The sequence below is a fragment of the Mycolicibacterium phocaicum genome (assembly GCF_010731115.1).
GTDB classification, from domain to species: Bacteria; Actinomycetota; Actinomycetes; order Mycobacteriales; family Mycobacteriaceae; genus Mycobacterium; species Mycobacterium phocaicum.
In genome coordinates, this window is sequence record NZ_AP022616.1 from 401386 (window position 1) to 856675 (window position 455290).

The window sequence follows — 455290 nt, forward strand, 5'->3', positions numbered from 1 at the left end:
GCGACGCTCAAGGCACAGCCGCTGGCCTACAACCGGGATCTGCAGGAGGACAAGGAGCCGGTCTTCGACTCCGTCGCACAGCTCGAGCTGCTGCTGCCCGCGATGGCCGGACTGGTCGGCACCTTGACGTTCGACACCGACCGCATGGCGGCGCTTGCGCCGCTCGGCTACACGCTGGCCACCGACATCGCGGAATGGATGGTGCGCCAAGGTATTCCGTTCCGCATCGCGCACGAGGCGGCCGGCGCGGCGGTCAAGGCCGCCGAGGCCAGGGGAGTCGGGCTGGAAGAACTCGCGGCCGACGAGCTCGCGGGTATCCACCCGGGCCTGACCGCCGAGGTGCGGGACGTGCTGACCATCGCCGGTTCGGTCGACTCCCGTGATGCCCGCGGTGGCACGTCGCCGGCCCGGGTCGCCGAGCAGCTCACCATCGTTCGGGATCGGGCGGCGCACCTGCGGTCGCAGCTGGGGTAGGCGCCGGTGGACGTCGAGGCAGTGGTGCTGCGAGCCCAACTGCTTGGCGACGTCGGCCAGTGGCAAGCCGCCGCGGACCTGCTGTCGTCCGCCCTTGCCGAGCACCCACACGATGGACAGCTGCTCGAGGCATTCGCCGTTGCGGCCTACAACGTCGGAGATCCGGACCGTGCGCGCGCCGCGGCAGAGGCGGCGATGGCGCAACGCGGCACGTCGCTGTTGGCGTTGCAGGTCCTGGCGCGCGTCAGTCTCTCGGTGAACCGCGCCGCGGACGCGGTCCGATATGCCCGTCGGGCTGCGGGCGCGCACCCCCATGACGCCGACGCGCACATGCTCCTGGCGACCTGCCTGTCGCAGGTGCCGGATCGGCGTGCCGCGATGGCGGCCCTGGATCGAGCGTTGGAACTCGAATCCCATGACGCTGAGCTGTTTTTGGCCGCGGCACGCGTGGCCCGCCGGTGCGGCGACGACCGTGCTGCACAATTCATCTCCACCGGATTGGAACTCGATCCGTCCAATGCCGATCTGCAAACCGAGGCCGCCTCGGCTCGGACTTTCGCCGGTGAGCGCGTGGCGGGTCTGTCCGCGGTTCTGGTCGACGAACCGACCCACGACGCGGCACGACACACTCTCGCGCAGACCGTGTGGGGCACCATCGCTCGGCTTGCCAGTGGCGTGTGGATCTATACGTTGGCGGTGGTCCTCTTCTCCGCGTGGGTGCCGCCGTCGGCGTTGCGGCATCTGGCGCCGGTGCTGATGGCGCCGCTGCTGGTGCACTGGATTCGCACCTTCTTCCGGGTGCGCAAGCAGCTTCCGCGCGGCTACCTGGCCCGGCGGCTGCGGCGCAGCCCGATTGCGTTGGCCGGCATCGGATTGGCCGCATTGGCCGCAATCATCGCGACCATGGCACCTGTGCTGATCATCGTCGGCTGGAGCCCGAACGGGGTACGCCTCGGGTATGACGCACTGATCGTCGCGTGTCTGCTGGCTGGGCTCGCGCACATCATGGTGACCAGCGGGCGCCTTCGCAGCGACCGCGACGTGAGTCTGGGCGACCATCTCGCCGAACAATCGGGTTACTGGTTGGTGTGGCTGCTGGGCTTGGGGCTGCCGGTCGGCCTGGGATGGGCGTGCTACCGATTGGCAGCGCAGCCCGGCGCGCTGTGGTTCGCGCTGATGGTGCTGCCGATCGTGTTCGGGGTCCGCTGCGTGGAGTACGTCGTGGCCCTGGCCGGCCGGGGCCTGCGGTGGTCGGGGTATGTCGTGGCGGCGCTCTTCCTCGCCGGTTGTGTAGGGCTCGTGCTGTGGTGCGGCCACCGGGCGGCGAGCGCCGATTTCAAGTATCGGCCGGGCCCGTTGTCACCCGGCAACATTCAGGTGCCGACGTTCAGCCCATTGCCGCCCATCCCGATCTTCACGGTGCCGATACCACCAAGTCGCTGAAGCGACACCGCGGATCACCCGGGCGCCGGCTACCGGCCTGAACCTGTCCGCGGCCGTAGGCTCATGCGGTGCCAGTTCGCAGCCGCGCCGCGGTCTACGCCAGACGTCGTAAACGTCGGATGGCGAAGGTCGACCACGACCTGACGACGCAGCAGTGGGCTGTCCTGCAAGAGATTTGGGGTGGCTGCGCCTACTGCGGCGCGGACGACGCCGACTTGCAGAAGGACTGCGTGCAACCCATCTCCCGCGGCGGGCGGTACACGCTCGACAACGTGGTACCCGCGTGCCGGTCCTGCAATGCGAGCAAATGCAATGCCGAGGTCACCGGCTGGTTGCGCCGAAAGAAGTTGGACGAGGGCAGGTTTCTGCTCCGGAAGGCCACCATCGCCAGGGAACTGGCGCAATATGCAGACTCCTGACGCCGCCCGACGCATACGCTGAGCCGATGGCCGCTACGCAGACGCCCGAAGTGCGCCTGGCGGAGCTCGTTGCCTCGCTGTCGCTGGCCACGGATCTCGGTCTGGGGCAGCCACAGGAGCATGTGTTGCGCCAGACTGTCATCGCGACGCGCCTGGCCGCCGCGGCGGGCATGGCGCCCGCGCATCAGGCCGCGGCCTTCTACGTGTCGCTACTGGCCTGGATGGGATGCGTTGCCGACTCCCACGAGCTGGCGCACTGGTTCGGCGACGACCTCCGGATGCGGGCCGACAGCTACCACGTGGACAAGGCCGGACCTGGCATGGCGCGGTTTCTGCTGGGACACCTCGCGCAAGGGCAGCCGGCGTTGCAGCGCATCACCATGGTCGGCCGCTTCCTGGCCAGGGGGGTAACCGAGATGCCCAAACTGTTTGTCAGCCACTGTCAGACGGCCAGCGACATCGCGGACCGCCTGGACCTGCCGCCCGAGGTGCGCGCCGCACTGCTCGACGCCTTCGAGCGCTGGGACGGCAAGGGTGTGCCGGGGCGGGCCCGGGGCGCGCAGATTCAGCCGGTGATGCGGGTCGTCCACATTGCCGACGACGCCGAGGTGCACCACCGCACCGGCGGCGTCGACGGCGCGCTGGAGATGCTGCGCAGCCGCCGGGGGAGCGAGTTCGACCCCGAGCTGGTGGACGTGTGCGGTGCCAGATCCGACGAGATCTTCGGGGGACTCGACACCGTCGACGCCTGGGGCGCGGTGATCGGGGGCTGCGCGTCGCTCGATCGCACCATCCCCGACGCCGAATTGACCGGGGTGCTGCAGGTCTTCGCCGACTACGCCGACCTGAAATCACCCTGGTTCCTGGGCTATTCACGCCGCGTCGCCGAGCTCACCGCAGCGGCGGCCCGGGCGGCCGGACTGCGTGACGACGACGTCGCCCTCGCCGAACGCGCGGCGTTGGTACACCGGATCGGGGCCATCGGTGTCTCGACGGGCATCTGGAACAAGCCGGGTCCCTTGACCATTGCCGAACGCGAGCGCGTTCGCACCGTCCCGTATCTCACCGAACGGGTGCTGTGCCGGCAGCCGCGGCTGTGCGAGATCGGCGCGGTCGCCGCGGCCTGCCACGAGCGCATGGACGGCAGCGGGTACCCACGCGGGCTCACCGGCACCGCGATCCCCGCGCCGGCCCGGCTCCTGGCCGCCGCGGCGGTCTACCAGGCACTCGGCGAGGATCGCCCGCACCGGACCGCGTTGGCACTCGCCGACCGCGCCGAGGCCCTGCGCGCGGAGGTCACCGCGGGGCGGCTCGACGGCGCCGCCGTCGGAGCGGTGCTGACCGCCGCGGGCTGCCGGCCCAGCCGCCGGACCCCACTCGTCGCCGGTCTGACCGGCCGCGAACTCGAAGTCCTCGAGCAGCTGGTCCGTGGTTCATCGAATCGGCAGATCGCCCAACACCTTTCGATCACGCCACGCACCGTCGGCACCCACATCGAACACATCTACACCAAGATCGGGGTGTCGACGCGCGGTGCCGCCGCGATGTTCGCCATGCGCCACGGATTGGTCAGCGCCGCCGAATAGATCGGGTGTTCACCCGATGTGCCGAGGCGCCGGCGGGCCGTAGAACCGATACATGAGCAACGACATCGGCGCGGGATGGGCTGTGGCGGGCGCCTTTCTGGAGGCTTTCGCCGGCCAGGACTTCGCCGCGCTCGCCGAATGCCTTGATCCCGACGTACATTTCCGCGCCCTGATCCCTCCCGGCCTCGTCGACGTGACCGGTGCCGACGACACCGTCGGGCGCTTCCGGCACTGGTTCGGCGCCGACACGTTCGAACTGGTCGATGCTTCCGTCGGCCGCGTGGGCGACCGCGTCGCGCTGAGCTGGCGGGTTCGCACCGCGCCACCGGGTGACCCGACCGCCGTCAAGATCGTCGAGCAGCGCATGTTCGCCGCCGCCGACGACCGCATCCATTCAATCGACCTGCTGTGCTCAGGATTTCAGCCCGAACAGAAGGAGAACCGCTCATGAGCTCGAAAGTGGCGATCAGCCTCACCACCGGTCTGGAGGACGCCGAGAAGGTCACCATCGCCCTGCTCATGGCCGTCGGCGCGGCCGAACAGGGACACCCGACGATGATGTTCCTGGCCAAGGAAGCCGTGCGCCTCGCCCAACCGGGGTTCGCGCTCGGCGTCGCATGCGACGGCTGCCCACCACTGCCGGACCTGATGGCCCGCTACGAAGCCGCCGGCGGCAAGTTCCTCATCTGCCCGATCTGTTTCAATGCCAAAGCCCTTGACGCCGAACACATCGTGGCCAACGCCGACCTCGGCGGCACCATCCCGCTGTGGCAGTGGATCGGCGACGAGCCGGCCACCACGTTCAGCTACTGACGTCCTCGGACAACTCCATCCAGCGATCCTCGAGTTCGGTCACTTCACCTTCGAGCTCGCGCAGCGAGCCCGTGAGGCGTTGCAGCCCTTCGTAATCGCCCTGGTCATGCTCAGCCAGACGCTGGTGTGCCGTGTCGATCTGGCCCGCAAGTTTCTCCAGTCGACGCTCGATGGCGGTGAGTTCCTTCTGTGCCGCGCGCAGCTCTGCACCTGACAGTCCCTCAGTCGCGACCACAGCCGGTTTGGCTGCGGCGGTACCGGTTTGGGCCGCGTGCGTCGCCCGCAGGCGCAGGTACTCGTCGACCCCGCCGGGCAGGTGGCGCAACCGGCCGCCGAGGATGCCGAACTGCTGATCGGTGACGCGCTCCAGGAAGTACCGGTCGTGGCTGACGACGATCAGCGTGCCGGGCCAGGAGTCCAGCAGGTCCTCCATAGCCGCCAGCATGTCGGTGTCCAGGTCGTTGGTCGGCTCGTCGAGGATCAGCACGTTGGGCTGTTCCAGCAGGATCAGGAGCAACTGCAGCCGGCGCTGCTGCCCACCGGACAGATCCTGCACCGGGGTGGACAGCTGGGCACTGGCGAAGCCGAGGCGTTCCAGTAGCTGGCTCGGGCTGAGTTCCTGTGCCTTGGAACCGGATCCGAACGTGTAGGTGGTGGCCAGCCGGCTCAGCACCACCCGCACGGGCTCATCGAGATGCTCGGCGAGCTTCTCCACACCCTGGGTGAGCGTGGCGATCTGCACTGTCTTGCCGTGCTTGACCCGGCCGCCGGTCGGCTCGACCGACCCGTCGATCAACCCGAGCAGCGTCGACTTGCCGGCGCCGTTGACGCCGAGGATTCCGGTGCGTTCGCCCGGCGCGATCCGCCACTCGACGTCCTGCAGCACCTGCCGCTCGCCGTAGGTCACCGACGCGTCGAGAATGTCGACAACCTGCTTGCCGAGGCGCGTCACGGCCAGCGACTGCAGTGCCACCTTGTCGCGGATCTCCGGCACGTCGGCGATCAGCGCGTTGGCGGCGTCGATCCGGAACTTCGGCTTCGACGTCCGCGCCGGCGCACCGCGGCGCAGCCAGGCGAGTTCTTTGCGGGCCAGGTTCTGGCGCCGGGCCTCAGAAGCCGCCGCCTGCCGGTCGCGCTCCACCCGTTGCAGGATGTACGCCGCATAGCCGCCCTCGAACGGTTCGACGATGCGGTCGTGCACCTCCCAGGTGGCGGTACACACCTCGTCGAGGAACCACCGGTCGTGGGTGACGACGAGCAAGCCGCCCGCATTGGCGGCCCAGCGCTTCTTCAGATGCGCGGCCAGCCAGGTGATCGCCTCGACATCGAGGTGGTTGGTGGGCTCGTCGAGGATCAGGACGTCGTGGTCACCGGCGAGCAGCCGGGCCAGGGCCACACGGCGACGCTGCCCACCGGACAGGGTGCCGATCACGGCATTCCAGTCGAGGTCGCCGAGCAGCCCGGCGATGACGTCGCGGCCCCGGGGGTCGCCGGCCCATTCATGCTCGGGGACGTCGCCGACGACGGCGTGCCCGACGGTGTCGGTGTGGTCGAGCGTGTCGGCCTGGTCGAGCATCCCGATCCGGACGCCACCGCGTACCGTCACCCGCCCGGAGTCGGGCTTCAGCCGGCCGCCCAGCATTGCCAGCAAACTGGATTTGCCATCGCCGTTACGGCCGACGATGCCGATCCGGTCGCCCTCCTCGATCCCGACCGTCAGCGAATCGAAAACCACGCGGGTCGGAAATTCAAGATGCAGGGCTTCGGCCCCAAGTAGATGCGCCATCAGGCGCAGATTCTAGGCGTCGGCCGCGGGTGCCTCTGCCACGCCGTAACCACGAGGTAACCAGCGCGTTGTGCCATGATGGCGTCGTAATCGGGGGATTTGTACTTATTTGACCAAAAGGGAGTACCCGGTGGTGGACTTTTCGGTGATCACCGGGCCGGTGGAGCGGTTGGTAGCTACCGCTCAAAACGGCCTGGAAGTGCTTCGCTACGGCGGGCTGGAGACGGGCGCCGTGCCGTCGCCGTTCCAGATCGTCGAGAGCGTGCCGATGTACCGGCTGCGGCGGTACTTCCCGCCGGACGCGCGTCCGGGCGCGGCCCCGGCCGGATCGCCGGTGCTGATGGTGCATCCGATGATGATGTCCGCCGACATGTGGGACGTGACCCGCGACGACGGCGCCGTGGGCATCCTGCACGCCGCCGGTCTGGACCCGTGGGTCATCGACTTCGGTTCGCCGGATCAGGTCGAGGGCGGCATGGACCGCAATCTGGCGGACCACGTGGTGGGTCTCAGTGCGGCCATCGACACCGTCAAGGCAACCACCGGCAAAGACGTTCACCTGGCCGGTTATTCGCAGGGCGGCATGTTCGCCTACCAGACCGCCGCATATCGGCAGTCCCGCGACCTGGCCAGCATCGTCGCCTTCGGGTCTCCGGTGGACACGCTGGCCGCACTGCCGATGAACATGCCGGCGAACATGGCATCCGGCGTTGCCGACTTCATGGCCGACCATGTCTTCAGCCGCCTCAACATCCCGGGTTGGCTGGCGCGCAACGGTTTCCAGATGCTCGACCCGATCAAGACCGCGCAGTCGCGCCTCGATTTCTTGCGCCAGTTGCACGACCGCGAGGCCCTGTTGCCGCGTGAGCAGCAGCGACGGTTCCTGGCCAGCGAGGGCTGGATCGCCTGGTCCGGCCCGGCCATCGCGGAGCTGCTCAAGCAGTTCATCGCGCACAACCGCATGATGACCGGCGGTTTCGCCATCCACGGCAACCTGGTGACGCTGTCCGACATCACCTGCCCGGTCCTGGCCGTGGTCGGTGAGGTCGACGACATCGGTCAGCCCGCCGCCGTGCGCGGTATCAAGCGCGCCGCCCCGGAGGCCGATGTCTACGAATACCTCATTCGCGTCGGGCATTTCGGTCTCGTCGTCGGTTCCAAGGCCGCCAGTCAGAGTTGGCCGACGGTGGCGTCGTGGGTCAAGTGGCTCGACGCCGGCGGACCGATGCCTGCCGACGTGGTACCGATGCCGCTGCAGTCCGAACTGCCGCGTGAGTCGGTGCCGTTGGCGATCCGCGTGGCGCACGGTGCTGCCGCCGCGACGGAGATGGCGTTCAGCCTCGCCAACACCGCGGCCGACGCCGTGGTGACGGCCGGTAAGTCGACGCGGGCACTGGCCATCGAGACCGTCCGGACCCTACCGCGGCTGGCCCGTCTCGGTCAGATCAACGACCACACGCGAATCTCGTTGGGCCGCATCATCTGCGAGCAGGCCCAGGGCGCGCCGGACGGTGAGTTCCTGCTGTTCGACGGCCGCGTGCACACCTACGAGGCAGTGGACCGCCGCATCAACAACGTCGTGCGTGGTCTCATCGAAGTCGGTGTCCGACAAGGCGTTCGGGTCGGCGTGCTGATGGAGACCCGCCCCAGTGCGCTCGTCGCCATCGCGGCGCTGTCACGTCTCGGCGCGGTGGCCGTGCTGATGCCGCCCGACGCCGACCTGGCCGTGGCCGCCCGCCTCGGCGGCGTCACCGACATCATCTCCGACCCGGCCAATCTGGATGCCGCACGGCAGCTGCGGACCCGCGTCCTGGTGCTCGGCGGCGGCGAGAACCGCGACCTGCACGTGTCCGATGACGCCGATGTCGTGGACATGGAGCAGATCGACCCCGACGTCGTCGAGCTGCCCGGCTGGTACCGGCCCAACCCCGGCTACGCGCAGGACCTGGCCTACATCGCGTTCGCGAACGTCGGCGGCGAGCTGGTGGCCCGGCAGATCACCAACTTCCGCTGGGCGCTGTCGGCATTCGGCACCGCCTCGGCGGCCAACCTGGGCCGCGGCGACACCGTCTACTGCCTGACCCCGCTGCACCACCAGTCCGGCCTGCTCGTGTCGCTCGGCGGCGCCGTCGTCGGCGGTGCGCGCATCGCGCTGTCCCGCGGGCTGCGCCCCGACCGTTTCGTGCACGAACTGCGGCAGTACGGCGTCACGGTGGTGTCCTACACCTGGGCGATGCTGCGCGACGTCATCGACGACCCGTCGTTCGTGATCAACGGAACCCACCCGGTGCGCCTGTTCATCGGCTCGGGTATGCCGGCCGGGTTGTGGCGCCGCGTCGAGGAGGCGTTCCAGCCCGCACATGTGCTGGAGTTCTTCACCACGACCGACGGTCAGGCCGTGCTGGCCAACGTGTCGGGCGCCAAGATCGGCAGCGAGGGCCGGCCGCTACCGGGCGGCGGCCAGATCGCGTTGGCCGCCTACGACGTCGACGACGACCTCATCCTCGAGGGCGACGACGGTTTCGTGGTGCGTGCCGAGCCCAACGAGGTGGGCGTGCTGTTGGCCAAGCCACGTGGACCCGTCGACCCGACGGCGTCGGTCAAACGCGGTGTCTTCGCGCCGGGGGACACCTGGGTCTCGACCGAGTTCCTGTTCCGCCGCGACGACGACGGCGACTACTGGATGGTCGACAACCGCCGTTCGGTGATCCGGACGCCACGCGGCGCCGTGTTCGGCAAGGAGGTCGGCAATGCGCTCGGTCGTCTCGACGCGGTCGACATCGCCGTCACCTACCGGGTGCCGGTTGCCGATCGGGAGCTGGCGGTCACGGCGTTGAGCCTGCGTCCGGGCGGCAGTGTGCTGCCGGCCGACCTCCGTGAGGCGTTGGTCGATCTGCCGGTCGGCGTGGTGCCGGACCTCATCCACGTGGTGCCGGAGCTGGCGCTGAACGCGTCGTATCGCCCGGTGCTGGCCGAACTGCGGGCCGCCGGCGTGCCCGAATCGACGGACAACTCGTGGCAGTTCGACGTCGACAGCGACTCGTTCGTGCCCTTCACCGCGGCCGCCCAGGCCGAGTTGACCGGGACGAGCAGTCTGTCGTGACGGCCTGCCGGTCGTGGTCGTCGCTGTTAGGCTGCGGTTTGTCAGTCGGGGTAAACGCCGTCGGGCGCAGATATCGAATGGAGAACGCATGACGTCACACACCAGCCGGAGGCGGCGTGGTGTTGCCGGCGCGATTCTGGCGGGAGCTGTGGCCGTCGGGATGATGATCACTCCTGCCGCGGCACACGCCGACGTCCTGGACGACCTCGACGCCGAGTACGACATCGGTGCCAGTGGCGGCGACCTCGCGAAGCTGCTGCACACGTCGCTCAAGCTGCGTGCCCAGGGCTTCGGCCCCTCGCGGGGCAACCTCGCTGATATCGAGGCGGCCCTCGATCAGCGTCCGAACCAGGTACCGCTGATCCATGCGCTGCAGGACACGGTGAAGTTCCAGAAGCGCAATCAGGCCCGTGCCGCCGGCGTGAAGCCGCAGAACCCCATCGTCATCGGTGGTCCGGGTGGCCTGCCACCCGGCCTGGTGCCGGGTACCGGTGGCTCGCAGATTCCGTTGGGTGGCTGACGCCAGGTGATCGACGAAGCTTTGCGCGCGATTTTGGTGTGCCCGCAGGACCGGGGCGAGCTGCTGCTGGTCGGCGACGAATGCCTGTACAACCCGCGGTTGCGCCGGGCGTACCGGATCGACGCCGGGGTACCGGTGCTGCTCATCGACGAGGCGGTCGACGTCACCGACGACGCCGAGCATCAGCGACTGCTCGGCGCTGCCCAGCGTTAGCTCAGTGCCGGCAGGTCGCCGGTGAGGTAGCGCTGCAGGTTGGGCGCGATCGTTTCCGCAATCTGTTGCACCGGGAGCGATCTGAACGGTTCCAGTTGCAGGATGTAGCGGGCCATCACGACGCCCATCAGCTGGGAAGCGACGAATTGCACGCGGATTCGTCCCGTGCCGGGCGGATTGTCAACCCGCGCACCGACTTCGGCGGTGATGACGTCCTCGAGGAAAATCCGGATCAGGTTGACGTCGTCACCCGCGAGCATCGAGCGCAACGCCGCGATGAACCCCACGCCGAGCTCCGAGTCCCAGATCGGGAACAGCAGCGACGGCAGGGTGTGGCCGAGTTCGTCGACGGGGGTGTCCCGCAACGGGCCCAGCACCATCTGCGGATCGATGGGAATGTGCACGGCCGCTGCGAACAGCTGCTGCTTGGTCCCGAAGTAGTGATGCACCAGCGCCGCGTCGACACCGGCGGCCGAGGCGATCGCCCGCACGGAGGTGTTGTTGAAACCGTTGCGGGCGAACAGGTCCCGCGCACACGACAGGATCGTCTCCTTCGTGTCCGAGGTTCCGGTGGGACGACCGGGCGGCTTGCGGCGCGGCCGCGGCTGTGTCGTGGTCATGGGGTCCGACGGCGCAGGGTCGCAGCGGCCAGACACATGGTGACGACGGCGAACGCGATCACAATGACGATGTCGCGCATCGTGGTGCTGGTGATGTCGGGGTGGTCGGCCACTTGTTGGAGAGCCTCGAGCGCGTAGGTCGCGGGTAGTGCGTCACTGATCCACCGTAACCAGTCGGGCAGCATTTCGCGGGGAACGATGATGCCGCACAACAGCAGTTGCGGCACGACCACGACCGGCATGAACTGCACGGCCTGGAACTCGGTGCGCGCGAAGGCACTGCACAACAGCCCCAGCCCGACGCCGAGCACCGCGTTGATGATCGCGATCAGGAAGACCAGGGCGGGGCTGCCCGCGGTGTCGAACCCGAGGAACCAGAATGACACCAGGCAGGCCAGCGTCGCCTGGGCGGCCGCAGCCACCGAGAATGCCGATCCGTAGGCGGCCAGCAGCTCCAGCCGGCGCAGGGGAGTGGTCAGGATTCGTTCCAGCGTGCCCGAAACCCGTTCGCGCTGCATGGTTATCGAGGTGATCAGGAACATGACGATCAGCGGGAAGACGCCGAGCAGGATCAGACAGGCGTTGTTGAACGGCGACAGCGTGCCGGGACGGTGCGGCAGGTCGTCGAACATGAAGTACATCAAGGTGATGACGGCGCTCGGCACCACGAGGATCATCGCCATGCTGCGATGGTCGGCGGCGAGCTGACGCAGGATGCGGGCCGTCGTGGCCAGGTAGGGCCGCAGCGTCAGCCGGCTCTGGCCGCGGTGCTGCGCCGGATGATGGTCAGGAACGCTTCCTCCAGCGATGAACATCCGGTGTCCTCTCGTAGTTGCGTGGGTGTGGTGTGTCCGAGCAGGCGGCCGTCGCGCATCAGCAGCAGTTCGCCGCAGTGATCGGCCTCGTCCATGACATGGCTGGACACCAGCAGGGTGGTGCCGTCGCGGGCCAGTCGGTCGAACTGGTCCCAGAGGTCGACCCGCAGGACCGGGTCCAGTCCGACCGTCGGTTCGTCGAGCACGAGCAGGTCAGGTTTGGACACCAACGCGCAGGCCAATGAGGCGCGCGTCCGCTGACCGCCGGACATGTTGCCGCACAACGCGGTTCGGTGATCCTGGAGGCCGACGGCAGCGATGGCCTCGTCGGCCGCGGTCTTGCTCGAGCCCGTCAGCGCAGCGAAATACCGCACGTTGTCGATGACGCGCAGATCGTTGTAGACCGTCGGCTCCTGGGTCACGTACCCGACGCGTCGGCGCAGGTCGGCCGATCCGCCGGGTTTCCCGAGCACGGTGACCGTGCCGTTCGTGATGATCTGCGTACCGACGATGGCGCGCATCAGGGTGGTCTTGCCGCAGCCGGACGGGCCGAGCAACCCGGTGATGCTGCCACGCCGGACCTGCAGGGGCACCCCGTCGATCGCGCGCCGCTTACCCCGGATCACGGTCAGGTCCTCGATCCGAATTGCCACGTCAGCGGCATCACCGTGTAATTCACCAACCGATGAACTCATCATGTGATGAATACTCCGCTCCTGGTGTCGACGTGTCAACGGCCGGCTCGGACCGGGCAGAATGGCGGGCCATGAGTGCCGAGCTACTCGCCGTCGATCCCGTCACCGCGGCCCGACGCCTGCTCGGCGCCACGTTGTACGGCCGGGACGTCGTCGCGACCGTGGTCGAGGTCGAGGCCTATGGCGGCCCACGATCGGGGCCCTGGCCGGATGCGGCTGCGCACTCGTTCCGCGGGCCGACGCCCCGGAGCTCGGTGATGTTCGGGCCGCCCGGGCATTTGTACACCTACCGCAGTCACGGAATCCACGTGTGCGCCAACGTCGTTTGTTGCACTGACGGCGTGGCGGGTGCCGTACTGCTCCGTGCGGCCCGCGTCGTCGACGGTGGCGGCGTGGCCGCGGGCCGGCGGCGGGCCGGCATCGCGCCCGCGGCGTACGCTCGCGGCCCGGGCAATCTGTGCGAGGCGCTCGGAATCACCTTGGCGGACAACGGCATTGACCTGCTGGATCGCCGATCACTCGTCCGGATCGAGCTGAACCCGCCGCAGGAGGCCAGCGCCGGGCCGCGAGTGGGCGTCAGCCAGGCCGCCGACCGCCCCTGGCGGTTCTGGTTGCCGGGCACCCCTGAAGTGTCGAACTACCGGCGCAGTCCCCGGGCGCCGGCACCGGGCGACAGTGACTGATGACAGGCGATGACCTGCAATAGGGGAAGATCGACGACGTGAGTACTGGCATCCTCGACGAACTGGACTGGCGCGGCCTGATCGCGCAATCGACCGACCGCGAAGCGCTCGCCGCCGCGACGACGGATGGGCCGCTCACGCTGTATGCCGGCTTCGACCCGACCGCGCCCAGCCTGCACGCCGGACACCTGGTTCCCCTGCTCACGCTGCGGCGATTCCAGCAGGCCGGCCACCGACCCATCGTGCTGGCCGGCGGTGCCACCGGCATGATCGGCGATCCCCGCGACAACGGCGAGCGGACGATGAACACCGCCGACACCGTCGCCGACTGGGCCGAACGTATTCGCGGTCAGCTGGAGCGATTCGTCGAGTTCAACGACTCGGGCAACGGCGCGATCGTCGAGAACAACCTGTCCTGGACCGGGCCGATGTCGGCCATCGAGTTCTTGCGTGACCTGGGCAAACACTTCTCGGTCAACGTCATGCTCGACCGCGACACCATCAAGCGGCGGCTCGAAGGCGACGGCATCTCGTACACCGAGTTCAGCTACATGCTCCTGCAGGCCAACGACTTCGTCGAGCTGTACAAGAAGCACGGCTGCAGTCTGCAGGTCGGCGGCTCTGACCAGTGGGGAAACATCATCGCGGGCGTCCGCCTGGTGCGCCAGAAGCTGGGTGCGACCGCACATGCGCTGACGGTTCCGCTCGTCACCTCGGCCGACGGCAAGAAATTCGGCAAGTCGACCGGCGGCGGCAATCTGTGGCTCGATCCCGAGCTGACCAGCCCCTATGCCTGGTACCAGTACTTCGTGAACGCGGCCGACGCGGATGTCGTGGGCTACCTGCGCTGGTTCACCTTCCTGTCCGCCGACGAGCTCGGTGAACTGGCGACCGCTACCGCGGAGCGTCCCCATGAGCGGGCTGCGCAACGCCGGCTGGCCCGGGAGTTGACCACGTTGGTGCACGGTCAGGCGGCGACCGACGCCGTCGAGCTGGCGAGTCAGGCGCTGTTCGGCCGTGCCGAGCTCGCGGATCTCGACGAGTCGACGCTGTCGGCGGCGTTGACGGAGGCCAGTAATGGCCAGGTCGCGGAGCTGGCGCCAGGTGGTCCGGACGGGATCACCGATCTGTTGGTTGCGACGGGCCTGTCGAAGAGTCGCGGGGAAGCGCGCCGCACGGTCGCCGAGGGCGGCGTCTATGTGAACAACGCACGAGTGGAAAGCGACGAGTGGGTACCACAGCCGTCGGACTTTCTCGGTGAGCGCTGGCTGGTGTTGCGGCGTGGCAAGCGCCACATCGCGGGGGTGCAGCGGGTTGGCAGCTCCGGCCAGGGCTGACGACCCCTCTGACCAGGGGAAACGGCTCGCTGACCTGGCGATTTGACTCGCTGTTAGCCCTGCCGTAACTTATTCCAGGTCAGAGCGACACGGACAAGCGCCGGAGAGCGAAGACCAAATCCGAGAGTAACACCCATTAAGTTGGGAGTTCCTCACTGCCCGCACTACGGACCGCGGCTTTTAGCCGCGGGTTTGTTGCGCGGTCAGGCTGGGCGTGTTGTTTGAGAACTCAATAGTGTGTTTGGTGGTTTTTGTTTGTTGTTTTTTTGGCCATGCCTCGTGTTTTCCCGTTTGTGGGGTGTGGTTGTTTTTTTGATGCCAGTTTTTGGTGTCTTTTGTTTAGGTCAGATTGTTCTGAACTGTAAATTCTGCCTCGTTTTGCGAGGGGTTTTTGTTTGGAGAGTTTGATCCTGGCTCAGGACGAACGCTGGCGGCGTGCTTAACACATGCAAGTCGAACGGAAAGGCCCTTCGGGGTACTCGAGTGGCGAACGGGTGAGTAACACGTGGGTGATCTGCCCTGCACTTTGGGATAAGCCTGGGAAACTGGGTCTAATACCGAATAGGACCACGCGCTTCATGGTGTGTGGTGGAAAGCTTTTGCGGTGTGGGATGGGCCCGCGGCCTATCAGCTTGTTGGTGGGGTAATGGCCTACCAAGGCGACGACGGGTAGCCGGCCTGAGAGGGTGACCGGCCACACTGGGACTGAGATACGGCCCAGACTCCTACGGGAGGCAGCAGTGGGGAATATTGCACAATGGGCGCAAGCCTGATGCAGCGACGCCGCGTGAGGGATGACGGCCTTCGGGTTGTAAACCTCTTTCAATAGGGACGAAGCGCAAGTGACGGTACCTATAGAAGAAGCACCGGCCAACTACGTGCCAGCAGCCGCGGTAATACGTAGGGTGCGAGCGTTGTCCGGAATTACTGGGCGTAAAGAGCTCGTAGGTGGTTTGTCGCGTTGTTCGTGAAAACTCACAGCTTAACTGTGGGCGTGCGGGCGATACGGGCAGACTAGAGTACTGCAGGGGAGACTGGAATTCCTGGTGTAGCGGTGGAATGCGCAGATATCAGGAGGAACACCGGTGGCGAAGGCGGGTCTCTGGGCAGTAACTGACGCTGAGGAGCGAAAGCGTGGGGAGCGAACAGGATTAGATACCCTGGTAGTCCACGCCGTAAACGGTGGGTACTAGGTGTGGGTTCCTTCCTTGGGATCCGTGCCGTAGCTAACGCATTAAGTACCCCGCCTGGGGAGTACGGCCGCAAGGCTAAAACTCAAAGGAATTGACGGGGGCCCGCACAAGCGGCGGAGCATGTGGATTAATTCGATGCAACGCGAAGAACCTTACCTGGGTTTGACATGCACAGGACGCCGGCAGAGATGTCGGTTCCCTTGTGGCCTGTGTGCAGGTGGTGCATGGCTGTCGTCAGCTCGTGTCGTGAGATGTTGGGTTAAGTCCCGCAACGAGCGCAACCCTTGTCCTATGTTGCCAGCGGGTTATGCCGGGGACTCGTAGGAGACTGCCGGGGTCAACTCGGAGGAAGGTGGGGATGACGTCAAGTCATCATGCCCCTTATGTCCAGGGCTTCACACATGCTACAATGGCCGGTACAAAGGGCTGCGATGCCGTGAGGTGGAGCGAATCCTTTCAAAGCCGGTCTCAGTTCGGATCGGGGTCTGCAACTCGACCCCGTGAAGTCGGAGTCGCTAGTAATCGCAGATCAGCAACGCTGCGGTGAATACGTTCCCGGGCCTTGTACACACCGCCCGTCACGTCATGAAAGTCGGTAACACCCGAAGCCGGTGGCCTAACCCTTGTGGAGGGAGCCGTCGAAGGTGGGATCGGCGATTGGGACGAAGTCGTAACAAGGTAGCCGTACCGGAAGGTGCGGCTGGATCACCTCCTTTCTAAGGAGCACCATTTACATGCCCTGATCCAGGGTTTCCCCCATCCCCGTACAAATTGCGGGATGAAGGTGGTTGGGATTGTCGCCGGCGCCTGTAGTGGGCTGCTTCGGCGGGTGCATATGACAACAAACGCTGATCAGCTGGGATGACACGTTGATCGAATGAATTGCCAGACACACTGTTGGGTCCTGAGACAACAGGCCCGTTCGCTCCCCTCCTGATGTGGGGGTGGGAGACGCCCCGGTTGCGGGGTGGGGGTTGTTGTTGCCTCACCGGTTTTGGTGGTGGGGTGTGGTGTTTGATTCGTGGATAGTGGTTGCGAGCATCTAACGCGCGCAGAATGTGTCGCCTACGGCTTCGGTCGTGGGTGTATGTGTCTGTGGGTGTTGATGTGCAATTTTGATTCTTGTTTTCAATTGGTTTTTTGTGTCGTAAGTGTTTAAGGGCGCATGGTGGATGCCTTGGCATCAGAGGCCGATGAAGGACGTAGGAGGCTGCGATAAGCCTCGGGGAGTTGCCAACCGAGCGTTGATCCGAGGATGTCCGAATGGGGAAACCCAGCACGAGTTATGTCGTGTTACCCACTGCTGAATATATAGGTTGTGGGAGGTAACGCGGGGAAGTGAAACATCTCAGTACCCGTAGGAAGAGAAAACAATTGTGATTCCGTGAGTAGTGGCGAGCGAAAGCGGATGAGGCTAAACCGTATGCATGTGATACCGGGTAGGGGTTGTGTGTGCGGGGTTGTGGGACCTATCTTTCCAGTTCTACTCAGCTGGAGGGCAGTAAGAAAATGTCGTGGTTAACGGAAGTGGCTTGGGATGGCCTGCCGTAGAGGGTGAGAGTCCCGTACGTGAAAACCCGATGTCTGCCTTGATGGTGTTCCCGAGTAGCAGCGGGCCCGTGAAATCTGCTGTGAATCTGCCGAGACCACTCGGTAAGCCTAAATACCTTCTGATGACCGATAGCGGATTAGTACCGTGAGGGAATGGTGAAAAGTACCCCGGGAGGGGAGTGAAATAGTACCTGAAACCGTGTGCCTACAATCCGTCAGAGCCCTCGTTTACGTGGGGTGATGGCGTGCCTTTTGAAGAATGAGCCTGCGAGTCAGGGACATGTCGCGAGGTTAACCCGTGGGGGGTAGCCGTAGCGAAAGCGAGTCTGAATAGGGCGTATCCACGTAAGTGGTGTAGTGGCATGTTCTGGACCCGAAGCGGAGTGATCTACCCATGGCCAGGGTGAAGCGCGGGTAAGACCGCGTGGAGGCCCGAACCCACTTAGGTTGAAGACTGAGGGGATGAGCTGTGGGTAGGGGTGAAAGGCCAATCAAACTCCGTGATAGCTGGTTCTCCCCGAAATGCATTTAGGTGCAGCGTTGCGTGTTTCTTGCCGGAGGTAGAGCTACTGGATGGCCGATGGGCCTCACCAGGTTACTGACGTCAGCCAAACTCCGAATGCCGGTAAGACAAAAGCGTGGCAGTGAGACGGCGGGGGATAAGCTCCGTGCGTCGAGAGGGAAACAGCCCAGATCGCCGACTAAGGCCCCTAAGCGTGTGCTAAGTGGAAAAGGATGTGCAGTCGCGAAGACAACCAGGAGGTTGGCTTAGAAGCAGCCACCCTTGAAAGAGTGCGTAATAGCTCACTGGTCAAGTGATTGTGCGCCGATAATGTAGCGGGGCTCAAGCACACCGCCGAAGTCGCGGCATCCGCAAGGATGGGTAGGGGAGCGTCCTGCATCCGGTGAAGCAGCCGAGTGATCGAGTTGTGGAGGGTGTGGGAGTGAGAATGCAGGCATGAGTAGCGAATAGGCAAGTGAGAACCTTGCCCGCCGAAAGACCAAGGGTTCCTGGGGCAGGCCAGTCCGCCCAGGGTGAGTCGGGACCTAAGGCGAGGCCGACAGGCGTAGTCGATGGACAACGGGTTGATATTCCCGTACCCGTGTGTGTGCGTCCGTGATGAATCCATTGTGCTAACCATCCAAATGGCACGTGATGATCCTTTCGGGGATCACGTGTTGCCGGCTGCGTGGGACCCTGGTGGGTAGTAGTCAAGCGATGGGGTGACGCAGGAAGGTAGCCGTACCGGTCAGTGGTAATACCGGGGTAAGCCTGTAGGACGAACGATAGGCAAATCCGTCGTTCACATAGTCTGAGAGGTGATGCATAGCCGAGTGAGGCGAATTCGGTGATCCTATGCTGCCAAGAAAAGCCTCTAGCGAGTGCACACATGGCCCGTACCCCAAACCAACACAGGTGGTCAGGTAGAGAATACTAAGGCGTACGAGTTAACTATGGTTAAGGAACTCGGCAAAATGCCCCCGTAACTTCGGGAGAAGGGGGACCCACATGGCGTGTAAGCCCTTGCGGCCCAAGCGTGAGTGGGTGGCACAAACCAGTGAGAAGCGACTGTTTACTAAAAACACAGGTCCGTGCGAAGTCGCAAGACGATGTATACGGACTGACGCCTGCCCGGTGCTGGAAGGTTAAGAGGACCTGTTAACTCCTTCGGGGGTGAAGCGGAGAATTTAAGCCCCAGTAAACGGCGGTGGTAACTATAACCATCCTAAGGTAGCGAAATTCCTTGTCGGGTAAGTTCCGACCTGCACGAATGGCGTAACGACTTCTCAACTGTCTCAACCATAGACTCGGCGAAATTGCACTACGAGTAAAGATGCTCGTTACGCGCGGCAGGACGAAAAGACCCCGGGACCTTCACTACAACTTGGTATTGGAGTTCGGTACGGTTTGTGTAGGATAGGTGGGAGACTGTGAAGCGCACACGCCAGTGTGTGTGGAGTCGTTGTTGAAATACCACTCTGATCGTATTGGGCTTCTAACCTCGGACCGTCTATCCGGTCCAGGGACAGTGCCTGGTGGGTAGTTTAACTGGGGCGGTTGCCTCCTAAAATGTAACGGAGGCGCCCAAAGGTTCCCTCAACCTGGACGGCAATCAGGTGTTGAGTGTAAGTGCACAAGGGAGCTTGACTGCGAGACCTACAAGTCGAGCAGGGACGAAAGTCGGGACTAGTGATCCGGCACCCCCGAGTGGAAGGGGTGTCGCTCAACGGATAAAAGGTACCCCGGGGATAACAGGCTGATCTTCCCCAAGAGTCCATATCGACGGGATGGTTTGGCACCTCGATGTCGGCTCGTCGCATCCTGGGGCTGGAGCAGGTCCCAAGGGTTGGGCTGTTCGCCCATTAAAGCGGCACGCGAGCTGGGTTTAGAACGTCGTGAGACAGTTCGGTCTCTATCCGCCGCGCGCGTCAGAAACTTGAGGAAACCTGTCCCTAGTACGAGAGGACCGGGACGGACGAACCTCTGGTCTACCAGTTGTCCCACCAGGGGCACCGCTGGATAGCTACGTTCGGACAGGATAACCGCTGAAAGCATCTAAGCGGGAAACCTCTTCCAAGACCAGGTTTCTCACCCTTTTAGAGGGATAAGGCCCCCCGCAGACCACGGGATCGATAGACCAGACCTGCACACCCAGCAATGGGTTTAGGGAACTGGCACTAACCGGCCGAAAACTTACACACACCCAAAAAACCAATCGTGTGTAAACCAAGACGAAAAACCTTGCACATCAGTGCCTCGCAACCACAATCCACACCCAGAGTCGAACAGACCACACCCCACCACCAAAAACACACCCCACCAAAAGGGGACCGTGAACAGGCCGGTAGAGGATTAAAAAAATAGAGTTACGGCGGCAACAGCGGCAGGGAAACGCCCGGTCCCATCCCGAACCCGGAAGCTAAGCCTGCCAGCGCCGATGATACTGCCCTGCACGGGCGGAAAAGTAGGACACCGCCGAACACAAATTAGGAATCACCCCCCACATTTATGTGGGGGGTGATTCTATTTGAGGAATTTCCATTTCTCGGCTCGGAAATGTGCCCCGGGCCGGCCGTCGATTGCTTCGGCGCCGGTGCCCGGCGGGCGAGTTTCGCGAGCAAAGTTCGGCCGGTGCCAGATCGGGCCGTATTCTGACCTGAGATTTCGTAGGGAAAGGTTCCAGTGGTCGACAACAGGCAGGGCGGCGATCGTCGCCCCTCGCGCAGAGACGACGGCGACGCACGACGGGGGCAGCGTCCCCAGCGTGACCGCACGCAGGCCCCCCGACGCCCCGGCTCAGATCGGAACGGCCGGCCGCCGCAGTCCCGTGACGAAGCGTCGGATCGCCCGTCCGGTCCTCGGCTGCCCGACGACGTCGAAGCCAAGCAGCTTTCGCCTGAGGTCCGTCGTGAACTGACGACCCTCGACAAGGCGACCGCGGACTACGTCGCCAAACACCTCGTCATGGCCGGCGATCTGCTGGAAGAAGATCCGGAAGCCGCTCTCGAGCACGCACGTGCCGCGCGGAACCGGGCGTCGCGCATCGCGGCGATCCGTGAGGCCGTCGGTATCGCGGCCTACCACTGTGGTGACTGGGCGCAGGCCCTGTCCGAGCTGCGTGCGGCCCGGCGGATGGGCAGCAAGTCGCCGCTGCTGGCCCTGATCGCCGACTGCGAGCGGGGTGTCGGCCGTCCGGAGCGCGCCATCGAGTTGGGCCGCAGTCCGGAAGCCGAGCAGCTCACCGGTGATGACGCCGACGAACTGAAGATCGTCCTGGCCGGTGCGCGGTGCGACCTGGGTCAGCCCGCACAGGCGTTGGCGCTGCTGTCGAACCCGCCGCTGGATTCCACTCGGACGGGCCAGACCGCTGCTCGCCTGTTCTACGTGTACGCCGAGACACTGCTGGCCCTCGACCGCAAGAACGACGCACTGCAGTGGTTCCTGCACGCGGCCGCCGCGGACCTGGAAGGCGTCACGGACGCCGAGGACCGCGTCGCCGAATTGGGCTGACGTGGCGACGCTGGCTCAGCTGCACGACTGTCTGCTCCTGGATCTCGACGGCACCGTCTTCCGTGGTCATGAGGCCACCGAAGGTGCTGTCGATGCCCTTGCCGCGATCACGTCCCGCAAGCTCTATGTGACCAACAACGCGTCCCGAACGCCGGCCGAGGTGGCGGACCATCTCGATGCGCTCGGTTTCTCCGCGCATGCCGATGACGTGGTGACCAGTGCCCAGAGTGCGGCGCACCTGTTGGCGCTGCAGCTGCCCGCCGGCGCCAAGGTCCTGGTCATCGGTACGGAAGCGCTGGCTGCCGAGGTCGCCAATGTCGGTCTGGAGCCCGTGCGGCAGTTCAGCGACGATCCGGTCGCGGTGGTTCAGGGCCATTCGCCCCAGACCGGTTGGGCCGACCTTGCCGAAGCCGCGCTGACCATCCGGGCCGGCGGCCTCTGGGTAGCGGCGAACAGCGACAAGACGCTGCCGTCGGAGCGCGGATTGCTGCCCGGCAACGGCTCGATGGTCGCCGCACTTCAGACCGCCACTGAACAGGTGCCGCAGGTCGCCGGCAAGCCGCAGCCGACGTTGATGAACGACGCTCTGGCCCGCGGCCGGTACGAGGCCCCGTTGGTCGTCGGGGACCGGCTCGACACCGACATCGCGGGGGCCAACGCCGCGGGCCTGCCCAGCCTGATGGTGCTGACCGGGGTGAACAGCGCAGCCGACCTGGTGCATGCCATTCCTGCGGAGCGCCCGGACTTCCTGGCGCCCGATCTGCGCTCGTTGGGTGCGTCTTCGGATGTCTTGCGCATCGGGCCGCATCCCGCGTGGCGGGTCGAGATGTCGGGCAACGACGTCACCGTGCACGCCACCGGCGAATCCGTCGGCGATGAGTTGTCGGTGGTCCGCGCGACGGCCGGCGCCATCTGGGGTGGCGCCGTCTCCGGGCGCGTGCGTATCACCGCGGGGGACGACACGGCACGTGCCGCATTGGATCGGTGGTCGCTGCTCGACGGCACCGATCCGCTAGCGTGAACATCGCTATGAGTACCGATCCTGACCAGATCCGCGAGGACATCGTGGTCCTGCTGTCCCACCTTCCGGATCTGTCCGGGGAAGGTGACGAGACGCCAGACCTCGAGGCTGTCGCGGCGGGTTTGGACCATGCCCACAATCTCCTGGTCCGGGCCCTGGAATCGGTCGAGAAGGGGTGATCGCACGTGACGCGACGCGCACGTGTTGATGCCGAACTCGTCCGGCGGGGGCTCGCCCGGTCCCGGCAACAAGCGGCCGAACTGATCGAGGCCGGCCGTGTGACGATCGACGGCATGCGGGCATCGAAGGCATCGACTGCCGTCACCCCCGCGGCCAATCTCCTCGTGGCCGAATCGGCCGAACGCAGCTGGGTGTCCCGCGGCGCGCACAAGCTGATCGGCGCCCTCGATGCGTTCGGCGTCTCGCCCGAGGGCCGGCGCTGCCTGGATGCCGGCGCGTCTACCGGCGGATTCACCGAAGTGCTGCTGGACCGCGGAGCGCGTGAGATCGTCGCGGCCGATGTCGGTTACGGGCAGCTGGCCTGGTCGTTGCGGTCCGACGACCGGGTCATCGTGATGGAGCGGACGAACGTGCGGGAGCTGACGGCCGAGGCCATCGGCGGCCCGGTCGACCTGGTGGTGGCCGATCTGTCGTTCATCTCGCTGGCCACCGTCCTACCGGCACTGACCGCATGTGCGTCGGACGTAGCCGATATCGTTCCCATGGTGAAGCCGCAGTTCGAGGTGGGCAAGGATCGGGTCGGGGCCGGTGGTGTGGTTTCCGATCCGGAATTGCGTGCCGACGCGGTTCTGACCGTCGCGCGGCGGGCCGCCGAACTCGGCTGGCATGCAGTGGACGTCACGGCCAGCCCCTTGCCCGGCCCGTCCGGCAACGTCGAGTACTTCCTCCGACTGCGGACCACGACGGACCAACCGCTGAAGGACGACGCCCTGGCCGCGGCCGTCGGCCGCGCGGTAGCCGAGGGGCCGCAGTGACGCTCGAACGAACCGTCCTGCTGGTGATCCACACCGGCCGCGACGAAGCCACCGAAACTGCGACCCGTGTGGAAAAAGTGTTGGGCGACAACGGAATTGGCTTGCGGGTGCTCGCCGCCGAGGCCGTCGACCGCGGCGCTCTGCATCTCGCGCCGGACCACATGCGGGCCATGGGTGTCGACATCACGGTCGTCGACCCGGACCAGCATGCGGCCGAGGGCTGTGAACTGGTCCTGGTGCTCGGTGGTGACGGCACCTTCCTGCGGGCCGCCGAGCTGGCCCGGAATGCCGAGATCCCTGTCGTCGGGGTGAACCTCGGACACATCGGGTTCCTGGCGGAAGCCGAGGCCGAGGCCATCGATCATGTGCTCGAGCGCATCATCAACAAGGACTACCGGGTCGAAGAGCGCATGACGCTGGACATCGGGGTGCGTGTCGACGGCGAGATCGTGCAGCGCGGCTGGGCGCTCAACGAAGCCAGTCTGGAGAAGAGCAGCCGGTTCGGTGTGCTGAATGTGGTGCTCGAGGTCGACGGGCGTCCGGTGTCGGCGTTCGGCTGCGACGGTGTGCTGGTTTCGGCCCCGACCGGCTCGACGGCGTACGCCTTCTCGGCGGGCGGCCCGATTCTGTGGCCGGACTTGGAAGCAATCCTCGTGGTACCCAATAACGCTCATGCCCTGTTCGCCCGTCCCATGGTGACCAGCCCGGACGCATCGATCGCGATCGAGGTCGAAGCGGGCAACAATGACGCCATGGTGTTCTGCGACGGCCGTCGCCAGATGGTGGTCCCGGCGGGCGGCCGGCTGGAGGTCACCCGGTGCGACACCTCGCTGAAATGGGTTCGTCTCGACAGCGCCCCGTTCTCTGATCGTTTGGTGCGCAAGTTCCGGTTGCCGGTGAAAGGGTGGCGCGGCCAGTAATGCTGACCGAGATTCGCATCGAGGCGCTGGGCGCCATCAGTGCGGCCACTGCCGAATTCGGCCGTGGTCTGACTGTGCTGACCGGCGAGACCGGCACCGGTAAGACCATGGTGGTCACCAGCCTGCATCTGCTGGGCGGTGCGCGCGCCGATCCCAGCCGGGTGCGGTCGGGTTCGGCCCGCGCCGTCGTCGAAGGCCGTTTCACCACAACCGAACTCGGCGACGGGGTGTCCGAGCGGGTCGATAAGATTCTGGAAGCTTCCGGTGCGGACCGTGACGACGACGGCAGCGTCATCGCCGCGCGGTCGGTGAGCAAGGACGGGCCGTCGCGCGCGTACCTGGGTGGCCGCAGTGTGCCGGCGAAATCGCTGGCCACGTTCACCACCGAACTGCTGGCCCTGCACGGGCAGAACGACCAGCTGCGCCTGATGCGGCCCGACGAGCAGCGCGGCGCACTGGACCGCTATGTCGACGTGACGGGGCTGCTGGCCAAGTACCGCAAGCTGCGTGACGAATGGCTCACCGCCCGAAGGGATTTGATCGACCGGCGGAACCGCGCGCGGGATCTCGCGATGGAGGCCGACCGGTTGCAGTTCGGTCTGGGGGAGATCGACGCGGTCGCGCCGGAAGCCGGCGAGGACGACGCGCTGGTGGCCGACATCCGCCGGCTGTCCGAACTGGACGCGCTGCGCGACGCGGCGCAGACCGCCCGTGCCGCGCTGTCGGGGGAATTGGGCGACGGGCCGTCGGACGACGCGGCCTCAGCGCTCGATGCTGCCGCACAGGCCAAGTCGGTGTTGTCGGCGACGGACGACGCCGTGCTGCGCGCGCTCGGGGATCGGCTGAGCGAGGCGCTGGCGGTGCTCGGCGACGTGTCCGGCGAACTCGGGGATTACCTTTCCGAGTTGCCCAGCGACGCAAGCACTCTGGAATCCAAGCTGGCGCGCCAGGCGGAGCTGCGCAACCTCACGCGCAAGTACGCCGCCGATATCGACGGGGTATTGCGGTGGGCCGCCGACGCTCGGCAGCGGTTGTCCCAGCTCGACGTCTCCGAAGAAGCCCTGGCCGAGCTGCAGAAGCAGGTCGACGAACGGCACGACAAGGTCGTGCTGGCCGCCGCCGAGGTCACCAAGGCGCGCACCAAGGCATCGAAGTCCCTGGCGAAGGCCGTCACCGCTGAGCTTGCGGGGCTGGCGATGGGTGGCGCCGGGTTCAGCATCACCGTGTCGCCGCTGGAGGCACGCGCCGACGACAGCGCACCGCTGACGCTGCCCGACGGCACCGCCGTGCACGCCGGCCACGACGGCGTCGACGCCGTCGAGTTCGGTTTCACGCCGCACAGCGGTTCGGACGTGCTGCCGCTGGCCAAGAGCGCGTCCGGTGGTGAGTTGTCGCGCGTGATGCTGGCGCTCGAAGTGGTGCTGTCGGCATCGGCCGAGGGCACCACCATGGTGTTCGACGAGGTCGACGCCGGTGTCGGTGGCCGTGCCGCCGTGCAGATCGGCAAGCGCCTGGCCCGGCTGGCACGGACCCACCAGGTCATCGTCGTGACGCACCTGCCGCAGGTCGCGGCGTACGGAGACGTGCACCTGGTGGTGGAGAGCGGGCCGAAGTCGAGCCGCGTGGTCCGCCTCGAGGACGACGACCGGGTCGCCGAGTTGGCCCGCATGCTGGCCGGACTCGGCGACACCGACAGTGGTCGTGCGCATGCTCGCGAACTGCTCGAGGCGGCGCAGCAGGAGCACGCCGCGCCCTGACTGGTCAGGCGGGGTTGGCGGGTGAGAGCTCGGCCTGGCCCCACCGCAGCGGACTGACGTCGCTCAGCTCGACCACTTCGTCGACCGTGAACTCCACCGAACACTGCGGACCCTCGTCCCAGATGATCTCGGCGGTGCCGGTCAACTGCACAGTGGTGCCGGTCTGCCAGTCTGGGATCAGCAGGCCACAGCGGGGGTTGGCGCTGATGTTGCCCAGCGTCATGAACATCGAGTTGCCGCGGTAGTCGGGCCACCGGAGCCGGTTCGGCGAAAGCACCTGCAGGAAGCCGGGATTGCCGCCGCGGTGCGAAGCGTCGGCGTTGCCGTCCGGATCGGCTGACCCGATGAAGAAGGTGTCGGTGCGGCCGACGATCTGCTGCAGGCGCTCATCGAGGACGTCTGCGCGGTGGACGGCCGGCCGATGCGTCGTCTCGGCGACACCGGCGATGTGCCGGCGCGAGATGTACTTCGGGCAGTTCGAGTACACCTGGTCGGGATGGATGTGCAGGCTGCCTCCGGTTGGTCGGGCCAGCCCGTTCACCCGCATGCGGCGGCGGGTCTGCGGTTCGATCGCGATAGTGCCGACCTGTTGATCCGGCCGGCGGAGAACGTCGTGGAGCGGGTCGCCCGGCACCGGCAGGGCGCCGACCGCGATGGTCCCGTCGGTCTCGGCGTGCATGAACCCGGGCGGGCCGGTGACCAGACTGGCCCACACCCGGCCCGCGTCGTCGGTCGCGGCGAGCACGACCATCTGCTGCTCGGCCAGGAATGCCGCCGCGGCGGCCGGAATCTCCGTACGGATCATCCGGCCGACGCGGACGGCGATGTCCGCCTGGCCCATGCGCCGCTGCACTTCCAGCTCACCGGCGTGATAGGCGTTCATGGCGCGGCTCAGAAGAATCCGCAGGTGGGGGCGGCGCCGCTCGGTGCCGGTGCGGTCTCGGCCCCGTTCGGGGCGTAGATCTCCAGCCGGATGCCGTCGGGGTCGGTGAAGAAGATGCCGCCCGAGGCCGTGCCCTCGCCGTGTGCCACCACGCCGTCGTGGGCGAACGACACGCCCAGCTCTTTGAGTGCGGCCTCCACGGTCTGAACCTGCTCGATGGTGTCGACCTGGAACGACAGGTGGTGCAGGCCCGGGGTTCGGGAGGAGAACGCGCCGTCGCTCTGCTGCCACAAGGTCAGCCGCAGGGTGCCTTCGGAACCCAGGAAGGCGAAGCGGTGTTCGCCGTCGTCGCTGCTGCCCAGTTGTTCGAAACCCAGAGCGCGCCGGTAGAAGTCGACGGACCGCGACAGGTCGGTGACGTTGAGCCCGACGTGGCCGGGGGCGAGCTTGGGTGTGATGGCGGTGGTCATCGGTTCCTCCGTTGTAACTGGTTATCTGGTATTTGAAGGTTAGAATCGGAGTCGCAACGTGTCAACCATCAAAATGAAAATAGATGGTTAGTGGACTGTCGGGAGGCTGTCGATGCAGGAGGGGCGGTTAATCTCAGCTATGCGTGATCCGCGCCCGCATGTCGGCGAACCCCTCGCGCTGGACCTGCTGAACACCCGGTGGATGTCGCCGGAGGGGCCCCGGGATCTCCTGACCGACGTGGCGGGACTCCGATGTTGGCTGGTCGCCAACGATCTCGATGACCGTTGCCCATCCGATGAAAAGACCCGCGCGGCGCTGGTGCGGGCGCGCGAGGCGATCGTGCAGGTGGTCACCGGCGGTTCGATCGATGAGTTGAACGCCGTTCTGGACCACGGGCGTATCCGGCGTTCGCTCTCCGACTCCGGGCCGCAGGACGAGGCGGACGTGTCGCGATCCGAATGGCTGCCCGGCTGGCTCGCAGCCGACAACCTGCTGCAGCTGCTGGCCGAATCGGCCGGCCGTATCAAGCAGTGCGCGCATCCACACTGCGTCCTGTGGTTCTACGACACGTCGAAGAACGGCACTCGGCGCTGGCACTCGATGACCACGTGCGGCAACCGCGCCAAGGCTGCTCGGCACTATGCGGCGAAGCGAGATTGAGACCATTCAGCTGTTACAGATGTGACAAAAGAAAACTTCTGAGGCTGTTGTTACGGCGCGCCTCCACCTCTACTTGAGGGTTCATCGACAGAATCGACGCATGAAGATGGCAGCGCTGCTCACCCGAAATGCCGGACCGAAGCCGGGCGTGACTGGAACCGCCCGCGTTGACCGCGACATCGACCGACTGCTGCGACGCGTCGGTCCGGGGGACATCGTCATCCTCGATGCACTCGACCTCGACCGCATCACCGCCGACGCGCTGGTGGAAGCCGAGGTCGCCGCAGTCGTCAACGCATCGTCGTCGATCTCCGGTCGCTACCCGAACCTGGGCCCGGAAGTGCTTGTCGCCAACGGGGTTACGTTGATCGACGAGACCGGCCCCGAGGTCTTCAAGAAGGTCAAGGACGGCGCCAAGGTGCGGCTGCACAACGGCGGCATCTACAACGGCGACCGCCGTCTGGTCCTCGGCAACGAGCGCAACGACGAGCAGATCCACGAGATGATGCACGAGGCCAAGAGCGGCCTCGTCGCGCACCTGGAGGCCTTCGCCGGCAACACCATCGAGTTCATCCGCAGCGAGAGCCCGCTGCTGATCGACGGTATGGGCATCCCCGACATCGACGTCGACGTGAACCGCCGGCACGTCGTCGTGGTCACCGACGACCCCAGCGCCGAGGGCGACCTGAAGGCCATCAAGCCGTTCATCAAGGAGTACCAGCCGGTGCTCGTCGGTGTCGGCGCCGGCGCGGACACGCTGCGTAAGGCCGGCTACCGGCCGGCGCTGATCGTCGGTGATCCCGAGGACATGAGCGCGGACGTGCTGCGGTCGGGCGCCCAGGTGGTGCTGCCGGCCGACGCCGACGGCCACGCCAAAGGCCTTGAGCGCATTCAGGATCTGGGCGTCGGTGCCATGACGTTCCCGGCTGCCGGCTCGGCCGCCGACCTGGCGCTGCTGCTCGTCGACCACCACGGTGCCGCGCTGATCGTCACCGCCGGCCACCGCGCCAACATCGAAGAGTTCTTCGACCGCACGCGGCAGTCGAGCACGCCGTCGACGTTCCTCACCCGCCTGAAGGTGGGGGAGAAGCTGGTGGACGCGAAAGCCGTTGCGACGCTGTACCGCAGCCGGGTGTCCGGCGGCGCCATCGCACTGCTGGTGCTGGCGATGCTGGTGGCCGTCATCGTCGCGCTGTACGTCGCGCGCGCCGACGCCACCGTCCTGCATCTGGTGACCGACTACTGGAACCGCTTCCTGCTGTGGGCCCAGGGTCTGGTGAGCTAGCTCCGGCGATGATCTCCCTACGCTCGCATGCGATCTCGCTGGCCGCGGTGTTCCTGGCGCTGGCCATCGGGGTGATGCTCGGTTCCGGCCTGTTGTCCAACACGCTGCTGTCCGGACTGCGCGACGACAAGCACGAGTTGCAGAACCAGATCAACAGCCTCACCGACGAGAAGAACGCGCTGAACCAGAAGCTCAGTGCGGCAGGCGAGTTCGACGCCCAGATGTCGCCGCGCATGGTGCGCGACGCGCTGGCGGGGAAATTTGTCGTGGTGTTCCGCACCCCGGATGCCGCCACCGACGACGTCGACGCGGCCGCGAAACTGATTGCGGCCGCAGGTGGTTCGGTCACCGGGACCATCGCGCTCACCCAGCAGTTCGTGGACGCCAACGCCTCGGAGAAGCTGCTGTCGGTGGTGAACTCACCGATCGTGCCGGCCGGACGTCAGCTCAGCACCCGGACCGTCGACCAGGGCTCCCAGGCCGGCGACCTGCTGGGCATCACGCTGCTGCGGGACCGCAACCCGGCGGTCCTGCCCGTCGACGACATGCAGCGCGACACCGTGCTGGCCACCCTGCGCGACACCGGGTTCATCACCTACGGCTCTCAGCGCATCGGGGTCGCCGACAGCGCGCTGATCGTCACCGGCGGCGCCCTGGGTGACGACGCCGGCAACCGAGGGGCCACGGTGGCCCGCCTGGCCTCGGGCCTGGCGCCGCATGGCGCTGGCACGGTGGTGGCGGGCCGGGACGGCTGCGCATCCGGCACCGCGGCCGTCGCCGTCGTGCGCTCGGACGCCGGGCTGTCCGGCGCGGTCGGGACCGTCGACGACATCAACAGCCAGGCCGGCCGGATCACCGCCGTTCTGGCCCTGCAGCAACTCATCGCTGGTGGTCATCCGGCGCAACTCGGGATCGGTCGCGGCGCCAGCTCGGTGACGGTCCTGCAGTAAAGCGGGCCGTGGCGACCGTCACCGGCGCGTCAGTCCCAGCTCGGGCCGGTCGGTGATAGGGTGAAATTCCGTGGGTCGGCAGGCCCCAGGTAGCTCAACCGCTACGTTGCCCCATCACCACGGAGGTCGTTCTTGGCATCGCTACGCAGGCACCCACAGGCCGCGACGAAGCACATTTTTGTCAGCGGCGGGGTCGCTTCCTCGCTCGGTAAGGGTCTGACCGCCAGCAGTCTTGGCCAATTGCTCACCGCGCGTGGTCTGCACGTGACGATGCAGAAGCTGGACCCGTACCTCAACGTCGATCCGGGCACCATGAACCCGTTCCAGCATGGCGAGGTGTTCGTCACCGAGGACGGCGCCGAGACCGACCTGGACATCGGCCACTACGAGCGCTTCCTCGACCGCAACCTGTCGCGGTCGGCCAACGTCACCACCGGCCAGGTGTACTCGGAGGTCATCGCCAAGGAGCGTCGCGGCGACTACCTCGGCGACACCGTCCAGGTGATCCCGCACATCACCGACGAGATCAAGAGCCGCATCCTCGAGATGGCGCTGCCCGACGCCAAGGGCAAGCGCCCCGACGTGGTCATCACCGAAATCGGCGGCACCGTAGGTGATATCGAGTCGCAGCCGTTCCTGGAGGCGGCCCGCCAGGTCCGCCACGATGTCGGCCGCGAGAACGTCTTCTTCCTGCACGTGTCACTGGTGCCGTACCTGGCGCCGTCGGGCGAGTTGAAGACCAAGCCCACCCAGCACTCGGTGGCCGCGCTGCGCAGCATCGGCATCACGCCGGACGCGCTGATCCTGCGCTGTGACCGCGATGTGCCGGAGCCGCTGAAGAACAAGATCGCGCTGATGTGTGACGTCGATATCGACGGCGTCATCTCGACACCGGACGCCCCGTCGATCTACGACATCCCCAAGGTGCTGCACCGCGAGGAGCTCGACGCCTACGTGGTGCGCCGGCTCAACCTGCCGTTCCGCGACGTGGACTGGTCGGAGTGGGACGACCTGCTGCGCCGGGTGCACGAGCCCAAGGAGACGGTGCGAATCGCCTTGGTGGGCAAGTACATCGACCTGTCCGACGCCTACTTGTCGGTGGCCGAGGCGCTGCGTGCCGGCGGATTCGCCCACCACTCCAAGGTCGAGATCCGTTGGGTCGCCTCCGATGACTGCGAGACCGAGCAGGGCGCGGCCGCCGCGCTCGGCGATGTGCACGGCGTGCTGATCCCGGGTGGCTTCGGCATCCGCGGTATCGAGGGCAAGCTCGGCGCGATCAGTTATGCCCGCCGTCAGCGACTGCCGCTGCTGGGCCTGTGCCTCGGGTTGCAGTGCATCGTCATCGAGGCCGCGCGGTCCGTCGGCATCAGCGGCGCCAACTCGGCGGAGTTCGACGAGCACACGCCCGACCCGGTGATCGCCACCATGGCCGACCAGCTCGACGCGGTGGCCGGTGAGGCCGACCTCGGCGGCACCATGCGCCTCGGCGCGTATCCGGCCGTGCTGCAGGCGGATTCGATCGTGGCCAAGGCCTACGATGCGACCGAGGTTTCAGAGCGGCACCGGCACCGCTACGAGGTGAACAACGCCTACCGCGACCGCATCTCGGAAAGCGGGCTGAAGTTCTCAGGCACCTCGCCGGACGGCCAGCTGGTCGAGTTCGTCGAGTACGACGCCGACCTGCACCCGTTCCTCGTCGGCACGCAGGCGCACCCTGAGCTCAAGAGCCGCCCGACGCGCCCGCACCCGCTGTTCGCGTCGTTTATCGGGGCGGCGCTGGATTACAAGGCTGCCGAACGCCTGCCGCTCGAGGAGATCGACTCCGAGGTGCACGGCGCCGGATCGCATGCGGAGGGTTCGGATGACGATGCCGAGCAGCTGCAAGAATCCCGTGGCTGACCACGATTTCGCCACGCTTTCGAGCGAAACCGTCTACGTAGGAAACATTTTCGCGTTGCGGGCCGACGAGGTCGCGATGCCCGGTGGTGGCTCGGCGCGTCGTGAGGTGGTCGAGCACTACGGGGCGGTCGCCGTGGTCGCGCTCGACGAAGACGGGAATTTGGTACTGGTGTACCAATACCGGCACCCGATCGGGCGGCGGCTGTGGGAGCTGCCGGCCGGGCTGCTGGACATGGGCGACGAGCCCGCGCACGTCACCGCGGCGCGGGAACTAGAAGAGGAAGCCGGACTGGCCGCCGCGCACTGGCAGACCCTGATCGACGTCGACTCGACGCCCGGATTCAGCGACGAGAGCGTACGGATCTTCCTGGCCACGGGGCTGACCGAGATCGGGCGGCCGCATGCGCACGACGAAGAAGCCGACCTGGTGGTCAAACGGGTGCCGCTGGCCGATGCCGTGCAGATGGTGTTCACCGGTGAGATCGTCAATGCCCTTGCGGTGGCCGGGATCCTGGCTGCCGCGCACCGGCCGGCCGAATTGCGGCCGGCCGACGCGCCGTGGATCGACCGCCCGACCGCATTCCGCACCCGGCGGGAACAGGGCTGACGACGGTGGCGGCGTCGACGGGGGTCCGGTCGCGGCTCGAGCAGCAGGTGCAGGGCTACCTGAACCACCTCAGCATCGAACGGGGCGTCGCGGCCAACACCCTGAGTTCCTACCGGCGTGACATCCGGCGGTACACCGCGCATCTGGCCGGCCGCGGTATCGACGACCTGGGCGCTGTCACCGAGACCGACGTCAGCGAGTTCCTCGTCGCGCTGCGCCAGGGCGATCCGGAGAACGGCGTCGCCGCGCTGTCCTCGGTCTCGGCCGCGCGGGCCGTCATCGCGGTGCGGGGGCTGCACAAGTTCGCCGCCGCCGAAGGGCTCGCCGACATCGACGTCGCGCGTGGCGTGAAGCCGCCGACGCCGGGCCGCCGGCTGCCCAAGAGCCTGAGCTACGACGACGTCATCGCGTTGTTGGACGGCGCGGGTGGCGACAGCGACGCCGACAATCCACTGACATTGCGCAACCGGGCGCTGCTGGAACTGCTGTATTCGACGGGAGCGCGGATCTCCGAGGCGGTCGGCCTCGATCGCGACGACGTCGACACCGAGTCCCGGTCGGTGATGCTGCACGGCAAGGGCGGCAAGCAGCGGCTCGTGCCCATCGGCCGGCCCGCCGTCACGGCACTGGATGCCTACCTGGTGCGGGGCCGCCCCGAGCTCGCGCGCCGTGGCAAGGGCACACCCGCCATCTTCCTCAACGCGCGCGGCGGTCGGCTGTCGCGGCAGAGCGCGTGGCAGGTGCTGCAGGATTCCGCCGAGCGGGCCGGCATCACGGCCGCGGTCTCACCGCACACGCTGCGCCACTCGTTCGCCACGCACCTGCTCGAAGGCGGCGCGGATGTGCGCGTCGTGCAGGAACTGCTCGGCCACGCGTCGGTCACCACGACGCAGATCTACACGCTCGTGACGGTCAGCGCGCTGCGCGAAGTGTGGGCCGGGGCGCACCCGCGCGCCAGGTGAGGATGACGATCGGCCGGGGCTAGCATCCGGTCATGGCCTTCTACGACGTCATCGAGACGACCGGCAAAGTGATCGATGCCGTCGGTGTCGCGGTGATCGTGGGCGGCGCGGTACTCGCCCTGGCCGCGACGGTCGGCCGGATCCGCGGCGAGGGCGGTGCCTACGACGCGTTCCGGCGGCAGCTGGGCCGCTCGATTCTGCTGGGCCTCGAATTTCTCGTCGCCGCCGACATCATCCGCACGGTGGCCGTCACGCCGACCGCACAGAGCGTCGCGGTACTGGCCGGCATCGTCGCGATCCGAACCTTCCTGAGTTTCTCGCTGCAGGTCGAGATGACCGGCTCGTGGCCGTGGCAACGACCGGTGAAGGCGGACGACGCTCAGCCCAAGTAGTCCGACTCGAGCACCAGGTCAGGCAGTGTCTTCTGGTACTCGACGTGGGTGGGGTGCTCCTGGGTGTGCCAGAGCTTGCCCTCCTGGTCCCGCATGTACGCGCGGTAGGCCGGAGCGCCGGGCACCTTCACGTTGTCCGCCACGACGACCGCACCGCGACGCAGCCAGCCGCGCGCCAGGATCGACTCCAGATCTTTGAGGTAGGCGGCCTTGTCGTGGTCGATGAACACGAAATCGAGGTTGCCCGGTCCGAATCCATGGCCGGCGAGGCGGTCGAGCGTCGCGCCGCCGTCGCCGATGGTGCCGACCACACAGGTGATCCGGTCCGCGACGCCGGCGTGGGTCCAGATGCGGCGGGCGATTTCCGCGTTGTCCGCCGACAGCTCGACGGTGAAGACGTGTGCGTCCGGCGCGGTGCGGGCCATGAGCAGCGCGCTGTAGCCGCAGTAGGTGCCCAGCTCGAGGATGCGCGCAGGGTTTCCCCGGATGAGCGCGGACTCGAGGAGTTGACCTTTTTCGTCGCCGACATTGACCAGCATCGACTGTTCGCGGGCGAAGGTATCGATGGTCGCGAGGACATGATCGATGTCGCCGCAGCGGGCGTTGGCTTCCACGTAGGCCGCGGCGGCGGCCTCGCGGCCGTCGCCCCACTGTCCGGTCTGGACGAACTTTCTCATCCCCAGCGCCATCCGGACGAGGGACCACTGCCGCTTCCAGCTCATGGCAGTCACATTAGGACAGCGGGTCTGCCGTCGTCAGCGGCGTGGCACCGTTAAACTTGCCCGGATGTTCGCTATGGGAGTCACGCCGCTGATCGGCGACGCATGACCGATGTCCCAACAGGCGTGGGGGGCCTGAGCCCGGTGGAGCCGGTTTCGTTGCCGCTTGATGTCGATGGCGCGGCCGCGACCGCGGATCCGGAACCCGCGGTCGGCCTGACCGGCCGTCCCGCGCGACACATCCCCGAGCCGAAGCCCAAGAGCATGCACGGTCCGGCGAAGGTCATCGCGATGTGCAACCAGAAGGGCGGCGTCGGCAAGACCACGTCGACCATCAATCTGGGCGCCAGCCTGGCCGAGTACGGCCGCCGCGTGTTGCTGGTCGACCTCGATCCGCAGGGCGCGCTGTCCGCCGGGCTCGGCGTTCCGCACTACGAGCTCGAGCACACCGTGCACAACCTGCTCATCGAGCCGCGGGTGTCGATCGACGACGTGCTGATCAACACCCGGGTCAAGGGCCTGGACTTGGTGCCCAGCAACATCGACCTGTCGGCCGCCGAGATTCAGCTGGTCAACGAGGTCGGCCGCGAGCAGACGCTGTCGCGCGCGCTGTACCCCGTGCTGGACCGCTACGACTACGTGCTGATCGACTGCCAGCCGTCGCTCGGACTGCTCACCGTGAACGGCCTGGCGTGCGCCGACGGCGTCATCATCCCGACCGAGTGCGAGTTCTTCTCGCTGCGCGGCCTGGCGTTGCTCACCGACACCGTCGACAAGGTCCGCGACCGGCTGAACCCCAAGCTCGACATCAGCGGCATCCTGATCACCCGTTACGACAACCGCACCGTCAACGCGCGTGAGGTCATGGCCCGCGTGGTGGAACGCTTCGGCAATCTGGTGTTCGACACCGTCATCAGCCGCACCGTGCGCTTCCCGGAGACCAGCGTCGCCGGTGAACCGATCACCACCTGGGCCCCGAAATCCGGTGGCGCCCAGGCGTACCGGGCGTTGGCGTGCGAGGTCATCGACCGGTTCGGCGCGTGATTGCCGAGGCCGCCAGCGTTGGTGGTGAGGTGGCCGCGGACGCGGCGCCGGAGGGGCCGGCGACCGACCAGCCGGACGAGAAGAAGGCCGGTTTTCAGGTCCGCCTGACCAACTTCGAGGGCCCGTTCGACCTGCTGTTGCAGCTGATCTTCGCGCACCGGCTGGACGTCACCGAAGTGGCGCTGCACCGCGTCACCGATGAGTTCATCGCGTACACCAAGGAGATCGGCAGCCAGCTCGAGCTGGATGAGACGACGGCGTTTCTGGTGGTCGCGGCCACGCTGCTGGACTTGAAGGCCGCGCGGCTGCTGCCGGCCGCCGAGGTCCACGACGAGGACGACCTGGCGTTGCTCGAAGTACGCGACCTGCTGTTCGCGCGGCTGCTGCAATACCGGGCGTTCAAGCACGTCGCGTTGATGTTCGCCGAGCTCGAGGCCGCCGCGATGCGCAGCTACCCGCGCGCCGTCACCCTCGAGGACAGGTTCACCGAGCTGCTGCCGGAGGTCATGCTCGGCGTCGACGCCGACCGGTTCGCGCAGATCGCGGCGGCGGCGTTCACGCCGCGTCCGGTGCCGTCGTTGCGCGTCGATCACCTGCACGTGCAGGCGGTGTCGGTGCCCGAGCAGGCCATGAAACTGATGGGACTGCTGGAGAATCGCGGCGTCGGGGAGTGGGCGTCGTTCACCGATCTGGTCGCCGACTGCGACGGCGGGATGGAGATCGTCGGCCGGTTCCTGGCGCTATTAGAGCTCTACCGCGCCAAGGCGGTAAACTTCGAGCAGATTGAACCGCTTGGAGTGCTGCAAGTTTCGTGGACCGGTGAGCGGCCGACGAACGAGCATCTGGCAGCGGCGGTGGAAGAAGACCAATGACAGACAACGACGCGGTGATTGCCGCGGATAGCAGCGTGGGCGAGGACGTCGAGCCCGACGCCGGTGTGACCGACGCGGCGGCTGTCACCGAAGGTGACGAACTCGACACCGAGGCTGACGAGATCAGCACCGAGATCACCGACGACGAACTCGGGTGCGCACTGGAGGCCCTGCTGCTGGTGGTCGACACGCCCGCCCCGGTCGACTCTCTGGCGTCCGCGCTGGACGAGACGATCGAGCGGGTCGAGGACAAGCTGCGCCGGATGGCCGCCGAACTGGCCGAGCGCGGCAGCGGCATCGACCTGCGCGAGGCCGGCGGCGGCTGGCGGATGTACACCCGCGCCCGGTACGCGCCCTACGTCGAGCGGCTCATTCTCGACGGCGCCCGGTCCAAGCTGACCCGGGCTGCGTTGGAGACGCTGGCAGTGGTGGCCTATCGGCAGCCGGTGACCCGTGCCCGGGTGAGCGCGGTGCGTGGCGTGAACGTCGACGCCGTGATGCGGACCCTCGCGGCGCGCGGCCTGATCATCGAAGCCGGCACCGATGCCGACAGTGGCGCAACGACTTTCGCCACGACGGAATTGTTCCTGGAGCGGCTCGGTTTGACCTCGCTGAGCGAGTTGCCGGAACTCGCCCCGCTGTTGCCTGATGTCGACGTGATCGACGACATCACCGAGACGCTCTCTGAAGAGCCGCGTTTCGCCAAACTCGGCGGAACCCCTGCGCCGGCTGCGGAGCCGGCCAAATTCGACGTAGATCGGGACTGACATGGCCAACGAAGAAGGCGTGCGACTGCAGAAGGTGTTGTCGCAGGCGGGAATTGCCTCTCGCCGCGTCGCCGAGCGGATGATCCTGGACGGGCGAGTGGAGGTCGACGGCCAGATCGTCACCGAACTCGGCACGCGGGTGCACCCCGATCGGCAGGTCGTCCGGGTCGACGGCACCCGCGTCCTCGTCGACGAGGACCTGGTGTACCTCGCGCTGAACAAGCCAAAAGGCATGCACTCCACCATGTCTGACGACCAGGGCCGTCCGTGTATCGGTGACCTGGTCGAGCATCGCGTGCGCGGCAACAAGAAGCTGTTCCACGTCGGCCGACTCGACGCCGACACCGAAGGGCTGATCCTGCTGACCAACGACGGCGAGCTGGCGCACCGGCTGATGCACCCGCGCTACGAGGTGTCCAAGACGTACCTGGCGACCGTGCAGGGCACCGTGCCCCGCGGATTGAGCAAGAAGATGCGCGACGGCGTGGAACTGGACGACGGCCCGGCCTATGTCGACGAATTCGCGGTGGTCGACATGGCCGCCGGTAAGTCGTTGGTGAAGATCGTGCTGCACGAGGGCCGCAATCGCATCGTGCGCCGGCTGATGGCCGAGGTGGGTTACCCAGTGAAGGAACTGGTGCGTACGCACATCGGCACGGTGGCGCTGGGGGACCAGCGCGTCAACAGCCTGCGGGCGCTGACACGCAAGGAAGTCGGCGAGCTGTACCAGGCGGTGGGCCTGTGAACGCTCTCGTCATTGCCATCGACGGCCCGGCGGGAACCGGGAAGTCCTCGGTGTCAACGGGTTTGGCGCATGCACTCGGCGCCAATCACATCAACACCGGCGCGATGTACCGCATCGTGACGCTGGCGGTGCTGCGGGCCGGCATCGACCCGTCCGAGGTCGATGCCGTCGTTGCCGTGTGTAAGGAGACCGAGTTCTCCGTCAGCTTCGATCCGGACCACGACACGTCGTACCTTGCGGGCGAGGACGTTTCGGACGAGATCCGCGGCGACGCGGTGACGCTCGCGGTATCGGCCGTGTCGGCGATTCCGGCCGTGCGGACGCTGCTGGTGCAGCGGCAGCGCGAGCTGATCGCGGCGGCCGGCTCGGTCGTCGTCGAGGGCCGCGACATCGGCACCGTCGTCAAGCCCGACGCCGATCTCAAGATCTTCCTGACCGCCTCTGCCGAGGAGCGCGCCCGCCGGCGTAATGCGCAGAACGTCGCAAACGGCTTGAGCGACAACTACGAAGCGGTGCTGGCCGATGTGCAGCGCCGGGACCATCTGGACTCGACGCGCGCGGTCTCGCCGCTGCATGCGGCCGATGATGCGATCGTCGTCGATTCCAGCGATATGACCCAGGCTGATGTGGTGGCACATCTGCTGGATCTCGTGCAGCAGAAGGTAGGTGTGCGTCAATGAGCGACGACGACGGTGTGTGGTTCGACGAAGGTGACTGGGAGATCGGCTCGGAGGGCTTCGAGGCCGAGCTCGACGAGTACGCCGGACCCCCGCCCGTGGTGGCCGTGGTCGGCCGCCCGAATGTCGGTAAATCGACTCTGGTGAACCGCATCCTGGGCCGTCGCGAAGCGGTGGTGCAGGACATCCCGGGCGTGACCCGCGACCGGGTGTCGTACGACGCGCAGTGGGTCGGGCGGCGTTTCGTGGTGCAGGACACCGGTGGTTGGGAACCCGACGCCAAGGGTCTGCAGATGCTGGTCGCCGAGCAGGCCACCGTCGCCATGCGCACCGCCGACGCGATCATTCTCGTGGTCGACGCGGTGGTCGGGGCGACCGCGGCCGATGAGGCCGCGGCCAAGCGGCTGCAGCGCTCGGGTAAGCCGGTCTTCTTGGCGGCCAACAAGGTTGACAACGAGAAGATCGAATCCGAGGCGGCGGCGTTGTGGTCGCTGGGGCTGGGACAGCCGCACTCGATCAGCGCGATGCACGGCCGCGGTGTGGCCGATCTGCTCGACAGCGTGCTCGAGGTGCTGCCCGAGGTCTCCGAAACCTCCGGCGGCACAGGCGGTCCGCGCCGCGTCGCGCTGGTCGGCAAGCCCAACGTCGGCAAGAGCTCGCTGCTGAACAAGCTGTCGGGCGACGAGCGGTCCGTCGTGCACGACGTCGCCGGCACCACCGTGGACCCGGTCGACTCGCTGATCGAATTGGACGGCAAGACTTGGCGTTTCGTTGACACGGCCGGCCTGCGCCGCAAGGTCGGCCAGGCCAGCGGGCACGAGTTCTACGCCTCGGTGCGCACGCACGGCGCCATCGACGCCGCCGAGGTCGCGATCATGCTGATCGACGCCTCCCAGCCGCTGACCGAGCAGGACCTGCGGGTGCTGTCGATGGTCATCGAGGCCGGGCGTGCGCTCGTCATCGCGTTCAACAAGTGGGATTTGGTCGACGAAGACCGGCGCTACCTGCTGGACAAGGAGATCGAGCGCGAGCTCGTGCAGGTGCAGTGGGCGCCGCGCGTGAATATCTCGGCGAAAACCGGTCGGGCCGTGCAGAAGTTGGTGCCGGCGCTGGAGACCTCGCTGGCATCGTGGGACGCCCGCATCCCGACCGGGCGGCTCAACACCTTCCTCAAGGAGATCGTGGCCGCCACGCCGCCGCCGGTGCGCGGTGGCAAGCAGCCGCGCATCCTGTTCGCCACGCAGGCGGCCTCGCGACCGCCGACCTTCGTACTGTTCACCACGGGCTTCCTGGAGGCCGGCTACCGCCGCTTCCTGGAGCGCCGGCTGCGTGAAGAGTTCGGCTTCGAGGGCAGCCCGATCAAGATCAACGTGCGGGTGCGGGAGAAGCGCGGGGCCAAGCGCTAGCCGCCGACGCGCCGCCGGACCCGTTTAGGGTCCGGAGGGAGGTCTGGGGTAGGCTTTCCAACCGTTGCCGGTTCGTCCGGTAGCGCCGCGGGCTGTGGCGCAGCTTGGTAGCGCACTTGACTGGGGGTCAAGTGGTCGCAGGTTCAAATCCTGTCAGCCCGACAAAGTTTTTGCAGGTCAAAGGCCTCGCGGTGGCTTGAATGGCGCCGTCTCTCTGCCGCATCCACCCGAGGACACCTTGATGGCGATAGCCGATGTCACTGCCTACGTGCACCTCAGCAGTGAGGACGTCGAGGAGATCGGCTACGAACTCGACGTGATCCGCCGCGACGTCGAGGAGTCGCTCGGACCGAAGGACTCGGCGTACATCCGGCGGGTGATCCATTTTCAGCGGGTGCTCGATGTCGCGGCGCGGCTGATGATCGCCGGGAGCCGGTCCAAGGCTGGCTGGGTCGCCGGCACGTGCGCGCTGGCGTACGCGAAGTCTATCGAGAACATGGAGCTCGGCCACAACATCTCCCACGGCCAGTGGGATTGGATGAACGACCCGGAAATCCACTCCAATACCTGGGAGTGGGACATGGTCGGGCATTCCGCGCAGTGGCGGTACTCGCACAACTATCGGCATCACGTCTACACCAACGTGTTCGGCATGGACGAGGACATCGGGTACCGCCTGCTACGAGTGACGACCGACCAGCCGTGGCGGTGGGCGTATCTGTTGACACCGCTCCGAAACCTGGTGCTCGCAGCGACGTTCGAATGGGGTATCGCCCTTCACGGCCTGCATTCGGAGCGGCTCCGGGACGAGACGCCAGGCGCTGTCACGGTGGAGAGGCGGAAATTTCTCGCCAAGAGCGCGCGCCAGTTGGGCAAAGACTATGTGTTCTTCCCGGCGCTGGGCCTGCGCCGGTGGCGTCGCACGCTGGCGGCCAATGTCAGCGCGAATGTGCTCCGGAACCTGTGGGTGTACGTGAACATCATTTGCGGGCACATCCCCGACGGGGCCGAGACATTCGACCCCGCGGTGGTCAAGGACGAAACTCGCGGCGAATGGTATCTGCGACAAATTCTTGGGACCGCGAACTTCAACGCAAACCCGCTGCTGGCTTTCTCGGGTGGGCACCTGTGCTACCAGATCGAGCATCACCTGTTCCCTGATCTGCCGAGCAACCGGTTGCCTGAAGTAAGCGTCCGGGTGCGGGAACTGTGCGAGAAGTACGACTTGCCCTACAACACCGCATCGCTTCCGCGCCAGTACTTTCGGACGCAAAGGATCATCCACGGGCTGGCGGTGCCTGACTGGCTGCTGCGCGTGGGGCGGCGGCGCGGTTAGTAGACGACTGCTTTGTTTCCTAGCGGCAGATCCAGCTTTGGGAGACAACGTAATTGCGTGCGACTTGGGACTGGGACCGGCCTTCGATTCGGACTGCGGTGATGACCAGACGAGCCTTCGACACCAGCTGAAACTGGCCGATCGGGCTATGCCGATGTCTTGAGACACGCTATTCGCATGTCATGAAACATCACACTGTCAGCCTGACAGTGTGATGTCGCAGGACATACGAATAGTCCCGGACCTACTTTAGGTCCGGGATTTTTCGTTTTTGGGGGCATCAGCAGCGGCCAGCTGAGGCCGGGTCAGCAGGCGCTGACGTGGACCCAGGTGTTGTTGACCGCCGCTGTCCCGGTGAACGAATCGACCAGTGCCGGATCATGCAGGTCATTCACATTCGCGCCGGGCAGGGTGTTGGCATGGCGCCAGCCGGTGTTCGTGTGGCCCCAGCCGTGGGGCACTGCGACGGTGCCTGACCGGATGTCGTCGCTGATGTCCAGCGGCAGCTCGATGGACCCGACGGCAGAGGTGACCTGAACCATGTCGCCTTGGGCGAGTCGGCGAGCATCGGCATCGGCTGGATGCATCAGCACCGTGCACTTGTTGGACCCGCTGGTCATCGATGGCACGTTGTGCAGCCACGAGTTGTTGCTGCGCAATTGCCGCCGCCCGATGAGCTGCAAATCGAACTCGCGGTCGGACTCCTCGGCGGCAGTGTCGAGCAGCCGACGGGCGGCTGCGAGGAACTCGGCAGGCGCCAGCGCAACCTTGCGGTCGTCTGTGGCGATCACCTTGTCCAGCCGCGGTTCGAGCGGGCCTAGGTCGAGGCCACCTGCGCTGGAGCGTAGGTCTTTCATCGTCTTTCCCTTGCGGCCCTTGCGGATTCGGCCGTAGGGTCCCGTCGCCAGCGCAACTGCGGCCATCCGCAATGGGTTGGCGAACTGGATCAGCGGGCTGCGGAGCGGTGCGGTCAGCTGCCGCAGCGGAGCCGGGAGCAACTCGAAGGTCAGGCGACTGAGAATCTCCCAGTCCTCCAGCGCACCGGCGGGCGGGTCGAAGGACCGGTGTTGATAGCGAATGTTGTTGCGCACGCTGAAGATCGTGGTCAGCAATCCGACGTCTTCGCGCTCCAGCGGCGACACCGGCGGCAGGATGAAGTCCGCGTGCCGGGTGGTCTCGGTGACGTACATGTCCACCGCCACATACAGATCCAGCGATGCCAGCGCCTGGGCCAGCCGGCCCTTCTGGGGGATCGAGGACACGGGATTGCCGGCGTAGGTGATCATGGCCCGGATCTGGCCGTCGCCGGGGGTCAGGATTTCGTCGGCCATCGCGACGGCGGGCAGCTCGGCGCGGAAGGACTTGTAGCGGCCGGACCGGTCGGTCCACGCTCCGTGTCCGACCGGGACATGTTTGGCCATCCGCGGCAGGTCGATGATCGGGGTGGAGAACATGGTGCCGCCGGCACGGTCCAAGTTGCCGGTGACGGTGTTGAGCACCATGACCAGCCAGCTCACCAGGGTTCCGGTCTGCTGCTGGCAGATCCCGATCCGGGCGTAGATGGCCGCCGATTCAGCGGCCGCGTGCTCGCGGGCCAGGGTGCGAATCGTCTCGGCGTCCACACCGGCGCGCTGCGCGACGGCCTCCGGGGTGGCGTCGGCGACCAAGTTGACAAGCTCCTGTCGACCGGTCGCCAACTGGTCGAGAGTAGCTGTGTCGCAGAGGCTTTCGTTGAGCAGGACGTGCAGCATGCCCAGTAGTAGGTACACGTCCCCGCCGGGACGCACCGACACATGCTGATCGGCCATCCGGGCGGTCTCGGTCCGGCGCGGGTCGATGACGACGACTTTCCCGCCGCGCTCGCGGATCGCTTTGATTCGGCGTTTGGCGCCCGGCATGATCGACAACGAACCGTTCGACACCGCGGGATTGGCGCCGATGATCACCAGCCGCTGGGTGCGGTCGATGTCGGTGATCGGCACCAGCACGTTGGAGCCGAAAACCCGCCACGCCGCGTACTCGTGAGGCATCTGGTCGATCGTGGACGCCGAGAAGAAGTTGGGCGTGAGCAAGGCTGCCCGCAGCATCAGGCCGTAGAACGCGCCGGAACTGTGCGCTGCCGGGTTCCCCAGGTACATCCCGAGCGATCGTGATCCGTGCTCGCTGCGGATGCGACGCAGCCGGGCTCCGATCTCGGTGAACGCCTCGTCCCAGCCGACCGGCTCGAAGCTGTCACCTACCCGGCGCATCGGGGTGCGCAACCTGTCCGGATCGTGGTGCAGGGCTCCCATGGCCGTGGCTTTCGGACAGATGTAGCCCTTCGAGAAGACGTCGTCGGGATTGCCCTCGATGCGGCTGACCTTGCCGCCGGTGACCGCGACATGGATGCCGCAGTGCGCTTCGCACAGCGTGCACTGGCTGACGTACGTGGCGCTTGCCGTTTCGTCCGCACTGCCGCGTACTCCGGGCATGGGCATGTCAAGGGCTGTCATCAGGCCTCCAAGACGTTCTGGTCACGTGCGTGACCAGACTAGCCTCGGCGGTGCACTCCAGGCCAGAGCCTGCCGAACGTTGGTCTGCCGTTAACGTCCACGGGACACGGTGGGCATCGGCAGCTCCGCTATCAAGAGCCTGCGTGCTCGGCTGCTGCCAGGACGTGTTCAACCGTGGCGACTACGAGATCGGTGCTCTGCCCGATCAATTCGTCCCGTCCGATCGCCAGCTCGCCGGCGAGCCAGGCCGTCGTGGTCGCCGCGCGGTGACCGTCGCCGATAAGGCGACCGAACTCGGTGGAACCTCGGGGGAGAACACCTACCCGGTGTCGCCTGCGACGTCCGTCCTCGGCCAGCGGGACGCGCAGCTTTTCCAGCGGGTGCGGCGTACTCAGAACGTCTAGCCTGGCGCCATGACCGTGAACTCGAAGGTTTCGCGCTCCTGGCTCCTCGTCAATCCGTCCCGCGAACCTGACCTCGGGGCAGTCCTGGCGACCACGAGCTGTGACGAGGTGATCCTGGACCTCGAGGATGCCGTCGCCCCCGATGAGAAAGAGGTGGCTCGGGAGCGGGTCATCGACTTCCTGAACGGCGGGGCGCAGGCATGGGTCCGGGTCAACGACGCGTCGAGTGATTTCTGGTCTGCCGACTGCCGTGCCCTGGCGGAGTGCCGCGGGGTGAAGGGCGTCGTGCTGGCCAAGACCGAGGGCGGAAACCACATGTGGGACACCGCGAACCGGCTCGGCGGCGAGTCGCGGGTGATCGCGTTGATCGAAACGGCGCGCGGGCTGGCGCGCGTGCACGACATCGCAGCGGCGCGACCGTGCTTCCGCATCGCGTTCGGCGTCAACGACTACACGCTGGACATCGGGGTCGAGCAGGATCCGTTGGCGCTGGCCTACAGCCGCTCGCAGTTGGTCATTGCATCGCGTGCGGCGCACATCCCTGGCCCGATCGACGGGCCGACCCGCGATCCCGATCAGCTGGCCGAGGGCGTGGCGCTCACCCGGCAGATGGGTATGACGGGCAAGCTCGCGTTGCGCTCGTCCGATGCCGAGGTCATCAACGCCGGACTGAGTCCGTCCGAATCAGACATCAGCTGGGCGCGCGAGTTCGTCGAGCAGTTCAACGCTCGCGGCGGAAAACCGAAGGACGGCAGCGACTTACCGCGATTGAACCGCGCCCGCATCATTCTCGAGAAGGCGCGCCAACTCCGGCTGATACCGGGCTGAACGTCCGCGGGGGAGTGCAGCGTCAGGTCAGCGGTACCCAGCCCCGCGGATCGACATCCGTGGGCACGGCGCGCACGTAGAAGCAGTTGCTGAAGCCCATTGCGCCTTCGCAATGGTTGAAGATGCCGTTTCCGTCGGCTTGCCCGTCGCAGTATCCGCCCCAGGGGGTGTTGATGCACTGTCCTGGTGTGGCGTGAGCTACGCCGATGGGGCTGAACGCGAGCGCGGCGGCGGCGATTGCCAGTGCGATTTTCATCAGCCCATCCCTCCTTCTGTCATGAGGTTTGTTCTGTCGCGAGGCGTTGGCGGGTGCCTTCGCCACGCCCATAAATTCCGATGGTAGGCCGAGTTCTCGCACGCTGGCACCGGTATGTGTGCAGGCAAACAGCCGTCCCAGTGGATTTCCGAAACCGGCGTGGCGCATGAGGTAGATGGGGATTTTGTGCTCGGCAGCGGTGGTCAATCGCGTACGCCACCACTAGGTTTCGACGCGGCGGCGGGTGCTGGCGCGATGAGTTACACCTTCGGTCGCACCGACCGCCACGACCTATGCGGAACCCGCTACGGCAGGGTCGCGTACGTTCCTAGAGAATTACCGCCAAGAACCCGACGCAGCACTCGACGAAAGCCATCATGTCTCAGGATCAGAACAACGACGTTCCACCGAACCACCTCTCCATCGATCCGCGCAGTCCCTTCTATAACGAAGAGGCGCTCATCCGCGGCGTGGGTATTCGCTTCAACGGCGCGGAGAAGACCAACGTGTACGAATACGACGTCGCCGAGGGCTGGGTGCGGGTGGAAGTCCCGACCGCCAAGGATCGCCGCGGAAATCCGATGGTCGTCAAGCTCAACGGCACGGTCGAACCCTATTTCCGTACCTAGCACACAGCCGAACCTTGGTGGATACCTCTGCTGCGCCCACGATCACCGCGGCGGTGCCCGGCTCCTTCGAGTGGGATGTGTTCCACGGGCGTCATCCGAAGCTGATTCGTCAGGTCCTGGACTCCACGCCGTACACCCCGGCCGAAGAGGCGAAGCTGCAGCAGCTACTCGTCGAGAGCACCACCGGTGTCATCGAGCCGCTGCCCCAGACGGCTCATGACCGAGCGGATTGGCTCGCCTGGGGCGAGCAGATGTACGGACGCCCGTGGGGTGAGGTGCCGTTCCTCTGGAGCGAAAGCTACTTCTACCGCCGATTGCTCGGGGCTGTCGGCTACTTCGGGGCCGGCGCCTGGCGTGGCATCGACCCGTTCGCCCCGGTCAAGAACGCAGAGCTCACGGGGCCAGAGGTCGACCAGGAGCTCAATGTCTTCGCCGACGTGGCGGACGCGTCGGAGGATCAGCAGCACCAGGCGCTGCTGGTCGCCGCACTGTGGGGTAACCGCGCCGATCTCAGCTTCCAACTCCAGCTGAACACCGCTGCCGCAGAAGCACAGTCGGAGGGCATCCTCGTCGACGACAGCGCGCTGCTGTGGTCTGCGCTGACATCGCAGGACAACCCGATCGTCTGCGTGGTCGCCGACAACGCCGGACGCGAGCTGCTGGCGGATCTCGTCCTGGCCGACAGTCTGCTCGCTCAGCGGTTGGCCGCCGAGATCGTGCTGTACGTCAAGCCGCACCCCTACTACGTGTCGGATGCGACCATGGCCGACGTCCTGGCTGTCGTCGAGCGCTTGAGGGCCGACTCACGTGCCCAGATCGGCCGGATCGGTGACCGGCTCTGGGACGCCGTGCGCACCGGCCGACTCAAGGTGCGCACCCACAAGTTCTTTTGTGCGCCTTTGGCATTCCACGAGATGCCCGACGACCTCGCGGCGGAATTCGCGACCGCCACGATGACGGTGATGAAAGGCGATCTCAACTATCGGCGCCTCGTCGGAGACCGATACTGGCCCGCCACAACACCGTTCGGCCAAACCGTCGACTATTTCCCGTCCCCGGTCACGGCACTACGGACGCTGAAGTCGGAAGTTGTCGTCGGTCTTGCGCCTGAGCAACTCACAGGACTCGATGCCAGTGGCCAGCGATGGCGGACCACCGGTGAGTACGCGCTGATCCAAGCCCGCGTGGACTAGCGCACCGCATACGCTGGCCGATGTGATCGAGGACCAGAACACGGACGACGACGGCGACCTGCAGATCAGCGGCCCGGTGCAACTTCGTCGCGAACGCTGCGCGACCACGACCGCCGACCAGCGCCTGCTGGACCGGCGCGGTCCCACCGATTGGGTGCACACCGATCCGTGGCGCGTGATGCGTATCCAGGGCGAGTTCGTCGACGGCTTCGACGATCTCTCGGAGATGCCGAGGGCGGTAACGGTTTTCGGCTCTGCTCGCACGACGCCCCACTCGCCCGAATACCGCCTGAGTGAAGAATTGGGCGTCGCCCTGGTGCGCGCCGGCTACGCGGTGATCACCGGGGGCGGCCCGGGTGCGATGGAGGCGGCAAACCGTGGGGCCAGCGAGTCCGGCGGCTATTCGGTCGGTCTGGGCATCGAGCTGCCGTTCGAACAGCGCCTCAACCACTGGGTCGATCTCGGGATCAACTTCCGCTACTTCTTCGTGCGCAAGACCATGTTCGTCAAATACGCGCAGGCGTTCGTGTGCCTGCCTGGCGGATTCGGCACTCTGGACGAACTGTTCGAAGCCTTGACGCTCGTCCAGACCCGCAAGGTCACCGCCTTTCCGATCATTCTGTTGGGCGTCGATTACTGGTCGGGCCTGATCGACTGGATTCGCAACACGATGCTGGCCGAGGGAAAGATCTCCGAATCCGACCTCGACCTGATCCACTGCACCGACAGCGTCGCAGAGGCCATCGACATCATTGTCGCGTCAGCGCGGTAGCCGGTCCGTCTTCACTCGCGTTTCGCCTCATAGCGCAGTAGGACCGTGCCGCACGGAAAGGTGCGGTTCTCCAACAGGCCCAACGAGATCCATGACGGCAACGCCGGGAAGAACGGCGTGCCACCGCCGACTGCGGTGGGCACGAGCACGATCCGGTACTCGTCCACCAGCCCGGCTTGCACGACGGGCGCGGCGAGCGTCGCACCGGCCACCTCCAGATTGCCGTCGGTCTCGGCTTTCAGCTTCCTGACCACCTCGACGGGGTCGCGGCGTTCCAGACGGGAGTTCCAGTCGACGGAGTCCAGGGTGCGCGAAAACACGACCTTCGGCATGTTCCGCCAGATGCGGGCGAAGTCGACGATCATCGGCTCGGCGTCAGGGTCGGCGTCAGCGGTGGGCCAGTACGCGGACATCAGCTCGTAGAGTCGCCGGCCGTAGAACGCCAGGGCCGTCTCCCGCTCGAAGTCATTCCAGTACTGGTGCAGTTCCTCGCTCGGTTCGGACCAGTCGATACTGCCTTGCGCGTCGGCGATGTACCCGTCGACCGACACATTGAAGCCATAGATGAGTCTGCCCATGTAGATCAGACTGCACCCGAGCGCAAGATTCATCGGTCAGGGCGGCATCCGTGACACTCGCCGGCCGCGGCGCGTAGCGCCGGGATGTTGAGCACACCAGGGAGATAACCGGCTGCGCTGGTTTCGGGCATGCCTCTGATCACCCGTGCTCGGCCGCGCCAATCGCGCCGTTCAGGCGGCGCGGCAACGCCCGCCTACCGGAGGGACTCGGCGCGCTTCTTGACGCCGTCGGTCATGCCGCCGAAGCCCTTCTTCAGGGCGCGGCCCATGATGCCGGCGACGATCGGTGACACGGGCCCGAACAGCTGGAAGTGCGAGTCGTAGCGGGTGCGGCCGTCGGGCAGCGGTGTCAGGCGGTGCGAGCGCTCGCTGCGGAGCAGCCCCAGCGGGGCGGGCTTCATGTTGTAGCTGAACTCGACGCCCGGGGTGAAGGTGTTGATGAATTCGCGCTGCTTCTTGGGCGGACCGATCAGCACCACCTTCATGTCGATCGGGCTGCCGGGCTCGAACGTCGACGAGCACTCGGTGACGAAGGGGTTCCACTCGCCGTAGCTGGCCCCGTCGGTGAGCACCTGCCAGACCACCTCGGCCGGTGCGTCGATCTCTACTGACCTGTCAATCGCGAAACTCACAGACACACCGTACGGGAGGCGGTGAACACCTCGCGACAACTGTCCACTGATCGCGCTGATTGGAGCCATCCACCGGGACCTCGGCACCGAATCACTTTTGACGACCACACCAAACGGGAAGGCGCGATGTGCTGAATCAAATGCGGACGTTCACTACGCAAGTGCTGAGCCCCGTGACGTCGACGGTAGGGATTCGGAGCGGGATCGAAGAGCCGTCATACGAAGCGGAGCCGTTGGCCCGCGGAGTGCAGATTCGCCGGTACGGGCGGCGAATCGCCGCGCAAACCACGGTGCACGGAGACGAGGAAGACGCACGCAGTGCCGGGTTCCGCAGATTGGCCGCATACATCTTCGGCGCCAACCACCGGGGCGATCGAATTGCGATGACGGCGCCGGTCGGGCAACTCCAGCGCAGCGATACCAGTTGGAAAATCGCGATGACCGCGCCGGTGGAGCAGCAAGGCAGTCCGGCCGGCGGTTGGGTTGTCCGGTTCTTCATGCCGGCCGGATCGACGCTGGAGTCGTTGCCGGTACCGGATGACGAGCGCGTCGAGCTGGTGCCGGTTCCAGCGGAAACCGTTGCCGTGCTGCGCTTCAGTGGTGATCGCGGCGCCGACAGCATCGCCCGGCACACTGATCACCTGCGCGAGACGCTCCGCGACTACGGATTCGCCGCCGAAGGCGAACCGTCGGCCTGGTTCTACGACCCGCCGTGGACCCTGCCGTGCCGACGCCGCAACGAGATCGCGATTCCCGTTGAGAGCTGACCGCGCTGCCGTCCGCCCGATCGACAACGTCCGCAACTCACCGCACAGGAGCCTCAGACCATGAAACCGAAGACGATCGCCGCCACCGCCGCCGCTGTTCTCGCCACTGCCATTGCGGGAGGGGCGGCATCGGGCCCGGCCGTCGCCTCGCCGTGGTACGCGCGCTTGCGCAAGCCGAGCTATCAGCCGCCGCGGCAGGCGTTCCCCATCGTCTGGCCGCTGCTGTACGCGGACATCGCTGTCGTGTCCGCCGACACGCTCGACCGCTTGAGCGACGCGGAAGACACGCGAGCCGCCCGCCGTTTCGGTACCGCACTCGCGATCAATCTGGGGCTCAACGCCAGCTGGTCGTGGATCTTCTTCAACCGCCACCGGCTCGGGGCGGCGGCACTGACCGCGGCCGCACTGACGGTCAGCAGTGCCGACCTGACGCGTCGCGCCCTCGCGGTACGGCAACAGCGCGCGGCGCCCCTGGCCGCCTATCCGGCCTGGTGCGCTTTCGCGACCGCACTGTCGACGCACATCTGGTGGCTCAACCGGCGCCGCTGACGTAGCCGCAGTCGCTAGGCGGCGCGGGTCCGCTCCTTCTGCGCTTCGGCCGCGATGTTCTTGATCATGCCCGTGAAGATGATGCCGTGGAACGGCATCAGGGCATACCAATACAGCCGTCCGGCAAGGCCTTTCGGAAAGAAGATGGCGCGCTGGTGGAGATGGGTGGTGTCCCCGCGGGCTTGCAGCTCCCATTGCAGCCAGGCTTTGCCCGGGGCGCGCATCTCGGCGCGCAGCCGCAGCAGATGTGGCCGTTCGATGCGCTCGACGCGCCAGAAATCGAGGGCGTCACCGGTGTAGAGGGTGTTCGGGTTGCGCCGGCCCCGCGCCAAGCCGACACCCCCGGTCAGTACATCGAGCCACCCGCGGATGGTCCAGGCGAGCGGAAACGAGTACCAACCGCGTTCACCGCCGATGCCTTCGACGACCCGCCACACCTGCTCGATGACGGCGTCAGAGTCGAGGCTGCGGTCGTCGGTGTAGATCACATCGCCGGTCCAGCTGGGATCCGACGGCAGCGGATCGGCGGGCGCGCCGGTCGGCGAAGCGTTGGCCCACGTGGTTTCGACTTCGCCGTTCTTGATCCGGCGCAGCGCCAGTCTGACCGCTTCGCGGTATCCGGTGGTGCCGCCGGGCGGGGGCGGGATCACCGCATCGATATCGTGCTCGGCGACCACCGCGTCGGTGCTCAGGGACTCGATGAGGGCGCGGCCGATCTGCGGTGGCACCGGGGTCACCAGCCCGATCCACAACCCGGCGAGTTTGGGGGTGAGGACGGGCAGGACGAGGATTCGGCGTTTGGCCAGTCCGGCGACGTCGGCGTAGATCTGCATCATCTCGCCGTAGCGCAGAACGTCGGGTCCGCCGATGTCGTAGGTGCGGGAGCGCGGCAGGTCGGTGGTGGCGGCGGCCAGCAGGTAGTAGAGGACGTCGCGGATGGCGATCGGCTGGATGCGGTTGTTGACCCAGCGCGGCGTTGTCATCACGGGTAGCCGGTTGGTCAGGTGGCGGATCATCTCGAAGGAGGCCGAACCCGAACCGATGACGACGCCGGCCTGCAGCACGAAAGTCGGGACACCGGAATTGATGAGAATCTCTCCGACCTGGCTGCGGGACCGCAGGTGGGGAGAGAGCCGATCAGATTCGGTGTGCAGGCCGCTCAGGTAGACGATGCGTGTGACGTTGGCGCCGCGCGCCGCGGACGCCAGATTCTCCGCGCTGCAGCGTTCGGCTTCGGTGAATTCGCCGTGGTTACCCATCGAGTGCACCAGGTAGTAGATGACGTCGATGTCGCGGCACGCGTCGCCGAGGGTGTCCGCATCGGTGAGGTCACCGCGCACCACCTCCACGTCAGCCGCCCAGGGCACGTCACTGATCTTGTCCGGGTTGCGCGCCAGTACACGCACGTGGTGGCCGGCTTCGATGACGCGTGGCACCAGACGCCCGCCGATGTATCCGGTGGCCCCGGTCACCAGTACGCGCAGCGACGGTGTGGGTTGATTCACGTCGGTCACAGACTCTCCTTGGCTACGGCTTCACGCTGACTGTCAGGACAGTTCCCGAAAATGCCCTTCACTACCCAGTGATTCGGAGACCTGCCGTGCGCGGATGCCCGGCAGATTGGTTTGGTCCGAACGCGGACGGGGCATTCGGGGCGAACATGCCGTATGCGCGGTGTCCGTCTGGGAAAGGTCTGACCACGTGACGATCGATTACGACAGCCTGCAACAGCTGGTTGGTACGCCGCAGCAGGTCCATGAATTCATCTGCACCCGTTGCATTCACGTTCGCCAGCTCAGCGATCTGGCAGCTGATCGATCGCAGCGTCGCATCTGTCGCGAGTGCGCGTGACCAGGATCGACTGAGCGGCCGAGTCACCCGGTCCGCGCTAGCCTGGCGACCATGTCCAGCACGTTCTTCGACAACCCGGTCGCGCGCGCCCTCAACAAGGCAGCGGTCGGTCTGACCACCGTTCCCGTCGTCGGCGGCATCGTCGGCCGCAGTCTGGTCGAGATCCGCTACACGGGTCGCAAGTCGGGGCGCCGCTTCCAGACGCCCGTGAACTTCCGGCTGTCCGGTGCTGACGTCGTCATCAGGGTGATGTCACCGGACTCCAAGAGCTGGTGGCGCAACTTTCTCGGCGACGGCGGCCCCATCACGCTGCTCAACTTCCGTGGCACCGACCGCGCCGGGCATGCGATCTCGACGCGTGACGACAAGGGCCGGGTGACGGTGCGGGTACAGCTCGACTGAGCGTCAATCCGCGGCGGAAATGGCATGATCCGGGTGTCGACATCCGCAGGAGGCGAGAACGTGCCGCTGGCTCACCGTGAGGCCAAAGCGAGGGCGTCCGTTGCCTGACGAGCTGAGGGTCGTCGATCTCGCTGATGTCCCGGGCTCCGCCGGGCCGGCGATCGGGATCGGAGACCCGGCCGGCGATGACGCCGAGGTCTGGTTGCAGCAGGCGACTTTCACGCTGGTCGACCGTCCGTGCGCGGACCGCAGGACCGTGCAGGTGCCCGATGTCGACGCGGCGCTGGCACAGATCAGCGAACGCGTCGCGTCCTGGCCGCAGACAGCCGCCGTGTGCGACGACGTGCTGCGGGCGTTCGACCCGGCAGCGCCGACGTTCGCCGGGCTGACCACCGAATCGCTGGCATATTCGACGTTGCAGTCCGGCCGGGAGTTCACCCGCTGGCTGGCCGAGCGCGGCCCGAAAACCGTTCCGCTGCTCCCGGATCCGGTGGTGTCGCACCGCGACGGTGACACTCTGCACGTGGCGTTCAACCGTCCGCAGCGGCACAACGCGTTCTCGACCGATGCGCGGGCTGCGCTGCTGGAGGCGCTGGAGGTCGCTCGCCTGGACACCTCGGTGACCGCTCTGGTGCTCACCGGGAACGGTCCGTCCTTCTGCAGCGGCGGAGACCTCGCCGAATTCGGGACGTTCGACGATCCGGCCTCGGCGCACCTTGCGCGCACGCGCTTCAGCCCGGCCCTGGTGCTCGACGAGATCACCGCGCGACTGGGCACGGCGTGCCAGGCCGTCGTGCACGGTCAGGTGCTGGGCAGCGGACTGGAGATGGCCGCGTTCTGCGGGCACGTCACCTGTCACCCGGGGACGCCACCCTCGGCCTGCCGGAGCTGACGCTGGGACTGATCCCCGGCGCCGGTGGCACCGTGAGCATCACCCGGCGGATCGGCCGTTGGCGCACAGCGTATTTGGTGCTGTCCGGGGCGACGATCGACGCGACGACAGCGCGGGACTGGGGCTTGGTCGATGCGGTTCGTGCGTGAGTGAGGCGGTACGGGACTGGTCGGCCAGCGGGCTGGCCGCGCTGACAGGCGTGCCCGATGGCCCGCCGGACGTCAGTCGAGCTGCGGTGTTGAGTCGGGCTCGGGCGGTCGCGTCCGTGCTGTCGGGGCAACTCGGCATCGCGGTCGATGCTGCGGAACTCCTCGCGGGACGGGCCGCGTTGTCAAGGCTGCACCGGCAGGGACGGATCAGCGCCGGGGGCGCCACGCGGCTTGTCGCCGGCCGGGACGGCTGGTTCGCCCTGACGCTGGCGCGGCTCGATGATGTCGCTGCGGTGCCGGCGCTGCTCGAATCCGATGTGCCGGTTGATCACCTGTGGCCGGCGCTCATCGAGTGGGCCGGTCGCCGTCAGGTCGCCGATGTCGCCGAGCGCGCGCGTCTGCTCGGACTTCCTGTCGGCGTGCTGGGGGAGACCGCTGCCGCCGCGCCGGTGGTGCGTCGGCACGGCAATCGAAACCCTTTCCAGGGCCACGGCCGGTTGCTCGTGGCCGACCTGTCCTCGATGTGGGCCGGCCCGCTGTGTGGGCAGTTGCTGGCCCGGGCCGGCGCGACGGTGATCAAGGTGGAGAGCCCGTCGCGGCCGGATGGCACCCGGCAGGGCGAACGACGATTCTTCGACTGGATGAATGCCGGAAAGCTCTGCTACGCCGCTGATTTCGGCAAGCCCGAGGAACTGCGACAGTTGTTGTCCGTGGCCGATGTGGTGATCGAATCGTCGCGCCCGGACGCACTCGTGCATCGGGGCCTGGGGCCGGAAGATGTCCCGGCGCGGGCTGGCCGGGTGTGGCTGCGGATCACCGGCCACGGTACGGAAGGGGCCCACGCCCACTGGGTGGGGTTCGGTGACGATGCCGCGGTATCCGGTGGTCTGGTCGGGTCCGACCCGGCGGGCTCGGGGCCGGTGTTCTGCGGTGACGCTATCGCTGACCCGCTGACGGGGTTGCACGCTGCGCTGGCCGTGACTGATTCGCTGCGGCGCGGCGGTGGTGAAGTCGTCGAGGTGGCGCTGGCGGCTGTGGCGGCCGAGTACGCCGCGCTACCGCTGACAGCCAGTGACGGCGTTGATCCACCGGCCGATCCGGCGGCGCCGGTGTTGACGTCACGGGCGGGCGAGCTGGGTGTGGACAACGCGCGGGTCCGGGACCTCGTGTGGGAAAGGGCTTCTGGGGCATGCTGATTCAACGGGCCGCGCTGCTCGACGGCCGCACCGTCGATATCCGGCTGGGCCGGCGGGTCGAGGCCATGGCAGACGGTCTGCAGCCGATGGCGGGGGAGGACGTGCTCGATGCGGCCGGCGGCACCGCCATCCCGGGACTGCATGACCATCACGTGCACTTGCGTTCGGCGGCAGCGGCATTGACGTCGGTTCGGGTCGGCCCGGGCGAGGTGCGCAGCCGCGACGCGCTGCGTGCGGTCCTGGCGCGGGCCGACGTGGGCGTGGACGGTTGGATTCGGGCCGTCGGCTATCACGAGGCTGTTGCGGGCCCGCTGGATCGCGCTGTGCTGGACGAGGTGTCGCCGAATGTGCCGGTACGCGTCCAGCACCGCAGCGGCGTGCTGTGGACGCTGAACTCCGCGGGGTTGGCGGCCGTCCGCCTGCCCGACCACCCCGACGGCCGGCTGCGCAGTGCGGACCCTGGCTGGACGCATGCGTTGCAGCGCAACGACGCCGGGCTCGGCGAGATCAGCCGGCGCCTCTCGGCGTTCGGGGTCACCGGTGTCACGGACGCGACCCCCGATCTCACCGCCGAGGATGTGCTGGACTTCGCCGAAGCGCAACGACACGGTGAACTTTGTCAGCGTGTCGAAGTCCTGGCACCGGCCAAGCGCATCCTGCACGACGACGATCTGGATCTCGACGCGCTGGCCGATTGGATCACGGCGCGGCACCACCAGGGCGGAATCGTTGCGCTGCACTGTGTTACGGCCATGCAGCTGGTTGTCACGATTGCCGCGCTGCGGCAGGCAGGGTCACGCGCCGGCGACCGCATCGAGCACGGCGCCGTCATCCCCGACGACTGTCTGGCGGACCTGCGTGAACTCGGCGTGCTGGTGGTGACCCAGCCGAACTTCGTCGCCGAACGCGGCGAGCAGTACCTCACCGACGTGCCCGCGGACGAGCATTGCCGGCTGTGGCGCGTGGCATCGCTGTGTGGCGCGCAGATACCCGTCGCACTGTCGACCGACATGCCGTTCGGGGACGCCGACCCCTGGGCGGCGATGCGTGCCGCGGTGCACCGCAGCACGCCCTCCGGCAGCGTGCTCGGAGCGAAGGAAAGCATCGACGCCGCAACGGCATTGGCGATGTTCCTCGGCGCACCCGAGCAGCCGCATGTGCCCCGGCAACTGGCAGTGGGCATGCCGGCGGACGTGTGCCTGCTGGCAGCCCCACCGCGAGACGTCCTGGCTACGCTGGACGCCTCGCTGGTGGCCGCCACCGTCTACGACGGCGCGGTGGTGTACCGGGCCGGCTAGTGCACCGGCTGCAGCATGTCGTCGTCGAGCGTCCGGTTCAGCAGGTCCTGGCGGGCTTCGACGTACTGCGTCTTCAAGGTCTCCACCAGTTGCGCGACGGTGAGACGTTCCTTGATGCTGCCCACGCCCTGCCCGGCACCCCAGATGTCCTTCCACGCCTTCGCGTCGGTGTTGCCGCCGGAGCCGAAGTTCATTGCCGAGGCGTCGGATTCGGGCAGGTTGTCGGGATCAAGGCCCTGGGCGACGATGCTGCCGCGGAGGTAGTTGCCGTGCACGCCGGTGAACAGGTTGCTGTAGACGATCTCCGAAGCGGTGGAGTCGACGATCATCTGCTTGTATTCGGGCACCGCGTTGGCTTCGTCGGTGGACAGGAAAGCCGAACCGACATAGGCGAAGTCGGCTCCCGCGGCGAGCGCCGCAAGAATGGACCGGCCATGGGCGATGGCGCCCGACAGCAGCAGCGGACCGTCGAACCACTCGCGGATTTCGCGGACCAGGGCGAAGGGGGACTGGGTGCCGGCATGGCCGCCGGCACCGGCCGCTACGGCGATGATGCCGTCGGCGCCCTTGTCGATGGCCTTGTGCGCGAACTCATTGTTGATGATGTCGTGCAGGACGATGCCGCCGTAGGAGTGCACCGCGTCGTTGATCTCGGGCCGTGCGCCGAGCGAGGTGATCACGATCGGCACCTTGTGCTCGACGATGACGCCCATGTCGTGTTCGAGCCGGTCGTTGGACCGGTGCACGATCTGGTTGACGGCGAACGGCGCGACGATGGCGTCGGGATTGGCGAGGGCGTAGGCGGCGTTCGACTCCTCGATCTCATCCAGCCAATCACCCAGCAGGCTGGAGGGCCGGGCGTTCAGCGCGGGGAACGAGCCGATGACACCGGCCTGGCACTCCGCCTTCACCAGTTCGGGCCCCGAGCACAGGAACAACGGCGACGCGACCACCGGCAGGGACAGGCGCTGTGCGAGGACGGGAGGCAGACCCATGGTGATAGCCCTTCGAATCGGAAACCGTGGTTGTTCAGGACTTTAGCTGCGCCACCTTGGTTATGCAACTAGTGGCATAATCAGGAGTGGGTGACCCGGCGGCGAGTTGAGAACGGTGTTCGAACACGTTGGCAATTCGTCGGATTTGGGCAGTGTTCGGCGGCCGGCCAGTTTATCGTCGTGGCTTTATGCAACAGATTGGATAACGGTTGTGACAGGACCCTTGCCGCCGCGTTCCGCCGGCGGAAACTCCACGACACCTACGATCACGCCATGTCGCTGCAATTCGCCATCCTGACCGCGCTCACGGAGCGGGCATCGACCGGTATCGAACTCACCCGCCGGTTCGACCGGGCATTCGGCTACTTCTGGCCGGCGACCCACCAGCAGATCTATCGCGAACTCGACAAGCTCAAGACCTCCGGGCTGGCCGAGGCCTCGACTCCCGACCGCCCCGAGCGCGGCCAGCCCAAACGATTCAGCATCACGCCGTCCGGCCGGCGTGCTCTCAGCGAATGGCTTGGCGGCATTGATGATCCCGCGCCGGAGCGCATGGCCATCGCGGTGCGCGTCCGTGCTGCCGCGGCACTCGGCGAGACCGGGGCCGTGCGCGGCGTGATCGCCCACCACCTCGCAGCGCATGAAGCGATGTTGGCCAACTACCGCGAGATCGATGCCCGTGATTTCGCGGCCCCGGTCGCCGATGCCGACGTGTTACGCCACCTCGTGTTGAAGGCGGGGTTGCGTACCGAGCAGGCCTGGGTGGACTGGTGCCGCGAGGCGCTGGACGTACTGGACAGGCTCACGTCGTCCGCCGACCGGACCTGAGGGCTACGCCGCCGGCTTCTGCCAGACCAGTAGGTAACGCCAGAAGAGCAGGCGCCGCACCTGGGCGCAGGGAAGCAGCTCCGCGGTCTGTGCGGCGACCTGGCGCGTCGTCAGTCGTGGATCCAGGACCACCGGCATCACGTCGTGATCGGGCGTCTTCGCGAACCCGGTGCCGATTTTCAGCAGCCGTTCCGCGCGAAATCGGACACCGAGCGCGCGATGTGCGAGTGCCGCCGCGAGCTCATGCGGCCACTCCCGGCGCAGATCGGTCCGAGGCAGCGCGATCGCCGCGAGGACACCGCCGGGCCGCAGTGCCGCGGCCAGCTGCGCCAGCACCGTGTCGAGCGGCATGTGGTGCAGTGCGCTGATGGACACGATCGCGTCGTAGTCGCTCGCCGGCAGCCCGTCGGTGAGGACGTCGGCCTGGACGCAGTTCACATTCGTCGGGGTCCGGCGCCGGGCTTCGGTGATCATCGCGGCCGAGCGGTCGACCGCGTCGACGTGGCCGCAGCGCTGGGCGAGCTGAACGGCGAATCCGCCGGCTCCGCAGCCGACGTCCAGGACACGTCGGCAGCCCGGCGGCACGTGCCGCAGCAGCAGGTGCTGGTAGTAGGCGTTGTGGTCCCAGTCGAGCATGCTCCGAGCGTTGGCCACGCCGGCGTCACACCCGCGCGGTGACCCGAACCGGGATGGGACCTTTCGCAACCGTCGTGTACGGCGATTCGAGCGGGAAGTCGTCGTGCATCGACTCGATACGGTTCGACCGCACGATGGTGGCCAGTGCCAGCGTCGTCACCAGCATGGCGAAATGCTCACCGATGCAGGACCGCGGGCCCGCGGCGAACGGGATGAACTGCCACCGGTCGCGGGTCTTGGCGTTCTCCGGGCCGAACCGGTCGGGGTTGAAGGCCAGCGGGTGGTCCCACAACGTCGGATCCCGGTGCACGGCACTGATGCCGATGGCCACGATGCTGCCGGCTTCGACGCGGTGGCCGTCCACCACCATGTCCTGCAGCGCCGTCCGGCCCACACCGGCGGCCGGCGGGCATAGCCGCAGCGACTCGTTGAGCACCTGGGCGGTGTAGGTGAGGCGGGAAACGTCGTCGGGTGTCAGCTCTCGGTCACCGATCGCGGCGACCTCGGCGGCAACCCGGTCCTGCAGCTCGGGATTCCGCCCGAGTTGCCACAAGGCGTACGTCAGCGTCGTCGCCGTCGTGTCGTGGCCCGCCAGCATGAAGATGAGCAGATCGTTGCAGATGTCGTCGTCGGACAGCTTCCGGCCGGTGTCGGGATCCGAGGCCGCCAGCAGCGCCTTGACCAGCGGCGCATCGCGGTCCGGGTTCGCACGGCAGTCCCGCAGGACGGCCATGGTCATCTTGCGCATCCGGGCGACGGCAGCACGTGCGCGACGGCGTCCCGGCGTCGGGAGCCACTTCGGCGCCTTGACCGGCCGCAGGGCGCGGTCGGCCGTGTAGCGCGAGGCCACGTGCATGTTCTCGGCGATGGTGTTGCTGTGCTCGTTGATGTCGAGACCGAGAATCGAGTAGCCGAGGGAGCGCATCGCAAGCCGGCGGCACTCGGTGTCGAGGTCGACGTCGCGAGCGTCACGCCAGCGGTCGGCGATCGACTGCGCGGCCTGCGACATGTGCCCGCCGAACCGGTCGACGTGCTGCTTGGTGAACACCGGCTGCAGGGCGCGCCGGCGCGGCGGCCAGGCGCTGTTGGGCAGGACGAAGAGATTGTCGCCGACCACGTTGCGCACTTCTTCGTGGATCGTGGAGCGCTCGGCGAGGTTGTCGGTGCGGCCCAGCACGTCGCGGATCCCGGCGGGGGAGGTGACGAGCACGATGGGCGGCGCGACGCGCTTGGGTACGACGGCGATGCGGCTGATGGGCCCGCCGGCCTGGCTCAGCGTGACCAGCCCGGTGTGCAGTTGCCGGGTGGCGAACAACTGCCTGAACGGCAGCGGATTCTTCGGCGCGAGCGGCAGCGTGCCCACGTCGCGGGCCTCGATGGTTGCAGTCATGTCAATAAAGAATTATGCCGCGCCGGGTGCGTGTGGTCGAGAGGTTCGAGTGACTTTTGGCCATAGCACCGGGCAGTCGGCGTCCGTACCGTTGAAAGTGTCGGAATTGCACCTTCGTCTGGAGCGGACCCCATGACCGAGTTATCTCCTCGCCCTTACATTTTGGTTGGCATCGATGGCTCGCGGTCATCGTTGGAAGCGCTGCTCTGGGCCATCGGTGAGGCACAGCTGCGTAATCTGCCATTGCGGCTGGTGCACGCCGTCGACTACGGCAATTTCGTCATGGGCTTCAACCCGGGCGCCTCGGAGAGCTTCTTCAAGTTCGTGGAGACGTCGGGCCAGAACTTCCTCAACGAAGCCAGGGAGCGGGTCCAGGCTCTCGCGCCCGAGGTGGAGGTGTCCGTCCACAACCTCGTCGGCCGCCCGGCACAGTTGTTGGAGGAACAGTCGAAAGACGCCTTCCTCACCGTCGTCGGTTCCAGTGGGCTGCATGGAATCACCGGGCTGCTGGCCGGGTCGGTGGCGGTGTCACTGACCGCGCACGGCCACAGCCCCGTTGTCGTGGTCCGTGCCCCGGGCCAACATGCCGGCGGACCCGTCGTCGTGGGCATCAGCGGTGCGCCCGACAGCGAGGAGGCGATCGGCTGGGCCTTCCAGGAGGCGTCGCTGCGCGGCGCGAAACTGCTCGCCGTTCTGGTATCGAGTTATGTCCCAGCCTATTTCGACTACGTCGAACCCACGTGGGAAGAGCTGCCGGGGCCGGCCCGAGAGGACCAGCAGGCGATGCTGCTGGCCGAACGGTTGGCCGGTTGGCAGGAGAAGTTCCCCGAAGTCACGGTCCGCCGCGTGGTCGCTGCCGGTCACCCCGGGCACGTCCTGCTGGGCTACGCGCAACGCGCGCAGTTGATCGTCACCGGAACCCGCGGACACGGAAACGCGGCCGGGTGGTTCCTGGGGTCGACGAGTCACCGGCTGGTTCAGCATGCCGAGTGTCCGGTGCTGGTTGCCCGCCCACAGGCTCGGTAGTCAGACCGTTCACAGGGCAGGTGGCCGTTCGCGGCCACCTGCCCTGACGCTCTTCATGGCCGAGCGACGAGCACAGATGGGTTGTCGGCGTTGGAGTCGGCGTGCGAGCCGACGATCTTCACGAGCTCAGCGGCTTCGTGGGCGCCGACAACGACCAGGCTGATCGGTTCGGGCGTCGTCCGGAGGAATCGCATGAAACTGGTCGCGACGGGCACGGTCGAGATGTAGACGTCGGGGTAGAGGTCGTGCCACACCGCACAACGACGCAGCAACTCCTGGCGGGCGCTCATCCCGGTCTCGGGCGGACACACGCCGACCGCGAGAATGGGGCGTCCACGTAATTGCGCCTCGGCGACCGCCGCGACCAGCACGTCGTGATTCTCTTCCCGGTCATTGACCTCGACAACGATCGACCCGGCCGGGAACCGTCGGCGCGGTGCGTAACTGCGGACCACGGCGGCCGGGCACTCCGCGCCCTCGGCCACACCTGCCGCGGTCGATCCCAGGAGCGCTTTTGCGAAGCGGCCGATCCCGACGGAGCCGACGCACACCATGGCAGCGTGGCGGGATTCGCTGATCAACACCGCCGTTGGGTCGCCCACTACGACGGCGGTCTCGATCTTGACCTGCGCGGCGGTGTCGTCGATGGCCGCATGCGCGGCGCGCAGACAGGTCCTGGCGTATTCGATGGTCATCCGATCCGAGCGCTGCGGGCCTTGCACGCAGCTCACCAGCCGTAGCGGCACATCGCGGACGATGGCCTCGCCGACCGCCCAGTGAGCGGCGTACACGGCAGCTGTCGAGCCGTCTATGCCAACCACGACGCAGTCACCATTGTGGGTCTCGATCATCTTGTCTCCCGGAGCTTTTGGCGTGCTCCGCAGTGGTCTTCCTGGGCGTGCGGAACCGTAGATGTGTCATCGAATCCTCACGCGGGCAAGCCTTCGGGGTCGAGGGCATAAAGGCCCTGGGGCCGCCGCATGAGTCACCACGGGTCGACGGCCCGAGCCGATGGCAACTGTTCACTCGACGAGTGACTTTCGGCCATAGTCGCCGAGGGGGCGGGCTCGTACCGTCAGGGACATCGGACAAGCAGCGTCATCGGAGGACAACGTGACCGAATTATCGCCCCGCCCTTACATTTTGGTTGGCATCGACGGATCGAGCTCATCGCTGATCGCCCTGAACTGGGCCGTCAACGAAGCGCAGTTGCGCAATCTTCCGCTCCGCTTGGTGCACGCCGTCGACTTCGAGAGTTTTGCGATGGGGTTCAATCCGGGTGCCTCGGAGAGCTTCTTCCAGTACCTGGAGACGACCGGCCAACGTTTCCTCGATGAAGCCCTGGATCGCGTCCAGACGCTGGACCCTGATCTGGAGGTGATGTTGACCAGAAAGGCGGGCCGTCCGGCGCGGGTGCTCATCGACCTGTCGAAGGGCGCATTCCTCACCGTCGTCGGTTCCAGTGGACTCAACGCGTTCACGGGTCTGCTGGCCGGCTCGGTGGCAGTGGCACTGACGGCGCACGGGCACAGCCCGGTGGTCGTGGTCCGCGCACCGGGGGTGCCGGTGACAGGGCCCGTTGTGGTCGGGATCAGTGGGGCTCCGGACAGTGAGGACGCGATTGCCTGGGCCTTCGAGGAGGCCTCCATGCGCGGCGCAGAACTGACCGCGGTCCTGGTGTGGGGCTACCTGCCGGTGCATTTCTACGATGCGGAACCATCCTGGAATGACTTGACGGGCCAGGCTCGCGAGGAACAGCAGGAGATGCTGCTTGCCGAGCGATTGGCCGGGTGGCAGGAGAAATTTCCAGAGGTCGCGGTCCGCCGCGTCGCGGCGATCGGCAACCCTGGACACGTTCTGCTGAGCCATGCTCAGCGCGCCCAGTTGGTCGTCACGGGAAGTCACGGGCGCGGCGACGCCACCGGACTGCTGCTCGGGTCCACCAGCCACAAACTGATTCACCAGGCGAATTGCCCGGTACTCGTTGCTCGGCCGCATGCTCGCGAGTCCACCCGATGACGAGCGCAACTCGCGAGGTAGGTGAGCCCTTGGCCGCGGCGCGGTTGCGCTCCGTGGACGCGTACTGGCGGGCTGCCAACTATCTCACGGCCGGCCAGATCTACCTGATGGGCAACCCGCTGCTGCGAACACCATTGGCCCAACAGGACATCAAGCCGCGTCCGTTGGGCCACTGGGGCACTTCGCCTGGGCTGAACTTCATTTACGCGCATTTGAATCGCGCCATCATCGAGCACGATCTCGACGCGATGTACGTCATCGGCCCCGGTCATGGCGGGCCCGCGCTGTTCGCGAATGCCTGGCTCGAGGGCAGCTACAGCCGAACGCGTCCCGACATCGCCCGTGATGGCCACGGGATGGCGACATTGTTCCGCGAGTTCTCTTTTCCCGGTGGCGTTCCCAGCCACGTGGCGCCTGAAGTTCCGGGATCCATTCACGAGGGCGGCGAGCTCGGGTACTCCCTGGCGCACGCCTATGGTGCGGCTCTCGACAACCCGAACCTGTTGGTGGCGTGCGTAATCGGCGACGGCGAAGCAGAGACCGGCCCGCTCGCGGCCAGTTGGCATTCCAACAAGTTCATCAACCCGGCTACCGACGGCGCCGTCCTGCCGATCCTGCACCTCAATGGGTACAAGATCGCCAATCCGACGGTGCTGGCCCGGATCACCGACGCTGAACTCGACTGCCTGTTGCGGGGATACGGGCACTACCCGATCTACGTCAGCGGTGACGATCCGCACCAGCTGCATCAGGACATGGCGGCGGCACTGGATCGCGTCGTGGCGATGATCGACGAAATCCAGACTGCCGCGCGCATGGTCTCGGCGCCGCCGCGCCCGCAGTGGCCCATGATCGTGCTGCGGACACCGAAAGGCTGGACCGGACCACGATGGGTCGACGGCCTGCCCGTCGAGGGCACGTGGCGTTCGCATCAGGTGCCCCTCGCCGACGTCCGTACCGACCCCGAACACCGTCGACAGTTCATGGACTGGCTGCACTCCTACCGCCCCGAGGAACTGTTCGATGAAACCGGTTGTCCCACAAAGCTGGTCACCGACAACGTGCCGGCGCCCGAACATCGGATGGGTGCGAACCCACACGCCAACGGTGGCCTGTTGCTGACGCCGTTGCACCTGCCGGTCGCCAAGGAATTCGCCGTGTCCACGGTCGGACCCGGGGATACGATGGCCGAACCGACCAGGGTGCTCGGCCGGTATCTGCGCGAAGTGATGGTGCGCAACGCCGGCTACCGCAACTTCAGGTTGTTCGGACCCGATGAGACCGCGTCGAACCGGCTCGGTGCGGTGTACGACGTCAGCGACAAACAGTGGAGCGCAGCGGTTTTGCCGAGCGATGAGCATCTGGCTCGCGACGGGCGCGTGCTCGAAGTCCTGTCGGAGCACATGTGCCAGGGTTGGCTGGAAGGTTATCTGCTGACGGGGCGGCACGGTCTGCTCAACAGCTATGAGGCCTTCGCCCACGTCGTCGACTCGATGGTGAACCAGCATGCCAAGTGGCTCAAGGTAAGTCGGCAGTTGCCGTGGCGTGCACCGATCGCGTCACTGAACTACCTGATCACGTCACATGTGTGGCGTCAGGACCACAACGGCTTCTCGCACCAGGACCCCGGTTTCATCGACCACGTCGCCAACAAGCGCGCCGAGATCGCCCGCATCTACCTGCCGCCGGATGCCAACACCCTGCTGTCGGTGGCAGCGCATTGCCTGGCCAGCCGGGACTACATCAACGTGATCGTCGCCGGGAAGAACGACGCTCCGGTGTGGCTGACCGCCGAACAAGCCGCGGTGCACTGCGCACGCGGCGCGGACATCTTCGAATGGGCCAGCACCGACGGAGGCTCGGTGCCTGACGTGGTGCTGGGCTGTGCGGGCGACGTGCCGACCCTCGAGGTGCTCGCCGCCGTGTCGATACTGCGAAAGCACCTGCCAGAGATCAGAATTCGCGTCGTCAACGTGGTCGACCTGTTCCGTCTGCAGTCGAACACCCAACATTCGCACGGCATGACCGATGCGGAGTACGACACACTGTTCACCACTGACCGGCCCGTGATCTTCGCCTACCACGGATACCCGTCGTTGATTCACCGGCTGACCTACCGTCGCCGCAACCATCAGCACATGCACGTGCGCGGATATCTGGAAGAGGGCTCGACGACAACGCCTTTCGACATGCTGGTGCTGAACAAGATGGATCGCTTCCAACTGGTGATCGACGCCATCGACCTTATGCCCGGACTCGATGGTCCGGCGGTACGCGCACTGCGCGCGGCAATGGTCGAGGCGCACGATCGCCACCGAGAGTGGATCCGGACGCACGGAGAGGATCTGCCCGAGGTCACGGACTGGCGTTGGGATCCGGCCGATGACTGACGGTGTCGGTGGTTACGGACTGAATCGGATTACCAGAAAGGATCTTTCGTCATGAGTAAGTTAGTCAAGGGCGGTCAGGGTCATAGCGGTACGGCCGCCACGGCTGTTGTCGCCGGGCTGGCCGCGTTGATGTCAGTGGTGACGGTGCTGGGTACAGCCGGCGCCCAACCGTTGGATCCGTGTTCGCCTTCGGAGATGATGCGTGGCCACGCCGCGGTGATGGATCAGATGGCCGATTACCTCGACGCGCACCCCGACGTAGAACAGGCGATGCGCCAGGCAATGCAGATGGGCAGCCCACACGAGCGGCATGTTGCGATGCAGGGTTACCTCCAGGCGCATCCGGATGTCGCCGCCGACATGAAGAACATCCGCCAGCCGATGCTGGATCAGCGCGCCAATTGTGGTCTGCCGCCCCAGGAAATGCCCATGCAGGGCGGCATGAAGTCCGGTATGAGCGTGCCCGGCATGATGGGCCAGTGATCACGCCAGGTCGTTGCCCGGTCTCTGGCAACCCGCAATTCAGTGTGGAAGCGAACTGACCGTGGATCGTCGAGACGCCGGGCTTGTGGTGCGCGCGATCGCGAAAGTCAGCATCACGAGAAACGTGCCGACGATGGCAACGTGGATGCGCTCGAACAGCCCCGTCCAATCTGTGTCCGCCAGCGCAGTCACGATTTCGATGCCGCCGAGGACGGCGCCGATCGCCGCACAGGTGAGCCCCATCAATCTCAGATGGCGCATGCCCGGCTGACCGCCCAGCGCGACACCATAGGCTGCCATCGCGAACAGGATCGCGGTGAAACCGACCACCCCGGAGATGGTGTGCAACTGCGACAGCTGCGTCGACACGGCGGCGTGATCGGCCGCCCAGCACCGGGGGTCAACCGACGGGGCGCAGCTCATGGGCGACAGCGCGTCGACGACCGACGTGGCGGCAGCAACCACCAGCGCCGCGCTCCCGAGCCGCATTGGTGATGACGGGCGCCAGATGACCAGGACGCCGGCAAGTACCGCAAGGCCGATGCCGGCGACCAGGTCGCCCATCCGGAAAAACTGGTAGTACGGTTGGCCGGCGACCGCCAGTTCACTGATGTAAGACCGGGTCGGGCTGAGCGGAGACCCGACGATCCATTGGAGCGGGAAGTCGCAGTAACCGATGAGTCCGACGAGCACGGCGACAGTCCACGGTCGTAGTGCCGGCCGGAACCTGGTGTAGGTCACCGTCGAAGCCATACCCTCGGCCCGATCTCGAGAAACCTGGTCAGGCCGCGGGTTCCGGCGTGCGGGTCGCGACCGGAGTCGCCTCCGCCCGTTCCCTGATCCCGAGCAGCATGCCGCGCACCGTCAGCGAAACCACCGGACCGGCCGCTTCGGTGACGAAGACCTGGCCGGGGTGGCGGAGTCCCGCCCTGGTGCGCACCAGTAGGCGGCACTGGTCATCCCAATGGGGTTCGAGATGGAACGACCACACCGCTTCCCAAGGGAATTCCGGCGGTGTCCCGCACAACACGATCGACTGTTTGTCGACGACGCTCGCGACCCGCAGCAGCACACCGCCGCGCCGGCCGAGCCAGCCCGGCGGTGCGAGGCGTACCGGGTCGCCTGGTTCGAGTCGCTGCCATTCCGGACGGATGGCGTGGTCGCCGTGGTAGTCGCGACTGAGCAGGCTCTCCAGCGACTCGTAGGTGTAGAAGCCGGCGCGGTCCTCGCCGAGTTGCATCAGCCAGGGCCACACCGCGCGCACCGGTGCGTCGATCAAGATGCCCTCGGTCGACTGCAGTGCGGGTGAGCGCACGAGCTCGTCACCCGGCAATCGTCTCCTGCATTCTGCTTTTGTCGTACCCCAATTGCGGTAGTACCGGCGCGCCGCGTACAGCAGTGCCGCACCGCCGACGGCAGCTTCGGCAAAGTGTGTCCTGGTCATACGACAACTGTGCGCTCAAGGAACCGCGCCGACTAGGGTCTTGGGTCCTCAGATTCACCGTCGCCCGTTATCCACGATTTGGCGTCCTCGACATGGCCCGCGGGAAACGGCCGGATGTCCGCCGCGATGAAATGCGAAACCAGGTGCTTGGCAACGCCGGCCAGCGGCGAATCGGTCACGACGGCAATCTTTTTCACGTGTTGGTGATGGTCATGGACGAATCGCATGTGGGTCACCATCGCGCCGAAACCGTCCCATCCCGGAAAGTGCGGAGCATCGATGATGAGGCCCGCAAGGTCGCCGCCCTGCTCGATCTTCGGGTCGACGGTGTGGCTGAGTGCGGCGAAATCGTCCGTGCTCAAGGGGGATTCGGGATGAATGGTGAGGATCGAGTTGTCCGAGTCCCATTGCTGATCGATCATGTTTGGTCACTCCCTTGTTGTCGGTCGGGGCGTAATGCATTGCGGGGCAGGGTAAAGCATGCCTCTAGCCGCTGAGCAGCATCAGGTTGCCCAGCCGGCGGGTGTGCGTCGCAGCGGAGGCGACAGCGACCAGATGAGCGATCCCGTGCTCGATGCCGCGGGCGAGATCGTCCGCGTCGAGTTCGGCGTCGTAGTCGCCGATGACGCCGAACGTCAGACGATCGGCGTAGCTCATGATGGCGATCCCGGTGCGCATGCCCATCGCGATCGGGGGCACCGGCACCAGCGCGACGATCTTCCGGCCCATCAAGCGCATTCGCCGGCTCGGGCCGGGGACATTCGTCGTCACGGCCACGACGCCGTGTTGCGGCAGCCGGCCCAACAGCCGCACGGCAGATGCCATCACCGGAAACGGAATCAGGTTGGCCGCGGCAACCACGAAGGAGCCGGCTTGGCGCTGCCCACTGCTTTTCGCCGTCGTCAGCCGCTTGTGGACCAAGCGAAGCTGTTCGAGCGGATCCGGCCGATCGACGGGTAGGTCCGGCAGCAATATGGAAACCCGGTTGTCGGGAACGTGGAGCAGTTCGGCCGGCCGGACGGAAACCGGCACCACGGTACGGATCGGCCCGGCCGAAGGTTGCATGTCGTGCCGCAGCATCGCAGACCGGAAACCGTCGGTGATGGCGGCCAGAGCCACATCGTTGACCGTGACGCCGAACCGTTTGGCGACCATCTGGACATCCTGCAACGAGACGTCGACAGCACTGAACCGACGCATGTCGCTGAGCTGACCGTTGAGCGGTTGGGTCGATGTGGTGAGCACACCGGCCACGAGTTGAGCGGCCCCGAACGCCATCCGTACCCCACTGCGCGCCGTCGACCGCACCATCCGCCACGCATCGGTGCCGAGCGCGATCGGATTGAAGGCGCGCGAGGGATGCCGGTCCGATACCGAAGGGAGGCTGAGGACTTCATCGTGGTCGGCCCATTGGTTGTCGCAGATGCCTGCGAGCATCGCTGTCGCCGCGACACCGTCGGCGATGCAGTGGTGCAGCTTCACCACGATCGCCCAGCGATCATCGGCCAGACCGTCCAGCATCCAGGCCTCCCACAAGGGACGGGACCTGTCGAGACGGCGCTCCATCAAATCGGCGACCGCACGATGGAGCGCGGTGTCATCACCGGGCGCTGTCACGGTGAGTCGGCGGACGTGGTGGGTGATGTCGAAACTGGGCGCCGGTACCCATTCTGGAGCGCTGAGATCGAGCGGATAGGAGTGCAACACCTGTCGGCAGCGGGGGAGCGTGGCCGACCGCTCGTCGAGCACAGTCACGAGTTCGGCGAAGTCCGGCGCCGGGCCTTCCATGAGGGCGACCACTGCGACAGCAAGATTGGCGTGGCTGTCGGAATCCTCCGCCTGCAGGAAACCGGCATCGAGAGCGGTGAGCTGATTGTCGTTCATCGGTTTCCTTTACGGGCCGGCCCGCGGGCGGTGCGGTATTCGCGAATGATGTTGCGCCTATCGGCGGTTCGTCAGCAGGGCTGATGGACCGCGGTCGTAGGGACCTTCGGCACCTGTGGCCTTCCGGCTATCTGCCAGAGGACTTTTGACCCGTGTGGCCCTCAGCCGAGTGGCGCACCATGTGGACATGCGGTTGTCAGAAGGTCTCGACGGTGCACACCAGGGACAACTTCGCGGTATGACCGGCGTGGCACTGATTGCGGCGCCAATATTCATCGGTTGGATGTTCGGCGATCTCTCGTCGGTCCGCCTGGGACTGCCGGATGACGCAGTGGCACCGGCGAAAGTTGCTACGGCACAACAGCAGGCGCCGCCCGCATCGCAACAACTGCACACGTGGCTTGCACGACTCGAATCGCCGCTGGACGCGTTGCTGATCCAGCGAGACAACATGACCAGGGCGGCGGCCAGCGCCGACATGGCGGGAATCCAGCGAGCCTGCGAGGCCGGTCAGGCGGCCGTGCCGCCGCTACAGATATTGTTGCCGAGCCCGGATGCGACCCTGACCACGGCCCTGCGGCAGACTCTCGATGATTTCGGCTCCGGGTTCAGTGAGTGCCTGGCCGGAATTCGGCATCAGGACGTCGCCGACATCGAGATGGCCTCGGTCTATCTGTACCGCGCGAACAACGATCTCCGAACGCTGATGGCCGTGATCGCGCGCGTGCTCGATGACGCCGACTCCGCGACCCAGGACGTCGTGCCGATCTGACACCGAGCGTCGAGCCGAATGCCGGTGGAGCGCCTTAAGACTCGGAGGTCGCGGTGACGGACGGGGCCGGTCGACGATCCGGAGACCACCCGACGACGGTGAGATACAGTCCGGCCAGTCCGGTGACGATCACGCCGACCTGCCACCACGGTGCGGCGGCCAGGACGTCCTGTCCCGTGGTGAGGTACGCCCCGGGGAACGTCATCAACGCCACACCCTTGAGTACCGTCAACCAGCCCAGCACCGACACGGTGGCGGCGGCAGCTCCGCGCCAGTACGGGTGCAGTGTGACGACAACCAGTCCCATCGGTAGGACGAATGCGCCTGTGACCCAGGGCCATACCGAGTCGTCCCCGAACGTGTGCAGCAGCGTCTTGACGTAATCGGCCCGGGTGACCAGTGAAGCGGCCGCGACGACGAGGTAGGGGCCGAGCACCCGGGCGAACATCCGGGTGCGGTGCGCGATCATCGATCCGCCTCCTCGTCGTCAGTGGGCTGTGAACCCAACACCGGGTCGTCGTCGTGCAGAAGGGACACGACGTCCGTCAGCGCGCGGCGCGGGGTCGCGGGCAGGGGATCGGCGTTGAGGGGTGCCCAGCCGACCCGGATGAGCATCTGCGGGAACAGCTCGTCACCGAAAACGTCCGATCGGACGATTGCTCGACACGCGGGATTCTCCAATGCCTCCGTGACGGGGCAGGTGGACAGGCCCTGTGCGGTGGCAGTGAGCAGAACTGCGCTCGTCGCTTCGCCGGCTCGCAGTCGATCGATCGGAGCATCGGTCGAGGTGCCGAGTGCCAATAGCGAACCGTTGTCATCACTGGCCGTCGTACCGGCGGCCTGGCCGAGTACGGGTCCGGCGAAGATGCGACCCGGGAGAGCTGCACTATGGTCGGGCGTGGGTGTACTTCGAGCGGGCACTCCGGCCACGGAGGCATAGCGCCCGCTCCAGACCGTCAGTTCGGTGAGATAGTCCAGATCATGCACATGCTGCGAAACAGCCTGCCGCAGCGCACTTGTGAGGACGTCGTTGAGCTTCACCCGGCGGAGCCCGATGCCCAGACGGGCGGCGCGGGCGGTCATCAGAGCGATGTCTCCGAGCGGGACAGGCCAGCCGCTGTAGTAGCGCCGGTCGGTTCTGCGCCTCGGAATCGCTGCGGCGAGCGCGATGTCGGGCTGCTCCGGGGTGACGGGGCTCAGCTCGATCGCGGCGAGGTGATCAGGTTCGGCCGGATTGGGGAATCTGCGCACGGTCGGCTGCCAGCCCAGCGCGTGGAAGGCCACGGTCGCGTGGTGCAGGGCCGCACCGCAACTGATCAACAGGTCGCGACCGTCGGGGTCGGTGTGAATCAGGTGCAATGACGATTCTGCGTACAAGTGCACACTGTTCGAGCCGATCCGCCACCGCCACGGTTGCGTGTTGTGGACCGAGGGGGCACGCGTTGCCAGCGCCATGGCTGCGCAAATCGTCTGGTGGTCGGGGAACTTCTCGGACATCTGATTCACCTCGCAAGACCTGTCGTCGAGATCGACGCGGAGCGATTCAGGTCGCGCCCACTGCTCGTTTCTCATACAGCGATCCTTCCGGTGATCCGGCACGACCGACAGAGCACTACGTCACTTGCTGAGAGGTCTTGGTCGCTCACTCCAGGTTGCCCGTCAGGGCAGGGGTGCCCACCACCGCAGTACGGTGCCGGCGTCGACGCCGGGTTCGACGGTCATGTCGCCGCCGGTGTCCTGCGCCCGCCTGCGAAGGTTCGCGAGGCCGCTTTCGGTGATTCCGTCGGGCAGTCCCTGACCGTTGTCGGCGACTTCGATACGTAGGTCGTTGTCGACGTTGACGGTGACGCTGACAGCGCTGGCCTTGCCGTGACGGACGGCGTTGCTCACCGCTTCGCGGACGACGGCCTCGGCGTGATCGGCCAGGTCAGGCTCGATGACCGAGAGCGGTCCGTCGTAGCGCACCGTGGTGTGCAGCTCGTGGCTGGAGAAGGAGGCGACAGCGGCATCGAGGCGTTGACGTAACCGGGTGGTGGAGGCGGTGCTGCCGTGCAGATCGAAGATCGCCGTGCGGATTTCGGTGATCACTTCCTGGAGGTCGTCGACACAGTCGGTGATGCGCCGCTGCACGTCGCTGGATTTGGCGCGCGGGATGGCGCCCTGGAGCGTCAGACCGACCGCGAACAGTCGCTGGATGACGTGATCGTGCAAGTCGCGGGCAATGCGGTCGCGATCTGCCAGCACGTCCAACTCACGCTTCTGACGCTGGCTGGCCGCAAGTTGCCAGGCGAGCGCGGCCTGATCGGCGAACGCGGCCATCGTGTCCAGCTGATCGGTAGTGAAATCCGGTCGGCCCGTATGCCGCAGCACGATCAGCACCCCGATGACGCTGTCGGTGGTGCGCAGGGGCAGCACCAGTGCCGAAGCCATGTCAACCGCTATCGCTTGCGGCAACTCCGCTGCCCGGCAGAACAAGGGCGTCCGAGCGTGAAAGGCCCGGCCGATGGGGCCGTCGGCCGCCGGCGCCTCCAGCGATGATGCGCGGACGTCGCCGACGACGTCGATGACCTGGAGTTCGGTGATCTCGCTGCTCGGAGCATCGTCGTCCTCGGGAACCGCAATCAGCGTGGCGTCCGCGTCCGTCAGGGAGCGCGCTTCCTCCGCGATCTGGCGGAACACCTGCGCGGGCTCCGTGCCGGACAGCAGGGCGGTACCGATGTCGCGGGTGGCCTCGATCCAGGCCTGGCGTTGCTGTGACTGGCGGTAGAGCCGGGCGTTGTCGATGGCGATGCCGGCCGCCGCGGCCAGGGCTTGGGCGAGCACTTCGTCGTCTTCGCTGAAGGGCTGCCCGGATGCCTTCTCGGTCAGATACAAGTTGCCGAAGACTTCATCGCGGATGCGCACCGGTACCCCGAGGAACGTACGCATGGGCGGGTGGTTCTCGGGAAACCCGACTGAGGCAGGATGCGTGCGAATGTCTTCCAGCCGAATGGGTTTCGGCTCGTCGATCAGTACGCCGAGCACGCCGCGCCCTTGGGGAAGCGGGCCGATCTGGCAGCGGGTTTCCTCGTCGATGCCCTCGTAGACGAATTCGACGAGCTCGTGATCGGTGCCCCGCACCCCGAGGGCGCCGTACCGGGCGTCGATCAGCTCGATCGCGGTGTGCACGATGGTGCGCAGTGTCTCGTCGAGTTCGAGACCGGACGTGACCGTGAGCATCGCCTCGACCAGGCCGTCGAGCCGGTCCCGGCCCTCGATGATCTGTTCGACGCGGTCCTGCACTTCACTGAGAAGTTCACGCAGCCGTAGTCCCGATAGCGGCGCTCGCAGCGGATGGCCGGCGCTGCTGTCTTGGCGTGTCACATCGGTGATTCTGCCATCGCGGCAGTCGCGCGCCAGGAATTTGACGCCGCGGACATATCAGTCGTCAGAGCGCCGCGGTCGGTCCAATTTCGACACGAACACCGCGGCCTGGGTGCGGCGCTCCATGCCGAGTTTGGCGAGTAGCCGCGACACGTAGTTCTTGACCGTCTTCTCGGCCAGGAACATTCGTGCGGCAATTTGCTTGTTGGTCAAGCCTTCACCGAGCAGATCCAGCAGCACCCGTTCCTGGTCGGTCAGGCCCGAAAGTGGGTCGGACCGCTCGGCGGCGTTGCGCAGCTTCGTCATCAACGCCGCGGCGGCGCGATTGTCCAGCAGGGACCGTCCGGCGCCGACGGCCTTGATGGCCTCGGCAAGTTCCATGCCCTTGATGTCCTTGATGACATATCCGCTCGCGCCGGCCAGGACCGCGTCGAGCATGGCCTCGTCGGAGGTGAATGACGTCAACATCAGACACCGCAGGTCGGGCAGCCGCGACAGCAGATCGCGGCACAGTTCGATGCCGTTGCCGTCCGGCAGTCGCACATCGAGGACGGCGACATCGGGCCGGAGCGCGGGGATCTGCGCCATGGCATGCGCCACGGTGCCGGCCTCGCCGATGACCTGCAGATCCGGGTCCGCACTCAACAGGTCGATGAGTCCACGGCGCACGACTTCATGGTCATCGACGAGGAATACTGTGACCATTCGCGTGCCCTTCTGCACGCCGTCGGCGTGCGTTCAGTGTTGATGTCCTGCCATGACGATAGGCCAGGCTCCGGCTACAGACGCTGATTATGTTGGCAAATCAGTGCCGTGCAGTTCACCTGGGGCGAGGCCGAGCGTGCGGTTCCCACGATCTCACCCATCCCGGGCCTGCGGTGTCTGCCGATCACCAGCAACTGGATCGAATCGGCTTGGCGATCAAGATAATTCATGGTGGAGCCACGGATTGCGACGGGGTTGAATTCGATGTCCGGATTGGCTAGGCGGTGCCGGGTGAGGCGTTTGTCCAGTCGTGCGCATACGCCGTCGTCCTGCGCTTTGTCGCGGCCGTCGGAAAGTGAGGTCGGCCGCGTTGCGAGCACTGTCAAAGGCGCTCCGCGCAGCCGGGCTTCGCTGATCCCGGCTTCGAGAACGACGGTGCTGTCCGGACTTTCATCGACTTCGACAACTACGTGACGGCGCTGCATCGCCCCATGGTGATTGCCGCTACGGACGATGGCGACCGGGCACGGCGCCGACGTGGCCAATGTCGCCGCGGTGGAACCGAGCCGGTGCCCCGTGGCATGCGCGATGCCGAGCGAGCCGAGACACAGCAGATCGGCAGAGCGGCTGGCGTCCAACAAGACCCGGGAGGGATGCCCCTGCAGCACTTCCCATTCCACTTTGACCGGCTTCTCGGTGGACTCGACCGCGACCAGCGCGCGCCGCACGGAGACGTCCGCGCACGCCAGATCTTGCGCTTCCTGCTGGGGATCGACAGCACCATGGCCGCGCGGCTCGACCACGTAGAGCAGGCGCAGGGGCACATCACGACTGACGGCTTCGTCGACCGCCCACAAGGCGGCGTCGACCGACCACCGCGAGCCGTCGATGCCGACCACCACGGCCGACGATGGTGAAGCTGATTTGTACATCTTCACACCCTCCTGACACCACCGAACTGACTATTGGTCGACGGTAGGTGCGACGACGGCGCCGGCGGCAGGGGCATTGGTCCCTAAGTCACCTGTGACAGTGGCCTCTTGAACCAGGCCGCTTGGCCTCGACCTCGGGCCCATGTGCTCTAGTCAACGGCCGTGGCGACCAGCCATCGTCGATCACATGAAGAAGCAGCTGGCAACCGGGACCGCGCTTGCGGCCGCGCTGTGCGTAGCGGGCCGACTGATGCGGAAGCGGGCCGCCGCCCGGCGCGCCTCCAGCGCCCCGCCGTCAATTCCGATCGTCAGGGCGATGTGGCCGGAAGCGGAAAACATCCGGCAGCTGGCGTCGCGGTGTCGGTGGCGGGATATCCTCCAGAGCCGGGGCCGTCCCGATCCGGACCAACACCTGGGGCAGCGGGTGACCGGTGAGCGTGCTGATGATGTCGCGGGTGGCCGCGTGCTCGGTCAGATGGGTGAGCGTGCAACTGGCTAGGCCCGCGACGGTGGCCTCCAGCAACACCGCCGACAACGTCTCGCCGCACGCAAGGATGTCCTCACGCGTGTCGCCGAGGGCCGAGATCACCACGACGGTGGCCTGGTCATCGCCGGCGTCTTGACGTCGCTCGCGGGTGCGGGTCACCGGGAATGAGCGTCCGATCTCAACGCGGTCGTTTTCTGCAACCGAGACCAACGAGCTGTGCGGAATACCGGTCGAAATGTCAAAAGATGAAGTCCACCAGTCCAATTCGGCATGATATGCGGCGTCGTACATGCGAAGCACGTCGGTGAGATGCGAGGCCTCGGCCAGTTCGGTGCGTGTCTGGGCGGCCAGGACGTCGATCCGAGACGGGCGATTCCCCACCGCCAGCCGCAGCAGATTTTGCAGTGCCGGCCGGTCGTCGACGGCGCCGAACGGAAGTCGGTCGGTTCGTCGGCTCAATATTGCGTCTGCGGCCTGCCGCTGTGCCGGAGTTACGTCGCCGGCCGGGTGGAAGCGGATGTCGGCGAGGTGCTGGTGGTTGTGCGGATCGGGAAAGCGGTCGATCGTGGTGGTCCAGCCCGTTGCGGCCATCGCCACCCGGAGATGATCCAATGCCGCGCCGCAGCTCAACAGTGCCTGGCGCCCGGAACGGTCGGTGGTGACCAGCCGGTCGCTATCGAGGTACAGCTTCAGCGTGGCGGCTTCGAGAACCCATCGCCACGGCTGGCTGTTGTGGATCGACGGCGCCCGGCAAGCCAGAAGCACCGCACCTTCGATTTCCGCGAGGGGAATGGCGGCTTTCGTCATCAGGCGTCCTTCGGCAGCAGCAGTTGCACCTCGAAGCCTGCGACGGTGTGGACGCTTCGGACAGGGCCGGAAGTCATCAGTCGCGCAGCCGCCGCAACGTTCCCAGCAGAGCACTTTTCGGACCTTTCGAGGGACCTTCGACACTAGGCCCGGTTAACGCGGCGCGGTCAGATGTCATCGGAGATCGGTGGATCTCCAGACCACTACGGCACAAGGACTTCCGATGAACACCCAAGCCCCAGTCACCCCGGTCGTGGTCGGTATCGACGGGTCCAAACATGCGCGGCGCGCTGCGCGGTGGGCTGCGCTCGAGGCGGCGAGCCGGGACACCACATTGCGGCTGGTTTACGTCATCGACTCGGAAGGACCTGATGGCCAGAAGAGCATCCACCGCGCGCAGCACGCGTTGCACAAGGCCTGGAAAGCGGTGGCCGATACGCATATCGACGTCAAGCTCGAGTCGGAGATACTCTCCGGCAGTCCGGCGGAATGCTTGGCCGAAGAGTCATGGCGTGCCGCGCTGGTGTGCGTCGGCGACCGGGGGACGCACGACACGCCCGATGCTCCACGCGGATCCACGGCTGTCGAGGTGGCCCGCAACGCACCGGGCACGGTAGCGATCATCCGCCGGACACACCGCGAATTCGACCATCGCAAATGGATTGTGGCCGTGCTGGACGAATCAGCCTCTGCCACTGCCGTACTGAAGGCCGCCGAGGCTGACTCGGCATGGCGCGCCGCGCCCATTCTGATGTTGGAGCCGTGGTCGCATTCGGGTGAGCCGGCCGACCAAGGGCATCCGGTGCACGCCGCCCTGGAGCGCTACTTGCGGGCTGCGGATGACGGTCACCTGGAGTCGGTCACGCTGGCGATGCCCGGGCATCTGACCAACCTGTTGCGCCAGAGCGCGTGCATCGACCAGCTCGTCATCGTGCCCGGCGACGACAGCGAACTGGTGGCGGAACTGACCAGCGACGAGATGCGCAAGACCTTGAAAGGTTCGGACTGCACGCTGTTGTTCATGCGGACGGCCTCCCACCCAACGAGCGGTAATGGAGCTGCCTGCCAGCAGAGTTCGATCGACCTGGCGACGGTAGGGCAGGCATGACCGTGCTGCATGAGCCGGTCCGCGACACTGCACGTGCGGACTGGATTGCCGGAGTTGCGGAGAAACTTGCTCTTCGTGAGGGACGCCACGATATGGCGCGCGATATGGAGATCATGCACTGGTGCCGAGAGGCTGCGACGCGGTTCACGGACGCTCGAATTCAGGCGTTCGTCCCGGTTCTGGTCGAGCGCATCGTCGGCGACCGCATCCGGCGCGATCGGATCGGACGGGGTTGTGCTCCGGCGGTTATGGAACGTGCGGGTCGCTAGGTGCTGCGGTGACAAGGCCGCGTAGCCGGGACCTTCCGATCACTTCGAGCAACCGCCGCAGCAGCGGTCGGAACAGAAAGTATCCGGCCCCGCTGACGACGCCGCCGAGTACCAGGCCGGCAAGGACATCGCTCGGATAGTGGGCACCGACGTAGATGCGCGCGAACGCCATCACAGCCGCCGCCACGGCAGCCACGATACCCAGGTGGCGGTTCACCAGCCACAGTCCTGCGGCCACCGCTGCCACGATAACGGCATGGATGCTCGGGAAACCGCCGTCGGTATTGCAGTGCAGAACCACGATGTTCCGTAGTGCGTTGCACGGACGGGTTTCGTTGACGGACAAGGCGATCGGGTCGTAGATCAGTAGGGCGGCCAACACGCCCAGCGGTGTCCACATCGCCGCGACCATGGCCGCCGGGTCGGTGCTCTTGCGGGCGAGCCACCATCCGGCCGACAGCAACACGAGGAACACGAACACCCCGTCGTTGGCGTACGCGGTCAGCAGAGGCTGTAGCCATGGAGTATCGCGAGCGAAATCGTTGATGACGTGGAAGATTCGTTGGTCGAGATTCATCGCCGATACTCTCCGGTCGCCGCAGTGTCTGGTGCCCGCCTTTAATAGTGGTCCAACGCGGCGATTCGTGAACGACCGACCCGCGAATGTTGCGAACGATCACTGGTGCCACGAACATGAGCTTGTGTGCCAGATTCCGTCGTGATTTGGCACACAAGCTCAGTCTCGGCGAACCTGCGACTTGGTCGTGTACCGAGGTCTACCGTCTTGGCTAACCGTCAACCGGAGGAGGCCGCGATGCCGTTGAACCCCAGGGACTCGTTCGACGCGGTCCGGGACGTCGCCGTGCATTCCGTCGAGAAGGCGTCGGACATCGTCGACAACGCCGCGGACATCATCAGAGGTGATGTAAGAGAAGGGATTTCCGGCATTGTCGAGAATTCCGTCGACATTGGCCGGCATGCTGTCGACAAGCTCAAGGAGGTCGTCACCGGAGACGGTGCCAATACTGACGCCGAAGCGTGATCCGGTTTTTCAGCGAATAGTCGCCGGCCGGGGATAGGGTGCGGGCGCAATGGCCGACGAGTCCCTGGGAAGGACGGACGATGAAGGTTCTGGTGACCGGGGGGACGGGCTTTGTCGGTGCGCATATCGTCGCCGCGCTGATCCGGGACGGACACGAGGTGCGGATGCTGGTCCGCCGGGCCGAGCAAGTGCCGATATCGCTTGAACCGCTGGGTGTTTCGGTCCAAGACATCGTCGTCGGAGATGTGTTGGATCCTGAGGTGGTCGCCGCGGGACTCGACGGTGTGGACGCCGTCGTGCACGCGGCCGCGGTGTTCAGTCTCGACGCGCGCCGGGCCGCCGAGATCACCCGGACCAACCTGCGCGCAACGGAATTGGTCGTGGGCGGTGCGGTGGAACGCGGCCTGGATCCCATCGTGCACATCTCGTCGACGGTGGCCCTCACGTGTCGCGACGGCGGCGGACCCGACCTGCCGCTGGGCGACGTCGACCGGCCCTACGCCAAGTCCAAACGTGAATCAGAGGTGCAGATTCGGGCGCTGCAGTCGACCGGGGCGCCCGTGGTATCGGTGTATCCCGGCGGCGTGTTGGGGCCGCACGATCCGTACCTGGGCACGCAGTCCGAGCTGTTCGCGTGGATCGTGAAGGGCTGGCTTCCGGTGTGGCCGACGGGCGGGGCCCACTATGTCGACGTCCGCGACACCGCCGATGTGGTCGCCGCATGCCTGGTGCCGGGCCGAGGTCCGCGCCGCTACGTGGTGCCCGGGCATCACCTCACCGGCGACCTGATGCACGGCACGCTGCACAAGATCACCGGACGGTGGCTGCCGTTCGTGACCACACCGTCCATCGTGGCCAAGCCCTTCAGCCGGTTCGTGGAGCTGTTCAACAAGGTGTTGCCCGACAGCGTGCACCTGCCGGCGGACGTCGAGACCGTCGAACTCGCCGAACGCGACACCCGCTTCGACACGTCGCCCACCACCGAGGACCTCGGCATCGTCGCCCGGCCGTTCGAGGAGACTGCCCGCGACACCCTGTTGTGGCTCATCGAAATCGGCGCGCTGGCAAGCAGATACGCCGGAAACCTGCGCTGAGCTAGGGCGTCGCGGTCGCGGCGGCGGCCCGGTCGGTGAGCAGGTCGTAGATCGGGCGGGACCCGAGCGCGATGGCGACCAGCAGCGCCGTCGCGCAGGCACCGAGCATCGGCGGCAGTTGGTTGGTGCTGCCCGTGAGCTCGGTGGCGAGGATGAGCCCCGTCACGGGCGCCTGGACGGTGGCGGTGAAGAACGCCGCCATGCCGATGAGGGCGAGTGCAGCCGGGGCGGGTGCTGTATGCGGCGCCAAGTGGGTCGCGATCAGGCCGACAATCAACCCTACATCGGCGCCGAGGACGAGCATCGGCGCGAACAGACCGCCGGGCGTGCCCGCCGCATACGAGACGACACCGAGGATGAACCGCAGCACCAGCACCGCGGTGACGGCACCGATGGCACCGTGGCCGAGCAGCGCCTCCTGGGTGAGCTGGTCACCCCCACCGGCAAGGTCGGGGGAGTACCAGACCAGTACCCCGACGCCGGCGCCGATGAGCGCGGCCCGGACCTCGACCGGCCACCGGCTGGTGTCGGCGGTGCGCAGGCCGAACATGATGGCCTTGTTGTAGAGGACGCCCAGAAGACCGGCGAGGACGCCGACGGCCAATACCCACCAGGAGCCGGCCAGCTGCGGATCGGCCAGGGCCGGCACCTGGAATTCACTGCCGGAGCCGACGAACGGGAGGGCCGCCATGAACCCGGACGCGGACGCGATGAGGGTGGCCACCGTGGTGCGCGGGTCGAAGCGCTTGACGAGTTCTTCCAGGACGAAGACACCGCCGGCGATCGGCGCGTTGAACGCGGTCGCCAAGCCGGCGGCAGCTCCGGCGGCGGCGAGGACGCGAAGGTCGGCTTGGGAGCGCCGCGTCGCCGAGGCGACGATGATGGCGATGGACCCACCCATCTGCACCGACGGTCCTTCGCGCCCGAGGGCGAGGCCGGACCCGAGGGACAGCAACCCACCGACGTACTTGATCGGGAGGATTCTGAAGCGGCCCGGCTCGGCGCGGCCGGCGACGACAGCCTCGACGCGGGGGATGCCACTGCCCTCGGCGTGCGGTTCCACACGGCAGACCAACGACGCGGCCACCGCGGTGCAGACGGCGCAGATGGCCACGACAACGATGGGGCCCCACCAACTTCCGTGCGACCAGTGCGACAGCGAGGTGCGCCACTGCGTCGCGTAGTCGAGCAGCGCCCGGAAGCTGCCTGCCGTCAGACCGGTCAACGCACCGACGACTGCCGCGGCGAGGACGAACCCGATGACGTTGCCGGCGCGTCCCTTATCCATCACAGCCCACCACGGGCGACCAACTGCGCGGCGATGACATTGCGCTGGATTTCGTTGGTGCCCTCGCCGACGATCATCAGCGGGGCGTCGCGGAAGTAGCGTTCGACGTCGTATTCGGTGGAATAGCCATAGCCACCGTGGATTCGGACGGCGTTGAGCGCGATCTCCATGGCGATCTCGGACGCGAACAGCTTGGCCATGCCGGCCTCCATGTCGCAGCGCTCGCCACTGTCGTAGCGTTCGGCGGCATACCGCGTCAGCTGGCGCGCGGCCGTGAGTTTGGTGGCCATGTCCGCCAGGTAATTGCCGACCGACTGGTGTTTCCAGATCGGCAGACCGAAGCTCTCGCGCTCCTGCGCGTATTTGAGCGCGTCCTCCAGCGCGGCGGTCGCGACGCCGAGGGCCCGCGAGGCGACCTGAATCCGGCCCGTCTCAAGGCCTTTCATCATCTGACCGAAACCCCTGCCCGGCTCGCCACCGAGGATCGAGGACGCGGGCGTGCGGTAGCCGTCGAACGTCAGCTCGCAGGATTCGACGCCCTTGTAGCCCAGCTTGGGCAGATCACGTGACACCGTCAGCCCGGGGCCGTGCTCGACGAGTACCACCGAAATGCCTTTGTGCCGTGGCTCGGCGGTGGGATCGGTCTTGCACAGCAGCGCGATCAGGCCCGACCGGCGCGCATTGCTGATCCACGTCTTGGACCCGCTGATCACCAGGTCGTCACCATCGCGGCGCGCGACGGTCGACATGTTCTGCAGATCCGAGCCGCCGCCCGGTTCGGTCAGGGCCATGGTTGCGCGCAGCTCGCCGGTGGCCATGCGCGGCAGGTACGTCTGCCTCTGCACCGCAGTGCCGAACAGGCCGATCAGCTTGGCCACCACGGTGTGACCGCCCATGGCGCCGGCCAGGCTCATCCAGCCGCGTGAGAGTTCCTGCGTCACTTCGACATAACACGGCATCGACACCGGGGAGCCGCCGTACTCCTCGGGGATCGCCAGCCCGTAGATGCCGATCTGCTTCATCTGCTCGATCCACGCCTCGGGGTAGGTGTTGGCGTGTTCGACGTCGCGCACCGTGGGCTTGACGTCGCGGTCGATGAACGCGCGCACGGTTTCGACGAGCAGGGCCTCTTCGTCGGTCAGGTGAGTGGACACGGGCACTACCTTGCCAGGGGTGGTGCCGGTCACGAAGCCGGTCGGTCTAGGCGAGTTTCCGGTGCGCCGCCTGCTCGACGAACAGCGGGATGAAGTCCCGCACCGCGTGATCGTGGAAATCGGCGTGGATCCGGCGCACCACGGCCGTCACGGTCCGGGGATCGATGTTCGGATAGGTGATGGTCAATTGCGCCACCAGCGCGTCGATGGCGGCGTACTCGGCCGCTCGCGCGGTCGTGGGATCAACCTCGGCCTCGACGTCGATCTCGGTCAGGTCGGTGTCCTGGTGCTCGATCGCGAACGCGTCGAACGCGGCGACCACGCGTTCGGGAGTGGCATCGGGGTGCTCGCGGGCCAGCGCATCGAGCGCGATCCAGCAGGTCGGGCCCAGAATCGTGGTGGGTGGTGGCCGGTCTCCCCGCGTGATGGCCGCGGTGAGCAGATCCCGGAAGGTCTGCTCGGCGAGGCTCGTGGGTTCTTCGGACATGCCAGCGACTGTACGGACCGATGGTTACCGCCAGGCGACGCGCACGTGAGATCGACTTTTCGCACCACGGGGTGGGACAGGCACGGTCGGTGACCGGTGATCGCACCCACAATCGGCGGCGACTGTCGACAAAGGAGCGCGGATGTACCTGCACATCGACCCCACCGAGGTCCCACCAGCAGTCGAGGTGCGGGAACCGGATGACTTCACGGCCTTCAAGGTGGTCGTCGAGGTGCCCGAGCACGCCTGGATCGTGCCCGACGTACTGACCGCCCTGGCCGGCCGCGGTGACGACGACGAGTGGCGGCAGAATCTGGCCGGGATGCTGGCATATGCCGCGAGCAAGGGCTGGTGTGACGACGCCGGACGGGTCCGGGCGCACGTCGAGGTGACTAGCGCAGCACCGCACCGGGATTGAGAATGCCCTGTGGATCGAGTGCGTCCTTGATGCGCCGCGTCAGGGCCATGACGTCGTCGCCCAACTGATTGGGCAGCCAGTCCCGCTTGAGGCGTCCGACGCCGTGCTCGCCGGTGATGGTGCCGCCGAGCCCGATGGCCAGCTCCATGATGCGGGCGAACGCGCGCTCGGCGCGGTCGGTGGCGTCGGGATCGGTGGGGTCGTACACGATGATCGGATGCGTGTTGCCGTCGCCGGCGTGCGCCACCATGTAGATCTGCACATCGCAGGTGTCGGCGATGTCCTCGACCCCGGTGACCAACGCCGGCAGTTGCGGGATCGGGACGCCCACGTCCTCGAGCAACAAGCTGCCCAGCTTCTCGACCGCGCCGAACATGCCGCGGCGGGCCGCGGTGAACGCGGCTCCCTCGGCCGGATCGTCCGTGGCGAAAACCTCCGTGGCGCCACACTTCTCGCAGTTGCTGACCATGGTCGCCACTTCCGCCGCGGCGGCTCCCGGCGCATCGGACTGCATCAACAACATGGCCCGGGCGGACCGGTCCAGACCCATCCGCATGTGGTCCTCGGCGGCGTTGATGCTCGCGTGGTCCATGAATTCCAGCATCGCCGGCCGGATTTCAGCGGTGATGGCGACCACCGCGTTGGCGGCGTCCGCGACGGAGTCGAACAGGGCCACCACGGTCGACGCGGGCGGTTGTGCCGGGATCAACCGCAGCGTGAGCTCCGTGATGACGCCCAGAATGCCCTCGGAACCAATGAACAATTTCGTCAACGCCAGTCCTGCAACGTCTTTCAGCAGCGGGCCACCGAGCCGTAGCGCCGTGCCGTCGGCCAGCACCACCTCCATGCCGAGCACGTAATCACCGGTGACGCCGTACTTCACGCAACACAGACCGCCCGCGTTGGTCGCTGCGTTGCCGCCGATCGACGAGATGTCGATGGACGACGGGTCCGGCGGATACCACAGGCCGTGTTGGGCGGCCGCGCGCTTGACCTCGGTGTTGGTCAGGCCCGGCTGCACCACCGCGGTCCGGGTGGCCGGATCGATCCGGATGTCCCGCATCCGTTCGGTGCTGAGCACGACGGAACCGTCGACGGCGTCGGCCCCGCCGGACAGGCCCGATCCGGCGCCGCGCGGCACCACGGCGACATGGTGTTCGGCGGCCCACCGCAAAACCTGCTGAACGTCAGCGGTACCGGCGGGACGCACCACGGCGACCGGGGTGCCGGCGTGCGGATCGGCTGCCGAATCCCGGCGGTAGCGCTCGATGATGTCGGAATCGGTGATCAGCGCGCCGTCGGGCAATTCATCGGCGAGACGGTTCAGGGCGGCGTGCATCGTCGGACTGTATCGAGATCACGGCCCCGATGGACCGAACTGGTCCGCTGGGCGGATTTGTCGACGTTGCCTGCATCGACACCACGGCGGGCCTACGATTTGCCCGTGTTGCTCACCGAGGGTCAGGTTTTCGCCGGTTACACCATCCGGCGGAAACTCGGCGCGGGCGGGATGGGCAGTGTGTACCTCGCTTCGCATCCGCGTCTGCCGCGGCTGGACGCCGTGAAGGTGCTGTCGGCCGAGCTGACGTCGGATCCGGAGTACGGACCGCGGTTCCTGCGCGAAGCGGACCTGGTGTCCACGCTGTCGCATCCCAACATCCTCGGCGTCCACGACCGCGGCGAGTGCGACGGCCAGCTCTGGATTTCGATGGACTACGTGGCCGGGACCGATGCCGCACAGCTGCTGCGCGAGCACTATCCCGCCGGCATGCCGCCCGAGGTGGCGCTCCCCATCATCCATGCCGTGGCCTCGGCGCTGGACCATGCGCACCGGCGGGGGCTGCTGCACCGAGATGTGAAGCCGGCCAACATCTTGCTGGATGCCGAGACCTCCCGCATCTACCTCGCCGACTTCGGGATCGCCCGGCCCATGAATGACTCGGCGGGGCTCACCGCGACCAACATGGCGGTAGGGACGGTCGCGTACGCGGCGCCGGAGCAGCTCCGGGGCGAGGGGATGGACGGCCGCACGGATCAATACGCCTTGGCGTGCACGGCATTCCAGCTCCTCACCGGGAACCCGCCGTACGCCGACAGCAACCCGGCGGTGGTCATCACCAAGCACGTCACCGCACCGGCGCCGTCGCTGGGGGAGCACCGGCCCGAACTCCGTGGCCTGGATCCGGTCCTGGCGCGGGCCATGTCGAAGACGCCTGCGGCGCGTTTCGCCAGCTGCGGTGAGTTCGCGCAGGCCCTGCAGCAGCAGTCCCGCCAACCAATGCCGATGGCCACCAACGACTTCCGCAATCAGCAGACCATGGCCGCGCCGGCACCCCCACCGTCCACACGGCACGCACCGCAGCCGCTGAACCTGCCGCCACAGCAGTTCACCTCGCCACCGCCGCGGTCGTCACGGTCCGGGGCGCTCATTGCGGTCCTGGCGGTGGTCGCCCTGTTGGTCGTCGCCGGCGTGGTGTTCGCCGGGGTGCAACTGTTCGGGGGTGGCGACCACCCGATCGGGACGCCGCCGACGCACACCATGTCGCCGACAGCCGCGGGTACCGGCTTCAGCGGCAGGTACCGCGCCGAATACGGCCCGGCCACCGATCTCCAGGGCACGGCGATCCCCGGCGGACCCGCGATCACGGGCCAATGGGACGTGCGGTCGTCGTGCGGCGCCAACGGGTGCATCGCCAACGCGTCGTACACCGGAAAGAGCGCCGTCCCCGTGGTGTCGAACATGACGTTCGACCAGATCTCCGGTGACTGGGTCGCCGTCGGGACCGGGGCCGTGAAATGCACCGACGCACCGGGCGAGGCGCCGACCGAGGTGTGGGTGGTCTTCACGCTGACCCCCAAGCCCGACGGCACCTTGGCCGGTGAGACGACGCGCAGCGCCGTCAACGGCTGCAGCAGCGTGAAGCGGACGGTTACCTTCACCCGCACCGGCGACGGCGAGTTGAGCAGCGTGTCCGATCCCGCCGGCCTGCCGCCGCGCACCACGTCACCGGCCTCGACACTGCACGGCCGCTACCACGAGAACATCGTGTACGCGGTCGGCGGCTTCGGCCCGGGGGCGCCGGATCTGGAGGTCCGTACGCAGTGCCTGCGCACGGGAGACCGGTGCATCAGCGCATTCCACGCGATGGACGGTGTGGTCACGCTGATCTTCGCCGCGGGCAAGTGGACACGTACCGAGGAGGGCACCGTCCCGTGCGCGCTCGGGGGGACCACGCACGTCAAGATCACCGCGGAGTATCCGCTGCCGACCGATCTCCAGGATCCGATCCCGACGCTGGAGGGTCGAGGTACCAACACGTCGACCGGCGGCGAATGCAAGGGTGGCGATTTCACCGACAAGTTCGTACGCACCGGGGACTGACTGCGATTTGCGTTCCGGAAGTGCCGATCGGGCGGCGGACTCGGGCCGGCCGATTTAAGCTGACTGCCAGCGATTTCGACTTCTCGGGGAGCTGACCATGGCTGAGCCGCCGGTGATCGAGATCCGCGAATGGGGCCGGCCGGCCCGCCGCATGACGCTCAGCAGGCCGGTGCAGTTCGGCCGCGAGTGCGACGGCGTCAACCTCGCCGACAGCGAGGTATCCCGCCGCCACCTGCGGCTGGTTCCGACGCCCACGGCGCTGTCGGTCGTCGACCTCGGCAGCAGCAACGGCAGTACCGTCAATGGCGTGCCGCTGACCGGGCGCGGGACCCTGTCGACCGGCGACGTGATCCGCTTGGGACGCACGGAGATTCTCGTCGTACACGCTCCGAAGCTGTCGAGCGCGGAGCAGGCGCCGGTCGCCGTGGCCGCCCACGACCCCACGCGGACGATGCAGGTGATCAAGCTCGTCGACGTCCCGGTCCCGGCGGCCGCGGCGGCGGAGGTCCGGCCGGTGGGACTGCGGCTGGCCGAGCGGGCGCTGGGCATCGACCCGACCGGAACCCGCGACCTGTTCCCGCCGTACACCGAACTGCCGCACAAGGTTTCGCGTCAGGCATGGCTCGCGATCCGGGTCGGCAGCGTGCTGGTGTATCTCGCGGTGGTAGTGACGCTGTTCGTCCGGCCGGCCGCGGGACTGTTCGTCTTCTTCCGGGTGATCGTGCCGCTGTGGCCGGCGTTGTTCTTCATCGCGCCCGGTGTGTGGCGCAACATCTGCCCGCTGTCGGCATCGAATCAGCTGCCTCGGGTCGCCGGGTTCAGCCGGGCCGCCACCGCCCCCGGTTGGTGGACGCGCAACAGCTTCCTGATTGCCGCGGCGCTGTTCTTCAGCATCGCGGGCGCGCGGCTGATCGGCCTGGACCGCAGCGGACCGGCCACGGGCGTGGTGCTGGCCGTGATCATCGCCTCGGCATTCGCCGGCGGGTTCCTGCTCAAAGGCAAGAGCGGCTGGTGCTCCAGCATCTGCCCGCTGCTGCCGCTGCAACGCACGTACGGGCAGACGCCGTACGTCACGTCGCCGAACAGTCACTGTGAGTCCTGCCTGGGCTGTGCGAAGAACTGCTACGACTTCAAACCCCGGGCGGCCTGGCAGGCCGACATGGCGGATCCCGAGCCGCGGTGGAGTGCGCCACGCGTGTTGTTCGCCGCCGCGCTACCGGGATTCATCATCGGCTTCTTCACCGTGCATGCCCAGCAGGGCGGTATGGCGACCGAAAAGTACGGTGCGCTGGCGCTTTTCGTGTTGGTCAGCGTCGGGCTGTGCTATGTGGTGCAGGCCGTCACGCCGCTGAGCCAGGCGATGGTGACGGCGATCTTCGCTGCGGTGGCCATCAACGCGTACTACTGGTTCTCCGGTCCCATCATCGCCGACTCGGTGCGGCAGATCACCGGTGTCGACGCGCCCTGGCTGCGGTGGCCCATCATCGTGGCGATCGCGCTGCTGACGCTGTGGTGGCTGGCCCGAACCCGGGTCAGCGAGCTGCAGTTCGCGTATGTCACCGGCGCGCGGCCCGAACCGGTGCTGCTGAACCAGCCGAAAGTGCCGGCGCGCACCGACGCCGCCGGCGGCGAAACCGCAGCTGTGCGAGTGCGTTTCGAATCTGATGCCGAACCCGTCGGGGCCGACATCGGGATGAGTCTGCTCGACGTCGCGGAAAGCAGTGGACAGCCGATCGAGGCGGGCTGTCGAATGGGCGTATGTGGTGCCGACCCCGTGTCGATTGTCGCCGGGATGAGCTGCCTGTCGCCGGCGGAAGCCGACGAACTCAAGACGCTGAACCGGCTGGGCCTGGGCAAGTCCAGCAGGATGGCGTGCTGTGCCCGGATCCAGGGCGGCCATGATGGCGGTGTCACGGTGTCGCTGACGCCCGAACGCGCCGACACCGCGGCGAGCAGGCCCGTCAGCTACGACCGCTCGATCGTCAGCATCGTGGTGGTCGGCAACGGCATCGCGGGGGTGACGGCCGCGGACTTCCTGCGCCGGGGCCACCCCGACTGCGAAATCCATCTGGTGGGAGCCGAGCCACACGGTCTGTACAACCGCATGGGCATCTCGCGACTGGTGTACGGCCGGTCGGCGATGCAGGGCCTGTACCTGCTGCCCGAGCAGTGGTACGACGACCACGGTGTCACCGCCTGGCTGAACACGTGGGCATCCGGCATCCATCTGCGTTCGCGCGTGGTGCGCCTCGGCACCGGCGAGACACTGCCGTACGACAGGCTGATCCTGGCGATGGGGTCCAGCGCCGCGGTACCCGACATTCCGGGCCTGAACCGGCCCGGAAGCGTCGTGCTGCGTTCGGCTGCCGACGCCATGCGAATCCGCGCGTACGTGCAGGAACGGCGGGCCCGGCACGCGGTGGTGGCCGGTGGTGGCCTGCTGGGGCTCGAGGCGGCGTACTGCCTGCACCAACTCGGCCTGCAAGTGACTATGCTGGAACGCGGCACGCGGCTGCTGAGCAAGCAGATCGACGCGCGCTGCTCGCAACTCGTGGCCGAGCATTTCGCCCGCGCCGGCATCACCATCGCCCACAAGGCGGAGACGGCGGAAGTGCGCGGCGACCCCGCCGTCACCGGCGTGCGGTTCAAGGACGGCCGAATTTTGTCGTGCGAGCTGTTCCTGGCCGCCACCGGCATCCGGCCCAACATCGAATTGGCAAGGGACGCAGGCCTGCCCGTCGGCAAAGGGGTGCTGGTCGACGACCGGATGCAGACCCGGGTGCCCGGCGTCTACGCCGCCGGTGATGTCGCCGAGCACGGCGGCCGCGTGCTGGGCCTGTGGCCGGTGGCGACCGAACAGGCCGAGGCGGCGGCGGTCAATGCGCTGGGCGGCGACCGGACCGTGCCGGTCGAGACGCCGCCGACCATTCTCAAAGGTGTTGAACTGGAACTCTTTTCGATCGGCCCGGTGGACCCCGGCGCGGGCGACGAGGTGGTCGTCATCGACCGGCCGACGGTGCCGTCCTACCGCAGGCTGGTGGTATCGCGCGGCCGTGCGGTCGGGGCGACGGTGCTCGGGCACCACCCCGCCGACCTCGCGGCCGCCCAGAAAGCGGTCCGCGAGCAGCGCCGCGTCGGACCGGTGGCAATGGGGGTGCTACGGACGGGCAACTGGGACATTCTGTCCGATGCCGACAGACTCGCCTACTGACTCTGGGCCGGCACCTGATAGGTGAGAATCTTCTGGCCGATCCGCAGGTAGCAGCCAGGTAGCAGCTCGACGGGCTGGTCGCCGATCTGGGTCCAGGTCTGGTCTCCGGGCGCCGCGATGTGGGTCCCACCGACGGTTTGTGCGTCGCGGACCAGGACCATGCCGCCGCTGACGGTCACATAGGCGTGGACGCGCGACACCTGTGGGTCGTCGGGCAGGCTGATCGGCGATGCCGCACCGCTCACGACCGCGGGATCGATCATCGGGTTGCGGCCGATGATGTACGGACGGTCCAACGGGTACCCGGCCCCGTCGTCGGCGGTCAGGATTCCGGTGACCGGACGGGCGCGGGTTGTCGCGGGGGCCGGCTGAGGTGCTTGCTGCGCGGCGGACCGCGCCAGTGCCGACTGCAGTACGAAGCCGCCGCCGGGCACCACGCCGGCGACCAGATCGGTGTCCGCGCAGGGCACGAATGTCGTTGCGGCGCCGCAGATCGTGATCCGGTCGAACCAGGGCGGGACAGGTTCGTCGACGAGCGGCCGGCCACCGCTGCCCAGACGCCGCTGACCGCCGCCCGCCTCGACGTCGGCGATCACCTCGCCCCGCACGATCAGGTGCAGACAGTCGCCGGCCGGTATCAGCGCGCCGAACGCCGGCACGGTGTCGGTTTCCGGACCATGGGCGAGTCCGGCGAGCGCCTGGGGCAATGCCGGCGGCGCGACGGTGGTGAGCAGCTGCAACAGCGGGCGGGCACGGGCGCCGTCGGGGAGGTATGTCAGCACATCGCCGAATCGGGCGACCAGACCTTCGCCGCGGCCGATGGCCACGTAGTGCTGCTTCTGTTCCACCTTGTCGCCGCCTCGGTAGGTTGCCGCAGATGCTGATGATAAGTCAGCGTCCGACCCCGTGCCATGCGGCGATTCACCTGCGGCGGCGGGGCCCGTGCCCGTCATCAGGTCCCGGCAGTGTCCCTGAGTTCAATCACGGTGGCGATCTGCCGTCGGTTACTGAACTCAGGGACCTCGGACGGCCGCAGAACGTACCTGGCTTCAATTGCGGTGGCCGTGAGCACCTCGTCGTTGACTCTTGGGATCACCTTCGTCTTCCGGGTAGCTGCAAGGGCACAACGGGTGCCTGCAGGAGCGACAAACATGCAGGTCAGGCCCGACGATGGAAGCACTCCGCAATACCGGCCACCAACCTGAAAGGAAGCGCCGAACATGAAGATCACCGTCAAGCACTTCGCGCCCTGGCTGGCTGCTGTCGCCGCTGTCGGAGCTCTCGCCCTGGCACCCGTCGCCGCCGCAGACCACGACGAGGCCGACCAGTCTGCCGGCGCGCTGGATCAGCCTCTCTGATCGCGCGCCCGGCGACCGGCCCGGCTCCACCAGATCAGTGTTTCTGCCTTCCAAGGCTTTTCGACGAGAAGGCGGTATCGAGGGGTGACACTGGCGGGAGCCGGGCCGTTTCGGCTGCTCGGTGTAGTCAGGCGATGAGGGCGCGGATCGCGTCGCCCGACAGATCGAGTTTCGGCAGGAACCGCGGTGGTGAGTCACTCAGGTCGGCGACGGGCAGGTCGGTGAAGGTCGAGGTCAGGATGGCCATCACGGTGGCGGTGCCGGCGTGGGAGTTCAGTTGCGCGACAAGGTCGAAGCCGCTCTCCTCACCGAGGTTCACGTCGACCAGCGCGATGTCCGGCCGGAGCCGTTCGACGGTGTGCAGCCCGTCCGAGATGGATTGTGCGGTGCCGACGACGTCGATGCCGCCCTGCCGCAGGAGTGCCGTCGCCGCGGCCAGGTAGTCGGCGTTGTCGTCGACGATGACGCATCGCAGAGATTGGCGCTTCGTCATGACTGCATTGTCTCCCGGGTGATGCCGTCCGGGCATTCCTGCTAGCTGCCATCTGTGCCGGCGACGGCGGTCTCTTTCAGCGGCATCTCCGCGACGAGCGTGGTCCCGACACCGGCGGTGCTGGACAGGCGCAGCTTGCCGCCGAGGGCGGCCACCCGGTCCTCCAGACCGAGCAGGCCGCTACCGGCGTCGAGGGCCGCGCCGCCGACCCCGTCGTCGGTGACCGTGATGCGCAACGATGTCGCGTCGGTGTCGACGTGCACGGTGACCACCGACGCCTGCGCGTGCTTGGCGGCATTGGTGAGGGCTTCGGCGACGGTGTAGTAGGCGGCGATCTCGACGGCCTGCGGCAGCCGCGCCGGGACGTCGACGTCGACCTCGACGGGCAGTGGCGCGCGCCGGCCGAGGTCGCGCAGTGCCGGACGCAGGCCGCCGCGCGACAGGATCGCGGGATGCACCCCGTGCGCGAGCTCGCGCAGCTCGTCGCTGGCGGTGCGCAGCCCGTCGCCGATGCCGGCGATACGGGATTGCAGCTCGGCTGGATCATCCGGGATCGCCATCTGGAGGGTGCGCACCTGAAGGGCCAGCGTGACGAGCCGCTGTTGGGCGCCGTCATGCAGGTCGCGTTCGATGCCGCGCCGCGCGTTGTCGGAAGCGGTGACGATACGGGCCCGGGATGCGACGAGCTCGGCGCGAGCGTGCGCGTTCGCGATGGCCGTGCCGATGAGTTCGGCGAAGTCCTTCAGGCAGTCTTCGGTGTCGGCGGGGAGCGCGTCCGGACCGGATGTGCCGACAATCATTGCGCCCCAGAGCTGTCCGTCGACCGTGATGGGTACGCCGACGCACGCCTGTAGCCCGAGATCACGGACGAGTGCCGCCGTCGAACCGCCGGCGTCGTCGTGGGTGTCCTTGCGCGCGGGGCTGCCGGTCGAACGCACCATCGCGATGACGTCGTCGCCGTCGACGGGGAATGTGGTCCCGACGGCGATCGTGGTGAGTCCCGGTTCGTCGTGTGCGGCAACAAGAGTCGCGGTGCGACCCGACTCGTACCGGACGAGCCCGGCGTTGCGGACATGCAGCACCGCGGCGACTTCGTCGGCCACACCCGACAGGACGTCGGACGGCGACCTGCCTTCGGCGATCTGGGTCGCGACCCGTCGCAGTGCGCCCTGTTGGTCGGCGAGTTCGCGCACGCGCTCGGTGGCCGCGGTGGCGACCTGCCAGCTCTGGTGCGCGTCACGGGCACGGGTACGCAGTTGCCAGCCAAGGACATTCGCGAGCCCGGCGATGGGCAGGAACACCGACAGCGTGAGAACGTCGATCGGCTTGAGGGGCAGGAGCGGGCCGCCGTCCAGATGCACCTGCAGGTAGGCGACGGCACTGGCGACAGTGGTGAGCAGTGACAGACCGAGACCCCAGCCCGCGCTCATGATCAGCACGCCGAACATGAAGACGATGGCGTAGGTGCTGTGCGGCGGCGGGTCTCGCAGTAGCCGAACCACCCCGACCTCGCCGGCGATCAGGCCGGCGGCGACCAGCAGCCCGATGTACCACGGCGGGGTGGAGACAGCCGGATTCCATCGTGCCGGATTCATCGGCCGCCTCCCGCCTGGTCACCTGGTTCGGTCATCGAACCCTAACCGCGGTCGGGACCGCGCCGGCGGCCAGCTGACGGTCGTGTCAGAACGACTGGTCGATGTGGCCTGCCGGGGCGTTCGAGTTGTGCTCGCCGTTCTGGTACTGGCTGTAGGAATCGGTGCCGGACGGGACGGTCGGGTTGGTGTCCGCGGCGGCGACAGGCGCCACCACGAGTGCCCCGCCGACCGCGGCGATGGACAACCACACGGTGATGCGCTTGAGGGAGTTCTTCATGATCGGGGCTCGCTTTCGGTCGGACGGGAGGGCGGGAAGTGGGGGTCAGGTCAGTGGTTCCGGAACAGCAGGAAGCCGTAGTCGCCGCCGAACGGCTGCTGCAGCTGGCCGGCTTCCTGCGCCGCCGGGCCGGGTGTCGCCACGATCTGGGCGTTGCCGTTGCTCTGGGTGACGCTGGATCCGGTGGGCAGGGTGGCGGCCGCCGCGGTCGGGGCGACGACGATGGCCAGGGCCGCCGCCGCGGTCGCGGCCAGCGGGATGATCCGGGTGCGGGTGATGTGCATTGTCCTCTACCAGCTTTCGTTGTTCTGATGTCTGCGGTTGGCCGTGTCCGGCTGTTCTTCAGATTGCTCCGCCGGGGCGCCGGTGTCGTCGATGCCAGCGCCCAATTCGGGGGTAGGGCTAGCTGCAATACGCGCCCCCTGCCAGTGGGTCCGGGGCCGATTCACCGGACTGCGGGCGACGCTGGATGGCGGCCAGGCAAGATGAACGCAATGAGCGGCACGTCCGGCGTCTGACGGCACGGCGGCCAGGGTCGAGACGAACAGGACATACGTGGACGCAGTGGGTGCGCGGGAGGGGACGCGGGTTGTCGTCGCCGATGACGACGTGTTGCTTCGGGAAGGTGTGGCGAGCCTGCTGACCGGCGCGGGTTTCACCGTCGTCGGGCGGGCCGGTGACAGCGGCGAGCTGCTCGCGCTGGTCCGGGACACGGTCCCCGACCTGGTGGTGACCGATATCCGGATGCCACCCACGCACACGACCGAGGGCCTGGACGCCGCCAAGGTGATCCGTGGTGAGTTGCCCGACGTCGCGATCCTGGTGCTGTCGGCGCATGTCGACGTCGAGCACGCGATGGAACTGCTCAGCGGCGGCCAGCGCATCGGCTACCTGCTCAAGAGCCGCGTCATCGACGTGACCGACTTCCTCGAGACGCTGCACCGCATCACGGGTGGCGCGTCGGTGGTGGACCCTGCCCTGGTGCAGGAACTGTTCGCGGCGCAGCGGCGGGAGGACCCGCTGGCGGTGTTGACCGAGCGCGAACACGAGGTGCTGGCCCTGATGGCGGAGGGCCGGTCGAACGCCGGCATCGCGCATCAGCTGTGGGTGACCGAAGGCACCGTCGAGAAGCACGTACGCAGCATTCTCAGCAAGCTGAACCTGCCCGACACCGGTGAAGATCACCGCCGCGTGCTGGCCGTCATCACCTTCCTGGATTCGCGCTGACCCGCGGGGTGGACAGGCCGCCCAGCGCCCAGACGGTCACGTAGGCCAGCCCGAAGAACGCGGCGACCGCCAGTCCGACGCCGGTGGACTGCACGTACGACAGCGGCGCCCGCACCCACTCGAACGTGGCCGCCACGACGGCGTGGGGCCGGGTGACCAGGTCCCAGGAGTTCCAGCGCTGGAACCGGCCGATCACCACGCCGATCGCGCAGAGCCCGACGGACGTGACCACGGTCAGCCAGCCCCAGATCGGTCCGAACTCGCGATCGATGCGTTTGTGCACCAGTAGCAGCGACACGGTGCCCAGCAGGATGCCGGTCCACGCCGCGAACCCGTACTGCAGCACGTGGCGCCACAGCTCGTCCTGCTCGCCCAGATGGACCAGGTCGGTGACGAGGTAGGGCGCGTTCGGCAGGAATGCGAGCCAGCCCAGACCCAGCGGAAGCAGCCAGCGGCGGCGGGCCACCGCGGCGAAGGCGGCGGCGAAGAGCATCGGGATCCAGGCCAGGAACATGTTCCACACCAGGAACCGCGTCGGGTAGGACAGCGGCGCCTCCGGATCGGTGATCCCGAGGACCAACGTCAGGGCGGTCGTGGCGAGCAGGGCGGCGACCAGCAGGTACCCACGGAAATCGATCACCCGACCAGTGTGCCTGCGATTATGCCGAGTTTGGGGTTTCGAGGTTTAGCCCGGTCCGTGCCCGGGTATGTGACCTCAGGGCAGCGCCTGCCCTGAGCTGATCGAGCGGAGCCATGGAGGGGAGCAGTCCTTGACGGACGCGAGCGACAACTCAATACGGTCGATTCGACGTGTGGCGGCGATCGGTACTTCAGGCGCCGACGGGAGCGGGTGTCACTGCGTGATCCGCACGTCATCCCGCTATCCAATGGGGTAGCGGCACAGACATTTTGACGAGGTTAGTCGGCTACCGCGGAAGGCGGTAGCCGGCTAACCGGACCCTGCATCACGAAATCGATTGGAAATAAACAGGAAACTCCAGATGACGCGCCCGGGGCGGGGTCTGCGGGGCGGGTACTTTCGTGTCCGTCAATCGGATCGCTGACCACTTCGCGAGCAAACATATTGCCACAGAACAAATTTGAATCATCCGCACGTCGACGGTGCACATCGGGTACGGTGGAGCCGGAGACGTCCACCAAGGGAGCTGACTTCCACCATGTGCGGCATTGCCGGCGAAATCGCCTGGGGCCGTGGTGCTGATCTGGCGGCGGTTGCTGCCATGACCGACCGCATGGCACCGCGGGGCCCGGACAGTAGCGGATTGTGGGTACGGGACGGGGTGGCGTTGGGTCACCGGCGTCTGGCCATCATCGATCTGTCCAGCCACGGACACCAACCCATGCATGATCCGGAGCTCGGCCTCACCGTCGTCTTCAATGGGTGTATCTACAATTATCCTCAACTGCGCCAGGAACTTTCGAGCAAGGGCTACCGCTTCTTCTCGCACAGCGACACCGAGGTGGTGTTGAAGGGGTATCAGGAGTGGGGCGAGCGCGTCGTCGAGCACCTGTACGGAATGTTCGCCTTCGCGGTCGCGGAGATCGAGTCGGGCCGGGTGCTGCTGGCGCGTGACCGCCTCGGGGTCAAGCCCCTGTATTGGTGTGAGGCGGCCGGGGGAGCGCTGCGCTTCGCGTCGTCGTTGCCGGCGCTGGTGGCCGCAGGCGGTGTCGACACCGATCTCGATCCGATTGCGCTGCAACACTATCTGAGCTTCCACTCGGTCGTGCCCGCGCCGCGCACGATCCTGCGCGGTGTGCAGAAGCTGCCGCCGGGCACGGTCATGCGCATCGAACGCGATGGCAGGCGCACCGAAACGACCTACTGGGAACCAGTTTTCGAGCGGTCACTCGAGCGGGCCGACTGGACCGAGAACGACTGGCGGGACGCCGTGCTGGCGGCGCTGCGCACCGCGGTCGAACGCCGGCTGGTCGCCGACGTGCCGGTGGGCTGCCTGCTGTCCGGTGGCCTGGACTCCAGCTTGATCGTCGGTCTGCTCGCCGAAGCCGGCCAGCACGGCCTGGCCACATTCTCCATCGGATTCGAATCCGCGGGTGGTGAGGAAGGCGACGAGTTCAAGTACTCGGACATCATCGCCCGCCAGTTCGATACCGACCACCATCAGATCCGTATCGACTCGGCACGCATGTTGCCTGCGCTCTCGGGTGCCATCGAGGCCATGAGCGAGCCGATGATGAGCCACGACTGCGTGGCGTTCTACCTGTTGTCGCAGGAGGTCAGCCAACATGTGAAGGTCGTGCAGTCCGGCCAGGGGGCCGACGAGATCTTCGCCGGCTACCACTGGTACCCGCCGATGGCGAGTGCGGCCGACAATAACCCGGTCGACGCGCTGCAACGCTACCGCGCCGCGTTCTTCGACCGCAGCCACGACGCGGTCAACCGGCTGCTGCAGCCCCAGTGGCGGCTCGAGCACGACTCCGCGGGCGCGTTCGCGCTGCAGAACTTCAGCCATCCCGGGGCGGCCACCGCGACCGACCGGGCGCTGCGGCTCGACACCACGGTCATGCTCGTCGACGACCCGGTCAAACGCGTCGACAACATGACCATGGCCTGGGGTCTGGAAGGTCGCGTGCCGTTCCTCGACCACGAGCTGGTCGAGCTGGCGGCGACGTGCCCGCCCGAACTCAAGACCGCGCAGGACGGCAAGGGCGTGCTGAAAGACGCTGCGCGCAAGGTGATTCCGGCCGATGTCATCGATCGGCCCAAGGGCTACTTCCCGGTGCCCGCACTCAAGCACCTCGCCGGCCCCTATCTCGACCTGGTTCGCGATGCGCTGCACAGCCAGGCCGCGCGCGATCGTGGTCTGTTCGCGCCCGACGCGGTCGCGGGGATGTTCGACGATCCCAACGGCAACCTCACGCCACTGCGGGGCAACCCGTTGTGGCAGATCGGATTGCTGGAACTCTGGCTCGCCACCCACGTCGACGGAGCAGCGCGATGAAGACAACGCAGACCAGCGACATGGCCGAGGGCGTCGTGCAGGACATGGGTTGGGGGCGGCTGGTTTTCGGCCAGACGTTCCGCGATCCCGACGAGTTCGGCACAGCGCTGCGGGAGGAGGGCAGCGGCCGCCGCGACATCGGGATGTACCTCGACGCGCCGCACGTCTTCGTGGCGCTGCACGCCCACGAGTTCTTCATCGACCCGAGTTTCACCTACCGGCTCGACCTCACCACGCCCATGCAGTACCGGCCGCCCGATGTCCCGGGATTGACGGTCCGGCAGGTGAATTCGATCGAGGACTGCATCGCGATCAACCACATCTACGTGCGGTGCCACATGGTGCCGGCCGACAGCGACCTGATGTCGAGCAACAGTCAGAACGCGCCGCACGTGGTGTATCTGGTCGCCGTGGACGACGAGACCGGCCAGGTGGTCGGCACGGTGACCGGCATCGACCACTGCCAGCTGTTCGGCGACCGGGAGAACGGCTCCAGCCTGTGGTGCCTGGCGGTCGAGCCGACCGTCACCCGGCCCGGAACCGGCGGCCTGCTGGTGCGTTCCCTGATCGAGGAGTTCATCCGCCGGGGCCGGTCGCAGATGGACCTGTCGGTGCTGCACAACAACGACGGCGCGATCGCGCTGTACGAGCGCATCGGCTTCACGCGGGTGCCCGCCGCACTCGGGATCAAACGCAAGAACGCCATCAACGAACCGCTGTTCGCTCCGGTGAAGCCGGAAGAACAACTGGGACAACTGAACCCGTATGCGCGGATCATCGCCGACGAGGCGATTCTGCGGGGCATCGCGGTGGACGTGCTCGACGCTCAGGGCGGCTACCTCCGGCTCACCCACGGTGGCACCAGCATCGTCACCCGCGAATCGCTGTCCGAACTGACCAGTGCGGTGGCGATGAGCCGGTGTGACGACAAGCGGGTCGCCCGGGCGGTCGTCGCGGACGCGGGCATCCGGGTACCGGAGGGCTGCACTGCGACCTTCACCGACGAAGACTGCCGTTTCCTGGAGAAGGTGGGCACAGCCGTCGTCAAGCCGGCGCGGGGCGAACAGGGCGCGGGCATCACCGTCGGTGTCACCAACCCCGACGACCTGAACCGCGCGATCGGCCTGGCCATGCAGCACTGCCCCGACGTCCTCATCGAAGAGCGTTGCGAGGGTGAGGATTTGCGCATCGTCGTCATCGACGGCAAGGTGATCGCCGCGGCCATCCGCCGGCCGCCCGAGGTGATCGGCACCGGCACCCACACCATCCGCCAGCTCATCGAAGCGCAGAGCCGGCGCCGGTCGGTGGCCACGCACGGGGAATCGGTGATCCCGCTGGACAGCGTCACCGAAGACACCGTGCACAAGGCGGGTTGGCAGCTGGACGACGTGCTGCCCGCCAACGAACGTCTGATCGTGCGCCACACGGCGAACCTGCACACCGGCGGGACGATTCACGACGTCACCGACGAACTCAACCCCATGCTGGCGAAAGTGGCGGTCGACGCGGCGGCGGCGATCGAGATTCCGGTGACCGGAATCGATCTGATCGTGCCGACGGTGTGCGGCGAGGAATACGTGTTCATCGAAGCCAACGAGCGGCCGGGCCTGGCCAATCACGAGCCGCGGCCGACCGCGCAGGCGTTCATCGATCTGCTGTTCCCGCGTACCGCGGCCACCCCGTGGGCCTGGCATCCCGACCCGATCGAGCAGCACTGAGTGCTGTCTCGCAGAACCACTGTGGTCGTTGGACGAAGTGATGTGAACTGGAGAAATGATGACTGAGCCCGACGATGCCGAAAACGTGACGATGTCGCCGGACGACCGCATTTGGATGGTCGACACGCTGTTGGCGTTGCTACAGACGCCGAGCCCATCGGGGCGCACCGACGCCGTGATGCAACTGATCGGTCAAACGCTGACCAAACTCGGTGTCCCGTTCACCCTGACGCGGCGCGGTGCACTCATCGCCGAACTGCCAGGGCGGTCGCAGACCACCGACCGCGCCATCGTGGTGCACGCCGACACCATCGGGTGCATGGTGCGCGAACTCAAGGACAACGGGCGGCTGGCGCTGGTGCCCGTCGGCACCTTCTCGGCGCGATTCGCCACCGGTGCCCGGGTCCGCATCCTGCCCGACGACAACGACCAGTTCTTCACCGGAACCGTGATGCCCCTCAAGGCGAGCGGCCATGCGTTCGGTGACGAGATCGATACGCAGCCGACCGGTTGGGACGACGTCGAGGTCCGCGTCGACCGCAGCGTCTCGTCGCGCGCGGACCTCGAGCAGCTGGGGCTCAACGTCGGCGATTTCGTCGCGTTGGTCGCCAGCCCCGAGCTGACGGAGGACGGCTTCGTCGTCTCCCGGCACCTGGACGGAAAGGCCGGCGTCGCCATCGCACTGACGCTGGCGAAGGTCGTCGCCGAGCGCAACATCGTGCTACCGCACCGGACCACGCTCATGGTGACGATCACCGAGGAAGTCGGCCACGGCGCCAGTCACGGCCTGCCGCCCGACGTCGCGGAACTGGTGTCGGTGGACAACGCGGTGTGCGCACCCGGCCAGCAGTCCCTCGAACACGGCGTCACCATCCCGATGGCCGACATGCACGGGCCGTTCGACTATTACCTGACCCGCAAGTTGTGCAAGCTGGCGCAGGAAAAGGGAATCACCCACGCCCGCGACATCTTTCGCTACTACCGCTCGGATGTGGCGGCGGCCATCGAAGCCGGCGCCGCCACCCGGGCAGCCCTCGTGGGATTCGGGCTCGACGGCAGTCACGGCTGGGAACGCACCCATCTCGATTCGCTCGAGGCGACGTATCTGCTGCTGTACAGCTGGCTCCGGACGCCGCTGACGTTCGCGATGTGGGATGCCCAGCCGTTCGGCGATCTGGAAGATTTCCCCGCCGAGCAGGCCGCGGCCAGCGAGCAGTGGGTGCCACTGTCGCGCGGCGACTTCGCCGACCCGGGCGCGGCGTCACAAGGCCACCATTGGCCGCCCGAAGAGGGCAGCGCCGACGTCACCCCGCACTGATTCGGGCGCAATCGGCGGGTTTACTCCGCCGCGGATTGGGTAGCAGGCCCAGCACCTGACCACGCGCGAGCTGTTCGGCAAGACGCTGCGCGCGGCCGACGTCACCACGCGCCGGCGGCACTTTGCGGCGCTGCGCGCGGCGCTCACCGCGCAGGAAGTGAGCGAGGAGCTGCTGGTCCACCCGAGGGTCCGGCGTGGACGGGTCGTCGAGTCGCTGCGCGGCGAGACGGACGACACCAAGGAACTGCTGGACCAGATGGCGCGGCTGGATCCGGCGTCGGCAGAATTCGAGACCGCCCTGACGGACCTGCAGCAGGCCACCGAAGACCACACCCAGCGCGTCGAAGCCGAGGAATTCCCCCTGCTGACCCGCCGGTGATCAGCGCGGCGCGGCCTGCTCGACGCGGGCTTGCGCTGGAGAGCGGCCGAGCTTGCTCATGACGAATTGTGCTGCCTGGTCGGCCATTCCGTTGTCCGAGTACGCCATATGGGCGGCGTTGTCACCGCCGCCCGTCGAGCACACCGGGTCATCGGCGATGCACAGGTCGAGGGTCTTCGACACATACCGCGAACCCACCGTGATCGGGGGCGCGCCCGTGTAGACCATCTGCAGGAAGCCGGACGACGGTTTGCCGAACAGCACGACCGCCGCCACGTGGTCTGCCACGAATGCCGGCATCGGGCCGGTGATGCCCATCGGCAGGGTGACACCGGCGGGGACGGCGTCCTCGGTGATGTAGGCCGCCACCGCCGCGCCCTGGGAGTATCCGCCCAGCACGATCTTGGTGGTGGGACAGATGGACGCGGTGCTCTGGACTCTGTTGGTGGCGTCGACGACGCCGTCGGCGGCGGTAGCGAAGTCGAGCGACGCCGGGTAGTCCACGGGGGACACGTCGACCGTGCGGCCCGCGGCCCGTGCGGTGAGCGCGTCGACAAAGGCCTGGCCGGGCGTGCCCACGCCCGGCGGTTCCATGGTGCCGCGCGCGAACACCATTTGAACATCAGGGCAGGGTTGCGCAGCTGCCGGGGCGCCGCCGGCCGGCACCGCCAGCATCAGGGAGGTCAGGGGCACCGCGGCGGCGATGCAGCACGTGATGGTCTTCATGACGGAATCCACCGATCCTCGGCTCACCGGTCGGATCGCTCCATTGCGGTCGACGAACTACGGCGTAGTTACCCCGCGACCTGAAGAGCTAAACCAACGATGACATCACTCGTCCGGCGCGGGCCGGAGAAACCGTTCGCCGAATTGCCAGCGGCCGCTGTTCGCCGCCGGCCTGGCGCCATGGTCTGCCGCCTGCGCGCAATGCTCGCAGCAATACTGCCGGCCGTCGATCCGCAACGCGTGGCCCAAGATTCGGCATCCGCAGTGGTGGCATGTCGGCGCCACCATGGTGGCCATGCATTCGATGCAGTCGAAGCTGGCGGTGCGCCCGTTCCAATTCACGGTGAACGGCTGGTCGCAATCTGTTCCGCAGGTAATGCACACCGACATCAAAAGAGCCGTTCCTGTCAAAGGTTTTCAAGTGCTGCTCATTGCCGACCCCGGGCATACCCTGGGCGGTTCTCGGCGAAACCTGTTCCAGCAGAAAAGTTTTTCGTGCTCTGACCAGGTGTTATGGCCGGTTGGTGCGGCGTCGCGGTGGTGCCCCGATGGCTTCGGCGGTATGGTCGGTTACAGCGTCCAGATGGCGCGGTTGCTTAGACCGAAGCGACAGCAGCTGAGAGCTACCTGTGCGGCATGCGGCCGCGGTCCAGATCAGGGCACGGCCGTGTGGATGCCGTAGGTAGCGATCGGTGACGGCAGATTGCCGGTCCACCTGACAGGTGGAAACAACACGCATGCACGGCGCCGAGTCTAGGCTCGGCCAGCCGGATCTCCCGATGTGTGTTGTGGGCCCGGGGAAGGCACGTCATGTCAACTTCGTTGCTGGAGAAGCGTTTACCTGATGGAGCCCGGCACGCCGACGAATATGCGGATGTCCCGGAATTGGTGGCGGAGCTACGCGCGCTGCCGGCGGAATCCGACGAATTCGCTCGGCGGCGCGAACAGATCGTGTTGCGGTGCTGCCCGTTGGCGGACCGGCTGGCGCGTCATTTCGATGGCCGCGGAGAAAACCTCGATGACCTCGTTCAGGTTGCCCGGGTTGGGCTGATCCAGGCGATCAACCGTTTCGATCCGGACAACGGGGCGGGTTTTGTGGCGTTCGCAGTCCCGACGATCATGGGGGAGTTGCGCCGGCATTTCCGCGACTATGGCTGGAAAGTCCACGTGCCGAGGAGCATTCGCGACATCCGTCAGCAGATCAAGGGCGCGACAACGGAACTGACGCAGCGGTTGGGGCGGTCGCCGAACACCAGTGAGCTGGCGGACGCGTTGTCCGTTTCGCCGGAACAGATCATCGAAGGCCTGTTGGCGGCCAATGCTTATCAGCCGCAGTCGCTCGACATGCCCGTCGTCGACAATGACGACAATCCGCAGTCGCTCTCCGACCTGCTCGGTGATGTCGACGAAGGATTCGAGCGGATCACCGACCGCGAATCGGTCAAGCCGGTGCTGCAATCGCTGCCGGTCCGCGAACAACGCATCCTCTATCTGCGGTTCTTCGCAGCCAAGACGCAGCGCCAGATCGCGGACACGATCGGCGTCTCGCAGATGCATGTCTCGCGGATCCTGGAACGGACGCTGCGGGAGATTCGCGAACAGGTCGCGCAGAGCTGACGTCCCGAAGGTCGCGCAATTGCTCGACGCGCCGGTGCGCCAAGGACTTTCGCCCCGAGAGCACCAGCGTCGTCGATCGTCTGTTGGTCGCTGAGCTGGGTCTCAGTGACGATCAGCCGTGGCCACCGCCGCACCCGACTCCGGGAATACAGCCGCTACCGCCGGGAATGCCGCCGGGACCGGCGTTGACGCCACCGGAGCCACAGGCTGTGCCCCATTGAGTGGGCACGCAACCGGCACCTCCCGGGCCGCCTCCGGGACCACCGTTCACACCACCGGAACCGCACTGGCCGTTGACTCAACCACCGCCACCCGGGCCGGGGCCGGGATCATCGGCGGGCTGCAATGGGTAGCTGGTCAGTACCGGATGGGCGCCGACGGTGCTCGGCACGATATCGGCTGACACGAATGAGGCGGCCACGCCGGCCGTTGCGAACGCGCCGGCCGCCAACAGGGGAATCATTTTGTCGGTGAACATGTCTGGTTCATTGCCGCCTTACGGCGCAGTCAAACATCGGGGCCGTCAGATTCGCGGGATCGGTCGTCCGCGCATGCGGGCGGGAAGCTACTACGTTGTGTCGTAGGTCACGTGGGCTTGAACTTGCATTGATCATGCTTATTTAAATAGCCTGGCTGACAGGTGGAAGACGGGCATCGAAGCCTTCGATCCAGGTCGCGCCGACGCATTCACGACGAAATGAGAGGTTCTGCCATGTTGTCCACGTCCGCGTTGTCCCCGGCCCATGCCGAGGTCGTCAAGGCCACCCTGCCGGTGGTCGGGGGTGCGATCGGCGAGATCACGCCGGTCTTCTACCGTCGCCTGTTCGCGGCACATCCCGAATTGGAGCGGGACCTGTTCAACCGCGGCAACCAGGCGAACGGCTCGCAGCAGAAGGCATTGGCGGGGTCGGTCGCGATGTACGCCACGCTGCTCGTCGACCCTGATGCGCCCGGTGCGGACGTCATCGAGCGGATCGCGCACAAGCATGCGTCCCTGGGTGTGGCGCCGGAGCAGTACCCGGTGGTCTATGAGCACCTGTTCGCGGCGATCGTCGAGGTGCTCGGCGCCGACGTCGTCACCGCGGACGTGGCCGAGGCGTGGACCGCGGTGTACTGGTCGATGGCCGACATGCTGATCGGCCGCGAACGGGAGTTGTACGAGGCGGCCGGCACCGATCCGGAGCATGTCTGGCTGCCCGTCAAGGTTGTCGACAGGGTGCAGCAGTCGCCGGTCACCGTGGCGTTCGGGCTCGCCGCCGTCGATGGTGGCAGGCTTCCCGATTTCGCTCCGGGACAGTACATTTCGGTGGCGGTGCAACTGCCCGACGGGGCGCGGCAGATTCGTCAGTACAGCCTGTCGCACGCCGGCGCCGACGACCGGTGGCGCATCTCGGTGCGCCGCGACGGCGCGGTGTCGTCGTACCTGCACGAGTACGTGTTCGAAGGTGACGTGCTGCAGGTCTCGCACCCCTTCGGGGACATCACCCTGGACAGTCCGGCGGAGACACCGCTGTTGCTGATCTCGGCGGGCATCGGCATCACGCCGGTGCTGGGCATGCTGTACTTCATCGCGGCCGAGCAGCCGGGACGCCCCGTGACCGTCGTGCACTGCGAACGCACCCGTGCCAGTCACGCCCACCGTGCCGAACTCGCCGATCTCGTCGCACAGATTCCCGGTGCCGCGCTGCACACGTGGTACGACGGGCTGCCTGACGGCTATCCGCTGACCGAACCGGATCGTCGCGGCCGAATTGACCTGAGCGCCATCGAGTTTCCGTCCGACGCCAACGTCTACATCTGTGGGCCGACGCCATTCATGGAAGCGGCGGTCCGGCAGCTGGGCGAAGCCGGTGTGCCGCGGGACCGCATCTGGTTCGAAGCGTTCAGCCCGCTGGCCGTCTAGCGTCGTCGCTGATGAGTACGCCGGCTGCGATCCAGATCGCCATCACCTTCGTCTGGTTGGGGATGGTGCTCGCCATCTCCTTCCTGGAGGCGCCACTCAAATTCCGCGCGCCGAACGTCACACTGCAGATCGGCCTCGGCATCGGGCGCCTGGTGTTCCGCGCGCTGAACACCGTCGAGCTGGTGTTCGCCGCGGCAATTGTGCTGGCAGCCTTGGTGAATAGGCCGCCGATCGCCGTCACGGCCGCGTTTGCCGCGGCCGTGGCGGCATTGGCGGTGCAACTGGTTGCGGTGCGGCCGCGGCTGAACCGCCGCTCCGACGAGGTGCTGGCCGGGCGCGAAGGCCCGCGGTCCCGCATGCACCACGTCTACGTGGTGCTGGAGTTGATCAAGGTCGTCGCGCTTCTCGTCGCGGGTATCTGTTTGCTCTGACGAGGATGTCGGAGGCGCTACGTAACCTGGGCGCATGATGCAGCAAGTGCACTTCTTCACCCTGGCCACGGTCGATCTCGATGCCACCCGGCAGTTCTACGGCGCGCTGGGCTGGGTGCCGGCGCTCGATGTGCCGGGGGAGATCATCTTCTATCAGACGGCCCCGGGCCAGCTGCTCGGGTTCTTCCTCGCGGACAAGTTCAACGCCGACCTCGCACAGGCTGCCGACCACTCACAGGTCAGCGGAATCACGTTGGCGCACAACGTCGGCAGCCAGGACGAGGTCGTCGAACTGGCGGCCGCCGTGATCGCCGCCGGCGGCACCACGCTCAAGCCGCCCCAACCCGGACAGTTCGGCGGCGTGTTCCACGCGCATGTCCAGGACCCGAACGGCGTGATCTGGGAGATCGCACACAATCCGAACTGGCGCGTCAACGCCGACGGCACCGTCAGCCTGAGCTGACCCGCTACATCTTGATGGCGGGCAGGAGCCGGATCAGGTTCCAGGTCCGGTTGCGGCGCGCGCAGAGGCTCGAGATGCCCAGTGCGCCGAGCCAGATGCACACCAGCACGATGATCGCCTGCCACAGCCGGCCGTCGATGCCGCCGAGGATCAGTTGACGGAGTCCGTTGACGCCGAAGGTCATCGGATCGAACTTGTGCATGACCTGGAACGGTCTGGACGTCGTCTCGACCGGGTACATGCCGCCGGCACTGACCATCTGCAGCATCAGCAGCGCCATGATCAACACGCGACCGACCGCCGGTCCGACCAGCGCGTTGATGGCCTGCGTCGCGGCGACGAACGCCACGGACACCAGCACCATGAACGCCAGCATCGCCACCGGATGCGCCACCTCCATGCCGAGGGCGAACCGCACCACGCAGTACAGGATGACCGACTGTCCCAGGGCGAGCACCGCCGCGGGCAGATAGCTCGCCAGCACCACGCGGATGGCCAGCACCTCTGCGGCGATCGGGCGGTTCTGCAACGGCCGCAACACCATCCACAGCACGAGCGCGCCGAAGAACAGTGCCAGCGTCAGGAAGAACGGGGCCATGCCGGTGGCGAAGTTGGGGGCGCCGTTCTCGTGTGAGGACTCCAGATTCACCGGGCCGCCGATGGTGTCGGCGATGGCCTGCTTCTGCTGCTCCGTCCACGTCGGCACCTGCTTGGCGCCGTCGGCGAGCTTGGTGGCCAATTCGTGGTTGCCGTCCTTGAGCTGCACGGTGCCGGACTTCAACTGGCGCGCCCCGTCATCGAGTTGCACTATGCCACTTGCCAATTGCGCGTTTCCGCTGGCCAGTTGCTGAGCGCCGTTGCGCAGTTGGTTCAGCTTGTCGGTGAGCTGCTGACCGCTGCTGCCCACCTGATCCAACGCCGTTCGCAGCGGGCTGCCGGGGGAGCGCAGTGTCTCGGTCATCGAGATCGCGGCATTGCGCCCATCGGTGATCTGCTGACGGATCTGTGGCGTGAACTGATGGCCGTTCAGCTGGTCCTGGACGCCGCGCAGGGTATTGACCGCGCCGACCGAGACGGGATCCTGGTTCACCGAAAGTTGTTGGATCACCGAACCGATCGCCGCCGCCGCGGTGTCCTGTGCGGTGGCCAGTGCGCCGGCCTGATCGGCGGCCTGCTCGAGCGCCGCCGCACTCTGCTGCAACTGTTCGGTGCTCCCGCCGACCTGTGACAGGGCCTTGGTCACCTTCAACAGGGGGTCGGTGGCCTGGGTGATACCCGAGGACAGCTGCTTGGCGCCGGCGGACAGCTTGGCCGAGCCGTTGCGGGCGTCGTCGAGGCCGCCGACCAATTTGCCCGCGCCGGTATCGACCTGCGCGGCCCCGTCGGCCAGTTTCTGCGCCCCGTCGGCCGCCTGTTTGATGCCGGTGCCGGACGAAACCACCACGGACAGAATCTGATTGACCGCCTGGCCGGAGATGCGGGTCGACACCGCGTTGAGCACCTGGCTGGTGGCCGTGCGGCCGATGGTCGAGGAGATGTAGTTGTTGGCGTCGTTGTACACCGCGATCAGCTGGGCCTTCTGGGGATTGCCGCTGACGGGTGAGGCGATGGCTTCGCTGAAGTTCTCCGGGAGCTCCAGCATGAAGTAGAACTTGCCGTGCTCGACGCCGTCGCGCGCCTCCTTGTCGCTCACCACGTGCCAGTCCAGGCTGTGGTCGGCCGTCAGGCTCTTGGCGATCTCGTCGCCCGCGTTGACATGGACGCCCTCCACGACGGCGCCGCGGTCGGCGTTCACCAGGGCGACCGGCATCTTGTTGACCTGGCCGAACGGATCCCAGAACGCCCACAGGTATAGCGCGCCGTACACCAGCGGCAGCAGCATCAGCACCACGATGGCGGCACGCGTCATGCGGCTGCGGCCGAATCGTTTGATCTCCGAGCCGAATGCGAGTCCAGCAAGCATGGTCAGGCCTTTCCGGTGTGTATGCGGCGGTCATGCAGAACGTGGTCGGGGGCGTCGTCGCCCAGCGGATTGGTCACCCCGACGACGACGGTGCGGTGTTCGGCCAGGGCGCCGAGCCGCTGCACGGCGAGGGCGCGGCGTTCGTTGTCGCGGACCTGCTCGAGGTCGCCGACGATCAGGACCGGCCGGTCGGACATCAGTGCCAGGGTGATGCGCAGCAGGAAGAGTTCGAGATCGGAGAGCTCGATGATGAAGGTCTTCGGTGACAGCAGCGGTAGGTCGTCGCCGAAGACCGCAGTCATCTCCGGGACGTCCGACTGGACCGGGACCCAGGCCGGGAACGGCGACACCCAGCGGCGCTGCTCGGTGAGCACGGTCTGCACCGTCACCGTGTCTTCCAAGTCGTCGATGTCGGCGAACGCGGCGATGGCACAGTGCTTCCGGATGCCGCGCGGCCCCGTCGCGCCGTTGACGGTGACGGTCCCGTGGGTCGGCTTGAGCCGGCCGGCGAGCGACAGCAACAACGTGTGCTGAGCCGGTCCGCCCGGCATCTGAATGGCGTGGAAACCCGGCCGCAGCTGCAGATCGACATCAGAGAACAGCGGGCCGTGTTCGCCGACGACAGCGAGGCCCTCCGCGTTGATCACCGGTGGGCTGTCCGCTGTGTCGGGGGCGGCCGTCGTCTCGTCGTCCATTGCTGCTCATCTCCGGGGTCGAAGTAACGATGGCCAGTAAATCAGCGTGCCGGGGCAGAAACTCCGATAGCGGCGTTCTCACAGGTGTGATGTCACGCGGGATCCGTGCCGATATGCCGTGGCGGACACATGGGTCTCGGCGGCTTCGCGGATCGCTTGCAGGTAATGTCTGTGCGGCTCGTCACTCGACGTCTGTCAAGAACTGAATTCTTGATATTGGGCAGCCATGATTTCGTGTACGAGAGTCCCATTGTTATTGTCCCGTTATGCATCGCTTCGGGGGCGTTCTGGCAGCGTGTCTGCTCATCGGTTCATTGCTTGCGGGAATGCCCGCAGCCCATGCGGACGGCGACGAGCCGCAGTACGCCGAGTTCTATCTGCCGCCGGATCCACTGCCACCGGGCAAGCCCGGTGATCTGATCCGGACCGAGCCGTCGCGCCTGGTGCTCGAACCGTCGGGCCAACTCGGCGCCATCATGGCGACCGGGACGCGAATCATGTACCGCAGCACCGACGCCCGCGGAAATCCCGTCGCCGTGACCGGCACCTACTTCGAGCCGTACAACGACTGGCCGGGCAAGGGACCACGGCCGCTCATCAGCTACGCGGTCGGCACCCAGGGCCAGGGCAATCAGTGTGCGCCGTCGCGGCAGTTCAACCAGGGCATCCACTATTCGGGTGGCTGGGACATCATGGTCAACTACGAAGAGGCGTTCATCGCCACGATGGTCGCCCGCGGTTTCGCGATCGTGATGACCGACTACGAGGGCCTCGGCACCCCGGGGATGCACACATACGTCAACCGCGTCGCCGAGGCCGCCGCGGTGCTCGACGCTGCGCGCGCCGCCAAGAAGCTGCCGGGCACCTCACTGGATCCCGATGGGCCGGTTGCCTTCTGGGGCTACTCGCAAGGCGGCGGTGCCGCGGCGTCGGCAGCCGAGCTGGCGTCGTCCTACGCGCCGGAGCTGCACGTCGTCGGCACGTACGCCGGCGCTCCCGTCGCCGACCTGAAAGAGCTGTTCCCGTACACCGACGGCAGCGCGCTGGTCGGCGTGGTGGGCTACGCCCTCAACGGCGAGATCTACGCCTATCCGGAGTTCGCCGATCTGATCCGCTCCAAGCTCACGCAGCGAGGTAAGGACATGCTCGAGAGCGTTTCGCGACAGTGCATCGCGCAGACGATCGTCGACTTCATGTTCCGGCATCTGCAGCCGTACTTCACCGAAGACATCAACGTGCTGGTCGAGGAAGAGCCGTTCAAGTCACTGTTCGAGATGCAGAAGCTCGGCAAGTACAAGCCCAACGCCCCGGTGCTGATCAACAGCAACCGATATGACCCGTTGGTGCCGTGGACGGCGGCCAACCAGCTGGGCCGCGACTGGTGCGACAAGGGCGCCGACGTCGAGTTCCGCACCAACGAGGAGCCGCCGTTCCTGAACAAGCTGGTGATCAACCACGCCCTGCCGATGCTGGTGGACGGCGAGCCGGCGATGCAGTGGATCGCCGCCCGGTTCAACGGTGAGCCGACGGCGCCGAACTGCGGGACGTACTGAGCCGACGGCTCAGTCGCTGCCCGCGGCCGAGGCGCGGATGACGCGGTCGCGGCCGCGGTTCTTCGCCTCGTACATGGCCACGTCGGCGCGGTGGATCGCCGACCGCAACCCCGCCTTGTGCCCGAGCTGCGAGACGCCGATGCTCACCGTGCCGGCGAGGACGGCGTCGTTGTGGCTGAACGTCGCGGCGGCGAACGCCACCCGGAGCCGGTCGGCGATGACCGCCGCCTGGCTTTCGTCCACTCCCGGCAGCATGGCGCAGAATTCTTCGCCGCCGATCCGGGCCAGCAGGTCGCCGCTGCGTAGATTCGACCGTGCCACGCACGCGAATTCGGTCAGCAGCCGATCGCCGGCCTCGTGCCCGAAGACGTCGTTGACGGCCTTGAATTCATCCAGATCCATCACGATGACAGAGCACCGCAGCTGCCGCGCGACGCATTCCTCGGCCAGGCGCTGCGCCTGGATCATGAAGCCGGCGCGGTTCAGCGTGCTGGTGAGGGAGTCGAGCATGGCCGCGTCGGCCAGTTGATCCTCGAGCCGCTCCCAGCCCATCAGCGACAGACACAGGTTGATGGCCATGACGGCAAAAGCGAAGAAGAGCATCGGAAACGACACGGCCGGGGCGGTCGTGGCGAACTGGACGGCGCCGGCGTCGAGATGGAGGCTGACCGAGCGCGCGACGGTCGCCGCGGCCGCAACGACGTACAGGCCGATGAGGATGCGGCGCGACGCCAGGCGCTCGACGCGCTGGGCTTTGATGCCGTCGACGACGCTCAGCGCGAAATACCCGGCCAGCACCAGGGCGGTCAGCGACACCCGGGCCGGGATGCTGGTGGTGAACGGCGGTATCAACTGGAATGCCGCCAGTACCGCCAGCGGTCCCGCGGCCATCACGCGGCCGCGGACCGGCTGGCCGTTGAAGGCGCACAGGCCACCCCAGATCAACGACCAGCAGGTGATGATCAGGACGTTCGACACCGTCACCGACAACACCTCGGGCACCAGGCCGCGCGCGCTCAGCAGCCCGGCGCCGACCGCACCTGCGAAGTTGCCCGCACCCCAGAGCTGCACCGCCGGGTGCCGCCGCTTACCGGCCCCCACCCAGACATGCAGCAACCCGAAGATCAGGGCGGTCATGGAGACGACCATCCACAGGGTGCGCACGTCGGGATTCATGTCGCGCTATCGGGTGCGCCAGGCGGCGTGCGGCGTCGGGATCAGCTGAGGCATAGCGCAAACTTACTCGCCGCTGCCGACGGCTGTCGGCAGCATTGGGTAGGGTCCAGCCCGTGAATTTGAGCGTCAAGTCTGTCGTCAAGTCCGTGAACGCCCGCCTGGCCGAAGAGTTGGCCGTCGCCGAAGGTCAGGTCGACGCCGCGGTACGGCTGCTGGACGAAGGCGCGACCGTGCCGTTCATCGCGCGGTACCGCAAGGAAGTCACCGGCAGCCTGGACGACGGCCAGCTCCGCACGCTGGAGGAGCGGCTCCGGTACCTGCGCGAACTGGATCAGCGCCGCGACGCCGTGCTCGCGTCGATCGAAGAACAGGGCAAGCTGACCGACGACCTCAAGGCGGCGCTGCTGGCCGCCGAGACGAAGTCGCGGGTCGAAGACATCTACCTGCCGTACAAGCCCAAGCGTCGCACCAAGGCCCAGATCGCCCGTGAGGCCGGTCTGGAGCCCCTGGCGGACCGGCTGCTCGCCGACCCGACGCTGAACCCGGATGACGTGGCCGCAGAGTTCCTGGGTGAGGAGGTGGCCGACGTCGCCGCCGCACTCGACGGGGCGCGCCACATCCTGGTGGAGCGGGTCTCGGAGGACGCCGAACTGGTGGGCGCGGTGCGCGAGAAGTTCTGGTCCGACGGCACCCTGACCACCAAGCCGTGGTCGGAGGAAGCGGCGAAAAGCCCTGCTGCGCAGAAGTTCCGCGACTACTTCGAGTACTCCGAGCCGCTGGAGGACATGCCGTCCCACCGCGTGCTGGCGGTGCTGCGCGGCGAGAAGGAAGAAGCACTGTCGCTGAACTTCGACGGTGGCGACGAGACGCTGTACCAGGCCATGATCGCGCAGTCGCTCGGTGTGGACATGAGCGCCGGCGGTGCCGCCACACCGTGGCTGACCGCCACGGTCGGCTGGGCCTGGCGCACCAAGCTGATGTTCTCGGCCGCCGTCGACGCCCGGATCCGGCTGCGGCAGCGCGCCGAGGAGGACGCCGTCGCGGTGTTCGCCAAGAACCTCAAGGATCTGCTGCTTGCCGCACCCGCTGGGACGCGCGCCACCCTCGGGCTCGACCCCGGTTTCCGCACCGGCGTGAAGGTCGCGGTGGTGGACGGCACCGGCAAGGTCGTCGATACCTGCGCCATCTACCCGCATCAGCCCCAGAACAAGTGGAACGACGCCAAGGCAACACTGGCCGCCCTCGTCGCGCGGCACAACGTCGAACTGATCGCCATCGGCAACGGCACTGCATCCCGCGAAACCGACGCACTGGCAACCGAACTCATCGCTGACCTCAAGGCCGCGGGAGCGTCCGGCCCCAAGCGGCTGCCGACCAAGGCCATGGTCAGCGAGGCGGGCGCCTCGGTGTACTCGGCGTCGGCCTACGCCGCCCACGAGCTGCCCGAGCTCGACGTCACGCTGCGCGGCGCGGTCTCGATCGCCCGGCGCCTGCAGGACCCGCTCGCCGAACTGGTCAAGATCGAGCCGAAGTCCATCGGTGTCGGGCAGTACCAGCACGACGTGACGCCCGGAACTCTGGCCCGCAGCCTCGACGCGGTGGTCGAGGACGCCGTGAACGCCGTCGGCGTCGACCTCAACACGGCCTCGGTGCCCCTACTGGCCAAGGTCTCCGGCGTGACCGAATCGCTCGCCGAATCGATCGTGTCGCACCGCGACAAGACCGGACCGTTCCGCAGCCGTGCCGGCCTGCTCGACGTTCCGCGCCTGGGCCCCAAGGCCTTTGAGCAGTGCGCCGGCTTCCTGCGCATCCGCGAAGGCGACGACCCGCTGGACGCCTCGGGCGTGCATCCCGAGGCCTACCCGGTGGTGCGGCGAATCCTCGACCGCGCCGGCGTCACCCTCGCCGAACTGATCGGTGACGAACGCAAGCTGCGGGCGCTCAAGCCGGGCGACTTCGCCGACGAACGATTCGGTATCCCCACCGTGACCGACATCCTGGGCGAACTGGAGAAGCCGGGCCGCGACCCGCGTCCCGCGTTCTCCACCGCGACCTTCGCGGCCGGCGTCGAGAAGGTGTCCGACCTCAAGGTCGGCATGGTGCTGGAAGGCGTGGTGACGAATGTGGCCGCCTTCGGCGCGTTCGTGGACGTCGGCGTGCACCAGGACGGTCTGGTGCACGTGTCGGCGATGGCCGACCGCTTCGTCTCCGACCCGCACGAGGTGGTCAAGTCCGGTCAGGTCGTCAAGGTCAAGGTGCTCGAGGTCGACGTCGAGCGGCAGCGCATCGGGCTCAGCCTGCGGTTGAACGACGATCCGCAGCGCGCCCGCGACGGCAAGCGGCCCGAGCCGGGCACCGCGCCCCGCCGCGACGGCGGTCAACCGCGCGGACGCGACGGCGGCAACCGCGGTGGCAACGGTGGCGGCCAGAACCGCGGCCAGAACCAGGACCGTGGCCGTAATCCGCAGCGTGGCAACGGCGGTGGCCGCCGCGAGTCGGCGCCGTCGGGTTCGATGGCCGACGCGCTGCGCAAGGCGGGTTTCGGTAAGTAGGCAACTCCCGCGAACAGCCGTAAAACTGTCGTTTGCCACCGCTTTTCGACAGTTTTGCGTTCCCCCGCAAGCGGGAGGTGCCCCCAGTTCGGCGAGAAGAGATCAGGAATCGAGAAGCGACGGCGATCGGCGCCCGATTAGCGTGTGGACATGCCCAGCAGAACGCACGCCGCTGACAGCCATGACCTCATCCGCGTAGTCGGTGCCCGGGAGAACAACCTCAAGGACATCAGCGTCGAGATCCCCAAGCGGCGCCTGACCGTGTTCACCGGCGTGTCCGGCTCCGGCAAGAGTTCGCTGGTGTTCGACACCATCGCCGCCGAATCGCAACGGCTGATCAACGAGACCTACAGCGCGTTCGTCCAGGGCTTCATGCCGTCGCAGGCCCGCCCCGACGTCGACGTGCTGGAGGGGCTGACGACCGCGATCATCGTCGACCAGGAACGGATCGGCTCCGACCCGCGCTCGACGGTCGGCACCGCCACCGATACCGGGGCGCTGCTGCGCATCCTGTTCAGCCGGATCGGCGAGCCGAACATCGGTTCACCACAAGCTTTTTCGTTCAATGTCGCCTCGATCAGTGGAGCCGGCGCGGTCACCATGGAGCGTGGCGGACGCACCGTCAAGGAGCGGCGTGACTTCAACATCGTGGGCGGCATGTGCCTGCGGTGCGAGGGCCGCGGCGCGGTCAACGACATCGACCTCACCGCGCTGTACGACGACAGCAAGTCGATCAACGAGGGCGCCATCACCATTCCCGGCTTCAGCATGGACGGCTGGTACGGCCGAATCTTCAATGGGTGCGGCTTCTTCGACCCCGACAAGCCGATCAGGAAGTTCACCAAGAAGGAACTCGACGCCCTGCTGCACAAGGAAGCGACCAAGATCAAGGTCGACGGCGTCAACCTCACCTATCTGGGTCTGATCCCGCAGATCAAGAAGTCGTTCCTCAGCAAGGACGTCGAGGCGATGCAGCCGCACATCCGGGCGTTCGTCGAGCGGGCGGTGACGTTCACGACGTGCCCCGAGTGCGAGGGCACCCGGCTGTCGGAGCTGGCACGCTCGTCAAAGATCAAGGGCGTCAACATCGCTGAGGCTTGCGCCATGCAGATCACCGACCTGGCCGATTGGGTCGGCGTGCTGGCCGACGACAAGCGCCTCGGCGCCGGCGTGGCGCCGCTGTTGGCGACGTTGCGGCACACGCTCGATTCGTTCGTCGGAATCGGGCTGGGCTATCTGTCGCTGGCGCGGCCCGCCGGGACCCTGTCCGGCGGAGAGGCGCAGCGGGTCAAGATGATTCGTCATCTCGGCTCGGCGCTGACGGACGTCACCTACGTGTTCGACGAGCCGACCATCGGCCTGCATCCGCACGACATCACCCGCATGAACGAACTGCTGATCCAGTTGCGGGACAAGGGAAACACCGTACTGGTCGTCGAACACAAGCCGGAAGTGATCGCGATGGCCGACCACGTCGTCGACCTCGGCCCCGAGGCGGGCTCGGGCGGTGGCCAGGTGGTGTACGAAGGCACGGTGAAGGGGCTGCGCGGCAGCGGCAGCATCACCGGCCGGCACCTCGATGACCGGGCGGCGCTGAAGGATTCGGTGCGAGAGGCCAACGGCGCGTTGGAGATTCGCGGTGCCGATACCAACAATCTGCAGAACGCCGACGTGGACATCCCGCTCGGCGTGCTCGCCGTGATCACGGGCGTGGCAGGCTCGGGCAAGAGCTCCCTGATCGACGGTTCGGTGGCCGGGCGCGACGGCGTCGTCACCATCGATCAGGCGCCGATCCGGGGATCGCGACGGAGCAACCCGGCCACCTACACCGGACTGCTCGACCACATCCGCAAGGCGTTCGCGAAGGCCAATGACGTCAAACCCGCACTGTTCAGCTCGAATTCGGAAGGCGCCTGCCCGGCGTGCAACGGCGCCGGCGTCATCTACACCGATCTGGGGGTGATGGCCACCGTGGAGTCGCGCTGCGAAGAGTGCGAAGGCCGGCGGTTCGGCGCGTCGGTGCTCGAATACACCCTCGGCGGGCAGAACATCGCCGAAGTGCTGGCCATGCCCGTCGCCGATGCGGAGCAGTTCTTCTCGGGCGGTGACGCAAACGTGCCGGCCGCCCAGAAAATCCTCGCCCGGATGGTCGACGTCGGGCTTGGCTACCTCACCCTCGGACAGCCACTGACGACGTTGTCCGGCGGCGAGCGGCAACGACTCAAGCTCGCCGCGCAGATGGGGGAGAAGGGCGACGTCTACATCCTGGACGAGCCGACCACCGGCCTGCACCTGGCCGATGTCGAGCAGCTGCTGGCGTTGTTGGATCGGATGGTCGATGGCGGCAAATCTGTCATCGTCATCGAACATCACCAGGCCGTCATGGCGCACGCCGACTGGATCATCGACCTGGGTCCCGGCGCAGGTCACGACGGCGGCCGGGTGATCTTCGAGGGTTCGCCGGCAGATCTGGTCGCGGCCGGCAAGACGCTGACCGGATCGCACCTGGCCGACTACGTCAAATAGCAGTCAGGGCTGCGGCCGGTGATCGGTCGCAGCCCTGACTGTGAAACAGAGGGGTCGTAGAACGGTCAGACGGGCATCTCCGGGCCCTCAGGGGCCGGAGCGGGAGCCTCGGGAGCCGGCGCCGGGGCCTCGGGGGCGGGCGCAAAATTGGCGGCTTCGATGATCTCCGGGGCCGGGAGGTCGGCCGGACCGGCCGGAGGCGCCAGCGGTGCGTCCAGAGGGCCGTCCAGGGGCAGATCGGCGGGGATGTCCTCACCAGGCGCCATGGGCAGGTGCATGTGGTGGGTGAACTGGCGCTGGAAGGCGCCGCCGCCACCGACGCGGACGCCGCCGCCCTCACCACTCGACACCGGGGTGCCGTCCGGCAGCGTCACGGCCGTGTGGCCGCCGTTCCAGCCGATGTTCAGGGCGCCGGGGGCGGTGCCGGGCAGGAAGCCACGGGCCCGCAGTGCGGCCTCTTCGTTGCCGGTGTTGAACCGGTTGCCGTAGACGGGACGGCCGGTGGCCGCGTTGGCCACCCAGGAGGCCAGTCCGGAGCAGTCGGTGCCGCGTGCCGTGTCTCCACCGGAGATGTACGGCGTACCCGAAACCTGGTTGACCAAAGCCAGCAGCGATGCGGTCGCAATAGCAAACATGACGACGAACGCTAGCAACGGAAAATCGCGACGGTCAAAATACTGTGGCTGCCATCACGTTTCGCGAATCCTGTGGTGTGCGTTACACCCCGGTTTATTCGCATCATGTTGGGGCAGAGGCGATTTCGAGTATTCGCAGGTGAATGCACAAAACATACTGCCATACACAGCTTTTGCGCAAATGCAAGGTCGTGACGGTCGTTGCGAGGTCGTGACCAGCTAATTCCAAAACGCCCCTGCGCGGCGTTTGCGCGGTTTTGGCGCCGATTTCGGCCTGCGCTCCGGCAGGTCATGCCGCCGATTCGACCGACACCGTCTGACCATCTGAAACGGTCAAGTTACGGTGGTTCGATGTGGCTGTCGCGGTCCCGGTTCGAGCTGAGGGAAGAGGTGCCGGCGGCACCGGACGACGTCCGCACCTTCTATACAGATCTGGCGAACATGAAGCTGGTCCATCCACTCGTCGTGGCGGTGGATTGTCTGGCCGATCGGCAGGACGCGCAGGGCCGCTGCCGGGAGTACCGGGTTCGCGACCGCATCTCACTCGGCCCGTTCAGGATGGGCGTGACCTATCGCGCCACGGTGCTGATCGCGCCCGACGGCGTCGTGCACACCGAGGCGCGCCAATTTCCGCGTGTGCGGCTCGTTGGCACTGTCACGTTCGCACCCGCCGGCGCCGGGACCGCCGTCACCGAGGCAGTACATATAGAAGCGCCGCGGCCGCTCATTGCCTTTACTGCTGCGCAGGCGGAGAAAGCGCACGCGGCGATGCTGGCGGCCATTCGGCACCATTTCGAGTCAGGTTCGACCTGATCGGGCTGGGATGACGGTTGTTCAGGTGTCGCCGGCGGCGCATCGGCAGCAGCGCACACGGGCTACGCGAAAAACTTTGGTCACTTTGTTTGCACTGGTCACAGTGGGTAACTAGCGTCACATTCCAGGCCATTTCTTGTCGTACCTTCGAACTAGTGTTCGATGTATGGGAATGACCGATCCAGCCGCCGTCGAGGAGGCGTACGCCGCCTACGAAGCTGCGCAGGCCCGGCTCGCAGCCCTGGACTACACCGGCCTGGATGTGCGGACATTGTTGGAGTTGCAGTCCCGCCGCGAAACCCTTAAGTGTGCGGCCGAGGCCGTCGATCACCAGATCCTGGCCGCCGCCCAAACCCAAGCCACCGCCAAGGACATCGGGGCCAAGGATTGGCCGGAGGTGCTCCATGTGCGGTTGCGGATCAGCCGGGAGGAAGCCCGCCGCCGGGTCCGCGACACGGACAATTTGGGCCCGCGCTCGGCCATCACCGGGGAGCCGCTCGGTCCGGTGTGGGAACTGGTCGCCGCCGCCCTGGCTGACGGTGCGATCAATGCCGAGCACGTCGCGGTGATCACCTGGTTCTTCGGCAAGCTGCCGCTGTGGGCGGCCGACCCGATCACCGTCGCCCAGTGTGAGGCGGATCTGGTGGCCGACGCTCGGGTAAAAACCCCCGAAGACCTGCGCCGCGCCGCGGCGGACTTGTTATACCGGCTGGATCAGGACGGGCCCGAACCCCACGACAACGAGCCCGACCCGAAACGCTCGTTTGTCATGGGTAAGCAGCGGCCCGACGGGCGCACCGACGTCACCGCCCAACTCGACCCCGAAGGGCGGGCCTACTGGGAGGTGTTGTTCGACAAGTACGCCGCCCCGGGCATGTGCAACCCCGCCGACCCACACCCCTGCTACTCGGGTACCCCGACCCAAGAGCAGATCGATGCGGATACCCGCACCCTCGCGCAGCGCCAGTACGACGCCTTCACGTTCGTGGGCCGGATGATGCTCGCCACCGGGACCTCGGGGGTGCACAACGGGTTCCCGGTCGCGGTGGTCGCCAACTGCACCGTCACCGACCTGGAGAAGCGTGCCGGGATGGCGCTCACGCACACCGGCACCAAGCTTCCGATCAGGGATTTGATCCGGATGGCGGCCCAAGGGTCGGACAACTACCTGGCGGTGTTCGATGAGCACACCGGCCAGCCGCTCTATCTGGGCCGGGCGGCCCGCACGGCCAGCACCGCCCAACGCCTCGCACTGTTCGGCCGGGACCACGGCTGCACCCGCCCGAACTGCACCGCCCCGGCCTCGCGCTCCCAGGCTCACCACCTCACCAACTGGCGCGATGACGGCCTGACCAACGTCGACACCATGACCCTGGCCTGCGGCCGCGACAACCGCCTGGTCGACACCGGCGGCTGGAGCACCACCATGGGCCCCGACGGCCGCACCCACTGGACCCCACCACCACTGCTCGACGTCGGCCAACCCAGGACGAATCAGTATCACCACCCGAAGCTCTACCCGGCTGAGAGTGGCGACGAGGGCGGCGAAAGTGACAGTCCCGCAAGGTGATACGGCGCGCTGAGCTGGTCGCGCCGGGCCTGCGCGCGTCTTGGCAGGGGCGGGCGGTCCCGTCGCGTGAGCCGCGGGACTGCGGCAACACGCTGCGCGGCGCCACCGACTACCAGCGGATGACGACAACCACGAGAGGCGAAAATGTTGCGTTGCAGCCGAATTGGCTACGCATTACTGCCAGAGGTAGGAAGCCGACGCACGTCACCAGCGCTGAGTGTGCGGTGTGGTGATCAGGCCGGGTGGCGTGGTCAGGTGCCGCTCCGGTCGGGCGGTGGTCAGGCGCCGAACCGGTCAGGCCCGGAGGTGGTCAGGCCCGGAGGCGGTCAGCTCGGGAAGAAGCCGTCACCGGTCTTGAAACCGGGCTGCCAGCCCTGCGGGCCGAGGCACAGCAGTGGGCGACCGTCAGGAGCCTGGGCTGCGGTCTGCGGGCCGGGGCACGGAGACCCGATGTCCTTCACGCCCTGGATTGCATAGGAGTAGCCCCAGAATCCGGTGTCGACCGGCGGCCACTGGTTGGGAATCCAGTGGCAGGCCATCGATGCGCCGCCGGGACCGCGGCCGAAGATGAAGATGTCGTGGTTGTCGCACGGCGCGCCGTTGACCGCCTGGTAGTTCATGCCGGGGACGTCGGTGGGGTAGCGGCCGGGATCGTCACTGCCGCCCAGTGCCGGATCGGCGCTCGCGAACGGAGCCAGCCCGATGGCGGTTCCGGCGATCGCTGCGGCCACCGTCAGTACCCGAAACATCCTGGTCATCTCCCCTCGCACTACTGCCACACGACAATGTGGCAAAGCGTAGCGTGTCAGCCGCGTCGCCGGGGATATTGTCGGCAGGTCAATATCAGTAGGGTTCGTGCCGCGCCGTCTGATCGTCCTGGGGCGGTCCGCTCTGTTCGGGCGCATCCAAGACGCTCACCCCGATGCCGTACGGCAGGAACCGGACCTTGCGGCTGGGGTCGGTGTTGTTCTTGTTGGCGCGCAAGGCCTCCAGCTCCGAGGGGTAGACCTCCTCGACGTGCGCACCGCCGTCCGCGGCCACGGTGTACACCACCCAGACGCCGTCGCCCGTTTCGCCGGTGGTCTCCGGCTGCGTGGCGTGCCGCGGTGTCCGGGTCAGGTCGTTCACCACGTTGGCCCACGCGGCGCCGCGGCCCAGGCGGTCGAACACGCCGCGGATGCCCTCGCCCGTCTCGCGAAGGACGCGATCGAACTCTTCGGGATCGATGCCGAACGGGCCGTTGTTGCTCATACCGACCAGTGTGCGCGACATCGGCGACATCTGCCACGGCCCATCCCCTCGCAGCGGCCGTCGGTGGTGGTGGACGATGGACCCATGTCCGTACCGCAATCGCCGACCCGCGACGACCTCCTGGCCACCGTCGAGCGGTCGCCCGCAGCCACCGCCGCACACGACAAGGCCGCCTGGGTGGGCCTGTTCAGCGCCGACGGACGTGTCGAAGACCCCGTCGGCTCCCGGCCGCACATCGGGCACCGCGCCATCGGGCAGTTCTACGACACCTTCATCGGCCCGCGCACCATCGTGTTCCACCGCGACGTCGACATCGTCATCGGTAACACCGTCGTACGTGACCTGGAGCTGGAAGTGCACATGGGCACCAAGGTGCAGCTGCGCATTCCGGTCTATCTGCAGTACGACGTGGTGGCAGAAGGCGCTGATCCGGCGCTGAAAATATCTCGGCTGCAAGCGTTTTGGGAGCTGCCCGGGATGGTGGCCCAGTTCATGCGCTGCGGCGCGGCGGCACTGCCGGCCGGACTGGGGCTCTCCGGGGCGCTGCTGCGCAACCAGGGGCCCGGCGGCGCGGTGGGTTTTCTCGGCGGTCTGCGCACCGGAGGGACGCGGGCCAAACGCGCGCTCAGCACGCTGCTGGCCGATGCCGCCAACGGCGATGCGCTGGCGGTCAAGCGGCGGCTCAGTGAGCCCGTGCAGATCACCCGCGGCCTCGAAGACCGGTTAAGTGTTTCCGAACTGGTCGAGGAGCTGGCCGGCGCCCGCGTCGAGAAGGTGATTGCCGCCGGCCGGTACGTCCTGGCCGGTGTTCGGCGGGACGGCTACCGCGGGGTGGTCATCGCGGAGCTGGCCCCCGGTACCCGGCGTATCAGCGGCCTGCGACTCTTCGCCGAATGAAGCTGCCAGTTGCCGCGGCTTCGGCCCCCGACATGAGAACGTAGTCACACCATGCCAGTTCAACCCCAACACGAATACATGTCCTACGAGGAATTCGGCCGACGATTCTTCGAGGTCGCTGTCAGCGAGGAACGCGTCGCGGATGCGATCGGCGGCATCGCCGGCGAAGCCTTCGACATGGGCCCCATCGCCCAGGGCCCCGGCGGGCTCGCGAAGGTTACCGCGCGCGTGCAGATCAAGCACCCCGTGGTGGCCCGCACGCTCGGCGAAGAGATCACCTTCGCCATCCGCATCCCGCTGGAAATCGACATGACGCTCGACCTGCGCATTGACCGGCCCCGGTTCATGGTGTTCGGCGAGATCAACCTGACGGCCACCGCCCGCGCGGCGCATCCGCTGCTGCTCGTCATCGACGTCAAGACGCCGCGGTCGTCGGACATCGCCATTCACGTCACGTCGTCGTCGATCCGGGCCGAGTTGCTGCGTATCGTCGCCAACGTCGACGGCGAGATTCGGCGATTCATCGCCCACCACGTGGCAGGCGAGATCAACGGCGCAGATGCCAAGGTCATCGACATCGGAACCCGGATCGCGAGCGCCTGGACCGGGGTCTGAGACGGCCGCGAGGCGGTATCGGCAACCTGCTTCCCTTATGATGCAGGGATCATGAAGAGCACAATCGGTACCGCCATCGTCATCGCAGCTACCACCGTCGGAATCGTGGGCAGCCTGGTCACGGCCGGTTCGGCAAGCGCCGATGCGGGTGTCGACGCCTTCAACAACGCGCTCAGCAACGCCGACATGATGCTGCCGAGCGGCTCTGATCCGGTCGCCCTGGGCCAGTCGGTGTGCCCGATGCTCGCTCAGCCCGGCCAGACCCTGGCCGACGCCGCGGCCAAGGTCGCCGACACGTCCGGCATGTCGCTGGGCCCGGCCACGATGTTCACCGGCTTCGCGATCTCGTCGTTCTGCCCTGGGGTCGTCGGTGCGCTCGGACGCGGCGAATCGCCGCTGCCGCTCGGGCTACTCGGCCTCGGATAACGCGGGGCTGGCGTCGAGCGGCGCCATGACCGGGCGCTTCGGCTCGAGCCCCTTGCCCCGGGAACTGCCCAACGTATGCCGCCACACCCAGGGCATCAGCATGTTCTGAGCCCACATCAGCTGCGAGTACATCCGCTCGCGTAACCGCGGCAGCACGAGTTCACCCTCGACCTCTGCCCAGCGGTGATCGCTGCCCGGCAGACCCAGCGCCTCGGCGGCGGCGTCGGCGAACAGCTGATGACCGTGCGGGGAGCCGTGCACCCGGTCGACGGCCCAGGTCGCGGGGTCCAGCATCGAAGTGGCCGCAGACAGGTCGACCAGCCGAAAGCCGAAGTGGGCCGAGTCGGTCCGGATCACCTCGTTGATCCGGCGCAACCGGCCGCTCAGCACCCGACCGACCGGCAGGATGCGGGCGATATCAGGGAATGTCGTCGTGACGACGGTCGCGCCGGTGGCGGCGAGCTCGGTGTGCACGCGCCGCATGTCCTCCAGCGCCTTGTCGAAGCTGCGTACCGGCCGCGTGACGTCGTTCATCCCGATGCAGCTGGTGATCAGGTCGGGATTCATGTTCCGGGCCAGCGGCAGCTGCCGGTCCAGCACGTCACTGATGCGGCGGCCCCGCACCGCGAGGTTCGCGTAGTGGAGTCCGGGTTGTAATGCGTTGAGTCGCCACGCCAGGCGGTCGGCGAAACCGTGAATCCCGGTGTTGTCATCGCCGTCCAACAGGCCCTCGGTCTGGCTGTCGCCGAGCGCGACGTATCGGGAGTAGCCGATGGTCACGACCGTGACTGTAATGAAGGATCGGCAGAACTTCAGCGCAGCGGATCAGCCCGGCCAGATCACGTCGAGCGGACGGCCCACCACGCTGAGTTGGTTGATCACCTCGTCCAGGACAGCTCGTGGCAGGTCGAGCCGCCACTCCGGCAGCGTCGCCCCGACCCGCACCACACCCGGACCGACCTCCACCGAGGTCAGGGTCATGCCGTACGGCAGCTCGGGCAGCCGCACCGGGTACGCCGGGGCGAGCCCCGGCACGGGCACCCGGGCGGAGCCCAGCGTCAGGCCGCGGGGCTTGAGCCACAGCGTGTTGCCGTGGAGTTGGGGATCGACCTCGACGACCCCGGAGCGGAAGCGTGACAACCGGATTCGGGCGATGCCGTCCTCGCCGATTTCGGTGCTGATGCGCGGTTCGGCGGCCTGGATCAGCTCGTCGAGCGAGTCGGACGGGACTTCCACCGTCAGCTCGACGGGTGCGGCGGCCAGCATCGGTGGCACCGAGGGCCGGATGTGCAGGTTGTTCAGCTTCGCCGAGATCGAATTGAGCACGGTGCCAGCCCATTTCACCTTGTGTGCGGTGATGTTGACGGTGCCGATGTGGCCGACGGCGAAGATGCCGGCATCCCACCGGGAATCGAACTCGGCCACGGTGAGGGCCAGGTCGCTGGTGGCCAGGCGGACGGTGATCCGGCGCCCGATCACGAGCGGCCGCACCGTCAGCAACGCCGTCCGGTAGGCGGCGGCCGCCCCGGTGCTCACCGGCAGCACCGCGGCGGTCGACACCACCGAGGTGAACAGATCGAGCGGTCGGAGCGGGTCCCACCGGCGCGGCGGACGCGTCATGGGCTCCAGCATGCCTGGATCTGCCGCCCGGGCACCACTCGGCGCCCGGGGAACGGGCTCCCGGTAGCGTCGAGTCGTGGCTGAGTCTGATGAGCTGTACCGGCAGCGCGACCGAGCTGATTCCTTCGGTGGGGCCGCCCGGTCCTATGACCGACACCGGCCCCGCTACCCGGAGGCCATGCTCGACGAGCTGGTCGGGACGGGTTCGGTCCGGGTGCTCGACGTCGGCGCCGGGACCGGGATCGCGTCGCGCCAACTGATCGCCCATGGGGCGGAACTGGTTGCGCTGGAACCGGATCCGAGGATGGCCGAGATCGCCGCCGAGCACGGCGTGACGGTCGAGGTGGCCACCTTCGAGGACTGGGACGACGCGGGCCGGACCTTCGACGTGGTCCTGTTCGCCCAGTCGTTCCACTGGGTCGACCCGGCCGCGGCACTGCCGAAGATCCGCCGGTTGCTCGCCGCGGGCGGGCGGCTGGCGCTGGCGTGGAACCGGCTGTTCCCGGTCGAGCCGTCCCGTGCCGACTTCGCCGAGGTGTATCGCGACTTCCTCGATGCCACTTCGCCTTTGGTAACCGCGACGCCCACCGGCGGGACCGGCTCGGGCATGGACAGCGACGACGTGGTGGCCGACCTGGCGGCCGCCGGATTCACGGTACGGCAGCTGACCTACGCCCGCGGTGAGCAGTACAGCCGCGAGCAGTGGCTGGACCTGGTGTTCACCTACTCCAACCACCTGGTGCTGCCCGCCGACCGGGCTACCGAGCTGCGGGCCGGGCTGGCCGCCGTGATCGGCGACGGCGGGGTTCAGGTTGGCGGCGACACACTGCTGATCCTGGCGCAGCCGACGTAGCCCGCCGGCTAGTCCCGGATCCGGCGGATGGGCCGCGTCTCGATGGCGTTGATGGTCAGGGCGCGGCGACGGATGCGCCAGCCGTCGCCGCTGGGCGCGTACTCGTCGTCGTACCGCAGGTGCCACACCAGATCGGTACCGCCGGAGTCGGCGTCCCGGGTCCAGTGGTGGGCGACGCACGTGATGCGGCCCCGCGCGTGGTCCGCGGCGTCGGTGTATACCTCGCCGACGATCTCGTGCTGGGTGCGGGCGACGCCGGACAGGGCGGCCATCGCGGTGCGCACCCCGTCGTGCCCCTGCTCGTACCGAACCGGGTCCAGCGATCGGGGCGGGTCCGGGAGGACCAATTCCGCTGTGCTGGTGAAGAGTTCGACGACGTCGTCGAACCGGCGGTCGTCGACGGCCGCGGCGTAGCGGTGCACCAGGTCCGTCAGTGCCAGCCGGTCGGCGACCGTCAGTGGCATGGTGTGAGTCCGAGGCGTTCGGCGCAGGCCGACAGCATGTCCTTGGCCTCGTCGATGTCGGTGACGGGGGGCATGGCCAGCACGATGCGGTCGGCGCCGAGCTCCGCGAGCCGGCCCGCCCGGTCGGCGTCGACCTTGGGCACCAGGTGTCCGAGGGAGAGTTCGAGGGCGTCGGGGTCGCGGCCGGCCCGCTCGGCCGATTCCCGCATCAGCGCGATCAGCCCCGACAGTTCCGCACCGGCGACGCCGAGGGGCTGCAAACCGTCGCCGCGCCGGCCGGCCCGGCGGGCCGCGGCCCGGCTGTGCCCGCCGATGTGGATCGGTATCGGGGAAACCGGCTTGGGATAGCAAGCGGCATGGGCGAATTGGAAGAACTCACCGGAGTGGGTGGCGCCGTCGGGCTGGTCCGACCACAGCAGCCGCAGCACGTCGATCTGCTCGTCGGACCGCCGGCCGCGGTCGTCGAACGGCGCCCCGCACGCCTCGACCTCCTCGCGCAGCCAGCCCATGCCGACGGCCAGGCGAATCCGCCCGCCGGACAACGCATTCAGCGTGGCGACCCGCTTGGCCAGCACCACCGGGTGGTGGTTGGGCAGCACCAGCACGCCGGTCGCCAGACCCAGTGTGCTGGTCTGCCCGGCCAGGAACGTCAGCAGCTCCAGTGGATCCGGGACCGCGCAGTCGGCGGGAATGTCCACCCGCCCCGAGGCGTCGTACGGATACACACTCGAGTACTCGGTCAGCAGCACCGTATGTTCCACGGCCACAATGGATTCGAAGCCGCAGCTCTCCAGGTGGCGGGCGAACTGCGTCATCCAGACCGGATCGGCGGTGACGCCGGCCGCGACCGGTGCGACCACAGCGAACTTGGGTGACATCAGCGTCTCCGCTCGCTGCGACGAATCTCTTCCCAGCACTGCAGTCGCGTCATGCCGGTCTGCTGCATGCACTCGCGGATCGGCGTTTCCTGTTCCGGCGCAGGCGCTTCCGTGGTGGTCGGGGCGGTCGGGGTCGCCGTCGACGGGGCGGTGGTGGTCTCGACCGTGACGGTGCTGGTGACCGTCTCCTCGGTGGGTGCGGCCGGAGACTCGGTGGGCGCCTCGGTGGGCGACGGCACGGTCGCCGTGGTGGTCACCGGAGGAGCCGTGGTGGTCGTCGCCGCGGGACGGGGCGCTGCCGGCTGTTCGTCCTTGGCGCGGGTGAACTCGATGGCCGCGAAGACGAGTGCGGCGATCAACAGCACCGTCAGCACGACGGGCAGCACGAGCGAGCGGCGCGACCGGGTGGACTTGTCGGCGTGCAGGACCTGCGTCTGGTCGGACGTTGCGGGCGCCAAGATGGTGGCATCCGCGCCCGCAGCGCCCAACCCGTGCTGAAGGGCGCGGGCGAAATCGGCGCATTTGTCGAACCGGTCCCTGGGATCCTTGGCGAGTGCCTTGGCCAGCACCGGGTCCAGGGCGGTGAGATCAGGCCGGCGCTGTGAGAGCGAAGGCGGGGGAGCGCTGAGGTGCTTGCCGATGATCACCGCGGCATTCGAGTTCTCGAACGGCGGCGCGCCGGTGAAGAGCTGAAATGCCGTGGCCGCCAGCGCATATTGGTCGGCGCGACCGTCGATGACGCTGCCCGTCAGTTGCTCGGGAGCGGCGTAGAAAACGGTGCCGACGGTCATGTTCGTCGCCGTCAGCCCCACGGAATCGTTGGCGCACCGCGCAATGCCGAAGTCCGCCAACTTGATTCGCCGGCTCGCCGGATCGGTGTCGCTGATCAGGATGTTGGCCGGCTTGACGTCGCGGTGCAGCAGGTCGTGCTGGTGCGCGTAGTCGAGCGCATCGGCGACGGCGCTGATGATCGCGACCGCCTGATCGTCGGATACGCCGCCGGCGCTCCGGAGCAGCCGGCTGACATCGGTGCCATCCACGTACTCCATCGAGATCCACAATTGGCCGTCGAACTCGCCGCGGTCATACACCCCGACGATGTTCGGATGCGACAACGCGGCGGTCAGATCCGCTTCGCGCAGGAACCTCTCGCGGAACTCCTGATTGGTCGACGTCTCGGGCCGCAGGACCTTGAGCGCGTCCTGCCGGGGAAGTCGCGGGTGCTGGGCGACGTAGACCTCGCCCATTCCGCCCGAACCCAGGCACCGGACGATGGTGTACCCGGCGAAATCGGTCCCCTCGGCCATTGGCATTGAGGCATCGTAAACCGGTGCCGGCAGGCCTCACTTAAAGGTCCAGCGTCAGCGGGCCGTCGCCCTGGGCGCGCGACACGCAGATCAGTGCCTGTCCGGCGTCGCGTTCGGTCTCGGTCAACAGGCCGTCGCGGTGGTCGACCGCACCGGCGAGCACCTTCACCCGGCACGTGCCGCAGAAGCCCTGCCGGCACGAATACGGGGCGTGCACACCGGCTTTGATCAGCGCGGTAAGCAAGGTTTCGTCGGCCGCGACGGCGACGGTTTGCCCCGTCGAGGCGATCTCGACCTTGAACTCGTGGCCATCGGTCACCGGCGGCGCGGCAAAGCGCTCGAAGTGCAGTTCGATGTCGTCGGCCCCGACGAGCCGGGCCCGGATGGCATTGAGCATCGGCGCCGGCCCACACGTGTACACCGAGGTGCCCGGCCGGCAGTCGCCCAGCAGGTCGTCGGCCGTTGGCAGCCCGTCGACGTCGTCGGTGCGGATCTGCACCCGGTCGCCGAACCGCGTCAGCTCCTCCAGGAAGGGCAGGCTGTCGCGGCTGCGGCCGACGTAGAGCATCGACCAGTCGATGCCGAACTGCTCGGCGCGCGCCAACATCGGCAGGATCGGCGTGATACCGATGCCACCGGCGATGAACCGGAGCGTGCGGGTCGGCGAGCCGAAACCCGGGACCGCCAGCGGGAAGGCGTTGCGCGGACCGTTGGTCGTGATCACGTCGCCGACGCTGAGCTGGTGTGCCTCGATGGAGCCACCGCCGCCATCGGGTATGCGCCGCACGGCAATTCGGTACGCGCCCTGCTCATCCGGGTCGCCGCACAGCGAGTACTGGCGGACCAGACCGCTGGGCAGGTGGATGTCCAGGTGCGAACCCGGGTGCCAGCGGGGCAGCTCCGACCCGTCGGCGCTGACGAACGTCAACGCCACCACGTCTTGATCGTGCGCGACCACCTGACGGTCGGCGATCTTCAGCGCGATGGTGCGTTCGACGACGGCTGGGACCGGCGGCTTGCGCAGGCGCGTCGACACCCAGAACGTGCTGGTGACCACGGCGTCGGCCAGGGTGATCAGGGCGTCGTGCCGGAGCAGACCCATCACGCTGGGCGGCGCCAGACGTGACCGGACGCGGCGCGTCTTCACAGGTGTGCGGCGCGGGCGGCGGGCGAGGCGGCCAGATACGCCACGGCCTGCGCGGTCGAGCCCATTTCTTCAGGGGTGTAGTTCGGCTTGAAGTACACCAGCGTCTGGGTGAGCAGCAGGTTCCGGTACTTCGGCAGCAGGCCCAGCTTGGAGTCGCGCATCCGCAGGCGCTGCGACTTCCACCAGCCGAGCTTGAGCTGCGGGTCGCTCTTGACCAGGAACCGCATGCCGCGCTGGAAGAACACGTACATCAGGATCGCGACGACGCTCATGGCGCGGATGCGGTCGAAGTAGCTGTTCCGGAAGTACATGGCAACCTCGTGGGCCACCGAGCGGTGCTCGACTTCCTCGGCGCCGTGCCAGCGGAACAGGTCCACCATGACGGGGTCGGCGTCGTGGTCGTCCCACGTGCAGTTGAGGACGAAGTCACCGAGCACGGCGGTGTAGTGCTCGACAGCCGCGATGAACCACAGCCGCTCGATGAGGTTGTTCATCTTGCGGCGCGGGTCGTCGGTCTTGGCCGGAGCGAGAATTTCCTCGAACACGAACTCGACTTGATCGAGCAGCGGCGTGACATTCATGCCGCTGTTCACCAGGTAGTCGTTCATGACGGTGTCGTGCGCCTCGGCGTGCATGGCCTCTTGGCCGATGAAGCCGCGCACGTCGTCGGCGAGCTTCGGATCCTTGATGAGCGGCAGCGCCTCGTTGAAGGTCTCGATGAACCAGCGTTCGCCGGCCGGAAGCAGGATGTTCAACAGATTCACCACGTGCGAGGCGACGGGGTGGCCGGGAATCCAGGACATCGGCTTGTCCGCGGTCTCGAAAGCCACGTTGCGGGCCTGGATCTGCACCGGACCCGGGTCGACCTCGTGAGCGAAACGCTGTGGTTGCAGCATGGAAAAGCTACCTCCGGATCCTCAAGCATCGTTGCAAGTGGATTCAGTGTAAGCGTTTTATGTGGGAACGGCGGTACTGGGTTTTGCCGCGAGACGACGAAACGGCATCCCAGCAGGCAAAAACAGTGTGTCGACCTGCTGGAATGCCGTTTCGGCAAAGAGTTACATACCGGGGATGGACATGCCCGGCTGCGGGCCGACAGGCGTCGCCTGCACCGTCGTCACGCCGTTGGCGCCGACGTTCGGGCCCTTCGGAGCACCGGGCGCCCCTGCGGGGGCACCGCCACCGGCCGCGGGCGCGCCGGCGGAGGCGTTCTCGACGGCCTTGGTGGTGCAGTTCAGCATGAGGATGACGCGGCCGTGGCTGCCCATCTTCTCCTGATCGACGATGCACTGCGCCTGCGGCACATCGCTGCCGACCGAGCCGCCGAACGTGGCCCTGACGCCCTGGCTCTTGAGAATCGAGACGGCGCGCGCATAGGACTCGCCGACCACATTCATGGAGTTCGAACCGCCGGGATCCGACGCGGCCACCGACGAGCCGAACATCGCGGTGGCACCCACCGCCACCGCACCTGCTGCCACGGCACCTGCCGTCAGCATCTTCAGCTTCTTCACCTGACCTCCTCGAGTACAGCGAAGATAGCGCAGATGGCGGGGCGGAGAAACTCGAATCAACTCAATCCCGGCGTCACCGCGTCGGCCATCACCTGCGCCAACGCAGCCGCACGAGGATCGGAAAACAGGTCTTCGAGGAGAATCTTCCGGCCGTCGGGACCCGCCAGCGGCACCCGCCAGTTCGGATATTCGTCGGTGGTCCCGGGCTGATTCTGGGTCCGTACGTCGCCGACGGCGTCGGGCAGCGCTAGTGCCAGCAGCCGCGACGGGGTGCGGGTGAGGTAGCGGTACAGGGCCAGGACAATCTGGTCGGCGTCGATCGCCTCGGGCGCGTTCGGCGGCAGCAACCCCGCCGCCCGCAGGACGTCCAGCCAGCGCTGCTGGTCGGCGCGATCGGCCGCGACCTCTTCTTTGTAGGGGCGGGTCAGCAGCCCCAGGTCGCGGCGCAGGCGCAGATGTGCACCGGCCAGGTAGCCGGCCGTCGGCGGCAGGTCATGCGTCGTCACCGCCGACAGGCAGTATTCGCGCCATCGCGGCGCGGGCAGCGGTCCGCCGTCCTGGTCGGCCTCGAACCACAGGATCGAGGTGCCGAGCAGGCCGCGGTCGCGCAGGTAGTCGCGAACCCACGGTTCGACGGTCCCCAGGTCCTCGCCGACCACCACCGCACCGGCCCGGTGTGCCTCCAGCGCCACGATGCCGATCATCGCCTCGTGGTCGTAGTGGACGTAGGTGCCGTCGACCGGCGTCGCACCGTTGGGAATCCACCACAGCCGGAAGAGGCCGATGATGTGGTCGATGCGGACGCCGCCGGCATGCCGCAACACCGCCCTGACCACGGCGCGGAACGGCTCGTAGGCGCGCTCCATGAGTTCGTCCGGCCGCCACGGCGGCTGCGACCAGTCCTGCCCCAGCTGATTGAACTCGTCGGGCGGCGCTCCGCCCGACACCCCGGTGGCCAGCACATCCTGCAGCGCCCAGGCATCGGCGCCGCCCGGATCCACGCCGACCGCCAGATCGTGGACGATGCCCAGCGCCATCCCCGCCTGCACCGCGGTGGCCTGCGCGGCGGTCAGCTGGTCATCGAGCTGCCACTGCAGCCACCGGTGGAAATCGATACGGCTGCTGTGCTTTTCGGCGAAGGCCCGCACCGCGGGATGGTCCGGGTGCTGAAACTCCGCCGGCCAGTCGCGCCAGTCGTCGCCGTGTTTCTCGGCCAGCACGCACCACGTCGCGAAGTCGTCGAGCGTGCGGCCGGTCCGTTGCCGGTAGCCGTCGTAGGCGATGGTCCGGCCCGCCGAGCGGTGGGCCCGGTACACCTCCTTGAGCGCATTGCGTTTGGACTTCCAGGCCGCATCGCGGTCGATGAACTCGTTCTTGTCGGCGCGGGACTGGGCGTCGGCGCGGGCTTTGCGCAGCGTGGCCGGCGTGCGGACGGCGGTGTATTCGGGGATGGCCTGCACCCGCAGATAGAGCGGGTTGGCGAACTGCCGCGAGGTCGGCAGGTAGGGCGACGGCTCCATGGGCGCCACCGGGCCGGCGGCGTGCAACGGGTTCACCAGGATGAAATCGGCGTGGTACCGCGCGGCTGACCACACAGCGAGGTCGGCGAGGTCCGTGAGATCGCCCGTGCCCCAAGAGTTCTGCGAACGCACGCTGTAGAGCTGGGTGGCCAGGCCCCAGGCCCGGCCGCTGCCCAGGCGGCTCGGCAGCGTCAGCGCATCGGGGGTGACGATCAGGACGGCGTCGGCGTCCCCTGCGGTGCCGGCCTGGACATGCAGGCGGTGGTAGCCCAGCGGGAGATCGGCCGGCAGTTCGAAGGTGGCCTCGCCCACCAGCCGGCCATCGAGATCGAACGGCGGCCGGTTGTTCTCCAGCTGGCGCAGGCCGGCCCGCACCGAACCGTCCTCCAGCCGGATCCACACGCCGACGGGGGCGCCGTGGGTGACGTGGACCCAGAAACTCGACGGCTGACCCGCCCGGGCGACGATGGTGGCGGACAGGGTGCGCTGCCAGTACGCGCGTTCGTGGTCGGCAAGGGCCGCCGCGCATTCGTCCTCGGAATCGGCAGGCACGCCCAGCGCCGCGAGGACGGCGACCAGCGTGGCCGCGGCGACGGCGTGTTGCGCGCCGCTCCAGTCGGTGTACTCGGTGGCCACACCGTGGCGTCGGGCAAGCTCGACGAGCGACGCGGTGCGTTCAGTCATGCGCGCCATCTTGCCGGGATTCGGCGCACCATGGGAGCTGAGCGCGCACTGTCGCGAACACGGCCGGTGGACGGTGCGCGTCCGGATACGCTGCGCGCGGAGGTGTCGACGTGAGTTCCGATCTGCTGTCCGACGTGCTGCCCACCATGCTGCACGACCCGGTGTCGTACGCCATCCCGTTCTTCGTGGTGGCGCTGCTGCTGGAGTGGGGCGCGGCCCGCAAGCTCGCGCACGACGAGCAGCAGCGGCCGCCGTCGGGCGCGTACCTGCGCGCCGACGCCTGGGCCAGCATCTGGATGGGTGCGGTGTCGCTGTTCACCAGCGGTGTGCTGAATTTCCTCGCGCTGGTCGGCTACGCGGCGCTGTACGTGTATGTCGCGCCGTGGCACCTGCCGGGCGACGCCTGGTACACGTGGGTGATCGCCATCCTCGGGGTCGACCTGATCTACTACACCTACCACCGCATGGCCCACCGGGTGCGGCTGTTCTGGGCCACCCACCAGGCGCACCATTCCAGCGAGTACTTCAACCTGTCCACCGCGCTGCGGCAGAAGTGGAACCCCTCCGGCGACCTGGCGATGAAGGCGGTACTACCGGCGCTGGGCGTGCCGCCCTGGATCGTGTTCGCCAGTTTCTCGCTGAACCTGTTGTACCAGTACTGGATTCACACCGAGCGCATCGGAAAGCTATGGCGGCCAATCGAATACATTTTCAACACGCCGTCGCACCACCGTGTGCACCATGGCCGTGACCAACAGTACCTCGACAAGAACTACGGCGGCATCCTGATCATCTGGGACCGGATGTTCGGCAGCTTCACGCCGGAGACCGCGCGGCCGAACTACGGATTGACCAAACCCGTTGGTACATACGATATCTGGAAACTGCAGACGCATGAATATGTCTCGATGGTCCGAGATGTGCGCCAGGCCAACGGGTTCGGAGACCGAATGGGCTACGTTTTCGGCCCGCCGGGATGGCAGCCGGCCGGGCCCGGGCCCGCGCCGGTTCGCTGACAGGGGCGTCAACGCTGTCAGAACGCTGAGATTTCTCGGCGATAACTCATTGTTTGCCAACTGTTTTGATTTCGGCGAGCGCAAACGCTGGCGTTCCCCGGAACCGTCGGTACTGTCGATGGGCGACAGGGGTGAATCGAACCAAAGGAGCAGGACTTTCATGGGTGACACACTTCAGAAGGGCGAGAAGCTCGAGGTCGGCCAGTCGCTGACGTCGAACAACGGTGCGTACCGGCTGGTGCTGCAGGACGACGGCAACCTGGTGCTGTACGCGGGGGAGCAGTCCGTGTGGGCCACCGCCACCGACGGCCAGGACGTCAAGCGTGCCGAGGTGCAGGAGGACGGCAACTTCGTGCTGTACACCCCGGACAAGCCGGTGTGGGCCAGCCAGACCGCCGGCGCCGACAACGTCCGCCTCGTGCTGCAGGACGACCGCAACCTGGTCCTCTACAGCGGCGACGACGCCAAGTGGTCGTCCGAGACCCACACCGACGAGGTGCCCGCGGCGCCGGTCGAGGCCGCGCCGGAGCCCGCCCCCGAGCCCGAGGTGGCCGAGGTGGCTGCCGAACCCGTCGCGGCCGAGGTCATCGCCGAGCCCGAGCCCGCCCCGGCGCCCGAGCCGCCGGCGGCGCGCACCTACACCGTGCAGTCCGGCGACACCCTGTGGGCCATCGCCGAGCAGTTCTACGGTGACGGCAACCGCTACCCGGAGATTGCCGGTGCCAGCGGAATCGACAACCCGGACCTGATTCAGCCCGGTCAGCTCCTGACCATTCCCTGACCTGGACGGACCCTGGCGGCCCGGATCGAAAGATCCGGGCCGCCAGTGCGTTTCAACGTCCGATTTCATGGGCAGTTTGTTTGCTGGTGCAGGACGGCCGCCGGTCGCCGGGGGCGGGGGCTTTCCCATCCCGCGTTCGGGTTTGCGGGGTAGGCTGGCGCGACGTCCGTCCCGAGGTGATGGGAGCAAGGTCATGTTTGTGGGGGGTTTGCGGGCCGCTGCAGTAGCCGCGGTCGCCGTGCCGATGTTCGCCGTGGGCGCCCCGGCGCCGATCGCGTCGGCTGATCCCGGGGTACTCGTGTACCCGGGCATGGAGATTCACCAGGGCACCACGCGCTGCACGCTGGGTTATGTCGACCCGGTCGCACGGACCGGCTACACCGCAGGTCACTGCCGTGGCAATGGCCCGGTGACCGACAAGGACGGCCGCTTCATCGGCACCATGATCACGTTCCGGGACAACACGCCGGACGGCGCCACGATCGCGACCGACCACCAGATCTCCGACTGGGAGTCCATCAACATCGCCGGCGACGTCATGGTGAACAACATTCTGCCGGGCGGGCGGATGCTCGTCACCGATCCCGCGGTGAATCCCCAGCGCGGCGCACCCGTCTGCCACTTCGGCGTCGTCACCGGTGAGACGTGCGGCACCGTCGACGCCGTGAACAACGGCTGGTTCACCATGTCCAACGGGATCGTCAGCCAGAAGGGTGACTCCGGCGGGCCGGTCTACACCGTCACCCCGGACAACCGGGCCGTCCTCGTCGGCGTCTTCAACAGCACGTGGGGCCATTTCCCCGCGGCCGTCTCCTGGAGCGCGACAGATCAGCAGACCAATGACGCCGTCGTGCAGCAGGCCTCTGACGGCTGACGCGCTGCTGCGTTGATATGTAACCCTTGACTTATATAAGTCACGGCTATAACTTGGCGTGGTGCACGCCTTCGATGTCCTGGGGGACCCGGTTCGCCGCCGAATCCTGGAACTGCTGGCGCACGGTGAACTGACCGTGGGCGCCATCGCGACGACGATTCAGGCTGAGTTCTCGATCAGTCAACCGGCGGTATCGCAGCATCTGAAGGTGTTGCGCGACAACGGTTTTGCCAGTGTGCGCCCGGACGGTCAGCGGCGGCTGTACGCCGTGGACGGCCGGGGCATGCAGGACATCGACAACTGGCTGGCCGGGTTCCGCCAGTTCTGGCGACCGCATCTGGACGCGCTGGCCACCGAGGTGGCGCGCGGAAAACGTAACCGCAAGGGGGAGTCATGATCGACGTCACCGCACAGATCAACGCCGTGGAACGCAGGGTCGGCACGCGGACGTGGCAGGCGGGCGAGGCCCGCGTCGTCACGATCAGTCAGACGTATCCGACCGACGTGGCCGACCTGTGGGACGCCTGTACCAATCGGGACCGCATTCCGCGGTGGTTCCTGCCGGTCACCGGCGACCTCACGGTCGGCGGCGCGTTCCAGTTGGAGGGCAACGCCGGCGGCACCGTGCTGACATGCGATCCGCCACATACCTTCACTGCCACCTGGGAGTGCAACGGCCAGGTCAGCTGGATCGAGCTGCGAATACTCGACGCCGGCGACGGTTCGGCGCGTCTGGAGCTCGACCACATCGCCTCCGCTGATGACGACGAGTTCTGGGCGCAGTACGGTCCCAGTGCCGTCGGTATGGGCTGGGACGGTGCGCTTCTCGGGCTGGCCATCCACACGTCGACGGGGGAGGCCATCGATCCGTCGTTCGGTCCGCAGTGGACCGTGAGCGAGGAAGGTCGCCGGTTCACGCGCGAATCGGGCGCGGCCTGGTGTGCGGCCGATATCGCCGGTGGCACCGATCCCGAGCAGGCGCGCGCCGCGTCGGCCCGGTGCATCGCGGCCTATCTCGGTGCCGAAAGCGAGTAGAAACTAGAACACGTTCTAGCCATGGTCTCGTCTCGACGTTATTGTCTAGTCGATCACTGATCAGACACGTGTCCAGGTTGCCGGATTCGACCGCGCCGGACACCACCCCGAGACCGGCCCAGGAGAGACGATGCAAACAGTGCCCGAGACCGTCGACGCCGCCGACGTCACCGAATGGTCCGACGAGGCCGACGTCGTGGTGATCGGCTTCGGTATCGCCGGTGGCTGTGCCGCGGTCAGCGCTGCGGCCGCGGGCGCCAAGGTCCTCGTGCTGGAGAAGGCCGCCGGTGCGGGCGGCACCACATCCATGGCCGGCGGCCACTTCTACCTGGGTGGCGGCACGGCGGTGCAGCAGGCCACCGGCCACGACGACACCGCCGACGAGATGTACAAGTACCTGGTCGCCGTCGCCCACGACCCCGAGCACGACAAGATCCGCGCCTACTGCGACGGCAGCGTCGAGCACTTCAACTGGTTGGAGGACTTGGGCTTTCAGTTCGAGCGCAGCTACTACCCCGGCAAGGTGGTGGTGCCGCCGGGCACCGAGGGGCTGTCCTACACCGGCAACGAGAAGGTGTGGCCGTTCTGCGAGCAGGCCAAGGCCGCGCCGCGCGGGCATTCGGTCCCGGTGCCGGGCGAACTGGGCGGCGCCGACATGGTCATCAAGCTGCTGCTGAAACGCGCCGACGAGCTCGGCGTCGAGATGCGCTACGAGACCGGCGCGACCAACCTCGTGGTGGACGACGCCGGTGCCGTGGTCGGTGTCCGCTGGAAGAACTTCGGCGTGACGGGCACCGTCAAGGCCGGCGCGGTGGTCATCGCCGCGGGCGGTTTCGCGATGAACCCGGAGATGGTGGCCGAGCACACGCCGGCGCTGGGGCAGAAGCGAAAGACCAAGCACCACGGGGAAGTTGAGCCCTACATCCTGGGCAACCCGAACGACGACGGACTGGGCATCAAGCTCGGCGTGTCCGCCGGCGGTGTCGCCAAGAACCTGGACCAGCTGTTCATCACTGCCGCCTGCTACCCGCCGGAGATCCTGCTCACGGGTGTCATCGTCAACAAGGACGGGCAGCGCTTCGTCAACGAGGACTCATACCACTCGCGCACATCGGCTTTCGTGCTCGAGCAGCCCGACCAGTTGGCCTACCTGATCGTCGACGAGGCGCACACCGAGATGCCGGCCATGCCGCTGATCCGTTTCATCGACGGTTGGGAGACCATCGCGGAAATGGAAGAGGCACTGGGCATTCCGGCCGGGAACCTGGCAGCGACGCTGGAGCGCTACAACGCCAACGCCGCGCGCGGCGAGGACCCCGACTTTCACAAGCAGCCGGATTACGTTGCGGCGCAGGACAATGGACCGTGGGCAGCGTTCGACCTGTCGCTGGGCCGGGCCCTGTACTCCGGATTCACCATGGGCGGACTGTCGGTCAGCATCGACGGCCAGGTGCTGCGCGAAGACGGCACCGCGGTGCCGGGGCTGTACGCGGCGGGCGCCTGCGCGTCGAACATCGCACAGGACGGCCGAGGCTATGCCAGCGGCACCCAGTTGGGCGAAGGCTCCTTCTTCGGCCGGCGAGCCGGAAAGCACGCCGCCACTCGGTGATCAGACCCGGGCGGGTTCGCCGTCCTGGTCTTCGATGCGGGTGAGCCGCCACTCGCCGTTGCCCAGCAGTTCCAGCTCCTGCTGGTGGTGCTGCTCGACGGTGCTGCGGTGGCTGACGCTGACCACGGTGGTATCCGGCAGTTCTGTCCGAACCAGTTGGTACAGCATCATTTCCAGGCCCTCGTCGAGAGCCGAGGTGGACTCGTCGAAGAACAGGGCCTTCGGCCGGGTCAGCAGCACGCGGGCGAAGGCGACGCGCTGCTGCTCGCCGGGGGAGAGCACCTTGGCCCAGTCGTCGACCTCGTCGAGGCGGCTCGCCAGATGCGGCAGCGCGACCTTGGCAAGGACATCCTGCAACTCGGCGTCGGTGTAGTCCCCGGACTTGCGCGGGTAGGACACCACGGTGCGCAGATCACCCAGCGGCACATAGGGGAGCTGCGACAGGAACAGCGTCTCGTTCTCGTCCATCGGGAAATGCATGGCGCCGTGACAGAAGGGCCACAGCTTGGCCAGGCTGCGCAACAACGTGGTCTTGCCGGCGCCGGACGGCCCGGTGATCACCAGCGCCTCGCCGGGATACAGGCACAAATCCAGCGGAGCGATGAGTTCGCGTCCGTCCGGAGTACTCACTGTGACCTTCTCCAGCGTGATGGTGTCGTCGGGGCAGTCCTCGGTCGCGAGTTCGGGCAGGTGCCGTGCCGCATCGTTGGCCGTGACCAGGCCGTACAGACGGATGATGGCAGCGCGGTAGCCGGCGAACTGGTCGTACACGTTGCGGAAGAAGGACAGGCCGTCCTGGATGCTGCCGAACGCCGACGCGGTCTGGTTCATGTCGCCGAGCTTGATCTCGCCGGCGAGGAAGCGGGGGAACTGCAACACATACGGCAGCGGCACGATGATCTGACTCATCGACAGGTTCCAGCCGTTGAGGCCGATCATCCGGTTGACGTAGCGCTTGTAGTTGGCCACCACCGGGGCGAACAACCGGCGCAGGCCGGTTCGCTCGGCTGCCTCACCGTGGTAGAAGGCGACGGCCTCGGCGGCGTCGCGCAAGCGCACCAACGCATAGCGGAACGCCGCGTTGAAGCGTTCGTTGTCGAACGTCAGCCAGATGATCGGGCGGCCGATCCAGAAGGTGACGATCGAGGCGATCAGCACATAGCCGATGCCAACCCAGAACATCGCCTTGTCGAGGGTGAATCCGGCGATGGTCAGGGGTCCCGACAGTTCCCAGAGAATCGCGGTGAACGAAAGCATCGAGGCGATGGCGTTGATGGCGCCGAACAGCAGCGTCGAGGTGGTCATGTTGTTGGGCGTGTTGGGCAGCGGACCCACGCCGGCGGTGAAGATGTCGATGTCGCTTTGGATGCGCTGGTCCGGGTTGTCGATGGTGTCGTCGATGAACCGCGACCGGTAGTAGGCCTTGCCATCGAGCCAGTCGCCGGTGAGCTGATCCGTCAGCCACGCGCGCCACCTCAGGATGAAGCGCTGCGTCATGAACAGGTCGAGCATGATGCGCCCGACGTGCAGCGTGGCCAGCAGCGAGAAGATGCCGATCGACATCCAGAACCCGTGCGCCCCGGAGTCCTTCACCGTCTGGTCATGACCTGCCAGACCGGAGGCCACCACCTGGAAGCTGGTCATCAGGTCGTTGCTCTGATAACTGAAAAGCACCGTGAGCCGAACGCCGGTGATCACCGACAGCAGCAGCGCCGCCAGCCACAGCCACACCTTGATACTCGCGCGGCCGACGAAGTAGCCGCCGGTGATGCGCCAGAACTGCCGCCCCCAGACCGTGAACCGGCCGATGGCGGTCACCACCACCAGCGTCGATACCGCTGCGATCAGCCAGGCTTTCGCGATCCACCACAGCGAGGTCGTGAGCTCACTGCCCCATTCGAGGGTCGGGGTGAACAAATCCATCCCCGCAAGGTACCCGTGCTCTGTTGACGTGCGCGCTGCGACAGGCATGGACGTGAGACGCCGGTCACCTTCCGCGGGTCTCGGGCAGGTGGATGGTTGCAGAAGTGCCGCCGGACCGGACCGGTACCTTTGACCTGTGGCGAAAACGAGCACCGCGAAATCCGGCCGGCTGAGCAGCAAGTTCTGGAAGCTGCTCGGTGCCTCCACCGACAAGAACCAGAACCGATCGATGAATCAGGTTCGGGCGTCGGCCGAATTCGACGACAAGGCCGCGGGGCTGGACGACGAGCAGATCACCAAGGCCGCCAAGCTGCTCGAGCTGTCCGAGCTCGCCGATGCCGCCGACATCCCGCAGTTCCTGGCCATCGCCCGCGAGGCCGCAGAGCGCACGACGGGCCTGCGCCCGTTCGACGTTCAGCTCCTCGGCGCGCTGCGCATGATGGCCGGTGACGTCGTCGAGATGGCCACCGGTGAGGGCAAGACCCTGGCCGGCGCCATCGCGGCTGCCGGTTACGCGCTGGCGGGACGGCACGTGCACGTCATCTCGGTCAACGACTACCTGGCCCGCCGTGACGCCGAGTGGATGGGACCGCTGCTCGCCGCCATGGGCCTGACGGTCGGCTGGATCACCGCCGAGTCGACGGCCGCCGAACGGCGCGCCGCCTACGAATGCGACGTCACCTACGCCTCGGTCAACGAGATCGGATTCGACGTCCTGCGCGACCAGCTCGTCACCCACGTCGACGACCTGGTGTCGCCGCGGCCCGACGTCGCACTCATCGACGAGGCCGACTCCGTGCTCGTCGACGAGGCGCTGGTGCCGCTGGTGCTCGCCGGCACCACCCACCGCGAGACCCCGCGCATGGAGATCATCCGGCTGGTCGGGGAGATGACCTCCGAGAACCGGGTCGACGACTCGCTGCAGTACTACGACACCGACGCCGACCGCCGCAACGTGCACCTCACCGACGCCGGCGCGCGCAAGCTCGAGAAGGCGCTCGGCGGCATCGACCTGTACTCCGAGGAGCACATCGGCACCACCCTGACCGAGGTCAACGTCGCCCTGCACGCCCACGTGCTGCTGCAGCGCGACGTGCACTACATCGTGCGGGACAACGCCGTTCACCTCATCAACGCCTCGCGCGGCCGCATCGCGTCGCTGCAGCGCTGGCCCGACGGCCTGCAGGCCGCCGTCGAGGCCAAGGAAGGCATCGAGACCACCGAGACGGGCGAGGTGCTCGACACCATCACCGTCCAGGCCCTCATCAACCGGTACCCGACGGTGTGCGGCATGACCGGTACCGCGCTGGCCGCCGGTGAGCAGCTGCGCCAGTTCTACCGGCTCGGGGTGTCGCCGATCCCGCCGAACACGCCGAACATCCGCGAGGACGAGGCCGACCGCGTCTACATCACCGCGGCCGCCAAGAACCAGGCCGTCATCGAGCACATCCAGGAGATCCACGCGACCGGTCAGCCGGTGCTGGTCGGCACCCGCGACGTCGCCGAATCCGAAGAGCTGCACGCGAAGCTGGTCAAGGCCGGCGTGCCCGCTGTCGTGCTGAACGCCAAGAACGACGAGGAAGAAGCCGCCGTCATCGCCGAGGCCGGCAAGCTCGCCACCGTCACCGTCTCCACCCAGATGGCCGGCCGCGGCACCGACATCCGCCTCGGCGGATCCGACGAAGCCGACCACGACGCCGTCGCGGAGCTGGGCGGCCTGCATGTCATCGGCACCGGCCGGCACCACACCGAGCGCCTCGACAATCAGCTGCGCGGCCGCGCCGGCCGTCAGGGCGACCCGGGATCATCGGTGTTCTTCTCCAGCTGGGAGGACGACGTCGTCGTCTCGCACCTGGACCCCGAAAAGCTGCCGATGCAGACCGATGAAGACGGCCGGATCATCAGTGACCGCGCCGGCCAGATGCTCGAGCACGCCCAGCGCGTCGCCGAGGGCCGGCTGCTGGACGTCCACGCCAACACCTGGCGCTACAACCAGCTCACCGCGCAGCAGCGCGCGATCATCGTGGAACGCCGAGAGACGTTGCTGCGCACCACAACCGCGCGTGACGAACTCAAGGAGCTGGCGCCGGACCGGTACCAGCAATTGGCTGACGAGGTCGGTGAGGACGAGCTCGAGCGCATCTGCCGGCTGATCATGCTGTACCACCTCGACCGCGGCTGGGCCGACCACCTGGCCTACCTGTCCGACATCCGCGAGAGCATCCACCTGCGCGCGCTGGGACGTCAGGACCCGCTCGACGAGTTCCACCGCATGGCGGTCGACGCGTTCGCGTCGCTGGCGGCCGACGCCATCGAGGCTGCGCAACAGACCTTCGAGACCGCCAACGTGCTGGCGGACGAGCCCGGCCTGGATCTGTCCAAGCTGGCGCGCCCGACATCGACGTGGACGTACATGATTCACGACAACCCGCTGGCGGACGACACGATGGCAGCGCTGAGCCTGCCCGGGGTATTCCGTTAGGTTTAGTCGCATGACGACCAGCGATCCGGAAGCCGGCGCGGCCGACCGGGTGCTGACGATTCCCAACGCGCTCAGCGCGTTGCGGTTGCTACTGGTCCCGGTATTCCTGTACCTGCTGTTGTCGGCGCACGCGAACGGCTGGGCCGTCGCGATCCTGATGTTCAGCGGCTTCTCGGACTGGGCCGACGGCAAGATCGCACGCCTGGTGCCGAACCAGTCGTCGCGGCTGGGCGAGCTGCTGGACCCGCTGGTCGACCGGATCTACATGCTCGTCGTGCCGGTCGCGCTGGCGATCGCGCACGTCGTGCCGTGGTGGTTCGTGCTGACCCTGATCGGCCGTGACGCCGTGCTGGCGGCCACGCTGCCGCTGCTGCGCGGCCGCGGGCTGACGGCGCTGCCCGTCACCTACATCGGCAAGGCCGCGACGTTCGCGCTGATGTCCGGTTTCCCCTTGGTGCTGCTGGGGCAGTGGCCCGACGCCTGGAGCCGGGTGGTGCTGGCCTGCGGTTGGGCGTTCCTGGCGTGGGGCATGGCCATGTATCTGTGGTCGGCGGTGCTGTACCTGATCCAGGTGTCGATGGTGCTGCGGGACCTGCCGCCGATGACGAGGTCCGCCGCGTGACTGAAGCCGGGACTCCCCGGGACCGGGCGCTGGGCGGCTACTGGCCGGAGGCCGGCCGCAACAGTCACGTCGCCGACGAGCCGGTCCGGATTCCGGTGCCGTCGCTGCTGCGTTCGCTGCTCACCGACCACCTGGACCCCGGTTACGCCGCCGCCGCCGAGCGCCGTGCCGCCGCGGGCGACGGTGCCCGGCGCAGCCGCCCCCGGTTCGCCGACGGCGCCTGGCTGCTGGTCGGCGTCGCCGCGGTGTCGGTGGTGTTCGTGACGGCGGCGCAGCATGCGGTGTCGATGGCTCCGGCCAACGACCAGACTCAACACGTGCTGTCGGCCAACGCGCGCACCGCCGAGGAGCGGACGCGCGACAGCACCGCCACCCGCGACGCGCTGGCCGGCCAGGTCGAGGCTGCACGCCGCAGCCGGCTGGCCGGCGACGCGAAAGGCCGTGAACTGCTGGCCGCCCTCGAACAGGCCGAGTTCGGTGCCGGCGTGACCGCGGTGACCGGACCCGGCCTCACCGTCACCGTCACCGAGCCGCCGCCGAGCCCGAACCTGTCCGACGTGTCCAAGCAGAGGGTTGCCGGTAGCCCGCAGATCATCCTGGACCGGGACCTGCAGCTGGCCGTCAACTCATTATGGGCGGCCGGTGCCGAGGCGGTCTCCGTCGGAGGTGTGCGGATCGGGCCGAACGTGACCATGCGGCAGGCCGGCGGTGGCATCCTCGTCGACAACCAGCCGGTCGCCAGCCCTTACGTGATCGTCGCCATCGGGCCGCCGCACGCCATGCAGGAGGTGTTCGAGCAGACGCCCGCCATGCAGCGGCTGATGCTGCTCGCCCAGTCGTACGGGGTGGGCATCAGCGTCCAGACCCGGGACCGGCTCACGGTGTCGGCCGCGTCGGTACGAGATGTCAACTTCTCCAAGGAGATCGGACCAAAGTGAGCAGGGGTACATGAGCGGGATCGCGGCACTGGTGGTCGGCATCGTGGTGGGATTGATCTTCCACCCGAGCGTGCCCGAAGCCGTCCAGCCGTATCTGCCGATCGCCGTGGTGGCGGCGCTGGACGCGGTGTTCGGGGGATTGCGGGCCTACCTGGAGCGCATATTCGATGCGAAGGTCTTCGTGATCTCGTTCGTCTTCAACGTCCTGGTCGCCGCGGTGATCGTGTACGTGGGCGACCAACTGGGCGTGGGCACGCAGCTGTCCACCGCGATCATCGTGGTGCTCGGTATCCGCATCTTCGGCAACGCTGCGGCGCTGCGCCGCAGGTTGTTCGGGGCGTGACGGTGCTGGGGCGAGCGGAGCGACGGGGAAAACGACAGTATGGCTGACGAACAGCACGCGAACGAGCACCACGCGGACGAGGAACACCACGGGCGCCACGAGCTGCCCGACGGCGTCCCGGCGCGGCTGCCGCGCACCCGCTCGCAGTTGATGTTCGGCGCGCTGGCCGTGCTGCTGTGCGCCCTGCTCGGGGTGGCCATCGCGACGCAGGTGCGTCAGACCGAATCGGGCGACGCCCTTGACACCGCGCGGCCCGCCGACCTGCTGGTGCTGCTCGACTCGCTGCAGCAGCGCGAGGCGTCCCTCAACACCGAGGTGGCCGACCTGCAGAAGACGCTGTCGTCGCTGCAGGCGTCGGGCAACAGTGATCAGGCCGCCATCGAGAACGCGCAGGCGCGGCTGCGGGCCCTGTCGATCCTGATCGGCACGGTCGCGGCCACCGGCCCGGGCGTCACCATCACCATCCAGGACATCGCGCCCGGCGTGTCGCCGGAGACCTTGCTCGACGTCATCAACGAGCTGCGCGCAGCCGGTGCCGAGGCCATCGAAATCCGGTCCGGCGGCGGTGACCAGCAGACCGCGGTGCGGGTCGGTGTCGACACCTGGGTGACCGGCACCGCGGGCGCGCTGGTGGTCGACAACGTGACCATGAACCCGCCGTATTCCATTCTCGCCATTGGTGATCCGCCGACGCTGGCGGCCGCGATGAACATCCCGGGCGGGGCGATGGACAGTGTGAAACGGGTTGGCGGCACAATGACCGTGCAACAGGCCGACACGATCGACGTGAGTGCCTTGCGGCAACCGAAACCGCGCCAATACGCTCAGCCCGTCAAGTAGACGCCGGGTCTGATCGTCGAGCCGTATCGTATGTACCCCATCAACACACTGACCTGAAACTGCAAGGAGCGTCGTGAGCGAAACGCCAGCCGATCTGCTGTACACCACCGAGCACGAATGGGTGCGCCGCACCGGCGAGGGCACCGTGCGGGTCGGAATCACCGATTTCGCGCAGGGCGCGCTGGGTGACGTGGTCTACGTCGATCTGCCCGAGGTCGGTACCACCGTGGCCGCCGGCGACGTGTTCGGCGAGGTCGAGTCGCCCAAGACGACCTCGGAGCTGTACGCCCCCATCGCCGCGAAAATCGTTGCGGTCAACGGTGATCTGGAGGGCTCGCCCGACCTGGTCAACTCCGATCCGTACGACGCCGGCTGGCTCATCGAACTCCAGGCCGACGCGGCCGAACTGGACGGCCAGCTCGCCGGTCTGCTCGACGCGGACGGCTACCGGGCGACCCTTGACGACTGACCCTTTTGTTAGGGTGCTGCGGTCCGGTTCGGCCGCGGCGACACCAAAGTCGGCTCGGCGGATCCGGCGGTGGCGGGCACACTGGCCCGCGCCGCGCGGTACGGTCAATAGTGAGACCTACGCGACATCGATGACTGCTGGCAGCACCTGCCGGCTGGTCGTGCAAAAGAGCGCCACAGCAGCCAGTAGAGGAGCAGCGCGTGACGGATAACGACAGCGGTTCGGGGACTGATTTCGGGTCCGAGGAGGCAACGGTGGAGACCACGTCGGTCTTCCGTGCGGACTTCCTCAATGAGCTCGATGCCCCGGCTTCGACGAGCGGCACCAGTGCCGTCTCCGGAGTTGAAGGACTGCCGGTGGGCTCGGCCCTGCTGGTGGTCAAGCGCGGGCCGAATGCCGGCTCGCGATTCCTGCTGGATCAGCCGAGCACCTCGGCGGGCCGTCATCCCGACAGCGACATCTTCCTCGACGATGTGACGGTGAGCCGTCGCCACGCCGAGTTCCGGCTCGAGTCCGGCGAGTTCCAGGTGGTCGACGTCGGCAGCCTCAACGGCACCTACGTCAACCGCGAGCCCGTCGACTCGGCGGTGCTGGCCAACGGGGACGAGGTCCAGATCGGCAAGTTCCGCCTGGTGTTCCTGACCGGCCCCAAGACCGACGACAGCTCGGCTGGTTAGACCGGCGGTCAGTCCATGACGCAGCCCGACCGCAGTGCAGTGGCCGGGATGTCGATCGGAGCAGTGTTCGATCTGCTCCGGCCAGACTTCCCGGATGTGACCATCTCCAAGATCCGGTTCCTGGAGGAACAGGGTTTGGTCACGCCCGAACGCACTGGGTCGGGCTACCGTCGTTTCACGGCCTATGACTGTGCGCGGCTGCGGTTCATCCTGTCCGCGCAACGCGATCAGTACCTGCCGCTCAAGGTCATCAAGGCCCAGCTGGACGCTCAGCCCGACGGCGCGCTGCCGTCGAACGGATCCGCTTACGGCGTACCGAAATTGGTTCCCGATCCCGACAGCGATCAGGCCGGCGGCCCGGCTGACGTCGCGCCCGCGCAGGTCCGGCTCAGCCGGGAGGATCTGCTGCAGCGCTCGGGCATCACCTCGGAGCTGCTGGCCGCGCTGGTCAAGAGCGGCGTGATCATCCCCGGCCCGGCGGGCTTCTTCGACGAACATGCCGTGGTCATCGCACAATGCGCCCATGCGCTGGGCGAATACGGTGTCGAACCGCGGCACCTGCGGGCCTTCCGGTCCGCCGCCGACCGGCAGTCGGACCTGATCGCCCAGATCGCCGGCCCCATCGGCAAAGCCGGCAACGCCGGGGCTCGCGACCGGGCCGACGAACTGGCCCGCGAGGTCGCGGCGCTCGCCATCACGCTGCACACCTCGCTGATCAAGTCCGCGGTGCGCGACGTTCTCGATCGCTGAGGACTAGACTCGAATTCGTTGATGGCACACGGATTGCGGAGGGCAGACGCAGATGGGCGAGGTTCGTGTGGTCGGCATTCGGGTGGAACAGCCGCAGAACCAGCCTGTGCTCCTGCTCCGCGAATCCGACGGTGACCGGTACCTGCCGATCTGGATCGGCCAGTCCGAGGCCGCGGCCATCGCGCTCGAACAGCAGGGTGTCTCGCCGGCGCGGCCCCTCACGCACGACCTCATCAAGGATTTGATTGCCGCGCTTGGTCATTCGTTGCGCGAAGTGCGCATCGTCGACCTGCAGGAAGGCACCTTCTACGCCGACCTGGTCTTCGACCGCGACATCACGGTGTCGGCGCGGCCGTCGGACTCGGTGGCCATCGCGTTGCGGATGGGCGTGCCGATCTATGTCGAGGAAGCGGTGCTCGCCGAAGCCGGTCTGCTGATCCCGGACGAGGCTGACGAGGAATCGTCCGGCCCGGTGCGCGAGGACGAGGTCGAGAAGTTCAAGGAGTTCCTCGACAGCATTTCGCCGGACGATTTCAAGGCGACCTAGCCTGGGGCGCGCTGTCCTGCGGGGCCGTTGTCACGGATGTATCTCAGTTCGGTCAGCGCGTGTCGACACTCGGTGCGCCGTTTGCGGATTCGACGAATCCGCGCCACATACTTTCCTCGTTCTGGTGACAGGCTGAAGAGGCCCGGCGGGAAGCGTATGCTCGACACATTCGAGCAGCGGACATGCCCGCCGAGCAGCAGTGGCCGCCAGGCAGGTTAGTTCGATCGGCGAGAGGATCAGGCAGTGGGCGACGAGACGCCACGTCAAGAGCAGTTGGACCTGACGACCAACGGCGCGCCTGAGCAGGCCGCCCCGACGCCGGCTCCCGTGCCGGTGCAGGCAGGCCTGTTCCCTGACGAGTCTGTTCCCGACGAACTGGTCGGCTACCGCGGGCCGAGTGCCTGCCAGATCGCCGGCATCACCTACCGTCAGCTCGACTACTGGGCCCGCACCTCGCTGGTGGTCCCGTCGATCCGCGGCGCCGCCGGCTCCGGCAGCCAGCGCCTGTACTCGTTCAAGGACATCCTGGTCCTCAAGATCGTCAAGCGGCTGCTGGACACCGGCATCTCGCTGCACAACATCCGCGTCGCGGTCGACCACCTGCGCCAGCGCGGCGTCCACGACCTGGCCAACATCACGCTGTTCTCGGACGGCACCACGGTGTACGAGTGCACGTCCGCCGAAGAGGTCGTCGACCTGCTGCAGGGCGGTCAGGGCGTGTTCGGCATCGCGGTCTCGGGTGCCATGCGTGAACTGACCGGTGCCATCGCCGACTTCCCGGGCGAACGGGCCGACGGCGGCGAGTCCATCGCGGCACCCGAGGACGAGCTCGCATCACGGCGCAAGCAGCGTGACCGCAAGATCGGCTGACCCCACCAACGCACGAGCAACGGCCCCTTTCCACGCGGAGAGGGGCCGTTTGCTGTCCATTCGTGGCTGTTGGTGACCGACCGGTAGACTGGCGCGCGCATCGTCCCGACGCGGGAGAGTTCTGTGGCCGCCAGCCATGGACGCCGAAGGAGCAATACCTCTCCATCAACCTCTCAGGCCCCCGGACCGCGCCGGAGCCCGATGCCTCTGGAAAGCGGCGAGCAGCGACTCGCCCGCCCATGGGGAAAGGCCGACCACTGTCGGGCCGAATCTCTCAGGCACCGACGACAGAGGGGGAGGGAACGCCCCAACGTCTGGAGAGGCCGTCATGACCGACAGCACGTCCCGTTCCTCTGCTGAGCACCACCAGCTTCGCTTCGTCGACCGGCACATCGGCCCGGATGCCGACGCGGTGGCCACCATGCTCGGGGTCATCGGCGTCGACTCGCTGGAAGAGCTCGCCGCCAAGGCGCTGCCCGCGGGCATTCTCGACGCGCTGTCCAGCGCCGGCCTGGCCCCCGGGCTCGACGAGCTGCCGGCCCCGGCGTCCGAAGAGCAGTCGCTTGCCGAGCTGCGCGCACTCGCCGAGACCAACACCGTCGCGGTGTCGATGATCGGTCAGGGTTACTTCGACACCCTGACCCCGGCCGTGTTGCGCCGCAACATTCTCGAGAACCCGGCCTGGTACACGGCCTACACGCCGTACCAGCCGGAGATCAGCCAGGGCCGGCTGGAGGCCCTGCTCAACTTCCAGACCATGGTCACCGACCTGACCGGCATGGAGATCGCCAACGCCTCCATGCTCGACGAGGCCACCGCCGCGGCCGAGGCCATGACGCTGATGCACCGCGCCGTCAAGGGCGACTGCCGTCGCCTGGCCGTCGACGTCGACATCTACCCACAGACGGCGGCCGTGCTGGCGACCCGCGCCGAGCCGCTGAACATCGAGATCGTCACCGCCGACCTGCGCGACGGCCTGCCCGAGGGCGAGTTCTTCGGCGTCATCGCCCAGGTGCCGGGGGCCAGTGGATGCGTCAATGACTGGAGTCGACTGGTCGAACAGGCCCATGAGCGCGGCGCGCTCGTCGCGCTCGGCGCCGACCTGCTGGCGCTGACGCTCGTCACCCCGCCCGGGGAGATCGGCGCCGACGTCGCGTTCGGCACCACGCAGCGTTTCGGGGTGCCGATGGGCTTCGGCGGTCCGCACGCCGGCTACCTGGCCGTGCACGGCAAGCACGCCCGCCAGCTGCCCGGGCGCCTGGTCGGCGTCTCGGTCGACGCCGACGGCGCCAAGGCCTACCGGCTGAGCCTGCAGACGCGTGAACAGCACATCCGCCGTGACCGGGCCACCAGCAACATCTGTACCGCCCAGGTGCTGCTCGCGGTGATCGCCGCGATGTACGCCAGCTACCACGGGCCGCGCGGCCTGACCGCCATTGCGCACCGGGTGCACGGCCACGCCCTCGCGGTGGCCATGGGCCTGAAGGAGGCCGGCGTCGAGGTCGTCCATGCCGGGTTCTTCGAAACCGTCCTGGCCCGCGTGCCCGGCAAGGCCGAGCAGGTGCAGGCGGCCGCCAAGGACCGCGGCATCAACGTCTGGCTGGTCGACGCCGACCACATCTCGGTGTCGTGCGACGAGGCGACCACCGCCGATCACATCGACGCGGTGCTCGCGGCGTTCGGCGCGACCCGCGGCGGCCACCACTGGAACGGCCCGGAAATCCATACGCGCACTTCGGAATTCCTCACCCACCCGGCCTTCTCGCGGTACCGCACCGAGACCGAGATGATGCGCTACCTGCGCTCGCTCGCCGACAAGGACATCGCGCTGGACCGCAGCATGATCCCGCTGGGCTCATGCACCATGAAGCTCAACGCGGCCGCCGAGATGGAACCCATCACCTGGACCGAGTTCGCGCAGCAGCATCCGTTCGCCCCGGCCTCGGACACCCCGGGCCTGCGCAAGCTGATCGCTGACGTCGAGTCCTGGCTGGTCAGCATCACCGGCTACGACTTGGTGTCGCTGCAGCCCAACGCCGGCTCGCAGGGGGAGTACGCCGGTCTGCTGGCCATCCGCGCCTACCACGAGGCCCGCGGCGAAGCCGGCCGCAACATCTGCCTGATCCCGTCGAGCGCGCACGGCACCAACGCCGCGTCGGCCGCCATGGTCGGCATGAAGGTCGTCGTCGTGGCGTGCCGGGAGAACGGTGACGTCGACCTGGACGATCTGCGCGCCAAGGTCGCCGAGCACGCCAGTGACCTCGCCGCGCTGATGATCACCTACCCGTCCACGCATGGGGTCTACGAGCACGACGTCGCCGACATCTGCGCCGCGGTGCACGACGCCGGCGGTCAGGTGTACGTCGACGGTGCCAACCTCAACGCGATCGTCGGGCTGGCCCGGCCCGGCAAGTTCGGCGGCGACGTCAGCCACCTGAACCTGCACAAGACGTTCTGCATCCCGCACGGCGGTGGCGGTCCGGGCGTCGGCCCGGTGGCCGTGCGCTCGCACCTCGCGCCGTACCTGCCCGGCCACCCGTTGGCCGCCGAACTCGCCGACGATCACACCGTGTCGGCGGCGCCGTACGGCTCGGCGTCGATCCTGCCGATCACGTGGGCATACATCCGGATGATGGGCGCGGCGGGCCTGCGCGCGGCCACGCTGACCGCGATCGCCTCGGCCAACTACATTGCACGCCGCCTCGACGAGCACTACCCGGTGCTGTACACCGGCGAGAACGGCATGGTCGCCCACGAGTGCATCCTGGACCTGCGGGCCATCACCAAGGCCACCGGCGTCACCGTCGACGACGTGGCAAAGCGCTTGGCGGACTACGGTTTCCACGCGCCGACCATGAGCTTCCCGGTGGCCGGCACGCTGATGGTCGAGCCCACCGAGAGCGAGAGCCTCACCGAGGTCGACGCCTTCATCGCCGCGATGATCGCGATCAAGGCCGAGATCGACCAGGTCGGTTCCGGTGAGTGGCCGGCGGACGACAACCCGCTGCACAACGCGCCGCACACCGCCGAGTGCCTGCTGGTCGACGAGTGGAAGCACCCGTACACCCGCGAGCATGCCGCCTACCCGCTGGGCAAGGGCTTCCGGCCGAAGGTGTGGCCGCCCGTGCGCCGCATCGACGGCGCGTTCGGTGACCGCAACCTCGTCTGCTCCTGCCCGCCGATCGAGGCTTTCGCCTAGTCACGGTCTGTGCAAAAACGTCCCGCTCAGAGCTTCTGAGCGGGACGTTTTTGTACGTACGCAGCGGCGTGTCGCGTACAGACACGGCCGCTCGCGAAAAGGAACCAGCTAGGGCAGGGCAGCGGCGACGGCGTTGGCCAGTTCCGGCGTCACCGAGGTCGGCATGCCGGTGAATGTGCCGCCGGTGAGCTGCGCGACGGCCTGCCACGTCGAGCCGTCCGAGTCGCCACCGATGTCGATGACGTTGACCGCCACCGGGCGGGCCGGATCGAACGCCGACTTGATGTAGTCCTGCAGGCCCTGGCCGTCCAGTGACTGGTCGGTGTGCGGGCCGGACGTGATCAGCAGGATCGAATTCGCCTGGCCGTCGACGTATTTCGAGATCGCGTCGCCGTAGAGCATGCGCAGCGTCGTGAACGAGACGTGACCGCCGCCCGACGAGCTCTGGTTGTTCAGGTTCGAGATCAGCTGCGACGCATGCGCCTGGTCGCTCAGCGGAGCCGCCGGAATCTCGTTGCGGCCCGACACCCCGTCGAACGTCCACAGCCCCACCGAGCTGTTCGGCGACATCGCCTTGAGCCGGTCCATGAGCGCTGTGGTCACATTGCCGAGCCGGGTCTTGGCGCCGTCGCTGGTCGGCATCGACTGGTCCAGCATGATCGTCACGGCGGCGGCCTTCGACGTGCCGCCGACGGCATTGGCCAGCGTGGCGCGCGTGCCCGTGTCGCCGACCGACAGGGCGTCGGGCAGGGAGCCGAGGTTCACCACGTCGTTCTTCGGGGGATTGCCGCCGTCGACGCGGAAGCCGGCCTTGGACAGCTCGGCGAGCTGTTCGGGCTTGCGCAGGAAGCGTTCGAACTCGCTGGCCGCGGTGACCGCCTCGTGCGACAGGCCCTCGCCGGCGAGCAGCACGGCCGGGTAGTCGGCGACCGCCGGCGCGCCGGGTGGCAGCCAGGCCGCCAGCTTGCCCTTGGCGTTGTCGGTGTGTTGCGACCGCTGGTAGAGCTGCTGTTCGGTGGTGACGACCGCGTGCACCGGCGCCGTGGCCGGGTCACTCGCGGAGATCAGCGCGTCCAGCGCCGTAGAGGCCTTCGGGTCCGCGAGCTTCGGCTGCGCGGCCGTCAACCGGTGTACCGCACCGGCACCGGCGTTGACCGGACCACCATCGGCCGCCGCGGCGGCGACGGCCTCGGCGGCCAGATACGCCGCGTCACTGTTGTCGGCGGTCGGCACGGCGAGCCGCAGCGAACCCCAGCCGGGCAGGCTCAGGCCGTCCAGCGCCGTCGGCGTCGTCTGCAGGGCCGGCAGCGTGCCCCAATTCTGCTGTGACAGCGCATCTTTGAGCTGCGGCCGGACCGCCAACAGCACTGGCGAGGTCGCCAGCGACTTGGCGTCACCGCTGACCGCCTGCTCACCGGCGCCGGCCACCAGCCGGGCTGCCGACACCGAGCTGGCCGGAATCCACAACGCGGGCCGGGGCCCGAGGTTCGACGGCCACTTGTTCACCACGCCGTCGACGACGGTGGTCGGATCGCTCGCCTTGACCTCGACCTTGACGCACTTGTCGCCGATGGGTGCGGCGGACTGGCTGTACTTGCCCGCCAGCGAGTTGAGCGCGTCGGAGATCGACGGGTCGGCCAGCACGGGGACGCTGACCGAGCCGGACACGCACCGCGCCGAGGCCTCGCGGCTGCGGTCGGACAACACGCTGCCGAAGAATCGCCACAGGATCACCGCGGCGACGACGACCACGACGGTCACGAGCGCGGCGATGACGCCGACGCTGACGCCGCGGCGCTTGGTCTGGATGGCCCGGTGGCTGCCGGTCCATTCACCACCCTCCCAGTCGCCGCCGTGCGAGCGGACCGAAGCCCGGCGCGGGACGGACGGGAACGCCTGCGTGATGCTGTCGGCGCCGGTGAGGTCGGGCTGGTCCGAGTAATCGGGTTCGCCGTAGTCGGCGTTGGGCTCGTCGGTCTCGTACCGATCGCCGTTGTCGGCCGGCGGCGTGGCGGGGGATGGGGTCGCAGCACGCGGGGTGTCGGCAGCAGACATCCCATGCATCTCGGCCCAGTCGTCCGGCACCCGGAATCCCATCGCGCCGGTCGCGGTGTCGTCGGCTTCCGGGATGTCCGGCGACAACGCGTCGTAGTCAGAGATCGCGTCGTCGCGTGACTCGTCGGCGTTCGAATCGTCGTCGTCGGGAGCTCTGTGCCTACCCATTGGTGTCTGCTCCTGGTGTCGGCGTGCAATCGGCGGACCCGTGTCGAGTGACGCGGGCCCGCCGAATTTTAATCAACGATGATGGGAGAGTTGACCGTTCACGAACCGGCGTGTGCGGCCTTGAACTCCCGCCGGCGCCGATGCAGGATCGGCTCGGTGTAACCGTTGGGCTGTGCGCAACCCTCGAGGATCAGCTCCTGCGCGGCCTGGAAGGCGATGCTGCCCTCCGGGTCCGGGGCCATCGGCAGGTACGCCGGATCGCCCGCGTTCTGCTCGTCGACCACCGCGGCCATGCGGCGCAGGCTCGCCTTCACGTCGTCCTCGGTGATGACGCCGTGCCGCAGCCAGTTCGCCAGCAGCTGGCTGGAGATGCGCAGCGTCGCGCGGTCCTCCATGAGGGCGATGTTGTGGATGTCCGGCACCTTGGAGCAGCCGACACCCTGGTCGATCCAGCGCACGACGTAGCCGAGGATCGACTGGCAGTTGTTGTCGACCTCTTCGTGGATCTCTTCGGGCGCCCAGGCCAGTTCCTTGGCCAGCGGGATGGTCAGCAGTTCGGCGCGGGTGGTGCGCTTCTTGCCGGCCAGCTCTTCCTGCACCTCGCGCACGTCGACCTGGTGGTAGTGCATGGCGTGCAGGGTGGCGCCGGTGGGCGACGGCACCCACGCGGTGGTGGCACCGGCCTGCGGCTGCGAGATCTTCTGCTTGACCATCTCGGCCATCAGGTCGGTCATGGCCCACATGCCCTTACCGATCTGGGCGCGGCCGGCGAGGCCGTCGGCCAGACCGGCGTCGACGTTGGCGTCCTCGTAGGCCTTGATCCAGGTCTGGGACTTCATGGCGCCCTTGCGGACCATCGGGCCCGCCTCCATCGAGGTGTGGATCTCGTCGCCGGTGCGGTCCAGGAAGCCGGTGTTGATGAACACCACGCGGTCGGCGGCGGCCTTGATACAAGCGTTGAGGTTCACCGTGGTGCGGCGCTCCTCGTCCATGATGCCGACCTTGATGGTGGCCGCGGGCAGGCCAAGGACGTCCTCGACACGGCTGAAGAGCTCGCAGGTGAACGCGACCTCTTCGGGGCCGTGCATCTTGGGCTTCACGATGTAGATGGAGCCGGTGCGGCTGTTGGTCAGCTCGCCGTTCTCCTCGGACGACTTCAGGCCGTGCATGGCGATCAGGCTGGTGAACAGCGCGTCCTGGATGCCCTCGGGGATTTCGTTGCCGTCGGCGTCCACGATGGCGTCGTTGGTCATCAGGTGACCGACGTTGCGGACGAACAGCAGGCTGCGACCCGGCAGGACCAGTTCGCCCTCGCCGTCGGGCGTGGTGAAGACGCGGTCCGGGTTCAGGGTGCGGGTGAAGGTCTTGCCGCCCTTGCTCACCTCTTCGGTCAGGTCGCCCTTGTTCAGGCCCAGCCAGTTGCGGTAGCCCAGCACCTTGTCGTCGGCGTCGACGGCCGCGACGGAGTCCTCGAAGTCCATGATCGTGGTGATCGCGGACTCCAGCACGACGTCCTTGATGCCGGCCTTGTCGGTCGAGCCGATGGGCGACGACGGGTCGACCAGAATCTCGATGTGCAGGCCGTGGTGGACCAGCAGCACCGACCACGCCGAGTCGCCGAGCTTGCCGGTGTAGCCGACGAACTCTTCGGGGTTGGCGAGGCCGGTCGACAGTCCGTCGCCGAGCTCGGCGACCAGCTGGTGCTCGTCATCGATCTTCAGACCGGTGATGTCGGCCCACGAGCCGGACGCCAGCGGGACGGCCTCGTCCAGGAAGCCGCGGGCGTAGGCGATCACCTTGTCGCCGCGCACCTTGTTGTAGCCGCCCTTGCCGGCCTCGGCGCCGCCCTCGTCGGAGATGACGTCGGTGCCGTACAGCGCGTCGTACAGCGAGCCCCAGCGGGCGTTGGCGGCGTTGAGCGCGAACCGGGCGTTCAGGATCGGCACGACCAGCTGCGGTCCCGCGGTGCTGGTGATCTCCGGGTCCACGCCCGAGGTCCGGATGCAGAACTCGCCCGGCTCCGGCTGCAGGTAGCCGATCTCGGTGAGGAATTCCTCGTAGGAGTTCTTGAACTCATCGGTGTCGACGGGATCGATGACCCGGGCCCGGTGCCACTTGTCGATCTGCGCCTGCAGATCGTCGCGGCGGGCCAGCAGCTCCTGGTTCTTCGGGGTCAGGTCGGTGACGACCTTGTCGACACCCGCCCAGAAGCTGTCCGGATCGACCCCGGTGCCGGGGAGAGCCTCGTTGGTGATGAAGTCGTGCAGTACGCGGGCCACCCGCAGATTTCCCACCGTCACACGATCAGTCATTTTCTTCTTCCTCCTAAGCAGCCCACACGGCGACCATCCACTTTACCCGTGGGTAACCGCAGCTCACCGGTGTGTCGGCCAATGAGAACCCGGTCACACCGTCATTGCGGTGCCGAGCCGGGCAAACCGATGGCCGGGACACCGGGCGTGTGCAGGCGTCCGGCCAGCCACGGCAGGGCCGCCGCGAATACCTCTGCGGCACTGGGGAACGTGTGGTCACCGCCGTGCGGGACCACCGAGCACTCGATACCGGCGGCGCTCACCAACGCGCACATGTAGGTGGCGACGGCGGTGTGGCTTTCCGGATTGTCCGGCGGCTGCACATTCGTCGGCGCGCCGGCCTGTGCGGGTTGATACACCACCGGCCCGTTCTCCGACACCGCGAACCAGCCGGCGACGCCGGTGTACGGGCCGTGCGCCCGCACCACGGTCGCCGGATCGAAATGGGCGAATGCCGCCGCGTCACCGCCGAACAGCCGCGCGATGGTCTGAGGTTCCGAGCCGGCGTTGGGCCCGACCTGGCCGTCCATGTCGACGAAGGTCTGGAACAGCTCGGGGTGCACGACCGTGGTCATCACCGCGCACGTGCCGCCGGCGGACCAGCCGACGATGCCCCACCGCGACGGGTCCGGGCTTGCCGAGAACGTCGAAGTGACAAACGGCACAACATCTTTGGTGAGATGATCGGCGGCCATACCGCGGGGCCCGTTGACGCATTCGGTGTCGTTGGAGAACTGGCCGCTGGTGTCGACGAAAACCAGGATCGGCGCGTTGCCGCCGTGGGCGGCCGCGAAATCGTCGGCGGTGCGCTGGGCGCCGCCCGCCGTCGGCCAGTCGGCAGGCCACCCGAACTCGCCGCCCACCATGACCACCGCCGGCAGCTGCGGGGCGTCCTTGGCGAACCAGGCGGGCGGCAGGTAGACCAGCTCCGGACGGGCACGGAAGCCCGACGCGGTGGTGGGGATCTGCACCGACACGAGGACACCGCGGTCCGGATGTTCGCCGGAGCGGCGCATGTTCAGTGCGGTCTCCAGGTCGATCTCGCCGCGCAACTCGGCGCCGGTGGCGCGCTGCCACAGGGCCTCGACCGTCGGCAGGTAGCCGGTCCACGTGTTCACCGCCAGGCCCGCGCACACGGCGCACAGCGGCACCACGGCGACGGCCACCGCCCGGCGCCACCAGTGCAGGCCAGGCCACCCCGCGACGGCCACGACGAGTGCCACCCCGGTCAGCACGATCCACACCCACAGGGATGTCGGGGCCGGCCCGCCCGCGAGGCCCTGGTCGGAGATGAACCAGCTGCACGCGAGCGCCAGGACGACACCGGTACCGACGGCCACCGGGAGCCACAGCCGCAGCCAGCGCGGAGACCGCCGCCCGACGGCGACGACGAGCGCCAGCACCGTCACCACCTGGATCAGGGTCGGCAGCCAGCCGTCGAGCAGGCCGATGTTCATTCGGCGTCCCCGAGGTCCGCCGGCGGCGGGGGCGCGGGCTGCTGATGATGCGGCGCCTCGGTCTCGCCCGCGGTCTGTTCGGCGGTCGAGGTCACCTCTTCGCTGCCCGAGCCCGACTGCTCGGTGTCGGTGTCGTCGGAGTGCGAACTGGCCGTCGACGTCGGTGTGGTCGACGTCGGGGTCGCGCCGGGGCAGGTGTTCGGCGCGGGCACCCCGTTGAACCGGTCGGTGATCCAGCCCAGCGCGTCGGCTTCGTCGGGCTGGACGTAGTCGATGACGTCGCCCATGGCGCAGGCTCGTTCGACGGCCGCCGCGGTCTGTTCCGGCGGCACCAGCCCGTCGGGTGCTCCCGGGGTGATCAGCATCGGCGCGGCGGCCGGCGCCTGCGGCAGCGTCGCCTTGCGCAGATAACCGCGCAACGCATCGGCCGCGGCCGGTGTCGTCGGGCCGAGGTCGTTCGGCCCCAGCGAATCCAGTACGCCGGTGCGGTCGGCGACCGCCGGGCCGCGGCAGGCCGACAGCGTGTCCCAGTGGTCGCGGGCGGCGCCGCGGCGGTAGTCCTCGATGGGGAATCCGGGGTAGGCCTGCGGCATGATCGCGAGGTACTGCTGCAGCATCAGCTGCTGGTCGCGGTTCAGGTTCCCGCCGGCCGACGCGTCGGCCAGCCATTCCAGCGCCGCGGTCGGGGCCAGCGCGACGGCACCCTGCGGACGGAGGCCGCCGCCGTAGTCGGTGGCCAGCTCGGCGGCCGCCCAGGCCGCCTGTCCGCCCTGCCCGGTGCCCACCGCGACCCAGTTGGTCGACGCGGCAGAGACCAGTTTGCGCGTCGCCCGCGCCAGGTCGATCAGGTTGAAGCCCTCGGTCGTGGAGTCCAGATACGGGTGATAGGTCTCGTCGAGGCCGATGCCCTGATAGTCGGTGATCGCCACGAGGTAGCCGGCGCCGACCATGAGCCGCACGGTCGGCAGCAGGCCCAGCAGGCTCGGCGACGACGACGGCGCGCAGTCGGACTTGATGCCGCTGCCCGGGTTGGCGAGCGCGATGATGCGCCAGCCGCCCTCGGGCGGCTGGCCCTTCGGCAGGAACACCGAGCCCGTCACCTTCGGGTGACTGTCGTTGATGCCCGACGTGGAGACGTAGGTGATCCGCGCGGAGATGGCGGTCAGCCCGGCCAGTTCGGGGTCGACGGTCGTCAGCGGCTGCGCGGCGACGAGCGTGCCGGGGCCGGCGCCGCTGTAGTCGCCCGGCAACACCTGACCGCTGCGCTGCGTGCCGCGCCCGGGCGCCTCGTCGGAGCAGCCGGCGACGGTCAGCACGGCAGCCAGGGCCGCGGCCGCGATGCGCAGCATCCGCCGGGCCGTCACAGCAGGCCGCCGTCGGTGTCGTATTCGAGCAATGTCCGGCACGCGGCCAGTAGCGAGTCCCGCAGCGGCACAGCGAGATTGGCGATGTCCTGCTGACGGCGCACATACTCGGCGCGGCCCGCGGGGTCCTCGATGGCGATGGGCTCGATGCCGTAGTCGCTCAGGTCGTACGGGCTGGCCTGCATGTCGAGGACGCGTGCGTCCGCCGCGAGGTCAAGGCAATCCATCAACAGATTCGACTCCAGCAAAGGTCCGAGCTTGTAGCTCCATTTGTACAGATCCATGTTCGCGTGCACACAGCCCGGCTGCTCGGTGGCCGTTTGGGCGTGTCGCGTCAGGGCATCTGCGTTCCGTGGAACAGCGGCGTCGGTGAAGAACCGGAAGGCGTCGAAATGGCTGCACCGCAACGGCATCGACTCGACAACGGCATCGGTGTCCGCCGCGCTCAGCCGCAGCGGCACCTGCGCGTGCCGTACCTCGGGAGCGCGGTACACCATGGCCCATTCGTGCAGGCCGAAACAGTTCAGCCGCGCCGGGCGCGCGGCCGTCGCAGCCAACAGGTCGGCGACGAACCCGACGGTCTCGCGGCGGGTGGCGAGGTACTCGGGCGTCACCGTCACGGCGTCGCCGCGCCCGCCGTACCCGGCCCGGTCGGCGAATCGCAGCGCGCCGGGGCCGGTCAGCGCTCGGCCGAAACCCGGGTGCCAGCGTCGCAGCTGCCGGGGTTTGAGGCTGTAGTACGTGAACAGGAAGTCCCACACCGGGTGCGGCTCGCCGGCCCGCATCCGTCGCTCGTGTGGCGCCAGGAAGGCGTCGACGCGGTCGAGGTAGCGCTGTTCTTGCGGTGCCCAGTCGTCCTCGCCCAGGACCCGAAGTGGCGCGCACACCGTGTCAGACACGGTGGGTACCGTCACGCACCACGCCGACGAGGTCTTCGACCAGGTCTTCCAGCGCCACCATCGCGGTGACGTAGCCGTCGGTCGTCACCAGCGACAGGTGACTGTTGTTGCGGCGCAGCCACGACAGCGCGTCGGCCACCGGCAGCGTCGAGGCCACCATGGGCAGCGGGCGCACCATGGACCGGTCGAGCACCGCGTCGTTGTCGTCCATGCACGGCAGCACGTCCTTGATGTGCAGGTAGCCGAGGTAGGCGCTGTGCCCGTCGGTGACCGGGAACCGGGAGTAGCCGGTCTCGCGCAGTGCCTGGGCCACCGCACCCACCGTCGGGCCGGTACCGGGCGCGGCGATCGGCACCGCGCGGATGTCCTGCAGCGGTATCGCGACGTCCTTGACCGTCCGGGTCCGGATGTCCAGCGCGCGCTTGAGCCGGACGTGTTCCTCGGCGTCGAGCAGCCCCTCCGACAGCGACTCGGTGAGCATCTCGGACAGTTCGACCGACGAGACCGTGACGTCCAGTTCGTCCTTGGGCTCCACCCCGAGCAGGCGCAGCGTGCTGTTGGCGCACCAGTTGTAGAAGATGACGAACGGCCGGGCGATGCTCATGTAGACCAGATACGGCGGGATCAGCAGCATCGCGGCCTTCTCGGGCCCGGCGATGGCGATGTTCTTGGGCACCATCTCGCCCAGCAGTACGTGCACTGTCACCACGATCGCCAGGGAGACGCCGAACGACACCGTGTGCAGCACCGTGTCGGGCACGCCGACCGCGTCGAAGGGCTCCTCGAGCAGGTGCGCGACGGCCGGTTCACCGACGCGGCCCAGCAGGATCGAGCAGATGGTGATGCCGAGCTGAGCGCCGGCCAGCATCATCGACAGTCGCTCACCTGCCCGGAGCACGGTGACCGCGCTGCGCTTGCCCTGTTCGGCCAGCGCCTGCAACCGGTCGCGCCGCGCCGAGATGAGCGCGAACTCGGCGCCCACGAAGAACGCGTTGGCGCCCAGCAGCACCATGGTCAGCAGGATGCCGAGGACGTCATTCATGGTCGGCTCCCGACTCCTCGGCGCCCAGCTCGGTGAGTTCGAGCTGGTCGATGCGCCGGCCGTCCATCCGGATCACGGTGGCCTTCCAGTGCACCGGGTCCAGTTCGGGATTGTCCGGGTCGAATTCGGTCAGGACGACGGTGTCGCCGACGTCCGGGATGTGGCCGAGCTCCTTGAGCACCAGGCCGCCGATGGTCTCGTAGTCGCCTTCGGGCGCGCGGAACGGGGTTTCGGTGTCGACCTCGTCGATGCGCATCAGACCGGACACCAGCCAGCCGTCGCGCACCTCGACGACGTCGGGGGTGGCGTCGTCGTGTTCGTCGCGGACGTCGCCGACGATCTCCTCGATGAGGTCCTCGACGGTGACCATGCCGGCGGTGCCGCCGTATTCGTCGACCACCAGTGCGGTCTGGACGCCGTTGGCCCGGATCTGGGTCATCACCGCATCACCGTCGAGGGTCGACGGCACCGTCGGGACGGGCCGGGCCAGCTGCGCCAGCCGGGTGCCGGCCCGCAGCTCGACGGGTATCGCGAAGACCTGTTTGACGTGCACGATGCCGACGGTCTCGTCGAGGTCGCCGGCGACGATCGGGAAGCGCGAGAACCCGGTGCGGATGGCCGTCTCGATGAGGTCGGCGACGGTGTCGGTGACCTCCAGCGACTCGATCATGGACCGCGGCGTCATCAGCTCCTCGGCGGTGCGGCCGCCGAATTGCAGGGAGCGGTCGATCAATTCGGCCGTCTGCGGGTCCAGTGATCCGCTCTCGGCGGAGTTGCGCACGAGCGCCAGCAGCTCCTGCGCGGACCGCGCCGAGCGGAGTTCCTCGGCGGGCTCGACCCCGAGCCGGCGCAGCACCCAGTTGGCGGTGCCGTTGGTCAGCTTGATCACGGGGGAGAAGACGAGGGAGAAGAACCACTGCAGCGGCACGGTGGCGCGTGCGGTCGGTACCGGCCGGGCCACGGCGAGGTTCTTGGGCACCAGTTCGCCGAACACCATCGACACCGACGTGGCGATCAGCAACGCGAGCGTCAGGGCCACCGCGTCGGTGAACTTCTCGGGCAGTCCGACGGCGCGCAGCGGACCGTGCAGCAGCCGCGCCACCACGGGCTCGGCGAGATAACCGGTGATCAGCGTCGTGATCGAGATGCCGATCTGGGCACCCGACAACTGGAAGGACAGGTTGCGGTGCGCGGTGCGGACGATGCCGTCGCGGCGCCCGCCGTCGCGGGCGTTGGCCTCGACGGTGCTGCGCTCGAGCGCGGTCAGGGAGAACTCGGCGGCGACGAAGATCGCCGTCCCGAGGGTCAGCAGGATGAACGCGGCCAGGCTCGCGATGGTCAGCGCGGTGGTCACCGTGCACCACCGCTCGGGGCGCCGGGCTGACGGCCCGGCCGGCTACTGGGAGGTTCGGAGTCGATAGACTCGGGACCCGGCTCGGGGAGTGCCTGATCGGCCTGGCACGCTCCCGCCTGGCTCGGGACGGTCAACGCCCCAACGGGTGCCTGCGGCACGTGCTCCCTTTCGCTGAATCGGTATCGACGGCCGACCGACGCCTGCTGCGTTCGGCGGCCGTAGGCCAATGGTAGCTGGTCGGCCCTTTCGGACCTGCTCACCAACCCGTCGGCAGCGGGTGCCCTTCGGCGAATCCCGCGGCCGACTGCACCCCGAGCACCACCTTCTCGTGCAGTTCGGCCAGGTTTGCCGCGCCGACGTAGGTACACGTGCTGCGGACGCCGGAGGTGATGTGGTCGAGCAGGTCCTCGACGCCGCCGCGGACCGGGTCCAGCGCCATCTTGGACGACGAGATGCCCTCTTCGAACAGGGCCTTGCGGGCGCGGTCGAACGCACCGTCACCGGCCGTGCGCGCTGCCACCGCGCGCTTGGAGGCCATGCCGAAGCTCTCCTTGTAGACGCGGCCCTCGCGGTCCATCAGCAGGTCGCCGGGCGACTCGTACGTGCCGGCGAACCACGAGCCGATCATGACGTTCGAGGCACCTGCGGCCAGCGCCAGTGCCACGTCGCGCGGGTGCCGGACGCCGCCGTCGGCCCACACGTGGCCGCCGAGTTCCTTTGCCGCCGCGGCACATTCGACGACGGCGGAGAACTGCGGACGGCCCACGCCGGTCATCATGCGGGTGGTGCACATGGCGCCGGGGCCGACGCCCACCTTGACGATGGACGCGCCGGCGTTGATCAGGTCGCGGGTGCCGGCGCCCGACACCACGTTGCCGGCCGCCAGCGGCAGGCCGAGATCCAGCGCGGCCACCGCCGACAGGGCGTCGAGCATCTTGGCCTGGTGCCCGTGTGCGGTGTCGACGACCAGGACGTCCACGCCGACTTCGGCCAGCGCCCGCGCCTTGGCGGCGACGTCACCATTGATGCCGACGGCCGCCGCGATCCGGAGCCGGCCCTGGGCGTCGACGGCGGGGGTGTAGATACCGGTGCGGATGGCCCCCGTGCGGGTGAGCACACCGGCCAGCGAACCGTCGGCGTTGGTGAGCACCGCGACACCGGTCTGGGAGTGCTCCAGCAGGTCGAACACCTTGCGGGGTTCGGTGCCCGCCGGCGCGGACACGAAATCGGTGCTGGCCACGTCGCGGACCCGCGCGAACCGGTCCACTCCGGCGCAGCCCGCCTCGGTGACCAGGCCGAGCGGCCGGCCGCCGTCGAGGACCACCGCCGCGCCGTGGGCCCGCTTGTGGATCAGGGCCAGCGCGTCCGAGACCGCGTCGTCGGGGGCGAGCACGACCGGGGTGTCGACCACCAGGTCGCGGCTCTTGACGAAGTCGACGGTGCCCCGGACCGCATCGATGGGCAGGTCCTGCGGCAGCACGACGATGCCGCCGCGACGGGCGACGGTCTCGGCCATCCGGCGGCCCGCGACCGCGGTCATGTTGGCGACGACGATCGGGATGGTGGTGCCCGTGCCGTCGGTGGTGGCCAGGTCGACGTCGAAGCGGGACGTCAGTTCCGAGCGCCCAGGGACCACGAAGACGTCGTTGTAGGTCAGGTCATACGGGGGCCGGTGGCCGTCGAGAAACTGCACGCCTCCAGCCTAGGCCTCGACCTCGGTACGGTCGCCGCTCCAGAGGGTGTGGAACTTCTTGCCCTCGGGCGCGTCGGTGCGGCCGTAGGTGTGGGCGCCGAAGAAGTCGCGCAGGCCCTGCGTCAGCGCGGCGGGCAGCCGTTCGGTGCGCAGCGCGTCGTAGTACGACAGCGACGACGCGAAGCCCGGGACCGGGATGCCCAGCTCGGTGGCCGTCACGACGACGCGGCGCCAGCTGTCGATGCCCGACTCGACCGCGCTGCGGAAGTACGGCGCCGCCAGCAGGGTGGCGAGTTCCGGTTCGGCGTCGAACGCGTCCTTGATCCGGTTCAGGAACTTGGCGCGGATGATGCAGCCGCCACGCCAGATGGTGGCCAGGTCGCCGGGCTTGACGTTCCAGCCGTATTCGGCGCTGCCGGCCTCGATCTGGTTGAAGCCCTGCGCATACGCGACGATCTTGGAGGCGTACAGCGCCTGCCGCACGTCCTCGATGAATTTCGTGGCGTCGCTGGGCTTTTCGCCGAGGTGGCCCGAGGCCAGGCCGACCGTCGCGCGCCGCTGCGGCACCGAGCCCGACAGGGCGCGGGCGAAAACGGCCTCGGCGATGCCGGTGATGGGGATGCCGAGGTCCAGCGCCGACTTGACGGTCCAGCGGCCGGTGCCCTTCTGCTCGGCCTCGTCGACGATGACGTCGACCAGCGGCTTGCCGGTCTTGGCGTCGACCTGCTTGAGCACCTCGGCGGTGATCTCGATCAGGTAGCTGTCCAGGTCGCCCTTGTTCCACTCGGCGAACACGTCGGCGATCTCGCCGGCCGCCATGCCGAGGCCGTCGCGCAGCAGCTGGTAGGCCTCGCCGATGAGCTGCATGTCGGAGTACTCGATGCCGTTGTGCACCATCTTGACGAAGTGGCCGGCGCCGTCGGGACCGATGTGCGTGCAGCACGGGACGCCGTCGACGTGCGCGGAGATCTCTTCGAGCAGCGGCCCGAGCGAGACGTACGACTCGGCGGGCCCGCCCGGCATGATCGACGGGCCGTTGAGTGCGCCCTCCTCGCCACCGGAGATGCCTGCGCCGACGAAGTGCAGGCCGCGCTCGCGGATGGCCTTTTCGCGGCGGATGGTGTCGGTGTACAGCGCATTGCCACCGTCGATGATGATGTCGCCGGGCTCCATGGCGTCGGCGAGCTCGTTGATGACGGCGTCGGTCGGGTCGCCGGCCTTGACCATGATGATCACGCGGCGCGGCTTCTCGAGCGCGTCGAGGAACTCGGCGATGGTCTCGCTGCGGACGAACTTGCCCTCCGCGCCGTGCTCGGCCAGCAGCGCGTCGGTCTTGGCGACGGAGCGGTTGTGCAGCGCGACGGTGTAGCCGTGGCGGGCGAAGTTACGGGCGAGATTGGAGCCCATGACGGCCAGGCCGGTGACCCCGATCTGGGCGGTAGCGGTGGTTGATTCCGGGTTTCCCGACGAGCTCACGGCTGGCCCTTTCGTTGTTTGGTTGTGGCGCACAGCATTTCGGACCGGCCGGGGCCGGCGCGGCGTCATCCGCCACCGAAGGGAGATGCTGCCAGTCGCAAAGTCTACGAGAAGAACAACCGGTGCAATTCAGTGAGCCAGGGCACTGCCACGGCGACGGTCGGTACGACCAGGACGGCGGCGGCCGCCAGGTACGCGGCGGCGGCCACCCACGAGCTGTTGGGTTCGCCGGCCAGGCGCTGCACCCGCAGGACGGTGGTCGGCCCGCCGGCGGCGAGGGCGCCCTTGGGCGCCCGCCCGGACGCGCAGGCCACGAGGGCGCGGGCCAGCGGCGTGGGGCCGGTGGCCCGGACGGCGGCGTCGTCGGCGAGCAGTTCGATGAGGAAGCGGACCGCGTCGAGGGCGCTGGCGCTCCGGACGAAGCGGGGGAAGGCGGCGTGCACGGCGATGAACATCTCGAGCACCAGGTCGTGTCGGGCGCGCAGGTGTGCGTGTTCGTGGCTGAGGATGGCGGCGATCTCGCTGTCATCGAGGTGCTTGAGCGCACCTTCACTGAGCACGACGCGGCTGCGGACGCCGGGCAGGCAGTAGGCGAGGGGCTGCTGGACGTCGAGGATGCGCAGGCCGTGGCCGATCAGATGCCGGGCCTGGGGTGCGGGTGCGGTGTCCCGCGAACAGTCGAGGAGGTCGACGATCATCCGGTGGTGGGCGCGCCGCCGCCGGGTCGCGATGGCGACCTGGACGAAGGCGATGGCCAGGCGCGCGCCGACGACGAGGGTCAGCGCGAAGACCGCGACGTGCGTGATCCACAGCGGCCAGCCCATGACGCTGATCTCGCTGGTCGCGGTGGTTGTCGGCTTGCCGTCTGGGCCGGGCGCGAAGAGCCTGCTCGCGACGGCGATACCGGCGCTGAACGCGGACAACACCGCGGCGATGGCGATGGATTGCCACAACACGATCGCGGCCCGGGGGGCCCGCTGTGGCCACGAAGCGCGTGCCAGCAAGTCGGGGACCGGCCCGACCAGCATCAGCGCTACGAAGGAGAAGGCCAGAGCGGACACGCGCTTAGTGTCTCTCAGGCGGTGCCGGAATTGCCAGTCGCCGGTGGGATTCGGTGCTTGGCTTCCAACTCATCGAGGGCGCGCCGGAGCGCGTCGGCCTCGTCGACGCCGACGCGTTCGACGAAATGCACCAGCGCCGCGACGCGGCTGCCGGAGTCCGCGGCCTGGTCGAGGGCGTCGACCATCAGCCCGGCGACCAGCTCGTCGCGGCCGTGGGTAGGTGCGTAGCGGTGCGCGCGGTCGTCACGATGCTGGACGACCAGATTCTTCTTCGCCAGGCGCTGCAGCACCGTCATGATCGTGGTGTAGGCCAGGTCCCGGCGCTCCGCGAGGGCTTCATGCACCTGACGCACGGTCTGTGGCTCACGCGAGGACCACAGGTGGTCCATCGCCTCGCGCTCAAGCTCGCCCAGTCGCGTCAATTTCGCCATGTCCTATTTCACTCTTTCGGCAGTGTTTCCAGGGTACTACGCATTTACTACCGTGCGTCGTATCCATTTCGGATGTTCTCCCCAACGCCCCGGCGGAGCGTTGGGGTTCCCGGTCAGGGCCATTTTTCGGCCACTTGTGAGTCCCGTCACAGCGGTTTACATCTCGCGGGTCGTCACTATAGTAAGGCTAACCTAACCTAAGGATGTGTTCATGCCCTCCGCTGTGATTGACCCACTGATCGCCACGATGGACATCCGCCGGATGCTTCCTCTGCACGAGTCGAGCCGCCGGCTGCGCGAGTTGTGCCCCGGCGATCCTCGGGTCTACGGCGTCGCGGTGATGGACGACATCTCACGGCGCCGGTGGTGGCCGCTCGCCGAAGCCGTGACGGGTGACCGCCTGCAGACGATGTACGACACGGCGGTAGGCGACACCGGCAGCGAGGCGGTGGCTGCCCAGCAGGTGGCGGCGATGCTGGCGCACGTCGTCGTCGGACGGGTCGTGCCGCTGCTGGTGTTGGAAGGCCGGGCCTGGGATCCGGGCCTGGAGAACCTGTGGGTCCACATCGACTCGGAAGGCGGCATCGACTGGGTCGGCGTCGCGGACCCCACGCTGCGGGTGCTGCCCGGGGACCCGGTGTTCGGCGGCCGGGGCGTGCCGGCGACGCGCCGGATCGGGGAGGGCGTCGTCGCGTTCCCCGGCGAGGAGGCGCTCGCCACGTGGTTGGCCCACCGGTGCCACCGCGCGCTGAATCCGCTGTTCGCGAAGCTGTTCGACGTCAGTGGTGGCCTGCTGGCGGTGTCGGCGATGTGGCACATCGTCGGCGCGTCCGTGGTCAGCACGGCGACCCAGGTGCCGCTGTTGGCCGGGGTGGGCGAGGCCGACGGTATGCGGCGCGCGCAGGCGGTGCTGGACACCCTCGTCGGGTTTGGTGTGCCGGTGCGCGGGCTCGATCGGGTGCAGCTGGCAAGGGCTTGCTAATTAGGCAAGCCTTGCCTATTCTTTAGGAGTCGAAAGACCACCGGACCGCGCCGGAATCCTGAGGGCTGCAGTGATTCCCGGTCCATTCGAAGAGCAGGCCCCGCACCATCGGTGCGGGGCCTGCTCGCTTTCGTGCCACCCGGGTGTCCAGACCGCCGCCGCCGGCGCTCGTGTAGACAGCTATTCGTGACGACATCTGCGCCTGAGGGCCTGGGCAAGGGCTTTGACAACGAAATCGGACTGACCTACCTGGAGATCACGCCGGACGGTGGCCGCGCCCAGCTGACCATCACCGACAAGATTCTGCAGCCGTGGGGGATCGTGCACGGGGGTGTCTACTGCGCCATCGTCGAGGGCCTGGCCAGTGTGTCCGGCCACGTCTGGCTCGCCGAACACGGTGGCGGCACCGTCGTCGGCGTCAACAACAACACCGACTTTCTCCGCGCGCTCAAGGCCGGAACCGTCACCGCCACCTCGATGCCGATCCACCGGGGCCGGCGCCAGCAGTTGTGGCTCGTCACCATCACCGACGAGGACGATCGGCCCGTCGCGCGGGGTCAGGTGCGGCTGCAGAATCTCGAGGGCTGAGCCCCCGGGGTGCGGTGAGGGGCCGAAAACTCCCGCCCGACATGCCATTCCCGGCGTGCCGTGGCAATATCGCCCCTTATGCGTTTGACGCCGCATGAGCAAGAACGCCTGCTGATTTCGTACGCCGCCGAACTGGCGCGCCGACGGCAGGCCCGAGGGTTGCGCCTCAATCACCCCGAAGCCGTCGCGGTGATCACCGATCACTTGATGGAGGGCGCCCGCGACGGGCGGACCGTCGCGGAGCTGATGGCCAGCGGCCGTGAGGTGCTCAGTCGCGACGACGTCATGGAGGGGGTCCCGGAGATGCTGCCCGACGTCCAGGTGGAGGCCACCTTTCCGGATGGCACCAAACTCGTCACCGTCCACTACCCGATCGCCTGAGGCCCGACGATGACCGAGCGCGCGACTGCCGAAGGAACGGGGCTGGTCCCCGGCGAAATCCTTTATGGCGACGGCGATATCGCCATCAATGCCGGTGCGCAGCGGCTGACCCTCGACGTGGTGAACACCGGCGACCGGCCGGTGCAGGTCGGCAGCCACGTGCATTTCCCGCAGGCCAATTCCGCGTTGGACTTCGACCGGGCCGCGGCGCACGGCTACCGGCTCGACGTGCCGGCGGGCACCGCGATCAGATTCGAACCCGGTGTGGCCCAGCGGGTTGCCCTGGTACCGCTGGGTGGGACGCGTGAGGTGTACGGGCTGTCGCTGACGCCGCCCGGAAAGCTGGATGGCTGATGAGCGCTCGCGCGACGAACGGACGGCACGTATGAGTTCCCTATCCCGCGCCCGGTATGCGGCGCTCTTCGGGCCGACGACGGGCGACCGGATTCGCCTGGCGGACACCGATCTGCTGATCGAGATCACCGAGGACCTCAGTGGCGGTCCCGGGCTGTCGGGCGACGAGGCCGTCTTCGGCGGCGGCAAGGTGCTGCGCGAGTCGATGGGCCAGGCGCGTACGACGCGGGCCGACGGTGCGCCGGACACCGTGATCACCGGCGCGATCATCATCGACTACTGGGGAATCATCAAGGCCGACATCGGGATTCGGGACGGCCGCATCGTCGCCATCGGTAAGGCCGGCAACCCCGACATCATGTCCGGGGTGCACCCCGATCTGGTGGTGGGGCCGTCCACCGAGATCATCGCCGGAAACGGGCGCATCCTCACCGCGGGCGGCATCGACTGTCACGTCCACTTCATCTGTCCGCAGCTGCTGGAGGAGGCGATCGGCGGCGGCATCACCACCATGATCGGTGGCGGCACCGGGCCGGCCGAGGGCAGCAAGGCCACCACCGTCACGCCCGGCGCCTGGCATCTCGGGCGGATGTTGCAGGCGCTCGACGGCTGGCCGATGAACATCCTGTTGCTCGGCAAGGGCAACACCATCAACCCCGACTCCATGTGGGAGCAATTGCGCGGTGGCGCAGCCGGTTTCAAGCTGCACGAGGACTGGGGCACGACACCGGCCACCATCGACGCCTGCCTGCGGGTGGCCGAGGAGGCCGACGTGCAGGTGGCGCTGCACTCCGACACCCTCAACGAGATGGGATTCGTCGAGGACACCCTGGCCGCCATCGCCGGCCGGGCCATCCACGCGTACCACACCGAGGGCGCCGGCGGTGGCCACGCGCCCGACATCATCACGGTGGCCAGCCATCCGAACGTGATGCCCAGCTCGACCAACCCGACGCGGCCCCACACCGTCAACACCCTCGACGAACACCTCGACATGCTGATGGTGTGCCACCACCTCAACGCCGCAGTGCCGGAGGATTTGGCGTTCGCGGAGAGCCGGATTCGGCCGTCGACCATCGCCGCCGAGGACCTGCTGCACGACATCGGCGCCATCTCGATGATCGGCAGTGACAGCCAGGCCATGGGGCGCATCGGTGAGGTGGTGATGCGGACGTGGCAGACGGCGCACGTGATGAAGAAGCGCCGCGGGCCGCTGCCCGGCGACGGCGCGGCCGACAACAACCGGGTCCGCCGCTACGTCGCGAAGTACACCATCTGCCCGGCGGTGACCCACGGTATCGATCACGAGCTGGGTTCGGTGGAGGTCGGCAAACTGGCCGACCTGGTGCTCTGGGAGCCCGCGTTCTTCGGCGTCCGTCCGCACCTGGTGCTCAAGGGCGGCGCGATCGCCTGGGCGGCGATGGGCGACGCCAACGCCTCGATCCCGACGCCGCAGCCTGTCCTGCCACGGCCGATGTTCGGCGCGCACCCGACGGTGGCGGCGGGTCTGGCGGTGCACTTCGTCTCGCCCACCGCGATCGAAGACGACCTCGCGGCCCGACTCGGCTTGCGGCGCAGGCTCGTTCCGGTCAAGAACGTCCGTGGCCGGGGCAAGGCAGACCTGCCGCTCAACGACGCCATGCCCGACATCCGCGTCGATCCCGACACCTTCACCGTCCGCATCGACAGTGAGGTCTGGCAGGAACAGCCCGCCGCCGAGCTGCCCATGGCGCAGAGATACTTCCTGTTCTGATGGATGGTGGTTTGGCCACCCTGCTGGCGCTGGCGGATTCGCGGTTGCCGACAGGCGGGCACGTGCACTCCGGTGGCATCGAGGAGGCGGTCACGAGCGGACTGGTGACCGGCGTCGTGACATTGCGGGCGTACCTGCGCCGGCGGATCCGGACCCAGGGGCTCGTCACCGCCTCGATCGCGGCGGCGGTCCACAGCGGGCTCGACCCGGTGGCCGCCGACCACGAAACCGACGCGCGCACACCGGCTCCCGCCGCGCGGCAGGCTTCCCGGGCGCAGGGGCGTGGGCTGGTCCGGCTGGCGCGCCGGGTCTGGCCCGAAACGGACTGGGTCCCGTTGGGTACCCGCCCGCACCTCGCGGTGGCCTCGGGTGTGGTGGGTCGCGTCAGTGGCCTCGACCCCGAACGGACTTGCGCCACAGTCGTTTACACCACCATGACGGGTTCGGCGACGGCAGCGCAACGCCTGCTCGCGCTCGACCCCGCCGACGTCGCGGCGCTCACCTTCGAGTTGTCGGGGCTGTGCGACGTCACCGCAGCCGAAGCCGCGAAGGGCATCGCCGACCTGTCCGATCCACTGCTCGACGTCCTGGCGCAACGCCACGCCGGCCGCGACCGCCCCCTGTTCGCCTCCTGAACCGAAAGGTCAACCATGTCACCACATTTCATCGACGGTCAGCCGCACCATCACCACGACCGGCCCAAGCGCGAGCGGCAGCCCGGTGAGCCGTTGCGCATCGGCGTCGGCGGCCCCGTCGGCTCCGGCAAGACGGCGCTGGTGGCGGCGCTGTGCCGGCAGCTGCGCGACGAACTGTCGCTGGCGGTGCTGACCAACGACATCTACACCACCGAGGACGCCGACTTCCTGCGCCGGCACGCCGTGCTGCCCGACGAGCGGATCGCCGCGGTGCAGACCGGCGGCTGCCCGCACACCGCGATTCGCGACGACATCACCGCGAACCTCGACGCCATCGACGATCTCATCGAGGGCAACGACAAGCTCGACCTCATCCTCGTCGAGTCCGGGGGAGACAACCTGACCGCGACGTTCTCCTCGGGTCTGGTCGACGTGCAGATCTTCGTCGTCGACGTGGCCGGCGGTGACAAGGTGCCGCGCAAGGGCGGGCCCGGCGTCACGTACTCGGATCTGCTGGTGGTCAACAAGACCGATCTCGCGCCGATGGTCGGCGCCGACCTGGACGTCATGCGGCGCGACGCCGGACAGGTGCGCGGTGACCGCCCGACGGTGCTCATCTCGCTCACCGAGGATCCGGCGGCGTCGTTGGTGCAGGCCTGGGTACGCGAACAGCTCGCCGGCGCCGGGGTCACGAACGCCTGAGTCATGCACACCCAGGTTCTGATCGTCGCGACCGCCGGCCGGGGCCCGCGCATCGAGTGCGTCGGTGGTATCGCCGCGCGTCGCACCGCCCCCGACGCCGTCCACCTGGTGTCCACGGCGGCAACGCCGTTGGGCGGTGACACCATCGACGTGCGCGTCATCGTGGAGGCGGGTGCCCGGCTGCAGGTGCGCAGTGTCGCCGCGATGGTGGTGCTCCCCGGTGCGACGACGACGCAGTCGCGCTCGGGTTGGGAGCTCGAGGTGGCGGGGGAGCTCGATCTCGACCCCGAGCCGACGGTCATCGCCGGCGGCAGCAGTCATCAGGCGACGACGCGGTTGCAGATCGCCGAGGCGGGCCGGGTGCGGCTGCGCGAACGGGTGCAGGTCGGGCGTGCCGGCGAACAGCAGGGCTTCTGGGAGGGCACACTGCACGTCGATCATGATGCGCTGCCGGTGGTGCGGCACCGCGTCGAACTCGGTGCCGGTGCGGTGGGCGACGACGAGATCGCCACCTCACGCGCCTATGTCAGCGAATTTCGGTACCCCGAAAGCGATTTCGGCGTGGTTCGCACCGCCGAGCGGTACGAACCGCGCCGAAATCGGGTGGTCATGGCCCTGGCCGACGGGGGTTGCCTGTCGGCGTGGCAGGGACCGCGTCTCTAGTCAGGAAGCCACCGGGTCGGGGGTGGCTTGCACAGACGATGCGATCTCCTCCAATTCGCCGATTCGGGTGCGGGCGTAGGCCTGCTGCTCGGTGATGGTCAGCTGACCGCGCTGACGGCTCATGAACGTCACCGTCCACGACAGCAGGGTGGCGATCTTGGTCTTGAAGCCCACCAGGTAGATCAGGTGCAGCCCGAGCCAGGCCAGCCAGGCGATGAAGCCGCCGAATTCGAGCTTGGCCTTCTCACCGAGCGGGATCTGCGCGACGGCGTTCCACTTGGAGACGGTGGCCATCGAGCCCTTGTCGAAGTACGAGAACGGTTCGCGCGGCTTGGGTTTGGTGCCGTGCGCGCGGGCCTTGGCCTCGTTCTTCAAGATCGCGGCGACGTGCTTGCCGCCCTGGATGGCGCCCTGCGCCATGCCCGGGACACCGTCGACGAAGGCCATGTCGCCGACGACGAAGACGTTCGGGTGGCCCGGGACCGAGAGGTCCGGGTTCACCTTGACGCGGCCGGCCCGGTCGATCTCGACGTCCGACTGGTTGGCCAGGTCGCGGCCCAGCGGGCTGGCCTGCACGCCGGCGGACCACACCTTGCATGCCGACTCGATGCGCCGGATGGTGCCGTCCTTGTCCTTGACGGTGATGCCGTTGCGGTCGACGTCGGTGACCATGGCGTTGAGCTGAATCTCGACGCCCATCTTCTCGAGCCGGTTCTTGGCCTTCAGGCCCAGCTTCTCGCCCATGGGCGGCAGCACCGCGGGCGCGGCGTCGAGCAGGATGACCTTGGCCTCGGACGGGTCGATGTGCCGGAAGCTGCCCTTGAGCGTCTGGTCGGACAGCTCCTGGATCTGGCCGGCCATCTCGACGCCGGTCGGGCCGGCGCCGACGACCACGAAGGTCAGCAGCTTCTTGCGGCGCTCGGGATCGCTCGACCGCTCGGCCTGCTCGAACGCACCCAGGATGCGGCCGCGCAGCTCGAGCGCGTCGTCGATGGTCTTCATGCCCGGCGCCCACTCGGCGAAGTGGTCGTTGCCGAAGTACGACTGACCGGCGCCGGCGGCGATGATCAGGCTGTCGTACGGCGTGCTGTAGGTGTGGCCCAGCAGGATCGAGTCGACGGTCTGGTTCTCCAGGTCGATGTGCGTCACGTCGCCGAGCAGCACCTGGGCGTTCTTCTGCTTGCGCAGGATCAGTCGGGTCGGTGGGGCGATCTCACCTTCGGAGATGATGCCCGTCGCCACCTGATACAGCAGCGGCTGAAAGAGGTGGTGGGTGGTACGGGCGATCAGCTTGATGTCGACATCAGCGTGCTTGAGGGCTTTGGCACTGGTCAGGCCACCGAAGCCCGAACCGATGATGACGACCTTGTGGCGATCCGTTGCCGTAGCTCCGGGGTGAACCATGTTGAGGGGCTCCTCGACGTACTACTACAAGACTGTTTACATCCACCAGGCTAGTCGTAGCTGAATCGATCAATGCAGTGAGATGCCCCACCGGGCCCGACTAGGCGCCGATCACGGAATGCAGAGCAGCTCCGAGGGCGCTGATGACGCCGGGTACGTAGCCCGTGACCTGCGTCGGGATGTTGACGATGACGCCGTCGACGCCGACGTCGAAAACCTTGGCCTTCAACTGTTCGGCGACGCTCTCGGCGCTGCCGGCGACCATGTTCTGGCGGTTGGCCTCGGGGATGAGGTCGGGGGTCGCCCGGTCGTCGACGAGCACGGTGAGCAGCATGCTGGTTTCCAGCGTGGCCGGGTCGCGGTCGATCTTCTCGCACGACTCGCGGACGACGCCCAGCTTGTGCGGTAGCTCGTCGAAGCCGCCGATGATGTTCAGGTGGTCGAAGTGCCGTGCGGCCAGCGGAATGGTCTTCTTCTCGCCACGGCCGCCGATCAGCAGCGGGATGTGGTCGCGGAAGCGCGGCTCGGCCATCGCCTCACGCGTCCGGTAGTACTTGCCCTCGACGGTGGGCCGTTCCCCGGCGAGCATGGGCAGGATGATCTCGAGCGCCTCGTCCAGCTTGTTGAACCGGTCGGTGAACGTCCCGAACTCATAGCCCAGTGAATCGTGCTCGAGTTCGAACCAGCCGGTGCCGATGCCCAGGACGGCGCGGCCCTGACTGATGACGTCGAGCGTGGTGATGGCCTTGGCCAGCAATGTCGGGTTGCGGTAGGTGTTGCCCGTGACCAGCGTGCCGAGCTGCACCTGCTCGGTGGCCACGGCGAGCCCGCCGAGTGCGGTGTAGGCCTCCAGCATGGGCTGGTCGGGAGTACCCAGCCCGGGCAGCTGATAGAAGTGGTCCATCACGAAGACCGAGTCGAAGCCCGCGGCCTCGGCTTCCTGGGCCTGGGCGATGACGGTCGGGAACAGCTCACCGACACCGGTGCCGTAGGAGAAATTGGGGATCTGAAGTCCGAGTCGAATCGTCACGATTCGACCCTAATCACCAACGGTGCTGTGGCGTCACCCATTTCGCCGGGCGCGAAGCCCGGACGAAACGGGAATAAAACCCGGCCGGGCCGGATCAGGCGAAGGTCGCGAGCGCGCCTGCGCTCACGTGCAGCGTCTCGCCGGTGATGTGGCGGGCGGCGGGCGTGGTCAGGAAGAGCGCGAGCTTGGTCAGCTCGGAACCGACGGTCGCGCCGCTGGTCTCGACGCCGTCGTAGCCCGCTTCGCTGCCACGGCCGGCGGCGACCACGTTGATGGTGATGCCGCGGATGCCGAAGTGCTCGGCCTGCCCGGCGGTCCAGTTCGACACGGCGGCCTTGATCGCGGCGTCGGCGGTGCCGTCCTTGGGGCACTCCGGCACGACGGTCACGATCGCGCCGCCCGAACGCATCTGGTCGCCGAGGATCTGGACGGTCAGTACCGCCGACAGCAGCGAGGAGTCGAGGGTGTTGCGCCACACGGCGGCGCGCTCGGCCAGCGTGTAGGTGCGCGGGTCGCCCGCGGACCAGACCGGAGCCGGCACGTTCACTATGGTGTCGAGGTGCTGCGGCAGCTTGTCGCGCATCGCCTCGAGCGTGGCGCCGTCGGTGTTGTCCAGCACGATCGACTCGACTTCGAGTTCCTTGGCGGCCACTTCGAGCTCGTCGCGGCGGGCGCCGGCGATGACGACGTTGTGCCCGGCGTCACGGAATCCTTCGGCGATGACGCGGCCGAGGTCGGTGTCGCCTCCGGTGACCAGAACGTCCATGAGCAGGGCCTCCTCGTGTGCAACGCTGAACGCGGTTGCGGCCATGTTACTGGACAGTAGCTAGCGCGCGAAACTCGCCACGCGGAGGAATGAGCCCTAGGGTTTGGCGAATGTGGCTCATGCGCAATTTGTTGCGTGTTCTGGCGGTATTGGTCCTGCTCGGAACCGTGACCGCGCTCTCAGCGTGTGATTCTGGCTCCAAAAAGGCCGGCCCTGTGGTCAACGTCTACGCGGCCGCGTCCCTCAAGCAGGCGTTCACCGCGCTCGCCGACCGCTACGAGAAGGACAACCCGGGCGCGGACGTGCAGTTCAACTTCGCGGGCTCGTCATCGTTGGTGGAACAGTTGACGCAGGGGGCCAAGGCCGACGTGTTCGCCTCGGCCGACGCCAACAACATGACCAAGGCGGCCAAGGCCGGGTTGCTCGCGGGCACCCCGGTGAACTTCGCATCCAACACGCTGGTCATCGTGACCCCGCCGGGTAATCCCAAGCAGGTCAACAACTTCGGTGACCTGGCCCGGCCCGGGCTGAACGTCGTGGTGTGTGCCCGTCAGGTGCCGTGCGGCACGGCGGCGCGGAAGGTGGAGAAGATCGCCGGCGTGGAACTCAAGCCCGTCAGCGAGGAGACGTCGGTGACCGACGTGCTGAACAAGGTCACCAGCGGCCAGGCCGACGCCGGCCTCGTCTATGAGACCGACGCCAGATCGGCAGGTGACAAGGTGTCCAAGGTCGACATCCCGCAGGCGGCGTCGGCGGTGAACATCTACCCGATCGGGGTGCTGAAGTCATCGGCCGACGCGGCGGCCGCCCAGCGGTTCGTCGACCTGGTCACGAGTGACACGGGCCGCCAGACCCTGGCGCAGTTCGGGTTCGCGAAGCCTTGAACCCTGGGCTGCCGCGCTGGATCTACGTCCCCGCGGCACTGGGTGCGTGGTTCGTCGTCCTGCCGCTGATCGCGGTCGCGGCGAAGGTCGACTGGTCACGGTTCCTTGAGCTGATCAGCAGCGAGTCGTCGGTGATCGCGCTGGTCCTGAGCCTCAAGACCGCAGCCGCCAGCACCGTGCTGTGTGTGTTGCTGGGGGTGCCGATGGCACTGGTCCTGGCGCGCAGCGGGTCGCGCGTGGTGCGCTGGACCCGCCCGCTGATCCTGCTGCCGCTGGTGTTGCCGCCCGTCGTCGGCGGTATTGCGCTGCTGTACGCCTTCGGCCGCCTCGGGCTGATCGGCAGGTACCTCGACGCCGCGGGGGTGCACATCGCCTTCTCGACGACGGCGGTCGTGCTGGCGCAGACGTTCGTCTCACTGCCGTTTCTGGTGATCGCCCTGGAAGGGGCGGCCCGGACGGCCGGGTCGCAGTACGAGGCGGTCGCGGCGACGCTGGGCGCCCGCCCGACCACGGTGTGGCGCCGGGTCACGCTGCCGATGCTGGCGCCCGGCCTGGTGTCGGGTGCGGTGCTGGCCTTTGCGCGGTCGCTGGGGGAGTTCGGCGCCACGCTGACGTTCGCCGGCTCCCGTCAGGGCGTGACGCGCACGCTGCCGCTGGAGATCTATCTGCAGCGCGAGGCCGATGCCGACGCGGCCGTGGCGTTGTCGCTGGTGCTGGTCGTGGTCGCGGCCGTCGTGGTGCTGGCGATGGGTGGCGCCCGGTTCAGTCACGGGCCTTTCGAGGCGGAGGGCCGGCAGTGACGGGCGGTCTCGCGGTACGCGCGATCATCGAGGCTCGCGGCATCGACGTGGAGTTCGACGTCGCCGCAGGCGAGGTGCTGGCCGTCGTCGGACCCAACGGCGCGGGAAAGTCCAGTGTGCTGCACGTGATCGCCGGTCTGCTGCGGCCCGACGCGGGCACCGTGAGGGTGGGCGAGCGCCTGCTGACCGACGCGGCATCGGGCGTGCACGTCGCGGTGCACAACCGGCGGGTCGGCCTGCTGCTGCAGGACCCGGCGCTGTTTCCGCACCTGACGGTCGCCGGCAACGTGGCCTTCGGGCCACAGGCCCGCCATCTCCACCGCCGGGGCGCACACACCGAGGCGCGGCGGACGGCCGGACGCTGGCTGGGTGAGGTCGGTGCCGCCGAACTGGCCGATCGCCGGCCGGGCCAGTTGTCGGGTGGTCAGGCGCAGCGCGTCGCACTGGCCCGAGCGCTTGCCGCCGAACCTGACGTGCTGCTGCTCGACGAACCGCTCTCCGGTCTGGACGTCACGGCCGCCTCGGCGATGCGCCGCCTGCTGCGTGGCGTCCTGGGGACGGGCGGGCGCAGTTCGGTGCTGGTGAGTCACGATCTTCTCGACGTCGTCACGTTGGCGGATCGGATCGTGGTCATCGAGGGCGGCCGCATCGACGAATCGGGCGCCGTCGCCGACGTGCTGACCGCGCCGCGGACGGCGTTCGGGGCGCGGTTCGCGGGCGTGAATCTGGTCAGTGGGCGCGCCGGTGACGACGGCGGTTCGGTGCTGGCCGCGGGGCAGACGTGGCGCGGAGTGTGGGGGCCTGCCGTGACGCCGGGCGGTCCGGCGATCGCGGTGTTCGCTCCGGCGGCGGTGTCGGTGTCCAGGGAACCGCCCGCGGACGACGTGAACGTCGTCGCGGTGGTGGTGGCGGAACTGGATCACCGTGGCCTGGTCATCCGCGTGCGCGCCGAGGCGCCGGACGACGGCGGTGGCGCGCTCGCGGCCGACATCAGCGCGGAGGTGGCCGCTGGTCTACGGCTGATTCCGGGGGAACAGGTGTACTTCGGCGTCGATCCGCGGGACGTGGCGATTCGGCCCGCCTGACGGCACGCCCGGAGCGTCCCGGGCCACGGCGGGGCACTGCGGCGCCTCAGCAACCGAGCGATATTGCCGTGGTCTGTCCGGATACCGGAAGCGAGCTAACCAACTCGCGAGGGAATTAGCCGCAACTCGCACTTGCGTCACGCCGGTAACACTGTATTTTCGTCCCCATGCGACACCCGGATGCGCGGACAAGTGCCCGCAAACGCCTTCCGAAATCACTGACTGCTGCTGTGGCAGGTGCGGCGGCCGCGGCGATCGCGCTGCCGAGCGCGATCTCGTATGCCGACCCGGTGCCGCCAGCTCCTGCGCCCGCCCCGGCACCCGCCCCGGCCGGCGAACCGGCGCCTGCTGCGCCCCCGGCGGTCGACGCGCCGCCGCCCGCAGTGGACCCGGCCGCACCGCCGGCCGACCCCAATGCACCGCCGCCACCTCCCGCGGCTCCCGGCGCACCGGCCGCACCGCCGGCCCCGGGCACCGCTGCGGGTGCGGCTCCGGCTGCCGCCCCAGCGCCGCCGGCTGAGCCCGGCCGGGTCAACAACGACGCCGGTGGCTTCAGTTACGTTGTGCCGCAAGGCTGGAAGATCGCCGACGCCACGCAGCTGTCCTACGGTCAGGCGCTGCTGACCAAGGCCCCGGCCGCGGGTTCGGAGCAGGCCCCGAGTGACACCAGCGTGCTGCTGGGCCGTCTGGACCTGAAGCTGTTCGCCGGCGCCGAGTCGGACAACGGCAAGGCCGCCAACCGGTTGGCCTCGGACATGGGCGAGTTCTTCATGCCCTTCCCCGGCACCCGTGTCGGCCAGGAAACCACGGCGCTGACTGCCGGCGGACTGCCGGGCGCGGCATCGTTCTACGAGGTCAAGTTCACCGACACCGGTAAGCCCAACGGCCAGATCTGGGCGGGCGTCGTCGGCAACCCGCCGCCGGACGCCACCATCCGCAGCCAGCGCAACCCGCAGCGGTGGTTCGTCGTGTGGCTGGGTTCGGGCAACCACCCGGTCGACAAGGCCGCCGCCGTGACGCTGGCGCAGTCGATCCGCCCGTGGAACCCGCCGCCTCCGCCGCCGGTCGACCCGAACGCGCCGCCCAAGCCCGCCGATCCGGCCCACCCGATGGTCGGCGTGCCGGTGCCGGTGACGAACGCGCCGCCGGAGATGGCGCCGCCGTCCTGACTGTAACGCTTGAGAGGGCCGTACCTGATTGGTGCGGCCCTCTCACTGCATTGGGCGTCACCCACGTAAGCGGACCTGGAGCAATCAGGTCGGCATCGGATTGGTTATCAAGTTTGTGCACTATCAGGTGTGCATCCGTTACCTTCAGCCGCTAAGCCAGACGTACTCGATTTTTCAAGTTGTTAGCCCGACTATCGGCAGGAGTCCACCATGGAGATGGCATCGATTCACCAATTTCTCGCCTTGGAACCGCCATTTGCAGTCAGTTGGGTGTCGTACATCATTATTGGTGGTATTGCCGGTTGGTTGGCCGGAAAGCTTGTCAAGGGCGAAGGTCAAGGAATTGTCATGAACATCGTTATCGGTGTTATTGGCGGTGTTATTGGCGGATTCGTGTTGAATTGGTTCGGGTTCAATGTCGAGGCCGGGCGAAGGTGGTTCACCTTCTTTACCTCTTTGCTCGGCGCGATGATTCTGCTATGGATCGTTCGTCTTGTTCGGAAGCTAGTCGGCTAGTAGAACTCACAACAGAAGTTAACGCTCCTCAATTGCGTGCGGCGTTCCGATGGTTGTCGTCCATGGTCACGCGATTTGCAACGCCGCGACGGCGGACTCGAATTAGTCCGTTCGTACGACATGCGTCACAGATGAGCGGTGATATCGTGTGGCGTGCCTGAAAGAGAAGTAGACTCCCAGTAGGGTGATGTGGTTTTGTGCAAATTTTCCTAGTTGATAGGTGTTCTGATTCGTGATCGGACTGATCGGTTGTCTGCTCGTTGGAGTCGTGGTCGGAACTATTGCGGCGCTGAGGGTTGCAAAGACCGGGAAACCTATCGTGAAATTGATTCTAGCGATTGTAGGTGCATTTGTTGGGCCGATATTGTTGTCGCCTCTCGCGCCACCTCACCGTTTTGATCTTAATCCTCCTTTGGTATGGGCTATTGTCCCTGCGCTAATTGCTGCAATTGTTCTTGTTTCTATCCCTACTGGAGCGAAATCGAGGCAGCGAAATAGCGGTCAGGCTGTGATTGGCTATACGGATAAAGGTGAACCCATTTACCGAGTCGTCGGCTACACAGCTGATGGCAAACCGGTCACTGCGGATCGAGTGTCAGGGCCAGTTGCACCAGGTATAGATCCTCAAACAAACGGTTTGGCGATTGCTGCATTGATACTTGGCCTTACGGTCGCGCCGCTCGCAATTCCTTTTGGGCATATCGCGCGGTCACAGATCCGAGCATCGGGTGAACGAGGTGATGGGCTAGCCTTGGCCGGTCTGGTGCTGGGATACTTGAGCATCGCTAGTATCGGAATTTTGCTCGTATTTTTTGCTTCTGCGTACTGATTCCGCATCGGGGCAGAGGCGCAAAATAAAGCGCATCAAGTGCCGAGGTGCCAGACAAGTGCCGCGGCGAGCGCGCCCATGCCGTTCAGCGACCAGTGCAGGGCGATCGGGGCAAGCAGGCTGCCGGACCGGCGTCGTAACCAGGTGAAGACGAATCCGGCGGCTGCTGTGGCGACCACCGCCATGGCCACTCCGGCGACCATGCCGGCGACCCCGCCGCCCAGGACCCGCGTGAATCCGACGTTGCTACTGGTCAGGCCAAGTGAGGTGGCGATGTGCCAGAGTCCGAACAGCAGCGAGCCGGCGGCGGCGACGCCACGAAATCCCCAGGCCCGGTCGAGGGTGCCGTGCAGTACCCCGCGGAAGGCGAGCTCCTCGGGGATGACGGTCTGCAGGGGGATGACGATCATCGAGGCCAGCAGGGCGCCGGAGAGAGTGGCGTAGTGGTTGTTGAGGAACATCGGGCGGGTCCACGGCAGCAGGACTCCGACGGCGATCACCGATCCAACCAAGAGGATTGCGCAGAGCGCGTAGCGCATGCCGGTCCGCCAGTGTGCGCGCCCGAGCCCGAGTTCGGTCCAGCCCAGGCCGCGTTTGCGCACCAGGGCCACCAGGGCCAGCGCCGCGACCGGCACCACGACGATGTTCGCCCAGGGCGTCGTGAAGTGGGCCAGCAGATTGGTGGCAACCAGGACGGCCACGACCACGGCCACATCGATGTAGACGCGCGGGTGCCGAACGGCTGGTGAGCCGTTCGGTAGGCACTGTGCAGCGGCGGCTGCCGAGGCGTCGTTCATCTGGGCCGAGTGTACCGACCGGTGCCAAAGGGCCAGGTCACGCCGCATCGCGGAGACCCACTAACGTGGGCGTTGTGGAGCCGCTCACACGCTTCATCGCCACTGCTGAAGGAGCACTCGGATGTCCGTGATCAACGACGGCGCAAGGATTTTCGTCGGCGGGCAGTTCCGTTCCGCCGCGGCCTCGACGCCCGTGCTGGAAGCCGCCACCGGAACGCTGCTGGGAGCCGGCGCCGCGGCAGGCCCGGACGAGGTCGACGCCGCGGTCGCTGCCGCCGGCGCGGCCCTGCCGGGCTGGAGCGCCATGCCCGCGGCCGAGCGCGCCGGGGTCCTGAACCGGTTGGCGGACGAGTTGCTGGCCCGGTCGGCGTCGACCAACGAACTGTGCACACGCGAGAACGGCATGCCGATCCGGCTGTCCCGTGGTGCGAACGGCAGGTTCCCGGCCGCGCTATTGCAGTACTACGCGGATCTGATCACCCGGACGCCGGCCGAGGAGATCCGCCCGGCGGCCATCGGGCACACCATCGTGCGCCGCGAGCCGCTCGGGGTGGTCGGGGCCATCGTGCCGTGGAACTATCCGCAGGCGCTGGCTGCGTTCAAGCTGGCACCCGCGTTGGCGGCCGGCTGCACCATGGTGCTCAAGGCGTCACCGGAAACCGCGCTGGATGCCTTGATCTTCGCCGAGGCGGCGACGGCGGCGGGGCTGCCCGCGGGCGTACTCAACGTCATCGCGGGCGGGCCGGACACGGGAGCGCGGTTGGTGTCGCACCCGGGCGTCGACAAGGTGTCGTTCACCGGATCGACCGCCGTCGGGCGCCAGATCGCGGAGGCGTGCGGGCGGCTCCTGCGACCGGTCACGCTGGAACTGGGTGGCAAGTCGGCGGCCGTCATTCTCGAGGACGCCGACCTGGATGCCACGATCAACGGCCTCAAGTCGGCGGCGTTCGTCAACAACGGCCAGACGTGCCACCTGAACTCGCGGATTCTGGTACCGCGGTCCCGGTATGACGAGATGGTCGACGCGCTGGCGGCGCTGGCGTCCGGGCTGAATGTCGGTGACCCGCTGGAAAAATCGACGGACGTCGGCCCGCTCGTCAGTGCCCGGCAACGGGACCGAGTGCTCGGCTATATCGAGGCCGGCAAGGCCGACGGCGCCAAACTCGTTGCCGGCGGCGGCATTCCGGCGGATCAGCCCGTCGGCTGGTTCGTCTCGCCCACGGTGTTCGCCGATGTCGACAACGCCTCCCGCATCGCGCAGGAGGAGATCTTCGGCCCGGTGCTCGCCGTGATCCCGTACGAAACCGAGCAGCAGGCCGTCACCTTGGCCAACGACAGCGAGTATGGCCTGGGCGGCACCGTCTGGTCGGCCGATGCCGAACATGCCACCGACATCGCCCGCGCCATCCGCAGTGGCACTGTCGGTGTCAATGACTATCAAATGGACATCGCGGCACCGTTCGGCGGCGTCAAGGCCAGCGGGTTGGGCCGCGAACTCGGGCCCGAGGGGCTCGCCGCCTACCAGAGCATCAAATCGATCTACCGCGTCGGACCCGCTTCCGGAGAGGACTCACTCTGTGCCCCTTGATCCCAGAACCCCGGTGCTCGTCGGCTACGGCCAGGTGAACCAGTACGACAAGAATCCGGGTAGTGAACCGGTCGATCTGATGGAGGCGGCGGCGCGGGAGGCGGCGGGCGCGCGTGTTCTCGGGGCGGTCGACGCGGTCCGGATCGTCAATGTGTTCTCGCTGCGCTATCGCGATCCGGGTCTGTTGCTGGCGCAGCGCATCGGTGCGCCTGATGCCGTCACGCGGTACACGCCGGTCGGTGGCAATGTGCCGCAGTCGTTGGTGAATCAGGCGTCTCTGGATATTCAGCGGGGCCGTAACGACGTGGTGTTGATCGCCGGTGGTGAAACCTGGCGGACCCGAACCCGTCTGAAGGGCCGCGGTGAGCGGCTGGCCGGCACCGAGCAGGACGAGTCGGTACCGATGGCGCTCAGCGACCCGGACGTGGACATGGTGGGGCCGGCCGAGCTGCGCATCGGGTTGGTGGCGCCGTCGCATGTGTATCCGATGTTCGAGCAGGCGCTGCGGATCGCGGCAGGGGAGACGCTGGAGGAGCACCGCCGCCGGATCGGTGAGCTGTGGGCGCGGTTCAGTGCCGTGGCAGCGGGTAATCCGCACGCCTGGAGCCGCGATGCAGTGTCGGCGGAGCAGATTTGGCGGCCCGGTCCGGACAACCGGATGATCAGCTGGCCGTACACCAAGCTGATGAACTCCAACAACATGGTCGACCAGGGCGCCGCTCTGATTCTGACCTCGGTGGGCAAGGCAGAACAACTGCAAATCCCCAGGGACCGTTGGGTTTTCCCGTACGCGGGCACGGATGCTCATGATCCGTACGTGTTGGGTGAGCGCGCCAGCTTCGCGGGGTCGCCGTCCATCCGGATCGCGGGCCGCCGGGTGCTGGAGCTGACGGGCCTGGGTATGGATGACATCGACGCGGTCGACGTGTACTCGTGCTTCCCGTCGGCGGTGCAGGTCGCGGCCCGCGAATTGGGACTGCCGCTCGACGACCCCAAGCGGCCACTGACCGTCACCGGTGGTCTGACCTTCGCCGGTGGTCCGTGGAACAACTATGTCTCGCATTCGATCGCGACCATGGCCGAGCGGCTGGCCGCCAATCCGGGTCAGGTCGGGCTCATCACCGCCAACGGCGGCTACCTGACCAAGCACAGCTTCGGGGTCTACAGCGCGCAGCCGCCGGCGCATGAGTTCCGTTGGGAGGACGTGCAATCCGAGGTCGACGCCGAGCCGACGGTGACGGCCGAGGACGGCTGGTCGGGTACCGGCACGGTCGAGGCGTGGACGACGCCGGTGACCCGCGAGGGCGCGGCCGAGAAGGTCTTCGTCGCGGTCCGCACGCCCAGTGGTAGCCGGGCGCTGGCGGTCATCACCGATGCGTCACAGGCCGAGGCCAGCACCCGCGAGGACCTCGCCGGCGCCAAAGTCACCGTTACGCCGGACGGCACCGCCGGGCTGGAGTAACCGGGTCAGGCCGCCAGATCCGACAGTTTCACCGACGGATCGGCGAGCGCCCCGACATCGACCGGGCGCTGGGACCTGATGATCTTCTTGATGTCGTCAAGGCCTTCCCAGATGTTGACGTTCATGCCGGCCAGTACGCGGTGTCCGCCGTCGAGCCAGAACATGGTGAACTCGCGCGTGCCGAGGTCACCGCGGGTGACCGACGCCTGGTACTGCGGGGCGTAGCCGACGTACTCCATGCCGAGGTCGTACTGGTCGGTGAAGAAGTACGGCAGTTCGTCGTAACTGCCTGAGTTACCGAGCATTCCGTCCACGGCGACGGCGGGCTGCTTGAGGGCGTTGGCCCAGTGCTCGGTGCGGATCGGGACACCGAACAACGGGTGTTCGGCGGCCGCGATGTCACCGACGGCGTAGATGTCGGAATCGCTGGTGACCAATGATTCGTCGACGGCGAGGCCGCCGTCGGCAATCACGAGACCCGAGCGCTCGGCGAATCCGACGTTCGGCATGGCGCCCACGGCGACGAGCACCGCGTCCGCAGTGATGGTCGTCCCGTCGCCGAGTCGCAGGCCTGTCGCCTTGCCATCTGCAGTGGTGATCTCGTCGACCGTCGTCCCTAGTCGCAGATCTACGCCGTTGTCGCGGTGCAGGCCGGCAAACACCTCGCCGGCCTCCCGCCCGAGTGAGGACAGCAGCGGTAGCGCAGCGGATTCCACGACGGTGACATCAGTGCCCAGCCCGCGGGCACTGGCGGCGACCTCGAGCCCGATCCACCCGGCTCCGATGATCGCCAGGCGCCGTCCGTCCGTCAGTTGCTCCAACAGTGCAGTGGCGTCGTCGACAGTGCGCAGGAAGTAGACGCCATGCGCGTCCGCGCCGGGGATCGGGGGTTTCCGGGCGCGAGATCCGGTGGCCAGCAGTAATTTGTCGTAATGCTCGTGGTCACCGTCGTTGAAGGCCACCATGTGTGCGGTGCGGTCGAGCGTCGTCACCTCGGTACCTAACCTCGATGTTTCACGATTTGGTCGGTGACACGGGCTGTTAATGCACGGAAGTGCCTGTCCTGCTTGGGAAACTTGGGATTGCGACGTCCAAAGTAACTCCGAGCGGAAAGGCACTCCGTAGGTGAAGCGTAGCCCAGGTGGTGCTGTGGTGGTTGATGCCACTCGCGAACAGTTGGTCTCCTCAGCCGGTGGTGTTCTGCTGCGGCAGACGGTGCGCTGTTCGGGACTGGATAAGGCCATGTCAGCGGCGTTGGCGCCGTGGCGGGCGCCGCGGTCGACCCACGATCCGGCCAAGGTTCTGATTGATCTGGCGACCGCGGTCGCGTTGGGCGGTGACTGCGCCGCCGACATCGCCGTGGCGCGGGCCCAGCCGCAGGTGTTCGGTCACGTGGCCTCCGATGCCACCGTGTCCCGATTGATCACCACCCTCGGTGGCGACGTCGATGCGGTGATCGCAGCGATCGGCACCGCGCGGGCCGCCGCCCGTGCTCGGGTCTGGGCCCGTCGACGGCCTGTTGGTGGCGCGGTGGGCGATCAGGTGATCATCGATCTGGATGCCACTTTGGTTACCGCCCACAGCGACAAACAGGGGGCCACCCCGACGTTCAAGTACGGGTATGGATTTCACCCGATGCTCGCGTTCGTCGATCACGGCGACGCCGGATCTGGAGAAGCCCTCGCCGGGCTGCTGCGCCCGGGCTGCGCCGGCTCCAACAGCGCAGCTGACCACATCACCGTGCTCGATGCCGCGCTGGCCCAGTTGCCCGAACACGAACGACCGAACGTGGTGGTGCGCACCGATACCGGTGGCGGGGTCAAAGATTTCCTGCACCACATCACGGCGTTGGGATTGCAGTACAGCATCGGGTTCTACGGCATGCCCCCGATCGTGGAAGCCCTCTCGAAGGTGCCACGGCAGGCATGGCGCGCAGCCCTCGATGGCGATGGCGCACCGCGCGAGGGCGCCCAGGTCGCCGAGCTGACCCGCTACCTACCGACCACGCTGCGGGGCTGGCCGCCCGGGATGCGGGTCATCGCTCGCCGTGAACGTCCCCACCCCGGTGCCCAGCTGCGCCTCACTGACGACAACGGGTGGCGCATCACCTGCTTTGCCACCAACACCGTCGGTTGGTCGATCGCGGATCTGGAGGTGCGCCACCGCCAACGCGCCCGGGCAGAGGATCGCATCCGCAACCTCAAAGACACCGGGCTGACCAATCTGCCCTTTCACGGGTTCGCTCAGAATCAGATCTGGCTGGAGATCACCCTGCTGGCCGCTGACCTGTTGGTCTGGACTCAAGTGTTGGCATTCGCCGGGCAACCCGCCAGACGTTGGGAACCTAAACGACTACGCCTGCGCCTGCTGGCCGTGGCCGGACGCATCATCACCTCAGGCCGACGCCGCTACCTACGCCTACCCCACGGATGGCCATGGAGTGACCTCATCGAAACTGGCTGGCACGCACTACAGACCACCTGACCACCCGCCCACATCCCGACAACCAAGGACCAGGAGCGCCGGCGATAAGCAACGCCGGAACCCCCTGCCGCCCAACGACTTATCCACCAACCAACGAGCAGCCCTCGGCCCCGACACCACCCACATGAAAGATCGAGGCTAACCGCAGGTCGACTTCGTGCTCGGCGTACCAGCTCTTGGGCTGCACCGTGAATTCCTCGATGGTCTTCTTGCCCGCCATGAAATCCTTGGACAGCGGCGGTCGTTCGTACGGCAACCGGTTCTCGGCGCCGAACAGCACCACCTGACCACCAAAATTCTTGTCGCGCAGGGCTTCCGCGGCTTTGGCGCCCGCCAGTCCGCCGCCGATGATCACGAATGTAGGTGAGCCGGCCATGTCGAGTAATCCCTTCGGTAATCGAAATGTGGACGTGTGCTGCTTGCGAAGCTAGGTTGCGACACGCCTGCGCAGACCATCGTCGAGCGATGCCCGGACAAGGGCCGCGGCCAGCCTGGCGTTGTGCTTCGGGGCCAGACCACCGAGCTGGTGAGCGTCCGCCGGTAAGCCGAGCGCCTTGGCGGCGCCGAGCGCGCGCTCGTCGAAATACGGTTGGGCCCAGGTCCAGACGTCCTGGATCTCGCGAAGGAAGATGTCGGCGCCCGTCTGGCCGATACCGTCGAATTCCTGTAACGCCTTGTGGGCGGCTGTCACGTCGTGGTGGGCGCGGACCCGCAGGTTGCGGAGGTCACCGCCGTACTCGTCGTTGACCCGCGTTGCGATTCGTCTCATGCGGGTCGCAGAGCTTTCGTCGTACCGGGCGTACCCGGCGCGTCCGAAGGCCGCGATCATGGTGCGGCGATCAGCTTTGAGAACCGCTGACGGGGTGCGCAGCCCGGCCCGGAACAACTCGCGGGCGGCGGAGACTGCCGTCGTTGCGGCAATGGGTTTGCTGGCGAGCATGCAGAGCGACAGCAGTTTAAAAAGCGGCATCGGCTTGTCGCGCAGTGTGATCCCGGCGTCGTTGGCATACGTGGTACCGGCTGCGTCGAGCAACCGCGCGACGACCTGTCGATCCCGTGCCATATCCCACGCATACCCCGCCTGTCGGCGTGCAAACGCCTACTTGGGTGGCAGCGTGCCCGCGTACCCGACGCCCCGGTCGACCCAGGTCTGCAGCTGCCGCTTGGTTTTCAGGCCGTCGGGTGCCACCCGCAGCCAGCCGCGCATCTCGCGCCCGCCCATCACCATCAGCCCGACGTGCCGGCTCTGCAGCAACTTGTCGGTGTCGTCCGGCGCAACCCGGACCAGTAGGCCGCCGTCGTGGCTGGCCGCCACCGACATGTTGCCGTTCACCAGGAAGGCCAGCCCGCCGAACATGCGTTTTTCCTCGATGCCGCCGACCGGGCCCACCAGCTCACGGATCCGGTTGGCCAGATCTTCGTCATAGGCCATAGCGAACACGTTAGATTCCTCAGGTGCTGATCGCGGCGTTACGGGACCTGCAGTGGCGGCGCCGCCGATTTCTCATCGCGGTCGTCGGCACTTCCTTCGTGTTCGCGATGACGCTGGTGCTCACCGGACTGGCCAACGGATTCCGTGTGGAGGCCAGCAATACCGTCAACTCGCTGGGCATCGACTACTTCATGATCCAGAACGGGGCGGCCGGGCCGTTCCTGGGCTCGTCGCCGTTCGCGCAGACCGAAGTCGAACGCGCACAGCGGCTTCCGGGCGTGCAGGCGGCCGCTGCGGTCGTGTACGCGGGGACCACCGCCCTCGACAACGGGACGCCGCGCACCATGAATCTGTTCGGCGCACCGACGGGCGGGCCGGGCATGCCGGCGATGTCGCAGGGCCGCCCGCCCGCCACGCCCGACGAGATCGCGGTGTCGTCGACGCTGGGCCGCAAGATCGGCGACCAGATGCACATCGCCTCCCACAACCTGCAGGTCGTGGGGATCGTGAACAACTCCACGGTGCTGGCGCAGCAGCCCAATCTGTTCCTGACGACGGTGGGGGCGCAGCGCCTGGTGTACGGCGGGCAGCCCGTCATCGCGTCGGTGGGCATCCGGGGCAACCCGGCCAAGGCACTCGATGGCTACCGGCTGGTGGACCGGCACGGCGCCATCGACGACATGATGCGGCCGTTGAAGGTCGCGGTGGACGCCATCAGCATCATGGCCGTCCTGCTGTGGGTGGTGGCCGCGACGATCATCGGCATGTTCATCTACATGTCCGCGATGGAACGCACCCGCGACTTCGCGGTGTTCAAAGCCGTTGGGGTGAAGACGAAGTCGATGATGGCCGGGCTGGCGATGCAGGCCGTGTTCATCGCCGTGTGCTCCGCGGCGATCGGCGTGCTGTTGGCGATGGTGCTCGGGCCGATGTTCCCGATGCGCGTCGACGTCCCGGCGGGCGCGTACCTGTTATTGCCGGTCGTGGCGATCACCATCGGGCTGATCGCGAGCCTGGCGGGCATGCGGAGAGCGGTGACGATAGATCCGGCGATGGCATTCGGGGGGCCATAGACCATGAGCGGCTTACAGATTCGTGACCTGGTGGTGGAATACGGCAAGGGCGCCGACAAGGTCAGGCCCATCGACAATTTCGAACTGGAGCTGTCGGCCGGATCGCTCGCGATCCTGCTGGGGCCCAGCGGTTGTGGGAAGACGACGTTGCTGTCCTGCATGGGTGGCATCCTCAAACCCACGTCGGGTGAGATCCTGTTCGACGGTATCGACGTCACCAGGCTCGCACCCAAGGCGCTGACCGACTACCGCCGCAATACCGTCGGCATCGTGTTCCAGGCGTTCAATCTGGTGCCCAGCCTGACGGCCGCCGAGAACGTCATGGTGCCGATGCGGGCCGCGGGCATGAGCCGCGGCGCCGCCCGGCAGCGCGCCGCGGAACTGCTGGACCGCGTCGGCCTGTCGCACCGGATGACGCATCGCCCCGGTGACATGTCGGGAGGACAGCAGCAGCGCGTCGCGGTGGCCCGCGCCATCGCGTTGGATCCGCCGCTGATCCTGGCCGACGAGCCGACGGCGCATCTGGACTTCATCCAGGTCGAAGAGGTGCTGCGGCTCATCCGCGAACTCGCCGACGATCGCGTCGTGGTGGTCGCCACGCATGACAGCCGCATGCTGCCGCTGGCGGACCGGGTGATCGAACTCGTCCCGACGGTCGCCAGCACCGAGCGTGAGCCCGAGGTCTTCGAGCTCGACGCGGGCGACCTCGTGTTCGAGCAGACGACGATCGGCGACCTGATCTACGTCGTCAGGACGGGCCGGTTCGAGATCACGCGCGAGATGCCCGACGGTGAGACGATGCTGTTGTTCACCGCCGGCCCCGGCGAGTATTTCGGCGAGATCGGGCCGCTGTTCGGGATTCCGCGCACGGCGACGGTGCGCGCCCTCACCGACGGTGTCGTCGTCGGCTACACCGTCAAGGATTTCCGGGCCCGGCTGGGACCCGACCGCATCCACGAACTCATCGAGCACCGCGCGATCCATCTGGCCGACGAACCGCCGTCGGCCGACATCGCCTGAGTCTCAGTCCAGGTCGACGCGGACCGACAGCAGGTCGGTGCCCATCACCCGCACCACAGCGCTGTTCAGCTGGGGGAGCTGCCGCAGCCGCGCGACCGGGTCGTCGTCGGGGACCAGATGCGCGGTGCCGCTGCGCCATTCGCCGTTGATGCGCACGCGCACAGCGGGATTCGCCTTGATGTTGCGGACGAAATCAGCGTGGTCGCCGTGCTCGGACACCAGCCAGAACGCGCCGTCGATCACCCGGCCGCCGATCGCCGTGTGGCGTGGCTCGCCGGACTTGCGGCCGATGGTTTCCAGCATGGTCACCGGCAGCTGCCGGCCCACCGGGTTGACGAGGCGACGCTGAACGGCGTGCACCACGCGCCGTTTCACTTCGTTGATGTTGGGCATGTGCTCATCTAACGCGAACGGGCCCAAATGTCCCACCACCATGAGGTGAACAGGAGCATCTGGGCCCGCTCGCGTCATTCAGTTGTCAGGCAGCCACCGTGGCGGCTTGCGCCGCCGGCTCCAGCGCCTGGGCGATGATGTCGGCCACGTCGGTCATCGGCCGCACATCGAGTGCGTCCAAGACCTCGGCCGGCACGTCGTCCAGGTCCGGTTCGTTGCGCGACGGGATGAAAACCGTTGTCAGCCCGGCACGTTGGGCTGCCATCAGCTTCTGCTTGACCCCGCCGATGGGCAGCACCCGCCCGTTCAGCGTGACCTCGCCCGTCATCCCGACATCGGACCGCACCTGCCGTCCGGTGGCCATGGAGACCAGCGCGGTCACCATCGTCACGCCGGCCGACGGACCGTCCTTGGGCACCGCGCCCGCGGGCACGTGGACGTGGATGCGGCGATCCAGAGCCTTCGGATCGACACCCAGTTCCGCCGCGTGCGACCGCACGTAGGACAGCGCGATGTGCGCCGACTCCTTCATCACGTCGCCCAGCTGACCGGTCAGTTGCAGACCCGGTTCGCCATCGTTCGAACCGGCCTCGATGTAGAGGACGTCGCCACCCATGCCGGTCACGGCCAGTCCGGTCGCCACACCGGGCACCGCGGTGCGCTCGGCCGACTCCGGCATGAACCGCGGGCGGCCCAGATAGTCGACCAGATCCGGCTCATCGACCGTGACCGACTCGACGCCGGAAGCCAGCCGCGTGGTGACCTTCCGCAGCGCCTTCGCCAGCAGTCGCTCGAACTGCCGCACACCCGGTTCGCGCGTGTAGTCCGCGGCGATCTTGCGCAGCGCCGCGTCCGTCACCGTCACCTCGTCGGTGGTCAACGCCGCCCGTTCGGCCTGCCGGGGCAGCAGGTAATCGCGGGCGATGGCGACCTTGTCGTCCTCGGTGTAGCCGTCGATCTGCACCAGCTCCATACGGTCCAGCAGGGCGCTGGGGATGTTCTCGATGACGTTGGCCGTCGCCAGGAACACCACATCGGACAGGTCCAGGTCCAGATCCAGGTAGTGATCGCGGAACGTGTGGTTCTGCGCCGGATCCAGCACCTCCAGCAGTGCCGCCGCCGGATCACCGCGGTAGTCCGAGCCCACCTTGTCGATCTCGTCCAGCAGCACAACGGGATTCATGGAACCCGCCTCGCCGATGGCCCGCACGATGCGGCCCGGCAGCGCGCCGACGTAGGTGCGCCGGTGGCCACGGATCTAGGCCTCGTCGCGCACACCGCCCAGGGCGACGCGGACGAACTTGCGGCCCAGTGCCCGTGCCACCGATTCACCCAGCGACGTCTTGCCGACACCGGGAGGGCCGGCCAGCACCATTACGGCGCCCGAGCCACGACCGCCGACGACGGCCAAGCCGCGCTGGGCGCGGCGGGCCCGCACCGCCAGGTACTCGACGATGCGGTCCTTCACGTCGTCCAGACCATGGTGATCGGCGTCCAGAATCTCCCGGGCGGCCGTCAGATCCGTCGAATCCTCGGTGCGCTCGTTCCACGGCAGTTCCAGCACGGTGTCCAGCCAGGTCCGGATCCAGCCGCCCTCGGGGGTCTGCTCGCTGGACCGTTCCAGCTTGCCGACCTCGCGCAGCGCCGCCTCGCGCACCTTCTCGGGCAGATCGGCGGCCTCGATGCGGGTGCGGTAGTCCGCGGGCTCCTCGGCCCCGGCGCTACCGTCCAGCTCGCCCAACTCCTTGCGGATGGCGTCGAGCTGCTGGCGCAGCAGGAATTCCTTCTGCCGCTTGTCCATTCCGGCGCGGACGTCCTCGGCGATCTTGTCGTTGACCTCGACCTCGGCCAGGTGCTCGCCCGTCCACTCGACCAGCCGGCGCAGCCGTTCGGCGACGTCGACGGTCTCCAGCAGCTCGCGCTTCTGCACGTCGGTCAGGTAAGAGGCGTAACCCGCCGTGTCGGCCAGTGCCGACGGCTCGCTGATCTGGTTGACGGCGTCGACGATCTGCCAGGCCTCGCGGCGCTGCAGGATCGCCAGCAGCAGCTTCTTGTATTCGGCTGCCAGCGTGCGGGTTTCGTCGGTCGCAGCGGTCTCGGTGATCTCGTCCACCAGGACCCACAGCGCACTACCCGGGCCGGACGTGCCGGACCCGATGTGTGCACGCCGCTCGCCGCGGACGACGGCCGCGGTTCCGCCGCTGGGCACCCGGCCGACCTGGACGATCGACGCCAGGACGCCGTGGGTGGGGTAGCGGTCGTCGAGGCGGGGAGCGATCAGCAGCTTCCCGGCCTCGCCGGCGGCTGCGGCGGCCTGGGCCGCGTCGACCGCGGCACGTGCGGCCTCATCGAGTTCGATGGGCACGACCATGCCCGGCAGGACGATCGGCTCGGTGACAAACAGGACGGGAACAGCGATGGGCGCTGTTGTGGCGTCAGACATCCGTACCTCCAAAGTTGAATCTCCTGCGCTCAACCTTTGTGGTCGGTGATTTGTTCCGCCGTCTCCAGGGCGGTTTCGTCCCGCTCGTCCCACCTGGCGCGGGCACGCTTGCCGACGAGGAACGTCGCGGTCATCAGGACGCCGGTGGTCGCGAGCGAGAATGCCGAGGCCAGGGCATTGGCGACGTCCACCGACGTGGCGAAGATGATCGCCAGCTGCACGCCGGTGCCGACGATCAAGCCGGCGCCCCACATCGCTGAGAGCAGAACGTGTACCCCGCGGCGATATGTGATGGCAGCCACGCTGGTGTCCTGCGGTCCGCCCTGGAGCCGTTCTGCCACAACCTGCGTGAGCGGTGTACCGATCACGCAGCTGCCGAGGAAGACCAACCCGCCGATCCCGCCGACCAGCGTGGTGCCGGCGAGCAGCAGCCGGGCGTCCGAGGTGCTCAGTCCCACCACCAGGCTGAGCCCGAAGTTCAGCATCAGATAGCCGGCGAACGGATCGAGGCGCCGGGTCCGGATCGCGTCATAGGCGACCTTGCTGCCGGCCAGCACGGTGGCGGTGAGCAGAGCCACATACTCCGAGAACCCCGCGGCCCGCAGCCCGTAGTACGCGGCCAGTGGCGGAGCGATGTCCAGGAGGATGCCGCGAATGATGGGTCTCATGGACTGCGCGTCGCTCACGGCGACGACACTATGCGGCGTTCCTGAGTGGCAGCCAAAGCGGGAGCCTGCCGTCTCGGGGGTAACGGCAGGCTCCCGTGGTTACTAGTGAAACACCGTGACGGCACGGTTCCGCGGACCGATGCCGAAGAGAGACATCGCAATTGGCTAACGGTTATGACTCGGAACAGCGCTCATGGCCGGAAGCAGGCTGCGTACAAGCCCTTCATGGTGTCGGCCAGGTCGTCGACGGGGCCGTCGACGGGCACGCCGGGTGCCACGACCGAAATGGGCAGTGCCGCAACGGGGGAGGGCGCGACGCCCCACTCGCCGAGCCAGCCGCCCAACTGTGCCGACGACGTCGCGTACACGATGCGCCCCAGGCCGACCCAGGCGTGCGCCGCCGAGCACATCGGGCAGTGTTCGCCAGAGGTGTACGTCACCGCGGCGGCCCGCTGCGCGACATCGAGATTGGTTGCCGCCCAACGGGCGATGGCGAATTCGGGGTGCTGGGTCTGATCTCCGCCGGAGACCCGGTTGCGGTCCTCGAAGACGACGACGCTGTCGGCGTCCACCAGGATCGAGCCGAAAGGCTGGTCGCCGTCCGCCAGTGCCTCCCCGGCCAGCTCGACACAGCGGTTCAGGTGGCGCAGATCATCGGCTGTGACGGTCATGGCGTGGAGTCTACGGAGTCACAGATCGTCGATGCTGATGATCCGATCCTGGATGGCGCGCGCCACCAGCGCGGCTTTGGTGCCGGCGGGGCGCCCGGCGGCGATGTACTTGGCCCGGATGCGCTGGAGATGCGTACGCACGGTGCTGGGCGCCAGGAACAGCTGCTGGGCGACGAGTTCCTTGCTGTCGGTCCGGAACCACGCCAGCAGCACCTCCTGCTCTCGCGGCGCCAGCACCGGCCGCAGGCAGAAGTTGCGGTCGTCGAGAGCGGCGGCGACGTTCGGGCCCACGTAGGGGAACGGGGTGACGGCGGCCCGGATCGCCTTGAGCAGATGCTCGCGGCCCGCGGTCTGGAACAGGTAGGTCCGGGCGCCCGAGTCGATCGCGGTGCGGATGACGTCGCGGTCGGTGAGATGCGAGTACACCACGACGTGGTATCCGCGGTTGGTGAGGTCACGCACCGCGGCCAGGCTGTTCGCGTCGTCCGCGGCCAGGCCCAGTACGACGACGTGGGCGTCGTCCGGGGGAAGGGGGTGGCGGCGGAGGAATTCTCCGGTGTCGACGTAGTAGGCCGTGGTGCTCGAACCGAGTGCGTGATCGTCGCGGAGCCAGGTCGCGATGCCGGCATGAACGACTTCGTACGAGTCGACGACGGCCACGCGCGAGACCCGGCACCCGGCGAACGGATCGATCCTCATCGGCCTGCGCTCCTCAACATCGGGATCCCACCCCCGTCGCCCGCGGTTTCGGGATCGCATTGCCGCATTGCCGAATTGAATTTGCTGCGAGTGGGCGGTCGGCGTTGGATTCAGACTCTAATCCGCAGGCTGCACGATGTACAGCATTGTTCCGCCGGAATGTGCAGATTTTCGCAGTGTGCTGCGGCGCCTGTTCGGCGATCTCTCGAATTCGAGCTAATGACACTGGTAGACACGCATCCTTGGTCGGGCAGTCGAGAGCGGCGCCGGGTGTCGGGCGGTCGCTTGGTCGAATCTCGCGATTTCATGCGGGTCCGGCGCGGCGGACCGCCGGTCTCGGTAAATGCGGCGCAGGTTGGCTCGTGGTCAATTTGCTGACACTGACTTGTGTGGTAGCTGTTGCCCTCGGGCGCCGCGACGACCCGGGCCGCGCCATGAATTGTCGTAGGCGTCCGAAACCTGTTGCCGCGCAGGCAATGGGACCCCACTCTCGACAGCCTGATTAGAACGTGTTCTAGTTCAAGGGTGCTCGAGGACACATTGCAGAAGCTGAGCGCCGACGAGGTGGCGCGAATGCGAGCCGTCTACGAACCGCTGACGCAGTCCGTACGCGAACTCATCGACGCCACCATCCGGACAGAGGTCGCCGCCGAGGCCATCGCCGCGGTGCAGGCCGAGATCGACGCCGCCACGGCCCAGCTCCGGGCGCAGCAGCTCGAAGGCTCGTTCGGGATCCGGTTCGGCGCGCACGGCAGCGAAATGCCCTGGGGCAACGCGGTGATCGGGGTCCGCAATCCGATCGCCCCGCCGGTGGAGCTGATCCGGGCCGACGACGGCAGCGTGTCCGCCGACTTTCACCTCGGCGCCGCATATGAAGGGCCGCCCGGCCACGTCCATGGCGGGGTGTCGGCGATGATCCTCGATCATGTGCTCGGCGAGGGTGCGAGCCTGCCGGGGCAACCGCGGCTCACCGGCACGCTCACCATGCGCTACCGGCGCATGACGCGGCTCGGCGACCTGCACACCGAGGCCCGCATCGTCCGGACCGAGGGCATCAAGACCTATGCCGTCGGGCACATCGCCGATGCCGAGGGCATCACGGTGGAGGCCGAGGGTGTGTTCATCACGCCGCGCTGGGCGCGGGACTGACGGGGAGATTCGATGGAGAAGGTCATGGTCACGCTGCGGCGTGACACCGCCGACGACGCCTGGTGCGAGCGTCTGCGCACCGAGGTCGCCGGCGAGTTGCTGGCGCTGGGGGTGCCCGGACTCGCGGTCAACGTCAAGGACGGCGCGGTCCGGGACTCCCTGATGCTCCTGACGACACTCGACCCGCCGGTCGTCGCGGTGGTCAGCGTCTGGACACAGCAGTACTACGGCGCGCAGATGACCGCGGTGCTGGATCGACTGCGGGCCGAATGCACCGAACTGGCCGCATATCTGGTCACCGAATCGGTGCCGATGGCCGGTCCGGCCATCGCCGTCGGTGAGCGCACCACGGGCCTGGCGAACGTGGCGCTGCTGCGGCGTCCCGACGGCATGGACGAGCGAGAGTGGTTCCGCCGCTGGCACCTCGACCACACCCAGGTCGCGATCGACACCCAATCCACGTTCGGTTACACGCAGAACGCCGTGGTGCGCGCGCTGACGTCCGACGCCCCGCAACTCGGCGCCATCGTCGAGGAGCTGTTCCCCATCGAGGCGACGACGAGCCTGCACGCCTTCTTCGGCGCCGCCGACGACGCCGATCTGGCCGACCGCGCCGGCAAGATGGCCGCCAGTACCTCGGCCTTCGGTGCCAACGTCAACGTCGACACCGTGCCCACCAGCCGCTACATCATGCGAAACCCGTTTGGAGACAACCTGTGACCGACGCCGCGCTCGTCCAGATCGACGACACCAACCGGGTCCGGACCCTGACCCTGAACCGGCCCGACGCACTCAACGCGTTCAGCGAAGCGCTGTACGACGCCACGACGATCGCACTCAAGGAGGCCGCCGCAGACCCGGACGTCTCGGTCGTCCTGCTCACCGGCGCCGGCCGGGCGTTCAGTGCCGGCAACGACCTCGTCGAGATGCAGGAGATGGTCACCAACCCCGAATACCAGATGGGGGAGTACGGATTTCCCGGCCTGATCGAAGCGCTGACGGCGTTTCCGAAGCCGCTGATCTGCGCGGTGAACGGCGTCGGCCTGGGCATCGGCACCACCATCCTCGGCTATGCCGATCTGGCGTTCATGTCGACGACGGCGCGGCTCAAATGCCCGTTCACCAGCCTGGGCGTGGCGTCGGAGGCGGCGTCGTCCTACCTGTTGCCGCGGTTGATGGGCCGGCAGAACGCCGCCTGGCTGCTGCTGTCCTCGGAATGGGTGAGCGCCGATGAAGCGCTGCGCATGGGTCTGGTGTGGCGGGTGTGTGAGCCCGACGACCTGCTGCCGGAAGCCCGCCGCCATGCGGAAATCATTGCCTCGCGGCCGCTTTCGAGCCTGATGGCAGTCAAGCACGCGATGGTCGAGCCGACGCGGGAGGCGATCGTCGCGGCGACGCAGCGCGAGTCCGGTCAGTTCGCCGAGTTGCTCGGCGGGGCTGCCAACGCCGATGCGCTGAGCGCGTTCGTGGGGCGCAAGGGCTAACCGGCCTTGTGCACCGGGCAGTCGGTGCGGGCCGCTTCGATGATGGCCCGCACGGTGCGGCGGCAGCGGCCGCAGTCGAGGCCGGCGCCGCATTTCTCGGCGATCTGCTTCGACGTGGTCGCACCATCCGCGACGAGTTCGGTGACGACCTGGCTCGTCACTCCGGTGCACAGGCAGACGAACATCAGTCGGCCGCCTCGATCGACGTGATGTGGGCCAGGGTCCCGACGAAAACCGTGGGGTAGACGCCGAATCCGGCGGCCGACATCCATTCGGCGGCGGCGTCGGGATGATCGATCCAGCGGCGGGCGGCGGCCTCGTTCTCGATCTGCTGCAGGATCAGCACCTCGTGGCCGTCGTCGAACGCGCGGTACACCCAGACCTTGCACACTCCGGCCTCCCGGAACCGGGCAGCGGCGTCGTGCACCTTGTCCATCAGGGCAGGCACGTCCTCGACCGCGGTCACGACGCCGACGACGACCGACGCGACGTCATGCTGCCCCGGTGGGGGCTCGGCGAGTTCGATCTTCTCGACCACTTCACCGGCGAAGATCGCCGGGATGTCGTCCACACCGGAGGCGTCGAAGAATTCGAATACCGCCGGCGAACGCAGAACTTCCCGGACGGAATTCGCATTGTGGATTCCGACGGTGGCCAATACGCGGCCCGGTTCCCACAGTGATGAATAGACGACGACGTGATGCGCGGAGAGTTCCGTGAGAATTGAGCGGTGCGATTTCAGTCGCTCCCACATCGATTCCACATCATCGACCCGATAATCCGCGGCAAGAATGAGCGAGTGCAGCGGTTGCTCGCTCATCGTGTCCTGCCATTCTGGGTCGTTCGGGACCGCGGACGGGCGCCGCGGGGGTTAGTGCAGTCTAACCTTACTTAGGGCAGCCAGTCCATAGCTGCTGGCCAGCGGCGGAGTCGCGAATCTCCAAACCCGGGATTCGGCGTGGAATCGGGCGGGAAACACCGGCCGATCCGGTCGCCTGCCCGGGGTTACTCGACTAGGTTTGGAACAGGCACGTTGTTGTTCCGCGCCAGTGACACTTGACCCAGCCCGATGGTGTTTAAAGGAGCCGAAATGCAAGGCGACCCCGAGATCCTCAAACTGCTCAACGAGCAATTGACGAGTGAACTCACCGCGATCAACCAATATTTCCTGCATTCGAAAATGCAGGACAACTGGGGCTTCACGGAATTGGCGAAGCACACCCGTGAAGAGTCGTTCGAGGAAATGCGCCACGCGGAAACTCTCACCGATCGCATTCTGTTGCTGGACGGCCTGCCCAATTACCAGCGGTTGTTCTCGCTCCGCGTCGGCCAGACCCTGCGCGAGCAGTTCGAGGCCGATCTGGCCATCGAGTACGAGGTGGTCACCCGCCTGAAGCCCGGCATCATCATGTGCCGCGAGAAGGGCGACGCGACGAGCGCGAACATCTTCGAGGCCATTCTCGCCGACGAGGAAGGCCACATCGACTATCTGGAAACGCAGCTGGAGCTGATGGACAAGCTCGGCGAGCAGCTCTACGCGGCACAGTGCGTGTCGCGCCCGCCGTCATAGGTCGGTCCCCGTCGGCCGCGGCCTCGCCCATCTGGGGCGGGGCCGTTGTCGTCTGCGCCGGATTGATTCTCGGGAAAACTAGAACTTGTTCCAGTTTTGGCGTAGCGTGCGAAAAGTGAGCCGAATCGGAGATTTCACCGACGAAGACGTAACCGCCTGGGTGGTCAAGTCACCCGACATCGGCACGGCCATGGCGGGTTTCACCAACGCCGTCTACACCAAGGGCCGCCTGCCACTGCGCGTGCGTGAGCTGGCCCGCGTGGTGATCGCGCTCGACAACGAGTGCGTGGTGTGTCAGAACACCCGCGATTCGGCGGCCGAGGCCGAGGGCGTCGACGAAGACCTCTACAACCACGCCGGCGTGTGGCAGACCTGGCCCGGCTACTCGGACCAGGAGCGCATCGCCGCCGAGTTCGCCTACCGCTTCGCCTCCGACCACACCGGGCTGCGTGACGACGAGGACTTCTGGGCCCGTGCCGCAGAGCATTTCAGCGACGAGCTGATGACCGACCTCGCCCTCTCGTGCGCCATGTGGCTCGGCATGGGCCGCATGCTGCGCACCCTCGACATCGGTCAGGCCTGCAAGATCACCCTCTGAGAGGGAGAACTAGACCAGGCCGGTCGCGTCGAAGATCCACGACATGTCAGCCGTCGCGAAGTTCTCCAGCCAGGACGGCGGGGCGAAGTTCGTCAGCCCGCTCATGTCCCAGTAGTCCTTCCACAACGTCACCTTGCCGTTCTCGACACGGTGCACGGTGACGAACTTGAGCACGGCGGATTCGCCGGTCTCCCAATGCCATTCCTCATGGTGCTCGTACATGGCGTCGGCGCCGTTGGTCAGCAGCAGGCCGTCGAAGTTCTCGTACGAGGCCAGCGGCTCCAGGCCGATCTTGAGGCGTTTGACGATGTCCTCAGGACCGCGGGCCGCGGCGGCCGGGCCCACCGGCATGTCCAGGTAGATGCAGTCGTCGGACACGAACTCCTTCAGCCGGTCCCAGTCCCGCGCCGACAGCGCCTTCCATAATCCGTGGATCGTATCCTCAACCGACACTGGCGAACTCACCTTCCTTGGCAACGGGCAGGGCTGGGGTCTGACGGGCGAACCGCAGGAAGCGGCCGGTGCGGGTGGTGCCCACCAGGTCGGTCGGCACCCCGTCGCGCACGACCTGCCGTCCGCTGACGAACACCGCCGCGACGGTGGCGTCGTTGCGGTTGACCATGCGTGACAGTCCGCCGTACTGCTCGACGGGATCCTCGGCGTAGGCGTCGAGCGAATCGTCCAGCCGTTCGGGATCGATGACGACGAGGTCGGCGCGGTCTCCGACGCGCAGGTGCCCGGCATCCAGGCGGTACCAGTCGGCGAGTTCACCGGTCAGCCGGTGCACCGCCTGCTCGACGGTCAGGAAGGGGGTGCCGGCGCGCTCGGCGTCGCGCACGTGCCGCAGCAGGCGCAGGCCCATGTTGTAGAACGCCATGTTGCGCAGGTGTGCGCCGGCATCGGAGAAACCGAGCTGGATGCCCGGGTCGCGGGCCAGCTTCTTGAGCACCTCGGGGCGGTGGTTGGAAATCGTTGTGCGCCAGCGGATATCGCGGCCGTATTCAAGTACCAGATCCAGGAAGGCGTCCACCGGATGCAGCTCGCGGTCCACGCCGACCTGACCGAACGTCTTGCCGATGAGAGCTTCGTCGGGGCAGCCGACGATCTCGGCGTCGAAGAAGTCGCGGTGCCATACGCGGACGCCGAACTTGTTCTCGTAGTCCTTGCGGAACTGGCGTCGGTATTCGTCGTCGCGCATCAGGTCATTGCGCTCGACCTCGTCGCGCAGGTGCAGAGCCGCTGCGCCCGAACCGAATTCCTCGAACACGACGAGGTCGATGCCGTCGGCGTACACCTCGAACGGCACCGGCAGGTGCTGCCAGCGGAAGTCGCCGCCGAGCTTGTTCACCAGCCGGGCCACCGGCCCCATGATGGTGATGGCGTAGGGATTGGCCTTGATGTCGGCGGCCGACAGCAGGCTCGTCTTGAGGTTCTCGCGGAACAGGCCGAGCGACTGCGCCAGCTGCGACACCAGGTTCAGCGGGTTCTGCAGGTCCGGGCCCGACTGCAGGATGCGGCCCGAGCGACGCAGTTGCGTCTTGAGCCGGCGAAGTTCGCGGGCCCTGGCATAGGTGGACGGCAGGGTGCGGGACCGGCAGGTGTCGCCGTCGATCTTGTCGAAAAGCAGCTGCTGCGAAGACATTCCGACGAATCCGGCCTGCAGCGCGGCCGCCAGCATCTGCTCCATCTCAGCCTGCTCGCCGCGCGTGGGCCGGACGTCCTTGCGGGTGGCGCGGTCCAGGCCCATGACGGCGGTGCGCATGTCGGAGTGCCCGATGAACGCGGCCACGTTGGGCCCCAGCGGCCGGTCCTCGAGCGCGGTGACGTAACCCGCTGCGGTGTCCCAGGTCTTGTTCGCGTCGACGACGGTGATGACGTGATCACGCGGGATGGCCTCGACCCGGCCGAACAGATCGCCGGCATCTTCGCCGCCGACGTGGACCGTGGACAGCGAACAGGAGCCGAGCATCACGGTGGTCACGCCGTGCCGCAGCGACTCGGCCAGTCCGGGGCCGGCGAGCACCTCGACGTCGTAGTGCGTGTGGATGTCCAACAGGCCGGGTGTCACCCATTTGCCGGTGGCGTCGACGACGTTCTGGCATCCGGTTTCGTCGAGGTCCACGCCGATCGCCACGACGTGTCCGTCTCGGATTCCGATGTCCCGGACCGCGGATGGCGCGCCGGTTCCGTCGAACCAACGGCCGCCCGCGATGATCGTGTCGAACGTCGCTGCAGAGGTCACCTGACGATAGAAGCGTGCCGGCCAGGCCCATGTCAATGAAAAAGTGAACACTTCCCAAAAAATGTCTACTCGTCCTGGGGAAACCTTGTGACGGCGCTCAGGATCAGGGCGGATACTGGCTCGGGTGACCCCCTTGCAGCGGTACATCGCCGAGGAAATCGCCACCGACCACGTCGACGGATTGCTGTCCCGGCGCGAGGCGCTGCGCCGGCTCGCGCTGCTGGGTGTGGGCACCGCCGCCGCGACCGCACTGCTGGCGGCATGCGGCGAGAGCCGGGGACCGACGGCGGCCACGACGTCGACGGCGGCAGGCAAGCCGTCCATCGAGCCGGGCCCACCGCCGGGGATCGAGAACGCCGTGCAGACCACGCCCATCACCTGGGCCGACGGCACGCTGCAGGGGGCGTGGGCCCCCGCCGCCCAGCCCCGCGGCGCAGTGCTGGTGATCCACGAGAACAAGGGGCTGAACGACTGGGTCCGGTCGGTGGTCGGCCGCTTCGGTGGCATCGGATACTCGGCGTTGGGCATCGACCTGTTGTCGGCGCAGGGCGGCACCGCCACGTTCAAAGATCCCGCGGAGGCCACTGCGGCACTGGGGAAGATCCCGCCGGACCAGTTCGTCGCCGACCTGCGCTCCGGGCTCGATGAGCTGCAGCGGCGGGCGCCGGGCATGAAACTCGCGGTGCTCGGATTCTGCTTCGGCGGCGGGCTCACGTGGCAGCTCCTGGCCGCCGGTGAGCCGAGGCTCTCGGCGGCCTTGCCGTTCTACGGGCCGCTGCCGGACCCGCACGACTTCGCCGGCTCGAAACAGGCTGCGGTACTGGCCTTTTACGGCGCCAAGGATGCTCGGGTGACGGCGAGCAAGGACGCGGCGGCCGCCGCACTCGAGCAGGCCGGCACGGTTCACCAGATCGTCGTGGAGCCCGACGCCGATCATGCGTTCTTCAACGACTCGGGCCAGCGGTACAACCCCACCGCGGCCGCCGATGCCTGGGCGCAGACGCAGTCCTGGATGCAGAGGTACCTGGCATGACGACGCGCCTGCCGGTGGTGCTGGTGGCGGCGGCGCTGGTGGCCGGCGCGGTTGCCGGGTGCGCGACCCCGGCGCCGGCGCCGAACAGCACCCCGACGTCCAGCGCGGTGCCGGTGACCGGGCCGGTGCAGGGGCCGGCGATCACCATCACCGCGCTCAACTTCGGCGACCCGCTCACGGTGGCGCCCGGCGCGCAGGTCACCGTCGTCAACAGTGACGACGTCGCGCATACCGTGACGTCGAAGGTCAAGGGGCAGTTCGACGTCAAGGTCGGCGGCAACGCGCAGACGACCTTCAACGCACCCACGACACCGGTCCGGTACCCGTATTACTGCGTGTACCACCCGGGGATGGTCGGTGTCCTGATCGTGCAGTAACGCCTCAGCGCGGCGGTGTCCAGCTGACCGGCAGGCGCTTGATGCCGTGGATGAACTGCGACCACAGCCGGTCGGGCTCGTCGGTGGCCTTCAGGTCGGGCACGCAGCGGTGAATCTCCTCGAACGCCACCGCGATCTCGCGACGGGCCAGATTCGCCCCCAGGCAGAAATGGGCGCCACCGCCGCCGAAGCCCAAGTGCGGATTGGGGTTCCGGTGCACGTCGAAAAGCCAGGGCCGGTCGAATTTCGCCTCGTCCCGGTTGGCCGAGCCGTACCACAGCGTGACCTTCTGTCCGGCTTGCATTTTCACGCCGCTCAGCTCGAAGTCCTGCGTCAGGGTCCGGCGCATGTAGACGACGGGGGAGGCCCAGCGGATGATCTCCTCGACGGCGGTGGGTGCCACCGCGTCGTAGTCGGCCCACCACTGTTCGCGCTGCTCGGGGAACCGGCTGAGCGTCAGCACCCCGTGGCTGATCGCGTTACGCGTGGTCTCGTTCCCCGCGACCACCAGCAGGATGAAGAAGGACGCCACCTCGCTCGACGTGAGGCGTTCGCCGTCGACCTCGGCTTGCACCAGGGCAGTGGTCAGGTCGTCGTGCGGGTTGACGCGCCGGTCGTCGGCCAGGGCGGTGGCATAGGCGCCGATGTCCATGGCGCACCGGAAGAACTCCTCGTAGTCGGTGGTCAGATCGGGATCGCCGAACCCGAGAATGATGTTGGTCCAGTGGAAGATCCGTTCGTGATCCGGCTCCGGGATGCCCATCATGTCGCAGATGATCTGCAAGGGCAGTGGACCCGCCAGGTCGGCCACGATGTCGCCCTGACCGTCCGGGTGACGTTCGATCATGGATTTCACCAGGCTGCGGGCCCGGTTGCGCACCGACGCTTCTGTGCGTGCCACGACCTTCGGGGTGAACGCGCTGCGCACGATGTTGCGCAGCCGCGTGTGCCGCGGGTCGTCCATGACGATCATCGAGCCGAAATACTCGGCCAGCTCCGGCGTCTGCTCGGCGATCGTGATGCCGCCGGCGGAGCTGAAGATGTGTGGGTGGCGGCTGGCGAAGAACACGTCGTCGTAGCGCGTCAACGCCCAGTGGCCGGGACCTGATTCGAACCCTTCCTGGGCCAGTTCGGCGTGGAAGGCGATGGGTGCCTCGCGCCGCAGCGTGGCGAATGCACCGTCGCGGATCCCGTCGTTCCGGCCCCAGAACCGGACCGAACCGAGGTCGATGTCCGACAGTGCGAGGTCCGCCGGCGGTGCGCCGTTGTCGAGTAACGCGATGGCCATCTTCGGAGCGTAAAGCCCCGTCGGGCAGTACCGCGGCAGAATCGGCTGCGAAGAATCCGCCGAACGTGATAGCACCTTGTGGTGCGCAACCCACATGCAGGACAACCGTTTACGACCTCCGACGAGGACATCGCCAGTGCGCTGATGGACGTCAGCATCCCCACGCTGATGCTGTCACTGGTGCACATGTCCGGTGATCCGGAGCTGATCCGCGGCGCCCTGCGCCCCGCCGGGCTGTTCCTCAACGAGGTCCAGGGTTACATGTCCGAGGACGACAAGGCGGCCGTGCGCACCCTGGCGCTGAAGGTGATCGCGGACTACCGCGACCGCGGGTGCCCCGAGCCCGAGCCCATCGGTGCGGAGCTGCTCAAGGAGATGATGGAGTGGCTCGTCTGCGAGCCGGTGCCCGACGAGTACGTGCCGATGGTGTTGGAGGAGATGGAGCTCGACGGGAGAGATGTCCGCGGCGGCGCGGCCGGGCGTGACGCCGAAGCGGCGGCCGACTTCCCCGTGCTCGTCATCGGCTGCGGCGAATCGGGACTGCTCGCGGGAATCCGCCTGAAAGAGGCGGGAATTCCGTTCACCATCATCGAACGTGCCCCCGGTGTCGGCGGCACCTGGTGGCACAACAGCTATCCCGGTGCCCGCGTCGATGTCGGAAACCACTTCTACTGCTACAGCTTTGAACCCAGCGACCACTGGACGCAGTTCTTCGCCGAACAGCCGGAGTTGCAGGCCTATTTCGAACGCATCCTGGACAAGTACGGCATCCGCCCGCACGTCCGGTTCGAGACCGAGGTCACCGGCGCGCGATGGGATGACGCGACCGAGACGTGGCAGGTCACTGTCCGCAACGCCGACGGCACGTCGGACACGGTGTCGGCACGCGCCGTGATCAGCGCCGTCGGGCAACTCAACCGTCCCTATCTGCCGCCCATCTCGGGGCGCGACGATTTCGCGGGCCCGTCGTTCCACTCGGCGCAGTGGGATCACGACATCGACCTCACCGGCAAGCACGTCGCGATGGTCGGCGCCGGCGCCAGCGGCTTTCAGATCGCCCCGTCGATCGCCGGGAAAGTCGCTTCGCTCAACATCTTTCAGCGCACCGCGCAATGGATGTTCCCCAACCCCAACTACCACGCCCTGGTCGGCGACGGCGTCAGGTGGGCACTGAAGCACCTGCCGTTCTACGGGCGCTGGTACCGCTTCCTGCTGTTCTGGCCCGGCTGCGACAAAGGCCTGGCCGCGGCCCGTGTCGACCCGGACTACCCGGACCAGCAGCGTGCGGTCAGCGAGATCAACGACGTCACCCGAATCATGTTCACCGAGTGGATCAAAGGCCAGATCGGTGACAATCCGGACCTGCTGTCCAAGGTCATCCCGGACTACCCGGCTACCGGTAAACGGACGTTGCAGGACAATGGCAGTTGGCTCAAGACCCTGACGCAGGACCATGTCGAGCTGATCCGCACACCCATCGCCCGCATCGAACGCGATGCCGTCGTGACGGACGACGGCGCACGACATCCCGCCGATGTGATCGTGTATGCCACCGGTTTTCATGCCGGAAAGGTGTTGTGGCCCATGACGATCGTCGGCCGCGACGGCCGGGTGCTGGCCGAGCAGTGGGGGGAACGGCCCACCGCGTACCTCGGCATCACCGTGCCCGGGTTCCCGAATTTCTTCTGTATGTACGGCCCCGGCACCAACCTGGCCAGTGGCGGCAGCCTGATCTTCCATTCGGAATGCCAGATGCGTTACATCTCAGAGTGTCTGGACCTGCTGCTGACCGGCCACGGGCGGTGGATGGAACCGCGGCCCGAGAAACTCGCCGACTGGGTGGAGCGCAGCCAGGCCGAGATGCGCACCATGGTGTGGTCGCAGCCGTCCATCAAGCACTCGTTCTACAAGAACGCCGACGGCGAAATCTACACGCTCAGCCCGTGGCGGCTGGTCGACTACTGGACGTGGACGCGCAGCGCCGACCCGCAGGACTACGCCTTCGGGTGAGCGGCCGGCGCGGCGAAAAGCCGCGTTGAACCCGGCCGGTAGCGGGTACGTGTTCCTGATACCGGTCAAGTCGCCACGCCCGGCGGCCGGCCGCGTGGAACTGGAGGTACGGACCATGGTCACCATCGCATCGCCTTCGACATACCGACTGCCGCACACCGTCTGGCGCCTGGCCGCCACGATCGTCGCGGCGCTCATGTTGCTGGTCCTGGCCGGCGTGAGCGTCCCGAAAGCCCGCGCCGACGACCGGCTGCAATTCACCGGCACTCTGCTCAGCGGCGGTACGTTCAACGGCGCGAGCCTGGCCGGCCGGCCGGCGGTGCTGTGGTTCTGGACGCCGTGGTGCCCGTTCTGCAACGCCGAGGCCCCCGGCGTGCATGCGGTGGCGGCGGCCAACCCGAACGTCGCGTTCGTCGGGATCGCGGCGCACGCCGACCCGGGCGCGATGAGCGCCTTCGCCGGGAAGTACGGACTGAACTTCCCGATCATCAACGACGCCGACGGTTCCATCTGGGCGCGCTATCAGGTGCCCTGGCAACCGGCCTATGTCTTCTACCGCCCCGACGGATCCTCGACGTTCGTCAACAATCCGACGTCGGCGATGCCGGAATCTGAACTGGCCGAACGGGTTTCGGCATTGACCAGGTGAACGGGCTGTCACTGGCCTTCGTGGCAGGCGTCGTCGCGGCGCTGAACCCCTGCGGTTTCGCGATGCTGCCCGGCTATCTGGCGCTGGTCGCGCAGAGCGGCCGCACCGGACCGGCGGCGGCGCTGATCCGTGCGGTCACCGCCACCGTCGTGATGGCGCTGGGTTTCGCAACGGTTTTCGCCGCGTTCGGGGTGCTGGCCGTGTCGGCCGCCGATCTGGTGCAGCGCTACCTGCCGTGGGCGACGCTGGTCATCGGCGTGGTCCTGGTGATCGTCGGGGTTGGTCAGGTGCTGGGCCGGCCCCTGGTGTCGTTGCGGTTGGCCGGGGCGGCGGCGGGCGGCGCACCCGACGGCCGGCTCGGGTCGATGTTCGGTTACGGCATCGCGTACGCGCTGGTGTCGGTGTCCTGCACCATCGCCCCGTTTTTGGCGGTGACCGGGATCGGCTTGCGGGACAAGAACATCGGTGCGTCGGCGGGCTACCTGGGCGCCTACGTCGGCGGCTTCGCGGCCCTCGTCGGGGTGCTGGCGGTGACTGCTGCGGTGTCCGGGGCGGCGGTTGCGGACCGGTTGCGGGGCTGGACGCGCTGGGCGCCGATGATCGGCGGTGTGCTGCTGGTGATTTCCGGTCTCTACGTCGCGTACTACGGCGGCTACGAGCTGCGATTGCCGGGGAGTATCGGGGCGGATCCGGTGATCGCGGTGGCCGGCCGGATCCAGCAGCAACTCGCCGGCTGGGCGTACCGGCTGCCGTGGCCCCTGGCCGCCGCGGCGATCACCGCGGCCGTCGTGGCCGTCATCCTGGGCGTCCGGAACCGGCGACGACGCCACGTCGCCCGCGGTCGCGACAGCTGAGCGCTACCGGTTGACGAGCGGGAAGGCCGGCGCGCAGCCGCGTTCGATGGCGTGTGCCCAGGCGTCCTGTTCGGCAGAGGCCCGCAGGTGCCGGTGGCGCGCGGTCCAGCCGCAGGTGCAGGTTGCGTAGGAGCAGCCGAGGCCGCGGACGTGGACGCCCACCTCGCCGTGGGACACCGCGGTCGGTGTGGTGAGTGGGGGTGCCGTCATGATGCTGACCTCCTGGCTGGTCTTGCCGACGATTCTCCCGCCGCCCGATCACGGGGAGCAGTAGCGACAGGTCACAACTAGGCCACTGCATACCTCCACCGGCCTGCCTTCAAACGTGCGGCACATAACCGGGCCACGCCGTGCGGCCTCGGCGGAGATGGCAAATACTGATAACGGTTTGAACACAGCGCCGTGGCCAACTGGCAAATCACCGCAGGTCGGTGGCTTGCGGACGGGTGCATTGTGGCGCAGGTTACGGGTAAAGTCACCGGTCAAAGGGTGGCTTGTCTCACCGCGATTCCGGATAGTTCCCGCACGCCGAAGCGCGCGTCGTCGCCGGTCGTGCGCCGCCGTTATGCGTTTTTTTGAAGGGGTTGTTTGCGTGGACGCGGTGCTCGGGTTGGCCATGACTCCGTCGTCCATCGGCCTGGTTCTGGTCGAGGGCAACGACGTTGACGGTTTCACCATGGACCACGACGCCGTGGAGATCATGAACTCCGACGACGCCACCGCGGCCGTGCTGCGCAGCGAGGCGCTCGCGGCGACGCGGGGACTGCGGCTCAAGTCGATCGGACTGACCTGGAGCGACGACGCCGACGCCGAGGCCTCGATGCTCATGCAGTCGCTGTCGGAGTCCGGTTTCGACAACGTGGTGCCGGTGCGTTTCCCCGAGGCGAACGAGGCGGTGGCCCGCGGTATCGCCGACGCGCTGGGCTGTGGCACCACCGCGGTGTGCACCATCGAGCCGGAGTTTGCCATCACCATGATCGTGCATGCGGCCAGCGGCGCCGTCCACACGGCCGTGAACCACTCCATCGGCTCGCGGGCAGGGCTGACCAGCTGGCTCAGCGCGGTGTTCGCCCGTGCGGACTGGCAGCCGGAGGCCCTGGTGGTCATCGGTTCCGCAGGTAACTTCGAGGCGATCCTGCCGGGACTGCAGGACGCGCTCTCGGTGCCGGTCTTCACTCCGGAAGAAGCGGACCTGGCCCTCGCCCGCGGCGCGGCGCTGGTGTCGGTGCGGTCCGGCGACGCCGACCTGTCGGAGCCGTATTACTTCGGCGACGTGCCGCGCCCCGACGAATGGGCCGGCGAGGATTTCGGCTGGGATCCGACCTTCGACGCGTTCGAGGACGAGTTCGAGCGACCCGCGTTCGCGCCGGCCGGGCGGCACCGCTCGAGCGGTCCGTCGCGGTGGGAGAAGGTGCCTACGTCGCCCGCGCTGCCCCTGACCATGCTGGCCGTCGGGTCGACGGCGTTCGTGGCATCGGTGTCGATGGCGGTCACGCTGCAGTTCCTGCCCTCGCACGGCGCCGCCTCGACGTCCGTCACCAAGAGCCCGCGGCCCGCGGCCGCCGAGCAGGCTGTCGCGCCTGTCGAGCCTCCGACGGTGCACGTGGCGCCCGCCGCCGAGCCGTCGGCCGAGCTGTCGGCACCGGTCGAGGCCCCGCTGTCCGATGCGCCGATCGTCGAGCCGCAGGCGGCTCCCGTCGTCGAACCCGAACCGGCAGCGCAGCCCGACGGCCTGCCGCCCGCCGACGTGCCACCTGCCGCCACGGACATCCCGCCGGTGGAGATGCCGTCCAATGCGGTCGCGGTCGCGGTGCCGGCGGAAGCCCCGGCTCCGGCCGTTCCGGCGCCTGCCGACGCCGCGCCGCCCGCGGAGCCCGCCGCGCCGCCGCAGTAAACCCTGAGGTCGTTCCACATTCGCCGGGCCAGGAGCGCGCGCTGACCGAAGTAACGTCCGGAGCCGAACTACGATATGTAGTGAACGTATCTCGGACCGGAGGATGGACCCCTTGCCCAAAACTGTGCATTATGCGCTGGCCGTCGCCGCATCTGCGGTGATGATGCTGAGCGGCTCCGTGGGTGCTGCTGTCGCGGCGTTGCCCGAGGCCCTTCCGGTCGCCACGATCACGCCGAGCGGCGGCCCCGCCGTCGGTGTCGGGATGCCCGTCACGGTGACGTTCAGCCGGCCGGTCGCGGACCGGGGACGCGCCGAGCGGACCATCGAGTTCTCGTCACCGAAGATGACAACGGCGCCCGCCGGGACGTTCTCCTGGCTCGCGGACAACAAGATGCAGTTCACGCCGAGCACGTACTGGCCCGCGCACTCGTCCATCACGGTGTCGGTCGGCGGGTTCAAGCAGTCGTTCGAGACCGCCACGGCCACCCTCGGTGTCGCGAGCATCAGCGGGCACACCTTCACGGTGAGCATCGACGGTCAGGTTGTGAAGACCATGCCGGCGTCCATGGGCAAGCCCAAGCATCCGACACCGGTGGGGTCGTTCACCGCGATGTCCAAGGAGAATCCCGTCATCATGGATTCGCGGACCATCGGCATCCCGCTCAACGACCCCGAGGGTTACAAGCTGACGGTCTACTACGCCGTGCGGGTGACCTCGGGCGGCGTCTACGTGCACGCGGCGCCGTGGTCCGTTGCGCAGCAAGGCAGTTCGAACGTGAGTCACGGCTGCATCAACCTGAGCACCGACAACGCGCAGTGGTACTACAACCAGGTCAACATCGGCGACCCGATCGTCATCAACTCCTGAGCGCCTGCGCCGTCGCCTCGTCGGCGGGCAGGAACGCTTCGATGCTCAGCTCCACGGCGGTCAGGTCCAGCGCCGTGCCGAACGTGGTGACGGTGCTGATGAAGGTCAGCACCTGACCGTCCGGGCCGTCGATCACCAACGGCACCGCGACACCGCCGAGATCGGACGAGTCGACGTCACCACCGGGGTAGGCCTCGATCTCGGTCAGCAGGTCGTGAAGCTCCTGCGACGCGCTGGCGGAAACTTCGCGGCGCAGCCGTCCGAGCACGTGGTGCCGCCACTGTCCGAGATTGCGGATCCGGGGCGCCAGCCCGTCCGGGTGCAGTGAGATGCGAAGCGCGTTGGGCGATTCGAGCAACCGGGGAGCGACGTCCTGGAGCAGCACCGCGATGCCGGCGTTGGCGGCGACGATGTTCCACAGGTGGTCGACGGCCAGGCAGGGGAACGGCTCGTATGCGGCGAGGACGCGATCGATCCCGGTGCGTACCGCGCTCATCTCCGGGTCGTCGAGCGACCGCTCGGCGAACACGGGTGCATGACCCGCGGCCAGGAGCAGCCGATTCTGTTCGCGCGCAGGGACATCGAGCACGCTGCCGAGCTTGAGCACCATGGCGCGGCTCGGCGTCGACCGGCCGGTCTCGATGAAGCTGAGATGGCGTGCCGAGACGTCCGCCTCGATCGCCAGGTCGAGCTGGCTGATGCGCCGCCGCTGGCGCCACTGCCGCATCAGCGCTCCGAAGGGTTGCGGCGAATGTGGCGGGGCGGCGCTGGCGACGGTCACGATCCCAGTGTCGCGGTTGGCCGTCCCGGTGGCGACTACCTGTCAGGTAATTGCGGCGATTACCTGGTGCGGACAGTCTCGAATCATGCGCACGAACCCCGCAAACCAACCGCCGACCCAGTCCCCGCCAGTCTGGCTGCGGGCCGTCATGGCCGCCGACCGAACCGGATCGGCCTGGTACGTCGGTACCGGATTCTTCTTCGCGCCGGTATTGCTGCTGGTGTCGCCATGGCCCGCGCTGACGAATGTGCTGTGGGTGGTCATCGCCGTCACCGGCTTGTGGCTCGGTCTGCTCGGCGTCGCGATGGCGACCGGTCTCGCGATGGTGCTGCGCTCCGGCGCGGAGCTGTCCGACGATTACTGGCAGTCGCTGCTCGATTATCCGGACGGGCCCAAGATCACTGCGCGACAGCTGATTTCGCGTTAGCGCCGGTGTAGTCGACCTGCCAGTGCTTGATGCCGTTCAGCCAGCCGGACCGCAGCCGCTCCGGCTCGCTGAGCGGACGCAGGTCCGGGAGATGGTCGGCGATGGCGTTGAACATCAGGTCGATCGTCATGCGGGCCAGGTTCGCCCCGATGCAGTAGTGAGCGCCGGTCCCGCCGAACCCGACGTGCGGATTCGGGTCCCGCATGATGTTGAACGTGTACGGGTCGTCGAACACTTCTTCGTCGAAGTTGGCCGACCGGTAGAACATCACCACCCGCTGGCCCTTCTTGATCGGCACTCCGCTGAGCTCGGTGTCCTGCGTCGCGGTGCGCTGGAACGAGGTGACCGGCGTCGCCCAGCGGACGATCTCGTCGGCTGCCGTCGCCGGACGTTCGCGCTTGAACAGTTCCCACTGGTCCGGGTGCTCGGCGAAGGCCATCATGCCCTGCGTGATGGTGTTGCGGGTCGTCTCGTTGCCCGCCACCGCCAGCAGGATGACGAAGAATCCGAACTCGTCGTCCGAGAGCTTGTGGCCCTCGACGTCGGCCTGCACCAGCCGGGTCACCAGATCGTCGCGCGGATTGGCGCCCCGGTCGGCGGCCATGGCCATGCCGTACATGATCAGCTCGACCGACGCCGTGATGGCGTCATTGCCCGCGAATTCGGGGTCCATGTCGCCGACCATCTGATTGGACCAGTGGAACAGCTTCTTCCGGTCTTCCTGCGGTACCCCCATCAACCCCGCGATCGCCTGCAGCGGCAGCTCACACGACACCTGCTCGACGAAATCGCCGTAGCCCTGGGTGGCCGCCTCCTGCACGATCTGTTGTGCGCGCCGGCTCAGCTCGTCGCGCAGTAATTCGATGGCCCGCGGCGTGAACATGCGCGAGATGATCTTGCGCAGGTGGGTGTGGTGCGGCGCGTCCATGTTCAGCAGCACGAATTTCCCGCGCTCGATCTGCTCGGTGACGGTGCCGTCCTGGTACCGGGGAATGGCTGTCTTCACCTGGCTGGAGAACACGTCGCTGCGGCGGGACACTTCCTTGACGTCCTTGTGTCGCGTCACCACCCAGTAGCCACCATCGTCGAAGCCACCCTTGCCCATGGGCTGTTCGTTCCACCAGATCGGCGCGACGTGGCGCAGTTCGGCCAGCTCCGTGACCGGCAGCCGCTGCGCATAGATATCGGGGTCGGTGAAGTCGAATCCGGCTGGGATATCGGGTGCCGCCATGTGACGCTCCTCACTCTGCAACGTGTTCCAATTTAGTACCGCGTGCCGGTCGGAGCCGCAAGGTTATGCCGATAATTCGGCGCAGATTCTGGGCGAATGTCGATGCCCGCCGAAGGGCCGCGCACTATTCGTCGTAGCCGATCCGGCTGGTGCGGGACCGTCACGGCGCGGGACGCCGGCAGGGATTCGTACGGCCGCACCACATTGATCCGGCAAATTCCCAGCAATACCGCAGTCACCTGTAGCACCATTGGTTACCGCAGACGGACGGGAGGGCAACACATGAGAATCCTGGACAGCGTCAAGTTCCGCGCCGTAGGTCTGGCCTGCGCAGCGTTGCTGCTGCCGATCACGCCGGCGGCCGCCGCGTGGGCCGACGACACCACCGCGCCGGTCGACCAGTCGGCCGCGCCGATCGATCCGCCGCCGCCCGCGGATCCCAAGCCGGCTCCGGTCGGCAAGCCGGTCCCGGTGGCAAATGCCGCACCGGTGCCGCACCTGTCCAGTCCCGAGAATCTGCCGCCGTACACCACGACCACCGCGGAAGGGTCGCAGGACACCGACCAGCTGTCGTATCTGCGCGATGTGTGGCATGCCGTCCAGGAGCGCGAGATCAGCCCGAAGCAGGCCCTCGTGCTGCTGGCGCAGCGCCCGATGGACGCCGACGCGGCACCGCCCGCGGGGATGCCCGCCGGTCCGCAGGCGCCGGTCGCCGCTCCGGCGCCCGCCCCGGAGGACCCGGTCGGCTAGTTCGGCCGGCCGGCGTCGCGCACTGCCGTGAGTGCCTGGTCGACAACCCGGTAGCACTCGCACGCGATCTGCCGTAGTCCGGCGCGGTCGACGATCTCGATGTTGCCGCGCCGGTAGGTGATCAGGCCCTCGCGCTGCATCCGCGCCGCTGTGTCGGAGATCGTCGGGCGCTGCACGCCCAGCATCTGCGAGAGGCTTTCCTGGGTGCTCGAGAACTGTTGGCAGTCGTAGCGGTCATGAGCGGCCAGGAGCCAGCGCGCCAACCGGGCCCGCGCCGAGTGCTGGCTGATGCACAGCACGTTCTGCGCCATCTGGATGAGCAGATAGTCGGTGAACCGGTCGATGGCGTCGTGCCACGGCCCGCCTTCTGTGGTCGCCCGGAGAAATTCCGCGACCGGAACGTAGGCGGTGTCGCCGGCGCACCAGCAGATGACGGTCTGGCGGCTGTTGCGCGCGCCCAGGTGGCCGGCGATGCCGACCAGGCCTTCTGATCCGACGGTGCCCACTTCGATCCCGGCGCCGTGTTCCGATTCGGCCAGGACCGAATAGACCGAATCGAGGGGAAAGTGGATGTGGCTCAACGGGTTTCCGGCCCGTTGCGCGACATGACCGATGGGGCTGAAGTCGACCTGGATGTGCGGCAGCAATCGATCGAGGCGGTCGCTGTCGAATGTTGCGAGCACCGCGTTGCGGTGCAGATCGCTCACCGCAGCCCCATGCCCACTCATGCAAGCTACTCGACACGTGCGCCGTCCCGATACGGTCTCGCCGCTTTCGGTGTTTGCTATGTCAGAGAGCTGACATAGCGGCTAGTATTTGCGGGCCGACGGTCAGCACGGCCTGGCATAGCCCTCATAGAGATCGACGATTGGTTCCGTATGCCTGATGCACTGGCCGATGATGCCGATGCCGACAACGCGTCCGAGCACTGGGAAGTCGCCGCGGTATTGGCCGGTGGCGATTCGCCGAAAGCCGGCGGATTCAAGTTCTTCGTCGCCGATCAGCGGTGGGTGTGGTCCGAAGAGGTGGCCCGCATGCACGGGTACGCGCCGGGACAGGTGGAGCCCACGACCGAGTTGCTGCTGAGCCACAAACACCCCGACGACCGGGCCCGGGTGGCCGAAATACTGGACCGCGTGCGGTCGGGAGGCCTGTTCAGCAGTCGGCACCGGATCATCGACGTCGATGGCAAGACCCACTGGATGGTGGTGGTCGGTGACCACGTGACCGACGAGTCGGGTCAGGCGATCGGGACGCAGGGCTACTACGTCGATGTCACCGAAACCATGCAGGCCGACCTCACCTCGGAGATCAAAGAGGTCGTGAAATCCCGTGCCACCATCGAGCAGGCCAAGGGCATCCTGATGGCGGCATACGGCATCGACGCCGACCGCGCCTTCGACATCCTGACGTGGCGCTCGCAGCTGACGCACGTCAAGGTCAAGACCGTCGCGGCACAGTTTCTCGAGGCCGTCATGCGGGAGGGGCTGTCGCCCGAAAGCGTCAGCACCATCGACCGGCTGCTCCTGCCGAACGACCCGGTCGCCACCTAGTCAGGCCGTCAGCGCCTCGATCCGGGCCGGCACGTGCTTGTGCCAGGGGGTCCCCGCGAACGCGTCGCGCCAGTCCGCCGAGGTCAGGTTGTTGGGCGCCACACCGGGCACCCGCTTCCCGCCGTCGGCCTCGGTGAAGTCCACGCCGAACCCGTTGGGCAGCGAGGCGTGGCCGGGCAGCATGACGTCGGTGACCTCCACCGCGGCTTCCGCGGTGCCGGCGGCGGTCGTGATCCGGGCCCGGCCGCCGTCGACCAGTCCCAGTTCCGCGGCGTCTTCCACGCTGACCCGCAGTGCGCCGTCGGCGTCGCGCCGGCGCCAGTCCGGGTCCCGGATGATGTCGTTGGCGGTGAACGCCCGTCGCTCGCCGGCCGAGAGCACGATCGGGTACTCGTCGGAGATCAGCGGCGGCCGGTCGGTGGCGAGCGCGCCGAGTTCTGTGAGCATCTCGGGTATCTCGAGCGCGAACCGGCGGTCGGCGTGGGTGACCAGGCTCCAGTCGTCCTCGTATTCGTGCACCGTGAACGTCACCCCGGACCGGCCTTCGAGGATCGCGGTGAACAGCGCGTTGCCGTCCGCATGACCGGCCCGCCGGACCGCGTCGGGATACGTCATCGCGGCCTTCTGCGCCAGCCCCCACAACGCGGCCGCGCCGGCCAGTCCGTCCGGCAGCGTCGGGCCCAGGGTTTCGTACAGCACGTACGGCAGCACCCGGCCGAGCGACGGATTGGCGCCGACCGCGCCGAAGAAGGCTCCGAGATAGGCGTCGAGGCCCTCGCGGGCGGCCCGGCGCAGCGGGTCGAGTTCGCCGTCGTCGACGACGCCGAGCGCGCGGACCAGCCGCGCCCAGATCTCGGGTTCGGGCAGGGTGCCGGGCAGCGGCGTCATCAGCCGGTGGCGCAGATGGAAGGTGTTGTGCGGGAACTCGAGGTTGAAGAACGTGGCCTCGGGTTTCTCGAACTGGCTCGCCGCCGGCAGCACGTAGTGGGCCAACCGGGCGGTCTCGGTCATCGCGACGTCGATGACGACCAGCAGCTCCAGCGCGCCGAGCGCTTCCTGCACCGCGGCGGAGTCGGCGATCGAATGCGCGGGGTTACTGCTCTCGACGATCATGGCGCGGAAGCGGTCCGGGTGGTCGGTCAGGATCTCCTGCGGCACGACGTTGGACGGCAGCAGCCCGGCGATGATGGGCGCGCCGGTCACCGGCGAGCGGCCCACGCCACCCGCCGCGAACAGTGGCGCGAACGACGAATGCAGATGCTGCGCACCGCGTTTGGCGAAGCTGCCGGTCAGGATCCACAACATCTTGTTGAGGTAGGAGCACAAGGTGCTGTTGGGCGCCTGCTGCACACCGAGGTCCTCGAACACCGAAACGCTTGCCGCTGCGGCAATCCTGCGCGCCGCGGCGCGCAACAGGTCGGCGTCGACGCCGCAGCGCCGGGCGAACTCGTCGACGTCCACAGCGCGCAGGGCGTCCCGCACCGGTTCGACGCCGGTGACGTGTTCGGCGAGAAACGCCTCGTCGCAGAGGTTTTCCTGGACCAGGACCGCGGCCAGGGCCGACAAGCACCAGGCGTCCGTCCCGGGCCGGACCCGCAGGTGGAAGTCGGCCATCTTGGCGGTGTCGGTGAGTACGGGATCGATGACGATCATCGACCGCTGCGGATCTTTCGCGATGTCCTGCAGCACGGTACGGGCGCGCGGGAAACTCTGCGACATCCACGGGTTCTTCCCGATGAACACCGATACGTCGGCGTGCTCGAACTCGCCGCGGGTGTGTCCGCCGTAGAGCTGTGCGTCGACCCAGAACTCACCGGTCTTCTCCTGCGCCAACGCATTCGACCGGTACCGGCTGCCGAGCGCCTTGAGGAAGGCGCCGCTGTAGGCGCCGCCGAGGTGATTGCCCTGGCCGCCGCCGCCGTAGTAGAAGATCTTGTCACCACCATGCTCGTCGCGGACCCGCGCGAAGCCGTCGGCGATCTCGGAAATCGCGGTGTCCCAGTCGATTTCCTCGTAGGTGCCGTCGGGCCGCCGGCGCATCGGCGAGGTGAGACGGTCGCGGTTGTTCTGGTAGTGGTCCAGCCGCAGTGCCTTGTTGCAGGTATAGCCCTGCGAGGCCGGATGTGCCTTGTCCCCGCGGATTTTCGACAGCGTCCGGCCCTCGAGCTGGACGACGATGCCGCAGTTGCACTCGCACAGGATGCAGGCGGTCGACTGCCAGTCGGCCTGGGTTTGGGTCATGACGGCGCCTTCCGTTGGGTGAGGGCGGCAGTTACGAGGGTGCGCAGCTGCCGATGCACGAGGTCCAATGGGGTGATGGAAGCGGTGGTGCGGGCCACCAGCACGGCGCCTTCGATGGCGGTGGTGGCGAGCATGGCCAGTTCGGCGGCTTGTTCGGCGGATGCACCGTCGGCGCGCAGCTGTGCTTCGAGCTGGGCGAGCCAGCGGGTGAAGGCGGCGGCGGCCCGTTCGATGACGGGCGGGTTGTCGGCCTCGACCGCGACCGCGACCACGGGGCAGCCGGCCCGGAAGCCGGTCTCGGTGAGTTGCGTGCGGAAGCCGTCGACCAGCACGTCGAGTGCCTCGAGTGCGGTGCCGGCCTTCGCGATCCGGCGGGCGATGTGCTCGCTGGCGAAATCGATTGCCTCGCAGAGCAGTTCGGTGCGACCACCCGGGAAGTGATGGTACGCCGAGCCGCGGGGTGCCCCGCTGTGGGCGAGCACGTCCGAGATGGCCGTCGATTGCGCGCCGCGCTCGCGGATGAGCAGTGCCGCAGACACGATCATGCGTTCACGTGGACCAGACATCCGCGCCCTTCCGGTGGATTATGTATGCAACCATACATAATCCAGGGTCACGGGTCCATGCCCCGTGCCGAAATCAGTTACGCCTCGGATCGCAGTCGCATACTGACCACGATCCGAGGCGCAAACGGCGGTGTGCTCGGGTAGCTACGCCTCGATCACACGGACGCGGCTTCGTTCAGTTCCTCGAGCCGGCCGGTGGCCTCCAGGTACTCCTGCACCCAGCGCTCGATCACCGCGGCGGTCTTCTCGACCTTCGTGAACTGGCCGACCACCTGGCCGACGGGGTTGAACGCGACGTCGACGCTCTCGTTGGGGTACTTGTGCGTGGCCGCCACCGCCATGCCGGAAACCATGTACTGCAACGGCATTCCGAGCGGCTTCGGGTTGCCTTCCTTCTCCCACGCCTCGGTCCAGTCGTTGCGCAGCATCCGCGCCGGCTTGCCGGTGAACGACCGGCTGCGCACGGTGTCCTTGCTGCTGGCCTTGGCGTAGGCGGCGTGCTGCTGCTCGGAGTGTTCGCTCTCCTCGACCATCACCCACTGTGAACCGGTCCACGCGCCCTGTGCGCCGAGCGCCAGCGCCGCGGCGATCTGCTGGCCGCTGCCGATGCCACCGGCGGCCAGCACCGGCACCGGCGCGACCTCCTTGACCACCTGCGGCCACAGCACGATCGAGCCGATCTCACCGCTGTGCCCGCCGGCCTCGCCGCCCTGGGCGATGATGATGTCGACGCCCGCGTCGGCGTGCTTGCGGGCCTGCGACGGCGAGCCGCACAGCGCGGCGACCTTGCGGCCCTCGGCATGGATGTGGTCGATCATGTCCTTCGGCGGGGTGCCCAGCGCGTTGGCGATCAGCGTGCACTTCGGGTGCTGCAGCGCGACCTCGACCTGCGGGGTCGCGGTGGCCTCGGTCCAGCCGAGCAGCTGCAGGGCGTCGTCGTCGCTGTGGTCGACCGGCACGCCGTGGTCGGCGAGGAGCTTCTTCGCGAAGTCCAGGTGCTCCTGCGGCACCAGCGCGTTGAGCTGCTTCTTGAGCACGTCGGGATCCAGGTCGACCTGATCCATGCCCTCGTACTTGTTGGGGATGACGATGTCGACGCCGTAGGGGTGGTCGCCGATGTTCTCGTCGATCCACTTCAGCTCGATCTCGAGCTGTTCGGGGGAGAAGCCGACCGCGCCCAGGACGCCGAAGCCGCCGGCTTTGCTGACGGCCACGACCACGTCGCGGCAGTGGGTGAAGGCGAAGATCGGGTATTCGATGCCGAGTTGGTCGCAGATAGCGGTACGCATTGGGGTTCCTTGTGCTGGGGCCGAGGCGGAAGCGGCAAAACTGAAACGTGTTCTAATTTAGTACCGCGTGACGGTCCGGCGCGCAAGGCTACGCGCGGATTCGGGCCCAGATTTCGGGCGACGACCGTTCCAGAAGCTCAGCGACGGGTGAGTCGTCGTAGCCAGCCCGGCCGAGCGCTGGGCGCGGCGGCCGCGCGGACCACCGTCCACCCGAGTCGCTCCGCTTCGGCGGCCAGCCCGGGCCGCGGATTGACCGGAATCGGGTGCCCCACGACGCGCATCAGCGGCAGGTCCTCGTCGCCGTCGGCGTAGAAGTAACTCTGTTGCAGGTCAACCTGATTCGCCTGGCTGAACGCCTCGACCGCGGCGGCCTTGCGGTGGCCCCAGACGATGGGCCGCACGATGTCGCCGGTGAGGGCGCCGTCGGCATCGACGGTGAAGTGATTGCAGATGACGTGCTCGACCCCGAGATAACGGGCCAGCGGCATGACATGCATGGTCAGGGCCGACGAACTCAGCACCACCGTGTGGCCGGACCGCTGGTGGGCGCGCACGACCTCGCGCATGGTCGGGAAAATCCTGGCCTGCACGTGGCTGTGGAACAGCTGCTCGCCGAGTGCCTCCTGCTCGGCGAGGGACTCGCCGCGCAGGTAGCCGGCGGCGCGCACCAGCAAGCGCTCGAACTCCATGCGGCGCAACTTGTATCGCACCGTCGCCTCGAGAATTCCGGTGAGCTCACCGAAAGCCGCCTGCCGCTGCCGGAACCGGTGGGCGGCATGCACGGTCGCGATGAAACCGGACACCAGCGTGCCGTCGACGTCGAAGAACGCGCCGACGTTCGACTTCTCCGCGCCGGCGTCCGCGGTGTCATCGGCGTCGATCGCAGCGATCGGCCCCGTGATCGGTCCGGCGTTCGGCGCAGACATGCTGACCAGTATGCCGGGCCTCCCGGCTACCCATCGGCCGGACGGTAGCGTGACCCGGCATGGGACGCGTGGACGGAAAAGTTGCACTGATCACTGGCGGCGCTCGGGGGATGGGCGCGGCGCACGCCCGGATGCTGGTCGGCGAGGGTGCCAAGGTCGTCATCGGCGACATCCTCGATGAGCCGGGCGAGGCGCTGGCCGCCGAACTCGGGGACGCCGCCCGCTACGTCCACCTCGACGTCACCGACGCCGAGCAGTGGGCGGCCGCGGTCGCCACGGCCACCGAACAGTTCGGCCTGCTCAACGTGCTGGTCAACAACGCCGGCATCAGTGCCCTCGGCAAGATCGGCGAGTTCGACATGGCCAAGTGGCAGAAGTGCATCGACGTCAACCTCACCGGCACCTTCCTGGGCATGCAGGCCGTGGTCGCGCCGATGCGGGAGGCCGGCAGCGGCTCGATCATCAACATCTCGTCCATCGAGGGCATGCGCGGCGCGACGCTGCTGCATGCATACGTCGCGTCCAAGTGGGCGGTGCGCGGGCTGACCAAATCGGCGGCCATCGACCTGGGCAAGGACAAGATCCGCGTCAACACGGTGCTGCCGGGCTTCATCCGCACGCCGATGACGAAGTACTTTCCCGACGACATGATGATCGCGCCGCTGGGCCGTCCCGGGCAGTCCGATGAGGTAGCGACCTTTGTGGTGTTCCTGGCCAGCGACGAATCGTCGTTTGCCACCGGCAGCGAGTTCGTCGTCGACGGCGGTCTGACGACCGACGTGCCACACAAGTTCTGACCTCAGCGATTCCGGAACTGCCGGTCTGACGGGGCACAATGAGGTGCCCCCACATCGCGCATTCGGTTGTAGAAGCGCGTTCAGATGCTGTCGTTTCGGAGGGAGCAGGGCTATCTCAACCGAGTTGCGCCGCGGTGCAGTGCTGGGTGCCGTCATGTCTCTGGTGCTGCTGTTCGCGTGCACCGGCGATCTGCCGCGCCTGCTGAGGCCCATGAGCGCAGCTGCCGAAGTGGAGCTCGCGCAAGGCTGGCAGCTGTCGTCCGCACAGGGCATGGTGGCCACCGGCGCGCAACTCAGCCTCGACGGATTCCCGGCCGCCGGGCCCGGCTGGCACCAGGTGCGGCACATGCCCGCGACGGTGCTCGAGACACTGCAGGACGACGGCACCTACCCGGACCTCTACTACGGCGACAACCTGCTGACCAAGGTGCCGCAGGACCTGTACAAGCAGGACTGGTGGTACCGCACCACCTTCGTCGCACCGGCGGGGCACTCGACGTACCGGCTCAACTTTCCCGGCATCAACTACCGGGCCGAGATCTGGCTCAACGGGCATCAGGTCGCCGACAGCAAGCAGGTCGCGGGCATGTACGTCGACCACACCCTCGACGTGTCGAAGTGGATCGACCGCGGCCGCACCAACACCCTCGCCGTCAAGGTGACCCCGGAGCGCGCGCTGCAGGACGTCGACGGCGTGGAGCTGGCCGACAGCTGGTTCGACTGGATCAACTGGAACTACCTCGGCTATCAGGGCCCCGGTAAGAACCCGGCCAACGGCAACTCGTTCGTGGCGGACCGCAACGCCGGCATCCTCAAGCCCGTCACCCTGAAGATGTCCGGCGACGTGGCGATCACCGACGCGACCGTGAACAGCCAGCTGCCGTTGCCGCGCACCGACAGCGCCCAGCTGAGCGTCCGGTCGGGCCTGACCAACTACTCCGACCAGCGCGTCAACGGCGTCGTCCGGGCAACCATCAGCCGCGCCGGCAAGGCCGACATCGACATCGAACGGCCGGTGTCGCTCGCGCCGGGGGAGAGCCGCGACGTCACGTTCAGCCCCGGCGACTATGAGGCGCTGCGCGTCTCCCATCCGGACCTGTGGTGGCCGTACACCATGGGCAGGCCCGACCTGTACGACCTGCGGATCCACTTCCTGCAGTACGGGCAGGCCACCGACGAGCTGAAGCAGCGCTTCGGCATCCGGTCCATCGAGCAGGGCCGCGACGGCAGCGAGGAGTTCCCGCAACTGGGCTCCGGCGGCAACTTCTACCTCAAGGTCAACGGCCGCGACTTCCTGGCGCGCGGCGCCACCTACACCCCCGATCTGCTGTACCGCGACGATCCCGACCGCGACAATGCGATCCTGCGCTACGTCAAGGATCTGGGTCTGAACATGATCCGGATGGAATCGAAGATTCCCGGCGCCCGTTTCATCGAGCGGGCCGACGAACTGGGCATCCCGCTCATGGTGGGCTGGATGTGCTGTAACCAGTGGGAGAAGTGGCCGCAGTGGGGCCAGGAAGACCACCGGGTCGCGCAGGACAGCCTGCGCTCGCAGATCACGATGTTGCGATCGCACGCGTCGGCGTTCGTCTGGGCCAATGCCAGCGACGGGCACCCGCCCGCCGACATCCTCGAGCAGTACCACGAGATTCTGCGAAAGCTGCACTGGCAGAACGCCGTTGTCGACACCGTGTCGTCCTACACGACCGATTCGTCGGGCAACCGCCTGTGGGACGGCATCCAGATGGCCGGCCCGTACACGTGGCGGCCGCCCGCGTACTGGTTCGACGGTGCGTACGCCGCCGCCCGCGGCGCGTCGGCCGAACAGGGCGACAACGAGCACATCCCGCCGTTCGCGAGCCTGCGCAAGTTCATCCCGCCGGACAAGCTCTGGCCCATCAACGACATGTGGTACTTCCACGCCGGTTCCAACCCCGGCAACGAGGCCCTCGCGAGCATCCGCAACGCCGTCGTGCAGCGCTACGGATCCTCCAGTGGCGCCGAGGAATTCACGCGCAAGGCGCAGCTGGCCCACTACGAGGCGACGCGGGCCCAGTTCGAGTCGTTCGCCGCCCTGGGCTGGGCGGACCGCAAGATGACGATCTACTGGATGCTCAACAACCACTGGCCGTCGTTCTTCGGCAACATCTTCGACTACTACCTGCGGCCCGGCGGTGCGTACTACGGCGCGAAGAAGGGCCTGCAGCCGCTGTCGGTGACGTTCGATTCGTATGCGACCGGCGACCACAGCACCGCCAAGGTCAGCATCACCAACCAGAGCCCGGAGAACGCCGTCGGCCTCCGGGTGCGCACCCGCATCTACGACATCAACGGGAACGTGCGTGACGACCGCACCAGCGACCCGTACGACGTCGTCTCCGGTGCCGCTGCCGTGGCGATGACGCTGCCGCGCGAAGTGCCGGACTCGCGCGTGTTCTTCGTGCGGTGCGAGCTGCTGAACCCGGTCGGTGAAGTCATCGCGGACAACGACTACTGGCAGTCGCAGCAGGACGACATCGGAGATCCCCGCAAGGACGTCGCCTTCGAGCTGCACCAGACCGCGTGGGCGGACATGACGCCGCTGAACTACATGACGAAGGCCCGCCTGGACGTCAGCGCGGCCGGTTCGGTGAACGGTGACGGCCAGCAGGTCGTCGACATCACGCTGCGCAACCCGACCAAGCAGGTCGCGTTCTTCGAGCGGGCCGAGCTGACCACCGCCCCGGATGCCGACGAAATCCTGCCCATCGAGTACAGCGACAACTACGTCACGGTGTATCCGGGGGAGACCGCGCACGTGCGGGGCCTGGTGCCCAAACCCGGTGTGAACGCGGGCTGGGTTCGGGTCGGTGGCTACAACACGGCGCCGGTGACGGTCCCGGTGACGGGCAGCAACCGGCCGGCGGACTCGGCGGAGGCGGCCTCCCGCGCCGCGATCGCCGACCCTGGCCTGGCGGAGCCCGCCCCCCGGCCTGCGGCGCCCGACGCGGTACCGCGGGTCCCGAGGCCGGGCGCATAGGACATGATGAAGGCACACACGAAGGAGAGACAGATGGCTGACGAACGTTCCGCACTGGCCGAGCGCACCGCCGCGAGCGGGTGGCAGCGCCACACGGACGACCGCGTCGACGTCTACCTGCGTGGCGCGTCCCGGGTGCGGGTCATCTGGCGCGGTGACGACGCGATCAGCGGCGGCACGCGCTTCCACGAAGACATCATGGAGAACTACACCCGCGAACTCGACACCGTGCGCGCCTGGCTGGCGGGCTGACTCAGTCCGCGGTGCCCGCCGGTAGCGCCGTACTGTGATCGCCATGGGCGTGCGTGCGGGCATCGTGGTGACCGGAACCGAAGTTCTCACCGGCCGGGTCCAGGACCTCAACGGTCCGTGGCTGGCGGATCGGCTGCTCGAACTCGGTGTGGAACTCGCGCACATCACCATCTGCGGTGACCGGCCCGAGGACATCGAGGCCCAACTGAATTTCCTTGCCGCACAAGGTGTCGACCTGATCGTCACCAGCGGTGGCCTCGGGCCGACGGCCGACGACATGACCGTCGCCGTCGTGGCCAAGTTCTGCGGCCGCGAGCTGGTGCTCGACGAGCCGCTCGAGGAGCGCATCGCCGAGATTCTGCGGTCCTTCATGGGCCGCTTCCCGGGCGCGGATTTCGAGGCGGTGCGGGCCGCCAACCGTAAGCAGGCACTGGTCCCCGCGGGCGACGGCGTCGAGATCCTCGACCCCGTCGGCACGGCGCCGGGCGTCGTGGTCACCCGGGCCGGCGGCGTGCCGACGGTGATCGTGCTCCCCGGGCCGCCCCGCGAGCTGCGGCCGATGTGGAGCCGCGCCATCGAGACGGCGACAGCGCAACGGGCGATCGCCGGCCGCACGGTCTACCGGCAGGACACCATCCGGATGTTCGGGCTGCCCGAGTCGGGGCTGGCCGAGACCCTGCGGGAAGCGGAAACGCTCGTCACCGGTTTCGCGGGGCTGGAGATCACGACGTGTCTGCGGCGCGGCGAGTTGGAGATCGTCACCCGCTACGAACCCGGCGCCGCCGAGAGCTACCGGCAACTGGCCGCGCTGCTGCGTGAGCGTCATCCGCACGACGTCTTCTCCGAGGACGGCGCACTGGTCGATGATCAAGTGGCGCAACTGCTTTCGGGTCGCACCATCGCAACGGCCGAGTCGTGCACGGCAGGGCTGCTGGCGGCGCGGCTGGCCGACCGGCCCGGCTCCTCGGCCTACCTGGCCGGTGGCGTGGTGTCGTACTCCAACGAGGCCAAGGCCGACCTGCTCGGCGTCGACCCCGCATTGATCGCAACCCACGGTGCGGTGTCCGAGCCGGTTGCCGAGGCCATGGCGGCCGGGGCGCTGCGGCGGTTCGGCGCCGACGTCGCCGTGGGCATCACCGGTATCGCCGGTCCCGGCGGCGGTAGCGACGAAAAGCCGGTCGGCACAGTGTGTTTCAGTGTCGGTCTGGCCGACGGCGCGTACCACACGCGGACCTTTCACCTGCCCGGCAACCGGGCCGACGTCCGGGAGCGGTCCACGACCGTCGCAATGCACATGCTGCGCCGCGTCCTCAGCGGTCAGCCCGCGACGGTCTGACCGCCTCTACTGCGCGGCCAGGTCGGCGGCGTCCCAGACCTCGAGAATCTTGGTCAGGATGTCCTCGGGCACACCGAGACCCGCGAGGTGACTCTCGCCCGGCAGCGTGTACATCTCGGCGTCGGCGATGCGCGCCACCGCGTGCTGGCCGTGGGCGTAGGGCACGATGTGGTCGGCATCGCCGTGCCACCAGCGCACCGGCACCTTGATGTCCTCGAGCCGGAAGCCCCAGTCACGGGCGAACACGACGATGTCGGCGAAAGGTGCGGCGAGCTGCTTGCGACTGCCGTTGAGCAGGTCGTCGAGGAACATCGCCTTGAACTCCGGGCGGCTCAGCAGGTTCCGGTCGCCGTCGGGGGAGATGCGGGCATACAGGTCCAGGGCGGGGGAGCCGAACGGCCCGATCAGTTTGATCAGTGAGCCGGCCACCCAGCGGATGGGGGTGTCGGCGACCTCGAGGATCGGCCGGACGACCTTGGCCAGCTCCATCAGCCCGCTGCTGATGCCGTCCTCGCCGATCAACGGCGCGACGCCGCCGAGCACCGCGGCCATCACCACCCGGTCGGGCATGGCGGCCGCGGTGGCCAGCGTGTAGGGACCGCCGCCGGACAGGCCGATCACCGCGAACCGGTTGATGCCGAGGGTGTCGGCGATGGTCCGCAGATCGTCGGTGAACCCGAGCACGTTCTCGTACTGATGCGGCGTCGAGGAACCGATGCCGGGGCGGTCGATGCCGATCAGCCGGATGTTCTTGCGGGCGGCGAAGCTGCGGGCCTCGGTCGGGATCTGCCGGCGCGCGCCGGGCGTCCCGTGCAGCCAGAACACCGCCCGTCCCTGCGGGTTCCCGAACTCGGCGAAACCGATCTGGCGGTCCTCGCCGACGGCGATGTTGCCTTCCAGCTTCGGGCGATCGATCGACATGACCATTCCCGAATTGTTGCACGCAGATTTCCGCCGCAGTGGTCGGCCTCAGGGGCGCGGGTAGTGGTCGGCCCAGGGTACGGCCTGCTCCAGCTGCCGGGCCAGTTGCAGCAGGATGGTCTCGTCCGGCGCCATCAGCTGGACGCCGATGGGCAGTCCGTCCGCGGTGCGGCCCAGCGGCAGGGAAATGGCGGCCCAGCCCGTCACGTTGGCCAGCGACGTCCAGCCGGTGGTGGCGAATTCGACGTCGAAGAATTCCCGGGTGCTGCCGCGGGGCTGATCGAGCAGGCCGTACGGCGGCGGTCCGGACAGCAGTGTCGGCACCAGCAGGACGTCGTGGCCGGCCATGCCGGCAGCGAACCGCCGGGTCTGGTCGTGGACGGCCGCGATGGCCTCGGCGTAGGCCAGGCCCGTGGTGGCGAATCCCTCGCGGATCATCATCCAGGTGCTCGGTTCGAACTCGTCCTCGCGGGGCGGGCGGCCCAGGTGCGCCGCGGCCAGCTCATGCAGTTGGACGTTGCTGACGCGGTGCAGCACCGCGACGGCGTCGGCGACAACGTCTGGATCGATGCTCGGCGCCGACGGCTCGACGTGGTGGCCCAGGCCCGCCAGCAGCGCGCCGGTGGCCTCGACGGCGGCGGCGACCTGCGGGTCGGTGCCCGGCCCCGGGAACGGCGAATCCACCGCGATGGCGATGCGTTGCGCCGCCGGGGCCTGCGCGATGGCGTCGAGGAACGGCTGGGCGGGCCGGGGAGCCGAGTACGGGTCGCCCGGTGCGCTACCGGTGACGGCATCGAGCAGCGCCGCGCAGTCGCGGACGGTGCGGGTGAGGGCATGCTCGTTGACCAGCCCCTCCAACCCGTGCCCGGCGCTCGGCGCGAACGAGGTACGGGCGCGGCGCGGTTTGAGGCCGACGACGCCGCAACACGATGCCGGCACCCGGATCGAGCCGGTGCCGTCGCCACCGGAGGCGGCGGGCACGATGCCGGCCGCGACGGCGGCGGCGGACCCTCCGCTCGACCCGCCGGGGGTGACCTCCGGTGACCACGGATTGACCGTCGGCCCGAACAGGGACGGTTCGGTGGTGCAGTGGTTGCCCCATTCCGGGGTGTTGGTCTTGCCGAAGATCACCAGCCCGGCGTCGAGATACCGCTGCACGATCCAGGCAGTCTGGTCGGCGACATGGCTGCGCAGCGCCCGTGACCCCATGGCCTCCGGGGCGCCGGCCAGCGACGCCCCGAGGTCCTTGAGCAGGAACGGCACCCCGGCCAGCGGTCCGGCCGTGCCGGTGCGCAGCGCGCCGGACTCATCGAGCCGGCGGGCCTGTTCGCGGCCGCGGTCGAACAGATCGGTGACCACGGCGTTGAGCGGGCGCGCCGATTCGAGCCGGGTGATCGCGGCTTCCAGCAGCTCGACGCTGCTCACCGCGCCGCTGGCCACCAGCTGCGCCTGCCCGACGGCATCGTCCATGCGATCGGTCACCCGGCCTTGCTGTCCACGCGGGTCTTCCACAGGCTCGCCACCGTCGTGATGACGAGCGTGACAATGATGACCGCCAGCGACAGCAGCGTGGGAATCTGCGGTACGTGCACGGGCTCGCCGCCGTTGATGAACGGCAGCGTGTTCTCGTGCAGCGCGTGCAGGACCAGCTTGACGCCGATGAACGCGAGGATGAAGGCCAGGCCCTGTGACAGGTAGACCAGCCGCTTGAGCATGTCGCCGAGCAGGAAGTACAGCTGGCGCAGACCCATCAGTGCGAAGACGTTGGCGGTGAACACGAGGTACGGCTCCTGCGTGAGGCCGTAGATCGCCGGGATCGAGTCGAGCGCGAACAGCAGGTCCGTGGTGCCCAGCGCGATGATGACGAGGATCATCGGGGTCAGCACCCGCTTGCCGTTCACCACGGTGTGCAGCTTGCTGCCGTCCCACTGGTCCGAGGCCTTGAGGTATTTGCGGGCGAACCGCACCATCGAGTTCTCGGCGTCGTCGTCGTGCTCGGTGTCGCGGGCCAGCTTGATCGCGGTGTACACCAGGAACGCGCCGAACAGGTAGAAGATCCACGAGAACTGCGAAATGGCAACGGCGCCAAGGGCAATGAAGATGCCGCGGAAGATCAGCGCCAGGATGATGCCTATCAGCAGCACCTCCTGCTGCAGGACCCGCGGCACCTTGAAGCTGGCCATGATGATCAGGAAGATGAACAGGTTGTCGACCGACAGGCTGTATTCGGTGAGCCAGCCCGCGAAGTACTCGACGCCGTATTCGCCGCCGTGGAACTGCCATACCCAGATGCCGAAGGCGACGGCGAGGCCGATGTAGAGCGCCAGGTAGCCGGCGGTTTCGCGGTTGGTGGGTTCATGTGGGCGGCGGCCGATCACCACCACGTCGAAGAGCAGTACGGCGATCGTCACCCCGAGGGTGATGGACCATTCCAGTGTTGAAACATTCATATGAGGGTGCCTCCGGGCGTCAGAAAACGACCGAGGTCTCTACCACCGCCGAAGCGGCCCGCGGCACCGGCTGCCCGACATTGCGCAACGTGATGACGACACCGCGGCGAAGGAATACTCCCCTCGAGAACCATTATCGCAGACGCCGGCGTCACGCCGTGACCAGGACGGTCAACTGCGCCCCGTCGCGCTCGACGCGCATGCCGGCGCGGCGCGCGACGGCGGCGACGGCAGCGGCGTCGTCCGGCTCGGCGCGGCTGCCGGCCAGCGCCCGGGCCAACCGGCCCTTGTGCGCCTTGTTGAAGTGGCTGACGACGGTGCGCCGCCCGTCGGGGTGTTCGGTGTAGACGTCGACGGTCACCGCGCCGGGAATCTTGCCGAGCGCCTCGTACGAGCCGGACCGCAGATCGACGATCAGCTCCTGTTGCTGGAATTGCGCCAGCACGGGTTCCAGGACCGGCTTCCACCGGCTGGCGAGAGTGCCGCCGGCGGGCAGTTTCGACGCCGCCGAAAGCCGGTACGCCGGAATCGGGTCGTCGGCGCGCAGCAGCCCGAACAGGGCCGACCCGACGGCGAGCCGAGCGCGAGCGCGGGTCGCGGTGGCGCCGCGCAGCGAGCCGATGTCGAGGGCGTCGTACAGCACCCCGGTGTAGCGGTCGATGGCCGGCATCGTCGGGGCGCTGCGCAGTTCGGCGTTGCGCTGGATCTCGGAGTCCTGTGACGCGGAGATGGCGAGGGCCTTGCGGCTGGCCTCCGGGCTGGCTGCGAGCTCGACGAGTTCATCGACCAATGCCGCGCGCAGTGGCGTGAGTTCGGGCACACTGAGCGCGCCGAGCCGCAGCGGCGCTCCGTCTCCACCTGGGCGCTTGGTCTCAGAGGGCGGCAGCAGCACGATCACGGCGAAGACGGTAGCCGACGCTGCTTGGTACGACGCGTACCATCTAGCTGTCAATCGTAGGTGTTTGCTTTGCCGCTGTGGTCGAGGTGGCCTAAAGTTCGGTACCTACTGACGTCGGGGCAGAGGTCGGTGGGCCGAGGTTCGTACCTGCGGTGATGACCAGGGAAATGCTGGGGTGGTTATGGGTAGGAACGCCAAGTTCGCCGTTGACATGCGGGTTCGCGTCAACCGTGGCGACGCCAAAGACGTGCGTGGGGTGATCGTCGAGGACTACGGCGATCATGCGGGCTATTCGGTCGATGTCGGTGAGGACCATATTGTCGACGCGGCACGCCGCTGGGCCGTCCTGCTGGACAGTGGCACTCTCGTTTTCGCCGACGACGCCCATCTGAAGCCGGAGTAATTCCGGTCATCCGGAAGCGATGAGCAGCGGGACCAGCTGCTCGGCATCTGTCCACGACCCGTGCTGCCCGATCAGGGCAGATTCCAGCGGCTCGACCGTCCGACGTACCAGCCCGGCGTTGTCCCGGGCCGCGGCCACCACATCGCCGATGCGGCTGCGCGCCGCGTCACTGACCCGCGCGCCGAACCAGCCCTCTTCGATGGCCTGCTCCCGGGTACGAACCCAGGCCCTGGCGCCCAACGTTTCTCGCCACCCGCCGGCGACCGCATCGGCCGCCCCGTCGGAGACGTAGACGTGCCGTGCGCGCGCCTCCCCGGCGACGGCGACGACGCCGTCCAGCAGCTCGGGACGCGCATCGATGTCGACGACGTCGGCCTCGTCGAGGTTGACCATGCCGTGGTCGGCGACGACCGCCAGCAGGCCACCGGCCGGCAGGGCTTCGACGATCGATTCCACCAGCCGGTCCACCTGCCGCAACTGCATGCGCCACGCCGTCGACCCCGCGCCGTACAGATGGCCGAGCATGTCCAGGTCGGCGTGGTAGCCGTAACAGAAGCCGCGGCCGGCGATGGCCTGCTGCACCCGGGCCGCGAGGTCGCCGAGGCGATGCACCCCGACGTACCGGCCGCCGCGCAGCACCGCGCGGGTCAGCCCGGAATTGGTGAATTCGGCGCCCGAGATGATGCTCACCGCCACGCCGGCGGCAGTGGCCTGACCGAACGTGGTCGGTAGCGGTTGGACTTCCTCCGGCACCAGCGCGTCGCGCAGATCGGCGCCGAACGGATGCGGCGTCCAGCGCAGCGCGTTCACCACACCGTGGTCGGGAATCCGGAACGAGTAGCCGACCATGCCGTGTTCGCCCGAGCGCCGGCCGGTGCCCACCGCTGCCAGTCCGGCTGCGGTGGTGGCGGGATAGCCGACGCGCAGGTTCCGGTTGCGAAGTCCGGCCAGTACCGGCGCGTCGTCGGCGTAAGTGTCGAGCAACTGCGCGCCGAGCCCGTCGATCAGCAGGACGCACGCGCCCCGGACGTCGCCGGGCAGGTCGATGGGACGGTGCACCCCGTCGCGTTGGGCTCCGGTCACACCCATCGCGGCCAGTACGGCCGGCACCACGTCGGCCAGATGCGGCGCGTCGGGCCGCGGGCTCGGGACATCCATGGCCGCGAGCTTAGGGATTTCCGGCGCGAAGTAAATGCAATTACCGCCATCGGCACCGAGGGTGAATTCCTATTCGGCGCCGTGAATAGGAGAAACGCAATTATCTCGCGCCGCGAGCAAATGCGTCGTCAGCCGCCCCAGCCGCGGGAGCCGTCCCAGCCGCCGCACAATCCATTGATGCAACCGTGCCCGAATCCACCGGTGACGGGGTTCCAGCCGCCGCAGCCCTGCCAGTTCGCGCCGTCGCCGCAGCCACCGCCGCCGCCCTGGCCATCGGGTCCGCCGTAGCCGTTGTCGGCCACCACGGTCCGGTCCGCGCCGATGCTCCCCGAGAGGGTCATCGCTGCGGCCGGAGCGGCAACTATCGCTGCTGTGGCGGCCACCGCGGCGACCGCCGATGTCGTGAATTTCCGCCTAATTAGCATGTCTACAGAATGCTCTCGAGCGGCCGAATATTCCAGTCCCCGGCGCTCTTCTATTGTTTTCTGTGAGCAGAGTTACTGCCGGGCGCACCATTCTGTAGGAAAGAGAATTCCGGCGCTCGGCAGTGCCGTCCAAGAAAGTCACAGGTTTCCCGTCGGGACCTGGGTCGTCGCCGCTGTTACCCTTTTCCCGTCATGAGTGTTGTGCCGAGCGGTGAAATCAAGGCACTGTCCGGCCTGCGCATCGTCGCTGCAGTGTGGGTGGTGCTGTTCCACTTCCGTCCGCTGTTGAAGCAGGCGTCACCGCCCCTGAGCGACGCACTCGCCCCGATCCTCGACTGCGGCGCGCAGGGCGTCGATCTGTTCTTCATCCTCAGCGGCTTCGTCCTCACCTGGAACTACCTCGAGCGCATGGGACCGGCGTGGTCGACGCGGGCGACGCTGCATTTCCTGTGGCTCCGCCTGGCCCGGGTCTGGCCCGTCTACCTGGTCACCATGCATATCGCCGTGGCGTGGATCATCTTCACGCTCAACGTCGGTGACTTCCCGTCGGCGGAAGCCGCCACCCTCACCGGCCCCAACTACCTGCGCCAGCTGTTCCTGGTCCAGCTGTGGGTGGTGCCGTTCTTCGACAACTCCAGCTGGGACGGCCCGGCGTGGTCGATCAGCGCGGAATGGCTGGCCTACCTGCTGTTCGGGCTGCTGGTCATCGTGCTGTTCCGGGTGGCCCGGGCCAGCCGCGCGCGCACGCTGCTGTGGCTGGCCTTCGGCGTGACGCTGCCGCCGCTGCTGTTCCTGGCCGCCACGGGCGAGTTCTACACACCGTGGAGCTGGCTGCCGCGCATCGTACTGCAGTTCACCGCGGGTGCGCTGGCGTGTGCTGCCGTGCGCAAGCTGAACCTGACCGATCGGGGCCGGACCATCGCCGGCGTGCTGTCGGTGGTGCTGCTGGCCCTCATCGTGGGTCTCGTGTACTGGTTCGACGCCCATCCGATCCCGACCATCCGCGATGACTTCGGGCTCGTCGACGTCTTCTTCCTGCCGCTCGTGGTGGCTCTGTCGGTCGGCACCGGAACCTTGCCCGCGCTGCTGTCGACCCGTGTCATGGTCTACGGCGGCAAGGTGTCGTTCAGCCTGTACATGGTCCACGAGCTGGTGCACCAGGGCTGGAACTGGGCCGCGGCGCAGTACTGCATCGACATGCTGCCGAGCTGGGGCACCAAATTCATCGTGCTGGCGCTGCTGGCCGGCTCGTTCGCCGGTGCGGTGGTGCTGTTCCACTACGTGGAAGAGCCGGCGCGGCACTGGATGCGGCGCATGGTCGGGCCGGCAGATGACTCGAAAGCTGTTGTAACACAACGTAAACTCCAGGCGATATCTGACGACGAAGAGCCCGCCGAACGCGCAGGCTGACCGCAGTACGTCGTAGTTCCAACTCATCATGGGAGACCAGTGCGCCATCTGACCGCCTTGTTGCTGACCGCTGCGCTGTGGGCAGTGTCCGTGGTGGGCGCGCCCGGTGCCGCACACGCATACCGGTACGTGCGCCCGGGGATGCCGCCCGAACGCGTGGCGGTGATCAGCGACTCGTACACCAACGGCACCAACTTCGGCGGCCAGGGCCCCCGGAGCTGGACGGCGCAGGCGGGTCGCAACCTCGATGCCTGGGGTGCCCCGATCACGGCCGACGTCGCTGCCGAGGGCCGGGCCGGTTACGTCGTGCGCGGCGACCACGGCAGCATCTTCCTGGACCTGACCAGGCGCGCCGTGCGTCCGGACGACGCCCTCGTGGTGTTCTTCGGTTCCCGCAACGACCAGGGCGTCGACCTCGTGCAGCTGTCGGGGATGGCGCACGACGCCTTCGCCCAGGCGCGGGCGACGGCGCCCGGCGCCAAGCTGCTGGTGATCGGGCCGCCATGGCCGACGGCCGACGTGCCGCCGGCGGTGCTGCAGATCCGCGATGTGCTCGGCATGCAGGCCGGGATGGCCGGTGCGACGTTCGTCGACCCGATCGCCGAGCGCTGGTTCGTCGATCGTCCGGACCTGATCGCGCCGGACGGCGTCCACCCGACCGACGCCGGACACGACTACCTCGCGGGCCTCATCGCGCCGCGCATCCGGTCCGAGCTGCCTACTCGCTGATCGGCAGGTCGTCCCGCACGTCGTAGCGGACGTCGTTGCCGCCGTCCTCCCGGGCGCGTTCCATCGCCTCTTCGGCCACGGCGAGCAGCGCGTCGATGACGATCTCGGGCGGGTGCACCGTCAGCGGGGCCAGCGGGGTGCACACCACGCCGATGCTCGCCGTCACGCGGGACGGGGTGGACTTCATGGCGCCTTGCACGCGGTCGATCAGCGGCGACGCGTCGGGGGTCGTGAAGGTGTCCGCGACGATGAACTCGCTGTCGGAGATGTGCGCGGCGATGGCGTTGCGGCGCACCGTCTCCCGTAGCGCCTGGCTGACGTCGATGCGGGCCCGGTTGGCGCGCCGCTGGCCGGACATCGAGGACAACAGCGGGAAGCTGTCGATGCTGACCACGGCGAGCACCATGTGCCGGTCGTCCTGCCGGTTGCGGGCGGCGAGCAGGTTCGCGGCGCGCGAGTACAGGCCGTCGGTGTTGAGCAGCCCGGTCAGCGGTTCGATCTCGCTGTGGTGGATGTCGGTCGAGCTGAGCCCGATGGCCACGCGGCACGTGAAGAACACGAAGGCGTTGAGCAGAGCGATGATCAGGACGGCACACGCGGCCAACGCCGGGTCGTGCAACCCGACCCGGAATCCCAGGTATCCCAGCGTCAGTCCACCGAGGAGCCATGGACCGGCGAGCATGCTGGGGCGGTGCAGGAACGCGACATAACCGCTGGAGAAGATGAACGCGCTGGTCGCCAGCAGCCCGAGCACCGGATCCGTCATGATCAGGCAGGCCGCGCTCATCGGGACCGCGCCCAGGGTCACCGAGATCGCGGAGAACTGCTGCGACGGCCACGAATGACGCAGCCAGACGGCGCCGACGCCGAGCGCGCAGACCCCGATGATGGCGGCGATCGCCTGGCGCACCGGGCCGTGCGGGCCCGCGGGGCTGAGCATCAGGACGGCGGGAACCATGCCGAGCACCGCGTTGAGCGCGGCGATCACCCGACAGGTTCTGGTCTGCAGTCCGCGGACGGCGAGCAGTGAGGTGAGCCAGTAATAGTGATTTTGTCCGGCAGCGGTCATGCGGGTACCCGGCGGTCTCCCGCGTCAGCCGGCCGGCGAACCGGGTGGCCTGTCACGCTGCGTTGCATATGCAGCAGATTAACAATCGCGTGACTCGGTTTCGGTGGCCGTCGGCAAACTCTGCGCATACGTTCAGCCTCAGGCACTGCCGCCCTCGGCGAACTGGGCAGTGTGATTCGCCGGTTCGGGCGATTTCCCTGCGGGCGCGCGGCGGGTCGCCTAAAGTGTCTGCGGAACAACGGCTTTGACCTCTGCGAATGGCAGTTGGCGCCGGTTCCCCGTCGCGAATCAGCGTGACAGACATCACTGTCAAGTCTTGACTCAGTCCAAAAAAGCGCGTAGAAGTGAACACGTGACGACCGACTACACGGAGCAGCTGCGTTCCGCAGATCTCCGTGTGACGCGGCCCCGCCTCGCAGTCCTCGAGGTGGTGGCGGGCCGTCCGCACGCCGACACCGAAAGCGTCTTCGACGCGGTTCGCGCGATCCTGCCCGACGTCTCCCGCCAGGCGGTGTACGACGTGCTGGCCGCGCTGACCACCGCCGGGCTGATCCGCCGCATCCAGCCCTCGGGGTCGGTGGCCCGGTACGAAACCCGGGTGGGGGACAACCACCACCACGTCGTGTGCCGCTCCTGCGGCGCCATCGCCGACATCGACTGTGCCACCGGGGAAGCGCCCTGCCTGACCCCGTCGGACACCCACGGCGTGCTCGACGGTTTCGTCGTCGACGAGGCCGAGGTCATCTACTGGGGCGTGTGCCCCGACTGTGCCGCGGCAACAGCTTCGCGATCACATCCGTGATCGCGGCCGATTCACCACCCTCGAAAGGAAGTGCAGTGCCTGAGGAAACTCACCCTCCGATCGGAGAAGCACAGACCGAGCCCGCCGAAAGCGGTTGCCCGATGCGCATCAAGCCGCCTGTCGAGGGTGGTAGCAACCGGGACTGGTGGCCCAACGCCGTCAACCTGAAGATTTTGCAGAAGAACCCGCCGGCCATCGACCCGACGGACGAGGGCTACGACTACCGCGAGGCCGTCAAGACCCTCGACTTCGATGCTTTCCAGCGTGACTTCGATGAGCTGCTGACCAACTCCCAGGAGTGGTGGCCCGCCGACTTCGGCCACTACGGTCCGCTGTTCGTCCGGATGTCGTGGCACGCCGCCGGTACCTACCGCGTGGAGGACGGCCGCGGTGGCGGCGGTCGCGGTATGCAGCGCTTCGCCCCGCTGAACAGCTGGCCCGACAACGTCAGCCTGGACAAGGCCCGTCGTCTGCTGTGGCCGTTGAAGAAGAAGTACGGCAAGAAGATCTCGTGGTCGGACCTCATCGTCTACGCGGGTAACCGCGCCATGGAGCACATGGGCTTCAAGACCGCCGGCTTCGCGTTCGGCCGCCCGGACTTCTGGGAGCCAGAGGAGGACATCTACTGGGGCTCCGAGCACGAGTGGCTGGGTTCGCAGGACCGCTACGCCGGTACCGACCGCACCAAGCTGGAGAACCCGCTGGCCGCCAGCCACATGGGCCTGATCTACGTCAATCCCGAAGGCCCGGAAGGCAATCCGGACTACCTGGCCGCCGCCATCGACATCCGCGAAACTTTCGGCCGGATGGCGATGAACGACATCGAGACCGCGGCCCTGATCGTCGGTGGCCACACGTTCGGCAAGACCCACGGCGCCACCGACATCGAGAACGGCGTCGAGCCCGAGGCTGCCCCGCTCGAGCAGATGGGTCTGGGCTGGGCCAACCCCGGCGTCGGCAACGAGGCCGTCAGCAGTGGCCTCGAGGTCACCTGGACCCACACCCCGACCAAGTGGGACAACTCGTTCCTGGAGATCCTCTACGGCAACGAGTGGGAGCTGACGAAGAGCCCGCAGGGTGCCAACCAGTGGAAGCCCAAGGACGGCGGCTGGGCCAACTCGGTCCCCATGGCACAGGGCACCGGCAAGACGCACCCGTCGATGCTGACCACAGACCTGTCGATGCGGTTCGACCCGATCTACGGCGAGATCACCCGCCGCTGGCTGGATCATCCGGAGGAGCTGGCCGAGGAATACGCGAAGGCGTGGTTCAAGCTGCTGCACCGCGACATGGGTCCGGTGGTGCGCTACCTCGGACCGCTGGTGCCGAAGCAGACGTGGCTGTGGCAGGACGTCATCCCGGCCGGTAAGCCGCTGTCCGAGGCCGACGTCGCCACCCTCAAGACCGCGATCGCCGAGTCGGGTCTGTCGGTGCAGCAGCTGGTCAACACCGCATGGAAGGCGGCGGCCTCGTACCGCTCGAGCGACATGCGTGGTGGCGCCAACGGCGGCCGCATCCGGCTGCAGCCGCAGCTCGGCTGGGAGGTCAACGAGCCCGACGAGCTGGCTCAGGTGATCCGCAAGCTCGAGGAGATCCAGCAGGCGTCCCCGACCGGTGTGTCGTTCGCCGATCTGGTGGTCCTCGGCGGTGTCGTCGGCCTCGAAAAGGCCATCAAGGACGCCGGTTTCGACGTCACGGTGCCGTTCACCTCGGGTCGCGGTGACGCCAGCCAGGATCAGACCGACGTCGAGTCGTTCGCCTACCTGGAGCCCAAGGGCGACGGTTTCCGGAACTTCGTCGGCAAGGGCGACACCCTGCCGTCCGAGTACCGGCTGATCGACCGCGCCAACCTGCTGGGGCTGTCGGGTCCGGAGCTCACCGTCCTCATCGGCGGTCTGCGGGTCCTGGGTGCCAACCACGGCGGTTCGGACCTCGGCGTGTTGACGCAGAACGTCGGTCACCTGACCAACGACTTCTTCGTCAACCTGCTCGACATGTCCACCAAGTGGGCCCCGTCGCCGGCCGATGACGGCACCTACGTCGGCACCGACCGCAGCAGTGGCGCGCCGAAGTGGACCGCCAGCCGCGTCGACCTGCTGTTCGGCTCGAACTCGCAGCTGCGGGCCCTGGCCGAGGTGTACGCCGAGGACGACAACAAGGAGAAGTTCGTGAAGGACTTCGTCGCGGCGTGGGCCAAGGTGATGGACGCCGACCGGTTCGACATCTAGTCAGCACCTGACTCGGTACCCCGTGGGCCTTCGGGCTCACGGGGTACTGTGCTTTCGTGCTCCTCGACGAACTCCGCTGGTTCGTCGTCCTGGCCGAGACCGAGCACGTCACGAGTGCCGCCGCCGAACTGGGTGTCGCGCAACCGACGCTGTCGCGAGCCCTCGCACGGCTGGAAAACCAGGTCGGCACCCCGCTTTTCGACCGCATCGGCCGCCGGCTGCGCCTGAACGGGTACGGGCAGATCATGCTCGAACATGCCCGCCGCGGCATCGCCGAGATGGATGCGGCGCAGGTCCGGATCGACGCACTGCTCGATCCGGACAGCGGCCTGGTCCGACTGGCTTTTCTGCATTCGACCGCGAATTGGTTTGTCCCGGACGTGCTTCGGCAGTTCCGGGCGCTGGCTCCGGCGGTGCGCTTCGAGCTGTTCCAGGGCGCCGCGCACGATATCGCGGAGCGGCTGCGCACCGGACAGGCCGATGTCGCGATCACTTCGCCGCGGCCGACGCAGGTGCCGTGTACGTGGCGGGTGCTCTACGTCGAACGGTTGTGCCTGGCGGTGCCCGCCGACCACCGCTTGGCGGGCCGCGCCCGGATCCGCCTGAGCGAGGTGGCTGACGAGACCTTCATCGCACTCGGAGCGGATTTCGGGCTCCGCCAGCTGACGGACCAGGTGTGGGCCGAGAGCGGCATCACGCCCGAGATCGCGTTCGAGGCCATGGAGATTCCGACGATGGAAGGCCTGGTGGCGGCGGGCTTCGGGGTCGCCGTGGTGCCGGTGCCGCGGCCCGGTCGCGGTGCTCCCTCGGTGATCTACATCCCATTGTCCGACACCCGGGTCAAGCGTGAGATCGGCATGGCGTGGGTGAAGGGGCACGAATTGTCGCCTGCCGCAGCACGATTCGCCGAGGTGGTGAGCGCCACCGCCTCTGATGCGCGAAATGTATGAACAAACCTCGATTAATGTATTGGACACATCAACGGCGGGCTTCCTAGCCTGCCCACGTGACTGTTGAAGCGCCCGTCTGGACCGGCCATGTGCGCGGCTCCACGGACTACCGCCGACTGCTCGGTGCGCTGTTCTGTGCCGGTGTGGCGACGTTCGCGCAGCTGTACTCGCCGCAGGCCGTCCTGCCGCTGATCGCCCGCACCCTCAACACCGGCGCGGCGTCGTCGGCGCTCATGGTGTCTGCGTCGACCATCGGTCTGGCCGTCGGGGTCATCGGGTGGTCGACGCTGGCCGACCGCATCGGCCGGGTGCCCGCGATGTCCTACTCAGTTTGTGTCGCAACAGGTTTGGCGCTCCTGGTGCCGTTCGCGCCGACATTCCAGCTGTTGCTGGCCGGACGATTCGCCGAAGGCCTGGCGCTCGGGGGAGTGCCGGCCATCGCGGTGGCCTACCTGACCGAGGAGATCGAAGCCGGCCACGCCGCGCGGGCCGCGGGCACCTACGTCGCCGGCACCACCATCGGCGGCCTGCTCGGCCGACTGGTGGCGGCGCCGGTGGCCGAGTTCACCGACTGGCGGTGGGCGATGTTCGTCGTCGGATTGCTCTGCAGCGCAGCGGCTGTAGGGTTCATGCGGCTGGCTCCCGAGCCTCAGGGGTTCGTTCCGGCCGCCGAGGAGACCGAGGGCTCGCTGGCGCACCGGTTGGCCGCCAACCTGCGCAACCCCCGGCAGTTGGTGCTCTACCTGCAGGCCTTCCTGCTCATGGGCGGGTTCGTCGCGATGTACAACTTCCTCGGCTTCCGGTTGAGCGCGGCACCATTCGGCCTGCCACAGACCGTTGTCAGCCTGGTGTTCGTCGCGTACCTGGCGGGTACCTGGGCATCGGCGTGGGCCGGGGCCGCGGCCAGCCGGTACGGCCGGCGCCCGGTGCTACTGGGCAGCGTCGCGGTGATGGGTATCGGCGTGGTGATCACCTTGAGTCACAACCTGTTTGCCGTCCTCGCCGGTCTGCTGGTCGCCACCGCCGGGTTCTTCGGCGCGCATGCCACCGCATCGGGCTGGACCGGCCAGTTGGCCACCGTGGGCAAGGCGCAGGCCGGCTCGCTGTACAACCTGGCGTACTACGCCGGTTCGAGTGTCATCGGATGGGTCGGCGGTATCGCCTTCGACGCCGCCGGCTGGACGGCCGTGGCTGCCGTCATCGTGGGACTGGAGATCGTCGCCGGGCTTGCGGCGGCTGCCGTCCTGCGGGACTAGTGCTGGTGCACCCGCTGGTGAACCCGGTCCTTGATCGCCTCCGGCAACGCGTCGGCCGGAAGCAACCGCGGCAGCAGGTCCGGCTCGAGCGTCATGGCCCGGAACACCAGGGCGACGGTGACGTCGTGCGCCGGACGCGAGACCACCGTGATCGGTGCGCCGGCCCGGAGCACGCCGGGCGTCACGACCCGCAGATACGCGCCGGGTAGGGCCTCCTTGGTGAAAGTCTTGACCCAGCCGCGGATTTCGAGCCACTCGGCAAAAGTGCGGCACGGGATGCGGGGCCGGCTCACTTCCAGGAGCGGGCCGCCATCGCCGATCTGCCAGCGTTCACCGATGAGGGCGTGGTTCACGCCGAGCCCCGTTGTGGTGAGGTTCTCGCCGAACGAGCCGTTGGCCAGCTCGCGGTCGAGGCGCACCTGCCAGTCGTCGAGGTCTTCGCGCGCGTAGGCGTACACCGCCTGGTCGTCACCGCCGTGGAACTGCTGATCGCCGATCGTGTCGCCGACCAGACCGCTGCCGAGGCCACCGTGCATGGGCCCGGGCGCACGGACCGGCACCGGCTGGGACGTCGGCCGCTTGTCGATTCCGGTGGACAGCTGATCCTTGTCGGGGCTGGGTCGGGGGACCGCCACATTCACTGTCAGGATCGCTGCCATGGGCGCAAGCCTAGAGGCGCCGCGCCACCAGATCCGTCGCGCCCGGTTACCTTTCGATCACATTTTCGATAAAGATCGCGCGCTGACCTGCATTTATGAGGGATAAGGCGCGCGCGTGGGGTTAAAGTGACGTTAGTGAAATTTGTGACGAGAGGGACCTCCGGGGACACGACCCCTGCGTAGACCACGCGGCGTCGTGCGTCCCGGTGGCGCACGACGAGAGGCAGCCGAAATGCGACGGATGATTGTGACGCTGGCGAGCGCAGCACTGCTGGCGACGCCCATGGCGGTGGCGGCCCCGCTGGCATCGGCGCCCCTCGCGTCCGCCGACACCACCTGGACCGGCGGCACCCACCGACAGGCCATCGACTTCGTCATCCAGCGCGCGCTGTCGCAGCGCGGGGTGCCGTTCGTCTACGGCGGCGGCAACGCCAATGGCCCGAGCCTGCCTCCGGCCAGCGTCACGACCGCGGCCGCCCCGGTCGCCCAGCCGGCGCCTCAGGTCGGCCTGCAGCCGATGGGCGTCACGCAGCCGGCGGCGGCGCCGCAGACCAACGCACTCATCCCCGGCCTGTCGGGTCTGTTCGGCCAGTCGCCCACGGCGAGCGCCATCACGCCGGCGCCGACCACGCCGGGCTTCGATGCCTCGGGCCTGGTCCAGTACGCGTTCGCCGGCGTCGGCATCAAGCTGCCCCGGTCGTCGGGCGAGCAGTACAAGGTCGGTCGCAAGATCACGGCGGACCAAGCCCTCCCCGGTGACCTGCTGTTCTACGGCCCGGCCGGCTCGCAGAGTGTCGCGCTGTTCGTCGGCAACGGCCAGATGATCGAAGGCACCGAGCCGTCCGTGTCGCTGACCCAGGTGCGCACCAACGGCATGGACCCGTACCTGAGCCGCATCATCGAGTGGCAGTAGCGGGTGCAGCAGCACCCCCGCGCTGCGGGCGTGACGCAGTCTTGACAGACTGTCGGGTATGGCACAGATAACCCTGCGTGGAAACCCCATCAACACCGTCGGTGACCTGCCCGCTGTCGGCTCCCCGGCTCCTGCGTTCGCCTTGACCGGAGCCGACCTGGGGCCGGTGACCAACGAGCAGTTCAGCGGTAAGTCGGTGGTGCTCAACATCTTTCCGTCGGTCGACACCCCGGTGTGTGCCACCAGCGTGCGGACCTTCAACGAGCGGGTCTCGGCCGACGGCGCCACCGTCGTGAACGTGTCCAAGGATCTGCCGTTCGCCCAGAAGCGCTTCTGCGGCGCCGAGGACATCGAGAACGTCTCCACCGCCTCGGCGTTCCGCGACAGCTTTGGTGAGGACTACGGCGTGACCATCGCCGACGGACCCATGGCCGGTCTGCTCGCGCGCGCCATCGTCGTGATCGGCGCCGACGGCAACGTCGCGTACACCGAACTGGTGCCCGAGATCGCCCAGGAACCCGACTACGACGCGGCGCTGGCTGCCGCCAAGTAATACCGGCTCTTCGACGGACGGGGTGGGTGCCACGGGCACGCGCCCCGTCCGTGTTTTTGCATCGGGCATGATGACCTGGTGCAGCTGCGATTACCGATACCGGCTTTGTCGTTGCGAGTGATCGTCGTTGTCGCCGCGTTGTCGGTGGTCGCGACGGTGCTGATCATCGGGACCTGGGTGTGGATCGGTGTCACCAACGACCAGTACAGCCAACTCGATCGCCGGCTGGACTCGCTGAGCAGTCTGCCGGACGTCAACACCCTGCTGAGCATCGCCAGGCAGAGCCCCACCGGCACGCCGCAGTCCGAGGGCTCACTCGTGCAGACCGTCCGCATCGGCGCCGCCACGGTCTCGATGCCTGCGGACATCGTGCTGCCGCAGTTCGACGCCGGCTATGCCAACACCACGATCAACGGCGTCGAATACCGGGTCCGCACCGTGACCACGGGATCGGCGTCGATCGCGCTCGGCGCGCCACTGGCCGAGGCGCAACGGCAGATCCGCACGCTGCACATCCGCATCCTGGCCATCTGCAGCGGCGTCATCCTCGGCACGTTCCTGGTCGGCGGCTCGATGTGGTTCGTGATGATCAACCCGTTCCGGAAACTCGCGCAGCAGGCCCGGCAGATCAACGCGCAGTCGAAGCCCGAAGAGGTCCACGTGCGGGGCGTCTCGGAGGCCGTGGAGATCGCCGAGGCCGTCGAGGGCATGCTGGCCCGCATCGGTGAGGAGCAGGAACGCACCAAGGCCGCGCTGGAGTCGGCCCGTGACTTCGCATCGGTGGCATCGCACGAATTGCGCACGCCGTTGACCGCGATGCGCACCAACCTCGAGGTGCTGTCCACGCTGGATCTCGAGGCGGAGCAGCGCGCCGAAGTGATCGGTGACGTCATGCGTACCCAGAGCCGCATCGAGGCGACGCTGACGGCACTGGAACGGCTCGCCCAGGGCGAGCTGACCACCGCCGACGACCTGGTGCCCGTCGACATCACCGAGTTGCTCGACCGGGCCGCTCACGATGCGGTGCGGGTGTACCCCGACCTCAACGTCGCCCTGGTGCCGTCCCCGACGGTGCTGATGCTGGGGCTGCCCGTCGGGCTCCGGCTGGTCGTCGACAACGCGATCGCCAACGCCGTCAAACACGGTGGCGCGACCAGGGTGCAGCTGTCCGCGGTCAGCTCGCACGACGGGGTGCAGATCGCCATCGACGACAATGGCACCGGCGTACCGGAACACGAACGTGACGCGGTGTTCCACCGTTTCGCGCGCGGATCCACCGCGTCACATTCAGGTTCCGGCCTCGGTCTCGCCTTGGTCGCGCAGCAGGCCGAACTGCACGGTGGCACAGCGTCTTTGACGCAGAGTCCACTCGGCGGTGCCCGGCTGCTGCTGGAGCTGCCGGCGCCGCGCCCGCACTCGGACTGAGCTAGATGCAGGCGGCGAAGATGCAGAATCCGCCGTCAGGTTCCCAGCCGCCGTTCCAGGTGCCCGGCGGGTTCCAGCCCCAGGCCGGCGGCGGTGGTGGCGGACCCCAGCCGGGTCCCGGACCGTTCCAGCCGGGCCCGTGACCCCAGCGGGCCGGGACCGGTGCCGTGCCGGTGTCGGCAGCGGCGGTACCGGCGCCCAGCCCGAGGGTTCCGGCAGCGACGCCGCCGGCGACGGCCAGGCCAACAATGAGCTTTATCGATTTCATAGCTATCCCATTCCTCGACTCAGGTGAACCCGCGGCAGTCGCGGGGTCACTGTTTCTCGGTCTGTAACCACTATCGTTAGCTAAGCTATGTATGGCCTGTGCCCGCCTTAGGCATCACCTTTCGGTGTCTAGATGCAGGCACCGAACAGACACACACCGCCGTCCGGCTCCCAGCCGCCGTTCCAGGTGCCGGGCGGGTTTCCATCCGGCGGTGGTGGCGGTCCCCAGTCGTGGTCGCGTGGTGGCGGTCCCCAGTCGTGGTCGCGTGGTGGCGGTCCCCAGTGGTGGTCCGGCGGCGGAGGTCCCCAGCCGGGGCCGGGCGGCGGCGGTGGCGGACCCCAGTCGGCGCTGGCGACACCGGTGCCCAGCGTCACGAGGCCGGCGCCGAGGCTGCCGGCGATTGCCAAGCCGGCAATCATCTTGGTGAGTTTCATGATCGATCGTCTCCGTTCGTGGCGGACTGTCCGACCATGGAACGGCAGCAGGTTGTGGATCAGCTGTGCCTGACGTAAGTGGCAGGTCCCGGTTTGGCATCGTGCCGCTCCCTACAATTGGCCGATGCCTGCCAATCCCCGGTCCGCCCGAGTCGGAGCCGCGCAATGCTGATCGGCGTCATCGCGGCGTTGGTCGCCTGCTTCAGCTACGGCACGGCGTCGGTTCTGCAGTCCCGTGCCGCACGACAGGAAGGCGAGGCCGCCGTCGCCGCTCCGACCTTCCGCTCGACGATGTCAGCGATCCTGGCGCCCCTGTTCCTCGCCGGCATGCTCCTGGACGGGCTGGGATTCCTCGGCAGTCTCGTGTCGGCGCGGCTGATCCCGCTGTTCCTGTCGCAGACGATCATGAGCGCCAATCTCGCGGTGACCGCCGTCTTGAGTGTGCTGGTGCTCGGGGTGCGCCTGCGCACGCGCGACTGGACCGCCATCGCGATAGTCCTTGCCGCACTGTGTGTCCTCGGTTTCAGCGCCGGTGAACTCGGCACCGAGGTACCGGGCAGGCACATGCACTGGAGCGTCCTGGCGGCCGCGGTGCTCATCTTCGTCTTCGGGGTGGTGCTCGTCCGGGTGCTCGGCACGAAGGCTGCGGTGCCGGCCGGCTTGATCGCCGGGATCCTGTACGGCGCCATGGCTGTTGCAGTGCGAATCGCGCACGGGCTGGACCCGTTCCAGTGGCATGCGCTGGTCTCCGACCCGGCGGCGTGGGCGGTGCTGGTCGCCGGCGGCGGTGGCTTCTACCTGTTCACCGTCGCGCTGCAGATCGGCTCGGTGAACGGGGTGGCCGCCGCACTCGTCATGGGGGAGACGGTGATCCCCGGAGTGGTCGGCGTCCTGCTCCTGGGTGATGTGGCCAAGCCCGGCCTCGGGTGGCTGGTCGGGGTTGCCTTCGCCACCGCGGTCGCGGGTGCGGTCGCGATCGCGATCTTCGGTGCGGCAGAACAGGAACCGGCGGTCTAGTCCTCCTTGCGGATCAAGCGGCCGAGAGCCTCGCGGTCCGGTGCCAGCAGTTCGTCGATCCGTGCCTTGTTCACGTCGGCGACGATGATCTCACCGACCTCCTGGTAGACGTTGCTGAACAGGCCGTGCGACTTCATCTTCTCGGTCTGGTAGATGTTGTCCTCGGTCGGCGTCACGTAGTAGACGATCTCCGACTTGAACCGGTGGATCAGCCAGACGTGGATCAGATCCATCAGCCGCTTCTGCCGCAGCTTCTCGGCGAAGGTGTTCTGGTCGCGCACCGTGAGGATGTTGCGGCCGTACCGGTCCTTGATCGGGTCGACGACGACGTTCGCCAGTGGCTCGTCACCGCTGCCGTAGATGCCCAGATCCAGGACGTCGGAACCGGCGCGACGGGGACGCAGCTGCACGTGCAACTTCTCGCCGATCTGGTAGTGATCACTCCACATGGCCAGCCACTCTTCGAGGAGCTTCTTGGGCACCTCGGTCTGGACCAGGTGCTGATGCTGCGTGGAGCCGGCACCCATCGCCTTGGTGGTCGCGGTCCGGCCCGACGACGCGGCCAGCGCGGCATCGCTGCGCGGCCCGCCGACGAGGGTTTGCGGTGTGCGGTAGGGAGATTCGACGAGCCGCATCTTCCGTTGCAGACGGGCCAGCGCCAGCATGCCCTCCTGGCGCAGGGATGTCGCGAACTCCTCGCACGCGACACCGTCCACCTGGTGGCCGCCGTAGGTGATGAAGTTGAAGACGAACCCCATCTTGCCGAGTTCCTCTGGGAATGCCCGCATCTCGTCGTCGGTCATGCCCGTGGTGTCCCAGTTGAACGACGGCGACAGGTTGTACGCCAGCATCTGGTCGGGGAATTCGGCATGGATGGCCTCCGCGAATTCCCGGGCGTCGGCCAGGTCCGCGGTCTTGGTCTCCATCCACAGGATGTCCGCGAAGGGCGCGGCCGCAAGGGATTTCGCGATCGCGTACGGGATGCCGCCGCGCACCTGGTAATAGCCCTCGGGGGTCTTGGCGAGCTCACAATCCCATGCCACGTCGGCACCGAGTTCGCGGGCCTTCTCACGCGCCGCGTACAGCGAGGCGCGGGCCGCGAACTTGCGCCACTCCTCGGGGCTCACCGTGGTGGCCTCGCCCTCCTTGGCGCGGAACTGCAGTACTTCGGCCACCGCCTCGCAGTAGGTGTTGAGCCCCGAATCCGCCTGCCACGCTTCGACGAACTTCGACTCGACCTTGTCGAAAACCGAGTCGACGGACTGCCCGGAATTCTGGTCCCAGGACGCGGCCGCCTCGTCGATGAGGCCCGCGATGCCATGGCTGTCCAGCCACGCCTCCGCGGTGGCGTACTGCCCTTCGGGCAACGCGTAGAGCAGGTGTCCGCGTAGGTCGGTGACGCCCTTGTCGTGGAAGCGGCGCACCATCGCCAGGAAACACGACTTGTAGGACGGGATGTTGAGGTTGGTGGCGCCCAGCAGGAACGGCTGATCACGCTCGTCGGCTGCGCTGTCGATGAGGTTGGCGGCCTCGGCGTCGGTGCGCGCCACGATGATTCCCGGCACGCCCATCATGTCGAGCTGGAAGCGCGCGGTGTTGAGGCGCTTGAGCTGTTCGTCCGACGGCACCAGCACCTTGCCGCCCTGGTGGCCGCACTTCTTGGTGCCGGGCCGCTGGTCCTCGATGTGGTAACCGGGGACGCCCGACTCGACGAAACGGCGAATCAGGTTGCGTACGTGGGCATCTCCACCGTGGCCGGTGTCGGCGTCGGCGATGATGAACGGCCGGTAGTCGATAGCCGGGGTGGCGGCCCGCTGTTCCTCGGTCATCTGCAGCCGCAGGTACTGCTGGTTGCGGTCCGCGGTCAGCAGGGCACGCACCAGGCCGGCGGCCTCGTCGGGCACCTGACTCAGCGGGTAGCTCGCCAGGTCGGGCCCGGGGTCCTCGCTGATGGAGCCCTTGGCCGAGGTGGCCCAGCCACCGAGGTAGATGCCTTCGATGCCGATCCGCTTCATCACCACGGCCTGGCCGGGGGAGTACGGCCCGAACGTCGTGATGCTCTTCTTCTGCGCGAACAGTTCGCGCAGCCGCGGGTAGAACGCCTCGGCGGCCTGCCGGGCCACCGGGTAGTCGGACGGGATGGTGCCGCGCTGTTCGACGACCTGACGCGCGGTGTAGAGCCGCGTGATGCCGTCGAAACGGGGGCTGTCGAAATACTCCTGCACGTCGGCGACGTTCTGCTCGAAAGACGTCGCAACTGCTTCGAGAGTCATGGACTGCTCCTTGCTGAGCTTGTTTCCGATGAGCTCTCCGAGCCTATCGCCGCGGGGCGGCCGTGAATACGCGATCAGACATTCACATCGAACCCGAGGCCGACGTCGCAGGCGGCCTGCCCGCCCCGGATGCCCCAGTTCTCCAGCGCGCTCTCGCGCAGCAGGATCGTGATGTGGTCGGCCGGAATGTCGAAGGCGGCCAGGCCGCGCACGATCTGTCGGTACAGCTCGCGCTTGGCAGCCACCGACCGGCCGGCGAAACAGTCGATGGTCACCAGGGTGTACCGCTCGGGGTGCGCGAGATGCGGCGCGTGCGAAACCCGGTGCGGCTCATGGGCCACCAGCCGGACGTGTTTGTCGCCGACCGGGATCCGGAACGCGGCTACCAGCGCACCGTGGACGGCGTCGATGAGCGCGACCTCGTCAGACTGGCTGTACCGGCGTCGGACCTCGATCAGGGAACTCGGCATGGCGCTGATCGTCACACCCGGCGGCCGTCAGCGCACCTGAATTTCCGCTTCGGTCGCCGCATCGAACCGGACCCGGTACACGGCCGGCCAGTACTTGCCCGTGACCAGGAACTGCCCGTTGCCGTCGGGCCCGCCGAGATGCGCGATGCCGTTGAGCACGCCGGCTTCGCCGTGCCAGGCAGCCTCGCGCAGACCGGTGGCGTACACGACCGCCGTGACGACGCCCGTGGCGGCGTCGACCTCGATGATCTGGTCGGTGGGGAACACGTTGGCCCAGATCCGGTTGCCGACGCAGTCGAGGCTGTTGAGTCCCGGCACGCGAATTCCGTTGTAGGTCACGGCCAGAGTGCCGGTTTCGCGCATGTCGTCGAGTCGGTGGATGCGCAGTACCGCGGACCCGTCGCTGCGGATCAACCGGTCGCCGGCGCGGCACAGGCCCCAGCCCTGACCGTCGAGCGGTACCTCCCGCAGCATGGTCAGCGTGGCCTTGTCCCACTCGATGGCGACGCCGTTCTCGTAGGTCAGCTGCCACAGGTGCGCGCCGGCGTCGGCGATGCCCTCACCGAAATAGGCGGGCGGCAGCGGAACCACGCGACGCAACTGTCCGGTATCGGCGTCCAGTTCGCGCAGCTCGGATTTTCCTTCGAGACCCGTGCTCTCATACAGCGTCGCGCCGTCGACGAACATGCCCTCGGTGAAGGCGACGGGGTCGTGATCGAACCGTTCGAGTACGACGGGTTGGAGTCTGGCGACCTGATCGGCCGCGGCGGTGGGGATCCCGGCCACCACGATCAGGAGCGTGCCGACTGCCGTCAGCGTCACGGCGGTGATCGCGGCGGTGTGTTCCTGTACCCAGTGGCGCATCCGCTCCAGGCCCTTCTCGGCGTACCGCGAGGCCACCAGGTGCGCCAGGATGGGAGCGGCGGTGGTTGATCCGGCCAGGGCGACGAAAAAGCCGATGGCACCGGCTTTTTCGGTGGGTGCGGTCAGCAGGGCGTCGATGGCCACGCCGCCCGCGACGCACGCCAGGATGAACTTCGGGTTCGCGACGGCGAAGACCAGCCCGGTGACGCCGGTGACCAGTGGCGACGCGGACTGCAGCCGGGTGAGCCAGCCCGTCGCCTGCGCGTAGTGCCTGCGCCGCAGCCACGTGACGACACCGAGCGCGACCAGCACGATGCCGATGCCGAGCTGCAACCGGGAACTGGTCGCGGCGGCGTGGGACTGCCCGACGGGCGAGACCAGCACCACTGCGCTGATGACGGCGGCCATCCCGACGAGCCACCCGCAGAGGTACGTCAGGCCGGTGCTGCGGGGCCGGTCCGAGTACAGCAGGAGCAGCACCGGCGGCAGGACCGCCATCGGAGACAGCGCCACGATGAGCGCGTCGGGGATCAACCACGTCACACGAGCCATCCTGCCCAAGTGTCCGCCCGGCGCGGACGTCCGGCCGGTGATCGGGCAGGCTGGAGCACACGATGGCACCCCGCATATCCCTCTTGGACGACCCCGCCGACCTGTCCGCGCTGCGCGCGACGGGCGCTGACCCCGACGAACTGCTGGCATCGTTCGCCGCGTGGGCCGAGGCGTCGGGGACCGCGCTGTACCCGGCGCAGGAGGAGGCCCTGATCGAGCTGGTGAGCGGCGCCAACGTCGTGCTGGCGACGCCGACCGGTTCCGGCAAGTCGCTGGTGGCCACGGGCGGGGTGTATTTCGCGCTCGCGGCGAACCGGCGCAGCTACTACACCGCGCCGATCAAGGCCTTGGTCAGTGAGAAGTTCTTCGCCCTGTGCGACGTCTTCGGCGCCGCCAACGTCGGCATGCTCACCGGCGATGCCGCGGTCAACGCCGGCGCGCCGATCATCGCGTGCACGGCCGAGATCCTCGCGAACATCGCGCTGCGGGAAGGTGCCGACGCGGACATCGGGCTCGTCGTGATGGACGAGTTCCACTTCTACGGTGACCCCGACCGCGGCTGGGCCTGGCAGGTGCCACTGCTGGAACTGCCCAGGGCCCAGTTCCTGTTGATGTCGGCGACGCTCGGCGACGTCACGGTCCTGCGTGAGGACCTCACCCGCCGCACCGGCCGGCCGACGGCTCTGGTGGCCGGCGCCGAGCGCCCGGTGCCGCTGTTCTACAGCTACGCCACCACCGCGATGCACGAGACCATCGCCGACCTGTTGCAGACCAAGCAGGCGCCGATCTACGTCGTGCATTTCACCCAGGCCGCCGCGCTGGAGCGGGCGCAGGCGCTGATGTCGGTCAACGTGAGCACCAAGGAGGAGAAGGCGGCCATCGCCGAGCACATCGGGGGCTTCCGCTTCACGACGGCGTTCGGTTCGACGCTGTCACGGCTCGTGCGCCACGGCATCGGCGTGCACCATGCCGGCATGCTGCCCAAGTACCGGCGCCTGGTGGAACAGCTCGCCCAGGCCGGGCTGCTGAAGGTCATCTGCGGCACCGACACCCTCGGCGTCGGCATCAACGTGCCGATCCGCACCGTCGTCTTCTCGGCGTTGTCGAAGTACGACGGCACCCGCACCCGGCTGCTCAATGCCCGCGAGTTCCACCAGATCGCCGGCCGCGCCGGGCGGGCAGGCTACGACACCGCGGGCACGGTCGTGGTGCAGGCCCCCGAGCACGAGGTGGAGAACCTCAAGCAGTTCGCCAAGGTCGCCGACGATCCGAAGAAGCGCCGAAAGCTGGTGCGCCGCAAAGCGCCCGACGGCATGGTGCCGTGGGGTGAGAACACCATGAAGCGCCTCGTCGAGGCCGCGCCGGAAGCACTCACGAGCAACATGCGGGTGTCCACGGCCATGATCCTCGACGTCGTCGACCGCCCCGGTGACCCCTGTCTGGCCATGCGCCGGCTGCTCGGTGAGAACCATGAGCCGCGCAAGAGGCAGCTGCGGCACATCCGCGAGGCGGTCGGCATCGCGCGCTCACTGCTGCAGGCCGGCGTGCTGGAACGTCTCGCCGAACCCGAGGAAGACGGCAGGCGCTACCGGCTCACGGTCGACCTGCCGCCGGATTTCGCGCTGAACCAGCCACTGTCGACTTTCGCGCTCGCGGCGGTCGAGCTGCTCGACCCGGATTCGGAAACGTTTGCGCGCGACGTGGTTTCGGTGATCGAGGCGACGCTGGAGGACCCACGCCAGATCCTGGCGGCCCAGCTGAAGAAGGCCCGGGGTGAGGCCGTCGCGGCGATGAAGGCCGAAGGCATCGAATACGACGAACGCATCGAACTGCTCGACGACATCACGTATCCGCGTCCGCTCGATGAACTGCTGACGCACTGCTTCGAGGTGTACTGCCGGAGCAACCCGTGGGCCGCGGACGGGCACCCGGCCCCGAAGTCCGTCGTGCGCGAGATGTGGGAGCGGGGGCTGACGTTCAAGGAGTACGTCAGTGCCTACGGCCTGACCCGCACCGAGGGCGCGGTGCTGCGGTACCTGTCCGATGCTTTCAAGGCGCTGCGCTCGGGAGTGCCGGCCACCGCCCGGACCGACGAGTTCACCGACATCGTCGAATGGCTGGGTGAGCTTGTGCGCCAGGTTGATTCGAGCCTGCTCGACGAATGGGAGCAACTGACCAGCGCCGATCAGGTCGACGAGGTGGCGGTGATGGCGCCGGTGCGGCCGCTGACCGGCAACGAGCGGGCATTCACCGCTATGGTCCGCAATGCGTTGTTCCGCAGGGTGGAGCTGTGGGCCCGGCACCGCTGGGACGAGCTCGGGGCCCTGGACTCCGGGTCGGGGTGGACAGCGCAGCGCTGGGAAGAGGTGGGGGAGCAGTACTTCGCCGAACACGAGGACATCGGCACCGGGGCCGACGCGCGCGGCCCGGCGATGCTGATCTTCGACCGGGCGCCCGACGTGTGGCGCGTCCGGCAGATTCTGGACGACCCGGCGCACGATCATGACTGGGGCATCGACGTGGAGGTCGACCTGCGCGCGTCCGACGAGGACGGCGCGCCGGTCATCCGGGTCGTCGATGCGGGGCTTTTCGGTAGCTGAGCGCGCTTCTCGGGCAGACTGGGCGCATGACCGCCCCTGCCGCCGAGCCCGTCAGCGGCACCCGTGGGTTCCTGCCTGCGGTCGAGGGGTTGCGGGCGGCCGCGGCCCTGGGGGTGGTGCTCACGCATGTGGCATTGCAGACGGGCTACACCGACGGGGTCGCCGGCCGGTTGCTGGCGCGCTTCGACCTGGCGGTGGCCGTGTTCTTCGCGTTGTCGGGTTTCCTGCTGTGGCGTGGTCACGCGGCTGCGGCGCACGGGCTGCGACCCGAACCCGAGGCGGCGCCGTACTACCGGTCCCGGCTGGTCCGGATCATGCCCGCGTATCTGCTGACGGTGGTCGCGGTGTTGACCCTGTTGCCGGACGCCCACCGCGCGGACCGGGCGGTGTGGCTCGCGAATCTGACCCTGACGCAGGTCTTCGTCCCCAAGACGCTGATCGCCGGGCTCACGCAGATGTGGAGCCTGTCGGTCGAGATGGCCTTCTATCTCGTGGTGCCGTTGTTGGCGGTCCTGGTCGCGAAAGTGTCACTGCGCCTGCGCGTTCCGGTGATCGCGGGCGTGGCGCTGCTCAGTTTCGGTTGGGGTTATCTGCCGATCCCGGCGTACCACGGGGCCAATCCGCTCAACTGGCTGCCGGCCTACGCCTCGTGGTTCGCCGTGGGGATGTTGTTGGCGGAGTGGATGTTCCGGCCGTACGGCTGGGCACATCGGTTGGCTCGGCAGCGCTCGATCCTGATGGCGGTGGCGGTCGTCGCGTTCCTGGTGGCAGCATCGCCGCTGGCCATGCCCGGCGGCCACCAGCACGCAACCCTCGGCCAGTTCATCGTGCGGACGGCGCTCGGGGCCGTCATCGCCTGGGCCCTGCTGGCGCCGCTGGTCCTGGACGTCCCGGACGGCCGGCACCGGGTACTGGCCAGCGCCCCGATGGTGACGCTCGGCCGCTGGTCGTACGGCCTGTTCCTCTGGCACCTCGCCGCCCTCGACATGGTGCTCGCCATGATCGGGCAGACGACGTTCCCCGGCGCACTACCGGTCGTGATGGTCCTGACGACGACGTTCGGCTTCGCGGTGGCCGCGGTGAGTTACGCGCTGCTCGAGGAGCCGTGCCGGCTGGCGCTGCGGCGCTGGGAAGCCCGGCGCCGGACTGCGGCGGCGGTCGCGACCTAGAGTTGCGGTGTGCGATTCAAGCGTCAGGGGCCGCTGGACCAGATGAACGCCGCGGTGGCCGATCTGGAACTGCCCGAGGCCGTGTACAAGACATGTCCTTGGCAGCCGCGGGATCTCGTGACCGAGGGCCTGCGGCAGTGGTTGCGGTGCTGCGGCGCGGCAATGCGGGACGGTCAGGTGATCGGTATGCCGTCGCACGCCGTCGACGAGGCCTGGCACGGCCTGATTCTCTGTACCGCAAGGTATTCGGCGTTCTGTGACGCGGCATATGGCCAGTTCCTGCACCATCATCCCGAAGGCGGGGCGCCCGCCGGTGCCGTCTCGGAGCCGATGCACGAGCAACTCCGGCGGACGGTCATCGCCTGGGAGAAAGTCGCCGGACCCGATGAGGTCTGCGTGCTGTGGGACCTCGACGAACGGGTCGGCGTCGACAAACCGTGGGGAATCGCGGCGGCGCGGGTCGAGGAAGTCAGGTCGGCATACCGGGCTTTTCAGGTCCGAACGAGATGACGGGGGCCGGTACACGCGATAGCCTGACCCGTTACGGACGCCGGTGAAAGGACAGACGAGCATCTTGAAGACCGAGCGACAGCGTTTCCAGCCGCCAGTGATCGTCGGCGGCATCTTGCTGGCCGGTGCGCTCGCTGCGGCCGGTCCGGCTGCGGCGGACCCCGCCACACCGACGACACCCGCACCCGGCCAGCCGGTCGTGGAGCCCGCGAGCGGTCCCAGCGGCCCGGTGGCCGCGCCGCCGATCGGCGCTCCGACGGTGCCCGAGCTTCAGGACCAGACCTACGGCGCGGGAAGCACTCCGGGCCAGCTCGGCTACCTGCGGGACATCTGGCACACGTTCCACAGCGGCAACCCGATCGAGGCGCTCACGATGCCGCCCGAGGAGGCCCCCGGGCCACCGCCCGGTGCGGGGCCGGCGCCCAAACTGCCCCCGGGCTTCATCTCGCTGACCGATCCCGGGTCGTCGAACCCGATCGTCGACACCGGACCCAAGACCGGCGGACCGGCGCTGCCTCCGGGCTATTACCCGTTGAACGGCCCGCCGCCGCCCGGGTATTACGACGCCCCGGGTTCGGCGCCGGCGACTCCGGCGCCGGGTGGTCCCGGCGCGCCACCACCAGCTGCCGGATTCGCGCCCACCCCATCGCACTGAGCGCGCGGGGTAATGTGATTACACACGCTAAGTAATCACAGAGGAGCATACGCATGTCGACCGTCAGAAAGACCTTGTCCGCCGCCGCCGTCGCGGGTTCGCTCGCCGCGGCCGCGCTCGGCATCGGTATGCCGCTGGCCGCCGCTCAGCCGCCGCCACCGGCGCCCGGACTGGGTGAGGAGCCGCCGGCGTGGGCCCCGAAGAAGCCGGCTGAGGCGTGGGACGGTCAGCCCGTCGTGTGGACCTCGGCATGGGGAGGTCGCTGGGGCGTCTGGATCAACGACGGCTTCATCCCGCTGACGTCGAACCCGGTCACCAACGGCGGATAACCGTCGTCGTCACCATCGTGCTGCGACGTTGGTGCCGATCTGATTGGCAATCTGGACCGCCGTGTCCGCCGGATCGGGACTGCACGTGTTGATGTCGATGATGACGTTGTTCTTGTGTGCCAAGGCGCGGCCGCACGCCCAACCGGGTGCGGCCGCGTCTTGCTCTGTCGAGACCACGCTGAGCGTGTCGTGCGCGTTGGTGATGTGCCCGACGGACCACTGCGACTGACTCTGCGTGTGCGTGTACTGCTTGCACGCCGGCCACAGCTGCGCCGACGTGTTGAAGAACTCCTGCGCCTTGTCCTGCGTCGGGAACAGGACCACAGCCTGCTTCAGGTAGTGGGTGAACTTGTCCCCGTCGTTCATGCTCTGTTCGCGCTCGGCCCAGAAGCCACTGCCCGCATACACCGCGGCTTCTGCGGCGCCGTCGATGACGAGGCACTCGGGCGGCGCCATCGTGGCGCTGTTGTCCGACATGGTGGCCTGGGCGCTGAGCACCGTCATGGCCGCCGATCCCATGGTCGCGTTGACCTGCTCGGGGCTGAGCAGCAGACCGTCCAGTTCACGTTCGACCAGGGGCCGGGCCACGAGCGGCGGCGTGGTCACCGGCACTGCCGTGCCCGCGGTGCTACCACATCCTGCGGCCAGGGCAGCGACCATGACGACGGTGACGGTGCCGACTGAGCTGCGCATATATCCTCCCGTCGCGGCAGCGGCGACCTACTGACATGCTGCGCTGTCCTCCCCAGCGCGGCACTCCAACGCCTCCATTGTGGCGTCAGTTCAGGTCGGGGCCGCCTTTGCTCGACGGTGTTTCGCGGTAACGATGAACCAAGTTCTTGATAACAGGTTCGCCGCGAAGCCGCAGCCCGATGATCAGTTCGACACGTCGAGGATCTTGATCGCGAAGACCAGCGAGTCACCCTTCTCGATGCCCGCACTCGGCTGGCCGTCGGGGTAGCCGTCGGCCGACGTCATCGCGACCGCGACGGTGGAGCCGACCTTCTGCCCGGCGATGGCCTTCTGGAAGCCGGGCACCACGCGCATGAGCGAGAAGGTGGCCGGCGCGCCACGGTCGTAGGCGCTGTCGAACTTTGATCCGTCACGGCCGTTGAAGCCCGCGTAGCAGACCGAGACCGTCGCGGTTTCGGGGACGACGGGGCCGGTGCCGGCCTTCAGCGTCTGTACCTGGGTCTGGTTCACGCTGAACGGGCCCTTGACGGTGACGACCGGGGCCGCAGTGTCGGTGGATCCCGTCACGGCCACGCTGCCGGTCGCGCCGCCCAGCGTCCACTCGGGTGCGCCGCCCTGTCCTTCTGCCGTCGGGCAGGTGCGGGCGGCCGCGGTCGAGGAGTTGTCGAGCGCGGTCGCCGCGCTCGGGGTCGTGGTCACCAGCGGCGCCTGGGTGGTGGTCGCCGCCGGTGCCTTTTCGTCGGAGCCACACGCGGTGAGGGCGACGGCGAGTGAGGCGGCGCAGGCGGTCAGTGCAACGGTGGAAGACACGCGGGAGAAGTTCACCGGTGCCACGCTACCGGGGCGGGATCGGGATGAGGACCGCGACCAGGAAGTCGGATTTGTCGGTGAAGACCCGCAGATCCCAGGTGGACAGCAGTAGATCCGGCGTGAGGCCGGCTTGGCTGGCGTCCTGGAAGAACTGGTTGAACTCGTAGTCGCGGCCCGCGCCGAAGCCGATGACCACGCGGCCGTCGTCGGCGAGGTGGGCGCGGAGCCGGGAGAGCACCTGCACCCTGGTGCTCGGGGCGACGAACGTCATCACGTTGCCGGCCGACACGATCAGGTCGAACGGTTCTGGGATCCCGCGGGCCGGCAGGTCGAGTTCGGCGAGGTCGCCCACCAGCCAGCGTGGTCCGGGGTGGTCCGCTTCGGCGGCGGCGATCAGAGCGGGATCGACATCCACCCCGACGACGTCGTGCCCGGCCGCTGCGAGGTATCCGCCGACCCGGCCGGGGCCGCAGCCGGCGTCGAGGATCCGCGCGCCGCGGGCGGCCATCGCGTCGATCAGGCGGGCTTCGCCGACGATGTCCTCACCATCCCGAGCCAGGGTCCGGAACCGTTCGATGTACCACTGTGAGTGGCCCGGATCGGCTTCGACCTTCTGCATCCACAAGCTCTGCTCGCCCATATGTCCCATTGTTGCAAGCCCGGACTTCAGTGGCTGCCGACCACGCTCTTGGCGATCAGCATCGTCGCGGCCTCCCGGATGTGGTCTGCGTCGATGCCGGCCCAGGCGAGCAGCTCGCGTGTCGTTCCCGACCCGGGCATCCCGCGGACCGCCAGATGCGCGAGGCGGATATCGGCCAGCTCGTGAGCGACGAGGGCGTCGAGCACCGCCGACCCGAGACCACCCTCGGGGTGGTGATCCTCGGCGACGACGACGCGGCCGCCGGTGGCGCCGACGGCTGCGGCGACGGTCGCCGCGTCCATCGGCTTGACCGAGTAGCAGTCGATGACCCGCGCGGTGATGCCTTCGCCGGCGAGTTGTTTTGCCGCGCTGAGGCATTCGTGCACCGTCACGCCGGCGCCGATCAGGGTGACGTCGTCGGCCTCGGATGCGCGCAAGAGCTTGGCACCGCCCACCGGAAACTCCTCGGTGGCGTCGTACAGCACCGGATAGGCGCCACGCGTGGTGCGCAGGTAACAGATTCCCGGTGTCTCGGCCATCGCGTGCACCAATGCGACGGTGCTGGTGGCATCACTCGGGTAGAGCACGACGGCATCGTGGACGGCGCGCATCATCGCGATGTCCTCGAGTGCCATCTGCGAGGGACCGTCTGCGCCGATTTCGACACCGGCATGGGAACCAACGAGTTTCACGTTCGCGCCCGAGATCGCGCCCATGCGAATGAAGTCGTAGGCGCGCGTCAGGAACGCCGCGAACGTGGACGCGAACGGGATGTAGCCGCGGACGCCCAGGCCGGTGGCCGCGGCCACCATCTGCTGTTCGGCGATGAACATCTCGAAGTAGCGGTCGGGGAACTTCTGCGCGAATTCGCCTGCGTGGGTGGAATTTCCGACCTCGCCGTCGAGTGCGACCACGTGACGGTTGTGACTGCCGACGGATACCAGCGCAGCGCCGTAAGCCTTCCGGGTGGCGACGTCCGCACCGAGTTCGTAAGTGGGGAGGTCCACGGCCTCGACGGCGTCCCACTCCTCTGTCGGCGCGGGAGCCGGCGGCTCGAGGCTGCGCACGATCAGCCGGCGCCGGCCGCCGAGTTCGGCGATGGCCCGTTCGGCCATGTCCTCAGGGAAGGGTTTGCCATGCCAGTCCGGGCTGTCCTCTACCTCCGAGAATCCTTTGCCTTTGACGGTTTTCGCGATGATCACCGTCGGCCGGTCCACCGCTTCCGGCGCGGCCACGCTTGCCAGCGCGTCATCGATCGCGGCGAGGTCGTGGCCGTCGATGACGAGCGTGCGGGCACCGAAAGCCTGACACCGCCGCTCGTAGGCCGCGACGTTCCAGCCGAGGTCCGTCGGGCCGCGCTGTCCCAGCCTGTTCACATCGATGAGGGCGACCAGGTTGTCCAGCTTGTAATAGGACGCCTTGTCGAGCGCTTCCCACATGGAGCCTTCGGCCATCTCGCTGTCGCCGCACAGCACCCAGACCCGGTAGGGCAGGCCATCGAGGTATTTCCCGGCCAGCGCGAGTCCGATGCCGTCCGGCAGCCCCTGGCCGAGTGAGCCGGTCGCGACGTCCACCCACGGCAACACCGGGGTGGGATGACCTTGCAGGCGCTGCCCGAACCGGCGGTAGCCGTCGATCAGCTCGTCGTCGGTGATCGCACCGACGGCCGCGTACGCCGAATACAGCAGCGGCGACGCGTGCCCCTTCGAGAAGATCAGGTGGTCGTTGGTGACGGCGGCCGGATCGCGCCAGTCGTAGCGCAGATGGCGGGCGACGAGGACGGCGACGAGATCCGCGGCCGACATGCTCGACGTGGGATGACCGGATCCCGCGCTGGTACTGGACCGAATCGAATCCACCCGCAGGCGGGCGGCGAGTTCGGCCACGGTGTCCATGGGAGTTGTCGGTGGCGGCGCAGGTGGTGTCGTGTTCACAGTGGGCTGGTACCCGGTGTCGAGCCCGGAACACCCTATTCGGGCTTGAGATGCCGCCACCAGCACGTGATGTAGAGACTCATCGACGCCACCAATATCACGATCACCCACAGCACGACCGACACGTCGATCCATGTTCCGATGGGTGGCGCGTCGGGCAATGCGTTGCGCAGTGGCACCACAGCGAAAAGCATTGCGGCAAACCATGTCGTCATCGGCGGCTGGAACCTGCGGCGATTGCGTGCGGTCTGAACGGCCACGACCGCACCCAACGTGGCAATGGTGATGAGTGCGCCGACGAGCACCGCGGCGAACGCGGCTGTGCTCGGCGAGCGTTGCGCGTCGACGCGATGGACGCCCGGTATGGCGCCATTCCGGTCGGCCGGAGTATGGAACATCCAGCCCGGCACACGATCGAAGAACGCGGGCGTCACGCGGATCGGTACATGCGACGCGCCACGGAACAATTCGACGGTGATCGGGCCTGATCGGTAGCGATCGAATGGGTAACCGCCAGGGTCGCCGGACAGGATCAGCGCGACCGGGAACACGTCGGGCACCATCCCTTTGGTCCATGTACGCCGGGTGGGCGTGACCGCGGATTGCACTGCGACACTGAGGTCTTCGAGCAGGCCATGAGTTTGGGGATCCAGTAGCGCCGGTCCGGGCACCACTGTGACGTTGGCGACCATGTCGCCCTTGACCGAATGGACTTCGTTCAGGTCGATGGTGACGGTGGTGCCGTCTGTTGTCGGCGTCGCTTCGCTGAGCTGGCTGGGGTGTCCCAGTCCGGTGCTCGCATACAGCGCAATCGTCGTGATGTACAACGCGATGACGACCACCACGCCGGCGATTACCCGCACCTTCATCGACGCCCCCTCCTGCGCTACTGACAGGAGTGTAAATTAGTCCCGCGGCCGGCTGTTCAGATCCAGGCACCGCGTGGATTCGACGATCTGGGCTCCCATGTTGCGCTGCATCATCTTCAGGGCCGCTTCGCCGAGTTGCGGGTCGATGTGCGCGACCGCGTCGGGCGGGACGATGACGTCGTAGTGCCGCAGGTGCCCGTCGAGGGCGCTGTAGAGAATGCACTGCTCGGTGACCTGTCCCGTCAGGATCAGCGTGCCGACCCCACGCTGCCGCAGCAGGTAGTCGAGCGCGGTGGCATAGAAGACGCTGTGCCGAACTTTGATCAGGAAGGTGCTGCCGTCCGTCGGGACCAGAGGCCTGACGAGTTCAGGATGACGCCCGGACAGCGCGACTTCGACAATGCCTTCGCCGCCGACGCTGAAGTCCTCATGGTTGTCGTTGACGTACACGACGTCCACACCGCCGTGTGACCGCGCCGCAGTGAGAAGCCGGTGCAACGGATCGAGCATCTCGGCGACGTTCGTCGCAAGGTCCTCACCGTCTTCGTGCCGGTAGTCGTTGATCATGTCGATGATCAACAGGGCGGTGTCACTCACCGATGGTGCATACCCGGACCACACCGCGGGCACACCTGCCGCCGTCACTGCGCCGCGTCGCGCAGTATTTGTTGCAGCCCCCGCAGCGGGTCTCCGGCATCGGGTGGTGGCAGGGGCGGCGGGAGCGTCGACGAGGCGTCCCCGGATGCGGGTGGCGGCGGCGGTGGTGGTGCCTCTGGACGCGGCGGTGGTGGCGCGGTCGGCGGCCGGTCCGTCGTCGCGAGCTTGGCGTCCAGGCGGGGCAGGGCCTCGGCACGGATCCGGCGGCGCTCGGGGTCCGCGTCGGTATTGCCGGCGAAACAGTTGGCGGGCGCGTGCGTGACGACGTCTCTGGCTGCGGTGTAGAGCCGGACGGCGGTGTCATGGTCGCCCGCCGCGGCGGCCTGATCGCCGAGGGTTTCCCGGATCAGCTCGAGGTTGACCCGGACCGGGCACGACCGGTCGGCCGCGGTGCGAGCCAGGGCGTCGCCGAACTCGCGGTCGGCGTCGTCGAGCCGGTGCTGCAGCACCGCGAGGCTCCCGCCGGCGTATGACGTCCGGGCTGGTTCGATCACGTTGAACCGGTGCAGGATTGCGATGTCGTCGGACAGCGCAGCGGTATCGCGGTGTGCGTAATCGGTGACCACCGAATCGCCGACCACTGCGACGGAGGCCAGCTTCGCGGCGAGGATCAGCACGACCGCGACGACGGGTGCCGAGACCAGGAGTAGTCGGCGACGCAGCCTCTGTCGGTCGGTTTTCACAGCCGCACCCGATCCAGCCGGGTGCGGGCGGCTTCCCGCAACGTGAGAAACAGCTCGACGAGCAGGAGCACGGCGGCGAGCCCGGAGAGCACCCAATAGAGTTCCGTTCCGCTGTCAGCCCGGCCGGTGGGCTGTTCGGCGGGGCGGCCGACGTCGGTGAGTGCCTCGGCCGGCAGTCCCGCTTCCGTGCGCTGTACATACGGCACGCCGATCTGCTGGGCAACGGCGGGCAGTGTGGGGGCCGCGTCGTCGCCGTAACCGAGCACCGCGCCGCCGGCGACCACGCCTTCTGGTAGATCGAATTCCCGCTGCGGAGTGGCAGATTCCGGCGTTCCGGCGCCGAGGTAGTAGACGAGGTTCTTGGCGTCCGGGTATTGCTGGACTGCGCTGAGCAGCTGGTAGCGCAGCACCGTACTCGCCGCTCCGGCGTCGGGCGGCGTCAGCTCCGTGGTGCGATACGTGACGGGCGTCGTGACGACGGGCTTCAGACTCCACCCATCGGCCGACAGCGGCCATTCCACTGCGGGGCCGGAAGCGAATCCGACGACGGCGAACCGCGCCGTCGGGTAGCGATCGATCAGTTGCGCGATGTCGGCGCTCGCCTCGGCCGCGCGGGAACGGCCGTCGGGCCCTGGTGCGGTCATGTTCGACGAGCGGTCGATGACCAGGAAGATGTTCGGCTCGCGGGCGCCCGCGGTCTGGGGCGGCGGCGCTGTCGCGCCGATGGTGGGGCGGATGGCGGCCGCGATCAGCAGCAGCGCGGTCACACCGAATCCGGCCCAGCGCCACGTGCGCCATCGCGCGTGTTCGGTGCTCCGGCGTCGCCACCAGGCGGCGGCGCACACTGCGAGGAGGGCCACCAGGAGCGCGACGTCCGGCGTCTCGACCGGTTTGGCGGCGACGTTCGTCCGATCCGCCGGCGGCGGATGTCGGGTGATGTCGCGCAACGACGCACCGATATCGGTGGCAGAGTGTGACATGCCGCCGGTGTCGAGCACGAGCCCCGAAACCGTGCCCCCACCATCGCCGACGATGATCGCGTTGACCTGAATTTTATTGGCGGCAGCCAAGTTTCGAAGTGCGGCGGCGGTGAAGAGCCGGCCGGCATCGCCGTTCGATGCTTCAGGCCCGACATAGATGAGTGACCGGCGCGTTGTCGATGAGCCGGCCGCCGGCGGGAACCCGGCCATGCACAGCGCCAGCAGGTCGTCGGTGTTCGGGGTGTAGCCGGTGTAACGCACCGGCGCCACAAACGGTCTGGCGTCGCTCCGCTTGATCTGACGGGAGTACGCGGTGAACTCCGCGGCAGCGTACTGGTAGTCCCGGGTCAACGGGACGACACGGCGATTGGCAGACGTGAGCCCGATCCGCTCGGTGCTGAATCCGCGGGCGGAATCGGCGAAGAACTGCAGCGTCGCGGTCACGGGGGCATCGGTCGCCGGGGCTCCGGCGCAGATCATGATGTCCTGCGGCGCAGCGGCTTCGGACCGGTGGTTCAGTGTGGGCAGCCCGGTCGGTCGTGCCGTGGCCACGACGGCGGCGCCGAAGCCCACCACGAGCAGCGCGACGGCGGACCATACCGAGATCGCGTTCCGGCGTCGCGCCCGGCGATACTCGGGCAGCCGCGTCAGGCGGTTGGTGTTGGCCAGCGGCCGCAAGTCGCCGGGGCGGTGGCGGTGCGGCCACAGCACGGCGAACGCCACACACGCCGCCAGCGCGACGCATCCGGCGATCGCCGCAACCCGCCAGGTCAGCTCCATCGCATGACCAGCCCTTCGGCAGTCACGCAGGCATCGCCGACATCGACGGCCGAGCGCGGATTGAACTGCACGTCAACGAGTTCGGACAGCAATGGTGCGGCGGCGCCCGCGGGACCGGCCGCGATGGCGCCGACATGCATGTACTGAACCCGGAGCCCAGTCGCCGAACGCAGGAACCGGCGCAGTTCGCGGCTCAGCGCCGCCGCGGCGGCCGGCGCCGAGAGGTCCCCGGATCGATGGCGGCGGGCGATGCCGCGAATGTCCCGGACCGCGCGCAACTTGATCATCTCGTCCCGCACGACGCGGATCAACCGCACCTCGCCGATCCGCCGAGCTGGCGACGTCGTCATGAACAGCCAGGCATACCAAGCGATCACGCACAGGATCAGCGCGGCCGCGAGCCACGGCCACCACGCGGAATAGGGCGTGGGGCCGATTACGTACCGCAGCAGATCCTCATCTGGCACGTGCGTAGACCCCCGTCATCGCCGTCAACGCAGGTTTGATGCCGGCGCTCCCGCCGATACGCGCATGTGGTACGCCGGACACCGTCAAGAACTCTGAAAGATGCTGGCGCCGTGCGTCTTCCGAGCGCTGGTAGGCCTCCGAGACGGCGCGGTCCAGTGCCGCCGGCGGCAGCAGGAACTGTCCATCGGCGGCGTCGTAGCTCCGGCCGCTTTCGGGTCCCACCGGCGGCATGTCGGTCACCAACGCCCACAGCACGTCATGCCGGGCTGTCAGCGATCGCAGCACGTCGCGTAAGGCGTCACTGATGTCAGGCTCGTCGGACACCACGAACACCAGCAGCCGGTGCCGATAATGCGTTGCGAGCCAACGCAGCTGGACGAGCAGATCGCTGCGCGCCGGTGCCTCGCCGGCCAGCTGCAGGTAGTGGTGCAGCATGCGCTCGATATGGGTCTCGCCGCGGCGCAGCCGGGTGTCGATGCAGCCCCGGCGGTCACCCGTGACCAGGCCGATCTCGTCGGATCGACGCAACGTCATGAGCCCGATCGCGCCGATGACATGCGCGATGATGTCCTTCTTGAGTTCTCCCGACGGCGCCAGCGCCGACACATTGCGGCCGGCGTCGGCGACCACCACGATCTTGTGGTGTTTCTCGGACACGAACTGCTTGATCAGGGTGTGGCCGGACCGGGAACTCGCCTTCCAATCGATGTCGCGGACGTCGTCGCCCGGGACGTAGGGGCGCAGTTCGTCGAACTCGAGGCTCCGGGTGTGGATCAGCGCGTAACGGCCGCCTTCCAGCAGGCTGCCCGGGTCGCGGCCGATGTGAATTTTCGCGGCGTCGAGGTGTTTCCCCATGTCGGCCTCACGGCACCGGGACCGTCTGAAGTACCGCGTCGACCACCGCATCGGGCGTGATCCGCGCGCTCGCGGCCTCGAAACCGAGAATCAGCCGATGGCGCAGCACCCGGTGGGCGAGCATCGAAATATCTTCGGGTACAACGTGTCCGCGGTCGTGGATGACGGCGAGCGCGCGGGCGGACCGGCAGAAGGCAATGGTCGCGCGGGGGCTGGCGCCGTATTCGATGAGTCGGGCGAGGTTGGACGGTAGGTGCTGGGCAGGTTCACGCGTGACGGCGACCAGCCGGCTGGCGTACGCGACGAGTGCGCGATCGAGGTGGACCGAGCGAACGATCTCCTGCACCCGGCGGACGTCGTCGAGGGATACCACCGGGGCCGGATGACGGTCGCGGTCGTATCGTCCGGCGTCCATGCGGTCGATCATCTCGATCTCGTCGGTGATCGACGGGTAGTGCACGAGCTCTTTGAGCATGAACCGGTCGGTCTGCGCCTCGGACAGGGGATAGGTCCCTTCCTGGTCGACGGGATTCTGGGTGGCCATGACGAGAAACGGCTCGGGTAGCGGGTATTCGACCCCGGCGATCGTGGTCTGGCGTTCCTCCATCGCCTCGAGCATCGCGCTCTGGGTCTTGGCGCTCGAGCGGTTGACCTCGTCGAGCAACACGATGTTGGCGTGCACCGGGCCCAGCTGCGTGGTGAACGAGTTGGTGTCGGCCTCGAAGATCTGCGTGCCGATGATGTCGCTCGGCAACAGATCCGGCGTGCACTGGATGCGGCGGAAGCTGCCGCCGACCGATCCGGCCAGCACCCGCGCCGCCGTCGTCTTGGCCAGACCGGGAACGCTCTCGAGCAGCAGGTGACCACCGCCGAGCAACGCGACGAGCATCGTTTCACGCAGGTGCTGCTGGCCCACGACCTGGTGTGAGAACGCCGACGCCACGGCGCCCACGATGTCTCGCGCCTCGGCGATATCGCCTTGGCCGGGCTGCATTCTGGGTAGCGTCATCGGTCCTTCCACTCACGGCTTGAGCATCACCTTCACGGCACCGTCCTGTTTCCTCTGGAAGATGTCGTAAGCATGTGGTGCATCATCAAGGGGCAGAACATGACTGGCGAACGTGTCGACACCCAGCGGGTCGTCGTCGCCGAGCAGCGGCAGGATGTCGTCGACCCATTTCTTGACGTTGGCCTGGCCCATGCGCAACTGAATCTGCTTGTCGAACAGCGTCAGCATCGGCAGGGGATCCGCCATCCCGCCGTACACGCCGATCAAGGAGATGGTGCCGCCGCGGCGGACGATGTCGATGGCCGAGTAGAGCGCATGAAGTCGATCCACCCCGAAGTTCTGCATCATGGGTTTGGCCACCATGTCGGGAAGGGTCCCGGTCATGCGCTGAAGCGCTTGTGCCACCGGCGATCCGTGGGCTTCCATACCCACCGCGTCGATCACCGAGTCGGTGCCGCGGCCGTCGGTCAACGCGCGGATGGTGTCGCCGACGCTGCCGTCAAGCGCGTCGAGGTCGACGGTGTGGATGCCGCGCAGCGTGGCCCGAGCCAGCCGTTCCGGAACTCGGTCGACGGCGATCACCCGATACCCCAGGTGTTGGGCGATGCGCGCGCACATGTCACCGATCGGCCCCAAACCGAGCACCGTGACGCTGCCGCCTTCCGGGATATCGGCGTAGGCGACGGCTTGCCACGCCGTGGGCAAGACGTCCGACAGGTAGACGAAACGCGAATCCGGCGGTCCCTCAGGGACTTTGATGTGGGTGAACTGCGCCTGCGGCACCCTGAGGTATTCGGCTTGGCCACCCGGCACCTGGCCGTACAGCTCCGAATAGCCGAACAGTGCCGCGCCTTTACCGTGGTCGCGAACCTGCGTGGTCTCGCATTGCGTGTACAGCTGCTGGTCGCACATGTAGCAATGCCCGCAGGAGATCTGGAACGGTACGACGATCCGGTCACCGACAGATAGCCCGTCGACGTCGCTGCCGACCTCACGAACGATGCCCATGGGTTCGTGCCCGAGAATGTCGCCCTCGTGCATGAACGCGCCGAGCACCTCGTAGAGGTGCAGATCTGATCCGCAGATGTTCGTCGAGGTGACCTCGATGATGGCGTCGGTAGGTGTCTCGATCCGGGGATCGGGCACTGTGTCGACGCGGACATCTCGTCGGCCATGCCAGGTAACTGCCTTCACAGAAGACTCCCATCTCCGGTAGCGACCATCGACGGGGCCCGTTGACGGTTTGCAAGAATTGAGCTGTGGCTACCCCAACTCCGGTATCCCAAAACCCGAGGCCAGGACCGGTGATGACAGCAGACAGCGCATTTGAAGACTTCGTCGACCTACTCGACTACCCGATGTTCGTGGTCACGGTGCAGGCCGACGGTCAGACCGGCGGATGCCTCGTCGGCTTCGCTACGCAAGCCAGCATCGACCCCCCGACATTTCTCGTCGGGCTGTCCACGCAGAATCACACGACGTCGGTCGCCCGGACGGCGACGCACCTCGCGGTGCACCTGCTGCCGCGCGGCGAGTTGAAGGTGGCCGAACTGTTCGGCGGCGAGACCGGCGATGCCGTCGACAAATTCCGGCAATGCGACTGGCATGTCGGACCGGAAGGTACGCGCATCCTCGATTCCGCGCTGGCATGGTTCGTCGGCGAGATCATCGGAAGGTTCGATATGGGCGACCACATCGGCCATCTGCTGGCCCCCGTCGCCGGCGGAAGCTCAGGCGCCCAACGCCGGCCGGTGTTCTTCGCCGACGTCAAGGATCTCAGCCCGGGGCACGGCGCGTAGGCAGGCCCCACGAAGTCCTCCAGACGCTAGCGCGCTGACAACCGCCGGGCGATCTCGCCGTACCGCTCGAAACGGTCGGAACCGCCGAGCGCGTTGTAGAGGACCACGCGGCTGGCCACGCCCTCGTACTTGGCGATTAGCTTGTCCGCCAGGTGATCCCACGTGGATTCGGTGGCGAACGCGGCGATGTGGTCGTCGGTGATCTGCGCCATCATGCCCGCCATGTCGCCGGCTTTCTGCTTCTCCCGCAGGCGCGCCGTGGTGCCTTCGAAGCCGGCCTCGTCCCAGATGAACGCGTAGTTCGGCGTGCTGCCGTAGAAGCTCATGCTGGCGCGGACGAACTCGCGTTCGTTGTGCCGTTCCTCGTCGGTGTCGCCGACGATCGTCATGGCCGGGATGATCGTGTCGATGTCGGCAGGGGAGCGGCCCGCCTTCTCGGCGCCGGCAGCCACGTTGGGCAGCACGTGGCGGGCGACGTAGCCCGGCTCGCCGAGTGGGTGGATGTGCACGCCGTCGGCGACCTCACCGGCCATGCGCAGCATCCACGGGTTCACCGCGGCGATGTCGACCTTGGGATCGGGCGCATCGATGGGGCCGGGGCTCCACTGGGGCGTGATGAAGTCCATGTCGTAGAAATCGCCGTGATGGTCGAGCTTGCCGGTCCGGAAAGCCGTGAAGCATGCCTTCACGGCGCGCACGTAGTCGCGCAGTCGCGGGCCCGGCTGTTCGAAGGGCATGCCGTAGCGGCGCACCACGTGCGTCCGGACCTGGGTGCCGAGACCGAGCCTGAACCTGCCGCCGGTGGCTTCCTGCAGTTCCCACGCCGACGCCGCCGTGACGAAGGGACTGCGCGGAAACGCGACGGCGACACCGGTGGACAGCTCGAGGCCGGGAGCGGCCTGGGATGCGACCGCCGCGCTCAGATATGCGGTGCGGCCGGTCTCGGTCAGGAGGAGACCGGAGAATCCGGCTGCCTGCGTGCGCTGGGCGAGTGCGCCCATCTGGACCAGAGGCTGCGGAACTGTCATCACGTCGACGTGCACAGTGGGCAGCCTACGGCCGCGGCGCTTGCCGACGGCGAGATACGCAGCACCACAGGAAAAGTCGCTGTCGGCGGTACTTGTCGTGGGCAGGGTGTACATTCGAACGTATGAGCGAAGCTTTGGTGGACCCCGACGCCGACGAGGCGGCGTTGTCGGGTCGCATGGCGGAGCTCGAGCGGGTCAAGGCGCGTGCGGCGGCCGAGCAGGCTCGGATTGCGGCGGCACTTGAGGCGCGGCGGGTGGCGGCGGCCGCGGCGGGTGGGCCGCGGGTGTCGCGGGCCGCGCTGGGCTCGGAGATCGGGTTGGCGCGGCGCGAGTCCCCGCATCGGGGTGAGCGGTTGATGGCGATGGCCCGCATCCTGGTCGCAGACATGCCGTGCACGCTGGCCGCGTTGGAATCGGGTGTGCTCTCCGAGCACCGGGCCGAGCTGATCACCAAAGAGGCGGAATGCCTGTCGGTGTTGGATCGCCGGCTGCTGGATGCCGAATTGTGCGCCGACCCCGCCACCGTCGACGGTAAAGGTGATGCGGAGATCACCGCCGAGGCCAAGCGGATCGCCTACCGGCTCGATCAGGAGGCGATCGTGCAGCGGGCGCGCCGCGCGCCGGCCGGGCGCCATGTCCGGTTCCGGCCCGCCGCTGACGGCATGGCCACCGTGAGCGTGCGGCTACCGGCCGCCGAAGGCCGCGCCATGCATACCGCGCTGTCCGATGCGGCGGCGAGCACGCTGGCCTCGACACTGCCGGGCACGACGGTACCGGCCGGGTTGGGCCGCACCCACGACCAGATCATGGCCGACGTGATGGTGCAGCGGGTCACGGGCCGCAACCCGGTGCAGTCGCCGGTGCCGGTGACGGCGAACCTGGTGCTCTCCGATGAGACCCTGCTCGCCGGTGGCTCAGAACCGGCGCATCTGGAGGGGTATGGGCCGATCCCGGCCGAAATCGCCCGCGATCTCGTCGTGGCCGGCGCGCTCGATGCCCAGGGCGCGGCCGCGGTGCGGCGCCTGTACGCCCAGCCCGGCACCAACAAGCTGGTGGCGATGGAATCCACCGCGCGGGCGTTCCCGAAAGCCCTGGCCCGGTTCATCGCGCTGCGCGATCAGATCTGCCGCACCCCATACTGCAACGCCAGGATTCGGCACACCGACCACATCCGGCCGCACGCGCAGCATGGCCCCACCAGCGTGCACAACGGTCAAGGCCAATGCGCGCACTGCAACTACGTCAAAGAAGAACCCGGCTGGCACGCGGCCACCACATACGACCGGCACGGCCGCCACACCGTCACCCTGACCACCCCGACCGGCGCGGTCTACACCTCCACCGCACCACCAGGGCCCGAAGCGCTGCGCGTCTTCACCCGCGATGTCTACATCGCGCGGATCCACCCTGCGGCGTAATGGCAAGTACTAGCGTCTGGGCAGCGACAGTTCACTTCGGAGGGGGTAGGCGTCATGCGGGTGCTGGTCACGGGCGGGACCGGGTTCGTCGGTGGTTGGAGTGCGAAAGCCATTGCGGACAAGGGGCATTCGGTCCGCTTCCTGGTGCGCAACGCGTCTCGGCTGCAAACCAGTGTTGCCAAATTGGGCGTCGATGTCTCTGACCATGTGGTCGGCGACATCACCGATCGCGACTCGGTGCTGCGCGCGCTGGACGGGTGCGATGCGGTGCTGCACGCCGCGGCGCTGGTCGCCACCGACCCGAACCAGACGGCGCAGATGCTGAGCACCAACATGGACGGTGCGCGAAATGTGCTGGGCGGCGCCGTGGAACTGGGCCTCGATCCGATCATTCACGTCTCGAGCATCACGGCGCTGTTCAATCCCGATGTCGACAAGCTCGAGGCCGATCTTCCGGTGTTCGGCGGCACCGACGGCTATGGGCGGTCCAAAGCGCAGGTCGAGATCTACGCCCGCGGCATGCAGGACGCCGGGGCTCCGGTGAACATCACCTATCCCGGCATGGTCATGGGTCCGCCGGTCGGCGACCAGTTCGGCGAGGCCGGCGAAGGTGTGGCCCAGGCACTTCAGCTCGGGGCGATTCCGGGACGTAGTGCGGCGTGGACCGTCGTCGACGGTCGGGACCTGGCCGATCTCCACGCGGCGTTGCTCGAGCCCGCCAAGGGTCCCCGCCGTTATATGGCGGGCGGCCACCGCATTCCGGTGGACGAGCTGGCTCGGCTGCTGAGCGAGGTCGGTGACAAGACCATGTTGTCCGTTCCGATTCCCGACACCGTGCTGCGGATGGCCGGTCAGGTACTTGATCGGCTGGGACCGCTGCTACCGTTCCAGACGCCGTTCACCGAAGCGGCGATGCAGTACTACACGCAGATGCCGGACTCGGACGACACCCCGAGCGAACGCGACCTCGGTGTCACCTACCGCGATCCGCGCATCACACTGGCCGACACCGTCGCCGGCCTCCGCAATCTGGGCCGCTGAGGTGAATGATGGCTGAAGTCAGGAAGTTTCAGGTCACCTTCGACTGCGCGGTACCTGAGCGCGTGGCGCGATTCTGGTGTGACGTGCTGGGGTACGTGGTGCCGGCGCCGCCGCCGGGATTCGCATCGTGGGACGACTTCGATCGCGCGCTGCCATCCGAGCATCAAGGTTCGAAGTTCGCCTGCGTCGATCCCGAGGGGATTGGGCCCCGCTTGTTCTTTCAGCGCGTTCCCGAAGGCAAAGCGGTGAAGAACCGGGTGCATCTGGACGTGCGGGTCGCCACCGGGCTGGCCGGGGACGAGCGCCTTGCGGCGCTCGAGACGGAGTGCGAGCGGCTCGTCGCGCTCGGGGCGGTGCGGGTGCGGCTGCTGCCAGCCGATGACATCAACGAGTCGTGCATCGTCATGCAGGACGTGGAGGGTAACGAGTTCTGCCTCGACTGACCTCAGTCCGTTTATGGCTGCCGGCGTGGGGTATTCACCAATTGCCTGAGGCGCCAGGTCCGCTCTTTCGGGGTCGGGGCAAGCTCGCCAGGTAGGAATGCGATGCCGCATCCGTCGCGGACCTTGACGCGTGAGGCCATGCAGTCAAGGCAAGGACGAGGCAATGACCATCAAATGACTGACCGCAACGATGACGCTGACCGGGAGCCTGGCCGCCGGACTGTTCGGTGTCGCCGGCGGTATCGCAACAATGTCGCCGACCGAGCTGGGCAGCGGCGTCGCGGCCGCCGAGCCGAACGTGCCGCCGGCCATTCCACCGCCGTGGGCTCCGGTACAACCGAACCCGCCGTGGTGGGCTCCGGGCGCATCCGTGGTGTGGAGCCCGGCCATCGAGCGCTGGGGCTTCTGGTGGTTCGGCAATTTCATGCCGATGTAGGCAGGTTGCCGTAGCCACCGGAACGAGCCGGCCGTCGCATCTCAGAAAAGAAATGCGGCGGCCGGTTCAACGGCGTAGATGTTGATGAAGTCAAGTTGACGACGACAAGAGGGGTGCCAGGGTGAGGCAACAGGTTGCGATCGGTGCGGTGGGCATGGCCGCCGTCTTGGGGCTGGCCGGGTGCAGCGACGACAAGCCGTCGTCGGAGACGACGAGCTCGACCAGCAGCACAAGCAGCACGACCAAGACGTCGTCGGCCTCCAGCGCGACGGCCTCGCCCGCCCAGCCTCCGACCGGCAATCCACCGCCGGGTCAAGCCGAGGTGACCGTTGACGGGGCGCGCCAGAAGATCACGGGAAATGTGGTGTGCACCAACGCGGTCGGCAACTTCAACATCGCAATCGGACAGCAGGTTTCCGGAGTGGCGGTGGTGTTGACGCCCGACGCCGCGACCGTGCACTCGGTGATCCTGGGCAACGTCAACGGCGTCATTCTCGGTTACCAGCAGGGCATGTCGGGCGGTCAGGCCACCGCGTCCAAGGACGGCAACACGTACATCATCAGCGGTAGCGCTACCGGGGTGACGGCAGCGCTACCGCCTGTGATGGTGACCAAGCCCTTCGAGATTCGCGTTACGTGTAGTTGAGCGTCACGCCGCGATCTGGGTGACGTTGAGGTGCTTGTGCGCCTCGGGCCGCGGTCGTCCCATCATCGAATGCGACCGGCCGTAGACGAAGTAGAGCACCACGCCGATGGCCATCCAGATCAGGAACCGCAGCCACGTCTCGACTTCGAGGTTCAGCATCAGCCACAGGCAGGACAGCGCAGCCAGGATCGGGACCACGGGGACGAAGGGCACGCGGAAGCCGCGCTTGAGATCCGGCCGGGTCCGGCGCAGGATCGGCACACCGATCGCCACCAGGATGAAGGCGACCAGCGTGCCGATGTTGACCATGCCCGCGAGCGTGCCGAAGTCCACAAACGCTGCCAGCACCGCGCACACCACACCGACGATGACGGTCAATCGCACCGGGGTGCCGTGCTTGCCGGTGTGCGAGAGCCGCTTGGGGAGCAGGCCATCGCGGGACATCGCGAACAGGACGCGGGTCTGGCCGAGGAACATCACCATGACGACGGTCGAGAGGCCCGCCAATGCGCCGATGGAGATGATGTTCTTGGCCCAGGTGTCACCGTGGAGGGCGAATGCCGTTGCGAGGGTGGCATTCTCCCCTTGGAGCTGGGTGTACGGCACCATGCCGGTGAGTACGAAGGACACCGCGACGTAGCAGACGGTGACGATGGCCAGCGCGCCGAAGATGCCGCGGGGGACGTCGCGTTGCGGGTTGCGGGTCTCTTCCGCCGCGGTGGCGACGACGTCGAAGCCGATGAACGCGAAGAACGCGATGCTGGCGGCGGTCAGCAGGCCCAGCCACCCGAAGCTCGTTCCGCCAGTTCCGGTGAGCCAGGCCAGCATTGACTGGTGCACACCGTCGGCCTTCGCCGAGGGCTGCGCCGCCGGGATGAAGGGCGTCAGGTTCGAGGCCTTGAAGTAGGTGGCGCCGACGACGAGGATCAGCACGATCACGGAGAGCTTGATCGCCACGGCAACGGCCGAAACTCGCGATGACAGCTTCGTTCCGGTCGCCAGCAGCACGCCGACGATGGCGATGATCACCAGCGCACCCCAGTCGAACTTGACGGACCCGAGGTGCACGACGGGCGACACCGTCCCGCCGAGCACGTGGCCGAGATACTGCGACCAGCCTTTGGCGACAACGGATACCGCGAGCGCGAATTCGAGTATAAGATCCCAGCCGATGATCCACGCGACCAGCTCGCCGAAGGTGGCGTACGCGTAGGTGTAGGCGCTGCCGGCGACGGGCACGGTCGAGGCGAACTCGGCGTAGCACAGCGCGGTGAGCCCGCATGTGATCGCCGCGATGACGAAGGCGACCGACACGGCCGGCCCCGCCATGTTGCCCGCGGTCTGAGCGGTAAGGGTGAAGATGCCGGCGCCGATGACGACGGCAACGCCGAAAACTGTGAGATCCCTTGCCGTCAGGTCTTTGCGGAGCTTCGAATCGGGTTCGTCGGTGTCCCGGATCGACTGCTCGACCGACTTGGTGCGGAAAAGCCCGCCGCCGGCGCCCATCAGATGGCCCCGTCGAGCCGCTGTTCGGCGAACAGGTTCGCGGCGGCGCCGATGCTGATGCCCGCGTCGTTCGCGGAGGCGATGATGTCGCGGCAGCGGTCGAAGATGCGGGTCACGTCGGCTTCGACGGCAGCGCGGTCCGCGCCGTGCAGCTCACCGGCGACCTGGATGAGGCCGCCGGCGTTGGCGACGAAGTCAGGTACCCAGGTGATCCCGCGACGGCCGAGCAACAGCTCGACGTCGGGCGTCGCGAGCTGGTTGTTCGCGGCACCGCAGACCAGTTTCGCCTCGATGGTTTGAGCGCTCATAGGCGTCAGAGTAGCCCCGAGGGCACACGGAGCATAGACATCGACCGGGGCGTCGGCAACTGAATTGACGACGCGCACCGAGGGATGATCGCTCGACAGGCGCTGCAGTGCCGCGTCGTTCACGTCGGTGGCGAATACGTCGGCGCCATCGGCGAGCAGCAGGGCGATGAGTTCCCGGCCGACCTTGCCGACACCCTCGACACCGACGGTCCGGCCCGCCAACGTGGCTGCGCCCCAGACGGATTCGGCGCCGGCCCGCATGGCGTTGAAAACGCCCAGTGCGGTGAGGCGGGCGCTGTCACCTGAGCCGCCGGCGACGGCGCTGCGGCCGGTGACGTGCGAGGTGTACTTACCCATGATGTCGAGATCGTCGGTGTTGGTGCCGACGTCGCCGGCGGTGACATACCGTCCGCCGAGGGTGTTGACGTAGCGCGCGAAGGCCGCGAACAGCGCTTCGCTCTTGTCGCTCGTGGGATCGCCGATGATGACCGATTTGCCGCCGCCCAGGTTCACGCCGGCCGCCGCGGCTTTGTACGTCATGCCCCACGACAGCCGCAGGACATCCTCGAGCGCCTCGAACTCGTCGGCGTACGGGTACATGCGGCAACCGCCGAGGGCAGGACCCAGCGCCGTCGAGTGAATGGCGATGATGGCCTTGAGGCCGGACTCGGCGTCCTCGCAGAACACGACCTGCTCATGGCTGCGGGAGCTCAACTTGTGCGAGCGACCGAAGACTCCGGCGGGGGTGGGCATAGCTGTCACTACTGATTCCTTTCTGCTGCCGCATGTTTGGCGGCCTGGTTGACACTGCCGCAGGGGTGGCGGCAGGACATCTGGGGTGGCGGCCGGTCAGGCCGGGATGCCGAGCTCGCGCAGGCGTGCCCAGTACAGCTCGACGTTGCCGAGTTTGACGTCCTCGTAGCCGCGGACGATGTCGGGCAGTCCGGCGGCCTCGACGGCCGTGGCGTAGTTGTCGACGGTCAGCTCGGCGGCGAGGCGCAGCACCATCGCCGTGTAGTGAGACAGCAACTGCCGCTCCACTTTCCGGACGTGGGCGTAGCCGAACGGATCCAGCCTGGTGCCGCGCAGCACCTTGGCCTTGGCCAGCATCTTCAGTGCCGCATGCGATTTCGGTCCGAAGCCGACCTTCTTCGTGCGGCCCATGGCGCGCAGGACGGGCGGATGCAGCTTGTAGGTGAGGTTCTCCCCACCGGGCACCTGCGCCTGCACGTCGGCCAGGAACGCCGGATCGACCAGCAGCCGCGCGACCTCGTACTCGTCCTTGTAGGCCGTGAACTTGTGCAGCCCACGTGCGACGGCCTCGCTGAACGCGGTGTTGTCGGTGATGGTGCGCTCCAGCTGCCACACGGCCTGAACCGTTTCGACGTAACGCCGGGCGACCTTGGCGTTCTGGTAACCGACCAGCTCGCCGGCTCGCAGTTCGACCAGTCGGCGCACCTCACCGTCGAACGTGGTGCTGGCCAACAGCTCCGGGCGCGCCACCGCGGGCACGGCCTTGGGGCGGGCGGCGTCGACGGCGGCGGCGAACGCGGCCGGATCGGCGACCGCGACACGGCCCCAGCGGAACGCCGCCACGTTGGCGGCGACCGCGACACCGTTGATGCCGATGGCCTCCTCGATGCTGGCCTCGGGCAGGCGTAGGCCGCCGTTCTGGAAGGCGGCGCCGACGACCAGGAAGTTGGCTGCCGCGGTGTTGCCGAACAGTGCCTGTGCCGCGGCGAGGGCGTCGAAGTGGGTAAGCGTCCGGGTGGCGGCGGTCAGCCGGTCCAGCAGCGACTGGGTCTCCGGGTAGGCCACGGACTTGTCGTACACCATGTCACCGGTCGGGGTCTGGCTCGTCGAAGCGACCGCGATGGTGCGTTCGGCACTGCCGTAGGCCAGATTCCGGTTGTCGGTCGCGGTGAGCAGGTCGATCGCGATGATGCAGTCGGCGCTCCCCGAGGTGAGCCGGTTGGACGGCTCGAGCGCGCTGGTCGAGAACCGCAGGTGCGACACCACCGGTCCGGCCTTCTGGCTCAGGCCGATCTGGTCGAGGCTCTCCACTTCGTAGCCGGCGCGCAGTGCGGCAGTCGCGAGTACCTGGTTGACCGTGACGATGCCGGTGCCGCCGATGCCGGCCAGCAGGACGTTCTGGGTGCCGGTCGGCACGCCGAATCCGGGATCCGTGACGCGCGGCGGCTCCGGAGCCTTACGCCGGGAGGTCTTGCGGCCCTTCTTCTCCGGGGTCAGCTCGACCGTGACGAACGACGGGCAGTCGCCGTCGAGGCACGTGTAGTCGGTGTTGCAGGAAGTCTGGTCGATCCTGGTCTTGCGGCCGAATTCGGTGTCGACCGGCTGTACGGACAGGCAGTTCGACTTGGTGCCGCAATCGCCACAGCCCTCGCAGACCGCTTCGTTGATCACCACACGGGTGTTGCGGGTGGGTAGGGTGCCGCGCTTGCGCTGGCGGCGGGCGTCGGCGGCGCAGTGCTGGTCGTAGATGAGCACGGTGACGCCCGGGATTTCCCGCAGCACCTTCTGTGCCTCGTCGAGCCGGTCGCGGTGCCACAGCAGCGTGCCCTTGGCGAGGGCTTTCTTGTTGTGCCGCTTGGGTTCGTCGGCGCAGATGATGATCTGCTTGACGCCTTCGGCCGTCAGCTTGTGGGTGAGGCCCGCCACGACCAGCCCGCCTTCGACGTCCTGCGCGCCGGTCATGGCGACCACTTCGTTGTAGAGCAGCTTGTAGGTGATGTTGACACCGGCCGCGATGCAGGCCTGCACCGCGAGCTGTCCGGAGTGGAAGAAGGTGCCGTCGCCGACGTTCTGGAACAGGTGCGGCACATCGGTGAACGGGGCCTGTCCGATCCACTGGCTGCCTTCGCCACCCATCTGCGTCAGACCCACCACGGCGCTGTCACTGCGGCCGGACATGGTGACCAGGGTGTGGCACCCGATGCCACCGCCGCCGATGGAGCCCTCCGGGATCGCGGTGGACCGGTTGTGCGGGCAGCCACTGCAGAAGTACGCGGTTCGCTTGGCGGACAACACTTCCAGCGACAGCGGCGGGGGAGGCGTGCGCTTGAGCTCAACGTGATCGCGCAGTACCCGGCGCAGCGGCGCGAGCAGGCGTGCAGCGGTCAACTCGCCGCCGAGCGGGAACAGCGGCGCGCCCGCGGCATCGTGCTTTCCGACGATCTGCGGGGCACCGGTAGTGCCGTAGAGGATTTCGCGGACCTGGGTCTCGATGAAGGCCGTCTTGTCCTCGACCACGATCACCTGCTCGAGGCCCCGGGCGAATTCCCGGACGGACTGCTGGCCGACGGGGTACGGCATCCCGATGCGCAGCAGGCGAATTCCGGCGCGGTGCAGAGCCGCGTCGTCGACTCCGAGGTCGAGCAGCGCCTGGCGGACCGCGTCGAATGTGGTGCCGGTGGCGGCGATGCCGATCGTGGCGCGGGCCGGGTCGACTTCGAGGACGTCGAGGTTGTTGACGTCGCCGAAGGCGCGCACGGTCGCCCAGCGCGGACCGTAGAGGTCGGCTTCGGCGATGAGGCTGTCGGCCGGGGCCGCCATCGGTCGCTGAACGTAGGTGAACCGCTTTCCGTCCCAGAGGATTTCAGGTGCGGTGATCGCGATGTCGGCGACGTCGGCGTCGACGGTCCAGGCGCCGTCGGCGACGTCGGCGACGATCTTCATCGCCACGACGCAGCCCGAGGCGCGCGACAGTGCAACACCCTGCATGCCCATCGTGATGATCTCTTCGGCGTTGCGCGGGAACAGGACCGGGATGCCGAGAGCGGCGAGGGACCGCTCGCTGACGGCGGGCACCGTCGACGATTTCGATGCCGGGTCGTCGCCGACCAGCAGGAGCACGCCGCCGCGGGGGTTGACGCCGTACATGTTGGCGTGGCGCAGCGCGTCGGTCGCGCGGTCGACGCCGGGTCCCTTGCCGTACCAGACACCGATGACGCCGTCGTGGGTGGCCTTCCCGGCGGGCAGGTCGGTCTGGCTGCCCCAGACCGAGGTGGCCGCGAGTTCCTCGTTGAACCCGGGGGTGAAGACGACGTCGTGTTCGGTCAGGACGCTCGGCATGCCCAGCAGCATCTTGTCGACGCCGCCGAGGGGGCTGCCCTGATAACCGGAAACGAACGTCGCGACGCGGCGGCCGGCGCGCAGGTCACGGACATGCTGCTCGACCATCATGCGGGCGATGGCCTGAACGCCGGTCAGCAGGACGGGGCCGGCGCCGGAGCGGTACCGGTCATCGAGGTCGTAGGGCGCGGCGGGTTCGGCCGCTGCGAGTTCGGATCGGGACAAGACACTGGTCATCGACAACCTCCACACTTTCCGCCACTCAGATCGCCAGTCATTAACGCGAACTATTAGCAATCAGTGCAGAGAAATCTGCTCCTGTGGGTGATCTACGTCAACAGTCGACGAAAATATTGATCAGACTGCTCAATTGTGACGTGGCGCACTGTGACGCACGCATCATTTTGTTCGACGTTGTGTCACGTGCTGCACCAGAGGCAGCGATCGGTATTCGACGGGTGTCGCCATCGCGAGCATGGTTTCGGAGTGCTTGACACCGTCGATCCGGTGCACCCGCTGGATGACGCTGAGCAGTTCTTCCTGCGTCTGAGCGGCGATGCGGGCGAGCAGATCGGCCCGCCCCGTCGTGGCGTGGACCTCCAGCACATGGGGGACGTCCTGCAAGGCTTCGATGATGGCGTTCATCTTGGTCTGGTCGGTCTCGATGAAGACCAGCGCGTGTACCGCGAACCCGAGCTGCGACAGGTTGATGTTGGGCGGGTAGCCGCGGACCAGGCCGGATTCCTCGAGTCGCTTCATGCGCGCCTGCACGGTGTTGCGGGCGACCTTCAGCCGCGACGCCAACTCGAGAATCGGCGTCCGCGGATCGGCGGCCAGCTCCGACAGCAGCGCGGAATCGAGTGCGTCGAGCTTGATGGTCATGCGCCATTTTCCCACGGGGGCACCGTGGGTCACGCCGATTCGGCGACGCTCACCTGTGCTTCGCACCGGACATCGAAGTTGACGGAATTGGCGATGAAACACAGGTGATGGGCCCGCTCGTGGACACTCGTGAGGGCCTCGCGGTGCCGGTCGTCGGCGATCTCGACAACCGGACGCAGCACCACCTCGGTGAAGTACCCGCCGCCGTCGGGGGTTTGCGCCATGGTGCCCGACGGCTGGTCGGTGTATCCGGTGACGACGATGCCCTCCTGCGAGCACAGCGCGAGAACCCACAACATGTGGCACTGCGACAGCGAGGCCACCAAAAGCTCCTCGGGGTTCCAGCGCTGTGGGTCGCCGCGGAACGCGGGGTCGGCACTGCCGGCGATCGTGGGCTTGCCGTCGGCGCTGACGTCGTGTGCGCGGTCGTACTCGCGGTAGCCCGAGGTTCCGGTGCCGGTGTTGCCGATCCATGTCACATCGAGTTCGTAGTGGTGCGTCTTCGCCATGGCGGGCATCCCCTTCGTCGCTGCGCTCGCGTACCTCTGTTCTAGCGCACGCGCCCGAAGGTCAGTGCTTGCTCCGCCCGTGGTCGCCCTTCGCCTTGGTCTCGGACTGCTTGGACTCGGACTTCTTGCTGTCGGACGTCTTGCTGTCGGACGTCTTGGTCGTCGACTCGTCGCTCTTGGCCGCGCGCTTGGCCTTCTTGGCCGGCTTGCTGGTCCCAGACTTCTGCGCCGTGGTTACCGACGAATCGTCCTGCTTCGTTTCCGATTTGGTGGCCTTGCCAGACCGCTTCCCGGTGACATCGGCAGCGGTGGGTTTCGATGCTGTGCTGGTTGATTCGGCGGTGGCGCGCGGCTCGGCAGTGGAGCGGGTCGCGACCGCCGCGGTCGGCCGCGGCGCGTGAGTGAGGACATTCGCCAGACCCTGGACCGAGGACACGACGTTGGCGACGGCCGTCAACGGATTATGCCCACTGAGGACAGAACCGACGCCCGTGGTGGACAGGGTGGCGACGGCGTAGTAGACGCCGACCGCTGCTCTTGCCACCCTGACGACGTAGATCACCGGGGTCAGCGGCGCGAGGTGGGGAGCCAGCGTGGCCGTCACGGTCTTGGTGGCACCGGCGGCAGCGGCGCCTGCCTGTCCAATTCCGCTGACCAACTGCCGGACCTGGGGTGACGACGCGGCGCCGGGGAAGTCGGTGACCGTGCTGACCAGACTCTGCAGGTGCGCCGTCGTCGACGTCACCTTCTGCACGGCCTCGTGCTCACCGGTGCTCTGATCGACCTGCGCGCTCAGCACCAGCAGCGGAAAGTCCGGTGTCTGCCAGTAGATTACGTCGGTGGCGACGGCCTGGGCCGCACCTCCGAGGTTGCCGGCGTACCGAATCGGGTTGAACGCGGCATCGATGGTCGCGGCCGTGAGCGCGTACCGGTACTCGGCGCTGTGCACCGTCGTCGGGTGCGTCGTCGGGTGCGTCGTCGGGAGAACCGGTGCGGCACTGGTGACCACGACCGCGGCCGAGCACACCACAGACAGCGTCACGGTCTGCGTCTTGATCCACATGCGAATTACCTCCTCGATTCCCCGCCGCGGCGAGATTTCCGAAAACCGAACCCCCGCTGAGGTTTCGGTGCTTTCTCTTTGTCTTCTTTTGCGCTGCCAGAATCCTTGGCAGCAGATGGTTTCGCGGCCGTCGGTTTCAGTGCCGACGGCTTGAGGGTCGGTGGTTTGTGGGCCCTTGCCGCCAGGGTGGCGATCGACGGTCGGGGAGCGGGATCGCGCGGCGCGACCTCCGGGCGGCGGACGTAGGCGCGGTCGATCTGCGGTCGGAGCAGCGCGTCGATGAGGGACGTGTTCAGCCCGGCATCACGCAACGGTTGCGTGAGCGGCAGCCGGGCCGTGGGCACCACGTAATGCGTGATGGTGCCGCCGGCGGCGTTGGTGCGGACGGTCTTGAGCGTTCCCGGTGTCGCCGGGTTGGCTGCCGACCCGTAATCGGTGTGCACGAATCCGATTCCCATGACGGCGTTGAGGACGGCCAGACGCGTTGGTTTGTCCCGCCAATCGGAGAAGCCGTCGTATTCGCGAACGATCTCGGTGGTGGGGTAGGCGCTTGCCCGGGGCACGTTCGGCGCGAACAGTTGCAGTGCCCGATTCTTGGTGGTGATACCGCCTGTGGTGTTCTGCGGGTCGCCGAAGGTCACGAACTGCAGATTGTCCGCACGGCGCCCACCGAACGAATCCCGCAGCGACTGGGCGAGTTTCACGTAGTTCAGGACGATGGCGCCCTGGCTCAGACCGGCGAGGGTGACGCCGGCGCCGTCGGGAACCGTGGCGAGGGTTGCGTCCACCTTCGCGGTCCCGATAACGGCGTCCGCGGCGAACAGGAGGCCGGCGGGGTACCCGATGCCATGGATGGTTCCGCTGGAATCCAGGTATCCGTCGGCCAGTCCGAGGGCCTCCTGGGAGGTCGGCGACACGTCGCACAGGCAGGTGCCCTGCAGGTAGAAGGTGACGCCGGGGCTTTCGTCCGATGCCGTCGCCGACGGCTGCACACTGATCGTCATAGAGAGTGCGACGACGAAACCTATTGCACTGCAGCGGTTCAGGCCGGCCACGGGGCAGTTTCCAATCTGTGTACGGGGATCCGATGGATACGCAGCGCACCACCATTGGCGCGACGCTGTCGCGGTGGTGACTTGCTTGGGGTTTCGCTGATCAGTCAGCGGCGGTGATGGCGGCGTTGAGCGGGAGATTCTCGCCGGCGCGTGTGTAGGCCCTGCCGTCCCCGACTACCCCCGTTTTGGCGCCTCAGTACAACATTGACCACGAAAATTAACACCGTTGCAGCATTCTCGCATGCCATGAGACGCAGGTCACGGCCGGAATACCACCCAGCGCATCGCGGCGTACATGTACACCGCCTCGCAACCTCCCGAGACAATCCGGGCGATGTGGTACTCGACGCCGAGGGCCGACAATCCGGTCGAGACGCCCAGGATGAAGGCAAGGTAATTGACCGCGACCACCACGACGTAGATGGCGAGCTGCGGGCCGACCGCGCTGTGCGAACTGAAGTTGAAGGTTCGGTTCAGCACGTAGCTCAGCCCGAACGCGCACCCGTACGACACCGTGACCGCCACCGCCAGTGGCGATCCCAACCCGTCCCGCAATGCGGTCAGCAACAACAGGTCGATCGCGAACGTGCCGCCGTTGATCACTGCGAAGCCCAGGAACGTCGGAGCGACAACCGATTTGAGCCCGAAGGGCAACCGGCTGACGACCAGTTCGCAGCCACGGTGGAAGCTGTCGACGGCGCGCTGCAGGCCACCTGCCGCGTCGACGGTCACGCGGGCACTGTGTCATGGGCCGGCGTCGTCCAGGTAGCTGGCAGGCGAACTCTGCGCTTCGGGCGCGGGCGGCGTCCCGTAATCTCCACACCGATGAGCCTGGCCACGATCACCCAAGCCATCGCGACCTTCGCCGTCACCAACATCGACGACCTTGTGGTGCTCGCCGTGTTCTTCGGCCAGGCGCGTGGCCACCGCAGCGCGGCCATGCGGGTGATCGCCGGGCAGTACCTGGGTTTCGTGGCCATCGTGGCGGTGTCCGTATGTACCGCGCTTGCGGGTGCGGCACTGCTGCCGGCTGGCGTGCTGCCCTATCTCGGCCTGCTGCCGATCATGTTGGGGCTCAGGGCCGCTTGGGTGGCGTGGCGGCGCCGGGGCGGCGAACCGCCGGATGGTGAGGGCGGGCCGGCACCGTGCGCTCCGGGTGTCTGGCAGGTCGCCGGTGTGACGTTCGCGAACGGCGGCGACAACGTCGGTGTCTACGTGCCGATGTTCGCGGTCGCCACGGCAGGCACGGTCGCGTTGTACGTGACGGTGTTTCTCGTCGGGGTCGGGGTCTGGTGCGTCGTCGGCCGATACTTCGCCGCCCACCGCGTCGTCGCCGACACGTTCACGCGGTGGGGACACCTCATCCTGCCGGTGGTGCTGATTGCCGTCGGGACCACGATCCTCGTCGAAGGCGGCGTGTTCGCGCGGTGACCGCAGTAAGTTCACCCGGGTGACCAGCAGACGACTGTCCCCGCTCGACTCGATGTTCCTGGCGGCCGAATCTCCCGAGACGATGATGCATGTGGCCGGGCTCATGCAGTTCCGTCCGACATCGGGCGACGCCGGGGACATCCTGAATCTGCTGCGCGACGAAATCTACGGGTCCAACGAGATCGAGCCACCGTGGAACATGAAGCTGCAGACGCCATGGTTCCTGCTGAATCCGCTGCAGCGCTGGGTCGAGGACCCGAAGTTCGACGTCATGTATCACGTCCGACGGTCTGCGTTGCCCCGTCCCGGCGATCAGCGCGAACTGGGAATCCTGATCTCCCGCTTGCACGCTCGGCAGCTGGACCTGACGCGACCGCCCTGGGAACTGCACATCATCGAGGGCCTCGACGACGGCAACGTCGCGTTGTACGTGAAGATGCACCATTCACTCGTCGACGGCTATACGGCGATGAAGACGCTGATCCGGTCGATGTCGACCGACCCGTCCGATACCGACACCCCGTTGTTCTTCCGGAACCCGGTGCCGAAGCGGGAGCGCAAGAAGGACGAGAAGGACAGCGGCCTCATTCCCGACATCGGCGGGCTGCTGCGGTCCATCACCTCGGAGTTGTCGACCGTCATCGATCTGCCTGCCGCGTTCGCCAAGCTGGCGGTGACCGCCGTCAGCAGGAGCAATCCGCTTGTCGGCCCGGGCCGGGCGCCGCACACCATCTTCAACGGCCGCATCGGCCGGAGCCGGCGGTTCGCCACACAGCAGTACGACATCGCACGCTTGCGGGCCGTCGCCGATGCGGCGGGCGCCACCCTCAACGATGTCGCGCTCGCGATCTGCGGCGGTGGACTGCGTGACTATCTCCTCGGACTCGACGCACTGCCCGAGAAATCGCTGATTGCCATGCTGCCGGTCAACATTCGGCCGAAAGACGATCCCGGCGGCGGCAACGCCGTCGGCGCCATACTCGCAACCCTCGGTACCGACCTCGCCGACGCCCGCGAGCGGATCGAAACCATCAGCGCGTCGACGAAAGCGGCCAAGGACCAATTGTCGGGAATGACCAGTACGGCGATTCTCGCCTACACCGCGGCGCTGATGGCGCCGTTCCTCGTGCAGACCGGGGCGGCGACCGTGGGTGCCCCGAAGGTGGCCCCGGCGTCCTACAACGTCATCTTGTCGAATGTGCCCGGGCCCGACTATTCGCTGTACTTCCGGGGCAACGAGCTCGTGTCCACCTATCCGGTGTCCATACCCGTCCACGGCGTCGGCCTGAACATCACCTGCCAAAGCTACTCGGGCACTTTGAATTTCGGCTTCACCGGCTGCCGCGACTCGATGCCGCACATGCAGAAGCTGGCAATAAAGACCGGCGAGGCGTTGGTGGCGCTGGAGCAGGCCTATGGTCTGCTGTGAAAACAGTGTGTAAAAGCAATTGACCCAAGTGCCGAAACGAACCTTCACAGCAGACGCAAGGGTGCTACCTTCACCGGACCAGTTAGCGCCGGAGAGTGGGTATGAAATGAGCGCAACGACGACGCGATTCGCTCGCATGTCAATGGGGGCAGCAACGTTTGGCGTTGCATCCGCGGTGGCGGCTTTGATCAGCATGCCGCTCGCGCACGCCGACGAACTCACGTGCTCGGACGGCCTGGTCGCCTCCGAAGGCACCTGCGTGGCCCCGGCCGACGGCCCCGCGGCTCCGGAGGCGGCACAAGGTCCGTTCAATGCGCCGGAGTCGTCTCTGGACGATCCGAGCTTGTTCACGCCGCCCTACGAGCTCACCGAAGGCGAAGTCGCTTCGCCCGGGTACAACGGCGGCGGCCGGCGGTAAGCCTCGCATGATCGAGGCCGGGCACCCGAGCCGTCGTGGGGTACTCCTCGGCGCGGGTGCTGTCGGTGCGGGGATGGTGGTTGCCGCCTGCGGCGGTAAAGAGGCGCCGCCGTCGGGCGGCCAGTCCGCGAGCAGTGAGTCCAAGGCCGCGTCTCCATCGGTGAAGACTGCTGAGGTACCGGTGGGCGGCGGCGTGGTTCTCCCGGAGGCGAAAGTCGTCGTCACTCAGCCGAAGGCCGGCGAGTTCAAGGCGTTCAGCGCGGTGTGTACACACAAGCAGTGCACGGTGTCGAAGGTCGCCGACGGCACCATCGACTGTCCTTGTCACGGAAGCACATTCAGTATCGCGGACGGCGCCGTTGTGAAGGGTCCGGCGGACGAGCCGCTGGCTCCGAAGACGGTGACGGTCAGCGGGGACACGCTGACCGTCACCTGACTGCTACACCGAGCCGTCACAGCTGCGGATCCCTGCGGCGACCGGCCGGCCCGGGGGATCAGGCTGCGGGTTGAAGCCGTGGATCACGCCAGGATTGGTGACCTGCGGATGGCCGACAGTCACCGGCTTGGTCGGCGGTTCCGGCTGCGGATTGAACGCCTGGGCCGTGCCCGAAGCCAGTCCGAAACCGATGAGCGTCAGGCCGCCCGACAGCAGCGCCGTGCCCGCGGCCTTTTTGATGGTGGTGATCATGGTGTCTCCCTCTCGCTGGTTCGGTAATGGTGAGACGCCGCCCTTGGCGGATTCTTGGCAGATTCCTGCGGCCGGCGGCTATCGCCCGCCGTCTGCTGTGTGTCAGCATGGAAAACGCCGGTCGTAGTTAGCTGGAGCTGATATGGACGTCATCGAGCTGTTCCAAGCCAAGCGGTTACCCCACCTCGCCGGGGTCGCCACGGTCGTCGCTTCCGCCTTCGTGAGTGCCCCGGCACCACCCGCGTCCGCTGATCCCTGCCCCGATGTCGAGGTGGTGTTCGCCCGCGGCACCAGCGAACCGCCGGGTGTCGGGATGGCCGGCCGCGCGTTGGTCGACGCGCTGCAGGCGCAGGCGGGGAACAAGTCGGTCGCGGTGTATCCGGTGAACTATGCGGCCAGCAGCGACTTCGGGAATCGTCTGGATTTCGTGCAGAGCGTCGTCGACGGGGTCAAGGACGCCGCCACGCACGTCGAGGCCACCGCGGCGAACTGCCCGAAGACCAGGATCGTCCTCGGTGGATATTCCCAGGGCGCGGTGGTTTCGGGATTCACGACCGCGAACGCGCTGCCGAAGGAGATCCCGGCGGATCTGGCGGAGTACAGCTGGTATGCGCCCAAGCCGATGCCGCCGGCGGTCGCCAACCACGTTGCGGCACTTGTGCTGTTCGGGAAGCCTTCGACCCAGTTCATGACGGACATCGGCGCGCCACCGATCGCCATCGGACCCGCATACGTGGCCAAGACGATCGAGTTGTGCGTGCCCGACGACACCATCTGCAACGGGGCGCCTGCCGGTGGGCCGTCGTTTGCCCACATCACCTACGGGTCGAACGGAATGGCCGACCAAGCCGCGACTTTCGTCGTCGGAAGGCTGTGAGCACGTTCCTGCTCGTTCCGGGTGGCGGTTGCGATCCGTCCTACTGGCGATTTGTGGTGCGCGAGTTGGCTGTTCGCGGGCATCGTGGCGTCGCGGTCGACCTGCCGTGCGCCGATGACTCGGCCGACCTGGACGTGTATGCCGACGTGGTCGCGACGTACGCACACGGTGACGGCGAACCGCCTGTGGTCGTGGCCCATTCGTTCGGCGGCTTCACCGGAGCGCTGGCGTGTCCGCGGGTCGGTGCGGCAGAGTTGATCTACGTGTCGGCGATGGTTCCCCGCCCGGGTGAATGCCCCGGCGATTGGTGGAGCGCCACCGGATGTGTTGCCGCGCAACGGGAAGCGGCTGCCGCGGGTGGATACGACATCGCCGACGCCGTCGCGCTGTACTACAACGGTGTCGATCCGGCGGTGGTCGGGGAGGAGATCGAGCGCACGCAATCCGAGACCCCGTCGCTGAAACCGTGGCCCGCGGAAGCACTTCCACAGATTCCGACGCGGTTCATCCTGTTCCGTGACGACCGGTTCTTCCCGGAGCGATTCATGCGGGGCGTCGTCGCTGACCGTCTCGGGATCGAGCCCGAGGTCATGTCCGGCGGCCACATGGCGATGCTGTCGCATCCGGTCGAGCTCGTCGACCTGCTGGCCAGGTCATGCGGATCGAGTCGAGCGGCCGGGGGTTGTAATGGAGATTGACGGTGCTGAAGCAGTCGTGACCGGCGCTTCCGGTGGTCTGGGCGGTGCCATTGCCAGAGCTATGCATGCTCGGGGCGCTCGCGTGATACTCACCGCCAGACGCGAAGAATCGCTCAGGAAGTTGTCGACGGAGTTGAATGGCGCCGATGTCATCGTCTGTGATCTGGCGGACCGAAAGCAGGTCTCCGGACTCGTCACCAGGCTGGTGCAAACAGACATCGTGGTCTTCAACGCGGCGCTCCCTGCGGCCGGCCGACTCGACGATTTCACGCCCGAACAGGTCGACCGTGCTCTCGACGTGAACCTGCGCGTGCCTATGTTGATGACGCAGCAGCTCCTCCCCGCGATGTTGGAACGTCGACATGGCCACTTCGTCTACATTTCGTCCATGGCAGGCAAGGTCCCGAGCGTGCGCCAGTCTGTTTACTCAGCCGCGAAGTTTGGGTTACGCGGGTTTTGTGGGGCACTTCGCGGCGATTTACACGGCTCGGGGGTGAGCGCATCTGCGGTCTTCCCGGAAGCGATCAACGATGCCGGCATGCTCGCCGATTTCGGGATCCCGTTGCCGCCTGGCATGAAGGGTGTGTCATCCGTCGCCGTGGCGCGTGCCGTGATCGCTGCCATCGAGAAGGACCGCGGTGAGGTGGACGCCGCCCGGTTCCCGGTTCGCTTGGCGGGCAAGCTCGGTGGATTGGCGCCGGGCCTGACCGATCGTATGACACGGCGACCGGCGCACATCGCTTGGATCGAGACCGGGGTCGAACGAAGTCGGCACCTTCGCTGAGCCGAGCCGCATGGCGAATCGTCCGGAGTCGTGGCGGTCCGCAACGTGCGGCGACAAGATCATCATTCAACTGCGCAGCGCATCACGAGCCCGGCACAGATACGCCTCCTCGACGGGGTTCGCGGTCAGGGCGGCAGCGCGGTCGTAGGCGTCGACCGCCTCGGCGGTTCGGCCGAGGCGGGTCAGCAGTGCGGCGCGGACCGCGTGATAGACGTGATAGCCGGCCAGGTCGAGCGTGTCCACCAGGTCCAGCGCCGCCTGCGGATCCTGCGTCTCGGCCATCGCCACGGCACGGTTGAGGGCGACAACCGGAGTCGGGGCGATGGCCATCAGCTGGTCGTACAGCGCGAGAATCTGGCGCCAGTCGGTGGCGGACGCGGTCGGCGCATCACTGTGCACTGCGTTGATCGCGGCCTGGATCTGATAAGGCCCGGGCCGGTTCCGGCGCAGGCATCCGCGGACCAGGGCCTGTCCCTCCGCGATCAGTCCGCGGTCCCACCGGCGGCGATCCTGGTCCGCGAGCAGAACCAGATTCCCGTCGGCATCTGTCCGCGCCGGGCGTCGCGCCTCGGCCAGCAGCATCAGCGCGAGCAGTCCCCACACCTCGGGCTCGTCCGGCATCAGCTGGGCAAGCAGCCGGCCGAGCCGAACCGCTTCGCCGGTGAGATCGGCGCGCACGAGATCGTCGCCCGAAGTGGCAGTGTGGCCCTCGTTGAAGATGAGGTACACCACGGCGAGCACCCCGTGCACGCGCTCGGGCAGGTCACTGTCGTGCGGCACCCGGTACGGGATGCGCGCGTCTCGGATCTTGCGTTTGGCGCGCACAAGCCGTTGCGCGACAGTGGCTTCCGAGATGAGGAAGGCACGCGCGATCTCCTTGGTGGACAGACCGCCCAGCAATCGGAGCGTGAGGGCGACCCGCGCTTCGAGGGCGAGCGCCGGGTGACAGCACGTGAAGATCAGGCGGAGCCGGTCGTCGTGCACGGGGCCTTCTTCGAGTTGCTCGTCGTCGGCCACGGGATAGAGCAGCGCCGCCTGCGCATGTCGCTCGCCGCGAACGGATTCGCGGCGAAACCGGTCGACGATCGTGTGGGCGGCAGTGGTGATGATCCATCCGGCGGGGCTCGGCGGCGGGCCGGCCTGTGACCAGCGCTCGACCGCCTTGGTGAAGGCGTCCTGGACCGCCTCCTCAGCGAGGTCGATGTCGCCGAATCGACGGACCAGGACAGCCACCGCGCGCCCGTACTCCCGCCGGAACACGCCGGCGATGTCTGCGGGCGACAGCTGCGGCACGGTTGCGGTCAGCCTCGCAAATCGCCGCGGAACGGGCGTACCTCGATGGGCAGCAGCCGCACGGCTTCTGCCTGCCTGCGCGCCCAGTCCAGCGCGGCATCCAGATCGGGCACATCGATGATGGTGAAGCCGCCCAGGTGTTCCTTGCCCTCGGCATACGGGCCATCCGTCGTCAGGATCGCGCCGTCGCTGACCCGCACCACGGTCGACGCATCGGGGTTGTGCAAGCCACCGGAGAACACCCACACACCCGCGGCTCTCATGTCGTGCTCGACAGCGTCAAGCGCGTCCATGATCGGTCCCAGCACCTCCGGCGGCGGCGGGTCGCCGACCGGCTGATGCATGGCAAGTAGGTAGTGCATAACCGTCACTCCTCGATCTGGGGGCGGCCGGTTGCCACCTCTCATCTTCTACACGAACGGCGACCCCGGATTTCGACAGATCCGGGATTACCCTCGAGAAGCGTGACTTCCGTGCAGCGGCCGGTGCCGCCCATGAATGCCGACGAGCGCACCACACTCGAAGGTTGGCTGGACTTCTACCGCGCGACGTTGGCGTCGAAATGTGACGGCCTCGACGACGATCAGTTGTGCACCGCGTCCGCGCCGCCCTCTGAGCTGACGCTGCTGGGGTTGCTGCGGCACGCCGCGGAGGTGGAGCGGAACTGGTTTCGCCGGGTACTCGCCGGTGAGCAGGCACCACCGATTTTCGGGCCGGCGGATCATCCCGAGGGCCACGACGGCGGCTTCGAGCTGTCAACGGAGTCGTCGCACCCGGTCGCATTTCGGATCTGGCAAGACGAGGTCGCCCATGCGCGTGCCAACTGCGCGGTACGTCGGCTGGATGACGTCAGCCCTTTCATGGGCGGCGAGGTCAGTCTGCGCTGGATCTACACCCACATGATCGCGGAGTACGCGCGCCACTGCGGGCACGCCGACATCATCCGCGAACGGATCGATGGCGCCACCGGCGTCTGAGTCGCTTTCTCACACAACGTGATCAGTGTCGGCCGGCGAGATGCTCGAGGGGTCCACAGCGGATGCCGTATCGCACTCGGATCGTGTCGAGTGTGGCTCGATGATGTTCCCGGTCCCGTCGGTGTGTGCGCTGGAATCGAGCCATGGCGGCCAGCCTGCGCGGTAGCGGGTACCAGAGCAGGAGGTCCGAGCCGAAGCCCGCGAACACCTTGGGCGAAAGATGGTCGAACGCCAAACTCAGGTTGTAGAGCGTCAGGGGGAATCCCGCCGGAACGGGGGACCGCCCCAACTTGTCGCGCAGGCCTTCCGCGTCGAGTTCATACAGCGGGAGCGTGTGCAGCCCGCCGGTGAACATCAAGTGGGTCAGGAAGTACGCGGCTTGGAGCGTGAGGGGGATTGCCGTCGAGCGCTGCTGGATCGACAGTGTGCGCCCTGACGGTGAGGCGAACGGCTCATATGGGTGCGAGCCACGCATCATCAGCCCGGTGCAGTTGACGAGCCACGTGCCTGCGGGCACTCGCTCGGTACGGCCGCTACGGAACACGAGTTCGGGTGAACCGTCGCGATCGACCGCGTCGGAGAGGTACTCGTTGTCGGCACGGCTGAGACCACCGTTGATCACGGCCATTTCCGCATCGGACGTCACGCCGCCGAAGCCGAATGCGAAGTCGCACTTCTCACCCGTGGGGCCGGTGCCCAGCACGGAGTAGTACCAGTGGAGCACCTCGTCTTCATTGGTTCCGTCGTAACGCTGTGCGAGTCCGTCTCCGAGCGTGGTGAACGGCAGGCCGCCGAACCAACGGTCACGCGCCCCCGCCGGCAGGAGGACGTCGCGGCGCAGCGCGATCGATCCTCGACCGACCATCATGTTCACCTCGCGCCCTGGACACCGCGTGATGAGCAGGTGCGCGGTGTCGAGGCCGGTCTTGCCGCCGCCGATTATCCAGACCGGCGCGTCAGAGTCGATGACGCGCCCGAGGTCGTTGGGTGTCGTGGACCGGACGTGATTGCTGGACACCGGCAGTGGTGGGTTCGGCTCGACATCGAAGCCGAATGCCTTGATCAATCGCTGCGCCTCGACCACCCGCGTCTGCCCGGCCGGATCCTGCAGCGTCACCCGAACGGCGCCGTCGGTCTCGTCATGCGACACATAGGTCCAACCGAACCGTTCGTCGATGTCGACCCGTCGGGACATCACATCGATGCAGTGCTGCAAGTGGTCGAGAATTTCCGGCTTGCTTGCCAGATGTCCGCGTTCTTTGCCCAGCGTCCATTTGATGTTGCCGGCAGTTAACAGCTGATAGGGCTGATGCAGGCGCACGTAGTCATACGTGTCGATCCACATCCCACCGACCCGCGCCCGCTGATCCACCAGTACGACTTTGTCGGTGGGGCCGAGATATCGGGTGGTGGCAGCCAGTGCGTTGAGGCCGGCGATGCCGGCGCCGACGATGCAAACCTCACAGTGGTCGACGCGCTGCGTGTCAGTCATGGCAGACGCTCACCACCGATCTCACGTCGCCGGCGCGACGATCTCGCATCGAGTATGCGCTGGTGGCCAGGGCTTTGCTGGCGTTCTGGAAACCGGGCGGATCCGTCAGCTAGAGGACGTAGAGCATCTCCTGATACGTCGGCAACGGCCACAGGTCGTCGGCCACGACACTTTCCAGCGTGTCGGCCGCGGCTCTGATCGCCTCCATGGCGGGCAACAGCGCCACTTGCGCGTGCTTGGCCTCGTCATGAGCGGTTGCTGCCGAGTGATCTGCCAGTGCCGTCTTCAGCGTTGCCAACGCGTCACCGAGGGCGCTGATCGGCTCCGAGATCGACTGCAGCAGAGTCAAACTCGGTGACATGCCGGCCGCCGTCAATGCCGCCACGTTCTGCGCGAGCTCGGTCTGGTAGCGCAGTGCGGCCGGCAGGATGATGGTGGAACCGATCTCGAGCGCCAGCTTCGCCTCGACGCCGATCGTCAGGGCATACTGCTCCAGGCGCACCTCGTAACGGCTGTGCAACTCCCGCTCGTTGAACACGCCGTACTTCTCGAAGACCGCGATCGCCTCGGGCGTGATGAGCTCGGGGATGGCATCGAGCGTGGTCTTGAGATTCGGCAGCCCGCGCGCGGCGGCCTCGGCCTGCCAGTTCTCCGAGTAGCCGTCGCCGTTGAAGACCACGGCGCCGTGCTCGGTGACGATGTCGGTCAGCAGCTTCTGCACCGCGGAGTCGAACTCCTCCCCGTCGGCGACTGCCTTCTCCAGAACGGTTGCGCAGTAGTCCAGCGAGTCGGCCATGATGGTGTTCAGGACGATCATCGGCACCGCGACCGTCTGACCCGAGCCCGGCGCCCGGAACTCGAATCTGTTGCCGGTGAATGCGAACGGACTGGTGCGGTTACGGTCACCGGGGTCGGTGGGCAGCACCGGCAGGGTGTCGACACCGATGATCATGCTGCCCTTGCCCTTTGACGATGTCGCCGCGCCCTTGGCAATCTGCTCGAAGACCTCGGCGAGCTGATCACCCAGGAAGATCGAGATGATCGCCGGCGGTGCCTCATTGGCACCCAAGCGGTGGTCATTCGTCGCCGACGCGACCGAAACCCGCAGGAGGCCAGCGTATTTGTGCACCGCGCGGATGACGGCCGCACAGAACACCAGGAACTGCGCGTTCTCGTGGGGCGTGTCACCCGGCACCAACAACGAGCCCAACTCGGCGTTGCCGACCGAGAAGTTGACGTGCTTGCCCGACCCGTTCACCCCGGCGAACGGCTTTTCATGGAACAGGCATTCCATGCCGTGCTTCTTGGCGATGGTCTTGAACACCGTCATCAGCAACTGCTGGTGGTCGGAAGCGATATTGGCACGCTCGAACATCGGGGCCACCTCGAACTGTCCGGGGGCGACCTCGTTGTGGCGGGTCTTGGCAGGAATGCCGAGTTTGAACAGCTCCCGCTCGGTGTCCATCATGAACCCCAGCACCCGGTCGGGCACGGCACCGAAATAGTGATCGTCGAACTCTTGCCCCTTGGGCGGTTTGGCGCCGAACAGGGTACGACCGGCGTTGATCAGGTCGGGCCGGGCGAGGAAGAAGTGCCGGTCGACCAGGAAGTACTCCTGCTCAGGACCGCAGAACGAGACGATCTTCTCCAGATCCTTGTGGCCGAACAACGTCAAGATCCGCTCGGCGTGGATGCCCATGGCCTGCTGGCTGCGCAGCAGCGGCGTCTTGTAGTCCAGCGCCTCGCCGGTCATCGACACGAAAACCGTTGGGATACAGAGGGTGTTGCCGTTCGGGTTCTCCAGGATGTACGCCGGGCTGGTCACGTCCCAGCCGGTGTACCCGCGGGCCTCGAACGTCGACCGCAGGCCGCCGGACGGGAAACTCGACGCGTCGGGCTCGCCCTGCACCAGGGTCTTGCCGGCGAACTCGGCCAGTGCCTGCCCGTCGGAGACCGGTTCGAGGAAGCTGTCGTGCTTCTCGGCGGTCAGGCCCGTCATCGGATAGAACACGTGCGCATAGTGCGTCGCGCCCTTCTCCAGCGCCCAGTCCTTCATCGCGGCCGCGACGGCATCGGCGACTGTCGGATCGAGCTTGGCGCCCTTCTCGATGGTCGCCACCACCGACTTGTAGATCGCCTTGGGCAGGCGGGCCTGCATCTCGGCCTTGGTGAAAACGTTCGTCCCGAAGATCTCGCCGGGCGCTTCAGCAGGGTCGAAGGTGTACGCCGGAGGCGTATAGGCCTGGACGCCCGCGATCGCGCGCAAGCGGGTGGCGTTTCCGCTCAATGGAATTCCTCTCCCCACGTGAATGACCGCTTCACCCTAGGGACGCCTCATGGCGGCAGTGTTACGTCGATGTCAAAGGCGACGTTCAATACCCGTCAGACCCGGCGGCCGACGTCCTGGCTCAGAATCTTGGGCCAGGTCTCGACATCTTCCGGGGTATGCGCGAACGTCAGGGTCGACCGCGGCATGAGGGCGGCAAGGGCTTTCGCGGTCGACGCGGGATGGGCCGGGTCGTCGATCCAGGCCAGGATCGTCGTCGGGACATCGATTCGCGCGATGGCTTCGGGCGCCGGCAGGTCACTGAGCGCGGCACCGCGAAACAGTGACGGCAGCAGGGCGTCGGCGACGTCCGGCACTGTTTCGGGCGCGCCCACGGTGGCGGGCGGCCGGGTCGCGCCACGGGTGGCGGCGATGAACGCCCCGACGCCCTCGGTCTCGATGAGCGTGGCCGCAGCCTCATAGTTCGCGGCCTGTGCGCGACGGGTCTCCCATGCGGTGGCCGGCACCATCAGGGTCAGTCCGGTGAACCGTTCCGGTTCGCGGGACGCCGCGTGCAACAGCGTTCCGGTGCCCATCGACGGGCCGACGCCGTGCACCGGTTCCCCGGGAAACCACCGGTCGAGGAGGTTCAGCAGGTCGTCGGCGAGTTGTTCCCACCGGTAGTCCTCGGGGACTTTCCGGCCCGTCGACTTGCCGTGGCCACGCGCGTCATAACGCAGCAACCGGGTCCCGCTGAGCCCCCGGCCGAGGTCGAGATTGAGCACGCGATCGCGCGCGCGGCTGGAGGTCAGTCCGTGCAGTTGGACGACGGGGTGGCCACCTTCGTCGCTCAGTTCGACCGCAAGCTCGGCGCCGGGAACTGCGAAAGTAGGCATGAGGCAGGTTATCTGGGGCGCTAGGGTACCGCCATGCGGCTCACGAATGTCTCGCACCTCCGACTGCCGTTCGGGCGTCTGTGGGGCTACGACGTCACGGTGTCCGCGCCGGGTCGGTGTTTGCCGGTGTCCTTCGACCAACGGATTCACGTGGCGGCAGGGGCCCGGCCGGGTTCATGGATGGCGTTGTCCATCCGCTTGCCCGCGCGGGTGAGCCGGGAATCCCTGGCGTCCGCATGGCTGGCGGTGGTGGCCCGCCACGGCACGCTGCGGACGGCGTTCTCGGCAGGGCCGGACGGCGAACCGCAACTGCATGAGATCGAAGTCGGTCCCGGCGGCTGGGTCGAGCATGAGATTGCTGCCGGCCAGGCGGTGAACGATGCCCTGCGTGACGTCCTGGATGCCGCGTGCTCGCCGTATCAGCAGCCCTCACATCGGTTGTGCCTGTTGGAAACCGCGGCGGCACTGACCGTCGTGATAGCCGCCGACCACAGCCACGTCGACATGTGGTCGATGCTGGTGATTGCCCGGGACCTGCTGGCGCTACTCGGCGATGCGGGCTTCGGACGTGCTGCTGCGCTGCCGCCGGCGCCCGCATTCGTCGAACACACCCAGGCGCTGCTCGACCGTCCCGCGGCACCGGACCACGTCCGGGAGACCTGGGCGCGCATCATCGCCGACAGCGGCGGGGTGATGCCGCGATTCCCGCTGCCGCTGGGCGAACCCGAGCTGGGGCCGGAACGTGTCGAGGTTCGGGATGTGTTCGACGTCGACGCCGGTGCGGCGTTCGCCGTGCAAGCCCGCAACGACGGGGTATCGACGCTGGCGCTGGCCGTGGCTGCGATGACGGCAGTCACCCGCGAGTTGGCGGACGCGCCGCTTCGCGCCGTCTTCCCGGTGCACAGTCGCTTCGACACCACCTGGCACGACTCGGTGGGGTGGTTCATCACCAATTCGGTACTGGAGTCGACAGTCGCCGAGCCACGTGCCGCGGCCAACGCGGTCAAGGAGGCGGTGCAACTCGGTTCCTGGCCGCTGGCGGACGTGCTGTCCCCATGGGGCGGCATGCCGATGTCGCCCGGCATGTTCGCGATCTCGTGGCTGGACCTGCGGCGCCTGCCGGTCCGCATCGATGACGTCGGCCTGGACGCCCAGTACGTGAGCGCCGCCATCCAGACCGACGGCGTCATGCTCTGGTTCATCCTCGACGAGTCGGGCTTGCATCTGCGGTGTCGTTATCCCGATACCCGTGAGGCGCGCACGAATGTCGGGACATGGCTGGACCTCTTGGTGACGCGCCTGCAGGCGCAGGCGCGCACGTCGGTGCGGGGACTGCTGCAAGTGGGGGACCGCAGTTTCCGGGTGGAACGAGCAGCCCGTGACGATGTCGCGTCGATCGTCGCGCTGCTGTCCGACGACGAATTCGGTCCGGATCGGGAAACCGCCGACCTCGAAGACTATGAGGCGGCCTATGACGTCCTCGTCCGTGACCATGCCAACTATCTCGGAGTGGTTCGCAACTGTTCCGGCGTGATCGTCGCGACTGTCCAGTTGACCGTGATTCCCGGGCTGTCGCGCGGTGGTTCGACCCGGCTGCAGATCGAGGGATTGCGGGTCACCGCCGCCGAGCGTCGCAAGGGACTGGGTACGGCCCTGGTGCAGTGGTCGCACGAGTACGGCCGGGCGCACGGGGCACGGCTGGCGCAGGTGGCCACGGACGAAGCGCGCGAACAGGCGCGGGCGTTCTATGACCGGCTCGGGTACCACGCCGCGCACGTCGGCCTCAAACGCATCATCTGAGTGGGGCGCTCACGACCTGCGGGGCGCTCGGGCCACAGTGAGCAGCCCGGCGACGAGAAGTGCTGCGCCACAAGCACCAACGGTCGCCGGCCAGCCGAATGAGGCCACCGCCGCCGCACCGAACGCCGTGCCGAGACTTCCGCCCACGAAGTAGACCACCATGTACGCGCTGTTGAAGCGAGCAGGCGCCGACGGGTCGATCGCCAAGATGGTGGTCTGATTCGCCACCTGTGCCGCGAACAGGCCGGCGTCGAACACCGCGAGAGCGGCCATGGTCGCCCAGGAGTTGCCCAATCCGAACGCAAGGACCGGGCAGGCGGCGCCCGCCACCGCGAGGCCCGCCAGGATCACCGGCCGGAAACCCAATCGGTCGGTGTAGACCCCGGCAATGCGGGTTGCGAAGATCCCGGCGACGCCGGCCAGGGCGTATAGTCCAATCTGCTTGGCAGGCAACAAGTATGGCTCTTGCGACAACGCGACGGCGATTCCGGACCAGACCGCGCAGAACGCGAAGAACCACAGGGACCCGCGCAGGGCGCCACCGCGCAGTACCCGGCAGCGCAGGAAGAGCCCGGGCACCGACGCCAGTTCGGTGAAGTAGTTCCGTTCGAGCGTTCCTGCTGCGGATGGCAGGAACAACAGGCAGGCGCCGGCGACGGCCACGATGGCCCCGGCGACGGTGAGAAGCATTGCGTGCCAGCCGATAATGTCGGTCAGCCAACCGCCGGCGATCCGGCCGGCCAGGATTCCCGCCGAGATGCCGGCGGTGACGATCCCCAGAATGGTCGCGCGCCGACGCTCGGGCGCGAACCGTCCGACAACAGAACTCAGACCCGCACCTACAGAGGAAAAGGCACCGGTCACCAGCAGTCCCATGCCGAGCAACCACACGGTGTCGGCGACGGTGGTCAACGCCAGCGCGCCGCCGAGGGCCAGGAACTGCGATGCGACCACCCGGCGCGGCGAGAACCTGTCCACCAGCGGGACCAGCAGGGCGAGTCCCGACAGGTAGCCGATCGGTCCGCAAGCCAGCGCCGCTCCCACCGCCGCCGGACCGGACTCGAGCGACTGCGCGATGTCTGCGATGGCCGGCTGCAGCGGGTAGATGGTCGCGGTCCCCAATGCGGCAGCCAACGACATGAAAAGGACTGTGGTGCCGGTGATTACCGGGTCGTTAGGTTCGGTTGTGGTCACGCGTCGACGTTATGGGCGACGTCGCGTGCAGCGCTGGCGGAAATCCGCCATCGCTGTCGGCTCAGCTCTTCCAGACCACCTTGTCGGTGCCGCCGGCATCGCGGTACACGACCTGGACCGTCAGGTCGCGCGCATTACGGCGTGGGCCACCGTCAACGGGTATGAGGTGGGCGAGGTGGTGACCGAAGTCGGGTCCGGAACGAATGGGAAGCGCCCGAAGATTCGGCGGGTGCTGTCGGACCCTTCTGCGAAGGTGGTTGTTGTGGAGCATCGCGACCGTCAGGCCCGGTTCGGGGTCGAGCACCTCGAAGCGGCCCTTTCGGCGCAGGGCCGCCGCATCGTGGTGACCGATGATGGTGAGACCGAGGATGACCTGGTCCGGGACATGATCGAAGTCCTGACCAGCATGTGCGTTCGCCTGTACGGGCGGCGGGGCGCCCGCAACCGCGCGATGCGCGCTGTGACCGCCACCAAGCAAGCCGGGGCCGAGGTTGCCTGATGGCCGAGAAGTTCACCGTTGCGGATGGGTGGGTGCTGCAGGCCTACCGGTACGCGCTCGACCCGAGCGCGGCGCAGGCCGCGGCGCTGGAGTCGCATGCCGGCGGCGCCCGGTTCGCGTACAACACGATGCTGCGCACGGTGAAGGCGAACCTGAGCCAACGGGATGCGGAACGGTCCTACGGGATCGCGGACGCTGATCTCACACCGCCACTGTCGTGGTCGTTCCAATCGCTGCGCAACGACTTCAACCGTCGCAAACACCATGTGGCCGTGCGTGAGGACAGGACGCCATGGTGGCCGGAGAACTCGAAAGAGGTGTACGCCAACGCCGTTAAGAACCTGTCGCTGGCTTTGAAGAACTGGGGTGGCTCCCGCTCGGGGGCGCGTAAAGGGCCCCGTATGGGGTTCCCGGGCTTCAAGTCGAAGCGGTCGAGTCGGGCGTTCGCGTTCACCACCGGAACGATCCGCATCGAGGCGGACCGCCACCATGTGACCTTGCCGAGACTGGGCACGCTGCGGGTGCATGAGTCCACTCGCAAGGTCGGCCGACGATTGGAGGCGGGCACCGCGCGGATCCTCAAAGCCACCGTGCGGCACGAACGCGGGCGGTGGATGGTGAGTTTGACCTGCGTGGTGCAACGCGCCGCGCAACGGCCCGCGCACATCAAGGCGCTGGCGCCGGTGATCGGAGTCGATCTCGGTGTCAAAGACCTGATCGTCGCGGCCACCCCCGACGGGCGCCAACTGTTGCGGCAGCACGCTCCGCGCGAACTTGCGCATGCCGCGCGGCGGCTGCGTGCGTTGCAGCGCAAAGCATCCCGCCAACTCGGGCCGTGGGACCACTCGTCCAAAACCAGGCGGGAGCCGTCGAACGCGTGGCGGCGCACACAACAGCTCATCGCTGCGCAGCACGCCCGGGTGGCCAACCTGCGCCGTGACCGGCTGCACAAACTGGCCACGCAGAAACGGGCGGGCGTGAAGACCGGGCCTGCCGCCGGGGGGTGTCTGCCTAGATTGGGCGTTGGCGCGTCTGCATGAACGGCGCCCACGGTGTGGCCCCGGCGGCGTACGGCTCAGCCTTGGTGGGGGAGGTTACAAACGGCTGCGGCTCCCGGAGGGCTGCGCTGCACCGGCGTCATGCGGCGCAGCGGCGCCCGCCGTGGTCGCCGGCATGAGTACTCCAAAGACCGACCAGCGCACCGGGGCCCGAATAGGGCGCACCCGACCGCTGGTGGCGTCGGCTGCTGACGGCAAGGAGCTTCGGCGGCACAGAAGATGGCGTCGACTTCGGCGATCAGCGCTATCACCATCGTGGGGTCGTCCACACCCAGGGATTGGGCCAGCTCTTCTGGCGCGCTGGTGTCAGGCGCCGCCGGCGCCGCAATCGTGCTGTACTGCATCACTTTTCACCTCCTTGCACCGTCGGCATGGCACCGACCATTCAAGAATGTGTCGCGACGAATTCGGTCGGCCCGGTGCCGGTGCCGGGCGGGACAGCGTCCCAGCGCGGCACCGGCACTTCGGCCCGGTCAGGCGTGCACCGGCTCCTTCTTGTTCGAGGTGTCGGTGACGGGGCTGCCGTCTTCGGTGATCACTCGATTCTCGTCGATCGCCTTGGCGTTGCCGGCCCTGCTGACGCTGATCTTGCGGGGCTTGGCCTTCTCTGCCACCGGGATCACGAGCCGAAGGACCCCGTCGCGGTATTCCGCGGTGATCCTCCCGGTGTCGAGGTTGTTGCCCAGCACCAGTTGTCGGGAGAAAACACCGCGCGGCCGCTCGGCGGCCAGCATTTCCCGCGACGAATCCACTGGCGCCCGTTCGGCGCGCACGGTCACCACATTGTTCTCGATATCGAGGTCGAGCGACTCGGCGTTGATGCCGGGCAGGTCGAACTCGACGTGGAACTCGTCGCCGTCGCGCCAGGCGTCCATGGGCATCGCGGCCGGCCGGGCTGCGGTGCCGAGAACTTCTTGGGTGAAGCGATCCAGGTCTCGGAACGGGTCAGTACGCAGCAGCATCGTGGCCACCTCCATCTGTCCTTTCTCTTATGCCATCTATGCGCTTCCAGCTCGATTATCTGTTTCGGCTGGCATAGATTTGTTTTAGCACTCGACGTCGGCGAGTGCAAGCAAGTGGAAGCAGAATTTTTCTGGGCGCCGATCGGGGCCGGGGACGATCTCGCGATGGTTGCAATCGTGCAAAGGTACGGCAGCGCACCTGCGGCGCAATGGAGAGCGTGTGCAGGTGAGCCTTACTCTGGGCTGCGATGACTGGACCGGACTCCCGTGTGAAGCGCTGCCGCACAGCGCTTCACGTCGTCGTGTCCGCACTGACGGTCATCGTCCTCGGACTCGCCGGCAGTTCGGTGGCGCACGCGGCCGCGGCCGGGGCGCGGTTGGCGGTGCAACATACCTGGCAGGACGGCTTCATCGCGCGCTTCGTTGTCACCAACTACAGCACCGTGCCGATGGCGGATTGGAAGATCGAGTTCGACATGCCGATGGGCCAATCGATCTCGCACGCGTGGAGCAGTACCTTCACCCAGTACGGCACGCACTATGTGATCGGCCCCGCGAGTTGGAACCGGGTGATTCCACCCGGTGGTAGCGCGAACGGTGGCATCCGCGGTGTGCTGAGCGGCACCTACACGCCACCGTCGAATTGCGTTCTCAACGGCCAGGTCTACTGCTCCTAGTGTGATGGCGGTCGGATGACGAGCGGGGCCCTGACGGACTGGCTACTGGATTCGGACCCGGCGCTGCGCTGGCAGGTCGAGCGCGATCTTCTCGGTGCCCCGGCGGCGGCATGGGAGGCAACCCGGTCGCGGGTTGCGACCGAGGGCTTCGGCGCACGTCTGCTCGCACTGCAGGACGCCGACGGCCAGTGGGCCGGTGGTGCGTTCTTCCCGGCGGATTACGACTTCGACGACCCAGACCGGCCCGAGGAGGGCCAGCCGTGGACGGCCACCACATGGACGTTGAATATCCTGCGCGAGTGGGGACTTGACGCAGCGGTGCTGCGGGAACGCCGCACCGCTGAGTTGCTCGACGAACACTGCCGCTGGGAGTACGACGACCTGCCCTACTGGTCCGGTGAGGTGGATTGCTGCATCAACGCCTGGACCCTGGCCAACGGCGTGTGGCTCGGCGCGAGCGTCGACGGCCTCGCCGACTGGTTTCTCGAGCATCAGCTGCCGGACGGAGGGTGGAACTGCGACTGGGTCGAGGGTTCCCGTCGCTCCTCGTTCCATTCGACGCTCAACTCGCTGAAAGGGCTGCTGGCGTTCGAGGCTGCCACCGGCGGCGAGACCGAGGTCAGTGCGGCACGCCGGCGCGGGGAGGAATACCTCCTCGAACGCCAGTTGCTCAACAGGTTGACGACGAATCAGCCAGTAGGGCAATGGGTCAACGATTTCAGCTATCCGATGCGCTGGTCCTACAGCGCGCTCAACGCGGCTGAGTACTTCCGCCGCGCCGTGCTGCACGATGGCACCGCTCCTGATTCCCGGATGAGCGCCGCGGTCGAGATCGTGCGAGCTGCCCGGCAGCCCGACGGCACCTGGCTGCAGACGGGCCGCCAACCGGGGCGCATGTGGTTCGAAGTCGATGTGCCGGCGGGACAGCCGTCGAAGTGGCTCACCCTCTACGGAACCCGCCTGCTCAACTGGTGGGATTGCGCGGCATAACCTGCAGCGCAATGTTTTTCGCTCAGGTGCGAGACGCGCGGAAGGCTCGCGGACTCATCCCGTGCCAGCGGCGGAACGCCTGCGAGAAACTCGACAACTCGACGTAGCCGAGTCGACTGGCCGTCTCCGCGACCGTCAGGCGGCCCCCGATCAACATTTCTTCAGAAAGGCGCTGCCGGATCTCGTCGAGCAGTTCCCGGTACGACGTGCCCTCGGCGCCGAGCCGGTGGCGTAACGTCCGCGGACTCATCAACAGCGCATGGGCGATCTCGTGTGCGTTCGGCGGCTGCGCCGGGGACGCCAGCAGTAGGTCACGAACCTGGCCCGACAACCCGGTCCGGCTGCGCCGCTCTTCGAGAAGATTGCGACACTGTTCCTGCGTCGCGGCGGAGTTATAGGCATTGGCCTGGGGCAACGGGTTGTCCAGCAGGCCGACGGGAAGGATCAACAAGTTCTCGGGCGCGCCGAACTCCGGCTCGGTGTCGAATGCTGCGATGTAGCGCTCGAGGTTGGCCGGGCGGGGATGGGTGAACCGAACGCCGAAGGGCGGCAGTTCCGCTGACAATTCGCGCTTGATCACGGAGATCGCCGTGGCCAACCGGTCGATGTCGAACCGGCGCACGCGGTCCGGTGTGCCGGGAGCCTCCAGAACGAAATGGAACTCGTCACCGACCACTCGGGTGCCGAAGGTCGACGAAGCGAACGTCAGATCGAGATACCGCAGTCCGACATCGATCGCACTGCGCAGGTTCGGGCTGCTGATCAACGCGAACCCGAAGATTCCATAGGTGGCGAGGCGATAGCGGAGTCCCACCTCGACACCAAGATCGTCAGGATAGTCAAGAGCCTCAAGGAGATTCGTGACAACGGTCAATTCCTGGCGTGCGGTCACCTCGGCGCCCGGGCGCTGCAGGCCGCGGACGGTCAGCCGCGAACCGGCCAGGCACGTTTCCGGGCTGACCCCGCGTTCGCCGGCCAGGCCGAGCAGCACGCCGACGCTTGCCGGCGTGCGGGGGATATCCCAATCGACCACGTTGCCAAATCTAGTAAGTCGCCGCGCCAAGATCGCTTTGCTTCGCCGAATTCACTGTGGGAGTTTCGGTTTCACCCAGTAGGCGCGCGCGAAGGGCCGCGACCGCGGGCGCGTCGACGCCGATCTGACGCAGGTAGGCGTCGAAGCTGCCGAACTGCTCGTCGACCGTCCGCCACGATGCGGCGATGAAGTCACCATGGACGCCGAGGATCTTGTCCGAGAGTTGGGAGAGGTCACCGTTGCGGGCGATGACATGCCGGCGCAGTGGTTCGACGGCCTCGTTGCTCCGCAGATAGTCGGCCAGGATGTCGGCCTCCGTTATTCCGCCTGCACGCAGCAACGCGGCGATGATCCAGCCCGCGCGATCCTTTCCGGCCGCGCAGTGAATGAGCACGCCGCCCGGCGCTTCTGAGACCACGCGAATCGTGTGCGCCAGCGCGCGCTGTCCCGTCGGCAGCAGCGGAAAGCGACTGTAGGCGTACTCGAGGGCGGCCTCGAACAATTCCGGCGTGACGACGCGTGCGGGCTCATGCGGGGCGTTCTGCTGACCGTCGTCGTGCACCGACGCGGCGTGCAGCGTCACCCCCGGCGGCAGGACGTCGTGTCCGTTCCACGCGATCTCACTCTCGCTGCGGAGGTCGATGACGTCGGTGATCCCGAGCTCGCGAAGGTTCTGCTGACCCGCCGCGTCGAGCGCGCACAGTTCCGACGATCGGTAGAGCACGCCGGGCCGTACCGCGCGTCCGTCGTTGGTTCGAAGTGCGCCGACGTCACGAAAGTTCCAGGCACCGGAGAGGTGGTACTGATCGACGACGGCCACGGGCGGTAGCTTACATCTGCCCTCGGCATTGCCACTTCGAGTAAGTATTCGGCCACTTAGGGTCTCCCAGCTGCACCTTTTGGTTCGTAGCGTCATTGCCAACGAACAGTCGAAGCGAGGAGGCCCCGATGGTTGCAGTCAACGACACCGCAGTGCGCCTGGCCGGCGGCTGGGGCGGCACTGTCCTTCGCACCGGTGGAACGGTCCGCCGTTCGACCGGGCACTGGACGCCGGCCGTGCACGAACTCCTCAAGCACCTCGAGTCGGTCGGCTTCGAGGGTGCGCCCCGGGTGTTCGGCGTCGATTCCGACGGCCATGAGGTGCTCACCTTCATCGACGGACCAACGGCCGCCAGTGCCCAGGGCTGGCCCGCGTGGTTGCGCTTCGAGGCGAACCTGGTGCGGGTCGCACGACTGCTGCGCCAGTTCCACGACGCCGTGGAGAGCTTCCGCCCGGGGCCCGAACTGCAATGGCGTAACGGCAGTCGCGGCCTGGGGGACGGCGAGATCATCGGGCACAACGACGTGAGCCTCGCGAACCTGGTGGCGGACTCCACCGGCCGAATCCATTCGCTGATCGACTGGGACCATGCGGGACCGACCACTCGACGCCGCGAACTGGCTTATGCCGCATGGCATGTCGTCGGTCTGCACGCCCGCGATCACGCTCGGGCCCGGGGCTGGTCGAAAGCCCCCGACGTCGTGCGTCGCCTGCACATGTTCCTCGACGCGTACGGGCTCGACGACCGCGAAGGCTTCGTCGACGACATCATCGATCGCATCGGTGCGGCCGTCCGCTCATGCCGTGCGGCGGTGGACGCCGGCGATGGCGGTGCCCGGCCTTTCGTCGCGCTGTTGGAGGGCGACCTCGAGTTCGTCCGGCGGCACCGCGAAGCACTCGATCAGCCGAACCGCGCCTTGCGCACCCAGTCCGAATTCCAGATCTGACAAGACGGAGGAAATCATGAACATTCTCGATCAGGCAATCACCAAGGCGCAGGAAGCAATTCTCGACCCGGTGCTTGGTCGCGCCCAGTCGACAATCCCCATGCCCTTGCAGATCAAAGGCATGCACCTCTATCAGAAGACCAAGAAGTCGGTGGTCGGCGACAAGTCGCCGGTCTTCGTCGAACGCCCGATTCCCCCTGTCGAGGAGGTCGAGCTGGCAGACATCGACGTCAGCAACCCGTTCATGTTCCGCCAGGGTCGCTGGCAGTCCTACTTCAAGCGGCTGCGTGACGAGGCGCCGGTGCACTACCAGCCGAACAGCCCGTTCGGGCCTTACTGGTCCATCACCCGGTACGACGACATCGTCACGGTCGACAAGGACAACGAACGGTTCTCCGCAGAGCCGCAGATCGTCATCGGCGCTCCACCTGAGGGTCTGGACGTCGAGATGTTCATCGCTATGGACCCGCCGCGTCACGACCAGCAGCGCGGGGCGGTGCAGGGCGTGGTGGCGCCCCAGAACCTCCAGGAAATGGAAGAGCTCATCCGGAGCCGGGTGCGGGAGGTCCTCGACGGGCTGCCCGAAGGCACGCCGTTCGACTGGGTCGACACCGTCTCGATCGAACTGACCTCACGCATGCTGGCGACGCTGCTCGACTTCCCGTACGACGAGCGCCGCAAGTTGGTGTACTGGACCGACACCGTGGCCGGCAGCGCCTCGGCCACCGGCGGCGAAGCCGACATGGACGAGATGTTCAGCGCCGCAGCCGATATGGCGCGCGCCTTCAGCTCGCTCTGGCACGACAAGAAGGCCCGGTTGGCCGCCGGTGAGAAGCCCGGCTTCGACCTCATCACGCTCATGCAGTCATCCGAGGACACCAAGGATCTGATCGATCGGCCGATGGAGTTCCTCGGCAACCTGATCCTGCTGATCGTGGGCGGCAACGACACCACCCGCAATTCGATGACCGGCGGCGTGCTGGCCCTGAACCAGAACCCCGATGAGTTCGCGCGGCTCAAGGCCGATCCGGGCCTCATCACCAAGGCGGTCCACGAGATCATCCGCTGGCAGACCCCACTGGCGTACATGCGCCGCGTCGCCAAGCAGGACACCATCTTGAACGGGCAGTTCATCCGCAAGGGTGACAAGCTCGTCATGTGGTATGCCTCGGCCAACCGCGATGAGCGCAAGTTCGAGAATCCGGACGACTTCATCATCGGCCGCCACAACGCCCGTCATCACCTGGCGTTCGGCATCGGCATCCACCGCTGCATGGGCAGCCGGCTGGCCGAGCTGCAGCTCAAGATCCTGTGGGAGGAGCTGCTGGCCCGCTTCGAGGACATCGAGGTCGTGGGGGAGCCCGAGTACACCCAATCCAACTTCGTGAAGGGGTACTCCAAGATGATGGTGAAGGTCACCAGGAAGCAGCCGGCCTAGCGCATATCCTGGGTGGTAGACGCCGCGCTGTGCGACGCCCGGACCTCCGGGAGGCAGCGATGTTCGAAGAAGCGCAGTTGTATGCGCCGGTGACGCGCTCGGGAGATGACGTCACCGTCCATCTGGCTGCGGACCATCCTGGCGCCGTCGACCCGGAGTACCGGGCCCGCCGCAACGCAATTGCGGCGCTCGCCATGGACTGGCAGCCCGGGACGCCGCCACCCGTCGCGACCTACACCGACGACGAGCAGGAGGTCTGGCGCATCGCGTGTGCCGAGCTGCACCGGCTGCACCAGCGCCGCGCCTGCACCGAGTACCTGCAGGGCAGGGAGCGGCTCGGACTTCCCGAGGATCGGATTCCGCAACTCGTCGAGGTCAATGAGAAGCTCGGGCCGCTCACCGGGTTCCAGTACGTGCCCGCGGCCGGCCTGGTGCCGCTGCGTGAGTTCTACGGACTGCTCGCCGACGGCATCTTCCATTCCACCCAGTACATCCGGCATCACTCCGTGCCGCTGTACACCCCCGAGCCGGACCTGATCCACGAGGTGGTCGGCCACGGCAATTGCCTGGCGCACGAGCGGTTCGCGGCGCTGTATCGGCTGGCCGGGCAGGCCGCACAGCGGGTGAAAACAACTGAGGCACTTGAGTTCGTCTCAAAGGTCTTCTGGTTCTCCCTCGAATTCGGTGTGGTGCGTCAGCACGGCGAAGTCCGTACCTACGGCGCCGGTCTGCTGTCGTCGTACGGGGAAATTCAGCAGATCGACGTGGCTGATCTGCGGCCATTGCACATCGCCCGAATGGGTGTGCAGACCTACGACATCACGCACTATCAACCAATTCTCTTCTGTGCCAGAGGGTTCAGCGAGATCGAAGACGTCGTCGGCGGCTTCTTCGCCGACGTGGACGACGACATGGTGGCGCGCCTGGTGCACGACGCCGCCCAGGTCACGGGTAGGTGATGGCCGGGTCGATGACGGCGACGCACTCACCGAACCCGATGGTGGCCGCCCCCGGGCGATGGGCCCGTGCGCTGAGGGTAATTTCGTCACCGTCTTCGAGGAACGTGCGCGTTTCCCCGTTGGGCAGCGTGATCGGGCCCGTGCCGCCACGGCTGAGTTCCAGCAGGCTGCCTTCGGACCCCGCATCGGGTCCGGACAGCGTGCCACTGCCGAGCAGGTCGCCGGGCTGCAGGTTGCAGCCGTTGCTCGTGTGGTGAGTGACCAGTTGCGCCACGGTCCAGTACATGTGGCGGCTGGATGAGCGTGTGATCGGGTGCGGCTGCTCGCCGTCAGCGCGCATCCGGGCCGTGCTGATACGTACCTCCAGCTCGATGTCGAGGCCGCCGCCGGCGCGGTGCCGCGGGCTGTCGAGGTAGGGCAGGGGAGCGGGGTCGTCGTCGGGACGCTCGAACGGAATCCGGAACGGCGCCAGTGCTTCTGGAGTGATCACCCACGGCGAGACCGTGGTGCCGAAACTCTTGGCGAGGAAGGGGCCGAGGGGCTGGTACTCCCAGGTTTGCACGTCGCGTGCTGACCAGTCGTTGAGCAGGCAGTACCCGGCGACGTGCGATTCGGCGTCATCGATTCCCACCGGCGTGCCGAGGCGGTTCTCCGGGCCGATCCACACGCCGAGCTCGAGCTCGAAATCCAGGCGGCGGGTGGGAGCCAGTACGGGCGCCGGCGCGTCCGGAGCCTTCAGTTGCCCGTGCGGCCGGATGACGGGCGCGCCGCTGACCCGCACGCTGGAGGCACGCCCGTGATAGCCGATCGGCACCCATTTGTAGTTGGGGAGCAGGGGATTGCCGGGCCGGAACAGGGCACCGACGCTGCGGGCGTGGTGAATCCCGACGTAGAAATCGGTGTAGTCGCCAATGCGGGCGGGCAGCAGGACGTCGACGTCACGCAGCGGGGTGAGCAGCGCTGCGACGGCCTCTTGATGCGGCGCGCCCTCGATGAGCAGTGCGTGCAGCGCCCGACGAAGCGCTGTGCGGGGGCCAGATCCCAAGGCGAACAAGGTGTTCAGTGTTCCGGTCGCTGCAGCCTCGGCCGCCGCCTGCGCCTCGCCGGTGAGCAGCCCGGACGCGGCGAGTCCACTCAGGTGCAGAGCGGTGTCGCCGATCCGGACGACACCGCGCGGTTCGCCGTCGGGACCGGCCACCACGCCGAACGGGAGGTTCTGCAATGGAAAGTCCCCGGAGCCGGCGGACGTGACCCAGCTGCGTCGGCTCGGGTCGTGCGTGAAATCCAGTGCGGTCACGGCTCGCCCGGGTCGAATCGCTTGGTCAGACCGCGCCAGCAGTCCGCATAATCCTGTTGCCGCTGAGGCGAATTCGCAGCGTAGGACGTGACTTTCTGCGGGAATCGGGTCTCGAACATGAAAGCCAGCGTGTCTTCCTGCTTCACCGGCTTGAGTTCCGCGGTGATGGCAGCCTGAAATGCGTTGGCGTCCGGTCCATGTGGGGTCATGCAGTTGTGCAGGCTGATGCCGCCGGGCACGAAGCCGTTCGGCTTGGCGTCGTACACACCGCGGACGAGTCCCATGAACTCGCTCATGACGTTCATGTGATACCACGGTGGCCGGAAGGTGTCCTCGGCGACCATCCATCGCTCGGGGAAGCAGACGAAGTCGACGTTGGCGGTGCCCGGCGTCTCGCTCGGTGAGCTGAGCACCGTGAAGATCGATGGGTCGGCGTGGTCGAACAACACCGGGCCGACGGGGGAGAACCGCCGCATGTCGTACTTGTAGGGCGCGTAATTGCCGTGCCAGGCAACCACATCCAGCGGTGATTGGGCGACGTCCGCCCGCCACAGCGTGCCGCCCCATTTCACATACATCGTGGAGGGGACGTCACGATCCTCATAGGCCGCGACCGGTGTCAGGAAGTCGCGTGAATTGGCCAGACAGTTCGCCCCGATCGGGCCCCGTTCGGGGAGAGTGAAAGGGCTGCCGTAGTTTTCGCACAGATAGCCCCGGGCCGGACCGTCGGGCACCTCGATCCGCATCTTCACGCCGCGGGGAACGACGACGATCTCACATGGTTCGGCGTCGATGATCCCGAATTCGGTGCAGAACCGAACGTTGCCGTGCTCCAAGACGAAAAGCATTTCGGCGTCGCCGTTGTAGAAGTAGGCATCCACCATCGACGACGTGATGGTGTAGATGCTGCACGCGAATCCACTGCGGGTGTTGACGTCCCCGCCGGTCGTCATCGTGTGGACGCCGGTAATGAAGGTCGTGTCCTGGCCCGGCATCGGCACAGGGTTCCAACGCATTTGGGCAATGGGAACAGCAGGAGCGTCGTCGGGCGCCGAGCGCCAGTGTTCGCCGGGCACCGCCGTGAAATCGCCCCAGTGGGCCACGCTCGGCCGAATCCGGTACAGCCAGGATCGCTTGTTGGCGGCGCGGGGTGCGGTGAACGGCGACCCGCTGAGCTGCTCGGCGTAGAGGCCGTAGGCGCACCGCTGCGGTGAGTTGCGGCCGACAGGCAGCGCGCCGGGCAGGGCCTCGCTTTCGAAGCTGTTGCCGAAACCGCTTTGGTACTCGGCCATCACAGGTTCCCGCGCTTTTCCTGCTCACGCTCGATGGACTCGAAGAGCGCCTTGAAGTTGCCCTTGCCGAAACCCAGTGAGCCGTGGCGTTCGATGAGTTCGAAGAACACCGTTGGGCGGTCTCCCAACGGTTTGGTGAAGATCTGCAGCAGATACCCGTCTTCGTCACGGTCGACCAGGATGCCGCGCTGCTGCAGTTCCTCGACCGGTACGCGGACCTCACCAATGCGGGCTCGCAGTTCCGGATCCTCGTAGTACGCATCCGGGGTGTCGAGGAACTGCACACCCTGCCGGCGCAGCTCGTCGACGCTGGTCAGGATGTCGTTGGTGGCCAGCGCCAGATGCTGGACTCCCGGCCCGCGGTAGAACTCGAGGTACTCGTCGATCTGCGACTTGCGCTTCGCCACGGCCGGTTCGTTGAGCGGGAACTTCACCCGGTGGTTGCCGTTGGCCACCACCTTCGACATCAGCGCCGAGTAGTCGGTGGCGATGTCGTCGCCGATGAATTCGGCCAGGTTCACGAACCCCATGACCCGGTTGTAAAAGCCGACCCACTCGTCCATCTTGCCGAGCTCGACGTTGCCGACGACGTGGTCCAGCGCCTGGAACAGGCGCTGAGGCGAACCGTCGCGCCGGACCTGACCACTTGTTGCCGGCTGATAGCCAGGCAGGTAGGGGCCGCGATAGCGGGTCCCGGCGACATCGCGCTGAACCAGCGTGTGGCGGGTTTGCCCGTATGCCGCGATGGCCGCGACGCGCACAGCGCCGTGCTCGTCAGCGACGTTGTGCGGTTCTTCCAGGACCGTGGCGCCGGCCGCCTTGGCCTGTGCGATGCACTTGTCGACGTCGGGCACCTCCAACGCGATGTCGACGACGCCGTCGCCGTGGCTGGCGTGGTGGGCGATCAGGGGACTGTCGGGACTCACCGCGCCCTTCAACACGAACCGGACCGACCCCGAGCGCAACACGAATGCCTTGTGGTCGCGGTTGCCGTTTTCGGGCCCCGAGTAGGCGACCAGTTCCATGCCCCACGTCGATTGGAAGTAGCTCGAGGCTTCGGTGGCATTGCCGACCACGAAAACGATGGCATCCCAACCTGTTACGGGGAAAGGGTCGTCAGTCGGGTCGTACTCCACCAGGCCCACCAACTGCTTGAGCTGGTTGACGTCGAGCCGGGCCTGCTTCTCCTGGTCGGTCAGGGCGCTCTGGTTCGCCATGTGGACATTCTTCTCCCAAATACGGGATTACTCGATGAATTCGCGGCCGTGTTCAACTACCGCCGCGTTCGGCGGCGGGAACCTCGGCGAGCGCGCAATGGTAGTGGTGGTTCTGGGATTCCTCGGCCGGTTCTTCGGCAAGCAGGTCGTTGGAGATGGTGGCGAACGCGAGCACTCCGCCGAGGGCCGCAAGGCCGGCCGAAATCAGCATCGCCGTGTGGAAGCCGGCGGTGATCGCAGCGGGCGATCGGAAAGCGTCGCCGGTCAGTCCGGAGAGCGGGGGCAGCAAGGCGACGGCCAGCAGTCCCGCGGTACGCGCCACCGCGTTGTTGACTCCGGAGGCGACACCGGCGTGGCGCGCATCGGCGGCCGCGAGCGCGGCCGCCGTGACGGGGGCGACCGTCGCCGCGAGCCCCAACCCGAAGACGACGACGGCGGGGAGCACGACGGTGCTGTAGGAGGCACCCGGGCCGATTCGCGTCATCAGCACCATGCCGGCCGCTATCACGAGCGGACCGATGGTCAGTGGCAGTCGTGGGCCGATGCGTTGGGCGAGCGCGCCTGACGCCGACGAGAGGGCCAGCATGATCGCCGTCACCGGGAGGGAGGCAGCACCGGCGGCGACGGGGGAGTAACCGAGTGCGGTCTGCAGAACGACCACAAGCAGGAAGAAGACGCCACCGAGTGCGGTGTACACGACGAACGTCACCGCGTTGGCACTCGTGAACTGCCGTGAGGAGAAGATGCCCAGCGGCAGCATGGGATTCGCGGTGCGCCGTTCGATCACGACAAATGCGACAATTGCGATGGCCCCGAGTGCCCCGGCCGCGAGCACGACCGGAGAATCCCAGCTGCGGTTGGGCCCTTCCACGATGGCGACTGTCGCGCCGGCCAGCCCGGCAGTCGCTGTCGTCGCTCCGGCGTAGTCGAGGCGGCCGGCGGTCGACGGGGCGCGGCTCTCGGGCACGTGGCGCAGTGCCAGCCAGGCGACCAGGCAGCCCAGCGGCACATTGATGAGAAAGATTGCGCGCCAACTGATCGCTTGCACGAGGTAACCGCCGAGCAGCGGGCCGATTGCCGCGGCGACCCCGCCCAGCGCCGACCATGCGCCGATCGCCTTGCCGCGGTCGGCCGGCATGAACACCGACTGGATGATGGCGAGGCTGCCCGGCGTCATCAACGCGCCGCCAATACCCTGCAAAGCTCGTGCGCCGATGAGCATTTGGGCGTTGGGTGCCACCGCACAGATCGCTGATGCCACCGCGAACCATGCCACGCCGACGACAAAAATTCGCTTGCGGCCCAACCGGTCGCCGAGGCTGCCCGACAACAGGATCAATGCCGCCAGCGTCACCGAATAGGCGCTGACCACGAGTTGCAGACCGCCGACCTCGGTGTTCAGGTCGTGGCCGATTGCCGGCAGCGCCACGTTGACGACCGTCGCGTCCAGCTGAGCCATACCGGATCCCAGCACCGTGGCGGCGAGTATCCAGCGTCCCGCCACGCTGCCGAAACCTACGCCCGATGCGGTATTTGCGAGCATTCGAGTTCCCCATTGAATCGCTGTCGTGCTGTGAGCACCAACCTACCGCGCTGGAAAGTGATTATCTGGCAAAGATTTCCATGCGTTCGAGCTTTCGGCCTGTCTGCCGCGTACACCAGGGACAGGCCCAAATCGCGTTACACCATCCGGCCATATTGTTGCGTCGACGCATGCTCTAATGGTCCGCATGGCAGGTTTGACGGAGGGGAGCGTCGATCCGGCGTTCGCCGCTGTGCGAGATATCTTCGAAGCGAGCTTCGCCGACGGACAGAACTGGGGCGCGGGCGTTTCTGTCGTGATCGATGGCAGGCCCGTTGTCGACCTGTGGGGCGGCATCGCTGACCCGCGCACGGGACGGCGCTGGCAGCGCGACACGGCTTGCGTCACCTTCTCGTGTACCAAGGCGGTGACCGCGACGGCCGCGCTGATGGTGGCGGAGCTCTACGGTGTCGACCTCGAAGCACCTGTGGTGACGTGGTGGCCCGAGTACGGCGCGGCGGACAAGAGCCACACCACGGGGGAACAGCTGCTCTCGCACGCCGCCGGTCTACCCGCTGTGGAGCGCCCCGTTTCGATCGAGGAAGCTGCCGATCCGGAACTGATGGCCGGTCTGCTCGCCGCTCAACAGCCCCTGTGGGAACCGGGATCGAAGCACGGCTATCACGCGTTGACGTTCGGTTGGCTCGCCGGCGAGATCGTCCGACGGCACGCCAAGAGGACGGTGGGTGAGTTCGTGCGATCGCACATCAGTGGAGATCTCATGATCGGCACCAGTAGCGCCGCCCTCGATGGCATCGCCCGGACCGGCTTTCCCGACGCGAGCGAACAGCAATGGGCAACGGACACCGCCGCAATCCCCGCCACCACGGTCGCACGCCTCGTCGAGGCATACCGCGATCCGCAATCCTTGTTCACCCGCGCGACCGCCAATCCACCTGCGCGCTACAACCATCCCGATGTTCTGGCGGCCGGCTGGCCGGCGAGCGGACTGATAACCACTGCGCGTGCACTAGCGGATTTCTACGCGCGCCTGAGCGCCGGGGAGCTGTTGCATCCGGAGAATCTGGCCGACGCAATCCGTGTGCGGCACAGCGGTTCTGATGCCGTCATGGTTCTCGATTCCAGCTACGGCCTGGGGTACATGCGGCCGTCGCAGTTGTTCTCGTTCCCCGATAACGCCGGACCCGGAGCGTTCGGGCATCCTGGCGCCGGCGGCGCGTTCGCGTTCGGTGACGTCGACAATCAGCTGGCGTTCGCGTTCGTGCCCAACCTCCGTCGCGACGCGCTCGCCGGGGATCGTCGTGCAAACGATCTCGTCGAAGCGACCTACGCCGCACTGTAAACGCGTTGCTCAGCCAGGAGTCGCATCCCGCCGCCGGCCGAGTTGCCGGAAGCCCGGGTGCACGGCCGGCGTCAGACCTTGCTGGTCGGCGACGGCGGCGAGCAGTTCGCCCAGCGTCTTGCGTTGTTGACTGGACAGGCCGGCGGTCAGGTCTTGTTCGTGCTCACGAGCGATCTCCGAGAGCGTCCGCATCAACTTCTCACCCGATTTGGTCAGATACAACGCGTACAGGCGCCGGTCGGTCGGGTTGCGCCGGCGTTCGACCTCGCCCCGGGACTCGAGCTCGTCGAGATATACGACCACTCTGCTGGGCAACAAACCCAGCAGAGTGCTCAGTTCCTGCTGACTGAGGCCCGGCTGAGTGGCGATCATCCGCAGGATGCCGGCATGCGGGGGAGTCAGCTTCACGGCCTCGAGACGTTCGGCGAACAACTGAGCGGCGTGGTGGCCGAGCTGGGCAAGCAGGAATGCGACACCGCCCCGCTGCTGGGCGCCGGAAGCTGATGACATGGACGAACAATACATGGCCGAAACCGTTCAATTCGTGAATGAGGTTGACGCATCTAATTCACTAAGAATATCGTTCAATACATGAACGATTACGCGCACGACGGACCACCGGTGCCAAGCCGGGCGCCCCAACAGAGCGGGCCGCCGCTGTGGCTTCTTGGCACGATTTCACTCGGCCTGCTGCTCTGCGGCGTCATATTGGGTGTCGCGCTTGGCGGCACACCGCCGCTGCCGTACCAGAATTCAGCGGCAGTGCAGGATTACTTCCGCGCGCATTCGTCGTCGGCACAGGTGGGCGCGGTGTTCGTCTTCGGGGCGTCGGTGCCGCTCCTGATCTACGCCGCCACCGTCAGCGCACGGCTGCGGCAACTCGGCGTCACCGCGCCCGGTGCCACCATCGCCCTGGCCGGCGGGGTACTGGCTGCTGGGGGATTGGGGCTGTCGAGCATGCTGCTGTGGACGCTATCGCGGCCGGAGATCATCACCGACGGCCCACTGATCAATGCGCTCTACTATTTGGTGTTTCTCACCGGCGGCGTGGCACACGTCGTGATGCTCGGACTGTTGACAGCAGGCATCGCGGTCCCGGCGCTGATCCTGCAGCTGGTACCGCGACCCGTGGCGTGGGCCGGCCTCGGGATTGCCGCGGCCGCCGAGCTCGCGACGATTGTCCTCATCTGGCCGCCGGCCTCGCCCCTCCTGCCGCTCGCCAGGTTCTCGGCGCTGATCTGGCTTGTCACCGTTGGCGTTCTGCTGCCGAAGCGACGTGCCGCCCGCAACCGGCGAGAGCACGCAGTCCCTGGCGGGGCGTCATGAGGCTCAGCGTCAGCGTCACCAACTTCTCGTGGCCGCAGGGGCCGACCGCGATCCGCGCAAACCTGGCCTCGGTTGCCGAAATCCTTGATGGCACAGATGTTCACACGCTCTGGGTGGCCGATCATCTGCTGCAGGCCGACCCGGCCGGCCGACTGGATGAACCGATGCTGGAGGCGTACACCACCCTCGGCTTCCTGGCGGCCTCGACCGCGGAGCTACGGCTCGGAACACTGGTCACCGCAACAACATTTCGCGACCCGGCGGTGTTGATCAAAGCCGTCACCACCTTGGACATACTGTCCGGCGGGCGAGCCTGGTTGGGGCTGGGCGCCGGCTACAACGCCGACGAGGCACGAGCGCTCGGGCTGTTCCTGCCACCGACCGGCGAACGATTCGACCGCATGGGCGAGCTCCTCGCGCTGGCCCGCCGCATGTGGGACGGCGACGAATCCCCTTACGAGGGGCGCTACTACCGTGCTGAGCACCCCATCGGCCGGCCGCTGCCGATCAGGCGGCCGCCCGTGTTGATCGCCGGCACCGGCGAGCGCCGCACCTTGCGCATGGTCGCCGAGTACGCGGACGCCTGCAACCTTTTCGATATCCCCAACGGGGAGAGCGTGATTCGCCATCAACTCGAGGTGCTGGAGCGGCACTGCGCCGAGATCGGGCGGCCGCCTGAGGAGATCGAACACACCCTCACAACGGCTTTGACTCCCGGCGAGACGGCCGACGACCTGGCCGAACGTTGCCGGAATCTGGCGGGGCTGGGAATTGAGCACATTGTCGTGATCGCCCGCGGCCGGCCGTGGACACCCACCGAGCTCGACGTCGTGGTCAGGGCTGCGGGTCAGCTGGCGAGAGTCTCGGCATCAGCCCGGGCGCACCGGTGAAGGTCCCAGAGAGACAGGCAAATAGCTGATCCCTCGCAGCAGAGTGCTGTCGTTCGTGGCCGGCGTACCAGCGAGAGCCAGACGCGGGAAGCGCTCGAACAGCGTCTGCAGGCCGATCTGCAGTTCCATGCGTGCCAGGGGAGCGCCGAGGCACACGTGACTGCCGGTTCCGAAGCTGACGTGATCGCGGGCGTTGTCGCGTGCGGCGTCGAATTGGTCCGGGCGTTCGAACACGGCTGGATCGCGGTTGGCGCCGGCGAGGAGCAGGAAGACGGCGGTCCCCTTGGGCACCGGGTATCCGCCGACCTCAACTTCCTCGGTCGCCACTCTTACTCCGATCTGGGAAACGGAGTCGTAGCGCAGAATCTCCTCGACGGCGTTGGGCCAGCCCTCCGGATGGGCGCGGAGTCGCTCCAACTGGTCGGGATGATTGATCAGCGCCACGACGGCGTTGCCGAATTGATGTGCCGTAGTGAGGAATCCGGCGCCGAGAAGTAGGCCGGCAAACGTCCTGACCTCGAAGTCGGAGAGTTCGGCGTCCTGGACAACGGCGGACAGGATGCTGTCGTCGGCGCTTGCGCCGCGGAGTTGCTCGATGTGGGTGGCGAGGTAGTTCTCAAGCTCGCGCAGCGCTGCGACGGCGGTCTGGAAGTTACGCCACGACGGTGCTGTGGTCGTGATCAGCTTGGAGGTCGACTCACCCATCTCGTAGAGGTAGGGCGCCTCCGCGCGGGGAATGCCCAGCATGTCCGCGATGATTTCGATCGGGATCCGAGACGCATAGGCGACCGCCAGATCGCATTCGCTGCCACCGTCGTCCAGCTCGTTCAGCAGGCCTTCGGAGACGTCGTGGATGCGGTGCCGAAGCCCGTCGATCGCTTTCGGGGTGAACGCCCGGGATACGAGGCGTCGCAGCCGGGCATGGTCGGGTGCGTCGACCATCAGAAGTGACGGCGGTTCCACTGGATTGATCACGCCGGGATTGGTCTTCTCGAAGAGCCGCTGGACGGCGCGGAACGGTGATCGATCGGATGGCTTCGCGGTTCGGAACCTGTTGTCACGCAAAATTTCTCGGGTGACATGAAGATCGGCGGTGACCAACGCGTTGCCGCCGAATATTGGCGACATGCGTCCCTGTTGGCGAATCTGCTCGATCAGGTCATACGCGCAATCGTGCTGACCGTCGTCGAGCAGCAATCGGGCGAATGGGTCTCCCCGGCGTGAAAGCACCTTGAGTGTCGCGCGGGGGAGCCCATACCCCATCAGCCAGTGTGCCCGGGTCTTCATATCCAGATTCACGTCGTTCGCCCCCGCCGATCGCCTACCGCTCAGGCTAGACGGAAAAGCCGCCCGCATCGCCCAGGATCGAAATCATCGGTAGTAGCCATCACTGGCCAGGATCTCGACGCCGCGCCAACCCCAGTAGACGCGGTGGGCCTGGATCAAGCCGTCCTCGATCTCCATGACCTCGACGAAATCCATCTGCTGACCGTCCGGCGTCTCGCGGGGATACTCCCAGGTGGCACGGTGGCCGTCGGTGAAGAAGCCGGCGCGGAAGTAGTGTCGCTCGTCCGGAGTACGGGCCACCACCTCGGTCAGGAAAGGCCGGAGCTCCGTGTGGCCCCGGCAGACCCCCGGGCCGCCCAAGATGTGCGCTGCGACAGGGCTTTCCAGCGTCGCGTCCGGTGCGTAGCACGCCAACAGTGCCTCGACATCGTGGTTCGCCAACGCTTCTTCCCAAGCACGTGTCACTGCTTCGATGCCCGGGCGATCGACTTCGTCAGAGTTTTCAGCGTTCATGGATCCAGGATGCGCCGCTGATACTTCGGCGCTGGCCGAAGTGGCGGCGCCTCCGGATCGCATGACGAAAAATGGTTGGCCCGCAAAGACGGTCGCTGTTACTTTCTTGGCAGGCCAGGCAAGAGGACGAGGAGGTGGTACCCGTGAACGTATCGACGTGGGTGCTCCTCACCAGGGCCACAGTCGGGCGATAGGTCGTCCCGGGAGCGCCGTCTCACGAGCACTCCCGAAAGGCACGACCATGCACTTCATTTCCGAACATCATCTTGGCGGCGGCGGCGTCGAGCGCACCTTCAGTCTCAACGACATCCCGGGCATCCTGTGGACGCCCGAAGCTTCACCCGCGCCGTTGATCCTGCTGGGTCATCCCGGCGGTCTGCATCAGATGTATCCGCGACTCGCGAACCGCGCCCGCGACGCGTTGGCGCACGGTTTCGCCGCTGCCACCATCGAGCTGCCGGGCCGCGGTGATCGCCCCCGCCTGGCGGATCTCGAGCGGGCCCGCGCCGATCTGCACCGGGCGCTGGGTGCGGGCGAGCCGGTCGACGACATCGTCGACCGGCTCGTCATCCCGTTGGTCGATACCGCCGTCCCGGAATGGCAGTCCGTGCTCGATGCTCTCCTCGCGCTGCCCGAGATCAGCGGTCCGGTCGGCTTCTCCGGCGGGGTGCTGGCCATCGGTATCCGGTTGGCCGTGGTCGAGCCGCGCATCGTTGCCGCGGGTTTGTTCGCCGGCAGTTTCGTACCCCGCGCCATGTTCGACGAGGCCCGTCGAATCACGATTCCCCTGCACGTCCTGCTGCAGTGGGACGACGAATCGAATGACCGCCAGATGGCGCTCGACGTGTTCGACGCTTTCGGCTCACGAGAGAAGACGTTGCAGGCCAACATGGGTGGGCACACGGGCGTCCCCTCGTTCGCCGGGGAGGACGCGGCGCGTTTCTTCGCTCGACACCTCACACCGGGCGGCGCGCGGTGCTGAAGTGCCTCCGTTATGGTCGTGACCGGGCCGGGGCATCAGCTGCAACATGACGCGCACCACACCGAAGACGTGAGGGGAACCTATGGACACGAGCACGTACCGCCGCACTACCATCGCCGGCCTGGCCGCCGTCGCACTGGCCGTTGCCGGCTGCAGCAATGGCACGAGGATCGGTGTGTCGGCTCAGGAACCGCAGGTCGCCTTGGTCGTGACGTCCGAAGTTCCGGCGCCGCCCGCCGAAGTGAAGCTCATCGGTGAGCGGGACGTCGAGGTCACGCTGACCGGCCCGATCGCGGCAAAGTACGCGTCGGCGAGCGACAAGCAGAAGTCGGCTCTCGGCAAGCCCCTGACCGGTGACCACAACGCCGGAACCCGCGACAGCGGCGTCGTCTTCCAGCAGTTCCAGGGCGGCGCCATCGTGGCCAAGAACAGCCAGCCGGGCACGCCCGCGTACATCATCTGGGGCAAGATCCGGGAGGCCTGGAATGTCCAGCGCGATGCGGACGGCGTGCCCGCGGCCACCGGCACCAACGGCTCGGCCGGCCCCCTGGGCGTCGTCACCAGTGACGAGACGCCTGTCGGCGATCAACTCGTCGCGACGTTCGAGCACGGCAAAATCGCGTACAACACGACGACCGGTCAGGTCGAGGTGACGGTCAACGGCAAGGGCGTCCCGTCAGGGCTGTAGAAGGCGACGCTCAGCTCGATGACGCCAGGATCTGAGCCGGTGACACAGTTGGAACGAAAGCGCTTGCTGCGGAAGCAAATTCATGGTCCGCAGTGGCCAGCGCGTCGGCCTGCAACTGAGTGAGTGCGATGAACTCAGCCCGGTAGGTGTCCGGCCAGTTCAACTCGGCGGCTATTCGCCAGGCGTGATCCTGCAGGGATCGATCGCCGAGAAGCCGGATTCGCAGCCCACGGATCCGGTCGAGCACTTTTCGGCCCGCCCGCTCGTCGATCTCGCCGCCGCGCACCGACTCGTACACGAGCGCAAGGACTTGCGAGCGCAGGAGCGTCGGCGCAGCCAGGCTGTGTTCTGACGGAATCGAAGCTCCCGTCGTCGCGAGCGAGATTGCCACCGGCGCATCGATGACGAAAGTTGTCATTCCAGCACCATCGCATGGTGGGGCTGATGCTGCGTGTCGATGAACTCGTCTCAGGTATTCGGTGTCACCCGCCCGAATCGGCGTCTTTGCACGCGGGCTTTCGCGCAGCAGCGACGTTCTGCTTGGTCGTCTGCAAGAGGCGTCCGATCGCTGTGTCCATCTCTTGTGGGCTGCGCCAGCCAGTTTCGATTGAAGCCCGTTTCCAGGTGCTGCCGGCGAGAACAAGGTTCGCCACATGTGCGAGTCTGTCCGCGCTCGGATATTCGGACGCGGTGGCGAGTGCGGCGAGCACTTCTCGCGCGCGCACGCTGCGCCGTCGAACTGCCTCCCACTCGCCGACGGCTTGGGTGCGGATTGGGTCTTCACCCCGTGCCGCAGCGTCCCAAGCGGGACCATCTTTGACAATCATCTGACCGGTCACGCGGCTTCTGGGGGCATCGCTGATCCATGCAGTGATCACGTGCTCGAAAGCGAGAACGATCCAGAGATACTTCCGCGCTTCGACATTGCACCGCAGGGACATGTACGTGATGCGGCCTGTACGGACATTGGTCTCGACGGTCATCACCTCCCAGTCCTGGGGCTGAAAATCGGTCAGATACTCCATCGGAATTCCGCGCGCTTCGAAGCGGGATTTTGCATGCGGTATCTCGAGGCCAAGACCGGCGAGCTCCGTCAGCTGTTGGCGCGCCTTATCAAAGAGCGGCGTTGGGCCGTACTTGGTGTGGAATCTCAGGGTGCGGACATTGGTCATAGCCGGCACAGAGTGCCAGCAGCCACCGACAAGTTTCGCCCGCGAGACAACGCTGCCTGCGGTGCTTCAGCCCAAGATCGCCCGCGCTGCACGCTCGGCGATCAGCATCACCGGCGCGTTGGTGTTCCCGGACGTGATGGTGGGCATCGCCGACGCATCGACGACGCGCAGGCCCGCGACGCGGTACACCCGGCAGTCGGTATCGAGCACCGTGGCTGCTGACCGCGGAAGACCTTGTGTGTCAAAGGCTCCCATCGCACAGGTGCCCACCGGATGGAAGATGGTCGTGCCCAGCTCGCGGGCTGCCTGCTGCAGGTCGTCGTCACTGGCCACTTGCGGGCCGGGAAGCAGCTCGTCGGGCCGGTAGCGCGCGAGGGCCGGCGCCGCCATGATCTCCCGGGTCATCCGGAGGCCCTTGACCGCGGCTTGGTGGTCGGCTTCGGTCGACAGGTAGTTGCACATGACCTTCGGGTTCGTCAGGGGATCCGCACTGGCGATGCGCACATGACCCCGCGAGGTGGGGCGCAGATTGCACACCGAGGGAGTGATCGCCCCAAAAGAGTGCAGCGGGTCGCCGAACTTGGGCAGGGACAAGGGCTGCACGTGCCACTCCAGATCCGGACTGGCCAGTGCCGGATCGCTTTTCGCGAAGGCCCCCAACGTCGACGGTGGCATGGTCATCGGTCCGGAGCGCAGCGCCTGGTACTGAAGCCCCATGCCGCCACGAGTGACCAAGTTCCGGTACAGCGTGTTGACCGTCCGGGCGCCCTGGATGCGGTACACCGTGCGCAGCTGCAGATGGTCCTGGAGGTTCTCGCCGACGCCGGGCAGGTCGACGGCCACCGGCACGTGATGCTCGGTGAGCAGCCCGGCCGGACCCAGACCAGAGGCCTGCATGAGTTGCGGTGATCCGATCGCGCCGGCGCTCAGGATCACCTCATGCCGAGCATGGACATCGACGATCTGGCCGTCTTTGCGCAGCCGCACACCGGTGGCACGGTGTCGGGCGGTGGTCCAGGCGCCGCGACGCTGATGCTCCTGGACGCCGTCGTCCATCAGCAGCTGCACGGCCTGGCTGTCGGTATAGACGGTGAGGTTGGGCCGGCGGGCGATGGGATGCAGGAACGCGTCGGCCATCGACCAGCGTCGGCCACGCTTCTGGTTGACGTGGAAATACGCGCTGCCGGAGTTGTCGCCCCGGTTGAACTCGTCGATCGGTGCGATGCCCACCTCGGCAGCGGCCGCTTGCCAGGCGTCCAGGATCTTCCAGCGCACCCGTGGCCGCTCGACGCGGATCTCGCCGCCGACGCCGTGCCACTCGTCGGCTCCGCCGAAGTAGTCCTCCAGCTGCTTGTATATCGCCAGCGTCTCGCCGACGCCTTCGGAGCCACCCCAACGCCAGCGATCGTCGCCGGTCGCCTGCGCCCAGAGGTCGTAATCGCTGGCCTGCCCCCGCATGTGGATCATGGCGTTGATCGACGAGCACCCACCGATGACGCGGCCGCGCGCGTAGTGGATGCTGCGGCCGGCCAGGCCCGGGTCGGCCTCGGTGGTGAAACACCAGTCGGTGCGGGGGTTGGCGATGGTGTACAGGTAGCCCACCGGCACCTTGATCCAGAACCAGTTGTCCCTACCGCCCGCTTCGATCAGCAGCACCCGGTGATCGGGATTGGCGCTGAGCCGATTGGCGAGCAGGCAGCCGGCACTGCCTGCGCCCACGATGACGAAATCGAAGTCGGCGGCGGGGCTCATTCCGGAATCGGTCCTCCAGGGCGTCGGATTGGTGTCTCAGTCTGCGTTATCGCCGTCCGGTCCGTACACATCCCGCCGCCGAGCCCCACCGCGGTGTCGCGGCGCGTGCCCGGTTGGCTATCTCCGACGCGGCGACATTCCCAGTTTGCACCCCTGGCAACCTGGATTAACATGTGATGCAATCATTCGTCAGCAAATGTGCGTCGGACAGCGATCAGCGGCTGCGAGGGTTTGACGACTGCGGACGTCCAGGTAACCCGTTGGGGGGAGATGCACCATGCGTTGGGTCAAGCAATGGTGGCGTCAGTCCGATCACTACGACTGGCTCATGGGGTACGTGAAGTTTCGTGGGCTGTCAGGCCTCGTTCGCACGATGATCGCCGCCGTGGCCATCATGAGCACCTTCATCCCGATTGCGCTGATGACGGTTCCCGAGGGACCGGTCGGCGTCGTCCCGCGACTGGTCACCCGCGCGGCCACCGTCGGGTTGGTGCTCGCCGACCTCATCTGGGTTGTCGGGCTGCCCAGCCGACGACGGTCGACGATCTTCGCCGCGATGGTCACGGCCTGTATCGCCGCCGTTGCGCTGTCCTGTAGCGACCCGGCCGTCGCCATCCTGGTCTGTACCACGTTCGGGGTACCTGCGGCGTACGTCGCATTCACCCACCGGGCCATCCACGCGGCCTTCAACTTCCAGGTGGCGATGATCGTCGCGACGGTCGAGGCCGTCCGACTGACCACGTCCGGCCGACCCGTCCTCGCGGTGTGCGCAGTGTGGTTGGTTTTCGTTCTCACGGTGACGGTGCCTGCCAGCATTCAGATCGTCGTCCACGCCCTGGGGACCGACCTCATCCGGGCGGACTGTGATCCACTGACATTCCTGCTGAACCGGCGTGGTTTCGGCATCAAAGCCCAGGAGCTGATCCATCGCGACCGGGGCACGTCCGCACATCTCATGGTGACGGTGATCGATCTCGACGGGTTCAAGCTCCTCAACGACAGCCGTGGCCACCTGTTCGGTGACCGTGCGCTGATCGCCGTGGCCGACATCCTCAGGAAGCAGGCCAGCCATGATGCGGTGATCGGCCGCAGCGGTGGTGATGAGTTCCTGATCGCCGACACCACGCACCGACCCCATCAGTCGTCAGCCGCCGAACGCCTGCGTGCGGCGATCGCCGCCACTCCGTATGCCATCACCGCCAGCGTCGGAGTGGCAACGATCGCGCTCTCAGATGTCGACGACTCCGCTGCCGCCACGATCATCGACGACCTGGTGATGTCGGCAGACCTGGAGATGTACGTGGCGAAACGCTTGGGCGGCAACGCATCCAGGCACGCTGACGGTTCGCACGGACAGACCGCCGTACGTCTCGCGGAGTAGCCGCCCTTTCTCAGAGTTGACCGACTCCGTGCGTATCGACGGGGTTCACCCGGGACACCACCAGCGGGTCGGCCGGAGTGAAGGGGAACGTCGGCAGGTCATCGATGTGGGTGTTGAATGCCGCGGCCAGGACCTCACGCGAATAGGCGCTGGCAGAGGCTTTGAAGCCGATGTCGGCGGGGAACGGCTGGTCGAAGAAGATCAGGAAATGCCAGTCGTCGGCGCCGATGTTCTCGATGTGGTGGGGGTAGGCGCGGGGGATGAAATACATGTCTCCGGTGGTGAGGTTCCACGTGTCCAGGGTCCCGTCCGGATTCATGATGGTCATGCGCGCGTCGCCGTGCTGCACGTAGCCCATCTCCGCGGTGACGGGATGCCAATGTGGTTCGCGCATACCGCTTTCGGTGACGCGCAGCGAGTACATCGAGATGTCCTTCAGCGCAGGCCAGAACTGGTCACGGGCGAAGCGTGCGTTCCCGCTGGCGTAGTTGAGACCGGGCGCTTGGGCCTCGATGTCGAACTTGTGCGGGTCGTTGAAGTGAGCAGCGGCAGGGATACTCGGGTCGCCGGTGCGGGCTGCCAGTTTGTGGTCGACGGTGCTACGGCGGATCTTGCTGATGTCGGACGACGGCAGGTCGTACGTATTGCCCAACACGGCGTCGGTGAACGCCCCGAAGGTGGCGCCCAGCCCGAAGTCCTCCGGACGTTCGTTGCGGAAGGCGATGATGAACTCGGCGACGTCGGTACCGATGTTCTCGATGTGGTGCAGCGCGCCGGAATCGATGTGGAACATCTGCCCTGCGGTGACGATGAAGTTCGAGAACACACTGTGGTTGTCCAGGACCGACACCAGCGCGGTTCCCGAGACGCAGTAGGTGAGTTCGTTGGCGTTGGCGTGCCAGTGGGGCGTGCGCATGGCCCCCGGATTGAGCAACAGGCGCTTGATCGACAGATTCTTCAGAATCGGCATGGCATCAGCGGTGACCCGGCGCATCGAGCCGTGTTCGGATTCCTCGACGATCTCGCCGTCGAGTAGCGAGACGGTGTGGCTGCTGCGGGCGATGGACGTTGTCATGCGGAGCCTCCTCGTTGGTCAAGCGGATACAGGTCAGTGTTGTCGGCGGGGAGCGTGCCGTCATGGACGGCGGCGGTAATCCGTGGTGGCGGCGAGCGCTACCTCAGGTATTCCTGCTGGCGGTAAGGCTCGTATCACCCGGATTGAGCAGAACCCTTGGTGACCGCCGACCGACTTGCTAACTTCCGGCGGTGCGCTACATACGAGGAGCCGTCCTGCCGGTGTTGCTGCTCGTCGCTCTGATACTGGCGGCGTGCGGATCGCCGAGTAGCAAGGACGGCGAGAATCCGGTCCAGGCGGCGGGCGTGCTGCGCGTCGGCACCGAAGGGGTGTATTCACCGTTCAGCTACCACGACCCGGCCACGAACGAGCTGGTCGGATACGACGTCGACGTCGCCAAGGCCGTCGCCGGCAAGCTCGGTGTGCGTGTCGAGTTCGTCGAGACGCCGTGGGACTCGATCTTCGCCGCGCTGGAGGCCAACCGATTCGACGTCGTCGCCAATGAGGTGACGATCAATCCCGAACGCAAGGCGAAATACGACCTCTCCGAGCCGTATTCGGTGGGGGAGGGCGTGATCGTCACGCGTGCGGACGACAACTCGATCAAGTCGCTCGACAACCTGAAGGGCAAGGTCGCCGCCGAGAACGCCACCAGCAATTGGTCTGAGGTCGCCCGAAAAGCCGGGGCCCGTGTCGAGACCGTGGAGGGCTTCACCCAGGCCATCAAGCTGCTCAACCAGGGGCGCGTCGACGTCGTCGTGAACGACAGCATCGCGGTGTACGCCTACCTCGCCGAGACCGGGGACAAGTCGGTCAAGATCGCCGCCAACACCGGCGAGAAGAGCGAGCAGGGCTTCGCCGCCCGGAAGGACAGCGGGCTGTTACCCGATCTGAACAAGGCGCTCGACGAATTGCGGGCCGACGGCACTCTGGCCCGGATCTCGCAGAAGTACCTCAAGGCCAACGCATCTGGCGGACCCGACACCGACCGGGCGCAGCATGTGGCGCGCTCGACATGGGCGCTGATCGGGGACAGCCTCGTGCCGTTGGCGAAGGCCGCAATCACCAAGACTATCCCGCTGACGGTGATCAGCTTCGTGATCGGTCTGGTGATCGCGTTGGCGGTGGCGCTGGCACGGTTGTCGTCGAACGTGGTTCTTGCCAACGTGGCGCGGTTCTACATCTCGATCATCCGCGGTACTCCACTGCTGGTGCAGCTGTTCATCGTGTTCTTCGCGCTGCCGGAACTGGGTGTGAAGATCGATCCGTTCCCTGCCGCCATCATCGCGTTCTCCCTGAACGTCGGCGGTTACGGGGCGGAGATCATCCGCTCGGCCATCCAGAGCATTCCCAAAGGTCAATGGGAGGCCGCCGAAACCATCGGCTTCAATTATGTTGGCGCGCTTCGGCGCATCATCCTGCCCCAGGCCGCCCGGGTGGCGGTGCCGCCGTTGTCGAACACGTTGATCTCGCTGGTGAAGGACACGTCGCTCGCCTCGACGATCCTGGTCACCGAACTGCTGCGGCAAGCTCAGATCATCGCGGCGCCGACGTTCGAGTTCTTCGCGTTGTACGGCACCGCCGCGGTGTACTACTGGGTCATCTGCCTGGCGCTCTCGTTCGGCCAGGGTCGTATTGAACGCCGGCTGGAAAGGTATGTGGCGCGATGACAGAGAACCGCGTGGTCGCCGAGGGCGTCCACAAAGCCTTCGGCGACAACAAGGTGCTCAAGGGAGTTTCGTTCACCGTCGAGCAGGGCACGGCGACGGCCATCATCGGGCCGTCCGGATCGGGCAAGACGACGCTGCTGCGCACGCTGAACGCCCTCGACCGGGCTGACGCCGGGGTCATTCGGGTGGACGATATCGAAATCGACTTCTCCACGCCCACAGCGAAACCCGAGGTGCGCCGGTTCCAGTCCCGGAGCGGCTTCGTGTTTCAGAACCACAATCTGTTCCCACACAAGACGGTCCTGCAGAACGTGACCGAGGGCCCGGTCATCGTGCAGAAGCGGCCCAAAGCGGAAGCAGAGGCCGAAGCCGTCACGCTCCTGGAGCAGGTGGGGCTTGCCGCCAAAAAGGACCAATACCCGTATCAGCTGTCCGGCGGGCAACAGCAGCGCGTCGGCATCGCCCGGGCGCTCGCCTTGAAGCCGAAATTAGTGCTGTTCGACGAGCCGACGTCGGCGCTCGATCCCGAACTCGTCGGCGAAGTGCTCTCGGTGATCAAGGATCTCGCGGTCGAGGGTTGGACCATGGTGATCGTCACCCACGAAATCCAGTTCGCCAGGCAGGTTTCCAATCAGGTGCTGTTCACCGATCAGGGCATCATCCTGGAGCGGGGCACGCCCGACGAGGTGATCGGCAACCCGAAGGAAGAGCGCACGCGGCAGTTCCTGGACCGCATTCTGAATCCGCTGTAGCGCGATTCAGCTCGCGATCACGCACCATCCCGCCATGCGACCACCTCTTTGAGCGAGGTCAGGTCGTAGTTGTTGTCCGCTGTCAGTTCGGTCTGGAACAGCGTGACGCCGGCCTCACGGAAGGCATCGGCAGCTTGGGCGTTCGTCCACAGCGTCGAGCGTTCGATGTCAGATCCGTTGCGGCCGAATGTCGCTGCCAGCTCGTCGACGCGGTCGCTGGATTTGCGGAACGCCTCGATGTCCTGGAATGCGTGCCAGATGTCGGCGTGCCGGGCGACGGCGGGCAGGGAGCGCTTGGGCCCGGTGCCGCCGATGAGAATCGGAATCTTGCGGACGGGCGGCGGAATCAGGGCGGCGAGCCGGTTCTCGATGCGGATCAGGCTGTCGTCGAACAGGTCGAAGCGCGAACCGAAGGTGCCGAAGTCGTAACCGTAAGTGGTGTAGTCCTTTTCGTACCACCCGGCGCCCAGACCGAGGATGAGGCGACCACCGCTGATGTGGTCGACGGTGCGCGCCATGTCGGCCAGCAGATCCGCGTTGCGGTAGCCGACACCGGTGACGAGGAGCCCGATCTCGGCATGTGAGGTGATCTCGCCCCACGAGGCGAGCGCGGTCCACCCCTCGAAGTTGGCGACGTCGGGCTGATCGTCGAACAGGACGGGCTTGCCGTCGACGATGGCCTTCATCGCCGGGCGATGGAAGTGGTCGTAGCCGAAGATCACGTCGACGCCGAGATCGTCGGCGGCCACGACGGCGTCGCGCCAGGTGGCGTAGTCAGGCGTGCCGCCGGGCTGGATCTGTACAGCAACGCGGACGGGACGAGTCATGGATGCTCCTTGGTCGGGGAAGGGGCGACTCTTGAGCCAAGGTCCCCGCGTGCGGGTTTATTCCGGGTCGGGCGTTTCCAGCCTTGAAGTGGTTGGTGCACCTCGTCTTTGGGGAGGTCGTGGCCGGTCAGGTCCACGCTCATGCGCAGGCGGTTTCGGCCACGGCGTCCTCGGGTACCCAGCCGAGCGGTGCCGCCAGACGCGGCGGCGCAGGCAAGGAGTACACCATGCGCGCTGAGGAAGGCGATGAATCGATCGCTGAACTGGCTGACTACGCCGAGCAGGCCGAACAGAATCTGGACGAGAGTATTGCGCCGCTCGAGGGCAAGAAGGTGGCGATTCTTGCCACCAACGGCGTCGAGCGCCGAGAGCTGCAGGAGCCCCGAGATGCGGTACAGGCCGCGGGTGCCAGCACCGAATTGATCTCGCTGCAAGAAGGCTCCATCGACATGCGCGACAACGACCTGAAACCCGGCGGCACCGAGCTGGTGGAACGCCTGGTAGGTGACATCACGCCGGAGGACTTCGACGCGCTGCTCATTCCGGGCGGCACGGTGAACGCCGACAAACTGCGCGCCGACGACAAAGCGGTCAAGTTCGTCCACGACTTCGTCGAATCCGGCAAGCCGGTCGGCGTCATCTGTCACGGTCCGTGGACGCTGATCGACGCCGGCGTCGCCAAGGGCCGGACGCTGACGTCGTACCCCAGCCTTCGGATCGATCTGCAGAACGCCGGGGCGACAGTTGTCGACCGCGAGGTCGTCATCGACGGGAATCTGATCTCCAGTCGTGGCCCCGATGACCTACCGGCGTTCTCGTCGGCCGTTGTGGAAGCGCTCGCCGGCACCTGACATCAGGCTTACTGAGCGCTGTCGTCCGGCGAAGAGTCTCCGCTGGAACCGATCGCGGACATGTCGGCGTAGCGGGCCCCGGTCACTGCGTTACCCGCATCCCCGAGCGCGCTCACCTGCTCGGCAGTCAACGTCACCGACAACGAGGCGAGGTTTTCGTCGACCCGCGCGGCGCGGCGCGTGCCCGGAATCGGCACCGCCGCAACGCCCAGGTCATCGGCGCGCTGACGCAGCCATGCCAACGCCACCTGTGCCGGCGTCGCTCCGACCGTGGCGGCGACCGACACCACGGCGTCAACGACCGCCTGATTGGCCTCCAGCGCTGATCCGGCGAAGCGCGGCATCGTGCGCCGGAAGTCGTTCTCGCCCATATCGGCCGCCGACCGCACGGAGCCCGTCAGGAAGCCGCGGCCCAGCGGAGAGAACGGAACAATACCCACGCCGAGCTCGACAGCAGTGGGGACGATGACGGACTCGATGTCGCGCGTCCAGACCGACCACTCGCTCTGCAGCGCGGCGATCGGGTGCACCGCGTTCGCGGCGCGCAGTTCGGCCGCGCTGACCTCAGACAGCCCGAGGTGACGCACCTTGCCGGCCGCGACCAATTCGGCCATCGCGCCGACGGTCTCCTCGATCGGCACGGCTGGGTCGCGCCGGTGCAGGTAGTACAGGTCGATCACGTCGGTCTGCAATTGCTGCAGGCTCTCGTCGATGCACTGACGTACGTAGGCCGCGTCGCCCCGCGGACTGATGCGACCCTGCGCGCGGCCGGCTGGGTTGCCCTGGATGCCGAACTTGGTGGCCAGCGTGACCTCGTCGCGGCGGCCGGCGAGCACACGGGCGATCAGCCGTTCGTTGTCCCCGTCTCCGTAGATGTTGGCGGTGTCGATGAAGGTCACCCCGACGTCGATGGCGTGGTTCAGCGTGGCCAGTGATTCATCCTCATCGATGGCTCCGCCGTACACCGGTGTCAGCGCCATTCCTCCGAAACCCATTGCACTGGTGGCCAATTGGTCGCCGAGCAAGACTGATTCGCACATGTGTCATCCTCCTCCAGGTTCGATGGGCGTTCTAGAGTCCAACCTGAGGCATCGCGAATCTGTTCCGCGGATCGGCCGGCAACGGCGGGTGACAGCGAGCGAGAACCCCCGTCGCTATCGGCGTCGATTGAGAGTGTTGCGCAGTTGTTTGGCCAGATCCCGGTTCTCGATCGGCTTGCCGAGGTAGGGCGCTATCGCGCGCGCGATTCGCACCACCGCGAGTGGGCGCGGCGGGATCTTGTAGAAGTGGTTGCCGATGATCAGCCATCCGCCACCATCGCCGGCGACGCCGCCGAGGATGTCGCCGACGACGTCGGGCACGTCGGGGAAGTGGCGAACGTGGTCGCCGATCACGGACACCGAGTCGTCGCCGAGATTGGTGACATAGATTCGCTCTTCGTCGGAACTGACCGCGAGAGCCCACGCATCTTCGCCTACCTCGAGCGTTTCGGTGACATCGTTGGTGGCGGCGTTGATCACCTGCAATGAGCCGGGTCCGGGGTAGCCACGGTTGGTGATGTAAACCCGGGCGCCGTTGGGACTGACCGCAACGCCGATCGGTGAGTTCCCCACAGGGATGGTCTCGGTGACGGTATTGGTCGTCGAATTGATCACCGAAACCGTTCCGATGGGAGCCGCGTTGGTGACGTAGACGCGGGAACTGTTGGGGCTGACGGCAACACCGCTGGGCAAATCACCCACCTCGACGGTCTTGATCACCGTATTGGTGGCGGTGTTGATCACCCACACGGAACCGTCCAGGTCCCAGTTCGTTACGTACGCGCGCGCACCGTTCGGGCTGACCGCGACGCTGTGGGGATGTCCGTCGACGGGGTTCGTCGCCGTGACCGTGTTGGTAGCCGTGTCGATCACCACGACGTCTCCGGACGTCGCCGGACTATGGGCCGCAGCAACATAGGCACGAGCGCCGTTGGGAGTGAGCGCGATTCCGCCCGCGAAGTCACCGACGGGAATGTTCGCTGTGATGGTGTTGGTGGCGGTGCTGATCACCGAGACCGTGCCGGCATTCTCGATCGTGACGTAGGCACGTGTGCCGTCGGGGGAGATCGCCACCGAGTCGGGGAGGTCCCCGACGGGAATGGTGGTGGTGACCGTATTGGTCACGGTGCTGATGACCGAGACGGAGTCGCCGCCGCCGTTGAGGACGTAAGCGCGGCCACCATCGGGAGTGAGTGCCACTCGACTCGGGGAGCCGCCGACAGGGATGGTCTTGATGACTTCGAGCGTCATGGCTTGCCTTCCGGTCGAATCGAATTGACCTGACCCAGCGCCAGCCAAGCTACAACAGGGAGATGCCTTCGACGCCCGAATCGCAATACTGCCGACGCCGATGAGTTTCGGATGCGGCAGCGGTCTCAATGAAGACAGCGGCAATCGCATGAACCGATCGACGGAACGGAACTTGACGTGGCACGAACGAATCTCTCGATGTCGATCTCGGCCGACGGGTATGTCGCCGGGCCCGGTCAGAGCGAAGAGAATCCGCTAGGGGTGGGCGGGCTCGACCTCCATGATTGGCATATCGGTGCCAGCAGAGATCACCCCCTCAACCGGCAGGTGATGTCCGAGATGCTGGACGGCATGGGCGCAACCATCATGGGGCGCAACATGTTCGGACCGATTCGTGGGGAATGGGACGGCTCGGACTGGCAGGGCTGGTGGGGTGACACTCCGCCGTATCACTGCCCGGTCTTCGTGCTCACGCACCACGCCCACGACCCGATCGAGATGAAGGGCGGTACGACATTCCATTTCGTCACCGACGGCATCGAATCCGCGTACGCACAGGCGCAGGCGGCTGCCGGCGGGAAGGACATCTCGATCGCCGGCGGCGCATCGTGCGCACGCCAGGCGATCAAGGCGGGCTTGGTGGACGAGATCGACCTGCAAGTGTCGGCGGTCATCCTCGGTTCGGGGGAGCGCTTGTTCGACGGATTCCGGCCCGGCCTACCGAAGATGGAGCTCGTGCGGGTGCTGCAGGCCCCCGGGGTGGCTCATCTGCGCTACCACGTCACGCGATCACCTGAAGGAAGTTGAGATGTCGACATCAGAGTGGGAAGGCACCGTCGTCAAGAAATACCGGGCGCTTCTCGACGGGGCGAATCTGTACCGACGCCTGCGTATTCGGCTCGACAACGGACAGACGATCACTGTGCGCGTCGACCGTGCGAAGTGGAAGGAACTATCCGTCGGGGACAGGGTGAGCAACACCGCGGAGGACGGTTTGCAAAATACCTAAGTGAGTGCCGCAGACGCGGTGCGTGTTTACCTGTGGCGGGCCGGGGGTAGCCGGTCGGTGTTCAAACGTGTTTGCAATCACCACCGCGACGACGGGTGGACCAAAGTCGTCCTCAAACCCGCCACGGCCGGCTGACCGCGCCGGACACCAATCGAAGGAGGAGCCATGATATGAGTTGGGCTGTTGGTTCGGGTACAGGCAAAACCGGGCAAAGAGGCAGAGGTTGCTCAATTCTTGGCGGACGCGCAGGCCATCGTCGAGCAAGAGCCCGACACCCGGGCCTGGTTCGCCATCCAGTTCGACGCGTCGACGTTCGGCATCTTCGACGTATTTGCCGATGACGCCGGCCGACAGGCACACCTCGCGGGCGGCGTGGGCACCGAACTCATGGCGCGCGCTGACGAACTGTTCACCGTGCAACCTGCGATGGAGAACGTCGACGTTCTCGCTTCCAAACTTCCGTCATAACGCCCGGACGTGCCGAAGTCTTCTGCTCTTTATCTACGTGATCACTCCGGAAACTCTTTGCGCGCAGCCGGATTGATCGACTTGGTCGGCGATCACCTTCACGAATAAATCGACCGGCTATATCCCACCGATGACCCAGCACCTGTACGCAGCGGCTTCTGACTCATTCTGGCACCGACCTGATGCGTTACGCACCAAGCGGATTGAGCTGATCGGCGGTGGCGTCGTCGGCCGCGGTCGAGTTGCTCAGGTCCGCGTACCGTTCGTCAGCGGCGAGCAGGCCGCGACCGGCCGCGGTGGCGTATCGGTAGGCATCTGGGCCGACCAGCAAGCGAGCCGGTGGAGTGTCCATCTCGACGATGTCGAGCAACAGCGCCGCGACCTTCACCGGATCGCTGGCGCCGAGGTTGGCGGATTGGCTCAGCTGCGCCGCGGCTCCCACGGTGTCCCGGTACTCGTCGCGGACCGGGGCGATGCGCATTGACGAGCCTGACCAATCGGTGCGCATGCCACCGGGCTCCAGCACGGTCACCTTGATGCCGAGCGGCGCGACCTCCTGTGCGAGGACTCCGGAGTAGCCGGTGACGGCCCACTTCGAGGACTGATACGCAGCCAGGCCCGGCCGCGCCAAACGTCCACCGACGGACGATATTTGGATGATGTGGCCTGCACGCTGCCTCCGCATGAGCGGAAGCACGGCTTGGGTGAGCCGTACGACGCCGAAGAAGTTCGTCTCGACCTGGGCGCGGAAGTCATCGACGTCAACGTCTTCGACGGCAGCCATATTGGCGTACCCGGCGTTGTTGACCAGAACGTCGACGCGACCCCAACGCTGGATCGCGGTGTCGATGGCTCCACGGACCTGCTCGTCGTCGGTGACGTCGAGCGGGACAACGGCCAGGCGCTCAGGTTCGCGGGCCGCGAGATCGTCGAGCGCTGATACCGAGCGAACGCCCGCGACGACGTGATGTCCGGCGGCCAGGGCCGCTTCGACGATGGCGCGCCCGAGACCGCGAGAAGCTCCGGAGATGAGGAAGACATGCGACATGACAGTGACCGTTCTTTGTTGACTGGTGGTTTCAGTTGACGTTGCGGATGGTGCCGCCGTCGACGCGGAGATCGGCACCGCTGATGTACGCGGCATGGGAGCTGGCGAGGAAGCAGACCGCGGCGGCGATCTCCTCAGGACGGCCGAGTCGGCCGATGTCGTTGGGGAACCATGTTGTGGCCGCGGCTTTTTCAATGTCTTTCCAGGAGGTTCCCCAGCCGTGCACGGCGCCGGCCTGCAGCACCATGGCCCGTGTGCTGTCGGTGAGGATGGCTCCGGGCGCGACGATGTTGGCGGTGACGCCGGTTCCGGACAACTCTCGGGCGAGCGAGACGGTCAAGTTGTGTCGCGCAGCCAACGTGGCGCTGTAGTGCGGCTGCTGGGCGACCGGTTGAACGGCGAGACCACCGCCGATCTGGATGACCCGGCCCCAGCCCCGTCGGCGCATACCCGGGACAAGATGGTCGATCATCCGCACGACGGACACGACGTTGGTCTGGTGGATTCTCGCCCACTCGTGGGTGGTGAGTTCCGCCCAGGACGAACCGTCGTAGTCGCCGGCATTGTTGACCAGGATGTCGATCTCGCCCGCGGCATGCGCGACGGCTGCGGCGCCTTCGTCGGTCGAGAGGTCGCCGAGTACGGCGACCGCTTCACCGCCGTTGGCGCCGATCGCGGAAACGACCGCTTGCGTCCGGTCGGCGTCACGTCCGTGTACCACCACGGACGCGCCCTCTGCAGCCAGCATCTCAGCGATCGCGCGACCGAGACCCGCACTCGAACCGGTGACCAATGCGCGCTTGTGCCTCAATCCGAGCTCCACCCGGGTCCTCCTTGTCTACATCTGTATACCTTCGATGTATACGAACGTAGACTTAGGCGGGTTCATTCCCGTTCCGACGTTGAGGCTCGCGAACCGCCGATGAGCGCAGCGAAGGCCGGCTCAAGCACCCTTTCGATATCCGCGGGCTTGCTTTTGCGAAGCGCGCTCGTCCCGACCACGCCGCGCATCGTGAGCATTCCGCTGATCAACGCAAGCAGGATCTCGCCGCGCAGATTCTGATCAGGCGAGTCGAGTTGCCGAGCCAGCCGGGCGCCAACGTGGCGTTCGATGGCGTCGCGCACGATCGTCGTGGCGACCGGGCTCGAGGCGGACCTCAGCATGATCATGAACGGCGGCGGCGCATCGTCGCCGGATCCGGTCCTCGCCACCAGCGCCCGGACCGTGTCAGCGACCAGATCGTCAGATTGCTCTCCGATGAAAGTGGGTGTGGCAAAGGAGGTTTCGACTGCCTCGGCGAACAGCCCTTCCTTCGAGCCGAAGTACCGGTTGACCAGCATGGCGGTCACGCCGGCGTCGTGCGCGATCTGGCGAACTCCCACGCCGTCGTATCCGGCGCGGGCGAAATTCTCGATCGCCGACCGCAGGATCGCCTCACGCGTGGCGGCCGCATTGCGCGTAGGCGAAGTGGATGTGGCCATGTGGGTATCTCCTCCCGGCGACGCACCAAGCATCGCTACTGAAGCGGGGAACTCGCGATCGGCTGCAGCGTTTGCGTCTGCGTCGCGACGATGAGCGACGTATCGAAATGCCGGTGATCCTCGACGAAATCATCGCTTGCGCGGTAACTCTGGGCGAGGCGGCGGGGATCGCCGCCCATATAATCGACGAGCGCGACGACGCGAGGCTCGCTCGACTCGGGGTCGATCCAGACGCCGCGCACAGTGATGCCGTGTTTGCGCAGCGTGCGAATGTGGCGAGGCCAGAAGTCCGAGACGTAGCTCGCCAGTGCGGCGGCGTCAGCCAATGTGTAGGTTCGCAACTCCACCCAGCAAGTCTACAGGCGTAGATTCGGCTGGATGTCGTTCTCGCCGACGGTCACGCCGGACGCGGGGGCTCCGCGATCCAAACGACGCGATTCGCCTCTTTCGGCGTTGAGGATTGGAAGTCTCGATCTCGGGGAATAACGCAACGACAGCCGAGAGGGAGGCAAACATCACCATGAGATTGACAGCTGACACGAGCATCCGCCCGCAATCGCGAGCATCGTGGCGTAGGCACTCAGCCTGGATCGGCCTGATCGCCGGTGTCGCGGTACTTCCTCTCGCCACGGGATGCGGCACTGACGAAGGCAGCAAAACGACAACGACCAACTCGACCACTACTACTACGGTGACGACGACGCCGACGACCATGTCACCTACGACCTCACCCGGCACCGGCACCGCTCCAGGTGGAGCCACGGGTGGTGGTGGCCCTGAAGGTGGCGGCGGTTCGATCCCGGGCGGCCCGACCGGTAGCGGGGGACCCGGCGGCGGGGGCGGCAGCGTGCCCGGCGGACCCACGGGTGGCGGCGGCCCCGGAGGCGGCGGTGGCTCAATTCCGGGCGGCCCGACCGGCGCTGGGGGACCCGGTGGCGGGGGCGGCAGCATTCCTGGCGGTCCGTCCGGCGGCGGCGGTCCCGGCGGCGGTGGAGGCTGTGTGCCCGGCGTGGGGTGCGTCTCGGTTCCTTGATCCGAGGCGGATGTCAGCGCAGTCCCGGTACGCGAGCAGCGCTCCCGTACCGGGACTTACGCGAGAGCGCGTCGCTGTATGTGACCAGCGCTGCTGACGAGTGAGTTCGGCGGGACATCCGATGCCACCACCGCGCCCGCGGCAACAACCGATCCCGAGCCGATCGTGACTCCAGGAGCAATGGTCGCGTTGGCCCCGATCCACACATTTGTGCCAACGTGGATCGGGGAGACCGTGATGCCGTCGAATCGGGCCGCCGGTTCGACGGGATGGCCGGCAGTGCAGAGGGTGACGCCCGGCCCGATCAATGTGCGGTCTCCGATTGTGATGCCGCCGAGGTCATAAAACGAGCAGTTCTGGTTGACGAAAACCCGGTCACCCAGACGCAAGTTGAGGCCGTAGTCGCAATAAAACGGCGGGTAGATCGTCGTGGTTTCCGGCAGCGACCGCCCCAGGATTTCCTTCAGCAATGCGTTGCGGCCATCCACATCCGAGTGCCGCAGCACATTCAGTTGCGACGTCAGGTCCATGACAAGCTGGACCCGTTCCACCACACGGCGCGATTCGTCGGTACCTCTGGGGATCAGCCGCGCGGTGTTCTTCTTCATATCTCGATCCTGGCACCGACCGCAGGCATCTCGGCGAGCGACGCGCCTTGTTGCCGAACTTGGCAACTGACTTCGCCGGCGGGCGGAAAGCGTTGCACGGCAACCGAAATCCTTCACTCCAATGGCTCGGGGGTGAAGGTCACGTCGACTCCGCCAACGGTCATCGTCACCTGACCTTCGATCACCATCACCTGTGCCGAGACCCGTCGATCGACGCTTTGGGCCAGTTGCTGCACCGACTCGTGCGGTATCTGTAGCACCGACAGGTTCGCCAGCCCCGCCACTTTGGGACCGACGGTTCGCCACCAGGTGGCCACGCCGGCGGCGAACGGGTAGAGCAGCACCTGGTCGGCCTGGCTGGCCGCCTTAGCCAAGACGCGTTCGTCGGGCTGGCCGACGTTGATCCATTCCAGGATCCGGCCGGTGTAGTCGGCGAGCCGCACGTCCGGTACGCCAGGGGTGGACAGGCCCGGCCCGAACGCCAACTCGCCGTCGACGTCGCTGAGTCGGTGTGCACGAAGCCCAAAAGCCAACAACCGCACGACCATCCGCTCATCGGTCTCACTGGGATGGCGGGCCACGGTCAACGCGTGGTCGGCGTAGTAACCGTGATCGACATCGGAGACGCCGAGTTCAACTTTGAATACTGTTGCAGAAAGGGCCACGTCATAGTGTCCACCCGGCCGGCACCTGCCCTGCAGTCGGGCCGCCCGCCAATTCGAATCGCCACAGGGGAGAAGTGGCGACTCCGCCCTAGCCGACTGGCGGTTGTGAGCCATTCGGTCCGTACGGGCCGTTCTGGCTATTTCCGCCGCCCCCGGCAGCGCCGCTACTGCTCTGCTCGGGTGGGGTCGCGATGACATTGGCGTTTCCCGGCGCCTGGCAGACGGTGGCACTGCCTTCATCCGCACACGGGGCGGAGCCGCCGTCTGCGTAAGCGGCCGGCGCGAGTACTACCGCGGCTGCCGCGCCAGCGGCGACAAGCGTCGACGCGATCGAGATGTTCGACAACATGAGTTCTCCTGTGGTGGCTGCGCATACGTTGCCGCTAAGAGCCGATCCAAAATATTCATGCCGCTTCGGGAGCGGTCAGGGCTCTGCGGCGTTCTCCTGTAGTGGCTACCCGTGCCCGACCGACGACAAACGTTGGGTCGACGGTGCGAGCTGCGCCGACCTACGGCCAGCGACTACGCAGCTGTTCCGGAGTCCACGACGGCCATCGGGGCGTGTCGACACTCAGCCCGCCACTCATCTGCGCGACGATCTGCGGTCCGCTGGCCGCGGAATTGTCGTAAATCGTTGCGCTGTCGACGCGAACGATCGCTGCAGCCACCAACGTCCACAGCCGGCGATACCGTTCCCGGATCTTCTCCTCGGGCACATCGTGGCCACCGGCGGCAACCCGGTAGCGGACGCGGTGAACGGCCAAGTTCTCCGGAATCAGCACAATGTGCAACACCACGACGTACCCCGCATGATGGGCCGCATCGATCAGCTCCAGCTTGGAGGGGTGCGAGAACACAGTCTCGGCGATGAATGAACGCCCCTGCTCGATCAACGCTTCCCGCGTCGCCGCGGCGATCCGCGCGGCCTCGTAGGCGTGGCCCAAAGCGTCGGTAGGCCAGCGCTGCTTGGCGATCTCATCCGCGTTGACGAACACGCTGCTCGGTAGCAGCGGAGCCAGCGTGAGTTCGACGAACGTCGATTTTCCGGCACCGTTCGAGCCGACGACGAGGTCCAGGCGTTTCACCGACGCAGCGAGTGCACCGCACCAACCACGGACTCGGTGCCGTCCGGGCGATGCTCGACGATCTGGCCGTCCTCATCCAATGCCACCGTGGTGATCCCACGAGAGGCGAGCACGGCACCGTAATCGGTGCGGGCCAGACTCTCCTCGATCGCCGCGGAAACCTCCGCATTGAACACCACGCCTTCTTCGGTGTTAAGAACGGCGATGTCGATCTGACCGGCGAGGGCAGCCTCCACCCTGCGTCGTGAAGCGGTGTGCTGGGTCGATACAGCGCGGCCCACCCGCGCCCAATGGTCGAGTTGCTGCTTGGCGGAGCGACTCTGCCGGGCACCCTCGGCGGCCGCGGCCTCGAACAGGTCAGCGGACACCCGGGTGACCCGATCGGCGACGTCGGACATGACCTACCTCCCGTGTAGCATGTTGCTACCAACGTAGCAGATTGCTACTGTACGCGTCATCTTTCCAGGGCACCGCCCGATAGAAGGGCCAGAGGCGGACAATTGCTCCATGTCCACTGCGTTCTGGATCGTCGTTGCAGTGCTTGCCGTTGGGACTATCGCCGGCGGGTTGTTGCGGATTCGAACCTGGTTACAGCAGCCAGCCCCGCCCGAAGCGATCGAGGCCGCACACCGTCACGACGACGAAAACGACTAGCAGCGTGAACCGAACACATACGTAGGGCCGGGGCGGGTGCAGCATCGGACCGCGACAAACTACTATTCGAGTAACTGACATAATGTCGATTATCGGCGTTTTGCTTTCAACTGGTGGGCAGCGCCGGCCCAGACGTCGGCCTCATCACCCCGTCGTCCGCCATTGCATTGGAAGACTTTCGGGGGTCGTCCCGCCATCCGGCGCGCACACTTCGCGGGAGCACGCTCGAGCACCGTTGGCGGGACACCGCTGCGCGTCTTGTCGCAACTTGATGCGCTGCGCATCAATGCCTCGATTACATGCCCAGGCGCAACCGTGCCGCCAACTCGGCAGCCCCCAGCGACGCTTGAGCGCGCGGGCCGGACTGAACCAATTTGTCACTGTGACGTTTTAGCCACGGCTAACCGGGTGCGCGAATATCACTGCAGCGCCCAGCCTTTCGATCCGAATTGGCGATCTGCCGTTCAACGCCGCGGTGTGCGCATGAGTGGCTCAAGCGCTGACTGGCCATCGATGTCCGTTCTCATTTGAACTGATGCAGTTACACAGCGCTGACCTGCGATGTATCAGATGGATCGATAACCGCGCGGTTGGTGGTTTCTCATTTGATCCGATACAGATTGGTCCTCCTATTCTGTAGCAGCTCAACGAACGACCATCGCATCCAGGTCGGAGCAACCAGGATCCTCAAACATCGATATCGGTCCCACACGGCCGCTCTCAAAAGTTGGATGCCCACGGTCATGCCCGTGCGACCGAACCGCAAACGCGGCCCGGACGATTCGGTGGCCTCGGCGGTCTGCTCGACCCACTCGGGGTCAGAATCCACGATGACAAACAGGGTCCAAGTCTTTGACGACACTCAATTGCTCGGTGGCGGCGAGCAAGGGCCTTGTCTACTATCTAGGTACGGAGATAGTAGATTGTGCTGTTTCCGGATGTCAGAGAAGTCTTGATGCGGGAAGGAGTCGCGATGCGTGAATTCCTGGTGGCGATCGCGCCCTTGGCGTGCCCGGTCGGGATGGGGTTGATGCTGTGGATGATGATGCGCGGCAACCACAGTGGCACTGAGGCCGAGCGTCCCGAGGTGGCGCAGCTGCGGGCTGAAATCGCCGAGCTGAAGGCTGCGCGGGTGTGGTTCCCCCGAGATCGTGGAGGGTTCCTTATGCCGCTTCCGGCGTGATGTTGGATTCCCTGATCTCGTAGTTGACCGGCGATAACCCATCGGCGGCGCTGTGCCGACGCTGGTGATTGTAGAAGGTGTAACACCAATCGATCACCACAGCCTGCGCATGAACGGTATCACGGAACATATTGCGGGACAACACTTCCCATTCCAATGAAGAGAAGAACGCTTCCGCGGCGGCGTTATCGAAACACGACCCCACGGCCCATCGACTGCCGAATACCCAAGGTCCGGCACAACGTGGTGAACACCTTCGCGGTATAAGTGCTGCCGCGATCGGTGTGAAATATGACCCGTTCGGACTCCTCATCGCGCCAGATCGCTTGGCGGCCACCGCGGGCAGCTACGGCCATGTTGATTGCCGCGCACGCCAACTCGGCATCCGGGTGCAGTCCCATCGCCGCCCCCAACAACCGCCGACTGTAGAGGTCGATCACCGTCGCCAGATACAGCTTCTGCCCGCACTCGGTGGGAATCTCGGTCATATCGCCCACCCATTTACAGTTCGGCGCGGCCGCAGTGAAGTCCCGTTTGACCAGGTCAGGGAACTTCGGTGCCGTCTGGTCCTGGCGGGTCAGGCCACCCCGGCGACGGATCTTGCGGGCCACCAACCCCTGACGGCGCATCGAATCGGCCACCGTGTTCTCCGACACCTGCCAGCCCAGATCCCGCAGGTCAGCGACCAGCCGCGGCGACCCATGCAACCCCTTTGCTCTGACAAATGCGGTGCTGACTGCCTCATCGAGTGCCACGCGGCGCCGGTCGGTGTCGGTGTGCACCCCATCATGGTTGCCGGCCCGGCCAAGCCACTTATAGAACCACGACACACCAACACCCAACAGCGCGCACGTGATCGTATGGGGCACACGGTATTTGGTCCTCTGGTCGGCGATGAAGCGTGCCACGCTCACTTCGTCGCCTCCTTCACCCACAGGACCACTGATCGCTTGAGGACATCACGCTCCATCCGCAACTCAGCCACCTCGGCACGCAGGCGCTTGAGCTCGGCAACATCGTCCTTGGACAGCTCACCGCGACCTTCCCGCGCTTCCCGCGCCCGGGTCACCCAGTTGCCCAGGGTGCCCTCGTTCACCCCCAGATCCCGAGCCACCGCCGCGATCGACTTACCCGTCTCCTCGACGATCCGAACAGCCCCCTCACGGAACTCCCGGTCGTACTTCTTCCGCTTCTCTGACATCGCTACTCCTTATAGCTGATGCCTCCACGGTCTCGGGGGAAGGTCACGGGAGCACCAGCTTTGATGCCGATATGGGGCGTCGGTATCTGTGTCCAGTTGGCCTAGGTAGCGAGATCGGAGAGACCGCATGGGAGCCACGCATCCGCGAGATGCGGCGAAAGCCGAACGGGCGCAGCGAAAAGCGATGGCGCATGTGCGCGATGGCGGACGCCGCGGCAGATGGGTCTGGATCGGCGCATTCGTTGTTGTGGCGGCGGCGGTGCTCGCGGCGGTGTTCGTCTGGCTACCGCACAATGCCCGCAACCACGCCAAGGTGGCGGCGACTGGCCTGGATCACCCGGCCGCAACGGTGGCGGTGGGCGCCAACAGGATGCCGCCGTGGCCCGCGCCACGTGATGCCGCCGGCGCTGTGGCTGCGGCGGGGTTGCCGATGTTGGGTGAAGAGGGCATGGTCGATCACGTTCACGCCCATGTCGATGTACTGGTCGACGGGCGGCCGGTGCCGGTGCCGGCGAACATCGGCATCGACTTGAAGCGTCGCACCATGAGCCCGCTGCATACCCATGACGACACCGGCGTCATCCATGTCGAATCGCCGGCCAGCCGGCAATTCAGCCTCGGTGAATTCTTCTCCGAGTGGCAGGTCAGCCTGTCGGCCATCAACATTGGCGCGTTACACGCTAGCGGCGGCAAGAATGTGCGGGTGTTCGTCAACGGCGCACTACAGTCCGGCAATCCAGCGGCGATCCTGCTGAAAGCCCACGACGAGATCGCCATCGTCTACGGTGCGCCGGCACCGGGTGAAACCATCCCGGCTACCTACGCTTTCGGGCGCGACGAGTGACTCGGCCGCACCGGGGCCACTACTAGTGGCCTCCTGGTCCCATCATGGGCCCGGGGCCCATCATCGATCCCGAATCGCCCATCGTGGACCGCATCCCGGCGGGCATGCCGTCACGCACGAAGCCGCTCACTTCCCGGGCGTGGGCTCGGATCGCGTCGGTGATCGCAGGATCGTCGGAGGTTTCCTCGGCCACCACACCGGTGTCGGTGAACGACAGTTGGCGGCGGTAGCCGCCTGCGTGCCGAAACAGGGTCGGCAGGCTCTCGCTCATGCACATGACCTCATTGCCCTGGTCAACGTGGGTGTACATGCTTGCCACGTGCGCTTTGAGTTGGGCGGCCAGTTCGGGGGCGCCGGATTCGGTGGTGGTGCGTACCCCGCCGGGAATGTCCTCGACGGTGCGGCGTAGTTCGGTGTGCCGCGCGAACATCTCCATGTAGCGGGCCATGTCGGCGCCGCCGACCCCCATCATCGCGCCGTCAGTCAACCGGACGCCCCGGGGTGATTCGACGATCCCGAGCACTGCGTAGGCCAGGCCCGCGACGGCACCAACCCCCAGTGCCGCCAGGGCGGCTCGGCGGGTCAGGTAACGAAAAGTCGTGTCACTGGCCATCTTCGGATCGTCCTTACCTCGACATGTGGTCCTATCCCATGCACAGCGCTGTGCCCGATGCCGCCAAGGCGGCGATGAACAGTGGCCCTGCGATGACCGTCACCAGCGCGGCGGCCAAACCCGCCCGCGCCGCCAGCCCTGTGCCGGCGGGCCCGGTCAGGCGGGCAGCACGGTCCAGCACGGCAACATCGGCCGCCCCGAGGGCTTCGGCCGGTGCCGCGCCGCACAGCGCGATCAGCCCGGACAGCAACGCGCGAGCACCATGATCGCGGACCGCGACATCGTCGGCGCACATCTCCAACAGCCGCGAAACCTGTTGGACGCCTTCGGTGATCAGCAGCAGGCGGGGAAAACCCGGGCCAGGGCGCGCATCCCCACCATCACCGTCAGATGGTGCCCGGCCAAGTGGGCGCGTTCGTGGGCCAGCACCGCCGCGCGCTGGCGGTCATCGAGCGCAGCCAGCGCGGCGCTGGTGAACACGATGGCCCCCGGGCGGCCCGTCACGCAGTAGGCCGCGGGCTGGGGCGCATCAATGACCACCACATCGGCGTCGGCGGTCGCGCGCCCGACCAGCCGCACATCGCGGGCGTGCTCGCGGGCACGATGGCGCAGCAGACCCGCTGCTCGCACCACCCGCACCGCGGCGATCGCGGCACCGGCGCCCGCCGCGGCGAGCGCACCGATCACCACAGCCTGCGCCGTGCTGTCCACGGCGCCGCTGGCCGCGCGGCACAGCCACATCAGGCACGAGACGATGAGGCGGTCCAGATGTCCCCAATGGCGGACCAGTTCGACGATCGTGATCGCGGCTGCGGCCACCCAGCTGGCCAGGACGCTGATGATCGCGGTCAGCCAGGCCGCCGCCCCTAGGCGGGCGCGTGCCCGCCGGCGGTGAGCCGGCGCAGCACGGGTGGCCCGGCCAGCAGCACCGCGAGGCTGTAGCCAAGCAGGCACACCACCGTGCTCACGGGGTGTCCGCCCGTTTGGCCAGGCGACGCAACGCGGCCCGCAGCTCCGCCGACTCCTCGGCACTCATGTGCTCCACGAAATGGGCCAGCACCAGATCGCTGTTGCCGCCGCCGTCGAGCGCGTCGCGCATCAGCCGGGCGCTGTGCTCCTCACGGGTCAGGACGGGCCGATAGTGGTAGGCCTTGCCGCGGCGGTCCCGGGTCAGCCACCCCTTGGTGTGCAGGTTGTCCATCGTCGACATCACCGTGGTGTACGCGATGTCGCGCTCGGCGGCCAGTTCGTCGAACACCTCCCGCACGGTGGTCGGCGAGTCCTCGTCCCGGTTCCAGATGCGGTCCATGATGACCGCTTCAAGTTCCCCGAAACCCCGAACCCGCATGCCCCACACCTCAAATTCATGTCGTGGCTTCTCGCCCATCTGGCCGGGCAGCGGAATGCTCGCCGTCCCGCATCGTTCTACGTAGCTACATAGTAGAACGGGTGCGCCGGATGTGCCCAGCGCCGCGGGTCCTACATTCCGTTGTTCATGCCTTTGTTGTCGCAGCAATCGCAGCCGCCGTCGCAGCAGGGGCAGTCGTCCATCGGCATGGGCATCGGCTTGGACATCATCGGCGCCATCGCCGCCATGTCGCACCACATCATCGCCGGCTTGGGCCCACCGGCGGAATACGTCACCATCATCGGGTCGGCCCCAGTCACGTCGAAGTACACCTTGCCCGTGGCACTCTGCCCCTGCGCGAGGGTGGCCGCCGAGATACCCGACGGGCTGGCCAGCTGCCACAACACCGGATACTGGGCGTGCTGTTCACCCATCGCGCTGAAGTTCGGGATCATCGGAGTCACCGCACCCGACACCGCCCGCACCGTCACGGTGGCCTCCCACAACCGCCCGGCCAGCGGGTATCCGGGAGCCGGGTCGGCGCTGGGGTGCAGACCGGTCAGCGTCCAGTCGGCCGCCGCGCCGCCACCGGCGTCGGGCAGGTGCTGCGCCGACCCCATCTGATGCGGACACGTCTCGGCCGCCGCGGCCAGCGGTGCCCCCATCATCGCCAAGCCGAACATCCCGGCTGCCGCCACCACCATCCGTCGAACCATGTACACCTGAACACGCCCTCTCACATAATCTACGTACGTACTACGTACATTAGTACCAGGTGTGCGGCGCTGCGGCGCCGGATCGGCGCGGGCGGCCGCCTCCCAGCGTCATGTGATCGATTTCGGTTCGGGCCATGCTGTCGGTGATGGCCATGACTGCGGCGGCGATGTCGACGTCCGATACCCGCGGCTCGGTGCTGTTGGGCGAAAAGGCTTTTCAGTCGGTCGATGTCACTGTCAGTGGGACGCCGCGGCATCAGCGCCAACATCGGTTGGCGCGTATAGCGTGCCGGCACCCATTTTGGTCGCCCCAGACTGCCAGCGGATCTTCTCCGAGCCTGCACGCCGGGGATATGATCATTTCGCCGATGGATGGGGAACGGTTGCTTCCATGTCTATCGTTAGGCGACCAAGTGGACGCAACCACGGTGTTAAGCAGCAGCATCGACCCTGAAGTCGCCGCCCCATCACATCAACAGCCAGATGCGGGCCGCCTGCGGATCACCGAGATCGGCCACCCACGGAGATGGTGGAGTCGCGGTGGGTGATGACCACAGGGCGCCTTTGCCGGCGGCCAGCACATCATCCTCAACTGGGACAGCCCGGCCAGCCACCCAGACTGCACTCAATCTGGCGTTGGTGTTGCTACCCGGCGTCCAACTGCTCGATATAGGCGTCGAGTGTCTGCTGGAAGTTCGGGCCGCTGCGCATCCGCATATAGGCCGCGTGCTCGATGGCGTATACCCCAGGAATAGGGGCGGCGAGGTGCTCAGCCAGGAGCGCGTCGTCAGGCTCGTTGTTGGCCAGGCCAGCCGATAGTCGCCGCTCGAACTCGCTCCGGAGTTCCTGTAGCGCTTCGGATTTGGTGGTGCCGGTCACTGACCAGTCCGATTTCGGGTACCAGGCCGTCCACGTCTGGTCGGTGTGCTGCTTGGCCTGGGGCCGCACTACCAGCACATATTGTGGTTCGTTGCCATCCATCGTGGGTGCCTCTCGTCAGTCCGGCCAGTGGCCACTGATGTCGGTCGGTGACGCGAATATTGAGATCGTGCCGTTCGGTAGCAATTCGCGGCACATGAATCCGCCACCAGGATGGTCTCGGCACCACACGATGCCCGTCGGCGGCGCCGAGTGCCAGCCGTCCAACTGGACCGGAGAGTCCGTGGGCTCGTCGAACCGCAGCTCACGCAGCGGGGCTAGCGCGGCCGTGATTTTGCCGGCTACCTCCCGGTCCGTCGCGGCGAGAATCGTTGCTCGCGAAACGATCTCGGCGGCATGCTCCTGTGCCTGTGCTTGCCGGGTTTCCCAGCCGCGCATCAGCACGGTGGTGGTCGGGTCGCTGACCGACAGGTTCTCGGTGACGACGAACTGCGCCTCTTGGGCGTCGGTGACCGCTTCCAGCACACGGCCTTTGGCCCACGCCAGCTCATCGGCGCCGTTGCGGGCAACACCCGCGGCGTCGTACAAGCAGTTGGCGGCACCGCGCACTTTCACCAGGTCGCCGAAAGTCCGGTCGGCCGCCGCATCGGCTGCGGGTCCTTCCCACACGGTGCCGCCTGGCGAGAGCGTGCCCTGGTGGATCACGGTGAAATGGTCCTCCCATCGCTGCGCGGCCGCCGACCAGTCACGGGCCGCGGTCTGCAGGTGCGTGGTGTCCCATTCGGTGATCTGCGACAGGCCCGGCAGCCCAGCGGTGTTGACGTTCGGCATCTCAGAGCTCCCTCGTCAAGTTCTGTGCAGACTCGTCGTCGGTCGTGTGGTAGAGGCCACTGGCGGTGCGCAGCTTGTACCCCGTTGACGTGGCTCGGGCGGCCAGAACTCCAGCTGCGGCGTGAAAGTCGGTGTAGGCGCCAGCGACTGCGGTCGCGGTAGCCTGGCGGGCCGGACCCGCCATGGGAGCGGGGACGATGTTCAGCGCGTTGCTCGCCTGGTCGCACTGTGCGGCCAGCACACCCAATCCCTGACTGTCAACTTCGATCACGTCCCCCACACAGTCAAGTCTACGTGCGGCGATCTCGGGGGCGGTATGTGTTTTAAGTGCTGTCGTCCACGCGGTGGGCGTTGGCACCGGTCTCGAGGATGTCGCCATCAAGGTGAGCCGATCGCGGATCGCTGTGTGGGCTAACCATTGCGGGCGCCATGACGTGAGCGGCGGATGATCTGTTGGTCGTAGAGCCAGCACCGCAGTGCTTCCTCGACGCTGTCAGTCTTCGGGTGGAACGCCATGTATGCACGGGCGAGAAACGCTGCGATGACAAGGTTTTCGTTGCCGGCGTTCAGCAGTAGTGGCCGATGGGCGATGATGGCTCCGGCGACAGTGATGACCTGCGGGTAGGTCGTCAGGTGTGTGCGTACGTCTTTGGCGGTAGCCCATCGTGCCGATGGGCTGGCGTTGGTGATATCGCACTCGGGCTGGCCGTCGAGGCGACGCTGCCGCATGACGATGCGCAGTGCGTCGTTCAGTGCGGCCTCGATGATGTCGGGATGATGGAGCCGGTGCAGGCGCGCGTGCCTCCTGGCGGCGGCGATCACGCCATGGTGGCCGGTCAGTGACACTTGATCATCCCAGGTGTTCGCGGACGGGCCGATCCAGCGGTAATGGCGATAACACGCGGTCACGTGGTCGGGAAACCAGCAGTGAACGGGTTCGTTCACGCCGCGCCGGGCGCAACACCAGCGGCACGCCGGCCGTGATCGTGCCCGTTGACGGGTGGCGTCACGCTCATCCGGGCGCAGGCCCCGCAATCGGTTCAGCAGTACCGCGGGCGGATATCCACTGAGCAATCCGAGACGCTCGGTGTTGGGATAGTAGTCACCCGGGCGGGCGGCGTATCCGCGTAAGTCCTGTGGCGCAACATGATTGGCGTGCGCAAGCCGCGTGATGAAGGAATGAACGGTTTCAAACTGGAATGCGGTGACCGGTCGCGGTAGAGCCCGAACAGCCGGTTCGGGCCAGCGCACACTCACCGCCGTCATATCTGATCAGCTGGCGCTGCGCTGCGCGGAGGTCTGGGCGGCGTAGTCGATGAGCACACTGTCCATCGATTCACGAGTGATCTGTTCGGTTTGATCGAGCATCGCCCGGATCGCAGCCGAACGGATCAAATGCGCCAGGCTGCCGATCATCCCGCCCGTGCGCTGATGAAGGTATTTGGCCTGCTTGACCAGGGTTCCAGGCTCGTGGCGATGCAGCCGCAACGTACTTTCCATGGCGGCGACCAACGGTTTCCACTCCTGGCCATACGGGAAGGCGGACGTGTTGATCACCGCGCACCTGCCGGCGAGTTGCCGGCCCCGGGTGCCGGTGAACACCCCAGAGCGTTCCACATCGATCCCGGCGTAGATGAACGTGGCGGGCAGGTGCTCGGTGAAGTACTTCAAATGGTCGGAAAGTTCTTCTCCGGCACGAGTATCGAGGTTCAGGTTATGAATCTCATCAACCACGACCACATCGGTGCGGGCGTCGATGAGCACCTGGCAGACCGCGTCAGCGATATCAGTGACATTCATCCGCGACCGGACCGGCGGCAGCCCGAGGAACCGGGCGAATTCCATCGCCAGCTTGCGGGGCGATCCTTTCGGGGGTGCGGTCACATAGACGACCGGGATGCGGGCGGTGTCAGTGAAACGGGCCCGTATCCGCAGCTCGTGGAAACGGCCGAGTTGTTTGATCGCGGTGGTCTTTCCGGTCGCGGCGCCACCGGAAACAATCAGCCCGCGCCGGGCGCCGATCTCGCGCTGATTGAGCAGCGTCAGCAACTGGCCTTCGTTGGTGATCTTCTGGATCGCCGAGGTAGTGACCACCACAAGTTCGGAGTGATGGGCCACCCGCGCCTCGTTGTAGGCCATCCGGCTCACATCGTCCAGCCCCGCCCATTCCTGCTCCGGTAGCAGCGTGAACTCGGGTCGGTCGGCATCGATGAACCGCCGCCAGCCCTCCAAAGTGGTGGTGGGTTGTCGTCGATCTTCGAGCTGACTGATCGGGCTCACCAACGCCATTGCTCAGCCTCCTTACGGGCATCGAACACGGGCAGCGGAATGACCTCGGCGATGTCGTCATCCTCATCGAATTCCTGCGGCCCAGCGGGCACAGCAGCCTCCGACGCCTCAACCGCGGGGCGTGGCCATGACGGATCGCCGGTGGCGCGGGTGCGCGCCGCAGTTCGTCGCGCCGCTGAACTTGCCGGTGGCGGTGTTTCATCGTCGCCGGTGGGGCCGTGTTGCGCGCGATCAAGAAGGGCGTCGGCCGCGGCGGCGATCTCCGATTCGGTGACGTGGTCGCGGCCGCGCTGGGCAACGATGATGCGGGCCTGGCGCCACGCCGCTTCACCGAAAGGAACGGGCGTGCTGCGCAGGTGTTTCCATACGGCGGTGATCCACCCGCCGTCGTGGTGATTACGCACCCAGATCCGCGACACGTCGTAGGGGTCGTAATGCACTTCCCACTGGCCGTTATGCGATCGCACGCCGGAGTCTTGCCGACGGTAGGGGTTCAATGCGCGGGCATCGTAGGTGCGGTTGTTGACCCGGATCCCGTAGGAGTTGATCGTGCGCCAGGTGGTCGGCAGCAGCTCGATGTAGTCATCGGCCGACAACGGCACCGGCACGTACCCGGCGATCTCCACCAATGCCGCGTATTTTTCGTTGGGGGTCAACGCCTTTCCTGGCGTCACCGGATCACGCAACCCATCGTGGGGGCGGTTCTGCCACACCGCGACGATCCACTCATCCAGGAGCGCTTGCAGTTCCAGCATCGACCAGACCGCCTGCTGGTCGGCGTTCTTGCCCCGGTATTCGACGCTGGAACCGACGTAGCCCGCGACGTGCTGGGCGAACAACGTCGCCACCGACTGCAGAGTGCGTTCCACTTTCGGCTTATCGGTGGGGGTGTCGGGGTGCGCGGGCTGCAGATTGATACCCAATGAGCAGCAGGCCTGCCGAAATGTTTGTGACAGAAACGCTTTCCCGTGATCGAACACGATCGTTTCGGGAGCGATCACCGGCCGTGCGGCGGCATCGGCTAGGCGCTGGTCGACATCGGTGAGGCTGCGGTGCGGCAGCACCGACCGCGACATCCGCAGCGCGTCCGACCATCCGGGACGCATCGGCTCGGGGGTCAAGGCCCTCGCCAACAGCAGCGCGGCATCAACCGACTTGGTCGTGGGCCGCAACACCGCCGCCACAATCGTGCGGGTTGCGCTATCGACCATGGCGGTCAGCTCAACCCGATCGACCACACCGTCGTCAAGGACGACCCGCACATCCAGTGGCGTCGAATCAATCTCGACCATCTCACCTGGGCGGGCAACCGTCACCGCGCCGAATGGGCCCTCGGGTTGTTTGGCCAGCGATCGGCGCGTACGCGCCGATCCGAAGGTGTGCCGGCCCTCAGCGAGGCGGTTAACCAGCCGATAGAACGTGGCCTGCGCCGGGACTTTCGGCGCGTTCTCGGGCCCGTATTCGGCTACCAGGGCCTTTTCCACGCGGCGGCGCAGCCGGCTTACCGTGCCGGTCGACATGTCGGTTTCCTCGTCGATCAGCCGCCGCACCACCGCGACCACGCGCTCATCGACGCGGCCTAACACCGGGCGGCGCGCCCGGTAGCGGCCGTCGACAAGGCCCAGCAGGCCCATATCCTCATACCGGCGGCGCTGGCGCTGCAACGTCAGCAACGTCATCTCCTCGCCGGCCGCGTGCAATTCGGCGAGCTTGGCGATCTCACGTTGGCGCAACGAACGCGTCGCCGGATCGAACTGTGGCCGGGGCGCCCATCCCGGTTCGATGCCAGGGGGGCGGCCGGTCAACACCTCCACCACGTGCCGCTCCCACCACTGGGCACGGCGGGCGACCTCATCAGGAACACCATCAAGCACGGCTGCCGACCACAACGCCGGCCGCGACCCAGCCAGCACCGCCAACGAGGGATCAGCCAACAGCGCCGACAACGACATCACGCGACGTTCGCCCACCGCGTCGATCAGCCGGACTGTCTGACCTGACAGGGTAGCGACGGTGAAAACCTGTGCACCCAACCGGATTTCGTCGCCCACCCCGATCACGCCGCTGCGCCCACTGGTCATGCTGCGGCCGCGACCACGGAGGTCTGATCGTCGAGCACCGACAGCGTCAAATCCGCCACCAACCGCCGGTGCCACAACAAGTGAAACAGCACAGGTAACGCCGCTACCTGGTTGCCGACCGCCTTCGCGCCCGCCAGCAACGGCCGCTCCTGGGCGAAATGTGCGAGCAGCTCGGCCGCCAGGCCCGGGCGCAGCACCCGCGAATGCCGGTAACCCGACAGCCACCGCAGGTTGGCCGCCAGGATGGGATCGAGCGCACCGACGCGGCGATAACGCCAACCCACGGCCGAGCACGCCACCTCGGACCAGGCAAACAGTTCGGCGTCGGCCGGCTTAATGCGGTCATCAGCGCGAACGTCAACGATCAACACGGTGCCATCAGAGCGCCGGACGTAGAAGTCCGGAACATGATGGCGCCCATCGGGCCAATGAATCCGAAACGGTTGCGAGGCAACGCCAATGACATCAGGGTCGGCGTCAAAAGCCATCACATGATCGCGCTCCAGCCACGATTCATAACCGACATGGGTGCGAGTACCGGTCAACCACCACGAACCAGGAAAATTGCGTTGCCCGCGAAACGAAGGAAACCGCCGGACCGGACCGCAATCGGTATCGAAACCGATCGCACAGGCTCGCTCCAACGGCAGCCGGGAGCGCTGACCATCCATGGCGACCTCCAGCTCAGCGCCGCAGAACGAATCGACCCGGGCACCCACAGCCAGCGTCGACATGCCCCAAAGATAATGCCTGTATCAGGTCAAATGAGAAAGGCACGCCGATATATCAGCTCATTTGAGAAAACAACAGATCAAATGAGAACGGACAATCGATATGACAACAGGCGAAAGTCGACCGCCATTCACCCCCCTGCCGTCTCGGGAAACCTGCCGCAATGCTATTCGTCACTGTGACGAATAGCATTGGGCCGCAACCTGGTTCAACCTTTCACCGACGATGCCATCGGGGTTTCGGCGCATCCGTGCAGAAACCTGACTTACACTGCTGTCAATTATGCGGGAGGGGTCGCCGATGAAAGTCCGGGTAGTCGCGAGTGTGGCGGTTGTCGTCGCCCTGTACCTCACGACAATCGCGCTGTACGCGAGGACCGGCCTCGGACACCCGAGCCAAATCAGCGAGCCGATACCGACAGCCGATGGCACCACCGTCACCATCTGTTGGCCGTCGTTGAAGATGACGATGTCGGCGTCATCGGTGTTGATGACGATGCACTGATGAGAACGCCCCGCTCGACTGTGGCGAGCGGGGCGTTTGTGATCTCGGTGACGGGATCCTCGTCGCGGTGACGTGGTCGTCGCCGTGGTGAAGCGGATCGGGTTCAGTCGGTTGCTGTTTCGCTGATGGCGATGCGGGCGGCTTTCTCCCCGACGATGGAGTGCCCGGCGGCGAACGCGGCCGTGAGCGCGTGCAGGGCGAGATTGTTGACCGCACGCGGATGTCCACGGGAGGCGTTGTGGATCAGGGTCATCGCGTCGTCGGCGAACAGCGCATCGGAGCGGCCGGCGATCTTGGTGTGATGCCCGATGTAGTCGGCGGTGTCGGCCGCTGTCATGCCGGGCAGGGTGTAGCGCACGGCGATGCGCTGATCCAACGCGGCCAGAACACCCAGACGCAGTCGGTGCCGCAGGGTGGGTTGCCCGACCAGGACCACGGCGAACGGTGAACCACTGTCCATGTCGTGGTTGGTCAGCAGCCGGATCGCTTCGAGTTGATGGTTGTCGAGCAGGTGGGCTTCATCGACGACTAACACGGGGTTGCGGCCACGTTCAGCGTGCTCGGCGGCCAAGGCGTCTGCGGCTTGGGGAGCCAGCCGGGCGGTGTGAAACGCCGGGGTGTGCCCGAGGGTGGCCACGATGTGGGTGAGCATGCCGCGCACCCCGATGGTGGGGTTGGCGAGGTAGATGATTACGTGCCGCGCCGGATCAAGGAGGTGGCTGCCGCGCGGATCGCGACGGTTTTGCCAGCGCCGACTTCGCCGGTGATGACGCCGATGGCGCATTGGTCCACACACCAGCCGATGCGGGCGATCGCTTCGCTGTGGCCGGGGTGGCGGTGCAGCATCGACGGCGCCAGATCCCGCCCGAACGGCATCCGTGTGAAGCCCCAATGTGATTGCAACCGTTGAATACTCACGCCGACACCCCGTCCTCGAACTCGTCCTCGGTGGGAGCGAGGTCGGTGATCGAGAGCTGAGCGGCGACCTGGTCGCCGTCGGAGTCGGTTCCGTAGAGGGCGTGATAGCCGATACGTTCATCCTCACGCAGCTGCTCGTGATGGGCGGCAGCGGTCAACGCCAGGTAATCGATCCCCGTCGTTGCCGGCGGGTCTCGACGGTCTCGGGTCGGGCTTTCGGGTGGGCATGGCGGCTGATGGTGTGCGGTGTCGCGGCACCGAAACTCTGGTCGCGGTGGCGGACCTCGACGGTCTGCAGGTCGAACGGGGAGAACACCAGCTCCACGCGGCGCCCGGCCAGGGCGGGTCGACCTGGTAGGTGTTGGAATGCAGGGAGACGGTGGCGGTCTTGGTCACCACCCGAAATTCCGACCACAAGAACGCCTCGGTCAGATCCGCCGCCGTCGGCAACTCCGGAGTGTGACCAAGGCGGTCCCAGCCGGTGTCCCAGCGCTCCAGTGGGGATTGCCCGGTCTCGGTATGGGTGCGGCGGTGGTATTCGGTCTCGACCCAGGCCATGAACAGCCGGTTGAGCTCCAACAGCGCACCGGTGTGGTCGACCCCGGCGGCGGCGAGGTCCTCGGTGGTGGTGTCGGTGACCTCAACGAGGAACTGCCCACGCACGGTGCGGAAGAACCGTTCAATCTTGCCCCGTCCCTGCGGGCGCCCGGGCGCCGAATGTACCAGTCGGATACCGAGTTTCGCGCACGCCCGCAGCAGCCAGGCATCGACGAACGCCGAACCATTGTCGACATAAATCGAGGCTGGCACGCCGCGGGCGGCCAGCGCGGGTTTGAGCGCGGCCGCCAGACGCACGGTGTCCTCGGCGAACCCGAACCGGTGACCGACCACCAACCGAGAATGGTCGTCGAGGAAGGCGAACAGGTAGGTCTTGCGGTCACCGACCCGCGGACCGTGCAGAGCGTCGCCGACCCACAGTTCGTTGGGGTCGGCGGCTTCGAACCGGCCGAACACCTCCCTGGCGCCACCGGCGGCCGGGCCCATCAGCTCGCAGCGATGGAAATGGCGCAGCAGGGTCGATTCCGAGGGTGCCCATCCGGTCGCGGTGCGCAGGATGCGGGCCACCTGGGCGGTGGTGCGTGACGGATTCTCCCGCTTCAACGAGGCGGCCAGCTCCAGCACCCCGACATCGGTGCGGGTGGCCAGCCGGCGCGGCTCGGGCACCAACGCTTCGAACCCGCCGGCCCGGTAGCGACGGATCCAACGGTCCAGGGTGGCTCGCGCGATCTGGACCTGGGTGCCGAACGGGTCGATATGGCGACGTTCGGCGATCTCGCGGACCAGCCGACCCCGTTGGCGGGTCGATAACCCCTCGTCCAGCGCCGGGCAGATCAGCTGATACCGGAACAGTCCGATCGCTTGGGCCCGCTCCCGACGCTTGTGCTCCTCCAATGACACCGCAGTGCCCTCCTCGCAGTCGAAGGCCCTGCCCGAAACCAATGCCGGGCAGGTGCCTTCGCGAGGATCACCGATCACGCCGCGCCGCGTCAGAGGCAACTGGTGTTGCGTACCGGACCTACCGCATCCAGGACCAGCCCGGTGAGAGCAGACGGCCGCCGCTGACCGCGACCAGCACCTGTGCCGGCGTCACCGCGCCCACCAATCCGGCCGGTCCGAACCGCTGCCGGATCGCCGCCGCCGCGGCGTTGACCGCCGCCACCACGTCACCCCAGGGACTGCTCCGCTCGTCGGGAATCGTCACATCGATCCCGACTCGAACCGCCACCATGAGGAACCGCGCCCGAACCGCCTCAAGTCGCCCGCCGGCCCGACGTAGCCAGCCGCGGACCGTGGCCGCCGGAACCCGCAACTGCTCAGCGATCTGCCGATACCCCTGCCCGTGGCCGCGCAGCGACAAAGACTCCCAAATCACCTGTGCCGCATAAGCCCTACGCAGCAACACCGTGACCGGCAACAACACATGGGTCACCAGACACGACCGGCACCGCGCCCGCCGCGGCCGAACCGCACCGGCCAGACCGACGACACGGCGAGTGCGGGCGAATCCCCAGCCGCCAAGAACACCCTGCGAGCACGCCGGGCAGCTGATCTGGCCAGCTGCCAACCGGGACTCGACGCAGACCAGATCAGCCTCTACCGTCACCATCAGTGCCTCCGTGCACTACAGCGCGGCACCCTGCGAGCCCGCCAAGACTTCGGCGGGGTGCCGCGCACCCATCAGTTCCTCATCACACTGATGGTGCACACCACCAAGCTCAAGCCGGCGGGCCACGCCACCGATCACATCGGCAAGATCAATGACGAATGGCCACCCCGTGATAGCCATCCAGAGAGACGGTCAACAACCATCGACCTGAACGAGGTCCATTCGGTCAAAGGCGACATGGTGGCCAACGTGACCGTCGTGCCCGGTCCAGCGCTGCTGGACCCGCAAACGCACAGTCTTACCGAAGACCTCAGTGTCGCAGTGCAATCCGCAGTGACACCGACCCGCCGCACATGGACGAAAGGCATGGTGCCCGACGTCTTTCCCGTCGCGCTGATCCTGTCCGGCGACCCTGGCAGCTATCCATTCGACCATTACCGCTCGGGCCCGATCACCGTCGAACTGTTCCGGGGTGCGTCACACGTACCGATACGAGTGACGCCCGCGTTCTTCGATCGGGTGCCCGGATGGATGTTCCACATTCCGGCCGGCAGCAACGACGCCGCACCGGGTGTCTACCGGGTCAAGGCGCAGCGCTCCCCCAGCACAGCCGCATTCGCCGCAGTCCTCGTCGGCGCGCTCGTCACGATTGCCGTACTAGGAGCGGTGGTCGCCGTACAGACCGCACGCAACCGCCGCAAGTTTCAGCCGCCCATGACGACATGGTTTGCCGCAATGCTTTTCGCAGTGGTGCCGCTGCGCAACGCGCTACCCGATGCTCCACCCATCGGGACGTGGATCGACGTGTCCGTAGTGCTCTGGGTGATCGTGACACTGGTGGCCTCGATGAGCTTGTACATCACGTGCTGGTGGCGCCACCTCAGGCCCGAATAGAACGGCCGCCGGCGGACCCTCCTAGCGCGTGTCCAGTTCCTTCAGGAAGTCGTCGATCGCCGGCCACGTCTCGGTGACACCGGCCGACAATGCGACCAAGCCGAGATGGCTGGCTTCCACAGTGGCGAACCGAACATCGGCCGACTTCAGCATGGTCACCCCGTTGTGCACGCATTCCCACGGCGCGATGGCGTCCCGGTGGCTGCCGAACAGTTGGATCGGCAGTGTCAATGACGTCAGGTCAAGGGTCCGGCCCGCAACATTGACGACGCCGGTGGCGATCTCGTCGTGGTAGATCAGCCGGCCCCACATCTGAGATACGGCGCGCCCCGGATATCCCGGAAACGCGTCCTGGAAGCGGTCGATCACTTCGGCTCTGGCCAAGGCTTTGGTGTTGCCCAGGTTGTTGAGGACGAACCACGGTCGTTTGAGTTCACGATCCCAGGACGTCGCGCGGTAAGCGGCCTGGACCACCGGGGCGGGCACCCCGCCCATGGCGCGCAGGACAGTGGTGACCGCATAGCCGTTGGTGGGCTTGGTGATTCGTCGGACTTCCGGATAGCCGGGGATCCGGCCGTAATCCAGCGGCGTGCCGATGCCGGTGATCGAACGGATGGGCAGGTCCTTGTTGGCAGCCGCAGTCAACAGGCTGAGCGTGCCGCCGAGGCTCCAACCGATCAGGTCGAGTTCCTCGGCCCCGGAATCGATGAGCACCCGCTCGATGGCTTCCGGCAGGATGTCTGCGAAGAAGGCCTCCAAACCGAGATGCCGGTCAGCCCAGCCGATTTCGCCGTAGTCGACCACGTACGGGGTACGGCCCTGTTCCAGTAGGTGCGCCACCAGTGATTGACCCGGCGACAAGTCGTAGCAGGTCGCCGAAGCGGCCAGTGGCGGTACCAGCAGAACCGGCACCAGTGCGGACTCGCGCCCGTCCGAATGGCCGTAGCGCCGCAGTTGGCGGTGCGGTTCATCGAACAGCACCGCGTGCTCGGTCGGTTCCGGTGGGCACACGCCATCGCCGAGGGTGATGGCGAACAGGTTGCGTGCCGAGGTCGCAAGCGAGGGCATGGTCGGGCAGTCTATCTTCTTCTACCCCGCACAGAATGGTTGGGAATAGGACGCATTCGTCACAGTGACGAATAATGCAGGGGTGCAGCGCGTTCCAATCTTCGTGATTCCAAAGCGTTCTCGGCGAGCCCGCCGCCAGTCGGCGTCCTGATGCCATCTCGTCATCTGGTGTCCGTTCTCATTGATTCTGGGGCATTCTCATTGAATCTGGGGTAAGTGCGTGTCTTTCTCATTGAATCTGGGGCACGAGGCTTAGCGTTTATGTGTGCTGACGTCGGCTGTTTCGGCTGGGCCAGGTGTAGCGAGTGCAGTGGACTTGGAGTTCAACACCCGCGAGGGATGCACGCGGCAATCGCTGGACCGATGTGCTGCAACCCGGTTTGAGTTGGACTGTTCACCAGTGCGGAATTTCCCCTCGTTTCGAGGTCAGCGTAACTTTCCCGGGCTGTGGTGGTTCGCCACAACCGGCGCACATGTAGGTCACGAGTCCTGGGTAGAACGTGACCAGTTGATGGCGTTGGATGCCGATCCGGATGTTGTTGGTGTTCTGTCGCAACCATTTTGGATTCATTGGCGTGACGGCACGCGGCATGCTCCTGACTACTTCGTGCGGCGCCGCGATGGATCTGTCGTCGTAGTCGACGTTCGTGAGGACGACCGGATCTCTGACGCTGATCGGGACGTGTTCGATCGGTCTGCCGCCACGTGCGCGATGGTCGGTTGGGATTACCTGCGTGTCGGTTCCCTCGATCCAGTGCTGCGGGCGAATCTACGTTGGTTGTCGGGTTATCGGCATCCGCGAGTATTGAAGATCGGTTTGGCTGATCAACTGGCGGAGGTCTTCGCTCGGGTCCGTCCGTTGATGGCTGGTGTGCACGCGGTCGGGACTCCTTTGGTGGTGCTGCCCGTACTGTTTCATCTGCTCTGGCACGGCCGTTTAGTTGCCGATCTGCAAGGAGCGGCACTTGGCGACGACACGGCGATTGGCCTCGGGACCGGGTGGTGACCTGACGTGCGAACGGGTGTCGTCCGAGAGGGAGACGAAATCCGTTTATCAGCAGGTGTTTTCACCGTCGTAACCCTGTCGGGCGGATCAGCTCGACTGGTTGACGCTGTCGGCGAGCAGATTGTGGTGCCGCTCTCGCAGCTGATGGTTGATCCGGCATTGGAATTGGTGTCGGGGTCGCGACCGCCACTGTGTTCTGAGGAAATGCTGGCTGGCATTCCCGAGGCAGCCGTCGAGCAAGCACGGTGGTGGGAGCGCCACATCGTGGAGATCCTCAGCGGCCGCCCGCCTGGGACGGCCGCGGGCATTCGTCCCCGCCCAGAGTTCGACACGGCGAAACGATCTCTGCGGCAGCGTGAGCTGGCCAAGTTGGACGAGCTGCGTGCCGCCGGCCACGACGTGAGTCGGAATGCGTTGCAGCGTCGCCGATTTGCCTACGAACGGGACGGGCTCCTGGGAGTGGTTGACGGGCGCCATAATCGGCGGCGCGCGGTATTCGGCCGTGTGGACGACCGTGTCGTCGCCGCGGTGCGGGATGCGATCGAGGGCGAGACCGACCTGTCAACGGGAACGGTGCAGCGTCTGCAACGGCGGGTCGCCAAGACGCTGGTGGCCACCTATGGTGCCGACGACGCGCCCGCGATGCCGTCGCAGCCCACCTTCTACCGGCTGGTCAAGCGCCTCGCGGAAGGACGGCACACGTTCGGGTCAGCACGGACGCGGCGATCGCTGTCCAAGCAGCCCGATGGCCCATTCGGGTCGATCACCGTGGTGCGCCCCGGCGAGATGGTGGAAATCGATTCAACCCTTCTGGATGTACGGGTAGTGCTCGATGACGGCATGGTAGACCGAGTCGAGCTGACTGCGATGGTCGACAACGCTACGCGGTCCATCCCGGCCGCGGTGCTGCGACCGACGACCAAAGCAGTGGACGCGTCACTGCTCTTGGCGCGGGCATTGACGCCCGAACCGATGCGCCCGGGATGGGCCGATGCGCTGCGGATGTCCCGGTCGGTACTTCCGCACCACAGCCTGACCAGTGTCGATCAGCGCCTGGCCGATGCTGCGGCCAGGCCGGTGATCGCTCCCGAGACGATCGTCTGCGATCACGGGAAAGCGTATCTGTCCCAAACATTTCGGCAAGCGTGCTGCACATTGGGGATCAATCTGCAGCCGGCTCATCCCGACTGCCCGACCGATAAGCCGAAGATCGAGCGGACATTGCAGTCGGTGGGCACCCTGTTCGCACAGTACGTGGCCGGTTACGTCGGTTCATCGGTGGAGCGGCGTGGGAAAAACGCCGAGGACGACGCGGTGTGGTCGATGATTGAGCTGCAGGCGCTGCTGGACGAGTGGATCATCGCGGTGTGGCAGAACCGCCCCCACGATGGCCTGCGGGATCCGGTGACGCCGGGGAAAGCGTTGTCTCCCAACGAGAAATACACTGCCCTCGTTGAGGTGGCTGGCTATGTACCGGTCCCACTGGACGCCGACGACTATATCGAATTGCTTCCCGTGCAGTGGCGCACAATCAACAGTTACGGGGTCCGGATCAACCATCGCACCTATGACGCCAAGGCGCTCAACCCATACCGGCGCCAGCATTCCGGGGTCGATGCCCGTAACGGACAGTGGGAAGTGCACTACGACCCGTATGACGTGTCGAGGATTTGGGTGCGCAATCACCACGAAGACGGATGGCTGGCCGCGACGTGGACGCACCTTCGGTCCTCGCCGGTGCCGTTCGGCGAGACACTGTGGCGCCACGCCCGCTCCGTAGCCGACCGCAGAGGGGCCCAGAAGACCCAGGAAGCGGAGATTGCGGCCATCGCGGAGGACTTGCTGGACCGCGCCGCCGCTGGGCCGCAGCAGCAGACGAAAGCCGAGCGCCGAGTGACTGGACGGACCAGCGCCGCGAGCGCCGGCCGGGACTGGCCGGACCCGACGGAATCATCCGAACATCATGGCCCGTCACCGTCGGAACGGGCCGCCGACAACGAGACTTTCGACGATGACGGCGAGATGGCGGAGGTCATACCCCTGCCGGTGTTTGATGCACGCAAGGAGGCCCAAACGTGGCGACTGTGACCGAGATTGCGGCGGTGGGTCAGTTAGAGGATCGCCGCCAGCCGACCACGACGCTGGAGGGCTGGCGGCGTTTTGTTGATGCCGATCCGCCGGAGTTCACGTTGCTCGCCGACGACGAGTGGGCCAGCCTCGGTGAGGACGAGCGGACGGCCTACAACGAGGCCCGGGTTGCGCATCATTCGGAGCTGGTGGTGGTCACCACGTCGGCGATCGAAGCGATCACCCATCAGGGCCGGCTGTTGACATTGCTCAACCAGCGCGAGATCGGGGCCCGGCGCGGGCTGATCATCTCCGGCGGGGCAGCGACGGGGAAAACTACGGCGATCAAGCAACTGGGTCGGTTTCACGAATTGCGCACCCGTGCACGGTTTCCCGGCGATGAGAGCCGGATTCCGGTGGTGTATGTGACGGCCCCGCCGAAAGGGTCGCCCCGCAAGTTGGCGATGGAGTTCGCACGGTTTCTGGGGCTTCCCACGCTCAATCAGCGGATGAACGTGACCGATATTTCCGATGCCGTGTGCCAGGTGCTCATCGATGCCCGTACCGACATCGTGGTGGTCGATGAAATCCACAACCTCAACCTCGACACCCGCGCCGGCGAAGAACTGTCCGACCACCTCAAATACTTCACCGAGCATCTGCCTGCGACATTCGTTTACGCCGGGATCGAAGTGGAACGCTCGGGGCTGTTCACCGGCACGCGGGGACGGCAGTTGGCCGGCCGTTGCGGGGTGATCCACACCAGCGCATTCCCCGACGCCAAGGAGTGGCGACAACTCGTCGCCGCCATGGAAGGTACCTTGCGTCTGCATCGACACGAACCGGGAAGCCTTGTCGCCCAGGCCCGTTACCTGCACCGCCGCACCGGCGGGATGATCGGCAGCCTGGCCCACTTGATCCGGGCTTCAGCAATCCAAGCGATGCTCGACGGCACCGAGCACATCACCCGCGAGGCCATGGACGATATTTTGATCGACTACGCCGCCCACACGGCCGCGGCCCGCACGGCCAGCTGACGTGGCAACTGTCAGGCCGTGGCCGCGCGGACCACGCCAGCGGCTCCCGCGAACGATCGCACCGTTCCGTTGGGAAGCCGTATCGTCCTACATCGACAGGCTGGCCCGCGCCAACCATATCGGCGTCTCCACACTGCGCGGCCATGTCGCCGAATCATGCGCAGCCCGGCCGCGACCGGACTGGTTGGCCGTCGTCAGCGGCCAACCTGAGCAGGTAATCCGGTCCCGTCTCTGCGGGCTTGCTGGCGACCCCACCGCGCTCAAGCAATATCTCCGCCGCCCTTTGTGTCAAAGATGTATGGCACGCAAGGGAATACACGAACCCGTCTACTGCTACCTGCCTGCACATGTCTCCGTATGCCACCGTCACCGACGCTGGATCGGTTCACCAACGCGCGTTCTTGACGACCAGGTGGATCTTCGTGACCGGCCCACGGTGCTCAGTGCCGGGCGCACGCATCGGCGCTTGGCCCGTCAGTATTCAGAGGTCGACCTTCATGACGCCTTGGGCGACGCCCGCCACATCCTGGTCTTCTGGGCTCACGCAGAGCGTCACGTGGCGGCGGGGATTCTGCAGAATGGCCTAGAAGCGCACGTGGTGGCCTACCCCGATGTGATCGCCGTAGCCGCAACATTGCTCACAGCTCGCCCTCGGGTTGAACAGCCCAGGACGCCAACGGAACCCGCCTGGCCGACGCTACTGCTCGACCGCATCAACGAACGCACCGGCGCCCACCATGCCGACGCCACCCCCGTCGAGCAATGGGCGCAGTACCGACGCCTATTCGCCACTGCCGTATTGACGACACGCTCAGACGGCGCAGAACTGGCGTGTCGCGCTTAGGGGTCGGCAGTCTTGAATGTGCCTTATCAGTAAGGCACTTGTGGTGTGCATCTGACTGTGTCCGACGGTTGTATCTATCGGCTTTCTAATCGTTAGGGACAGTGGTATCTGGCTGGGTGTATCGGCCGGTGAATCATCACCGGCGGCGCTGCTTGCCGGTGATTGGCCGGCGGTGGGTGGTCCAGTACGCGGCCACCGCGCTGACCACCACAGCGAAGGCGGCAATGACGCTGGCCGGGAGGGCGTGGTCCTGCAGCCATCCGGTCGCGGTGGCCGACCAGCCGGTGAGCAGGTTGCCGCCGCTGGCGGTGTGCCCGGTGGCCGCGGGCAGCCAGTACCACGCGAGGTAGGCGCCGGTGGCGATGAGGACAACGGCGGTGACGCGGGTCCCGTGGCGGGCGAGGATACCCAGATGCCGGGTCAGGGCCGTGCCGGCGATGGCGGTGCCGACGCTGACCAGCATCAAGATGGTGGCGGCACCGGCTGTGTATGCGGTGAACACTGCCAGCAGACCGCCCCATCCGCTGGTGGCCTGGGCCTGGGCGATCACCGCGAGCAGTACCCCGAAGGTGCAGGACAGTGACGCCAGGGCGTAGCCGATTCCGGCCGCGAGCACACCACCGGCTGTTGGGGAGTCCGGCCGATGACGCGTCCGGGCAGGCATACGCAGACCGATGGTGCGGCCGGTGAGCATGAAGCCGCCCAAGATGGCCAGGGTGAGCCCGATCGTGATCCCGAGCCAGGGAGCAGCCGTCACCAGGGTCCGGGCACCGGCACTGATCGCGATACCGGCGAGGGTGAGGGTGCCGGTGAACCCGATGGTCAGGACGGCCCCGGTGCGCAGTGCCCGGGCCAGCCGCACGAGCACCGCATCGGTGCCGCCGGTGGCGATGGTGCCGGTGATCCACGCCGGTAGCAGCGCGAACCCGCAGGGGTTGACCGGGGCGAGCATGCCAGCGGTAAACGCGAGCGCGAGCAGGTTCACCGTGCGGCGCTGCTGCCGAGGGCGGCCAGGATCTGATCCTGGGACGGGGCGTGGCCGCGGTAGCTGATCTGCCCGGACGGGTCGATGACGAGGGCGGTGGTCGGCGCGGTCACCTGGTAGCGGCTGGTCAGGGCCCCGTTAGTATCGACGACCGCGGGCAGGCTGGTGCCGCCGATCTGGTCCAGGAAGTGGCGAACATCGGCGGGTTTCTCGGTGGGGACGATGTCGACGGCTAGGAACTTGGCGCTGCCTCCGGCTTTCTCCACGGCCGCCCGAGCAGCGGCCAGGGATTTACCGCCGCCGACGCATTCGCCGCACCCGTAGGAGAAGAACAGGATCGCGGTCGGGGCGGCAGCGGGCAGTTCGACGGTTTTGCCGTCCACCGTGGTCAGTGTCGCCGCCGTCGCCTGGGTTGTGGCGTTGGCGTGTGGCGGTGAGGTCGGATTGCTGGTTGTGGCCGATTGGCCGCACGCGGTCAGCGCGCCCGCTGCCAGCATCACAGCCGTAACGCCCGCCCACCTGTGGGGTGTAAACGAACGCGTTTCAGACATTGTCGATGCTTCCTTTCGTCAGGTCGTCGAGCGTGTGCGTCGCGGGTGAATGGCTGTCGGCGGGACAGCAGTGATCGCCGCGTTGACCGCGGCGGGCGAAGGCGACCACAGCCGCCAGCAGCAGCGCGACGGCTGCCCCGATGACCCATGGATTCTCGAGCAGTCCACACACGGCGGCGAGCGCGCCGCCGGCGATCAGGACTGGCGCGGCGCAACACAGGGCCGTCACCAGCACCGCTGCCGCACCCAGCAGCACGGGATTTCTTCGTGGACGTTGATTCATTGATTTCTCCTCATCAGGTTGGGTGCGGCTGGTCAGCTGCAGCAGCCGGGGTGGGCAGTTGGCGGGGTATGGAGCTGGGTAAGGATTTGTGTGGTCAGGGCTGCGCCGAGTTGGTGGGCCTCAGCGACGCTGACGATCTGACCTTCGGGGTGCTCGGCGAGCCACGGCGCGGCGTCCTGCGCGCAGGTGAAGTAGTGCACCTGGTTGCAGAATGAGGACCGGATCGAGGTGAGGTCGTCGGGGTTGACCAGCGAGACCACCGCGGTCTCGGGCTGCACGCTGGTGACACCGTTTTCGCCGACCGAGACCCTGATCGGGTGCCCGCTGACGGGTGATTCGGATTCGATGCTGGCGGGCCGGTCCAGGATGGTGGGAAAGATGAGGGTGTCCAGGGCGCACCAGGTGTAGAGCTCTTGGCCGGCCACGGTGAATCGGTGGCGGGTCGGGCGCAGGGTCAGGCCCTGGCCGACGATGCGGCCCTGCTCGTCGTATTCGGTGTCGGGTACCGCGGCCAGACGCCGGGTCACCTCGTCAACCGGGAGGCCGACGGCCGCGGCGAGCGCCTCCACGGTGACCGGCTCGCCGGCGGCGAGCAGCCGCAGCAACGGCACCAGCATCGTCGGGTCGAGCCCGGACTCTTCCGGAATGGTCAGGCGGTCAAGGAAATTGGGCATCAGGAACCTTTCGAGTGAGCCATGCGTCAGGATGCGCAGCAGGACAGTCGGGACATATCGGCGCTGAAGGACTGGGCGGCGATTTTGATGCCTTCGGCCATGGTCAGATACGGGGCCCAGGACCCGGCGACCTGGTCGACGGTCATCGCGGCGTCGAGGATGTAGACCGCGGCGGCGGCGATCTCGCCAGCATCCTTGGCGACGGCGGTGATGCCGTGGATGCGGCCGGTGCCGGCGTCGGCGACGAGTTTGATGAAACCGCGGGTGTCTCGGTTGACCACCGCACGCGGCACATGTTTTAGCGGCAGCACCCGGCAGTCGCACCGTGTCCCGGCGGCGAGGAGCTCGGCCTCGGTCGTCCCGGCCGCACCGACCGCGGGGCTGGTGAACGTCACGCGGGGCAGATGGCGGTAGTCGACCCTGCGGCCGGCGTCGGTGAAGATGTTGTCGGCGACCATCGCGCCGTGATGGGCGGCGACGTAGACGAACTCGCGGTGCCCGGTCACGTCGCCGGCCGCCCAGATCCGTGGGTTCGACGACTGCAGCCCGTCGCTCACCACGACCTCGTTGTTCTCGCCGGTTTTGACCTGCACCGCTTCGAGATTCAGGCCGTCGGTGTTCGGACGGCGGCCGGTGGCGACGAGGACTTTCGCGGCACGGAACTGCTGCGTTCCGCCGGTGATGGTCGCGGTGACCGTGACCTGATCGTCGGCCTGCTCGACCTCGCTCACCGTGGCGCGGCGCACCACCCGGATGCCGTCGTCGGCGAACACCTCCAGCAGCGCCATGCCGACTTCCGGCTCTTCCTTCGATGCCAGCGTGGAGCGGACCAGCACCGTCACCGTTGACCCGAGCCGGGCGAACAGTTGCGCCTGCTCCAACGCGACGTAGCCGCCGCCGATCACCAGCAGCGACTCCGGGACCTCGGTGACTTCCATCGCGGTGGTCGAGGTCAGGTAGGCGACGCCCTCGAATGCGGGCGGGATGACTGGGTTCGCGCCGGTGGCGATCAGGTAGTGCTCGGCCTCGATGGTGGCATCGCCGACCTCGATGACGGGCGCGTCCGGGGTTCCGGCGAACCGCGCTTGGCCCTGAATGCGCTGCCAGCCATACGATTCGGCCACGTTGAGGTACTTCTCTGAGCGCAGCGACTCCACCAGATCGTGCGTGCCGGCGATCAGGGCCGCCATGTCCACCGGGCCGGCCGTGGTGGCGATCCCCGGGAACCGGGCAGTGTCGGCTGCGGTATGCCGGGCCTCGGCCGCTGCGATCAGGGCCTTTGACGGCACGCAGCCGGTGTTGACACACGTGCCACCGAAGATGCCGCGCTCGATCATGACGACGGACTTGCCGAGCGCGGTAGCGCGGATCGCCGCGGCCATCGCCGCGCCGCCGGAACCGATGACCGCGAGGTCCAATCCCTGACTCATGCACCCATCCTTGACCTTCAAGTAGGCTTGAAGGTCAAGTGTTCTGAGGAGACATCGTGAGAATCGGGAAGCTCGCCGAGGCGACCGGGGCCACCACCGCGACGCTGCGCTACTACGAAGACGAAGGCCTGCTCCCGCCCGCCGAACGTTCCCCGGCGGGGTATCGCGACTATGCCGCCGACACGATCGCCCGGGTCGGCTTCATCCGACGGGGACAGGCCGCCGGGTTCAGCCTCGCCCAGATTCGGCAGATCCTCGACATCCGTGACAGCGGCCACGCGCCGTGCACGCACGTGCGCGACCTGCTCGACATCCGACTGACCGACCTCGACGAGCAGATCAGCGCACTGGTGGCACTGCGCGAGACCATCGCCCGGCTGCGGCAGGGCGCCGAAAGCGTCGACCCGGAATCATGCAGCGCCGATGACGTATGTCGATACCTCTAGGAGCCACCTCCGTGGCACCGGAGGCATGTATTTCGTCAAGTCCGTTGACCCCGGCAGTCGTCATGAATTTCCGCCCCACTGGAGGTCGTTGGTGCGCGGGAGCGCGGGGCCTGCTGAGCAGTAGGCTCACCCGATGCGGTGGGATTTCACTCGAAGCTGGTCGCATTGGCCGTGCTGAGCCCAGCCACACTCGTTCAGGCGATCGCCACCTTCGCCATCACCAATATCGACGACATCGTGGTCCTCGCGGTGATGTTCGGCCAGGCGCCCGGTCATCGTGGCGCAGCCATCCGAGTGACCGCCGGTCAGTACCTCGGCTTCACCGCCATCTTGGCAGTTTCGGTCGGCGGCGCACTCCTGGGTGCCACGCTGCTTCCTCCAGCCGCACTGCCGTACTTCGGGCTGCTGCCCATCGTGTTGGGGCTGCGGGCGGCATGGCTGGCCTGGCGGGATCGCCGCACCCAACCGGCGCCGACCGATGATCCCGCAACACTGTTGACGCCTGGCACCTGGCAGGTCGCAGTCATCACCTTCGCCAACGGCGGCGACAACATCGGCGTGTACGTTCCGATCTTCGCCGTCTCAACGATCGCCACCATCGGTGTTTACATCATCGTGTTCCTCATCGGTGTGGCCATCTGGTGCGCGGCCGGCCGATATTTCGCCTCCCACCCGATCATCGCCAAAGCACTCTCACGCTGGGGCCACATCGTTCTGCCCGTTGCACTGATCACAATCGGGGCCCTCATCCTCATCAAAGGCGGAGCGTTCGCCCTCTAGCTCGGAGCAACTTCACCACTCAGGGCCAGGAGGCGCTCCTGCATCGGCATGTGTTGGCGTTCAACCACTTTGGTGATGTCCCGGCCCGTATCCGCTATGACAATCTAAAACGGGCGGTGGCCAAGGTGCTCAAAGGCCGCAGCCGGCACCCGAACTACCAACACGAGCGAGCGCACCACAGAATCATGATCGTGTGTCACGAGAGACACGATCACAGTAGTTATACCGAAGACGTACCCGAGCCAACGGAATCGACAGGAGACCATTCCGGCTACCCTGCTGCGCTCGCAGCCGGGCGCGGAAGCAGGGTTGCCCCAGATTCAATGAGAAACGTCGCGATCGAAATTCTCATCCAATCTGGGGCAATGCAGGTCAGACTAGTAAATGTGCCCCAGATTCAATGAGAACGGACATCTGGGATGATCGAGGCGTGACCGATGTGCTCGCCGACCCCTTCAACGCCGCGCTCGACGGCCCACACAGCCGGTTCCGTGAAGTCAGCGGACGGATCCAGCGATACCGCGCGGACGTTTCGGTGTTCTATGGTCACCCACGCGAACTGACCGCCGAGGACTACATCCACGTCGCCCGCCTGGCCGGCGACACCGGGATCGCGGTCCTTCGCGACCGCGCCACCGCGCTGCCCGCGGGCTGGTCCGTCGTCGAGACGTTCGGTTTGGTCCAATATGAGGGCAGCGAAATCGAAGCTGCTCCCGATCCGGCGGCGATACCTCTGACGCCGGCCGACGTGCCCGAGATGACCGCCCTGGTCGAGCGGACCAAACCGGGACCGTTCCTCCCCCGGACCATCGAACTCGGAACCTATCTGGGTATCCGCGCCGCCGATGGTTCGCTCGTCGCGATGGCCGGCGAGCGGATGCGACCGACCGGATTCACGGAAATCAGCGCAGTGTGCACCGCCCCCGAAGCCCGCGGACAGGGCCTGGCGTCCCGCCTGATCCGCGCAATCGCCCACGGTATCCGCGAGCGCGACGAAACTCCGTTCCTCCATACATCGAGCGACAACCCGGCTCAGAGGCTCTACAAGGCGATGGGTTTCACTCTGACGCGTACGGTCCCCCTCGAGATCGTCCGTATTTCCTGACTCGGGTCGCTTCGCCGACACTCCACGTCCTGGGCCGTCTGCGATGGTCCCGGAATCCGTGTGTCGGCTTCGCCCGTTCCATGAACTCCTGACCAGTCAGAACCGCCGACCTCGCAGGAGTCGGGCTTCAAGCGTGATGGCCGTAGCACGCGTTCGTTAGGTGTCCTACTTGCCGATTCCAAGCCTTCGGTATAAATTTGCTAAAAATCGCGTTCGTTAACAAGTAGCACGTCGCGCGAGACCACCGCCGGTCACCGCGCTGATCCCAAATCGGCAGGTGAACCCTGCGAGCAGCCTGGGGTCGAACCAACCGAGTGAGTCCCGCCCAGCAGAGAGCGCCCCGGTAGCCATGTCGACACCTACAGTTGGAAACCCGCAGGTAAACAGTTCAAACGAGTCCACCACCGGCCAATTCCCCGCTGCAAGCGAGCTTGCGCTGCAGCTACCAGCTGCTACCACAATCAGCAACCGGGGAAGGTCAATGCGTGAGCAGCGTCACGCAAAATATGCACGCAAGCTCATTTTCAGCGATGCTCTAGTTATTTGCTCTTCCGTCATCCTGGGGCAAATTTTCCGGTTCGCCACCACCGGTGGCCACCCTGTCTACGTGTCCCTCGACAACGGTCCGCATGTCCGGTATCTGGCCGTATCGGCTGTCATCGCGGTGGCGTGGATGGGCTTCCTATCACTGGGCAGCCGCTCGGCCAAGGTCGTCGGCCGAGGCTTCGATGAGTACGTCACCCTCGCCGCGGCCACGTTGCAGCTGTTCGGCCTCATCGCCATCGCCTCGACGCTGTTCCACCTGAACATCTCGCGCGGCTATCTCGCCATCGCTCTACCGACGGGCCTGGTCGGTCTGATCACCACCCGCTGGATCTGGCGCAAATTCCACGCGAGCAAGCGCCGCCTGGGCTACAACCAAAGCCGCCTCCTGGTCGTCGGTGCTACCAGTGCTGCCGCAGACATCGCCACCGAGTTCGCCAAAGACCCCTGGGCCGGTTACCACGTCGCCGGGTTCTGCACCCCCATGGGACCCACGCACGCCAAGGAAGTCATCACCATCGCCGGCCGCGACATCCCGATCGTCGGCACCGACGAAGCCATCCTCGCCGCCGTTCATCGCACCAACGCCGACACTGTCGCCCTGGCTGCCACTCACCATCTCAGCCCCACCGAGATCCGCCGACTCATGTGGGAACTGGAAACCCACGGTATCGACCTCATGGTTGCCCCCGGCCTCATCGACATCGCCGACCAACGCCTCACCAGCCGCCCCGTCGCCGGCATGGCGGTCTTCGAGATCACCAAACCCCAATACAGCCGCGCAAATTCACTCATCAAGCGCACCTTCGACATCGCCTTCGCCGGTGCGGCGCTACTGGCGGTTGCCCCGCTCATGCTCGTCACCGCCCTGGCCGTCAAGCTCACCAGCGCAGGCCCGATCTTCTACAAGGCGGAGCGCATCGGCCTGGACGGCATCCCGTTCAAGATGACCAAGTTCCGCAGCATGTACCAAGACGCTGATGCCCGCCAAGCCGACATGATCGCCGCCAGCGGAGGAGGCGCGATGTTCTTCAAGATGAAGGACGACCCGCGCGTCACCCCCATCGGCAAGATCATCCGCAAGTACTCCATCGACGAACTCCCCCAGTTCTTCAACGTCCTCACCGGACATATGAGCGTTGTCGGCCCTCGACCCCAAGTGCGCCGCGAAGTCGACACCTACGACGACCTCGTCAGCCGACGCCTCACCGTCAAACCCGGCCTCACCGGCCTCTGGCAAATCAGCGGACGCTCCGACCTCGCGGTGGAAGACGCTGTGCGCCTGGACCTTTCGTACGTCGAAAACTGGTCTCTCCTCCAAGACATCCTCATCATCGCCAAAACCGTCCGCACCGTCCTCACCGGCAGCGGCGCCTACTGACAACCGTGGCGACTTGCCCACGAAACTCCTGGACCTCGAGCGAGACCGCCCCCGATCAACGTCGCTCGAGGTTCAGGCATGCCAGGAGATGCGCGGCAGAATGACGGGATCGAGTCGGCACGATGCGGCGCTGTGGCTGGCGATCATGACCATGGCTGGTGCGGTGGCCTGCTGCCCACCAGCCATGGCGGACCCGTCACCGACGTCGCCGGTTGACTCGCGGCCGGGGGCATCCGCAGGAGCAGACGGCCGTGTAGCGCGTTTCGGGCACACATCGGCCAAGTCCCCCAAGGGCTTACCTTCATCACCGAGCGTCGGTGACGTGCCCGCTGCGCCGGCTCAGGCCCCTGGGAAGACGGTCCGGCGCACACCAGGCGGCGCGGACTTCGAGGCCGAGCGGCCGGCGGCGAAAGCGGCCGAGCCGAGTGACTCGGAAATGTCTGCCCGCCCGGGCCGTGCACCGGCGGGCCAGGAATCATCGACCGGTAGCCGCGCAGTTCCCCGCCAACGGACAGCCTCCGGTCGGCGGCCGAGTACGTCCACCGAAGCTACCCGGCGCGCGTCGCGGCTTCCAATCGACTCACCCGAGAAACCCCACCGGGTGCAGGTGAGTGGCCATGCCGCCACGACTCTATCGCCGACCGTAGCGCACGAATTGCGCTGGGATGCAACACCGTCTGACGAACGACCGGATGCGCCACAACTTTCGGCACCGACGAACAGGGTCAGCATCAGAAGTTCAATCGCTGACCTTGCCCGGTTGCCGCTGGTGATAGGGCCGGATTCGGACAGTCCGGTCGCACTGCGCGGCAACTTGGTCAATGCGGCCGCGGTCCCCGGGTCCGTGGCGATGCTGATGGTCGTCGCAATCGGCGTCGCCCTGGGCTGCCGACAGGCGAAGCGGCATGACGTCGCCGGGTCCGACGTCATGCGCTTCATCTCCTGAACTACCACCCGAGCGCTTCGCGAACCGCGCTCGGCCATGAATCAGGCTTTAGGCCATGGGTTTTGAGCAGGGCAAGGGCGATTCGTTCCATGCCAAACCCAACGCAGGCGCTGTGCGCCACGGCCCCGTCAGCGGTCGACAGCCCAAACGTCTCACCAAAATGATCCCGATGGCAGTTGGCCGACACCACGGCAGTACCGTCATCGAGGTCGTCGTAGAGCCGCACCAACAGCTCCGTCTTGAGATTCTCGTCCCGCTGGTTGGCCGCCAGCATTCGGCCCGCTCTGCCGAAGAACGGATCATTGGCAGGCGCGGGCCGGGCGTCCAGGCCGAGGGCGGTGAGTACCTCCATGCCGTGGTCCACCCACGAGTCGCGATGTCTCTCAGCTTGTTCGGGTGAGCCGACGCGCACATACTCGTGCATTCGGAAGGCTTGCATACGCGCTGGGTCGATCGCAGGCTCATGCCGGAAGCAATAGCCGTAGATATCCATCAGCGCCCCGCCTTCGGGAAGGATCTTGGCGAGCGTGCCGTAGCTGGGATGGCACGCGGCCGAAACCAGCATGGTCCCAGCAGGGTTCAGGTGGCCATCCCACGACAGTCCGGCGTCACGATCCGCCAGCAGCGCGCGATGCTCGGGGTTGCCTCCGGTGAATGTCGAGATGGCGCCTGTCAGATTCGGGAACGACGCGATGTAGTCGGTCTTCTCGAACGCTTCGCGCGGGTACAACGGAGGAAAACGCAAGACCGCAGCCGCGTCGCCGTGCACCTCGGCGCCCTTCCGACGCACCGCGACATCGATGCCGTCGATGATCTTCTCGAAATCACCGCCGCGGCCGTAGAGTCCGTCGATGCCCAACGGCACCAAGTGGCCGACATCGACCAGCTCATCGCGAAATTCTTTGCGCGCCAATTCGAGCGGCTCGCCAGCTGTCGTCAATGCTCTCACCCCCGGTAGGCCAACACGAGATTGGCGTTGTTTACTCGAATACGTTCGTTCGAGACCATCAGCTGTGGACCGAATGCGTCCCGTAGGAGACGTCCCATGGTCAGCGCGTGGTCCTCGCGGTAACCATTGAGGCCGACGATCTTCAACGCCTCGGTCACCACATCGATCACCGCAGTCGATGCGGCGATCTTGAGATTGTTCATGGCGACGGTGAAGCTGATGGTCGCTTCATCGGCACCGGACTCGGCCAAGGACTGATAGCGCAGAACCTCGTGTAGCACCATCGATTCGAAGCGCTGGTGCGTCACGGTCAGATCAGCCAGCACCGACGCTTGCGGGACGGTCTTGTCCGGCGCCTTGCGCGCGGCTTGTCGAACGACCGTGCGGGCTTTGGCGTATGCCGCGTCGGCGATTCCCAACCACACCGACGCCCACAGGGTGTGTGACGCGGGCAGCATCGTGGTCGCCAGGATGCTCGCGTAGTCGGCCGGAATCAGGTTGGCGGCCGAAGTCCGCGTCGACAACAGATAGCCGGGACTGCACGTGCCACGAAAGCCCATGGTGTCCCAGGTGCTGGTGCGCTTGAGATCGGTGTCGCCCGCCGGACACAACAGCAGGACTTGATCGTTCTTGGCTGCATCCGGGTGACGCCTGGCGGTGGCGCCGATGTAGTCGGCCTGCTCGGCATACGAGATCACCGGCGCGTTCTTTTCCAGGAGAACTTCGTCGCCTTCGCTGACGATCGCACACGTCGACGAGCCGAGATCACCACCAGTTGTGCTCTCAGTTGTTGCTGACGCAATGAGCAACTGATTTGCTGCGATGCTTCTTGCCACTTCCGCGGCGGGGCCGCTACGGGCGTACTTCGCAAGGACCAGGGCCTGCGTCTGGTGCATGGCGAAGACCATGCCCGCGGCGCTGCACGCGGTACCCAGCGCCCGGGCGATCACCGACAGTTCGGCGATGCGGAACCCCTGACCACCGAGTTCGGCTGGAAGACCGCACGAAAGTAATTGTGCCTGTTTGAGTGCGTCGACGGCTTCGTGCGGGAACCGCGCCTGCTGGTCGACCTCATCTGCGGCGCCAGCGGCGACGCGCACGGCGTCGACGAGCCCGGGAATGGTCGACGCGGTGCGCGTGACCGCACCGTCAAGATCGGGCATGAGACCCCCTCGGGCGATGAACCGACCTTCGGTTCCTCGCAGAATTGTAGTTAGCTGTGATGAATACAGCGAACTATCAGCGGCGAATACTCTGTATGATACGGGTATGCGGGAAACCATCGAACGCGTTTTGGCTGCGCACGGCCGGATGGCCGTCGACCCGATCGGGGTGGCCGACGACGCCGACCTCTATGAATTGGGCCTGACCTCCCACGCTTCGGTGAATGTGATGCTGGCGCTCGAAGACGAGTTCGACATCGAATTTCCCGATGAAGCCCTCAAGAAGTCCACCTTTGCCTCGATACGGAACATCCAGGCGGTCGTCTCGAATCTCGCCAAGTAGGGCTCATGAGTCGCGCCATGGTGCCGCAAGCTGCCGCTGCCCTGCAGATCGACGCCAGGCCCGACGGTTACGAACCGCATTTCACGCACCACGCCGACCGGCTCTGGGTCGAGACGAACTGCTATCTCGACCTGTGGATCGAGATTCTGAATTGTCTTGGGCTGGACCCTGTTCCGAGCTTCGCGTCGCTGCTTTCGGTTGACCATGACGGGCTCAGCTGGACCTTCGGCAAGCAGCAACCGGAAGACCTGCGTCGGCTGTACGGCATCGAGGTAACCGAAGAGAATTCGTGGCTTCCGGTGCTCGAATTGGTGGAGACGGGGCCGCGGCGCGGCGTGCTGCACACCGTGGAAGTCGACAGCTGGTGGCTGCCCGACACCGCGGGAACCGCCTATCGCAATGAGCACGTCAAGACCACGATCACGCCCCTGAACGTCGACCGGAACGCAAGGCAGATGCGCTACCTGCACAACGCGGGGTTGTTCGCGCTCGACGGCGAAGACTTCGACGGCGTGTTCGGGCTGACTGCCGCGTCGGCACCGCTGCTCCCGCCGTACATCGAAGTCGTCCGTCTCTTCCCGGCCCGTGCACAGCCTGGTGCCCTAGCAATCATTGTGCGCGAGCATCTTTCACGTCGCCCGAGCGGAAATCCGATCGATCGTCTGGCAACCTGCGTCGAGGAGGCCGGGACCTGGCTGCCTGAGGCGGGGATGGCCCGCTTCCACTTGTGGGCCTTCGGTTCGCTGCGTCAGTGCGGGGCGTCGGCTGAACTGCTGGCCGATCTGGCCGAACACCTCGATGCCGAGTTCTCGGGTGCGGCCGCCGCAGCAGTGTTACTGCGTAACGTCGCGGCGGCGGCGAAGGCAGTGCAGTTCAAGATGGCGCGCGCGGTGAGCGGGCGGAAAGTCGATGTGTCCGCCGCGCTTTCCGCCATGGCCACCGACTGGCAGGACGCGCTCGACGTCATCGCCGACGCGGTGGGCTGAGGCGATGCCGGCACGTTGGCAGGTGTTGCGCCGGGACCCCGGCTCCGTTGCGGGACCCGCGGAGCTGACTGACGATTGGGCTGCCGCACGGACCCTGGACATCCCGGCGACGGTGGCGACCGCGTTCGTCGGCAACCCCGACGACCACGACTGGTGGTACCGGACCACGTTGACCACGGAACACGCGACCAGTATCGAATTCGAAGGACTGACCTTCCCCGCCACGGTCTTTCTCGATGGGTCGCCGGTGGCCGACTGTGAATCGATGTTTCTGCCGTTGCGCATCGAATGCGATGCCGGTGATCACGAGCTGGTGATTCGCTTCGCGTCGCTGAATCATTGGCTCAAGACGCGAAGGCCAAGAGGACGTTGGCGCTCCACGCTGGTCGGTGCACCGGGCCTGCGGTGGGCTCGAACGACGCTCATCGGCCGCGCCCCCGTGTATGGGAATCTTCCGGCGCCCGTTGGCATCTGGCGTCCGGTGACTGCTGTCACCGCGCAGACCCGGACCGATGTCGTCACCAAGGTCGACGGAAACGTCATCACAGTTGCGGGAACCAGCGGTGCGCGCACGATCCGGCTCACCGTGGTGGATCCGGCCGGCCGACAGATAGCCGACGACACCACCGCACCGACCCAACGTGGCTTCCGGTTCGACGTCGCCGTTCCGTCTCCGCTGCTCTGGTGGCCCAACGGCTATGGACCGCAACACGTGTACCGGGTACGCCTTGAGGCCGATGGCGTGGAAGTCGCCGACCGGCCCGTCGGATTTCGGACACTGTCGGTCGCAGCGGACGGATTTCGGATCAGCGTGAACGGCACTGCGATCTTCTGCCGGGGCGTGACGTGGTCTCCCCCGGACCCCATCCGGGCATTCGCCGATCCCGATCAGATTCGCGATCAGGTAAGGACTTTCGCGGCCGCCGGTGCCACGATGGTGCGAGTGGTGGGTGGCTTGCTCTTCGAGCAGGCCGAGTTCTGGGAGGCCTGCGCCGAGGCGGGCCTGCTGGTGTGGCAGGACGCCATGCTGGCGACGTTCGATCCCCCGGTCGAGCAGAGCGAGTTGATCGCAAGAGAACTCATCTCGGTCCTGCAAGGAGTGTCGGGAAACCCAGTGCTGGCGGTGGTCAGCGGAGGCAGCGAGACGCTGCAACAGCCCGAGATGCTCGGACTCAGCCACGACGAGTCGGTGATTGAGGTCCTGGAATCAGTACTTGGTGCCGCTGTCGCGGAACACTCTGATGCCCACTACGTCCGGGCCTCACCGTCGGCCCCACCCGGTACCGCCGATCTCGCGATCCGCCCGGACACCGGCATAGCGCACTGGTTCGGCGTCGGTGGCTACCTACGACCAATCGCCGACGTGCGGAGCGCCGGAATCCGGTTCGCTGCCGAGAGCCTGGCGTTCTCCAATCCCCCGGTGTCCGACTACGTCGAACGTCATTTCGGCTCCGCCGCGATGGCCGGTCATCATCCCGATTGGAAGGCCGGCGTGCCACGGGACCGCGGCTCCTCCTGGGACTTCGAGGACGTCCGCGACTTCTACGCGCACGAGGTGTTCGGTGAAGTCCTGCTCGCCGTCCGGCGCACGGAACCCGAACGGTATCTGCAGCTCGGGCGCCTTGCCGTGGCCACCGCGATGCGCGAATGCTTCGCCTACTGGCGGCGAGCCGACTCAGGCTGTGGCGGGGCCCTTGTGCTGTCCGGCCGGGACACAGTGGCCGGCGCCGGGTGGGGACTTCTGGACTCCGACGGCGCGGCGAAACCGGCACTGGCTGTGCTGGCCAGGACCTGGGCTCCGGTAGCGGTCTTGCTCTCGGACGAGGGCCTCGCCGGCGTCAGAATCGACGTGTACAACGACACCGACGCGGAGCTGCGTGGTGAATTGACCTTGACGGCAACGAATTCCGTGGGCGTTGCGGTGGACGCCACTCGACCGATCACGGTGCCCCCGGCCTCGTCGACCGCATTCGTCGATACCGAGCTGTCAGGACAATTCCGAGATCTGTCACAGGCCTATCAATTCGGCCCGCCGACAGCGGATGCCGTCCAGGCCCGGGTCACCTTCGACGGCAGACCGACCGTGTACGACGTGCTGGTCGTGAATCCTGCAGGCAGGCAAGCAGCTTCACTGCTGACCGCGACGGCATCCCCGGTATCGGAAGGCATATGGGTGCTCGAGTTAGTGTCCGAGGTCGCGTTGCGGTACATCGAAATCGAGATTTCTGGTTGGCGGGTCAGCGACAACTATTTCCACGTGGCCGCACGACTACCGCGTCAGATCATGGTGACCCGGCAGAGCGGCGGTGAGTCGCCGACCGGAACAGTCGGGTCGATCGATCTGCGCGCGTCGATTCCGATACGGAGATCGGTGTGATCGTTCCTGAGGTGCAGGTTCCGGGTCACCACGTCCGGGTCGGTTGCGATGTGGTGAGTCTCGACGAGATCGAACACTCCGTGTCGACGTTCGGCGCGCGGTTCCTCGCCAAGATCTATACCGACGACGAGCTGGCCGCATGTGCCGGACCGAGCCGGCTTTCTCGACTCGCGGCCCGATTCGCCGCTAAAGAGGCCGCTATCAAGGCATTTTCACGCCCAGATGCCGCCTTCGTGCCCCGCGAGATCGAAGTGGTGACGGCGAAACCGCTCGTCACCCTCCGGTTGAGTGGCTCGGCCGCAGTGCTGGCGGCCGAGCAGCAATGGCGGCAGATCTCGCTGTCGCTGACCCACGCCGAATGCCACGCTGCCGCCGTGGTTGTGGCGGTCTGCGCGACCACATCACTTGACCTGGCTTGATTCAGAGGTGTTGCTGTAGTCGCAATATGTGGCTTCTAGCAACGCCATGTGATGGAGTTGTCGGCTATCAAATCCGTCGGAGCAATTGATGCCAAATAGCATGTAGAAGGCTATTTATGGCGATCATGGGGTCATCTCGCCGACCAGCTAGACCAAGGCATCACTCGCGCCTCAGCGATGATTGCTAACATCTCTGTAAATTTGCCATCTGGCCCAGCCTTCATTACTGTCTAGGCCACACGAACAGGTTTGGAGGGAGCCGACGTGGGACAGCGACGTAGGTCTGCGATTTCGAAGTGGGTTACGCCGCTGTGGCCGATCACGCTGGTGGGCATCGTGCTCGGCGCGTTGATCGGCGCAGTCGCCCTGGCCCCGAGCAAAGACGTGACCGCCAGCACCACGATTCGGGTCGACGAACCCATCGAGGCCAACCAGATAATGCTCGGTACGCAGCCGCTGCTGAACACGATGCCCGATTACATGTCGGGTGAATTGGCCTACCTGGCATCTCCCAGCTATCTGGATTCGGTCGCCAAGAAACTCGGGGAGAACAAGAAGCCCAACGTTTCTGCGTCGCAGGCGGGTAAGTCGAACCTCGTCACGCTCTCGGCCACCGCCGGCAATTCAGACGAAGCTCGCCGGACCGTCGACGCGGCCGTCATCGTTTTCACCGGTCACGTGTTCGACCAGAACCAGCAGCGGTATCAGGCCAGCCTCGACGCCGTCAACGCGGTCATCCCCAAGCTCGAAGAGGCTCAGCGGGCCAGCGAACCGGTCGCGACACGCCCGACCGACGAGCTCGTCCAGCTGTATTTCCGGCGTACGTCACTTCAGGTCGAGCTGCTTCGGACACCAGGCGTGCAGACCGTCGAGCCGACCCGCGTCGCCGAAGCGACCGGACTGCTCAGCTCGCCGGCGTTGGGCCCCATCGGTGGCGGTCTCCTCGGCGGCATCGTGGCGCTGGCCGGTGCCATGGTGTGGCGCACGCGTTCCGGCACCGTCACGTCGGTCAGCCAGTTGGACGGCGACGACAAACTCGCACTCCGGCCGGTGCTTCGCCTCGCGCGCCGAGAGGTGGACGAGGTGGCGGCACGGACGATCTATGCGCAACTCCCCCGCCCCTGCACCGGCACCATCCTCGTCGTCGGGGCGTCCGCCGATTCGGGTTCCGCGACCGTGGCACGGCATATCGCCTTCGCCGCAGCCGAGCACGGCGAGGCCGTCAGTGAGGACCTTGCCGAGGGCGACAGCGCCCGCCGTGCCGAGACGACGATCCTCGACGGGGGCACGTGGAGCTCGCCGGTCGCGGTGGAAGCGGCTGATACCGCCGACCAGATCGTCGTCGCCGTTCGGATCGGGTTCGACACCGCGAGCGACGTCGACATCGCCGCCCGCTCGGTCGCGCACCGCGACATTCCCGTCTCAGTCGTGGCGACCCGCGCGTGACGGCCAGATTCAGCCGGCAAGCATCGCGGTGATCGCCGCATGCTGATGGCAACGAAACTCCGCGCCGCAGCCGCGTCGACCACAGGTGGCGAACTCCGGCTGGGATGGCTGTCACCAGCCGTGGTGTCTCTTGCCGTCGGGTCGAGTGCGATCCTGCTGACCGCATCGGTCGACGATCAGCAGTTCCGGACGTACTGGCAGGAACCGAAAGTCGTGACGGACAGCATGCTGTGGCTGTTCGAATGCGGCGTCCTCGCCTTCGCTTTCGGCGCCATGATCGTCATCGCGGCCATGCCCGCCCGAGACAATCTGATCGCGGCCTGGCCCGCGTTGTCCCAGCGGCGCCGCGCTGCCCTCGAGCGCGTCAGCACGGTACTGACAACGCTCACGATCGTCGGGTACGTGGGATTCGCGGTCCTGATCGTCAAGAGCGGACTGGGGCCCGCCGAGTTGTTCGGCGGCTCCGATCACCCATGGGACGCCCCGGCCAAAACGGCCATCGGCAATATCCCAGGCGTCACCGCCCTCACCCAGATCGGTATCGCCGCGGTCGTTGTATCCGCAATCCTGCTGGCGCACAAGTACACCCGTGCTGAGCTGATCAAACTGCTCGTCGTCCTTGCGCTGTCGGTGCCACGCTCGTACATCTACTCGGAGCGCCTCGCGATCCTCGAGCTCGTGGTCCCGGTGGTGGTCGTCGGTGCCGGCTGGCTTTCCACCCGCGGCCGCAAGCAGCGCACCATCGCTCGCGCCATCCCCGTCGCCGGTATTGCCCTCGTGATCGTCACATTCGCCTTCTTCGAGTACTTCCGGTCGTGGATGTTCTACCGGATGCATGGCGAAGATTCGTTCCCCACATTCGTGATGAACCGGCTCGCGGGCTACTACGCGACAGCCATCAACAACGGCGCGGTCATCATCGATCACATGAGCTGGCCGGGCCGGCTCCCCTACGACACCCTCGAGTCGTTCTGGTCGGTGCAAGGTATCTATCAGCTGCGGCTCTACGAGCGCCTCGGCGGTCACGATCGGCCCTACCCCAAGACATTTGATCCGGATTCTCCGTACTACCGGGTCCTCGAGCAGTACGCGAACCCGGAGTTCAACAACCCAAGCGGGTACGAAGCCCCATTCGTGGATTACGGCCCGATCGGCGGTCTCGTGTTCTTCTTCGGACTCGGCTTGGTCGCCGGACTGCTGTACCGCCACTTCTGCAGAGGCAGCTTGGGCGGCCTCCTGGTGTATCCGATGTTCTTCACGGGGCTCGTCGAGTGGCCGCGGTACATGTACTGGGTCCAAGGCCGCGTCACCTACGCCTGGGTCGGCCTCGCCGCAGTGATCGTGGGCGTGCTCATGACCGAACGCAGGGCTCGCCGGCGCGAGACAATCTGGCCGAAGCAGCCCGCGCCCCTGAAACACCATCAATCGCAGTCGATCTGAGAGGGGCCGCCCCGTGCGAGGTCGGACAATTGTTGCGGCGCTGGGAGCCGTCGTGCTGATGGTCGCCGCCTGCAAACCGCTGTCGGCCGCAGACGACGGGGACCTCCGGGACGACACCGCGGCACTGCAGGCACAGTTCGATGCGCTCCAACCGGGCGCGACCCTGACCCTCGAGCCTCGGACCTACCATCACCGTGGCATCCTCACGGTTCGGACACCCGACGTCACCATCAACGGCAACGGCGCCACGCTGACTGCGACCAACGACGAGACGTCGGCTGTCGACATCCTCGGCGACGGCATCACCATCACCGACGTGACGCTCGCCGCGCCGTCCGACGGCAAGCGCTGGATGGGCGAACAGCAGCATAAACTCGTCGTCAAAGGGCAGCGGGCAACGGTCACCAATGTCAGGGTGACCGGCTCGGCCGGTGCCGGAATCTACTTCAGCGGCGCAACGCATTTCGTTGCTCGGGACATCACGATCACCGGAACCCGCGCCGACGGTTTGCACATGACGGGGGGCTCGGCCTTCGGTCAGGTCGACAACATCAAGACCGATCAAACCGGCGATGACGGTGTCGCGGTCGTGTCATATGACCACGACGCGGCGCCGTGCCATGACATCACCGAAAAGAACATCACCGTCGGGAGTACCCGTTGGGGCCGGGGTATCACAGTGGTCGGCGCGAACAACGTTGACATCAGTCACTTTTCGGTCGCAAATACCAGTTCGGCAGGGTTGTACGTCGCCAACGAGGGAAACCCGTTCTTCACGCGATCCGTCGAACGTGTCGCCATCACCGACGGCACCGTGAGCGGCGCCAACTGGGACAAGGATATCGAGCAGGGCGCCATTCTCGTGTACTCGGGAAATCCGGGACGATTCGTGCACGACGTCACCGTCTCGAATGTGACGGTCACCGCGACGAGCCCCACAGTGAACCGCAACGTGGCCATTGTGGATGAGACGAATGGCGGAGATCGCGCGATGCGCGGCATCAACCTGTCGAACATTCACCTGACGGCGACTGCGGTGGCGCCGTTCTACAGCAATGTGCCGGTCGGCAGCTACACGGTGGCCAACTGGACCAACGACGGCAAGCACATCGACGTCACCTCGATCTAGGCCCACCGACGTCGCCGGAGCCGTGTGCGGCAAACCTCATTTCCGATGCGCGACAGCCGGTTCGGCGGTAACAGCTGTTACTCTGCCGAGTGTCGAAATCTGACGCAAAACTGACGTCGTGGCAAAACAATTCAAAAGGTATCGAACAGCAACATACTGCTGGTTTGTTCCATTCCGCGTCAATTGACCTGATTTCTGGCGAATAGCAAACGGTTCCACTCTCACGCCGGCCTCCGGGACGAATTTCCGAAATGCAACACATTGCGGCCAATGCTCGTCATCATCGTTGCCACAAATGACGGCCGCGTAGCTCGGCGGCCCGATAACGCGTCGAGAGGTCGGGCAAATGGACATCACCATGTGCGTTGGGCGGGTCGGCGCATTGGCGGTCGCGTTGGGCATCGGTACCGCCATCGCCGGCATGGGCACCGCGGCGGCAGCGCCGGAGGCCACGTCGACCGCTCCACACCAGAACGACCCGAAACCCGCGTCGCCGAAGGCAGATTCGAAACCCACGAACAAGCCCAAGGGTCAAGGTCCGGCGGCCGGCGAGCGACCTCAGCGCGCCAAACCGTCTCGTGCCCAGGGGAAGACGCAACAGAATCCCACTGCCGCGCAACCGACCAAGAAGACGCCACCGCAACTGCCCACGGACGTACCGGCCGCAGCGGCCACCCCGCCGAAATCAGTACAGGTGGAATTGATTTCGACCGCCATCAGCACTCCCGCGGCGCAATTGCCCGCGACTGCCGGCGTTACCACGCCTACCGGCCCGTTGACCCACGGCGCGGCACCTTCGGCGCCGCTCGGTGCGCCGATCGCGTGGACCATCGCCGCGTGGACGCGACGTGCAAGCAGTCAGCTGCAGAGCCAGCCGGTCGCCGCCACGAGCCAAACCACCACTGCCGCAACCGAGTCAACCGCCACCACGGCTCAGCCCATGGCGGCCGCCGCAAGAGATACGAGCACGACGTCGCTCACCACCCTGCTCAAACCGGTCACCGCGGTCAAGACGAATCTCAATTCACTCGTCGCGGGCACGCCGACCATCGGTACGCCGGATTCCACCACGGGCGCCGTGTCCGGATCACTCAACGTGACCAATCAGGGCACAGGCACGGTCACGTACACCGTGTCATCGCAACCCACCTACGGCACGGTCACGGTGAATGCAGACGGCTCCTTCACCTATACGCCGACTCAGCTGGCGCGGGACCTGTCCGCCGTCTCGGCGAACCAGAACACCTCCAGCTTCACCGTGCTCGCCAGTAGTGGCTCGTCCAAAGTGTCCGAGACGGTCTCCGTGCCGGTGCTGGCGACGCCGATCACGGGCGACAGCACCGCTGTGCTCCAGGATGTGTTCAGTAATCTCAAGCCGGGCTCGACACTCACGCTGGCCCCAAAGACGTTCTACCACTCGGGTGTTCTGCAGATCACCGTCTCTGGGCTGACCATCAACGGCAATGGCGCGACGCTCCAGGCCACGAATGACGCCACGTCGGCGGTCGAGATTCTCGCCGACCACGTCACCATGAGCAATCTGACGCTCGGTGCGAACCTGACCGGCCCGCGCTACTACGCCGACGAGCAACACAAGTTGCTGATCGAGGGCGACTACGCGACGGTCAGCAACGTCACCATCAACGGCGCCGCCGGAGCCGGGGTGTACGTCCTGGGCGCCGGCTGGTTCAACCTGACCGGCATCACGGTGAACAACTCACGTGCGGACGGGATTTCGATGACCGGCGGCGCGCACGACGGCGTCGTCAACAACCCGGTGACGAACAACACCGGCGACGACGGGGTGTCGGTGGTGTCCTACATCCATGACGGGACCATCTGCTCCAACATCACCATCAACAACCCGATCGTCAACGGCACGACGTGGGGTCGCGGTGTGACGGTCGTCGGCGGGCAGAACATCACCTATAACAACATCAAGGTTTCGAACACCAACGGCGCCGGAATCTACATCGCTTCCGAGCCCAGCTACGACACGATGCGTGTGTCCAACGTGATCGTCAACGGCGGCACGGTGACCGGCGCGAACTACAACTCAGGCGTTGTGCACGGGGCCATCCTCGTCTATGCCGGCAATGCGGGTCAGCCGGTGACCGGCGTGACCATCGAGAACATTTCGGTGTCGGGAACTCCGCTCACTGCACAGCGTGAGATCGGCCTGATCCAGGAGACCGGCTCGAGCATGAGCGGCATCGTCTTCAAGAACATCAGTTTCGACAAGACCGCGCTGCCGATCTTCTACACCAACACGCCCAGCGGTAGCTACAGCGCAAGCGGCATCACGATGGGTGGCACGACGATCATCGCCTGACCTGGCGCAGGCCGTCCGGCATCAGGGCATCCAGCATTGCCGGAAACGCCAGCCGCGCGTCGTGATCGGCACATACCCGTTCGTACGCCCGCTCGACCATTTCGGCTACACCGGAAGGGTTTTCGAGCACGGCGGAGATGGCCGCACCCAGCGCATCGGCGTCTCCGACGGGGACCAGCACACCGGCGCCGTCGCGCAACAGCCAACTGCTGCCGCCGTGATCGGTCGCGATGACGGGAACGCCGACGCTCATCGCCTCGAGCGCCACGATCGGGCCGGCCTCCGGCGATGTGCTCGCGTTGACCAGGATGTCCCAGTTCAGCACCGTCGCGACCGGATCGACATGACCGAGGAAGTCCACCCGACCGTCCAGTTCTGCGCTCGAAAAGTGTTGCAGCTCAGTGAGATAGTCGGCGTCGGCGTGGAATGCGCTGCCCGCCACCTCACAGCGGACCCCAGGTATCTGCGTGAGTGCCTGGAGCAGCACCTGGTGGCCTTTCCATGGCGTGATCACTCCCATGATGCCGATCACCGGCTGCGGACGTGCCCGCCGCTGTGCGCGTACACCCGGGATGTCCACGCCCAACGGGGAGACCGACACCTCGAGCCCGAGCTGCTGCACGGGCGCAGCCGTCGGCGGTGACACCGCCACGGCCCGACGAATGGCCGGCCGGCCGATCCGGACCATGGCCCGCTGCTTGGCTTCGTCGATGGTGTCGTGGACGAGCCATGACACCCCTTGCCGCAACCTTGCGAAACGAGCGGCCGGTAGCGCGAGCAGGGAATTCACAATGACCACGTCGTGCGCGCCGACGGTGCGGCGGATCACCGCCGCGGCGCGGAGCCAACGTCGCGCCAAGGCGCCGAGCGCCATCATCCGTGCGACACCCGAGGCACCCCCGAGGTCGAGTTCGTCGATCTCGCTGTGCGCGACGCTCGCGGGCAGCCGGTCAGCCAGGACCCCCACGGGGCTGATCACGCGAACCTGATCACCGCGTTCGAGAGCGGCCTGAATCAGCCGCAGCAGAACGACTTCCGCGCCCGAAACCCGGCCGGCCCGGTTGACGAAGACGATCGAGGCCACTGTCACACCGACCGCACACGCCGCAGTCGCGACAACAGCTGCCGGTCGAGCAGTCTCAGCGTGAACGCACCGCCGACGAACAGCGCGACCGCGCACGCCGCCACGAACGGCCAGGGCACATACCCCTGCATGACCTCGGTGACCACACATACGCCGACCGTCAGCACCACGATGAGAAGCAACTTGGAGACCGGCAGCAACCGGTCGATGGGAATGGTCCGGGCCGCGAGCACCCACATCGCGGTGAACATGACGATCTCGGTCACGACGGTGGCTCCGGCCGAACCGTTGTACGAGAACCGCGGGATCAGAAGAACATTCAGCACGACGTTGAGCGCCAATGCCCCGAAGGCCACCCATGGATAGGCACGTTGTCGCGCGGCCGACACCAGGGCAACGAGGATGAGGTGCGACAGCGCCGCGAACACGGCCCCGACCAAGAGCATGCGGACGGCGTCGGCGCACACGCCGAACCGCTCGCCGTACAGCAGGGACACGACATCGTCGCCGGATGCCCACATGCCGGCGACCGCAAGGCAGGTCAACAGTCCGATGAGTACCGCCGAAGACCTTACGCGGCTGCGGAATTCGTCGGTCATCAGCGGCCACGCCGCGACCAACAGTGTCGCCACGGGGGTCACGATCGCCAGGACCGCGTACGACAGCACATCGGCGAACTTGTAGGCCACGCTGTACAAACCCACCGAGTCGAATTGATCCAGCTTGCCGAGCATCAGGATGTCGACCTTGGAGAGCAACGTCATCATGGCCAACCCGATGCTCAACGGAATGGCTTCCACCAACATTTCGCGCCACAGCTTGAAGCGCGGCTGTTTGGTGATCCTGGGCCCGACATGGCCGTGCCGGACCCCGATCAGTTTCCATGTGCCGGAGAAGATTTCATTGGCGATCGCGGGAAGGATGAAGACCATCAAGCCGGGATGCGTCGTCGCGATCAGGATGGTGAGGACCAGTTGGACCAGCTGGGCGAACGCTTCCGCCGCCGCGACGGTCACCATCTTCAGCCGGCTCTGATAGAGGACCGACAGCGCATGGCTGGGTGTGGCGATGACGACGACGACGCCGGCCAGCGCGGTCGCCCGGATGACCTCGCCCGAATAACCCATCGCGACGACGTACCCAACCGCGATGCCATATCCGAGTAGCCCCAGGGCCGCCCGGAGACCGACGAACGAACTCGCGAAGACGTCAGCGTCCTCGTCATCTGACTCCAGCAGCCGGCCGAGCACCACCCGGCCGACGCCGAGATCGGTGACGATCGACATCATCCCGAGAAGTCCGAACACGAACGAGAACACGCCCCAGTCCGTCGGCGACAGCAGTCGGGCGATCAGAACCGTCCCGGACCACCCCATCAGCGCGATCGCGAGGCGGCTCAACAGCAACGCAACGGTGTTTCGCCCGGCTGCCGCATGCTGTTCGTCACGCCGACGCTTGTCCGCGTCAGCGTTCACGGACGCGCCAGGTCCGCCACTGCCCGTGGCAGTCACTTGGCCGCCAGATTCCACACGCTCAACCGCGTCACGCCGCCTACTTCTCATTCCGATGGTCACCGTCGCTCACAGCAGGGCGTGGGAGGATCCGCGTTGCGATGCAACGCAGTACGCCGAGCATCGCCATCAACCGATTCTGGCAGCAGTTCAGCAAACTCGCGCTGCGCGACGGCCAGAATCCGTGCGCTCGCGACATTCTGGATGTCCCGCTGCAGTAGCGGGTGATCGCCGCTCGGCGCACGCGTGATCGCCGGCGCCCAGCCACGACGTTCGAGCCGCGCCAGGCCTTGCTGCCCACGTTGTTTGTCGAACCAGGCCTGGTCCTCGGGCGACATCACCATGTCGACGACGATGCCCTGACGTCCCAGAGCCGTCAGCAGGACTTCCGGCACTTCAGTCAAACCCACTCGGCCCATCAGCAGCCACAGCGGGTACGGCAACCAGCGCCTGACCAATCTCTTGAGGCGGGCTTCGAACGTGCGAGGTTCGGGTGCGGGTTCCACGCCGGGATTCGGCGGCGTCATGCCGATCAGTTTCTCGGGTCCGATGGCCTTGTGGCGGACGCTGAAGAGAATGGCATTGACCAGCACGACCGCTCGGGCGCCGTACCGAATGGCCCCGATCGCGGAGTTCCACGCCCCGGAGCAGATGCCCGTCATCATCAGGCGTTCCGCAGGTATTCCGGTCGCCACCATCGCGTCATGCACATCGGTGTTGGATTCGGGCGAATAGATCGTTGCGAATTCGGCTGTGGCCCAACCTGTGTCACCGGTGCCGCGCCGGTCGTAGCGCACCGCGGCCAAGCCGTGCGCGGCGAATTCACGTGCGGTGTCGGTCCATACCCGCCCCGAGCCGACGCGATGTTCACATGCGGTGTTGTGGATGAGCAACGTCGGGGTGTCCGGTGGCGCGTCCGCCAGAGCTGTTCTGATCGCGAACAACCGATTGGGCCCCAACTCATCCAACGTTTCTACGACCGCGCGGCCATCCGGCAGCTGCGCCACCTGTGCGTGGCGAACGATGACCGGCGAGACCGGCTCTCGGCCGGTCTCCATGGCCTGATGAAGCCACTCGGCGATCAGCGTCAGCGTTTCCACCGGGATCTGCACCACGAAAGTCACCGGCTCGACATACTCCGGCTGGCCCACGACCGCCGCCAGCTCACAGTTGCCATTCGCGATCAGCGCCTTGATCGTCGCGTCCTCCACGCGCTCGGGCCTGGCGACCACGAGCGTCGGAACGGCAGCGCTGAGCGACTCCGGCATCTTGATGCTCTTGAGGTGCTTCGCGCATTCCGGCGAGAAAGTCGTACCCAGAATGGACTCGCGTTCGACGTCGACCAGGTCCGCACCGACCGTCATCTTGTACAGCGTCCGCTGCTCACGGAGATACCGGCGACCGTCCAGAACGGGGTCCCACAGGACAAGCGCCGCCAACCCGTCGAGATCGGATGCGACGGTGGCTGCGAGGAGGGCGCCCATCCGTAGCCCGATCACGCTGATCCGCGGCGCGCCGGCGGTCCGCAGATACTGCACCGCGGTGCGAATACTGTCTTGGTAGTCGCTCAACGCCGAGTCCGACCCGAGCTCCCCGGCGGAGTCACCCGTGGCGTGATAGTCGAATCGCAGCACCAGGAACCCACGCTCGCACAACTCTTGAGCCAACAGTTTGAGTCCTCGGTAGGTGTCGACGTGCTCCTTGCCCAACGGCGGGCAGATCACGACGCCGCCGCGCGCACGTCGTCCCGCCGGAACGTGGATGACTCCGTACAGGGGTGCCATTTCGGGGCCGAACCATGTCGGCTGCGTATCGGCAGCTTCCTCGTCCACGAATCAGAGCCCCCTCTGTGATCCAAAGTCCGCCGGCAACCGGGCGTTCGCCGCGCTCCACGATACACAGTTCCCGCGACGATAAGTTCGCTAGAACAGCTACATCAAACTTTTAGCTCGCCAGAACACGAACCCGATCGGGACGTCTATGGTCTGGCATGGTGCCGAAGACCCTCGGCAAATGATCCGCCATATGGCCTTTATCACCGCAAACGACCACGGTCGATACGATTTTCAACTGGACCATGGCAGCAAGAACCGTTACCGTTGATGAAAATTGAGCAACTGCTAAATGATTTGCTAAATTCACGTTCGGAGGCGCGAGGTGGCGGACCCCAACTCCTCGTTGGGCATCGTGGCCAGTCGACGTCCGTCGATCGTTCACGTCGCGGAATCATTTGCCAGCGGTACCGCGTCGGCGATCGGGGACTTTGTCCGCAACTACCCCGAGGCTCAGCATCACCTTGTGTACTCGTTTCGCGACGAGGCGCGGCTGGACATCGATGAATTGACGTACTTCGCAACGAAGACGGAGTTGCCCCCCGGAACCATTGCCCGGGTCAGGTTTCTTCGGCGGTTGCTTCGCGGCACGCACGGCCACGCGATCGTGCATGCGCACTCGAGCATGGCCGGCGCGTACGTGCGCGCCGCGGTGCGCCGAACGCGCAGGTGCCCGTTGGTCTATACGCCGCACTGTTACTCGTTCGAGAGGCTGGACGTCTCTTGGGCGGTGCGGCAGAGCTTTCGCATGCTCGAATGGTTGTTGTCGTTCAACACGTCCGCCTACGCGGCGTGCTCGCCGCGGGAGGCCGAGCTGTCGCGATGGCCGTTGAGTTCGCCGCGCGTCGTGACGGTACCGAACGTCCAACCACCCGGGTTGCCCCGAGCAGGCCGCCCCGCAACCGATCCCACGTTGCGGATCGTCGGCAACGGGCGCCTCGGCCCACAAAAAGATCCACGGTTCTTCGCCGAGGCATTCCGTGCCGCAGCCGAGGTGCACGGCGGCCTGGAGGCCGTGTGGATCGGTGGCGGCAGCGACGACGACATCGATGTGCTCCGGGCGCACGGAGTCGACGTCACCGGCTGGCTGCCTCGTGGTGAAGCCCTCGATGTGATGGCCGGGTGCGATCTGTACCTGCACACGGCGTCATGGGAAGGATTTCCGATCTCGATCATGGAGGCTGCAGGCATGGGGTTGCCCGTCGTCGCACGACGCCGTGCCTATTTGCACGGTGTCGAGCTACCGGTACTGCTCGACCGCCCCGAAGATCTGGTCACCGCCATCACGGCGCTGCGCCGGGTCGGCGGCCTGGCCACACTGCGGCAGCAGACGGCGATGGCATTGGCCGGCAATTGCGACATCCAACAGCGGAAGGCACTTCGCGCCCTGTATGAGCCACTGGCAGGACACCGCTGATGCGGAAAGTCCACGTGAACGGAAAGTGGTTGGCGCAGAAGCTGACCGGAACGCAGCGCTACGCCACTGAGATCGTCCGCGCAGTCATCGACAATGACGTCGCTGATCTGGTCGTCCACGTGCCGGCCGACGCCGAGATTCCCGATTGGCTGCGCACACCGCGAGTCGAGATTCGACAGTCACGTACCACCGGCGTGGTTTTCGAGCAGATATACCTGCCCGCCGCGACTCTCGGGAACCTGCTGCTCAATTTCGCCGGGCCGGCGCCACTGGTGAAGCGCCGGCAAGTGGTCACCATGCACGACGCCACGCCCTTCCGGTTCCCGCAGACGTTCCGTAGGGCGTTCGTGGCCTTCTATCGGGTGTCATACTCGATTCTCGGACGGTGGGCACGCCATCTGATCACCGTCTCACACTTCAGCGCCAGGGAACTGGACGACGTACTCGGCATCCGCTCGCAAAAGTTCGTCGTCGCCGGCTGTGCCGCCGATGCCTTGACCGCGGTGGAACCCACTCGGCCCGACTTGGCCCCGGATGAGCCGTTCTATCTCATGGTCGGCACGCTGGCAGTCCACAAGAACCTGCCGGCACCGGTACGAGCCGTCTCGGAATCCGGACGCACCGTCGTCGTGGTCGGCGCGTCCGGCAACGACCAGGTGTTCAGCCAAGCGGCTGCGCTGTCACCGAAAGCCATTGTGGCCGGCCGTCTTTCCGATGCCGAGTTGGCGTGGTTGTACCGCAACGCGCGTGGTCTGATCTTCCCGTCACGGTACGAGGGTTTCGGCCTGCCGCCATTGGAAGCACAGACGCTCGGCTGCCCGGTGATCACGTCGAACGCGGCATCGCTGCCCGAGATCGCTGGCGACGCCGCCCTCTACTTCGACCCCGATGACATGCCTGGTCTGCTCGCGCAACTGGATCGGCTGGAATCCGAGGCAGGCCTCGAGAGCACTTTGCGAGAACGCGGCCTCCTCAACGCCGGCCGCTACTCGTGGGAGGCCTCTGCCGAGCAGATACTCGAGACCGTCGGCATCACTCCGGCCGGCCGGGACTAGGACTCGCCAGCTAGATGCTTGCGCCGACAGGTCGTGGAATGTGCGGCGGAAAGTCCGGCTGCGCACGAAGCCAGGCGGGCACGCGGTCGGCTGGGATCGGCGTGCTGTAGAGATAGCCCTGCACGACGTCGCATTTGAATTGCTTGAGCCGAGCGGCAGTTTCGCCGTCTTCCACACCCTCGGCGACCACGCGGGCACCCAGGTGATGCGCCAGCGAAATGATGGAGCGGACGATTTCGGCGGCACGATCGTCCTTGAGGACAGACCCGACGAACTGCCGATCGAGCTTCACTTCGTCAACCGGAAGGTCACGCAGGTAACTCAAGGTCGAGTAACCGCTGCCGAAGTCGTCGATTGCGACGCGTACCCCGGTGTGGCGCAACCCGTTCAAGACGTACTGAACGCGGCCCAGCTTGCTCAGCATGAAGTCCTCGGTGATCTCCAGCGTCAAGTCGGCCGCCGAGATCCGGCGTGCTTCCAGCGCCTTGGCAATTCGCCGGGGCAGGGCGATATCGGTGAGGCAATTGGCAAATACGTTGACCGCCACGGGAACAGCCAATCCCTCACCGCGCCAACGGGCCACGTCGTCGAGTGCCCGCTCGATGACCAGGTCGTTCACCAACGTGGTCAGCCCATGGGAGCGCACCAAGGGCAGGAAGCGGTCGGGGGCCAGCAGGCCGAGTTCCGCATGCGGCCAACGTAAGAGGGCTTCCACGCCCATCATTGCGCCCGAGATCAGGTCGAACTTGGGCTGGTAGTACAGGCAGAGTGTCTCGCTGTCGATCGCCTGCCGAAGCTGGCCCAGCAGCCGGACCGTCTCGGTGGGGCGTGCTCCCAACGCCGCGGTCCGCGACGTCGTCACGGTGTCGTCGATGTCGCTGTCCATCCCGTGGATGTACGCGCTACGCAAATGCGAATTCTTGGCGATTTGGACGGCCGCCGCCGCGCGCGCGAGCAGATCGTCGGCAGTGAGGTCGGCTTCTCCATCGGACGCCGCCGCCAGGCCGACGCTCGGCCGGATCAGCAGATCGTGTCCGTCGATGATGAACGGGTCCGCGAAGGCCTGAACCAGGCGGTCTGCCACAGTCCGGCCATACTCGACACCGCCACCCATGAGCACCGCGAATTGACCGCTGTCCAGCCTGGCCACGACGTCGTCGAGGCCGACGCTCGATCTGATGCGGCAGGCGGCCAAGTTCAGCAGTTCGTCCCCGGCTCCACGTCCATAGGCTGCGGTCACCAACGCCAACTCGTCCATGTCGAGGCGCGCCACCGAAACGCCCGCAGCGCCATGGCCGGTCCGGGACAGCGAGCGAAACAGCCGGTCGCGCAACGAGATCGCATTGTCGAGACCGGTCACCCGGTCCTGCTCCAACAGTTCTCGCGCGGCGGTCCGCAGCCGCTGGTTCTCGTTGAACGTCACAATCTGTCGCACCACGGTCGTCACCACGAGCACGAGAGCGGTGATCGCCATGGGAATGCAGCATGCGGCCGCCACATGCAGCAATTCGACGCAGCAGAGCGCGGTCGCGATGACCAGCGGCACCACCGGAATGGCCGCGGACCACCGCGGGGCGGCCACTGCATCAACATCACTGGCCGACACCCGGTTTCGTTGGTGACGACTTGCCAACGCCGCGAATCCCAGGCAGATCAGCGCCGCACTCCAGCCGAGATCCAACAGTCGGTGTCCCGTGCCGCTCCCCCACATGTCGACGAACAGCATGGCGATGTTGGAAACCGCCCCCAGCACGTTGCCGGTGGTGAGCAGCAGAAGCACCGGGCGATGTCTGCGATCAGCAGCGGTCAACACTGCGATGGCGACCGCGACCAACACCAGATCGGCGATCGGGAAAGCCATGGCGAACCAAGATTGCCAGCGGTGTTCGGCGCCCATGGCGAAGCCGTCTTCGAGCCCGACGACCCAGGCCAGCGCGAAGACGGCGAGGCCGATGATCGCTCCGTCGAGAAGCAACCGCGCCCTGGTCCACGGCGAGGCGCCGGATGCGAGCAGGACGAGCCCTACACGCCGCGACCGGATACAACAACCCGACCAGGTCGACCGCGGCCGGGACCACTGCCGGGGTGGCTCCCAGGCGGACTTCGGAGAACGTCCAGATCGTCTGGGCGACCACCCAGCCACACACGCCGACGGTCAGGCTGAGCCACGCCGCACGGTGTCGGCCGTGCGATCCCACAGCGGCCGTGACCGCGCACACCGCAGCAAACAGCGCAAGAGCGATCATCACGGCGTCGACGACGACTGCGCCTGCGACGTCGCTGTTCGCGCTCGCAATCAGAACCTGCCGCACCACAGGTGCCTCCAGTCCGGTGTGTTCGTGCAATCGTAGCGACAACAGCAGGGTTAGCGTGAACGACCCGCCCAACCTTGCCGGATCGCAACCAGCCTAGATTCTCGCCGGTAGAAAGTGGCTTCTATCTCGCTATTTCTCTGCATACCGGCAAACTCGCGCCTGCGAATCCGGCCCAGGTCGCCATGCATCCGCATATCCTACCTCAGTCTCAGCAAAGTTTCGGAAGCGACAATTCAGCCGCGGTTTTCCCATGCGCTGCGATGGCCGTGGCGGTGGCCGGCAACGCAATGCACACTGCAGAACCGGTCAGCGACGCCTCGACGGGGAGGGGTCATCGCATGACGTAGAAGTGCCGTCGCAACGGCAGACGATGTCGTTGCCGACGGCGAACGTCAGGCGCACGGCGGCATTGCCGCCGCTTCGCTTTGCCGAGAACATCGCGTGGTCGGCACATTCGATCGTGGCGTCCAGCACCGATTGAGGATCCTCATCTCCCCCGGAAAGTCCGGCAGCGCGATGGAGGCGACACCGATGCTGGCGGTAACTGGCGCCATGTCGGCCGTTGCGGCAATGGCCGCCCGGATTCGCTCACTGATACCGAGTACTTGCTGTGGGGAAGTGACATCGACGACGACAAATTCTTCTCCGCCCACTCTGGCAACGAGTGCGCTGCTGCGCACGACACCCCGGATCCGTTCCGCGCTGCGCATCAGGACGGCATCGCCGACAGCGTGCCCATATGTGTCGTTGACGTTCTTGAATCTGTCCAGATCGATGACCAGCACCGTCACGCAAGCTCCGGCAATCGACTGATGCGCCCGGTCCGCCAGAAAGCTCTCGATTCTCAGGTTCAACCCCCGGCGGTTGAGCAGACCCGTCAGCTGATCGGTCACCGAGTCGTGAGCATCGTTCCGCATAACCCAGATCCCGAATTGGACGACCGCCGGCACCACCACGAAAGACGCGATGGCGGCCAGTGTTTTCGCGAGTGCCAGATAGGGGTCGCCGTGTGGCCCCCACGCGATATCGGCCGCGAACACGCCGATCACCAAGAGCACCCAGGCGGTGTGGAGCGCCAAGACCCTGGGCCCTTCGAAGAACTTCGCGTAGACCGAGATCAGGAGAAGAGCGTTCAAGCCGAAGAACCCGGCCAGGCGGTTGGAGTCGAGCAGCGCGACGACGCTGATGCCGATATCCGCATAGATGATGAAGGCGATCGACGTCGCGCGCGACGGCCAGGGCCCGAACCACCACACCAGTGCCCAGACGAGCGCCGAGACCGCGAACACCGAAGAGACGCCACGGGCCAAGGCGGTCGACGGCCCCGCGGGCGAAAGCTGGATGACGATCGAGATCGCGGCGAGCAGCGCCGCGCAGCCGCCCACGAGCAGTTGAACCCCGCCCAACAGGCCGCGCTGCGCGAAGTACCCGATTTGCGCGTCGTAATCGACCGGTTCGGACCACCAGACACGAGCCAGCCGCGCAACAGCCAATAGCTCGCGCAGCCGTGTCAGCACGTCGGACCCCGTTTCAGGTGCACCTGATTAATGCGATCTCCCCCATCGCGACAGCAAAACGAACGCTAGCAGCCCAGTTTGGCAATGTCTATGGCTATTCATTTCCGCTAGTCAAACAAGATTGAGCGGATGCATGGCTAATTTTCATAGCTTCCACACAGTCGACCGGTGATTTCCTCCGGCTGCGCACGCCCGCCGCCGCAGCGGCGGACCTCACCGCCCCACGAGCATAAGTGTGACGGTCGTAACAGGCGTTGGTTAGGTGTCCTACTTGCCGGGTCCAAGCCTTCGGTATAAATTTGCTAAAAATCGCGTTCGTTAACAAGTAATGCCTCGCGCGAGACCACCGGTGGTCCGCGTGTCGATCCCGGAGCAGCATGTGAAACCTGCAAGCACCGCGGGGTCGAACCGACCGAGTGAGTCCCGCCCAGCAGAGAGCGCCCCGGTAGCCATGTCGACACCCGCAATAGATAAACCGCAGTTAAGCGACGATATTCGCCCTGCTCGCGAGCGCGCCGTCGCCGCAGCAGGGGCTCCACTGCAGCTGACACCAGCTACCACAATCAACCACCGTGGCCGCTCCATACGTGAGCAGCGGCACCGAAAACTTGCGCGGAAACTCATTTTCAGCGATGCACTAGTTATTTGCTCTTCCGTCATCCTCGGACAAATTTTCCGGTTTGCGGCCACCAGCGGCCAACCCGTCTATCTGTCGCTCGACAACGGTCCGCACGTCCGCTATCTGGCCGTGTCGGCGGTCATCGCGGCGGCATGGATGGGCTTCTTGGCGCTGGGCAGCCGGTCGGCCAAGGTCGTCGGCCGCGGGTTCGACGAGTACGTCACCCTGGCGGCGGCCACGTTGCAGTTGTTCGGCCTCATCGCCATCGCCTCGACGCTGTTCCACATCGACATCTCCCGCGGCTACCTGGCCATCGCCCTTCCCACCGGTCTGGCCGGTTTGATCACCACCCGCTGGATGTGGCGACGCATCTTCGCCCGCAAGCGCCTTTCGGGCGAAGACCAAAGTCGCCTCTTGGTTGTCGGTGCCACCAGCGCCGCCGCCGACATCGCCACCGAATTCGCCAAAGACCCCTGGGCCGGCTACCACGTCACCGGCTTCTGCACGCCAATGGGACCCACCCACGCCAAGGAAGTCATCACCGTCGCCGGCCGCGACATCCCCATCGTCGGCACCGACGAAGCGATCCTCGCCGCCGTCCAGCGCACCGGGGTGGACACCGTCGCCCTGGCTGCCACCCATCACCTGAGCCCCACCGACATCCGCCGGCTCATGTGGGAACTGGAAGAACACGGCGTCGACCTCATGGTCGCCCCCGGCCTCATCGACATCGCCGACCAACGCCTCACCAGCCGCCCCGTCGCCGGCATGGCGGTCTTCGAGATCACCAAACCCCAATACAGCCGCGCCAATTCGCTCATCAAGCGGACATTTGATGTGGTGTTCGCCGCGACAGCGCTGGCCGCCGTTGCGCCCGTGATGATCGTGACGGCACTGGCGGTCAAGTTGACCAGTGCCGGGCCGGTCTTCTACAAAGCCGAACGCATCGGCCTCGACGGGATTCCGTTCAAGATGACCAAGTTCCGCAGCATGTACCAAGACGCCGACGCCCGCCAAGCCGACATGATCGCCGCCAGCGGAACCGGCGCCATGTTCTTCAAGGTGAGGAACGATCCGCGCGTCACCCCCATCGGCAAAATCATCCGCAAATACTCCATCGACGAACTCCCCCAATTCCTCAACGTCCTGTCCGGACACATGAGCGTCGTCGGCCCCCGCCCCCAAGTCCGCCGCGAAGTCGACACCTACGACGACCTCGTCAGCCGCCGCCTCACCGTCAAACCCGGCCTCACCGGACTCTGGCAAATCAGCGGACGCTCCGACCTCAAAGTGGAAGACGCTGTCCGCCTAGACCTTTCATACGTCGAAAACTGGTCACTACTCCAAGACCTCATCATCGTCACCAAAACCATCCGCACCGTCCTGACCGGGGACGGCGCCTACTGACAGCGGCGTGCGGTCACTGCGTGGACGGTTCGCCATGAGCCGGCGAAATCGCCTGTTACGTACCGCCAAAAGAAACATCCGTTACATTCTTGATTGTGATTGTGAGCGTGACGCTTCGTGCGGTGGCTGATCCTGGTGGTGCGGATACCTGCAGTGCCTTCTCGGCACCGGGTGGCGACGTGGCGCGAGCTGCGGCGGGGCGGCGCATTGCAGATCGGGCAGGGGGTGTGGGCGATGCCGGACGTCCCGGTGTTCGCCGACGTTGTTGCGCGGGTGGTCCAGTTGGCGCATCGCGGCGGGGGCGAAGTGTTGACGCTCAGCGCGGCCGGCCGTGACCGATCGGAATCAGTACGACTGCAAGACATGTTCACCGCTGAACGGGCCAGCGAATGGACCGGCTTCATGTCCGGCTGCGCTGAGTTCGACACGCAGATCGACATGGCAATCGCCAAGGGTGAACTCACGATCGCAGCGCTGGGCGAACAGGAAGACCGCCTGGAGCGACTACGTCGGTGGAATCGAGACATCAAGGCACGCGACGTGTTTGGCGCGCCGGTCGCCGGACAGGCTCAACTACGGCTCGAACGCTGCGCGGGCCACTTGGCCGACTACGCCGAACGGGTGTATCGAGCACTGCACCAGGGGTAACCGCTCCGCAGCGCGGCCGGCCAAACCACCGCGGAAGCTGCGATGAGTACTTCGCCCCGCTCGGGACAACTCCCGGTCTATGGCGCCGGTTTCGTAATTGCGTTGAGCGCCAGCAGTATTGCGGCGAGTTTGGCCGGCTAGCTGCGGATCGGCCATGCGACATTCTTCACTTTGGGATTCCTGCTGGCGATCTATCCAGCAGCCGAACTACTGCTCAAACCGCTGATCCGGACCCTGTCATCCACACTGGGTGTTCGGCGAGTTCTCCTGCTCGGCTTGGCCGGCTCCGCAGTGGCATCGGGGGCCTTCGCCATCGCGGAAGACGCGGACGTCATCGGCATGGCACGACTCGGTCAGGGAGCAGCGGCCGCGGCCGTCGGTCTGGGTGCCGACGCGGTGCTGACCCGGTGGTCACGATCCGGTCCGAGCCGCTCCTACGGCGGTTACCGCACGTGGAAAGCAGCGGGTTACGCGTTGGGACCTCTGCTCGGCGGCATCGTGGTTGCGTTTTCCGGTCCACCGGCGCTGTTCATGCTGCTCGCCATCCTTACCGCGGCAGTAGTCGCATGGGCAGCGGTGGCGGTGCCCATGATCGACACCGCGGTCGCGGCGAGTGAGTCTATGACTGATCTCGTCCGGTCTCTGTTGAGTGCATCATGCCTGCGGCCCGCACTGGCCCTCGGTGCGGGCGCGGCGGCGGTGTCCATCAGCCTCGGATTCCTACCTGTCCTTGCTGCACATCAGGGCCTGGGCCCGTTGGCTTCCGGCGTACTCGTATCCGGTTTGGTTGCGGTCGCCGCGTTGGTGCAGCTCCCCGTGCGCCGTATCCGTGATGCCGGAAGATTGGCCGACCACACCGGCATCGGAATCGGGTTGCTCTTGGCGGCAATGGGTTTCGCCGCGGCAGCCTTCGCCCCGACTGTCGCAGGCCTGATGTCCGCCGGCGTGATACTCGGTGCCGGCGCAGGTGTGATCGCGCCACTCGGGTTCACCTACCTGGCGCGGCGCAATCCACCTGAACAGCTCAGCCAGGTGGTGGGCGTCGCCGAGATCAGCACTCTCGTGGGCGGTTTCGCCGGACCACTTGTCGTTGGTGCGATCGCCGCCTGGTCGACTCTGACTGTGGCCCTTCTCGTCGTGACGATATGCCTCGCGGCCGCAGCCAACTTCCTGGTACTGGCCGCCCGCGATTCCCGCTGATCACGCTCAGTCAGAGGCTACTGTGGCGCTGTTGCGTCGGCTCGTCTCCGCACCACGGCGGCGGACGCCGCGACGACGATTCCGACGATCGCGACAGGGATGGCCCAGGTCCGGCGACCGGACAGTGCCGATTCACACAGCGCTACGTAATCGGTGTGCGGGACAATCTCATTCAGGATCGGTACGCCCGCGATGCTCGACGCGTTCGCCGAGCGGGCTTGGTCCAGATCCTGGAAGAGCGCACTGCCGCAACCGATCTCCTTACCGTCGTTGGACGTGGCCGAAACCGGAACCAACAGGCCTATCGCGCCGGCCAGCAGCAAGATGGCACCCGCGAGCAATAGCATTCGTCGAACCGACATGGTCGCTCCTCCTGGCTCAAGATTTCTTCGACGGGATGACGATCACGACGATCAGCGTCAAGATCGAGAAGAACAACCCCAGAATCCCCCAACCGAGGGCGCTTCGGCCCTTCGTGCCGGCGATCACCGCACAGATGATCGCGGCGATGACGCTACCGATGGCAACGAAGATTCCCTTGATGCCCCGCAGGATGAAGCCGGCTGCTTCGGGCTGGCTCTGCAGGGCCAATACCAGTTCGTGGACCATCTCGATTCCTCACACTGAGTGACGCGCCGACGGCATCAGCTGACTCAGCTATTCCCGGAAGCGGGTTCTTCCAAACGTTCGCCCGGCACGAGCTACCGCCCCATCGGTGCGCAAGATCAGGCGGAGCGTTTGGCTTTGGCGATCTGCAGGATCGCGCGCGCGGCCACCGTCTTGCTGGTGCCCCGGTGACCCGGGCGATGTCGGCAAGGGTGGTGTCGATCGCGGAGATGACATCGGCCAGCCCCGCCGGTTGTGCCGTGGTCACGGTCAATTCCACTGTCGAACTGCCGCGGTCGGCGATCGCTTTTCCCTTGGCGGACTGCACATTCGAATCCTGTGCCAATGCGGCGGCCGCCGCCGCCGCAACGCCGTCGAGGTTCACGGTGATGAATCCCGGCTCGCTGGTACCTGGAACGCGCAGGACCTGCGCCTTCCGGACCGGCACATGCGCGATGAGCCAGACCAGCCCGAGTATCAACAGCAACGCGCCCGCCCCAGCCAGTTCCCACGGCCACCACGTCGACGAGGTGACCCGCTCGGCCGGCCCCGTACTGATCTGTTCTGGAGCCGCATGCACCACATGCGTCGGCCACAGTGCCGCAGCGGCGCCCACACACGCCACGACGACCCCGGCGACCAGAGTCGCCGCGCGATCCACGAGGTCGGTCGGCAGCAGGCTCATGCAGCCCCGCTCGTACCGATGCGAACGACGATTTTCGGTGTGGGAACAAGGATTTCGGTCGCGCTACCCACCGCGGCGGCGATGGAGCCCTTCGCCGCGGCGTCGGATTCCATACCGGTGTTTCGACGTACATGGTGACCTTGCGACGAGTGGCCGCCGAGTTCAGCACCTCCACGCCCGGCACGCAGGACGCCGCGTGCGATGCCAGCCGGGCCACGTCGCGCGGGCGCATCCACACCGATCCCGCGGCGTCGACGGCGACGACGGTCTTACGTCGCGGCCGCACCGCGACCACCACCAGCCAGAGGCCGAGGATCAGTGCCACGGCACCCGCGGGCACCATCCACCACTGACTCCGCAGACCGTTCAATGCTGTTATGGCCGCACCGATCCACGGTGCTCCGTCGACCCAGCCCAGCTCGATTCCGGCTTCCCGCAGGGACACCGCCCCGCCGAGCATGACGACCAGTGCCAGCGCCACGGCAACGTACCGGGCCGTGGCCGCAGCGACCGGGGACCGGCCGGGTGCGGGGAGCGCAAAGTTGTCGGCAGTCATCATCGGATCCTTTTCGTGTCCTTGGCGACGGTGCTCAATTGCGCGACGGTGACGTCGACACGGTCGACCTGCAGTCCGCCCATGCTCGACAAGGTCTGCGCGACATTGCGCTGCACTGCATGTGCGACGGCCACCGCCGGTGCCGGCCAGGCCACCGTCACCTTGAGGTGTGCGGTGACCCGGTCGCCGGTGACCGTCAGCTGCGCCTGAGGCAGCGACCTGCCCGGGATTTTGGCGCGTCCTTCTGGGAACGGCAGCACGTCGGGGGTATCGAGCGCGGCGCGGATGGCAAGCCGATGCGCGACCTTCTCCCGGACGGTCAGCGTGCCGCGCGTGCCGGCGTCGTCCTCGGAATCATCCTGCGCTGCAGCAGTTTCGACAACCTCTGGTTCAGTCACGGTCGCGTCTCCGTAACAGGGCGGACAGATCGAGTTCGCCGTCGCGGTGTGCGCCGATCAGGTAGCCCGCCGCGCCGAGAAGCAACGCGATGAGAAACCCGCCGAGGCCGCCGGCGGCCGCAGCGATGCCGAGTAGCAGACCGGCAACCAGACCCAGCGTCGATGAGGTCATGATGTGAACCTTCCGCGTTACGAAGTTGTAGTGGCACTTGAGAGTTCGTAGCCCGTGGTGGGGCGGCGCGCCCCTCGTCGCGCCGCCACACCACGGCGGTCTACAGCAACCCTCGACCAGACGTTGGTGTCACCGGCACGAGATCTTCGATCGTGACGTCGACCGGTAGTTGGATCAGCTCGGCGACGGCGCGCTGAATTGCGGTCGCGGTGGGCCGCACCGGCACACCGAGCACCAGACTCACGTGTACGTCGACCCGGTCCGCCGCGATCCGGACGCCCGATACCCGGCGCCCCGGCAGGTAGGTCGCCACCTCGCCGAACATGCCGGCATGCAAACCGGCCACGCCCTCGACGGCAGTCACCGCAGCGGCAATGCGTTCGGCGTCCTCGAGAACTCCATCCCCCGCCGGGGCATCACTGGACACGGGCGGGAGCGGCGTCGGCGTCGTCACCGCTGTCACCGTCCAGATGCACGTCGTGGACGGTGATGTTGACTTCCGTGACCTCGAGGCCCGTCATGCGTTCGACCGCGGCGATGACGTTTCGCCGGATGCCCGCTGCCAGGTCGGCGATTGCCACGCCGTACTCGGCAACGATGTCGATGTCGACAGCTGCCTGCTTCTCACCGATCTCGACCGATACGCCCTGGCTCTGGTTGACGCTGGCGCCGGGGATCCGCTCGCGGAGCGCACCGACCATCCGCGACGCCCCGCCGCCCAGGTCATACACGCCGCTGACCTCGCGGGCCGCGATCCCGGCGATCTTGGAGACCACCACGCCCGCGATGGTCGTCTTGCCCTGCGAGCTCACCAACGGTGAACCCTGGTAAGGGCTGACTTCTTTGCCGGACGGCTCCGTGTCGGCCTGTGCGCTGGTCATCACCGCTCCCCTTTCGACGTCGTTACATGGGTAGTCGTTACTCAGAACTCGAACCGAACGTCCCATTTGAGTGATTCAGGACACATCGCAAATCTACTCAGCCGAACTTGTCTCAGACAGCCCGGAGGGCATTCAATTCTGGTACGAAGGCCTATATTTCAGGAGCGGTGGAGCGTAACTGAGAGCGGAGTGTGGTGACAGCGCCAACCGGTGGCGACCTACGCGACGCTGACGACGAGGCCTTACGGGCCTCGGCGGTGGTCGGTGATCGCGAAGCGTTCGACATCATCGTCAACCGCTACGGCCCGGTGCTCTACCGGTACGCGCGGCGAATGCTCGCCTACGAGGCCGACGTGCCGGACGTCGTGCAGGACACCTTCGTTGCCGCGTGGCAGCAGATCGGCTCCTTCCGCGGAAGCTCATCACTGCGAACGTGGCTGTTCGCGATCTGCTACCGGAAGATCGCCGACACGCACCGGCTCAAACGCGCACGGCCAGTTGAAGATTGGGTACTGGAACCACTGGCGGGACCTGACACTTCCGCGGATCCCTTCACCGCGGCATCCAATGCCGCCTTCCTGGACGCCCTCGAGCTGGCGCTGGGCGAACTGCCGGTGCGCCAGCGCGCGGTGTGGATGATGCGGGAGGTCGAGCAGATGACGTTCCCCGAGATCGGCGAGGTGCTCCACCTCAGCCCCGACGCGGTGCGCGGTCACCACCACCGGGCTGTGAAGACTTTGCGAGTTCTGTTGAGGAGGTGGCAGTGACAGAGCCTGATCCCTTCCTGCACAGCGCAGCTTCATACCTGAGAACTGTGCCCGAACCCGGCTGGGACGCCATCAGCGACAGGGTGCGCGCGGCGGTGCATGCAGCGAGCCGGGTGGGTTGGCCCATCCGCGCGTCGCGGGATGCCGGCGCCGGCGTCGTGTACATCACCGACCACGCTCTGCGCAGCCTGCTGGCCCGGGAGTTGCGTCGCAGCTTCGTCTGCCAGCCGACCCGCATCGCTTTCACCCTGGACGGCGCCGTACTGCGTGCCATCGACATCGACGTCACCGGAAGCTACGGAACCCAACTGCGCGACCTCGGCGACGACATCCGCCGGCTGGTGCTCGACACGATCCGAACCATCCTCGACGACCTCGACCAGGACGGCAGCAGTCCGGCCGGCCCGATCGACGTCACCATCACGGATGTTGTGGAGGGTGACCCACTGGGGTGACGTCCGCACTGGTGTCGGCGATTCCGGCTCGCTGGGCTTCGCGGTCGGCCATTCCCAGCACCCGCCGGAGACGACCCGCGGCGGCGTGCTTCGTCAACGGCGGCTCGGCGAGCCGACCCAGATCCTCCAACGACAGGTCAGGGTGCTGGACGCGCAAGCGTGCGATCTCGATGAAATGGTCGGGCGCCTTGTCGCCGAGGATTTCCAGCGCTCGTTGCGCCCGGATGGCAGTCGTCATCGCCGACTGCTGCGCGCGGCGTTGATTGGAGTCCACCAGTGCCGCGCCGGCCGTGGCGGTGCCGCCACGATCGCGGTACGACTGCCAGACCTCATGAGTCTGTTTGGCGCCAATGAGATTCAGCAGCGAGGAGATGGTGTCGGGGTCACGAACCGTGACCCGGTCGGCCCCACGCAGCTGTCGCGCTTTCACGTGGACGCCGAGGCGTCGCGCGGCCCCCGTCAGCGCCAAGGCGGCTTCCATACCAGGGCATTCCACCTCCAGGCCCCGTGCGCGACCGGCCAGAGCCAGCGATCCCCGGGCGAGAAACGCGCCACGCCAAACGGCTTCGGCATCGGCCCTGCTGCCGCCCACGATCTGCGCGGGCATCCCCCGGACCGGCCGCCCCCAGCGGTCGATGAGTCCGGTCCATCGGGCGACGTCCTCCGCCTGGTGAGCGACGTGCACCAAGTAGCGACGACGCGAACCGACGCTCGGCAATACGCGTACCTCGGGCGCGGACCCGCACAAATCTTTGAGGTCCCGGCAAACTCGGCTGGCGACGGATTCGCGGTCCACGTCAGCGTCGATCACGACGCGCCCGTTGGCCACCCGAAGTCCGCCCGCGAACTGCAGCAGCGCAGTCACTTCGGCCTTGCGCGCAGTGGGCAGGTGCACCACGGTACTGGCGAGCTCGTCTTTTACTCTCGGTGTCAACACCACAAATCCCCCACAACACATCGATTCCTTGATCGCCACCACACCGAGAATCGCGAAGGGGCTCACCGACCGTCATGCGACGCCGAACGCACCACATCAATTCCCCGCGTGTCGGCGAGAAGCCTGCGCAGGTAGTTCCGCTGGTCAAAGGTCAGTCGCTGCAGAAAGTTTGCCAGAGCTGACGCTTCGGTGCCGTCGTCGGGCATGTTCAGAGGAAAGACGACCCACACCGACTCCCCGTCCGTCACCTCGATCTCAGCGATGAACCCGCCGCCGGCGAGCTGCTCTCCCAGCGCGCGCAACCGCCAGCCCTGCGCCTGGAGAGCGTTGGCCCACCAATACGCCACCCGAACGGAACGATGTGGCTGACAGATCATGCCTGGGATGTGCGCACTGTTGCGCGACGCGGGACGTGGCCGCCTCGACAGCTGCGAGCCAATCAACGCCGCCGGCACGTCTGCGGCCTCTTCAGCCCATCCTGCGCAATCGTCCTGTGAGCAGCCTTGCCGTCCAACAGAATTCATTCAAGTCCCCATATCGTGCACGGCGTCTCCGTTGGCCTGCACCACCGGCAGACTCTTGACCCGGTTGCTCGGTGGCGGCGCACCAGCAACCACCAGACGACGAACCCTCACAACGGCAGTTACGGCTATGTGAGCAGCACCCCGGCCGACACGACACTCCGCGGTACCCGCGGCAGAACACGAATCACTGCATCCCCCTTGAGAAGACCGGCCCCAAGCCCCCCGGCTTTACTGGCACTCAACTGATGTCACGAGAATTCCATGAACCTACCGAAGCGTCAACTCTTCGCAAACATTAGCTGTCGTTGCATTCACAGGAAAGTGAGCTAACGTTCGTGCGACGGGCGCGCGCCCGAACCTCACCCTGTGGCGTCTGGCCCAGGCGCCGCACCCCCGGGCGGTCACTGACTGAGTCAACGTAAGTCATTGCACTGCAGCTTGATTCGAGGGGGAATCCGATGGTCAACAAGACAAGTCGCCAATATTCGGTGGGCGCAGCCACTTTCGCCGAACGACTCAATCGACTGTTCGCCGCCGGCTGGCCGCCAGGGCGGGGGCCGTATCGCAGTTTCGAGGTGACCGGAGCCCTCGCCCGCCGCGGGTACCAGTTGTCGGCGCCCTACCTGTCGCAACTCCGTTCGGGCACCCGGAAGTACCCGTCCCCGCACACGGCGGAGATGTTGGCCGAGTTCTTCGGCGTAGAAGTCGCGTACTTCGATCCCGATACCAGCTATGCGCGGATGATCGACGCGGAACTGGCGTGGCTCGAACTCGCCCACGACAAGACCGTCCGCGAGCTCACCACGGCACTCATGACGCTGACATCCGATCAGCGCGAAATACTATTGGGATCCGGGCCGAGTCCGATGCTGCAACAACAGGATTCGTCTCATGGGGAGACCCAGCCGTCGGGACGTACGGGCCGGGTGTGTTCAGGCTTGATCTCGTCGCCGTCGGGCGATTGGTACTGCAACCTCGGCAACGGCACGCCGCTACGCAGTGCGACCATGAGGTGAAACAGCTTCTCCCCCTTGGGATCGCCGACCGCGTCAGCTCATCGAGCGGCGGCCGGTGAGACTGGGCAGCAACACGTCGTCGACCAGGATCCGTACGGTGTCCTCGGTCGGCGGTCGATCGGAGACCAGCGCCCGGAACACCAGATACCCCGGCAGCAGATCGAATATCTCCTCATTGATCGCCGCGGCGTCGATCTCGCCGCGTTCGACGGCATCGGCGAGAACTCCGTCCAGCACCAATTTGCGCTGCAGGACGAACTTCTCCTGCATCACCGCCTGCAGACCCGGGCTGTGTGACATCTCGTTCAGCACCGCCCGCATGGTCGGCGTGTGTTCACGCGCCTGTTCGCAGGTGGCCCGCCCGATCTCCAGCAGGTCTCCGCGCAGCGAGCCGGTGCGGGGTGGCACGGCGGATTGCCGAATGCCCTCGATGAACGCGGCCAGCACCAGATCGGCCTTCGACGGCCAGCGCCGGTACATCGTCGCCTTGCTCGCTTTGGCCTTGGTCGCCACGGCTTCCACACTCAACCGGTCGTAGCCGTGCTCCCGTAACAGTTCGAGTGTGATGGCCAGCAGTTCGGCTTCCCGCTCACTCCATGGGCAGCCGAGGCTCTCGGGCATGTCCTCTGACATCGCCATGCCCCTTTCTGCCGCACTCACCCAAGATGGAATACCAGAGTTACACCGTGGCGTTGCACTTCGTTGCGGCAATGTGCTCAGGCTTTTGCTCATATGTCAATCCGGTTGCGATCGCACGTACGGTACCGTACCGTTCTGCGTTACGGGACGATTTGACGAGGTTGCTGCGGCTGTTCGTCAACGGGGGCGTCGAAAGGCTGTGGCTTGAGCAAGTTTTCGGTGAGCAAGTTGGCGCGCCGGCAGTGGATCGCCATCGTGGTGGTCGTGGTGATCGCCTTGGTCGCGTTCAGTGTCGACCGGTTGCGGGGCATCTTCGGTTCCGACAACGAGATCTCACGGCCCGGTTCAGAGGCCCTGGAGAACACCGGCTACAACCCGAAACGGGTGTTGTTCGAGGTGTTCGGTTCACCGGGATCCACGGCCACGATCAATTTCCTGGACATCAACGCACAGCCGCAGCGCGTCGAAAACGTCACCCTGCCGTGGTCGCAGGCCCTGACCACCGACGATCCGACGATGTACGCCGATCTCCGAGCGCAGGGTGATGGCAGCACCATCGGCTGTCGCATCACCGTCAACGGCATCGTCAAGGACGAAAGGTCCACGAACCACGTGAACGGTTACATCGCCTGCTTGGACAAGACGGCATGAGCGAGCATCGCAGCGACGCCGCCGTCGAGGGTGCCCTGCCGGCACGGCTCATCCGCAAGTTCGCACTGCCGATCCTGCTGATCTGGATCGCCATCGCCGGCGTTTCCAACACCATCTCGCCGCAGCTCGAAGTGGTCGGCTGGGAGCGTTCGGTCGGGCAGAACGCACCCGATGCGCCGGGCATTCTCGCGATGCGGCACATCGGCGAGGTCTTCCACGAATTCGATTCCGACAGTGCGGCAATGCTCGTGATCGAGGGCGACAAGCCGCTCGGTCCGGAAGCCCACAACTACTACGACGGCTTGGTCAAGCGCCTCCAGGCCGACAAAGAGCACGTCGAGCATGTGCAGGACTTCTGGGGTGACCCGCTCACCGCCGGCGGCTCCCAGAGCAAGGACGGCAAGGCAGCTCTGACCCAGCTGTATCTGCGCGGTAATCAGGGCGAGGCGATGTCGAACATCTCCGTCGACGCCGTTCGCAAGATCGTCGCCGACGATCCGCCGCCGCCCGGTATCCGGGCGTACATCACCGGTGCTTCGCCGCTGGTGACCGACAACTTCGAAGTCGGTAGCGCCGGCACCAACGAGGTCACCGGTGTCACCTTCCTGGTCATCGGCATCATGCTGCTCTTCGTCTACCGCTCACTGGTTTCGATGGTCATCGTCCTGCTGACCGTCGCCATCGAACTCGCGGCGGCCCGCGGCGTCGTGGCGGTCCTCGCGCACGCCGGCGTCATCGGTCTGTCCACGTACGCGACGAACCTCTTGACCCTCCTCGCCATCGCGGCAGGCACCGACTACGCGATCTTCGTCGTCGGCCGCTACCAGGAGGCACGCGGCAAGGGCATGGACCGGATCTCGGCCTACCACGACATGTGGCATGGCACGGTGCACGTGATGGTCGGCTCCGGACTGACCATCGCCGGCGCCGTTGCCTGCATGCAGTTCACCCGGCTCCCCTACTTCCAGACGCTCGGCATCCCCGCCGCGCTCGGTGTCCTCGTGACGTTGGCCGCTGCGCTGACGCTGGGGCCGGCGGTGTTGTTGATCGCCACCCGATTCGGCCTCCTGGAACCCAAAGTCGCCCAACGGGCACGCGGCTGGCGCCGCATCGGCACCGCCATCGTGCGCTGGCCCGGTCCCATCCTCGTGGTGACCGGCGCGATCGCGCTCATCGGTGTGTTCGCGCTGCCCGGGTTCGAGGTCAGCTACGACAACCGCCCGTACATCCCGGCCAGCGCACCCGGTGTCGTCGGCATGGAAGCCGCCGAACGGCACTTCACAGAGGCGCGCATCAACCCCGAGCTGGTGATGATCGAAGCCGATCACGACATGCGGAATCCGGCGGACATGCTGATCCTCGAGCGCGCCGCCAAGGCCGTGCTCCACACACCGGGAATCGCTCTGGTGCAGTCGATTACGCGCCCGCTGGGGACGCCGATCACGCACAGCTCCATCCCGTTCCAGATCAGCGCCTCGAGTGCCAGCCAGATCATGAACCTGGGCTACCAGAAGGACCGCGCCAACGACCTGCTCAAGCAGGCCAACGAGATCGACAACACCATCAGCGTCCTCAAGCAACAGCTGTCGTTGCAGAAGCAGAGCGCCGAGGCGACCCACGACCAGGTCGAGGCATTCCACGACACCGTCACAACGGTCAACGACCTGCGGAACAAACTCGCCGATTTCGACGACCAGTTCCGCCCGTTGCGCAACTACTTCTACTGGGAACCGCACTGCTTCGACATCCCCATGTGCGCGGCATTGCGGTCCGTGTTCGACTCGCTCGACGGCATCGCCGATCTCTCCGACAAGTTCGGCAACATCACCGCCAGCCTCGACAAGTTGGACGCCCTGCAGCCGCAGCTGGTGGCGCTGATCCCGCCGCAGATCGCGATCCAGGAACGCAATCGCGAACTGACACTGTCGAATTACGCGACCACCGGTGGCACCAACGCCCAGAGCGATGAGGCCCTGAAGAACGCCACTGCCATGGGCAAGGCGTTCGACGACGCCAAGAACGACGACACGTTCTACCTGCCGCCCGAGGCCTTCGACAACGCCGACTTCAAACGCGGGCTCAAGCTGTTCCTGTCGCCAGACGGCAAGGCGGCGCGAATGATCGTGACGCACCAGGGCAATCCCGCCAACCCCGAGGCCATCCCGCACATCAACGCGATCAAGGACGCGGTGTTCGACGCCCTCAAGGCGACACCCATGTCGGACGCCAAGATCTACATCGCCGGTATCGGCTCCACCAACAAGGACATCCAAGAGGGCACCAAGTACGACCTGTTGATCTCCGCGCTGGCGGCAGTCGCGCTCATCCTGCTGATCATGGTGATCGTGACCCGCAGCATCGTGGCCGCGGCCGTCATCGTCGGTACCGTCGTGCTGTCCCTGGGCGCCTCGATCGGATTGTCGGTTCTGGTGTGGCAGTACATCTTCGGCATCCATCTGTACTGGGTCGTGGTGCCGCTCGCGATCATCCTGCTGTTGGCCGTCGGCGCGGACTACAACCTGCTGCTGGTGTCCCGGTTCAAAGAGGAGATGCATGCCGGCCTCAACACCGGCATCATCCGGTCGATGGGTGGCACCGGCAGCGTCGTCACAGCAGCCGGTCTGGTGTTCTCCGCAACGATGGCGGCGTTCATCTTCAGCCCGCTCGTAGGCCTCGGGCAGATCGGTACGACCATCGGTCTGGGTCTGCTGTTCGACACGTTGGTGGTGCGATCGTTCATGACACCGTCGATCGCCGCACTGCTGGGCAAGTGGTTCTGGTGGCCGCAGATCGTGCGCCAGCGCCCGGTGCCCGCCGCGTGGCCGTCGCCGCAGAAGTTCGACGACGACGACGACCTGTCGCTCAGCGAGCGCTGACCGAGCCGCGTCGGACGGCGTGCTGCGCGGCACGCCGTCCGGAGAACACACAGTCGGCGAGCGACAGCCCACTCACGTAGGAGTTGGCACAGATGCCGATAGCCGTGCGTCCCGCCGCGAAGAGGCCGTCGATCGGTTGTCCCTCAGGGGTTTTCACGGCGCCGGTGTCTTCGTCGACGATGAGGCCGCCGAGGGTGAACATCGGGCACGGATTGATCAGGCTGCGCTTGATCGAGATCGCGATCAGCGAGTACGGACCCTGTTCGATGGGGTGCACGTATTCGGCCGGCTTGCCCATCGGATCCGGGCGCCCCGCTGCCGCGGCCTCGTTGTGCTCAGCGACGGTCCGGCGCAGTCCAACCGGGTCGACGCCCGCCTTGGCGGCGACAGCTTCGATGGTGGCCGCCTCCACGCGATCGGTCCGCAGCATCGCTTCCATCTGCAGACGCTGAAACCAGATCGCCTGCTGCGGAAGCTGTTTGCGCGCCTGCTCGAGCAGCCACCGATCGGCCAGAATCCAGCCCCGCCCGTTGTGGCCCTGCACCATCGCGTTGCCGATGGCTGCGCCGTAACGGGTTTCGTCGATGAAGCGGTGCCCATTCTCGTTGACGACGAGCCCGCCGAGCATCGCACTGGGCGGCGTGATGAACCGCCACGCGGACACGTTATCCAGCCGATCCACGGCCGCGCCCACGTCGACAGCCAACTGCATGCCGCTGCCGTCGTCCGCGCTGGTGCCGAGCTGCAGGCCATCGCGATAGTCCGGAGCGTGCTGCTGGATCAACTCGCGATTGGCGATATATCCACCGGCGCAGAGGATTACACCTTTGCGGGCATGGACGTCGACCGTCCGGGCGTAGCGGCGTTCGAGGGCGGCCAGCCGCCGGTCCATCGCCGCGCGCAGCGGCGGGTAGTAGATACCGGGTTTCACGGACAGCGCGGCGTATGTCGCGTAGCGACGCTGCACCCACGCCGGCGCCTGCGCCAGGGTGCTGGTCCGGACCCCCACGACCCGGCCCTCGGCATCGGTCAGAAGTGACTCGGCTCGCGTGTGGAACATCGTGCGCACGCCCGCCCGATGCGCTGACGCAGCCAGCGGCTGATAGATCTTTTTGCCCGACGCGCCCGGACCCTTGGCGCGGTGGCCACGCTGTACCGGCGGCGTGAGCGCACGGAACTGCCCGGAGTTCTCACTGCCCGAGTAGTAAAGGTAGTACTTGTTGTTGGGGTACGACGTCTTGTAGGGACACACCGAGGCCTCGAACGGCACGCCGTGTGCGGTGAGCCAGTCGATCATCGCGGGGCTGCCGTCGACGAACCGCCGCAGTGTTTCCGGCCGCACCGAGTCGCCGACCTCGGCGTGCAGGTATTCGTACATGGCATCGGCACTATCGGTGATGTCCGCCTGACGCTGGACCCACGTGCCACCGCCGGCGTAGATGATCCCGCCCGACACCTGCGTGGCGCCGCCCCCGTTGAAACGATCGATGGCGAGGACGTCCGCTCCCTGAGCCCGCGCTTCGAGCGCAGCGCACACACCCGCGGCTCCGTAGCCGACCACAACGACGTCTGCGGTGACGCTGCTCATGGTGATCCCTTCCGACACGTCTAGAACTCGAGGTTTAGACTCTGAGTACAACATATCAGTTTGGATGTCGGTTCCACCGTCGCGAGGTCCCGCGGATCACTCCCTCGTACACTTCGACTCGTGGTTGAACAGACGGGACGCGCAGTGCCCGCGGCAGTGGCGAGCAAGCTCTATGCCGCGGCCGACCTGATCGCCGCCAAGGGCCTGGAAAACACGAAGATCGAAGAGATCGCCGCCGCGTCCGGTGTCCCGAAAGCCACGCTGTACTACTACTTCACCGGCAAGGACGACATCCTCGGCTTCCTGCTGCGGGATTCACTGGGCGACCTGGCTCGTGACGTTGCCGCGGCCGCCGATTCCACGGGAAGCGGGCGGGAACGGCTCATTGCAGTCATCACCGCGCAGGTCGCGCACACCATGAATCGGCCGGGGACGAGCATGGCACTGGTCGGTGACCTGGGCCGCGCCATCCGACTCCCCGACCTCGCTTCGGCGGTCCAGCACGCGTTCTACGAACCCATTTCCCGCGTGCTCGAGGCCGGCGCCGCGGACGGCACCTTGAAGCGTGTCGCGGATCCGCACACCGATGCGGTCACCATTTTCGGCGCGGTCATGATGACGGCGCTGTTGCACAACGCCCTGAGTTCAAACAAGACGCAACGCGACGTCGCCGGTGACGTCATCGACTTCGTCTTGAACGGCGTTGCCCCGACGCGCTAATCACGCCGCACGCGCCGGCATCGTGCCGTGGGTGGCGGTCGACACCTACCCCGGGAGTAGAAAGTCTTCGACCGATCTCCGACCACGGCACGATCCGGGCTGACCCCTCACCTCCATAGGCTGTTGAACACGTAGTGCGCCAATCTATTTCACGCACGAGCAAGAAGGTTCACAGTGAAAACCTCAGCGACCGTACGGGGCGAATTCGCGCGAGCCGTGGCCATATCGGCAGCATTGAGTGCGGCCATGACGATGGTGGCCACGTCGGCGTCCGCATCGCCGGCACATCGAATGTTCCTGCTCGCCAACCTGCACACCTGCGACTTCCAGCTGGTGACAACACAATTGGGTCGCGCAAGCGCGAAACCCTTCGCCGAGATCACCTCGGACGGGCGCATCGCGGTCGCTCATATCGACTTGACGAACGGCGCCGACGACGCGCGGTACGTGGTGCGGGTGATCCCGGCACCGCACGGCGTGCTGGGTTGTCTGCCCGGTGACCGCGGCATCACCACCGGCACACTCGTCACCGATGCCTTCGGTAGCGGCAGCATCACGCTGCAGGCGCCCATCCCGGCCGGCGCCACCGGCATGTGGCTGGCCGTGGACCTACCGTCTGCGCATTCGCAAATCCAGGAGGAGTTCTACAGCAGCAACTACATCGCGCCGGTCTGATCGGTCGCCGAATCGTCCCGCCGCGGGGTTGTTCGGTACGCCACCACTACGCCGCCACTACGGCGCACCGATTCCCTTGACGAGCAGGACGACGGCGTCGGATCCGGCCCGGCGATCGACCGAGATTTCCTGGTACTCAGGTGAATTCGCCCATGCACGGAACGACGACTCGTCGGGGAACGACATCAGGACCACCTTCTCGCGATCCCAGTCGCCTTCGATGACCGCGGGTGCCTCGTCTGCCGCGAGGATGGTCCCCGCGTATTGCGCGAAGACGCCCATGAACCGACTCTGATACCTGTCGTACGCGGGTCGATCTGTAAACCGAAGCTGCGCAATGGCATACACCGTCATGCGGGCACGCTACCCCGTCGGCGCCGTCAGACGCCGGTCCACGCGCTGGCGATGCGCTTACCGATGTCGACGACCTTCGCCTGCTGCGCTTCGGGCGCCTCGATCCGGCGGCCGACCTGCTTGGCGATGACGCGCTTGATCTCCGAATCGACGTCGGCCACGATCCGCAGCAGCTCACCCCGCAGCGTCTGCGATGTCACGTTCACGGTGATGTCTTTGCGCTCCGGCTTCGGGATGTCGATGATCAGCAGCAGCGGTTCGGCAGCGCGCGCCGTGGCGATCAACGCGATCTCGCCGTTCACTTCGAACCGGGAACGGTCCACACGCAGGTCGATGAGCAGATCGATGTCGAGGGGAATTCGAACGTCGAAAGCGATCATGTCGCCGTCTCTGCGTGTCACCTGTGGCTGCTCGATGCTGACCCGCGCCGTCACCCGCGCGATCCCGGCGGGGCCGGCCGGAAAGGGCCCGAGCTCAAAGGTGTCGCCGGCCATCGTGCCGAAGCCATCGGCAACGCGATCGGCGGTGACAGCGACCTCGAAGAACTCTCGGCCGAATTCCTCGTAGGTGGCAAAGTCGTGGGTCGACATCGGCACAAGGTCAGTCGACGGTGTGCACGATCAAGATGTCGATCTTGGCCTTGCGCGCAACGTCGGCGGGAACCGAGCCCAACAGGCGTCCTGCGGTCGTGTTCAGGCCGACATCGCCGACGACGATCAGGTCGGCGGCGACGTCGCGCGCCAGCGTGGTCAGCGCTTCGACGGGTGCGCCGATGACCGACCGCTCTTCCACGTCCTGGGCGCCCGCGCCACGCGCGAGTTCGCCTGCGTCGCGCAGAATCTCGTACACGTGCGCGTCGCCGTGCACCCGGTAGCCGGCGTCACGACCGAGTACGTCCTCGGCGCGACGATCACTGGCCTTTTCCGGTGCGGCCGCTCGTGCCCAGCTGCCCTTTTCGACTTCGTGGAAATGGGCCGTCGCGATCACCAGCTTCGCGCCCTGCTGAGCGGCGAACGTAGCGGCGTGCTCGACTGCCTTCATCGATGAGTCTGAGCCGTCAGTTCCGACCAGGACCGTCCGATAGCTACCCATGGCTGTCTCCTTACGGCAGTGACGTCGAGACGACATTAGCGCGGACAATCCGGTTGACGTGGACTTTTGGCGTGGCTCGGAGGTACGCGCCTTCAGTGGCTCCGCCGATCGGTGGACATCGGTTTCCTCCCCCTCATCAACCGGTCGCCCGACAGACCCGGGACTGCCCGAGCGAGACGCTGTAGGCATCGCTGCACGGCGACGCCACCGACTCGTCCGGGAAGGACATCTCCATGACCGCCATGTCGATCGACACCATCGAACCGGAGCCGGTCGACCGCCCGGATGCCGCCCGATCCGCCGCCAAACGCCGCGCGATCGTCCGGACCGTCCTCGAGATCGGCACGCCGCTGGTCGCCTTCTACGGCCTCCGCGCCACCGGGCATTCCGAGTACTTCGCGCTCCTGGCCGCGACGGTCGTCGCCGGTGTCCCGGTCGCGTACGGGCTCGTGCGGGTTCGTCGGCTCGATCCCTACTCCGGGTACCTCATGCTGATGTTCGGGCTCACCCTGGCCGTCGCCCTGGTGACGACCGATCCCCGGCTCGTGCTGGCTGGGCAGACGCTCGTCGGCGGTGTGGCGGCGGCGGTGTTCCTCGCCAGCTGCCTGCTCGGCAAGCCCATGACGCAGTTCGTCGCGGCCCGATTCATGCCGGCCACCACCGAGCACACTCCGACCACCGCGTTATTGGCGTTGCACGTCCGACTGAGCGCCGTCGTCGGCGTCGGCCTGCTGATTCAGGTGGCCGTCCTGCTCGGCATCATCTTCACGTTCCCGTTCGACGTCGCCAACGGCCTGGTCAACGCCGTCGGTTCGGTCGTCGTCCTGGCCATCGGCGCCGTGGTGGCCCTCATGGTCCGCCGCTTCAAGCAGGCTCTCGCACCGGAAGTCCGGCGGCCCGGTACACGGCATCGATGACGGTCATGTTCTCGACCGCGTCCTGCGGAGAGGTCTTGACAGGTTCACCACGCAAGACCGCACCGGCGAAGGCGTCCAGCTGATAGTCATAGGATGCGCGCCGCGGAAACCGTTCCACCCGTTTGCCTTTCACGGTGCGGACCGTCAGGCGGTGGTACAGCTGGGGCAGCACGGGATTGAACACCCGCAACTCGCCGTGGTCCCCGACGACCCGAGCGCTCATCTCGAGGAGACTCGTCGACCACATGCTGCAACGTATCCGTCCGGTATGCCCTGCGGGGTAACGCAATTCGGCGGTCATCGCACGGTCGACCTGCCGGTCCCGGAGTTTCGCCTGCGCCGATACGACCTCGGGAGTGCCACCGCCGAAGATGCGCGCCATGTGGATGGCGTAGCAGCCGGCGTCCATCGTCGCGCCGCCCGCCAGCGCGTAGTTGTACCGGATGTCGGAGAATTTGGGCAGCGGGAAGCACATCGCCGTCTCGACGTGCTGCAGCTTCCCCAATTCGCCTGAGGCGATGGTCTCCTCGACGCGCAGCGCCAGCGGGTGGTAGCGGTAGTGGAACGCCTCCATCACCACACGGTCGGAAGTGGCCGCGCGTTGGGCGATGTCGGCCGCCTCAGCGGCGTTGGCGGTGAACGGCTTTTCGCAGAGCACATGTTTACCTGCCTCGAGGGCAGCCCGAATCCACCTGCCGTGCAGCCCGTTCGGCAGTGGGATGTACACCGCGTCCAGCTCGGGATCCGCGATCAGGTCCTCGTAGGCGCTGTACGCCGTACCGATGCCATGGCGGGTGGCGAATGCGGCGGCCCGCTCTTCCTCGCGGGCTGCGACCGCGGCCACGACGACGTCGTCGCGGCCCTTGGCCGGTTTGATGAGCGCCAACGGCGCGATCCGGGCTGCGCCGAGGATGCCGATTCGTACCGGCGCGACTGTCTCGCTCATCAACGGCTCAGCATTCGACGACATTGACGGTCACTGCGAGGCCGCCAGTCGAGGTTTCTTTGTACTTGGAGCTCATGTCCATGCCCGTGGCGCGCATGGTTTCGATGACCTGGTCGAGGCTGACCCGATGGGTGCCGTCACCTCGCAGCGCCATGCGTGCGGCGTTGATGGCCTTGCCCGCGGAGATGGCGTTGCGTTCGATACAGGGGATCTGGACAAGGCCGCCAATCGGATCACACGTCAGCCCCAAGCTGTGTTCCATGGCGATCTCGGCAGCGTTCTCGACCTGTTGCGTTGTGCCACCGAGAATTTCCGCGAGGCCGCCCGCCGCCATGGAGGCCGCTGATCCGACCTCGCCCTGACAACCGACCTCGGCGCCCGAGATGGATGCGCGTTCCTTGTACAGCGACCCGATGGCTCCGGCGGTCAGCAGGAATCGAACCGTCGCGTCATCGGGGTCGGCCTTACCCGCGGCCGTGTAGTGCAAGGCATAGTGCAGCACGGCCGGAATGATGCCCGCGGCGCCGTTCGTCGGAGCTGTGACGACGCGTCCGCCCGAGGCGTTCTCCTCGTTGACCGCCAGCGCCACCAGGTTCACCCAATCCTCGGCGAACGCCGGATCCCGCTGCGGGTCTTCGGCATTGAGCCGCACGAACCAGTCCTTGGCCCGGCGACGGACCCGCAGGTTGCCGGGCAGGTAGCCGTCGCGCGACATCCCGTTGGTCGCGCAGGCGACCATCACGTCACGGATGTGCAGCAGACGCTCGCGCACCTCTGCCTCGGTGCGGGTCGCGGACTCCTGCGCCATCATCGCATCACTGATGGAGATGCGCTCACGGTCGGTGAGGGCCAGCAGTTCGGCTGCCGACGTGAAAGCGGCGGTCTCGCTGGTGCTTTCGGGTGAGGCGGCCATGGCCTGCTCGGTGAGGACAAAGCCACCGCCGACCGAGAAGTACGTTTCTCGGTACAGCACCCCGCCGTCCGCCGAGGTCGCCGTGACCGTCATCGCGTTGGGGTGACGGTCGAGTTGCTGCGTAGGGTGCAGAGCGATATCGGATTCGGTGAGGGCAAGCACGATTCGGCCACCGAGCCGGATCTTCCCCTCAGCTCGAATGACCGCCAGCCGCCGTTCCATCTCATCGGTCTCGATGGTGTCGGGCCGGTAGCCCTCCAGACCGAGCAGAATCGCCGGCATGGTGCCGTGGCCGCCGCCCGTGGCAGCCAGCGACCCGTACAGGTCGACGCGGACATCGACGACCTGGTCGACCACATTGCGCGCGCTGAGCTCGTCGACGAACATGCCGGCGGCTCGCATCGGCCCGACGGTATGTGAACTCGACGGCCCGATCCCAATGGAAAAGAGATCGAACACGCTGATCGTCATGACAACTCCAGATTGGGCGGGAACTGTTCGCCAGCGTACGCAGAAGCGCCAGCACCGAGACTCGGTCGCCGACATTGATCGTCATCGCCGCGCGGTACACCGCGAGTAGCGTCATCACGGCCGGGCGAACCGCTCTGCTCGAGGGACTGCGGATGGTCATCGAAAGGGGTCGACATGCGTTTGTTGGCTGCCGTGCTGTGCATCTCCGTGTCCACACTCGTCGGTGCGTGCAGTCCCAAGGTCGTCGGCGGGTACTACGTCGAGGACGGCAAGGTCTATTGGACAGCCGGCATCGACTCGTCACCCCGGGTGGTGGCAGGCGCTGACGCCGAGTCCTTCCACAAACTCTCGAGCGGCTACGCACGGGACAAGTCGCACGCCTACTACCGAGGGGCTCAGATCCCCGGTGCCGATGCCGCCACATTCGACTGGCTCAATTACGGCTGGGCCAAGGACCGCAACCACATCTGGGCCGGCACTCTGCCCCTCAGCAACGACCCCGACCATTTCGTGCCGATCAACAGCGATCTGGCAAAAGACGGTCAGAGTGTCTATTGCAAGGACCGCGAGATTTCGGACGACCCAGCGCACTTCAAGATCCTGCGCTTCTCCCCCGACGACCGAAACCTGGACTATGCCAAGGACATTCACACCGTCTACTACCGCTGCGAGGCGATCCCCGGAGCGAACGCGGCCACCTTCCGTCGCCTCAACGACAGCGTGTTCAATTACGCCGTCGATGATCAGCGCGCCTACTACCAGGACCGGGCTATCGTGGGCGCCGACCCACATACGTTCCGGGTGCTGTACGACACCGCCAACGAAGGCTGCGCCGCCGATGCGCAACACGCGTACCGCTGGGACACCGTCATCCCGAACGTCGACCCGCATGACTTCCCATCCGGTAAGCCTGTGACCGGGTGCGACGCGACGCAGGTTACGTTCGGGCCATGACAGCTGACCACGGAGAGCGTCGTCGTCCGCGCCGGCTCCTCATCATCGCGGCAGTGTGTGTGCTGACACTGGCGGTCGTCGCGGTGATCGGCGTGAAAACCCGCGGTTTCGGCCTCATGGGTCCGGAGCCGCGTGCTGCGCAAGACGTCGCCCGCGACAGATGCCAGGCCGACGTGCGCAAGCAGTTGGCATCGCCCGATTCAGCCCAGCTTTCCGGCGTTCGGTCGGTTGCCGGTGCGCTGGAGACGGATGGACAGGACATGTTCCCGCTGATGATGGACGAGCCACTGAAAGGTGTTGACCACGGCCGCATCACGGTGTGGAACGTGTCGGGGACGATCGACGCCAAAGCCGAAGCCGGCGGCACGATTCATGACCCCTTCACCTGCCGCGCCTACTTCGTGGACGGCAACCTGGCCGACACCTTGGTTCTGTTCGACCACGCACACTAGCCATCTGAGTCACCGCGGTGGCGGGATGCCTTGTTGCTCTGCCGATTCGGCGGCCGCTGCGGCCTCTGCAGCTTCCCGTTCTTCGCGTTCTTTGCGTTGGCGGGCGAACGCTTCTCGCGCGGCCTCTTGTGCGTCGATGTCGGCTTGGTTCAGAGCGCGCTCGTAGGCGATCTGCTGGGCCTGATCTTGCGCGCGGGTGCGGCGCCGGATGGGCATCATGACGCTCCGGCCGGGAGCCGTGGCGGTGTCCAGATCGACGGTCTCCGGTGGTGGATTGGGCAGCGGTGTGTCGGTGACCGTGCGGGGGAACAAGATTCGGCTTTCGGGCACGCTGATGTAGGTATGGCCCGTCGGTGCGGTCCACACAATGCTCCCGTCGGGTTGTTGACGGTCCTGCCACCCGTCCGGGCCGCCGTAGAACGTTTTCAGTAGATGGTGTTTGCGGCACTTCGGGTTCAGGTTGCCCGGATGGGTGGGCCCGGCCGGCCACGGCACCGTGTGGTCGATATCGGAGGCGGTGGCCGGATGATCGCAGCCCGGGAACATGCACGTCATCGCCCGCATCCGCACGAATTCATCCATCGCGGCCGAAGGCCGGTACCGCGGCACCTCATCCAAATCGGCGGCGGAGGCGACCGAACGGACCTTCGCACCCCGGGCCACCAGGTCCGCCAACACTGTCGGCGGCACGACGCCACCGCCGAGGACATAGCCGACGGCTGTGCGTACCGGCGCCGGAGGCTTGACGGTAGTGGCCACCGCACGTGACGAGACCGGTGCCGGGCATGACTCTGGTGCCGGGCCGGCCGTTTGCGTGGGTGCGGTCTCGCTTGCCGGGGCAGCCGCAGAAGCGACAGGGTTTTTGGCAGGCCGCGAATCGGCCACCGGCGCCGGCTCGGACATAGGCATGGGCGTGGGCGCCATCTCATTCGCCGGCTCGGCTGCTGGCGCAGGTTCAGGTGCGAAGACCGGCTCGGGCGTGAACACCGGCTCGGGCGTGAAGACCGGCTCCGGCGCAGACGGGGCCGGCGTGGGCACCAACGGCGCGGCCGGGTCCCCACTGAGCAGCGGATCCGCCACCGGCGCCGGCAGCCCATTGGTCAGCACATGAATCATCACCGCCGCGGCGCGCGCATCCGGCCCAGCCGCCGGGCAGTCAGGATTGCCGCACTGGCAGGCCAGCCGATCCCCGCGGGCCGCCAGCACCCCCAAGGCATCGGCACGGCGCTGCCCGAACGTACGCGGATCGTTCTCACACACCTGCCGGGCCATCTCGGTCAACACCCGATCCAACAACTCCGCATCAGTAGCCAGCAGCGCACCCCAGATCGACGCCACCCCAGTCTCGTCATCAGGTTTGCCCACCCCGACCCCACGGCGGCGCGCCGCCGAACGCACCTTCAACACCGCCGCCGGGTCGAACTTCTGCACCCAACCGTCGATCTTCTTCTCGATCTTCTTGCGGGACAACCCCGCCCACTCCGACAACGCTCCCGCGAGCGCGGCGTCAATGACAGCCAGCGTGTTGGGGTCCTCCACCAGACGCGTGCGCCAGCAGATCGTGCCGACCGTCCGTGCCGAGACTCCGCCGTCGGCGAACACCGCCGCCACTTTGGGTAGCCGGAAGCGCAACGCCACGGCGATCGACAACTGCCCGGAGGCTTCGCGTTTCCCGAGGCCGAGGGCGGCGCCGACTTCGGCGACCGCAGCGTCCCAGCCATCACAGGCCCACCACTGCCGGCCATCCTGGTCATCGACACGCAGCATCGCCAGGTCGGCGACGGCCGTCAGCCGGCCCGCAGCGCACTGGTTTTCCACCCGCGCGAAATGGATCATCAAGTCGACCACGCCAGCATCGTGGACCGGCACACCGTCGACCCCGATACCAGCATGTTCGAACATCTGTTCGAGTCTACAGCCAGATCCCACCGCTGTCACGTGTTATGTCTCAAGACATCGGTGACACTTCCGCCTGGGTCCCGTGCACAATCGGTGCGTGACCGGCCGACCACTCAAGCCCTGGCACTTTGTCCTCGTCTTCGGCGTGGTGAGCCTGCTTGCCGACATGGTGTACGAAGGCGCCCGCAGCATCATCGGCCCCTATCTGGCCACCCTCGGGGCGTCCGCCGCCGTCGTCGGATTGGTCGCCGGCGCAGGCGAATTCATCGGATATGGGCTGCGGGTTGTCGCCGGCTATGCCGTGGCCCGGACCCAGCACTACTGGACCTGGACGATCACCGGCTACGCACTGACGGTGCTGAGCGTCCCGTTGATCGGCGTCACAGGATCGCTCGTACCGGCGCTGCTGCTGTATGGCACCGAGCGCCTGGGCAAGGCGGTCCGCTCGCCGGCCAAGGACACATTGCTGTCGCACGCGTCGACGAGCACGGGTCGCGGCAGCGCCTTCGGCGTACATCAGGCCCTCGACCAGACGGGCGCCATCGCCGGGCCGCTGCTATTGGCCGCGGTGCTGAGCGCTCACGCCGGCGACTACCGGATGGCGTTCGGAGTACTGATCGTTCCGGGCGTGCTCGTCCTGATCCTGCTGGGCTGGCTCCGCTTTCGCGTTCCCGATCCGCGGAGCTACGAAGAGGAGGCCATTCGGGAAGCAACCGAATCCGACGCCGCTGGCCCTGCGGTACCGAAGCGGTTGCCGGCTCGGTTCTGGCACTACGTCATCACGATCGGGGTGCTGTCGTGCGGCGTCGCCTCGTTCCCGTTGCTCGCATTCCACGCCCAACGCACCGGGCTGCTGTCTGACGCTCAGGTCCCCGTCCTCTTCGCGGTGGCGATGGCGGTCGACGGTGCGGCCGGTCTCGTGATGGGCCGGGTGTACGACAAGCGCGGGCCTGTCACTCTGGTCGCGGTGCCCATCGCCGCCGCGTTCTCCGCGATTGCCTTCACCGGCGACCGGACGCTGGTGTGGATCGGCGTTGCGGTGTGGGGCATCGTCAACGGAGTCCTCGACTCGACCGTGAAATCAGTCGTCACCGAATTGGTCCCGGCGAACACCAGGGCTGTTGCGTTCGGCTGGCTCGCCCTGTTGCGCGGTGTCGCGTTGCTCATCGCCGGCGGACTGCTCGGCGCGGTCTACGACATCTCCCCCACCTACACGATTGCGCTGATCGTGGTGGCGAACGTCATCGCACTGATCGGTTTGGTGCCCATCCTGCGCCGGATTCAGCCGGCCACCCACTGAGTAGTCGCCTGCTGGGACACAGTTTCGGCCCACGGGCCGGCGTGCCTGTCAACCCCTACGTGCCCTGCCAGCGGGACGACCTGCAGAGCCGGAAATACCGATCGCTAACATGAATGCGCTGCTCAGCGCGATCGGCCAAGCGACCCGTAGGACAGATGAGTTGAATACACCAGAACTTGCCAATTGGAACACCCAGGAAGCCCTGGCGGAGGCGATGATTCCGATCGTCGGCACCTTGCACCGCACGCGCGGCGTCACCGTCCTGCTGCACAGCCGGTCGCTGGTGAACAAGTCGGTGATCAGCATCCTGCGTACCCACCGCTTCGCCCGGCAGATCGCCGGCGAGGAGCTGTCGGTGGTCGAGACCTTCCCGTTCCTGGAGGCTCTGGCGAATCTGGACCTGGGTCCGGCCAAGATCGACCTCGGCCTGTTGGTGCACGCCTATCGCGCGGATGAGCGTGGCCTGTCGGTCGCCGACTTCGTCGCCGACGCGCTGTCGGACGTCACCGGCGACAACAAAGCCGAGCCGCAGGGCCCGCGTGACGTGGTGCTCTACGGCTTCGGCCGGATCGGCCGCCTCGTGGCCCGACTGCTGGTCGAGAAGGCCGGCGGTGGCAACGGCCTGAATCTGCGGGCCGTCGTGGTCCGCAGCGGTGGCGCCGACGACCTGAAGAAGCGCGCTTCGCTGCTGCGCCGCGACTCGGTCCACGGGCACTTCAACGGCACCATCAAGGTCGACAAGGAGAACAACCTCCTCATCGCCAATGGCAACGTCATCAAGTTCATCTACGCGAATGACCCGTCCGACGTCGACTACACCCAGTACGGCATCAACGACGCCATCCTGATCGACAACACCGGCAAGTGGCGCGATCGCGCCGGCCTCGAGCAGCACCTGCGTCCGGGCATCTCGAAGGTCGTCCTCACCGCACCGGGCAAGGGCGATGTGCCGAACATCGTGCACGGCGTCAACCACCTGGGCCAGGACGTCAACCAGCAGATCTTCTCGTGTGCGTCGTGCACCACCAACGCGATCGTGCCGCCGCTCAAGGCGATGGACGAGAAGTTCGGCATCATCCGTGGTCACGTCGAGACGGTCCACTCGTTCACCAACGACCAGAACCTGCTGGACAACTACCACAAGGCCGACCGTCGTGGCCGTTCCGCGCCGCTGAACCTGACCATCACCGAGACCGGTGCCGCCTCGGCCGTCGCCAAGGCGCTGCCGGAGCTCAAGGCCAAGATCACGGGTAACTCGATCCGCGTCCCCACCCCCGACGTGTCGATCGCCATCCTGAGCCTGCAGCTCAAGAAGGAGACGACGAAGGATGAGGTGCTCACGCACCTGCGTGAGACGTCGCTGTCGGGTCCGCTGAGCCGCAACCTCGACTACACCGCGGCGACCGACGCCGTGTCGAGCGACTTCATCGGTTCGCGTGCGGCGTCGATCATCGACGCCAACGCCGCCATCGTCGACGGCGATCAGGCGATCCTGTACTGCTGGTACGACAACGAATTCGGCTACTCGTGCCAGGTTGTTCGCGTCGTGCAGTTCCTGTCGGGCATCGAGTACCCGACGTACCCGCGGAGCTGACCAAGCCGCAAAGCTGACGGCGATACGGCCTGTCTCGGTGCCACCACGGCACCGAGACAGGCCGTATTCGTTTCACCACCAGGTGGATTGGGCGGTGCTAGCGTGACGCATTGCCAGGAAAACCCCGACGTTTGGATCAGACGCAATGAGTGCGACACCACTAGACGCCATCCAGACCTACATCGACGCATTCAACGCGGGTGACGCCGACGGCATGTCGGCGGTGTTCTCCCCCAACGGTTCCATCCTCGACGGGATGGCACCGCACCAGTGGCTTGGGCCGACGGCCGCGTCGGACTGGTATCGCGATGTACTGGCCGAAGGCGAGCACCTGGGAGCCTCGGGCTATCACGTGACGGTTGGCGAACCGCTGCACAACGACACCAATGACGACGCGGCGTACGTCGTGCTGCCCGCGACAATGACGTTCGACCTCAAGGGATCTCGGATCACCCAGACCGGCGCGGTCTTCACCTTCGCCATGCGCCGAGAGGGCATCAGCTGGCGCATCGCATCCTGGGCATGGGCGAAGGGTCAGCGCGCGACCTGACCGGGATCAGGGCTCCGGCGACAGCCCGTAATGCGCCGCGATGCCGACCAGCAACAGCGTGATTCGATGCTGGAATGCCTCGTCTCCGAACGGATCGTCACCCGATTTCGCGATGGCACGCAACGTCGGGAACTCCGACGGCGCACGCTTGGCGGTGAGCGCGAGGATCCGGGCCAGCCACGGCTGCCCACTTTCGGAGTACAGGTATTCGCGATGGGCCTCGGTGACGCTGCCGACCGCCATGGTGCTCACCGACGCCCACACCGCTAGGGCATCGCTCGGCGACAAACCTTGTGCGGCAAGGGCTTCGACAGCATCTGCGGTGTACTCCATCTCGACATCGTGACCGACCGCACCACTGACGAACTTCTCCACCAACGCGGGTTCGGCGGCCAGCACCGTCCGGATGTAGGACGCGTAGTCGCGGAGCCAGGTGGCCCAGTGCTCGCCGGTGTAGCGCGGCGGCGGCGAATTCGTCAGGGCGCTGACGGTCGCCAGGCGCAGTAGGTCGTGCTGGTTCTTCACGTGGTGGTAGAGCCCCGGCAGGCTGACGCCGAGGTGTTCGGCGACCCGGCGCATCGTGGCGTTCTCGGTGCCGATCTCCAAAACCGCTGCGGCAATGGCGCTCTCGTCTATGCGCGGCGGTCGTCCCCGCCGGCGCGCTGAGTTGTTCACGGCCATCGGGGTTGACGATAACCGAGAGGACTTTTAATAATCAATATGAAAACTCGCCGGTCCTCCACAGAAACGACACGATGAACCGAGAAAACCGTAAGATCCTGCTGCGGCGCCGTCCCAACGGTCTGGTCTCCCCCGACGACACCGAGATGGTTACGGCGCCCGCACCGGTCCCCGCCGAGGGAGAAGCACTGCTGCGGACGACGTACGTCGGCATCGACGCCGCCGCCCGGACCTGGCTCGACGGCGAACCTGGTTACCTCCCGGCACTGCAGCTCGGCGAGGTGGTGCGCGTGGCCGGCATCGGCGAGGTGGTCGAATCACGTTGCGACGCCTACAAGGTCGGCGACCTGGTCACCACACTGACCGGGCTGCAGGACTACGCGATAATCCGCGACGACCTGTTCAGCACGCCGGTCGTCGGGTACACGGACCCGCTCGCGGTGATGTCGATCTACGGCCCCACCGGAGCGACCGCCTACTTCGGCATGACGGGCGTCGGAAAGCCCCAACCCGGTGAGACGGTCGTCGTCTCGGCCGCGGCGGGCGCCACCGGGTCGGTGGCCGGACAGATCGCCAAGATCGCCGGCGCGCGCGTCGTCGGCATCGCGGGCGGTCCAGAGAAGTGCCGCGTCGTGGTCGAGGAGTTCGGCTTCGACGCCTGCGTCGACTACAAGGCCGACGACTTCCCGGCCGCCCTGAAGGCGGCGTGTCCGGGCGGCATCAACGTCTACTTCGACAACGTCGGTGGTGACATTCTCAACGCCGCACTCGGCAACCTCGCCCACCGGGCCCGCGTGGTCATGTGCGGCATCATCACCACGTACCTCAACGGCGACCACCCAGGCCCGTCCAACTACGTGAACCTGCTCGCCACGGCATCGACGATGCAGGGGTTCATCGCACTCGAGGAGTGGTCACGCTTCGATGAGGCGTTCGCCGCGCTGAGCGGCTGGGAGCAGCAGGGCCTGCTCGTACACCGCGAAACGGTCTACGACGGACTGGAATCCAGTATCGATGCGCTCAACGGCCTGTTCACCGGGGCGAACATCGGCAAGATGCTGGTGAAGATCAACGAGCCGGCGCGGTGACGCGACCGTGCTGACTCCGTTCGACGACTATCCGATCCACGCCTCGGCCGACCCGGTGGGCGTGCCGGCCAGCGGCGACCCCAACCACTATGACCGCTACTGGTTCAACGGCCACCAGCGCGACGGCGACTTCTACTTCGGTGCGGCCATGGGGCACTACCCCGTTCGCGGCATCATCGACGCGGCGTTCAGCGTGGTGAAGGACGGTGTCGAGCACTCGATCTTCGCCTCGGGCGCCATGCCCCTGGACCGGTCGGCGACCATCGGCCCCTTCCGCATCGAGGTCATCGAACCGCTGCGGACCATCCGCTATGTCGTCGACGCCAACGAGCAGAACATCTCCTGCGACCTGACCTTCCGAGCCACCACCGTGGCCGTGGAGGAGCCGCGTCAGCAGCGCCGCACCGCCGAAGGCATCGTGCTGACCGACCACACCAGGCTGACGCAATGGGGGACGTGGGAAGGGACGATCAGCGTCGACGGCGAAGACCTGGCGGTCGAGGCCGGCGACGTGCCGGGGACCCGGGATCGGTCCTGGGGCATCCGGCCTGTCGGCGAGCAACTCGCCGTGTTGCGCCGGCCCATGCCCTTCCAGGTCTTCTGGCTCTGGGCACCATTGCATTTCGGCGACCGATTCACCCACTACGCGTTCCACGAGCACGAGGACGGGCGCCGGTGGCTGGAAACCGCCGCGATCCTGGACCCGCTGCCCGGCGGTGCGTCACCGTGCAGCCGGGTGGGGGTACGCGAATGCTACGACGTCGGCTACGAACTCGACTGGGAGCCGGGGCGGCGCGAAATCCGGCGGGCCCATCTGTGGTTCACCGACCCCATCGAGGGTGAGACCCACATCGAACTGGAGAAGCTCTACACGTTCCGGATGCGCGGCATCGGCTACTGGCACCCGCACTGGGGGCACGGGTCGAATCACGGCCAGTTCGAAATCGGCCGGGAGTCAATCCGTATGGACGATTTCGACCCCACGGACTTCACATCGCTGCACCTGCAGAACGTCGTGAAGGCGACCATGGGTGAGCGCACCGGGATCGGCGTCGTCGAACAGATCGCCATCGGTCCGCACACCCCGTCGGGACTCACCGGATTCCTGGACGGGTACCAGGGCTGACCCGGTACGGCAAACATCTCCCCCGCTGACGCGGCCGTAAGTGCCATACGGCACAGTAGACGCTGAATTCGGGAGCAGTCTCTTGCGGCATCAGCAGAAAGAGGGGTCGAGTTGTCTGATACGAGTGTGGTGGCACCGGTACTGCCGAACGGTGGCGTGTTGCCATTCCCACCGGTGCCCTCCGCCAGCATTGCCGGCCGGACACTGCAGGAGTCGACGTACCAGCCGCGCACCGTCCCCAAGCGGTTGCACGACGACACCCCCAACATCGTCATCGTCCTCATCGATGACGCGGGTCCGGGCCTGCCGTCCACATTCGGCGGCGAAGTGACCACCTCGACACTCGACCGCGTGTGCGCGGAAGGTGTGTCCTACAACAGGTTTCACACCACCGCCATGTGCTCGCCGACGCGGGCCTCGCTGCTGACCGGCCGTAACCATCACGAGATCGGTAACGGGCAGATCGCCGAACTCGCCAACGACTGGGACGGGTATGCGGGCAAGATTCCGCGGTCCAGCGCCACCGTCGCCGAGGTGCTCAAGCAATACGGCTATGCCACGTCGGCATTCGGCAAGTGGCACAACACGCCGGCCGAGGAGACCACCGCCGCCGGTCCGTTCGAAAACTGGCCCACCGGTTTGGGTTTCGAGTACTTCTACGGATTCCTCGCCGGCGAGGCGTCCCAGTACGAGCCGAACCTGGTGCGCAACACGACCGTCGTCGCGCCGCCGAAGACGGCCGAAGAGGGCTATCACCTGTCCGAGGATCTGGCCGACGACGCCATCTCGTGGCTGCGGCGGCACAAGGCCTTCAACGCCGACAAACCGTTCTTCATGTACTGGGCCAGCGGCTGCCTGCACGGGCCGCAGCACATCATGAAGGAATGGGCGGACAAGTACGCCGGCAAGTTCGATGACGGCTGGGATGCCTACCGCGAGCGGGTGTTCGAGCGAGCCAAGGACAAGGGCTGGATCCCGCAGGACTGCGCGCTCACCGAACGCGACGAGACGCTGCCGGCCTGGGATGACATCCCCGAGGACGAGAAGCCGTTCCAGCGGCGCTTGATGGAGGTCGCCGCCGGCTACGCCGAACACGTCGACGTCCAGGTCGGCCGGATCACCGACGAACTCGAAGCCTTGGGCTACGCCGACAACACGCTGTTCCTGTACATCTGGGGCGACAACGGCTCGTCGGGCGAAGGGCAGAACGGCACCATCTCGGAGCTGTTGGCACAGAACGGGATTCCGACCACCGTCCGTCAGCACATCGACGCGCTCGATGAGCTCGGGGGCCTCGATGTCCTGGGCTCTCCCCTGGTGGACAACCAATACCACGCGGGTTGGGCGTGGGCAGGCAGCACGCCGTACAAGGGCATGAAGCTCCTCGCGTCCGATCTCGGAGGGACGCGGAATCCGCTGGCGGTGCGCTGGCCGGCGAAGATAGCGGCCGACGCCGTGCCGCGGGCCAACTTCCTGCACTGCAACGACATCGTGCCGACGATCTACGAGGTGGTCGGCATCGAACCCCCGCGCACCGTCTACGGGGAAGCCCAGATGCCGCTCGCGGGCGCCAGTTTCGCGCGCACGCTGGCAGACCGGAATGCCGAGGGCGGCAAGAAGACTCAATATTTCGAGATCATGGGCAGCCGCGCCATCTACCACGACGGCTGGATGGCTTCGGCGCGCGGGCCGCGGCTGCCGTGGATTCCCGGCCTACCCGAGGGCATGGCAACCTGGACGCCGGACCAGGACGCGTGGGAGCTGTACAACCTGGACGAGGACTGGTCGCAGGCCAATGATCTCGCGGCGCAGATGCCGGAGAAACTCGCGCAGATGCGGGAGATGTTCGCCATCGAAGCGGCCCGCAACGCCGTGCTGCCCATCGGTGGCGGGCTGTGGGTTCCCGTCTATCACCCGGAATTGCGGATCGCACCGCCGTTCCGGGAATGGCAGTTCTCCGGCGACATGATCCGCATGCCCGAGTTCTGCGCTCCGGCCCTGGGCAACAAGAACAACGTGGTGACCATCGACGCCGAGGTCCCGGAGAACGCGTCGGGGGTGCTGTACGCATTGGGCAGCGGCGCAGGTGGCCTGACCTGCTACCTCGAGGGCGGCCACATCCGCTATGAGTACAACCTGTTCATCCTGCAGCGCACCAAGATTCAGTCCGAGGCCGTCATCGCGCCCGGCCGTCACACCATCACGGTGACCACGCAGTACGCCGAGCCACGGCCCGGAGGTCCGCTGGACATCACCATCGCCGTCGACGGCGAGACGGTGGCCACCGGACAGGTTCCGATCAGCGCGCCGCTGCTGTTCACCGCGAACGACTGCCTCGACATCGGCACCTGCCTGGGGTCGCCGGTGTCGATGGACTACCGCGAACGCGCACCCTTCCCGTTCGAGGGTCACATCCACAACGTCCACGTCGCCTACACGTAGGCGGCCCATCTCCGACTTCTGCTTGATGTGCCCGCCGGTCGAGGGCTGCCGGGTCACCGGCTGATCGAATGCACCAGGTCGATCGCCGCACCGAGGGTCGCGAACCGTTCCTCGAGCGTGTCGCCCGCCGGGTAGATCCGGACGGTGTCGACGCCCGCGTCGCACCACACCTGCAGGCGGTCACGCACCATGTCCGGGGTACCGATCAAGGTGGTGGCCAGAATCATGTCGTCGGTGATCAGCGCCGCCGCGCCGGCGCGGTCACCGGACTGCCAGCGTTCGCGGACCGCGGCCGCGATCTCGGCCCAGCCCTGCCGGCTGTACGCCTGGTTGTAGAAATTTGTCGAGGCCGAGCCCATTCCACCGAGACTGAACGCCAACTCGGACTTCCGGGCGTCGATCATCGTCTTGAGGTGGGCCTCGTCACGAGCGAACGACACCTCGGCGCCCTGGCAGATGTCGAGATCGGCGCGGCTGCGTTGCGAACGGGTCAGACCCTCGTCCAGGTGCGCGAAATACGCCTCGTCCGCGCCTTCAGGAACGAAGCTGGTGCCGAGCCAGCCATCGGCGACCTCGCCGGTCAACCGCAACATGGCGGGCGTGAGACTGGCGATGTACAGCGGTATTTCGTGCTCCGCCCGCATCGACAGCCGCATCGGCTTGACATCGCCGCCCGGCAACGGGACCTGGAACTGCTTGCCGGCGTAAGAAACCCGGTCGCCGGCGGCGGCTTGGCGGATGATGTCGATGGTCTCGCGCATCCGGCCCAGCGGCTTGGCGAACGGCACGCCGTGCAGTCCCTCGATGACCTGAGGTCCCGAGGCACCGAGGCCCAGCAGGAAGCGCCCGCCGGACAGATTCGACAGCGTGATCGCGGCCTGCGCGATGGCCACCGGCGTCCGGGTGCCGAGCTGAATGATGCCGGAGCCCAACAACATCCGCTCCGTACATGCCGCGTAGTACCCCAGTGCAGACGGCGCGTCGGATCCCCACGCCTCGGCGACCCAACAGATGTCCAGACCCATCTTCTCGGCCTCGGAGACGAAAAGTCTCTGGTGGTCCCAGTTTCCGAGGCTCGCGGCCTCGACCGTCGTCGCCGCGCGCATCAGCTCTCGGCCCGCTGCTTGATGTGCGCCAGCACGCACTGCATCCCGGACTCGAATTCGCGGAGCCGGTTGAAGACGATCTTCTGTTCCTTGTCGGGCATCCGGGCGATCGCCAGCGACAAGCCCGACGGCGCGGGACCCATCTGAGCCCATTCCGCCAGGCGCGTTCCGGTGCCCTCGGGACGAAGGCTCAAGCGCCAGGTTGCGGTCGGATTGCCGGCATCGCCGATGGCCCAGGCCATCACGTGCTGTGGTTCGTACTCGACGATCTCGCACTCCGTCGACCAGTCACCGAGTGCGGGGTGGCTGTTGTGGCCGACGAAGCGGGCACCGAGACAGGGTGCGTCGCAGTCCCCGAGCCACTCGACTCGCTGCAGCTCGGAACTGCACTCGGGCATCACCGTGATGTCCGAGGCCAGTTCCCACACCCGTGCCACGGGCGCGTCGATCCACGTCGAGACCTCGACGGTCGGGGCGTCGGCATACACCGCACCGGTCCACTCCATGAGTTCAACTTCCCTTCGGTGTACTTGCGCCGGCGGCAAAGAGGGTCCGGGCCGCCAACAGCAGCTTCAGTTCGGCGTTGACATCGTCGAGTGGCTGCAGGCTCGATGTGGCGCGGCACATGGTGATCGCACCTTCGATGGCACCGAGCGACATGGTGGCGAGCCGGCGGGCAACGACGGTGCCGACGCCATCGGCCACGAGGCAATCGGTGACCAACTGATGCCAGGTGCGGAAGATCTGATTGGCATGCTGCGCCAGCGCCGAGCCCGGCGCGGCACTGACGGCAATGGACACCACCGGGCAGCCGACGGCGAACTTGTTCTGGCGCAGCAGCTTCCGCCAGAACCCCGTGACGGCGTCGACCACGGCGGCCGGACCGTCAGGTGCCGCTTTGGAGATCAGCCGGGAGATGGCATCGCCGCTGAGCTGCGCGGCCTCGTCGATGATCTGGGCACGTCCGTCTGGAAAGTGATGGTAGATGGAGCCTCGTGGCGCGCCGCTGCGGCTCAGCACGTCATCGAGCGTGACACCGTCAACGCCGCGCTCACGCAAGAGCTCGACTGCGGCGAGCACCATGGACTGGCGAGTGTCGGGCGGCATCGGGCGACTCCTGGCGGGCGGATCAATCAGGTCGAATTATGATCACAGTCATATTGGTGAGTCAATGTCACGCCCGAGATGCAGGAAGAACTGCACTGCCGCGACGCTGGAGCAGGTCGATTATGAGTCAACTCATAGCGCAATGGCTACAGCGCGTCCGCCAGATAAGCGGCTCTACAGGCGCGGCGCGCCAGCTTCCCGCTGGTGGTTCGCGGGATGCCACCGGCGGGCAGCAGCCGAACGTCGGCGACGGCCACGCCGTGACGCTCCGCGACGAGTGCGCCGACCGACTCGATCGCCGGCTGCGGATCATGGCGGGCCGTGCCCGACGCCCGTTCAGCGATGATCACGAGCCGCTCGCCGCCGTCGCCTGGCACACTGAACGCCGCCACATAGCCACGCCGCACGAGGGGTGACGCATCGGCGGCCGTCGTCTCGAGGTGCTGCGGATAGTGGTTCTGCCCGCCGATTGTGATCACATCGGCCAGACGGCCCGTGACGTACAACTCGCCGTCGAGGTAGAAACCCAGATCGCCTGTCCGCAACCAGGATCCGTCGACGTCGGAGCCGTCGGCGTGACTGTTCAGCGGCAAGGCGCCGTGCAGCCGGGCATGGAAAACGTCACGAGTCACCTCCGGCTGACCCCAGTAACCGCGGCCGATGTTGTTGCCCTGCAACCAGATCTCGCCGACTCGGCCGTCGGGTTGTTCGATTCCCGTGGCCGGGTCCACCATCACCGCCCAGAGACTGCTTGCCGGCTGCCCGCAGGCCACCTGCGCAACCGCGCCCGGGGCGTCCTCGGACACCGGCACCGCAACGCCCGACGCCAGCTGCTCGCGGTCGAAGTACCGCACCGTCGCTTCCGCGTCCGGCGCGATGTTGGAGACGAAAAGTGTGGCCTCGGCGATGCCGTACGACGGTTTGATCGCGGTCTTCGGCAGTCCGTACGATTCGAAGACCGAGTTGAAGCTCTTGATGGCGTCCATGCTGACCGGCTCCGAACCGACGATCATCACCACATTCGCCAGGTCGATGTCGTCACCCGGGCTCGGCGCACCACGGTGCGCCGCCCACTCGTAGGCGAAATTCGGTGCGGCGGTGACCACTCGGCCTACCTTCGAACCGTCCGACAACGCCTGGATCCACCGCAGCGGCCGGCGGATGAACGCGGTGGGCGACATCAGTGTCGAGTGACCGCCGTACACCGTGGGAAAGCCGATCATCGACAGACCCATGTCGTGATACAGCGGTAGCCAGCTGACGCCATGGGTGTTGCGGTCCAGCATGTCGATGGACAGGATCATCTGAATCAGGTTGGTGCCCACGGCTTTATGGGTGATCTCCACGCCGACCGGCGGTCGGGTCGCTCCTGAGGTGTACTGCAGGTGCGAGACGTCGTCGATCTCGAGATCGACGGGTTCGAACGAAACGCCCGCGTCGTCCGGCACCTCGTCGGTGGCGATGACGGTCGGAGTGCCCAGATCCGGGTGCGCCGAGAGGAATTCGGTGACCGCCGACCGCGCCGCCGCCGTCGTCAAGATCGCCGCCGGCCGCGCGTCGTGGAGTGCCGTGTCCAAACGCTCTGCATGCCCGGGCAATTCGGGCGCGAACAGCGGCACCGCAATGGCGCCGGCCTTGATCGCCGCGAAGAATCCGAAGACGTAGTCGAGCCCTTGCGACGCCATGATGGCGACGCGATCACCGCGCTGCGTGACGGCCTGCACCCGGGCCGCGATGGCCGCAAGCCGCACGCCGAGCTCCGACCAGGTCACCTCGAAAGTGCGCGCTTCGGTGCCGGAGTAATCCAGGTAGCGGTATGCCACCATGTCCGGCAGATGCGCGACGTTCCCGTCGATGAGGGCGATCAGCGTCGCGCCGGGCGGCAGCGTCACTGCCCCCGCTTCGTCGACGCAGTCCTCGATCTGGAAAAGGCCGCTGCCCCGTGTCATGGGTCCAGCCTAGGCACCAGGGACAGTCACCGAATGTGGGGCTCACCACGCACGTCGGGACCATTCCTCGGCCAGCAGCTCGTAGGAGCGCACCCGATCCCGGTGGTCGTGTGTGATGGTGGTGATGATCAACTCGTCGGCACCGGTGGCGTCGCGCAGCCGCTCCAGCTTGTCGGCGACCTGTGCGGCGGACCCGACGAACTGGGTGTCCACGCGGTCGGCGACGAGCTCGCGTTCGGCGGCCGTCCAGGTGTGCGCCCGCGCTTCGGCCGGCGTCGGAAACGGGATGGCCCCTTCGGCGGTGCGGATGCTGCGCACCCACAGACCGTATCCGGTGGCGAGCTCGCGGGCGGTCGCCTCATCGTCGGCGACGACGACATCCGCCGACACGGCGACGTAGGGCTCGTCGAGTTCGGCCGACGGGCGGAACGCGGCCCGGTACGCGTCGGTCGCCTCGAGGACCGATGCCGGAGCGACGTGGTAGTTGCTCGCGAACCGCAGGCCCTGCGTGCCGGCGACTTCGGCGCTCTCACCGGCGCTGCTGCCGAGGATCCAGAGCTGGAGATCGGCGCCTTCCCCGGGCACGACCCGTGCCGCCAAGCCGTCCGCGTTGCGGTAGCGCCCGGCGAGCAACGCCAGGATGTCGTTGATCTGGTCGGTGTAGTCCTGCGATTGCGCGCCGGGAAGCTGGAGCAGCGCCCGTTGCAGCGCGAACCGCGGAGACTGCAACAGCGGCCGCGGATCGAACTTCGGCGGAATCAGCAGCCCGTTCGCACCATCGGCGGCCCGGGTGCCCACCGAGGCACTCACCGGCACCTTGGGATCGCGCGGCTTCCCACCGGAGCGTCCCAGGCCGAGGTCGAACCGGCCCGGATGCAGCGCGTCGAGCAGACCGAACTCCTCCACCGTAGCCACCGCGGTCCGGTGGCCCATCTGCACAGCCCCCGAGCCCAGTCGAATCGTCGAGGTCTCCGCAGCGGTCAGCGCGAGAAGCACTGCCGGTGAGGTGCCGGCAATGCCGGGATTGAGGTGGTGTTCGGCGAACCAATAGCGGGCGTAGCCCAGGGCCTCCGCGCGCTTGGCGAGGTCGACGCTGTTGCGTAGCGCCTGCGGCGCAGTCGAACCCGACGAGATCGGCACCAGATCGAGCACTGTCAGTGGAGTCGCCATGGTCTACGACGCCACTTCGGCGGAGAGATTCGTGCGGGCGGCCGGACGCGGCAGTGGCGCCAGTCCCAGGTGGTCGCGCAACGTCGCACCTGCGTAGTCGGTGCGGTATGTGCCGCGCTCCTGCAGCAGCGGCACCACCCGGTCGACGAACGGATCGAGTCCGCCGGGGGTGAGGTGTGGGACGAGGATGAAGCCGTCGCTGGCGTCGGCCTGGACGAACTCGTCGATTGTCGCCGCGATGGTCTGCGGCGATCCGATGAACGACTGCCGCCCGGTGACTTCGACGATCAGCTCACGGGTGGTGAGCTTCCGCGTCTCGGCCTTGGCCCGCCACTCGGCGGCGATCGCGAGCGGGTCCCGGAACATGCGCACACTCGCCCGGCCGCGGGCGATGGTGTTCTCCCCCACGACCGGGTCCACCGCCGGCAGCGGTCCGTCCGGGTCGTGATCGGAAAGGTCGCGGTTCCAGAGCTGTTCGAGAAACTTGATCGCCGTCTGCCCGGACACCTGCGCGAGCCGGATCTCGTGGGCGAGGTCGGCCGCCTCGTCGTCGGTGTCGCCGATCACGAACGTCGCGGCCGGCAGGATCAGCAACTCGTCGTGGCGCCGCCCGTAGCGTGCCAGCCTGCCCTTGACGTCGGTATAGAACGCCTGCCCGGCCTCCAGGGTGCTGTGCCGGGAGAAGATGGCGTCCGCCGCGGACGCCGCGAACTCACGGCCTTCGTCCGAGTCGCCCGCCTGGAAGATCACCGGGCGCCCCTGCGGGGTGCGCGGCACGTTGAACCGGCCGTGGATGTCGAAGTGGCTGTCCGTGTGCGCGAACGCGCCGGCATCGGGATCGGACAGGAACACACCGCCGGTCTTGTCCGCCACGATCTCGTCACCGCGCCACGAGTCGAACAGCTCGAGCGTCGTCTGCAGGAACGTCTTGGCCCGCTCGTAGCGCTGGTCCTCCGCCAGGAACCCACCGCGGCGAAAGTTCTCGCCCGTGAAGGCATCCCACGATGTCACGACGTTCCAGGCCGCGCGCCCCTCGGACAGGTGGTCCAGCGAGGCGAACTGCCGAGCCACCTCGTAGGGTTCGTTGAAGGTCGAATTGATGGTGCCGGTCAAGCCGATTCGCTCGGTCACCGCGGCCAGCGCCGCCAGCACCGTGAAGGTGTCCGGACGCCCGACGACGTCGAGGTCGTAGATCTGGCCGTTCTGCTCACGCAGGCGCAATCCCTCGGCCAGGAAGAGGAAATCGAACTTGCCGCGCTCGGCCGTCTTCGCGAAGTGCGCGAATGAGCTGAACTCGATGTGGCTGCCGGCCGCCGGGTCACTCCACACCGTGGTGTTGTTGACGCCCGGAAAGTGCGCCGCGAGGTGAATCTGCTTGACGGGCTTGTTCATTGGCTGCTCCTTGCATAGCGGTTGGCCGGACGCGACAGCCCGAGCAGTCCACGCAACGTGGTCGATTCGTACCCGCCGCGGAAGAGTCCGCGGCGCCGCAGTTCGGGCACCAGTTGTTCGGTGATCTGGCGCAGGTCGTGCGGGAGGGCGGCCGGCCGCAACCGGAATCCCGTCAGGCCGGCACTGTGCCATTCCTCCAGCACGCCGGCCAGCTGTGCGGCGGTGCCGGCGAAAACCGCTGCATCGCTCCGATATTCGGCACCGGCAACGTCATCGAGCCGACGGCGGCGGGCCTGCGCTGCCGACTCGCTGTCGTCGAGAAACACCACCACGTCGCCGAAGATGTGCAGGGTCCCGGACCCGCGGCCCGCATCATGTTGCAGCGCACGGACTTCCCCGACGACTTCTGCGGCCTGCACGGCATCGCGAGGGGTGACGAACCCGACGTCCGCACTTCCGGCGATCAACTCATGGCCGGCTCGGCCGTGGCCCAATGCCGCGACGATCGGCTGGCCCTGCGGTGGGCGTGGTGTGATGGATGGACCCTTGACCGAGAACCAACGGCCGGTGAAGTCGATGTAGTGCAGCTTGTCCCGGTCGATGAAGCGTCCGGTGGCGGCATCACGGATTTCGGCGTCGTCCTCCCAGCTGTCCCACAAGCGGCGCAGCACCTCGACGTAATCCGCCGCCTCGGTGAAGTATTCCTGGGCCCGCGACCGGGCCGCGTCCTCACGGCGTCCGAAGTGCGCGGCGACGTCGGGGCGCCCGGCGATCTGGACGCGCACGCCGGCCCGGCCGGAGCTCACGTAATCGAGCGTCGCGATGGATTTCGATACGTGGAAAGGCTCGGTGTGGGTGACAACGGCGGTCGGCACCAGTCCGATCCGCTGGGTATGTGGCGCGATCCGGGCCGCGATCAGCACGGCGTCCAACCGGCCCCGGACCCGGTCGACGCGCTGGTCCGGAACGAAAGGATCGTCGGATTGCACCGCCAACGAGTCCTCGATGGTCACGAAGTCCAGCGCACCGCGTTCAGCCTCGAGGACCAGGTCGGTCCAGTAGCCGGCGCCGAAGAGGTCTGCGGGGCGCGCGTCGGGTTCGCGCCAGGCGGCCGGGTGCCAGCCGGCGCCGTCCAACGCCACGGCCAGATGAAACGAATCGGGCATACGACCACTCTGCCGAGCCGCGCGCAGATCGCAGCGGCTGCGGCACCGTCAGCGTCAGGCGAGGGAATAGTTGGCCGGCTGTGCGGCAGGTCCGGTCCGGCTCACATGCGCCGGCGGCACTGCCGCCCATGTCACCAGACCGACCGGATTGCCGCGGGTGCGTGAGCAGCATCTCCGCGCCATCAAAAGGCGCTTGTGCCAAGGCCTTTCACAAGGCGGGACGGCGCGCTGGTGACGTACTCGGTGGGTCGTGCCGAGTACCCGACAGGAGAGGCGTCGGCGCGGCCATCCGCACCGGCCTTGCCGCACCGAGGCCACGCAGCGGGCGCCGCGACGCGCCTGGAATCATCGGGATTCCAACCCCGCTACCTGATGCCGCGGACCAGCCGGCCCGGCCGCGCGCCGGTGTCGATGCCGTGCCGGCGCGTCACGGTGCCGCTGACGATCGTCGCGTCGTAGCCACTTGCGCCCTGCACCAAGCGTTTTCCGCCGGCCGGCAGGTCGTGCACCATCTTCGGCGCGTGCAGGGTCAGCGCGTCCAGGTCGATGACGTTGAGGTCGGCCTTCTTACCGACGGCGATGACGCCGCGGTCGGACATCCCGTACAGCTGGGCGGTGTCATGCGACTGCTTGCGGATGACGTACTCCAGTGGCAGCTTCTCGCCGCGGTGGCGATCACGGGCCCAGTGCGTCAGCAGGAATGTCGGGTACGACGCGTCGCAGATCATGCTGCAGTGCGCGCCGCCGTCCGAAAGGCCGAGTACCCCGGCCGGATGCGTGAGCATCTCGCGGATGGCGTCATGGTTGCCGTCCGAGTAGTTGAACATCGGGTACATGAGCATGGCGCCGGCATCCGCTTCGAGCATCAGGTCGTACATCGCGGTCAGCGGGTCCACGCCGCGGCGCTCGGCGATCGCGGCAACGGTGCGCTCGAAGGTCGGCTCGTAGTCGGGCGGTTCGCCGATGTGGTACAAGCGATTTGCCGCATTCTGGGCCAGCATGAACATGCCGTCGAACAACTTGGTGGGGTCGATCGGTAGGTCGTCCTCGGCGAGGATCGCGGCCCGCACCGCGGGCTCGGCCAGCTTCTCGGCCAGCTCCTCGCGTGTGCATTCGGCGACCAGCCGACGGTAGGTCGGCCGGTGGGTGAAGGCGTGGTGGCCGGGGAAACCCAGTAGCATGCCGAACGGGCGCGCCGCGACCTGCGGGAACAGCCTGCTGCCCGCCTGGTGCGCGGCGGCCGACAGGTCGAGCTGTTCACGCCACAGATTGGGGTCGGCGTCGACCTGGATGAGCGCGAAGCTCAGGGCACAGTCGATCTCCTCGCCCAGCCGCCGCATCCAGTCGAGTTCCTTGCGCGGCGCGATGATGTCCTCGCCGGCCGCGCCCTGCGGGGCCAGCTCGAAGACCGCGGCGCCGCCGGCAGCGGTGGCCCGGCCCAGTGCGAACAATTCGTCTTCGGCGGCGAAGGTACCGGGCACCGGTTCGCCGTCCATGGCGCGGTGTGCCAGCGTCCGCGACGACGAAAAGCCCAGTGCGCCGGCCTCGATCGCGTCCTGGACCAGTTTCGCCATGGCCTTGATGTCGTCGACATTGGCGGGTTCGTTGCGGGCGCCGCGCTCCCCCCATGGCGTACGCGCGGACCGCGCCGTGCGCGATCTGGGTGCCCATGTCGACGGCCAGTTCACGCTGCCCGACGACGTCGAGGTACTCGCCGAAACTCTCCCAGCCCCACGTGATGCCCTCCGTCAGGGCAGTGCCCGGGATGTCCTCGACACCCTCCATGAGCGCGATCAGCCATTCCTCCTGGCCGGGGCGCACGGGCGCGAAGCCGACGCCACAGTTGCCCGCAACGACCGTCGTCACGCCGTGGTTGCTCGACGGCTCCAGCACGCTGTCCCAGCTGACCTGGCCGTCGTAGTGGGTGTGGATGTCCACGAATCCGGGAGCGACGATCTTGCCGCCGGCGTCGATCGTCTCGGCCGAATCACCGGGCAGCACAGGGTCGTTCGGACCGCGGCGGTGAACTTCGACGATCTTGCCGTCCTTGATCGCGACATCGGCGGTGAACCGGTCCGCCCCCGTGCCGTCGACGACAGTGCCACCGGTGATCTTCAGATCGAACACATCTGCTCCCTTGCTGCTGCCCGCGAACCTCCGTCAGCGGCAGTACTGTAACAGTGTTACACCGTGATGGGGCGCAGATCCAGAGACCGCACACGACCCCGGTGTGATTAGGTGTTCGGCGAGGCTGAAGGAGGTGGTCATGGCTGAGGCAACCCAGCGCGGGTCGGAGGGTCCGTCGAAAACTGTTGACGCTCAACTCATCCTGGATACCGCTGCGGCGCTCCTGGAACGCGACGGTGTCGAGGGCTTCTCCATGCGCAGCCTGTCGGAGCATCTCGGTGTCGCCGTCACGTCCATCTACTGGCACGTCGGGGGCCGGGACAAGCTGTTCGACCACCTGATCGACCGGCTGATCGAGGTGATGGCGAGCCTGCCGGCCACCGGCGACACCCCCCAAGAACGCATCGTCTCGCTGGCCCGCGCGCAGCGCACCGCGCTCATCGAACGCCAGCATCTGATGGCCATCGCGCACGAACGCGACCGGACGCCGTCACTGTTCCAATCGGTGCAGCAGACCCTCGCCGCCGAACTCGCCGCGCTGGGGATCACCGGCAATCAGGCGGCGCTGGCCTTGCGTTCCATCGAGGTGCACGTGATTTCGTCTGCGCTGATGCAGTTTTCGGCCATCCGCAGCGGCGAGCACGAGGAAGAGGACGCCTCACTGTGGGGCGACGACTGGCCGGATCAGCAGCTGGTCGACGCACTGCGCTCGCCCACCGACTACGACGCGGTGTTCGAGTACGGGCTGGCCGCGCTCCTGGCGTCGCTCGTCTGACCTGTCACTTGGCGGCGAACCGCCGGGACCGCAGCTTCGGGATCGCCTGCTCGCGCAGGACCCGGGCGCGTTCGGTCATGGCGCCGGCGACGGCGTCGGGGTGGGTGGTCAGGTAGAAGCCACCGGCGGCCGACTGGTCGAAGATGATCTGCGCGGCGGTCACGGGATCCATTGCGGCGATCTGGTGCATCGCGGTGCGCTCCGACTCCGACGCGTCGGCAGCGTCCGCGCTTCCGCCGTCGACACCGCCGGCCGCGGTGAAGATGTTCGACTGCACCGGTCCGGGCAGCACCGCCTGCACACAGACGTGCTCGTCGTGGCCGGCCAGCTCGACCTCGACGCGCAGACACTCGGTCAGTGCAAGTACGGCGTGCTTGCTGACGATGTACGGCGCCTGTAGTTGCACCGTCGACACCCCACCGATGGACGACATGTTCCACACCCACGCGGGTTCGTCGCACGCCAGCATGGCCGGCAGGAAAGCCCGCACGCCATGGAAGACACCACTGACGTTGATGTCCATGACGCGCTCCCAGTTGGCGACCGGGGTGTCCCACAGGTAGCCGAACTGCTCGATGCCGGCATTGTTCACCAGTAGGCGGACCGGTCCGATTTCGCGGTACACCATGTCGGCCAGGTCCTGCACGGCCTCGGCGTCACGGACGTCGCACACCACGTCGACGGCCGTCGCGCCCGCGGCGGACAGCTCAGCGCGCAGAGCCGCGACCGCGGTGGCGTCGATGTCGGCCAGCACCGTCGTCATACCGAGCTCGGCCGCATGCCGGGCCAGACCGGCCCCGATCCCCGAGCCGGCACCCGTGATGACCGCGACCCCACCACCGAACAGTTCCTGTGCACCCATGGCCGAAGTAAATCGCAGGGCGGGGGCCCGGACAGGCCCGACGTCCGATCAGTGGAATGCCGGTCAGGCCGGCTGGACCTCGGCCTCGGCTCTCGGCGCCGCACGCAGCACACACCGCGCATAGCCGATCCAGCTCACCACGCAGGCCACGAAGCCGACGACGATCATCGGGTATACCGCCTGGCCGAGAACGACTGCGACAGAATCACTTCCGGCGAGCCGCCGGTCGACCGCACCGCCCGTCATCAACGGCAGCAGACTGACCACGAAGCAGGCGATGGCCGCCGCCAAAGCGGTGCCGAACCTCGCGCGCACCGCGGCGACGATCATCGTGCCTGCCGCGAGCAGGATCAGCACGGCGAAGGGCAGCGGGCGCAACTCGGCGCCGAGATCTCCGCTGATGTCCCAGATTCCCCAGCCGCTCATCGAACCGTGGCCATGGTCGTTGTGCGCGGTGTACCACGGCAGGACAGCCGCGACGACGATCATCGCGAAGGCGATGACCCCGATCGCCCAGCGCGTCAGTACGTTCTCGATCTCGACTCCTCATACCCCCGTGAACGTGGGCTGCATCAGCGTCAACATGGCCATCGCCAAACTGATGAGCAGACACAGACTCAACACGATCATCGCACCCACCAGCAGCCAGCGGCCCATCCGGCGGCGAACGCGCGTCAACTTTGCGTGGTGGCGTTCCTCGACGTAGCCGACCGCCACCATGGCGAACGCGACATCGATGTGCTCGTCACCGACGGTGGCCGCGCCCGCCGCGATCTCCTGCAGGCGTCCGGGTTCGATCTGCACTCCGGCGACGGCGAAGCGCCGACTGAGTCGGCGCGCCTGTCCTCGCGTGAGCGGGTGGTCACACACGTGCACGTGATGTCGCGGGGCTGCCACTTGCGTTATTCCCTCGATTCGGGCGCCTCGCCAGGCCCGAAATTGCCGAAGGCGCCCGGGATTCAAGTTACTCCGACGGGCGCCTTCGCACACTGCGACAGCGGGATTTCTACAGACCCATGTCCTTGGCGATGATCATCTTCATGACCTCACTGGTGCCGCCGTAGATGCGGCCGACGCGGTTGTCGGCGTACAGCCGGGCAATCGGGTACTCGTTGATGTAGCCGTAGCCGCCGTGCAATTGCAGGCAGCGGTCGATGACGCGCGCCGCGGCGTCGGTGCAGAACAGTTTGGCCTTGGCGGCGTCGGCGGCGGACAGCTCATCGAGGTCGTGGGCTTCCATGGCGCGGTCGACGACGGCTTCCATCGCGTCGACGTCGGCCTGGCAGGCCGCGAGCTCGAACTTGGTGTTCTGGAACGAGGCGACCGGCTTGCCGAACACGGTGCGGTCCTTGGTGTACTGCACGGCGAATCGGACGGCGGCCTTGGCCTGCGCGTACGCGCTGACGGCGATACCGAGCCGCTCGCGCGGCAGGTTCTGGCCGAGGTAGTTGAAGCCCTGGTCGGCCTCGCCGAGGATGTCCTCGACCGGGACCTTGACGTCGGTGAAGTTCAGCTCGGCGGTGTCCGAGCAGCGCAGGCCCAGCTTGTCGAGCTTGCGGCCGACCGAGTAGCCCGCCAGCTTGGTGTCGACCACCAGCAGCGAGATACCAAAGCGGCGGTCGTCTTCCTTGGGGGCCGACGTGCGGGCGCAGACGATCACGCGGTCGGCGTGCACACCACCGGTGATGAAAGTCTTGGAGCCGTTGAGGACGTAATGGGTACCGTCCTCGGAAAGCTTTGCGGTGGTGCGCATTCCGGCCAGGTCCGATCCGGTGCCGGGCTCGGTCATCGCGATCGCGAACATGATCTCGCCGCTGAGCATGCCGGGGAACCAGCGCTTCTTCTGCTCTTCGTTGCCGATATCGCGGATGTAGGGCAGACACAGGCCGACGTGCACGCTGGAGCCACCGAAGGACACCGCGGCGCGGGCGAGTTCCTCGGTGAGGATCGCCTGGAACTTGTACGAGGTCAGGCCCTCGCCGCCGTACTCCTCAGGGATTTCCGCACCGAAGATGCCGAGTTCGCCGAGCTTGTAGTAGAACTCGCGCGGCACCAGGCCCTTCTCGAACCACTCGTCGTACACCGGGCTGACCTCGGACTCCACGAACGACCGGATCATCTTCCGGTAGTCCTCGTGCTCCTCGGTGTAGACCTCGCGCTTCACAGGTGTCTCCTCAATCTCGGCGAACAGTGTTAGCTTGTTGCTGTCACAATAAGCTAACGACGTTCGCTAATTCAAGGGAGACGCAGATGGGCAGGCCTCGCGTACCGCTGCTCAACCGCGAACTCATCCGTGACACGGCACTGGAATTGATCGATCGCGACGGCCTCGCCGAGATGTCGATGCGCAAGCTGGCCGCCGAACTCGGCGTGCAGGCGTCGTCGCTGTACAAGCACTACCCCACCAAGGACGACGTGCTCGACGCCGTCGCGAGTCGCGTTGCCGGGGAAATCGACACGTCCGGGTTCGACCGCGGCGACGACTGGCAGGACGCGCTGGCGGCGTGGGCGCGCTCGCACCGCGCCGCGCTGGCGGCACACCCGAATCTCGTGCCGTACCTCGCCACCGGACCGGGCCGTCGCGATGTGAGTCTGCGGATCGCCGACGCCGTACACGGCGGACTGGTCGGCGCCGGCTGGCCACCGCGCGAAGCGACCCTGATCGGCGCGGCCACCCGGTCCCTGGTGCTCGGGTCGACCGTCGGCTCCTTCTCACGCGGGTTCACCGACGACGTGCAGGTCTACCGCGACCGCTACCCGCACATGGGCCAGGCACATCTACTGCGTGGCAAGGCCGACCAGATCGACACGGCCGGTTTCGAACTGGCCCTCACCGCATTCATCGACGGATTGGCCATCCGCTTCGCGGCTCTCCAGTGATTTGTGCCCAAATCACTTCTCTTGCGGCGGCCTGGGTCCGCCACCGAAGGGGTTCAGCCGCGACACGCCCGGAATGTTCGACAGCAGCCGGAACACCTCGTTGCCGGTGTTGACCAGGGCCTCCAGTTGCGGCAGCAGGGCGTCGAGCGTGCGGAACATGGGATCGGCCATGGCCATGAACCGCTCGGTGCGGTCGATGGTCGCGTTGAGCCGCTCGGTCGCCACGGCCAGATTCTCGATGAGATCGGGGACCTGGGCGGCGAGTTGGACGGAGGCCGGCGGAATGCGCATCGCACCGCTGGCCACCGCCTGCGTCATCTCGACGGCGGACTGAGCAGCATCGACCGCGGACTGGGCCGCGGCCTTCAGGTCGCTGGGCTTCGGAATCATTTGACCGGCCATACAGTTAACTGTGCCGCACCCAGGCCCGCCTGTCCCGTGATCGACACGGCTACACGTCGGTAACGCTGCTCACGATCTCAAGACGGCAGTACCAGGATCTTGACGTGCTCGTCCGGATTCCGCAGTGCGGTGAACGCATCTGCGATGCCGTCGAGCCCGGTACGTCCGGTGATCAGGGCTTCTGCGTCGATCTCACCGGCAGCCAGACGGGCCAGCACCTTCTCGTACGCCTGCTCGTAGGGGCCGTGACCGAAGTTGATCGCGATCTGCCGCATCTGCGCCACCACCGGGATGATGGTCTCCTCGGCGAACGGGGATGCCACCACCTGAATGCGTGAACCCCATGGCAGTGTGTGCGTCAGCGTGTTGAGCGTGCCGACCCGACCGCTGCACTCATAGGCGGTCAACAAGCCGCCGCCGGTCTTGCCGCTGCCCAGCAATTCGTTGTAGACCTCGATCGGGTCCTGCTCATTGGGGTCGACGACGATGTCGGCGCCCATCTTCGCGGCGAGCTCGCGCCGCTTGGGCGACGGTTCGGAGGCGATGACGAGGTGCGCGCCGGCGGCCTTGGCGGCCAGGATGGTGCCCAGACCGATTGAGCCGCAGCCGATGACGAGAGCAGTGTCCGCCGGCGTCAGCCCGGACTGCTGCATGTGCATCTCGCCCACGTGCAGCGGCTCGGCCAGCGCGGCGTGCTCGAGCGACAGACCGTCGGGCACGTGCCGCACCCAGAACGCGTCGACGACGATGTACTCGCCGAAGGCCCCGTGGTAGTCGTTCGAGTAGCCGATGATGGTCGGCATCCCGTTCTGCTCGGTGGTGATACCGAGGCCGGTGACGCGGTCGTCGACCGTGAAATCCGCGACACCCTCGCCGGTTTCGACGACGACGCCCGACCATTCGTGGCCAAGCACCACCGGGCGGGTGGCGTCGAAGACCGCGAACGGGAAGCCCGCGCCGGCGGCGACGGACACGAACCGGCACGGATCCTTGGACATGCTCAGGTCGCTGCCACAGATGCCACAGGCCGTTACCTTGATCCGCAGCTGGCCCGGACCCGTGGCCGGGGGCTCCGGCACGTCGGTCACGGTGAACTGGCCGTCGATGAACTGTGCTGCCTTCATGCGTGTGCTCCTGCGGTGTTGAGTTCGGCCGGCTCGCCGTAGTAATCGGTGTACGCCTTGGTGATGGCGCCGACGAGATTGCCGATCAGCACTTCGGAGTTGTCCTGTGCGAACTGCAGGCTGGCCTGCCGGGCGACGTTGCGGCGGCGGAAGTGCGGGATGACCTCGGAGGCGAACAGCTCGTAGCTGCGCTTGGTGTTCTCCCAGTCGGCGAGGTCCACGTGCATGATCAGCAGCGTGCCGAAGCCGCCGGTCTTCTCGATGAGGCGGTCGATCTGGGCGATGGCGTCCTCCGGCGTACCGATATGGCCTGGCCGAACTCGCCGAGCGACTCGTTCCGCCAGTAGTCGATGATGCCGGCCGGCGTCTGCGCCCAGTCCGGGTTGATGTTCTGCTGCCGGTTGACGTACTCGGCGATGTGGTGGATGCGACGGCTGACGGCGCGCTCGGCCTCCGCGCGTGTCTCGGCGATGAACATCGGGTTGACCAGACGCCACGTCGACCGGTCGGCGACGTAGCCGTTCTCGGCCGAAACCTGTTCGTACACACCCCAGTTGCGGTCGAGTGATTCGTAGCCGGCCTGCGAGCTGGCGGCCAGCGACAGCAGCGACAGGCCGTGCTTGCCGGCCAGCACCGATCCGTTGGGCGAGATTGTCGACGCGGTGACGACCTCGATTCCGGCCGGGTTGTAGGTGGGCAGCTGCGCGCGGGCGTCGCGCAGGGTGAACCAGTCGGTCTCCATGTTGACGACCTCGCCGCGCAGCAGGGCGAGCACGGCCTCCAAGGCCTCACCCTGCATGCGGCGCTGGTTGGTGGTCGTGATGCCCATCATGTGTGCGTCGAGCGGAATCTTGCCGGGGCCGGTGCCGACGATCAGCCGACCACGGGTCTGCAGATCCAGCTGTGTGATGCGGTCCGCGGTGATCAGCGGGTGGTGGTACGGCAGCGACATCACACCGGTGCCGAAGCGGATGCGCTCGGTGCGCTCGGCGGCGGCGGCGATGAAAACATCTGGCGCCGGGACGATCTCGGCACCGGTCGAGTGGTGCTCCCCCATCCACGCCTCTTCGAAACCGAGGTGGTCCAGGTGCGCCATGAGGTCGATGTCGCGGCGCAACTGCAGCGCCGGGTCGGCGTCGAGCGGATGGTACGGGGCGAGGAACGCCCCGAACTTCATGGACGTCGGGCTCCACTGGGCAACGCTGCTCACGGTGGTCTCCTGGTTCTCGGTGCGGGCTGTCTCGGCTTGCCCGGCCGACTGTAATCCGATCACTCGATTGGATCAAGTGATCCAATAATTTCGACGGCCGAATGTGCTGTTTGAGCACGTTCATCAGCCGCGAGCGCGACGAAAATGCACGCTATTTGCGGCGTGTTGCCGTACAGACACGGCCGCTCGCGGTTAAGAGTTCAAGAGGCGCTCGGTGCCGCCGACGACGAACGTCACGAGATCTTCGTAGAACGCTTCGAGGGCCGGGGCCGACAGCTTGGCGCGGTCCCATTCGTCGGCGCGGCTCAGGCCCTGCACGAAGCCCATGATCGACACCGCCCAGCGCGCCTCGAGCCGCTCTTCGTCGGCGTTCGGGAAGGCGCGCCGCACCTGTGCCAGCAGGGCGACCCGCAGCTTGGGCTCGATGGTTTCGTCGGCCGGACCGGCCTGGGTGATCTGCGCCATGATCTTGATCCAGCGCATCCCGCGGGTACGCTGCCGGCGCAGCAGATCCAGGTAGGGCGCCGTGACGGCGCGGACCAACGCGTCGGGCGACGGCGCGGCCGAATCCGCCGCCAGCACATCGACATTCGCCTGGATGGCCGAGCCCACCGCGGCGCCGAGGTCCAGGACCACCGCGCGCAGCAACTCGTCCTTGGAACCGAAGTGGTAGTGCACCGAAGCGGCCCCGAGGCCGGCCGCGGCGTTGACCGAGCGCACCGAGACGGCGTCCACGCCCTGCTCGGCGAAGAGCTTCTCGGCCGTCTTCACCAACTTGGCGCGGGTGGCATTGCCCTGGCGGTTCTGCGATGTGCCCGACACGGTCAGAAGCATGTCACAGCGGCGCGCCGGCGCCACCGAAAGCGTTGCGTGTCTCCAGGATCAGCAACGCCACGTGCAATGAGGTAGCCGACTCGCCGTCGGCCAGATCGACGCCCAGAATCTGCTCGATCCGGTTCAGCTTCGCGTACAGCGACGGGCGGCTCAGATGCAGTCGCGACGCCAGCGCCGTCTTGTTGCCGCCGAGTTCCAGGTATCCGCGCAAGACGTCGAGAAGCGCGTCTCCGGTTTCGATGTCGTGCAGGATCAGCGCGCGCAACTCCCCTTCGGCGAAGCGCTGCACCCGCGGGTCGGACCGCAGCATCGAGAGCAGTCCGCGCAGCCGGATGTCGGCGACCCGGAAGCAGACGCGCTGCGACGCGGGCAGTGACAGCGCCGCCTCGGCGACGTGGGCGGCATCGGTGATGCGGTGGATCGCCTCGATCAACGCCGGCGCCGGGGTGCCGAGACCGAGCACCAGGCCGTGGGCGTCGACGGCGCGCTCGGCATCGCGCCGCAGGGCCCGGCCCAGCGGCTCCAGCGCGCTGCCCACACGCGTGTTGAGCGACAGCACCATGGCGATTTCGCCGGGCCCGCGAAGTGAGAACAATCCGGTGTGCCCCAATGCCTTCACCGACCGCGTGACGACGTCGAGCAGGCGCGCGCTGCGGCGTTGTTCGGAGACCGGGTCGGCGTCAGCCGCCCAGCCCGCGATCCGCAGCGTCGCGGGCAGGTACTGCGCCGCCGGCCGCAGGCCCAGCGCGAAGGCACGCGCGGTCGCCTCGTCCTCGAACCGGATACGCTCGCGCGCAACGTCTTCCAGCAGGCCGGCCTGCGCCTGGTGTTCGATGTCAGTGCGGCCGCGCTCGGCCATGCGGTGCAGCACCAGCGCCTGGGATGCCCGCTCCAGCACCATGGTGAACCTGGCCGCCACACCTTCGGCGGTGCTCAGCGCGATCAGGCGGCCCCATGCATCGTCGCCGCGGCCCACCTCACTGATCACCCAGTCGTCCGTCCGCTCGGCCCCGGTCTCGTGCTGACGCGACCGACGTTGCCAGTCGCGCAACACATCTGGGGTGGGACGGCCGGCCGTCGCCACCGCGATCGCCTGGTGGTTGAGGTCCTCGAGGACCACGGGTGCACCGAGCAGATTCGCCGCGGCCTCGGCGATTCCGGCGGGCGTCGCCCGGCGCATGCTCAGGTCGGTGAACACCTCGTGCGTCTGTCGCGCGAAATCGACCTCCTGGTACTGGTCGGCGACGATCACCCGGTGCACCTGTTCGGTCACCTCGACGAACTTGATCACTCGGCGCACCGCCACCAGGGCCAGCCCTAGTTCCTCCGCGATCGCGCCGACGTTGACCGGCAGCGGCACGGCGCCCGCACCGAGTTCGACGACGACGCCGACGGCCTGCGCGGCGGCCACCGACCGCAGGTAGTCCAGCGGCGCGGCGCGCAGCGCGGCACCCGTGGTCAGCACCAGTTCGCCACCCTGCAGGACCTCCGAGAGATCCGGGACATCACTGACGTGGACCCAGCGGATCGGGCGATCGAATCCGGTCGCGCAGAGAATCTCGGGTTCGCCCTGCTGGATGACCGGCAGGGCGACGATCTCGGCGACGGTCGGCATTTACAAAGTGTAAATCCACATCCGGAACCTGATACAGATTGTCGGCCGATTCGGAGGTCGCCCCGGGGCAAGCTGAGTGCACACCCAGTACCGACCAGGAAGGCCTACTTCGACGATGACCACCTCGCAGACCATCTCGCACTGGATCAACAACGACGTCTTCACCGGATCCTCGGGACAGTCGGCACCGGTCACCAACCCGGCCACCGGCCAGGTCACCGGACAGGTGGCACTGGCCAGCGTCGAGGACGCCCAGACCGTCATCAACGCCGCGGCAGCCGCCTTCCCGGCCTGGCGCGACACCTCGATCACCAAGCGCGTGCAGACGCTGTTCGCCTTCCGCGAGCTGCTCAACGCCCGCCGCGGAGAGCTGGCCGCGATCATCACCGCCGAGCACGGCAAGGTGCTCTCCGACGCCATGGGCGAGGTCGCCCGCGGTATCGAGGTCGTCGAATTCGCCTGCGGCATCCCGCATCTGCTCAAGGGCGGCTACGCCGAGAACGCCTCCACCAACGTCGACGTCTACAACATCCGGCAGGCCCTGGGCCCGGTCGCCATAATCGCGCCGTTCAACTTCCCGGCCATGGTGCCGATGTGGTTCTTCCCCATCGCCATCGCCGCCGGCAACACCGTCGTCGTCAAGCCGTCCGAGAAGGACCCGTCGTCGTCGCTGTGGATGGCCGAACTGTGGAAGGAAGCCGGCCTGCCCGACGGTGTCTTCAACGTCCTGCAGGGCGACAAGACCGCCGTCGACGAGCTGCTGACCAACCCCGCCATCAAGGCCGTCTCGTTCGTCGGCTCCACCCCGATCGCGCAGTACGTCTACCGGACCGCCACCGCCTCCGGCAAGCGCGTGCAGGCCCTCGGCGGCGCCAAGAACCACGCCGTGATCCTGCCCGACGCCGACCTGGACCTGGCCGCCGACAGCATGGTCAACGCCGGCTTCGGTTCCGCCGGTGAGCGCTGCATGGCCATCTCGGCCTGCGTCGCGGTCGGTCCGATCGCCGACGACCTGGTCGCCAAGATCGTCGAGCGCGCCGCCGCCATCAAGACCGGTGACGGCGCCAAGGGCTCGGACATGGGCCCACTCATCACCAAGGTGCACCGCGACAAGGTGGCGTCCTACATCGACGCGGGCGAGGCCGAAGGCGCCAAGGTCGTGCTCGACGGCCGCAATGTCACGGTCGAGGGTGCCGAGAACGGCTTCTGGCTGGGCCCGACCCTGCTCGACAACGTCACCCCCGAGATGAGCGTCTACACCGATGAGATCTTCGGCCCGGTGCTGTCGGTCGTCCGCGTCGAAACCTACGACGAGGCACTGGAACTGATCAACAACAACCCGTACGGCAACGGCACCGCGATCTTCACCAACGACGGTGGCGCGGCCCGGCGGTTCCAGAACGAGGTCGAGGTCGGCATGGTCGGCATCAACGTCCCCATCCCGGTTCCCATGGCGTTCTTCAGCTTCGGCGGCTGGAAGGCGTCGCTGTTCGGCGACACCCACGCCTACGGACCCGAGGGTGTGCAGTTCTTCACGCGCGCCAAGGCCGTCACCCAGCGCTGGGCCGACCCCAGCCACGGCGGCATCAACCTGGGCTTCCCTGAGAACAACTGATCACGCCACCCAGACAGAGGACCCGACATGACCCTCGCCGCAGACCACGTCCTGCCCGCAGGCCACACCATCGACTCGATGCGTGCCGAAGCCGAGCGTGCCTACGCGCTGGACCGCGCCCACGTCTTCCACTCCTGGTCGGCCCAGGCCGCGCTGAACCCCATGACCATCACCGCCGCCGAAGGCAGTTACTTCTGGGACGGTGACGGCAACCGGCTGCTCGACTTCTCCTCGCAGCTGGTCAACACCAACATCGGCCACCAACACCCGAAAGTTGTTGCGGCGATCCAGGAGCAGGCCGCCAAGCTGTGCACCATCGCGCCACAGCACGCCAACGCCGCACGTTCCGAGGCCGCCCGGCTGATCACCGAGCTGACCCCCGGCAACCTGAACCACGTGTTCTTCACCAACGGCGGCGCCGACGCCAACGAGCACGCCATCCGCATGGCGCGCCTGCACACCGGCAAGCACAAGGTGCTCGCCCGCTACCGCTCCTACCACGGTGGCACCGACCTGGCGATCAACCTGACCGGTGACCCGCGACGGTTCGCCAACGACCGCGGCGCGGCCGGCGTCGTCCACTTCAACGGACCGTTCCTGTACCGCTCGGTGTTCCACGCCGAGACCGAGGAGCAGGAATCGGCCCGCGCCCTCGACGAACTGCAGCGCGTCATCGAACTCGAAGGCGCGTCGACCATCGCGGCGATCATCCTGGAGTCCATCCCGGGCACCGCCGGCATCATGGTGCCGCCGCCCGGGTATATGGCCGGCGTCCGCGCGCTGTGCGACAAGTACGGCATCGTGATGATCGCCGACGAGGTCATGTCCGGCTTCGGCCGCTCCGGAAAGTGGTTCGCCATCAACCACTTCGATGTCGTCCCGGACCTGCTGACCTTCGCCAAGGGCGTCAACTCCGGCTACGTGCCGCTGGGTGGCGTCGCGATCAGCGACGCCATCGCCGCCACCTTCGCCGAGCGCGCCTACCCCGGTGGCCTGACCTACTCCGGCCACCCGTTGGCGACCGCGGCCGCGGTCGCGACGATCAACGCGATGCGCGAGGAGGGCATGGTCGAGAACGCTGCCCATCTGGGTGCCGACATCATCGGGCCGGCTCTGCGGGACTTCGCGCAGCGCCACCCCAGCGTCGGTGAGGTGCGCGGCGCGGGCGTGTTCTGGGCCGTCGAACTGGTGAAGGACCAGAAGACGCGGGAGCCGTTGGCGCCCTACGGTGGCAGCAGTGAGGCGATGAACGCCGTCGTCGCGTTCTGCAAGGAGAACGGGCTCATGCCGTTCACCAACTTCAACCGCATCCATGTGGTGCCGCCGTGCAACGCCGCCGATGACGACGTCCGTGCCGGGCTGGAGATTCTGGACCGCGCCCTCGACGTGGCGGACCGGTACGCAAAGTAGGGGTACTGTCGGCCGGTGCGGATAGCCCTGTTCGCGACGTGCCTGGCCGATGCCATGTTTCCGGCTGCCGCCATCGCCACGGTGCGGTTGCTGGAACGGCTCGGCCACCAGGTGGAGTTTCCCGCCGGGCAGACCTGCTGCGGGCAGATGCACGTCAACACCGGTTACCTGCGCGAGGCCGTGCCGCTGGTGCGCAACCATGTGGAGGCATTCGCCGGCTTCGACGCGATCGTGGCGCCGTCG

Annotated in this window: 444 protein-coding genes, 1 tRNA gene, 3 rRNA genes, 10 pseudogenes and 1 riboswitch (2 of these 459 running past the window's edge); of the genes and pseudogenes, 233 read left to right on the forward strand and 225 right to left on the reverse strand. The window is 66.9% G+C overall.

The genetic code is table 11. The features are described 5' to 3' along the window. The 6 genes and pseudogenes from argH to G6N46_RS01945 form a co-directional block, all read left to right on the forward strand. Positions 1–474 (forward strand): annotated as a pseudogene (argH, locus tag G6N46_RS01920) (argininosuccinate lyase); its annotated part reaches 616 nt to the left of the window's first position; the annotation flags it as partial. 6 nt (positions 475–480) lie between these two features. Beyond that, positions 481–1917, forward strand: coding sequence for a tetratricopeptide repeat protein (locus tag G6N46_RS01925; RefSeq protein ID WP_138249671.1), 1437 nt, complete (start codon positions 481–483; stop codon positions 1915–1917). A gap of 119 nt (positions 1918–2036) precedes the next feature. Beyond that, complete coding sequence (locus G6N46_RS01930; protein ID WP_061007324.1) at positions 2037–2336, forward strand: HNH endonuclease; 300 nt, start codon at positions 2037–2039, stop codon at positions 2334–2336. A gap of 26 nt (positions 2337–2362) precedes the next feature. Further along, the gene (locus G6N46_RS01935) at positions 2363–3922 is read left to right on the forward strand and encodes an HD domain-containing phosphohydrolase (RefSeq protein WP_163692538.1); all 1560 of its coding nucleotides are present in this window, start codon (positions 2363–2365) and stop codon (positions 3920–3922) included. Between the two features lie 52 nt (positions 3923–3974). Next, positions 3975–4373 carry a nuclear transport factor 2 family protein gene (locus G6N46_RS01940; RefSeq protein ID WP_138249666.1) on the forward strand — a complete coding sequence of 133 codons (399 nt, stop codon included), beginning with the start codon at positions 3975–3977 and terminating at the stop codon, positions 4371–4373. After that, positions 4370–4735: a DsrE family protein gene (locus G6N46_RS01945; RefSeq protein WP_138249665.1), complete on the forward strand. Its 366-nt coding sequence runs from the start codon at positions 4370–4372 to the stop codon at positions 4733–4735. The genes G6N46_RS01940 and G6N46_RS01945 overlap by 4 nt, the downstream gene beginning before the upstream one ends. Here G6N46_RS01945 and G6N46_RS01950 read toward each other — a convergent pair. After that, entirely contained in the window at positions 4725–6521 is a 1797-nt protein-coding gene (locus G6N46_RS01950; protein ID WP_138249664.1) for an ABC-F family ATP-binding cassette domain-containing protein, read from the reverse strand. The two genes, G6N46_RS01945 and G6N46_RS01950, sit on opposite strands and share 11 nt — an antisense overlap. A gap of 130 nt (positions 6522–6651) precedes the next feature. On the opposite strand from G6N46_RS01950, the gene G6N46_RS01955 reads away from it, so the two are divergent. The 3 genes from G6N46_RS01955 to G6N46_RS01965 all read left to right on the forward strand — a co-directional run bounded on the left by G6N46_RS01955 (position 6652) and on the right by G6N46_RS01965 (position 10357). Further along, positions 6652–9624 carry an acyl-CoA synthetase gene (locus tag G6N46_RS01955; RefSeq protein WP_174814010.1) on the forward strand — a complete coding sequence of 991 codons (2973 nt, stop codon included), beginning with the start codon at positions 6652–6654 and terminating at the stop codon, positions 9622–9624. A gap of 88 nt (positions 9625–9712) precedes the next feature. Then, entirely contained in the window at positions 9713–10144 is a 432-nt protein-coding gene (locus tag G6N46_RS01960; RefSeq protein WP_138249663.1) for a hypothetical protein, read from the forward strand. A 6-nt stretch (positions 10145–10150) separates the two neighbouring features. After that, positions 10151–10357, forward strand: a complete 207-nt coding sequence (locus G6N46_RS01965) for a Trm112 family protein (RefSeq protein ID WP_138249662.1) — start codon at positions 10151–10153, stop codon at positions 10355–10357. Here the strand turns inward: G6N46_RS01965 and G6N46_RS01970 are convergent. The 3 genes from G6N46_RS01970 to G6N46_RS01980 are packed head-to-tail and all read right to left on the reverse strand — an operon-like array spanning position 10354 to position 12490. After that, on the reverse strand, positions 10354–10977 hold the full coding sequence (locus tag G6N46_RS01970) for a TetR/AcrR family transcriptional regulator (RefSeq protein ID WP_138249661.1): 624 nt from the start codon (positions 10975–10977) through the stop codon (positions 10354–10356). The genes G6N46_RS01965 and G6N46_RS01970 overlap by 4 nt on opposite strands. Continuing rightward, positions 10974–11792, reverse strand: a complete 819-nt coding sequence (locus tag G6N46_RS01975; RefSeq protein ID WP_163692540.1) for an ABC transporter permease — start codon at positions 11790–11792, stop codon at positions 10974–10976. Before G6N46_RS01975 ends, G6N46_RS01970 begins: the two co-directional genes overlap by 4 nt. Next, entirely contained in the window at positions 11726–12490 is a 765-nt protein-coding gene (locus G6N46_RS01980) for an ABC transporter ATP-binding protein (RefSeq protein ID WP_138249660.1), read from the reverse strand. Before G6N46_RS01980 ends, G6N46_RS01975 begins: the two co-directional genes overlap by 67 nt. Before the next feature lie 68 nt (positions 12491–12558). Between G6N46_RS01980 and G6N46_RS01985 the strand changes: the two genes are divergently transcribed. The 11 genes from G6N46_RS01985 (at position 12559) to recN (ending at position 25956) form a co-directional block, all read left to right on the forward strand. Continuing rightward, a complete protein-coding gene (locus G6N46_RS01985; protein ID WP_138249659.1) occupies positions 12559–13170 on the forward strand; it encodes a DNA-3-methyladenine glycosylase in 612 nt (203 codons plus the stop codon). 38 nt (positions 13171–13208) lie between these two features. Then, positions 13209–14507 carry a tyrosine--tRNA ligase gene (gene tyrS, locus G6N46_RS01990; RefSeq protein WP_138249658.1) on the forward strand — a complete coding sequence of 433 codons (1299 nt, stop codon included), beginning with the start codon at positions 13209–13211 and terminating at the stop codon, positions 14505–14507. Positions 14508–14899: 392 nt separating this feature from the next. Beyond that, a 16S ribosomal RNA gene (locus tag G6N46_RS01995) occupies positions 14900–16416 on the forward strand. A 429-nt stretch (positions 16417–16845) separates the two neighbouring features. Beyond that, positions 16846–19954: ribosomal RNA gene (locus G6N46_RS02000) — 23S ribosomal RNA — on the forward strand. Between the two features lie 166 nt (positions 19955–20120). Beyond that, positions 20121–20234, forward strand: a 5S ribosomal RNA gene (rrf, locus tag G6N46_RS02005). The 16S, 23S and 5S rRNA genes sit together here, the layout of an rRNA operon. Positions 20235–20435: 201 nt before the next feature. Then, a complete protein-coding gene (locus tag G6N46_RS02010; protein ID WP_138249506.1) occupies positions 20436–21263 on the forward strand; it encodes a tetratricopeptide repeat protein in 828 nt (275 codons plus the stop codon). Between the two features lies 1 nt (position 21264). Continuing rightward, the gene (locus G6N46_RS02015) at positions 21265–22284 is read left to right on the forward strand and encodes an HAD-IIA family hydrolase (RefSeq protein ID WP_138249505.1); all 1020 of its coding nucleotides are present in this window, start codon (positions 21265–21267) and stop codon (positions 22282–22284) included. An 8-nt stretch (positions 22285–22292) separates the two neighbouring features. Beyond that, a complete protein-coding gene (locus tag G6N46_RS28220; protein ID WP_167526389.1) occupies positions 22293–22463 on the forward strand; it encodes a hypothetical protein in 171 nt (56 codons plus the stop codon). Between the two features lie 6 nt (positions 22464–22469). Then, positions 22470–23279: a TlyA family RNA methyltransferase gene (locus G6N46_RS02020; protein WP_138249504.1), complete on the forward strand. Its 810-nt coding sequence runs from the start codon at positions 22470–22472 to the stop codon at positions 23277–23279. Then, positions 23276–24199, forward strand: coding sequence for an NAD kinase (locus G6N46_RS02025; protein WP_138249503.1), 924 nt, complete (start codon positions 23276–23278; stop codon positions 24197–24199). Before G6N46_RS02020 ends, G6N46_RS02025 begins: the two co-directional genes overlap by 4 nt. Beyond that, on the forward strand, positions 24199–25956 hold the full coding sequence (gene recN, locus G6N46_RS02030; RefSeq protein ID WP_138249584.1) for a DNA repair protein RecN: 1758 nt from the start codon (positions 24199–24201) through the stop codon (positions 25954–25956). Before G6N46_RS02025 ends, recN begins: the two co-directional genes overlap by 1 nt. Before the next feature lie 4 nt (positions 25957–25960). Here the strand turns inward: recN and G6N46_RS02035 are convergent, their stop codons facing one another. Together G6N46_RS02035 and G6N46_RS02040 are read right to left on the reverse strand one after the other, a co-directional pair. Then, positions 25961–26839, reverse strand: coding sequence for a pyridoxamine 5'-phosphate oxidase family protein (locus tag G6N46_RS02035; protein ID WP_138249502.1), 879 nt, complete (start codon positions 26837–26839; stop codon positions 25961–25963). 8 nt (positions 26840–26847) lie between these two features. Further along, positions 26848–27309, reverse strand: a complete 462-nt coding sequence (locus G6N46_RS02040) for a VOC family protein (RefSeq protein ID WP_138249501.1) — start codon at positions 27307–27309, stop codon at positions 26848–26850. 139 nt (positions 27310–27448) lie between these two features. Between G6N46_RS02040 and G6N46_RS02045 the strand changes: the two genes are divergently transcribed. From G6N46_RS02045 to G6N46_RS02075, 7 genes are all read left to right on the forward strand, one after another. Beyond that, complete coding sequence (locus G6N46_RS02045; RefSeq protein WP_138249583.1) at positions 27449–27970, forward strand: CGNR zinc finger domain-containing protein; 522 nt, start codon at positions 27449–27451, stop codon at positions 27968–27970. Between the two features lie 100 nt (positions 27971–28070). Continuing rightward, complete coding sequence (steA, locus tag G6N46_RS02050) at positions 28071–29255, forward strand: putative cytokinetic ring protein SteA (RefSeq protein WP_061007164.1); 1185 nt, start codon at positions 28071–28073, stop codon at positions 29253–29255. A gap of 8 nt (positions 29256–29263) precedes the next feature. Then, positions 29264–30205: a copper transporter gene (locus G6N46_RS02055; protein WP_138249500.1), complete on the forward strand. Its 942-nt coding sequence runs from the start codon at positions 29264–29266 to the stop codon at positions 30203–30205. 132 nt (positions 30206–30337) lie between these two features. After that, a complete protein-coding gene (locus G6N46_RS02060; RefSeq protein WP_138249499.1) occupies positions 30338–32104 on the forward strand; it encodes a CTP synthase in 1767 nt (588 codons plus the stop codon). Further along, the gene (locus tag G6N46_RS02065; protein WP_138249498.1) at positions 32097–32711 is read left to right on the forward strand and encodes an NUDIX domain-containing protein; all 615 of its coding nucleotides are present in this window, start codon (positions 32097–32099) and stop codon (positions 32709–32711) included. The genes G6N46_RS02060 and G6N46_RS02065 overlap by 8 nt, the downstream gene beginning before the upstream one ends. Before the next feature lie 5 nt (positions 32712–32716). Then, complete coding sequence (gene xerD, locus G6N46_RS02070; protein WP_138249582.1) at positions 32717–33673, forward strand: site-specific tyrosine recombinase XerD; 957 nt, start codon at positions 32717–32719, stop codon at positions 33671–33673. Positions 33674–33705: 32 nt separating this feature from the next. Continuing rightward, positions 33706–34065, forward strand: a complete 360-nt coding sequence (locus G6N46_RS02075) for a DUF1622 domain-containing protein (RefSeq protein WP_138249497.1) — start codon at positions 33706–33708, stop codon at positions 34063–34065. Here the strand turns inward: G6N46_RS02075 and G6N46_RS02080 are convergent. Further along, positions 34053–34787, reverse strand: a complete 735-nt coding sequence (locus tag G6N46_RS02080) for an O-methyltransferase (protein ID WP_138249496.1) — start codon at positions 34785–34787, stop codon at positions 34053–34055. The two genes, G6N46_RS02075 and G6N46_RS02080, sit on opposite strands and share 13 nt — an antisense overlap. A 261-nt stretch (positions 34788–35048) precedes the next feature. Here G6N46_RS02080 and G6N46_RS02085 point away from each other — a divergent pair, with 261 nt between their 5' ends. From G6N46_RS02085 to G6N46_RS02120, 8 genes are all read left to right on the forward strand, one after another. Further along, the gene (locus G6N46_RS02085; RefSeq protein ID WP_322790406.1) at positions 35049–35828 is read left to right on the forward strand and encodes a ParA family protein; all 780 of its coding nucleotides are present in this window, start codon (positions 35049–35051) and stop codon (positions 35826–35828) included. Beyond that, complete coding sequence (locus G6N46_RS02090) at positions 35828–36700, forward strand: segregation/condensation protein A (RefSeq protein WP_407665182.1); 873 nt, start codon at positions 35828–35830, stop codon at positions 36698–36700. Before G6N46_RS02085 ends, G6N46_RS02090 begins: the two co-directional genes overlap by 1 nt. Next, positions 36697–37467 carry an SMC-Scp complex subunit ScpB gene (gene scpB, locus G6N46_RS02095; RefSeq protein WP_138249494.1) on the forward strand — a complete coding sequence of 257 codons (771 nt, stop codon included), beginning with the start codon at positions 36697–36699 and terminating at the stop codon, positions 37465–37467. The genes G6N46_RS02090 and scpB overlap by 4 nt, the downstream gene beginning before the upstream one ends. Position 37468: 1 nt before the next feature. Next, positions 37469–38212 carry a pseudouridine synthase gene (locus tag G6N46_RS02100; RefSeq protein ID WP_138249493.1) on the forward strand — a complete coding sequence of 248 codons (744 nt, stop codon included), beginning with the start codon at positions 37469–37471 and terminating at the stop codon, positions 38210–38212. After that, complete coding sequence (gene cmk / locus G6N46_RS02105; RefSeq protein WP_138249492.1) at positions 38209–38892, forward strand: (d)CMP kinase; 684 nt, start codon at positions 38209–38211, stop codon at positions 38890–38892. Before G6N46_RS02100 ends, cmk begins: the two co-directional genes overlap by 4 nt. Further along, on the forward strand, positions 38889–40295 hold the full coding sequence (gene der, locus G6N46_RS02110) for a ribosome biogenesis GTPase Der (protein WP_138249491.1): 1407 nt from the start codon (positions 38889–38891) through the stop codon (positions 40293–40295). Before cmk ends, der begins: the two co-directional genes overlap by 4 nt. 88 nt (positions 40296–40383) lie before the next feature. Next, positions 40384–40457 (forward strand) — tRNA-Pro (locus G6N46_RS02115). Between the two features lie 79 nt (positions 40458–40536). Beyond that, positions 40537–41631 (forward strand): fatty acid desaturase family protein, encoded by a 1095-nt coding sequence (locus G6N46_RS02120; RefSeq protein ID WP_138249490.1) that lies wholly within the window; start codon positions 40537–40539, stop codon positions 41629–41631. Between the two features lie 305 nt (positions 41632–41936). On the opposite strand, the gene G6N46_RS02125 is transcribed toward G6N46_RS02120, so the two are convergent. Then, the gene (locus G6N46_RS02125; protein WP_138249489.1) at positions 41937–44123 is read right to left on the reverse strand and encodes a molybdopterin-dependent oxidoreductase; all 2187 of its coding nucleotides are present in this window, start codon (positions 44121–44123) and stop codon (positions 41937–41939) included. A gap of 143 nt (positions 44124–44266) precedes the next feature. Here G6N46_RS02125 and G6N46_RS02130 point away from each other — a divergent pair, with 143 nt between their 5' ends. Both G6N46_RS02130 and G6N46_RS02135 read left to right on the forward strand, forming a co-directional pair. Further along, positions 44267–44527: a hypothetical protein gene (locus tag G6N46_RS02130; RefSeq protein WP_138249488.1), complete on the forward strand. Its 261-nt coding sequence runs from the start codon at positions 44267–44269 to the stop codon at positions 44525–44527. Positions 44528–44536: 9 nt separating this feature from the next. Then, complete coding sequence (locus tag G6N46_RS02135) at positions 44537–45355, forward strand: HpcH/HpaI aldolase/citrate lyase family protein (protein WP_163692542.1); 819 nt, start codon at positions 44537–44539, stop codon at positions 45353–45355. Positions 45356–45377: 22 nt separating this feature from the next. Here the strand turns inward: G6N46_RS02135 and G6N46_RS02140 are convergent, their stop codons facing one another. Continuing rightward, complete coding sequence (locus G6N46_RS02140; protein ID WP_138249487.1) at positions 45378–45818, reverse strand: hypothetical protein; 441 nt, start codon at positions 45816–45818, stop codon at positions 45378–45380. A gap of 170 nt (positions 45819–45988) precedes the next feature. Here G6N46_RS02140 and G6N46_RS02145 point away from each other — a divergent pair, with 170 nt between their 5' ends. From G6N46_RS02145 to G6N46_RS02155, 3 genes are read left to right on the forward strand one after another with little or no spacing between them, the layout of a single operon-like run. After that, positions 45989–46240 carry a DUF3297 family protein gene (locus tag G6N46_RS02145; RefSeq protein WP_138249486.1) on the forward strand — a complete coding sequence of 84 codons (252 nt, stop codon included), beginning with the start codon at positions 45989–45991 and terminating at the stop codon, positions 46238–46240. A 17-nt stretch (positions 46241–46257) separates the two neighbouring features. Further along, on the forward strand, positions 46258–47433 hold the full coding sequence (locus G6N46_RS02150) for a damage-control phosphatase ARMT1 family protein (protein WP_138249485.1): 1176 nt from the start codon (positions 46258–46260) through the stop codon (positions 47431–47433). 25 nt (positions 47434–47458) lie between these two features. Next, a complete protein-coding gene (locus tag G6N46_RS02155) occupies positions 47459–48205 on the forward strand; it encodes an LOG family protein (protein WP_138249579.1) in 747 nt (248 codons plus the stop codon). A gap of 11 nt (positions 48206–48216) precedes the next feature. Here the strand turns inward: G6N46_RS02155 and G6N46_RS02160 are convergent, their stop codons facing one another. Further along, positions 48217–48783: a dihydrofolate reductase family protein gene (locus tag G6N46_RS02160; RefSeq protein ID WP_138249484.1), complete on the reverse strand. Its 567-nt coding sequence runs from the start codon at positions 48781–48783 to the stop codon at positions 48217–48219. 194 nt (positions 48784–48977) lie between these two features. After that, positions 48978–49415, reverse strand: coding sequence for an SRPBCC domain-containing protein (locus tag G6N46_RS02165; protein WP_061007185.1), 438 nt, complete (start codon positions 49413–49415; stop codon positions 48978–48980). Positions 49416–49555: 140 nt separating this feature from the next. Between G6N46_RS02165 and G6N46_RS02170 the strand changes: the two genes are divergently transcribed. Together G6N46_RS02170 and G6N46_RS02175 are read left to right on the forward strand one after the other, a co-directional pair. Then, the gene (locus tag G6N46_RS02170; RefSeq protein ID WP_138249483.1) at positions 49556–50182 is read left to right on the forward strand and encodes an SOUL family heme-binding protein; all 627 of its coding nucleotides are present in this window, start codon (positions 49556–49558) and stop codon (positions 50180–50182) included. 60 nt (positions 50183–50242) lie between these two features. Next, complete coding sequence (locus tag G6N46_RS02175) at positions 50243–50731, forward strand: TspO/MBR family protein (RefSeq protein ID WP_138249482.1); 489 nt, start codon at positions 50243–50245, stop codon at positions 50729–50731. Between the two features lie 14 nt (positions 50732–50745). On the opposite strand, the gene G6N46_RS02180 is transcribed toward G6N46_RS02175, so the two are convergent. Continuing rightward, positions 50746–52245, reverse strand: coding sequence for an SDR family oxidoreductase (locus G6N46_RS02180; protein WP_234880678.1), 1500 nt, complete (start codon positions 52243–52245; stop codon positions 50746–50748). 187 nt (positions 52246–52432) lie between these two features. On the opposite strand from G6N46_RS02180, the gene G6N46_RS02185 reads away from it, so the two are divergent. The 5 genes and pseudogenes from G6N46_RS02185 to G6N46_RS02205 all read left to right on the forward strand — a co-directional run bounded on the left by G6N46_RS02185 (position 52433) and on the right by G6N46_RS02205 (position 56519). Next, the gene (locus tag G6N46_RS02185) at positions 52433–52582 is read left to right on the forward strand and encodes a DUF4193 family protein (RefSeq protein WP_163692546.1); all 150 of its coding nucleotides are present in this window, start codon (positions 52433–52435) and stop codon (positions 52580–52582) included. A 51-nt stretch (positions 52583–52633) separates the two neighbouring features. After that, a complete protein-coding gene (locus G6N46_RS02190) occupies positions 52634–52984 on the forward strand; it encodes a hypothetical protein (protein ID WP_138249480.1) in 351 nt (116 codons plus the stop codon). Positions 52985–53096: 112 nt separating this feature from the next. Then, positions 53097–54025, forward strand: a pseudogene (locus tag G6N46_RS02195) (enoyl-CoA hydratase/isomerase family protein). Beyond that, positions 54022–55221: a CoA transferase gene (locus tag G6N46_RS02200; RefSeq protein ID WP_138249479.1), complete on the forward strand. Its 1200-nt coding sequence runs from the start codon at positions 54022–54024 to the stop codon at positions 55219–55221. Before G6N46_RS02195 ends, G6N46_RS02200 begins: the two are co-directional and overlap by 4 nt. Beyond that, positions 55215–56519 carry an amidohydrolase family protein gene (locus G6N46_RS02205; protein ID WP_138249478.1) on the forward strand — a complete coding sequence of 435 codons (1305 nt, stop codon included), beginning with the start codon at positions 55215–55217 and terminating at the stop codon, positions 56517–56519. The genes G6N46_RS02200 and G6N46_RS02205 overlap by 7 nt, the downstream gene beginning before the upstream one ends. On the opposite strand, the gene G6N46_RS02210 is transcribed toward G6N46_RS02205, so the two are convergent. Continuing rightward, entirely contained in the window at positions 56516–57514 is a 999-nt protein-coding gene (locus tag G6N46_RS02210; RefSeq protein WP_138249477.1) for an NAD(P)H-dependent flavin oxidoreductase, read from the reverse strand. The genes G6N46_RS02205 and G6N46_RS02210 overlap by 4 nt on opposite strands. Before the next feature lie 273 nt (positions 57515–57787). On the opposite strand from G6N46_RS02210, the gene G6N46_RS02215 reads away from it, so the two are divergent. Further along, entirely contained in the window at positions 57788–58342 is a 555-nt protein-coding gene (locus G6N46_RS02215; RefSeq protein WP_138249476.1) for a PadR family transcriptional regulator, read from the forward strand. 3 nt (positions 58343–58345) lie between these two features. Here the strand turns inward: G6N46_RS02215 and G6N46_RS02220 are convergent, their stop codons facing one another. Both G6N46_RS02220 and G6N46_RS02225 read right to left on the reverse strand, forming a co-directional pair. Beyond that, positions 58346–58978: a class I SAM-dependent methyltransferase gene (locus G6N46_RS02220; protein WP_138249475.1), complete on the reverse strand. Its 633-nt coding sequence runs from the start codon at positions 58976–58978 to the stop codon at positions 58346–58348. Positions 58979–59003: 25 nt separating this feature from the next. Continuing rightward, on the reverse strand, positions 59004–60368 hold the full coding sequence (locus G6N46_RS02225) for a cytochrome P450 (RefSeq protein ID WP_138249474.1): 1365 nt from the start codon (positions 60366–60368) through the stop codon (positions 59004–59006). A 132-nt stretch (positions 60369–60500) separates the two neighbouring features. On the opposite strand from G6N46_RS02225, the gene G6N46_RS02230 reads away from it, so the two are divergent. Continuing rightward, positions 60501–61394, forward strand: coding sequence for a universal stress protein (locus G6N46_RS02230; RefSeq protein WP_163692548.1), 894 nt, complete (start codon positions 60501–60503; stop codon positions 61392–61394). A 53-nt stretch (positions 61395–61447) separates the two neighbouring features. On the opposite strand, the gene G6N46_RS02235 is transcribed toward G6N46_RS02230, so the two are convergent. Beyond that, on the reverse strand, positions 61448–62245 hold the full coding sequence (locus G6N46_RS02235) for a universal stress protein (RefSeq protein ID WP_138249472.1): 798 nt from the start codon (positions 62243–62245) through the stop codon (positions 61448–61450). Positions 62246–62507: 262 nt separating this feature from the next. Between G6N46_RS02235 and G6N46_RS02240 the strand changes: the two genes are divergently transcribed. The 3 genes from G6N46_RS02240 to G6N46_RS02250 are packed head-to-tail and all read left to right on the forward strand — an operon-like array spanning position 62508 to position 66286. Beyond that, on the forward strand, positions 62508–63413 hold the full coding sequence (locus tag G6N46_RS02240; RefSeq protein WP_163692550.1) for a universal stress protein: 906 nt from the start codon (positions 62508–62510) through the stop codon (positions 63411–63413). Then, the gene (locus G6N46_RS02245; protein ID WP_138249470.1) at positions 63410–65803 is read left to right on the forward strand and encodes a phosphoketolase family protein; all 2394 of its coding nucleotides are present in this window, start codon (positions 63410–63412) and stop codon (positions 65801–65803) included. The genes G6N46_RS02240 and G6N46_RS02245 overlap by 4 nt, the downstream gene beginning before the upstream one ends. A gap of 51 nt (positions 65804–65854) precedes the next feature. Continuing rightward, the gene (locus G6N46_RS02250) at positions 65855–66286 is read left to right on the forward strand and encodes a heme-binding protein (protein ID WP_138249469.1); all 432 of its coding nucleotides are present in this window, start codon (positions 65855–65857) and stop codon (positions 66284–66286) included. Positions 66287–66325: 39 nt separating this feature from the next. Here G6N46_RS02250 and G6N46_RS02255 read toward each other — a convergent pair whose 3' ends face one another. From G6N46_RS02255 to G6N46_RS02270, 4 genes are all read right to left on the reverse strand, one after another. After that, positions 66326–67039, reverse strand: a complete 714-nt coding sequence (locus G6N46_RS02255; protein ID WP_138249468.1) for a DUF998 domain-containing protein — start codon at positions 67037–67039, stop codon at positions 66326–66328. 28 nt (positions 67040–67067) lie between these two features. Next, on the reverse strand, positions 67068–67730 hold the full coding sequence (locus tag G6N46_RS02260; RefSeq protein ID WP_138249467.1) for an SRPBCC family protein: 663 nt from the start codon (positions 67728–67730) through the stop codon (positions 67068–67070). A 32-nt stretch (positions 67731–67762) separates the two neighbouring features. Beyond that, a complete protein-coding gene (locus G6N46_RS02265) occupies positions 67763–68152 on the reverse strand; it encodes a SpoIIAA family protein (protein WP_138249466.1) in 390 nt (129 codons plus the stop codon). Between the two features lie 64 nt (positions 68153–68216). Next, positions 68217–69614, reverse strand: coding sequence for a wax ester/triacylglycerol synthase family O-acyltransferase (locus tag G6N46_RS02270; RefSeq protein ID WP_138249465.1), 1398 nt, complete (start codon positions 69612–69614; stop codon positions 68217–68219). Between the two features lie 187 nt (positions 69615–69801). Here G6N46_RS02270 and G6N46_RS02275 point away from each other — a divergent pair, with 187 nt between their 5' ends. Then, positions 69802–70386 carry a hypothetical protein gene (locus tag G6N46_RS02275; RefSeq protein ID WP_138249464.1) on the forward strand — a complete coding sequence of 195 codons (585 nt, stop codon included), beginning with the start codon at positions 69802–69804 and terminating at the stop codon, positions 70384–70386. A gap of 34 nt (positions 70387–70420) precedes the next feature. Here G6N46_RS02275 and G6N46_RS02280 read toward each other — a convergent pair whose 3' ends face one another. The 6 genes from G6N46_RS02280 to G6N46_RS02305 form a co-directional block, all read right to left on the reverse strand. Continuing rightward, on the reverse strand, positions 70421–70834 hold the full coding sequence (locus G6N46_RS02280) for a hypothetical protein (protein ID WP_138249577.1): 414 nt from the start codon (positions 70832–70834) through the stop codon (positions 70421–70423). A gap of 17 nt (positions 70835–70851) precedes the next feature. Next, complete coding sequence (locus G6N46_RS02285) at positions 70852–71883, reverse strand: Acg family FMN-binding oxidoreductase (RefSeq protein WP_138249463.1); 1032 nt, start codon at positions 71881–71883, stop codon at positions 70852–70854. Between the two features lie 162 nt (positions 71884–72045). Next, entirely contained in the window at positions 72046–73758 is a 1713-nt protein-coding gene (locus G6N46_RS02290; protein ID WP_167526450.1) for a GAF domain-containing sensor histidine kinase, read from the reverse strand. Positions 73759–73806: 48 nt separating this feature from the next. Next, entirely contained in the window at positions 73807–74454 is a 648-nt protein-coding gene (dosR, locus tag G6N46_RS02295; RefSeq protein ID WP_138249461.1) for a hypoxia response regulator transcription factor DosR/DevR, read from the reverse strand. A 74-nt stretch (positions 74455–74528) separates the two neighbouring features. Continuing rightward, positions 74529–75386 (reverse strand): universal stress protein, encoded by an 858-nt coding sequence (locus tag G6N46_RS02300; protein ID WP_138249460.1) that lies wholly within the window; start codon positions 75384–75386, stop codon positions 74529–74531. Positions 75387–75681: 295 nt separating this feature from the next. Next, complete coding sequence (locus G6N46_RS02305) at positions 75682–76680, reverse strand: Acg family FMN-binding oxidoreductase (protein ID WP_138249459.1); 999 nt, start codon at positions 76678–76680, stop codon at positions 75682–75684. A gap of 253 nt (positions 76681–76933) precedes the next feature. Here G6N46_RS02305 and G6N46_RS02310 point away from each other — a divergent pair, with 253 nt between their 5' ends. Together G6N46_RS02310 and G6N46_RS02315 are read left to right on the forward strand one after the other, a co-directional pair. Next, positions 76934–77788, forward strand: a complete 855-nt coding sequence (locus tag G6N46_RS02310) for a universal stress protein (protein WP_234880676.1) — start codon at positions 76934–76936, stop codon at positions 77786–77788. Beyond that, complete coding sequence (locus tag G6N46_RS02315; protein ID WP_138249457.1) at positions 77785–78057, forward strand: three-helix bundle dimerization domain-containing protein; 273 nt, start codon at positions 77785–77787, stop codon at positions 78055–78057. The genes G6N46_RS02310 and G6N46_RS02315 overlap by 4 nt, the downstream gene beginning before the upstream one ends. Here G6N46_RS02315 and G6N46_RS02320 read toward each other — a convergent pair. Further along, positions 78035–78634: a phosphatase PAP2 family protein gene (locus tag G6N46_RS02320; protein ID WP_138249456.1), complete on the reverse strand. Its 600-nt coding sequence runs from the start codon at positions 78632–78634 to the stop codon at positions 78035–78037. The genes G6N46_RS02315 and G6N46_RS02320 overlap by 23 nt on opposite strands. Positions 78635–78871: 237 nt before the next feature. On the opposite strand from G6N46_RS02320, the gene G6N46_RS02325 reads away from it, so the two are divergent. Beyond that, entirely contained in the window at positions 78872–79099 is a 228-nt protein-coding gene (locus G6N46_RS02325) for an Rv1893 family protein (RefSeq protein ID WP_138249455.1), read from the forward strand. 80 nt (positions 79100–79179) lie between these two features. Further along, a complete protein-coding gene (locus tag G6N46_RS02330) occupies positions 79180–80193 on the forward strand; it encodes an NAD-dependent epimerase/dehydratase family protein (protein ID WP_138249454.1) in 1014 nt (337 codons plus the stop codon). Position 80194: 1 nt separating this feature from the next. Here the strand turns inward: G6N46_RS02330 and G6N46_RS02335 are convergent, their stop codons facing one another. The 3 genes from G6N46_RS02335 to G6N46_RS02345 are packed head-to-tail and all read right to left on the reverse strand — an operon-like array spanning position 80195 to position 83122. Then, positions 80195–81481 (reverse strand): H(+)/Cl(-) exchange transporter ClcA, encoded by a 1287-nt coding sequence (locus tag G6N46_RS02335; protein WP_138249453.1) that lies wholly within the window; start codon positions 81479–81481, stop codon positions 80195–80197. Further along, complete coding sequence (locus G6N46_RS02340) at positions 81481–82635, reverse strand: acyl-CoA dehydrogenase family protein (protein ID WP_138249452.1); 1155 nt, start codon at positions 82633–82635, stop codon at positions 81481–81483. The genes G6N46_RS02335 and G6N46_RS02340 overlap by 1 nt, the downstream gene beginning before the upstream one ends. A 46-nt stretch (positions 82636–82681) precedes the next feature. Further along, on the reverse strand, positions 82682–83122 hold the full coding sequence (locus G6N46_RS02345; protein WP_138249451.1) for a three-helix bundle dimerization domain-containing protein: 441 nt from the start codon (positions 83120–83122) through the stop codon (positions 82682–82684). A 142-nt stretch (positions 83123–83264) separates the two neighbouring features. On the opposite strand from G6N46_RS02345, the gene G6N46_RS02350 reads away from it, so the two are divergent. Further along, on the forward strand, positions 83265–83540 hold the full coding sequence (locus G6N46_RS02350) for a hypothetical protein (RefSeq protein ID WP_138249450.1): 276 nt from the start codon (positions 83265–83267) through the stop codon (positions 83538–83540). Here G6N46_RS02350 and G6N46_RS02355 read toward each other — a convergent pair. Continuing rightward, a complete protein-coding gene (locus G6N46_RS02355; protein WP_138249449.1) occupies positions 83515–84879 on the reverse strand; it encodes an FAD-binding oxidoreductase in 1365 nt (454 codons plus the stop codon). The genes G6N46_RS02350 and G6N46_RS02355 overlap by 26 nt on opposite strands. A gap of 105 nt (positions 84880–84984) precedes the next feature. On the opposite strand from G6N46_RS02355, the gene G6N46_RS02360 reads away from it, so the two are divergent. Continuing rightward, positions 84985–86922, forward strand: coding sequence for a serine/threonine-protein kinase (locus G6N46_RS02360; protein WP_133427565.1), 1938 nt, complete (start codon positions 84985–84987; stop codon positions 86920–86922). A gap of 97 nt (positions 86923–87019) precedes the next feature. Further along, the gene (locus tag G6N46_RS02365) at positions 87020–90133 is read left to right on the forward strand and encodes an FAD-dependent oxidoreductase (protein WP_138249448.1); all 3114 of its coding nucleotides are present in this window, start codon (positions 87020–87022) and stop codon (positions 90131–90133) included. Here the strand turns inward: G6N46_RS02365 and G6N46_RS02370 are convergent. Continuing rightward, on the reverse strand, positions 90127–90981 hold the full coding sequence (locus G6N46_RS02370; RefSeq protein WP_064858866.1) for an FHA domain-containing protein: 855 nt from the start codon (positions 90979–90981) through the stop codon (positions 90127–90129). The two genes, G6N46_RS02365 and G6N46_RS02370, sit on opposite strands and share 7 nt — an antisense overlap. A 372-nt stretch (positions 90982–91353) precedes the next feature. On the opposite strand from G6N46_RS02370, the gene G6N46_RS28225 reads away from it, so the two are divergent. Further along, positions 91354–91491 carry a hypothetical protein gene (locus G6N46_RS28225; RefSeq protein ID WP_166428117.1) on the forward strand — a complete coding sequence of 46 codons (138 nt, stop codon included), beginning with the start codon at positions 91354–91356 and terminating at the stop codon, positions 91489–91491. 127 nt (positions 91492–91618) lie between these two features. On the opposite strand, the gene G6N46_RS02375 is transcribed toward G6N46_RS28225, so the two are convergent. From G6N46_RS02375 to G6N46_RS02390, 4 genes are all read right to left on the reverse strand, one after another. Then, positions 91619–91984 carry a response regulator gene (locus tag G6N46_RS02375; RefSeq protein WP_133427563.1) on the reverse strand — a complete coding sequence of 122 codons (366 nt, stop codon included), beginning with the start codon at positions 91982–91984 and terminating at the stop codon, positions 91619–91621. 41 nt (positions 91985–92025) lie between these two features. Next, on the reverse strand, positions 92026–93579 hold the full coding sequence (locus G6N46_RS02380; RefSeq protein ID WP_138249446.1) for a GAF domain-containing sensor histidine kinase: 1554 nt from the start codon (positions 93577–93579) through the stop codon (positions 92026–92028). Positions 93580–93664: 85 nt separating this feature from the next. Continuing rightward, positions 93665–93856: a hypothetical protein gene (locus G6N46_RS02385; protein ID WP_061001384.1), complete on the reverse strand. Its 192-nt coding sequence runs from the start codon at positions 93854–93856 to the stop codon at positions 93665–93667. Between the two features lie 50 nt (positions 93857–93906). Beyond that, a complete protein-coding gene (locus G6N46_RS02390) occupies positions 93907–94140 on the reverse strand; it encodes a hypothetical protein (RefSeq protein ID WP_061010547.1) in 234 nt (77 codons plus the stop codon). A gap of 271 nt (positions 94141–94411) precedes the next feature. Between G6N46_RS02390 and G6N46_RS02395 the strand changes: the two genes are divergently transcribed. Further along, positions 94412–95083: a response regulator gene (locus tag G6N46_RS02395; RefSeq protein WP_234880675.1), complete on the forward strand. Its 672-nt coding sequence runs from the start codon at positions 94412–94414 to the stop codon at positions 95081–95083. Here G6N46_RS02395 and G6N46_RS02400 read toward each other — a convergent pair. Further along, entirely contained in the window at positions 95061–95723 is a 663-nt protein-coding gene (locus G6N46_RS02400) for a DUF1361 domain-containing protein (protein WP_064859910.1), read from the reverse strand. The two genes, G6N46_RS02395 and G6N46_RS02400, sit on opposite strands and share 23 nt — an antisense overlap. Positions 95724–96261: 538 nt before the next feature. Here G6N46_RS02400 and G6N46_RS02405 point away from each other — a divergent pair. From G6N46_RS02405 to G6N46_RS02420, 4 genes are read left to right on the forward strand one after another with little or no spacing between them, the layout of a single operon-like run. Beyond that, positions 96262–98064, forward strand: a complete 1803-nt coding sequence (locus tag G6N46_RS02405; RefSeq protein ID WP_138249445.1) for an N-acetylglutaminylglutamine amidotransferase — start codon at positions 96262–96264, stop codon at positions 98062–98064. Continuing rightward, positions 98061–99782, forward strand: coding sequence for an N-acetylglutaminylglutamine synthetase (ngg, locus tag G6N46_RS02410; RefSeq protein ID WP_138249444.1), 1722 nt, complete (start codon positions 98061–98063; stop codon positions 99780–99782). The genes G6N46_RS02405 and ngg overlap by 4 nt, the downstream gene beginning before the upstream one ends. 55 nt (positions 99783–99837) lie before the next feature. Beyond that, positions 99838–101100: an osmoprotectant NAGGN system M42 family peptidase gene (locus G6N46_RS02415; RefSeq protein ID WP_133427559.1), complete on the forward strand. Its 1263-nt coding sequence runs from the start codon at positions 99838–99840 to the stop codon at positions 101098–101100. A 55-nt stretch (positions 101101–101155) separates the two neighbouring features. Beyond that, the gene (locus G6N46_RS02420; protein WP_138249443.1) at positions 101156–101479 is read left to right on the forward strand and encodes a hemerythrin domain-containing protein; all 324 of its coding nucleotides are present in this window, start codon (positions 101156–101158) and stop codon (positions 101477–101479) included. Here the strand turns inward: G6N46_RS02420 and G6N46_RS02425 are convergent, their stop codons facing one another. Continuing rightward, positions 101480–102205: a cutinase family protein gene (locus G6N46_RS02425; protein WP_163692554.1), complete on the reverse strand. Its 726-nt coding sequence runs from the start codon at positions 102203–102205 to the stop codon at positions 101480–101482. It lies immediately after the preceding gene. Positions 102206–102310: 105 nt separating this feature from the next. After that, complete coding sequence (locus G6N46_RS28515; protein WP_138249575.1) at positions 102311–102595, reverse strand: metallothionein; 285 nt, start codon at positions 102593–102595, stop codon at positions 102311–102313. Between G6N46_RS28515 and G6N46_RS02435 the strand changes: the two genes are divergently transcribed. Both G6N46_RS02435 and G6N46_RS02440 read left to right on the forward strand, forming a co-directional pair. Beyond that, the gene (locus tag G6N46_RS02435) at positions 102501–102887 is read left to right on the forward strand and encodes a hypothetical protein (RefSeq protein WP_163692509.1); all 387 of its coding nucleotides are present in this window, start codon (positions 102501–102503) and stop codon (positions 102885–102887) included. The genes G6N46_RS28515 and G6N46_RS02435 overlap by 95 nt on opposite strands. A 140-nt stretch (positions 102888–103027) precedes the next feature. Continuing rightward, a complete protein-coding gene (locus G6N46_RS02440; protein ID WP_235688620.1) occupies positions 103028–103822 on the forward strand; it encodes a SigB/SigF/SigG family RNA polymerase sigma factor in 795 nt (264 codons plus the stop codon). Positions 103823–103934: 112 nt separating this feature from the next. On the opposite strand, the pseudogene G6N46_RS02445 reads toward G6N46_RS02440, so the two are convergent. Continuing rightward, a pseudogene (locus G6N46_RS02445) lies at positions 103935–104285 on the reverse strand (PE-PGRS family protein). 249 nt (positions 104286–104534) lie between these two features. Between G6N46_RS02445 and G6N46_RS02450 the strand changes: the two are divergent. Genes G6N46_RS02450 through G6N46_RS02460 form a run of 3 tightly spaced genes read left to right on the forward strand, consistent with a single transcriptional unit; the run spans position 104535 to position 106619 of the window. Then, positions 104535–105725 carry a globin domain-containing protein gene (locus G6N46_RS02450; protein ID WP_138249441.1) on the forward strand — a complete coding sequence of 397 codons (1191 nt, stop codon included), beginning with the start codon at positions 104535–104537 and terminating at the stop codon, positions 105723–105725. A gap of 11 nt (positions 105726–105736) precedes the next feature. Continuing rightward, complete coding sequence (locus G6N46_RS02455) at positions 105737–106156, forward strand: hypothetical protein (protein WP_138249440.1); 420 nt, start codon at positions 105737–105739, stop codon at positions 106154–106156. Positions 106157–106190: 34 nt separating this feature from the next. Next, positions 106191–106619 (forward strand): VOC family protein, encoded by a 429-nt coding sequence (locus G6N46_RS02460; protein ID WP_064860111.1) that lies wholly within the window; start codon positions 106191–106193, stop codon positions 106617–106619. A 4-nt stretch (positions 106620–106623) separates the two neighbouring features. Here the strand turns inward: G6N46_RS02460 and G6N46_RS02465 are convergent, their stop codons facing one another. Beyond that, positions 106624–108582, reverse strand: coding sequence for a YhgE/Pip domain-containing protein (locus tag G6N46_RS02465; protein ID WP_138249439.1), 1959 nt, complete (start codon positions 108580–108582; stop codon positions 106624–106626). A gap of 2 nt (positions 108583–108584) precedes the next feature. Next, positions 108585–109277: a hypothetical protein gene (locus tag G6N46_RS02470; RefSeq protein WP_138249438.1), complete on the reverse strand. Its 693-nt coding sequence runs from the start codon at positions 109275–109277 to the stop codon at positions 108585–108587. A gap of 266 nt (positions 109278–109543) precedes the next feature. On the opposite strand from G6N46_RS02470, the gene G6N46_RS02475 reads away from it, so the two are divergent. Further along, positions 109544–110830, forward strand: coding sequence for a lipase family protein (locus tag G6N46_RS02475; RefSeq protein WP_163692559.1), 1287 nt, complete (start codon positions 109544–109546; stop codon positions 110828–110830). Positions 110831–110839: 9 nt separating this feature from the next. On the opposite strand, the gene G6N46_RS02480 is transcribed toward G6N46_RS02475, so the two are convergent. Beyond that, the gene (locus G6N46_RS02480) at positions 110840–112006 is read right to left on the reverse strand and encodes a GGDEF domain-containing protein (protein WP_138249436.1); all 1167 of its coding nucleotides are present in this window, start codon (positions 112004–112006) and stop codon (positions 110840–110842) included. Between the two features lie 113 nt (positions 112007–112119). Here G6N46_RS02480 and G6N46_RS02485 point away from each other — a divergent pair, with 113 nt between their 5' ends. After that, complete coding sequence (locus tag G6N46_RS02485) at positions 112120–114558, forward strand: Tex family protein (protein ID WP_163692560.1); 2439 nt, start codon at positions 112120–112122, stop codon at positions 114556–114558. 150 nt (positions 114559–114708) lie between these two features. Further along, the gene (locus G6N46_RS02490; protein ID WP_138249435.1) at positions 114709–117084 is read left to right on the forward strand and encodes an ATP-binding cassette domain-containing protein; all 2376 of its coding nucleotides are present in this window, start codon (positions 114709–114711) and stop codon (positions 117082–117084) included. Between the two features lie 65 nt (positions 117085–117149). On the opposite strand, the gene G6N46_RS02495 is transcribed toward G6N46_RS02490, so the two are convergent. Then, a complete protein-coding gene (locus G6N46_RS02495; protein WP_138249434.1) occupies positions 117150–117719 on the reverse strand; it encodes an NlpC/P60 family protein in 570 nt (189 codons plus the stop codon). 351 nt (positions 117720–118070) lie between these two features. Between G6N46_RS02495 and G6N46_RS02500 the strand changes: the two genes are divergently transcribed. Continuing rightward, positions 118071–118532: an SRPBCC family protein gene (locus tag G6N46_RS02500; RefSeq protein WP_138249433.1), complete on the forward strand. Its 462-nt coding sequence runs from the start codon at positions 118071–118073 to the stop codon at positions 118530–118532. A gap of 166 nt (positions 118533–118698) precedes the next feature. Continuing rightward, positions 118699–120102, forward strand: coding sequence for an HNH endonuclease signature motif containing protein (locus tag G6N46_RS02505; RefSeq protein ID WP_163692561.1), 1404 nt, complete (start codon positions 118699–118701; stop codon positions 120100–120102). A gap of 326 nt (positions 120103–120428) precedes the next feature. Here G6N46_RS02505 and G6N46_RS02510 read toward each other — a convergent pair whose 3' ends face one another. Both G6N46_RS02510 and G6N46_RS02515 read right to left on the reverse strand, forming a co-directional pair. Next, entirely contained in the window at positions 120429–120851 is a 423-nt protein-coding gene (locus G6N46_RS02510; protein WP_138249432.1) for a hypothetical protein, read from the reverse strand. A 94-nt stretch (positions 120852–120945) separates the two neighbouring features. After that, entirely contained in the window at positions 120946–121353 is a 408-nt protein-coding gene (locus G6N46_RS02515) for an Rv0313 family protein (RefSeq protein ID WP_138249573.1), read from the reverse strand. A gap of 84 nt (positions 121354–121437) precedes the next feature. On the opposite strand from G6N46_RS02515, the gene G6N46_RS02520 reads away from it, so the two are divergent. Genes G6N46_RS02520 through G6N46_RS02530 form a run of 3 tightly spaced genes read left to right on the forward strand, consistent with a single transcriptional unit; the run spans position 121438 to position 123291 of the window. After that, a complete protein-coding gene (locus G6N46_RS02520; RefSeq protein WP_138249431.1) occupies positions 121438–122250 on the forward strand; it encodes a nuclear transport factor 2 family protein in 813 nt (270 codons plus the stop codon). Between the two features lie 51 nt (positions 122251–122301). Further along, complete coding sequence (locus tag G6N46_RS02525; RefSeq protein WP_138249430.1) at positions 122302–122865, forward strand: hypothetical protein; 564 nt, start codon at positions 122302–122304, stop codon at positions 122863–122865. Between the two features lie 51 nt (positions 122866–122916). Next, complete coding sequence (locus tag G6N46_RS02530; protein ID WP_138249429.1) at positions 122917–123291, forward strand: DUF732 domain-containing protein; 375 nt, start codon at positions 122917–122919, stop codon at positions 123289–123291. Here G6N46_RS02530 and G6N46_RS02535 read toward each other — a convergent pair. Beyond that, entirely contained in the window at positions 123274–124071 is a 798-nt protein-coding gene (locus G6N46_RS02535; protein ID WP_138249428.1) for an SGNH/GDSL hydrolase family protein, read from the reverse strand. The two genes, G6N46_RS02530 and G6N46_RS02535, sit on opposite strands and share 18 nt — an antisense overlap. A gap of 45 nt (positions 124072–124116) precedes the next feature. Beyond that, positions 124117–124911 carry an LmeA family phospholipid-binding protein gene (locus G6N46_RS02540; RefSeq protein WP_234880672.1) on the reverse strand — a complete coding sequence of 265 codons (795 nt, stop codon included), beginning with the start codon at positions 124909–124911 and terminating at the stop codon, positions 124117–124119. A 94-nt stretch (positions 124912–125005) separates the two neighbouring features. Here G6N46_RS02540 and G6N46_RS02545 point away from each other — a divergent pair, with 94 nt between their 5' ends. After that, positions 125006–125764 carry a class I SAM-dependent methyltransferase gene (locus tag G6N46_RS02545; RefSeq protein ID WP_138249572.1) on the forward strand — a complete coding sequence of 253 codons (759 nt, stop codon included), beginning with the start codon at positions 125006–125008 and terminating at the stop codon, positions 125762–125764. An 8-nt stretch (positions 125765–125772) separates the two neighbouring features. On the opposite strand, the gene G6N46_RS02550 is transcribed toward G6N46_RS02545, so the two are convergent. The 7 genes from G6N46_RS02550 to malQ all read right to left on the reverse strand — a co-directional run bounded on the left by G6N46_RS02550 (position 125773) and on the right by malQ (position 133278). Beyond that, a complete protein-coding gene (locus G6N46_RS02550; RefSeq protein ID WP_138249426.1) occupies positions 125773–126228 on the reverse strand; it encodes a nuclear transport factor 2 family protein in 456 nt (151 codons plus the stop codon). Beyond that, the gene (locus G6N46_RS02555; protein ID WP_138249425.1) at positions 126219–127106 is read right to left on the reverse strand and encodes an LLM class F420-dependent oxidoreductase; all 888 of its coding nucleotides are present in this window, start codon (positions 127104–127106) and stop codon (positions 126219–126221) included. Before G6N46_RS02555 ends, G6N46_RS02550 begins: the two co-directional genes overlap by 10 nt. Next, the gene (locus G6N46_RS02560; protein ID WP_167526390.1) at positions 127106–128419 is read right to left on the reverse strand and encodes a serine/threonine-protein kinase; all 1314 of its coding nucleotides are present in this window, start codon (positions 128417–128419) and stop codon (positions 127106–127108) included. The genes G6N46_RS02555 and G6N46_RS02560 overlap by 1 nt, the downstream gene beginning before the upstream one ends. A 34-nt stretch (positions 128420–128453) precedes the next feature. Further along, positions 128454–129515: a PDR/VanB family oxidoreductase gene (locus tag G6N46_RS02565; RefSeq protein ID WP_133427572.1), complete on the reverse strand. Its 1062-nt coding sequence runs from the start codon at positions 129513–129515 to the stop codon at positions 128454–128456. Positions 129516–129556: 41 nt separating this feature from the next. Continuing rightward, positions 129557–130456, reverse strand: coding sequence for a metal-dependent hydrolase (locus G6N46_RS02570; protein ID WP_133427547.1), 900 nt, complete (start codon positions 130454–130456; stop codon positions 129557–129559). Between the two features lie 162 nt (positions 130457–130618). Further along, complete coding sequence (locus G6N46_RS02575) at positions 130619–131074, reverse strand: hypothetical protein (RefSeq protein ID WP_060999815.1); 456 nt, start codon at positions 131072–131074, stop codon at positions 130619–130621. Between the two features lie 56 nt (positions 131075–131130). Beyond that, positions 131131–133278 (reverse strand): 4-alpha-glucanotransferase, encoded by a 2148-nt coding sequence (gene malQ / locus G6N46_RS02580; protein ID WP_138249424.1) that lies wholly within the window; start codon positions 133276–133278, stop codon positions 131131–131133. Positions 133279–133424: 146 nt separating this feature from the next. On the opposite strand from malQ, the gene G6N46_RS02585 reads away from it, so the two are divergent. The 6 genes from G6N46_RS02585 (at position 133425) to G6N46_RS02610 (ending at position 138593) form a co-directional block, all read left to right on the forward strand. After that, positions 133425–134294: a sterol desaturase family protein gene (locus G6N46_RS02585; RefSeq protein ID WP_138249570.1), complete on the forward strand. Its 870-nt coding sequence runs from the start codon at positions 133425–133427 to the stop codon at positions 134292–134294. Between the two features lie 160 nt (positions 134295–134454). Continuing rightward, positions 134455–135075 carry a LysM peptidoglycan-binding domain-containing protein gene (locus tag G6N46_RS02590; protein ID WP_138249423.1) on the forward strand — a complete coding sequence of 207 codons (621 nt, stop codon included), beginning with the start codon at positions 134455–134457 and terminating at the stop codon, positions 135073–135075. A 193-nt stretch (positions 135076–135268) separates the two neighbouring features. Continuing rightward, positions 135269–135949 (forward strand): Rv1815 family serine proteinase, encoded by a 681-nt coding sequence (locus tag G6N46_RS02595; protein WP_060999820.1) that lies wholly within the window; start codon positions 135269–135271, stop codon positions 135947–135949. Between the two features lie 61 nt (positions 135950–136010). Beyond that, complete coding sequence (locus G6N46_RS02600) at positions 136011–136346, forward strand: ArsR/SmtB family transcription factor (RefSeq protein ID WP_138249422.1); 336 nt, start codon at positions 136011–136013, stop codon at positions 136344–136346. Continuing rightward, on the forward strand, positions 136343–136984 hold the full coding sequence (locus tag G6N46_RS02605; RefSeq protein WP_138249421.1) for an SRPBCC family protein: 642 nt from the start codon (positions 136343–136345) through the stop codon (positions 136982–136984). Before G6N46_RS02600 ends, G6N46_RS02605 begins: the two co-directional genes overlap by 4 nt. A gap of 130 nt (positions 136985–137114) precedes the next feature. Further along, positions 137115–138593 carry an FAD-binding protein gene (locus tag G6N46_RS02610; RefSeq protein ID WP_133427541.1) on the forward strand — a complete coding sequence of 493 codons (1479 nt, stop codon included), beginning with the start codon at positions 137115–137117 and terminating at the stop codon, positions 138591–138593. On the opposite strand, the gene G6N46_RS02615 is transcribed toward G6N46_RS02610, so the two are convergent. After that, entirely contained in the window at positions 138594–140516 is a 1923-nt protein-coding gene (locus tag G6N46_RS02615; protein WP_138249420.1) for an ABC transporter ATP-binding protein/permease, read from the reverse strand. Positions 140517–140652: 136 nt separating this feature from the next. Here G6N46_RS02615 and secA2 point away from each other — a divergent pair, with 136 nt between their 5' ends. The 11 genes from secA2 (at position 140653) to gcvP (ending at position 152253) form a co-directional block, all read left to right on the forward strand. Further along, entirely contained in the window at positions 140653–142998 is a 2346-nt protein-coding gene (secA2, locus tag G6N46_RS02620) for an accessory Sec system translocase SecA2 (protein WP_138249419.1), read from the forward strand. Between the two features lie 10 nt (positions 142999–143008). Next, complete coding sequence (locus G6N46_RS02625) at positions 143009–143620, forward strand: CDP-alcohol phosphatidyltransferase family protein (protein WP_133427538.1); 612 nt, start codon at positions 143009–143011, stop codon at positions 143618–143620. Beyond that, positions 143617–144558 (forward strand): DUF881 domain-containing protein, encoded by a 942-nt coding sequence (locus G6N46_RS02630; protein WP_138249418.1) that lies wholly within the window; start codon positions 143617–143619, stop codon positions 144556–144558. Before G6N46_RS02625 ends, G6N46_RS02630 begins: the two co-directional genes overlap by 4 nt. 10 nt (positions 144559–144568) lie before the next feature. After that, positions 144569–144901: a small basic family protein gene (locus G6N46_RS02635; RefSeq protein WP_138249417.1), complete on the forward strand. Its 333-nt coding sequence runs from the start codon at positions 144569–144571 to the stop codon at positions 144899–144901. Positions 144902–144940: 39 nt separating this feature from the next. Next, positions 144941–145741 (forward strand): DUF881 domain-containing protein, encoded by an 801-nt coding sequence (locus G6N46_RS02640; RefSeq protein ID WP_061002585.1) that lies wholly within the window; start codon positions 144941–144943, stop codon positions 145739–145741. Positions 145742–145814: 73 nt separating this feature from the next. Beyond that, positions 145815–146210, forward strand: a complete 396-nt coding sequence (gene gcvH, locus G6N46_RS02645; RefSeq protein ID WP_061002587.1) for a glycine cleavage system protein GcvH — start codon at positions 145815–145817, stop codon at positions 146208–146210. Between the two features lie 200 nt (positions 146211–146410). Then, on the forward strand, positions 146411–146887 hold the full coding sequence (garA, locus tag G6N46_RS02650) for a glycogen accumulation regulator GarA (RefSeq protein ID WP_020100157.1): 477 nt from the start codon (positions 146411–146413) through the stop codon (positions 146885–146887). 15 nt (positions 146888–146902) lie between these two features. Beyond that, positions 146903–147637, forward strand: coding sequence for a transcriptional regulator FtsR (ftsR, locus tag G6N46_RS02655; protein ID WP_061002590.1), 735 nt, complete (start codon positions 146903–146905; stop codon positions 147635–147637). Between the two features lie 52 nt (positions 147638–147689). Beyond that, the gene (locus G6N46_RS02660) at positions 147690–148184 is read left to right on the forward strand and encodes a bifunctional nuclease family protein (protein ID WP_061002591.1); all 495 of its coding nucleotides are present in this window, start codon (positions 147690–147692) and stop codon (positions 148182–148184) included. Positions 148185–148427: 243 nt separating this feature from the next. Then, positions 148428–149054: a MerR family transcriptional regulator gene (locus G6N46_RS02665; RefSeq protein WP_020100160.1), complete on the forward strand. Its 627-nt coding sequence runs from the start codon at positions 148428–148430 to the stop codon at positions 149052–149054. Between the two features lie 101 nt (positions 149055–149155). Beyond that, a riboswitch (glycine riboswitch) is annotated at positions 149156–149253 on the forward strand. Between the two features lie 129 nt (positions 149254–149382). Further along, positions 149383–152253 (forward strand): aminomethyl-transferring glycine dehydrogenase, encoded by a 2871-nt coding sequence (gcvP, locus tag G6N46_RS02670; RefSeq protein ID WP_138249416.1) that lies wholly within the window; start codon positions 149383–149385, stop codon positions 152251–152253. Between the two features lie 108 nt (positions 152254–152361). Here the strand turns inward: gcvP and G6N46_RS02675 are convergent, their stop codons facing one another. The 11 genes from G6N46_RS02675 to G6N46_RS02725 all read right to left on the reverse strand — a co-directional run bounded on the left by G6N46_RS02675 (position 152362) and on the right by G6N46_RS02725 (position 167565). Continuing rightward, positions 152362–154476 (reverse strand): VWA domain-containing protein, encoded by a 2115-nt coding sequence (locus tag G6N46_RS02675; protein WP_138249415.1) that lies wholly within the window; start codon positions 154474–154476, stop codon positions 152362–152364. A 98-nt stretch (positions 154477–154574) separates the two neighbouring features. Further along, complete coding sequence (locus G6N46_RS02680) at positions 154575–156788, reverse strand: malate synthase G (protein WP_138249414.1); 2214 nt, start codon at positions 156786–156788, stop codon at positions 154575–154577. A 101-nt stretch (positions 156789–156889) separates the two neighbouring features. Next, a complete protein-coding gene (locus G6N46_RS02685; RefSeq protein WP_138249413.1) occupies positions 156890–158245 on the reverse strand; it encodes an alpha/beta hydrolase in 1356 nt (451 codons plus the stop codon). After that, positions 158242–159609 carry a lipase family protein gene (locus G6N46_RS02690; protein ID WP_135355714.1) on the reverse strand — a complete coding sequence of 456 codons (1368 nt, stop codon included), beginning with the start codon at positions 159607–159609 and terminating at the stop codon, positions 158242–158244. The genes G6N46_RS02685 and G6N46_RS02690 overlap by 4 nt, the downstream gene beginning before the upstream one ends. Then, a complete protein-coding gene (locus tag G6N46_RS02695; RefSeq protein ID WP_407665072.1) occupies positions 159606–160508 on the reverse strand; it encodes a 3-methyladenine DNA glycosylase in 903 nt (300 codons plus the stop codon). Before G6N46_RS02695 ends, G6N46_RS02690 begins: the two co-directional genes overlap by 4 nt. Next, positions 160501–161550 (reverse strand): hemolysin family protein, encoded by a 1050-nt coding sequence (locus G6N46_RS02700; RefSeq protein ID WP_135355716.1) that lies wholly within the window; start codon positions 161548–161550, stop codon positions 160501–160503. Before G6N46_RS02700 ends, G6N46_RS02695 begins: the two co-directional genes overlap by 8 nt. Next, positions 161543–162904 carry a hemolysin family protein gene (locus G6N46_RS02705; protein ID WP_135355717.1) on the reverse strand — a complete coding sequence of 454 codons (1362 nt, stop codon included), beginning with the start codon at positions 162902–162904 and terminating at the stop codon, positions 161543–161545. Before G6N46_RS02705 ends, G6N46_RS02700 begins: the two co-directional genes overlap by 8 nt. Positions 162905–163160: 256 nt before the next feature. Next, positions 163161–164597: a GuaB1 family IMP dehydrogenase-related protein gene (locus G6N46_RS02710; protein WP_138249411.1), complete on the reverse strand. Its 1437-nt coding sequence runs from the start codon at positions 164595–164597 to the stop codon at positions 163161–163163. 9 nt (positions 164598–164606) lie between these two features. After that, positions 164607–166073, reverse strand: coding sequence for an NADP-dependent phosphogluconate dehydrogenase (gndA, locus tag G6N46_RS02715; RefSeq protein ID WP_135355719.1), 1467 nt, complete (start codon positions 166071–166073; stop codon positions 164607–164609). A 104-nt stretch (positions 166074–166177) separates the two neighbouring features. Beyond that, a complete protein-coding gene (locus tag G6N46_RS02720) occupies positions 166178–167134 on the reverse strand; it encodes a M56 family metallopeptidase (RefSeq protein WP_135355720.1) in 957 nt (318 codons plus the stop codon). A 14-nt stretch (positions 167135–167148) separates the two neighbouring features. Further along, the gene (locus G6N46_RS02725; protein ID WP_133427524.1) at positions 167149–167565 is read right to left on the reverse strand and encodes a BlaI/MecI/CopY family transcriptional regulator; all 417 of its coding nucleotides are present in this window, start codon (positions 167563–167565) and stop codon (positions 167149–167151) included. 211 nt (positions 167566–167776) lie between these two features. Here G6N46_RS02725 and G6N46_RS02730 point away from each other — a divergent pair, with 211 nt between their 5' ends. The 8 genes from G6N46_RS02730 (at position 167777) to G6N46_RS02765 (ending at position 173623) form a co-directional block, all read left to right on the forward strand. Next, positions 167777–168547, forward strand: a complete 771-nt coding sequence (locus G6N46_RS02730; RefSeq protein WP_133427523.1) for an iron reductase — start codon at positions 167777–167779, stop codon at positions 168545–168547. Positions 168548–168733: 186 nt separating this feature from the next. Next, the gene (locus tag G6N46_RS02735; protein WP_135355721.1) at positions 168734–169135 is read left to right on the forward strand and encodes a PaaI family thioesterase; all 402 of its coding nucleotides are present in this window, start codon (positions 168734–168736) and stop codon (positions 169133–169135) included. Between the two features lie 78 nt (positions 169136–169213). Continuing rightward, positions 169214–169516: an urease subunit gamma gene (locus G6N46_RS02740; RefSeq protein ID WP_135355722.1), complete on the forward strand. Its 303-nt coding sequence runs from the start codon at positions 169214–169216 to the stop codon at positions 169514–169516. A 42-nt stretch (positions 169517–169558) separates the two neighbouring features. Beyond that, a complete protein-coding gene (locus G6N46_RS02745) occupies positions 169559–169870 on the forward strand; it encodes an urease subunit beta (RefSeq protein WP_064857634.1) in 312 nt (103 codons plus the stop codon). Positions 169871–169901: 31 nt separating this feature from the next. Further along, positions 169902–171623: an urease subunit alpha gene (locus G6N46_RS02750; protein WP_138249410.1), complete on the forward strand. Its 1722-nt coding sequence runs from the start codon at positions 169902–169904 to the stop codon at positions 171621–171623. After that, positions 171623–172258, forward strand: a complete 636-nt coding sequence (locus tag G6N46_RS02755; RefSeq protein ID WP_138249409.1) for an urease accessory protein UreF — start codon at positions 171623–171625, stop codon at positions 172256–172258. Before G6N46_RS02750 ends, G6N46_RS02755 begins: the two co-directional genes overlap by 1 nt. A 15-nt stretch (positions 172259–172273) precedes the next feature. After that, on the forward strand, positions 172274–172960 hold the full coding sequence (gene ureG / locus G6N46_RS02760) for an urease accessory protein UreG (protein WP_138249408.1): 687 nt from the start codon (positions 172274–172276) through the stop codon (positions 172958–172960). 3 nt (positions 172961–172963) lie between these two features. Further along, complete coding sequence (locus G6N46_RS02765; RefSeq protein ID WP_138249407.1) at positions 172964–173623, forward strand: urease accessory protein UreD; 660 nt, start codon at positions 172964–172966, stop codon at positions 173621–173623. On the opposite strand, the gene G6N46_RS02770 is transcribed toward G6N46_RS02765, so the two are convergent. From G6N46_RS02770 to G6N46_RS02780, 3 genes are all read right to left on the reverse strand, one after another. Further along, positions 173624–175027 (reverse strand): type II NADH:quinone oxidoreductase Ndh, encoded by a 1404-nt coding sequence (locus tag G6N46_RS02770; RefSeq protein WP_133427517.1) that lies wholly within the window; start codon positions 175025–175027, stop codon positions 173624–173626. 100 nt (positions 175028–175127) lie between these two features. After that, a complete protein-coding gene (locus tag G6N46_RS02775) occupies positions 175128–176057 on the reverse strand; it encodes an LLM class F420-dependent oxidoreductase (protein WP_138249406.1) in 930 nt (309 codons plus the stop codon). A gap of 94 nt (positions 176058–176151) precedes the next feature. After that, positions 176152–176823, reverse strand: coding sequence for an SDR family oxidoreductase (locus tag G6N46_RS02780; RefSeq protein WP_138249569.1), 672 nt, complete (start codon positions 176821–176823; stop codon positions 176152–176154). 110 nt (positions 176824–176933) lie between these two features. On the opposite strand from G6N46_RS02780, the gene modA reads away from it, so the two are divergent. The 6 genes from modA (at position 176934) to G6N46_RS28520 (ending at position 182106) form a co-directional block, all read left to right on the forward strand. Beyond that, positions 176934–177707 carry a molybdate ABC transporter substrate-binding protein gene (gene modA, locus G6N46_RS02785; RefSeq protein WP_407665073.1) on the forward strand — a complete coding sequence of 258 codons (774 nt, stop codon included), beginning with the start codon at positions 176934–176936 and terminating at the stop codon, positions 177705–177707. Beyond that, positions 177704–178507, forward strand: a complete 804-nt coding sequence (locus G6N46_RS02790) for an ABC transporter permease (RefSeq protein ID WP_135355726.1) — start codon at positions 177704–177706, stop codon at positions 178505–178507. The genes modA and G6N46_RS02790 overlap by 4 nt, the downstream gene beginning before the upstream one ends. Then, on the forward strand, positions 178504–179592 hold the full coding sequence (locus G6N46_RS02795; RefSeq protein WP_138249404.1) for a sulfate/molybdate ABC transporter ATP-binding protein: 1089 nt from the start codon (positions 178504–178506) through the stop codon (positions 179590–179592). The genes G6N46_RS02790 and G6N46_RS02795 overlap by 4 nt, the downstream gene beginning before the upstream one ends. Before the next feature lie 167 nt (positions 179593–179759). Then, positions 179760–180761 carry an APA family fibronectin-binding glycoprotein gene (locus G6N46_RS02800; protein WP_163692562.1) on the forward strand — a complete coding sequence of 334 codons (1002 nt, stop codon included), beginning with the start codon at positions 179760–179762 and terminating at the stop codon, positions 180759–180761. Between the two features lie 210 nt (positions 180762–180971). Further along, positions 180972–181277 (forward strand): GlsB/YeaQ/YmgE family stress response membrane protein, encoded by a 306-nt coding sequence (locus tag G6N46_RS02805; RefSeq protein WP_138249401.1) that lies wholly within the window; start codon positions 180972–180974, stop codon positions 181275–181277. Between the two features lie 232 nt (positions 181278–181509). Next, positions 181510–182106, forward strand: a complete 597-nt coding sequence (locus G6N46_RS28520) for a DUF4190 domain-containing protein (protein ID WP_234880671.1) — start codon at positions 181510–181512, stop codon at positions 182104–182106. Positions 182107–182141: 35 nt separating this feature from the next. On the opposite strand, the gene G6N46_RS02815 is transcribed toward G6N46_RS28520, so the two are convergent. Continuing rightward, positions 182142–182903: a CPBP family intramembrane glutamic endopeptidase gene (locus tag G6N46_RS02815; protein ID WP_138249400.1), complete on the reverse strand. Its 762-nt coding sequence runs from the start codon at positions 182901–182903 to the stop codon at positions 182142–182144. Positions 182904–183024: 121 nt separating this feature from the next. On the opposite strand from G6N46_RS02815, the gene G6N46_RS02820 reads away from it, so the two are divergent. Then, a complete protein-coding gene (locus G6N46_RS02820) occupies positions 183025–184491 on the forward strand; it encodes an aldehyde dehydrogenase (protein ID WP_138249399.1) in 1467 nt (488 codons plus the stop codon). Beyond that, entirely contained in the window at positions 184481–185953 is a 1473-nt protein-coding gene (locus G6N46_RS02825) for an acetyl-CoA acetyltransferase (RefSeq protein ID WP_138249398.1), read from the forward strand. The genes G6N46_RS02820 and G6N46_RS02825 overlap by 11 nt, the downstream gene beginning before the upstream one ends. A gap of 5 nt (positions 185954–185958) precedes the next feature. Here the strand turns inward: G6N46_RS02825 and G6N46_RS02830 are convergent, their stop codons facing one another. Further along, positions 185959–187197, reverse strand: a complete 1239-nt coding sequence (locus G6N46_RS02830) for an NAD(P)/FAD-dependent oxidoreductase (protein WP_268949783.1) — start codon at positions 187195–187197, stop codon at positions 185959–185961. Between G6N46_RS02830 and G6N46_RS02835 the strand changes: the two genes are divergently transcribed. After that, the gene (locus G6N46_RS02835) at positions 187079–188437 is read left to right on the forward strand and encodes an IS1380 family transposase (RefSeq protein ID WP_322790395.1); all 1359 of its coding nucleotides are present in this window, start codon (positions 187079–187081) and stop codon (positions 188435–188437) included. The two genes, G6N46_RS02830 and G6N46_RS02835, sit on opposite strands and share 119 nt — an antisense overlap. Positions 188438–188576: 139 nt before the next feature. On the opposite strand, the pseudogene G6N46_RS02840 reads toward G6N46_RS02835, so the two are convergent. The 3 genes and pseudogenes from G6N46_RS02840 to G6N46_RS02850 form a co-directional block, all read right to left on the reverse strand. Further along, positions 188577–188813: pseudogene (locus G6N46_RS02840) on the reverse strand (FAD-dependent oxidoreductase); the annotation flags it as partial. A 51-nt stretch (positions 188814–188864) separates the two neighbouring features. Then, positions 188865–189500 carry an HhH-GDP family DNA glycosylase gene (locus G6N46_RS02845; protein WP_138249391.1) on the reverse strand — a complete coding sequence of 212 codons (636 nt, stop codon included), beginning with the start codon at positions 189498–189500 and terminating at the stop codon, positions 188865–188867. A 36-nt stretch (positions 189501–189536) separates the two neighbouring features. Beyond that, on the reverse strand, positions 189537–189869 hold the full coding sequence (locus G6N46_RS02850) for a TfoX/Sxy family protein (protein ID WP_138249390.1): 333 nt from the start codon (positions 189867–189869) through the stop codon (positions 189537–189539). 23 nt (positions 189870–189892) lie between these two features. On the opposite strand from G6N46_RS02850, the gene G6N46_RS02855 reads away from it, so the two are divergent. Then, a complete protein-coding gene (locus tag G6N46_RS02855) occupies positions 189893–190942 on the forward strand; it encodes an ABC transporter permease (protein WP_138249389.1) in 1050 nt (349 codons plus the stop codon). A 3-nt stretch (positions 190943–190945) separates the two neighbouring features. Further along, positions 190946–191962, forward strand: coding sequence for an ABC transporter ATP-binding protein (locus G6N46_RS02860; RefSeq protein ID WP_135355733.1), 1017 nt, complete (start codon positions 190946–190948; stop codon positions 191960–191962). 3 nt (positions 191963–191965) lie between these two features. Here G6N46_RS02860 and G6N46_RS02865 read toward each other — a convergent pair whose 3' ends face one another. From G6N46_RS02865 to G6N46_RS02885, 5 genes and pseudogenes are all read right to left on the reverse strand, one after another. Then, positions 191966–192355: a nitroreductase family deazaflavin-dependent oxidoreductase gene (locus G6N46_RS02865; protein ID WP_138249388.1), complete on the reverse strand. Its 390-nt coding sequence runs from the start codon at positions 192353–192355 to the stop codon at positions 191966–191968. 85 nt (positions 192356–192440) lie between these two features. Then, positions 192441–194798: pseudogene (lon, locus tag G6N46_RS02870) on the reverse strand (endopeptidase La). 29 nt (positions 194799–194827) lie between these two features. Then, the gene (locus G6N46_RS02875) at positions 194828–195484 is read right to left on the reverse strand and encodes a VC0807 family protein (RefSeq protein WP_234880669.1); all 657 of its coding nucleotides are present in this window, start codon (positions 195482–195484) and stop codon (positions 194828–194830) included. 173 nt (positions 195485–195657) lie between these two features. Next, a complete protein-coding gene (locus G6N46_RS02880; protein WP_135355736.1) occupies positions 195658–196137 on the reverse strand; it encodes a nucleoside deaminase in 480 nt (159 codons plus the stop codon). Between the two features lie 18 nt (positions 196138–196155). Continuing rightward, the gene (locus G6N46_RS02885) at positions 196156–196836 is read right to left on the reverse strand and encodes a LuxR C-terminal-related transcriptional regulator (RefSeq protein WP_162563359.1); all 681 of its coding nucleotides are present in this window, start codon (positions 196834–196836) and stop codon (positions 196156–196158) included. A gap of 573 nt (positions 196837–197409) precedes the next feature. Here G6N46_RS02885 and G6N46_RS02890 point away from each other — a divergent pair. From G6N46_RS02890 to G6N46_RS02900, 3 genes are read left to right on the forward strand one after another with little or no spacing between them, the layout of a single operon-like run. After that, positions 197410–197985: a PaaI family thioesterase gene (locus G6N46_RS02890; RefSeq protein ID WP_406803409.1), complete on the forward strand. Its 576-nt coding sequence runs from the start codon at positions 197410–197412 to the stop codon at positions 197983–197985. Between the two features lie 12 nt (positions 197986–197997). Beyond that, positions 197998–198705 carry an EthD domain-containing protein gene (locus G6N46_RS02895; protein ID WP_135355738.1) on the forward strand — a complete coding sequence of 236 codons (708 nt, stop codon included), beginning with the start codon at positions 197998–198000 and terminating at the stop codon, positions 198703–198705. Continuing rightward, positions 198702–199469 carry an enoyl-CoA hydratase/isomerase family protein gene (locus G6N46_RS02900; RefSeq protein ID WP_135355739.1) on the forward strand — a complete coding sequence of 256 codons (768 nt, stop codon included), beginning with the start codon at positions 198702–198704 and terminating at the stop codon, positions 199467–199469. Before G6N46_RS02895 ends, G6N46_RS02900 begins: the two co-directional genes overlap by 4 nt. On the opposite strand, the gene G6N46_RS02905 is transcribed toward G6N46_RS02900, so the two are convergent. Further along, on the reverse strand, positions 199466–199654 hold the full coding sequence (locus G6N46_RS02905) for a (2Fe-2S)-binding protein (RefSeq protein ID WP_061001233.1): 189 nt from the start codon (positions 199652–199654) through the stop codon (positions 199466–199468). The genes G6N46_RS02900 and G6N46_RS02905 overlap by 4 nt on opposite strands. Then, positions 199654–200289, reverse strand: a complete 636-nt coding sequence (locus G6N46_RS02910) for a fatty-acid--CoA ligase (RefSeq protein WP_138249386.1) — start codon at positions 200287–200289, stop codon at positions 199654–199656. Before G6N46_RS02910 ends, G6N46_RS02905 begins: the two co-directional genes overlap by 1 nt. Positions 200290–200559: 270 nt before the next feature. On the opposite strand from G6N46_RS02910, the gene bfr reads away from it, so the two are divergent. Continuing rightward, the gene (gene bfr, locus G6N46_RS02915) at positions 200560–201039 is read left to right on the forward strand and encodes a bacterioferritin (RefSeq protein ID WP_020100210.1); all 480 of its coding nucleotides are present in this window, start codon (positions 200560–200562) and stop codon (positions 201037–201039) included. A 115-nt stretch (positions 201040–201154) separates the two neighbouring features. Then, positions 201155–201637, forward strand: coding sequence for a carboxymuconolactone decarboxylase family protein (locus G6N46_RS02920; RefSeq protein WP_064859364.1), 483 nt, complete (start codon positions 201155–201157; stop codon positions 201635–201637). 9 nt (positions 201638–201646) lie between these two features. Here G6N46_RS02920 and G6N46_RS02925 read toward each other — a convergent pair whose 3' ends face one another. Together G6N46_RS02925 and G6N46_RS02930 are read right to left on the reverse strand one after the other, a co-directional pair. Beyond that, a complete protein-coding gene (locus tag G6N46_RS02925; RefSeq protein ID WP_082934737.1) occupies positions 201647–202090 on the reverse strand; it encodes a nuclear transport factor 2 family protein in 444 nt (147 codons plus the stop codon). Further along, the gene (locus G6N46_RS02930; RefSeq protein ID WP_138249385.1) at positions 202080–203879 is read right to left on the reverse strand and encodes an N-acyl-D-amino-acid deacylase family protein; all 1800 of its coding nucleotides are present in this window, start codon (positions 203877–203879) and stop codon (positions 202080–202082) included. The genes G6N46_RS02925 and G6N46_RS02930 overlap by 11 nt, the downstream gene beginning before the upstream one ends. A gap of 124 nt (positions 203880–204003) precedes the next feature. On the opposite strand from G6N46_RS02930, the gene G6N46_RS02935 reads away from it, so the two are divergent. Both G6N46_RS02935 and G6N46_RS02940 read left to right on the forward strand, forming a co-directional pair. Next, positions 204004–204912: a dienelactone hydrolase family protein gene (locus G6N46_RS02935; protein ID WP_061001228.1), complete on the forward strand. Its 909-nt coding sequence runs from the start codon at positions 204004–204006 to the stop codon at positions 204910–204912. Beyond that, positions 204909–205289, forward strand: coding sequence for a cupredoxin domain-containing protein (locus G6N46_RS02940; protein WP_138249384.1), 381 nt, complete (start codon positions 204909–204911; stop codon positions 205287–205289). The genes G6N46_RS02935 and G6N46_RS02940 overlap by 4 nt, the downstream gene beginning before the upstream one ends. Positions 205290–205293: 4 nt before the next feature. On the opposite strand, the gene G6N46_RS02945 is transcribed toward G6N46_RS02940, so the two are convergent. Continuing rightward, complete coding sequence (locus G6N46_RS02945) at positions 205294–206577, reverse strand: cytochrome P450 (RefSeq protein ID WP_061001226.1); 1284 nt, start codon at positions 206575–206577, stop codon at positions 205294–205296. A gap of 81 nt (positions 206578–206658) precedes the next feature. Here G6N46_RS02945 and G6N46_RS02950 point away from each other — a divergent pair, with 81 nt between their 5' ends. The 3 genes from G6N46_RS02950 to G6N46_RS02960 all read left to right on the forward strand — a co-directional run bounded on the left by G6N46_RS02950 (position 206659) and on the right by G6N46_RS02960 (position 210090). After that, on the forward strand, positions 206659–208587 hold the full coding sequence (locus G6N46_RS02950; protein ID WP_138249383.1) for a flavin-containing monooxygenase: 1929 nt from the start codon (positions 206659–206661) through the stop codon (positions 208585–208587). 169 nt (positions 208588–208756) lie between these two features. Further along, positions 208757–209236: a redoxin domain-containing protein gene (locus G6N46_RS02955; RefSeq protein ID WP_174814105.1), complete on the forward strand. Its 480-nt coding sequence runs from the start codon at positions 208757–208759 to the stop codon at positions 209234–209236. Further along, on the forward strand, positions 209233–210090 hold the full coding sequence (locus G6N46_RS02960) for a cytochrome c biogenesis CcdA family protein (protein ID WP_138249381.1): 858 nt from the start codon (positions 209233–209235) through the stop codon (positions 210088–210090). The genes G6N46_RS02955 and G6N46_RS02960 overlap by 4 nt, the downstream gene beginning before the upstream one ends. Before the next feature lie 3 nt (positions 210091–210093). Here the strand turns inward: G6N46_RS02960 and G6N46_RS02965 are convergent, their stop codons facing one another. Then, a complete protein-coding gene (locus tag G6N46_RS02965) occupies positions 210094–210300 on the reverse strand; it encodes a hypothetical protein (RefSeq protein ID WP_061001225.1) in 207 nt (68 codons plus the stop codon). 382 nt (positions 210301–210682) lie between these two features. Here G6N46_RS02965 and G6N46_RS02970 point away from each other — a divergent pair, with 382 nt between their 5' ends. Beyond that, positions 210683–211984, forward strand: coding sequence for a DUF7159 family protein (locus tag G6N46_RS02970; protein ID WP_064859371.1), 1302 nt, complete (start codon positions 210683–210685; stop codon positions 211982–211984). 103 nt (positions 211985–212087) lie between these two features. Continuing rightward, on the forward strand, positions 212088–212852 hold the full coding sequence (locus G6N46_RS02975; RefSeq protein ID WP_407665074.1) for a L,D-transpeptidase: 765 nt from the start codon (positions 212088–212090) through the stop codon (positions 212850–212852). Here G6N46_RS02975 and G6N46_RS02980 read toward each other — a convergent pair. Next, positions 212842–213579 (reverse strand): helix-turn-helix domain-containing protein, encoded by a 738-nt coding sequence (locus tag G6N46_RS02980; protein ID WP_061001247.1) that lies wholly within the window; start codon positions 213577–213579, stop codon positions 212842–212844. The two genes, G6N46_RS02975 and G6N46_RS02980, sit on opposite strands and share 11 nt — an antisense overlap. 139 nt (positions 213580–213718) lie before the next feature. On the opposite strand from G6N46_RS02980, the gene G6N46_RS02985 reads away from it, so the two are divergent. Next, positions 213719–214060: a hypothetical protein gene (locus G6N46_RS02985; protein WP_061001222.1), complete on the forward strand. Its 342-nt coding sequence runs from the start codon at positions 213719–213721 to the stop codon at positions 214058–214060. Here the strand turns inward: G6N46_RS02985 and G6N46_RS02990 are convergent. Then, entirely contained in the window at positions 214032–215291 is a 1260-nt protein-coding gene (locus G6N46_RS02990; RefSeq protein ID WP_061001221.1) for a cytochrome P450, read from the reverse strand. The genes G6N46_RS02985 and G6N46_RS02990 overlap by 29 nt on opposite strands. Positions 215292–215573: 282 nt before the next feature. Between G6N46_RS02990 and G6N46_RS02995 the strand changes: the two genes are divergently transcribed. Continuing rightward, positions 215574–216041 carry a hypothetical protein gene (locus G6N46_RS02995; protein ID WP_061001220.1) on the forward strand — a complete coding sequence of 156 codons (468 nt, stop codon included), beginning with the start codon at positions 215574–215576 and terminating at the stop codon, positions 216039–216041. On the opposite strand, the gene G6N46_RS03000 is transcribed toward G6N46_RS02995, so the two are convergent. Beyond that, positions 216038–216748: a Crp/Fnr family transcriptional regulator gene (locus G6N46_RS03000; protein ID WP_163692566.1), complete on the reverse strand. Its 711-nt coding sequence runs from the start codon at positions 216746–216748 to the stop codon at positions 216038–216040. The two genes, G6N46_RS02995 and G6N46_RS03000, sit on opposite strands and share 4 nt — an antisense overlap. 171 nt (positions 216749–216919) lie before the next feature. Here G6N46_RS03000 and G6N46_RS03005 point away from each other — a divergent pair, with 171 nt between their 5' ends. Then, complete coding sequence (locus tag G6N46_RS03005; protein ID WP_110783740.1) at positions 216920–217594, forward strand: PAS and ANTAR domain-containing protein; 675 nt, start codon at positions 216920–216922, stop codon at positions 217592–217594. Here G6N46_RS03005 and G6N46_RS03010 read toward each other — a convergent pair whose 3' ends face one another. From G6N46_RS03010 to G6N46_RS03025, 4 genes are all read right to left on the reverse strand, one after another. Then, positions 217595–219835: a molybdopterin-dependent oxidoreductase gene (locus G6N46_RS03010; protein ID WP_061001218.1), complete on the reverse strand. Its 2241-nt coding sequence runs from the start codon at positions 219833–219835 to the stop codon at positions 217595–217597. Then, positions 219832–220401: a TetR/AcrR family transcriptional regulator gene (locus tag G6N46_RS03015; RefSeq protein ID WP_061001217.1), complete on the reverse strand. Its 570-nt coding sequence runs from the start codon at positions 220399–220401 to the stop codon at positions 219832–219834. The genes G6N46_RS03010 and G6N46_RS03015 overlap by 4 nt, the downstream gene beginning before the upstream one ends. A gap of 155 nt (positions 220402–220556) precedes the next feature. Continuing rightward, on the reverse strand, positions 220557–221690 hold the full coding sequence (locus G6N46_RS03020) for a nitronate monooxygenase (RefSeq protein WP_061001216.1): 1134 nt from the start codon (positions 221688–221690) through the stop codon (positions 220557–220559). Positions 221691–221827: 137 nt separating this feature from the next. After that, positions 221828–222616 carry an HAD family hydrolase gene (locus tag G6N46_RS03025; RefSeq protein WP_061001215.1) on the reverse strand — a complete coding sequence of 263 codons (789 nt, stop codon included), beginning with the start codon at positions 222614–222616 and terminating at the stop codon, positions 221828–221830. A gap of 59 nt (positions 222617–222675) precedes the next feature. Here G6N46_RS03025 and G6N46_RS03030 point away from each other — a divergent pair, with 59 nt between their 5' ends. The 4 genes from G6N46_RS03030 to G6N46_RS03045 all read left to right on the forward strand — a co-directional run bounded on the left by G6N46_RS03030 (position 222676) and on the right by G6N46_RS03045 (position 228023). Next, entirely contained in the window at positions 222676–223413 is a 738-nt protein-coding gene (locus G6N46_RS03030; RefSeq protein WP_061001214.1) for a glucose 1-dehydrogenase, read from the forward strand. Between the two features lie 154 nt (positions 223414–223567). Continuing rightward, positions 223568–226435 (forward strand): glycoside hydrolase family 2 protein, encoded by a 2868-nt coding sequence (locus G6N46_RS03035; protein ID WP_234880668.1) that lies wholly within the window; start codon positions 223568–223570, stop codon positions 226433–226435. A 33-nt stretch (positions 226436–226468) separates the two neighbouring features. After that, positions 226469–226687, forward strand: coding sequence for a hypothetical protein (locus G6N46_RS03040; protein WP_061001213.1), 219 nt, complete (start codon positions 226469–226471; stop codon positions 226685–226687). A 43-nt stretch (positions 226688–226730) separates the two neighbouring features. Continuing rightward, positions 226731–228023, forward strand: a complete 1293-nt coding sequence (locus G6N46_RS03045; RefSeq protein WP_061010295.1) for a competence/damage-inducible protein A — start codon at positions 226731–226733, stop codon at positions 228021–228023. A gap of 6 nt (positions 228024–228029) precedes the next feature. On the opposite strand, the gene G6N46_RS03050 is transcribed toward G6N46_RS03045, so the two are convergent. The 4 genes from G6N46_RS03050 to yaaA all read right to left on the reverse strand — a co-directional run bounded on the left by G6N46_RS03050 (position 228030) and on the right by yaaA (position 232292). Then, positions 228030–228950: an alpha/beta fold hydrolase gene (locus tag G6N46_RS03050; RefSeq protein ID WP_061005543.1), complete on the reverse strand. Its 921-nt coding sequence runs from the start codon at positions 228948–228950 to the stop codon at positions 228030–228032. Positions 228951–228992: 42 nt separating this feature from the next. After that, the gene (locus G6N46_RS03055) at positions 228993–230414 is read right to left on the reverse strand and encodes an amidase (RefSeq protein WP_061005556.1); all 1422 of its coding nucleotides are present in this window, start codon (positions 230412–230414) and stop codon (positions 228993–228995) included. Positions 230415–230422: 8 nt separating this feature from the next. Then, positions 230423–231394 carry a TerC family protein gene (locus G6N46_RS03060; protein WP_061005542.1) on the reverse strand — a complete coding sequence of 324 codons (972 nt, stop codon included), beginning with the start codon at positions 231392–231394 and terminating at the stop codon, positions 230423–230425. Between the two features lie 151 nt (positions 231395–231545). After that, entirely contained in the window at positions 231546–232292 is a 747-nt protein-coding gene (yaaA, locus tag G6N46_RS03065) for a peroxide stress protein YaaA (protein WP_061005541.1), read from the reverse strand. A gap of 181 nt (positions 232293–232473) precedes the next feature. Here yaaA and G6N46_RS03070 point away from each other — a divergent pair, with 181 nt between their 5' ends. Beyond that, a complete protein-coding gene (locus tag G6N46_RS03070; protein WP_036420312.1) occupies positions 232474–232695 on the forward strand; it encodes a hypothetical protein in 222 nt (73 codons plus the stop codon). Between the two features lie 6 nt (positions 232696–232701). On the opposite strand, the gene G6N46_RS03075 is transcribed toward G6N46_RS03070, so the two are convergent. Continuing rightward, positions 232702–233853, reverse strand: coding sequence for an alkaline phosphatase family protein (locus G6N46_RS03075; protein WP_061010287.1), 1152 nt, complete (start codon positions 233851–233853; stop codon positions 232702–232704). Positions 233854–233981: 128 nt separating this feature from the next. Next, positions 233982–234278, reverse strand: a complete 297-nt coding sequence (locus G6N46_RS03080; RefSeq protein WP_061005537.1) for a hypothetical protein — start codon at positions 234276–234278, stop codon at positions 233982–233984. Between the two features lie 192 nt (positions 234279–234470). Here G6N46_RS03080 and G6N46_RS03085 point away from each other — a divergent pair, with 192 nt between their 5' ends. Both G6N46_RS03085 and G6N46_RS03090 read left to right on the forward strand, forming a co-directional pair. Next, positions 234471–235688, forward strand: a complete 1218-nt coding sequence (locus G6N46_RS03085; RefSeq protein ID WP_234880667.1) for an acyltransferase family protein — start codon at positions 234471–234473, stop codon at positions 235686–235688. 39 nt (positions 235689–235727) lie between these two features. Continuing rightward, positions 235728–236417 (forward strand): Rv0518 family GDSL lipase, encoded by a 690-nt coding sequence (locus G6N46_RS03090; protein ID WP_138249379.1) that lies wholly within the window; start codon positions 235728–235730, stop codon positions 236415–236417. Here G6N46_RS03090 and G6N46_RS03095 read toward each other — a convergent pair. Continuing rightward, a complete protein-coding gene (locus G6N46_RS03095) occupies positions 236407–237486 on the reverse strand; it encodes a diguanylate cyclase domain-containing protein (RefSeq protein WP_135355761.1) in 1080 nt (359 codons plus the stop codon). The genes G6N46_RS03090 and G6N46_RS03095 overlap by 11 nt on opposite strands. Before the next feature lie 352 nt (positions 237487–237838). Here G6N46_RS03095 and G6N46_RS03100 point away from each other — a divergent pair, with 352 nt between their 5' ends. The 4 genes from G6N46_RS03100 to G6N46_RS03115 all read left to right on the forward strand — a co-directional run bounded on the left by G6N46_RS03100 (position 237839) and on the right by G6N46_RS03115 (position 242722). Then, positions 237839–238288 (forward strand): Fur family transcriptional regulator, encoded by a 450-nt coding sequence (locus G6N46_RS03100; RefSeq protein WP_061005531.1) that lies wholly within the window; start codon positions 237839–237841, stop codon positions 238286–238288. 101 nt (positions 238289–238389) lie between these two features. Continuing rightward, entirely contained in the window at positions 238390–240516 is a 2127-nt protein-coding gene (gene katG / locus G6N46_RS03105; protein WP_234880666.1) for a catalase/peroxidase HPI, read from the forward strand. Positions 240517–240572: 56 nt separating this feature from the next. Then, entirely contained in the window at positions 240573–241466 is an 894-nt protein-coding gene (locus G6N46_RS03110; RefSeq protein WP_138249378.1) for a LysR family transcriptional regulator, read from the forward strand. Between the two features lie 56 nt (positions 241467–241522). Then, positions 241523–242722 (forward strand): MFS transporter, encoded by a 1200-nt coding sequence (locus tag G6N46_RS03115; RefSeq protein ID WP_163692567.1) that lies wholly within the window; start codon positions 241523–241525, stop codon positions 242720–242722. Here G6N46_RS03115 and G6N46_RS03120 read toward each other — a convergent pair. Then, on the reverse strand, positions 242719–243381 hold the full coding sequence (locus G6N46_RS03120) for an MOSC domain-containing protein (RefSeq protein WP_138249377.1): 663 nt from the start codon (positions 243379–243381) through the stop codon (positions 242719–242721). The genes G6N46_RS03115 and G6N46_RS03120 overlap by 4 nt on opposite strands. 232 nt (positions 243382–243613) lie before the next feature. On the opposite strand from G6N46_RS03120, the gene ripD reads away from it, so the two are divergent. The 3 genes from ripD to G6N46_RS03135 all read left to right on the forward strand — a co-directional run bounded on the left by ripD (position 243614) and on the right by G6N46_RS03135 (position 246272). Further along, entirely contained in the window at positions 243614–244294 is a 681-nt protein-coding gene (ripD, locus tag G6N46_RS03125) for an NlpC/P60 family peptidoglycan-binding protein RipD (RefSeq protein ID WP_061005523.1), read from the forward strand. Between the two features lie 58 nt (positions 244295–244352). After that, positions 244353–244847 (forward strand): thiol peroxidase, encoded by a 495-nt coding sequence (gene tpx / locus G6N46_RS03130; protein ID WP_061005521.1) that lies wholly within the window; start codon positions 244353–244355, stop codon positions 244845–244847. A gap of 78 nt (positions 244848–244925) precedes the next feature. Next, entirely contained in the window at positions 244926–246272 is a 1347-nt protein-coding gene (locus tag G6N46_RS03135; protein WP_234785483.1) for a sensor histidine kinase, read from the forward strand. A gap of 1 nt (position 246273) precedes the next feature. Here the strand turns inward: G6N46_RS03135 and G6N46_RS03140 are convergent, their stop codons facing one another. Both G6N46_RS03140 and G6N46_RS03145 read right to left on the reverse strand, forming a co-directional pair. Further along, positions 246274–246540, reverse strand: a complete 267-nt coding sequence (locus G6N46_RS03140; RefSeq protein ID WP_138249376.1) for a hypothetical protein — start codon at positions 246538–246540, stop codon at positions 246274–246276. Between the two features lie 128 nt (positions 246541–246668). Next, positions 246669–246974, reverse strand: a complete 306-nt coding sequence (locus tag G6N46_RS03145) for a hypothetical protein (RefSeq protein WP_138249375.1) — start codon at positions 246972–246974, stop codon at positions 246669–246671. A 165-nt stretch (positions 246975–247139) separates the two neighbouring features. On the opposite strand from G6N46_RS03145, the gene G6N46_RS03150 reads away from it, so the two are divergent. Next, positions 247140–247991: a DMT family transporter gene (locus tag G6N46_RS03150; protein WP_133427459.1), complete on the forward strand. Its 852-nt coding sequence runs from the start codon at positions 247140–247142 to the stop codon at positions 247989–247991. On the opposite strand, the gene aceA is transcribed toward G6N46_RS03150, so the two are convergent. The 3 genes from aceA to G6N46_RS28435 form a co-directional block, all read right to left on the reverse strand. Further along, positions 247988–250264, reverse strand: a complete 2277-nt coding sequence (gene aceA / locus G6N46_RS03155; RefSeq protein ID WP_064857639.1) for an isocitrate lyase ICL2 — start codon at positions 250262–250264, stop codon at positions 247988–247990. The two genes, G6N46_RS03150 and aceA, sit on opposite strands and share 4 nt — an antisense overlap. Positions 250265–250338: 74 nt before the next feature. Then, a complete protein-coding gene (locus G6N46_RS03160) occupies positions 250339–250734 on the reverse strand; it encodes a tautomerase family protein (RefSeq protein WP_138249374.1) in 396 nt (131 codons plus the stop codon). Between the two features lie 27 nt (positions 250735–250761). Further along, on the reverse strand, positions 250762–252141 hold the full coding sequence (locus G6N46_RS28435) for a glutaminyl-peptide cyclotransferase (protein WP_191260192.1): 1380 nt from the start codon (positions 252139–252141) through the stop codon (positions 250762–250764). A gap of 71 nt (positions 252142–252212) precedes the next feature. Here G6N46_RS28435 and G6N46_RS03170 point away from each other — a divergent pair, with 71 nt between their 5' ends. From G6N46_RS03170 to G6N46_RS03190, 5 genes are all read left to right on the forward strand, one after another. After that, positions 252213–254750, forward strand: coding sequence for a DEAD/DEAH box helicase (locus G6N46_RS03170; RefSeq protein WP_138249372.1), 2538 nt, complete (start codon positions 252213–252215; stop codon positions 254748–254750). 26 nt (positions 254751–254776) lie between these two features. Beyond that, positions 254777–255919 (forward strand): acyltransferase family protein, encoded by a 1143-nt coding sequence (locus G6N46_RS03175; RefSeq protein ID WP_138249371.1) that lies wholly within the window; start codon positions 254777–254779, stop codon positions 255917–255919. A gap of 9 nt (positions 255920–255928) precedes the next feature. Next, a complete protein-coding gene (locus G6N46_RS03180; RefSeq protein WP_082762033.1) occupies positions 255929–256429 on the forward strand; it encodes a UCP032817 domain-containing protein in 501 nt (166 codons plus the stop codon). A gap of 64 nt (positions 256430–256493) precedes the next feature. After that, on the forward strand, positions 256494–257084 hold the full coding sequence (locus tag G6N46_RS03185; protein WP_234789667.1) for a hypothetical protein: 591 nt from the start codon (positions 256494–256496) through the stop codon (positions 257082–257084). 53 nt (positions 257085–257137) lie between these two features. After that, entirely contained in the window at positions 257138–257413 is a 276-nt protein-coding gene (locus G6N46_RS03190; protein WP_061003681.1) for a hypothetical protein, read from the forward strand. A gap of 9 nt (positions 257414–257422) precedes the next feature. Here the strand turns inward: G6N46_RS03190 and G6N46_RS03195 are convergent, their stop codons facing one another. The 12 genes from G6N46_RS03195 to G6N46_RS03250 form a co-directional block, all read right to left on the reverse strand. Continuing rightward, complete coding sequence (locus tag G6N46_RS03195) at positions 257423–258106, reverse strand: sensor domain-containing protein (RefSeq protein ID WP_138249370.1); 684 nt, start codon at positions 258104–258106, stop codon at positions 257423–257425. 183 nt (positions 258107–258289) lie between these two features. After that, the gene (locus G6N46_RS03200; protein ID WP_138249369.1) at positions 258290–258931 is read right to left on the reverse strand and encodes an FKBP-type peptidyl-prolyl cis-trans isomerase; all 642 of its coding nucleotides are present in this window, start codon (positions 258929–258931) and stop codon (positions 258290–258292) included. Between the two features lie 10 nt (positions 258932–258941). Continuing rightward, the gene (locus tag G6N46_RS03205) at positions 258942–259556 is read right to left on the reverse strand and encodes a class I SAM-dependent methyltransferase (protein ID WP_061003665.1); all 615 of its coding nucleotides are present in this window, start codon (positions 259554–259556) and stop codon (positions 258942–258944) included. 26 nt (positions 259557–259582) lie between these two features. Further along, complete coding sequence (locus G6N46_RS03210) at positions 259583–261490, reverse strand: transketolase (protein ID WP_235688621.1); 1908 nt, start codon at positions 261488–261490, stop codon at positions 259583–259585. Positions 261491–261525: 35 nt separating this feature from the next. Then, positions 261526–262359, reverse strand: a complete 834-nt coding sequence (locus G6N46_RS03215; RefSeq protein WP_133427472.1) for a DUF4436 domain-containing protein — start codon at positions 262357–262359, stop codon at positions 261526–261528. A gap of 36 nt (positions 262360–262395) precedes the next feature. Beyond that, the gene (locus G6N46_RS03220) at positions 262396–262956 is read right to left on the reverse strand and encodes a cysteine hydrolase family protein (RefSeq protein ID WP_138249367.1); all 561 of its coding nucleotides are present in this window, start codon (positions 262954–262956) and stop codon (positions 262396–262398) included. A gap of 44 nt (positions 262957–263000) precedes the next feature. Next, positions 263001–263699, reverse strand: a complete 699-nt coding sequence (locus tag G6N46_RS03225; RefSeq protein WP_138249366.1) for a hypothetical protein — start codon at positions 263697–263699, stop codon at positions 263001–263003. Then, on the reverse strand, positions 263696–265459 hold the full coding sequence (locus tag G6N46_RS28340; RefSeq protein ID WP_174814011.1) for a vWA domain-containing protein: 1764 nt from the start codon (positions 265457–265459) through the stop codon (positions 263696–263698). The genes G6N46_RS03225 and G6N46_RS28340 overlap by 4 nt, the downstream gene beginning before the upstream one ends. Further along, complete coding sequence (locus G6N46_RS03235) at positions 265450–265926, reverse strand: hypothetical protein (RefSeq protein WP_138249365.1); 477 nt, start codon at positions 265924–265926, stop codon at positions 265450–265452. The genes G6N46_RS28340 and G6N46_RS03235 overlap by 10 nt, the downstream gene beginning before the upstream one ends. Continuing rightward, positions 265916–266782, reverse strand: a complete 867-nt coding sequence (locus G6N46_RS03240) for a DUF58 domain-containing protein (protein ID WP_138249364.1) — start codon at positions 266780–266782, stop codon at positions 265916–265918. Before G6N46_RS03240 ends, G6N46_RS03235 begins: the two co-directional genes overlap by 11 nt. Positions 266783–266789: 7 nt before the next feature. Next, positions 266790–267791 carry an AAA family ATPase gene (locus G6N46_RS03245; RefSeq protein WP_061003540.1) on the reverse strand — a complete coding sequence of 334 codons (1002 nt, stop codon included), beginning with the start codon at positions 267789–267791 and terminating at the stop codon, positions 266790–266792. A gap of 12 nt (positions 267792–267803) precedes the next feature. Continuing rightward, the gene (locus G6N46_RS03250) at positions 267804–268985 is read right to left on the reverse strand and encodes a zinc-dependent alcohol dehydrogenase (protein WP_138249363.1); all 1182 of its coding nucleotides are present in this window, start codon (positions 268983–268985) and stop codon (positions 267804–267806) included. A 113-nt stretch (positions 268986–269098) separates the two neighbouring features. Between G6N46_RS03250 and G6N46_RS03255 the strand changes: the two genes are divergently transcribed. After that, positions 269099–269590 (forward strand): flavin reductase family protein, encoded by a 492-nt coding sequence (locus G6N46_RS03255; RefSeq protein ID WP_133427477.1) that lies wholly within the window; start codon positions 269099–269101, stop codon positions 269588–269590. Between the two features lie 26 nt (positions 269591–269616). Here the strand turns inward: G6N46_RS03255 and G6N46_RS03260 are convergent, their stop codons facing one another. Beyond that, the gene (locus tag G6N46_RS03260; protein ID WP_138249392.1) at positions 269617–270633 is read right to left on the reverse strand and encodes a TIGR03617 family F420-dependent LLM class oxidoreductase; all 1017 of its coding nucleotides are present in this window, start codon (positions 270631–270633) and stop codon (positions 269617–269619) included. A gap of 107 nt (positions 270634–270740) precedes the next feature. Here G6N46_RS03260 and G6N46_RS03265 point away from each other — a divergent pair, with 107 nt between their 5' ends. The 5 genes from G6N46_RS03265 to G6N46_RS03285 all read left to right on the forward strand — a co-directional run bounded on the left by G6N46_RS03265 (position 270741) and on the right by G6N46_RS03285 (position 274602). Continuing rightward, positions 270741–272036, forward strand: coding sequence for an HNH endonuclease (locus tag G6N46_RS03265; RefSeq protein ID WP_163692571.1), 1296 nt, complete (start codon positions 270741–270743; stop codon positions 272034–272036). A gap of 54 nt (positions 272037–272090) precedes the next feature. After that, complete coding sequence (locus G6N46_RS03270) at positions 272091–273077, forward strand: NAD-dependent epimerase/dehydratase family protein (protein WP_133427480.1); 987 nt, start codon at positions 272091–272093, stop codon at positions 273075–273077. An 8-nt stretch (positions 273078–273085) separates the two neighbouring features. Next, positions 273086–273520 carry a VOC family protein gene (locus G6N46_RS03275; RefSeq protein ID WP_133427509.1) on the forward strand — a complete coding sequence of 145 codons (435 nt, stop codon included), beginning with the start codon at positions 273086–273088 and terminating at the stop codon, positions 273518–273520. Positions 273521–273710: 190 nt separating this feature from the next. After that, positions 273711–273956, forward strand: a complete 246-nt coding sequence (locus G6N46_RS03280; protein WP_135356191.1) for a hypothetical protein — start codon at positions 273711–273713, stop codon at positions 273954–273956. 121 nt (positions 273957–274077) lie between these two features. Then, complete coding sequence (locus tag G6N46_RS03285) at positions 274078–274602, forward strand: lipoprotein LpqH (protein ID WP_179967681.1); 525 nt, start codon at positions 274078–274080, stop codon at positions 274600–274602. 3 nt (positions 274603–274605) lie between these two features. Here the strand turns inward: G6N46_RS03285 and G6N46_RS03290 are convergent, their stop codons facing one another. The 8 genes from G6N46_RS03290 to G6N46_RS03325 form a co-directional block, all read right to left on the reverse strand. Next, a complete protein-coding gene (locus tag G6N46_RS03290; RefSeq protein WP_061001305.1) occupies positions 274606–276108 on the reverse strand; it encodes an amino acid permease in 1503 nt (500 codons plus the stop codon). Continuing rightward, positions 276108–277169 (reverse strand): Glu/Leu/Phe/Val dehydrogenase dimerization domain-containing protein, encoded by a 1062-nt coding sequence (locus tag G6N46_RS03295; protein ID WP_138249361.1) that lies wholly within the window; start codon positions 277167–277169, stop codon positions 276108–276110. The genes G6N46_RS03290 and G6N46_RS03295 overlap by 1 nt, the downstream gene beginning before the upstream one ends. A gap of 96 nt (positions 277170–277265) precedes the next feature. Further along, a complete protein-coding gene (locus G6N46_RS03300) occupies positions 277266–280745 on the reverse strand; it encodes an indolepyruvate ferredoxin oxidoreductase family protein (RefSeq protein WP_138249356.1) in 3480 nt (1159 codons plus the stop codon). A gap of 162 nt (positions 280746–280907) precedes the next feature. Continuing rightward, positions 280908–281390, reverse strand: coding sequence for an Lrp/AsnC family transcriptional regulator (locus G6N46_RS03305; RefSeq protein ID WP_061001308.1), 483 nt, complete (start codon positions 281388–281390; stop codon positions 280908–280910). Positions 281391–281419: 29 nt separating this feature from the next. Beyond that, complete coding sequence (locus tag G6N46_RS03310; RefSeq protein WP_138249355.1) at positions 281420–281899, reverse strand: OsmC family protein; 480 nt, start codon at positions 281897–281899, stop codon at positions 281420–281422. A 61-nt stretch (positions 281900–281960) separates the two neighbouring features. After that, positions 281961–282962 (reverse strand): hypothetical protein, encoded by a 1002-nt coding sequence (locus G6N46_RS03315; protein WP_138249354.1) that lies wholly within the window; start codon positions 282960–282962, stop codon positions 281961–281963. 5 nt (positions 282963–282967) lie between these two features. After that, positions 282968–283966: a PE-PPE domain-containing protein gene (locus G6N46_RS03320; protein WP_138249353.1), complete on the reverse strand. Its 999-nt coding sequence runs from the start codon at positions 283964–283966 to the stop codon at positions 282968–282970. 309 nt (positions 283967–284275) lie between these two features. Next, complete coding sequence (locus tag G6N46_RS03325; RefSeq protein ID WP_133427487.1) at positions 284276–284749, reverse strand: GtrA family protein; 474 nt, start codon at positions 284747–284749, stop codon at positions 284276–284278. A 93-nt stretch (positions 284750–284842) separates the two neighbouring features. Between G6N46_RS03325 and G6N46_RS03330 the strand changes: the two genes are divergently transcribed. From G6N46_RS03330 to G6N46_RS03345, 4 genes are all read left to right on the forward strand, one after another. Then, the gene (locus G6N46_RS03330; protein ID WP_133427488.1) at positions 284843–285448 is read left to right on the forward strand and encodes a cadmium resistance transporter; all 606 of its coding nucleotides are present in this window, start codon (positions 284843–284845) and stop codon (positions 285446–285448) included. Between the two features lie 19 nt (positions 285449–285467). After that, positions 285468–286877, forward strand: a complete 1410-nt coding sequence (locus tag G6N46_RS03335; protein WP_138249352.1) for a WS/DGAT/MGAT family O-acyltransferase — start codon at positions 285468–285470, stop codon at positions 286875–286877. 184 nt (positions 286878–287061) lie between these two features. Further along, on the forward strand, positions 287062–287295 hold the full coding sequence (locus tag G6N46_RS03340; RefSeq protein WP_138249351.1) for a hypothetical protein: 234 nt from the start codon (positions 287062–287064) through the stop codon (positions 287293–287295). Between the two features lie 7 nt (positions 287296–287302). Beyond that, on the forward strand, positions 287303–287731 hold the full coding sequence (locus G6N46_RS03345) for a Rieske (2Fe-2S) protein (RefSeq protein WP_138249350.1): 429 nt from the start codon (positions 287303–287305) through the stop codon (positions 287729–287731). Positions 287732–287734: 3 nt separating this feature from the next. On the opposite strand, the gene G6N46_RS03350 is transcribed toward G6N46_RS03345, so the two are convergent. After that, complete coding sequence (locus G6N46_RS03350) at positions 287735–287983, reverse strand: hypothetical protein (protein ID WP_138249349.1); 249 nt, start codon at positions 287981–287983, stop codon at positions 287735–287737. Positions 287984–288125: 142 nt separating this feature from the next. Here G6N46_RS03350 and G6N46_RS03355 point away from each other — a divergent pair, with 142 nt between their 5' ends. From G6N46_RS03355 to G6N46_RS03365, 3 genes are read left to right on the forward strand one after another with little or no spacing between them, the layout of a single operon-like run. After that, positions 288126–288860, forward strand: coding sequence for a cutinase family protein (locus tag G6N46_RS03355; RefSeq protein ID WP_138249348.1), 735 nt, complete (start codon positions 288126–288128; stop codon positions 288858–288860). Continuing rightward, positions 288857–289558, forward strand: coding sequence for an alpha/beta fold hydrolase (locus G6N46_RS03360; protein WP_138249347.1), 702 nt, complete (start codon positions 288857–288859; stop codon positions 289556–289558). Before G6N46_RS03355 ends, G6N46_RS03360 begins: the two co-directional genes overlap by 4 nt. Beyond that, the gene (locus tag G6N46_RS03365; RefSeq protein WP_138249346.1) at positions 289548–290342 is read left to right on the forward strand and encodes an SDR family NAD(P)-dependent oxidoreductase; all 795 of its coding nucleotides are present in this window, start codon (positions 289548–289550) and stop codon (positions 290340–290342) included. The genes G6N46_RS03360 and G6N46_RS03365 overlap by 11 nt, the downstream gene beginning before the upstream one ends. Before the next feature lie 66 nt (positions 290343–290408). Here the strand turns inward: G6N46_RS03365 and G6N46_RS03370 are convergent, their stop codons facing one another. Together G6N46_RS03370 and G6N46_RS03375 are read right to left on the reverse strand one after the other, a co-directional pair. After that, positions 290409–291626 (reverse strand): RNA polymerase sigma factor, encoded by a 1218-nt coding sequence (locus tag G6N46_RS03370; RefSeq protein WP_407665183.1) that lies wholly within the window; start codon positions 291624–291626, stop codon positions 290409–290411. Positions 291627–291643: 17 nt separating this feature from the next. After that, complete coding sequence (locus G6N46_RS03375; protein WP_226518419.1) at positions 291644–291997, reverse strand: YciI family protein; 354 nt, start codon at positions 291995–291997, stop codon at positions 291644–291646. A gap of 132 nt (positions 291998–292129) precedes the next feature. Between G6N46_RS03375 and G6N46_RS03380 the strand changes: the two genes are divergently transcribed. Next, the gene (locus G6N46_RS03380; RefSeq protein ID WP_138249360.1) at positions 292130–292612 is read left to right on the forward strand and encodes a DinB family protein; all 483 of its coding nucleotides are present in this window, start codon (positions 292130–292132) and stop codon (positions 292610–292612) included. Between the two features lie 22 nt (positions 292613–292634). Here the strand turns inward: G6N46_RS03380 and G6N46_RS03385 are convergent, their stop codons facing one another. The 3 genes from G6N46_RS03385 to G6N46_RS03395 form a co-directional block, all read right to left on the reverse strand. Next, on the reverse strand, positions 292635–294104 hold the full coding sequence (locus G6N46_RS03385) for an FAD-dependent oxidoreductase (protein WP_138249343.1): 1470 nt from the start codon (positions 294102–294104) through the stop codon (positions 292635–292637). A gap of 109 nt (positions 294105–294213) precedes the next feature. Then, positions 294214–296391 (reverse strand): glutamine synthetase III family protein, encoded by a 2178-nt coding sequence (locus G6N46_RS03390; protein ID WP_138249342.1) that lies wholly within the window; start codon positions 296389–296391, stop codon positions 294214–294216. 95 nt (positions 296392–296486) lie between these two features. Then, entirely contained in the window at positions 296487–297266 is a 780-nt protein-coding gene (locus tag G6N46_RS03395) for an alpha/beta fold hydrolase (protein ID WP_138249341.1), read from the reverse strand. Between the two features lie 33 nt (positions 297267–297299). Between G6N46_RS03395 and G6N46_RS03400 the strand changes: the two genes are divergently transcribed. Continuing rightward, positions 297300–299066 (forward strand): GNAT family N-acetyltransferase, encoded by a 1767-nt coding sequence (locus tag G6N46_RS03400; protein WP_138249340.1) that lies wholly within the window; start codon positions 297300–297302, stop codon positions 299064–299066. A gap of 9 nt (positions 299067–299075) precedes the next feature. On the opposite strand, the gene G6N46_RS03405 is transcribed toward G6N46_RS03400, so the two are convergent. Next, a complete protein-coding gene (locus G6N46_RS03405; RefSeq protein WP_138249339.1) occupies positions 299076–300206 on the reverse strand; it encodes an MFS transporter in 1131 nt (376 codons plus the stop codon). On the opposite strand from G6N46_RS03405, the gene G6N46_RS03410 reads away from it, so the two are divergent. Both G6N46_RS03410 and G6N46_RS03415 read left to right on the forward strand, forming a co-directional pair. After that, complete coding sequence (locus tag G6N46_RS03410) at positions 300205–300759, forward strand: IS607 family transposase (protein ID WP_407665184.1); 555 nt, start codon at positions 300205–300207, stop codon at positions 300757–300759. The two genes, G6N46_RS03405 and G6N46_RS03410, sit on opposite strands and share 2 nt — an antisense overlap. Continuing rightward, positions 300759–301799: an RNA-guided endonuclease TnpB family protein gene (locus tag G6N46_RS03415; RefSeq protein WP_234880665.1), complete on the forward strand. Its 1041-nt coding sequence runs from the start codon at positions 300759–300761 to the stop codon at positions 301797–301799. Before G6N46_RS03410 ends, G6N46_RS03415 begins: the two co-directional genes overlap by 1 nt. Before the next feature lie 491 nt (positions 301800–302290). Here G6N46_RS03415 and G6N46_RS03420 read toward each other — a convergent pair whose 3' ends face one another. Next, the gene (locus tag G6N46_RS03420) at positions 302291–302779 is read right to left on the reverse strand and encodes an Hsp20/alpha crystallin family protein (protein WP_226518413.1); all 489 of its coding nucleotides are present in this window, start codon (positions 302777–302779) and stop codon (positions 302291–302293) included. 248 nt (positions 302780–303027) lie between these two features. On the opposite strand from G6N46_RS03420, the gene G6N46_RS03425 reads away from it, so the two are divergent. Next, positions 303028–303456: a cellulose-binding domain-containing protein gene (locus G6N46_RS03425; protein ID WP_138249337.1), complete on the forward strand. Its 429-nt coding sequence runs from the start codon at positions 303028–303030 to the stop codon at positions 303454–303456. Positions 303457–303471: 15 nt separating this feature from the next. Then, complete coding sequence (locus tag G6N46_RS03430) at positions 303472–304446, forward strand: prenyltransferase/squalene oxidase repeat-containing protein (protein ID WP_138249336.1); 975 nt, start codon at positions 303472–303474, stop codon at positions 304444–304446. A gap of 22 nt (positions 304447–304468) precedes the next feature. On the opposite strand, the gene G6N46_RS03435 is transcribed toward G6N46_RS03430, so the two are convergent. Both G6N46_RS03435 and G6N46_RS03440 read right to left on the reverse strand, forming a co-directional pair. Further along, positions 304469–305479 carry an AraC family transcriptional regulator gene (locus tag G6N46_RS03435; protein WP_197746717.1) on the reverse strand — a complete coding sequence of 337 codons (1011 nt, stop codon included), beginning with the start codon at positions 305477–305479 and terminating at the stop codon, positions 304469–304471. A 10-nt stretch (positions 305480–305489) separates the two neighbouring features. Beyond that, positions 305490–306299 carry a tyrosine-protein phosphatase gene (locus G6N46_RS03440; protein WP_138249335.1) on the reverse strand — a complete coding sequence of 270 codons (810 nt, stop codon included), beginning with the start codon at positions 306297–306299 and terminating at the stop codon, positions 305490–305492. A gap of 128 nt (positions 306300–306427) precedes the next feature. Between G6N46_RS03440 and G6N46_RS03445 the strand changes: the two genes are divergently transcribed. The 3 genes and pseudogenes from G6N46_RS03445 to G6N46_RS03455 all read left to right on the forward strand — a co-directional run bounded on the left by G6N46_RS03445 (position 306428) and on the right by G6N46_RS03455 (position 309643). Beyond that, complete coding sequence (locus G6N46_RS03445) at positions 306428–307246, forward strand: phosphotransferase (protein WP_138249334.1); 819 nt, start codon at positions 306428–306430, stop codon at positions 307244–307246. Between the two features lie 16 nt (positions 307247–307262). Then, positions 307263–308666, forward strand: a pseudogene (locus G6N46_RS03450) (cytochrome P450); the annotation flags it as partial. 77 nt (positions 308667–308743) lie between these two features. Next, positions 308744–309643 carry a phenylalanine 4-monooxygenase gene (locus tag G6N46_RS03455; protein ID WP_138249332.1) on the forward strand — a complete coding sequence of 300 codons (900 nt, stop codon included), beginning with the start codon at positions 308744–308746 and terminating at the stop codon, positions 309641–309643. Here G6N46_RS03455 and fahA read toward each other — a convergent pair. The 4 genes from fahA to G6N46_RS03475 are packed head-to-tail and all read right to left on the reverse strand — an operon-like array spanning position 309630 to position 314992. Then, complete coding sequence (fahA, locus tag G6N46_RS03460; RefSeq protein WP_138249331.1) at positions 309630–310940, reverse strand: fumarylacetoacetase; 1311 nt, start codon at positions 310938–310940, stop codon at positions 309630–309632. The two genes, G6N46_RS03455 and fahA, sit on opposite strands and share 14 nt — an antisense overlap. Continuing rightward, complete coding sequence (gene hmgA / locus G6N46_RS03465) at positions 310937–312232, reverse strand: homogentisate 1,2-dioxygenase (protein ID WP_138249330.1); 1296 nt, start codon at positions 312230–312232, stop codon at positions 310937–310939. Before hmgA ends, fahA begins: the two co-directional genes overlap by 4 nt. Continuing rightward, on the reverse strand, positions 312232–313449 hold the full coding sequence (gene hppD / locus G6N46_RS03470; RefSeq protein ID WP_138249329.1) for a 4-hydroxyphenylpyruvate dioxygenase: 1218 nt from the start codon (positions 313447–313449) through the stop codon (positions 312232–312234). Before hppD ends, hmgA begins: the two co-directional genes overlap by 1 nt. 52 nt (positions 313450–313501) lie before the next feature. Continuing rightward, positions 313502–314992: a DHA2 family efflux MFS transporter permease subunit gene (locus G6N46_RS03475; protein ID WP_138249328.1), complete on the reverse strand. Its 1491-nt coding sequence runs from the start codon at positions 314990–314992 to the stop codon at positions 313502–313504. 187 nt (positions 314993–315179) lie between these two features. Between G6N46_RS03475 and G6N46_RS03480 the strand changes: the two genes are divergently transcribed. Continuing rightward, positions 315180–316334, forward strand: coding sequence for a serine hydrolase domain-containing protein (locus G6N46_RS03480; RefSeq protein WP_135356231.1), 1155 nt, complete (start codon positions 315180–315182; stop codon positions 316332–316334). Between the two features lie 9 nt (positions 316335–316343). Here G6N46_RS03480 and G6N46_RS03485 read toward each other — a convergent pair whose 3' ends face one another. Beyond that, the gene (locus G6N46_RS03485) at positions 316344–316844 is read right to left on the reverse strand and encodes a MarR family winged helix-turn-helix transcriptional regulator (protein WP_135356205.1); all 501 of its coding nucleotides are present in this window, start codon (positions 316842–316844) and stop codon (positions 316344–316346) included. A gap of 81 nt (positions 316845–316925) precedes the next feature. Here G6N46_RS03485 and G6N46_RS03490 point away from each other — a divergent pair, with 81 nt between their 5' ends. Continuing rightward, positions 316926–317660, forward strand: a complete 735-nt coding sequence (locus G6N46_RS03490) for a hypothetical protein (protein WP_174814012.1) — start codon at positions 316926–316928, stop codon at positions 317658–317660. Next, positions 317657–318550, forward strand: a complete 894-nt coding sequence (locus tag G6N46_RS03495; RefSeq protein ID WP_138249327.1) for a TIGR03560 family F420-dependent LLM class oxidoreductase — start codon at positions 317657–317659, stop codon at positions 318548–318550. Before G6N46_RS03490 ends, G6N46_RS03495 begins: the two co-directional genes overlap by 4 nt. Here G6N46_RS03495 and G6N46_RS03500 read toward each other — a convergent pair. Beyond that, positions 318530–319906 carry a cytochrome P450 gene (locus G6N46_RS03500; RefSeq protein WP_234880664.1) on the reverse strand — a complete coding sequence of 459 codons (1377 nt, stop codon included), beginning with the start codon at positions 319904–319906 and terminating at the stop codon, positions 318530–318532. The genes G6N46_RS03495 and G6N46_RS03500 overlap by 21 nt on opposite strands. Positions 319907–319921: 15 nt before the next feature. Beyond that, positions 319922–320350, reverse strand: coding sequence for a nuclear transport factor 2 family protein (locus tag G6N46_RS03505; RefSeq protein WP_061006491.1), 429 nt, complete (start codon positions 320348–320350; stop codon positions 319922–319924). Positions 320351–320591: 241 nt separating this feature from the next. Here G6N46_RS03505 and G6N46_RS03510 point away from each other — a divergent pair, with 241 nt between their 5' ends. Together G6N46_RS03510 and G6N46_RS03515 are read left to right on the forward strand one after the other, a co-directional pair. After that, entirely contained in the window at positions 320592–321332 is a 741-nt protein-coding gene (locus tag G6N46_RS03510; RefSeq protein ID WP_138249326.1) for an alpha/beta hydrolase family protein, read from the forward strand. An 82-nt stretch (positions 321333–321414) separates the two neighbouring features. Next, positions 321415–322020 carry an LGFP repeat-containing protein gene (locus tag G6N46_RS03515; protein WP_138249325.1) on the forward strand — a complete coding sequence of 202 codons (606 nt, stop codon included), beginning with the start codon at positions 321415–321417 and terminating at the stop codon, positions 322018–322020. A gap of 10 nt (positions 322021–322030) precedes the next feature. Here the strand turns inward: G6N46_RS03515 and G6N46_RS03520 are convergent, their stop codons facing one another. From G6N46_RS03520 to G6N46_RS03530, 3 genes are all read right to left on the reverse strand, one after another. Then, positions 322031–322438: a type II toxin-antitoxin system VapC family toxin gene (locus tag G6N46_RS03520; RefSeq protein ID WP_138249324.1), complete on the reverse strand. Its 408-nt coding sequence runs from the start codon at positions 322436–322438 to the stop codon at positions 322031–322033. A gap of 64 nt (positions 322439–322502) precedes the next feature. Further along, entirely contained in the window at positions 322503–323192 is a 690-nt protein-coding gene (locus tag G6N46_RS03525) for a hypothetical protein (RefSeq protein ID WP_138249323.1), read from the reverse strand. Between the two features lie 66 nt (positions 323193–323258). Next, on the reverse strand, positions 323259–324944 hold the full coding sequence (locus G6N46_RS03530; RefSeq protein WP_138249322.1) for a GMC family oxidoreductase: 1686 nt from the start codon (positions 324942–324944) through the stop codon (positions 323259–323261). Between the two features lie 277 nt (positions 324945–325221). Here G6N46_RS03530 and G6N46_RS03535 point away from each other — a divergent pair, with 277 nt between their 5' ends. Continuing rightward, on the forward strand, positions 325222–326325 hold the full coding sequence (locus tag G6N46_RS03535) for a GGDEF domain-containing protein (RefSeq protein WP_135356211.1): 1104 nt from the start codon (positions 325222–325224) through the stop codon (positions 326323–326325). A gap of 10 nt (positions 326326–326335) precedes the next feature. Here G6N46_RS03535 and G6N46_RS03540 read toward each other — a convergent pair whose 3' ends face one another. After that, the gene (locus G6N46_RS03540; protein WP_135356212.1) at positions 326336–327400 is read right to left on the reverse strand and encodes a cupin domain-containing protein; all 1065 of its coding nucleotides are present in this window, start codon (positions 327398–327400) and stop codon (positions 326336–326338) included. Positions 327401–327591: 191 nt separating this feature from the next. Here G6N46_RS03540 and G6N46_RS03545 point away from each other — a divergent pair, with 191 nt between their 5' ends. Both G6N46_RS03545 and G6N46_RS03550 read left to right on the forward strand, forming a co-directional pair. Further along, on the forward strand, positions 327592–329070 hold the full coding sequence (locus G6N46_RS03545; RefSeq protein WP_135356213.1) for an ABC transporter permease subunit: 1479 nt from the start codon (positions 327592–327594) through the stop codon (positions 329068–329070). Continuing rightward, positions 329067–329822, forward strand: a complete 756-nt coding sequence (locus G6N46_RS03550) for an amino acid ABC transporter ATP-binding protein (RefSeq protein WP_138249321.1) — start codon at positions 329067–329069, stop codon at positions 329820–329822. Before G6N46_RS03545 ends, G6N46_RS03550 begins: the two co-directional genes overlap by 4 nt. A gap of 17 nt (positions 329823–329839) precedes the next feature. Here the strand turns inward: G6N46_RS03550 and G6N46_RS03555 are convergent, their stop codons facing one another. Then, positions 329840–330649 (reverse strand): LLM class F420-dependent oxidoreductase, encoded by an 810-nt coding sequence (locus G6N46_RS03555; RefSeq protein WP_061006498.1) that lies wholly within the window; start codon positions 330647–330649, stop codon positions 329840–329842. A 227-nt stretch (positions 330650–330876) separates the two neighbouring features. Here G6N46_RS03555 and G6N46_RS03560 point away from each other — a divergent pair, with 227 nt between their 5' ends. Beyond that, positions 330877–331500: a type 1 glutamine amidotransferase domain-containing protein gene (locus G6N46_RS03560; RefSeq protein WP_226522026.1), complete on the forward strand. Its 624-nt coding sequence runs from the start codon at positions 330877–330879 to the stop codon at positions 331498–331500. 8 nt (positions 331501–331508) lie between these two features. Here G6N46_RS03560 and G6N46_RS03565 read toward each other — a convergent pair whose 3' ends face one another. Both G6N46_RS03565 and G6N46_RS03570 read right to left on the reverse strand, forming a co-directional pair. Then, on the reverse strand, positions 331509–332540 hold the full coding sequence (locus tag G6N46_RS03565; RefSeq protein ID WP_138249320.1) for an aldo/keto reductase: 1032 nt from the start codon (positions 332538–332540) through the stop codon (positions 331509–331511). A 114-nt stretch (positions 332541–332654) separates the two neighbouring features. Beyond that, positions 332655–333791, reverse strand: a complete 1137-nt coding sequence (locus tag G6N46_RS03570) for a beta-propeller fold lactonase family protein (protein ID WP_163692576.1) — start codon at positions 333789–333791, stop codon at positions 332655–332657. Between the two features lie 177 nt (positions 333792–333968). Here G6N46_RS03570 and G6N46_RS03575 point away from each other — a divergent pair, with 177 nt between their 5' ends. From G6N46_RS03575 to G6N46_RS03585, 3 genes are all read left to right on the forward strand, one after another. Further along, positions 333969–334598, forward strand: a complete 630-nt coding sequence (locus tag G6N46_RS03575) for a dihydrofolate reductase family protein (RefSeq protein ID WP_135356217.1) — start codon at positions 333969–333971, stop codon at positions 334596–334598. Between the two features lies 1 nt (position 334599). Further along, the gene (locus G6N46_RS03580) at positions 334600–334800 is read left to right on the forward strand and encodes a DUF7489 domain-containing protein (protein ID WP_138249318.1); all 201 of its coding nucleotides are present in this window, start codon (positions 334600–334602) and stop codon (positions 334798–334800) included. 180 nt (positions 334801–334980) lie between these two features. After that, the gene (locus G6N46_RS03585) at positions 334981–335268 is read left to right on the forward strand and encodes a putative quinol monooxygenase (protein ID WP_197746740.1); all 288 of its coding nucleotides are present in this window, start codon (positions 334981–334983) and stop codon (positions 335266–335268) included. Between the two features lie 187 nt (positions 335269–335455). On the opposite strand, the gene G6N46_RS03590 is transcribed toward G6N46_RS03585, so the two are convergent. The 8 genes from G6N46_RS03590 to G6N46_RS03625 form a co-directional block, all read right to left on the reverse strand. Continuing rightward, the gene (locus G6N46_RS03590) at positions 335456–336316 is read right to left on the reverse strand and encodes an SDR family NAD(P)-dependent oxidoreductase (protein WP_138249317.1); all 861 of its coding nucleotides are present in this window, start codon (positions 336314–336316) and stop codon (positions 335456–335458) included. Positions 336317–336347: 31 nt separating this feature from the next. Continuing rightward, on the reverse strand, positions 336348–337139 hold the full coding sequence (locus G6N46_RS03595; RefSeq protein WP_138249316.1) for an SDR family NAD(P)-dependent oxidoreductase: 792 nt from the start codon (positions 337137–337139) through the stop codon (positions 336348–336350). Between the two features lie 62 nt (positions 337140–337201). After that, the gene (locus tag G6N46_RS03600) at positions 337202–337831 is read right to left on the reverse strand and encodes a TetR/AcrR family transcriptional regulator (protein ID WP_235688622.1); all 630 of its coding nucleotides are present in this window, start codon (positions 337829–337831) and stop codon (positions 337202–337204) included. Between the two features lie 2 nt (positions 337832–337833). Next, positions 337834–338145, reverse strand: coding sequence for an NIPSNAP family protein (locus tag G6N46_RS03605; protein WP_135356223.1), 312 nt, complete (start codon positions 338143–338145; stop codon positions 337834–337836). A gap of 742 nt (positions 338146–338887) precedes the next feature. Further along, positions 338888–339439 (reverse strand): DapH/DapD/GlmU-related protein, encoded by a 552-nt coding sequence (locus tag G6N46_RS03610; protein ID WP_138249315.1) that lies wholly within the window; start codon positions 339437–339439, stop codon positions 338888–338890. Positions 339440–339552: 113 nt separating this feature from the next. Then, entirely contained in the window at positions 339553–340104 is a 552-nt protein-coding gene (locus G6N46_RS03615; RefSeq protein ID WP_138249314.1) for a YaeQ family protein, read from the reverse strand. A gap of 509 nt (positions 340105–340613) precedes the next feature. Further along, positions 340614–341189: an ATPase gene (locus G6N46_RS03620; RefSeq protein ID WP_138249312.1), complete on the reverse strand. Its 576-nt coding sequence runs from the start codon at positions 341187–341189 to the stop codon at positions 340614–340616. Beyond that, the gene (locus tag G6N46_RS03625; protein ID WP_064859148.1) at positions 341186–341587 is read right to left on the reverse strand and encodes a TA system antitoxin ParD family protein; all 402 of its coding nucleotides are present in this window, start codon (positions 341585–341587) and stop codon (positions 341186–341188) included. The genes G6N46_RS03620 and G6N46_RS03625 overlap by 4 nt, the downstream gene beginning before the upstream one ends. 109 nt (positions 341588–341696) lie before the next feature. On the opposite strand from G6N46_RS03625, the gene G6N46_RS28235 reads away from it, so the two are divergent. Both G6N46_RS28235 and G6N46_RS03630 read left to right on the forward strand, forming a co-directional pair. After that, positions 341697–341843 (forward strand): hypothetical protein, encoded by a 147-nt coding sequence (locus G6N46_RS28235; protein WP_135356159.1) that lies wholly within the window; start codon positions 341697–341699, stop codon positions 341841–341843. A 973-nt stretch (positions 341844–342816) separates the two neighbouring features. Then, on the forward strand, positions 342817–343026 hold the full coding sequence (locus G6N46_RS03630; protein WP_138250388.1) for a hypothetical protein: 210 nt from the start codon (positions 342817–342819) through the stop codon (positions 343024–343026). Here G6N46_RS03630 and G6N46_RS03635 read toward each other — a convergent pair. Beyond that, positions 343007–343940 (reverse strand): annotated as a pseudogene (locus G6N46_RS03635) (IS3 family transposase). The gene G6N46_RS03630 and the pseudogene G6N46_RS03635 overlap by 20 nt on opposite strands. Next, positions 343937–344227, reverse strand: coding sequence for a transposase (locus tag G6N46_RS03640; RefSeq protein ID WP_103850853.1), 291 nt, complete (start codon positions 344225–344227; stop codon positions 343937–343939). The pseudogene G6N46_RS03635 and the gene G6N46_RS03640 overlap by 4 nt, the downstream one beginning before the upstream one ends. Before the next feature lie 247 nt (positions 344228–344474). On the opposite strand from G6N46_RS03640, the gene G6N46_RS03645 reads away from it, so the two are divergent. Next, positions 344475–345071: a hypothetical protein gene (locus G6N46_RS03645; protein WP_235688625.1), complete on the forward strand. Its 597-nt coding sequence runs from the start codon at positions 344475–344477 to the stop codon at positions 345069–345071. A 22-nt stretch (positions 345072–345093) separates the two neighbouring features. Here the strand turns inward: G6N46_RS03645 and G6N46_RS03650 are convergent, their stop codons facing one another. From G6N46_RS03650 to G6N46_RS03700, 12 genes are all read right to left on the reverse strand, one after another. Further along, entirely contained in the window at positions 345094–345684 is a 591-nt protein-coding gene (locus tag G6N46_RS03650) for a hypothetical protein (RefSeq protein ID WP_138250390.1), read from the reverse strand. A gap of 31 nt (positions 345685–345715) precedes the next feature. Then, a complete protein-coding gene (locus G6N46_RS28530) occupies positions 345716–345979 on the reverse strand; it encodes a hypothetical protein (RefSeq protein WP_235688626.1) in 264 nt (87 codons plus the stop codon). A gap of 38 nt (positions 345980–346017) precedes the next feature. Next, positions 346018–346638 carry a M48 family metalloprotease gene (locus tag G6N46_RS03655; RefSeq protein ID WP_235688627.1) on the reverse strand — a complete coding sequence of 207 codons (621 nt, stop codon included), beginning with the start codon at positions 346636–346638 and terminating at the stop codon, positions 346018–346020. A 10-nt stretch (positions 346639–346648) separates the two neighbouring features. Continuing rightward, on the reverse strand, positions 346649–347032 hold the full coding sequence (locus G6N46_RS03660) for a BlaI/MecI/CopY family transcriptional regulator (RefSeq protein WP_138250392.1): 384 nt from the start codon (positions 347030–347032) through the stop codon (positions 346649–346651). 131 nt (positions 347033–347163) lie between these two features. After that, positions 347164–347748 (reverse strand): DUF1942 domain-containing protein, encoded by a 585-nt coding sequence (locus G6N46_RS03665; protein ID WP_174814107.1) that lies wholly within the window; start codon positions 347746–347748, stop codon positions 347164–347166. A gap of 645 nt (positions 347749–348393) precedes the next feature. Next, entirely contained in the window at positions 348394–348729 is a 336-nt protein-coding gene (locus G6N46_RS03670; RefSeq protein ID WP_138250394.1) for a hypothetical protein, read from the reverse strand. Positions 348730–348744: 15 nt separating this feature from the next. Further along, positions 348745–349458 (reverse strand): hypothetical protein, encoded by a 714-nt coding sequence (locus G6N46_RS03675; protein WP_138250395.1) that lies wholly within the window; start codon positions 349456–349458, stop codon positions 348745–348747. 1 nt (position 349459) lies between these two features. Further along, on the reverse strand, positions 349460–349738 hold the full coding sequence (locus G6N46_RS03680; RefSeq protein ID WP_163692579.1) for a type VII secretion target: 279 nt from the start codon (positions 349736–349738) through the stop codon (positions 349460–349462). 131 nt (positions 349739–349869) lie between these two features. After that, positions 349870–350403: a hypothetical protein gene (locus G6N46_RS29030; protein ID WP_235688671.1), complete on the reverse strand. Its 534-nt coding sequence runs from the start codon at positions 350401–350403 to the stop codon at positions 349870–349872. Between the two features lie 327 nt (positions 350404–350730). Next, positions 350731–351747, reverse strand: coding sequence for a TniB family NTP-binding protein (locus G6N46_RS03690; protein ID WP_138250398.1), 1017 nt, complete (start codon positions 351745–351747; stop codon positions 350731–350733). Further along, positions 351735–353699, reverse strand: a complete 1965-nt coding sequence (locus tag G6N46_RS03695; RefSeq protein WP_138250585.1) for a Mu transposase C-terminal domain-containing protein — start codon at positions 353697–353699, stop codon at positions 351735–351737. Before G6N46_RS03695 ends, G6N46_RS03690 begins: the two co-directional genes overlap by 13 nt. A 125-nt stretch (positions 353700–353824) precedes the next feature. Beyond that, positions 353825–354562, reverse strand: coding sequence for a TnsA-like heteromeric transposase endonuclease subunit (locus G6N46_RS03700; RefSeq protein ID WP_234880755.1), 738 nt, complete (start codon positions 354560–354562; stop codon positions 353825–353827). A gap of 298 nt (positions 354563–354860) precedes the next feature. Between G6N46_RS03700 and G6N46_RS03705 the strand changes: the two genes are divergently transcribed. Continuing rightward, on the forward strand, positions 354861–355064 hold the full coding sequence (locus G6N46_RS03705; protein WP_174814013.1) for a hypothetical protein: 204 nt from the start codon (positions 354861–354863) through the stop codon (positions 355062–355064). 103 nt (positions 355065–355167) lie between these two features. Here G6N46_RS03705 and G6N46_RS03710 read toward each other — a convergent pair. From G6N46_RS03710 to G6N46_RS03720, 3 genes and pseudogenes are all read right to left on the reverse strand, one after another. Further along, positions 355168–355940 (reverse strand): annotated as a pseudogene (locus G6N46_RS03710) (ExeA family protein). Positions 355941–355978: 38 nt separating this feature from the next. Next, positions 355979–357440: pseudogene (locus tag G6N46_RS03715) on the reverse strand (DDE-type integrase/transposase/recombinase). A 118-nt stretch (positions 357441–357558) separates the two neighbouring features. Then, positions 357559–358149 (reverse strand): hypothetical protein, encoded by a 591-nt coding sequence (locus tag G6N46_RS03720; protein WP_061000565.1) that lies wholly within the window; start codon positions 358147–358149, stop codon positions 357559–357561. 57 nt (positions 358150–358206) lie between these two features. On the opposite strand from G6N46_RS03720, the gene G6N46_RS03725 reads away from it, so the two are divergent. Further along, positions 358207–359043 carry a DUF4436 domain-containing protein gene (locus G6N46_RS03725; RefSeq protein ID WP_234880660.1) on the forward strand — a complete coding sequence of 279 codons (837 nt, stop codon included), beginning with the start codon at positions 358207–358209 and terminating at the stop codon, positions 359041–359043. Between the two features lie 21 nt (positions 359044–359064). On the opposite strand, the gene G6N46_RS03730 is transcribed toward G6N46_RS03725, so the two are convergent. Continuing rightward, on the reverse strand, positions 359065–360111 hold the full coding sequence (locus G6N46_RS03730; protein WP_061001266.1) for an alpha/beta fold hydrolase: 1047 nt from the start codon (positions 360109–360111) through the stop codon (positions 359065–359067). A gap of 265 nt (positions 360112–360376) precedes the next feature. Here G6N46_RS03730 and G6N46_RS03735 point away from each other — a divergent pair, with 265 nt between their 5' ends. The 4 genes from G6N46_RS03735 to G6N46_RS28550 all read left to right on the forward strand — a co-directional run bounded on the left by G6N46_RS03735 (position 360377) and on the right by G6N46_RS28550 (position 365065). After that, entirely contained in the window at positions 360377–361117 is a 741-nt protein-coding gene (locus G6N46_RS03735) for a TnsA-like heteromeric transposase endonuclease subunit (protein WP_011894084.1), read from the forward strand. A gap of 123 nt (positions 361118–361240) precedes the next feature. Continuing rightward, positions 361241–363205: a TnsB C-terminal domain-containing protein gene (locus G6N46_RS03740; RefSeq protein WP_005148662.1), complete on the forward strand. Its 1965-nt coding sequence runs from the start codon at positions 361241–361243 to the stop codon at positions 363203–363205. Further along, positions 363193–364221 carry a TniB family NTP-binding protein gene (locus G6N46_RS03745; protein WP_005148661.1) on the forward strand — a complete coding sequence of 343 codons (1029 nt, stop codon included), beginning with the start codon at positions 363193–363195 and terminating at the stop codon, positions 364219–364221. The genes G6N46_RS03740 and G6N46_RS03745 overlap by 13 nt, the downstream gene beginning before the upstream one ends. A 298-nt stretch (positions 364222–364519) precedes the next feature. Beyond that, positions 364520–365065 (forward strand): hypothetical protein, encoded by a 546-nt coding sequence (locus G6N46_RS28550; RefSeq protein WP_226522004.1) that lies wholly within the window; start codon positions 364520–364522, stop codon positions 365063–365065. Between the two features lie 136 nt (positions 365066–365201). Here the strand turns inward: G6N46_RS28550 and G6N46_RS03755 are convergent, their stop codons facing one another. The 5 genes from G6N46_RS03755 to merA are packed head-to-tail and all read right to left on the reverse strand — an operon-like array spanning position 365202 to position 368988. Next, complete coding sequence (locus G6N46_RS03755) at positions 365202–366050, reverse strand: cytochrome c biogenesis CcdA family protein (protein WP_005148659.1); 849 nt, start codon at positions 366048–366050, stop codon at positions 365202–365204. Continuing rightward, a complete protein-coding gene (locus G6N46_RS03760; RefSeq protein WP_225433764.1) occupies positions 366047–366547 on the reverse strand; it encodes a TlpA family protein disulfide reductase in 501 nt (166 codons plus the stop codon). Before G6N46_RS03760 ends, G6N46_RS03755 begins: the two co-directional genes overlap by 4 nt. 46 nt (positions 366548–366593) lie before the next feature. Continuing rightward, entirely contained in the window at positions 366594–366884 is a 291-nt protein-coding gene (locus tag G6N46_RS03765; RefSeq protein ID WP_005148657.1) for a mercuric ion transporter MerT, read from the reverse strand. A gap of 32 nt (positions 366885–366916) precedes the next feature. Continuing rightward, positions 366917–367558 (reverse strand): organomercurial lyase MerB, encoded by a 642-nt coding sequence (merB, locus tag G6N46_RS03770; RefSeq protein WP_005148656.1) that lies wholly within the window; start codon positions 367556–367558, stop codon positions 366917–366919. A 26-nt stretch (positions 367559–367584) separates the two neighbouring features. Continuing rightward, positions 367585–368988: a mercury(II) reductase gene (gene merA / locus G6N46_RS03775; RefSeq protein WP_005148655.1), complete on the reverse strand. Its 1404-nt coding sequence runs from the start codon at positions 368986–368988 to the stop codon at positions 367585–367587. A gap of 56 nt (positions 368989–369044) precedes the next feature. On the opposite strand from merA, the gene G6N46_RS03780 reads away from it, so the two are divergent. The 5 genes from G6N46_RS03780 (at position 369045) to G6N46_RS03800 (ending at position 374189) form a co-directional block, all read left to right on the forward strand. Further along, complete coding sequence (locus G6N46_RS03780) at positions 369045–369434, forward strand: heavy metal-responsive transcriptional regulator (protein WP_005148625.1); 390 nt, start codon at positions 369045–369047, stop codon at positions 369432–369434. A gap of 138 nt (positions 369435–369572) precedes the next feature. Next, positions 369573–370214 (forward strand): cadmium resistance transporter, encoded by a 642-nt coding sequence (locus G6N46_RS03785; RefSeq protein WP_079481877.1) that lies wholly within the window; start codon positions 369573–369575, stop codon positions 370212–370214. A gap of 430 nt (positions 370215–370644) precedes the next feature. Then, positions 370645–371319: a GNAT family N-acetyltransferase gene (locus G6N46_RS03790; protein WP_138249302.1), complete on the forward strand. Its 675-nt coding sequence runs from the start codon at positions 370645–370647 to the stop codon at positions 371317–371319. A gap of 349 nt (positions 371320–371668) precedes the next feature. Further along, the gene (locus G6N46_RS03795; protein ID WP_235688628.1) at positions 371669–373243 is read left to right on the forward strand and encodes a sugar transferase; all 1575 of its coding nucleotides are present in this window, start codon (positions 371669–371671) and stop codon (positions 373241–373243) included. Between the two features lie 769 nt (positions 373244–374012). Next, positions 374013–374189: a hypothetical protein gene (locus G6N46_RS03800; RefSeq protein WP_163692581.1), complete on the forward strand. Its 177-nt coding sequence runs from the start codon at positions 374013–374015 to the stop codon at positions 374187–374189. 1 nt (position 374190) lies between these two features. On the opposite strand, the gene G6N46_RS03805 is transcribed toward G6N46_RS03800, so the two are convergent. After that, complete coding sequence (locus G6N46_RS03805; RefSeq protein WP_061001262.1) at positions 374191–375129, reverse strand: amino acid--[acyl-carrier-protein] ligase; 939 nt, start codon at positions 375127–375129, stop codon at positions 374191–374193. A gap of 5 nt (positions 375130–375134) precedes the next feature. Next, on the reverse strand, positions 375135–376301 hold the full coding sequence (locus G6N46_RS03810) for an acyl-CoA dehydrogenase family protein (protein ID WP_061001261.1): 1167 nt from the start codon (positions 376299–376301) through the stop codon (positions 375135–375137). A 106-nt stretch (positions 376302–376407) separates the two neighbouring features. Here G6N46_RS03810 and G6N46_RS03815 point away from each other — a divergent pair, with 106 nt between their 5' ends. The 8 genes from G6N46_RS03815 (at position 376408) to G6N46_RS03850 (ending at position 386773) form a co-directional block, all read left to right on the forward strand. After that, positions 376408–376644, forward strand: coding sequence for an acyl carrier protein (locus G6N46_RS03815; protein WP_029104977.1), 237 nt, complete (start codon positions 376408–376410; stop codon positions 376642–376644). A 5-nt stretch (positions 376645–376649) separates the two neighbouring features. After that, entirely contained in the window at positions 376650–377630 is a 981-nt protein-coding gene (locus G6N46_RS03820) for a DUF1839 family protein (protein WP_234880659.1), read from the forward strand. Positions 377631–377634: 4 nt separating this feature from the next. Further along, positions 377635–380007: a glycosyl hydrolase 2 galactose-binding domain-containing protein gene (locus G6N46_RS03825; protein WP_138249300.1), complete on the forward strand. Its 2373-nt coding sequence runs from the start codon at positions 377635–377637 to the stop codon at positions 380005–380007. Next, complete coding sequence (locus G6N46_RS03830) at positions 380004–380426, forward strand: phosphopantetheine--protein transferase domain-containing protein (RefSeq protein ID WP_061001258.1); 423 nt, start codon at positions 380004–380006, stop codon at positions 380424–380426. The genes G6N46_RS03825 and G6N46_RS03830 overlap by 4 nt, the downstream gene beginning before the upstream one ends. Before the next feature lie 264 nt (positions 380427–380690). Continuing rightward, positions 380691–381872, forward strand: coding sequence for a GumC domain-containing protein (locus G6N46_RS03835; RefSeq protein ID WP_138249299.1), 1182 nt, complete (start codon positions 380691–380693; stop codon positions 381870–381872). Between the two features lie 39 nt (positions 381873–381911). After that, on the forward strand, positions 381912–383312 hold the full coding sequence (locus tag G6N46_RS03840; protein ID WP_061010248.1) for an O-antigen polymerase: 1401 nt from the start codon (positions 381912–381914) through the stop codon (positions 383310–383312). Between the two features lie 13 nt (positions 383313–383325). Then, a complete protein-coding gene (locus G6N46_RS03845; protein WP_110783730.1) occupies positions 383326–384441 on the forward strand; it encodes a right-handed parallel beta-helix repeat-containing protein in 1116 nt (371 codons plus the stop codon). 346 nt (positions 384442–384787) lie between these two features. Continuing rightward, complete coding sequence (locus G6N46_RS03850) at positions 384788–386773, forward strand: right-handed parallel beta-helix repeat-containing protein (RefSeq protein WP_138249298.1); 1986 nt, start codon at positions 384788–384790, stop codon at positions 386771–386773. Here G6N46_RS03850 and G6N46_RS03855 read toward each other — a convergent pair. The 3 genes from G6N46_RS03855 to G6N46_RS03865 all read right to left on the reverse strand — a co-directional run bounded on the left by G6N46_RS03855 (position 386763) and on the right by G6N46_RS03865 (position 391200). Next, on the reverse strand, positions 386763–387857 hold the full coding sequence (locus tag G6N46_RS03855) for a glycosyltransferase family 4 protein (protein ID WP_061001044.1): 1095 nt from the start codon (positions 387855–387857) through the stop codon (positions 386763–386765). The two genes, G6N46_RS03850 and G6N46_RS03855, sit on opposite strands and share 11 nt — an antisense overlap. Positions 387858–387859: 2 nt before the next feature. Beyond that, positions 387860–389332: a flippase gene (locus tag G6N46_RS03860; RefSeq protein ID WP_234880658.1), complete on the reverse strand. Its 1473-nt coding sequence runs from the start codon at positions 389330–389332 to the stop codon at positions 387860–387862. Between the two features lie 95 nt (positions 389333–389427). Then, complete coding sequence (locus tag G6N46_RS03865; protein WP_234880657.1) at positions 389428–391200, reverse strand: serine aminopeptidase domain-containing protein; 1773 nt, start codon at positions 391198–391200, stop codon at positions 389428–389430. Between the two features lie 325 nt (positions 391201–391525). Between G6N46_RS03865 and G6N46_RS03870 the strand changes: the two genes are divergently transcribed. Both G6N46_RS03870 and G6N46_RS03875 read left to right on the forward strand, forming a co-directional pair. Continuing rightward, complete coding sequence (locus tag G6N46_RS03870; RefSeq protein WP_138249295.1) at positions 391526–392617, forward strand: glycosyltransferase family 4 protein; 1092 nt, start codon at positions 391526–391528, stop codon at positions 392615–392617. Beyond that, positions 392617–393672 (forward strand): glycosyltransferase family 4 protein, encoded by a 1056-nt coding sequence (locus G6N46_RS03875; RefSeq protein ID WP_174814014.1) that lies wholly within the window; start codon positions 392617–392619, stop codon positions 393670–393672. The genes G6N46_RS03870 and G6N46_RS03875 overlap by 1 nt, the downstream gene beginning before the upstream one ends. A gap of 10 nt (positions 393673–393682) precedes the next feature. On the opposite strand, the gene G6N46_RS03880 is transcribed toward G6N46_RS03875, so the two are convergent. Continuing rightward, entirely contained in the window at positions 393683–395647 is a 1965-nt protein-coding gene (locus tag G6N46_RS03880) for a putative bifunctional diguanylate cyclase/phosphodiesterase (protein WP_138249294.1), read from the reverse strand. Between the two features lie 732 nt (positions 395648–396379). Next, positions 396380–397504, reverse strand: coding sequence for a GGDEF domain-containing protein (locus G6N46_RS03885; RefSeq protein ID WP_138249293.1), 1125 nt, complete (start codon positions 397502–397504; stop codon positions 396380–396382). Positions 397505–397862: 358 nt separating this feature from the next. Between G6N46_RS03885 and G6N46_RS03890 the strand changes: the two genes are divergently transcribed. The 3 genes from G6N46_RS03890 to G6N46_RS03900 all read left to right on the forward strand — a co-directional run bounded on the left by G6N46_RS03890 (position 397863) and on the right by G6N46_RS03900 (position 401378). Then, entirely contained in the window at positions 397863–399530 is a 1668-nt protein-coding gene (locus G6N46_RS03890; protein WP_235688629.1) for a sugar transferase, read from the forward strand. A gap of 171 nt (positions 399531–399701) precedes the next feature. Then, entirely contained in the window at positions 399702–400178 is a 477-nt protein-coding gene (locus tag G6N46_RS03895; RefSeq protein WP_133427429.1) for a Chromate resistance protein ChrB, read from the forward strand. A 147-nt stretch (positions 400179–400325) separates the two neighbouring features. Next, the gene (locus G6N46_RS03900) at positions 400326–401378 is read left to right on the forward strand and encodes an MFS transporter (protein WP_268815733.1); all 1053 of its coding nucleotides are present in this window, start codon (positions 400326–400328) and stop codon (positions 401376–401378) included. Positions 401379–401395: 17 nt separating this feature from the next. Here the strand turns inward: G6N46_RS03900 and G6N46_RS03905 are convergent, their stop codons facing one another. The 7 genes from G6N46_RS03905 to G6N46_RS03935 all read right to left on the reverse strand — a co-directional run bounded on the left by G6N46_RS03905 (position 401396) and on the right by G6N46_RS03935 (position 404676). Then, positions 401396–401740: a hypothetical protein gene (locus G6N46_RS03905; RefSeq protein WP_061007353.1), complete on the reverse strand. Its 345-nt coding sequence runs from the start codon at positions 401738–401740 to the stop codon at positions 401396–401398. 16 nt (positions 401741–401756) lie between these two features. Next, entirely contained in the window at positions 401757–401987 is a 231-nt protein-coding gene (locus tag G6N46_RS03910; RefSeq protein WP_061007354.1) for a hypothetical protein, read from the reverse strand. 116 nt (positions 401988–402103) lie between these two features. Then, positions 402104–403228: a DUF6286 domain-containing protein gene (locus G6N46_RS29035; RefSeq protein ID WP_407665075.1), complete on the reverse strand. Its 1125-nt coding sequence runs from the start codon at positions 403226–403228 to the stop codon at positions 402104–402106. Further along, positions 403225–403623, reverse strand: coding sequence for an Asp23/Gls24 family envelope stress response protein (locus tag G6N46_RS03920; protein ID WP_138249291.1), 399 nt, complete (start codon positions 403621–403623; stop codon positions 403225–403227). The genes G6N46_RS29035 and G6N46_RS03920 overlap by 4 nt, the downstream gene beginning before the upstream one ends. Beyond that, the gene (locus G6N46_RS03925) at positions 403616–403795 is read right to left on the reverse strand and encodes a hypothetical protein (RefSeq protein WP_061007357.1); all 180 of its coding nucleotides are present in this window, start codon (positions 403793–403795) and stop codon (positions 403616–403618) included. The genes G6N46_RS03920 and G6N46_RS03925 overlap by 8 nt, the downstream gene beginning before the upstream one ends. Before the next feature lie 100 nt (positions 403796–403895). Then, positions 403896–404222, reverse strand: a complete 327-nt coding sequence (locus tag G6N46_RS03930) for an Asp23/Gls24 family envelope stress response protein (RefSeq protein WP_061007358.1) — start codon at positions 404220–404222, stop codon at positions 403896–403898. Continuing rightward, the gene (locus G6N46_RS03935) at positions 404212–404676 is read right to left on the reverse strand and encodes an Asp23/Gls24 family envelope stress response protein (protein ID WP_061007359.1); all 465 of its coding nucleotides are present in this window, start codon (positions 404674–404676) and stop codon (positions 404212–404214) included. The genes G6N46_RS03930 and G6N46_RS03935 overlap by 11 nt, the downstream gene beginning before the upstream one ends. 194 nt (positions 404677–404870) lie before the next feature. Here G6N46_RS03935 and G6N46_RS03940 point away from each other — a divergent pair, with 194 nt between their 5' ends. After that, positions 404871–405443: an RNA polymerase sigma factor gene (locus G6N46_RS03940; protein ID WP_133427404.1), complete on the forward strand. Its 573-nt coding sequence runs from the start codon at positions 404871–404873 to the stop codon at positions 405441–405443. After that, positions 405440–405898 (forward strand): hypothetical protein, encoded by a 459-nt coding sequence (locus G6N46_RS03945; protein WP_133427403.1) that lies wholly within the window; start codon positions 405440–405442, stop codon positions 405896–405898. The genes G6N46_RS03940 and G6N46_RS03945 overlap by 4 nt, the downstream gene beginning before the upstream one ends. Here G6N46_RS03945 and whiA read toward each other — a convergent pair. Both whiA and G6N46_RS03955 read right to left on the reverse strand, forming a co-directional pair. Further along, positions 405864–406832, reverse strand: a complete 969-nt coding sequence (whiA, locus tag G6N46_RS03950; RefSeq protein ID WP_061007379.1) for a DNA-binding protein WhiA — start codon at positions 406830–406832, stop codon at positions 405864–405866. The genes G6N46_RS03945 and whiA overlap by 35 nt on opposite strands. A gap of 65 nt (positions 406833–406897) precedes the next feature. Continuing rightward, positions 406898–407359 carry a hypothetical protein gene (locus tag G6N46_RS03955; RefSeq protein ID WP_138249290.1) on the reverse strand — a complete coding sequence of 154 codons (462 nt, stop codon included), beginning with the start codon at positions 407357–407359 and terminating at the stop codon, positions 406898–406900. 458 nt (positions 407360–407817) lie between these two features. Between G6N46_RS03955 and G6N46_RS03960 the strand changes: the two genes are divergently transcribed. Continuing rightward, on the forward strand, positions 407818–408375 hold the full coding sequence (locus G6N46_RS03960; protein WP_174814015.1) for a helix-turn-helix domain-containing protein: 558 nt from the start codon (positions 407818–407820) through the stop codon (positions 408373–408375). 33 nt (positions 408376–408408) lie between these two features. Here the strand turns inward: G6N46_RS03960 and G6N46_RS03965 are convergent, their stop codons facing one another. Continuing rightward, entirely contained in the window at positions 408409–409014 is a 606-nt protein-coding gene (locus G6N46_RS03965) for a TetR/AcrR family transcriptional regulator (RefSeq protein WP_138249289.1), read from the reverse strand. A 219-nt stretch (positions 409015–409233) separates the two neighbouring features. Here G6N46_RS03965 and G6N46_RS03970 point away from each other — a divergent pair, with 219 nt between their 5' ends. Both G6N46_RS03970 and G6N46_RS03975 read left to right on the forward strand, forming a co-directional pair. Then, positions 409234–409665 (forward strand): MmpS family transport accessory protein, encoded by a 432-nt coding sequence (locus G6N46_RS03970; protein ID WP_226522158.1) that lies wholly within the window; start codon positions 409234–409236, stop codon positions 409663–409665. Next, complete coding sequence (locus G6N46_RS03975) at positions 409662–412541, forward strand: MMPL/RND family transporter (protein ID WP_138249288.1); 2880 nt, start codon at positions 409662–409664, stop codon at positions 412539–412541. Before G6N46_RS03970 ends, G6N46_RS03975 begins: the two co-directional genes overlap by 4 nt. Here the strand turns inward: G6N46_RS03975 and G6N46_RS03980 are convergent. Beyond that, on the reverse strand, positions 412528–414129 hold the full coding sequence (locus tag G6N46_RS03980) for an FAD-binding protein (protein ID WP_138249287.1): 1602 nt from the start codon (positions 414127–414129) through the stop codon (positions 412528–412530). The two genes, G6N46_RS03975 and G6N46_RS03980, sit on opposite strands and share 14 nt — an antisense overlap. A gap of 120 nt (positions 414130–414249) precedes the next feature. Between G6N46_RS03980 and G6N46_RS03985 the strand changes: the two genes are divergently transcribed. Beyond that, the gene (locus tag G6N46_RS03985) at positions 414250–414849 is read left to right on the forward strand and encodes a TetR/AcrR family transcriptional regulator (RefSeq protein ID WP_234880656.1); all 600 of its coding nucleotides are present in this window, start codon (positions 414250–414252) and stop codon (positions 414847–414849) included. Positions 414850–415095: 246 nt separating this feature from the next. Continuing rightward, a complete protein-coding gene (locus G6N46_RS03990) occupies positions 415096–415524 on the forward strand; it encodes a hypothetical protein (RefSeq protein ID WP_234880655.1) in 429 nt (142 codons plus the stop codon). Between the two features lie 57 nt (positions 415525–415581). On the opposite strand, the gene G6N46_RS03995 is transcribed toward G6N46_RS03990, so the two are convergent. Genes G6N46_RS03995 through G6N46_RS04005 form a run of 3 tightly spaced genes read right to left on the reverse strand, consistent with a single transcriptional unit; the run spans position 415582 to position 416970 of the window. Next, positions 415582–415878: a DUF1330 domain-containing protein gene (locus G6N46_RS03995; RefSeq protein ID WP_061007370.1), complete on the reverse strand. Its 297-nt coding sequence runs from the start codon at positions 415876–415878 to the stop codon at positions 415582–415584. Positions 415879–415904: 26 nt separating this feature from the next. Continuing rightward, complete coding sequence (locus G6N46_RS04000; protein ID WP_138249286.1) at positions 415905–416468, reverse strand: hypothetical protein; 564 nt, start codon at positions 416466–416468, stop codon at positions 415905–415907. Between the two features lie 10 nt (positions 416469–416478). Beyond that, positions 416479–416970 carry a universal stress protein gene (locus G6N46_RS04005; protein ID WP_061007371.1) on the reverse strand — a complete coding sequence of 164 codons (492 nt, stop codon included), beginning with the start codon at positions 416968–416970 and terminating at the stop codon, positions 416479–416481. 233 nt (positions 416971–417203) lie between these two features. On the opposite strand from G6N46_RS04005, the gene G6N46_RS04010 reads away from it, so the two are divergent. Further along, entirely contained in the window at positions 417204–417887 is a 684-nt protein-coding gene (locus G6N46_RS04010) for a VC0807 family protein (protein ID WP_064858237.1), read from the forward strand. Here the strand turns inward: G6N46_RS04010 and G6N46_RS04015 are convergent. Together G6N46_RS04015 and G6N46_RS04020 are read right to left on the reverse strand one after the other, a co-directional pair. Next, positions 417835–418833 carry a Gfo/Idh/MocA family protein gene (locus G6N46_RS04015; protein WP_138249285.1) on the reverse strand — a complete coding sequence of 333 codons (999 nt, stop codon included), beginning with the start codon at positions 418831–418833 and terminating at the stop codon, positions 417835–417837. The genes G6N46_RS04010 and G6N46_RS04015 overlap by 53 nt on opposite strands. A gap of 7 nt (positions 418834–418840) precedes the next feature. Further along, a complete protein-coding gene (locus G6N46_RS04020) occupies positions 418841–420217 on the reverse strand; it encodes an L-serine ammonia-lyase (RefSeq protein ID WP_138249284.1) in 1377 nt (458 codons plus the stop codon). Between the two features lie 174 nt (positions 420218–420391). Between G6N46_RS04020 and G6N46_RS04025 the strand changes: the two genes are divergently transcribed. Next, positions 420392–421171, forward strand: coding sequence for a DKNYY domain-containing protein (locus G6N46_RS04025; RefSeq protein ID WP_138249283.1), 780 nt, complete (start codon positions 420392–420394; stop codon positions 421169–421171). 59 nt (positions 421172–421230) lie between these two features. Continuing rightward, positions 421231–421623 carry a hypothetical protein gene (locus tag G6N46_RS04030; RefSeq protein ID WP_234880654.1) on the forward strand — a complete coding sequence of 131 codons (393 nt, stop codon included), beginning with the start codon at positions 421231–421233 and terminating at the stop codon, positions 421621–421623. Positions 421624–421632: 9 nt separating this feature from the next. On the opposite strand, the gene G6N46_RS04035 is transcribed toward G6N46_RS04030, so the two are convergent. Further along, positions 421633–423525 carry an HNH endonuclease signature motif containing protein gene (locus G6N46_RS04035; protein ID WP_138249282.1) on the reverse strand — a complete coding sequence of 631 codons (1893 nt, stop codon included), beginning with the start codon at positions 423523–423525 and terminating at the stop codon, positions 421633–421635. 94 nt (positions 423526–423619) lie between these two features. On the opposite strand from G6N46_RS04035, the gene G6N46_RS04040 reads away from it, so the two are divergent. The 3 genes from G6N46_RS04040 (at position 423620) to G6N46_RS04050 (ending at position 426966) form a co-directional block, all read left to right on the forward strand. Continuing rightward, positions 423620–424822 (forward strand): MFS transporter, encoded by a 1203-nt coding sequence (locus G6N46_RS04040; RefSeq protein ID WP_138249281.1) that lies wholly within the window; start codon positions 423620–423622, stop codon positions 424820–424822. Between the two features lie 160 nt (positions 424823–424982). Continuing rightward, positions 424983–426416, forward strand: a complete 1434-nt coding sequence (locus G6N46_RS04045; protein ID WP_138249280.1) for a glyceraldehyde-3-phosphate dehydrogenase — start codon at positions 424983–424985, stop codon at positions 426414–426416. 145 nt (positions 426417–426561) lie between these two features. Beyond that, entirely contained in the window at positions 426562–426966 is a 405-nt protein-coding gene (locus G6N46_RS04050; RefSeq protein ID WP_138249279.1) for a YybH family protein, read from the forward strand. A gap of 6 nt (positions 426967–426972) precedes the next feature. Here the strand turns inward: G6N46_RS04050 and G6N46_RS04055 are convergent, their stop codons facing one another. Then, a complete protein-coding gene (locus G6N46_RS04055; protein WP_138249278.1) occupies positions 426973–427647 on the reverse strand; it encodes a TetR/AcrR family transcriptional regulator C-terminal domain-containing protein in 675 nt (224 codons plus the stop codon). Positions 427648–427721: 74 nt separating this feature from the next. Between G6N46_RS04055 and G6N46_RS04060 the strand changes: the two genes are divergently transcribed. From G6N46_RS04060 to G6N46_RS04070, 3 genes are all read left to right on the forward strand, one after another. Beyond that, a complete protein-coding gene (locus tag G6N46_RS04060; protein WP_138249277.1) occupies positions 427722–428735 on the forward strand; it encodes an NADP-dependent oxidoreductase in 1014 nt (337 codons plus the stop codon). A gap of 7 nt (positions 428736–428742) precedes the next feature. Beyond that, on the forward strand, positions 428743–429861 hold the full coding sequence (locus G6N46_RS04065) for an Rv3169 family protein (RefSeq protein WP_138249276.1): 1119 nt from the start codon (positions 428743–428745) through the stop codon (positions 429859–429861). A gap of 129 nt (positions 429862–429990) precedes the next feature. Continuing rightward, the gene (locus G6N46_RS04070) at positions 429991–432303 is read left to right on the forward strand and encodes a sulfatase-like hydrolase/transferase (RefSeq protein WP_138249306.1); all 2313 of its coding nucleotides are present in this window, start codon (positions 429991–429993) and stop codon (positions 432301–432303) included. Between the two features lie 53 nt (positions 432304–432356). Here the strand turns inward: G6N46_RS04070 and G6N46_RS04075 are convergent, their stop codons facing one another. From G6N46_RS04075 to G6N46_RS04110, 8 genes and pseudogenes are all read right to left on the reverse strand, one after another. Beyond that, positions 432357–433409 (reverse strand): LLM class flavin-dependent oxidoreductase, encoded by a 1053-nt coding sequence (locus G6N46_RS04075; RefSeq protein ID WP_138249275.1) that lies wholly within the window; start codon positions 433407–433409, stop codon positions 432357–432359. Beyond that, positions 433409–433915 carry an SRPBCC family protein gene (locus G6N46_RS04080; protein WP_138249274.1) on the reverse strand — a complete coding sequence of 169 codons (507 nt, stop codon included), beginning with the start codon at positions 433913–433915 and terminating at the stop codon, positions 433409–433411. Before G6N46_RS04080 ends, G6N46_RS04075 begins: the two co-directional genes overlap by 1 nt. Before the next feature lie 4 nt (positions 433916–433919). Next, complete coding sequence (locus G6N46_RS04085) at positions 433920–434516, reverse strand: TetR/AcrR family transcriptional regulator (protein ID WP_138249273.1); 597 nt, start codon at positions 434514–434516, stop codon at positions 433920–433922. Positions 434517–434662: 146 nt separating this feature from the next. Continuing rightward, positions 434663–436465, reverse strand: coding sequence for a fatty acyl-AMP ligase (locus G6N46_RS04090; protein ID WP_138249272.1), 1803 nt, complete (start codon positions 436463–436465; stop codon positions 434663–434665). A 42-nt stretch (positions 436466–436507) separates the two neighbouring features. Then, on the reverse strand, positions 436508–437635 hold the full coding sequence (locus G6N46_RS04095) for an LLM class flavin-dependent oxidoreductase (RefSeq protein ID WP_138249271.1): 1128 nt from the start codon (positions 437633–437635) through the stop codon (positions 436508–436510). Positions 437636–437638: 3 nt separating this feature from the next. Next, positions 437639–439027 (reverse strand): NtaA/DmoA family FMN-dependent monooxygenase, encoded by a 1389-nt coding sequence (locus tag G6N46_RS04100; RefSeq protein ID WP_138249270.1) that lies wholly within the window; start codon positions 439025–439027, stop codon positions 437639–437641. Then, positions 439024–440193 (reverse strand): LLM class flavin-dependent oxidoreductase, encoded by a 1170-nt coding sequence (locus G6N46_RS04105; protein ID WP_138249269.1) that lies wholly within the window; start codon positions 440191–440193, stop codon positions 439024–439026. Before G6N46_RS04105 ends, G6N46_RS04100 begins: the two co-directional genes overlap by 4 nt. Before the next feature lie 365 nt (positions 440194–440558). Next, positions 440559–442320 (reverse strand): annotated as a pseudogene (locus G6N46_RS04110) (N-acyl-D-amino-acid deacylase family protein). Positions 442321–442459: 139 nt separating this feature from the next. Between G6N46_RS04110 and G6N46_RS04115 the strand changes: the two are divergent. Then, a complete protein-coding gene (locus G6N46_RS04115; protein ID WP_167526392.1) occupies positions 442460–443095 on the forward strand; it encodes a TetR/AcrR family transcriptional regulator in 636 nt (211 codons plus the stop codon). A 4-nt stretch (positions 443096–443099) separates the two neighbouring features. Here the strand turns inward: G6N46_RS04115 and G6N46_RS04120 are convergent, their stop codons facing one another. The 4 genes from G6N46_RS04120 to G6N46_RS04135 all read right to left on the reverse strand — a co-directional run bounded on the left by G6N46_RS04120 (position 443100) and on the right by G6N46_RS04135 (position 446121). Continuing rightward, a complete protein-coding gene (locus G6N46_RS04120; RefSeq protein ID WP_138249267.1) occupies positions 443100–443957 on the reverse strand; it encodes an SDR family NAD(P)-dependent oxidoreductase in 858 nt (285 codons plus the stop codon). Positions 443958–444020: 63 nt separating this feature from the next. After that, positions 444021–444446, reverse strand: coding sequence for a hypothetical protein (locus G6N46_RS04125; protein ID WP_138249266.1), 426 nt, complete (start codon positions 444444–444446; stop codon positions 444021–444023). A 57-nt stretch (positions 444447–444503) separates the two neighbouring features. Continuing rightward, positions 444504–444854 carry a hypothetical protein gene (locus G6N46_RS04130; protein ID WP_131808688.1) on the reverse strand — a complete coding sequence of 117 codons (351 nt, stop codon included), beginning with the start codon at positions 444852–444854 and terminating at the stop codon, positions 444504–444506. 109 nt (positions 444855–444963) lie between these two features. Further along, the gene (locus tag G6N46_RS04135) at positions 444964–446121 is read right to left on the reverse strand and encodes an acyl-CoA dehydrogenase family protein (protein WP_138249265.1); all 1158 of its coding nucleotides are present in this window, start codon (positions 446119–446121) and stop codon (positions 444964–444966) included. Between the two features lie 86 nt (positions 446122–446207). Between G6N46_RS04135 and G6N46_RS04140 the strand changes: the two genes are divergently transcribed. Continuing rightward, positions 446208–446837, forward strand: a complete 630-nt coding sequence (locus tag G6N46_RS04140; protein ID WP_138249264.1) for a TetR/AcrR family transcriptional regulator — start codon at positions 446208–446210, stop codon at positions 446835–446837. Positions 446838–446849: 12 nt separating this feature from the next. Here the strand turns inward: G6N46_RS04140 and G6N46_RS04145 are convergent, their stop codons facing one another. From G6N46_RS04145 to G6N46_RS04165, 6 genes are all read right to left on the reverse strand, one after another. Further along, complete coding sequence (locus G6N46_RS04145; RefSeq protein WP_138249263.1) at positions 446850–447239, reverse strand: hypothetical protein; 390 nt, start codon at positions 447237–447239, stop codon at positions 446850–446852. A gap of 77 nt (positions 447240–447316) precedes the next feature. Continuing rightward, positions 447317–448363 (reverse strand): alcohol dehydrogenase catalytic domain-containing protein, encoded by a 1047-nt coding sequence (locus G6N46_RS04150; RefSeq protein ID WP_138249262.1) that lies wholly within the window; start codon positions 448361–448363, stop codon positions 447317–447319. Further along, a complete protein-coding gene (locus tag G6N46_RS28560; protein ID WP_234880653.1) occupies positions 448360–448590 on the reverse strand; it encodes a hypothetical protein in 231 nt (76 codons plus the stop codon). The genes G6N46_RS04150 and G6N46_RS28560 overlap by 4 nt, the downstream gene beginning before the upstream one ends. Positions 448591–448592: 2 nt before the next feature. Then, positions 448593–449573 (reverse strand): LLM class flavin-dependent oxidoreductase, encoded by a 981-nt coding sequence (locus G6N46_RS04155; RefSeq protein WP_234880652.1) that lies wholly within the window; start codon positions 449571–449573, stop codon positions 448593–448595. 192 nt (positions 449574–449765) lie between these two features. Continuing rightward, positions 449766–450395, reverse strand: coding sequence for a TetR/AcrR family transcriptional regulator (locus tag G6N46_RS04160; protein ID WP_138249261.1), 630 nt, complete (start codon positions 450393–450395; stop codon positions 449766–449768). Between the two features lie 13 nt (positions 450396–450408). Next, positions 450409–452022 carry a PucR family transcriptional regulator gene (locus G6N46_RS04165; RefSeq protein ID WP_138249260.1) on the reverse strand — a complete coding sequence of 538 codons (1614 nt, stop codon included), beginning with the start codon at positions 452020–452022 and terminating at the stop codon, positions 450409–450411. A 115-nt stretch (positions 452023–452137) separates the two neighbouring features. Between G6N46_RS04165 and G6N46_RS04170 the strand changes: the two genes are divergently transcribed. The 3 genes in view from G6N46_RS04170 to G6N46_RS04180 are tightly spaced (at most 27 nt apart) and all read left to right on the forward strand, a layout consistent with a single transcriptional unit that may run on beyond the window. Continuing rightward, on the forward strand, positions 452138–453637 hold the full coding sequence (locus G6N46_RS04170; protein ID WP_133427375.1) for a CoA-acylating methylmalonate-semialdehyde dehydrogenase: 1500 nt from the start codon (positions 452138–452140) through the stop codon (positions 453635–453637). A gap of 27 nt (positions 453638–453664) precedes the next feature. Further along, on the forward strand, positions 453665–455047 hold the full coding sequence (locus G6N46_RS04175) for an aspartate aminotransferase family protein (RefSeq protein WP_138249259.1): 1383 nt from the start codon (positions 453665–453667) through the stop codon (positions 455045–455047). Positions 455048–455062: 15 nt separating this feature from the next. After that, positions 455063–455290, forward strand: partial view of a (Fe-S)-binding protein gene (locus G6N46_RS04180; RefSeq protein WP_064858138.1) — the start only. The gene runs 501 nt beyond the window's last position; the window shows 228 of its 729 coding nt (coding positions 1–228); its start codon is at positions 455063–455065; the stop codon falls past the right edge of the window.

Excerpts from the sequence above, each read along its gene's own strand:
- G6N46_RS03030 (WP_061001214.1), top strand. The coding sequence starts at position 222,676 with ATGGGACGCGTGGACGGAAAAGTTGCACTGATCACTGGCGGCGCTCGG.
- G6N46_RS03990 (WP_234880655.1), top strand. The coding sequence starts at position 415,096 with ATGACGATGGTGGCCACGTCGGCGTCCGCATCGCCGGCACATCGAATG.
- G6N46_RS04115 (WP_167526392.1), top strand. The coding sequence starts at position 442,460 with ATGGCTGAGGCAACCCAGCGCGGGTCGGAGGGTCCGTCGAAAACTGTT.
- G6N46_RS03085 (WP_234880667.1), top strand. The coding sequence starts at position 234,471 with ATGAGTGTTGTGCCGAGCGGTGAAATCAAGGCACTGTCCGGCCTGCGC.
- G6N46_RS03905 (WP_061007353.1), bottom strand. The coding sequence starts at position 401,740 with ATGTCGGTTCGACGAATGCTATTGCTCGCGGGTGCCATCTTGCTGCTG.
- G6N46_RS28530 (WP_235688626.1), bottom strand. The coding sequence starts at position 345,979 with ATGTGCGCCGACGATGTCGCGGTCCGCGATCATGGTGCTCGCGCGTTG.
- G6N46_RS02270 (WP_138249465.1), bottom strand. The coding sequence starts at position 69,614 with ATGAACGACAATCAGCTCACCGCTCTCGATGCCGGTTTCCTGCAGGCG.
- G6N46_RS03590 (WP_138249317.1), bottom strand. The coding sequence starts at position 336,316 with ATGTCGCATGTCTTCCTCATCTCCGGAGCTTCTCGCGGTCTCGGGCGC.
- G6N46_RS02525 (WP_138249430.1), top strand. The coding sequence starts at position 122,302 with ATGCCAGTTCAACCCCAACACGAATACATGTCCTACGAGGAATTCGGC.
- G6N46_RS02910 (WP_138249386.1), bottom strand. The coding sequence starts at position 200,289 with ATGAGCGAGCAACCGCTGCACTCGCTCATTCTTGCCGCGGATTATCGG.
- G6N46_RS03495 (WP_138249327.1), top strand. The coding sequence starts at position 317,657 with ATGAGGCTCAGCGTCAGCGTCACCAACTTCTCGTGGCCGCAGGGGCCG.
- dosR (WP_138249461.1), bottom strand. The coding sequence starts at position 74,454 with ATGGTCACAGTATTCCTCGTCGATGACCATGAAGTCGTGCGCCGTGGA.
- G6N46_RS02225 (WP_138249474.1), bottom strand. The coding sequence starts at position 60,368 with ATGACTGCAACCATCGAGGCCCGCGACGTGGGCACGCTGCCGCTCGCG.
- G6N46_RS03690 (WP_138250398.1), bottom strand. The coding sequence starts at position 351,747 with ATGGCGTTGGTGAGCCCGATCAGTCAGCTCGAAGATCGACGACAACCC.
- G6N46_RS02685 (WP_138249413.1), bottom strand. The coding sequence starts at position 158,245 with ATGAACATCGGCCTGCTCGACGGCTGGCTGCCGACCCTGATCCAGGTG.
- G6N46_RS02905 (WP_061001233.1), bottom strand. The coding sequence starts at position 199,654 with ATGTTCGTCTGCCTGTGCACCGGAGTGACGAGCCAGGTCGTCACCGAA.
- G6N46_RS02300 (WP_138249460.1), bottom strand. The coding sequence starts at position 75,386 with ATGTACAAATCAGCTTCACCATCGTCGGCCGTGGTGGTCGGCATCGAC.
- G6N46_RS02215 (WP_138249476.1), top strand. The coding sequence starts at position 57,788 with ATGTCGCTGCAATTCGCCATCCTGACCGCGCTCACGGAGCGGGCATCG.
- G6N46_RS04125 (WP_138249266.1), bottom strand. The coding sequence starts at position 444,446 with ATGATCGTCGTCGCGGCTGTCCTGCCGTGGTACACCGCGCACAACGAC.
- G6N46_RS28340 (WP_174814011.1), bottom strand. The coding sequence starts at position 265,459 with ATGGAGCTGACCTGGCGGGTTGCGGCGATCGCCGGATGCGTCGCGCTG.
- G6N46_RS02945 (WP_061001226.1), bottom strand. The coding sequence starts at position 206,577 with ATGGCCATCGCGTTACTCGACAACGGCGCACCGCCGGCGGACCTCGCA.
- G6N46_RS03025 (WP_061001215.1), bottom strand. The coding sequence starts at position 222,616 with ATGTCTGCGCCGAACGCCGGACCGATCACGGGGCCGATCGCTGCGATC.
- G6N46_RS02250 (WP_138249469.1), top strand. The coding sequence starts at position 65,855 with ATGAGTAAGTTAGTCAAGGGCGGTCAGGGTCATAGCGGTACGGCCGCC.
- G6N46_RS04175 (WP_138249259.1), top strand. The coding sequence starts at position 453,665 with ATGACCCTCGCCGCAGACCACGTCCTGCCCGCAGGCCACACCATCGAC.
- G6N46_RS04145 (WP_138249263.1), bottom strand. The coding sequence starts at position 447,239 with ATGGCCGGTCAAATGATTCCGAAGCCCAGCGACCTGAAGGCCGCGGCC.
- G6N46_RS03275 (WP_133427509.1), top strand. The coding sequence starts at position 273,086 with ATGGCTGAAGTCAGGAAGTTTCAGGTCACCTTCGACTGCGCGGTACCT.
- bfr (WP_020100210.1), top strand. The coding sequence starts at position 200,560 with ATGCAAGGCGACCCCGAGATCCTCAAACTGCTCAACGAGCAATTGACG.
- G6N46_RS04085 (WP_138249273.1), bottom strand. The coding sequence starts at position 434,516 with ATGCCGCCCGACACTCGCCAGTCCATGGTGCTCGCCGCAGTCGAGCTC.
- G6N46_RS03630 (WP_138250388.1), top strand. The coding sequence starts at position 342,817 with ATGCGTGAATTCCTGGTGGCGATCGCGCCCTTGGCGTGCCCGGTCGGG.
- recN (WP_138249584.1), top strand. The coding sequence starts at position 24,199 with ATGCTGACCGAGATTCGCATCGAGGCGCTGGGCGCCATCAGTGCGGCC.
- G6N46_RS03980 (WP_138249287.1), bottom strand. The coding sequence starts at position 414,129 with ATGAGCAGCGTCACCGCAGACGTCGTTGTGGTCGGCTACGGAGCCGCG.
- G6N46_RS03600 (WP_235688622.1), bottom strand. The coding sequence starts at position 337,831 with ATGCTTGGTGCGTCGCCGGGAGGAGATACCCACATGGCCACATCCACT.
- G6N46_RS02425 (WP_163692554.1), bottom strand. The coding sequence starts at position 102,205 with ATGAAGACCATCACGTGCTGCATCGCCGCCGCGGTGCCCCTGACCTCC.
- G6N46_RS02475 (WP_163692559.1), top strand. The coding sequence starts at position 109,544 with ATGCATCGCTTCGGGGGCGTTCTGGCAGCGTGTCTGCTCATCGGTTCA.
- G6N46_RS03020 (WP_061001216.1), bottom strand. The coding sequence starts at position 221,690 with ATGCGTACCGCTATCTGCGACCAACTCGGCATCGAATACCCGATCTTC.
- ftsR (WP_061002590.1), top strand. The coding sequence starts at position 146,903 with ATGACGCAGCCCGACCGCAGTGCAGTGGCCGGGATGTCGATCGGAGCA.
- G6N46_RS03760 (WP_225433764.1), bottom strand. The coding sequence starts at position 366,547 with ATGCTGGCAGCGGGCGCGCTGACCGCGTGCGGCCAATCGGCCACAACC.
- G6N46_RS03500 (WP_234880664.1), bottom strand. The coding sequence starts at position 319,906 with ATGCGGGCGGCTTTTCCGTCTAGCCTGAGCGGTAGGCGATCGGCGGGG.
- G6N46_RS03330 (WP_133427488.1), top strand. The coding sequence starts at position 284,843 with ATGAGCCTGGCCACGATCACCCAAGCCATCGCGACCTTCGCCGTCACC.
- G6N46_RS03315 (WP_138249354.1), bottom strand. The coding sequence starts at position 282,962 with ATGTGGATCAAGACGCAGACCGTGACGCTGTCTGTGGTGTGCTCGGCC.
- G6N46_RS02975 (WP_407665074.1), top strand. The coding sequence starts at position 212,088 with ATGGACCCCTTGCCCAAAACTGTGCATTATGCGCTGGCCGTCGCCGCA.
- G6N46_RS03320 (WP_138249353.1), bottom strand. The coding sequence starts at position 283,966 with ATGACGATCAGTGTGCAGCCGTCGGCGACGGCATCGGACGAAAGCCCC.
- G6N46_RS02590 (WP_138249423.1), top strand. The coding sequence starts at position 134,455 with ATGGGTGACACACTTCAGAAGGGCGAGAAGCTCGAGGTCGGCCAGTCG.
- G6N46_RS02805 (WP_138249401.1), top strand. The coding sequence starts at position 180,972 with ATGGAGATGGCATCGATTCACCAATTTCTCGCCTTGGAACCGCCATTT.
- G6N46_RS02540 (WP_234880672.1), bottom strand. The coding sequence starts at position 124,911 with ATGACGCGTCCGCCGCGCCGGTGGGACCCGCTCCGACCGCTCGATCTG.
- G6N46_RS03670 (WP_138250394.1), bottom strand. The coding sequence starts at position 348,729 with ATGGATGGCAACGAACCACAATATGTGCTGGTAGTGCGGCCCCAGGCC.
- G6N46_RS04075 (WP_138249275.1), bottom strand. The coding sequence starts at position 433,409 with ATGCGCGCGGCGACGACGGTCGAGGCCGCGAGCCTCGGAAACTGGGAC.
- G6N46_RS04095 (WP_138249271.1), bottom strand. The coding sequence starts at position 437,635 with ATGGCGACTCCACTGACAGTGCTCGATCTGGTGCCGATCTCGTCGGGT.
- G6N46_RS02455 (WP_138249440.1), top strand. The coding sequence starts at position 105,737 with ATGAGTACGCCGGCTGCGATCCAGATCGCCATCACCTTCGTCTGGTTG.
- G6N46_RS02995 (WP_061001220.1), top strand. The coding sequence starts at position 215,574 with ATGAGAATCCTGGACAGCGTCAAGTTCCGCGCCGTAGGTCTGGCCTGC.
- G6N46_RS04055 (WP_138249278.1), bottom strand. The coding sequence starts at position 427,647 with ATGGCCGTGAACAACTCAGCGCGCCGGCGGGGACGACCGCCGCGCATA.
- G6N46_RS03535 (WP_135356211.1), top strand. The coding sequence starts at position 325,222 with ATGCGTTGGGTCAAGCAATGGTGGCGTCAGTCCGATCACTACGACTGG.
- G6N46_RS02390 (WP_061010547.1), bottom strand. The coding sequence starts at position 94,140 with ATGCACATCACCCGCACCCGGATCATCCCGCTGGCCGCGACCGCGGCG.
- G6N46_RS02845 (WP_138249391.1), bottom strand. The coding sequence starts at position 189,500 with ATGGCACGGGATCGACAGGTCGTCGCGCGGTTGCTCGACGCAGCCGGT.
- G6N46_RS04000 (WP_138249286.1), bottom strand. The coding sequence starts at position 416,468 with ATGTCGACCCACGACTTTGCCACCTACGAGGAATTCGGCCGAGAGTTC.
- G6N46_RS03040 (WP_061001213.1), top strand. The coding sequence starts at position 226,469 with ATGGCTGACGAACGTTCCGCACTGGCCGAGCGCACCGCCGCGAGCGGG.
- G6N46_RS03170 (WP_138249372.1), top strand. The coding sequence starts at position 252,213 with ATGGCACCCCGCATATCCCTCTTGGACGACCCCGCCGACCTGTCCGCG.
- G6N46_RS03160 (WP_138249374.1), bottom strand. The coding sequence starts at position 250,734 with ATGCCGAGTTCCCTGATCGAGGTCCGACGCCGGTACAGCCAGTCTGAC.
- G6N46_RS02325 (WP_138249455.1), top strand. The coding sequence starts at position 78,872 with ATGCCGTTGAACCCCAGGGACTCGTTCGACGCGGTCCGGGACGTCGCC.
- G6N46_RS03700 (WP_234880755.1), bottom strand. The coding sequence starts at position 354,562 with ATGTCGACGCTGGCTGTGGGTGCCCGGGTCGATTCGTTCTGCGGCGCT.
- G6N46_RS02170 (WP_138249483.1), top strand. The coding sequence starts at position 49,556 with ATGCGGACGTTCACTACGCAAGTGCTGAGCCCCGTGACGTCGACGGTA.
- G6N46_RS02135 (WP_163692542.1), top strand. The coding sequence starts at position 44,537 with ATGACCGTGAACTCGAAGGTTTCGCGCTCCTGGCTCCTCGTCAATCCG.
- G6N46_RS02515 (WP_138249573.1), bottom strand. The coding sequence starts at position 121,353 with ATGAGCAACAACGGCCCGTTCGGCATCGATCCCGAAGAGTTCGATCGC.
- G6N46_RS03365 (WP_138249346.1), top strand. The coding sequence starts at position 289,548 with ATGGAGATTGACGGTGCTGAAGCAGTCGTGACCGGCGCTTCCGGTGGT.
- G6N46_RS03555 (WP_061006498.1), bottom strand. The coding sequence starts at position 330,649 with ATGACTCGTCCCGTCCGCGTTGCTGTACAGATCCAGCCCGGCGGCACG.
- G6N46_RS04150 (WP_138249262.1), bottom strand. The coding sequence starts at position 448,363 with ATGAAGGCAGCACAGTTCATCGACGGCCAGTTCACCGTGACCGACGTG.
- G6N46_RS03810 (WP_061001261.1), bottom strand. The coding sequence starts at position 376,301 with ATGCCCGATCTTGACGGTGCGGTCACGCGCACCGCGTCGACCATTCCC.
- G6N46_RS02490 (WP_138249435.1), top strand. The coding sequence starts at position 114,709 with ATGCCCAGCAGAACGCACGCCGCTGACAGCCATGACCTCATCCGCGTA.
- merB (WP_005148656.1), bottom strand. The coding sequence starts at position 367,558 with ATGCCCAATTTCCTTGACCGCCTGACCATTCCGGAAGAGTCCGGGCTC.
- G6N46_RS03055 (WP_061005556.1), bottom strand. The coding sequence starts at position 230,414 with ATGGACGATGCCGTCGGGCAGGCGCAGCTGGTGGCCAGCGGCGCGGTG.
- G6N46_RS04035 (WP_138249282.1), bottom strand. The coding sequence starts at position 423,525 with ATGTTCGAACATGCTGGTATCGGGGTCGACGGTGTGCCGGTCCACGAT.
- G6N46_RS02075 (WP_138249497.1), top strand. The coding sequence starts at position 33,706 with ATGGCCTTCTACGACGTCATCGAGACGACCGGCAAAGTGATCGATGCC.
- G6N46_RS02385 (WP_061001384.1), bottom strand. The coding sequence starts at position 93,856 with ATGAAGAACTCCCTCAAGCGCATCACCGTGTGGTTGTCCATCGCCGCG.
- G6N46_RS03270 (WP_133427480.1), top strand. The coding sequence starts at position 272,091 with ATGCGGGTGCTGGTCACGGGCGGGACCGGGTTCGTCGGTGGTTGGAGT.
- G6N46_RS03765 (WP_005148657.1), bottom strand. The coding sequence starts at position 366,884 with ATGAATCAACGTCCACGAAGAAATCCCGTGCTGCTGGGTGCGGCAGCG.
- G6N46_RS02750 (WP_138249410.1), top strand. The coding sequence starts at position 169,902 with ATGAGTTCCCTATCCCGCGCCCGGTATGCGGCGCTCTTCGGGCCGACG.
- G6N46_RS03570 (WP_163692576.1), bottom strand. The coding sequence starts at position 333,791 with ATGACGCTCGAAGTCATCAAGACCATCCCTGTCGGCGGCTCCCCGAGT.
- G6N46_RS03510 (WP_138249326.1), top strand. The coding sequence starts at position 320,592 with ATGCACTTCATTTCCGAACATCATCTTGGCGGCGGCGGCGTCGAGCGC.
- G6N46_RS02335 (WP_138249453.1), bottom strand. The coding sequence starts at position 81,481 with ATGGATAAGGGACGCGCCGGCAACGTCATCGGGTTCGTCCTCGCCGCG.
- merA (WP_005148655.1), bottom strand. The coding sequence starts at position 368,988 with ATGAGTCAGGGATTGGACCTCGCGGTCATCGGTTCCGGCGGCGCGGCG.
- G6N46_RS28220 (WP_167526389.1), top strand. The coding sequence starts at position 22,293 with ATGAGTACCGATCCTGACCAGATCCGCGAGGACATCGTGGTCCTGCTG.
- G6N46_RS02940 (WP_138249384.1), top strand. The coding sequence starts at position 204,909 with ATGACGACGCGCCTGCCGGTGGTGCTGGTGGCGGCGGCGCTGGTGGCC.
- G6N46_RS03410 (WP_407665184.1), top strand. The coding sequence starts at position 300,205 with ATGAAAAGGACTGTGGTGCCGGTGATTACCGGGTCGTTAGGTTCGGTT.
- G6N46_RS01930 (WP_061007324.1), top strand. The coding sequence starts at position 2,037 with ATGGCGAAGGTCGACCACGACCTGACGACGCAGCAGTGGGCTGTCCTG.
- G6N46_RS03640 (WP_103850853.1), bottom strand. The coding sequence starts at position 344,227 with ATGTCAGAGAAGCGGAAGAAGTACGACCGGGAGTTCCGTGAGGGGGCT.
- G6N46_RS02505 (WP_163692561.1), top strand. The coding sequence starts at position 118,699 with ATGGGAATGACCGATCCAGCCGCCGTCGAGGAGGCGTACGCCGCCTAC.
- G6N46_RS02365 (WP_138249448.1), top strand. The coding sequence starts at position 87,020 with ATGGCTGAGCCGCCGGTGATCGAGATCCGCGAATGGGGCCGGCCGGCC.
- G6N46_RS03400 (WP_138249340.1), top strand. The coding sequence starts at position 297,300 with ATGCGGCTCACGAATGTCTCGCACCTCCGACTGCCGTTCGGGCGTCTG.
- G6N46_RS02565 (WP_133427572.1), bottom strand. The coding sequence starts at position 129,515 with ATGGGTCTGCTCCGGCACGACGCCCTGATCACCCTGGCCGACGCCGTG.
- G6N46_RS03075 (WP_061010287.1), bottom strand. The coding sequence starts at position 233,853 with ATGGATGTCCCGAGCCCGCGGCCCGACGCGCCGCATCTGGCCGACGTG.
- G6N46_RS04080 (WP_138249274.1), bottom strand. The coding sequence starts at position 433,915 with ATGGAGTGGACCGGTGCGGTGTATGCCGACGCCCCGACCGTCGAGGTC.
- G6N46_RS02885 (WP_162563359.1), bottom strand. The coding sequence starts at position 196,836 with ATGAGGATCGATCCGTTCGCCGGGTGCCGGGTCTCGCGCGTGGCCGTC.
- G6N46_RS03820 (WP_234880659.1), top strand. The coding sequence starts at position 376,650 with ATGAGTCGCGCCATGGTGCCGCAAGCTGCCGCTGCCCTGCAGATCGAC.
- G6N46_RS04015 (WP_138249285.1), bottom strand. The coding sequence starts at position 418,833 with ATGAGCGAGACAGTCGCGCCGGTACGAATCGGCATCCTCGGCGCAGCC.
- G6N46_RS03795 (WP_235688628.1), top strand. The coding sequence starts at position 371,669 with ATGTCGACACCTACAGTTGGAAACCCGCAGGTAAACAGTTCAAACGAG.
- G6N46_RS02040 (WP_138249501.1), bottom strand. The coding sequence starts at position 27,309 with ATGACCACCGCCATCACACCCAAGCTCGCCCCCGGCCACGTCGGGCTC.
- G6N46_RS02190 (WP_138249480.1), top strand. The coding sequence starts at position 52,634 with ATGTCCAGCACGTTCTTCGACAACCCGGTCGCGCGCGCCCTCAACAAG.
- G6N46_RS04140 (WP_138249264.1), top strand. The coding sequence starts at position 446,208 with ATGGGCAGGCCTCGCGTACCGCTGCTCAACCGCGAACTCATCCGTGAC.
- G6N46_RS02405 (WP_138249445.1), top strand. The coding sequence starts at position 96,262 with ATGTGCGGCATTGCCGGCGAAATCGCCTGGGGCCGTGGTGCTGATCTG.
- G6N46_RS03050 (WP_061005543.1), bottom strand. The coding sequence starts at position 228,950 with ATGGTCATGTCGATCGATCGCCCGAAGCTGGAAGGCAACATCGCCGTC.
- G6N46_RS03430 (WP_138249336.1), top strand. The coding sequence starts at position 303,472 with ATGACGAGCGGGGCCCTGACGGACTGGCTACTGGATTCGGACCCGGCG.
- G6N46_RS03415 (WP_234880665.1), top strand. The coding sequence starts at position 300,759 with ATGGCCGAGAAGTTCACCGTTGCGGATGGGTGGGTGCTGCAGGCCTAC.
- G6N46_RS03140 (WP_138249376.1), bottom strand. The coding sequence starts at position 246,540 with ATGAAATCGATAAAGCTCATTGTTGGCCTGGCCGTCGCCGGCGGCGTC.
- ureG (WP_138249408.1), top strand. The coding sequence starts at position 172,274 with ATGTCACCACATTTCATCGACGGTCAGCCGCACCATCACCACGACCGG.
- G6N46_RS02085 (WP_322790406.1), top strand. The coding sequence starts at position 35,049 with ATGCACGGTCCGGCGAAGGTCATCGCGATGTGCAACCAGAAGGGCGGC.
- G6N46_RS02460 (WP_064860111.1), top strand. The coding sequence starts at position 106,191 with ATGATGCAGCAAGTGCACTTCTTCACCCTGGCCACGGTCGATCTCGAT.
- G6N46_RS02820 (WP_138249399.1), top strand. The coding sequence starts at position 183,025 with ATGTCCGTGATCAACGACGGCGCAAGGATTTTCGTCGGCGGGCAGTTC.
- G6N46_RS03540 (WP_135356212.1), bottom strand. The coding sequence starts at position 327,400 with ATGACAACGTCCATCGCCCGCAGCAGCCACACCGTCTCGCTACTCGAC.
- G6N46_RS02860 (WP_135355733.1), top strand. The coding sequence starts at position 190,946 with ATGAGCGGCTTACAGATTCGTGACCTGGTGGTGGAATACGGCAAGGGC.
- G6N46_RS04170 (WP_133427375.1), top strand. The coding sequence starts at position 452,138 with ATGACCACCTCGCAGACCATCTCGCACTGGATCAACAACGACGTCTTC.
- G6N46_RS03305 (WP_061001308.1), bottom strand. The coding sequence starts at position 281,390 with ATGACCATCAAGCTCGACGCACTCGATTCCGCGCTGCTGTCGGAGCTG.
- G6N46_RS28225 (WP_166428117.1), top strand. The coding sequence starts at position 91,354 with ATGAAGATCACCGTCAAGCACTTCGCGCCCTGGCTGGCTGCTGTCGCC.
- G6N46_RS04025 (WP_138249283.1), top strand. The coding sequence starts at position 420,392 with ATGCGTTTGTTGGCTGCCGTGCTGTGCATCTCCGTGTCCACACTCGTC.
- G6N46_RS03240 (WP_138249364.1), bottom strand. The coding sequence starts at position 266,782 with ATGGGGAAACACCTCGACGCCGCGAAAATTCACATCGGCCGCGACCCG.
- G6N46_RS03660 (WP_138250392.1), bottom strand. The coding sequence starts at position 347,032 with ATGCGGGTTCGGGGTTTCGGGGAACTTGAAGCGGTCATCATGGACCGC.
- G6N46_RS02680 (WP_138249414.1), bottom strand. The coding sequence starts at position 156,788 with ATGACTGATCGTGTGACGGTGGGAAATCTGCGGGTGGCCCGCGTACTG.
- G6N46_RS02740 (WP_135355722.1), top strand. The coding sequence starts at position 169,214 with ATGCGTTTGACGCCGCATGAGCAAGAACGCCTGCTGATTTCGTACGCC.
- modA (WP_407665073.1), top strand. The coding sequence starts at position 176,934 with ATGTGGCTCATGCGCAATTTGTTGCGTGTTCTGGCGGTATTGGTCCTG.
- G6N46_RS03910 (WP_061007354.1), bottom strand. The coding sequence starts at position 401,987 with ATGGTCCACGAACTGGTATTGGCCCTGCAGAGCCAGCCCGAAGCAGCC.
- steA (WP_061007164.1), top strand. The coding sequence starts at position 28,071 with ATGAAGATGGCAGCGCTGCTCACCCGAAATGCCGGACCGAAGCCGGGC.
- scpB (WP_138249494.1), top strand. The coding sequence starts at position 36,697 with ATGACAGACAACGACGCGGTGATTGCCGCGGATAGCAGCGTGGGCGAG.
- G6N46_RS03650 (WP_138250390.1), bottom strand. The coding sequence starts at position 345,684 with ATGGCCAGTGACACGACTTTTCGTTACCTGACCCGCCGAGCCGCCCTG.
- G6N46_RS03515 (WP_138249325.1), top strand. The coding sequence starts at position 321,415 with ATGGACACGAGCACGTACCGCCGCACTACCATCGCCGGCCTGGCCGCC.
- G6N46_RS02260 (WP_138249467.1), bottom strand. The coding sequence starts at position 67,730 with ATGACCAGGACACACTTTGCCGAAGCTGCCGTCGGCGGTGCGGCACTG.
- G6N46_RS02550 (WP_138249426.1), bottom strand. The coding sequence starts at position 126,228 with ATGCCACTGACGGTCGCCGACCGGCTGGCACTGACGGACCTGGTGCAC.
- G6N46_RS03995 (WP_061007370.1), bottom strand. The coding sequence starts at position 415,878 with ATGACGGTGTATGCCATTGCGCAGCTTCGGTTTACAGATCGACCCGCG.
- G6N46_RS03530 (WP_138249322.1), bottom strand. The coding sequence starts at position 324,944 with ATGAGCCCCGCCGCCGACTTCGATTTCGTCATCGTGGGCGCAGGCAGT.
- hppD (WP_138249329.1), bottom strand. The coding sequence starts at position 313,449 with ATGGCGAACCAGAGCGCCCTGACCGACCAGGAGAAGCAGGCCCGGCTC.
- G6N46_RS02570 (WP_133427547.1), bottom strand. The coding sequence starts at position 130,456 with ATGCTGCAACCACAGCGTTTCGCTCACGAGGTCGACCCGGGTCCGGTG.
- G6N46_RS02755 (WP_138249409.1), top strand. The coding sequence starts at position 171,623 with ATGGATGGTGGTTTGGCCACCCTGCTGGCGCTGGCGGATTCGCGGTTG.
- G6N46_RS02125 (WP_138249489.1), bottom strand. The coding sequence starts at position 44,123 with ATGACAGCCCTTGACATGCCCATGCCCGGAGTACGCGGCAGTGCGGAC.
- G6N46_RS28235 (WP_135356159.1), top strand. The coding sequence starts at position 341,697 with ATGTCCACTGCGTTCTGGATCGTCGTTGCAGTGCTTGCCGTTGGGACT.
- G6N46_RS02965 (WP_061001225.1), bottom strand. The coding sequence starts at position 210,300 with ATGACGGCACCCCCACTCACCACACCGACCGCGGTGTCCCACGGCGAG.
- G6N46_RS03720 (WP_061000565.1), bottom strand. The coding sequence starts at position 358,149 with ATGGTGACGGTAGAGGCTGATCTGGTCTGCGTCGAGTCCCGGTTGGCA.
- G6N46_RS02560 (WP_167526390.1), bottom strand. The coding sequence starts at position 128,419 with ATGCCAATGGCCGAGGGGACCGATTTCGCCGGGTACACCATCGTCCGG.
- G6N46_RS02780 (WP_138249569.1), bottom strand. The coding sequence starts at position 176,823 with ATGGACGTTCTGGTCACCGGAGGCGACACCGACCTCGGCCGCGTCATC.
- G6N46_RS03175 (WP_138249371.1), top strand. The coding sequence starts at position 254,777 with ATGACCGCCCCTGCCGCCGAGCCCGTCAGCGGCACCCGTGGGTTCCTG.
- G6N46_RS03290 (WP_061001305.1), bottom strand. The coding sequence starts at position 276,108 with ATGGGCGCCGGCGGCGGGCTTTTCCGCACCAAGTCGGTCGAGCAGTCG.
- G6N46_RS03120 (WP_138249377.1), bottom strand. The coding sequence starts at position 243,381 with ATGGCAGCGATCCTGACAGTGAATGTGGCGGTCCCCCGACCCAGCCCC.
- G6N46_RS03480 (WP_135356231.1), top strand. The coding sequence starts at position 315,180 with ATGGCAGGTTTGACGGAGGGGAGCGTCGATCCGGCGTTCGCCGCTGTG.
- G6N46_RS04165 (WP_138249260.1), bottom strand. The coding sequence starts at position 452,022 with ATGCCGACCGTCGCCGAGATCGTCGCCCTGCCGGTCATCCAGCAGGGC.
- G6N46_RS02880 (WP_135355736.1), bottom strand. The coding sequence starts at position 196,137 with ATGACCGTCACAGCCGATGATCTGCGCCACCTGAACCGCTGTGTCGAG.
- G6N46_RS02330 (WP_138249454.1), top strand. The coding sequence starts at position 79,180 with ATGAAGGTTCTGGTGACCGGGGGGACGGGCTTTGTCGGTGCGCATATC.
- G6N46_RS02480 (WP_138249436.1), bottom strand. The coding sequence starts at position 112,006 with ATGAATCCCGACGTGCGCACCCTGTGGATGGTCGTCTCCATGACCGCC.
- G6N46_RS01985 (WP_138249659.1), top strand. The coding sequence starts at position 12,559 with ATGAGTGCCGAGCTACTCGCCGTCGATCCCGTCACCGCGGCCCGACGC.
- G6N46_RS02355 (WP_138249449.1), bottom strand. The coding sequence starts at position 84,879 with ATGCACGCCGCCCTGAACCGTCTCGCCGATGAATTGCCCGACGGCGCG.
- G6N46_RS02280 (WP_138249577.1), bottom strand. The coding sequence starts at position 70,834 with ATGTTCGCCCGGGTGCTCGGCCCCTACCTCGTCGTCGCGGCCGCTTCA.
- G6N46_RS04105 (WP_138249269.1), bottom strand. The coding sequence starts at position 440,193 with ATGCCCGATTCGTTTCATCTGGCCGTGGCGTTGGACGGCGCCGGCTGG.
- G6N46_RS02045 (WP_138249583.1), top strand. The coding sequence starts at position 27,449 with ATGCGTGATCCGCGCCCGCATGTCGGCGAACCCCTCGCGCTGGACCTG.
- G6N46_RS03005 (WP_110783740.1), top strand. The coding sequence starts at position 216,920 with ATGCCTGATGCACTGGCCGATGATGCCGATGCCGACAACGCGTCCGAG.
- G6N46_RS03095 (WP_135355761.1), bottom strand. The coding sequence starts at position 237,486 with ATGACCGCTGCCGGACAAAATCACTATTACTGGCTCACCTCACTGCTC.
- G6N46_RS02980 (WP_061001247.1), bottom strand. The coding sequence starts at position 213,579 with ATGCGGCAGTGGCGCCAGCGGCGGCGCATCAGCCAGCTCGACCTGGCG.
- G6N46_RS03015 (WP_061001217.1), bottom strand. The coding sequence starts at position 220,401 with ATGTCTGGTCCACGTGAACGCATGATCGTGTCTGCGGCACTGCTCATC.
- G6N46_RS02700 (WP_135355716.1), bottom strand. The coding sequence starts at position 161,550 with ATGAATGACGTCCTCGGCATCCTGCTGACCATGGTGCTGCTGGGCGCC.
- G6N46_RS03310 (WP_138249355.1), bottom strand. The coding sequence starts at position 281,899 with ATGGCGAAGACGCACCACTACGAACTCGATGTGACATGGATCGGCAAC.
- G6N46_RS03560 (WP_226522026.1), top strand. The coding sequence starts at position 330,877 with ATGCGCGCTGAGGAAGGCGATGAATCGATCGCTGAACTGGCTGACTAC.
- G6N46_RS03705 (WP_174814013.1), top strand. The coding sequence starts at position 354,861 with ATGAAAGTCCGGGTAGTCGCGAGTGTGGCGGTTGTCGTCGCCCTGTAC.
- aceA (WP_064857639.1), bottom strand. The coding sequence starts at position 250,264 with ATGACTCTCGAAGCAGTTGCGACGTCTTTCGAGCAGAACGTCGCCGAC.
- G6N46_RS02730 (WP_133427523.1), top strand. The coding sequence starts at position 167,777 with ATGCCCTCCGCTGTGATTGACCCACTGATCGCCACGATGGACATCCGC.
- G6N46_RS02375 (WP_133427563.1), bottom strand. The coding sequence starts at position 91,984 with ATGACGAAGCGCCAATCTCTGCGATGCGTCATCGTCGACGACAACGCC.
- G6N46_RS03145 (WP_138249375.1), bottom strand. The coding sequence starts at position 246,974 with ATGAAACTCACCAAGATGATTGCCGGCTTGGCAATCGCCGGCAGCCTC.
- G6N46_RS02770 (WP_133427517.1), bottom strand. The coding sequence starts at position 175,027 with ATGGTTCACCCCGGAGCTACGGCAACGGATCGCCACAAGGTCGTCATC.
- G6N46_RS02895 (WP_135355738.1), top strand. The coding sequence starts at position 197,998 with ATGGAGAAGGTCATGGTCACGCTGCGGCGTGACACCGCCGACGACGCC.
- G6N46_RS03565 (WP_138249320.1), bottom strand. The coding sequence starts at position 332,540 with ATGTGCGAATCAGTCTTGCTCGGCGACCAATTGGCCACCAGTGCAATG.
- katG (WP_234880666.1), top strand. The coding sequence starts at position 238,390 with ATGCGCATCAAGCCGCCTGTCGAGGGTGGTAGCAACCGGGACTGGTGG.
- G6N46_RS02235 (WP_138249472.1), bottom strand. The coding sequence starts at position 62,245 with ATGATCGAGACCCACAATGGTGACTGCGTCGTGGTTGGCATAGACGGC.
- G6N46_RS02725 (WP_133427524.1), bottom strand. The coding sequence starts at position 167,565 with ATGGCGAAATTGACGCGACTGGGCGAGCTTGAGCGCGAGGCGATGGAC.
- G6N46_RS02265 (WP_138249466.1), bottom strand. The coding sequence starts at position 68,152 with ATGATCGATCAGCAATGGGACTCGGACAACTCGATCCTCACCATTCAT.
- G6N46_RS01940 (WP_138249666.1), top strand. The coding sequence starts at position 3,975 with ATGAGCAACGACATCGGCGCGGGATGGGCTGTGGCGGGCGCCTTTCTG.
- G6N46_RS03425 (WP_138249337.1), top strand. The coding sequence starts at position 303,028 with ATGACTGGACCGGACTCCCGTGTGAAGCGCTGCCGCACAGCGCTTCAC.
- G6N46_RS02890 (WP_406803409.1), top strand. The coding sequence starts at position 197,410 with ATGCGAGCCGTCTACGAACCGCTGACGCAGTCCGTACGCGAACTCATC.
- G6N46_RS03215 (WP_133427472.1), bottom strand. The coding sequence starts at position 262,359 with ATGAAGGTGCGGGTAATCGCCGGCGTGGTGGTCGTCATCGCGTTGTAC.
- G6N46_RS03255 (WP_133427477.1), top strand. The coding sequence starts at position 269,099 with ATGACAGCAGACAGCGCATTTGAAGACTTCGTCGACCTACTCGACTAC.
- G6N46_RS02765 (WP_138249407.1), top strand. The coding sequence starts at position 172,964 with ATGCACACCCAGGTTCTGATCGTCGCGACCGCCGGCCGGGGCCCGCGC.
- G6N46_RS02990 (WP_061001221.1), bottom strand. The coding sequence starts at position 215,291 with ATGGCGGCACCCGATATCCCAGCCGGATTCGACTTCACCGACCCCGAT.
- G6N46_RS04100 (WP_138249270.1), bottom strand. The coding sequence starts at position 439,027 with ATGAACAAGCCCGTCAAGCAGATTCACCTCGCGGCGCACTTTCCGGGC.
- G6N46_RS04120 (WP_138249267.1), bottom strand. The coding sequence starts at position 443,957 with ATGGGTGCACAGGAACTGTTCGGTGGTGGGGTCGCGGTCATCACGGGT.
- G6N46_RS02285 (WP_138249463.1), bottom strand. The coding sequence starts at position 71,883 with ATGTCCGAGAAGTTCCCCGACCACCAGACGATTTGCGCAGCCATGGCG.
- G6N46_RS03420 (WP_226518413.1), bottom strand. The coding sequence starts at position 302,779 with ATGCTGCTGCGTACTGACCCGTTCCGAGACCTGGATCGCTTCACCCAA.
- G6N46_RS03675 (WP_138250395.1), bottom strand. The coding sequence starts at position 349,458 with ATGCCGAACGTCAACACCGCTGGGCTGCCGGGCCTGTCGCAGATCACC.
- G6N46_RS02865 (WP_138249388.1), bottom strand. The coding sequence starts at position 192,355 with ATGCCCAACATCAACGAAGTGAAACGGCGCGTGGTGCACGCCGTTCAG.
- G6N46_RS02830 (WP_268949783.1), bottom strand. The coding sequence starts at position 187,197 with ATGGCCTTATCCAGTCCCGAACAGCGCACCGTCTGCCGCAGCAGAACA.
- G6N46_RS02815 (WP_138249400.1), bottom strand. The coding sequence starts at position 182,903 with ATGAACGACGCCTCGGCAGCCGCCGCTGCACAGTGCCTACCGAACGGC.
- G6N46_RS01935 (WP_163692538.1), top strand. The coding sequence starts at position 2,363 with ATGGCCGCTACGCAGACGCCCGAAGTGCGCCTGGCGGAGCTCGTTGCC.
- G6N46_RS02470 (WP_138249438.1), bottom strand. The coding sequence starts at position 109,277 with ATGGACGACGAGACGACGGCCGCCCCCGACACAGCGGACAGCCCACCG.
- G6N46_RS03825 (WP_138249300.1), top strand. The coding sequence starts at position 377,635 with ATGCCGGCACGTTGGCAGGTGTTGCGCCGGGACCCCGGCTCCGTTGCG.
- der (WP_138249491.1), top strand. The coding sequence starts at position 38,889 with ATGAGCGACGACGACGGTGTGTGGTTCGACGAAGGTGACTGGGAGATC.
- G6N46_RS03280 (WP_135356191.1), top strand. The coding sequence starts at position 273,711 with ATGACGCTGACCGGGAGCCTGGCCGCCGGACTGTTCGGTGTCGCCGGC.
- G6N46_RS02415 (WP_133427559.1), top strand. The coding sequence starts at position 99,838 with ATGATGACTGAGCCCGACGATGCCGAAAACGTGACGATGTCGCCGGAC.
- G6N46_RS03060 (WP_061005542.1), bottom strand. The coding sequence starts at position 231,394 with ATGAATGTTTCAACACTGGAATGGTCCATCACCCTCGGGGTGACGATC.
- G6N46_RS03505 (WP_061006491.1), bottom strand. The coding sequence starts at position 320,350 with ATGAACGCTGAAAACTCTGACGAAGTCGATCGCCCGGGCATCGAAGCA.
- G6N46_RS02210 (WP_138249477.1), bottom strand. The coding sequence starts at position 57,514 with ATGGGTCTGCCTCCCGTCCTCGCACAGCGCCTGTCCCTGCCGGTGGTC.
- G6N46_RS01975 (WP_163692540.1), bottom strand. The coding sequence starts at position 11,792 with ATGTTCATCGCTGGAGGAAGCGTTCCTGACCATCATCCGGCGCAGCAC.
- G6N46_RS01980 (WP_138249660.1), bottom strand. The coding sequence starts at position 12,490 with ATGATGAGTTCATCGGTTGGTGAATTACACGGTGATGCCGCTGACGTG.
- G6N46_RS03380 (WP_138249360.1), top strand. The coding sequence starts at position 292,130 with ATGAATGCCGACGAGCGCACCACACTCGAAGGTTGGCTGGACTTCTAC.
- G6N46_RS03955 (WP_138249290.1), bottom strand. The coding sequence starts at position 407,359 with ATGAATTCTGTTGGACGGCAAGGCTGCTCACAGGACGATTGCGCAGGA.
- G6N46_RS03080 (WP_061005537.1), bottom strand. The coding sequence starts at position 234,278 with ATGCTAATTAGGCGGAAATTCACGACATCGGCGGTCGCCGCGGTGGCC.
- G6N46_RS02495 (WP_138249434.1), bottom strand. The coding sequence starts at position 117,719 with ATGTTTGCTATTGCGACCGCATCGCTGCTGGCTTTGGTCAACCAGGTT.
- G6N46_RS03695 (WP_138250585.1), bottom strand. The coding sequence starts at position 353,699 with ATGTCGTTGTCGGCGCTGTTGGCTGATCCCTCGTTGGCGGTGCTGGCT.
- G6N46_RS03245 (WP_061003540.1), bottom strand. The coding sequence starts at position 267,791 with ATGACGCTACCCAGAATGCAGCCCGGCCAAGGCGATATCGCCGAGGCG.
- gcvP (WP_138249416.1), top strand. The coding sequence starts at position 149,383 with ATGACCGACAGCACGTCCCGTTCCTCTGCTGAGCACCACCAGCTTCGC.
- G6N46_RS02345 (WP_138249451.1), bottom strand. The coding sequence starts at position 83,122 with ATGTCCGAAGAACCCACGAGCCTCGCCGAGCAGACCTTCCGGGATCTG.
- G6N46_RS03925 (WP_061007357.1), bottom strand. The coding sequence starts at position 403,795 with ATGACCTCATCGACGCTGGGTCTGGTTGCCGGTCTGCTACTCGGCATC.
- hmgA (WP_138249330.1), bottom strand. The coding sequence starts at position 312,232 with ATGGCCGAGTACCAAAGCGGTTTCGGCAACAGCTTCGAAAGCGAGGCC.
- G6N46_RS03475 (WP_138249328.1), bottom strand. The coding sequence starts at position 314,992 with ATGCTCGCAAATACCGCATCGGGCGTAGGTTTCGGCAGCGTGGCGGGA.
- G6N46_RS03965 (WP_138249289.1), bottom strand. The coding sequence starts at position 409,014 with ATGGCGATGTCAGAGGACATGCCCGAGAGCCTCGGCTGCCCATGGAGT.
- G6N46_RS02380 (WP_138249446.1), bottom strand. The coding sequence starts at position 93,579 with ATGAATCCGGCACGATGGAATCCGGCTGTCTCCACCCCGCCGTGGTAC.
- G6N46_RS03485 (WP_135356205.1), bottom strand. The coding sequence starts at position 316,844 with ATGTCATCAGCTTCCGGCGCCCAGCAGCGGGGCGGTGTCGCATTCCTG.
- G6N46_RS02660 (WP_061002591.1), top strand. The coding sequence starts at position 147,690 with ATGGGCGAGGTTCGTGTGGTCGGCATTCGGGTGGAACAGCCGCAGAAC.
- G6N46_RS02520 (WP_138249431.1), top strand. The coding sequence starts at position 121,438 with ATGTCCGTACCGCAATCGCCGACCCGCGACGACCTCCTGGCCACCGTC.
- G6N46_RS03610 (WP_138249315.1), bottom strand. The coding sequence starts at position 339,439 with ATGAAGAAGAACACCGCGCGGCTGATCCCCAGAGGTACCGACGAATCG.
- G6N46_RS03205 (WP_061003665.1), bottom strand. The coding sequence starts at position 259,556 with ATGGGCGAGCAGAGCTTGTGGATGCAGAAGGTCGAAGCCGATCCGGGC.
- G6N46_RS03190 (WP_061003681.1), top strand. The coding sequence starts at position 257,138 with ATGTCGACCGTCAGAAAGACCTTGTCCGCCGCCGCCGTCGCGGGTTCG.
- G6N46_RS03875 (WP_174814014.1), top strand. The coding sequence starts at position 392,617 with ATGCGGAAAGTCCACGTGAACGGAAAGTGGTTGGCGCAGAAGCTGACC.
- G6N46_RS03350 (WP_138249349.1), bottom strand. The coding sequence starts at position 287,983 with ATGATCACCACCATCAAAAAGGCCGCGGGCACGGCGCTGCTGTCGGGC.
- G6N46_RS04005 (WP_061007371.1), bottom strand. The coding sequence starts at position 416,970 with ATGGGTAGCTATCGGACGGTCCTGGTCGGAACTGACGGCTCAGACTCA.
- G6N46_RS02320 (WP_138249456.1), bottom strand. The coding sequence starts at position 78,634 with ATGAATCTCGACCAACGAATCTTCCACGTCATCAACGATTTCGCTCGC.
- G6N46_RS04010 (WP_064858237.1), top strand. The coding sequence starts at position 417,204 with ATGACCGCCATGTCGATCGACACCATCGAACCGGAGCCGGTCGACCGC.
- G6N46_RS02555 (WP_138249425.1), bottom strand. The coding sequence starts at position 127,106 with ATGTCACCCAAGTTCGCTGTGGTCGCACCGGTCGCGGCCGGCGTCACC.
- G6N46_RS03045 (WP_061010295.1), top strand. The coding sequence starts at position 226,731 with ATGGGCGTGCGTGCGGGCATCGTGGTGACCGGAACCGAAGTTCTCACC.
- G6N46_RS02510 (WP_138249432.1), bottom strand. The coding sequence starts at position 120,851 with ATGTTTCGGGTACTGACGGTGGCCGCAGCGATCGCCGGAACCGCCATC.
- ripD (WP_061005523.1), top strand. The coding sequence starts at position 243,614 with ATGCGACGGATGATTGTGACGCTGGCGAGCGCAGCACTGCTGGCGACG.
- G6N46_RS03265 (WP_163692571.1), top strand. The coding sequence starts at position 270,741 with ATGAGCGAAGCTTTGGTGGACCCCGACGCCGACGAGGCGGCGTTGTCG.
- G6N46_RS03355 (WP_138249348.1), top strand. The coding sequence starts at position 288,126 with ATGGACGTCATCGAGCTGTTCCAAGCCAAGCGGTTACCCCACCTCGCC.
- G6N46_RS03375 (WP_226518419.1), bottom strand. The coding sequence starts at position 291,997 with ATGCACTACCTACTTGCCATGCATCAGCCGGTCGGCGACCCGCCGCCG.
- G6N46_RS03815 (WP_029104977.1), top strand. The coding sequence starts at position 376,408 with ATGCGGGAAACCATCGAACGCGTTTTGGCTGCGCACGGCCGGATGGCC.
- G6N46_RS02640 (WP_061002585.1), top strand. The coding sequence starts at position 144,941 with ATGGCTGACGAACAGCACGCGAACGAGCACCACGCGGACGAGGAACAC.
- G6N46_RS02205 (WP_138249478.1), top strand. The coding sequence starts at position 55,215 with ATGCTGATTCAACGGGCCGCGCTGCTCGACGGCCGCACCGTCGATATC.
- G6N46_RS03730 (WP_061001266.1), bottom strand. The coding sequence starts at position 360,111 with ATGCCCTCGCTTGCGACCTCGGCACGCAACCTGTTCGCCATCACCCTC.
- G6N46_RS04050 (WP_138249279.1), top strand. The coding sequence starts at position 426,562 with ATGAGTGCGACACCACTAGACGCCATCCAGACCTACATCGACGCATTC.
- G6N46_RS02100 (WP_138249493.1), top strand. The coding sequence starts at position 37,469 with ATGGCCAACGAAGAAGGCGTGCGACTGCAGAAGGTGTTGTCGCAGGCG.
- G6N46_RS01960 (WP_138249663.1), top strand. The coding sequence starts at position 9,713 with ATGACGTCACACACCAGCCGGAGGCGGCGTGGTGTTGCCGGCGCGATT.
- G6N46_RS28515 (WP_138249575.1), bottom strand. The coding sequence starts at position 102,595 with ATGTCGGTGTGCATTACCTGCGGAACAGATTGCGACCAGCCGTTCACC.
- G6N46_RS03345 (WP_138249350.1), top strand. The coding sequence starts at position 287,303 with ATGATCGAGGCCGGGCACCCGAGCCGTCGTGGGGTACTCCTCGGCGCG.
- G6N46_RS03035 (WP_234880668.1), top strand. The coding sequence starts at position 223,568 with ATGTCTCTGGTGCTGCTGTTCGCGTGCACCGGCGATCTGCCGCGCCTG.
- G6N46_RS02595 (WP_060999820.1), top strand. The coding sequence starts at position 135,269 with ATGTTTGTGGGGGGTTTGCGGGCCGCTGCAGTAGCCGCGGTCGCCGTG.
- G6N46_RS03395 (WP_138249341.1), bottom strand. The coding sequence starts at position 297,266 with ATGCCTACTTTCGCAGTTCCCGGCGCCGAGCTTGCGGTCGAACTGAGC.
- G6N46_RS03850 (WP_138249298.1), top strand. The coding sequence starts at position 384,788 with ATGGACATCACCATGTGCGTTGGGCGGGTCGGCGCATTGGCGGTCGCG.
- tpx (WP_061005521.1), top strand. The coding sequence starts at position 244,353 with ATGGCACAGATAACCCTGCGTGGAAACCCCATCAACACCGTCGGTGAC.
- G6N46_RS03445 (WP_138249334.1), top strand. The coding sequence starts at position 306,428 with ATGGTTGCAGTCAACGACACCGCAGTGCGCCTGGCCGGCGGCTGGGGC.
- G6N46_RS03195 (WP_138249370.1), bottom strand. The coding sequence starts at position 258,106 with ATGCGCAGCTCAGTCGGCACCGTCACCGTCGTCATGGTCGCTGCCCTG.
- G6N46_RS02175 (WP_138249482.1), top strand. The coding sequence starts at position 50,243 with ATGAAACCGAAGACGATCGCCGCCACCGCCGCCGCTGTTCTCGCCACT.
- malQ (WP_138249424.1), bottom strand. The coding sequence starts at position 133,278 with ATGACTGAACGCACCGCGTCGCTCGTCGAGCTTGCCCGACGCCACGGT.
- G6N46_RS02035 (WP_138249502.1), bottom strand. The coding sequence starts at position 26,839 with ATGAACGCCTATCACGCCGGTGAGCTGGAAGTGCAGCGGCGCATGGGC.
- G6N46_RS03070 (WP_036420312.1), top strand. The coding sequence starts at position 232,474 with ATGGGTAGGAACGCCAAGTTCGCCGTTGACATGCGGGTTCGCGTCAAC.
- G6N46_RS03150 (WP_133427459.1), top strand. The coding sequence starts at position 247,140 with ATGCTGATCGGCGTCATCGCGGCGTTGGTCGCCTGCTTCAGCTACGGC.
- G6N46_RS02615 (WP_138249420.1), bottom strand. The coding sequence starts at position 140,516 with ATGGATTTGTTCACCCCGACCCTCGAATGGGGCAGTGAGCTCACGACC.
- G6N46_RS01945 (WP_138249665.1), top strand. The coding sequence starts at position 4,370 with ATGAGCTCGAAAGTGGCGATCAGCCTCACCACCGGTCTGGAGGACGCC.
- G6N46_RS28550 (WP_226522004.1), top strand. The coding sequence starts at position 364,520 with ATGGCACGCAAGGGAATACACGAACCCGTCTACTGCTACCTGCCTGCA.
- G6N46_RS02315 (WP_138249457.1), top strand. The coding sequence starts at position 77,785 with ATGACCGTGCTGCATGAGCCGGTCCGCGACACTGCACGTGCGGACTGG.
- G6N46_RS02450 (WP_138249441.1), top strand. The coding sequence starts at position 104,535 with ATGTTGTCCACGTCCGCGTTGTCCCCGGCCCATGCCGAGGTCGTCAAG.
- G6N46_RS28560 (WP_234880653.1), bottom strand. The coding sequence starts at position 448,590 with ATGCACGTGGACCTCGCCGACTGGGAGAACACCAAGCGCAGCTACGAG.
- G6N46_RS02275 (WP_138249464.1), top strand. The coding sequence starts at position 69,802 with ATGCGGTTGTCAGAAGGTCTCGACGGTGCACACCAGGGACAACTTCGC.
- G6N46_RS02230 (WP_163692548.1), top strand. The coding sequence starts at position 60,501 with ATGACCGAGTTATCTCCTCGCCCTTACATTTTGGTTGGCATCGATGGC.
- G6N46_RS03935 (WP_061007359.1), bottom strand. The coding sequence starts at position 404,676 with ATGACCAGCGCACAGGCCGACACGGAGCCGTCCGGCAAAGAAGTCAGC.
- G6N46_RS02220 (WP_138249475.1), bottom strand. The coding sequence starts at position 58,978 with ATGCTCGACTGGGACCACAACGCCTACTACCAGCACCTGCTGCTGCGG.
- G6N46_RS03580 (WP_138249318.1), top strand. The coding sequence starts at position 334,600 with ATGTCGACATCAGAGTGGGAAGGCACCGTCGTCAAGAAATACCGGGCG.
- G6N46_RS02635 (WP_138249417.1), top strand. The coding sequence starts at position 144,569 with ATGAGCGGGATCGCGGCACTGGTGGTCGGCATCGTGGTGGGATTGATC.
- G6N46_RS02055 (WP_138249500.1), top strand. The coding sequence starts at position 29,264 with ATGATCTCCCTACGCTCGCATGCGATCTCGCTGGCCGCGGTGTTCCTG.
- G6N46_RS03960 (WP_174814015.1), top strand. The coding sequence starts at position 407,818 with ATGGTCAACAAGACAAGTCGCCAATATTCGGTGGGCGCAGCCACTTTC.
- G6N46_RS04020 (WP_138249284.1), bottom strand. The coding sequence starts at position 420,217 with ATGACGATCAGCGTGTTCGATCTCTTTTCCATTGGGATCGGGCCGTCG.
- G6N46_RS02160 (WP_138249484.1), bottom strand. The coding sequence starts at position 48,783 with ATGGGCAGACTCATCTATGGCTTCAATGTGTCGGTCGACGGGTACATC.
- G6N46_RS03625 (WP_064859148.1), bottom strand. The coding sequence starts at position 341,587 with ATGTCCGACGTCGCCGATCGGGTCACCCGGGTGTCCGCTGACCTGTTC.
- G6N46_RS03840 (WP_061010248.1), top strand. The coding sequence starts at position 381,912 with ATGCTGATGGCAACGAAACTCCGCGCCGCAGCCGCGTCGACCACAGGT.
- G6N46_RS02255 (WP_138249468.1), bottom strand. The coding sequence starts at position 67,039 with ATGGCTTCGACGGTGACCTACACCAGGTTCCGGCCGGCACTACGACCG.
- G6N46_RS02245 (WP_138249470.1), top strand. The coding sequence starts at position 63,410 with ATGACGAGCGCAACTCGCGAGGTAGGTGAGCCCTTGGCCGCGGCGCGG.
- G6N46_RS02625 (WP_133427538.1), top strand. The coding sequence starts at position 143,009 with ATGACGACCAGCGATCCGGAAGCCGGCGCGGCCGACCGGGTGCTGACG.
- G6N46_RS03665 (WP_174814107.1), bottom strand. The coding sequence starts at position 347,748 with ATGGTTCGACGGATGGTGGTGGCGGCAGCCGGGATGTTCGGCTTGGCG.
- G6N46_RS02800 (WP_163692562.1), top strand. The coding sequence starts at position 179,760 with ATGCGACACCCGGATGCGCGGACAAGTGCCCGCAAACGCCTTCCGAAA.
- G6N46_RS02350 (WP_138249450.1), top strand. The coding sequence starts at position 83,265 with ATGTACCTGCACATCGACCCCACCGAGGTCCCACCAGCAGTCGAGGTG.
- G6N46_RS01970 (WP_138249661.1), bottom strand. The coding sequence starts at position 10,977 with ATGACCACGACACAGCCGCGGCCGCGCCGCAAGCCGCCCGGTCGTCCC.
- ngg (WP_138249444.1), top strand. The coding sequence starts at position 98,061 with ATGAAGACAACGCAGACCAGCGACATGGCCGAGGGCGTCGTGCAGGAC.
- G6N46_RS02465 (WP_138249439.1), bottom strand. The coding sequence starts at position 108,582 with ATGCTTGCTGGACTCGCATTCGGCTCGGAGATCAAACGATTCGGCCGC.
- G6N46_RS02675 (WP_138249415.1), bottom strand. The coding sequence starts at position 154,476 with ATGGGTAGGCACAGAGCTCCCGACGACGACGATTCGAACGCCGACGAG.
- G6N46_RS02305 (WP_138249459.1), bottom strand. The coding sequence starts at position 76,680 with ATGACGAAAGCCGCCATTCCCCTCGCGGAAATCGAAGGTGCGGTGCTT.
- G6N46_RS03975 (WP_138249288.1), top strand. The coding sequence starts at position 409,662 with ATGAGCGAGCATCGCAGCGACGCCGCCGTCGAGGGTGCCCTGCCGGCA.
- G6N46_RS29035 (WP_407665075.1), bottom strand. The coding sequence starts at position 403,228 with ATGATGACTGCCGACAACTTTGCGCTCCCCGCACCCGGCCGGTCCCCG.
- G6N46_RS04060 (WP_138249277.1), top strand. The coding sequence starts at position 427,722 with ATGAACCGAGAAAACCGTAAGATCCTGCTGCGGCGCCGTCCCAACGGT.
- G6N46_RS02585 (WP_138249570.1), top strand. The coding sequence starts at position 133,425 with ATGCTGCACGACCCGGTGTCGTACGCCATCCCGTTCTTCGTGGTGGCG.
- G6N46_RS02080 (WP_138249496.1), bottom strand. The coding sequence starts at position 34,787 with ATGAGCTGGAAGCGGCAGTGGTCCCTCGTCCGGATGGCGCTGGGGATG.
- G6N46_RS03385 (WP_138249343.1), bottom strand. The coding sequence starts at position 294,104 with ATGACTGACACGCAGCGCGTCGACCACTGTGAGGTTTGCATCGTCGGC.
- G6N46_RS02605 (WP_138249421.1), top strand. The coding sequence starts at position 136,343 with ATGATCGACGTCACCGCACAGATCAACGCCGTGGAACGCAGGGTCGGC.
- G6N46_RS03490 (WP_174814012.1), top strand. The coding sequence starts at position 316,926 with ATGAACGATTACGCGCACGACGGACCACCGGTGCCAAGCCGGGCGCCC.
- G6N46_RS02850 (WP_138249390.1), bottom strand. The coding sequence starts at position 189,869 with ATGGCCTATGACGAAGATCTGGCCAACCGGATCCGTGAGCTGGTGGGC.
- G6N46_RS01950 (WP_138249664.1), bottom strand. The coding sequence starts at position 6,521 with ATGGCGCATCTACTTGGGGCCGAAGCCCTGCATCTTGAATTTCCGACC.
- G6N46_RS03405 (WP_138249339.1), bottom strand. The coding sequence starts at position 300,206 with ATGTCGTTGGCTGCCGCATTGGGGACCGCGACCATCTACCCGCTGCAG.
- G6N46_RS03550 (WP_138249321.1), top strand. The coding sequence starts at position 329,067 with ATGACAGAGAACCGCGTGGTCGCCGAGGGCGTCCACAAAGCCTTCGGC.
- G6N46_RS02610 (WP_133427541.1), top strand. The coding sequence starts at position 137,115 with ATGCAAACAGTGCCCGAGACCGTCGACGCCGCCGACGTCACCGAATGG.
- G6N46_RS03525 (WP_138249323.1), bottom strand. The coding sequence starts at position 323,192 with ATGACCAATGTCCGCACCCTGAGATTCCACACCAAGTACGGCCCAACG.
- G6N46_RS02145 (WP_138249486.1), top strand. The coding sequence starts at position 45,989 with ATGTCTCAGGATCAGAACAACGACGTTCCACCGAACCACCTCTCCATC.
- G6N46_RS03295 (WP_138249361.1), bottom strand. The coding sequence starts at position 277,169 with ATGCCCACCCCCGCCGGAGTCTTCGGTCGCTCGCACAAGTTGAGCTCC.
- G6N46_RS03300 (WP_138249356.1), bottom strand. The coding sequence starts at position 280,745 with ATGACCAGTGTCTTGTCCCGATCCGAACTCGCAGCGGCCGAACCCGCC.
- G6N46_RS02120 (WP_138249490.1), top strand. The coding sequence starts at position 40,537 with ATGGCGATAGCCGATGTCACTGCCTACGTGCACCTCAGCAGTGAGGAC.
- G6N46_RS03455 (WP_138249332.1), top strand. The coding sequence starts at position 308,744 with ATGTTCGAAGAAGCGCAGTTGTATGCGCCGGTGACGCGCTCGGGAGAT.
- G6N46_RS02530 (WP_138249429.1), top strand. The coding sequence starts at position 122,917 with ATGAAGAGCACAATCGGTACCGCCATCGTCATCGCAGCTACCACCGTC.
- G6N46_RS02435 (WP_163692509.1), top strand. The coding sequence starts at position 102,501 with ATGCATTCGATGCAGTCGAAGCTGGCGGTGCGCCCGTTCCAATTCACG.
- G6N46_RS04090 (WP_138249272.1), bottom strand. The coding sequence starts at position 436,465 with ATGACACGGGGCAGCGGCCTTTTCCAGATCGAGGACTGCGTCGACGAA.
- G6N46_RS03010 (WP_061001218.1), bottom strand. The coding sequence starts at position 219,835 with ATGACCCAAACCCAGGCCGACTGGCAGTCGACCGCCTGCATCCTGTGC.
- G6N46_RS02500 (WP_138249433.1), top strand. The coding sequence starts at position 118,071 with ATGTGGCTGTCGCGGTCCCGGTTCGAGCTGAGGGAAGAGGTGCCGGCG.
- G6N46_RS02985 (WP_061001222.1), top strand. The coding sequence starts at position 213,719 with ATGCGCACGAACCCCGCAAACCAACCGCCGACCCAGTCCCCGCCAGTC.
- G6N46_RS03520 (WP_138249324.1), bottom strand. The coding sequence starts at position 322,438 with ATGACAACTTTCGTCATCGATGCGCCGGTGGCAATCTCGCTCGCGACG.